Raw genomic sequence first — 448,858 nt, 5'->3', positions numbered from 1 at the left:
CCTCGCACAATCCGTTCCATGACAATGGCCTCAAATTCTTCGGGCCTGACGGGTTCAAGCTTTCGGACGAGACCGAGCTCGAGATCGAAGCGCTGATGGAAGATGGTGCATCGGTCGGGCTTGCGGACGCATCGAACCTAGGCCGGGCCAAGCGGGTTGATGACGCAGGGCCCCGCTACATCGAATTTGCCAAGGCGACCCTGCCAAGGCGGCTCAATCTAGAAGGCGTCCGGGTCGTTCTCGATTGCGCTAATGGTGCAGCCTACAAGGTGGCGCCGGTGGTCCTCTGGGAGCTTGGCGCGGAAGTCATCACGCTCGGTGACAAACCCAATGGCTTCAATATCAATGACGGGTGCGGATCAACGCATCCCGAGAAGATGCAGGAGAAGGTGCGCGAAGTGCGCGCCGACATCGGCATCGCTCTCGACGGTGACGCGGACCGGGTCATCATATCCGATGAGAAGGGCAACCTTGTCGATGGCGACCAGATCCTTGCGACCATCGCTTGCTCGCTCCAGCGCGCAGGCAAGCTGACCGGTGAAGGCGTCGTCGGGACCGTGATGGCCAATATGGGGTTTGAGCGGTTCCTTGACGGCCACGGCATGAGCCTGATCCGCACCAAAGTCGGCGACCGCTACGTCGTCGAGGCGATGCGGGAGCGCGGCATGAATGTCGGCGGCGAACCCTCAGGGCACGTCGTACTTTCGGATTTCTCGACCACGGGTGATGGACTCGTCACGGCACTGAATATCCTGAGGGTCGTTGCCGAGCAGGGGCGTCCTGTCTCCGAAGTCTGCGACAATTACGATCCGTTCCCGTCTATCCTCAAGAATGTCCGCTACAAAGGCGGTAATCCTCTCGACACGGATAGCGTCAAGAAGGCGATCGAGGCCGGTAAGGAAAAGCTCGGCAATGCCGGGCGCACAGTGATCCGCAAGTCTGGCACCGAACCCCTCATCCGGGTCATGGCCGAAGGTGAAGACGAGGCGCTCGTGACGGGCGTGGTCGATGACATCTGCGAAGCGGTGAAGAAAGCGGTCTGATGCGCGACCTTGCGTTTGCGCTCCTGAGGGTTCTCGCAGCGGCTTTCATAGGCATGGTTGCGCTGCCCGGCCTTTTGACCATGATCGTCTCGAGCCCGCTCTACTTTACCGAGGGCTTTGCTAAAGATGCCGCCTATTACTGGAGCGCCAGCTTTACCGTAGCGATCATCGGGGTTGCAATCCCTGTGCTGATCTTTCTCTACGCCCGCAAAATCGCTGTGCTGATCGTTCCCGATAAGCCGCTGGCTGCCGTTTCGTTCGATCTGCCGACGATCACCCGTGCTGCCTTCGTGGTTGGAGGGGTCAGCCTCCTGGTCAAGGGGGCATCGGGTGTCGTGATCCTGCTGGGCGAGACGTTCAGGTGGATGTCGTTCATGGCGAAGTACCACGGCCTTCGCGAGATGCCGAACTATCATCATTACCTTCAGGACGCAGGAGAGTTGCTCGTTGGAGCCATTCTTCTGGTTGTGGCATGGCGACTGAAATGAAAGGCCGTGTCCTGATCATCGCAGGGTCTGACTCCGGCGGCGGCGCGGGGATTCAGGCGGACATCAAGACGGTGACAGCGCTCGGCGGCTACGCTGCGACGGCGGTCACGGCGATCACGGTGCAGGATACCAAAGGCGTTCATGCCGTGCATCCTGTTCCTGATGAGATCATCAGGGAGCAGATCAGGGTCGTTCTGGAGGATATTGGCGCTGACTGCATCAAGATCGGGATGATCGGCAGTGCAGGCTCGGGTAGGGCCATCCTCAATGCGCTCAAGCCCTGGCCGGATATCCCCCTAGTGCTCGACCCGGTGCTCGTCGCCACGAGCGGCGACAGTTTGGGCGATAGCGATGTGGCCGAGCTTCTGCGTACAGAGTTTCTTGGTCGCGCTTCGGTGGTCACGCCGAACCTGCCTGAGCTTGAGGCGCTGACCGGCCAGAACGCGATGCAGGACCCGGTTGGAGCTGCTCGGTCCCTGATCGGCATGGGCGCGAAGGCGGTGCTGGCGAAGGGCGGACACGGCGAGGGTGATCTCCTCCTCGACCAGCTCGTGACCGCCGAGCAGGTCTATCGCTACGAGAACCCGCGCATCGAAACGCGGCACACCCACGGCACGGGGTGCAGCCTTGCAAGCGCGCTGGCGACGGGGATTGCGCAGGGGCTGACGCTGCCCGAGGCGTGCGAGCGGGCAGTGGCGGCTGTTCACGCCGCGATCGCCGCTGCGCCCGGGCTTGGTCAGGGACACGGGCCCATTGGTCATCTTGCGATGTCGTCATGGAAACGCGATTGACGGTCTGGCCGCGCCTCGTCCTAATGGTTCCATGATCGCGCTCCTGCTTCTCACCACCGCCGACCCTGTGCTCGCACGCCTTCAGGAAGCTCCTTATACGGAGGGTCCGCGCTGCCCCTTCACGGTCGACATGGTCTTCGCTTCCGGCGAGGAAAATGAGAGCACCCGGCTGCTCATTGATCCTGCGGATGGGAAGGCCGTGGTCATCGACGAGGACGGAAATCCGGTTGAGGGGCCTGAAGGAGATGAGCAGTCTACGGAGGAGCCTGAGCCTCGGGATGAGGGAGAGGATGACGGCCAGTCGGTCTCGATGGGTGCCATCAAGTATGAAGAACTGCGTTCGCTCTTTGCGCTCCCGTTCGAGAGGACAGGGGAGGCTGATGGCTTGGTGACCTTCACCCTCAACGATCTGCCCAATGGGACCGTGGAGCTGGCGGAGAAGGATCTGTCGAACCGTTCCCAGATCGAGCTGACCGTCGCTGAGGGTGGCGATATGCCTTACCTCGCGGCCTATCGCGAAACACTCCTAAAGCCCGTCAGGATGAAAGTCGTTGCACGGATCAAGGCTTACGAACGCGAGGCGAGTTTCGAGCTCTTCGAGGGCGCACCGCGTACCGTGAGCGAAGCGATGAAGGCGTCGATCAGCATCATGGGCAAGCCGCAGGAGATGGCATTCAACATGACCTACGACTATCCCGATTGCCCGGAAGAAGAGGTTGCCCGCTAGGCGCAATCCTCCGCGCACTTGCCGATGACTTCGTCAAACATCGCTTCGGTCAGGCGCTTGGTCGACGTGTTGTAGCGGCTGCAATGGTAGCTTGAGCGCAGGCGTACGGTACGGCTGTCGACATCGATCTGATAGTCCGTGTCATGACCGAAGGGCTTGCCTGCCACCCGCTCGCCAAACGACCGCAGGACAGCGTCATGGCTGATCTTGCCGAGACACAGGATCGTCTCAAGGTTTGGCAGACTCAGGATCCGTGAGCGGAGGAAAGGACGGCAATTGTTGACCTCGGCTCCGACCGGCTTGTTCTCTGGCGGGACACACCGGACTGCATTGGTGATCATCGTGCCGACAAGCTCGAGCCCGTCATCGGGCCGCTTGTCATAGGTCCCGCGCGCAAGGCCCGCCTTCAGGAGAGAGCTGTAAAGAAGGTCCCCGGCCCAGTCCCCGGTGAAGGGACGGCCCGTCCGGTTGGCTCCGGTCTTCCCCGGCGCAAGCCCTACGATCAGCAGACGGACGGCATCATCTCCGCCAACGGGGGCGAAGCTCGGTACGGCACCGTTAAACCATGAGGGTTCTTCTTCAGCGCAAGCCTCTCTGAAGGCAACGAGGCGCGGGCAGAGGGGGCAGTCCCTCGGCGCCTCAGGGGGAATGGCGGTCACTCGTCCTCGTCAGTGTCGTCGTCGCGCTTGGGCGCATTGCCCTTTCTCGCTATCACGCCTTCGAGGTCGGTCAAATCGATGAATTCATCTGCCTGCCGACGGATATCGTCCGAGGCCATGGGCGGCTGGCTCTTCACAGTGGAAACGCAAACGACGCGGCAGCCTTGCTCCTGCACGCGCTTGACCGCATGGCGGAAGTCACCATTGCCGGTGAAGAGGACGAGGCAGTCGAGCTTTGGTGCCATGAGGACCATGTCCACCGCGAGCTCGATGTCCGTATTGCCGCGATAGCGCTTGCGCCCGTCCTGACCCACGAACTCACGCGCAGGCTTCGTGACCATCGTGAAGCCATTATAGTCGAGCCAATCGACGAGGGGCCGAAGGGGCGAGTAATCGGCGTCCTTGTCCTCCTGCATCGCGGTGTAATAGTGCGCGCGGACCAACCGCGTCTCGCGCTTCAGCCGCGCGAGGAGATTGCGGTAATCAATGTCGAAACCGAGCGTCTTCGCAGTCTTGTAGAGATTAGCGCCATCGATGAAGACGGCGGTCTTGTCATCGGGGTCGAGACCCATCCACTCACTCATATTAGCTCCGAAACGATCAATATATTCGCGGGACTACCAAGGTTTCTAGCTTGTGACAAATACAGTTAAAATTACACTTATTGGTCTCGGCGCGAACAAGCCCTGGCTCGGAAAGGGCCCGGGGGAGACCGTTTTGGCCGCCGCGGAGGCCCTCAAGAAGCTGGGGGGTGAGGCTCTGCTCTCGCCTCTCTACCGCAGCTCGGCATGGCCGGATCCATCTGGGCCTGAGTACCGGAACGCTGTTCTGAGGCTGGAAAGCGCACTGGCGCCGGAGGCGCTGCTCGGAGCGCTTCTCGCCACCGAGGCGGCCTTCGGGCGGACGCGCTCGGATGATCCGGCCTTGCGTTATGCGCCGAGGACGCTGGACCTCGATCTCCTCGCAGTCGGTGATGAGATGCGCGACACGGGAAGGCTGACGCTGCCTCACCCGAGGATCGCCGAGCGGGACTTCGTGCTTCTGCCGCTGAAGGACGTGGCGCCGGAGTGGCGGCATCCTGTGACGAAGAGAACCGCTAGCGAGATGATCAACGCCCTGCCCAAGATCGGGGCGAGCCTCGCCACCTAGGCGGTTGCCCCGCGAGCAACCATCCCTATTGTGCCGCCAACGGAGAGCACCATGCACGATATTCGCTGGATCAAGGACAACCCCGAACTGTTTGACCGCGCAATGGTCCGCCGCGGCGATGATGCGCGCGCCGCTGACCTCATCGCGATCGACGAGAAGCGGGCCTCCACCGTCAAGGCGATGAACGACGCGCAAGCCGAGCAGAAGCAGGTCTCGAAGAAGATCGGCGCGGCCAAGGGCCAGGGCGACGAGGCTGCGGCTCAGGCGGCCATGGCAGAAGTCGGTGCACTGAAGAACCGGGTCAAGGAGCTGGAGGAGGAGGAGCGCCAGCTTGCGGCCAAACTCCGCGAAGAGCTGCTCCCGATCCCGAACATCATGGACGAAGACGTCCCCGAAGGCGCGGACGAGAGCGACAATATCGAGCTGCGCAGCTGGGGCGAGCCGAAGACGATCGAGAACGCCAAGGACCATGTGGACCTCGGTGAAGCCCTTGGCATGATGGACTTCGAGGCTGCGGCCAAGCTCTCGGGCTCGCGCTTCGTTGTCCTTAAGCGTGACCTCGCCAAGCTCGAGCGGGCGCTCGCCAACTTCATGCTTCAGATGCACACGGAGGAGTTTGGCTATGAAGAGGTTCAGACGCCTGTACTCGTCCACGCCGAACCTCTTGAGGGCACGGACAAGCTCCCGAAGTTCGAGGAAGACCTCTTCAAGACGACCGGTGACCACTACCTGATCCCGACGGCCGAAGTGACCCTCACGAGCCTCGTCGCCGACGCGATCCTGTCCGAAGTAGAGCTGCCCAAGCGGATGACGGCGTGGACCCAGTGCTTCCGCGCAGAAGCCGGGTCGGCTGGCCGGGACACGCGCGGGCTCATCCGTATGCACCAGTTCTCGAAGGTCGAGCTTGTGTCAGTAACGACGCCTGAGGCTTCCGACGAGGAGCATGAGCGGATGACGCATTGCGCCGAGGAAGTCCTCAAACGCCTCGATTTGCCGTTCAGGACGATGCTTCTTTGCTCAGGCGATATCGGCTTCGGCGCGGCGAAAACTTATGACCTTGAAGTGTGGCTGCCGTCGCAAGGCACCTATCGCGAAATCAGCTCCTGCTCGAACACCCGCGGTTTCCAGGCCCGGCGGATGAACGCCCGCTTCCGCCGCGAGGGGCAGAAGAAGCCTGACTTCGTTCACACGCTGAACGGCTCAGGCCTCGCGATCGGCCGGACGATGGTGGCGATCCTCGAGAACTATCAACAGCCCGACGGCTCGATCGCCGTGCCGGACGTTCTAAAGCCCTTCATGGGCAAGGACGTGATCGGCCGGGAGTAGGGGCGGCCAACCTCTCCCTCTGGGAGAGGTCCAAATCTATAGACTTGGGGTGAGGGCAGGCGGTGCGTGCCCTTCCGCCACTACCGTGGCCTTCTTCGCTTTCGAAAGGTCCCCCGGACCCTTCGATCCGCCTTCGGCGACCAGCTACGAAGCCCTCACTCGACATCGCAGATGTCGATCTCTCCCGGAGGGAAAGATAAGGCGCAGCGACTCGCTAGAGACCTTTAACCCCGATATCCCGCCAAGCGCTTGGCGTTCTTCCTGAGGGTCTTCCGGCCTGGCTCGGCGAACTTGGCGGCAGGGTCTTCCCAGCTCGCCTTGTCGCCGGTTATCAGGCCGGTGGCGAGGGCCCAGTAGCCGTCCGTTGCGGCCTGAACCTTCTCGGAGACCATGCGCTCCATCTCCTCAGGGCTGCCCTGACCGGTGGAGAAACGCCAGACGCGATTGGAAATCACGAGGCTTGTCAGCATCATGTCTTCCAGCGCTTTGTCGTCGAACACCATGGCGGCTCCTTAGAAGACCCTGATCTTGCGCCTGACCCTGCCATAAGCGCAAGGCCGACTTTTGGCGTGAACAAGGCATCATCTCGTCACTTGCGCAGCGTGGTCGGCCAGTGGTTAACGGGGGGCGAACAGATGGTGAGGCCTCCATGCGGATTTTGTGCAGCAATGATGACGGGATCAACGCGGGCGGCCTCGAGACGCTCGAGCGGATCGCGCGGCAGCTCTCCGACGATGTCTGGACTGTAGCGCCCGAGGTCGACCAGTCCGGCATGGCCAGGTCGATCACCCTGACCCGCCCCTTGCGTATCCGGAAGACGGAGCCCCAGCGCTATGCCGTAGACGGAACACCGACCGACTGTGTCCAGCTTGGCGTTGAGCACCTTCTCAAGGATCACAAGCCTGACCTGATCCTGTCCGGCATCAACAATGGCGCGAACGTGGCAGAAGACGTCACGATGTCCGGCACCATTGCCGCTGCGTTCCAAGGCATGACGATCGGCATCCCTTCGGTCGCGCTGAGCCAGGTGCGCCAGGACAGGAACAAGCCGCCGTTTCACACGGCCGAGGCCCACGCGCCGGGGATCCTCCGCAAGCTCCTTGATAAGGGGTGGGCGGACAATGTGGTCATGAACCTCAACTTCCCCATGTGCGAGCCGGATGAGGTTGAAGGGGTTGTCCTGACCCGTCAGGGGAGCCGGGATAACCTCGAACTCTTTGTCGAAGAGCGGATGGATATGCGCCAGCGGCGCTATTACTGGTTTGGCTTCTCCGGCAAGCCGGGACAGCCTAAGGAGGGGACGGATATCCATGCTCTCTGGAACAAGAAAGTGTCGGTTACGCCGCTTCATCTTCAGCTGACGGATGACGCTACGATCGACAGCCTGAAAGACGCGTTCTGATCCCATGAGTGTCATCCTGAGAAAGACCGATCCGCAGGGAGACGCGGAAGCGCTTCACCGCATCTACGGCGATGCGGAGAGCTGCCGCTACCTGCCTGATCCGCACTTCGCGACGGTTGAGGAGACGGTCAGCAAGCTGAGCGAGTGGGTGAATGGTGCGCCGCAGAGCGACTGGGCGATCGTGTTTGAAGGCGATGTCGTCGGGCGGGTGACGATCTATGAGAAGCCCAATGGCGTCTGGGAGATCGGCATCATGGTCACGCCCAAGACGCGAGGGCGGGGCATAGCTGTCGCGGGCTGTCAGGAGGCGATCGACCGAGTCGATGCTGCATCGAAGCCACGCCGGATCATCGCGGATATTGATCCTGACAATGCAGGCTCCATCGCGCTCTTCGAACGGCTCGGGTTCAAGCTGGAAGGCGTCCTGCGCAAGGAATGGGTGACCCATCTCGGGGTGCGGGACACCTGTCTCTACGCCTTGATCGACGACGACCCGCGGCCGTGGCGCTCTGCCTAGGGTAGGTTCAGCTGCCAAGAGACGCCGAAGCGGTCTTCGACCCAGGCATAGCGCCTTGAGAAAGCATAGGTCGCCGCGGGCATGATGTAACGGCCACCCTTGGCCAGCTTCTCCGCATACGCATTAAGCTCTCGACCGCTGCGGCAGCTGACGAAGATCGAGGCCGACGGCGTGAAAGTGAAATCGTGCTCGTTGGGCGTGTTGGTCAGGATGATCCGGTGCTCACCCAGCCTCAGCTGCGCAAGCTTGAGCGCCCCAGCCATGGGCTCGGTCTGGCGGAACCGTTGGGACGTGATGACGGAGCTGTCTTCAAAGACCGAGAGGTAGAATTCGAGGGCGTCTTCTGCGTCGCCCTCGAACATCAGGCAGGTGTAGAACTGATCGGCCATGATGAGCCGCGAGGCTATTCCGCTGCGTGCTGAGCGTTTGCTGCGCCCTGATCGAGCTCTTCCTGAGCGGTGAGATATTTCTCGGCCTCCAGCGCAGCCATGCAGCCCATGCCAGCTGCGGTCACGGCCTGGCGATAGGTTTCGTCGGTGACATCGCCGGCCGCATAGACCCCCGGCTTCGAGGTGGCCGTCGAATCAGGCGCAGTGATGATGTAGCCAGATTCCTTCATCTCCAGCTGCCCCTTGAACAGATCCGTCTGCGGAGCATGGCCGATGGCAACGAAGAAGCCGTGGCAGTCGATCTCGATCGTCTCCTCACCCGTGGTCGAGGAGAGCCTGAGGCCTGTGACGCCGAGCGGGTCTTCGTCGCCCAGAACCTCTTCGACTTCGCGGTTCCAGAGGACTTCAACCTTCTCATGCTTGAGGAGGCGCTCCTGCAGGATCTTCTCCGCGCGAAGGCTGTCACGCCGGTGGATGAGGACCACTTTCTCAGCGAAGTTTGTCAGGAACAGCGCTTCCTCAACGGCCGTATTGCCGCCGCCGACCACAGCAACGGTCTTGCCGCGATAGAAGAAGCCGTCGCAGGTCGCGCAGGCCGAGACGCCGAAGCCCTGGAACTTCTGCTCCGACGGAAGCCCTAGCCATTTTGCCGTGGCGCCTGTCGCAATGACCACGGCATCGGCGGTGTAGGTGTCGCCGCTGTCGCCCTTGAAGGTGTAGGGGCGCTTGGAGAGATCGGCCTCGATGATGATGTCGGTGATCATCTCGGTGCCGACATGCTCCGCCTGACCCTTCATCTGTTCCATCAGCCAGGGGCCCTGAATGACGTCAGCAAAACCGGGGTAGTTTTCCACATCGGTGGTGATCGTCAGCTGACCGCCTGGCTGCAGGCCGAACACCATGGTCGGCTTCAGCATCGCGCGCGCAGCATAGATCGCGGCGGTGTACCCGGCCGGGCCTGAGCCGATAATCAGGAGTTTGCGGTGCTTGGTCTCTGCCATGGGAAGCCTCGAAATTCTTAACGCCGACCTATGTGGCTGAGCGTCCGCGAGTCTGCAAGGCGGCTCAAGGCTGCCTTGCCCCCTGTGGAAAAGCTGTCTGGAACCTATTCGTAGAAGCCATCGAACCGGCTGAGCACGTCTTCGCCGAGGGCCTCGCGAAGGGAGTCGAGGTGAGCGCCGGCCTTCTTCCACGTCCCGATTCCCTTGGTGGATATGGGCTGCCGGACCTGTTCGGAGCTGGCTGTTCTGACGGCACGCTGGGTTTCGTGAGGTCGGAAGCAGGCGTCCTCTTGGCTGACGCCGATATGGTCCAAGATGCGCGCGATACCGGACGCGGGATCCCGGACGAGCTCTTCATGCTGCACACGGAGCACCCGGCCGGGCAGAACGCTATCCCAATGGTCCATCAAGGCGAGAAAGCCGCGATAGTAGGCAGCGATGTTGTGGAGGTCATAGGCGAATGGCGAGCCCTTCGCGAAGTACTGCTTGTAGATGCTCAGGCCACAATCGAGCGGGTTGCGGCGGGCATCGATGATGATCGCGTCTGGCAGGACCTTGGAAATCAGGCTCACATGCTCGAAATTGTGGGGGAGCTTGTCCGTGTAGAAACGGCTTTCTGTCGAACGGAAGAGCTTGCTTTCTTCTCGGTAGACTTCCCCGAGTTCGGTGAGTTCCGCGCTCGTCAGCTGGCCGAGGCCGTCGGCATATTCGCCGTTCGTACGCTCACGGATGATGAGGTGTGCACGCCTTTTGACAGCGGGTAGCGTGAGGGACTCGATCGTCCCTTCAATCTCGGAATGGCTGGCGAGGATCTGCTCGATCAGGGTGGAGCCTGATCGCGGCAGTCCGACGATGAAAATCGGCGTCGCGTCTGCGCGCGTTTTGGCCGTTTCCGACAGCGCCTCGGAACCGATCTTCTGGGTGAGTTTCTCGATGGCCGCCCGGAAGCTGTCGGGGGAAAAGCTTTTCTCTGGATGCAGATGATTAGCCTGGGTGTAGGCTTTCATCGCGGCGTCCCAGTCGCCTTCAGCTTCCAGCGCGCGGGCGAGGGAGAAGGCGGCCATGGCGCGCTCGTCTGGTGGAGCCTGCGGTGCACTGATAAGTCTCGCCATGACCGATCTGTCTTGGGCGCTGAACTTATGTGTCTTCATGTCGGCGAGGGCCCAGACGGGCGCCCCTGGAAAGCGCCGGTTCACTGCGCTTTCCTGCAGGGCTTTGATGGCCTCGTCCCGCCGCCCCAGGACCCGGAGGATCTGCCCCTCCACCAACCTGGCCTCGCCCTTTGCTTCCTTCTGGGCGCCGGCCAGTCTCAGGGCCTCGCGGGCAGCCAGAAGAGCATCCTCATACTGACCATATTTGAAGAGAACCGTCGCGAGGATGAGGTTCGACGGCAGCCCCGGCTCGATCTTCGGCAGAGGCCTCACTTCCTGAACAGCGCGGGTGAAATGTCCTGCGTCTTCCAGCGCGGCGACGTAGAGCTGGCGCAGGATGCTGTTGGCTGGCGTGGCAGCGATGCCCCCCTCGAGGATCGCGACGCGGGCCTCGTGATCGCCCGAGCCACGCAGGATCTGGGCGAGGGCAAAAGTTGCGCGAGGGTGCCCGGGGACTTTCTCCAGCATCCCGCGGGCCATGCCTTGGACAAGGTGGCCCTGGCGACTGTTCACGGCCTGTCCGATCTTCGCGAACTCATCGGTGAGCGGATCAAACGGATCGGCTGAGCGGGTCATCTCGCCCGCTTCCTCGTAAGCGCCACTTTCAAAAAGCAGCCTGCCGAGAAGGAGGCGTCGCCTGTAGCTCTCAGGCCCGAGACCGAGGCCGGTCTTGAGCCGCGCGATCGCATCGGCAGCTCGGCCTGCAGCGGCGAGGGATTCAGCGTCCTGGAGGAGGGGGTCGTCGGGCAGCGCGGTCATGCTGTCCCAGATAGCAAAATGCGGAGGCTTTCGCCTCCGCATTCGCAACTCGTTCCTTCGAAAAGGAGCGAGATCCTTAGTGCGTGTAGGTCAGGCCTACAAAGAAGTAGCGGCCACGCGGACCGACCGGCCATGCGGTCTGGGTCGAGAAGGGCTCTTCGTCGAAGACGTTGTTGATGCCGCCATAGACGTTCAGCTTGTCGCTGAGCTCGTAGGAAGCGTTCACGTCGAGGATGTAGGTCTCGTCGAAGAACGGCATGTCATAGAGACCGATGTCTTCGATTTCGTCCACCGACTGACGGTCCTGGTAGGTGACCTGAGCACGGGTGCTCAGCGGGCCACGGTTCCAGGAGAGGGTGACGTTACCGGAGTATTCCGGGATCTGGATCTCACCGACTTCCGGGTTCACCTCGGTCAGGTCGAGCGGGTTGAAGAAGCGATCGAGGGTCTCTTGGTAGGTACCCACAAGCGCGACGCCGAACCGGTTCTCACCAACGTCGAAGCGGTAGTTCGCAGCAACGTCGTAACCCGATGCTTCGAGCTGAGCGAAGTTGGTCTGACCCGAGTTCAGGAAGTTCAGGCCACCGTCACCACGACGGGTGAACTGCGAACAGAACGGCACGTTCGGGAAGTCTGCAGAGTCGTAGCAGCCCCGGAGGATGTCGTCGGCCGCAACAGCGTCGATAGCGTCCGAAATCTCGATGCTCCAGTAGTCGAGCGTGACGGACAGGCCGTCGATGAAGCTCGGCTGGTACACAGCACCGATCGTGAGCGATTCCGAAGTCTCTTCCTGAAGGTTCGGGTTACCGCCCGAGACGCCCGAGAAACGGGCCGTCAGCGGGTTCTGCCAGATCAGGTTGCCGCTGCCGTCGGTGACCGTAGTGCCGTCCGTGATGGCGGCGTTCAGGCCAGCGATACAGTTCGCCTCGCGGAACTGCGTGCCGTCTGCGACGTTGTTCGGGTCACAAGGATCGCGGTCCTGGTTGACCGTGATCGGGAGAGCCGGGTCGAAGAGCTCCTGGATGTTCGGTGCACGAACAGCTTCGGAAACCGTAGCGCGGAAGCTGAGGTCCTCGAACGGTGCCCAGCTGCCACCGACCTTCCAGGTGGTTGCGGAGCCGATCGTCGAATAGTCAGCAACACGAATTGCGGCGTCGATCGTCAGCTCTTTGGCGAACGGACGGTCACGGAAGATCGGGAACTGAACTTCGCCGAAGACTTCCATCACGTCGAACTCGCCGCCGCTGTTGAACTGCTGCGTGTTGTCGATGCTCGTGAACGAGAAGAGGAAGTCGTCAACGTCGTTGACGTTGTCGCCGGCCGTGAACGGCGTGCCAACCGGCAGGGTGCCGAGGGTCAGCGGATCGAGCTTGTTGCTCGAGAACTCGTCACGATACTCGAAGCCAGCGGCGTAGCCGATCGGGCCGTCAAGGAAGGTGTCGAGGATCTCGTAGTCGAGAAGACCGGTCGCGATGATGTCGATCACCGTTTGGGTCAGGGTCAGCTCGTTCTCGAGTTGCGAGGTGATGAAGTTACGAGCCGCGTCGCTAGCAGCGTAGGCGCCGAACGGGTTGAACGGCTGGCACTGACCATCGCCCGGGGTGAACGAGTAGTAGCGGTTCGAAGCGAAGCCTCCGTTCGCGTAACCGTTACCCGCGGTGAAGTAGTCGATCTCGTAGAACGCGTTCGGGTCGAGGTCCGAACGACAGACGATCTCACCATTGGTGTCTTCAACAGCATCGATCGCTGCGAAAACGCGGTCGAGGTAAAGACCGGTCGTTTCCTGGGTGTTCTTGAACTGGCCCCAGTTCGCCGAGAATTCGAGCGAGTGGTTGTCAGCGTAGTCCCACTGGAAACCACCGACGAGACGGATGGTCTCGCGCTCGTTGACCGTCGGATTGTCGTCCGAGAAGCCGACAGGGTCCTGGGTCAGGAGAAGACCGCCGGTGACGTCAACGACAGGGTCGAGCGCCGTCGGAATGAACGGGTTGTCCGAAGGAATGAACAGCGTGTCGTAGAACGTGTCGATTTCCGCGAAGGTCGAGGATTCCGACAGGACGTACTTGCTCTCGTAGAAGAGACGAAAGTTGTCCGTGACGTCGTACGTCGTGTTGAAGTTGGCGACGAAGCGATCCGTCTCCGGGAAGAGCGTGTCACGGTCGGTCGAGAGGCGACCACCGTTACCGCCAGCACCGGTGAGGCCACCGGTTGCGATCAGCCCGTCCTGGAAGACCTGAACCTGGCCTGCACCATCGACGAACCAGCAGCCTGCGAGGAAGCCAGTTTGGCCAGCACGCGACTCCTGACAGTCGGCGATGCCGTTACCGTTGATGTCCACGTAAGTGACGCTGCGGCCGCCGAAGGTCGGAGCGATCGAGCCCTCTTGCGAGGTGAGCCAGAAGCGCGGGTCTTCGAGGACAGTCCGCGATGACGCGCCCTGAGCGCGAGCAACGAGCGCCTGCTCGTCTGCGGAAAGCGTGAGGCCGGCATTGTCGGTCGGAATCAGGTCACCGATGCCGAGGCTGCCAAAGTTCGGCAGGTCGCCAGAGAAATCACCCGGCTGGATGCGGCGGAGCGGGTTCGACGTGGTCGTCGCGATGCCCGTGCCGCGCGACCAGTCACGGTCGGCCTGAGTGATCTGCTCGTCGTCTTCATAGGTGAGGGTCAGGACAGCGTTGCCGCGACCGTCAGCGAAGTTCTTGCCGTAGATGGCGTCGACAACGAAGTTGCCAGCGTCGCCTTCGCCGGAGATGCCGCCGCGAACATCGAGCTGGAAGCCTTCGAAGTCGTCTTTGAGGATGAAGTTCACAACACCCGTGACAGCGTCCGCACCGTAGATAGCCGAGGCGCCACCGGTGGTGACTTCAACGCTTTCAACGAGCGCGCGCGGGATCGAGCCGACGTCGACGGCCTGGGTGCCGCGGAAGCTGGCGACGTGACGACGGCCGTTGACGAGGGTCAGGGTCCGCTCACCGCCGAGACCGCGAAGGTTCAGCTGGTTTGCACCGGTCGCCGAGTTCTCGCCGGTCAGCGAGGACACGAGGGCCGGGATGTCGTTGACGATGTCGGCGAGGTTGATCTCACCCGACAGCTGGATGTCTTCAGCCTGGAGGGACTGGACCGGAGTTGACGAGATCAGGTTGGGGTCGCGGGCAATGCGCGAGCCGGTGACCGTGATCACGTCACTGTCGCTTACCGGGGCTTCCTGCGCGTGGGCAGGGAGTGTGCTTGCGAGCGCGGTGGCTGCAAGCAACGAGAGCTTGAGTTCGGTCCTCATGAAAATTCTCCGTTGGACGCCTAAGAGCCTCCAAGGTTAATCATGGGGTTCGGAACTTCACAAGAATGACATGATGTGAATCGCGCGCGATTTTCGCATCAGCGAACAGATTTCGCTAAAATGAGCTTTTTCCGCAACATTTTGGAATAAAATCGCGCAATGCGTAGGGGTTTACGCTCCGGGAGCGACGACGCCCCGGAGAGTAAGCCTCTTAATGATCTCGTCTGCAACCCTGTCGGTTTCGCGCAGTGGGGCGTAGTTCCACTCATCGGTGAAACCTGCTCCGGGCCTGATGACACCGCGTTGGGTGAGGCCCTCATGGAAGCGCTTCCACTTCCCGCCGCCGCCCGGCAGCTCCATCAGATGGACCGGTTTACCCGTGAAGGCGGCCTCGGTGATCATGTTGGCGCTTTCCTCGGTGACGAGGACGCGTTCGGCGAGGCCGAGCATGCCGAAATAGGGATTGTCGATCGGGCCCACCGGTTCGCCATCCCAGAGCCACATCTTGGAAGGCTTGAAGGCATAGCGCAGGCGCTCGGCGAAGGCCTTGGGCGTCCGGCGCGACAGGGTCGCGAGGACGAAGTAGCCGGCCTGGATTGCACCGGCGATGTCGGAGATGATCCCGTCCTCGGCCTGCTTGTTCCAGCGGTAATCCTTGCTCGGCCCGCCGATGAGGGCGGCGGCGTAAGGCGTCCTGAACTGGATGTCTCGCGGCAGGGACATGTTGAGGAGCTGGGCTTCGAGCTTCAGCCGCTCTTTCGAGAGGCGGTTCGGCGAGCCCTGGATCGGCACGATGCCCTGACCCTTGAGGCGGTCATGAACCGGCGGCACCACGAGGCCGAAGTTTTCGGCCTTCGAGCGGGGGTCTTGGGTCTGAACGGTGAAGCAGAATTGCTTGAGCGCCTTGGCGTAAGGGACAGTCCGGCGGCCACAGCCGATGAAGACGTCCGGCCAGGGCGGGGTGAGCTTGTCCGAATCGTCGGTCAGGCGGTCGAACGGGTTGCCCCAGAGGAAACGCGGCAGCTTCTCGATACCGCTGTCAACTTCGATCCGCTTGGTGACGATGGAGGCGGGGATCCTGCGCTGGATCGCTTCTGCGATGCCCAGAACCTGGTTTTCCATGCCGGCCCTGCCGTCGCTGACGGCCCAGATGACGATTCTTCGCATCTCGGTCACAGACATCCGCCTCGCACGCTGCTTCTGCTGAAGCGTTGATCCTTTGCGCAAGCGTTGCATGTCCGCCATGGGTCCTCCTCGCGCCGCCGGCTTTCTCTTTCGGCGACGAACCCTTCTGATAGAAGGAAAAAGAAGCGAGACCGTTAACTCTAACCCGGATTCACCATGACCGAGGTTTTCTTTTACCACCTTGAAAGCTCGAGCCCGACGGGAGTGCTGCCGAGCCTTCTCGAGAAGACGCTGAAGCGCGGGTGGAAGGCGCTGGTGAAACTGCCAGACCGCGAGGCGCTCGACGCCATGGACGAGGCGCTCTGGACCTATCGCGATGAGAGCTTCCTGCCCCATGGAACGAGCGGCGCGGCGGAGCCTGTGCTCCTGACCTTGGGCGATGAGGCCGAGAACGGCGCGGAGGCCCTCTTCCTTGCGCCCGGTTCGGAGATGTCAGCGGCGGAGATGAAGCGCTTTGAGCGCTGCGTGCTGCTCTTCGGCCATGACGAAGCTCCCCGGGCCCGTGACGCCTGGAAGAGCTACAAGGACGAAGGCTTCGCCGTCACCTATTGGAAACAGGGACCGGACGGCCGTTGGGAGAAAGCGGCGTAAGCCCGCCTGCCGGCAGGCCTGCCGCGCGGACGAGCGCTGCGGGTTCCTCGGGGAACGTCTCATGGGTGAGGATGGGCTCGGGTGCTGTGTCCGCTGCCGTGAAGAGTTTCGGTACGGACAGCGGCTGGCCGATCTGTGCAATGGTCGATGCCGAGCCGCGCGTGATATCTTCTGTAAGCTGAAGGCCCAAGGGCAGCTCGCTCAGACGAGAACGGTAGACTTGCGTGTTTTCGAGGACGCGCATGACGTAATTGCGGGTCTCAGAGAAGGGGATCAGCTCGATCCAGTCGATGGGGTCCACGGAGGGATCTCGCGGATCGCCATACTCTTCGACCCAGCGATCAACCCTGTGCGGCCCGGCATTGTAGCCAGCAAGGACCATGATGTAGCTGCCGCCAAAGCGCTCGAGCAGGTGGCTGAGATGGGCTGCACCAAGGGTGAAATTATAGTCCGCATCCGTCAGGAGCTTGTCGGCGTAGAAGGGGATCTTCTCCTTCCTCGCCGTGATCCTGGCCGTCGAATCGAGAAGCTGCATCATGCCCTTGGCGCGGGCGCGTGAGTAGGCATTGACCTTGAACTCTGACTCCTGACGGCTGAGCCCGAGGATGAGAGGTTCTTCAGCGAATTCCTTGGCAATCGCGGGGATTGGGACCAGCGGGTAGATGATCTCGGGCACCATCGCGCCAGTGCGGCGGTTCACCTTCCCTGCACGAACGATGAGGTCAAACTCATGGGCGTCGCGGGCGATTTCGGCAAAGGCTTTGAGCTCTCCGGCTGTCGTCAGCTGGCCATCAAGGGCAAGCGCGAAGCGGCGGAACGTGATGTCCTGGTCGATATAGTCGAGAATGTGGAGCGCCCGTGCTAGGTCGCGCTGGGAGAGGGTCGCGCGGTCGACATCATTCACGGGCTCGGCTTTGGGGAACGCAAAGAGGGGCGCTGAACGGCCCAGCGTCTCGATCGCCATCTGGCCGTAGAACGTGTACGGATAGTCTGATGCGACGAGGTAGTGAGCCTTCGCGCGGAGGTCATCGCCCATCGCGTCATAGGCGCGGCCAAGCCAGTAATTGCCGCGCGCGAGGCTGATCGGCGATGTCACGCCTGAGGTTAGGAAATCGAAGTGCGCGCGTGCCCTTCCCGGATCGCCGAGGAACCTGAGCGCCACCCAACCGGCCATGAACTCCGCTTCGGCAAAGTCCGCGCCTTCCTGAAGGCCTGAATAGGCCGAGAGGCGGTAGGCATCGTCAAACCGCCCTTCGCGCAGAGCCCAGCGCGCAAGCAGCTTGCGCTCATAGAACCACGCGTCGGCGTCGCGGAGCTTCGCCGGATTGAGAGGCGCGAAGCCTGCCATCTGAATGGCTTCAGCCTCTTTATCCGAACGTCGGAGGTAGCGGACCATCGCGTGAAGGACGCCAGGGTCGCGGCGGCTGTCGCGTGGCAGGCGCTCGAACTCGACAAGGCCGCGGCTCCGTCCACGGATGAGGTCCGACCTGACGGCGATTTCCGCGGCGCGCTTCTTGGTCAGGAGGCCCTGCACGTCTTCGACGCCGCCTGTGGAGCGGTTGAAGAGCGCACGGTCAGCCTTCGCGAAATGGTCGTCGCGGGTCAGGTAGCGGCCGTAGAAATTGAGGATCTCCCGGCTGTCTTCCTTGGTGAAGTTATGCTCGACCCAAGCCTTGCGGATGAAGGTCTTGCCGACCTCCACACTGCCAAGGTCGATGAGCGCCCGGCCGAGCTGGAGCTTGCCGAAGCCGGACACTGGATCGCGTGTGTCGAAGAACGCGACCACCGCTTCGGCAGGCGTGTCATTGTCGATCAGCGCCTCGGCTTTTCTTTGAAGCGTGATCGGGTTGGGCCAGCCTTCGTTCTGGTCGAGGAAGATGTCGTAGGCTTCGAGGGACTGCTCCTTGGCGTTGGAGGAGAGAAGCGCCCATTCGGCGATCTTGCGGGCGAGGGGGTCATTGAGCGCGCCGCGGCTGGTCCGCGCATCCTCGTAGCGGCGGTCATCGAGGCTCTCGAAGACATCGCGGAGGACATTCGCCTCAACCCGCGAGATGTAAGGCGAGGCCGGAGGCTCCGGCTTGAGGGATGGCGGCGGAGCCGCAGCAGCGGTGCCGGCCAGCGCGAGAACGCTGAGAATGATTGCCCTGAGGTCCATACCCTCACTCTAGAATCAATTTCGGGGCCAACGCACCCGATTCTTCGAAGCTTTGCAGCCCTGCTTGCAGGATAAGGCGCTGGGGCGTAGCCGAGTTCCGAAATCATGCGTTTATGGCGGAGAATTCCATGACACCCTCCTGGCTTACCGGCTCTATGGTCGCCCTCGTCACCCCGTTTTACGGCGGGAAAGTGGACGAGAAGGCGCTCAAACGGCTGGTCGACCGCCAGGTCGAGGCAGGGACCTCCGCGATCGTTGCTGCTGGCACCACGGGTGAGGCCGCGACCCTCACCGAAGACGAGCATATCGGCGTGATCGAGAGCTGCGTGAAAGCGGCCGAGGGCCGCCTGAAAATCGTCGGGGGCGTGGGCGCGAACGTGACCCGCGATGCGGTGACGCTGGCTGAGCGCTGCGAGGCGATTGGCGCGGACGGTCTGATGGCGACGACGGGCTACTACAACAAGCCGAACCGCGCTGGCCTGGTGGCACATTACACCGCGCTCGGTGAAGCGACCGACCTGCCGGTCATCGTCTATAATGTCCCCGGCCGCACCGTGACCGACCTGTCGGAAAGTCTCGTGGCCGAGCTTTCGCAGCTGCCGACCATGGTGGCTCTGAAGGATGCCTCCGGCGAGCTCGACCGTGTGGCGCGGCATCGCCTCGAATGCGCCGAAGGATTCGTGCTTCTTTCAGGCGAAGACATGACTGCCGTGGGCTTCAACGCCATGGGCGGGAAGGGCTGCATTTCGGTGTCGGCCAACGTCGCGCCAGAGCATTGCGCGCGGCTTCAGAGGGCCTGCGCTGAGGGCGACTATACCGAGGCGCTCAAGATCCAGGATCAGCTCGCGCCGCTCCATGACGCGATGTTCGCCGATGCCTCGCCGGGGCCCGCGAAATACGCGCTGTCGAAGCTTGGCCTCATCGAGGAGAGCCTGCGGCTTCCCCTCACGCCTTGCGGTGAGAAAGCGCGGCTGATGGTTGACGAAGCGCTGGCCGGGCTCGATCTCCACTAGCCCATGGCCAAGAAACAAGCCCCCACGCGCAAGCTCATCGCTGACAACAAGAAGGCTCGCTTCGAGTACAAGCTCGACGATACGATCGAGGCTGGCCTCGTGCTGACTGGCACCGAGGTGAAGGCCCTGCGCGAGGGCAAGGCCAACATCGCGGAGAGCTACTGCTCGCCGGAGAATGGCCCCAACGGGCCGGAAATCTGGCTGATCAACGCGAACATCCCTGAGTATTCAGGCGGCAACCGCGAGAACCATCAGCCCAAGCGGAACCGCAAGCTCCTCCTCCACAAGCGCCAGATGAACCAGCTCGTCGGCGCGGTGGAGAAGCAGGGCCGCACGATCATCCCTGTGCGGATGGTCTTCGACAAGGCAGGCCGGGTGAAGCTCGACATCGCCATCGCCGAGGGCAAAAAGCTCCACGACAAACGCCAGACCCAGAAGGACCGCGACTGGGGCCGCCAGAAGCAGCGGATCATGAAGGATTATGGGTGATGCCTGTCATTCCGGAAGCGCTGTCCGGAACCCATAATCGGCGTGCTTCGAAGACGCTGCGGAGTAGCAGTTTCATGGTGCACGTCGTGGTCTCAGGTTTCGATTATGGGTTCCGGGCTCGCCCTGCGAGCGCCCCGGAATGACAGGGTGAAGTATGAACGCCGATGATATCATCCGCACCCTGAGCCTTCAGCCTCATCCTGAGGGCGGGCACTTTGCAGAGGTCTTCCGTGACCCTCGCGAAGTGGAGGGCCGGTCGGTGTCGACGGCAATCTACTATCTGCTGAAGCGCGGCGAGCGGAGCCATTGGCACCGGGTCGATGCGGCGGAGGTCTGGCACTACTATGCGGGTGCGCCGCTTCTCCTGAAGATCGGCAAGGCCGAGTATCGTCTGGGCCCTGACATTCTCGCAGGCGAGCGGCCTCAGGTTGTCGTTCCTACGGGGGCGTGGCAGGCGGCAGAGTGCCTCGGCGACTGGACGCTCGTCGGCTGCACGGTCGCGCCGGGGTTCGAGTTCTCAGGCTTCGAGATGGCGGACGACGTTTTCAGTCCGTAGACTGATTTTGCTCGCAGACGCTCGTGATGGGTCCTGGACTTGATCCAGGATCCATCCCGTAGAAGAGAGCGACGCACAGATCACTCCGGCTCGAAGGTCACCTGGTAGGTCGAGCGGATGCCGTTGTCCCTGACCGAGGCTTCGGAGCCGACGCGGAAGCGCAGGGTGGGGCGGCCGACCACATCGCAGGGGTCGGTGTTCGGGCGGCAGACCACCATCTTCACGCGGACAGCATCGCCGCGCATTTCGATCTCGCCGGAAAGCATCGGGTTGGCGCCTGAATCGATTTCGAACTCGCCCGGCTCAAGGGTGATCGAGCGGCTGACGCGGACGGCGCGTGAGCCGAAGAGGCCCTTCTTGTCCTGCACCATCACTTCGACATTGTACTCAGGTGCGCCCTGGAGCGCGGCACTCATGGCGAGTGCGGTGAATGCGGCAATCATGGCTGCCCCTTCCGATTGTCCTGTTCTTCCTTAACGTCGGGGGCAGGAATCACCAAACAGGGCGCGCAGCGGCTCAAAGCCCTGAGATCGTCACGGTCTTACGGTTGACGAAGGCCATCATTCCGTCCCGCGCCAGCTCTCGGCCATAGCCTGAGGTTTTTACCCCGCCAAAGGGGAGGCGCGGGTCAGAGGCGACGATCCTGTTGACGGCCGTGGCGCCTGCCTCAAGCCGCCGGACTGCGTGGTCTACCTCGCTGCGGTCCTTGGTGAAGATCACGGAGCCGAGGCCGAACTCCGTGCAGTTGGCAAGGTCGATGGCTTCATCGAGGTTCGGTACACGGGAGAGAAGTGCGACTGGGCCGAAGATCTCTTCCTTGAAGGCAGGGGCCTCCTCAGGAATGTCTTCGAGCATTCCGGGTTCGAACCAGTGGCCTTCCGGCATGCCTGCGATTTCGGTGGGTTTGGCACCGAGGGTGCGCCTTGCGCCCTTGGCGACGGAGTCCTCCACTGCCTTCACCACATCGTCGAGGCCGGAGGCGTTGGCAAGGGGGCCGATATCGGTATCCTCCGACATCGGATCACCAACCTTGAGCGAAGCCAGCTTGGCCGCGAACTTCTCGCGAAAGGCGTCATAGGCGGCTTCGTGGATGATGAAGCGCTTCGCCGCGATGCAGCTCTGGCCATTGTTCTGGGTGCGTCCTGTCAAGGCAGCATCGGTGGCTGCGTCGAGGTCGGCCGAGGGCATGACGATGAAGGCGTCGCTGCCGCCAAGCTCAAGGACGGACGGCTTGATCGTCTCGCCCGCCAGAGCACCCACGGCAGAGCCTGCGGGGCCTGAGCCAGTGAGGGTCGCGCCGCGGATACGGGCATCACGGAGGATCCCTTCGACCTTGTCCGATCCGATGAGGAGGGTCTGGAACGCGCCTTTCGGAAAGCCTGCTTCGGCGATCACGTCCGAGATCGCGAGAGCGCATTGGGGAACATTCGATGCGTGTTTCAGGAGTCCTGAATTGCCAGCCATGAGCGCCGGCGCGGCGAAGCGGAAGACCTGCCAGTAAGGGAAATTCCACGGCATCACAGCGAGGATCGGACCCAGCGGCAGGTGCGCCACATAGGCCGAACCCTCGTCGATCTGCACGGGCTCATCGCGCAGGAAGCCCGCGCCATGCTCGGCATAGTAGCTGCAGACGCTGGCACACTTGGTGACCTCGGCTTTCGCAGCCTTGAGGGTCTTGCCCATCTCCAGGGTCGCAACCCTGGCCAGCTCTTCGTTCTTCTGGTCGAGAAGGTCCGCCAGCCGCCTCAGGCCCGCGGCCCGGTCGCGGAGCGGCATGCGGCGAAGGGCTTCGTGGCCCTCGACGGCGAGATCCAGCGCCTCCTCGATCATCTCGTTGGAAGCAGGACTGAACTGCTCAAGCAGCTCTCCGGTGGCGGGGTTGCGGCTTTCAATGCTCATGCCGGGGACTTACGGCGCGCCGCGCCTCAGCCCAGCGGCAATTTTCTGCGTCGAAAAACGATGTCACGGTTGGCTGCGCTGCGACATTTCGTGCAAGAAGGCGCGATGACCTTGTGGGAACGCATCGCCGCCATTCTCGAAAGCGCGAGGGAAAGCACCCTCGGCGCTGTCATGGACGCCATGGAAGAGCGCCGGAAGAAGCGGGATGCCGCTGTCTTCTCGATCGCGCTCATCGCCCTGTCAGCCAAGATGGCCAAGGCGGACGGCATCGCGACGGATGACGAATTCGCCGCCTTCCTCGACTTCTTCGAAGTACCCCCAGGCGAGGAAAGCCGCGTCCGCACGGTCTACGACCTCGCCAAGTCCGATGTCGGGGGCTTCGAGAGCTATGCCCGGCAGGTCGGCAAGCTGTTTGGCGCCGAAGAAGCCGTGCTGGAGGATGTGCTGGACTGCCTCTTCTACGTGGCGATGGCGGACGGAGTCCTGCACCCCGGGGAGCTGGAGCTTCTGAACACCGCGAAGACCGCGTTTGGGCTATCGGAGGATTGCTTCCGCCGGGTGAAGGCTTCGCATGTCGGCCTCGAGGAAGATGATCCGTATGCGGTGCTCGGCGTGCCGCTCGACATCACGACGGATGATCTCAAGAAGAGCTATCGCCAGCTCGCCAAGGAGCATCATCCGGACGCCATGGTTGCGCGCGGTGTGCCGCCTTCGTTGGTCTCGATCGCCGAGCACCGGATGGCGGCGATCAACGAGGCTTATGAGAAGGTCATGGCCGAAAGGGAAGCCGCATGAGGACCCACGATTTCGTCGTCGTCGATGCCTTCACCGAGAAGGCTTTCGGCGGGAACCCTGCTGCGGTGATGATCCTCGATGATTTCTACCCTGACGACCTCCTCCTGAAAATCGCGCAGGAGCATAACCTCTCCGAGACCGCCTTCCTCGTGAAGAAGGGCGAGGCTCATTACGACCTCCGCTGGTTCACGCCCGGGGGCGAGGTGCCGCTCTGTGGCCATGCAACGATGGCTTCGGGGTATGCTCTCTTTACGGAGCATGGCTTGGAGGCCGACGAGGTCCGGTTCGAGACGCTTTCGGGAACGCTCAAGGTTAGCCGCGAGAAGGGGCGCTACGCCCTCGACCTGCCGGCCAACATGCCGACCCCGGTCGAGCACCCACCGAGCCTCGTGGATGCCTTGGGCGTCGATGTCGAGGCGGTGCTGGAAGGTCAGTTCTGGCTCGTCGTTCTGCCTACGGAAGACGAAGTCCGCATGGTGCGGCCGAACATGGCAGCGATCGAGGCGCTCCCGGTGCCCGAGCTTGGGATCACGGCGCCAGGGAGAGACGTCGACTTCGTCTCGCGGCTGTTCGCGCCGAAGCTTGGCATCCCTGAGGATCCCTTCACCGGCTCGCTCCACGCGATGCTGGTGCCCTATTGGTCAGAGCGCCTCGGCAAGACATCGTTCAAGGCCCATCAGGCCTCGTCGCGGGGCGGGGATGCGGATTGCGAGCTGTCGTCAGGCCGGGTCGTCCTGCGCGGGAACGCGGCAACCACGATGCGCGGCCAGCTTTTCTTCTGACCTTTGGGCCCTGACTGCTGGGTCAGGGCGATGCCTGCGAAGATCGTCAGCAGGCCGATGACTTGATAGGCGAAAAGCGCCTCCGAGAAGAAGAGAACCCCGAAGAAGACGGCGATGACCGGCGAGGCGTAGGCGCTCGTTGCCATGAAGCCTGCACCTGCACGCCTGACGGTGGAGACGATGAGGATCGCGTTGATCCCTGTCGGCACGATGCCGAGGAACAGGATCGCCGCCCAGCTCCTGACGCTGATCCCTTCAAACGAAGTGATGAGGAGAACCGGCGTGATCATCACGCCTGCGGCCAACATCATCATGGTCGCGAAGCCCCGTACCGGGAATTCCGGCGCCCTACGCATGATGACCCCCATGACCGCGTAGCCAAAGACTGCGACCAGCAGGAGGAGGATGCCGATGAAACTGGCGGTCATGCCGCCGAGGATTGCTGGTCCGATGAGGACGAGAACGCCGCCGGTCGCCGTGAAGACACCGAGGGTCGAGCGCTTGGTCAGCGGTTCCCCTGCGAAAAGTGCCGCCATGAGGACGGCGACCACGGGCAGGAACGCCATGACGATCCCCGCCATGATTGAGCTGACCTGCATCTGCGCCAGCGGGAAGAGGAAGAACGGCATCGCATAGCCTGCCGCGCCCGCGAGGATCGCGTAGAGCCAGACCTGCCGGCCTTCTGCGTCCATAGGCGAGGCGACCTTGCGCCCGGTGCCGTAGGCATAAGCGAGAAGGAGGATCGCGGCGGACCACACGCGGAAGAAGGCAATGACCCCGGGCGGTGCGCTTTCGATGGCCACGTTGATAGCGGAAGGCGCTGAGCCGCCGCCGAGCGCGACCATGCCCCATGCGAACCAGTCGGCGCGGGTCGGTTTCTGGATGGGAAGAGGTCGCGCCATGTCGCGGCGCGTAGGCCCCCTTCGCAGCCGCCGCAAGTCGGATGGAACGCGTTAAGGATTCCTCAGGCCAAGGCTCGCTCCGCCCCGTCCAATGTGTTAACAAGAGGTTAACGGGGCAGGAGACTTATCGGTGATGGTTCGCATGGCATGGGCGATGTTGCTGGTGATCGCCAGCAGCATGACCGCCGCTCTGGCCTCGCCCCCGGCTGCGGATATCCAACGGACGCAGCCAGGTCCCGAGGCCCCGGCTTCCATGCGGCTCGAGTTCGACACGGCGGTGCTTTCTGACGACCTGATGGAGGGCCGGGAGGCGGGCAAGCGCGGGCATGATTTCGCGGCGCAGTTCGTGGCCGAGCGCTTCCGCAGCCTCGGCCTGACGCCCGTCTCGGCAACGCTCGAGTATTTCCAGCTTGTGCCCGTCACGGTCCACTCGCCGCGGGTCAGGGGCGGCGCAAAGCTCTGGATCGAAGGGGACCTCTTCGAACCTGGGTTGGAGATCGTGGGCTTCTCGCGACGAGACGACATCCGCCTCGCCCACGCGCCGATCGTCTTCGTCAATTACGGCCTCGTCTCGAAACGCTACCGGCGTGATGACTATAAGGGGATCGATGTACGCGGAGCGATCGTTGTGGCGATCAAGGGCGCACCTTCATGGATACCGGCTGACGAGCGCGCATGGCTTACAAGCCAGCAGGCCGCTCAGGCGGAAGCCCGCGGCGCCGCTGCTTTCTTATCCATCCTTCCGCCTTCCCATGAGACGGACGTGGAAAGCTTCGCTGACTTGGCACTCAAGCGTTACTCAGGCGACCGTTTGGTTCCAGCGTCAGCGAGGCACAGCTCGCTCCTCGGCGAAGCGGTGATGGGGCGCCGGGGTGCCGAGAAGCTCTTCACCAAGGCGCGTCGTTCCTTTGCGCAGCACTATGCCCAGGCCGAACGCTCTTCAGGGCAGCCCAAGCCGGTTAAGCTGAAGCTCAAAGGCTCCATGCGGTTCGGCAGCCGTGCGGTCAGTGTCTCCAGCCCCAATGTCGTTGGTATCGTTCCGGGTATTGATCCTTATCTTGCGGGCGAAGCTGTGGTCGTCACCGCGCATCTAGACCATCTGGGAAGACGCGAGGGCGAAATGGTCTTCGATGGTGCGCTCGACAATGCCGCTGGCGTCGCCGCGCTTCTCGAGCTTGCCAAGGATATTGCAGAACAGCCTGCGCGCAGGACGATCATCTTCGCGGCGACGACGGGCGGAGAGCATGACCTTCTGGGGTCGGACTATCTCGCTGCCAATCCTGTGCTCGCAGGCTCCAACGTCGTGGCCAACGTCAATCTCGACATGCCACTTGTCGGTAACGCCTTCAGCTGGGCCACAGCTCACGGTGCGAGGCGCACGAGCCTCGCGCCGCTCGTATCGGCATCGCTGAGCCGGGCAGGGGTCCGCGAAGTCCATGACCCGCTCCCGGAGCAGGGGTTCTTCACCCGTTCTGACCATTACAGCTTCATGCGCCGCGGCATCCCCTCGGTCTATCTCGTCGTCGGCGGTGGGGACGTGAACCGTCAGCGGGCTGATGTTCGCCTCGCTGGCCAGCCGTCTGACCCAGATCAGCCTTCTCCGCTGCGGTTCGATGAGCTGTCGCGCTATGTCGGTCTCCACCAAGATATGGTCAGGGAGATCGCGGACGCAGACCTCGCGCCCCGTTGGAATGAAGAGGACGTCTTCGCCACGCTCTTCAATGAGCCAGCTCCCGCAGCGCGGACCCAGCGGAGCCGCAAGGCTGCCCGCAGGCAAGCGAGCGCGTCGAGCCTTGTCGTCGAGGCAAGCCAGGTCTCGGCCTCCGCCCCGGCAGAACTCGGCCAAGCGCCGCGCCGCGACTAACGTAGACGGAACGATGAAGGCCTGGCCTCTCCGCAGACTTACCGCTTACGCTGTCGACAGCATGCTGATCATGCTGCTCGTGGCAGCGCTCCTGTTCATCAACCTGGTCCTGCTCGGGGCGAGTTTTGCCGATGGCACGGGGTCAGAGCCTTGGCGCGCGCATCTTATCGGCTTCCTCTCCCTGACACTCCCGGTGGTCCTCTATTTCGCAGGCACCGAAGCGGCGTTCGGCGCAACGCTTGGCAAAAAGCTCCTCGGCCTTGAGGTCTCAACGACGGAGGGCACGAAGCCAGGTGCCGGTGCGGCCTTCCTCAGAAACGTGGTGAAGTTCCTCCCCTGGGAGATCAACCACATGGCCATGTGGTACGTGCCGGAGGGCCACCGCCTGTTCATCGACCCGATGCCGACCCTCAACACGGGCGTGCAGGTGGCCTGCCTCCTCGCAGGTCTCGCCTATGTGCTGACGCTCTTCATCGGCTCAGGCCGTACCCCCTACGACCGGATCGCCAAGACCGTGGTCGCAAAGCAGTAGTTTCCCACGAGGGGCACTGCCTCCCCTTTCTTTCGCGGCTGCAAAAGCCTAGGGCGCCATCGGACTTTCCAAGGAGCGGACCATGGCGCACGTATCGGTGATCGGAGCCCAGTGGGGTGACGAGGGCAAAGGCAAGATCGTCGACTGGCTGTCGGCGCGGGCCGAGGTCGTCGCGCGCTTCCAGGGCGGGCACAATGCGGGCCACACTCTTGTCATCGACGGCAAGGTCTACAAGCTCTCGCTCCTCCCCTCGGGTATCGTCCGGGAAGGGAAGATGTCGGTCATCGGCTCCGGCGTCGTCATCGACCCGTCGGCCTTCGCTTCGGAGGTCGCGCGCCTCAAGGAGCAGGGGGTGAAGATCTCCCCGGTGAACCTCGCCATTGCCGAGAACGCCTGCCTGATCCTGCCGCTGCACGGAGAGCTCGACCGCCTTCGCGAGGAAGCTGCTGGCGCGGGCAAGATCGGCACCACAGGCCGCGGCATCGGCCCTGCCTACGAGGACAAGGTCGGCCGCCGTGCCGTGCGTGTCGCGGACCTTCGCGACCTTGATGGCCTGAAGCCCCGGATCGAGCGGCTCCTCACCCACCACAACGCACTCCGGACCGGTTTCGGCGCTGAGCCCCTCACCGAAGATGACGTGATGGGTGTGCTGAAGGAAGCCGCCGAGCACCTCCTGCCGTTTGCGACGCCGACCTGGCAGCTGCTCGCCGAAGCCCGCCGGGCAGGCAAGCGGATCCTCTTCGAAGGCGCACAAGGCGTGCTTCTCGATGTCGACCACGGCACTTATCCCTACGTGACCTCGTCGAACACGGTCGCTGGCCAGGCAGCCACGGGTACCGGCATGGGCGCGGCGGGGTCCGCTTACGGTCTCGGTATCGTCAAAGCCTACACCACCCGCGTTGGCTCTGGCCCATTCCCGACCGAGCTGACCGACGAGATCGGCCAGCGCCTTGGCGAGCGCGGCCATGAGTTCGGCACCGTCACGGGCCGCCAGCGCCGCTGCGGCTGGTTCGATGCGGCCCTCGTCCGCCAGAGCCTCCTGACGGCAGGGATCGACGGCGTGGCCCTCACCAAGCTCGACGTCCTCGACGGCATGAAGACCCTCAAGGTCTGCGTTGGCTACAAGATCGACGGCCGCGAGATTGACTACCTCCCCGCCGGGATGGGCGAGCAGGCGCGGGCTGAGCCCATCTATGAAGAGCTCGACGGCTGGGAAGGCTCCACCGCAGGCGCGCGGTCATGGGCCGAGCTGCCTGCAGAGGCGGTAAAGTATGTCCGCCGGATCGAGGAGCTTCTCGATCGCCCGGTGGTGCTCGTCTCGACGTCGCCAGAGCGTGAGGACGTCATCCTGATGAAGGATCCTTTCGAAGGCTGACGATCCGCGGCAATAGGAACAATTCAACCTTTTAGCTGCGCTTAATCCATCGATCCCTACGCTTCCGCGGGGAGGCGTCATGACGTCTGAGCGCGCGAAGGGCAGGAAGCAGGCGCTGAAGGTCCAGTCCTTCAGGACCGTCGCCCTGTCTCGCAGCAAGCATCAGAGCCTGCGCCTCATCCTTGCGGTCGTGGCGCTCGGCTTCATCGGCATCCTCGTCGGCCCCATCCCGGCCGTGATCGGCTTCACCGCAATCCTCATCAGCCAGGCCATTGAGGCGAAGGTGCGCACCGAGGTCGAAGCTGCCACCCGCGCAGGCAAGCTTCCCGACAGCCTGCGCCGCCGCTACCTCTTCACCTATGGGCAGGCGACCCTCGTCTATGGGACGATTGCGGTCCTTGGCTGGTTCAGTGGAGATCTGGGCCTTCGGACGTTTGCGCTTCTCTGGCTGTTCGGCGCGGCGTTTCACACCTTCATCCACTGCTACCACGACAAGGAGCTCTACTTCGCAGGGCTCATCCCAACGGCGTTCATGTTCGTCGGTATGCCGATCGCCTCGATGGTCCTTGGCGAGCAGAGCGTCGCCTCCCTTGCCGCGGTGACCTTCGGGACGCTCGTGGCGCTCTTCAACCTCATCGCGTCCTTCCCAGTCTTCAACCGGATCAGTCGCAGGCTTCTCTCCGCCCGCATTCGCTCAGAAGAAGGGCGCGCCGTCGCGGAGGCCGCAAGCACGGCCAAGTCGGAGTTTCTGGCAACGCTCAGCCATGAAATCCGTACACCAATGAACGGCATTTGCGGGATGGCCGAGGCGCTCTCCAAGAACGACCTTCCTGCCGAAGCCCAGGAGCAGATCGCCGTCATGAATGATGCGAGCGATCTCCTCCTCGCCCTGGTCAATGACGCGCTCGACGTCTCCAAGATCGAAGCTGGCAAGCTTGAAATCGACAACGCACCCTTCTCCATGCGTGAAGCCGTCGACAAGGTCGTGCGGCTGCACCAGTCAAACGCGCGGGCGAAGGGTCTCGAGATCAAAGCTGCCTATACTGAGGAAGCAGGTGACTGGTACCGCGGCGATGCCGGGCGGATCCTCCAGCTCCTGAACAACCTCGTCTCGAACGCCGTCAAGTTCACCCATCAAGGCTCGGTGTCGATCACTCTCGATACGGATGAACAGAAGCGCGTTGTCCTCCAGGTCGAGGACACAGGTATCGGGATGGCGTCCGACGTCGCGGCGAAGGTCTTCGACCCCTTCACCCAGGCCGATAGCTCGACCACGCGCATGTATGGCGGCACCGGCCTTGGCCTCACAATTTGCCAGGGCCTTGTCGAAGCCATGGGCGGTGCTCTCAGCCTCGAAACAGAGGCGGGGGTCGGCGCGACCTTCACCGCTGTGATCCCGCTGGCGGCTGCCAAGACGCGGGCCGCGGCTGACCGGAGGCTCGAGTTCCGCAAGAGCGCCGCGCTTGAAGGGCTGCGCGTGCTGGCCGTCGACGACAACCCGGTCAACCTCAAGGTGATCGAGCTGATGCTGAAGGATCAGGGCTGCGCGATCGTCTCGGCCATCGGCGGCGAAGAGGCGCTTGGGCTCTTCGACGCCGGGGATATCGATCTCGTGCTACTCGACATCTCCATGCCCAGGATCGATGGATATGAGGTGCTGCGTCGCCTTCGTGCGCAGAACAAGCGTGAGGTGCTTCCGCCTGTGCTCGCAGTCACGGCGCACGCCATGCCAGCCGACGTCCAGTCCTTCCTCGAGGCAGGCTTTGACGGCTTCGTCGCCAAGCCCATCCGCCGCGAAGACCTTCTTGCTGCAGCCGAGCAGTGCCTTGAGGATCGCGAGGCAAGCCGCGCGCAAGCACCGGGCAAATCTGCCTGAAACCGCGTCTGCCTGTCCAGTTTGATTCCGGCCTTCCTAAGCGCTATCTCCATCCTCGCCGAGGGGCACCCCGCCGGGGTTGAGATGTACCCTTAGAACCTGATCCGGTTAGGACCGGCGGAGGAACGGCCATGACAGCCACTGTCGCGCAATGCCGCGCGAGATTTCAGGGCATGCGCCCATTTTTCCTATCCGTATGCGGATTAGCTGCAGGTCTCTCTGGCCTTGCGCATGCCCATCCGAAGCCCGGCGAAGCCGAAGCGCGCTATCTCGCGAATGAAGGCGTGATGGTCACCCAAGGGGACCTCAAGATCCTCTTCGACCCGATCTTCGACAATGGCTTCGGCAACTTCCCCCTCGTGCCCGAGGAGATGCGCGCCGCAATGTTCGCAGGCGAGGCGCCCTTTAGCGGTGTCGACGCGATCTTCGTCAGCCACGCCCATGGCGACCATTTCGCGGCCGCGGACACGAACACCTATCTCAAGGCCCATCCGGCTGTCCGCCTCGTTGCGCCGCAGCAGGCCATCGACTTCATGCGCGAGGCTGAAGGCTGGGACGCTTCCTTACTCGACCGGGTGACGGCTTTTTCGATGTCGCTCGATGAGGGTGCACAGACATTCGCCATCGGAGACATCAAGGTTCAGGCCATGCGCGTCGTCCACACCGGCGACTGGCCCAATGTCCACAACATGGTCTACCGCGTAACGCTCGATACCAAGGCATCGGTCATGCACCTTGGCGATGCCGATGGCTCTGAGGGCAATTTCTCCGTCCACCGAGAAACCCTTGATTCGGAGGCGACGAACGTTGCCTTCGTGCCCTTCTGGTGGCTCGACGAAGGCCCGGACGAGGCCCGCGAGCTGATGAACGCTGACGAGGTCGTCGGCATTCACGTCGCCATCGAGGTCCCCGGCTGGCTCAAGGCATCGGGCGCAGATTTCTTTGCCGAGCCCGGCGAAACCCGTATCATCACTATTTCCTCCGACCACGAATAAAGAGGTCCCGACATGAACAAGCTCAACAAGCAATCCGACTTCCAGACCCCGAAGGTCACCACCGGCCCTCTGCCGTCATCGCTCAAGCGCTATGTCCAGTCCGAGCGCTTCGAGGACGTGAAGTCCCCTGTCCGAGACATCATCCTGCACCCCTCATCAGGCGAGGCGCCGCTACCGGTCTATGACCCCTCGGGTCCCTATACGGAAGACAATTTCACCCCTGACGTCGAGAAAGGCCTCCCTGCTGTCCGCGCGCCATGGATCGCCCGGCGTGAGCAGGAGGGTTATGAAGGCCGCGACGTGAAGCCTGAGGACAATGGCGGCGCCACCGGCGACTATCTCGCGCGCGCCTTCCCCAACGTGCCGCAGCCCAAGCGCTACACCGGCAAGATCCGTACACAGCTCGAAGCCGCGCGGGCGGGCATCATCACGGAGGAGATGGAGTATATCGCCATCCGCGAGAATCTCGGCCGCAAGCAGGCTGCCGAGGGTGCTGCAATGCGTCAGGCCGATGGCGAGAGCTTCGGCGCCTCGGTGCCGGAGTTCGTGACCCCAGAGTTCGTCCGTGACGAGGTCGCCTCTGGCCGCGCGGTGATCCCGATCAACATCAACCACCCCGAAGCCGAGCCGATGATCATTGGCCGGAACTTCCTTGTGAAGATCAACGCCAATATCGGCAACTCCGCCGTGACCTCTTCGGTTGAGGAAGAGGTGGACAAGATGGTCTGGGCCACCCGCTGGGGCGCGGACACGGTGATGGACCTCTCCACGGGCAAGAATATCCACAACACCCGCGAGTGGATCCTCAGGAACTCGCCCGTCCCCATCGGCACCGTGCCGATCTATCAGGCCCTCGAGAAGGTGAACGGCATCGCCGAGGACCTCACCTGGGAGGTCTATCGCGACACGCTGATCGAGCAGTGCGAGCAGGGCGTCGACTATTTCACCGTGCACGCAGGGGTCAGGCTTCCCTACATTCATCTGACCGCTGATCGTGTCACGGGCATCGTCTCCCGCGGCGGCTCGATCATGGCCAAATGGTGCCTTGCTCACCACAAGGAGAGCTTCCTTTACACCCACTTCGCCGAGATCTGTCAGATCATGCGCGACTATGACGTGACCTTCAGCTTGGGTGATGGCCTGCGCCCTGGCTCGATCGCCGATGCCAATGACCGTGCGCAGTTTGCAGAGCTTGAAACCCTCGGTGAGCTGACGAAGATCGCCTGGGACCACGGCGTGCAGGTGATGATCGAGGGCCCCGGCCACGTGCCGATGCACAAGATCAAGGAGAACATGGACAAGCAGCTGCGGGAGTGCGGCGAGGCGCCGTTCTACACCCTCGGGCCGCTCACCACGGACATCGCGCCCGGCTATGACCACATCACCTCAGGGATCGGCGCGGCGATGATCGGCTGGTTCGGCACGGCGATGCTCTGCTATGTGACGCCTAAGGAGCATCTGGGCCTGCCCGACCGGGACGATGTCAAGGTGGGCGTCGTGACCTACAAGCTCGCGGCCCACGCCGCCGACCTCGCCAAGGGCCACCCCGCGGCAAAGCTCCGCGACGACGCGCTCTCCCGCGCGAGGTTCGAGTTCCGCTGGGAGGACCAGTTCAACCTCTCTCTGGACCCCGAAACCGCCCGCGACTTCCACGACCAGACCCTGCCGAAAGAGGCCCACAAGACGGCGCACTTCTGCTCCATGTGCGGCCCCAAATTCTGCAGTATGAAGATCACCCAGGACGTCCGCGACTACGCAGGCGGCCTCAGCGACAATGAAAAGGCCGACCTCGAAGCCATGTCCGAAAAGGAGCGCCAGCGCGGCATGGAAAAGATGAGCGAAAAGTACGCTGCGGTCGGAGGAAAGCTCTACGTGGCTCCGGAACGGGTTGAAGAGGAAAAAGTCACCGGCCCAGATCACCAGTAAGCCATATATTTTGGGCAACTAAGCGAATCAGAGAAGGTCATGAGGGAAGATGATGGGAAGCGTGAATTGGCAAAAACCGCCACTGGAATTGTACCCCTCTACTCCCGGTCTCGCGTCGACCGGGCGGGCGACGCAATCCGCAAGGGTTCTTCGTCGGTAGAGGACCGGTTGGTTCTCGAAAACTGGCGGGGAGCCCACGCCCACGTCATCAACACGTTTCAAGCAACTCTGCGACGAAGAGCAAAAGGGACGAGCGCCGTTGTTGGTCAGCGGCTCAAACGACGTCCGACCATCGTCGATAAATTGACCCGGCAGCCGCAAATGCAACTCTCACGGATGCATGATATTGCGGGCTGCCGGGTGATCTTCGACACGGTTGAGCAAATGTTGGACTTCCGCGAGGAGTTCAACTCGTCGCGCGCGAAACACGACCGGCTGACGGCTCATAGGGACCAGTTCAATTATCTCCATCGCCCTAAGCCGACCGGCTATCGGGGTATCCATGACGTTTACAAATACGAGGCTTATCAACCATCAGCAGCGGCTTGGAATGGCCTTCGTATCGAAGTACAGTTTCGAACCCGTGTCCAACATGCGTGGGCGACAGCGGTAGAGATTGCTGACCTTCTCACTCGGAGCAGGGGAAAATTTAATCAAGCGTCGCAAGAGTACCACGACTTTTTTGTTGCCTGCTCTGAAATACTTGCGCGGACAAAAGAGAACTCCGTTTCGTCGTGGTGTGGCCGAGAAGATACAGACCTACTTAGAGAGTTCCGTAGGCTGAATGCAGCTACTAGCCTCCTTAGAATTTTGCGGCGGTCTAATGAACGCATCCCACAAATCCCATCGCGGATCGTCGGCGGTGGTCTCAACACGATTCTGGTATATCCATTCGAAGACGATGGAAAGCTCCAAGGCTTCGGCTTCCGGAACATGCGAGTAGCAATAAAGCGCTACGAAGAGTTAGAACGCCGGTACGACGGCCAAGCTGATATCGTTTTGGTGCGCGCCGGAGACTTGAAAGCCCTCAAGCGTGTCTTTCAGAACTACTTCACTGATGCTACCGACTTTGTCCGCTACGTCGACGCCGGGGTAAAGAAGTTGCAGGTGCAAAATGTTGCTCGAAGTGGTCGGAAGATAGGCAGCAAAGCAAACTAACTTGAAGTAGATAGCGTGCTGCGCGAGCACTTTTAGTGGTGACTTATCCCCGCCCGTCCCGCACCCCCTACCATCCCGGTCTGTAGCTATACGGACCGATGCCATGACCGATCTTACCACGCTTCAGCCTGGGCTTGAGAGCCCGCCGAGCCGCGGGTTTTCTGTGACGCCTTCTGACGGGAGTGACCTTGCCCTGCCTATCCGTGGGCTGATGGTTGCCTCGGCGGGGGATGTCGCGCTTGTCACCACGGGCGGTGACAGCGTGACCCTGCCTGCGCTCCAGCCGGGTGTTCAGTATGCGGTGCTGGCCAGCCGCATCCTCGCCACGGGGACCAGTGCCACCGGGATCGTCGGCCTCGCGTGATGCGCCTTGGCCTGACCCACAGCCCCGGCGCGCGCTACCCCCTGGGCGCGCCCGTGGCCCCGCCGCCTCCGCCCCCCGCTGAGCCCCAGCCCTTCGACGGGGGAGAGGCAGGCTTCTGGCTCGACCCCTCGGACTTTTCCTCCATGACCATCGCCCGGGACGGCACGGGGCCAGCCCCCGCCATCGGCGACGTGGTCGGACGGATGCTCGACCGCTCAGGCAACGGCCTTGACGCCGTCGCCCCCTCCGACGCGGCGAGGCCCCGGCTGGAGCTTGTGGGCGGCAAACCTGCGCTGGCCTTTGACGGGGTGGACGACGTGCTCGTCATCAATGGCGCGACCTTCGGCGCGGCCTTCTCCGTGGTCGCAGGGCTTGACCCCATCGCCCACGGCACGGTGATTGGCAACCGGGACGGGATCAACCCCGACCTCAGCGACATGCTCTCCATAGGGACCAAGCTCGCCACCAAATATCCGCTTGCTGATGGAAGCTATCACCGCACCGCCGTCCTCAGGATCGCTGGCCCGCAGATCTCTATCGTCAAATTCGGGGGCGGCTTCTGTGACGCCACGGTCGAAGGCGGCCAGCAGAAGGTGGAAGCCCTCGCCGCCACGCCTGCCGTCCGCTCCACCCCTGCCTATCTCGGCGCGGTGGACGGCGTCGGGAGCGCTGCGATGCAGATGAACCTGTTCGGCCTTCTTCTTTACACAGACCAGGTGATTGATGCGGCGGAGGAGACCCTGGCCCGCGACTGGGTCGCAGAGAAGATGGGCGTGTCCTGATGAGCTATTCCCACTCGGTTGTCCTCATCGTGCCCCAGCAGCACAAGGCTGACGCAGAAGCCTTCGGCCTGTCGATCGGTAATTCGGGGGCGGAGTATAACGTGCCGCTGTCTACGGATGGTGCCGAGCCTGCGACGCACTACGCGCTCCATGCCTTCGCGTCGGAGAGGTTTCTTGATGAGCTGTCAGGGAACGGTCAGGGTGGGCAGGAGGCCTTCGCTGCCCTCAACGCCGTCATGACGATCAGTGTTCGGCCGTCTATGACCGGCCACTTCGGCGACGTTCTCGCCGCTGAGGGCCTTCAGCGGGTCATCCCTTTGGAGGCTTGAAGGCGAAGCGGTCCTCCTCCGCCCAGTCAACCAATGTCTGCATCAAGAGCGCCTGCGCCTCCTCGCCTTCCTCGCGCGAGACGGCCGGGCGCTCCCGCACGCGTTCACGGATCATCTCGGCGAGCCGCTGCGAGATACAGCTGAGGAGAAACTCAGCGACGGGAACCTCCGTCTCAAGAGCAAGCTTGAGCGCCCGGTCGGTGACTTCGTCATCCATCTCCCGGAAGAGTGCGGGGACGATCGTCTTCGGCAACCGCTCGGGCAGGGTCGAGAAGCGCAGGACGTTCGGCGCGAGCTGTTCATGGGCAGCGGGTGCCGCCTGTTCGATGCCCTTCATCAGCGCCGCTTGCCGCCGCGGCTGCATTGCGTTGAGGAGCGCCGAGGTCCGGGTCAGCATCGCCTTCGTATCGAGGCCGACGCTTTCAAGCCGTGAGGGAGCACGCTGCCGTAGGGTCTCCGCGATAGCGTCGTACGTATCCTCCGTAGGCGCATGTTCTCCAAGGCTAATGAGCAAGATGCGGGCAGCTGTCGCATCATCGAGGCTACCAAGCACCGCCACCGCTGAGTCCCGGGAAAGCCGCGACAGGACCGCGGCGACAAGCCCTGGCCGCTCCCCTTGCAGGAGCGACACAGCCTTGTCCGGCGACAGAGCGGCGACGTAGCGCCAGACCTCCTCGGGCTCCGCCCCCTCCGCAATGCTTCCGGGATCGGCCAGGGGTTCGTCCTCCTGATCAGGACCGGGCAGGGCTGGGAGTTCTTCCTGGCTTGAGAAGAGCCGGCGGAGAGAGGCCGCGCGCTTTGTCCCTCCACTGATTACTGGCAGGTCGCCATCGAGCGTGGCATTGAACGACCTGACGACCGAAAGCATCTCCGCCTGATCCACCATATCGAGGCGTTCATAGGCGTCGAGTGCCCGGTCCAGCCGTCCTTCATCGAAGTAGGCGGCAACAGCCTTGGCTGTTTCAGGCTCGAGGAGCGACAGAATGATGGCGGCAGTCTCGGGCGATCCCTTCGCGACAGGAAGGTTCGTGGGCTGAGCAGCGGACTCTTCAATGGGCGCGGCAGTAGCGGACATCAGGCATATCCTCTCAACAGGGCTTCGGTCATCGCGACCCACCCGTCTGCAAGGACGAAGAAGGCGAGCTTGAACGGGAGGGCGACGACAGCGGGCGGGACCATCATCATGCCCATGGCCATCAGGACCGAAGCGACGACGAGGTCGATGACGAGAAACGGCAGGAAGATCGCAAAGCCAAGCTGGAAGGCTCGGGTGATCTCCGAGAGCATAAAGCTCGGTACTAGGACGGTGAGCGGCGCAGTCTCGACACTCTCTGCAGGACGGCCAACGGCGTTGGCGAGGCGGAAGAGCGTATCCTCCTTCACCCGACCCGCCATGAAATCCTGAAGCGGTTCGGCGGCGAGGGGCGCGGCCTCGAGCTCAGTGATCTCCCCATCGAGGAGCGGTTGGAGTGCATCCGTCCAAACATCCGTGAACACTGGCTCCATGATGAAGAAGGTCAGGAAGAGCGCGAGGCTGGTAAGCATCATGGTCGGCGGCGCGGACTGAAGGCCCAGCGCCTGACGGAGGAACGAGAAGATGATAGCGATGAAGGGAAAGCAGGTCACCATCATCAAGAGCCCCGGCGCGATGCTCAGCAAGGTGACGAGCAGCACCGTCGGGATAACAGCGTTCCGGAGGCTGATGGTTCCGGAGAGGAAGCCTTCGACTTCAGGCGAGACCGTTGCAGCGGCGTAGGCCGGCGTAAAGAGGAGCGTCAAGAGAAAGAGCGCAATGGCGGCGAGCCTCATCTGTTAGGCTCCGTCATCTCGGTGATCTTAAGCGAAAGGCTTCCATCGCCCTCCGGATCCTCCAGCACTCCGCGGGCAACCACATGGCCGTTGGCGCAGAGCTCCAGCGGGCGAGCAGCGCTTTCTCTCAGAAGGATCGTGCGACCAGGTTCAAGGGTGCTGATTTCCTCAAGAGAGATCTCGCCAGTCCCTACACGGACGGAAAGCTCAAGATCGATGCTGAGAGCAGGGCGTTGCGCGTTCTGGGCTTGGGTCTTGCTCATGCTGAGGCGTCCTTTGGTTTGAGCCATGAATTGAGGATCGCGGCAGCAGCTTCGGGCCTCTCGCCCGCCCGGCTGCGAAGGAGTGCGAGGGGGTCCTCCTGGCCTGCCGGGACGAATTGGCCTTCGCCTTGGGCAAGCTGAAGGTCGCCGAGATAGACATCGTCAGGCGCTGTCTCCTCGATAGAGAGATCCGGCTTCTTCCTGCGGGTCAGGAATGCGGCACCCGCAGCCAGCGCGAGGAGCGCCGCGCCGCCGCCGAGCCAGAGGAGGGGCGGAGCGCTCCCGTCTGTCGCCGCACCCGTGCTGCTCGCGCCCTCGGCGAACGCTGGCCGAGAGAAAGGCAGGGAGCGGACAGTCACGACATCGCCGCGGGTCTCATCGATCCCTGTGGCCGCCCGAACGAGCGCATCGAGCGCAGCCAGTTCCTCGGCGTCCCGCGGAGTGAAAGAGCCGTCTTCCTGCTGCAGATCGTTGACGAGAACGGCAACGGTCACGCGCTCAACATCGCCGGGGAGGATTTCCACCATACGGTCAGTGCTGCCTATGGCGAATTTCGTCTCTTCACGGAGTTCCCGTGTTTCCTGACGGCTCTCGGCATCGCCTGTCTCGCCGTCTGGTAGGTCGGAAGCAATCGTGACCGCGCCGTCGGCGTTGGCCTCGTTGCTGCTGCGTTCATCGCGGATGCTTTCGGAGACCACACCCTGAGGCGTGAAGGCCCTCTCCTGAAGCTCTTCCCGGCGGCGGTTGATATCAACTGACGCTGTGACCCGCGCATTGCCGACCCCGACCCGTGCTTCGAGCAGGTTGAGCAAAGCTGCCTCGATGGCCTCGGCCTCCTTGCGGCTGGCGGGACTGCCATCAGCTTGATCAGCAGACAGAAGGCCGCGGGCGGTATCGATTACCGCAACTTCCGTGGCCGCGAGCCCCGGAACGGCGAGGGCTGTCAGGTAACGGATGGCCTGAACCTGCCGGTCGCCAAGGCCGCTCGGGACAGAGAGAGTCACAGAAGCCGTTTTCTCACTCCGGCGCCGGGAGAAGGTCGAGGCATCTCCCGTGCCGATATGGACCCGCGCAGCCTGAACGCCGGGCATTGTCATCAAGGTACGGGCTATCTCGCCCTCCTTGGCGCGCCAATAGGTGGCGGAGAACATTTGCGAGGTGGTCGAGAAGCCATCGAGTTGGTCAAGGAGTTCGTAGCCCTGCGCTTTCGGTGCAGGGAGATTCTGCTGGGCGAGCATGAGGCGCAGGCGGTCGCGGTCCTCTGCAGGGACATAGATACCGCTGCCGTCCACGGAGTAAACAACACCCTCCGCATCAAGAGCAGCGATCAGCTCGCCTGCAGCCTGAGGATCGAGCCCGGCGTAGAGAAGCGCCTCATCGCGGCTTCCCGTCATTGTCAGCATCAGGACCAGCGTCGCAGACAGCGCAGCGGCACCAGCGCCTGCTACGAGCTTCTGCCTCAACGTTAGGGACCCAGCCTTTTCCTTCAAACTCTCGAACACATTGCCCTCCACAATCGAAGGTTGAGCTAGCGAAGAATTCGTTAAGAGAGTGTTTACCTGTGGTTGCAACAAGTTCCCCATATCGCAAGGGGACGGATATGAAGGATGATGATCTCTTTCCGCAGGCGGAGAAAAAGAAGGGCGGCCTGTCGCGCTTCCTTGTGCCCGCGGCTGCTGCGGTCGTGATCGGCATTGGTGCCGCGGTTGGCATGAGATTTCTCGGCCCCGATGCCGTGCCCTCCGCGTCAGCCGGCGAGGCGCCTGCCAAGAAGCCGAAGACGTCGAAGAAGGGCAAAGCGGCCAAGGAGCAACTCCTCAAGCTCGAACCCTTCGTCATCTCGCTGAACGCCAGCAATGGCCGAACACGTGCGGTGCGTATGCGCTTTGCCGTTGCGGTGGAGGTGACCGATGCAACGGCGGCTGAGCCCATGCGCCTTCCGCTCCGCAATGCGATCCTCGAAGGTGCGTATACGGTGGACCCCGCGACACTGAGCGGCGGTGAGGGCCTCAGCGCCTTGAAAGAAGCGCTGGTGCCCGCAGCGAAAGACATACTCGGCGGCCAGTTCCAGACACTGCTCGTGACTGACTTCGTCCTGATTTGAGAGAGACCATGCCTTTTGATCTTTACGCAGACGCATTCGTCCTGATGGCGGCCCTTGGCGCGGCGCTCTACTGCCTCAAGCTTCAGAGGACGCTGAAGAAAATGCAGCGGACGGAGAGCGGTATAGGCGCGGCGCTCACGACCCTGGCGCAGGCGACGGAGGCATCTTCGGCTGCCGTCGAAGACTTGCGCGAGCAACTCCAGGGAGCGGTCCGAGAGCTCGATGAGCGCGCCTACGCCCTCAAGGACAAGCGTGTGGAAATCGACGACCTACTCGACACGATGGAGGGGCAGATGGTCCGCCACCTGCGCCAGTGTGAAGAAGCACGTACCCTGACGGAAGACGCCATCACCCCGCTCATGCGACGCGCCGAGCTTGAGATTCAGGCGCTGTCGAAGGCCCTCGAAGTCTCGGCCCGGATGAGCAAGCTGAACCGCGACAACCCGCACGAGAGAGACGATCATCATGACCGCAGCCGCCCGGCCGATGCCCATGACACAGCGAGCAATCCGTTCCTCAAGGCGGTGGCTCTCTAGCCTGCCGGTCCTCTGGATCCTGACTCTGTTCCTGCTTCTTGGTGCTGTGCCCCGGGCGGCTGGGCCGCTGGGCATGGCCGAGCAGCTGATCGCGGGGGAGAAAACGATCTCCTTCCGGGCGCCGTTCACGATCGGTGACCCTGAAACGAAGGAACCCTCCTCCAGCGTCAGCCAGAAGAGGGTTCCTCAGTAAACGGTCATTGAGTGGGACGTGTCAGCCTTCGAGGGCTGTTTCCGCGCCGACGATGACGCTGGCGGCCTGAACCACAGAAGCGATGCGCACGGCGGTCTGGATCTGCTCAGACGTCAGGCCCGCCTTGCGGACGATCGCCTCGTGGCTGTCGACACACATGAAGCAGCCATTGATCGAGGAAACGGCCAGAGACCAGAGCTCGAAGTCGACCTTCTCGACACCGGGGTTGCCGATGATCGTCATGCGGAGCTTCGCAGGCATGGTCTTGTAGACCTCGTTCCCCGCCTCGTGGCCGAAGCGGTAGAAGACGTTGTTCATGGACATGATGCCAGCAGCAGCCTTGGCGGCGGTGAAAGCCTCTTCGGAGAGCTTCTCTTTCGCTTCGGCGGCGATCGCCTTGATCACGTCAGGGTTCCGGCCTGCGATGGCGCAGGAGAGGAACGTGCCCCAGCGCTTCTGCTCATCCAGCGAGTCATCACTGGCGAGGTTGCCGAGGTTGAGTTTGGTGTCTTTCGCGTAGGCAGGGAGCTGCTCACGCAGGGCGTCGAGCGACATGCGGACCTCCATCGAAATTGTGGTCAGGGAAGAAAAGGAAGCGTTGGTCCGGACATCAGGGCAGGGGGGGAAGGTATCCGGACCAACGCTTCAAACCGAGTTCGCTAAGGGGCAGGGCAGGTGCGAACAACGGTCATGGCTTCAAAGGCTTAGAGCGTGTCACCACCCAGAGGGCGGTTGCAGGGACAGAGCTCGTCCGTCTGAAGTGCATCGAGAACGCGCAAAGTGTCCTGAGGGTTCCGGCCCACGTTCAGATTATTTACATAAACGTGCTGGATCACGCCGTGCGGATCGACGACGAAGGTCGCGCGCAGCGCAACGCCTTCTTCCGAGCGGATGCCGAGGCCGTCGACGAGGCTGCCGGTGGTGTCTGCAAACGACCAGGCCGGGTGCTCGTTGAGGTCGGGGTGATCACGGCGCCAAGCGAGCTTACAGAACTCGTTGTCCGTCGAACCGCCGAGGACCACAGCATCGCGGTCTTCGAATTCGCTGGCCAGACGGCCGAACTCGGCGATCTCGGTCGGGCAGACGAAGGTGAAGTCCTTCGGGTAGAAGAAGATGACCTTCCACTTACCTTCGAAGCTGTCCTGGGTGAGGTCTTCGAACGCGCTCTCGCCGTTCTGCTCATGCTGCATAAATTTCGGCTTCACACCGACAACTTTGAAATCGGGAATGCGGTCACCAACACCAAGCATGCGTATCTCCAAATGGTCTGAATCTCTGTGAGGGTCTTCCGCCCTCGAGGAGACACATGGTCCGAACTGCATCGCGTGGCAAATTGATATTGTAGCGCCCCTCAATCGGATTTATCGATAGGCTATGCAGCACCTGCCAACCCTCCGCCAGCTCCAGTTCTACGAGGCACTCTGCCGCACCGGCTCTTTCAGCCGCGCAGCGGAGGCGTGCTTCGTCTCCCAGTCGACCCTCTCCTCGGGGATCAAGGAACTCGAAGCGACCCTCGATGCGGTGCTGGTCGACCGTTCGGCGAAGGGGTTCGCCCTGACGCCTTCCGGTGAGGAAGTGCGGCGCCGGGCGGAGGACCTCTTGGCCGATGCGCGGGAGCTGACGGTGGCGGCTTCGACGGCCAAGCCGCTGCTTGATGGGAGCTATCGCTTCGGTCTCATCCCGACGATCGGGCCGTTCCTCCTGCCCGCTGCGATGCCGCGGATGGAGGGTGCGTTCCCGGAGCTGAGAGCCTTCCTGCGCGAGGACCTGACGGCGAACTTGGTCGAGCTTCTGCGGGCCGATCAGCTCGACATGGCTGTCCTTGCCCTGCCGATCGAGGGCGACGGGCTCGATTGCGAGGTCTTTGCCGAGGACCCTTTCTTCCTCGTCTGCCGGGAGGATCACCCGCTGGCGGAGCGCGAGGAAATCGCGACCGAGGAGCTCCTCGGCGAGCCCCTTATGTTGCTTGAGGACGGCCACTGCCTGCGCGACCATGCGCTGTCGGCCTGCCGCCTTCCCCGGCCAAGGGATGGGTCAAGCTTCGCCGCAACGAGCCTCTTCACCCTCGTCCAGATGGTCCGTTCAGGGCTCGGCGTGACGCTGCTCCCCAAACTCGCTGTGGGTCAGGGGCTCGCGGATGGCCTCAGCGTCATTCCTTTGAAAGACCCTGATGGTACATCACCGTCTCGCAGCCTTGGCCTCGCATGGCGCAGGTCCTTGAGGCGGCGCGAAGAGGCAGAGGCGCTGGCGCCGGTTCTGGCAGCGGCGGTGGGCTGAGGAATCGATGGCTGGCAAGGTCTTCACATTCGCAGGGCTGGAGATCCCGTTCAGGACGGGTGCGGAATTCTTCGACGCCTTCGAAAGCGCGATCGAGAAGCGGACCCCGCTCAGGATCGGGATCTGCAACGCCAATACGTTGATGCTTGCCAAGGAAGACCCCGAGTATCGTGACGTCCTTGCACGGATGATGCTTCTCAACGATGGTGTCGGCCTCGACCTTGGCGCAAAGATGAAGCTTGGCGAGCCTTTCCCTGAGAATCTCAATGGGACCGACCTGACGCCTCGCATCTTCCGCGAAAGCCTGAAACCGCTGCGTATCTACCTCCTTGGAGGAGAGCCTGGGATCGCCGAAGGGGCGGCTGCCAAGATTGCTGAGATCGACCCGCGCCACGAGATCGTTGGCCTCCGCTCCGGCTTCTTCAAGCCTGAAGACGAGTCCATGATCGTTGAAGAAATCAACGATGCGCAGACGGATCTTCTTCTGGTGGCCATGGGCAATCCACTTCAGGAGAAGTTCATCATGCGCCACGCCGATGCTATCCGCGCGCCGGTAGCGATGGGCGTCGGCGCGCTCTTCGACTTCCTCGCGGAGAAAGTCTCACGCGCGCCGATGTGGATGCAGAACATGCGCATCGAGTTCCTGCATCGCTTGCGGCAGGAGCCTGTAAGGCTTTTCAAACGCTACACCGTCGATGCAGCTGGCTTCCTCCTTGCCGTCCGCAAGGAGAAGAGCGCTCAGTCTGCAGAAGGCGTTCCCACCGGAGCCGAGTAGCCGCGCTGCAGCGCATCGATCTCGCCATTATCCGACAACAGGATCGCCACCGGCTTGGTCGCCTCGAACTGCGCGAGGATGATCATGATCGCAACGGTCATCGGTACGCAGAGGAACATGCCAGCGATACCCCAGAGCGATCCCCAAGCCGCAAGGCTCAAGAGGATGACGAGGGGCGAAAGGTTCAGCGACTGACCCATCATGCGCGGCTCAATGAACGAGCCCACCACCTGCTCCGCCGTGGTCAGGAGCACGCCCGTCAGAATGAAAAGGCCAAGCCCGCCGCCCGGCTGCACGAGTGCTAGCAGCGTCGGGAGGATGACGGCGATGATCGAGCCGATCACGGGAATAAAGTTCAGCGCAAAGATCAGAAGTGACCAGAACCCAGCGAAATCGATCCCGAGCAGCATCATGATCACAAAGGAGATCACGGCGACGATAAAGCTCGTCAGCGTCTTGACCGAGATGTAGGTTCTGACGAGGCGCTGGATGTCGTCGATCACGTCCGACACCAGCTTATCCGCGCCATGAGGTCCGGCAATCTTGGTGAGCTTGGACAGGAGCCTGCCGCGCTCAACCAGGATGAAGGCCGTGTACAGAAAGACGGTAACAAGGCTGCCGACGAGCCCGCGGGCAATGGCTGCGACGCCGCCGAGATAGCCTTGGGTCACTTCCAGCGCATTGGCCTGCAAATTGTCGAGACCCTCACGGATATCAGCACCGAACGGCATCGTGTCCGCAAAGACCGTCAGTTCCCGCCAGATCTCGCCAAGCCGCTCGCCATATCCCGGCGCGGCTGCCACCACAGCTTCGATGTTGCTCCGGATGATCGCGACAAGGACGAACATGATGGCGAGGATGAAGGCGAAGGAGAGCGTGAAGCTCAACGCTTCAGGGATGAACCGTCCCAGGCCCGGAAGCCGCTCGATCCGCCGCTTCACCGTGACGATCAGGAAGCTGAGAAACGCCGCGATGACAAAGGGGATCAGGACCCCCTGGCCGATCCACAGGATGAACCCTGCGAGGACGAAGATCCCGACGCCGAAGAAGAAAGAGGAGAGCGAGCGCGCGTTCTTCCGCTTGCCGACCTCGTCCGCGATGATACTCATGTTGCAGGTTCCCCAACCGCAGCGACTGGCTTGGGCGGGTAGCGCTTCTGGAGCACCGCGACCAGTATCACCAGCAGTCCGGCAGGGATCGCGTAGCTCGCCGTCAGGAGGAAGAAGTTCACCCAGCCAAGGGCCTCGGCCATCTGCCCTGAAAATCCGGCTACGAACTTGTTGAGGGTCGCGTAGATCGAGCTGAAGAGCGCGTATTGAGTGGCAGCATTGGCCGGGTCCACGAGGCTCGAAAGATAGGCAATGAAGACCGTCGTGACGAACCCGCCGGCAACATTGTCCGCACAGATCGCGAAGGTCAGGAAGCCGATATCATCCCCCGTCGCGCTGCCTGCGAACCACGCATAGGCTCCATTGGTCACAAGGGTCAGGATCGCGCCAAAGACGAGGCTCCGCGTGATGCCGAAGGCACCTGCCGCGAGCCCGCCAAGGAAGAGGCCGATGAAGGTCGAGATGACACCGGGACCGGACTGGATTGCGCCGACCATCCCCTTGTCGAACCCGAGGTCCACATAAAGCGGCACCGCCATCACACCCATGGTGAAGTCCGACAGACGGTAGATCAGCACAAGGATGAAGATCGGGACGATCACCTTGCCGAACCGGTCGATCACCTGGAGAAGCGGCGGAGCGTAGACCATGAAGACCCTGCCGCGCTTGGCCTCTGGGTCCTGAAGGTTGAGGTTGCCCTCGGTCGCCTGCGACGCCTTCACCATCGCCATGACGAGGCCCGCGAGGGCAGCGATTGTGAGAGCCACGACGGCGAGCTTGGCGAACTGCTCGTTGGCCGGGAGGCCGACGGTGCTCTCAAGGACTGGGCGGGAGTAGACATAGAGCGCGCCGAGCCCCGCAAGGGCCGCGCGCCAAGGCAGGTCCATCTTGGTGCCCTTGAAGGCGATCTTGCCGAGCGCGAGCGCGCCAATGGCAGCCCCCGCCAGAAGATGCACAAGGATTTCGGCGAAGTTCATCCAGACGAAGACCTTCGCAAAGCCGAAGAGAAAAAGCGCCACCGCCGCCGCCTGTGCGGGGCCGGCAAAGAGCGGCAGGTCGCTGAGCGCGATCTGCTTCTTCACGGTCTTCGGTTCACGGATGATGAGGACGAGCGCAGCTGTCGTGCCCATGGCTGCGGCCATCACGAGATAGCTGACCGTCCAAGACGACCATGAGGCCAGCACCAGCGCGAGCCCTGAGAAGATCAGCGCACCACGATACCCCAACGAATAGGATGCCGCCATCGAGGCCTGCTCCTCGCTCGGCGCACTTTCGATCCGCCAGGCGTCAATCGACACGTCGAGGGTAGCACCTGAGAAGGCCAGGATCAGCGTACCGAGGATGATCTGGGTCAGCCCTTCGGAGGGGTCACTGAACGCGGCAATGGAAAGGCCCGCCATGGTCCCGATGATCGAGACGATCATCCATGACCGCCGGTGCCCCAGCTTCTTCGTCAGCCCCGGCACGTTCAGCCGGTCGATGATCGGTGCCCAGACGAACTTGAAGGAATAGAAAAGCCCTAGCCAGTAGAAGTACCCGATGGTGGAAAGCTCAATCCCTTCCTCACGCAGCCAGAAAGCGGTCTTTTGGTACACAAGATAGAGCGGCAGGCCCGATGCGAAGCCGAGCATCAGCATCGCGGCCATCTCGGGTCGGGTGTAGGGTTTGACGCTCCGCCAGAGCCAGCCCTTGGGATCCTCGCTCGGCGCCTTCACGGACTGGGTATCGCTCATTCGCTCTCCTAACGGGCCCTAGCTTTCAAATGTGCGCCGCACCGGGCTTCGGGTCAAAGCCCTGCGGTGCAGGTCGAGAAGCTCGGCGCCTTACCGCCTGCGTTCAGCGCGCCGGTCCTCAAGGACGCCACATCGCCGCCCGCAGGCGCCACGATGGCGTAGATGCGGCAGCGCTGAAGGTCATAGCGGCGGAACTCATTGGGTCCCTCCCGCCGGACCAGCGCAGGCGCACCGACCAGACGCTCAAGAAGGCTGACGTCCCGCCCGATGAATAAGGTCGCATCAGGACCGGGCTTGAGGCGGGTTTCCACCGGCGCCTCCTCACCTGTTTCTCTGCCGATGAGCTGGCCCAGCGCATCGTCGCCCCGCGCGCTATCGCCTGACGACGTTGCGCAAGCGGTCAGCAAGGAAGCGGTGGACAGAAGCAGCGCTGCGCCTCTAACCCGCAGCGGTCTGAAAGAAGGATCAAACATGGCCGATATCCAGGTGGCTGCGCTCGGAAACGCGATTGTCGATGTCATTGCTGAGGTTGATGAAGGGTTTCTTGCGAAATTCGAAGTGCCCAAAGGCGGCATGATCCTGATCGACACCGAAAAGGCCGAGGCCATTTCGCACGCGGAAGAGTTTACGGACACGGTGATGGTGGCTGGCGGTTCAGCCGGGAATACCTGCGCCTGCATCGCGAGCCTTGGCGGCACGGCCCGGTTCATCGGCACGGTGGCCGACGACAAGCACGGCAATGCCTATCGCGAGAGCCTGCGCGGCACCGGCGTCATCTTCGACACGCCGAACGTCACCGACGGGAAGCCCTCGGGCCGCTGCCTCATCTCCGTGACCTCCGATGCGGAGCGTTCGATGGCCACTTACCTCGGCGCAGCGGGGGACATCACCCCCGCCGCCGTCCTCGAGGGTGACTTCGAGACCGCCCAGATCTGCTACCTCGAAGGCTACAATTTCGAAGCCCCCGAAAGCCGCGAAGCCTGCCGTGAGGCTGCGCGCCGCGCGAAAAAGGCTGGCCGCTTCGTCGCCATGACCCTCTCGGACTCAGGCATGGTCGAGCGCAACTTCGAGCCCCTGGTCGCCTTCCTCAAGGAGACCGTGGACATGATCTTCGCCAACCATGACGAGGCGAAGGCTCTGACCGGCCACGACGATGCCATGGAAGCCGCCAAGGCCATGAAGGCCGAGTTCTGCCTCTGGGGCGCTGTGACCATGAGCGAGAAGGGCTCGATGGTCTTCGGCCCGCAAGGCGAGATCGAGCACGTGGACGCCATCCCGCCAGCGCAGCTTGTGGACACCACCGGCGCGGGCGATGCCTACGCCGCTGGCTGGCTCTTCGGCTTCACCACCTGCATGGACCTCAAGTCCTGCGGCAAGCTCGGCTCCCTCTGTGCGTCGGAAGTCATCAGCCACAAGGGCGCACGTCCGGAGGTCTCGCTCCGCAAGCTCGCCCAAGAGAAAGGGCTCCTCGGCTAAGCCGAGAAGCCCCGTCCTTCCCGTTGTTCTTGAGAGGTCAGGCCTTGCGGCGGCGGATGCCGAACGCTGCGAGGCCTGCTGCCATCAGGACGCCCGCTGCCGGGAGAGGCGTTTCGACATTGTCGACAAGCTGATTGTTCACCAGGAACTCGACACCGGTCTTCCCGCCATCTTCGAAGTAGACGAGCTCGAACGCATAGAGGCCCGGGCCAAAGTCGAGGTCACCGCTCGTGTAGCGGAAGCCGCGGCGGCCTTGCTGACCAAGGATTTCGTTGTCGATGGTCAGTTGGAAGCCATCGTCCGAACCCACCGACCAGCGCGTGTCATCCGCACCCAGCTCGATCATGCCTGAGAAGCGCATGACCGTGTCGTGGAGCTTCGGGAAGTCGATACCGCTGGTGATCGTGCCGAGGCTACCGAGGAAGGTGGAGAGCGTGTTGTTATCGCTGAAGCTGCCGGTCGATCCGTTGGGGAAGTCGATCCGGGTCAGGTCGAAGAGCGTGTCAGCATCGCGGCTAGTGATCTCAGCAAGCGCTGCCGAGAGCGAGTTGATGTTGTTCGGCGAGTCCCAGGCCTCGCCCGTCACCCCGATCAGGGTTGCGGCGTTAGCGGTTGAAAAGCCGAGGGCGGCGATGGCTGCGAGAGCGGCGTTAGCGAAGCGGTTCATCTCGTTTCAGTCTCCGTTTGGCGCGGAGGATGCGCCAGGCGTTGCGTATGACTGGAACGATGCAGCCCGCGTGCCAGCGGACGCTTCTAACGTGAATGTCTAACGCTCTCGTGAAGCCTTTTCGGCAATGCCGGAGGTTCCGGCGCGCTTCTCAAGCTCTGCCGCGACCTCGTCGAAGCTGATCCCATTGGCCTCAAGGAGGACCGCGAGGTGGTAGAGGAGATCGGCGCTCTCCGCGGCGAGCTCCTCCTTGTCACCGAGAGCGCCGGCAAGCGCGGTCTCGACGGCTTCCTCGCCCATCTTCTTGGCGCAGCGGGCCTTGCCCTCCGACAGGAGCTTGGCCGTATAGGAGGTGGACGGATCATCGCCCCGGCGGGCTTCGATACGTTTCGTCAGGCCGTCCAAGGCGTTGCCGATCTTGCTCACCATGTCCTCCTCATCGGAACCCCGTCCGCGATCATCGCCTTCTTCGCCTCTTCGATCGTGAAGGTGCCGAAGTGGAAAATGCTGGCCGCGAGAACTGCGGATGCTCCGCCTACGGTGACGGCTTCGGATAAATGGTGCAGCTCGCCTGCGCCGCCCGATGCGACCACGGGGATGTTCACGGCTGAGGTGACGGCTTTCAGAAGCTCGACGTCGTAACCGGTCTTGACGCCGTCACGGTCCATCGACGTCAGCAGGATCTCGCCAGCACCCCGGCGCTCGGCTTCTTCAGCAAACTGAACAGCGTCGATCCCTGTGGGCTTGCGGCCGCCATGTGTGAAGATTTCCCATCTGCCGGGCGCTACGTTCTTGGCGTCGATGGCGCAGACCACGGCCTGCGAACCTGCGGCAAGAGCCGAAGCCGTGAGCACCGCAGGGTCACGCACGGCGGCGGAGTTGATGGCAATCTTGTCCGCCCCTGCGCGCAGGAGCGCCAGCACATCCTCCGCAGACCGAACACCGCCGCCAACCGTCAGGGGGCAGAGGGCCTCTTGCGCGGTGTGGGTCACAGTTTCGAGGAGCGTGCCGCGGTTCTCATGGCTCGCGGTGATGTCGAGGAAACAGATCTCGTCCGCGCCTGCCTCGGCATAGGCGGCAGCGGCTTCGACCGGGTCGCCAGCGTCACGCAGGCTGACGAAATTGACGCCCTTCACCACGCGCCCGTCCTTGACGTCGAGGCAGGGAATGAGGCGCGTCTTGAGGCTCATCGCACGGCCTCGATCGCAGCCCTGGGCTCGATCCGGCCTTCGTAGAGCGCCTTGCCAATTATCGCGCCAGCGATGCCGTCGCCTTTCAGCGCAGCCAGCTCGCGGAGATCATCCGTAGACGACATGCCGCCCGAGGCGATGACTGGCAGCTTCGTTGATTTGGCCAGCGCGCGGGTGGCCTCGACGTTCGGACCTTCGAGCGCGCCGTCTTTCAGGATGTCGGTGTAGACGATCGCTGCAAAGGGTGCTTTGTCGAATTTGGCGGCCAGCTCTTCAGCCGTGACAGACGATGCCTCGTCCCAGCCTTCGGTCGCGACAAAACCGTTCTTGGCATCAAGGCCCAGCACCACCTGTCCGGGGAACGCGCGGGCGGCAGCGAGCGCGAACTCAGGGTCTTTCACGGCAGCGGTGCCGAGGATGACCCGGGAGATACCAAGCTTGAGCCAACGCTCCGCCGTCTGAAGATCGCGGATGCCGCCGCCAAGCTGCACTTTCGCGTCGGTCTCCTTCAGGATGGCTTCGACAGCATCTGCGTTGGCAGGCTTGCCCGCGAAAGCGCCGTCGAGGTCGACCACGTGCAGGCGCTCGAAACCGCTCTCGCGGAAGCTCTTCGCCTGGTCCGCGGGATTGTCCGCATAGGTCGTCGCCTTGTCCATGTCCCCGCGGAGGAGGCGCACGGCCTTGCCTCCCTTGAGGTCGATCGCGGGCCAGAGTTCAAAAGCGGTCATGGTCGCCACTCCAGAAAATTCTTGAGGAAAGCCTGTCCGTAGGCGCCGCTTTTCTCAGGGTGGAACTGCGCACCCGCGACGTTTTCCCGCGCCACGGCAGCGGGGAACCGCTCGCCATAGTCAGCGGCCGCGATGATATCACTCTCGTCGGTGGCCTCGAAGATGAAGCTGTGCACGAAATAGGCATCGCCTTCAGGCGGCAGGAGAGGGTGATCCGCAACCGGAACAACTTCGTTCCACCCCATGTGCGGAAGCCGGAGGCCATCGGCCTTCAGGGCACGGACCTTGCCGGAGACGAAGCCGAGGCCCTCCACCTCGCCATGCTCCTCGCCAAGGTCCGCGAGAAGCTGCATCCCGACGCAAATACCAAGGAAGGGAAGCTTCCGCTCGGCGGTCGCTTCGACCAGCGCGTCCACAAGCCCGGGCCTTGCCCTCAGGCCAGCGGCGCAGCTCGCAAAGGCTCCAACGCCGGGGAGGACGATCCGGTCAGCAGCCAGCACTTCGGAAGGTTCGGCGCTGACCGCGACCCGCCAGCTGGCGTCGGGCGCAGCGCGCTCAAGGCCGCGCACGGCGGAGTGCAGGTTCCCGGCTCCATAGTCGATAACGCATACGGTAGGCATAGGCGGGCGGGTTAGCGCCTCCCCGTCGCAGCGCAACAAAAAAGGGCGCGCCGCAATGGCACGCCCTTCTTCAAAAGCCTGATGGCCCGACTGCTTAGCTGCAGTCGGAAACCGCTTCGATGACTTCTTCCGGAGCATCGGCGAAATCGTCCGGCGAGGTGATCTCGGAAAACATCGCGGCGAGGTCAGCGTCACCGGCGACCTTCTCTGCGAGGCAGCCGCAATCGGCTTCGCCGCCATACTCGGCCTGGTAGGCTTCGCAGGCTGCTTTCCACTCAGCTTCGGATTGAACGGCGGTCAGCGCGAGCGCCGATGCGATGAGCGATGCAAACATGGTTTCTTCCCTAGAATAGCGTTTCCTGCCTTCTGACGGCAGTGGCGAAACCATAGAAAGCATTAACCACGTTGCAAGCGCTATGTTATCGCGCGAGCGGGGTCAGGAGCCGAGCGATCCCTTGGTCGAGGGGATCGAGCCAGCCATCCGCGGATCCAGCGAAACCGCCATCTTGAAGGCCCTCGCGGTGGCCTTGAAGCAGCTCTCCGCGATGTGGTGGTTGTTGGTTCCATACAGATTTTCAACGTGCAGGCAGGCGCCCGCATTGGTCGCGAAGGCGTGGAACCACTCCTTGAAGAGCTCGGTGTCAAACTCGCCGATCTTGTCCCGCGTGAACTCGGCCTTCCAGATGAGGTAGGGCCGCCCTGACAGGTCCATCGAAGCCCGGGTCAGGGTCTCGTCCATCGGGATGTAGGCATGGCCGAAGCGCGTGATGCCCTTCATATCGCCCAGCGCCTCGGCAGCTGCGAGACCCATGACGATGCCGACATCCTCGGTCGTGTGGTGGCCATCAATGTGCAGGTCGCCTTCCGCGCGCACGGTGAGATCACACAGGGAATGCTTCGCAAAGCCCTCGAGCATGTGGTCGAGGAAACCGATACCGGTCGAGACATCAGCCTTGCCCGAGCCGTCGAGGTCGAGCCGGACGGTGATGTCCGTCTCCTTCGTCTTGCGGTGCCTCTCTGCGATGCGGTTGGTCATGCCTTGTCCTTCAAAGGGAACGCGCCGCCTAGCAGAGGAGGGTTGAGAATGCCTAGGCCCTTTCCTGCGGCAGGATTGCTGCCAATTTTCAGCATCGCGGCAGCGTTTGGGTAAGACTACCCATAACGGCGTAGGGCCTCCGCTGCTCATCTGCCTCCATCAGAACGGAGGGAGCTATGCTCAAAACACTACTCACCATCGCCGCCGCCGCGCCCGTCGCGCTTGCCACCGCATCGGCAGCGCCCGTGACCGTGAATGCGGGCACTTCAGGGAGCGTCAGCAATCAGAACATCTTTGGAGGCCGCAGCGCCGCCGGTTTCTCGGACAGTCTCAGGATCGGGCCCAGCGGAGCCCAGATCTTCGCCGAAGCACAGGCCAGCACCGGCACCGTGGACTCCTCGGTCGATCTCGACTTCACCGCTCAATATGATGACAGCATCGGCTTGAGCGAAGCGGGCAGCGTCATGCTGGCGCTATTGGGGTCTGCCGATGCGGACTTCGACACCAATTTTGGCGCCGGGTTCGAAGCAGGAGTGGCGACGAGCTTCCTCAACATCGGCGATGTCAGCCTGATCGATCGGGGCTACCGCCTCAGCGCATCGGGAAGCTCCACGATCAGGAGCAGCGGCACGGGCCGGGATAGCCAGGGCTTTGCTAGGGTCGGCACGCCGGAGATCCCGGGCATTTCGATCGGTGGCGGCGTCTCCGCCAACGCGACCCAGCGCTCGACCCTCGACCTGACAGGGATCTCCGGCACGCTGACGGCACGGAATGCCGTTACCGGCACCTTCGTCAGCAGCATCTTCTCTATCGGCAACTCCGGGGTCGACAACTTCAACTTCGATCTCGGCGAAGTGGGACGATGGGACCTGAGCGTCGGCGATATCGGCGTCGGCAATGCCTTCAGCAGCGTGTTCGGCCTGTCTGTCAGCGGAGACTTCGGCGCATCCCTGGGCTTCGGTTGCGGGAACCCGGCGAGGGATGATGATAATGGACGGCTCTGCGTGGGCGATGCCGGGGTGGAGGTGGAGTCGAGCTCTCTCGACCTCGCCAATATTCCGGGCTTCGCGCTGCTGTACAGCGGCTTCAAGTCCCAGGGCCTCGGATCCATCACCATCTTCGACGACACCATCTCGGAGGTCCCGATCCCCGGCGCCCTCCCGCTCATGGCCTCGGTCTTTGCAGTCGGCGGTTTGCTGCGGCGGCGAAAAGCGAAGTAACAGGAAGGTCAGGCCCTCTTCCTCTGCGGGGAGGGCCAGGCACTGAGGTGAGAGGAGAAGGCATGGGGATTTGGGACGTCACCTATTACTCCCTGTTCCTCACGCTCGGCCTCAGCTTCATCGCCGTGACTGAAGGGATGGGGAACAGGATCGCCACTGGATATGGTGTCCTCCTCGTCCTGACTCTTGGGCTGCTCTTCGTGATCGAGGAGTGGCTCGTGACCCTTTTCGGCCTTCCGGAAACTGGCGTAATCCGGTTTTCGTACCTCTACGGAATGATCTACGCAGGATACGGCTACTGGCTCGCCTACATCGCATCGGGCGGGAAGGCAGGGCCATCATGGACAAGGCCGGCACTTTTTACCGTGCTCGGAGCCTGTGCCGCGGCGCTTATTTCCTTGACCCTACCCCTCGACCAGGTGCCGGTGCTTCTTTTCAATATCCTCCTTGTGGGGATGATCATCTCCAACGGGACCGCGGCGATGACGTGGAAGACCAGCGAAGGGAAGGTCAATCCATCGGCCGGTATAGCGCTCGGCACGGCCGGGATGCTGAGCCTCATTCTCCTGGGCGCTACGCTACTTGGCGGTTGGGACCCGACGGCTACGCAGTGGATCTTCAGGGGCTCCTTTGCAATCGTTGCCCTACTGACGATTTTGACCGTGAGCTACGCCCTCTTCGACATGCGCCGCTCCCACGCCGATGCACTGCGGGAACGCCTCATGGCGGTCGAGCTTCAGGCAAGCCAGGCGAGCGAGCTCCTGCGCCTCGAACGGGCCTATTCCGAAGCGCAGTCCGAAATCATCGAGCGGACCCGGCGCCTCTCCGATGTTAGCCACGACCTCCGCCAGCCCATCGCTTCGATCCGTGCGGAGCTTGATGCATCAGCTCTCCCTGACGAGCCGAGGGAGCGGCTGCGCAGGCTCGCCGACCATCTCTATGATCTGAGCGACGGCTATGTTGGCGGAAGCGCGGGTCACGGCCTTCCGTCCAAGGATGAAGGCAATGCGCTCTCCGAAGACATCAGCCTCACGGCATTCTTCGCAACCCTTCGTCACCTGTTCGAAAGCGATGCCGAACAGGCAGGGATCGACCTTCGGATGGTCAGCTCCGCCCGGGCTGTTTTCGCGCCGGCGACCCCTCTTATGCGGGTGGTCTCCAACCTGGCGACCAACGCGATCAGTCATTCAGGGGCGGAGCGGATCCTCGTCGGCGCGAAACGGCGGGGCGGTGCCATCGCCATCGTCGTTGCTGATAATGGTCGGGGCCTGTCGGAGGCAGAACTCGAGGCAGCATTCAGGCGCGGCGAGAAGTCTGCGGACAGCGAAGGTTCTGGGTTGGGATTGCCTATTGTCCGCTCCCTGACGAAAGAGTTTGGCTTCGGTCTCGAAAACGAGCTCCTCAAGGGCGGCGGTCTTTTGTTCGCCATCACCGTCCCGGCGGCTCGTGAGCAATGACGGACAGCGTGCGCAAGACGGTTGTCCTCGCCGACGACCATCAGATTGTCCGTGATGGGCTTGCATTGGCGCTCGCGAAACCCGGTCTCGTGACGCCTGAGGGTCTCGAGATTCTGGCTGAGGCCGGCGACGGTTTTGAGACCTTGGCCGCAGTCAAGAAGCACCGCCCTGACCTCCTCGTTCTCGATATCACCATGCCCCTCGCGTCAGGTGGTGAGATCCTCAATGATATCCGCCGCTGGTCCCCCGAAACGAAGATCGTCATCTACTCATCGGTCACTCAGGGCGGCGTGCTGGCGAGCCTGAAAGAGCAGGGGGTGGAGGGCATGTTCTACAAGGGCGCGCCGATGGCCATCCTCTACGAGAAGCTTCCCGTAATCCTCCGTGGTCAGACATTCATCGCGCCTGAGTGCCAGGCTGCGATGGACGGCGCGTCAGGGCCAACGAGGCTCACGCCGCGCGAGCACCAGACCCTCGCCATGATCGTCTCGGGACGGACGACGAAGGAAATTGCGGAGCTGCAGGGCATCTCGCCAAGGACGGCCGAGAAGCACCGCGCGAGCCTGATGGGCAAGTTCGGTGTGAAGTCCGCGGCCGCACTGATGGCCGCCGCGGTCAAGGAAGGCCTCATCAAGGAGGGGGACTAGAGCCCGTTCGGGAAAAGGGTGCTCGTCTGGCTGGCGAAGAGGTCCGCGTCTTCTTCTGCGTCACGCTCAACAATGAAGCCCTTTTCGGCGAGGAGGCGTTCGGTCTCGTCCCAGAGCATCCGCGCGACCCGGTCGGGGTCATCCGGCAGGGTCGGCGTCGCGGGCTTCTCCTTGTCCCAGTAGACGCCGTTGTTCCATGCTCCGTCATCGGACAGTGCGGCAGCGATGGTGGTCCGCGCGCCTTTTGCCGGGCTGATCTGCAGCGGTTTCGTCAGCATGAAGACGGCCTGCCAGGCACCGGGGAAATGGTTCGACCTTCCGAAGTCGGAGCTTACGAAACCCGGGTGCACAGCATGGGCTCTGATCCCCAGCCGGCCATAGCGCCGCGCCATCTCCCGCACGTGGAGGAGGTTCATCAGCTTGCTCTCCGAATAGGCATCGCGGGCCATGCCGCGCTTTTCCGGGAAGAGGTCTTCGGGATCGAGTTTCCGCGCGAACTGATGCGCAGCGGAAGAGAGGTTGATGACCCGGCACTCGCCCCGGGTGCGCGCTGTCTCGAGGAGCTTGCCCATGATCGCCTCGGTGAAGGCAAAGGTGCCGATGTGATTGACCCCTGCGATCAGCTCGAAGCCGTCCTTGGTCTCTCCGTCCGATGTCGTCGCGAGCCCGGCATTGTTGACGAGAATGTCGATCCGTTCTTCGCCCTTGAGCGCCTCGGCAGCCTTCCGGATGCTCGCGAGATCACCAAGGTCGAGATGGAGGACCGCCACCTTGTCATTACCGGTCACCTTGGAGATGTCGTCGGCTGCGGCCTGGCCCTTGGCCTCGTCCCGGACGGCGAGGATGACCCTTCCGCCCAACTCGGCGAAGGCCTTGGCCGTTTCAAAGCCGATGCCGGTGTTGGACCCTGTAACGACAAATGTCTTCTGGCGATGCTCGATCATGGCCTTAAGAATAGAGAGCACCGCGCGCTGCGCCAAATGACGAAAACAGCGCAGGGAATGAGAAAGGCACCGCCGATGAGCGACCGGATCATCTACAAGATCTTCCGCCCCGCCGAGTGGGAGGCTCTCAAGGCGGACGGCGAGACCATCGGCGCGCCGATCGACATTGAGGACGGCTACATCCACTTCTCCACCGCTGCCCAGACAGGCGAGACGCTGGCCAAGCATTTCCGCGGAGCGGGGCCGCTCGTTCTGGCGTTCGTCGATACGAGCGCGCTCCCCGATGCGCTGCGCTGGGAGCCCTCGCGCGGAGGTCAGCTCTTTCCCCACCTCTACGCAAAACTGCCGCTCGCCGCGGTGGTGCGCAGCGAGCGGCTGGTGCCCGGGGAGGATGGGGCGCATCGCATCCCCGAGCTTGGGACCTGATGGGCGGATTACTCCGGGTAGGTCATTTCAAGGCGCACGGTGGTGCCATCGGCAGGGACGATGATTTCGACATCTGAGTACTGCCAGCCGCCATTGCCCGAGAGGGCCCAGCCATCCTCCGGGAAGCCGTTGGCCTGACGGTCGAAGACGTCATTGCCATTGTCGTCATGCCAGACCGACACGGCATAGCTGCCGGCGGGCACGTCATATTCGAAGGTCATGGTGCCGGGCTGGGCGTCGGTCCGAGAGCCGGCCGTGCCGGTTGGCTGCATGTAGGTCTCTTCGGTCTGCACCGAGACGTAGAAGGTCCCAGCATCGCTCTCGACGCCATCGACGATGACGGTGAGCGGGGCGAGCAGCAGCATGGCAGTGGCGAACATCGTGAAATCTCCTTGATCCTCATTCCCGCAGGATTGTTCCTGCAGTATAGTTTGTAATGCAAACAGATCGGACATTCAAGAGATAAGTTTGAAAATCAAACCGAATGTGGAGTGCCGAGCTTAGAATATCGAACTATTTTAAAGACTTGGAAGGTGAGGAAATCGGCAGCGCTCGCAGCCTCACTGGAAGAGGACATGCCGGTTGGTTCCAAGCAGCGGCTTTCATCCTCTTGAATGCCCTGCTAGCGACCGCGCTTCGGCTTCTTATCTCAGGGGCCACGCGTCTTTCGTAGGGAGCCTGTCCATGACCACCATTCTCGCTGTTCGCAGGAACGGGCAGGTTGCCGTGTGCGGCGATGGCCAGGTCTCGATGGACAAGACCATTTCCAAGGGCGACGCGCGCAAGGTCCGCCGTATCGCTGGCGGGAAGGTGGTCGCAGGCTTTGCTGGCCGGACGGCAGATGCGTTCGCGCTCCTTGAACGGCTCGAGGCGAAGCTTGAGCAGTACCCCACCCAGCTGACGCGCGCTTGCGTTGAGCTTGCCAAGGACTGGCGCACCGACCGCGCCCTTCGCCAGCTCGAAGCGCTTCTCATCGTCGCAAATTCGGAGACCACGCTGATGATCTCCGGCCTCGGTGACGTGATCGAACCAGAGGCCATGGAAGAGGGCGGGGTCATCGCCATTGGCTCCGGCGGCAACTATGCCCAGTCCGCGGCCCTCGCCCTCATTCAGAATACTGACCTTCCCGCAGAGGAGATCGCCCGCGAGGCGCTTGCCATTGCTGGGAAGATCGACGTCTTCACCAACGACAAGATCACCATGGAGGTCATCTCCTGATGCGCATGTACTATCTTCTCGCGACAGGCATCCTGTCGCTCGTCCTCGCTCTCATCGCCACCTTCGGCACAGGCATCGTCAGGACCCACGGCGGTGACGTTCTGGTCGTTGTCTGGCTCTATCTCGTCGTCCGTACCGTGACGATGATGCCGAAAGGTCTTGCTGCGATCCTCGTCCTTGCCGTCGCCTTTGCGGTGGAGTTTGGGCAGGTGATCGACATCGCAGGTCAGCTCGGCATCGCAGACAGCGCCTTCGCTCGTCTTGCCTTTGGCCGCACCTTCGATGCCTTCGACTTCCTCGCCTATGGCGCGGGCGCTGCCATCGCCTATTTCGCCGACCTCTCCTTCGGAAAGAAACGCTAAGCCTTGACCGACCTCACGCCCCGCGAAATCGTCTCCGAGCTTGACCGCTTCATCATCGGACAGCGCGATGCCAAGCGCGCCGTCGCTGTCGCCCTCAGGAACCGCTGGCGCCGCCGCCAGCTCGAAGGTCAGCTCAAGGATGAAGTGACGCCGAAGAACATCCTGATGATCGGCCCGACCGGCGTCGGCAAGACAGAGATCTCCCGCAGGCTCGCCAAGCTCGTCGGCGCACCGTTCGTGAAGGTCGAAGCCACCAAGTTCACTGAGGTCGGCTATGTCGGCCGCGACGTCGACTCCATCGTCAGGGACCTCGTGGAGGTGGCTCTCCAGCTCGTCCGTGAGCGGAGGAGAGAAGAGGTCAGGGCCCGCGCCCAGGACGCCGCCGAACAGCGCGTCATCGACGCCCTCGTGGGCCCGCAGGCTGGCGAGGCGACCCGCACGTCCTTCCGCCGCAAGCTGCGCGACGGCCTCCTCGACGACACGGAAGTCGAGGTGGAAGTTACCGACCAGGGCAAAGGCATGCCGAGCTTCGACGTCCCCGGAATGCCCGGCGGCTCGGTCGGCATGATCAACCTCTCCGACATGATGAAGGGCGCCTTCGGACAGCAGAAGTCCAAAAAGAAGCTGCTGGTCAAAGATGCCTTCAAACCGCTGATCGATGAGGAAAGCGATAAGCTCCTCGACGACGAGAAAATCACCCAGGAAGCCCTCTCGGCGGTGGAGAATGACGGCATTGTTTTCCTCGATGAGATCGACAAGGTGGCCAAATCCTCCGAGCGCGGATCAGGGGACGTCAGCCGCGAAGGCGTGCAGCGTGACCTCCTCCCGCTCATCGAAGGCTCGGTCGTGCCGACCAAGCACGGTACGGTGAAGACGGATCATATCCTCTTCATCGCATCGGGCGCCTTCCATCTCGCCAAGCCTTCTGACCTGCTGCCTGAGCTTCAGGGCCGCCTGCCGATCAGGGTGGAGCTCTCCTCCCTCACCCGCGACGATTTCCGCGCCATCCTCACCGACACCGAGGCGAGCCTTCTTCGTCAGTATGAAGCGCTTCTTGGTGCTGAGAACGTCACCCTCGAATTCACGGAAGACGGTATCGACGCCCTGGCCGACATGGCGGCCCGGGTGAACGAGAGCGTCGAGAATATCGGTGCACGGAGGCTCCAGACGATCCTCGAGCGGGTCCTCGAAGATGTGAGCTTCTCCGCCGCTGACCGCTCGGGCGAGACGATTTCGATCGACAAGGCCTTCGTCGAGGATGCTCTCGAAGGCCTCGCGGGCAACCAGGACCTCTCCAAGTTCATCCTATAAGGCCGAGCGCAGCCTACGGATCTTTTCGGTGGTCGGGCGTCCCCTGACCATCGTCACCACGTCCCCGTCGCGGGTAGCCACGAGGATCAGCGGCTCCGAAACTGAACTGACCTGAAGCCCGGCCAGAAGCGCATTCCGGTCGAAGAAGGTAAAGAGCCGCTTCCGGTCCGATGCCCGCGGTGTCTCCGAACGAAGCCGGGACGTGATCGCGTCGGAGAAGATCTCGTACCCGGGTGCCGGGGCAGCGATCCCGACCCACGGAACGCTCCGGGCTGTCTCCAGCCCGAAAGCCCGGCTCCATTCCTCGAGCACGGACTGCTGGTCGATCTCGAAGGCAATCACCACGAGGCTCCGCGCGCCGGGGAGGCCTGAAGGCAGCCTCACGGCCTGCCCGTCGAGGTTCCTCGCGGTGATCTGGGGGAAGATTGGCGCTCTCGTCGGGATCACGGCGCGGTTGCCCACGGTGCCGACAACGCGCTGTCCAGTGTTCTCCGAGGGCTTCGGAGGCGTGGCGCAGGCCGCCAGAACACAAAGGGCAAGGGCCCAGACTACGCGGAAAACCTGTCTCATCTGCCCACTCGCTCTTCTCTTCTAGGAGAAACACGGCGCAGCACTGGCGTAAACCTTTCAGGCGCGTTAACTTGTCCTTTCAGGAGTGGGAGGCCTCACCGTGGCAAATCAGTTCGTCGCGTTCATGGATGAGCGTCATGGCCTTGGCGCATGGGTCGCCGAGCAGATTGCCGCTGACCTTTTCAGGAACCCCACAAGGGCTCGGGCGGTCAATGGCGGGGGCGCCAGAAACGGCGCTGCGCCTGGTGCGAGCCAGGACCTTTCGGGCCGCGAGATCACCTCGTCGGACCTCTCCATGAGCCTCTATGGCTCGGGCACACGCCGCTCCTTCGGCAATGCCGCAGCGGCTCCGGCCAGCGCGCCTACGGCAGGCGGCGCAGCCTTCAAGACCTGGACGAGCCCACGGGCGTCCGCCGAATCGACCGCCGCCGCCGTCGTTTCCGGTCAGGCCCAAGTCGGCGTCCTCCCGCTCTATGACGAGCATGGCGGCTTCAATACCGATACGCTCTCGGCGCTCATGGACTTTCCGCAGCAGGTGCTCGGCGAGTATGTGGCGGAGAGCAACTACGTCCTCGCCGTCCCCACGGACATGATTCACGAGGTCGATCAGGCAGGCTTCACCGACAGCTTCGATGCCACCGGCACCCGCGCTTTCCAGTGGAATGCCGAGAAGCAGCGCAAATATCGCGGCCGGATCGGTACGGTCTACGCCTCGAACGACGCGCTCCGCCATTGCGCCGCGGCCGTTGAGGGCCTGCGTGCCCGCGGTATCGACGTGCAGCAGCTGCCCGACGGCACCGATACCTATCGCGAGGGCCTCTCCCGCGCGGCAGAGCTTCTCGACCCCGAGCGCGAGGTTCACACCAAGTACGGCCCCGGCGGTCAGGAGCGTGTCTCGAAGACCTCCGGCGCGAACCACTCCAAGCCGCTGATCGGCGTCCTTCTCAGCTTCGACAAAGCGCTGGGCGATGGCGGCTACAGCTTCGACAGCGACTACAAGGTCCTCGAGGCCGAGATGGCTGGCGCAGACCGGGTGCGGACCTCGTTCATCGCGACCTCGGCCCTGCCAAGGCGCGGCGCGACCCGCGCTGACCTGATGTCCGGCGACATCGCAGCGGTCGAGCGTTTCTTCGACAGCGGCCGTTCGCTGAAAAAGGGCAAGGACACGCCGCTCCGCCACACGCCGGGCCTCGACGATGATGGCCTGCCGCAGGTGCAGCAGGAAGGCGGCTATCCTTACGCGCGCCTTCTCTACTCGATCCCCACGGTGGGCCGTGAGGCGAAGGACCACTCACAGGTTCTCTCTAAGCTCTCCGAAGCCAAGCTCAGCTACCGCACGGTCAGCCTCGACCGCCGCGACGGCATGCCCGTCGTCCTCGCGATCGACGTACCGCAAGGCCACCAGCACAAGCTCCGCCCGATTGTCCGGATGATTCACCGTCTGCCGGGTGCCCAGCGTTTGGCTGCCTTCCCGTCGGTGACGCCGATGATCGCGGAAGGCCTGCGCCCGCAGCCAGCTTCGGATCCCAAGGCGCGTCTGCTGCTCAAAGGCACGGCGCTCATCGTGCTCGGCCTTGCAGCCTTCGCAGCGCTCAGGGTCGGGGGTGTGTTCTAAGGGCTTTCGGGCCCTTAAGCCGCGCCGCCATTCTGTCCGAGGACGAAGCCGTAGATCGCCACGAAGTGGCAGACGCTTCCTGCCAGAACGAAGACGTGGAAGATCGCGTGGGTGTACATGCGCGACTTCCAGGCAAAGAACCCTGCACCAACAGTGAAGCAGAGCCCGCCTGCGACAAGCCAGACAAAGCCTGCCAGCGGCAGGTTCGTGAACAGCGGCCACAGCACAAAGACGGCAACCCAGCCCATGCCGACATAACCGGCGAGGCTGATCCAGTCATACTTGCGGATGTGCCCGTCCACGAAATGCAGGACGAACTTCGCCACAATGCCAATCGCAGCCATCGCCCATACGGTTATAAGGATCGCCATCCCCGAACCCGTGGGCAGGGTGATTAGCGCAAACGGCGTGTAGCTGCCCGCGATCTTCAGGTAGATCGCCGCGTGATCCACCACTTCGAGGAAGGGCTGGAACGTCGACTTGAAAGCGGCGTGATAGACTGTCGAGGCGAGGTAGAGGAGCACCGCCGAGCCGCCATAGATCGAGACCGCGGTGATCTCCTTGGCGCCTCCCATCATGGTGGCTTTCAAAACGAGGAAGACGAGGGCGATGACCGCCAGCACGATCCCCACCCCGTGGGTCACTGCGTGCCAGACTTCTTCAGCGGCAGTGTGGGCGCGTTCGGCAGCGTTGGCGAATGTCGAACTCATGCATACCCCCTAGCAAGAACTGAGCCCGACTGCACCGAGACCGAGCGCAATTCAGTGAACACGTCACGTTTCGTTATGGTTCACAATATTTTATCTCCCGCGCCGCAGGCGCTCCGGTGGGGCGGCGCAGGGGCGCCGGGCCCACGCTTGTGGGCCTTCGCGAGGAGCTGTCTCGCCTTGGAGCAACGCTCCTTGGTCAGCCGGCGCGTTCGTAGGCTTCGGCCATCCAGGCCTTAACTTCGTCATCGAAGTCTTCGGGGTTCTCGAGCCGGACCCGGTGGCTGCACATGGCGTTGTAGGTTTCGAGGCGCTCGGTTGGTTCGTCACCCTTGAGGGCGAGACCGAGGTCGACCCTCGTTTTCGTCGCCGGGGTGATGAGCGCGAACTGCTTCTTCCGCCTCAGGCTGACGCTCGATTTCTTCGGCGCCACCTCGACGTCGCTCCCGAGACTTATCGCATAGGCCATCACCGCGTCGTGGATGGGCTTCAAACCAGCCTTCGCCCCTGAATATTGCTCAGTCACCGGGTCTGCAGGTGTCTCAATCTCGCGCGCCTTCGCTGCGATCAGGTTGGCAAACCCGTGGGTGACGCCGTGCTCGGTCTTCAGGAACTTGACGATCTGCCCATGCTTCTCGAGCCCTTCAGACGCGATCAGCTTCTGCCAATCGCCCAGCGGCTTGCCCGTCTTTTCAGGCAGGTTCGCCAGCATCGTCGCCAGCTGCTCCTCAGGTGAAGCCATGTCCCTCTCCCTTTTTTCGGACAAGGCTAAGGCCTGAGCAAAAAGGTTCCAAGCGCACCCAACATGGCCATCAGCCAAACGCTTCCGCCCGAAGGCGCACAAGTGTGTGTCCGGCGCTGATGCGCCGCCCCATCGGAGGGCCCACGGCCCGGGAGATCAAAAAATGGTAGCGGAGGAGGGACTTGAACCCCCGACACGCGGATTATGATTCCGCTGCTCTAACCAACTGAGCTACTCCGCCAGAGCGAGGCTCTATGGCGCGGGCGGGGCCGCGCGTCAATCGCCTGATAAGGGACAATGCGGTTACATTTTGCGACAGAAGGAAGCCTCGCTGGCAAGCGCCGGTGACATGAGGTGCGCACATCGTTCTCATCGGAACGGATGGTCCGTTCCTCCTCGATAAAGGAATGACAGCATGACCAAGACTCTGCCCCTTCTGGCCGCTGCCCTGATCGCCGTGACCGGTGCCGCCCATGCCCATCCTGGTGGACGCGACAGTGGTCCCGTGACCCGCGATGAAGCTCTCCAGAAAGCCGAAGACCGCTTTGCCGAGATGGACGAGAACGCCGACGGCTTTGTCACCCTCGAAGAGCTCGAAGGCCAGCTCCGTGGCCGCCGCGCGCGCCATGCCGAGAAGATGTTCGACAAGCACGACATCAACGACGACGGCTATGTCAGCCTCGATGAGATGCTGGAGCATGCCGGCGAACGGTTCGATGAAGTCGATACCGATGGCGACGGCGTCATCTCCGACGAAGAGCGCGAAGCTGCCCGTGAGGGCATGCGCGACCGGATGAAGAAGAAGCGCGGATAAGCATGAACGACGTCTCGGCAGCGCGTACCAGAGTCCTGCTTGTCGATGACGAGCCCACGATCCGCGAGCCTCTCGCCGCTTTCCTGCGGCGGGAGTGCTTTGACGTGGAGGAAGCGCACGATGCGGCGAAGGCCAGGGAGCTGGTCGCTGCAGGACGCTTCGATATCGCGCTCCTCGACGTGATGATGCCGGGCGAGGATGGCCTCAGTCTCGCCCGCTATCTCGTCGGCAGCCAGAACCTGCCTGTCATCATGCTGACGGCGCGAACCGAAGAGACCGACCGGATCATTGGCCTTGAACTCGGCGCCGATGACTATGTGGCGAAGCCCTTCAGCCCGCGTGAGCTGACGGCGCGTATCAAGGCTGTCCTCCGCCGCGGTGCCCGAGCGACGCCCGAGAGCGAGCCTGAGGCAATGACCTTCGACGATCTGACCCTCGAGCTGACCACCCAGCGCCTGATCGGCCGGGATGGGGCCGAGATCACGCTCACTGGCGGAGAGTTCAAGCTGCTCCACGTGCTCGCGGAGCGGGCCGGGCGGGTTGTGAACCGTGACGACCTTCTTGAGCTGACCCAGAACAGGCGCGCCGATGTCTTCGACCGCTCGGTGGACAATCAGGTCAGCCGCCTGAGGAAGAAAGTCGAGCGCGAGCCCTCGGAGCCAGCGCTCATCAAGACGATCAGGGGCGGCGGCTATAGCCTTGCTGCCAAGGTGCGGACCCGGTGAAGGCCCCGCGCTTCGGTATTGCTTCGCGGCTCATCCTGTTGACCGTCGCTCTGGTGGTGATCGGTCAGGTGATCAACGCCGTCATCCTGGTGAACGTCGAAGGCAATCTCCGAGCCCAACGCGCCGAGGCCGTCGCTGTGGAGCGCGCGGTGCAGGCCCTGCGGGTCGCTGAGACCAGCCGCTTCGCAACGAGGCGGCTGCAGCGCCGTCCCGGCTTCCAGATCGAGCGCGAGCTGCCGCCGAACCGCACCGAAGTGGAGCGCGGCACGAAACTCCTTGGCGAGGCCCTCGTCGCGGACGGTTATCAGGACAGGGCCCATGCCGTCTTCGAGGCGAAGCATCGTGGGCGCCGCATGCTGGCCGCAGCGGTGCAGCTCTCCGATGGCCGGTGGCTGCTGGCAGGCGCACCGAACCCAAGGGGCAGGGGCATCTCGTGGGCGGCGATCACGCTCCAGACCAGCATTCTCGCGCTGGTGCTCATCCTACCGGCGGTCTGGCTTGGCAGGGCCGTGGCCCAGCCCCTCAGGACCCTGACCCAAGCCGCCGATGGCTTCCTGACCGGCCGTCCCGCACCCCCTTTGCCCGAGGGAGGCCCGCCCGACGTCCAGGCGCTGTGCGATGCCTTCGCAGCCCTTGAGGGCAGGACTCTTGCGGCGCTGGAGGAGCGGTCGGTGATGCTCGGCTCGGTGGGCCACGACCTCAGGACGCCGCTCGCCTCCTTGAGGATCAGGGTCGAGGAAATCGAGGATGAGCGCCTTCGCGACCAGATGATCGACAGTATTGAAGGCCTCGCCCAGACCCTCGACGATATCCTGACGTTCTCGAAAAGCACGACCGGTGGGACGTTTGAGGAGGTGAGATCCGATGCTCTCGTGCGCCGCCTGAGGGCCCATTACGGCGAGGACGTCCTGACCATCGGCCATGTGGATGCCGCCACCATCACCGGCGCACCTGAATCGATCCTCCGCGCACTCCGCAACCTGATCGACAATGCTTCGCGCTTCGCCGGGCGGGCTGAGCTCTCCGTGCGTCACGCGCCGGAAGGGATATCCTTCTGCATCGACGATGACGGTCCCGGCCTTGCCGATGATGACCTTGTCCGGATGCAGGAGCCCTTCACTAGGGCCGAAGGATCAAGAAACAGGCAGGATGGTGGCGCCGGTCTTGGCCTCGCCATCGCCCGCGGTGTCGCCGAAGCGCATCAGGGCCGCTTGGTTCTCACAAATAGGACATCGGGAGGATTATCAGCCCAGTTCATTCTGCCAAGTTCCGGGGATAGTTGAAGGAATCACTTGTCAAAGTGACTCAAAATCCCCCTACAAGTCCCGGCAGAATGACGTGGAACTTCGCGTCTTAGCACTAGTTAAATATCCGAGGCCGCTTCCGCGTGGCCGACGAGCCGGAGACGCAGAACGATGTCGATGCGAACAGACGCCCTTTTCAAGCGTCTTTCCCACTACACCACGCTTCACAGCGACATGGCCGAAGTGCTCGACCAGATCTGTGCGGAAAGCCGGACCTTCGGTCCCGGCGACGTCATCGTTGAGCGCGGAGCCGAGGCGGAGGAGGCATTCGTCGTCTGCAAGGGCTGGGCGTCCCGTTCGATCGGGCTTGGCGATGGCCGCAAGCAGGTCGTCAACTTCATGCTTCCCGGCGATCTCTTCGACCTTCAGGTCTTTGTCGGTCAGAAGGCTGACCACACAGTGGCGGCTCTCACGGACCTCGAGATCGCGGCCGTGTCCCGCGATCGCGTCCTTGAGCTCTTCAGTTCAGGCAGCGCCCTCGCGCCGGGGATCTGGTGGTCCACGGTGCAGGAGGAATCCATCCTGCGCGAGCAGATCGTCAGGAATGGCCGCAGAAGCGCCCGCGAGCGGGTTTCACACCTTCTGCTGGAGCTGCACGCGAGGCTCGCGATCATCGGCGAGGCCGAGGAGAACAGCTTCGTCATGCCGATCGGCCAGATGCATGTCGCAGACGCTCTTGGGCTCTCCTACGTCCATGTGAGCCGGGTGTTCTCTTTCCTTGAGAAGTCGAACCTCATTTCGCGGCACCGTTCCGAGGTGATCTTCAAGAACCGTGAGGCCCTCGAAGACCTCGCGGACTTCTCGTCTCTCTATCTCCATCTCGACGCGAACAATGTCCGGCTGCTTCAGGAAAAGAACTGAATTTCCTGATTGAATCGCTGGCCGCGGATGGAACTGCGGACTAGCTTGTAGCCGATGGAGCAGGTGAGAACATCCGTCGACGAGAGCGTCTATGCCCGGCTGAGCCGGTTTGCGCTCTGCATCGCCTCGTCCAGCGCGACGGCCTTTGGGGCCCTCGACGCTATGGACGATGGCCTGCGCGCGTCTTCGGACGACCGGATCAGGGAGGCGTTCCGGGCCCTCCTTTCGCGCCTCGATGAAGCATCGCGGGATGATCCTGATCTTTCCGGACAGCCGCCAAGATCGTTCGTCGCCCGGTTCTCATTCCTTCCCTATCACCAGCGCGTCGCCTTCGCCCTGGTCGTCATCGAAGAGTTCAGCGTCGAAGATGCTGCTGAAATCATGGCGCTTTCGATCGATGACGTCCGGCGGCTCCTGCTTGCGACGCGTGACTTCCTGTTCGCGACACAATGGACGGCGAGAAGTGATGGCTGACGCTATAAAATCAAACATCCGTCAAATTGGCGGGAACTCTTTTTCTGCATGATCGTTCGTGAGGGAGTTTCGAAGGACATCATGTCTGTGCTGAACATCATGACGAGACCTCCGCTGGGCGTTGTGCGCCAGTTCTCCCGTGCGGTCTTTGCGGACCGCTTGATCGGTGATGAACTGATGCGCATGACCATGGCCCGCGTCTCGATCGACCCGGGGTCATCCTCGTCGTCGGTCGTGGATGTCATGTCCGCCTTCATGCATTCGTGGCGCATGGCGCTGACGGAGCGCCCGGTGAAGCCGGTGCTCTTCTCCGACGCCGCCCTCATCGATGCTCTGCCCGAGCCTCCTGACGACAAACGCCTGCTGCTCCTGATGTGCGACGTCATGGGCCTCATGCCGGCTCAGGCGGCCAAGGTGATCGGCCTCGAAGGCGATCCCGCTGCGACCCTTCGCGAAGCCCGTCAGGCCCTGACGATCAAGCGCCAGGCCCGGGCCGTGGTGGTTGAAGACGAGCCGCTCATCGCGGCCGATATCCGGAGCATTCTCGAGCGCCTCGGCGTCGAAGTGGCTGGCGAAGCCTCCTCTGCCGAGGAAGCCGTCAACGTCACGGTGGCGAGCAAGCCTGACATCATCCTCGCGGACTACAACCTTGACGGGAGAGAGACGGGTATCGATGCCGTCCTCGAGATCAACGAATCCCATGACTGCCCCGTGGTCTTCATCACCGGGTTCCCTGACCGTGTCCTCCAGGGCGATGAGATCGAACCAGACTTCGTCATCAGCAAACCCTACACTCCCGACAACGTGCGGGCAGCGGTTGTTCACTGCCTTGACGCCCGTAGAGCCTAGGACCAGAACGGTTCTGCCGGAACTTTTTAGCACCCGCACTTTCGGAGAAATGTGAGCCGCATGGCTTCCAACGAAAAACGCCTTTCCAAGCTTCAGATCCTGGTCACCGACTCGGAGCTGCAGAACATTGATGACTGGCGTTTCGACAACCGTGCGGAAAACCGCTCTTCAGCGGTGCGCGAGCTCATCGCGCTTGGGTTGAGTCTCACACAAGAACGGCCGGAAGAAGCCGAAGAGAAACTCAAGACGCTGCGCGGCTCGTCCTGACGGATCGCTGGCGGAGTGGTGTCCTCGTCCGAACAGCTCGGCATACACCCCTTCAGCATTCGCTTTGAAGCGTCTGCGGCCGTCCCCCACAGCATTCTCGCGCCTCTCCATATCGAGGGACCTGAGACACTCCGTGGTCTCTGGTCCCGGGTCCCCGCAGCCGTGCGGCGTGAATATGGCTCGCAACTCCGCAGGATTTTCTCAGGGGCGTCACGTCTCCAGCTCCTCGTGCCCCTCGTCGGCGATGACGCCCAGCAGCGCGACATCCTCATTCGCGGGAGCGTCCGCAATCGTCTGATCACGGGCATGGTTTCCGATGTGACGCCGGAGCTCAGGCATCTTAAAGCGCGGGCGATCGCTGCTGAGCGGCGGGCCGACCAGGCGGTTCTCGAGCTCAATCACCGGGTGCGGAACATCATGTCGGTGGTGACGGCGCTGATCTCGCTCTCGGCGCGCTACGCAGAAGATGTCGATGCCTTTTCGGTGGCGACGATTTCCCGGATCAATGCGCTCAACGTCGCGTTCAGCAACAGCGGCATCGACCCCTTGCGGCCTGAGAACATTCGCCAGTCGGTGAGCATGGTGACGCTGGCCAACGGAATCATTGGTCAGAACCCCCTCGTGACCATCTGCCGGGAGCCGCTTGAGCTTTCTCCCGGGCAGGCATCCGCCATGGGGCTCATCATCCACGAGCTCGCCTCCAATGCCCACGAGCACGGCGCCTTCACGCAAGGGAAAACCGCGGAGCTTCGCTGGTGGCACCAGGGCGCACATTTCGGCATCGAGTGGATCGAGCCGACCGAGGTCAAGGACGCTGACCTGATCGACGGTTTCGGCATGACGATCGTGAAGCACCTTACCCGGAGCTATCTCAACGGGGCCTGTGCTTGGGATGTTTCGGGCGGGCAGCTGCGTGTGTCCGTCACCGGAGTGGGTGGGGGAGAGGCGCGGGCAGCCGCGGATACCTCCCCCCGCTAGGCGTCTTCTTAGACTTCCTCGTCGATCTCCTCGCCGAGGTTTTCAATGTCCTCACCAGCGCCCTTGATGGTCTCGCAACCGGCGAGAGCGGCGATGAAGAAGCCTGCAGCGAGCAGGCGTGCCAGCAATTTCATGGATCCGATCCTTTCCTGACGGCGATGCAGGAACGCCGCTTCGGCGCGTCTGGTTCCGCGTGCGTGCAATGCCGTGGGTTTGGACATGAGTGACATGAGTGGGTCACTCATGTCACTCCGAAAACTCTGAGTATGTACAAAGAGTGGTATGTATAGACCATTCATCGCACTGATTATGATTGCTATAAGCAAGTGATGCAGGCGATTGTTGATGATAGAGCGGAACCGGCAACTCACGCGATACTCTTTGACCGGCTATCAGCGTTTCGGTAATGCTTCTCTCAGGCCAGAAAGGTCGGAGTTACTAATGAACAGCACTGCAAACACGATTTCTACGAGCGAACTGAATGCTTGCCTCCCGGCGCTTCACCGCTTTGCCTACACACTGACGCGCAACGAAGATCGCGCCGCAGACCTGGTCCAGGACTGCGTTGAGCGTTGCCTCCGCAAGCAGCACCTCTTCGACGGTGAAAACCTGCGCTCCTGGATGTTCACCGTCTGCCGCCGCGTTTTCTTGAACCAGATCCGCCGCGACAAAGTCCGGGGCATCGCCGTCGACATGGACGACGCTCCCCAATCCAAACTCTCCATCGGTGCCCTTCAGGAGGAAAAAATGCACTACAACGACGTCGTCGAAGGTTTCGCCGAGCTGCCGCACAACGACAAAGTCGTTCTCTCGCTTGTTGCGATTGAGGGTCTCAAATACGAGGAAGCCGCTGAACTTCTTGAAGTTCCTGTCGGCACGGTCCGGTCGCGCCTGAGCCGCGCCCGTTCGCGCCTTCGCGATCTTCTGGAAAGTAACGAAGAACAGGGAACTGCAAGCGCCGCCACCGTGTAAATGGTGCATGGACAACAAAGTTTACCTGATTACGGAGCAAGACGTTCACGCCTACATCGACGGTGAGCTTACGAGCGACCGTCGAAGGGCCGTGGAGAATTTCCTCGCGGAGAGGGATCTTCCTCTGGAACGTGCTGCCCGGTACCTACGCAACAATTTCGACCTTCGTGCGGTGAAGGACGAGATCTACAAAGATACGGTATTGAAGGCGGAGATTGATCGTCTCCTTGCCAAACGCAGGCAGCGGATCAGCGCAAACGCCTGATGGTTTCGAAGAGGCGGCTCTGACAGGAGCCGCTTTTCTCTTGCGCGGTCGCGCCTACATGGCGGCGATGGAAGTTTTTGCTGCCCTTCTCCTGTCCTCACAGCTCATCGCCGGGACCTACAAGGTCTGCATGTTCTACAACACCGAGGCGCCCCCGAGCGAGACGGTGCTGGTGCTCGAGGAGCCTCAAGCAGAAGGTCAGGAACTGGTCGGCAGCTTCTACGGCTCGCCTTTCCTCATCGGCAAAGTCACGGCCAATGACGGGACGCCTGCATTCGTCTCGGTGACGAAGGATGGGACTGGCGAGTACTACCATTCAGGCCGTTGGCGCGACGATGGCGTGATCGAGGGCCAGACCCTTTCCCGTGGTCGCGACTTCCTCATCCCCTGGTATGCATCTCGCTCTGACGCTCCTTGCGCGAGACCGGGCGCATAAAAAAGGCGGCGCCCGAGGGCGCCGCACCAGTCTAGGGAGGAATTCTTGTCGCTTACGGCGTCTTGGTGCGCTCATCGCCCATGGCGAGGGCGGAGAGCATCCAGCCGTTCTCTTCGTGTGTACCGATCCGGCCGGTGACGAAGTCTGCGGTGAAGCTGTCGCCAATCTCTTCGGCCTTTTCGACGATCTTCCGCATGGAGCCAGCGATGTGCTGGTTGTCGAGGGCAAGCTCACGGATCATCGTGCCAGCGTCAGGCGTCTCGGTGACGTCGGAGATGGTGCTCTGCTCGGTGTAGGCCTTGAGGCCGATCGGAGCGGGGAAGCCAAGGGCGCGGATGCGCTCGGCGAGCTCATCAATCGCTGCGGCCATGTCTTCATACTGCTCTTCAGTCAGGTTGTGGACTGAGTAGAAAAGCGGACCCGTGACATTCCAATGGTAGGCGTGGGTCTTGTGGTAGAGGACGTAGGTGCTGGCCAGCGCGCCGCCGAGCATGTCGCACAGCTCCTTGCGGCCATCGCGGTCGAGGCCGCTCTCTACGACATGTTCCGGTGCGTCGATCTTGTGGGCGTCAGTCATGACTGTCTCCTGCAAAAATAGTTGTGCGGCGGAGACAGGCCCCGCCGCACTAAAGTTCCATCATTGGATGGGATGCCGCACCGCGGGTCAGCGGGCTTTTCGTACGACCCTGAGGATCAGCGAGACTGCGAAGAGCGCCAGGAACACCCAGAAGAGGATGACGGCGATCGACGAAGCGGCGCCTGCGACCCCGCCAAAGCCAAGGGCTGCGGCGATGAGTGCGACGATGAAAAACGTAAGAGCCCAACCAAGCATGGGGACCTCCTGATATTGGCCGGACCATTCCGGCGATGTGCAGGAGAAACAGCGTTAAGGGGCCGGTAAGTTCCGCATCAGCTGCGCGCATCGCGCCCCTGTCGCGGGAAGGTGATGGGCACTACATAGCCCCCATGTCCGACAAGATCCTGCCCGACGACCAGGGCTTTTCCGAAGCGATTGCCACCTATCACGGCCGCCTGAAGCCTGCTGAGTGGACGCCCCACAGGCCCGAGCGCCCCTCCAAGATGGAGGGCGGCAAGCGGTTTCAGGTCGTCTCCGACTACGAGCCTGCGGGCGACCAGCCTGCAGCCATCGACGAGCTGGTCGACGGCGTGAAGGTGCATGAGCGGGACCAGGTGCTTCTCGGCGTCACGGGCTCAGGCAAGACCTTCACCATGGCCAAGGTGATCGAAGCGACCCAGCGTCCCGCGCTGATTCTTGCCCACAACAAGACCCTCGCGGCACAGCTCTACGGCGAGTTCAAGGCGTTCTTCCCGAACAACGCCGTGGAGTATTTCGTCAGCTACTACGACTACTACCAGCCCGAAGCCTACGTTCCGCGTACAGATACTTATATTGAGAAAGAATCGACGATCAACGAGCAGATCGACCGCATGCGGCACTCCGCGACCCGATCTCTTCTCGAACGGGATGACGTGATCATCGTCGCCTCAGTGTCCTGCATCTACGGTATCGGCTCGGTGGAGACCTACACGGCGATGGTCTTCGACTTGGAAGAAGGCGAAAGCATCGAGCGGAAGACGCTGCTCGCTGACCTCGTGGCCCTCCAGTACAAGCGCAACGACCAGGCCTTCCAGCGCGGGACCTTCCGTGCACGGGGCGATACGATCGAGATTTTCCCGGCGCACTACGAAGATGCCGCCTGGCGGATCACGCTCTTCGGTGATGAGATCGAGGAGATCGTCGAGTTTGACCCCCTGACGGGCAAGCGCATCCAGAACCTCAAGAAGGTTCGTCTGTATGCGAACAGCCACTATGTGACGCCGCGGCCGACGCTGTCCCGCGCCATGAAGGACATCAAGGCGGAGCTCGAACGGACGCTGCCGATCCTCCATCAGGAGGGAAAGCTCCTCGAAGCGCAGCGGCTTGAACAGCGGGTGCAGTTCGACCTTGAGATGATGCAGGCGACGGGCTCGTGCCAGGGCATCGAGAACTACTCGCGCTACCTGACAGGCCGCGCCCCGGGTGAGCCGCCGCCCACGCTTTTCGAGTACCTGCCTGAGAACGCTCTTCTGTTTGCGGACGAAAGCCATGTGACGATTCCGCAGATCGGCGCCATGTTCAAAGGAGACTACGCGCGGAAAAGGACGCTTGCGGAGTATGGCTTCCGCCTGCCGAGCTGCATGGATAACCGCCCCCTCAAATTCGAGGAGTGGGACGCGATGCGGCCCCAGACCCTCCACGTCTCGGCAACGCCCGGGCCTTGGGAGCTTGACCGCACCGCTGGCGTTTTCACGGAGCAGGTCATTAGGCCGACGGGCCTTGTCGATCCGCCTGTCGAAATCCGTCCGGTCTCGGAGAACAACTTCAGCCAGGTCGACGATGTCATCGACGAGGTGAAGAAAGTCGCCAAGGACAGCGGCCGCTCCCTCGTCACGACACTGACGAAAAAGATGGCGGAAGACCTCACCGAATACATGCACGACCAGGGCGTGAAGGTGCGCTACATGCACTCCGACGTCGACACGGTGGAGCGGATCGAGATCATCCGCGATCTGCGCCGGGGCGTCTTCGACGTGCTCATCGGCATCAACCTCCTGCGCGAGGGCCTCGATATCCCTGAGTGTAAGTTCGTGGGTATTCTTGATGCGGACAAGGAGGGCTTCCTTCGCTCCGAGACCTCGCTCGTGCAGACCATTGGCCGTGCTGCGCGGAACGTCGAGGGACGGGTCATTCTGTACGCGGACTCGATCACCGGATCGATGGAGCGGGCGCTGGCCGAGACCACCCGCCGCCGTGAGAAGCAGCTCGCCCATAACGAGAAGTTCGGCATCACACCGAAATCCGTCAGTGCCAAGATCGCCGAGATCGTCGACAGCGATGACGAGGCGACCAAGGCTGCGATGGGCACAACCTTCTCCTCGCAGAAGCTCACCTCGCCCAAGACCGGCATGGGCGCCATGGCAGAAGAGCGGGCGGCCTACGCGCCCGGTCCGAACCTGCAGGCGCATATCTCCGGGTTGGAGAAGCAGATGCGCGAAGCGGCAGCCGATCTCGACTTCGAGAAGGCGGCGGAGCTGCGCGATGAAATCAAGAAGCTTCAGGAACTGGATCTCGCCGCGAGCTAGCGGCGGGGCATGATCGTCCCCATATCTTACTTAAGAGAAAGGGGCTTTCATGACACTGAACCTTCCTGAAGAGGTGCTGCTGCTTGCCCTCGACGATGTGTCGGGGCGGCAGGTCGGCGCCTACCCGTCTTACCTCGCAGCGGGCGCAGCGCTGGCTGAACTCGTGCTTCAAGAGGCGCTCGAACCCCGCGGCGAGGGGAAGAAGCTGCGCTTCGTCAAAAGCGCCACGCCTCCCATGAGCCATCCTTATACGGATGCCGTGCTCGCCGCGTGGGAAGAGAAAGGCCTCGACCGCAAGCCGCAGCGCCTGGTTACGCAAGTGGGTGGGCGGAGGAAATTTCTCGAACCGCTGCGCCAGGTTCTCGTGGACAAGGGGATCCTGCGGCGTGAACAGAAGAAGGCGCTCTGGATCTTTCCCTATACGGTCTATCCCGAAGCCAATCCCGAACCCGAAGCAGCGCTCAAACGGCGCCTTGAGATGGCGATGTTCAATTTCGGCACGCCGACGGCGCGCGATGCGGTATTGATTGCGCTGGCAAACAGCGCAGGGCTCCTCCGCCGGAACTTCGACAAGGCGAAGCTGAAAGAGCACAAGGACCGCATCAAGGAGATCAGCGAGGGATCGGGTCCCGCTGCCGAGGCGACCGCGCAGGCCATCGAAGCGGTCAAGGCCGCCATCCTGGCGGCGACCATCGCAGGCTCTACCGCCGCAACGTCTGCGAGCGTCACGGGCTAGCGTTCAGGTCGAGCGCTTGTCGCCGAAGAGGCGGATATGCTGGCGGTCGGTGAGGTTGAAGCCTCGCCGTAACGTCGCCCTTGTAATCTTCCTCAGCGAATTGTTCAGCGCACGGGCGTTCCGGCCCTCGGGCATGATCCAGACGCGGCGCGAGTCGATGCCTCTCGTCGCCTGGCTCACCGTAATGACGTCGGTCTGGCGCTTGGCGACGAACTTGAACTGCGCGTTTTTCACCTCGCGGAAGTTCTCGATGCCAAGGGAGAGGACCTCCGGATCGTTGCCCGAATGCCTGAGCTTGGGGGAGACCATGAAGAGGTCGACGGCTTCGATAAGGTCCGGGTGCGGAGCGAGGGTGCCATTTGTCTCGATCTCGACGGAGATGTCGGCCCGCGTGCCCTTGATGGCCTGGGTCAGCGCGAGGACTTGGCGGGGCTGCATCAGCGGTTCACCGCCCGTGATGACGACGCCAGGGGCATTGAGCGCAACAATGCGGTCCAGCGCCTCGGCGAGACCGAGCTTGGTCATCTCCTTGGCGGGCGCGAACTTCTCGCTGTCCACGTGACGGTAGTTCGTACCCTGCCAGTTCCACGTGTAGGGCGTGTCACACCAGCGGCAGTGGAGGTTGCAGCCTGACAGGCGGATAAACGTCCGCACACGCCCCTGCATCGGGCCTTCGCCCTGGAACGAGCGAAAGATCTCCGGACCGCCGACATCGTCGACGGCGAGCTTCAGGTCAGCGATAGGGCGCGTCGAGTTCGATGTTGCGGGCAATTTCCCGCTCCCAGCGGTCGCCGTTCGCGAGCAGCTTGTCCTTGTTGTAGAACAGCTCTTCGCGGGTCTCGGTGGCGAATTCGAGGTTCGGGCCTTCGACGATCGCGTCGACCGGGCAGCTTTCCTGGCAGTAGCCGCAATAGATGCACTTGGTCATGTCGATGTCGTAGCGCGTGGTGCGGCGGCTGCCGTCCTCGCGGGGTTCGGCCTCGATGGTGATGGCCTGAGCCGGGCAGACGGCTTCGCAGAGCTTGCAGGCGATGCAGCGCTCTTCGCCGTTGGGGTAGCGCCTGAGGGCGTGCTCACCGCGGAAGCGGGGCGAGATGGCGCCGCGCTCGTAGGGGTAGTTCACCGTGAACTTCGGCCGGAAATAGTACTTCAGGCCCAGCCAGAAGGCCGAGACGAAGTCGGTGAGAAGGGCGCCTTTGAGCGCCTGAGCTACGCGGGACATCTTACGATCTCCAGGAATGGAACCAGTCGGCGAGACCGGGGAACGCCAGCATAAGGCCTGCGACGACCATCAGGTATGCGACGGATGTGGGCAGGAAGATCTTCCAGCCGATGCGCATGAGCTGGTCATAGCGGTAACGGGGGACAATCGCCTTCACCATAGCGAACATGAAGAAGATGAAGACGACCTTGAGTGCGAACCAGATCGGGCCGAGCCACGCTGCGTTGAGGCCGAGGAAGTCGCCGAACGGTGAGAGCCAGCCGCCCATGAAGAGGATGACCGTCATCGAGCACATCAGCACGATGTTCATGTACTCGCCGATCATGAAGAGGAGATACGGGGTCGAGGAATACTCGACCTGATAACCGGCCACGAGCTCCGATTCGGCCTCAGGGAGGTCGAAGGGCGGGCGGTTCGTCTCCGCCAGGGCCGAGATGAAGAACATCACGAAGAGCGGGAAGAGCGGCAGCATGTGCCAGTTGAGGATCCCTGCGCCGCGGTCTTGGCTCATCACGATGTCCGACAGGTTCATCGAACCGACGAGCAGCAGCACCGAGATGATGATGAAGCCGAGGGAGACCTCATAGCTGACCATCTGCGCTGCCGAACGGAGGGAGCCGAGGAACGGGTACTTCGAGTTCGAAGCCCAGCCGCCCATGATGATGCCGTAAACGCCCAAGCTACTGATCGCGAAGAGGTAGAGGATGCCGACATTGATGTCGGAGACCACGAGCCCTGCGCCCACCGGGATCACGGCCCAGCTGATGACCGCCAGCACGAAGCTCAGCATCGGCGCGATCAGGAACACGGTCTTGTCCGCGCCGTCGGGGATGACGACTTCCTTGAAGGCGAACTTGAAGAAGTCCGCGAAGGACTGGAGCAGGCCAAACGCGCCAACGACGTTGGGCCCTTTGCGCATCTGAACGGCTGCCCAGACCTTGCGGTCGAAGAGCAGCAGGAAGGCGAGGCTCACCAGAATCGCGACGAGCAGCGTCAGCGCCTGGATCAGCGTGGTGGTCGTCCCGAGGAGCGGGTTCGTCCAATCGCGGGTCGTAAGGAATTCCATGGCGCGCCGATAGCCGAGGAGGGCGCGAAAGCTCAAGCGTTTTCGGTGCCGCGGGGCCTTGTTGAGCGCAGTTTTCGCCGTGGACCGGGCGCATCCTATCGGGCAGGGCGGTTGGGCCCCAGAAGAAGGACCTCAGCCATGCTCGATCTCATCGCTTCGCTGCTCGCCGACAAGGAGCTCGATTGCAGGCTGGACCACCCGATCACCGAGGCGCGGGCGGCCTTCAACCGGGCGATCGCCGAGAAGAAAACCGGGCCGATCAAGCGTCTTCTGGTGGAGGACGCGGTGCTGGTCACCGGCACAGACAGCGGGGTGATCTCTGGCCGGGATGCCCAGGTCGAAGTCTGGCGCGCGGACTTCGCGCAGGCCGGGCGCTTCGTCTACGTGCGGACGCCGCGCTGCGTACTGCCTTCCGAGGAGGAGCCCATCGTCACCGAACTCGGCACGTGGGTCGGGAAGCCTGAGAAGGCTGACGGCAGCGAGGTGCGCGGCGACTACACCGCCAAGTGGCGCGAGGTGGAGGGCAAGTGGAAGCTCGAGGCGGAGATCTTCACCACGGTGAAGAGCCGGGATGCGCTGGCTCTGTAGTCAGGTCGGCGCCGCGCTCATCTCTCCCTCCGGGAGAGATCGACATCTTTGATGTCGAGTGAGGGCGATCTTCGCTCGAACGCTTATGCCCCAGAAGCCCTCACCCGAAGCCTGACTGCGTCAGCCTTCGACCTCTCCCCGAGGGAGAGGTGGGCGCTGCGCCTGCGTCATCCCGTTTTCAGCCAAGCCCGGCGCTGCTACATCGCGGAAAAGGTTTGAGGAGACAGCCGCATGCTTCGTCAGGGAATGATTGGTGGGCTGATGGCCCTTGGTCTCGCGAGCGCGCCAGCCTTCGGTGAAGGTGCCACGACGGGAGAGCGCGCCGAGCGGCCGCGCATCCTCTCCATGCAGGAACGCGCCGAGCAGCGCGATGCGTGGCTGGCTGAGCGGCTGGATGCGCTGATCCCGACCCTGATGCGCGAGCGCGGCATCGACATGTGGATTATGGTCGCGCGGGAATACAATGAGGACCCCGTTGTCGAGACGATGCTCCCTGCACGGTGGATTTCCGCCCGCCGCCGGACGATCCTCGTTTTCCATGATGACGGAAAGAGGGTCGAACGTCTCACTGTGGCGCGATACCCGATGGGCGAGCTGTTCCCCTCCGCGTGGGTGCCAGAGGAGCAGCCTGACCAATGGGCGCGACTGGCCGAGATCATCGCGGAGCGTGACCCGGAGACGATCGGGCTCAACACCTCATCGCTCGAAGCGCTGGCGGATGGCATGTCCCATACCCAGTACACGGAGCTGGTGGAAGCGTTGCCAAAGAAGTACAACAAACGCGTGGTCAGCGCCGAAGCGCTCGCGCTCGACTGGCTCGAAACCCGCGTGCCGTCAGAAATGGCCGTCTATCCAGGGGTCGTCCGCATTGCCCACGATATCATCGACGAGGCCTTCTCGAGCAGGGTGATTGAGCCGGGTGTCACCACGGCGGACGATGTGCGCTGGTGGATGCGGGACAAGGTCAACGCCCTCGGCATGAAGGTCTGGTTCCACCCTTCGGTGCAGATCCAGCGACCTAATCAGTACACCCCGACGGGGTCTGGCCAGAGCCTGCCGAGCGGCGATGTGATCCAACCGGGCGATCTCCTTTGGGTCGATTTCGGGATCACCTATCTCGGCCTCAACACCGATACCCAGCAGCATGCCTATGTCCTGAAGCCCGGAGAGACGGAAGCGCCTAAGGGCCTTCGCGATGGTCTCGCCGCCCTCAATCGGACCACGGATCACCTGACGGACAGTTTCGAGGTGGGCCTGACCAGCAACGAGGTCCTCGGCAAGGCTCGCGAGGCAGCCCTCGCAGATGGCCTTCGGCCAAGCTTCTACTCTCACGGCATCGGCTATCACGGCCATGGCGGGGGCAGCCCCATCGGCTGGTGGGACGATCAGGGGACGGATCACCCGCAGGGGATGCGCAAGATGCGCGCCGACACCGCCTGGTCGATCGAGCTCAATACCACGGTCACGGTGCCTGAATGGGATGGCCAGGATGTCGAGTTTCGCGCGGAGGAGGATGCCTATTTCGACGGCGAAACCGTGCGCTATCTCGATGGCCGGCAGACCAAGCTTCACTTGATCACGAGCGACTGAGCCGCTTGACCGCGCCGGCGGGGGGACAATGTCCTCCCGATGGACAATAGGTTTATCACCCTCCTGCGCACGGTGCGCGCCAGCTACTGGTTCGTGCCGTCGGTCATGGTCCTCGGCGCGTTCATTCTTGCCGCCGCGACATTCTGGCTCGATACGCAGGTCAGCGCCGATGCGATCCGCGAGATCGGCTTCCTTGCGGTGAGGGAGCCTGACGGGGCGCGGGCAATCCTGTCGGCCATCGCAGGGTCGCTCATCAGCGTTGTCGGCATCACCTTCTCCATCACCATCGCGGCGGTGAGCTTTGCCAGCGGCAACTATGGCCCACGGATCATCGGCAACTTCATGCGCGACCGGGGCAACCAGGTCACCTTGGGCATCTTCGTCGGGACGTTCGTCTATTCGCTCCTGATCCTCGGTACAGTGAGGGATGTTACGGGCGATACGGATCTTGAGCCCTTCGTTCCCTATTACTCGATCCTGACGACACTGTTCCTCACGATTTCAGCCATCGGTATGCTGATCTATTTCTTCCATCACATACCGGCGTCCATCAACATTCAGAACCTTACCACGTCACTGGGCCAGAAGCTCAGGGCGTCGGTCAGCGAGATCTTCCCCAACGATTATACGGGCAGCTCAGACGATCTCCCTGACGATCCGCCTGACTGGCCGAAAGTGATTGCCAGCAGGACGCGGACGAGCGTCACGCTTAATGATTGCGGCTATATCCGGTCCATCGACATCGCCAGGCTCGAGAAATGTGCCTTGGATCACGATGCCTATATCGAGCTCCAATATCGCCCCGGAGAGTTCGTCACGGAGGAGGACGAAGTCTTCGATCTCTATACGAACGACCAGGAGGTTGCCGAGAAACTGGTCACCACCGTCTGCAAGAGCGTAACCGTTGGAGGCCAGAAAACCTTCGATCAGAACATCCTCTTCCTCGTCGATACCCTTAACGAGATCGGCATTCGCGCGCTTTCGCCGGGTGTGAATGACCCCCAGACGGCGATAGCCTGCATGGACTGGATGCGCGCGGCGGCAAACAGTTTCGGGGACCGGCCCCTTGAGACGACGAGCGACCCTGTCCGGGTGAAAGTGGAACCTTTGCGCTTCTACGACTTCATCGACCGCGCGTTTGGCAGCGTCAGGCCCTACGCAGCGGGAGACCGGAACGCGGCCCTCCATCTCGTCATGGTGCTGACGGAAATCGCGGACGACCTGCCCCAGGGAAAGCGCCGGACGCAGGTCACCGAAGAGCTTGACCGGTTCATTGCGGAGGTGAAGGCGCTGAACCCCAATACGCCGTGGAGGGACGAAGTGGTGCGGCGCTATGACGAGGCGCAAACGCTGCTGTCGTCGAAAAAAGCGCGGCGTCGCCTTCGCAACAGCCGCGCCTGGTTCGGGGGCAAGGCCTAGAGCCCGGGCTCCTGCTCTGGCGTTGCGCGGGCCCAGACTTCGATGCGCGCGTCATGGTCGTCCTTGTCGGATTTTTCGATCCGCGCGGCTTCCGTCACCTGCCACTCCTCGCGATCAAGCTCAGGGAAGCGCGTGTCGCCTTCAAGCTCGGTCTCGACCACGGTGAGATAGATGCGGCTCGCCCGGGGCAGGGTCTCGGCATAGATCTCGCCGCCACCGATAACGCAGAGCTCTTCCTGCCCGTTCTGCTGGGCGTCCATCTCTGCAATCCTCAGGGCACGGTCTATCCCGTGGACGACCAGAGCGCCCTCGACCTCATAGTCGCCCTGACGGGTCACGACGATGTTGGTGCGGTTGGGAAGAGGCTTGCCGAGGGACTCGAAGGTCTTCCGCCCCATGACGACCGGCTTGCCCGTGGTGATGGACTTGAACCATTTCAGGTCCGATTTCATCGTCCACGGAAGGTTTCCGTCCTTGCCGATGACGCTATTCTCTGACTGGGCCGCGACGAGGGCTATGCGGACAGGGCCGCTCAAACCGCGATCGGCGCCTTGATCGCCGGATGCGGGTCATAGCCCTCGACAGTGATGTCCTCATACTGAAACGCCGTCACGTCGCGGACATCCGGGTTCAGTGACAGGGTCGGCAGGGCGCGCGGCTCGCGGGAGAGCTGAAGCTCCGCCTGCTCGACATGGTTGAGGTAAAGGTGTGCGTCTCCGAGTGTGTGCACGAAATCTCCGACTTCCAGATTGGTGGCTTGAGCCATCATATGGGTCAGAAGGGCATAGGAGGCGATGTTGAACGGCACGCCGAGAAAAATATCCGCCGAACGCTGGTAGAGCTGGCAGGAAAGCTTCCCGTCCGCGACGTAGAACTGGAACAGGCAGTGGCAGGGCGGCAGGGCCATCTCATCGACGAGGGCAGGGTTCCAGGCGCTGACCACATGCCTGCGGGAATGAGGGTTCTGGCGCAGGGCGTCCTGCACCTTGGCGATTTGGTCGACCGTCCCGCCTTGCGGGTCAGGCCACGAGCGCCACTGAGCACCGTAAACCGGGCCAAGCTCACCGTCCTCGTCGGCCCATTCGTCCCAGATGCTCACACCGACTTCCTGCAGCGGGCGGACATTGGTTTCACCTCGCAGGAACCAGAGGAGCTCGTGGATCACCGATTTGCGGTGCACGCGCTTGGTCGTGACCAGCGGGAAGCCTTCGGAGAGATCGAACCGCATCTGGTGGCCGAAGACGGACTTCGTCCCCGTCCCCGTCCGGTCGTCTCGGGTGATACCGTCCTGAAGGACACGTTCGAGCAGGTCATGATAGGCGCGCATGGCCCTATCCTAGGCGCCGATTCTCAGGACCTCACAGCCTGATTTATTAACGTCCCCACCGCGCAGGGGTGCCGCGGGTGTCGATATGGACGAAGGGGCCACGCCTCGCATTCGCTGCATAGCTTCCGATGCCGCCGCGCAGGACGATGTCGGGGTCTTTCGCGGCCATGCGCGAGACCGCATCATAGAGGAAGTTGGCGTCGGCCTTGTTGACCACGCCGTCGCGGTTGAGGTCGTCCATCACCCCGTTCCTTGGCGCGATATCGACGAAGACGTCGGCTGCATCGCCGTAGAGGTGGCGGGAGTAGACCGTCGTGTTGCCGATGGCCTTGTTGTACCAGGGAGTGCGGTAGCCGCTCATCACGAAGAGCGTGCTCACGTCAAAGCCCTCTTCCTCGATGAGGCCCACAGCCTTCTCGAGCTTCAGGAGCAGTTCAGGCCGCAGGATCAGGTACTTCTTCTCCGCCTCGGGCTGCTGCTTGCAGAGGAACTGGCCGAGCGTGAAATGCGGTGAGACCTTGATGTCGCGCGTTTCGTCGGTGACCTCGATGAAGCCTTCGGGCGGCAGGTAGGCGTCAAGACCGCGCAGGGGCGTCTTCTCATACTGGCCGATCCGGTAGCCGTTGAGCTCTCCGTCCATTACCGCGCTCATCGGATGGCTGACGAAGACGTTGAGGGTCATCATGTCCCCGCTCGTCTCGTCGCGGATCTCGATAGGGTAGTGGCCCGGCTCGTCCGGCGCCTTCCAGGCAAGCTTCACCTCGCCTTTGAGGGCATCGCCTTCGCCCGGGACCTTGAAACTCACCTCGTTCTCGCTGGGGCGGCCCATCACCTGAACGTCCAGCACTTCGCCCGGGATCATCGGGGCGAAGAAGACGTCATGGGTCACGGTCAGGTCCTGCACCTGGACCGTGAGCGGCTCGGCATGGGCAAGGCCGAGGGCGGCGGTAGAGAGAAGAAGGCTGCGGAACATGGGGCGGTCTCCCTAGTGAAAGCTGGGGAGGGAACACGCGCCACGGCGGAACGCTCACGCCGCCCCGCGCGGTCGTGAGAATGCTTCCCATTACCTGAGCATCCTCCACCACAGCGGGTGGAGCGCCGTCGCGGGCCGCGAAAAAAAATGCGCGGAATCGCAAAAAATTTTTCCGAGAAAGCCTCTCAAGCCCTGCGTTCTGCGGTCATTTTCCGGTCACCAAACACCAAAATCCGCTTCACGCCTTGGTTGCGGTGGTGAACAGCGCGTTAGCGATGGGTATGTGATTTTATACCGATTTCTTCAGACTTTGAGACAATTATGGCGAGCATTCGAACGACACCACGACCCATGCGGGTCCTCTTAAAGGAATGAACCATGTCCATGATCGCCACCGCCGCCGCCAACGCAGCTTCCAAGAACGCCTCGTTCATTGCCGCCGCCAACACCGGCAAGCAGGTCGCCGAGATCGCTTCGAGGGCTGGCCTTCAGGCCGAGGGCGCGACCTCAATCTACCGGGCAGGCCGCGGCTATGGTCAGTCGCTCGGCCGGGTCAGCTCGGAGATCAGTGAGACCAGGCGCCTCCTCGAGAGCGGCGGTTTCGCCTCGCGGCTGGTGGCAACCACGTCCGAGGCAGCCAAAGCAGCAGCTGCCGACCTCGAGGCTCTGAACAGCTTCGTCGAAAGCGCAAAGAACTCTGCGCGCGGCGGCTATGTTCTGACGGGCTCGATGGACGCACCTGCCGCCTTTGCCGAGAAGGTCGCGGAGGCGGAACAGGTGCTCCGCAAAGGCAAGGCGACTTATCAGGCTGAAGGCGGCTTCGTCCTCGTCGATGCCGAGCAATACAGCGCCATCAGCAACAACAGGAGCGGCCTCAACTTCGCTGCCAATGAGCAGAACGATATGCTCGTCGCCGTGCAGGAGGGTCGTTCGACGCGCCTTCAGAACGCCGATGACGTCCGCGAGAAGTCGGGCCGCGTCGACTACCGCATCAACTTCGAGGAGGCAGGCACCTACTCGGTCTTCGTCCGAGGTACGGCTTCGGTGAAAGGGGACACGGACTCCAACAGTGTCCACCTCGGCTTCAACGGTGAGATTTTCACCGGCAAAGGTGGCGTGACGATGGACGCAGGCGAGCTCTCCTGGGGCACCAGCGATACCCATAATGGCAACCGCGTGACCTTCGAGGTGAAGGAGGCGGGCGTTCAGACGATCAGCATGTTCGTCCGCGAGACGGGCACCGCAGTCGACGCGCTGCTCTTCACGAAGGACGCCGACTACGATCCCAAGACGGACAGCAACCTCGCCGTCAGCGAGATCCGAAACGAGGGCGAGATCCGCGGCATGTCGCTCGAAGCCTTCGAAGCGCTGGTGAACGAAGAGCGCGCGCGCCTCGACGCTGTGATCGCCGAAGGCACGACGACCGAAACCGCTGCCACTGAAGCCAATCCCTACCTTCAGGCTGTCCTCGACGCCCAGCAGCGCGGGGCAGAGGTCCTGAAGGATGTCGCGGAGAAACGTGCCGACCGATTCTCTGCCTCACGGCTGACAAGCTTCTCAGCGGTGCAGCAGAACGCGCTTCTTGGCGGTATCGCTGAAACCTCCGGGGCAGCTGAGGCAGGTTACAGCCGGATTGCCACCCTCTTTGGTGACCTTGGTTTCGCGAGTCTCCGCTAAGCTCTCGCCTCTCACCGATTTGAGCCGGGCGCCCCCATGGTGTCCGGCCTTTTCGTGCCCGTGGTCTTACATCTGCAGGATTTCTCGCCTATATCTTGGGTGCTGCTTCGGCAGCTATGACGATAAATGGCGTTCGTAATAAGCGGACTGGACCCGGGGGCGGTACCCGGCGGCTCCACCCAAGTTCTCACCAAGCAAAGGTGAGAGTTTCGGAGGGGCCGAAATAGCATCGACAGACGTGTAAAGGCTCTGCTTTCGTTCGGATGGCCTCCGTTATTGGGCCATTATTATAGTTGCAAATGACAACTACGATGAAGGTTTTGCTCTCGCTGCGTAACGCAGTGCGAAATTAACCGCCTTAAAGCCCTAGTGCCTTATCAGCGCTAGGCGGGGCCGCCGGGGGCCTGGCAACAGAACCCCGGCATTTTCCCTCTCTGCCGCTGTCACCTTGCGCTTTCCGAGCGCGAACTAGGTTTGTGCTATGGCAGACTTACCCGACGATCCCGCCTTCCGCCGCCGTCTCCAAGAGCACAGGGAGAGCTGGCAGTTTTCCCGGCGCCCCCCGCGGATCGAGACCCCCGGCCCGGGCCAGGAGAGTGTTTGGGACTACCCTCGCCCGCCTGAGGTGAGGGAGGCTGGCGCATCCCTGAAGGTCGTCTTCGCCGGTGAGGTCATCGCCGCCACTGACCGCGGGCTGAAGGTCGTCGAAACGGCTGGAGCACCTGTCTACCACTTCCCCGCCGATGACGTTCGCGAGGGCGTCCTGCACCCAAGCTCTGCCGCTACCTTCTGCGAGTGGAAGGGGGAGGCGCGCTACTTCGACGTCGTCCACCGGGGCAAGACCGCGACTCGCGCAGCTTACACCTATCCCGATCCTCTTGATGACCTCGGCCAGGGTTACGGCCGTATTTCGGGCATGATTGTCTTCTACGCCGACCCCATGGACGAAGTCTGGGTCGGTGATGAACGCGCAACGCCCCAGCCCGGCGGCTATTATGCCGGTTGGGTCACCAGCAAGATCACAGGGCCCATCAAGGGCGCCCCGGGATCTGAAGGGTGGTAAAGGGACGCAGCCATGAAAACGAGACGCCCCCTTGCGCTGCGCTACCATTGTCGAGCACACTCACTCATCTTCTGAAAGGGAGGACTGTCATGGTGCACGGGCGTAAGAGACTTGCCTTCAGCTTGGCTTTCCTTTTGGCGGCCTGCGCGACCAGTGCGCCGCAGCCAGCCAACTCCCTGACCGTCGAGGCCCTCAGGACCCTGCCGACGCAGACCTATGCTCTCGCGCCTGCCGATGCCTCGATCCAGTTCTCCGCGCGGCCTGTCGCGTTTCCGGCCGTCAACGGGACCTTTTCGAAGTTCGACGGCGCGGTCGATATCGTCATGGCCTCCGAAGACGAGGTGAACGTGCAGGCGACTGTGGACCTCTCGTCCGTCGAAATCGGCAATCAGTGGTCGGAGAACCTCGTCAAGTCTGAAGGCTGGTTCAATGTCGAGGAGCACCCGAAGGCGATCTTTTCGGGCGCGCTCAAGGGCTGGAGCGGCACGGGCCTTGGCACTGTCGAGGGGCAGCTGACCATCCGGGGCGTGACCAAGCCTGCTACCTTCTCGATCCTCCTCGACTGCGAAGACCTTCGTCAGTGTCCGAAGGACCAGGTCGGCTTCATGGGTGAGATCGAGCTCAGCCGGTCGGAATTCGGCATGACCGAAATGCGCGCCCTCGTCCGCGACAAGGTGCAACTCACCTTCGCAGGGTCACTGGTGGCAAAGTAAGGCTTAGGCCTCAGCCTTCTCCTGCTCGAGGGTCACGTCGTAGCCCCAGAGGAATTTGAGGTGGGTCATCACCGCTTCCTTCGACTTCGGATTGAGGACGCGGTCCTTATAGACCGTATGCCTGATCTTCAGTGTACGGTCGCCTTCGAGATCGGCGCCGATGACCTGTAGGTTCGGCTCGTGCATGCCGAGGTCATACATGGATGCGAGGCTGTTCCGCACGTCGCGGTAGCCCCGCTCATCATGGATCGCGTTGACCCGGTAGTAGGGCTTCCGGCCATCATCGCCTAGGGCGAAGAAGCCGAAATCACGGATGACCTTGGGCGAGAGATATTGCTGGATGAAGCTCTCATCGCGGAAGTTCTCCCACGCATAGCGCAGCTCCGCGCGCCAGTCGCCGTGGCCTGCCATGGCCGGGAACCACTCGCGGTCTTCCTCGGTCGGGTCCGTCACGATACGGACGATGTCCTCCATCATCGCGAAGCCAAGCGCATAGGGATTGATGCCCGAATAGCGGCGGTCATCGAACTCCGGCTGGAAGACGACGGAGCTGTGCGAATGCAGGAATTCGAGGATCGCGCCGTCAGTGATCTGGCCCCGGCGATGCAGCTCGTTCATGATGTAGTGGTGCACGAAGGTCGCGCAGCCTTCGTTCATCACCTTGGTCTGCTTCTGGGGGTAGAAATACTGGCTGACGTTCCTCACGATACGGATGAGTTCGCGCTGCCATGGCCGCAAGGACGGTGACGCCTTCTCGACAAAGTAGAGGAGGTTCTCCTCCGGCAGCTTGATGTTCCGCACCTCGCCGAGCCGGGCTTCGGCGGCTTCGGGGTCTTCCTCACGCTGGGGCAGGGTGCGCCAGAGGTCGTTGAAGTTCTCGCGCTCATGCTCGAGCCGCGCTTCGACCTTGGCCATCGCCTCGGTCTGCGACAGCTTAGGCGGACGGTTGTAGCGGAAGACGCCTTGGTCCTGCAGCGCATGGGCCGCGTCGAGGGTCTGCTCGACCGCTTCCCAACCATATTCGTCCTCACACTTCGCAATATATTTCTTGGCGAAGTCGAGATAGGTCAGGATCGAGGAAGCATCCGTCCACTGACGGAAAAGGTAGTTGTTCTTGAAGAAGTGGTTGTGGCCGAAACAGGCGTGGGCCATCACCAACGCCTGCATCGTCATGGAGTTCTCCTCCATGAGATAGGCGATACACGGATCAGAATTGATCACGATCTCGTACGCAAGGCCCGTATAGCCCTTCTGGTAGTTCATCGAGTCCCGGGCGAACGCTTTGCCGAAGGACCAGTGGCGGTACATCAGCGGCATGCCGTGGGAGGAGTATGCGTCGAGCATCTGCTCGGAGGTGATGATCTCGATCTGGTTCTTGTAGACGTCGAGGCCGAGATCATTGAGGCCGATATCCTCGATCGCGTCGAAGCTCCGCTGCAAATCCTCGAAGGTCCAGGCTGCCTCGTCCCAGAGGAGTTTCTCGCTCTTCAGTGTGGCGCTCATTCTGTCGCCTCCTTGCTCTCGGTCACGGTCGGCAGACCGGCCTTCCGCCAGGCTACGATACCGCCGTCGAGATGATAAATGGTTTCAGGCCCGAGGTCCTTTAAGATCCGCACAGCCCGCGAGGACCGCCCGCCTGTCTTGCAATGGACGAGGTAGGCATTGCTCTTCTCGAGCTTCTCGAGCCGCTCCCGGAACCCCGGCGCGAAATAGTTGATTTGCGTCGCGCCCTCGATATGGCCAGCCCGGTACTCGCCCCGCGTCCGCACATCGAGAACGGTGATGTCCGGGTTCGCCTTGAGGACCTCAGCCGCTTCCTCCGCCGTCAGATGAATGACGCCGTTTTTCGGGGTGCCGATGTCAGGCGAGGCTGTGAAGAGGAGGAGGGCGGTGAGGAGGGGGAGCATGCGTTGTCCTTAGAGTGCAATTCGAACTGTTGCGCGACTACCTACGACGACGACAGCGGTGGGTCTGAGAACGATCAATCTTCTCATCACCAATCCACCCCGATCTGTGCAAGTCGATCCCTATGCCAACGATAGGACAGTAGAAGCCCGAGCACCGACACGCTTGTCGAGGCCAAAAACAACCAGAACCGAAATGTCTGAAGGGGCTTCTCCACATCGCTTCCTATGAGGTGCGCCACCGGCCGGCTCATATCAAGTGCGTGAACGACTGAATCTCCAGTCAGTATCGAAGCAACAAATAGATACGACAGTATACTGAGGGCGCACAAGGCCGTCGCAAGAGCGATGGACGACATCAGTACCAGAGATTTCTTGATCGAAACAGACGACATTTCCGCCAACAACCGGAAGCTGAGCTGAAAAAACAAATGACCGACTAGGCAGCCCAAACCAGCAAGAGCCGCCAGCAATAAGGTGCTCACTAAAAGGAACATCTCACGCCGCCTTCCCCTTCCGCTCCTTCGAAAACAGCTCGCGGAACACCGGGAAGATGTCCCTTGGGTGGGCGATCCGTGTCTGGGCGAAGCGGTCGTCCGTGATCGAACGGTAGGCGCGCCAGAGTTCGGCGCCGGCGTCGGGGTCGGAGAAGACGTCCATCTCACGCTCGTCGAGGATCTCGATATAGGCGTAGTACTGAAGGATTGGCAGGACTTCCTCGTTGAGGAGCTGGACACAGCGCTGGGCGTCGCCGGACTGGGTGTAGCCGTCCGAGGCTTGCGCCACGTAGATGTTCCAGTCCTGGGTCGGGTAACGGTCTCGCTGGATCTCCTGCATCACTTCGATCGCGGTGCTGACGATCGTACCGCCTGACTGGCGGGAGTAGAAGAAGGTTTCCTCGTCCACTTCCTCCGCATGGTGCGTATGCCGAATGAAGACGACGTCCACTTTCTCGTACCGCTTCTGGAGGAAGAGGTAGAGGAGCATGTAGAACCGCTTGGCGAGGTCCTTCTCGCGCTCACCCATCGAGCCCGAAACGTCCATCAGGCAGAACATGACGGCTGCGGTCGTCGGGATCGGCTGGGGCGAGAAGGCGTTGTAGCGCACGTCCAGCGGGTCGATATAGGGCGCCCAGCGCCGGCGCGCTTCAAGCTCTTCGAGCTTGGCGAGCACCGCTTTTTGCTCGGCAATCTGTTCTTCGGTGGGCTGAGCGACCCTTTCAAGCGCGAAAAGCCGCTCCTTCAGCTCACTGATCTCCGCGCCCGAAGGTCGCTTGAGGGCAAGCCGACGCCCATGGGCATTCTTCATGGTGCGGACGAGGTTGAGATTGGTTGGCGCCCCGGTGACCGTGACCCCTGCGCGGCGCCACTTCCACGCGGTCATTTCCTTGAGGGAGGTCTTGACGAGGTTTGGCAGCTCCAGATCCTCGAAGAAGATATCGAGGAACTCCTCCTGGGTGAGGGTGAAGGAGAAATTGTCCTCTCCATCCCCCGAGTCAGACGCGTCCTTGCCGCCCTTGCCCCCGCCCTGGGGCGGTTTTCTCAGGCGGTCGCCGGTGGTGAATTCCTTGTTGCCTGGATGGACATGCTGCCGCTGTCCCGATGCGCCATCGAGGCGGAAGCGCGGCTCGGCTGTCGATTTCGAAGGGATCGAGATCTTCCCGGACTTGTCGAGTTCCTTCACCGACCGATCACGGAGCGAGCGGTTCACCGCCTCCTTGATCTGGCCCTTGGCGCGCCGGAAAAAGCGCTGCCGATTGCCGAGCGACTTGCCCTTGGGATTGAGGCGGCGATCAATGAAGTGCGACATGGCTACCAGAGTAACCATAATTGCTAACCAAGTCCCCTAGGGGCGACATGAAACTCTCGGGAGATTTATCCCCGCGCTATTTTCTATCGCCGACCAGCTCGTCAATCCGCGATCCGCGCGACATGGTCTGCCCGTAAAGAAGCCTGATGATGCCCTCGGTCTCGGATTGGACGTTTCGGGTCAGGTGCCTGGCGATCTCGGGATCAATCGAACCCTCTTCCGCCAGCGGATTGTGCGTCTTGAGGGCCTCTTCGTAGAGCTCGAGGTCCTTGTCAGGATCGCCCGTGACCTCGCCAATACGCTGGAGAATGCTTGCCGATGCAGCCGGGGAGCCGCCCGCGTCACGCAAGGTCGCGAGGTTCAGGCCGTCGAGGACCTGGGGCCGCTGTCGCGCTACGCCATTGTAGATCGAGAACATGATCGTTCGCGCGTCGTGGTCAAACGACATCGAGAAGCTCTGGTGCTCCAGCATCAGGCTGAAGCCCTCGTAGCGGACGCCTTCGACACCCGCGATGAAACGGAGGCCACCCTTGCCGTCCTCGCCGATGAGGCAAAGGTCATGGATGAACCGGCCGGGGAGGTCGAAGGACGCCCGGGTCGAGCGCCAGAGGCCGCAATAGCTTTTGCCCCGGTACGCAATCTGCTGCCGGGAGGCTTCGAGAAAGCTGGCCGGGATCATATCGCCGAAGGGGGAGGAGGCTGCAGGCTGCTCCGCGCCGATGAGACCCGCAAAGCTCGTCAGGTCCCGCTCCCAGTCGAGGACGGTGAAGCCATCGATTCGCTCGCCGATATAGCGGGTCAGCTTAGCAAGATTGTGTTCGGAAGGGTTCACCGCGCCCGACGCCCAACGGCCGACGAGCGACTTATCCACATTGAGGCCAGCCGCCAGTCCGGTGCGGCTGACCACGAGGATCTTCAGGATCATCCTTAGTTTTTCAGGAAAATCTCGAATGGCCATCGCGGTGCAATATACGCCCATGCAACCTGATGCAACCCCTGGCGCACGCCGCTGCGCCTTCACGCGAACGCGAGCGTAGCCCAAACCGGGGACAGCTCAGGCCCCACCCGGCAATGAGCGTGATTGCCGACCCGGCCAGCTTTGAGGGGAGAGGGCCGGGGGCAGTCACGAAAAGGATGAAGCAGCTCCGCGGGCTATCCCCCGCACCGGTTGCAGCATCCGGGGAACGCAAGTTTCTGGGCGCGAGAGGCGCTATCCCGCAACTCAGCGACAGAAGCTTGCGTTCCCGCTTTTCTTCTATTCCCGGCGAAGGATCTTTTCGGTGAGGAGGCTTCCGAGCGCCTGCGGCTCGAAGCTCGCGCGGATGGCGTCGCGATCATAGTCAGTGCCGATCCACTCAAGAAAATGCTCGCGGTTCGGCTCGACGCCGTCGGCCTTTGCCCGGGCTTCGTAGGTGTCGATGAAGTGGTCGAGGACGCCCGTCTTGCCCTGCTTGATGTGGCCAAACTTGAAGGAGAGCTGTTCGCGGGCTTCGGCGATCGGCTTCTCCTGTTTCAGGAATTCGTAGAGGAAGCTCCCGATCCCGGCCCGGTCCGCGCCTGATTTGCAGTGCATCAGCGCCGGGTACTCCATCTCGCGGAAGAGGCGGTCGATCTCGAAGATGAATTCGGGCTTCGGCGCCTCGCGGGAGTAAGCACGCAGGTCGACCATCTCGATCCCCGCCTCGCGGCAGGCCTCACGCTCGAGATGCCAGTAGCCGGGCTGCCGCGGGTTGTTCCTGAGGCCACGCAGGTTGATGATCGTCTTGAGGCCCCGGCCTGCCCACTCCTTGATGTCTTTCGGGGAGGGCTGAGCCGAGCGGACCATCTCATCGGAGATCCAGTGCTCGTTCTTCGAGACCTTCCGCATGAAGCCGTGGTCGACGAGCCAAAGAGATCTCCAGGCATCCTTGCGGCCCTGGGGCGTATCAAACTCTTCCGGCAACATGAAAATACTCATGGCGAAAGGCTTTGCCCGCCGCCGCTGGGGTGAGCAAGAGGGCTTCGCCTGACCTCGATTGCCGAAAGCCGTCTGAAAGTTTAACATGCGTTAGCGTTATAGGGGGCGCGGCAATGGTCAGGCTCATCACGGTTCATGGGACCTTCGCGGGAAGGGACTCCGACACTGGCGAAAGCTGGTGGCAGAAGGGCTCGCCTTTCATGGTCGAGCTTCAGAATCACGTGGCCGAAGACCTTGAGATTGCTCCGTTCCATTGGTCGGGCGCTAACTCCGAGGTTGATCGCCGCCGTACCGGGACCAAGCTGGCGAGCGCTATCCATGACTGCGAGGACCCGCCGATTGTTGTCGGGCACAGCCATGGCGGCTCCGCTGCGATTCAGGCGCTGCTGCTTCTCTATCTGAGGCGCGGGCAGAAATGCTGCGACCTCGTTCGAGGGTTCGTCACGGTCGGTACTCCGATGTTCCGGTTCAGGCCGAACCGGAACCCGTTTTCTCGCTTTGACGTTGCTGGCCGTCTGATGCTGCTCGTGGCGCTCGGATTGATCACGGTGAAGATCGCCGAGATGGCGACCGGTACCTATGCCGGTGAGCGGATCAGGAATTTCGGCGGCGGCATCAACGAGTTCGTGCTCTCGGTGGAGTTCATCCTCGCTGCGGTCATTCTCGTGGTGCTCTACGCCTACAGTTTCCGGAACACGCGGCGGCAGAAGATCTTCCGGGATAATACGCTCGCGGAGCATTTTTCCGACCGGTACGTGGCCCTGAACCATGATCAGGACGAAGCCATCAATGGGCTGATCAAGGCCAAAACCGTCTCGCCGAAGCTCATCAAGATGAAGACCGTGTTCGTGGCGCTCTTCTCCTCGATGAGCTTTGTATTCGTTGGTTTTTTCTTCCTGATGCATGCGCTGGACCTGCAAGGGCTGTCACCGCCGACGGCGCTGGCGGACGGCTTTGTCGCGCTCCAGGAGGAGGTGATCGATCCGGCCGAGGATGCGATTTATGCGGGCGCTGCCGCGGCTGAGCCCGGCGGTGTTGCCGACCGCATCTTTCAGTCGGAGGCCCTGAGCGGTGTGCTCGGTCTCTTCGCGCTGGTTCCTGTCGGTACGCTGATCATCCTCTCCGCAGGGATCGCGTTGCTGGTGTCGCTGGTGGCGACGCCGGGCCTCTCGGCTTTCCTGACGGCCCAGCTGAAGAGTCAGAGCTTCGGTGATGACGGCTTCGGTGAGACGATCGATCAGGTCGCCCCGGGTCTCGACTTCAGTCAGCCCACCGTGGGCACGCTGCCCAAGGCGGTTCAGCAGGAGATGATCTCCGCCTCGACCAACGATGCCGGTGAGGCGATCCAGCGGCTTCGAGAGCTTCTCTCGTCAGGTGAGCTGCTCGATTCTAAAGGTGCGGACCTTGTGGCGCAGTCCATGAAGTTTGAGCGGTCGGAGCTCCTTCACAACGCCTATTTCCATTCGCCGCTCTTTGCGAAGCAGCTGGCGGCGGAGCTGATTGTCCGCTTCGGCCTGACGCCGACGCCTTCGTTCGAGAGCGATGTCATCCTGAGAGACCTGCGGCACAAGCTCGCCTGACGGAAAAGGGAAGGGGTCGGGGATTGGCTCTTTCGCAGGCCCGGCGCTATTTCCCCGCCATGAGCACCACGCCCGAACAGCCTGACCCCCGCGATGACGCCGCGCCAGAGACCCTGACCTATGGCGGGGGCGAGGCGGAGGCAGAGCCTCGGGAGGCACTCCCCGCCCAAGAAAAAAGCGCCCGTGGACGGGCGCTTCGGATGATGGGCTGGACGATTGGCGTGCTTGTTCTCGTGGTCGTGCTCGCCGTTCTCTTTGTCCCTGCCCAGTTCCTGGAGATGCGGCTCTCAGTTCTTCTGAAACTGGGAGCCGGGGTGCTGGCGACGATTGTTCTCGCCGCCGGGCTCATGGCCACTGCGTTCTATTCGGACGCGAGTGGCCATGATGATGACGCGCCGGGCGTCTAGGCGCCGACTGGCGCTGCGCCAGGGGCGGAGCCTGCAGCAGGCGTAGCCGGAGCCGTGGTGACCGTGTCCGACGGCCACTCGGGATAGGCCGAGAGACCCATCTCACCCATGTCGAGACCATCGCGCTCATGCTCCACATCCGAGCGAATGCCGGAGGTGTATTTGAGGACGGCCCAGACGATCGCCGAAGCTGCCGAGACAAAGGCACCGATGGCGATTACGCCAAGGAACTGCACGCCGAAGCTCGCGTCAGGGTTCGACAGCGGCACAACCATGGTGCCCCAGATGCCTGCAAAGAGGTGAGCCGGGATAGCGCCGACCACGTCGTCGATCTTCAGCTTGTCGAGGAGCGGAACACCGCCGACCACGATGGCGCCGCCGACACCGCCGATGAACGCCGCGAGCGGCATCGAAGGCATGAGAGGCTCTGCCGTGATCGCCACGAGGCCGCCGATGGCGCCGTTGAGGGCGAAGGGCAGGATGACCCGGCCGTAGATGACCTGGCTGAGGCCCACGGCGACGAGGACGCCGGCCGCTGCTGCGAGGTTCGTTTTGATGAAGACATCAGAGACCTGCGTCGCCGCTTCGACGGTGCCAAGGGCGAGAACCGAGCCGCCATTGAAGCCGAACCAGCCGAGCCACAGGATGAACGTGCCGAGGGTCGCAAGCGGCAGGTTCGAGCCCGGGAAGGGCGCGACTTCGCCGTTCTTGCCGTACTTGCCTTCACGCGCGCCGAGGAAGAGGGCGCCCATGAGCGCTGCCCAGCCGCCGGTCGAGTGAACGAGGGTCGAGCCTGCAAAGTCCGAGAAGCCGAGGCCGTCGAGCCAGCCTGCGCCCCACTCCCACGAAGCCTGCACCGGGTAGATGACACCGGTGAGGACCGCGACGAACGCGAGGAACGGCCAGAGCTTGATGCGCTCAGCCAGGGTGCCGGAGACGATCGACGCCGCGGTCGCGACGAAAACCATCTGGAAGTACCAGTCGGAGCTGGCCGCGTAGCCGGTCTCGAGATCCGCTTCGCCTGCACCGCCCCAGAAGGCCCCTGCGAAACCGAAGACGCCGTTGAACTCGCCCGGGTAGGTGATGTTGTAGCCGATCAGCCAGAACATGATGCCCGCGATGGCGAAAAGCGAGATATTCTTGAGGCAGATCGTGGCTGCGTTCTTGGAGCGGACGAGGCCGACCTCCAGCATGCAGAAGCCTGCGGCCATGAACATCACGACCATGCCGGCCACGAGGAACAGGAAGCTGTTGAAGATGAAAGCGACTTCGGGCGTCACCGCGGGTGCCGCCTCCTGAGCCGATGCCACGCCGACGCTCAAGAGCGCGGGTAGCGAGAGTGAGAGGAGTTTGGCGATCCGCCGCATTGATGGAGTTCCCTTTTCGCAACCGCGAAAGGAAAAAGGCATTTCATGCGATAGGCAAGGCCATAATTGACAGAAGCCTGCAAGTGTAACGTTTCCGCAACATAGTGTGCGCTGCACGCGCTCGCAGGCGCAAAATATGGCCTCCTGAGCGGATGAGTCCTTGGAGGCCCGAAATCTGAGCGTTTCGGCCGCTGCGATGTGGAAAAGTTCCAAGCTGCGAAAAGGCGGCTGCGTTGCACCCCGTCAGGCCCTATATGCGACCTGTTGGCCACCAGGAGAGACCGATGCGCCTCATTGCCCTCATCATGTCCGCCGTGATGCTCGCCTCGTGCGGGATCAACGATGTCCCGGACAAGAAGAACAATCTCGATGCCTCGTGGTCCGAGGTCCAGAACCAGTACCAGCGCCGCTCCGACCTGATCCCGAACCTCGTGAACACCGTCGAGGGTTTCGCGCGTCAGGAGCGCGAGGTGCTCCGCGAGGTTACCGAAGCGCGGGCCAGCGCGAGCCAGATCCAGCTCTCCGTTGATGACCTGACGGACCCCGCCAAGCTTGCCCAGTTCGAAGCGGCGCAGGAGCGGCTTTCGGGTGCACTCTCTAGGCTCCTCGTGACCGTGGAGCGCTACCCTGACCTCAAATCGAACCAGAACTTCCTTGCGCTGCAGTCCCAGCTCGAAGGCACCGAGAACAGGATCGCCGTGGCGCGGCGCGACTATATCGAGAGCGTCCGCATTTATAATCGCGAGTTCATGGTGCTGCCTGACCGCTGGGTCGCGGCGATCTTCAACGGCCAGTATGAGAAGGCTGCCACCTTCGAAGCCGTGCCCGAAGCGCAGACCGCGCCGACCGTGAGCTTCGGCGACGACGGCTGACCCGTTGCGCTTTCTGATCATCATTGTCCTGAGCTTTGGCCTCGCCTCGGCTCAGGATTTCCCGGAGCTGACAGGCCGCGTGGTCGATGCGGCGGGCATCCTTTCGCCCCAGGCCGAAGCCTCGCTGACGCAAAAGCTTGCGGCATGGGAGGAGCAGTCCTCCGACCAGATCGTCGTGGTGACAGTCGCTGACCTTCAGGGCCTTCCGATTGAGCGCTATGGCGTGGAGCTTGGCCGCGCATGGGGGATTGGCGTGGCGGATGGCGAGGATGGGAGGTCTCTCGACAATGGCGCGCTGCTGATCGTCGCGCCGAACGACCGTGCCCTGAGGATTGAGGTTGGCTACGGCCTTGAGGGGACCCTGACGGACGCGCTGTCTGACGTGATCATTCGTGAGCGTATCGTTCCCTCCTTTCGATCTGGCGATTTCAACACGGGCGTCATCCAAGGCGTGGATGGGATGCTTACTGTCCTGAAGGGTGAAGAGGCCGAATGGCTCGACCGCCGCCGCCGCGCTGGCGAAAGGCCTGTGGCCGAGAGCGAGGGTCAATTCCCCTGGCCGCTCGTCATTTTCATCGTGATTTTCGTTCTCCCCTCTATCTTCCGTTCACGGAGGGGCATCGTCTATGTTAGCGACCGCAAACGGCGCAGACGCTATGGCGGCAATGGCGATGCCCTGGCTTGGATCATTGCCAGCGAGCTCGCCAAGGGCGCGTCCCGAAGTGGCGGCTGGTCCAGCGGGGGCGGAGGCTTCGGAGGCGGTTTCTCCGGAGGCGGAGGAAGTTTCGGCGGAGGAGGAGCTTCAGGCTCATGGTAGACATCATCACCGACAGCGAACGCGCCGAGCTCGAAGCTGCCGTCAAGGACGCAGAAACCCGGACCAGCGCAGAAATCGTCCTGATGGTCAGGAAAGGCGCCACCGACTACGCGTCCGTGGAGACGATGGCGGCGGCGGTTGCGTCGCTTGCCCTCCCGGCCGTGCTGCTTCCGTTCACCCAGATCCCAGCGCTGATCATCTGGATCGCGCAGCTGCTTCTCTTCGCCATCCTCGCAGCCGTCTTGCCCATGCTGGCAGCAGGACGCTTCTTCGTGGGTAAGGACCGGGTCAGCCGGGACGTGAAAGCGGCGGCGCAGGCAGAATTCTTCGCCCACGGATTAAGGCGAACGACAGCGCGGGCAGCGGTCCTTGTCTTCGTCTCCCTGCGCGAGCACCGCGTCGAAATCCTGCCCGATGACGCAGCCCGCGAGGCCGTCGAACCCAAGGCATGGGAGGAACTCGCGGCCAGGCTCTCGGAGAAAATGGCCGCTGACCGGATGACCGAAGGGCTGAAAGACACAGCGCACCAGCTGGCGGATCTCTTGGGTCCAAGCCTGCCGCGAGAGCCTGGGTCGGACGACGAGCTTCCGGGTGTGATTGTTCACTGAGTGACGGGTTCGTGGCGCACTGCAGCCATCCTCTGGAACACCTCGCCTGACGTCCCTATCTTTGATCGGCTTTCAGGGAAGGAAGACGCGTCGTGATCAGAGCATCCATCATTCTAGGGACCGCGGCACTGGCCGCAGGCTGTAGCCAGGAGGCCACCGAAGCCCCAGCGCTGGAGCCCACGGAAACCGAGGCTGAGGCCGTCGCTGCTGAGGTTCGCCGTCTCGACGGGGTCGCTGTTGGGACTGAAGAGATCGACGCCTTTTTCAACGGCTTCATCGCCAGCGGTGCCGTGCCGGGACTTTCGGTGGCGATCATCAACGACAATGAGATCGTCTACTCGCGCAATCTCGGGCTCGCCAATGTTGAGGCGGGGGAACCGATTGGGGACGACACGCTTTTCGAAGCTGCTTCGCTCTCCAAGCCACTGTTTGGTATGCTGACGGTCAAGCTCGCAGAAGAGGGCGTTCTCGACCTCTCTAAGCCGCTCTATGAGTACTATCCGCACCCGGACCTGACCGATGACCCCCGCGCCCAAGAGATCACCGCGCGCATGGTGCTGAGCCATCAGACGGGGCTTCCCAATTGGCGCTGGAGCGATCCAGAAAACGTCCTCAGGTTCCAGGCGGACCCAGGGGAGGCCTTCATCTACTCTGGCGAAGGTTATGAATATCTCGAAGAGGTGCTGAAGCACAATCTCGATACGGATGATCTTGGCCTTGATGAAGTCTTCGTCGACCGGATCGCCGGGCCCGCCGGGCTTCGCGATACGACGTTCGTGCAGTCAGACGGTGAGACGGACCGGAAGGCGACGGGCTATGATGATGGTGCGGCGCTTGAGCCTGACCTCGACTATGGCGGCGAAGACAGCGGCTTCGGTGCTGCGCACTCCGTCCATTCGACCGCTGACGATTACGCCAAGGCTATGATCGCGTTCATGGAGGGCGACATCCTCTCCGACGAGGCGACGGCCACCTTCCTTGAAGGACAGAACTCCCCGATCCCGGAGGACGAGCCATCTCGCGCGCTTGGCCTCGTTGACTGGGCGCTCGGTTTCTCCGTCTACGAAACGCCGTTTGGCTATCTCTACACCCACGGCGGGAACAATTCGGGCTACACGAGCTTCGTCATGGTCAGCCCGGAGAATGGCTGGGGCTATACCTTCTTCACTAATGAAGATCAGGCCAATGATGAGATGATCGCCGCTGCGATGTACCTGACCGGAGCCGCGGATCAGTAGTAGACAAAAGTTGCTTCAGTTTTATGAGAATTGTCTGCTTTCGGAGGATTCTCAATCAGAGCCTTCGCTTATGATAAAGACAGAGGGTGTGCGGACATTTGTTTGCCGCTCTCATCTAATTTTAGACTAATCGGTAGTCGTCGCTTTACCAAGAGAGCCTTTGTGTGGCTCCGGGGGAAAGCTGCGAGATAATCCGTGTTAGATATTATTGCTACTGCCATTTTTACACCTTTTATGATGAGCGCTTCGGGTGCATCTCTCGACACTGCCGCCGTGAGCCAGGACGGGCGGGCCAGGATCAACCTTGCTGGCCGCCAGCGCATGCTGTCCCAGAAGATGGCGAAGGCTTCCTGCATGATCGCGATCGATACGGGTGCGAAAGAGGCGCTCGAAGAGCTCCGTTCGGCCCATGCTGCCTTTCGACAGGTTCTCCGGGGACTGAAGGATGGAGACCCGGAGCTAGGGCTTCTGCCTGAGCGTGATGAGCGGGTGCTTGAGCTGCTTGCCGACGTCGAGGCCCTTTGGCTGCCCTTCTCCGGTGCTGTCGAAGAGGTCCTCTCTCAAGGGAGTGCAGAGCTCGCCAGTCTCGAAAGCCTCGGCCAGCAGAGTAACGCGCTCCTCAAGCGGATGAATGACGCCGTCAGCTTGATAGAGACGGTTCATGCACTTGGCGGGAATGTCGAGCCTGTCAGGGGGCGGACGATCAACGTTGCCGGACGCCAGCGGATGCTCTCCCAGAAGGCTGCGAAGGAGCTCTGCTTCGTGAAGGCTGGGCAGGGGGCGGACGTCAATCGCAAAGCCCTTATGCAGACAGCGGCAACGTTTGAGACCTCACACGCCTCGCTCCAAGGCGGTACAGACGGAATGCTGCAGCCTAAGGGCATCGCCGCGGTTGGGCTTGGAAAAGTGGATGCAATCTACCGCGGCCTTGCGCCGATTTACACGGCTGCCATCGACGGATCCCTGCCCACCGACGAGGAGATGGCCAAGGTCGCAACCCAGAGCAATCGCCTCCTCAGGGAAATGAACCGCGTGGTCTACGCCTACACCGTGCTCGACTGACCTGCGAGCGCGCTAGGCGCCCAAGCGCCCGACCGGGCGCCGGCCGGTCGGGCCGCCCCGTCGGAGGCGCCGCGCGCCGTGAGACAAAGCTAACCGGCTTTAGCAGTGCCCTGGCGCATTTGCTTGTCGAGCTTCTTCATGGCCTTTTGGAGCTTCTCGAAGGCGCGGACCTCGATCTGGCGGATGCGTTCGCGGGATACTCCGTACTCGCCAGAGAGCTCTTCGAGGGTCTTGGGATCCTCCGTGAGCCGACGTTCCTGGAGGATGTGCTGCTCGCGCTCGTTGAGCTCGCCCATGGCGGTTTGGAGGAGCTCCATCCGCGTGTCGAACTCGTCGTCCTTGGCAAGCTGGGCCTCGGCGTTGACGGCGTTCTCGTCGACGAGCCAGTCCTGCCATTCGGCGGTGCCTTCGCCATCGCCGCGCATGGGCGAGTTGAGGGAGTTGTCGCCGCCCGCCATGCGGCGGTTCATCGAGACGACGTCGTCCTCGCTGACGCCGAGCTTGGTGGCGATGAAATCGACTTCCTCAGGCTTGAGGTCGCCCTCGTCGACGGCATCGATCTGGCCCTTGATCTTGCGCAGGTTGAAGAAAAGCTTCTTCTGGGCCGCCGTGGTGCCGATCTTCACGAGGGACCAGGAGCGCAGGATGTATTCCTGGATCGCGGCCCTGATCCACCACATGGCGTAGGTGGAGAGGCGGAAGCCCTTCTCAGGGTCGAACTTCTTCACCGCCTGCATGAGGCCGACATTGCCCTCGGAGATGACCTCGCCGGTGGGCAGGCCGTAGCCTCTATAGCCCATGGCGATCTTGGCCACGAGGCGCAGGTGCGAGGTGATCAGCTGCTTCGCCGCATCCGGGTCGTCATGCTCCAGGAAACGCTTGGCGAGCATGTATTCCTGGTTCTTCTCGAGCATCGGAAACTTCCGGATTTCCGAGAGATAGCGGCTGAGACCGCCTTCAGGCGTCAGCGGCGCACCGCTTGTGGTGGTGAGGGCATTACCGGCCATGAATGATGTTCCCACGTCTTACGCTTGATAATGAACACAAGCGCTCATTCGTCGTCTTCACGGATATGGTGACGCATCGGCCAGATTGGAACCCCTTGGCTCAGTTTGGCTGAAGGGCATGAAAAAGGGCGGCGCAGGTGCCTGCGCCGCCCTCTCTATACTTCTAGGATGCCGATTAGTTCGGCACGAACCGCAGTTCCATCATGTTGGTCAGGCCGATGGAGCTCAGTTCAGCACCGTTGAAGGAAACGTAGGACGTCCCGGCAGCGCTGGTGTCGAGACGGACCTGTGCCGGAGGTTGACCGGATGCACCGATCTGAAGCGCGTCGGCTTCGATCACGAGGATCACATCGAGGCTCGGGTCTTTCTTGAGAGCCTGCTCGATCTTCTTCGCGAGGCCTTTGGCGCCGTTGAAGACTGCGGTGACGTAGTCGCCGTCTTCGCCAAGCGGGCCTTCGACAGTCTTGAGCTCACGCTCGAAGACCAATCCGCCTTCGCCGTCGTCCTTGCCGAGGGAGAGAGTGACGCGGTCGAACCGGACGGGCTCGCTCGCATCGAAGGTGCCGGTGAGGATGTTTCCGCTCACCAGCGCCTGGTTGGCGTCGAGTGCTGCGAGCACGTCAGCGCCTGCAAAGCGTTCAGCATACTGCACGCTGGTGACGCCGACGAGGTTGAAGCCGCCAAAGTCCAGAGCACCGTCATGGTTCCGAACGGTGTCCTCTCGGTTGGTGACGAAGTCGATGGCCTTGGCGAGGCTGTCGCCTGAACGAACGGCCTTTGACTTGGCTGGCTTCACCTCGGTGTCGCTCTCCTGGTTCTTGTCGAAGAGCTCCTGGGGGAAGTCCTGCTGGCCGAGGATGAAGCCAATGTTGGCGTTGGTCGACACACGGTTTGCCGCGAAGGGTGTGCCGTCCAGGGCCTGCAGTTCGAAGGTGTAGGTCCCCTTCGGAACAGCCATCTCGAAGTCGCCGGTCGGGAAGCTTTCCGGCGAGAAGATGTTGAGGGCACCGGTTGCGCTTTCGAATACGAGGGCGCGGCCGGAAATGCCGGTCACCTGGCGCTCACCGTTCTCGTCGATCGCGGTGATGGCTGCGCCCGAGACATTGACGCCGTCGCGGACGACGCTGCCTTCGATGACATCATAGACGGCCTCGAAAGAAATATCGCCGGGCTGGAGCGCTGCGATGCCTTCGTCCGAGCTGCCCTCGGGGTAGATGAAGGCCGACAGGGCGAGGTCATCCGTATGCGGCGTCCGGGTCGTCAGCTCCGATTGCGCATCGTTCGCGTCGATGAACGGGAACATTGTGGTGCTGCTGCCATCGGTGAACGAGATCTGGTTCAGCGAGGTGTGGCTGTGCCCGTGGCTGTGGCCGAACTCGTGGGTCGAAACTGCGTCGATGTCCACGCCGCCAGTGTTCGTCGGGAATGTCTCCCAGAGGACGCCGATGTTGAACTGGACGTCATTGTCGAGAATCGTCCCTGCACGGTAGAAACCTGCCGGGAATTCGATGTCGCCGTCACCGTCAGCGTCGAAGCAGGTGTTCCTGCCTTCGACTGCCGGGTCGAAGACGTCGGAGTTGCCGTCACCATTGAGGTCGTCGCCGGGGTTGAAGACGGAGTCCGCAAGGAGCGACGTCGACGGTGAGGAGGCGAGCGCAGTGAAGTTCGAGGCCGTGAGGAAGGTCACCTCGTTGATGAAGTCACCGCCTGCGCGAGTTTTGAAGCCAAGATTGCGCTCCGAGGTGATGTTCATCTCGATATAGGAGGCGGGGTTGTCGTTCCAGCGGTCAAGACCTGCCTGGATCGCAGCAACTGTATCAGCCTGCGAAACCGTCGGCCCACCGATGAATTGGTTCGGCAGGCCTGCGGTGTTGAGGGTGTATTCCACCGAGGCGCAGCGTTCGTCCCAGAAGATCGGAACGGTTTCGCGCTGCAGGAACGTGTCACCACGGACATCCACGACAGCGGTCGGGAGCGCGATGATGTCGAGCTGGCGGCCACCCTGGGCCATGGCCGTGCTGCCGAGTGTGGCAGCCGCGGCCGTGAGCATAAGAAGTTTTTTCATTGTACGATCAAATCCTATTCGAAGAGAGACGTCAGCTTACGGAGTTTCCGGGCTGTCTTCGGCTGCGGTGCGGGCTTCGTTGATGACGGTGAAGGCATCGGAGACGGACATCATGCCGCCCTGCTCGCGCGGGAGCGCGACCATGCCATTACCGAGAACGGGGTAGATCCCCTGGTTGAAGCCGACGACTGCGGAACCGTCGTCTGTCTCGTCGATGAGGAGAAGGCTCTCAGAGCCTTCGAAGAAGGTGGGGCTGCCGGCGCTGACTTCGCCCATCGGGACGAGTGTGCCGCTCAGCTGGCCACCGGGGAAGCGCAGGGTGACGGTCGAGCCAGGCTCGCCGAAGGCAGCGCTGGTGATCTCGAAGGTCGTCTCCGTGTAGGTCTGGCCCTCTTCGCTGACGACGGACGAGCTGAGCGCGCGGGCGACGACAGCGCTTTCGGCGGCTTTCACAGCCTCCTTGAAGGTCAGCTTTTCAAGCGTCGTGGCGGACGCTGACGCCAAAGCGGTCACGACCGCTCCGGCGATAAGGAATGTGCGTTTCATTTCCGGGATACCTCCTCGTTTATCTGGAGGCCGGCCCAGTCGAGCACCCGTCTTCGGGTCTCGCGTGCCATGATTTCACCCCCAATTGCGGGGAGCAGACATGGTTAATTCAAGCAAATCAATAGCCCGATATGCGATAACATCAGCTCTTTCATGACCGATCATGGCGCTAGCTCGCGTGCGCCACGCAGCTGCGGCGATCTGTCAGCGCATCGCCGAGCTGCGGCGCCAGATGCCGAGGGGGATGAGGATGACCCCGCCGAGGATGAAGGGCCAGGCCTGGAGGCCATAGAAGACGCCGGGGAGGCACAGGACGATGCCGCCCATGATCATGAAGAAGCCTTCGGCGCGTTGCTGGCGCTCCTTCTTGCCCATTTTCTTCGCCATGGTTCGAGCCTTTCGTCAGAGCGCGCGGAGTGCGGCGCGGAGGTCCTGGAAGTCTTGAGGCGGTTCGCTTTCAAAGCGCAGGTCGTCACCGGTGACGGGGTGCTCGAAGCCAAGGATGGCTGCGTGGAGCGCCTGCCTCGAGAAGCTGCGCACAGCTTCCCGTGCAGCCACGGTGATATCGTCAGCACCCTGAAGGCCTGCGACACCCGATTTGCCGTAGAGCCTGTCACCGATGAGGGGGTGCCCGGTGCCTGAGAGGTGGACGCGGATCTGGTGGGTGCGGCCTGTCTCCAGCGTACACTGAACAAGGCTTGCGACTGGCTCACCAGCCACCTTGCCCCGGCCTTCGCCATAGGCCTCCAGACGCTTGTAGTGGGTCACCGCCTCGCGGGCGTCGGGGCGGCTAAAGTTCATGTCGAGCTCGCGCTTCAGCCGGTTGGATTTGGACCGCGCGATGGGGATGTCGATGGTCCCTGACGCGGGGCGAGGGTCGGCATGGATGAGCGCGAGGTAGCTGCGCTCAATATCGTGCACGGAGAAAAGCCTCCTCAGGCCCCTGTGGGCCTCGTCATTCTTGGCGACGACCATGACGCCGGACGTGTCCTTGTCGAGCCGGTGGACGATCCCCGGCCTCGCCACGCCGCCGATGCCAGAGAGCGAGTCCTTGCAATGGTGGAGGAGAGCGTTGACCAGCGTGCCTGACCAATTGCCCGCTGCTGGGTGCACGACGAGCCCTGCGGGTTTGTTCAGCGCAATGAGATGTTCGTCCTCGAAGAGGACATCGAGGGGGATGTCCTCGGCCTCTGGGTCGGCGTCTTTCACCGGGGGAGGGACCAGCGCGATCTCGTCGCCTTCGGCGATCTTGTGGGTCGGGTCGGTCATGGCCTCCCCGCTCAACGTCAAAGCCCCTTCCTTGATGAGGTTCTTCACTTGGGTACGGGAATAGTCCGTACGTTCGGCCAGCCAGCGGTCGATGCGCTCGCCGGTGCCTTCCAGGGCGGTCATATGGATAGGATCTCTCACCGTGCGCCCCGTGCAAATCTCGGAGCCTTCTGTCAAATGCGGGCCATGACCGATTCGCCAGAAATGCCCGCTTCACCCATTCCCGTTGGCGTCGCCAAGGCCATTGCCCTTGGGCTTGGCCTTTTGCTGCTCGGCGGGACTGCAGTGTTGATAACTCTGCTTGTCACGCGACCGGCTGTCACGCAACAAAGTGACATCTCGGCTATCGAACTTCAGGTCGGCGAGAAAGTGTCTCACGTGAGCCACTCTGACGGAAAAGCTCTTTTCCTGATCGAGGGCCCCGAGGGCGAACAGCGGGTGTTACTCCTTAACCTTGCAACCGGCGCGCGAACGGAGATTCCGGTCCTCGCGGCGCTAACCGACATGTAAGCAAATACGGGGCCTTGGGGGGTTCAATCTCGCGAATTCTCTGCCATTTGCTTTTTCGAGGGCTGCTTCGGTAGCCTCAGGCGGGGTGCCGCTCCCCTCGTTCCCCCTCAAGGTGCCCCGCCGACCTTTACCCCTCCACCGCAGGTTTCTTCCGCGCCGACCTGATCGAGTCGAAGGCGAAGACCGCGACGGCTGTCCAGATAAACGCAAAGCAGAGCTGGTGTGGCCGCGTGAACGCCTCGCCCGCAAGAAGCCCCACGAGAAATTGCAGCGTAGGGCCGATGAATTGGAGAAATCCGATCACCGAGAGCGGCAGCCTCCTCGCCGCAATAGCGAAGGCGAGAAGCGGGATGACCGTCATCGGGCCCGCAGCGACCAGAAGCGCTGTCAGCCCCAGGTCCTGGCCGAAGGCCGTTTCCTGAACCGGCCCGAAGAAGAGCCAGCCGAGGGCAACAGGGGTGAGGATCAGCGTTTCGATAAAGAGGCCCGGCATCGCGCCGATGGGCGTCAGCTTCCTCAAGAGACCATAGGCCGTGAAGGTCACCGCTAGGATGAGTGAGACCGTCGGGAACTGCCCGCCGTAGACGGTCAGGATCGCAACGCCCACGGTCGCGAGGCCGACGGCGACCTGTTTGGCCACGCTAAGCTTCTCGCCCAGCAGCACGACCCCCACGAGGACGTAGACCAGCGGGTTGATGTAGTAGCCGAGCGCTGCCTCGAAGAGACGCTCGTTCTGAACGGCGATGATATAGATCAGCCAGTTCACCGCGATCATCGCCGAGCTGCCCAGCATGGCGAGCATCACCTTGGGCTGGCGCAGGGCGCGGGCGACCTCGGGGATCTGCTTGCGGAAGATGATGATTAGCGCGCCGAAGGGGACCGACCAGACGATCCTGTGCACGAGCACCTGATCCGCCGGTACGGACTTCAGCGCGATCAGGAAGACCGGCAGCAGCGCACCCCACCAGAAATAGCAGAGAAGCGCAGAGAGAAAGCCCGTGCGGGTCTCGGCGGGGGAGGTGGGAGCGCTCGCGTTCATTGCGGCGAGGTAAGCTTGTGGCCCGGCTTTGTCACCTCCACCGCTTGCGATCATTTCTAGGCTGACGAAGAGAGTTCCTTGGTGGCATCGCGAGGCCTCGACCATCTGCGCAGTGATAAAACTGGAAAGGGAAGCATTGTCTTAGGAGAAGAACTGCAGGTAGCAGGGTCACAGGACAGCAGGGCAGAGCATCCATGACAGACACTTCCACCACTGCGGAGAGCGAGCAGCCGCACGCCTCCGAGGCACGACTTCCCTTCGAGTTTCACGGCAAGGCCGGCGAGTATTTCGGCATCTGGATCGTCAATCTCCTCCTTACGATCGCGACCCTCGGGGTCTATTCGGCGTGGGCGAAGGTCAGGACGAACCGCTACTTCTACGGCTCGACCCGGCTTGATGGCGACGCTTTCCACTATGCGGCCAAGCCGATGCAGATCCTCATCGCGCGGCTCATCGTTTTCGCCGTGCTGGTCGCTTTCAACGTCCTCGCCCAGTATGTGCCCGAGGCCGGTGTGGCGCTGCTCATTGTTTTCTTCTTCCTCTTCCCGTGGCTCATTAGCCGGGCGCTGAGGTTCCAGTCGCGCGTGACGCGCTGGCGGAATGTCGGTTTCGATTTCCGCACGGATTACTGGCCGACCTTCGTCATCATGTACTTGGCGCCGATCCTTTCGGTGGTGACCCTCGGCCTCGGCATTCCGGTGGTCACAAAGTGGACGCAGGAATGGGCCTACAAGCGCTTCAGCTTCGGCGACCGCGGGTTTGACGTCCAAGTGCCGCTCGGCAAGCTCTATGGCCTCTTCGGCGGGGTCTTTGTCGTCGGCGTTCTTCTGTACGTAGGGGCGCTCGCGCTGATCGTGGGCCCCATCATCGCGTCCAGCCAAGCCGGCCTTGAGGGCGACACCCTGCCTGCGAGCGTGATTGCTGCGATCATCCCAGCCTACTTCATGATGCTTGCGGCAGCGCTCCTGATCTACGTCTACCGCGCCGGTGTACGGAACATCGTGTTCCGCGAGCTTGTCCTCGACGGGAACCACCGGTTCGACAGCACGGTTTCCAAGCGCAAGTACGCGTGGATCATCTTCTCGAACCTCATTGCGGTCGCTGTCTCCTTGGGCTTCCTCATCCCGTGGGCACGGATCAGGCTCAGCCGGTTCCTTGCCGAGAACACGTTCGTCATCCCGGGCGGCCCGCTCGACCAGTTCGTCGAAAGCGTGAAAGAAACCCAGGGCGTCATCGGCGAAGAATATGTCGACATGGAAGGCATCGATATTGGCATCGGCCTCTGACATCACGCCGGTCGCTGGCAAGTTCTACCGGGCAGGTTCAGGCACCCCTGTGCCTGCCCGCCTGACCGTAGAGCGGAAGCTCGTCAGGATCGCGGAGGCTGGCGGCGGACCCGTTCTCGCAGAAGAGGCGCGGGGCGATGTCGCGATCTCCGCGCGTCTCGGCTCGGTCCCGCGAAGGGTCGAGATGATAGGAAGCTGGACGTTCGAGACCGACGACAATGACGGTATCGACAGGGCGTTCGGCGGCTTTGGCAGAGGCGCGCTGTCAGCGCTCGAAGGCAGCCTTCCAGCGATCCTCGTCGCGGTCGTGTTCGTGGTCGTCTCCCTCATCGGGATCACGGTCTTTGGCCTACCAGCAGCCACCCAGGCTGCGGTCGACCGCACGCCGCAGGAGGCGGAGCGAGCCATCGCAGCGGGTTCCATGCGGAGCCTCGACGCCACCCTGTTCCGCGAAACCGAGGCCGATGAGAGCCGCCGTGAAGCTCTCCAGGAGGCGTTCGCTGAGCTGGTTTCTGCCTACGAAAACCAGCCCTGGGCACGGGAAGATGTCGTCTTCAGGCTCGACTTCCGCCACGCGCCAGCGATTGGTCCCAATGCCCTCGCGCTGCCCGGCGGACAGGTCGTGGTCACCGATGATCTTCTCGACGTGCTCGAAGAGGACGAGATGGTCGCGGCGGTGCTCGCCCATGAGATCGCCCATGTGCACCATAGGCACGGGCTTTATGCCCTCTACCGCTCCGCAGGGGTGGGGGCTCTGATCCTCTTTCTCGGAGGGGACCTTTCGGCGCTGGCCGAGGATGCGGTGGTTCAGGGCGCGGTGCTCTCCAACCTCTCCGTGTCGCGCCGGAGCGAGCGGGAGGCGGACCGTACCGGTGCGCAGCTGGCTGCCGCTGCAGGCCTCGACCCGATGGCGCTCCTTGAAGCGCTCGAGGCCCTCACCGGCGCTGACGCGGATGAGAAAAGCTCGTGGCTCTCCTCGCATCCCGGGCTGAAAGACAGGGCCAAGGCCATCCGTGAGGCAACGGCAGAGCGCTGATCCCTCGCTTGTGTCAGCACTGTGCGTTGACGCCCCGCCCCGCCACTGGATAGGGCCTCAGGCGAAAAGACGTGCTTGCGAAGGAGCCCCGGTATGGCGACGACACCTCCCAATCTTACGCCTCAGGAGGCGATCATCTATCTGATGATCATGGCGTCCGCAGTCGACGGCTCCATCAACCCTTCCGAGCTCAGGACCATTGGCCGGGTGGTCAGGACTTTCCCGGTCTTCACCCAGCAGCACGAGGAAGAACTCGTTGCCCACGCCGAGCAGGCTGGCCAGCTGATGGGTTCTGACGGCGGTCTTCACAAGGTCATCGACGCGGCGCACGCAGCGCTGCCCGAGCATCTGATCGAGACGGCTTACGCTGCCGTGGTCGATGTCGTGACCGCCGATGAGAGCCTGAACCTCGAAGAGATCCGCATCCTTGAACTCGTCCGCGAGAAGCTGGGTGTCACCGATGAGGGTGCTGCAGCCATCGAGCATGCCGCCCGGGCACGCCACATGACCATGGAGGCGCCGGTTTGACCTTGGAGCTCGGTTGGGAAGAGTGGATCGCCCTTCCGGCGCTCGGGCTGCCGGCGATCAAGGCGAAGGTCGATACGGGCGCGAAGACGTCAGCCCTGCACGCTTTCTCGGTTGAGCCCTTCGGGCCGTCCAGTAAGCCGAAAGTGCGCTTCGGCGTCCATCCGATCCCGGAGCGGCCTGACTTCGAAGTCTATTGCTCCGCAGACGTCCTCGACCGCCGCGACGTTACGTCGTCAAACGGTGAGACCGAACGGCGCTGGACGATTGAGACCAAGATCCAATTCGGCGAAGAGAGCTGGCCAATCCTCCTGACACTGAGTGATCGTGGGGGCATGGCCTATCACATGCTGCTCGGCCGTCAGGCACTGGAAGCTTTCCCCGGCGGTGCGCCGACGGTGGTGCCCACGGAGAGCCACAGGCAGCCTGAGCTCAGCTATGATGCCTACGACAAGCTGATCAATCGCGCGCCGCAGAAACGTGCACTGAGGATCGCGGTCCTGACCAAGGAGCCGAAGATCTATTCCTCGCGGAGGCTGATCGAAGCTGGTGAGGCGCGCGGCCACGTGGTCGAGCCAATCGATACGTCCCGCTGCTACATGCTGATCAATGCCGAGAAGCCCGAGGTGCACTACGACGGCAAGGCGCTGCCAAGCTATGATGCGGTGATCCCGCGGATTGGCTCGTCGATCACCGCATACGGAACAGCTGTGGTCAGGCAGTTCGAGACGACGGGCGCCTACTGCATAAACCGCTCCGATGCGATCCTTGCGAGCCGTGACAAGCTCTATGCCCACCAGATCCTCGCGCGGGACGGGATTGGCATGCCGGTTACGGCGTTTGCCTCGTCGCCCAAGGATACGGATAGCTTGATCAAACTGATGGGTACACCGCCTATCATCCTGAAGCTCCTTGAATCGACCCAAGGCAAGGGCGTCGTCCTTGCGGAGACCAAGAAGGCCGCTGAGTCGGTGATCTCGGCCTTCCGTAATCTGAAGGCTGACTTCCTTGTCCAGCAATTCGTGAAAGAAGCGAACGGCGAAGATATTCGCTGCCTCGTCATTGGCGGAAAGGTCGTTGCTTCGATGAAGAGAACGGCCGCACCCGGAGAGTTCCGCTCGAACCTCCACCAGGGCGGCACGGCGCAGCTGGTCAAAATCTCAAAGGAAGAGCGTGAAGTGGCGCTGAAGGCTGCCAAGTCCCTCGGCCTCGGGTTCGCCGGCGTCGATCTCCTGCGCTCTGAAACGGGTCCCAAGGTGCTCGAGGTCAATTCGAGCCCCGGTCTTGAGGGCATTGAGGCCAGTTCAAAGAAGGACGTGGCGGACCTCGTCTTCCAGCATATCGAACGACGTGCAGCGAGCGCCATCAAGCGCAGGCGCCGCGTCGGTTCCGCAGCCTGAGGCGGGCGGCCGTGTTTGGCGATCTGGCCACGAAGGCGCTGACGCTGCTGCCTCCTGAGGAGGCGCATAAAGCTACGATCCGTGGGCTGAAGTCTCCTTTTGCCCCGCGCTACCATGGCCTTGTCGACCCGGCGCTCAGGACGCGAATTGCGGGTATGGACCTTCCGAACCCTATCGGCATCGCTGCGGGGTTCGACAAGAATGCTGAGGTTCCTGACGCGCTGCTCGCCATGGGTTTCGGCTTTGCCGAGGTGGGTGCTGTCACCCCTAGGCCCCAGCCGGGCAATCCCTCCCCGCGGGTCTTCAGGCTGCGTGAGGATGATGCGGTCATCAACCGCTACGGCTTCAACAATGACGGCCTCCAGACCATCGGTGCACGTCTTAAGGCGAGGGCTGGGAAGCCCGGTGTCGTCGGGATCAATCTCGGTGCCAACAAAGACAGTGAAGACCGGGCCGGCGACTATGTGACGAGTCTCAAGGCGCTTGAGCACGATGTCTCCTTCCTGACCGTGAATGTCAGCTCTCCGAACACGGAGGGTCTTCGTGACCTGCAGGGGCGTGAGGCGCTTGCTGGACTTCTCTCCCGCGTGATCGCTGCCCGGACGACGTCCAAGCCTGTCTTCGTCAAGGTCGCGCCGGACCTGACCGACGAGGACAAGGCTGACATTGCTGCGGCTGCGCTCGAAAGCGGGGTCGATGGCATGATCGTCTCGAACACGACCCTCTCGCGCGATGGGCTGAAGAGCTCTGACGCCGCAGAAAAGGGCGGGCTTTCGGGAAAGCCTCTCTTTGAGATGTCCACGGAGGTTCTGCGGGACTTCGCTAACGAACTGGGCGGCCGCTTGCCCCTCATCGGCGTGGGCGGGATCACCTCGGCCGAGGACGCCTTCACCAAAATCAAGAACGGCGCCTCTGCCGTCCAACTCTACACCGCGCTGATTTACCAGGGCCCTGGCCTCGTCACGCGCATGCTCGAAGAACTTCCTCAGCTCCTCAAGGCTGAAGGCTTCAAGACAATCGACGATGCCGTGGGAGCGGCCCTTTAAGGAGAGACGCCATGCTCGCGCTCATGCTGATGCTCACCATGCAGACGGAATGCGATTTCCGTGTGATCGAAGGGCGGATCGAACTGCCCACCGGCACCCATGAGGCGGTCGCCATCGCGCGCGGTAAGGTGCGCGAGGTTGGCAAGGCGAGCGACATGCCGTCCGTACCCGCCACATGCCGTACTCGCCTCGCGGATGACCAGACGGCATTCCCCGGCCTCACGGACAGCCATGTGCACCTTCTCGGGATCGGCCTCAGGGAAATGACCCTGAACCTCGACAGCGCACGGTCTGTCGAGGACGTGAAACGGGCGCTCGCAAGAACTGCCGAGGAGCAGCCCGAGGGCGCGATCATCGGCAGGGGCTGGATTGAGACGGGTTGGCCGGAAGGCAGGGCCCTCGACCGCCGTGACCTTGATGAAATCGTCAGCGACCGTCCCGTTCTCCTGACCCGTGCGGACGGCCACGCCATGGCGGTGAACACGGCAACGCTCGAGGCGGCAGGAATTGATGCCGACACGGAGGATCCTGAGGGCGGGCGCATCGTGCGGGACGCCGACGGTCAGGCGACGGGCTATCTTATCGACTATGCGATGGATCTTGTGATGCCGCTTATGCCTGAGCTGGACGTCGAGCGCCGCCGGGAAGCCTTGCGCCTCGGCGCGGAGACCTATGCCTCCCGCGGCTGGACCTCGGTGCATAACATGTCCGTGGACGGAGAGGACCTGCCGCTCCTCAAGGAGCTGGCAGCAGCCGGCGAGCTTCCACTGCGGGTTGCCAATTTCGTCACCCGTGATGCGATGGGAACGGTGATCGAGGAGGGGCCGGGTTGCGACGCGACGGGCCTCGTCTGCAACCTCGGCGTCAAGTTCTATGCCGATGGCGCTCTCGGCTCGCGCGGTGCTCTCCTTAAAGAGCCGTACTCTGATGAGCCTGCCACGATTGGACTGCGCCTCCTCACCAAAGATGATGCGATGGGGGTCTATCGCGAGGCGGCATCGAACGGCCTCCAGATCACGACCCACGCCATCGGTGATCAGGCCAATGACGACATTCTCTCCTGGTACGGAGAGCTTCGCGAGGACTTCCCCAAGGCCGTCCTGCGGATCGAGCACGCCCAGATCGTCGACCCGGTCGACCTTGACCGCTTTGCGAGCACCGGGGTCATCGCCTCGATGCAGCCGAGCCACGCTATCGGTGACCTCCACTTCGCGCCCGAGAGGCTGGGCATGGAGCGCCTACGCGGCGCCTATGCGTGGAACAGCCTGGCGGGCGAGGGCACGCTGATCGTCTTCGGCTCGGACGCTCCTGTGGAGCAGGGTGACCCTCGGATCGAGCTTTACGCAGCCCATGTGCGGCAGGACCTCGAAGGCTTCTCCGGCGAAGGCTGGCATCCCGAGGAAGCGCTCAGCCGCGCCGAGGCGCTCGCGCTCTTCACCACCTCGCCCGCCCTGTCGATCGGTCGGGGCGGTTCCATCGGCACGCTTGCGCCTGGGTTCGCTGCGGATCTCTCAATCTTCGAGGGCGACCCGTTCGCAGGCCCCTCGCAAGCGCGGGCTGTGGCGACGATGATCAACGGCCGCTGGGTATCGGGCGAGGCGCAATAAAAAAACGGCGCCCGAGGGGCGCCGTTTTCATGTTTGATGGAGCTTCCTCCAAGGACTACTTGCGGCGCTTGCGGGCGACGACAGCAAGTCCAGCGAGGAACAGCGGCAGTGCCGCCGGAACCGGAATGGCCGACGTGTCGGCTTCGACGGTCGCTGTTGCCCTGAAGGCTTCGGGGCCACCTGCGTCGGAGAGGACGAAGGTTAGAACATTCATGCCCATGTTGAACAGCGAGCTATCGGATGTGCTGTAGCTGATCAGGCTCGTGAAGTTGGCCGTTGTGACCACCGGTAGGTTTGCGATCTGCGTACCGTTCAGGTCGATCGTGCCCGTATTGTCGACACCCCAAAGGCCCGAAAGCACGGCTGTGGATTTATCGAAGCCAGTAAGGTCGAAGGTGAACGTCCACGTCGTGGTCTGGTCGCCATTGTCGGTCCAGACCCAGTCGGACGCAGGCGTCGTGGTCTGAGAACTGTAGAGGCCATTCGCCTGCAAGATAGCGTTACCGCCTGAGACCAGCTCGATACCCCCGCCGCCTCCGACGGTGGTTGCGCCTTGGTCGACGATGGCGGCATTGGCGGTGCCGAGGGCGGCTAGGCCCACGACGGCTGAGATTACGGCATTCTTCATAGCGGTTCCCCGAATTCTAACGCTATTGTGATATTGGTTAACCACACGCTGCGACAACCTGTATTTCCACGGTGCGGTTCGCTCGGAGGTTGCAAGGCCCCCGAGACGCTGACTGCCGGTGTTTGATCTTGCCTCAAGCCCGCGAACCCCGGATAAGCGCGGCCGATGGGCAAGCCTCTTATCATCGCGATCGACGGACCCGCGGCCAGTGGGAAGGGGACGCTCTCCCGGCGGCTCGCAAACCTCTATGGGCTGAAGCACCTCGACACCGGTACGCTCTATCGGGGTGTGGCGTGGCTGATGCTGCGTGATGACCTGGATCCAAGGGATGCCGAGGCTGCGGCGGAAGTCGCGCGAGCTTTCGACCCCGAAGCTCTCGGCACGGCTGATCTCAGGACCCCGACGGTTGGACGCGGCGCGAGCCTCGTCGCTGTCCATGAAGGGGTGCGCAAGGCGCTCTTCGATTTCCAGCGGAGCTTTGGCCTCACCCCTCCCGGTGCTGTGCTCGACGGGCGCGACATCGGGACGGTCATCTTCCCCGATGCCACGGTGAAGTTCTTCATCACCGCCAGTGCCGAGGAGCGCGCCAAGCGCCGCTATGAAGAGCTGCGCGTGCAGGACCAGAGCGTGACCTTCGAAAACACGCTCGCAGAGCTGAAGCGCCGTGACGAGCGCGACCAGAACCGCGAAGAGGCCCCTCTCAAACCAGCGGCCGAGGCGGAGATCATCGACACCTCGAAACTGACCCCTGACGAGGTGCTGGGCCGGGCCTCCCGGATTATCGACAATATCCGAAAAGCGATGGAAGCCTGAGATCTGCGACGGGCTCGGGCTGCCAGCGGCTGCTCCTTCTGGTATGACCCTCCGTCAACGAATGGGGGCGGATATGAAGAGAATCGTTTGGACCTTGGCGCTTGTGGCTGGTGCGCTTTCAGCGTGCAGTGCTCCAGTCGTCCCTGAAGCAGACCGCGAGGCTGCCCTTGCAATTCTCTCCGATCTCGACGACCGTACACTGAGCGTCGAAGCGCAGCTCGCCAACTATGCAGACGACGCCGTCATCCTTGTCCCCGGGGAGCGTGAGCACCGGGGCACCGAAGCCCTTCGCGCGCATCTCTCGACCGTCGGGGTGGGTGTTGACCTCAGGACGACCCACGAGATCGTCGAGCTTGAAAGCTTCGATGACCTTGTCGTCGTGCAGGGCAGGGTTGTTGGTTCGGCCGGGCCTGAGGGGTCGGACGATGTCTTCCGCTTCGAGACGAAGAACCTGATCCTCCTAGAGCGCACCGATGCCGGCGGCCTGACCATTTCCAAGGTGATCTACAATATGGCACCCACGCCCGGCGAATAATCGGGTCCAGAGCTCCGATTTCACCCAAACGGGTGATGGGCAATCCGCCGTAAGCCCCCGAAAACGAAGATGCCAAATTCGTGACTCAAGACGGGGGATGAGATGAAGCGACTATTGAAAGCAACGGCAGCCATCGCCGTGATGCTCGGCGCAGCTGAAGCGGCGACCATCACGGGGAGCGTGCGGGCCGCGGCCAATGACCGGGAGAATGCGGACGCCAGCGTTGGTGGGGGGATCACCGGCCTGAGCGGTACGATCAATGGACCGATCAGCGAAAGTCTCGAAGCCACGGACGGCGCGGCTACCGCTGCGGTGGACCTGACGTTCGATCCCGTGACCGGGGTCCTGAAAGCTGAGACCAGCGCAGACCTCGACACCAATCCCAATCGCCGGAATGATGCGCGCTCGTCCGTCTCGCTGACCATCACCGAGACCTTCATCGCCAGCGGGTCGGGGACGGCGACCTTCCAGTTTGCCTTCGATGGCCTCCTGACAGCCTTGAGTGATGCAGGCTCCACCAACGTCCGCTCGACGATCCAGGCGTCGCGTTTCAATCCTCGCCTCGAGACGGTCTCGGACACGTTCTCGGCTGTCAATCAGTACGTGAACGGATCGCTTGATACGTCGGTGAATGGCAGCTCCATTCCGCCGGAGCCAATCCTCGATGTGGACGAGCTGCTCTCGGTGTCGATCGGCGCCAATGATGGCCAGCGGATCACCCTTATGCTGAGCTTCGCGATTGTCAGCGCGGTGAACCCTCAGGGGACGGGTTTCGCCTCCAGCAATTTCGGCAACACCGGCTATATCAGCTTCCTGACCACCGATGGCCTGTCGCTGGCGGCCTCGGATCCTGCGTTCCTGTCGTCGACCGAAGTCCCGGTCCCGGGTGCTGCTCTCCTACTCCTGAGCGGGCTTGGTGTCCTCGGGTTCCGTCGCCGCGGAGCTTAGTCCCGTTGCGCTCCGGCGCGGGATGTGATGGCTAGGCGGGGTGAAAACCTCGCCTCAAGCCGACGACCGCCAGAAAAGCGACCAGCTGATCAGCAGGTTGATCCAGGTTGCCTATGATGCAGCGCTCGATCCTGAGAGTTTTGAAGCGCTCATGGATGCGTGGGAAGACGCGCTCGGCCTTCCCGATGAAAGGCTGACCACGGAGGATCTTGGTCAGCACTTCAAGCGGGCTGAGGACCTCGCGCACGACCCACGGCTCGACCCTGCGTTTGAGCCCCAGGCCATCCTCAAGCTCATCCCTGCGCCGGCGCTGCTGCTGGGCGCGGATGGCAGGGTGCTTGCCGGCAATGAAGCCGGGCGTGAGGCGCAGCAGGAGCATGGGCTCGGCGACGAGCTTGCCGGGAGCTTCGAGGACCAGTGGCCACCTTCGCCGGACCAGCGGCTTCATGTTCTTGCCGCGCCCGAGGGCGGCAGCTTGATCGTCAGTGTCAGCACGATCCCCACACGAAGATCACCCGGGCCGCTCGTGCTGGTTCAGTTCGAAGCCACCGCCTGGTCGCCAAGCCTGAGCGAAGCTCTGAAAACGCGGTTCTCCCTGACCCCGGCGGAGATAAATGTCGTCCGCTTGCTGAGCGAAGGTAAAGCGGTCGCGGAAATCGCATCGGAAGCGGGAAAGAGTCCCGAGACCATCAGGTCCCAGCTCAAATCGGTTCAGACCAAAACCGGTGAGCACAAGCAGTCTGGTCTTCTCTTCCTTGTCGCACGCCTGCGTTTCCTTGTTGGTTCGTCAGCCGATGCGCCTGCGATCAGCACGGGGAGGGCCAGCGGCGCATTCTCCACCAAGGAGCACACACTGCGCGACGGCCGGAAGCTTGCGGTTTCGACCTATGGCGCTCCTGACGGAAAGCTCGTCCTGTACCTCACGACATCAAGTCTTCCGTGGGAGGATGAACGATGGCGCGAAGCCGTGGCTGATCGCGGGCTCCGCATCATTGCTCCCCATCGCCCGGGGCATGGCGGTTCCTCCCGGCATGATGACAGCGCGCAAAACGGCGCCAGCCTCGCGCGGTACCTGCTCGAAGCTATTCCCTTGAGGCGTGACCAGCCCTTGGTCATCGCCGGTCACAGGGAAGGGGGGATCCTCGCAGCAGAGGCGGCCAAGGAGATCCGCGACCGGACGAATTTTCAGGGTACGGTCCTCATTTCCACCGGCGCCCCGCAAGCTCCCGAAGCCTTCGGTAGCGCTTCGCGGCCCATGCGGCGGAGCTTCAAGGCGGCTCACCTTTCCCCTGCAGCCCTCAGGCTCGGCTACCGCGTGGCCAAAGGTCTCTTCGAGAGCGGGCTCGTGGGTGAGAAGCGGACGGTCGAGTACTTCTTCAACGACAGCCCCCGCGACCGGAAGCTGACAGAAGAACCCCGCTACTGGCAGATCACCAGGGATCTCATCGCCTACTGCTTCGAAAACTCAGACCAGATCGCCTGGGATATCGGGCGGTGGACCTCGGACTGGGAGGGAGACCTGTTGGAGGGATCGCCCCCGTGGACCTTCATTCACGGCAGTGAGCATGACTTCATGCCGATGGAGCCTGTCGAAGCATTCTGTTCGGCCAACCCCTCGTGCCGCGCGGTCAGGATGGATGGCCTTGCCCAGCTGGCCCTCTACGAACGACCAGATTTCGTGGCGCAGACGATTGCCGACATTTTCAGCGGCTAAGCTGCTCAGCCTTCAGCGCGCATCTCTTTGATCAGGGAACGGATGGCTTCGACGACAAGATCCGGCCTGTCGCGCATGACCTGATGTCCGCTCCGTTCAGCGATCACCAGCGTGCGGGAACCGGGGTTCTCCGCGATTAGCCTTCGGTAGGCCGACCTTGTTGCGGCCTGGGTCGCAGGGCCTCCTGCCGGATTCTCAGCTTCGATAATGATGAGCGTCAGCCCATTAGGCCAGGCCATGCCGGAGACCGCATCGGCAGTTTCCGGGTAGGCCTCGACGATAGGGATGATGGCTGCCGCCACGTCAGGGGCCTGCTTGCGCACGGCTTCATATTGCGGGCGGTAGGTCGCCAGCGTCTCCTCGACCAGCTCTTGGGTCATGGCACCCGGCACGAGGGCATCGACGAGCACGACGCCGGCCACATTCTCCTCATCGGCAAGGCCCGCCGCGATCAATCCGCCATAAGAATGGGCGACGAGGATCATCTCCTGCGGCCCATCTGGCAGCTTCGCGATCGTCGCTCGGAGGGAGGCGATCTCATCCTCGATGCGATAGGGCCTCGGGCCAAGCGCTGTTCCGCCGAGGCCATCCCGATCGGTCAGGAGCGCCGTCACGCCATCCTCGCGCAGGGCCGCCTCGATGCCGTCCCAGACCGACAGCGTGGCGCCATTGCCGTTGATGAAGACGATCAGGGGCTCCCCATCACCCCGCACCTCGGCATGGAGGTCATGGGCAGGGGGCTCAGCGGGCACGCTCGCGCATGCGGTGAGGAAGAGCGCGGCGGGCAGCAGGAGGCGGTTCAGCAGCATAGGGCCCAAGATGGGGGCGGAACCCCCTGACCAACAGACCTTGCGCGCAGGCCATCTTTTCCATAGGGAGCGCGGGTCGCGAGGCCAGTTCCTTGCGCGTTTGACGTGGCTTTAGAGGAGGACAAGCGCTTTAGCATCCGAACCTGACGGTCCGTCATTCGTGTCCTGCTGGCCCTTGTCCAACCTTGCTTCCGCGTGCCCTCCGCGACAGCTCCGGAAGCCTAGAACCCGCAGCCCTGCTGCATTTGAGGCATACTCTTGTCTGAAACCATGAACCCCTCGGTCGAAGATTTCGCCGAGATGTTCGAAGCCTCGGTCGTTGACCGCGAGAGCTTTGAACAAACCGTCGTCAAAGGTACCATCACGGCCATCGAAAAAGACATGGCGATTGTCGACGTCGGACTGAAAACCGAAGGCCGCGTCCCGCTTCGCGAATTCGGCATCAAGGACGGCGAAAGCTCCGTCAGCGTCGGCGACCAGGTGGATGTCTTCATCGACCGCGTCGAGAACGCCCACGGCGAAGCCGTTATCTCCCGCGAGAAAGCCCGCCGCGAAGAAGCGTGGGAACGTCTCGAGAAGAATTTCGAAAACGAGGACCGCGTCGACGGCGTGATCTTCAACCGCGTCAAGGGTGGCTTCACCGTCGACCTCGGCGGCGCCGTGGCCTTCCTGCCCGGCTCCCAGGTCGATATCCGCCCTGTCCGCGATGCAACGCCGCTCATGAACCTCGAGCAGCCGTTCAAGATCCTGAAAATGGACAAGCGCCGCGGCAACATCGTCGTTTCGCGCCGTTCGGTTCTCGAAGAGGATCGTGCTGAACACAGGCAAGAAGTCGTCCGTGACCTGAACGAGGGTGACGAGCGCGATGGCGTCGTGAAGAACATCACCGATTACGGTGCATTCGTCGAACTCGCCCCGGGCGTCGACGGTCTTCTTCACGTCACCGACATGAGCTGGTCGCGGGTCAACCACCCGTCGGAAGTGCTCAATGTCAACGATACTGTCCGTGTAAAGATCATCAAGATCAACCCGGAAACCTCGCGCATCAGCCTCGGCATGAAGCAGCTCCAGCCCGATCCGTGGGAAGGTGTTCAGGCCAAGTATCCGGTGGGCGCAGTCTTCAAAGGCAAGGTAACGAACATCACCGACTACGGTGCGTTCGTCGAGATCGAGGACGGCATCGAAGGCCTGGTCCACGTCTCGGAGATGTCCTGGGTCAAGAAGAACATGCCGCCGAGCTCGATCGTCGAGCCGGGTCAGGAAGTCGACGTCATGGTGCTCGAAGTTGACGAGTACAAGCGCCGCGTCTCCCTCGGCCTCAAGCAGACCCTGTCGAACCCGTGGGAAGCCTTCGCAGAGAAGAACCCTGTTGGCTCGATCCTCGAGGGCGAAGTCAAGAACATCACCGAGTTCGGTCTGTTCGTTGGCATCGACGAGAACATGGACGGCATGGTCCACCTCTCCGACCTCGACTGGGACAAGGCTGGCGACGTTGCCATCCAGGACTACGAGAAAGGCCAGTCGGTCTCTGTCAAAGTCCTCGACGTTGATCCGGACAAAGAGCGTATCTCGCTCGGCATCAAGCAGGTCGCCAACGACCCGATGGATGCCATTGGCGAGCTCAAGAAAGGCGACGACGTCACCTGTGAAGTCTCGGCTGTCGAAAATGGCGGCATTGAGGTTCGCGTTGGCGGCGATGGTGGTCCGAAGGCCTTCATCCGCAAGTCCGACCTCTCGCGCGACCGCAACGAGCAGCGCCCCGAGCGCTTCGCTGTAGGCGACAAGATCGATGCACGCATCGTCGCCATCGACCGTCAGTCGCGTCGTCTCTCCCTCTCCATCAAGGCCCGCGAAATGGCCGAGGAGAAGGAAGCCGTCGAACAGTATGGCTCGGCCGATGCCGGCGCATCGCTCGGCGATATCCTGGGCGCAGCGCTCAAGGACACCGACGACGCGTAAGCTTCTGGCTTAGCGAAACGAATGGAGCCGGCCCCCAGGGGCCGGCTTTTTCTTTGCCTTTTCACGCGAGCGTTAACCACATTTAGCGCTCTCTTTACGGCCCTCTGCAAAGAGGTCCCCATGCTGAGCACGGCCCCGCTCATCCTTGCGTCAACGCTCATTGCCCTGGCCGACCTCAAGAAGGGGGAAGACGGTTGGGACGGACAGGTCGTGTTCAACGCCTCCGCAGCGAGCGGGAACACCGAGAACGCCGTCATCGGCGCGCGCTTCGACGCTGCGCGGAAGTTCGGGCCCATCACCCACGCCTTCGAAGCCGCAGGGGACTATGCCGAGGCGACCCAGCGCAGGGACGGGACCGAGACCTCGGTCGTCACGCAGAACCGCTGGCATGGTCAGTACAGGATCGAAATCCAAACCGGTGACAACAGCTTCCTCTACGGACGCGGCCGTTATGGCGAAGACCAGTTCTCAGGCTTTGACCGCCAGGCCTTCGTCGGCGGCGGACTCGGCCACTCCCTTTATGACCGGCCCAATCGCAGGCTGACCCTGCTGGTTGGTCCTGGTTATCAGTATCTTGAGCGGACCAGGCCCCAGAACGCGCCAGACGATTTCGAGCGCACAGAGGGCACCCTCGCGGTCTTCCTCGGTGAAACCCTGCGCCACGTGATCCGCGAGAACGTCACCCTGGAGCAAAGCCTCGACGCCACGATCTCGGACGAGAACGCCCAGATCAACAACACGATTTCCCTCAAGACCAAGCTGACCGAGAAGATCAGCTCACGGATTTCCTACCGTGTGATCCACAACACCGATCCACCGGACGGCCGACAGTCCACAGACACGCTGCTGCAAGCGTCGATCGGGTATGATTTCTGACGATAAGAAAAAGCCCGGAGCGTGATGCTCCGGGCTTCTCTGTTTCTAGGCTTTAAGGTCGAAGAGCAAAACCTCTGCCTCTTCGCCGCCTGAGAGCGTGACCTCTCCGGGTGCGGAGAGAGCGATGGCATCGCCGCGCCAGAGGCGTTCCCCGTTCACTTGCGCCGAGCCTTCAGCGAGGTGGATGTAGGCCTTCCGGCCCTCAGGCAGAGTGAAGCGCGTCTCCTGACCTTCGGTCATGTGGGCCGCGTAGACTTCCGCCGGCGCGAGGGTCTTGATCGAGCCTTCACGTCCGTCCTTCGAGATGAAGAGGCGAAGCTTGCCGTCTTTCTCCGCAGGCGGAATGTCGAGGGTCTGATAGCCCGGCTTCGCGCCGCTCTCTTCAGGCACCATCCAGATCTGGAGGAACTTGACGGGGTTCTCCGTGTCCGGATTGAACTCGGAGTGCCTGACGCCAGTGCCGGCGGTCATGTACTGAACACCGCCAGCCTTCACGACAGAGCCATTGCCCATCGAGTCCTTATGCTCGAGCTTGCCCTCCAAAACGTAGGAGAAGATCTCGAAGTCCGCATGGGGGTGCATCGGGAAACCGGCGCCGCCCGCGACCTGGTCGTCATTGATGACGCGCAGGGGGCCAAAGCCCATCCAGTCGGGGTCGTGGTACCCTGCGAAGGAAAAGCTGTGGGCGGACTTCAGCCAGCCGTGATCGGCGTGGCCGCGCTCCTCCGCACGGCGGATGATGGTGTCTTCGCGATTGATGTCGGCGTCGAACATGATTGGCCTCCTTTGTTCGCTTCGTTGAAGGAAACATCGGAGTTCCAGCGCCGTTCCGGTAGCCACGCGGAGCGCAAAGCTGCTCCGCGCGCATCGCAAAGCGCTAGCTGAGGCTCTTGACGTGCCAGTCCACGACCATGCTGGCGACATGGAGCTCATCGGCGTCGAAGAGATCGACATCGACCGCGAAGACCACCTTGCCGTCCTGATCGAGCTTGGCCTTGAGGCCGTCGACGTCGTCGCGGACCTTGGCTTTGGCCGTGATCGTGCCCTTGGCGATCTTGAGGTAGCTGATCTCGGCTTTGGCGGCGACAGGGCGCAGGGCCATCATCCGGTCGACAAATGCGCCAGCATAGGCCGCGCCTGACGCCTGCTCGCCGAGGACGAAGAGGGCGCCTGCGTGCATCGACTGGATGTGATTCTCGACCTCGCCGCGCTGTTCGAGGTGGCAGGTCGCGCCTTCGCCGGAGAGCTCGTCGATAACGACGCCGGTATGGATCGCGAAGGGCACCATTTTGGAGAGCTGGTCTTTCACCATTTCATAGGCTGACATGGGGTGTTTCCTCATTCTATTTGCAGCGCTCGTAGCGGAAGCCATTCGGGGAGGCGAGGCGGATGCAGCCCCGCTGTTGACGCTGGGCCACGGGCTCCAGCAGGGTTCCATCAGGGCAGGAGAAGGCAGGCGTATCCCGTGTTCGCGCAGCTTTGGCGGCAGTTGGAGAAGTTCGGGCTGGGCCGCGCGGCAGCCTATGCGGGCTTCCTCGCTCTGGCTGCGTTCGCGCTCAGCTGGCTCGAGTATCGCCGCGCCGCCCGGATGTTCCCGGCCGAGGCCTACGTCATCATTGTCGCGGTGCTGTTCGTGCTGCTTGGCATCTGGATGGGTCGCCAGCTGACGGTTCCGAAGGACCGTGAAGGGTTCTCTCGCAATGAAGCTGCCATTGAGGTCCTTGGTCTCTCCTCGCGCGAATGCGCCGTGCTCGAGCTGCTGGGGCAGGGAATGGCGAACAAGGAAATCGCGCGGGCTCTCGAGATCTCACCCAATACGGTGAAAACGCATCTCTCCCACCTTTTCGAGAAGCTGGACGTCAGCCGCAGGGCGCAGGCGGTGATGAAGGCGAAGGAGCTCTCGCTCATCCCCTGAACGGGTGAAAGACGCAGAAATGCTCGGAATCACCCATGTGGGCGATAGGAATGACCGAGCGGCGGGGCTCACGGAAGCGGTCATCAGCAACCGGGGAAGGACCTCGCAATGATCAAAACCGCAGCCATCTACGGCGCCATCGCAGGCGCCATCATCATCATCGTCAATACGCTCTCGCTGAGCCTCGCGGGGGGAGAAAACGCCGACATGGCGGGCCTCGAATGGCTCGGCTATCTCGTCATGCTGCTCGCGTTGTCGGTGATCTTCTTCGCCATCAAGCGGTATCGCGACGTTGCTCAGGGCGGGGTGATCACCTTCTGGACAGGCCTCAGCCTCGGGCTCCTCATCTCAGCCTTTGCAGGGGTGGCCTATGTGCTGGTCTGGGAAGTTTACATCGCGACGACTGGGTCGAGCTTCATCGACAGCTACACGGCATCGGTGGTGGAGAAGGCCGCAGACGGCGGCGCGACAGCTTCGGAGATCGAGGCGCTCAAGGCCAAAATGGCGACCATGGCCGAGCAATACGCCAATCCGCTCTTCCGGATCCCCGTGACGTTTCTCGAGCTTTTCCCTGTGGGCCTCGTGATCTCGCTGATCTCCGCGGCTCTCCTGCGGAACTCGAAGTTCCTGCAGGCCAGTCAGTAGCCGAGCAGCTACCAGAAGCAAGCCCTCCGCTGGAAGGCGCCCGACCGGACGTCCGGACCGGTCGGGCCCGCCGCCCCCCTGCGCTCGAGTAGCGAAACGGTAGCGCCAACGACGATGGACGCGCCACGCGCTGTGAGATCGGAAAACTCCAAGAAAAAAGCCGCCGCGGCAGGACCGGGCGGCTCTCATCATAAACGCTGAAGCGCCGGGGCGCGGGCTGGCTTAGGCCAGACCCTCGCGCTGCATCTTCTTGCGCTGCAGCTTGCGCGCACGGCGAACGGCTTCAGCCTTTTGGCGAGCGCGTTTCTCCGAGGGTTTCTCGTAGAACTTACGGGCTTTCATTTCGCGGAAGGTTCCCTCGCGCTGCATCTTCTTCTTAAGGGCGCGCAGGGCTTGCTCGACATTGTTGTCGCGCACGACGATGTTAACGATGGGTCTCACTCCTCAGGTGGCAGCTTCAGCGAAGGCGTGCCCATAAAGGGCAATTCGCGCCTTGTCGAGGCTTCTGCCAAGGGAATATGGCTTTGTCATGAACGATGCGACCACCAAGACACAAGGAAATGGCGCCGACGAGGCCCTGCGCCGCGCCATTCTTGACGAACTCCTGAGCGAAGCAGCCTTTGAGGGCTTCACCCGGCAGACGCTAGACGTTGCGGCAAAGCGCGCGGACCTGCCTGCGGGGTCGATCGAGGAGGGGCTGGTGGACAGGCTTTTCCCCGGCGGGATTGGCGATGTGCTCGCCTTCTGGTCGGAGGAGGAGGACCGCGCGATGGTCGAGGCCTTCGAGGCCGAGAACCCCAAGCCCCACGGCATTACCAAGAAGATCCGCTGGCTGGTGAAGCAGCGCATCGAGCAGCTGGACTGGAACCGAGAGGCGGCGAGGAGAGCGGCTGCGACGCTGGCGCTCCCCCACCATGGCGGCCTCGGCGCAAAACTTGTCTGGCAGACCGCCGATGCGATGTGGCGTGCCACCCAAGACAAGAGCACCGATTTCAACTGGTATTCCAAGAGGATGACACTCTCGGCGGTCTATACATCGACCCTCGCCAACTGGTTCGGGAACAGCGGCGATGCGGCGGCAGACGACCCCTATGCCGAGACATGGGCGTTCCTGGACGCGAGGCTCGGCAACCTGATGAGCTTTGAGAAGTTCAAGGGACGGGTCACCGAGGCCGCCCCTGACCCCGCGGACATCGTGGGCTTTCTGGGAAGGTTCCGCTACGGTTCGGGAAAATAAGAACCACGAGGAACGCCCCTTATGAAAAAGCTGCTGCTGCCAGCCTTCGCCCTTCTGTGCGCAGGCGTGATCGCTGCTGCCTTCTGGTATGTGCGCCCCGGCTCTGAGTTTTCGCCACGCGAAGTGATCGCGATGGTGAACATCGAGGACCGCCGCGAGGTCTTCCGCCGGATGGAGACGGTCTATCCCTCCCGCGAGGTCGAGCCCGGTGAGTTCGTCACCACCTTCCCCCGCGCGGTGACGCCGCTGTCGGTGAGCTATGAATGGGACGGCGCGGAGCGGACGTTCGAAGACTATGCAGCCCGCCGGAACGTGCAGGGGATCTTGGTCCTGAAAGACGGCGTGGTGGTCCACGAGCGCTATTTCGGTGAAGCGGATGCTGAGGACCGGTTCACCTCATGGTCCGTCGCGAAGTCCTACATCAGCACGCTGACGGCCATTGCGGTCGAAGAGGGCGTGATCGAGAGCTTCGAGGACAAGGCCAGCCGCTACGCAAAGGATTATGCGGGCACGGACTTTGGCGATACCTCGATCAGGCACCTCCTCTGGATGTCGTCAGGCATCGACTTTGACGAGAACTACGAAAACCCGAAGTCGGACATTCGCAAGCTCTTCGTCGACACGTTTCTCTGGAACAAGGACGTGGACGACGTTGTCCGTGCCCACCGTAGGAACCGTCCGGCGGGTCAGGATCTCGACTACATTTCCTCCAACACGCAAGTGCTGGCTGGCGTCCTTCGCGGCGCTTACGACATGTCGCTGATCGAGATCTTCAACGAGAAGCTGGCCCAGCCGCTTGGGTACTCGGGTGGCTCATGGCTGACCGACCGGCAGGGGATCGCGGCGAAGGAGCTCGGCTATTGCTGCCTTCAGCTGACGCTCGAAGACTATGCCAAGCTCGGCCAGCTCTATGTGCAGGACGGCGTCTTCGGTGAGGAGCGCATCCTGCCTGCGGGCTGGGTCGACATGGTCCGTACACCGCCGCAGGCGAGCCATGAGCCTGGCGGTGATGGCCAGCTCGGCTACAGTTACCAATTCTGGCTGCCCGGCGGCGACGAAGGCTCTTTCACCATGCAGGGCTACAATGGGCAGTTCGTTCACATGGATCCCGACCTTGGCGCAGTGATTGTGATGGTCAGCGCCGACAGGGGGCCTGTCGTGGAGAAGCCGGAGTTTGTGCAGCTCTTCCGTGCCATCAAAAATCAGCTCCCTGACGACATGACCCGCGTCCGGCGCGCAGGGCTTTAGGCGCAGGCAGGGCAGGGGAGAGAGAAAATGGGCAGGATCATTCTACCGCTGGCAGGGCTTCTGGTCCTTGCCTTCCTCGTGCTGACGGAGGGGATGCTCAACCCGCCCTCTCCGGGGAGTGCCGACTTCGACACCGCCGGAGCCAAAGCGCGGCTTGCCCGGGTGATCGGTACCGAAGGAACCCCTCATACAGTGGACACGGAGGAGGCCGATGCCGTCCGTGCGCGCCTGATCGAGGAGATCAAAGCCCTTGGCTACACACCGCGCGTCACCGACAACATGGCCTGCCGCAATGGCGAAGGCTGGGCCCGCTGTGCGCGGGTGCGGAACGTGGTGTTTCGCGCCGGGCCAGATGGCGGCGGCGCTGCGCTCCTCTCCGCCCACTATGACAGTGTGCCAACGGGCCCCGGCGCGGGTGATGCGGGCATTGGCGTTGCAGCGCTTCTCGAAATCGCCGAGCAGCTCAAGGGCCGGGACCTTGAACGGCCCGTGATCTTCCTCCTCAACGAAGGGGAAGAAGTCGGTCTCCTCGGTGCGGTAGACTTCGTCAAGAACGATCCGGACCGGGACGATGTGGCGTTCGTCATCAACATGGAGGCCCGCGGCTCCCACGGTCCGGTGATGATGTTCCAGACAAGCTCTCCGAATGCACCGGCCGTGAACCTCTTCGCCGGGCAGGGCGGCTTCAGGGTCTCGAACTCGGTCATGACCGATGTCTACGAGATGATGCCGAACGACACGGACCTGACGGTGTTCCTGCCCAAAGGCTATGCGGGCATCAACCTCGCGATCCTGGCGGGTGTTGAGAACTATCATACGTCGACGGATAATCTCGATGTGCTCAGCGAGCGCAGCATCGCTCACATGGGAACCTTGGCCACTGGCGCGCTGGAGGCTTACCTGGCAGACGGCCTCGAGGGCAGTGGTAGCAAGCTTCTGTTCACGGACATTCTCGGCCGAGGGTTCGTGACGATGTCCCCGATGGTCGGTTTTGCCCTGATCGGGCTCGGGCTCGTCGCCTTTGGCTATGTTGCCCTCTGGCCAAGGGGCGAGAGGATTGTTCATGGCCTTCGCATCGAGGCCGTCCCGGTGCTGGCAGTGGCTGCCGCTCTCCTCGCGGCCATCGTGGTTGCCTTCGTCTTGAAGCTGGTGAGGGCCGAGACGTCCTTCTGGATCGCCAATCCGGTCGGGTTCAGGCTCGCGCTTTATGGGGGCGCCCTCCTGGGGTGCGTCGCAGCGCTCGGCATCCTGCCCCGGGACACCGACCCGATCAGGCGCGGTGCAGCAGGGTGGCTGTTCTTCTCCCTATGCGGAGCAATCTTGAGTTACGTGATCGGCGGGGCGGGCATCCTCTTCGCCGTGCCGCTGATCGCGGGGCTGCTGGCACTTGGAGTTGCTGCGTGGAAGCCAGAGATCGGCAAGTGGGCCCTTGTGGGTTCCGCAGCGTTCGCAGTGATGGTCTGGGCACCGATGCTGCAGATGCTCGAATGGACGTTCAGCTTCAGCCCTTCATGGGTCACGCCGGTGATGGCATCTGTTCTTATCACGCTCGTGCTCATGCCGCTGGCGGAACGGGGTGTGCTGAAGATGGCACTGGGTACTGCAGGAGGCGCCGCCTTCGTCGGGATGATCGCCGCCGCCTTGCTTCCTGCCTATACGCTTGAGAGGCCAGCCCATCTCAACCTCACCCATGTCACCGCGGAGGGCGCAAGCTTCGTCACTCTTTACACGAATGATGACCCAGCCGAGAGACTGGCCCCGCTCTCCTTCGAGAGGGGCGATGTTCCAGGCTACGGGTCAGGCCTTCTCCGCGCGCCTGTCGACCTTCGTACCGGCCCGGAGGCGCAGGTCACGAGCGGACCCGATGGCGGGCTGGTGCTGCGCACGGCCGGGGCTGATGAGACCCTGCTCCGCATCCCATCGGACGCTGGCGTCACCGCCATGACCTTCATGGGCCAGAGGTTTGAGCGCTCAGAGCCGGGCGGGTTCAGCTTCACCTGCATCGGGAGGGCCTGCGACAGCGCAGCCTTCGAGGTCGAGACCAACGGCGAGGCGCAGGAGTGGCAGCTCTTCCACACGGTCTACGGTTTGCCGCCGGAGTACGCGGCGATGGCCGATGCTCTGCCCAAGACGCACTTGCCGGTTCATAGGGGCCACAGGACCCGGACCGTCAGTCTTCAGACGGTTCCGGCTGAGGCGCCGTCGCTTCCTTGAGGTAGGCAATGATGTCCCGGCGATTCGCTTCGCTGGGCTCACCCTGAAAGGCCATGCGCCCGCCGGGGATCACGGCCTGAGGCTTCTCGATATAGGCGTCGAGGGTCTCTTCGTCCCAGACAAGGCCTGAGCGTTTGAGGGAAGCCGAATAAGAGAAGTCCGGATGCCGCCCGGCCTCGGCGCCCATGATGCCGTTGAGATTAGGGCCAACCCTGTGCCGCGGCTCCTCGCCGACATCGTGGCAGACGGCGCATTGCCTGAAGAGCCTCCGCCCCAGAACCGGGTCAGCAGGCATGGCGAGACGCTCCTCGTCGGAGGGCAGGGGCTCCTCCCCTCCGCCGCCGCAGGCAGCGAGGAGAACTAAGGCGCAGGTGAGACTTGCCAGCCGGGTCATCATGGGGTCCACCTACCTCTCTTTTTGCAGAGCACCATGCGGGAATTCGTCATAGAGGAGGCTCCATGGATTTGAAGTCGACGATCAGGGCCATCCCTGACCACCCCAAGCCCGGCATTGTCTTCCGGGACCTCACCACCCTGATGGGTGAGCCCGAGGCGTTTGCCCAGACCTGTGAAGCGCTGGCCGCTGCGTTCAGCGATGCGGGAATCACCCATGTCGCCGGGATTGAAGCGCGGGGCTTCATCTTTGGTGCGGCTGTTGCCGACAGGCTGAAGGTCGCCTTCGTGCCGGTTCGCAAGAAGGGCAAGCTGCCGGCCAAGACGATCACAGAGAGCTATGCCCTCGAGTATGGCGAAGACACGCTGGAGGTGCATGAGGACGCGCTGCCCAAGGGCGCGAAGGTCCTTCTGGTCGATGATCTCCTCGCGACCGGCGGCACGGCGGCTGCGAGCGCGAAACTCCTCCGCGCGGCAGGCGGTAATGTCGTCGGTGCGGCCTTCGTGGTCGAGCTGGTCGACCTTCCTGGCCGCGCGAAGCTTTCCGAGGTCGGGGTCGAGACCTTCTCGCTCCTGACTTTCGAGGAGGAGTAGGACGTGGTCATCGACAAGCTCTCCGAATGGCTCTTCCCGGGCGACGGTGACGGCAGCACGCAAGCCGCCAAGGTGACCCCGGAGGTTGGCGCGGCGGGCCTGCTCGTCGTGGCGGCGCACCGGGACGGCAACTACACTGATGTTGAGCGGGACATGGCGGCGGCGGCGCTGATGAAGCTCTTCCACGTCCCCAACCCCGAAGCGCGGGCAATGCGCGATCAAGCCGAGGAATTCCTCTTCGCGGGTGCGCGGAGTTTCGTGTTCTTCGCCTCGGCGGCGAAGGAGCTCGACCGGGAGGATCAGGAGACCCTGATCACCCAGCTCTGGCGTGTCGTGGGGTCCGATGGTGAGGAGCTTTCGGAGAACCTCCTGATGTCCTCGATCCGCGATTTCCTCGGCTTCACCCGCGCGCAGGCTGATGCGCTGAAACCGGCGGCTCACTGATGAGTGCCCAGAGAGAACGCAAGGCGGAGACTGCCGCTTCGATCCGCCTGCGGAAGGGCGGCGAGCCGATTGTCTGCCTGACGGCGTATGACGCACCGACGGCCAAGGCGCTTGATTCCCACTGCGATCTTCTTCTTGTGGGCGACAGCCTCGGCATGGTTGTCCACGGCATGGACTCCACTGTGGGTGTCACGCTGGAGATGATGATCCTTCACGGGCAGGCGGTGATGCGCGGCGCGGACAAGGCGCTGGTGGTCGTCGATCTGCCGTTCGGCAGCTATGAGATTTCGAAAGAGCAAGCCTTCGACAGTGCACGGAGGGTCGTGGCCGAGACAGGCTGCGGCGCGGTGAAGGTTGAGAGCGGCATCTACGCGGCGGACTCCATCGCCTTCATGGCCGAGCGCGGCATCCCGGTCATGGCCCATGTCGGTCTCAGGCCGCAGGCGCAGCTCGTCACTGGCGGGTTCAAGGCGAAGGGCAAGACCGACAGCGAGCGTGACATGATCATCGCCGAAGCCAGGGCGGCTGACGAGGCTGGCGCTTTCGCCATGGTGATCGAGGGCACCGACGAAGCCCTCTCTGCAGAGATCAGCAAGATGGTCAGCTGTCCGACGATCGGCATCGGTGCCTCGGCGTCCTGCGATGGCCAGATCCTCGTGACGCCGGACATGATGGGCATGTTCGCCTGGACGCCGAAATTCGTCCGTCGGTACGCGGATATGGCGGGCGTGATCGACGAAGCTGCTGCAGCCTACGCAAGGGACGTCCGAGCACGGACCTTTCCGGGTGAGAAGGAAACCTACCGCTTGAAGAAGAGCTGACCGCGGGGTTTCCCCATCCGGGCGAGAAGCGCCGCACCGGTGACCATGCCGATCCACGCAGCCGGGGTTGGCACAGGCGCAGGCGGCGGGTCCCCGGGCACGACGAACTCGACGGACTGGCCGTTCGCCAACCTCGCCGTATCCCGGGTTCCCCTCGTCAGGCCGAGATCGTCGAGATCACGACCGAAGAAGATAAGCTGTGCGCTGAGGGCCGTGCCGCTGACATAGTCGTCGGGCAGGATCAGGACCCCTGCGCGGGTGAGACCGAAGGCATCGCCCCTCGGCGCGCCGCGCTCATTCGCATCGAGTGTCCCGAAACGGGGCGGCAGGTTGGTGCCGTAGGCCTGGAACGCCCTGTAGGGCACCGAGTCGTCCGAGAACGCGCCGAAGGGCAGGTTCACGAAGACCCCGCGGGCAGCGTTCATGAAGCCTTGCTCGGTGTCTTCCGTGATCCCGCTGCTCAGCGGGTTGAGCCCGATCGTGTTGAGGGAACCGCTGACCTGAAAACGAACATCGCCGCTCACTTCCGTAATCTCGATCACCACGGCGGCGTTGGCACTTGGCGAAACGAGAAGGGCTGCCCACATGACAGCCGATGCGAAGACCTGATGCACGATAGCCCCTCCAGCGAGCACTCAACCAGAGGTAGCAGTTCCGTGATGGAACTTGCAAGGGTTGTTTTAAACTTCTTGCATTTGGCGAATTCGGGCGTTTCAACGCAGCATTAACCGAGTGCTTGTCACGTCCACCAAGCCTACTTACGTCCCCAAGCCGCAAAGCCTTGCGCAGTCATTTCCCGGAGTTTCCGATGTCCGAACGCGATCCCCTCGACCTGACCATGAACACGCTGATCCCGATGGTGGTCGAGCAGACGAGCCGCGGTGAGCGCAGCTTCGACATCTATTCGCGCCTCCTGAAGGAGCGGATCGTCTTTCTCTCAGGTCCCGTGCACGACCAGGTCTCGACCCTGATCGTCGCGCAGCTCCTGTTCCTCGAGGCTGATAACCCGAAGAAGGACATCGCCTTCTACATCAACAGCCCCGGCGGTTCGGTCACGGCTGGCCTCGCGATGTATGACACGATGCGCTACATCCGCCCGCAGGTCTCGACGATCTGCATCGGCATGGCAGCGTCCATGGGCTCGCTTCTCCTGACCGCAGGGGACAAGGGCATGCGCTACTCGCTGCCCAACAGCCGCATCATGGTTCACCAGCCCTCCGCGGGTTTCCAAGGCCAGGCTTCCGATATCGAGCGCCACGCGAAGGACATCATCGCGACCAAGAAGCGCCTTAACGAAATCTATGTTGAGCACACGGGTCAGGACTACGAGACCATCGAGAAGACCCTCGACCGCGACTTCTTCATGAATCCCGAGGAAGCCAAGGAATTCGGCCTGATTGACCAGGTCTATGACCGCCGCACTGTAGCCGGCGGCGACGACGACGCGAAGTAAAGACAATGACGGGGCAGAGTTTGGCCCCGGTTCTGCAACGCCAATGTAAGAGTTGGCCGCGTAGGTTGACGTTTGGTGTGATTGCGCAGCGTCCCGGCATCGGGCAGGCTGGGCGAGCCGGCAGAAGCCGGTGTCACGTTATGTGGCGGCGGCCCTTCAAGGGCGGGGGCTGCGCTGAGGAGTAAGACGATGAGCAAGGTCAGCAACAAGGGCGGAAACGGCGCAGGGCCGAGCGGTACGAACGGCTCGGGCGACGGCAAGAACACCCTCTACTGCTCCTTCTGCGGGAAGTCGCAGCATGAGGTCCGCAAACTGATCGCAGGACCGACGGTCTTCATCTGTGATGAGTGTGTCGAGCTCTGCATGGACATCATCCGCGAGGAATCGAAGTCCTCGCTGGTCAAATCCGGCGACGGCGTTCCCTCGCCGCAGCACATTCATCAGGTCCTGGACGACTATGTCATCGGCCAGAGCTTCGCAAAGCGCGTGCTCGCTGTGGCGGTCCACAACCACTTCAAGCGTCTCAACCACGCTCAGAAGAATTCCGACGTCGAACTGGCGAAGTCGAACATCCTGCTCGTGGGTCCCACGGGTTCGGGTAAGACGCTTCTTGCCCAGACGCTGGCGCGCATCCTCGACGTGCCCTTCACGATGGCCGATGCGACGACCCTCACCGAAGCCGGTTATGTCGGCGAGGATGTCGAGAACATCGTCCTGAAGCTGCTCCAGGCTGCGGACTACAATGTCGAGCGGGCCCAGCGCGGCATCGTCTACATCGACGAGATCGACAAGATCTCGCGTAAGTCCGACAACCCTTCGATCACCCGCGACGTGTCGGGCGAGGGCGTCCAGCAGGCGCTCCTCAAGATCATGGAAGGCACCGTCGCTTCTGTTCCTCCGCAAGGTGGACGCAAGCATCCGCAGCAGGAGTTTCTGCAGGTCGACACGACGAACATCCTGTTCATCGTGGGCGGCGCATTCGCTGGCCTCGACAAGGTCATTCAGAACCGCGGCGAGAGCGCTTCGATCGGCTTCGGTGCCGAGGTGAAGGCGGCCGAAGATGACCGCCGCATCGGTGACGTCCTGCGCGGTGTCGAGCCTGAAGACCTTCAGAAATTCGGCCTGATCCCTGAATTCATCGGCCGTCTGCCGGTCATCGCGACCCTCGAAGACCTCGACGAAGACGCGCTGGTCCAGATCCTCACCACCCCGAAGAACGCCCTGGTCAAGCAGTACCAGCGTCTCTTCGAGATGGAGAATGTCGAACTCACCTTCAGTGACGACGCCCTCAACGCTGTCGCTCGCCGGGCGATCACGCGGAAAACCGGTGCTCGTGGCCTGCGTTCGATCATGGAGGGCATCCTGCTCGACACCATGTTCGACCTGCCGACCCTCGAGGACGTCGAAGAGATCGTCGTCAACGAAGAGGTCGTCGAAGGCCGCGGCGAACCTCTCAAGGTCATCGCCGAGAAGAAAGACAAGAAAGCCGAGCCTCAGGACCAAAGCGCCTGAACCTGACTTCCAAGCCATTTTGATGAGCCGCCCTCCGGGGCGGCTTTTTCATTGGGGCAGCGCTTTGACGGCAAAGCCCTTGCGATCCGCTGCCTTCAGGAAGCGCCGTAGGCTGACGAGAGTCGTTTGGGTGCGCACCTCTCTCGGCCCGTCATGGAAAACGACGATTGCTCCGTCGAACAGCGCTTCGGACATGCCGTCGGCATAGCGCGCACCAGCTGCATTGTTCATTGCCCGGAGGGTAGTTTCGGTGGCCCCGCCAGCGTCCCATGGGATGAAGCTCGCCAACACGTACCGCCGTTCAGACCCATCAGCTGCGATGTAGCCTTCTGCAAGAAGGGCGGGGGACATGGCTGCTGCGTTGATCGCCCCGTGCGGTGGACGAAAGAGGACCGGGCGCACGCCCGCGATCGTTTCGAGTTCGCTTTGAGCTCTGGTGAGATCGGCAAGAAACGCCTCAGGCGAGAGGCTATCGGCCCGCTCATCGGCGGGTAGATGGTTGCCGAGGCGGTGCCCGTTCGCGACCGCTTCTCTAAGCACCGCCCGGTCCCGTTCCGTGAGGATATGGTCCGTGTGCACAAAGAAGGTCGCAGTGGCGCCGTAGGCGCCCAGCAGCTCGAGCATCTCGTCCGTATGCGTTGATGGCCCGTCATCGATGGTGAGATAGACAGTCGGCTGCTCACCGGGGGCAGAGGGCGGCATCCGGAAGAGCCCCAACGCCTCCTGACGCTCCGCCATAGGCAGGAGTCCGCGCTGGGCATGCCCGCAGCCCGCCACCGCGAGGATGAGCGCGAGGTAGATGCTGGCGATGACCATCGGGACGAACCGCATGGCGAGAAGCGTAGCCGATTGAGGGGTGCTGGCTAGGCCCGGACGCCTCAGCGCTTGCGCATAACGGTCCAGCCGTCGCGGCTCAGGACCTCGAGCGGGGCGAAGTTGCGCTTGTAGTCCATCTTCGGTGAGCCATCGACCCAGTAGCCAAGATAGACATAAGGCAGCCCCAGTTCGCCCGCGAGGCGGACATGGTCGGCGATCATGAAGGTGCCGAGGGAACGCTTCGAGGCTTCGGGGTCGAAGAAGCTGTAGACCATGGAGAGCCCGTCCTCGAGCCGGTCGGAAAGGGCGCAGGCGAGAAGCTTCCCGGCTTCGTCCCGGTACTCGATGATCACGGTGTCGACCGGCGTCTGCTCGACCATTTGCTGGTAGTCGAGGACGGTCATGTCATGCATCCCGCCGCCATCGTGCCGGCTGTCGAGATAGTCGCGGAGCACAGAAAACTGCTCCTCGGTGACCTTGGCCGGGGTCAGGGTGCGGTTGAGGTCGGCATTGCGCTTGAAGGTTCGCTTGTAGCGGGCATCCTCGAAGCCCTCGACCACGATCCTGACCGGGCGGCAGGCATTGCAGCCGTCGCAGGCGGGTAGATAGGCGATGTTCTGGGACCTGCGGAAGCCCCTGCGGGAGAGAAGCGCGTTGAACTCAGCCGCCTTGTCGCCGCCGAGGAAGGTGAAGATCTTCTTCTCCTTCTTGCCTTCAAGATAGGGGCAGTCCGATGCCGCTGTGACGTAGAACTCGGACCGTGCCCCCAGGAAGAAGGTGTTCATAGACGACAGATCTCCAACCGGGGCCCCTAGAATGGAGCCCTTAGCAGCATGTGGCTTCAAAACCGCTACTGCGAGACAGGGTTAGAGTGAATCGGTTGGTTACGACTTGCAAGGGTGCCCAGGGACGCATTCCCGTCAGGAAGAAGGGACGCGTCCCCGTCAGAGGAGCCCCTGAGATCTGAAATAGACCGGCGCGACCAGCAGGAAGACGATCCAGAGGAGCACGGTCAGCGGCACCCCGACCTTGATGAAGTCGGCGAATTTGTAGTGCCCTGGGCCCATAACGAGGAGGTTCGTCTGGTAGGCCACCGGCGTCGCGAAGGAGCAGTTCGCCGCGTAGATGATCGTCATCACGAGGACGATGGGCTCGATCCCTGCCGCCTGCGCAGCGCTGACCCCGATGGGGGTCAGGAGGACTGCTGTCGCATTGTTGCTGAGCAGGTTGGTGAGCGTCGCGGTGATCGCGAAGAGGACCGCCATCAGGGTGATCGGTCCGCCTGTCTCAGCCAGCGGGGTGATGAAGCTGGCCAAGAAAGCCGCACCGCCTGTCTTGTCGAGGGCCAAGCCGAGGCCGAGCGCCACGCCGACGAGCAGATAGACCCGCCTGTCCACAGCCCGCGAAGCCTGCCGCACGTTGAGGCAGCCTGTCGCCACCATCAGCATTGCGCCTGCCACGGCGGAGACGGCGATCGGCAGGATGCCCGTCGAGGCGGTCGCCACGACGCCCAAGAAGATGAGGGCCGCGTAGCGCGCGTGGGCCGGATCCTGGATCTCCTGCATCGACTGCTCGAGCATGATGATGTCGCGGTCACCGCGCAGGGCACGGACATCCGAACGGTCGCCGAGGATGAGAAGGACATCGCCAGCTTCAAGGCGGATCGAGGCGATCTCGGTGCGGATCATCCGGCTCTTCCGCTGGAGGCCGACGATCACGCAATTGGTCTGGAAGCGGAAGCGGATCTGGTTGATCGAGCGGCCGATGATCCGCGAACCGGGCGCGACCACGGCCTCGACCATGGTCAGCTCGCCAGAGGCGCCCTCCATGGTTTCGGTCTCGCTCATGAAGCTGTTGAGGATCTCCGGGCGTTTCTTGAGGAGGCTCGTCAGCGCATCCCGCGTGCCCGCGACGATGAGCTTGTCGCCAAGGCGCAATTTCACATCGTCAAAGGGCGGCAGGATCACTTCGTCCCTGCGCTGGATCATCCGCACGGTGATGTCAGGCAGCTCCTCGAAGCGGCCAAGCTTCGGCGCGACGCCGATGAGGGGATTGCCGCGGCCGATCTCGATCTGCGCCACGAACTGGCGACCATCCTTCTCGACGAGGTCATTAGGTCCCTGCCGCGAGGGGAGGAGGAACCGACCGCCAATGACGAGATAAAGAGCGCCTGTCGCGACCATGACGAGGCCGAGGGGCATGAGGGCGAAGAAGTCGATCCGCTCACCGCCTGCCAGCTCGAACGCTTCGACGGCCAGGAGGTTGGTGGATGAACCGATGGTCGTGCACATTCCGCCGAGGATCGACAGGAAGGAGAGGGGCATCATCAGGCGTGAGCTCGTAATCCCGCCCTGCGCCGCGATGGCCGCGATGATCGGCACGAACATGACGACCACCGGCGTGTTGTTGAGGAACGCCGAGACCACCATGATGAAGGCGAAGATGACGATGACCGCCGCGAAGCGAAACTTCTCATAGGCGGCCACGAGGATCTGCGTGGGCCATTCGAGCGCGCCGGACTGGTACATCCCCTGACCGACAATCAGCAGGCCGAGGATCGCAAAGAGCGCGGGGCTCGCGAACCCTGTCAGCAGCACCGTCGCATCAAGGACGACCGCGCCTGTCAGGTCATCGGTGAGCGGGAACAGCGCGAAGGGGACGATCAGCGCGACGAGCACAGCACCTGACACAGTCTCGATCGAGAACCGGTCGAGGGCATAGAGCACCACCGTCACCGCAATGACGATGAGCGTGTACCACATGGCCCAGTGCTGAAGCAGGTCTTCGAAGGTCATCGACTGAGAACCGGGCTTCCTTTCAGGTTGCCCGGGAAGCGGGCTCGTCATTGGCCAGTGGCTCTTCTGCCACGGTCAGCGGTTCTGACGCAAACTGTCTATGACTTGAGCTTAATCACGGGCTTTCCGGCGCAGCGGCCTCTGGGTTCGCTTCGAGATAGCCGTTAATCTGCTCAAGCGCTGACCGGGCCTGACGGCTGTCAGGGTTGGCGGCGAGGGCCCGTTCGAAGGTCGCCTTGGCGCCGAGCACGTCACCACCATTGGCCTGGGCATTGCCGAGGACTTCGAGGGACGGCCCGCTCTCGCCATGCACTTCGGTCCCGAACCTGGCGACAGCGATGGCGTCTTCAGGACGGCCTTGGCTGAGAAGCCCTTGGGTCAGGGGCCAAAGATACTGCACTTCAAGATAGGCGCCCGGCTCCTCGCCGCTGAGGAGAGGGCCGATCCGGTCCATGAGGAAGCGGGCATTGTCGATGTCGCCTTTCTGCAGGAAGCGCATCACTGCGGCACTCACTTCGATGGCGTGCGCGCCCTCGAGGTTCACGGAGCCGCCGACGGCTTCTGCCCCGTCGGTGCGAAGACGCGCTTCGAGCGCAGGAACCGGCGAGGGCTGCGGTTCGTAGACGGCACCATCATCGATGACCGTTAGGCCTGACCGGAAATGCGCCGCATCCTCGAACGGGTCCTCATCGAACAGGACGAAGTCTGCGGGCCGTCCCGCCTCGATGATCCCGGCACTGTCCTCGATGCCCAGAGTTTCTGCGCCGTTGAGCGTTCCGATCCTGAGGACATCCTCAACAGGGATACCGGCTTCGGTCAGCAGCATCATCTCAGCGAGGAGGGAAGCGCCGCCGTTCCCGGCGTCGGTCCCGATACGGAGCATCACGCCGTTGTCGTGGGCGCGCTTGAGCTGGGCGAGGATCGTCTTGAAGGCGTCCCGCGCTGTCTCCTCGCTGACCCATTCCTCTCGGATTGATCCTTCTGTCCTCGGAGGAAAGGCGTCGAAGGAGGCGTAGACTGGCGAGCTGCCTGCGTGAGCTGCGAGGATGTTGAGTGCAGTGCTCAGGGAAGCCTCCTCCTCTGCCATCCTGTCGAGGAGTGCATCGAAAGCCGACTTCAGGTCAGGCCTGCGCTCGACCTCGTCGTGATAGAGCGACAGCGCGCGCGTCCACTCGTCGAGACCCCGAGGGCTTGAGAACTCCATCCGCTCGCTGATCATCGGGAGGAGGTCGTCAGGGTCGATGATCGTCCGGTAGGTGGTGAAGGTGTGCTCGAAATGCCTGACCCCTGCATCAAGACCGTCGGAGATCGACGTGATGCCATTGTCGAGGTGGGCGTAGGCGGTCATGCCTCGCTTGGCGATTTCGTCAGCCGCTGCGTCGAGCTCTGGCTTTTCGAGCTTCCAGTAGAGCTTAATGCGGTCCGCGCCGAGGTCTTGCCACTTTCCGACCAGCGCTCTCGCCTCTTCAGGGTTGGCAACAATGTCATGGTGGGGAGGCGGTGTTGGGTCCCACTCATGGGTCGAGCCAATGCTGCCGGCGACAAGGATCACATCGGGTGAGCCGTGGACACTTTCCTTCTGCCAACGGACGAGCTCGGGGATCCATGCCTGCGGCTGGCCCATGTCGGCGACGGTGGTGACGCCATAGGCCGTGAACATCCGCCCGAGCCGGGTGCGGTCAGGCGGGCTCAGGTCTCTTGTGTCGTGGAACTGGTGCTGGAAGTGGACGTGGGTGTCGATGAAGCCGGGAGTGACGAGGCGGCCGCCCGCGTCGATCACCTTCCGCGCGCGCTCCGAGGCGGTTGTGGGTCTGACCTCCACGATGAAACCGTCATCCACGATGATCGACTGGCCGTCTGACACGTCTCCCGTCCGAGGATCGAAGAGACGCGCGTTCTCGACAATCAGGTCAGGACCTGACGCCGGATGCGCGCAGGCGGCGAGCCCGGCGGCGGCGACGCCAGCCAAGAAAACTGCTGCTCGTTGCATGGATGTTTCCCCTCAATCCTGCCCGCTTACGACTACGCTCGTAGTCTATTCCCCAGCCCAAGACCAAGCCTTTCCGGCAGGCTGGACATGTGCGGCGCTTATGGCGTGGACATGGGGGGCTGGCTTCGCCTATGCGCGAAGGCTGTGTCTGATCCATTTCGTCCCCTGAAGAACGCCTTCGCCCGCTACACCACCGGCATCACGGTGGTGAGCTGTCTCGATGCCGAGCGCAAAGCCATCGGCATCACGGTCAACAGCTTCAACTCGGTATCGCTTGAGCCCGCGCTGGTCTCCTGGTGCCTCGACGACCATACGAGCGTCGCGAAGGCCTTCCTGCAGGCTGACCATTACGCAGTGAGTATTCTCGCGGCGGATCAGGAAGAGATGTCCAACCGCTTCGCGACCCCCGGGCAGCACGCCTTCAAGGAAGGCGAGGGAGAGGTCTTCCAGACCGGTGCGCCGCTCCTCAAAGGACGGATCGCAGGCTTTGACTGCCGTCTCGCGGACAGGCTGAAGGTCGGGGACCACACGATCCTGATCGGCGAAATCGTCCACTATGACAGCTTCGACGCCGAGCCCCTGGTCTATTGCGGCCGCAACTACATCAAGGGCCCGAAGATCTCCGACGGCGCCTAACCGTCGAGAAGCTTCGCTGCGTGTTCCGCGCCGTAGGTGATGACGGCGTCAGCCCCTGCGCGCTTGAAGCAGAGGAGGCTCTCCATCAGGCCTGCGTCGAAATCCATCGCGCCTGCTTCGGCAGCGGCGTTCAGCATCGCGTATTCACCTGAGACGTGGAACGCGACGGTGGGCATGCCGAAGGCGTCTTTCACCCGCCGGACCATGTCGAGATAGGGAAGGCCCGGCTTGATCATCAGCATGTCGGCGCCCTCGGAGACGTCGAGCGCAGCCTCGCGGAGGCCCTCGTCGCCGTTCGCCGGGTTCATCTGGTAGGTCCGCTTGTCGCCTTTCAGCGCCCCGCGGCTGCCGACGGCATCGCGGTAGGGGCCGTAAAAGGCCGAGGCGTACTTCACCGCATAGGAGAGGATCGCGACGTCTTCGAAGCCTTCCGCATCGAGCCCGTCCCGGATGGCGCCGATCCTGCCGTCCATCATGTCCGAGGGCGCAACGACGTCAAAGCCGGCGCCTGCGAGGACGTTGGCCTGGCGGATAAGGGCGTCGACGGTGGGATCGTTGAGGATCGTCCCGTCCTCGCCCATCAGGCCGTCATGGCCGTGGTCCGTATAGGGGTCGAGGGCGACGTCGGCGATCAGGACCGCTTCTGGAACCGCTGCCTTGATCGCGCGGGCCGCCCTGCACATCAGGTTGTCTTCGTCGAAAGCAAGAGTTCCGCCCTCGTCTCTGTCTCCAGACTTGGTGAATGGGAACAGCGCAAGTCCCGCCAAATTGATGTTAACGCAGCGTTGCGCCAATTCGACGCTTTCACCAATCGTTAGTCTTCTCAGACCCCCCATCGCAGGAATGTCTGCCGGGTCATCATCCTCTCTCAGAATGACGCCTTGAATCAGATCGCTAGGCGTGAGGCGTGTTTCCATGACAAGCGCTCTCAGACCTTCTGAGCGGCGAAGTCGGCGCATCCGTGTTCTTGGAAAGCTGGGAGCAATATTCTTCATAATTACCCGTTTTGAGCGATTTTTGCGCTTGTGAATGGTGTCACAGATTGTGCCCTGTTGGCGAATTCTTCACACTGATCGTGCAGGATTGGTGAAGCACGATGTCCGTACCCTCAGACGAGCGAAACAAGACAATGGCCAACCAAGCTACTGCGCAGACCATCGACGAGAATTCCGCAGAGGATGCAATCCATCCGATCTATCTGCGCACTTTGACGCTCATCGAGCGCCTGCACAGGCAGCTCCTTGATGTCATCAAGGACGAACTCGAACGGGTTGACCAGACGGATATCAACGCGGTCCAGGCGCTCCTCCTCTACAATATCGGCGACAGCGAGCTGACGGCAGGCGAGCTCCGTAGCCGCGGCCACTATCTTGGCTCGAATGTAAGCTACAACCTCAAAAAACTCGTTGAGGCCGGCTACATTTCCCACGCCCGCTCGGAGCGTGACCGCCGTTCGGTCCGTGTGTCCCTGACGACGGCTGGCTTTGCGGTCCGTGACAAGATCGACGGCCTCTTCAACCGCCACCTCCAAAGCCTCGAAAAGGTCGGAGACGTGTCGGGCGAGATGATGAACGGCACCAATGTCACCCTTGAGCGTCTTGAGCGCTTCTGGGCTGACCAAATCCGTTACCAGCTCTGATCGCGCGCGGCGCATCGCCGCTTTACGCCTATCGACCCGTTCAATAGCCCATCGCGACATTACGTATGTCCCCATGGGGAATTCTTGTGCTAGCGGGTCCGCTATGAGTTTCGACTATCAGGCAGCGTTCACGAAGGCCCTGGGTGCAGTGCACTCGGAGGGGCGTTATCGCGTGTTTGCAGACCTGGAACGCGTGCGCGGGCGTTTCCCTGCTGCCGTGATCCACAAAGACGACGGTACGACCGAAGAGGTCACCGTCTGGTGTTCCAACGACTATCTCGGCATGGGCCAGAATGAAGAGGTTCTGGACGCCATGAAGGCCGCGACAGACCATGTCGGCGCCGGTGCTGGCGGGACCCGCAATATTGCAGGGACCACGCACTACCATGTGCGCCTCGAGGAAGAGCTCGCCTCCCTTCACCAGAAGGAAGCCGCGCTCCTCTTCACGTCGGGCTACATCGCCAACGAGGCGACGCTGTCGACGCTGGCCAAGCTCCTGCCGAATTGCGTCATCCTCTCCGATGAGCTGAACCACGCTTCGATGATCCAAGGGATCAAGGGCGGGCGCTGCGCCAAGCTGATCTGGCGCCACAATGACGTGGAGCATCTCGAAGAGCTCCTGAGCGCGCTGCCGGTGAGCCAGCCGAAGATCGTCGCCTTTGAAAGCGTCTACTCGATGGACGGCGACATCGCGCCGATCGAGGAGATCTGCCGGATCGCCAAGAAGTACGGCGCGCTGACCTATCTCGACGAGGTTCACGGTGTTGGCCTTTACGGCGAGCATGGCGGCGGCGTGGCCGAGCGCGACGGTGTGCTCGATATGGTTGATTGCATCGAGGGGACCCTCGGCAAGGCGATCGGCGTCATGGGCGGCTATATCGCAGGCTCGGCAGAGCTTGTGGACGCGGTTCGCAGCTACGCTTCGAGCTTCATCTTCACGACGGCGCTGTCACCGGTGTTGGTGGCGGGCGCCCTCAAGTCGGTGCAGCTCCTCAAAGCGGGCCAGGACCTCCGTGCACGTCACCAGGACCGTGCGGCGAAGCTGAAGGCCGCTCTTGCCGAGCAGGGCCTGCCGGTGATGGAGAGCGAGAGCCACATCGTCCCGCTGATGGTCGGTGACCCGGTGCACTGCAAGGGGATCTCGGACCGCCTGCTGAACGATTTCGGCATCTATGTGCAGCCGATCAATTATCCCACCGTGCCGAAGGGGACCGAGCGCCTGCGCTTTTCGCCGTCACCTCTGCATACGGATGAGCACATCGCCTACCTCGTCCACGCGCTCGATGCGCTGTGGACCGAGTGCAAGCTGGCCCGCGAGGAACAGCCTGCGCCTCAGGTTGTCGCCTAGTTATTTACCGTCAGGACGCGGATAGACGATCGTCTCCGCGTTCTGGTCAAAGCCCGGCTCCAACATATCGGCAATCCGTTCGCCGATGTCTTCAGGCGGCGTGATGGTCGCAGGGTCTTCGCCCGGCATGGCATCGGCACGCATCATGGTGGCCGTGGGGCCGGGATCGAGGAGGTTCGCCTTGAGGCGGCCCTCCTGCTCAGTGGCGTAGGTCTTCACCAGTGCTTCGAACGCGGCCTTGGAGGCGGCATAGGCGCCCCAGAACGGCTTGTAGACACGGGCCGCGCGGGAGCTGATGCCGACGACACGGGCGTTCTCGCCCTTCTGCAGCAGCGGGTCGAGCAGCTTCAGGAGGGCAAGGTTCGCATGCAGATTGATGGTGAAGGTCTCGTGCCACTCCTTGCCGATGATATCCCGCACATGGGTGAGGGGCCCGAGGAGACCTGCGTTGAGGACGAGGCCGTCAAGCCTGTCGAAACGCTGCTCCAGCGCTGCGGGCAGGCGGGTCAGGGTCTCTTCCACCGAGAGGTCGGCAGGGATCAGCACCGCCCGTCCGCCTACGGATTTCACTTCGTCGTCCAGCTGTTCGAGGCCAGACGTCGTGCGCGCAAGGCCGATCACCGTCGCGCCGCGCTTCGCTGCAGCGAGGGCAGCATGATAGCCGATCCCCCGGCTGGCACCGGTGACGAGGACTGTCCGGTTACGGAGAGTATCAGAGGGCATGTCTTATTCTTTCTGCGACCGCCTCGAGCTCTTCAGGTGAGGCCATGCCTTCACCGTGCCTGCCGAGCGAGCGGCCTTCCCAGACGGGAATGATATGGAAGTGTGTGTGGAAAACGGTCTGGCCCGCAGCCTCGCCATTGTACTGCACCAGCCGGAAGCCATCGGGCGCGAGCGCCTTGACTACCGCACGGGCGACCTTCTGCGCAGCCCTCAGTGTAAAGCACATCTCGTCCTCGTCGAGGTCGCAGAGGTTCACCGATTTGGACAGTTTCGAGATGACGAGGACATGGCCTTCCGACTGCGGAAAGACGTCCATGAAGGCGAGGGTGTGATCGTCCTCATAAACCGTGACTTTGGGCATCTCGCCGCGGATGATTTTGGCGAAGACGTTCTCATCGTCATAGCTCAGGTTCAGGCTCATCGATCTCATCCTCTGAAACGACTTCGCCGCAATGGCGGCATTTGAAGGTATCAGCTCCCCTCGCGAAGGGGAGGAGGAAACCTCCGAGCAGATGCAGGAGTGGAATGCCAATCCTTCGCTCCCGGCGCAACTCTCGCTCGCCGCAATGGGGACAGGCTGGGCCGTGGCTCTCGCGCTTAATCCGGTTGAGCGCAGCCTCGGCGCCGACCGCGTCGTCATCGGGGACAAGCAGCCTGTAGCCGCCAAAGGCGAAGCGAAGCTCAGGTTGCGCGCCCAGCGCGTGCTGCTCGGGCAGAGTGACGTTGAAGCCAAGCGACCTCAGATAGCCGGCTGCCACCTGGGCCTCTCCGACGTCGTAGAAGCTCGCGATCTCCTTCATCCGCCCTTCTTAAACGGCGTATGGCCCTTGAGAAGGTCGATATCGTGTTCGATGTGCTCTTTCTCCCGGGCGAGATAGTCGCGCACGGCGTCCTGGAAGCCTTCATCGATCATGCGGTGGGCGGAGCGGATCGGCACGGGCTCATACCCGCGGGCGATCTTGTGCTCGCCCTGCGCCCCGGCCTCAACCCTGCGGAGGCCGTTGGCGAGGGCGTAGTCGATCGCCTGGTAGTAGCAGAGCTCGAAATGCAGGAACGGGACGTATTCGGAGCATCCCCAATAGCGACCGAACAGCGTGTCCCCGCCGATCATGTTCATGGCGCCGGCGATATACTCGTTATTCTTCCGGGCAAAGATGAAGAGGAGCCTGTCCGCCATCCTCTCGGCAAGGAGCGTGAAGGCCGTGCGGGTCAGATAGGGACTGCCCCATTTGCGGGCGCCTGTGTCCTGATAGAACCACCAGAACGCATCAAGGTGCCGCTCATCGATTTCGCGTCCGGTGATCCATTCAACCTCGATCCCGTCATCGAGGATGCTCTGGCGCTCCTTACGCAGATCTTTTCGTCTCCGTGATGTCAGGGCATCGAGGAAGCCCTGCCAGTCGCCGAAGCCCTTGTCTTCGAAGTGATATTGCTCACCGATGCGCAAGGCATAGCCTTGGGCGACAGCGATCTCGGCCTCGTCCTCCGTCAGGAAATTGAGGTGCGCACCGGAGAGCCCCATCTTCGCCGCCGCACCGACAGCGCCGCCTGCGAGGAGCGCGCGGTCTTCTTCCGTGTGCGCCAGAAGACGCGGGCCGGTCGCGGGGGTGAAGGGCGCGGCCGAGAGGTATTTAGGATAGTATCTTCCGCCTGCGCGCGCATAGGCGTCGGCAAAGGCATGGTCGAAGATGTACTCGCCCTGGCTGTGACCCTTGAGGTAGCCGGGCATGACACCTGCGAGCATGCCGTCTTTGCGCAGCGCCAGGTGTGCGGGCTGCCAACCGGTCTCGGGCCGCGCGGAGCCCGAGCTTTCCATCGCTTCGAGAAAATCCCAGCTGACAAAGGGGTTGTACGGACGGTAAGGAGGGTTGGCGAGCGCATCCCATTCGGCCCGGGTGACGCTCTTCAGTTCGGATAGGGTCTCGATCGTCGCGTCGCCGGTCATGGAACCGATGTAGCCCGTCAGTCCGGCAAGGGGAGTATGCAATCAGCCGCAGAGGGCTCATTTTCCCAACAAAAAAGGCGGCGCTGAGCGCCGCCTTCCGCTGAAAGATCAGCTTGTTCTTACTTTTTGCGGCGGCGCATAGCCCCGAAGCCCGCAAGAGCCGCGCCCATGAGGACGGCAGCGCCGGGGATCGGCACGATGTTGTCGACATCGACCGTGAGGTCGAGGTTGAAGTCACCCTGACGGCGGGATTGTGCGTTGTCGCAGAAGCTGGACGTACAGCCGTCAGCTGCGGAGGCGGCCTGGTAGAAGACCCAGGTCGAGAAGCCGTAGTTGGCGGTCTTGTCGTTTGCGCTCTCACCAAGCTGGGAGTAGTGGTTATTCCCGCCGGTGTTCTGCGTCAGGTTCAGGACGAGACCTGCATAGTCGCCGAAGCCCGTGAGCTTCGAACCAGCGCCGACCTGGTAGTATTCGTCGATGACCGGCATCAGGCCGTGCGATGCCTTCACCGTCGGCGTGATGCTGCCGATGTCGGTGAGGAGCAGCGAGACGATGAAGCCCGAGCCTGCTTCGCTTTGCGACGTGACGGAACCAGACAGCGAGGCTGTGCCATCACCATTCTGAACGAACGTGCCGTCGGGCAGGAAGTCAAAGCGGTGGTTGGACGGAGCGGTGCCAACAACGTTCTCGAAACCCCGCAGCCAGAGGCTGTGGTTGTCCGAAGCACTCCGCTGGTGAGATGTGGCGTCGTAGCTGGTGGCCGTGGCGGCCGCAGCCTGAGACACGACACCGATGGCAAGAGCAGCTGAAGCGGCTGCAAGAAGTTTCTTCATGATCGTTCCCCCTGATCACATTTGCGTGAGCAAAGTAAACGGAAATCAATAAATCGCAATACCTAATTGCACACCTAAGAAGAGCGTTGACTTCTAGTCTTCACGTTCTGCGTGTTGGGCTGCCCAGTTGGCTGCCGCTTCGATGTGAAGTCTTCCAGTCGGAAACACTTTCATCTCAGGAATATTGTCCTGATCGATCAATAGCATGATCTCTGTGCATCCGAGGATGACGCCTTCTGCACCCTCGTCCCGCGCCAGCCTTCGGGCGATCTCGACGTAGCGGTCTCTGGATCTTGGCAGGAATTGCTCTTCGCAGAGCTCTTCAAAGATCACGCGGTTGATCTCTTCACGCTCGTCTTCCCTCGGCGAGAGCAGCGTGGCGCCGGTTGCCGCTTCCACTTCGCGCATGACGAGACCGTTGTTCATCGTGCTCCGGGTGCCGAACATGGCGACGCGCTTGAGGCCTGACGCTTTTACCGCGTCGATGAGGGGCGTGCTGATCGGCAGGAAGGCGACGTCGCGGCCTTCCATGACCTCGCCCATGATCTCGTGGACCGTGTTGGAGGACCCGATGACAAGGTCCGCACCGCCGCGCTCGAGGTCATCGACGGCCGAGCCGACATAGCTCTTCAGCGCATCCCAGTCCTCGGCCAGCACAAGCTTCCCGATGCGGCCGAAATCCATCCCCCGGACGAGCGTCTCCGCAACGTGGGTGCCGCCAAGGCGCTGTCGCATCGCGGCGTTGAGGCCCTGATAGTAGGCGGAGGTGATGACGTGGCTTGTCCCACCAAGGATGCCGATGGTGGGCTGGCGGATGATGTCGTTGGCCATGCTGTGCTCCCGCGTCTTGCAGGCTCATGAGGTGGCGGTTGCCGCGGCCAAAAAAAAGCCGGCCACTGAGGGCCGGCTTTCGATTTTTTCTGCGTGCGGAGTTTAGCGCTTGTCCATCGCAATGAAGTCACGCTTCGCGGCGCCCGTGTAGATCTGGCGCGGACGGCCGATCTTCTGGTTCGGGTCCTCGAGCATTTCGCGCCACTGGGCGATCCAGCCGACGGTACGGGCGAGGGCGAAGAGCGGCGTGAACATGGAGCGCGGGAAGCCGAGCGCGCGCAGCGTGATGCCAGAATAGAAGTCGATGTTCGGGTAGAGCTTCTTCTGGACGAAGTAGTCGTCTTCGAGGGCGATCTTCTCAAGCTCACGGGCAACGTCAAGGAGCGGATCCTGAATGCCGGTCGCCTCGAGCACTTCGTGACAAGCCTTCTGCATGACCTTCGCGCGCGGGTCGTAGTTCTTGTAGACCCGGTGGCCAAAGCCCATCAGGCGGAACGGATCGTCCTTGTCCTTCGCCTTGGCGACATACTCGGGGATCCGGTCAACCGAGCCGATTTCCTCGAGCATGTTGAGCGCTGCTTCGTTCGCGCCGCCGTGGGCCGGGCCCCAGAGGCAGGCAATGCCAGCTGCGATACAGGCAAACGGGTTGGCGCCCGACGAACCGGCGAGGCGGACGGTCGAGGTCGACGCGTTCTGCTCGTGGTCCATGTGCAGGATGAAGATCTTGTCGAGGGCGTCGGCCAGAACCTTGTCGACCTTGTAGTCCTCGGCCGGAACCGAAAAGCACATGTGCATGAAGTTCTCGGTGTAGCTGAGATCGTTGCGCGGATACACGAAGGGCTGGCCGACCGTATACTTGTAAGCCATCGCGGCGATCGTCGGCATCTTCGCGATCATGCGGTGGACCGCGATCTTGCGGGCCTCCGGATCATTGATGTCCGTGCTGTCGTGGTAGAACGCGGAGAGCGCGCCGACCGCGCCGCACATGATCGCCATCGGGTGCGCATCGCGGCGGAAGCCATCGAAGAACTTGATGAAGTGCTCATGCACCATCGTGTGGTAGGTGATGTCGTGGCGGAACTTCGCGCACTGCTCCTTCGTCGGCAGCTCACCGTCGAGGAGGAGGAAGGCACTCTCGATGAAGTCCGTGTTCTCGGCCAGCTGCTCAATCGGGTAGCCGCGATAGAGGAGCGTGCCTTCGTTGCCGTCGATGAAGGTGATCTGGCTTTCGCAGGATGCGGTCGAGGTGAAGCCTGGGTCGAAGGTGAACTTGCCAGTGGCCTTGGTTAGGGCGCGGATGTCGACGACGTCGTTGCCGTGGGTGCCTTTGTAGACCGGGAAGTCATTGCCTTCGATGGTGGCGGTGCCGGACTGTTCGAGCTTGCTTTCCATAAGAATTCTCTCCTCGCGCGGCGGTGCGGGATGGGGCCGACCTGCCGTGGGGGTTTCAGCGAGCGCGAAGGCTCGCCCTGTTGTGCAGCGCGACAATAGTGAGTTGTTGCCAGACCGCAAGGTAGGGTTTCTGCGACCTTCGGCTAGGTCCAGGGGATCAGGCCGAAAAGCTGCTTTTCGCCGCTGCGAGCGGCCCGGTCTGTCGTCCCGGTAAACATCCAACGATCCGGGATTGCAGTTTCTTACCTTAGCGTTAACCTCCTTAAAGGGCAGAGGCAGATGCGTAGGTTCTTTGTAAGGGCAGGGGTAGAGCGGGGCGACTTTTCAGGACGTTTTCGTTTCGCGGCTTCATGGTCGGGGTATTCTTTTTCTCCGCATGCATTTTCGCATTCGTATCTATGACGGACCCGGCCGCTTCGGCCGCGATGGAGACCTTTTTCGGCCCGGCACTGTCGGCCAACCCTTTTTTTGCTCGAAGCCAAACTCTCTGGGCTAACGCTCTCGGCGCGGGCTTCATCATCTTCGCGTACGCGCTATTAGGTGTCGCGTTTCTCGGAGTGTTCGGATTGGTCGTTGGTCCGGACCCAGCAGTCAGATCAGCATTCACTGATTCAATATACTTTCTCGGTTTCGCGCAAACTCTTATGGCGCTGACGGTTTCACTGAGCAGCTTCGGCCTTGATGAGAGTGCTGGAGATTTCACCGAGCTAGTCCGGGCAAATGCGATTGCACTCTCCACGACCCTTGTCGGTCTCGTCTTGCGGAATGTGTTCGCCTACGTCGTGAAGTCCGGTGATGCGTTGGAGCAATCTAACAACTCAGCGGCGGTTCTCGCGGATGGTCTGGAGCAGGCTTCGGCGACGCTCGATAAGTTCGAGGCAGCGGTGCAGAAGCTCGGCACCTCCACGGGAAAGATCGACCAGCACCTGTCGGACTTCAATGGGTCGGTCGGAAGCGAAGTGTCTGCGCTGAAGACTAAGGTCGAGAGCGCGAAGGAGTCGATCGACAAGATCTCCGGTTTCTCCAGCGACAGTGAGCGAAAGATTAAGCAGGCGTCGCAGCAGATCGAAAACGCCGCGACGAGCCTCGGCAAAATCGAGATTAGCACAGACAGCGTGGAGGACTCGCTGTCGCACATGCTCGATCGACTACGAGGCATCATTGACGAAGCTGAAACCGCCAGGGGGCGGAGGTAGTGTTTCGGTCAGGACGTAGCGATGATGTGGTGGCGTCGACGATGACCGAGCTGATCCTGTTCATGCTCTTCGTCTTCATCCTATACGTCGCGACGATCCAGGCGGTCCCGAAGGATCAGACGCTGACGCTCCTGCCCTGTCACTCCCGCATTGATGACGAGGGGAACGACCGCCCGGCGGAGCTTTTCAGGGTCATCATCCGCGAAGAAGGCACACTGTTTAGGCCTAGCCCCGACCCGGTCGCACGGGACAAGTCCGAACGCATCCCCGCGCTCAAAGCGAGTTTTTCATCATCGCGGATCATGGATATTGGCATTGCCCGGCGGCAGGCGATGCGCATTTCCGGTCAGGCCTCTTCAGCGCTTGGTTTTGGAGAAGATCGCTGCACGCTGTTCGCGCGTTACGTCTTTGAGGAGCCAACCTGTCCCGTGCTCCTGCGCAGCACGACTGCAATTGGCGACATCGCTCTTCCGTCGAACTTCAGCGAGTATAGCCGCCTTCGACAGCAATGTATCGAGAGGACGTGAGCCTTGGCTGAGGGATCGAAGAAGATCGACCGCTCGCTCGGACGGGTCCGCGGCAGCTTCAAGGCGCTTTACCAGACGCTGTTGACGGAGCACTCGGGGCTGTCTCTTCGGGGCGTCTGGCTTCGGATGAAGAAGCTTATCTATTTTGATTTGCTGAGGTTATACCGCCCGGAACGGCCCGCAAGGGAAGCGGAACCTATTGAGCCTTTACTAGAGCCTGCGCCGCCTCGATCCGGGCCATTGCCTCCTCACGTCCTAAGGCAAACAGCGTCTCGCCGAGGGTTGGGGCGGGGTTTCCGGCGGTGAGGGCTGCTCTGAGCGGCGGGCCGACCTGGCCGAAGCCAAGGCCATTGGTCTCGGCATAGGTCTGGATCGCAAGCTCGAGGGTCGCGGCTGACCAATCCTCGACGCCTTCGAGGGCCGCAGCGAGGGCGGCGAGGGTGTCCGTGGCGCCTTCCTTCTTGAGGGGCTTCGCGGCCTTGCCCGTGATCTCGAAGGGCAGGGTCAGGGTCAGGAACCCGCAGGCGCTCTCCGCGTCTGAGAAGGTCTTCACCCGCTCTTTGAGGAAGGGCGCTGCGCGCTCGATACGCTCAGCGACGTCGGCGCTCTGGTCGTCGGGGAGGAACGCGATGGCCTTTTCAGCGAAGTCCTTGTCGGAGAGCTCGCGGACGAAGTGGCCGTTGATCGCGGCCATCTTCTCAAGGTCGAGCCGAGCCGGGGCCTTGCCGATGCCCGAGAGGCCGAACCATTCGAGCGCCTTGTCGCGCGGGATGATCTCTTCGTCACCGTGGGACCAGCCGAGCTTCAGAAGGCCATTGAGGAGGCCGTCAGGCAGGAAGCCCTGGTCTCGATAGGCTTCGACACCGAGGGCGCCGTGGCGCTTCGACAGCTTTTTGCCGTCCTCGCCGTGGATGAGGGGGACGTGAGCGAAGACCGGAAGGTCCCAGCCCATCGCCTCATAGATATGCTGCTGCTTGGGCGTGTTGTTGAGGTGATCGTCGCCGCGGATGACGTGGGTGACGCCCATGTCGTGGTCGTCGACCACCACGGCCAGCATATAGGTCGGGGTGCCGTCCGAACGCAGGATGACGGTGTCGTCGCTGACCGAATTGGGAAAGCGCACCTCGCCCTGCACGGCGTCCTTCACGACAGTCTCGCCTTCGATGGGGGCCTTGAGGCGGATGACGAAAGATCCTTCGCCCTCGCCGCCGTCGCGGTAAGGGGAGGTGAAGCGGATGTTCTTCTCACGGGCCTCATTGCGGGCCGCGTCGAGTTCGTCGCCCTGAAGCCAGCATTTGAACGCCTTGCCGTTCGCAAGCAGCTCGTCGGCCACTTCGGCGTGACGGTCGGCGCGGGCGTGCTGGCTCAGCGGTTCGCCGTCCCAGTCGAGGCCCATCCAGCGGAGGCCATCGAGGATCGCTTCCACCGCTTCTTCATTGTGCCGGGCTCTGTCGGTGTCCTCGATCCTGAGGAGGAACTGCGATCCAGCTGGTGCGGATTTTCCGCGAGCCATCAACCAGTTAAAAAGTGCAGTTCGCGCGCCACCTATGTGCAAATAACCTGTCGGAGACGGTGCGAAACGCGTGACAATGGGCTTAGTCTCGGCGGTCATGGCTTTATCCTGGAACGAACGGCTTCGGAATTCGGCGCGCTTAGGCGCAGGCGAGCTGTTCGCCAAGCCGCGTCGGGTCGGCCTCGCGCGGGTTTTAGAGATCGCCCAAGACTGGGCCGAGATGGAGGCGCGGCGGTTCATCCTTTTGGCGCCCTGCCTGATGGCGGCGGGGATCCTTCTCTGGCTTGGGACGGATGAGCCGCCTGGGCTGTTTCTCCTTCTGCCTCTTCTGGGTGTGACGCTGGCCAGCTGGGCGATTTCCGTGCGGCAGATGCGCGATGGCCCGATGCTCGGCTTCCGCATGATGAGCATGGTGCTTGGCGGCATGGCGCTGATTGCTCTGAGGACAGAGCTTGTAGAAGCGCCGCTTGTCCCTGCGGGTATGGAGGCCGTGACCGTCACTGGCCATGTCGCCAAGGTCGAGCAGCGTGAAGGGGATACGCGGTACACGGTGCGTGTCGAAAGCCTCTCGGGACTTGAGCGCTCGGAGCTGCCACGCAAGGTGCGGATTGTCTGGCGCGGCGAAGGCGATGCGCGGGCAGGAGATCGTGTTTCCATAAGGGCAGAACTTCGCCCTCCGCCCGGGCCTGCCGTACCCGGAGGATATGATTTCTCCCGCCAGATGCGCTATCAGGGCATTGGTGGTTCCGGCTTCTCCTACGCCCCTCCCGCCGTCCTTGAGCGAGGCGGCAGCGGATTCGGCGACGCGGTGCAGGACCTTCGCGAGAAGGTGGCGGACAGGATCGAAGGCGTGATCGGCGGTCCCGAAGGCGCCATCGCTGCGGCCCTCGCCACGGGCAAGCGGGAACGTATTCCTGAATTTGCCGTCAGTGCCCTGAGGGATGCAGGGCTTGCGCACCTTCTTGCGATTTCGGGGCTTCATATGGGGCTTGTCTGCGGGTTCCTTTTCTGGGGCCTGAGGACCGCGCTCGTCAGGAGTGAGCGGCTGACCCTCAATTTTCCCGTCAAGAAATGGGCAGCGGCGGGAGCACTCCTCGGCGGGCTCTTCTACCTTGCCATGTCCGGTGGCGGATGGTCGGCGCAGCGGGCCTATATCATGGCGGCGGTGGTCTTCGGCGCCATCCTCTTCGATCGCCGGGGTATCTCGCTCAGGAACGTTGCCGTCGCCGCGATCATCATCATGGTGATCCGGCCAGAAGCCGTGGCGGCGCCAGGTTTTCAGATGTCGTTTGCCGCCGTCATTACACTGATCGCTGCCTTCTCCTTCATCGAGGAGCGCTGGCCGAGGGAAGGGGAACGGACACGATTGACCAAAGCGATGGGCTTCACCGGAGGGCTGTTCCTGACGAGCCTTCTCGCAGGGCTTGCGACGGGTCCGTTCGCGGCGTTCCACTTCGGCAGGATCGCGAGCTATGGGCTCCTTGGCAACATGCTCGCCATGCCGATTGTGACCCTCGCGGTGATGCCGGCGCTGGTGCTCGCCATGTTCCTGATGCCCCTCGGGCTTGATGCCCTCGTGCTGTTGTTGGTCGGGCAGGGTCTAGGGATGGTACTCAGGATTGCTCAGTGGACGGCGGGCCTTCCCGGTGCAGCGGGGCTGGTGCCGCAGCTCGCGCCAGCGGGCATCGTTCTTGCGTCAGCGGGATTGCTCACCCTCGCGCTCCTCAGGGCGCCGTGGAGGTTGGCCGGGGCAGCGTTTCTGGCGCTTGCACTGCCGCTCAGTTTTTCCGCTCCGCCCCCTGACGTTTACATCAGCCGGGACCTTCGGAACGTCGGTGTGGTCACAGGCGACCCTGCCAGGCCCCTCGCAATCCTGTCCAAGCGCCGCGACCGTTTCACGGTCGAAGCATGGCTTCAGGCCATCGGATCGCGGGTTGAAGTAAAGTCTCTCGATGCGCCTTGCCGCGCTCGAGACGTAGCCTGCTCTGTCGGTGGCCTGAGCGAAGGCCAGGTCATCATTCTTTCAGGAAGAGAAGGCTTGGCCGCGGCATGCGACGGGGCTGCGCTGGTCATCCTCCGTTCGCGCGCCCTGCCGGGGGATGCCGAGGGCTGCTCGGCAGAGCTGGTGGCTCTCGACAGCACAGGACGCTTCCCCGCCACGACCCTGCGCTGGGCAGGAGGCAAGGTCATCCGCCGGTCTGCGAAGCTTTGATACAGTCGGCGGGGTGCCGTGGCCCGTTCCTTCGCGGCTAGGCTCCGCCGGTCGCCACGCAAGGACCGGCCATGCGCGCTCGCTCTTTCCTTCTCGCCCTACCTCTCGCCGCTGCCTGCGCCTCACAGGAGCCGCCGCGCGGAGGCCCTGGCGGCCAACAAGGCGGACGCGCCGACGCTGCGTCGATGATGCGCTCGGCCCAGCAGATCGCGCGACCCGAGAGCCTGTTCTTCGCAGGCATGGATCAGGACAGCGACGGTGCCGTGACGCAGGACGAGATGATCCTTGCGGGCAAGGCGATCTTCGCTGCTGCCGATGGTGAGGGCGACGGTGTCCTGCGGCCGATCGAAGTGTCTGCGATGGCCGAGACGTTCTTCGGCACGCGGAATGCCCCTATCGGGACGAGCAGCTTCGACCGGGACAGCTCGGCCTCGGTTTCCCTGTCAGAGTTCGAGAGCTTTATCACCAAGCGTTTTGTCGAACTCGACGAGAATGGCGACGGTATCCTTCAGCGCTCAGAGCTTCTGGTGACTATGCAGCCGCCAGCGCGCGGGCAGGCGGGTGGCCAACGCGGCGGCGGCGGTCGAGGCGGCGGTGGTGGCGGCCGCGGGGGTCGGCGCGGCTAAGCTTCCGGCTTCTCCGCAAACAGCATGTAGTTGACCGACATATCCTCGCCGACGCGCCAGCTGTCGAGTAGCGGCAGGTAGGTGAGGCCGCGCTCTGCGACGATCTTTAGGCCAGCATCCGTCAGGTGCCTCTTGGCTTCCGAGGGCTTCACGAACTTGCGCGGGTCATGGGTGCCGATCGGCAGCCAGCGGAGAACATACTCCGCAGCGAAGACGGCTGTAGCTGCAGCCTTCAGTGTACGGTTGAGAGTCGCCATGCCCATCATCCCGCCGGGCTTGAGGAGCTTGGCGGACGTCCCGAGGAAGAGGCCGATATCGGCGACGTGCTCGACAACTTCGAGGTTGAGGACGACGTCGAAAGGCTCTTCTCCCGATGCGAGGAGATCCTCCGCACTCGTTGCGCGGTAGTCGATATCGAGCTTTGATTGCTCCGCATGCACCCTTGCGGTCTTCACATTGCCTTCGGCAGCGTCGATCCCGGTCACGGACGCGCCGAGCCTTGCCATGGGTTCGGAAACCAGACCGCCGCCGCAGCCGATATCGAGAAGCCGGAGCCCCTCAAGGGGTTTCTTGGCGAAGCGGTCACGCCCAAAGTGCTCGCAGAGCTGGTCCCTGATGAGGCCGAGGCGAACCGGATTGAACTTGTGAAGCGGCTTGAATTTCCCGAGCGGGTCCCACCATTCCTGCGCAATCTTCTCGAACTTTTCGACCTCTTCGGGGTCGATGGTCGTGGTCGTGCTGCTCATGGCGGGGCGGCTCCTTCGTCTGCGCGAGAGCTAGGCCGCGGGGCCCCGGCGCGCAAGCGAGGCGGATTGTCGTGAGGGTCCTTGTCTCCGGGACGTCAGGGGTCCTCGGCCATCTGATCGCTGAGGAGCTCAAGGACCGCCAGCATGACGTGGTCTCCGCTGCCCGGCGCAAGGTGGCAGGCAGCGCGCAGCTGCGCCTCGACGTGACGGATGAGGCGGCCGTTCGCGCGGCGGCGCAGGGGCTTGACGCTGCGGTCCTCTGCCCGATCCTGTCCGTGTCGGCGCCTGCAGCGCGATGGCTGGCGGAGGAGGGGGTGAGGCGGATCGTCTGCTTCTCCTCGAACAATGTCGGGATCGATGAGGAGAGCGCGGTCTACCGGGCCCTTGCCGAGGCCGAGGCTTCTCTTGAGAGCGTTGGGGCGGAAATGGTCATTCTCCGGCCCACCATGATCTACGGCCACGTGGAGGACGGGAACCTGTCGAAGCTCCTCCGGTTTGCCCAGCGGTTCGGGTTTCTCCCCTGTCCGGGGAAAGGCGCAGCGCTCCAGCAGCCGGTCCATATCTCCGATGTGGCGCGGGTTGGCGCCGATGCCATTGGCGCGGAGCATCCCTCGGGAGCCTTCGCTGTCAGTGGTCCCAAGGCGTTAGAGACGGCCCAACTCTTCGGGCACGTGCTGAAGGCGGCGGGAAAACCGTCCTCGTCCGTTCTGAAGCTGCCGCTGGGGCCCCTCAAACTGGCAGCTGCCGGAGCCGAAGCGATCGGCCTCAATCTCCCCCTCAAGACCGCGCAGCTCGCAAGGATCGAGCGGGATAAGCTTCCGACCCTCCCCGCACCGCCAGAATTTGAGGCCCGGACCCACTTGGAAGACGGGCTTGCAGCATTAGCTACGGAACTTGCGGCCTGGGGAACCCAAGGCTAGGCCTCGTTTCATTGTGCAGCGCGAACGCGGAGAGCGAAAAGTGATCTCTACGCCCGAACCATTGGAGCTTGCTCCTCGCCGGGACGATGTCCTGGTGATGAAGTTTGGCGGCACTTCCGTGGGTGACGCTGACAGGATCGAGCGTGTCGCGCGCCACGTGATGGCTGCGCGCGACGGGGGCTACAAAGTCTGCGTCACGGTCTCGGCCATGTCGGGCGAGACCAACCGCCTGGTCGAACTGACCGAGCGCCTCGGCGGCGGCGATGTCAGCCGCGAGGCGGACTATGATGCCGTGGTGGCGAGCGGTGAGCAGGTCACCGCCGGGCTCCTCGCCATCAACCTTCGTTCGAAAGGCGTGCCCGCCCGCAGTTTTCAAGGCTGGCAGATGGGCCTCGCAACGGACGGCGCCCACGGCCGCGCGACGATCACCGAGCTGCCCCAGGACCGCCTGATGGCGACCCTCGATGAGGGCGGTGTGGCGGTGGTGGCAGGCTTTCAGGGTCTCGCGCCTGACGGGCGGATCTCGACCCTCGGGCGAGGTGGCTCTGACACCACTGCAGTGGCGTTGGCGGCAGCGCTCGGCGCTTTCCGCTGCGATATCTACACGGATGTCGACGGGGTCTACACCACCGACCCCCGCATCGTCGCGACGGCCAGGCGCAAGCCGGTCCTCGCCTATGAAGAAATGCTCGAAATGGCGTCGGTCGGCGCCAAGGTCCTCCAGACCCGCTCCGTTGGCCTCGCCATGACCTATGGCGTGCCGGTGCGGGTGCTCTCGTCCTTGGGCGAGCCTGAAGAGACCGATGAAGGAACCCTGATCACGGGGGAGGAAGAGATCGTGGAGAAACAAGTCGTCAGCGCCGTCGTGCCGTCCAAGGGCGAGGCGAAGATCAGCCTCCTCGGCGTGCCCGACAAGCCGGGCCGTTCGGCCTCGATCTTCCGCCTCCTGTCCGAGGCAGGGGTGAACATCGACATGATCGTCCAGTCCCCTGCGCGTCAGGGAGCCGAGGCCAACATGTCCTTCACCTTGAGCGAAAAAGACCTCTCCCACGCGATGGAGACCCTCACCGCGGTGAAGGGCGAAATCGGCTTTGATGAGCTGGTCGCCAACCAGAATGTCTCGAAGGTCTCGATCATCGGCATCGGCATGAAGACGCACACCGGTGTCGCCGCGACGATGTTCGAAACCCTCGCCGAGCGGGCGATCAACATCGAAAACATTTCCACATCCGAGATCAAGATCAGCGTCTTGATCGCTGCAGACTATACGGAACTTGCTGTTCGCGCCCTCCATGAAGCTTTTGGACTTGGCGGTCCCAAGGCTTAAGGGGACCCCATGAGTCTGCCCCCGAGAATGACGCCGACCCCGCGCGTGCTGCTGCGCCAGCTGCGCGAGGTGATGGCCGAAGAGAGCGATGCCCAGACGAGGCTTGAACACCTCGTCCAGGCCATCGCCCGGAACATGGTGGCCGACGTCTGCTCGATCTATGTCCGGCGGTCGGACGACATGCTGGAGCTCTTCGCCACCGAGGGTCTGTCCCGGGACGCTGTCCATACGACCCGCCTGAGGTGGGATGAGGGCCTTGTCGGCCTGGTGGCTCGCACTGGGCGGCCCATCAATTTGCGGCGCGCCAATCAGCACCCTGAGTTCTCCTTCCGGCCTGAAACCGGGGAGGAGAGCCTCAACGCTTTTCTCGGCGTGCCTGTCATCCGTTCGGGCAAGGTCATCGGTGTTCTGACGATCCAGAACACGACGACCCGGGCCTATTCCGAGGACGAGATAGAAGCCTCGCAGATGGTCGCGACCGTCCTTGCCGAGATCATCTCGTCGGACCGCTTCCTGACCGAGCGTGAGCAGGCCGAAGTCGAGGAGCTTGTCCACGGCCCTGAATATGCGACGGGTACGGCGATCGTCCCCGGCATCGTTCGCGGCACCGCTGCTCTCCTGACGCCCAAGCGCCGGGGCGGCGGCATCTTTGCCAAGGACATGGCGGCGGAGAAGAGCCGTCTCGCCGAGGCGCTGCGCGACCTTCAGAAGTCGGTCGACGACATGATGGCGCGCGACCGTTCACTGACGAATATCAGCCGCGAAGTTCTCGAGGTCTACCGCCTCTTCGCCTATGACCGGGGCTGGGCGCGCAGGCTCGATGAGAAGATCATGGCGGGACTGACCGCCGAGGCTGCGGTCGAGCAGGTGCAGTCCGAGAACCGCACGCAGATGCGCGCCGCCTCGGACCCTTATTTGCGTGAGCGTCTTCACGATCTTGACGATCTTTCGCGCCGCCTCCTCCGTATGCTGAGCGGTGAGAAAGAGGCTCAAGAGCTTCCGGAGAACGCTGTCGTGATTGCCGAGACGCTGGGGCCGGCCGAGCTGTTGGAGCTTGACCGGACGAAGCTTGCTGGCCTCGTCCTGGCGGAAGCCTCGTCCAACTCTCACGCTGCTGTCGTAGCGCGTTCCCTCCGTCTACCGATGGTTTCAGGCGTTGCGGAAGTTATCGACCGGGCGGAGGAGGGCGATGCCATCCTCGTCGACGGTTCGACAGGTGAAGTCTTCCTGCGCCCGACTGAGGAGGCCATCGAGACCTTCGAAGCGAAGGAGCGTATCCGTTCCGAACAGCTGGCCCGGTTCAGGCGCAACCGCGACAAGCCCTCCGAGACCATGGACGGCACGCTCATCAGCATCGAGATGAATGCTGGCCTCGCCATGGATATGGCTCTTCTGGAAGAGGTAGGTGCGTCGGGTGTCGGCCTCTTCAGGACGGAGCTTCAGTTCCTCGTAGGGCGCGAGCTTCCTTCTGTCCGTGAGCAGACGGAAAGCTATGCCGCCGTGCTCGATGCAGCTGACGGCGCACGGATCGTCTTCCGCACAGCAGACATCGGATCGGACAAGCAGGCGCAGTATATGCACGGGCCCCTCGAAGCGAACCCGGCCATGGGCTGGCGCGGCTTGCGCATGTCGATTGACCGCGAGGGGCTGCTGCGGATGCAGCTTCGTGCCCTCGTGGCTGCTGCGAAGGGCCGCCCCCTGACGATCATGCTGCCGCTTGTCACGACCGTGAGTGAGCTTCACAAGGCGCAGGAGATCATCAGCAAAGAGCTTCAGCGTACGGAGAAGCTCGGTGAGACCCTGCCTGAGAAGCTCGAAGTCGGCGCCATGGTCGAGATTCCTTCCGCTGCCTGGCAGGCAGGAGAGCTAGCCGAGGCGGCGGACTTCCTGTCGATCGGCGGCAATGACCTTGCGCAGTTCTTCTTTGCGGCTGACCGCGAGAGCGAGCTGGTCTCGCGCCGGTACGATTATCTCAGCCGTCCGTTCATTTCGTTCCTGAAGCGGACGATCGACAGCGCCAAAGCGGCGGGCAAGCCCGTCAGCTATTGCGGCGAACAGGCTGCTGATCCGCTGATGGCGTTGACCCTGATGGGCATTGGCTTTGAGCGGCTGAGCGTCTCGGCGATCACCGTGCCGCCGCTGAAAGAGATGGTGCGGGAGGTCGATCTCGGCGAGCTCAAGGCTGAGATGGACAAGCTCCTCGCGCAAGAGAGCGCGGGCACCCTGCGCAGTGACGTGAAGGCCCTCGCGGAGCGGTTGGGGATCAATCTCTTCCGCCTCGTTTGACGGAAGAGATCATCAACCTAGGGACTAGTTCCGACCCCGGAGCATTTTGGCGACCTCTTCTGTCCCGAAGGGGAAGACGATCGTGTTCGTCTGGTCGCCTGCGATTTCCTGCAGCGTGTTGAGGTAGCGGAGCTGCATGGCGCCTTCCTGCTGGGCGAGGACGCCCGCGGCTTCGGAGAGCTTGGCCGCTGCCTGCTGTTCGCCTTCTGCGAGGATGACCTTGGCCCGGCGTTCCCGTTCGGCTTCGGCCTGGCGGGCAATGGCGCGGATCATCGAGGCGTCGACATCGACGCGCTTGATCTCGACGTTTGCGACCTTGATGCCCCACGCTTCGGTTTGCTCGTCGAGGATTGACTGAATGTCCTTGTTCAGACGATCACGCTCCTGGAGCATCTCGTCGAGGTCGTGCTTGCCGAGGACCGAACGGAGCGTCGTCTGGGCCAGCTGGCTCGTCGCTTCCTTGAAGTTCTCGACCTGGACCACGGCCTTCACCGCATCGATCACGCGGTAGTAGATAACAGCGTTGACGTTCACCGAGACGTTGTCGCGAGAGATAACGTCCTGGGGCGGAACATCGGCGACGAGGGTCCGCATGTCGACCTTCTGCATGTTTTGCAGGATGGGGACGAGGAGGACGAGGCCGGGCCCCGAAGCCCTGCGCCCGACCTTACCGAGGGTGAAAATCACGGCGCGCTCATACTCTTTCAGGACCTTGAAAATGGCCGTGAACAGAACAACCGCGAAGGGGATGAGGCCGAGAAGAATCGGTGACATGGCTTAGCCTTCCGTTGCGCGCCGGGGTATCCGCAGACCCATCTTGGCGCTCATTTTTTTGACGATGAGGATGAGGCCTTCGACCTCCTGAACCTTGACCTGGTCGCCGGGGCTCATGGGCTGCTTGGCCTTGGCGCGCCAGCGCTCGCCATCGACGATGACCCAGCCTTCGGTGCCGTTCCATTCCTCGACGCGGCCCATGCGTCCCTTGACAGCTTCCTTGCCGATGAGGGGGCCGTGGGCGCGGGACTTGATCAGCTCCCAGAGCATCAGACCGACGACGGCGCCGACGAGGCCGAGAATGCCGATGATGAGAGGCAGAGACACCCGGAACTGACCGGGGAAGAGGTAGTAGAGGCCGATCCCCAGAAGCGCGACGCCCGCGACACTGGCGAGCCCCGCTGTAGTCACAAAGGCTTCTATGATGATCAGCACAACCCCCAATCCCATCACCGCCAGAAACAGGCCGTTCTCCGGCAGGACTTGGAAGGAGTAGAAGGCGAGGAGAAGACAGATCGCACCGAACATGCCGGGGAAGATCGAACCGGGGTTCCAGAGCTCCACCGTCAGACCGAGGGTACCGAGGGAGAAGAGGATTGCTGCTACGTTGGGATCGGCGAAGAAACCGAGGATGCGCTCGAGAAGGCTCGGCTCGACCTCGACGAGGCGGACGCCTTCGGTGGCGAGGGTCTTCTCGCCGGAGGCGACCTCGACCACGCGGCCATCGAGCTGCTCCATCAGGTCGTCACGGTTCTTCGCGACGATGTCGATGACGTTCAGCTCGAGCGCTTCGGATGCGGTGATCGAGGCTGAGGGCGGGCGCACTGCCTTTTCCGCCCACTCAGCGTTCCTGCCGCGCAGGTTGGCGAGACCGCGAATGTAGGCGACGGCGTCCTCGATGATCTTGCCGCGCATGGAGGCTTCGTTCGAGATATCGACAGGGGTGGAAGCAGGCTCAGCGCGTTCTTCTTCGGTGAACTCAGCGTTCTCGACGGCGTCGTCTCCTTCGAGGGTTTCGATCTCGTCCGAGGTTGGCTCGGCCTCCTCCTCTTCAGCGGGAGGAGCGAACGGGCTCTCTTCGCTGGAGCCGCCTCCAAGCTCGATCGGTGTGGCGCTGCCTGTATTGGTGGCCGGGGCCATGGCCGAAACGTGGGCGGAATACATGATGTAGAGGCCAGCGCTCGCAGACCTTGCGCCGGAGGGGCCGACATAGGTCACGACGGGCACGTCGCTGCCAAGGATCGTCTGGACGATGGACTGCATCGAGGTGACGAGGCCGCCGGGCGTATCGATCTCGACAATCACCAGCTCATCGCCGCGCAGCTCTGCCGCGCCGATCTCCCGTTCGAGGTAATTGGCGACCGTCGGCGTCACCGCACCGTCCAGTTCAAGGACCGTGGCGCGACGGCCACTTTCCTGTGCCGTTAGAGAAAAGATCGCGCCGCCCATGCCGAGCAGCATCATCATTAGAAAGAAGGCCCTGTAAAACAGGCGCATATCTATTCTCCCAGCCCCTTTAACCATAAGAGCTATCACGCGATTTTCCCGATGACGAGAGGTTAACAGATCGCCAACGGTGCGCTACACAGTCTCTTCTGGCCGTGCTAGAGAGGTGTGGGCAGTTGGGTGAAACCGCAAGCGCAAGTCAGGGGGCGTGATGCAGACCGGAGACACAGGTCTCAATCTGATCAAGGCTTACGAGGGCTTCTCGGCGAGCCCCCGCCTCGATGAGCGTCGCGGCGCTGGCAACTACATTGTCGGCTACGGCCACATCAGCGATTCCCCCGCCCCTCAGGTCAGCCAGCGCGAAGCGACGAACCTCCTCCTCAAGGATGTCTCGCCGATCGAGACGCTGCTGCGCGATACGGTCAGGACGCCTCTGAACCAGAACGAGCACGATGCGCTCGTCTCCTTCGTGTTCAATATCGGCGCTGACAATTTCAAACGTTCCACGGTCCTCAAGAGGCTGAATGAAGGCGACAAGCTTGGCGCCGCTGAGGCTTTTGAGCGCTGGACCAAGGCGCGGGTCGACGGGAAGCTGATGAAGCTCGACGGCCTCGTCCGCCGCCGGGCTGCCGAGAAGTCGCTGTTCCTGATGCCGACGGATGCCGAGCTGGTGATCCCGACCTCCGAGGTCGCGCCTGCTGACGAGTGCGACGGCCAGGTGCTCGCGCCGAGCGAGGTGACCCATGCGCCGCTCGTGGATTTCGACAGCTACCGCCGTGACAAGGGCCGCTCCCTGACGCCGGAAGAGATCGAAGGCCGCATGTCGGCGCTCTACGCCGCCAGCCATGCGCTGATGGGTGATCCCTCCAAGATGATCATCGCCAAGGCAGAAGAGCGCGAAGACATTGGCGTGACGGTTGGCGCGGTGATGCTGGTCCTGCTGGCGGTGGCGTTCACGCTGTTCAGCGGTGTTCTGGCTCTCGACGCTTACGCGCCCGATGCGCTCCAGGCGGTTGGCCTGTCGCCATCGCTGCTCCAGCCGGTGCTGGTCGATTTGCCGCTCTGGATGCTCTCCATCGGTCTGGGCCTGACCTATTTCAGCGTCTACATCGTGGCCAAGCGCGCAGCGCGTCACTCGATCAAGAAGGCCCGGGCCAAGGAAGTTGCGCGGGTCCGCGGCAACTAACTGAATGACCATCAACCTGATCAAGCTTTGCGTCGGCGCGGACCGCGTCGATGACCTCGTGGATTGGCAGCAGCGTCTCCTCCGCATGTCCGAGGGCACTGAGCTCGAAGGCCATCCCCACCACACCACTCGCATGTTTCCCAAGCGCCGCGACGAACTTCTCGCCGGCGGCTCGATCTACTGGGTGATCGCGGGGCAGATCCAGGCGCGCCAGCGCATCCTCGACCTGCGCGAAGTGCAGACGAATGACGGCCGGAAGTGCATGATCGTGCTCGATCCCGAGCTTCATCGGACGCGCCTCATCGCCCGCAAACCCTTTCAGGGCTGGCGCTACCTCGATGTGAAGGATGCGCCCGCTGATCTTGAGGGAGGCGAAGGAGGCGAGGATCTGCCAATAAGGGCGGAGCTAGCGGAGTTGGGACTGTTATGAGGGGCTTGAGTTCAAAGCGCGGGGGCGCGCTCGGCGTCATCGGCGCGACGGCGGCTGCGGTTGCTGGCGGGACCTACTTCTTCGGTGACCGAGGTGTTCCGGAAGTCAGCGAGACGCTCGAGAACGAGACCCACTCAGAGCGGGCCGACAAGCAGGCGACGGCGAGAACCGCTTCGGCAGAAGAGGTGCCTCCGGGCAAGGTCATCTTCTGTCACCCGGTCGTGCTGCCCGATGGCTGTTTCCCCGCCGATGCATTGGCGGCTGAAGGAGAAGCACTCTTCGGCGAGGGCGTTCTGCCGTCTCGCCCGACGACCATGATCGGCCTTGAAGAGACCGATGAGGACATGGAAGTGATGGGCTGCGATGCCTTCGTGCGGGCACGGAGCCGTGGCTATAGCGCTGCCTCCGGCGCTGGCTTTCGCCGGGAGGCGCAGATGGCGCGGGCCTGCGGGCTTCTGGTATTCGCCCAGGAGGCGCAGGCGGTTGCCTCTCCGCCGCTCGATCCTGACTGGATGATGGATTTGCCGCGGGGTGACCTGCCGGGCCTTGGCAATAGCTTTGGCGACGATGCGGTCTATGAGCGGATCAGCAACGAACCCATCGTCTGGACCCTCGAGTCAGACACGCTGCGCGGCGAGTTCCTGCATGTGGCGACGGCGGACTTCGATGGCGACGGCAAGGCCGAGCACCTGATCGAGTGGCGGGTGGCCGCTGTTGGCGGCAGCCTCAGGGGCATCGGCTATGGCCTTGGGGAGCTCAACCCCAAGAGCTTCCGGGACGTCGATCCCTTCCAGAACTAAGCTCCACAAACAAAAACGGGCCCCGAGGGGCCCGTCTTCATGCGATCGTTGTTCTTTGGTCCGTTAGCGGAGGTTCGCCTTCTGGGCGAGGGCCTTGCCGCCGGTCTGGCGCATCTGCTGCATGTCGGCCGGCTTTTCTTCCGATGCCGGAGCAGCGGCAGCGTCACGGCGCAGGGGAGCCGCTTCGCGAAGCTTGGCTTCACGCTCACGCGGAGCGTTCGGAGCCGGGGTCGCTGCGAGCACGCGCTCGTCAGACGGGGCCGGAAGCTCAGCAGGTGTAGCCGGAGCGCTATCGTTCAGCGGGTCGTCGGAGTGACGGCAGCTGCCTTCGAAGCGGGCGCCCGCTTCGATCATCAGCGCGGTGTGGATGATGTCGCCTTTAACGATCGAGCTGGCGGTCAGCTCGACGCGGGTGGCGCGGACGCGGCCTTCAACGGTGCCAGCGACCTTGACCTTCTCGGCGATGACTTCACCGCGGACGGTGGCGCCTTCACCAATGACGAGACCCTTGGCGTAGATGTCGCCATCGATTTCGCCGTCGAATTGCACTTCCCCTTCGGAGCGAACCTCGCCACGAATAACCATGTCCGCGCTGATCAGCGACGGAACGCCGGTCGGGGCGGTGCGCGCAGGCTTGCTGCGTGCTGAGCTTTTCGCATCGGCGCGACGGGTCATGGATTGATCTGCGGTCATCGAACGCTGGTCCTCAAAGTCCGGGAGCTGACGGTCGTCAGATTTATCACGCTTAGCTTTCGAAAACATAACGTCCTGCCTCGATGAATCTTTCAGGGTCGACCTGTCTGCGGTTGTAGTGGACCTCATAGTGAAGGTGCGTCGCGGTCGAGCGACCCGTGCTTCCCATCAGCCCTATGACGTCGTTTAGCCCAACGGTGCTACCAGCCCGTGTTTTTATCGTGTGCAAATGCGCGTACCGCGTACGGAATCCGTTACCATGGTCGATCTCGACCAGTTTGCCATAGGCGCCGCGGGTCCCTGCAAAGACGACACGGCCAGGGGCGGTGGCAACGATCGGTGTACGGCGCGCTGCCGCGAAATCGAGACCGTAGTGGCGGGCACGCTTGGAGCGTTTGAACGGGTCCCAGCGCAGGCCAAAGCCAGACGTCTGGCGGTGGCGGTTAAGAACCGGGGAAGCCAGAGGAACCTGACGGATGGTGCCAGCGAGGGCCGCAAGCTCGGTCAGGCGCTCCTGAACCCGGGCGGCGGTTTCGTAATAGGTGCCGGAGAACTCGGTCGCACCTTCTTCATCGACAGGGATGAAGGGGCCGCCGATGCCGACAAGGTCGCTGCCATCGTCGCCGCGGGCTTGCGCAAGAACCTGCAGGCCGAGCGTCTCGTCAGCCTTGGCAATGAGGTTGGCACCGGCGCCGGTGTGGCGGAGGATCTGGTCCATCTCGCGGATGGCACGGTGCATCTTCTCTTCCATGCCAGCGAGAAGAACGACCTGGCTCGCGGAGAGTTGGGCGGTCTTGCGGCGCATATCGGAGAGCACTTCGTTCTCGATGCCTTCAGCGATCTCCTGATCGATGACGCTTTCGAGGGCCTCTTCGCGCAGGGCCGACACGCGCGACTGGCGCGGCGTGGGCTCGCGGCCGACCGGATCGATCATGACGCGGTTGGAGCCTGAAAGCTTACGGCCACCAGGAGCGCCAGCGGCGGAGAGCGTTTCGGCGAGGCCGCGCATCTCAACGTCGAGGGAGCTCTTGTTTTCGACCAGCGAGCGCAGGGCGTCGTGCTGGCCTTCGAGTTTCTTGAGTGCGGCTTCGAACTCGCGGCTGTAAATGAAGTTCAGGGAGCTGACTTCTTCATAGGCGCGTTCAGAATTCTGAAGGCGGCGGCGATAAGCGGCCTGCTCATCACGGCGCTGCTCGTCCTTGGCGACGATGATCTGCTCTTTGAAGACCACGTTGACCGACGCGTAGGCGACCCACATCAGGGCGCCGAGCAGGATCGAGGCAAAGACGATCTGCGTCCGGCTCGAAAGCTTGATGAAGTGAACGATGCCGTCGGAGCGGTGGTAGATCTGGCGCTCGCGGAACAGATGTCCGAGCGTTCCGCTGACCGATCCCTTATCCTTGCCCATATCGTCCCTGACTGCCCACTGGCGCTTGAACGGCGCCAAGAAAATGGATGTCCCACCCCAACTGTGACACTACCACGAACTCTTTGGCACGTCACAACTGAATACGAAACCGCGATCGAAAAATTATTAAGCTTGACGACGATTCAACGGATCGCCTTCCAGCCAGCTCTTCGACCTTGATCTCCCTACCTTCTCTCCCCGGCCAGCGTTGGGCCGGAATGAGACATTATTGAGGCGCTACGCCCTCGTACCAGTCGCGCGGCAACTCTGCCTTCGTCCGCGCTTCCTCGTTGAAGGGGCGCTTAGGGCCCTGTGGATAATATCGCATCACACATTTGTGAAAGGTTTGAGCAGGATCCGCTCCCCGGGCCTCGTTGAGCGCGCGAAACCAGTAGGTGCCGATGCGGACGTGGCCAATCTCGTCATTATAGATGACCTGAAGGACGTCGGCAGAAGGCTCGTCTCCGGCCTGTTTCAGCTTGCCGATCATGCCTGGTGTGACATCGAGTCCGCGGGCTTCGAGGATCATCGGAGCGACGGCAAGACGGCCGACAAGGTCTCCGCTCGTCTGGCGCGCAGCATCCCACAGACCTCCGTGGGCGGGGTGGTCACCATAGTGAACGCCGAGCTCCGCCATGCGGCGATGCAATAAAGAGAAGTGTAGACCTTCCTCGCCCATCACCTGCATCCAGTCCCGGACGAAGGCTGAACGCATGGCGTCCGGCACCTCGCCAGCGAACCGCAGGGCCATGTCGGCGGCGAGGTCAATGGCGTTGAGCTCAATATGCGCCAGCGCGTGGAGCAGCGCCCCCCGTCCCTCGGGACTGCCGAGCCTGCGGCGGGGAACATCGGCTGGCGGAATCAGCGCGGGGCGGTCGGGCCTGCCGGGCCGTTCAGGAGGGAAGAGACGCGGCGCATCTTCCAGCGCGAAGCCGTCAGCGGAGGCCAGCGCTTCTTGCGCCAGCGCGGCCTTCCGGTCGGCGTCGCGCTCCTCGAGCACATCGAGGAGCGCCTGGTCCCATCGGTTAAGGTAGGCCGTCAAAGCTCTCGGGCGGCTTCGAGGACGGTCTCGACATGCTTCGGCACGCGGACCTTGCGCCAGATCTTCCGGACGACACCCTTCTCATCGATCAGGAAGGTGGAGCGGTCGATGCCCATATACTTCTTGCCGTACATGCTCTTCTCGACCCACGAGCCGTACTTTTCGATCATCGCGCCTTCTTCATCCGAAGCGAGCGGGACCGTCAGCTCATGCTTGGCGCGGAACTTGGCGTGCTTGGCAGGGGTGTCCTTGGAGACGCCCAGCACTTCGGCGCCGGCAGCCTTGAAATCGTCCAGCGCCTCGGAGAAGCCGATGGCCTCCTTGGTGCAGCCGGACGTATCGTCCTTGGGGTAGAAATAGAGGACGAGCTTCTTGCCCTTATAGTCCTTCAGGCTGACCTCGCCGGCGTCTTCGGTTGGCAGGGTGAAAGCGGGCGCCTTGTCACCTTCTTCGAGCATCGGAATTCTCCCTAATGTAGCCATCAATTCGTGCTGCGGCGCCTAGCCCACGCCCGGCCGATCCGTCCATGTCGTAAGAAGACACAGGCTTGCCCGAGCGTGCAGGACAGCCTTAGTTGAAAGGGGTGGTCAGGGTTTGAGAGTGCTGCGTCGCAAGCAGAGATCAGGAGACGAGCGTGCCGGAGGCGGGGGCCTTACCGGCGCCTTCCGCTCGGCGGTCTTCTGCAGCGAGATGGTTCTGCGCGCGGCCTCCTTCAGCCTGACAGCTGCGGCCCTTGGCGGTGCGCTTGTCATCGGATCGCGGGCACCGGTCGGAGCGTTCGTTCCTACGATCGAGACAACCCTCTCCCGTGCAGCCGATATGGATGTCTCGATTGAGGGCCTCGCGCTCTCGACATCACCCACAGCCATGCGCCTCGAGTTCGAAAAGCTCTCCGCCTACGGAACGCAGCGGGTGGACGCACTGCGTGGTGAGGCGGACCTCTCCCTGCGCGGCCTTTTGCGGCTCGATCCGGCGCCGAAGCGGATCCTTGTCGACCAGATCGACGTCGAGACACGCTTCGCGCCTCGCCAGAACGATGAAGAGGCCCGCCCCCTGCCGGTCGAGCGTATCCTGACGCTTCTTTCGAGCGGGGTGGCAGGGGAGGTGAGCCTCCCGCAGGTCAACATGACCTACGCTCCCGAAGGTGTCGCACCGATTGCACTCGATGGCGGCAGTCTCAGCGCATCCTCCGTGGACGATGGGTACCGTGTCAGCGCAAAGCTTCCCTTTGTGCTCGGCGACGGCCAGCGCACCGATGCAGACGTGGAGGTCCGTGCACGGTCCAATGGCCTGACAGAGCTTTTCTTCCTTTCCGACGGCGCGCCGCTTGCGCCGCTTCTCGCGGCAGCGGGTGTTGACGTTGTCACCCTCGACGGTGAGGTTTCGGGGCTCGTCTCCCTGACCGTGGACCGCGAGGGACGCCCCGTGGACGGATCGATTGACCTCAGCCTCGATCCCGGGACGGGGGAGCTGGTGGGCCGCCCCTTCTCCTTTGGCGAGAACCAGCTGACGGCGGTTTTTGAGGGCGACACGACGATCTTCCGTGTCATGACGTTCGACTATGACGTGGCGGGGAATACGGGCGAGCTCGCAGGCACAGTCTCGGCTGCGAATATCCTTTCGCCGCGAGAGATCGAGCTCGACTTCGACATGCGCGGCGAGGCAATCCACCTCGATCTTGGTGAGCTCCTCGAGGGCACGCTTGACGTCGATGCGTTCGAGGCCAAAGGACGGTTCGACGCCGATGAGCGCAGGCTCGCGTTTGATCGTCTGCGTGCTGCTTACTTCGAAAGCGAGGCACGCGGATCGCTGGCGCTGACGTTCCCTGAAGGTTTCAGCGGCAACCCCCGGATCGAGAGTGACGCCGTGCTCCCTGGTCCCCTTACGCCCCAACAGGTTCTCGCGGGCTGGCCGCTGAACCTTGCACGCGAGGCACGCAAGTGGGTGGTCGAGAATTTGAAGGCCGGGACGCTGACGAACCTGTCCTACAAGTCCGACATCCCGATGAACGCGATCCAGCCCGAGACCGCGCTTCCCAACGAGACGATGGACTTCACCTTCGAGGCTTCCGACGCGACGGTCTTCTATCTTCCCGGGATGCCGAAGCTAGAGAATGTCAGGGCGTCGGCGCGGGTCAGGGGCAACAGTTTCACCGTGGACGGACGGCGAGGTCGGGTGGCAGGCGTTGATATCCTCAGCTCACGGCTCAACATGCCGCGCTTCACGCCCCAAGGGGCAACGGCGACGTTCCGCGGAAGGCTTTCGGGTGAGATCGCGACCATCCTCGAAGCACTGGAAGAGGCAAGCCTGGTCGACTTCGATGAAGCCGGATATGCCACCGATCAGTTTCACGGAAAGGGCATTTTCGACCTCGCCGTCGATTGGCCGCTGAAGGAATTTTTCGAAGAAGAAGAGGTTGTCGTCCGCGGTGACGGGTCGTTCGCGCTTGGCGGGATCGACGATGTCCTGCCGGGCATCGATGCCTCTGAGGCGACAGGAAGGGTCTCTCTGACGCCCGAGCGGGTCGTCATTCGCGGCGACGGACTGACGGCAGGCGCACCCGCGACCTTCGAATGGCGTCAGTCGCTGAAGCAGGACATGCGGGCGGAGCTCGCGGTGTCGACGGCCTTCGACACACTGACGGCTGATATGGTCGGTATACCGCTGAGGCAGTTCTTCCGGGGAGAGATCCCTACACAGATCTTTGCCGATGACCTTCGCCCCGGAGCGCCGCTCAAGATCACGGGCGAGCTGACCGATGCTGCCGTGAACGTACCGCCTCTTGGGCTGAGGAAGCCCAAGGGTATCAAGGGTTTCTTCGAGACGACCGTCGCTATCCCGGAGCCGGTAGAAGACCCCGGCGATCCCGGCCTCGTGTCTCTTCGCGAAATGCGGTTGACCTCGCCGCTCTTCAACGTCGAGGGTTCAGGCGTCTTCACGCAGGAAGGTGCGGTCGTCAGGCTGGAGCTGCCGCGGCTCTTCATTGAAGACACGGCGAACCTTTCCCTCCGTATGGTGACGGAAGGCAATGTTCTTGATCTCGACATCACCGGCGATCACGCGAGCGCAGCGCCTGCGATCGACTCTGTTCTCGGCATGCAGCCTGCGCGGGATGGCAAGCTGCCCGGGAGGCTCGACCTCGATGTGGAGCTCAGCCGCGTCAGCCTCAAGAACGGCGTCGAACTCCATGAGGTGCGTGCAGAAGGTCAGCATACGGGGGATTATGTCGAGCAGTTCACGCTGACCGCCCGGGTCGGTGATGAAGGCCGGATGAACATGACCGTCGATCAGCCGGAGGGATCCGAGCTGGGCTTCGTCGAGGTTGAAGCGACGGACTTCGGTACACTGATCGGCGGGGTGTTCGGGCTCGGTTCGGTCACTGGCGGAGCCGGTTCGATCAAGGGCACGACGGACGAGAAGACAGGCTTCTCGGGCCGGTTCGAGGTGTCGGAGATCCTCGTTCAGGACGCGCCTCTTCTTGCGAAGATCCTGTCCTTCACCTCCCTCGACGGCGCGTTTGCGCAGCTGAACGGCGAAGGCATTCGCTTCACGGCGTTGGAAGGCGATGTGACGCTCAATGAAGGCCTGATCACACTGGAAGGCGCGAAGCTTGTGGGCTCGAGCCTTGGCATGTCTGCGGCGGGAGAGATCAACCTCGACGCAGGCACCGTGGACGTGCGCGGGGCGGTGGCGCCTGCCTATGCCCTTAATGGTCTCCTCGGCTCAATCCCCGGATTGGGCCGCCTCTTCGTCAGCCGGGAAGGTGAGGGGATCGTCGCCTTCTCCTACACCGTGACCGGGCCGATCTCGCAGCCGGTGGTGACAGTGAATGCCCTTTCCGCCCTGACGCCGGGCATCCTCCGCCGCATTTTCGACCCGGTTGAAGGCGAAGACGTCGAAGGTGACACTTCGGAAGGCCCTTGATCCTAGGATTGTGACCGGGCCGCTCCTCCTCCATGAAGCGGTTTCGGATTTTGATCGTCCCGGGGCCAGATTGAGCGACAACGAGCATATGACTGCGGTGAAGCCGTCTTTTGACGTGCGCCGGATGCTGCCAGCGATCCTGAGCGGGCTGGCGGTGGTGATCGCGCTGTTCCTGATCCTGTTCGGGCAAGAGCTCCTCGGTCTCGACCGCGAAGGCGTGGATCAGTTCCTGACCGGCGTTCAGGAGAGCCCGTGGTCCTTCTTCGCTGTGGTCATTCTGTTTGTCGGCCTTGCGCTCGTCGGTTTCCCGCAGGCGCTACTCTACGCAGCGACGGTTGCCGTCTTCGGCGCTTGGCAGGGCGGCCTTTTCGCCTGGTCGGCGACCATGGTTTCGTCAGCGGTGACCTTCGGGATGGGCAAGTTCCTGGGCGCACGCTGGGTCAACAAGATCTCCGCCAAGCGCGCCGAAGAGCTGATCGAGATCGTCCGAGAGCGGGGGCTCCTTGCCTCGATGATCGTCCGCTGGCTGCCCACGGCGCCCCTCGTGGTGGTCAATTCGATCTGCGGCGCCAGCGGCATGGCGTTCTGGAAATTCATGACCGGCACAGGCCTCGGCGTTATCCCCAAGCTGGCCTTTATCGCCTTCTTCACCGACCAGCTCGGCGCCATTGCCCGGTTCCTGACCAGCGGGGACACGAGCGCGATCTTCGCCATCATCCTGATCGCAGCCCTTTGGATCGGCTTCTTCTTTTTCTGCCGGTGGCTTTATGGGCGTTTGAAGACCACGTCCCTTGCTGGTCTCGCAGGCCAAACGGAGATAGGCCAATCTTCACCGGCTGTTGAGGACGAGACTCAGACTCGCCTTAATGCTAAATAAAAGGCTTCGGGCGTAGTCTTGCTCTCACTCTGAAACCGGACGCGAGAGAGGCGCCCGGTCGCTGAACGGATAGGACACGGGCTATGCTTTCCGCCCTCTTTGGTATGCTGTCGGCCGATATGGCCATCGACCTCGGAACCGCGAACACGCTGGTTTACGTCAGGGGGCGCGGCATCGTGCTCAACGAGCCCTCGGTGGTCGCCATCGAAACCCGTCAGGGCCGCAAGATCGTGCGGGCTGTCGGCAACGAGGCGAAAGAGATGCTGGGCCGGACCCCCGGCGCCATCGAGGCGATCCGCCCGATGCGCGACGGTGTCATCGCCGACTTCGAAGTCGCCGAAGCGATGATCAAGCACTTCATCCGCAAGGTTCATAACCGCCGGTCCTTCGCGAGCCCGCGGATCGTCATCTGCGTCCCCTCGGGCGCCACGGCCGTTGAGCGCCGCGCCATCCAGGAGAGCGCGCTCTCCGCTGGCGCGCGCCGGGTCGATCTGATCGAAGAGCCGATGGCAGCAGCCTACGGTGCGCACCTTCCGGTGGCCGAGCCGACGGGCTCGATGGTCGTCGATATTGGCGGCGGCACCACGGAAGTGGCTGTCCTGTCGCTCGGCGGCATTGTCTATTCGCGCTCGGTTCGCGTCGGCGGCGACAAGATGGACGAGGCGATCGTTTCCTTCATCCGCCGCGAGTTCAACCTCCTGATCGGTGAGGCTTCGGCCGAGCGGATCAAGAAGGAAGTGGGCTCGGCGACCGTGGACGAGGAATCGACCAAGGCCGTGATCCACATCAAGGGCCGCGACCTTATGCACGGCGTGCCGAAAGAGGTGAAAATCTCTGCCGCCCAGATCTACGAGGCCCTCAAGGAGCCTGTCAGCCAGATCACCGAGGCCGTGAAGGTTGCTCTTGAAGCGACCCCGCCCGAGCTGGCCGCCGATATCGTCGATACGGGCATCATGCTCACCGGCGGCGGCGCGCTTCTTCGCAACCTCGACAAGCTCCTCCGCGAGGAAACCGGCCTTCCGGTCTCGATCGCGGAAGACCCGCTCTCCTGCGTTGCCCTTGGTACGGGTGCAGCTCTTGAGAACGACAAGGCGATGAAGACCGCGCTCAGCTCGGCCGTCTGATCGAGTTGTAACGGGGGCTGCGCTTCTGCCGCTTCCCGGAGCGGGGTAGAAGTGAACAAACCTCTTACGGAGGTTAATCGTGTCTTAACGGGGTTTGCCGCAGCGTCCTTGCGGTGAGCCTAGGCAAGAAGCCGGGAGTTGACGCTGATGTCGGCGTTATTCGGGAAGAATGGTGGTAATGGCCTGCGCGAGACGGAACGTCCGCCGGCGAACCTCCTGTTCATGCTCGCCGCGAGCTTCTTCCTGTCGATCGTCTCGATCTACGGAGCGCAAGCCTCGGTCTTTGAGAAAGCTCGCGAGAGCCTCCTCGACCGGATGAGCCCTATGCTCGGCGTCTTCGCTGCGCCCGTGCGCATGGTGTCGAACGCCTGGGGCGATCTTGGCGACCATTTCGCTGTCGTCGAAGAGAACCGCCGCCTTCGCGAAGAAAACGAACAGCTGCGTGTGTGGATGCACCAGTCGATGGCGCTCGAGCAGCGGCTCCGCGAATTCGAAGCGCTGGTCGATCCCAAAGTGATCGTTCCTGAGCGCTATATCCCCGCCCAGGTCATTGCCGAGAACGAAGGTCCCTTCACCCGTGCGCTGATCCTGTCGGCAGGGCGCGAGGATGGCATCCGCCGCGGAAGCGCCGTGGTCGATGGCAATGGCCTCATCGGCCATGTCGTCACCGCCGGCCGCAACGCGAGCCGCGTGCTTCTCCTCACCGACGCGAACAGCCACATCCCTGTCTATATCGAAGCGGTGGATACGGAGGGCCTTCTCTCCGGCACGTCCGAACGCCGGGCGGAGATCAAGCAGTTCTCAGGCCGTCCCAAGGGTGAGCTGACCGTAGGGATGCGGATTGTCACGTCAGGTACTGGCGGCTCCCTGCCGCGCGGGCTGCCTGTCGGTGAGATCGTCCGCCTGACCGAAGACGGTGTCGAGGTTGGTCTTTATGCCTCGGACCAGGGCGCGCACTTTGTTCGCGTTGTCGACTATGACTTCCCCGATCCCGAGATTGAGATCGATGCTGAGGAAGCTGGTGCAGCCGAGGGCGACGAGAGCGCGTCGCTGACGGGAGGGGAGGCGGCCCAAAATGGATGACCGCCATTTCCCGACTTCTGGCACCATCTCCGTCGCGGCAGCGCTCCTTATCGTCAGTGCCCTTCTCATGGTCACGCCGCTGAACCTGTTTGGCGGCAATGTGCCGACGCCGGTTCTGCCGCTGATCGTCATCTTCCTTTATGGCCTTGATCGTCCGGGCAGCCTGCCGCCAGCGCTGACCTTCGGTACGGGGCTGATGATGGATCTCCTGTTCGGCGCGGCGCTTGGGCCCTGGGCATGTATTCTCCTCTTCACCCATGCGTTGATCATCTGGCAGCGGAGCTATTTTGCGGGCCGGGACACGGTGGTGCTGACCACAGGTTTCGGCATCGCGGCGCTGGCCGGGATGTTCTTCTTCTGGATCATCATGTCGATCGTGATGCAGCGGGTGCTGCCCCTTGGCGGTGTCTTCTTCCAGACTCTCGTGACCGTACTTCTCTTTCCCCTCTGCCTGACGGTCTTCAGGCGGACGATCGGACGGCAGCGGCCGTCCATGGTGGCCTGATCCAATGCGCGTAGAACCGTTTGATACCCAGAGGCACATGGAGTTCACCCGCAGGGCGACCTTCGTCGCGGGCGGCGTGTCGTGCCTCTTCGTTGGTGTGGGCTACCGGCTGTGGGACCTGCAGGTTGCAAGGCATGACGAGTTCCGTGCGCAGGCTGATGAGAACCAGTTCAACACCCGCCTGATCGCGCCCCTGCGCGGGGACATCTACGACCGCTACGGCAATGTCGTGGCGAACAATGTGCCTGACTTCCGAGTCCTCGTGATCCCTGAGCGTACGGATAATCTCCGCGACACGCTCGTCAGGCTCGCGGCGGTCATGCCGCTGGAAGCAGAGCAGATCGACCGCATCCTGAACAAGGCGAAGCGTCAGCGGAGCTTCCTGCCGATCCTCGTCAAGGACAAGCTCGACTGGGAGACCTACGCATCGGTCAATTTCCATTCGACCGAGATGCGCGGCGTGGTCTCCGAGATCGGCGCCAGCCGGGCCTATGCCGAGGATGCGGGCGCTGCCTTTGTCGTTGGCTATGTCGGCTCGGCCACCGCGGACGACATCACCCGCAAGCGCGAAGCAGCGGACACGGATGAAGCAGCGGAGAAGGCCGAGCTCCTCTACCGCCAGCCTGGCTACAAGGTCGGCAAGTCCGGCCTCGAACGCACCCTCGACGACAGGCTGCAGGGTGATCCAGGATCCGTCCGTGTTCAGGTCAACGCCCACGGCCGGGTGATCGAGACCTACAAGGACAATGCCCAGCCGCCCTCGCAAGGGACGGCCATCGGCCTCACCATCGACAAGGACCTTCAGGCCAAGACCCTCGAAGTGCTCGCGTCGAACTATGGTGAGTATCCTGACGAAGCGCTCGGGCCTCATCCGTTGTCAGCGTCTGCGGTGGTCCTCGACATCATCACCGGTGACGTCATCGTCATGGCGTCGACGCCTGCCTTTGACCCCAACGTTTTCTCCCGCGGGATCGAGACGAAGCTCTGGCGCGAGCTGAACGAAAGCCCGCTGAAGCCGCTCCTCAACAAGCCTGTGCAGGGGACCTATCCTCCCGGCTCGACCTTCAAGCTCCTCACGGCCATCGCGGCGCAGGAGCAGGGGATTGATCCATCTACCACCGTGTACTGCAACGGCACCTACCGGTTCGGCGGGCGTGACTTTACCTGTTGGAAAAAGGAGGGGCACGGACGTCTCGATATGGAGGGCTCGATCAAGCACTCCTGCGACGTCTATTACTGGCACCTCGCAACGCAGCTTGGCATCGACCAGATTGCCGAAGTCGCCCAGCGCTATGGCCTTGGGCAGACCTATGACCTCGGCATTGGTGCGGAGGCGGAGGGTATCGTTCCATCCCAGGCCTGGAAGCGCGCCTACTACCGCAACGATCCGCCGAACCAGACATGGTTCCCGGGCGAGACCCTCTCGGTCGCCATCGGGCAGGGCGCCGTCACCGCCTCTCCCCTGCAGCTGGCCGTGATGAGCGCAAGGATCGCGACCCATAAGGCCGTGACCCCGCGCCTTGTCCGAGCCATTGGCGGCAGCCTCGTGCCTGAACCTCTGTTCGAAGAGCTGCCCGGCGACCCGCAAAATGTGAAGGTCGTGCAGGACGGCATGAACGCCGTGGTCAATGAATGGGGCACGGCGGCGCGCAGTTCGCTGCTTCCCGACTTCAAGATGGCCGGCAAGACGGGCACCAGCCAAGTGGTCGGCCTTCGCCGCGATCCTGTGACAGGACGCAGGCTGAAGAACGAAGAGATCCCCTGGCAGTTCCGGGACCATGCGCTTTTCGTCGCCTTCGCTCCTTACGAGAACCCGCGCTACGCCTGCTCAGTTGTTGTCGAACATGGCGGCTCGGGTTCGAAAGCCGCAGGTCCCCGCGCGCGGGACATCATGCGCGCAGTCCTCGAGAAGGACCCGTCGAACTATGACAAGCACCAGTTCTGGAAGGGCCAGCAGGACCTGACTGAAGTGGCGATGCTGGGAGGCGCGCGGTGACCATCGTCATTGAAGCCTCGGGCAAGCGGAACAAGCTGAGGAAGCGCCTCGCTGATCTCAACTCGCCGCTGATCATCCTCCTGACGCTGATCGCTTCTGCAGGGGTGCTCGCGCTTTATTCCGTGTCCGACGGAAGCTGGACGCCCTACGCCATGCCCCATGCGATCCGCTTCGGGCTCGCCATGGTGGTGATGATCGGCATTGGTGTGACGCCGCTCAAGTTCTGGCTGTCGCTTGCCTATCCGGGCTATTTCTTCGCGCTGTTCCTGTTGCTCCTCGTTCCAGTGATCGGCGCGACCAACATGGGTGCCCAGCGCTGGCTTGAGCTTGGCGGGTTCCAGCTTCAGCCATCAGAGCTGATGAAGGTGGCGCTCGTCCTTGCGCTCGCCCGCTACTACCACGGGCTTGAGTTCAAGCAGGTGTCCTCGATCACGGGGCTCATTCCGCCGCTCGCCATGATCGGTGCTCCGGTGGGGCTCGTCTTCCTTCAGCCTGATCTTGGGACGGCGATCCTCATGGGACTGTCAGGCGTGACCGTTCTCCTCCTCGCAGGGATCAGCTGGCGCCTCGTCACGCTCGGCGTCATCGCAGGGGTTGGCGGCGCCATCGCAGGGGTCCAGTCCGGCCTCATCAAGGCCTATCAGTGGGAGCGGATCACCGCCTTCCTAAATCCTGACGCAGATCCTCTCGGTGCGAACTATCACCCCAACCAGTCCAAGATCGCCATCGGTTCGGGCGGTGTTGACGGGAAGGGCTATATGCAGGGCACCCAGAGCCAGCTCGACTTCCTGCCCGAGATGCAAACCGACTTCATCTTCACGATCATCGGTGAGGAGCTTGGCCTCTATGGCGCGATTGGCCTTCTCGGCCTCTACCTCGCCGTCTTCTTCACGACGCTGCAGATCGCCATGAGCGCGAAGAGCCATTTCGGCAGGCTACTCGCCTTCGGGATCGCGGTGACGTTTGTCTCTTATGTCCTCATCAACACCGGCATGGTCATGGGCCTCGCGCCCGTGGTCGGTGTGCCCCTGCCGCTGGTCAGCTATGGCGGCACGGTGATGCTCTCGATGATGGCAGGGTTCGGCCTCGTCATGTCGGCATGGATCGACCGCAGCCAGGACACGCTCCGAACATCAGGCTTCGGAAGCTAGACAAAAGAAAAGGGCGCCGCAGGGCGCCCTTCTTCGTTTCGGCGGAAGCGACGCTTATGCGGCAGCCGACTCGATGATCGCGTCGAAAGCGGTGCGCGTTTCAGCGATGTCCTTGGGGAGCTTCTGGAAGAGCTCGCGGACCATGTTGAGGTCGCCAGACTTCGCAGCCAGCTCGATTTCCTTGGCCCGGTCAGCGACCAGCATCGCGCCGAGGTTGGCGGAGGAGCCTTTCAGGCCATGCGCCGTGGCGGCGATGTCCGTCGGGCTCTCAGCAGAGATGCCCTTTTCGAGAGCAGCCGTCAGCTCGTCGTTGGATTCCCAATAGGCTTCGAGAATCGGGATGACCGCTTCCACGCCTGCGCCTTGCACCAGCATGGTGATCTGTTCGTCGTCGATGATCTGACCCATAGCACACCTGACCCTTGCTAAGATTGTAGCTTTAGGCCGCGCCGATTTGGGAAGCATTGCAACCACAGATAAAAAGCAGTCTAACTGCGGCTTCTAGGCGTCACAGCATCAAGAGGCAGGTCACATGGCAGTATCCCGCAGCGGCAAGGACGAGTCCTGGTCAGGCCGCGCAGCGTTTATCCTCGCCGCCGTCGGTTCGGCGGTGGGCATCGGAAACCTGGTGCGCTTCCCCTACGTGGCCGGCGAATCGGGCGGTGGTCTCTTCGTCATTGCCTACCTGCTGGCGGTCTTCGCCATCGGCCTCCCGGTCCTTATGGCGGAGCTCTTCATCGGGCGCCGCGGTGGCGGTACCCCGATCGCCGCAATCGTGCGCCTCGCCAAGGCTGACGGCGCGTCTCCGGCCTGGGGCATCATGGGCTGGATCGGAATGCTGGCGAGCTTCGGCATCGTCACCTTCTATTCGGTGATCGCAGGCTGGCTCCTCTATTATGCGTGGGTGATGGTCGGCGATATCGCAGGCAATATCGGCGCTTCGGGCCTTGCTGGCCTTGCCGCTCCTGCTTTCGCCAGCGTCGGCGATTCGACAGAGATCACCGGCATCTTCGGGGAGCTTCTGTCGAACCCCGGCAAAATGATCCTCTTCCACGGTATCTTCATCGCGGTCTCGACCATCATCGTGACCCGCGGCGTCAAAGGCGGCATCGAGAAGGCCGCGACCTGGCTGATGCCGGTCTTCTTCTTCCTTCTGGTGGCGCTGGCCGTCATCTCGCTGACCGTCGGTGATGCGGGTGCAGCGCTGGCATTCCTCTTCCAGCCGGACTTCCAGGCGCTTGCGCGCGATATTGCCGATGGTTCGATCCTCGTGAACGCGGTGGGTCAGGCGTTCTTCTCGCTGTCGCTCGGCTCGGTCCTCATGCTGACCTACGGCATCTATCTCAGCCGTGAGACGTCGATCCCGGGCGCCGCAACGACGGTGGCTTTCGCCGATACGGGCGTGGCGATGATCGCGGGCCTCGCGGTCTTCCCGGTGGTGTTCCAGTTCGGCCTTGAGCCAGCTGGCGGTCTCGGCCTGATTTTCGGGCCGCTGCTTCTCGCGTTCAACCAGATGCCGTTTGGCGCGCTCTTCGGCCTTGCCTTCTTCATCATGGCGGTCTTCGCCGCCCTGACCTCGGCGATCTCGCTGTTCGAGGTGCCGGCGGCATGGGCCAAGGGTGACATTACCCTCGACGAAGCGACCCGGAACAAGCGCCGCCTGATCGGTACAATCCTGATCGGTCTTGCAATCTTCGTGATCGGCGTCTTCCACGCGCTGAGCCAGGTTCCGGTCGAAGCGGGCGACAACTTCTTCAATACGTGGCAGCCCTTCGGCACCCTCCCGGTGATTGGCGACAGGACGCTCCTCGACGCCATCGACGGCCTGACAGGCAACGTGCTCCTGCCGCTCGGCGGTTTCCTGGCAGCGGTCTTCGCGGGCTATGTGGTGACCCAGTCCGCGAGCCGCGAGGAGCTCGGCTTCAAGCAGGAGAAGCACTACCAGCGCTGGCGGTTCCTGATCCGCTATGTGTGCCCCGCGGTGGTCGGCCTGATCCTTGTCTACGGCATCGCGATTGCGCCGTTCCTGAACTAGGGACCGGCGGGCATTCCGAGAGATGAAAAGGGGCGCTTCGGCGCCCCTTAGTCTTTGGCGTAGAGGTCGGTGGCTTCGATCAGCGCCTTGACGATGCCGGGCTCTGAGGCGGCGTGGCCCGCGTCAGGGATCACCTTGAGGATCGACCCCGGCCAGGCGTTGTGGAGCTCAAACGCAGACTTCATCGGCGTCACCACGTCGTATCGGCCCTGCACGATGGTGCCGGGGATACCCGCCAGCTTGCCTCCGTTGGCGATGATCCAGTCGTCCGCGTCGAAGAAGCCGCCATTCGTGAAGTAGTGGTTCTCGATCCGCGCAAAGGCGAGGGCGAAGCGTTCGCCCGCGAAGCTGTCCATGCGCTCCCTGTTTGGGTGGAGGGACACTGTCGACCCCTCCCAGACCGCCCAGGCCTTGGCCGCCTCGAGCTTGGCGCGTTCATCGTCGCCGGTGAGGCGCTTGCGGTAGGCGTCCATCATGTCGCCGCGCTCGGCTTCAGGGATGGGGGCGAGGAAGTCCTGCCATTCCTCAGGGAAGATCCAATTCGCGCCTTCCTGGTAAAACCACAAAAGCTCGGACCTTCTCAGGGTGAAGATGCCCCTGAGGACCAACTCGGACACCCGGGTGGGATGGGTGAGCGCATAGGCGAGGGCGAGGGTCGATCCCCACGAACCGCCGAACACCTGCCAGCGCTCGATGCCCAGGTTTCGCCGCAATTGCTCCATGTCGGCGACAAGGTCCCATGTTGTGTTCTCGCGCAATTCGGCGTGGGGCATCGAGCGGCCACAGCCGCGCTGATCAAAGAGGACGATCTTGTAATGCTCGGGATCGAAGTAGCGACGCATCGAGGGCGTGGACCCACCGCCGGGACCGCCGTGGCACACCACGACTGGCTTTCCGTCAGGATTTCCGCTGACTTCGTAGTAGATCTCGTGAAGCGGAGAGACCTGAAGGCGTGCGCGCCGGAACGGCTCCACGGGGGGATAGAATGAAGATCTCGCCATGGAAGCCTTTGCGCTGCAACTCGGGTTGTGATTATACTCCGTCTAACCACATGGGACGTGTGGGCAATGGGGCGAAGAGCCAAATTGTCCAGAGAGTGCCCGCGTTGGTCGTGGGGCAGAAATTTCTAATGGGCAGGGTGGCCGTCATCGTTCGAGCGCTTCTTCTTGGTGTGGGCTTTTGCGCCGTCACGGGCTGTGCGTCCGTGGAAGTGTCGATGCCGTCGATCCCCGGGATGACCAAGGCCTCGATCGCTGAAGAGGACGCCCGCGAGCGCGAAGAGCTTCGCTCTGCGCTGGCCAAGCTTGAAGAGCGTCCCTGGACCCCTGCGGAAGACCGTGAAGACGGTTTCGTCACGCTGCTCTTTGGCGGCTCGGTGACCTCTCCGAAGCACCAGGCTGCGGCCTATGTCGACAGCCTGGAAGGCGATGTCGCCCTCGAGGTCCGCCGTGACCTTGAACAGACCCTCGCCGCTGCGTGGAACGTGGCCCAGAAGGGCCGCACGGCTACGACGGCGATGGAGCCGCTGCCGACGGATCTCAGGACTATCGAGGACGCCATTGTCGAAGCGCGCCACTGCCGCATCGTCTATGCCGAGGCGCTGCTTCTTCTCGCCAAGCGCGACGAGGGCGTCTCCCGGGACGAGATCCGCCGGGTGAAGCAGCAGTTCAATCAGGCGATCATGGAGCTTGGCCGCACGGCTGACGCTCTTTCCGTTAGGCTTGATGGCGGCGAGCCGGTGAACTCCGTCGCCGAAGCCACCAGCGCGCGCTAAGCGCTCTTCTCCATTCAGAGCTTACGGTCCGAGGATCTCGGCCTGGTCTTCGTCACGCCGTGCTTTCTGAAGGCGTGCGTTCATGATTCGCTTCTCGAAGAGATCGACGTAGGGCTGGGGCACCCCGGGGATGCCGCGCAGCTTCTGGAGCTGTCGGGTCGCCGTGGAGAGGTCGCGCTCTTTCCACGCGGCGAGAAGGTCGCGCTGGACATCGGCCAGTGCACGGAAGGTTTTCGACGCCTTCAAGAACGGGTTGCCGACGAGGCCGTAGATCATCTCTGGCTGGCCTTCATACTCGCGACGGACAAAGTCGAGATCGAGGAAGGCGTAATGGTGACGGAGGGCGTCATAGACCTTCGCGTCGGTCAGGATCGCCGGGCCATAAAGCTCTGACCGTGCGCGCAGGCGGCCCGCGAAGCTCACCGGCTGGCCGAGCGCGGCGTAACGGTTCCGGCCGCCAAGGCCGACGGGACCGGCGAAGCATGGACCCGACGCGATGCCGATTTCGATCCTGCCGTCTGCCAGCTCTTCGAGCGATCCGCCGGGGCCGACATGGTGGCTGCCGGCGACCTGCTGGCTGATCGCGGAGACGTCGTCGAGCATCTTGAGGGCACAGGCGCAGGCGAGCTCGATGTGCTTCGGCTCATCGAGCGGCACGTTCCAATAACCAAGAAGCCGTCCGTCCTCGCCATAATCGACGGTGCCCTCATGCTCGAGAATCGTCCGGCGCAGGCGGTCATTGGCCGAGGCCTTGAAGAGGACGTAGTCGCGGGGATCTTCCTCGAACTGACGGATGAGAGAAGAGGGCAGCTGGAAGGCGCATGAGAGGACCGTGACGTCACGGTGGACGCCGTAAAGGAGCTTGGTTCCTCCGTGTGCCTGCAGCTTGCGCATGGCCTTCTGGGGCAGGGCGCCGTGGAACGCTCCGCGTACGACATCGTCCCGCACGACCATGTTCGTCAGGACCGTGGCGCCGACTGCAAGCGGGCCTCCGAGCGCCGCGAAGATACCCGGCGAAGGATCAAGCAGCAGGCCTGTTGAGCGGAAGATCAGGAAGGCCCCGAGGAAGCTCAGGAGCGCAAGGGTCAGCGACACGGCGACCGCGAGCGCTGACGGCACGTAGATCACCGAGAGAACAGCCAGCACACCGATGAGCACTGCAGAGAACGCTTCCGCAAAGCCGCCCCAGTCGGGCCTGATCGGCGCTTCGCCGACCGCGATCTGCTGGGCGAGAAGGGCGTGAACCTCCGCTGACGGACGGGTGCCGCGCGCGGTTCGGACGAGGCCCTCTTCATCGAGCGCTGCGCCGATAAAGACGTGACGGCCTCTGAGGGCGGAGCCCCACGCGTCGGGGTCTTCAAGGAGGCGCCAGGCAGGCACGCTCGGCACACTGATCTCCTGAGGCATCCAGAATCTGAACTCCGACCGCCCGTCGAGGTCGATAAGAGGACCGCCGCCGATGCGGAAGGAAGAGACCGGGGCGCCAGCGTTCGAGACGGCTGTCGCGGCCGGGGTGAAACTCACCACCTCGCCGTCGATCGTCAGGGCACCAAGGCCCGGCGTCGCCGCTACGATATCCCGGCCCGCATAGAGGGGAGCAACCCTCCGCACACGGCCGTCCGGGTCTTCGGGCAGGGCGGCGACGATCGGGAGCTCGGCTTCACGGAGCTCTGCCGAAAGGGTCTTGCGGCCTAGGATCGAGGGGACGGCGATAAAGCCGACGCCGGTGTCCGCGCCTTCGATCCGGGCCCAGGGGCGGCCTTCGAAGCTGACCCGCGACCAGCTGACGTCTGCGTTCGAGGGGGAAAGCTCTTCACCGATGCCAAGGCCGACCGGGCCGCCAGCAGCTGCCCGGGCGAGGACGAGGTCGGTGGAGGGCAGCACCGAGAGGGCCGCGACGCGGTCCGCGGTCTCGCCGGACCGGATCTCCATCCACCGCCGCGCGATCACGTCGGGGGAGAGGGGGTCGTCGCCTGCCACGGAGGTCGTCAGCAGGACGGACCGTGCGCCTGCGGTCTCCGCGCTGTCGATCAGCGCGCCGAAAGCGTTGCGCGGCCATGGCCAGTCGCCGAGGCGCTCTTCGCTCTCCTCGTCGATGAGGACGGTGGCGACAGGCAGCTCGGAGACCACGGGACGCGGCGCGAGGCGCATGATGATGTCGAAGATCGCCTCCCGCACCGGCGCACCGGGGGTGGAGGCGGAGAGAATGGCGAAAGCCGCGATCAGCGCGATGATGACCGAAGGGCTGACGAGGAGGAGGCGGAGCCTCTGTTCCTGGCGCTGCTCAAACAAGGTGCGGTCTCCTGTTAACCTTTTCGCTCGCAATCGGACGCCGTGCTATTAACTTTATCACGGCCTCGGCGTGCGCGGATCGCTTTCACTGCGTATTCAGCTCTGTCTGGCATGGTTTGCGCTCCATGTGCGCAAGGTAAACGGATCGGCGAAAGAGGCGATGAGCAAGGCGGAGTTCTCGGTCGAAGATGGCCCTGCACCGCGCATCGAAGCGCGCGGCGGCTGGACCATGGCCGATGGTATCGCCCGTATCGACGCACAGATCCGTAAGTTCACCGAGACAACTCTCGATAAGCCCCTGATCATCGACATGGCCGGCGTCGACAATCTCGACACCTCCGGCGCGATGGTGCTCCAGCGGACCATGCAGGCCTGCGGGGCCCGGGCTGATCTCAGCCAGCCTCTCAAGGGGTTCGAGAACGTCTCTGATCATCACAAGGTCCTCCTCGAACAGGCCGCAGGCAATCTCGTCTCGTGCGAGACCCCTCCGCCCAGAGCATCATGGCTCGTTGTTCTGGAGCGCGTTGGTCAAGCAACCGAGAACATTCTCGATGAAGCTCTCCACATTATGAGCTTCGTGGGCGCCGTGATGGTGCGGATGTTCGAAACGATCCGCCACCCGGGTCGTTTCCGTCCGACCAGCGTGGTTCACCACATGGAATCGGCAGGGCTGAACGCGCTTTTCATCGTCGGGCTGATGTCGTTCCTGATTGGCGCCGTGGTCGCCTTCATGGGTGCGACGGTGCTGGCTGAGTTCGGCGCGGAGGTCTTCGCGGTTGAGCTTGTGGGCATTTCTGTCCTCAGGGAATTCGGCGTCCTCCTGACGGCCATCCTGATCGCTGGCCGTTCGGGCAGCTCCTTCACCGCGGCTATCGGGTCGATGAAGCTGCGCGAGGAAATCGACGCCATGCAGGCCATGGGGATTGATCCGCTTGATGCGCTCGTGGTGCCGCGTGTGCTGGCGCTGCTGATTGCCGTGCCGTGCCTCGCATTCCTTGCAGCTATTCTTGGCCTCGTCGGTGGCGGTGCGGTCTGCGCTCTGGCTCTCGACATCCCGCCCGCGCTCTTCATGGCGAGGACCCAGGAGATCATCGTCATCGACAACTTCATCGTCGGGATGGTGAAGGCGCCGGTCTTCGGCTTCGCGATCGCCGTCATCGGTTGCTACCAAGGCATGATGGTTAGGGGATCCGCAGAGGACCTCGGCCGCAGAACCACCATCTCGGTCGTCCAGTCGCTGTTCCTCGTGATCCTCGTCGATGCCCTCTTCGCGGTCTTCTTCATGGAGCTCGACTACTGATGGCTCCTGAGAACATCATCGAAGTCCGGGGCGTCCGGAACCAGTTCGGCACCCAGGTCGTCCACAAGGACCTCGATCTCGACGTCCATCGTGGTGAGATCCTCGGCGTGGTCGGCGGGTCGGGCACCGGTAAGTCGGTGCTCCTCCGGACCATTGTCGGCCTCCAGATCCCCAAGGCTGGCAAGGTCGAAATCCTCGGCAAGCAGATCTACCCGAAGCGGGCGTCCGCCAAGGAGATCAACGAGGATATCGGAATCCTGTTTCAGGATGGTGCGCTCTTCAGCTCGATGACCGTGGCAGAAAACGTCATGGCGCCCCTGCGCGAGCATCACCCGGAAATCTCGGACGAGCTGGCCGAGGAGATCGCAGGCATGAAGCTCTCCCTCTCCGGCCTCAATGAGGGTGTCGGTGAGAAGATGCCGTCAGAGCTTTCGGGCGGTATGAGAAAGCGCGTGGCGCTGGCCCGAGCGATGGCGCTCGATCCAAAGATCCTCTTCCTCGACGAGCCCACCGCGGGCCTCGACCCCATTGGCGCTGCGAAGTTCGACGAGCTGATCATGGGCCTGAGGGATAATCTCGGGCTCACCATCTTCATGGTCACCCACGACCTCGACAGCCTGATCAGGGCCACGGACCGCGTGGCGGTGCTGGCTGAGAAGCAGGTGATCATCAACGCGCCTCTCGATGAGGTGCGCCGCTCCAACCATCCCTGGATCCAGGAATATTTCGGCGGGCCAAGGGGCCGTGCCGCCCAGGGCTCAAATCTTGCGTCACAGAGCGCCTAGGAGATTCCCATGGAAACCCGCGCCCATTTCGTCCTCATAGGCAGCTCGGTCGTCGCCGTTGTCGTCATGGCGATGATGTTCATCCTGTGGCTAGGCAACACAGAGCGTGCCTTCGACGAGTACTATGTCGTCTTCAACGAGCGGGTCTCCGGCCTGCAGGTCGGCGCTGCGGTCCAGTTCAACGGTATCCGTGTCGGCGAGGTGGAAGAGCTCGGCCTCGACAACCGTGATCCCAACATCGCCGTGGCCCTCATTCGCGTGGAGGAAAATACGCCGATCCGCGAGACGACCCGGGCCGAGCTGGAGCTTGTCGGCGTCACGGGCCTGTCAATCATCCAGTTCGTCGGCGGCGATCCCAACGCTCCCTTGCTGAAAAGCATTTCCGACCGCCGCATTCCGACCATTCAGGGCTCTGCCGGTGGACTCGCTGCGGTCATCGAAAGCTCGGGCCCGCTGGCAGAGAACATCACCAGCCTCGTCAGCGCAGAGAACATCGACCGGATTGGCCGTATCCTCGAGGACATTGAAAGCCTCACCGATGCCATTGCCGACAAGGACGAGGACATTGGCGAGATCATTGAGAATGTCGCCACCATCTCGATCATCCTGCGGCGCAATGCCGAAGCGCTCGACACGACCGTGGCGCGGATCAACTCCATCATCGATGAGACCGAGGGCATGCTGCGCACCGATGTGAAGCAGACCCTCGAGGCTGCGGCGACGTCCGCCGAGAGCCTCTCCGAAGTCATTGCGGAGATCGAGGACATTCTCTCGGAGAACCGTCCCGCCATCGATGCCTTCGCCCAGGAAGGCCTTGGCGCCACTGTCGGCGTGATCGCTCAGGCGAACCGCGTCCTTGCCACCACCGAAGCCATTCTGCAGGAGTTCGACCGTGACCCGGCGCGCTTCCTGCTGGGCGAGAACCGTCCGGAGGCCCGCCCATGATCAGATCTCTTTCCGCCGTCTCGCTGCTTGCCCTTGGCGGCTGCATCAACCTCATTGCTCCGGCCTCGGAGCTTCCGCCGCGCTACACGCTGACGGCGATGGAGGAGACGAGGAGCGAGCAGCGCCTTCCCTATTCGCTGGCCATCGCCGATGCCCGGGCAGAGAGCGCGCTCAACACCTCGAAGATCGCTGTCCGCACGGGCGCGAACGAAATCCGTTACATGCCTGAGGGTGAGTGGGCTGACCGCGCACCGCGGATCTTCTCGGTCCTTCTTGAGCGTTCGGTGGAAGAGCGGGGCGCATTGCTGGCGGTCTCCGACAGGGTTGCCCTCCCGCTGGCTGACTTCGTTCTCTACTCGGACATTCAGCGTTTCGAAGCCGACCGTACGACGGAGCCGACCCAGGCGATCGTTATCTTCCGTGTGCGCCTTGAAAGCCGCAACGGCATGATCCTCGGTGTCCAGCGGTTCGAGACCCGTGTCCCGGTCGATGGCGACAGCACGGCTGAGGTCGCTGAGGCGCTCAACCGCGCAGCGTCTGAGCTATCCAGCGACGCCGCTGGCTGGGCCCTGGAGCGTCTTTCGAACGCCCGGAGCTAACGCTTAATCGAAATGGCCCTTAGCCGTGCCGATCGCCACGTAGAGCTGGCCGAGCGGTGTGCGGAGCATATCCTGCAGCGCGACCTCTGACGACGCAGCATCGTCGCCCACGACGGGGGCGAGCAGCTGGTCAAAATCAGCGAGATAGGTTTCGGAGGCTTCCGCGAAGCTCTCATCCTTGCCGATCGTCGTGCGGAGCTTGGCACGAAGATCGACCGGATCATTTGCGAGGATCTGGCCTACGAAGAGCTGGCGCTCGCCACGCTCGAAGCGCTGCTGTTCGTCAGCGCTCGGCATACCGAAGAGCTGGGCCTTCATGGCCATGGTGAAGCGCTGCATGCGGAGGACACGCTCTTGCTCCTCCGGCGTCTTGGCGGCGGGGAGCTCTGGCACCGGACGCGGGGGCGTTCGCGGCTGAGCCTGCGGGCGAGGTTGCGCGGCGCTGTCGTTCTCGACCTTCTCGAGAATGCGCCGCCATGAGCCGCCGAGGTTCTTTGCAGAGCCGTTCTTCTTGGCCGCCGGGGCCGGCGCAGGCGCGGCAGCCGGAGCAGGCGCCGGTTCAGCTGGCCTCGTTTTCAGCTTCTCGGATTGCTCGGCGAGACTCCGGCCAAGGCTGTCGGCGCGGGTCTTCTGCTGTTCGATCAGGAGGCGGAGCTTCTCGCTCTCATCGATCAGCGCCTGCTGCGCCGTGCGTAAGGTATCGGCACCGCCCTTGAGGTCATCGGCAAGGCCCTTGGGCGCTTCGCGGAAGAGCTGGTTCGTCTCGACCATGGCTTCCCTGAGGGAAGCAAACTGATCGGCGCTTTGGGCGGAGACAACCTCTAGCCGCTTCAGCTTCTCTTCGATGTCGGGGAATGCGCTTGATGCGTCTTCCTCAGCCTTACGCGAGCGCGCGGCGAGGGCGGTGGCGAAGGCATCTGCTTCGGCATTCATTTTGGCGGTGGCGTCAATGAGGGCCTGGCGTTCCTTGGCGAGGCGCTCGGTGCCTTCCTTTGTGCCGCCGCGCATCGTCTCTGCTGCTGCGTCGATGGCGCCGACCTGATCACGGATCTGCTTCTCGGCCTTGGCGAGCTTCACGAGGGCCCGGTCGAGTTCTCCGCCGAGGAGGTCGAGGTCGCCGCGCACGGCGTCGGCTTTGATCGCGGGCTCGAAGTGATCAACGGCCTGGCCAAGGCGGCTGGCCGTCTCTTCGAGGCGCAGCGATGCACGCAGGAGGTAGCCGCCGAGGAGGACGAGGAGGGAATTGGAAAGCGCGAGGATGACCACTGCGCCGGAATAGCCAAGGCCGAACTTCCAGAGCCCCGTGGTCTCACGAAGGGCGAGGGTCGTCCCGATCGGCCAGGCGATCAGCCAGACGGCGAGGATGAGAACCGAGAGAAGCTTTGCAGCTGTCCAAATCTGTTCGGCGTCGGGAAGCCAGCCTGAACGGCGGACAGGCGCGGGCCGTGCGTCGGCGACCATCGTCGCGCGCACGGTCTCAACCGGCGCTGGCGCGTCGGTCAGCTCATCCACAAGGTCTCGTTCGGCCTCGGCCATCTCGCTCCTTGATACGGCAATGATGCCGCATACGCCCCTCAGACTGCCTTCTCGCTCCCAAGGTTAATCGCGGCTTAACCCCGCAACCAAAAGGCCGCGAGTCTTATCCTCGGGCGATTCACAGGGCCTAGAATGGCCTTCTATGACTGATCTTTCACGTCCCGCCCGCTTCCAGAAAGCCCTCGGGCGAATCGCGCCGGAGCTGGCCCGCATGCTGGGAGGCCCCTTGGCGGGTCTCGCAGCAGAGAAGGCGAGCGCCATTCTCCTCGCCAAAGAGGTCGCCGAGCAGGCCGAGCTCGAACGGGCGCTGGCGTCGGCCTCGCCCTCCGTGCTGCTGGAGCTGAAGGAGGCGGGCCTGGCGCTCCAGCGAAGCCTGATCGAGGCGGGGGTGGAGGAAGAGCGCATCGCTGCTCTGGACCGGCAGAGTGCGAGGGAGCGAGAAATCGCGCTGAAAGACCATATCCCCGGCTTTCTCGCGGTAACCGTGGTGGCAGGGTTCTTCGCCGTGCTTGCCGTGATGTTGCTGAGGCAGGTTCCCGAGGGAACTGAGACCGAGTTCTCCATCATGCTCGGCGCGCTCGCGGCCATGGCCGCTGCGGTGATGAACTATTATTTCGGCTCCTCGGCTTCGAGCCGGGAGAAGACGCGGATGCTGGGCCAGCGGCCTTTCTGAAGCTTGTCAGCCGGAGGGGCGCGGGATAGCGCCGGTTCCATGAGTTTTGACGTTGCCATCCTCGGCTCTGGCGTGATCGGCGCCTGCGCTGCGTTTCATCTGGCCGAGGGTGGCCGGAAGGTCCTCTGGGTCAGCGACGGAGAGGCCGGCGCGACCCATGCGGCAGCAGGGATGCTGAGCCCTTCGTTCGAGCTGGCGCATGACGCAGGCGGGCCGAAGCTGCGGGCACTCCTTGAGCTGGGGCTTGAGAGCTGGCGCGGATTCGCGGCGCGGCTGTCGGATGAGCCTGCGGGGGACATCGGGTTCCAACTGGGCGGCGTTTACGGGATCGGCTTTCACGCAAGGCCGCCCGGGTCGGAGCTTCCTGATCGCGGCGCATTGCGCGAGTTTTCGCAGAAGCCGTCAGCCTTTGTGCCGGGAGAAGGGTCGGTCGAACCACTTCTCCTCCTTCAGCATATCAAGCGGCGCGCTGCGGATGTCGGGATCACCATCGTGGAAGGCCGGGGTGAGGTCGCCGAGGGTGGTGTCAGAGTCGCTGGCGAGACCTTCAGCGTGCAGAATGTCGTACTCGCCACGGGCGCTGCACGGGAGCAGGGGCCTGAGGGCTTGATGGGCGTGAAGGGCGCGGCGTTCATCGTCAGGTTGCACCCTGATGATGCTGGCGCTGTCCCCGGGGTGGTCCGTTCACCGACGGCCTACTTCGTGCCGCGGCAGGACGGCACGCTTTACATCGGAGCGACAGAAGAATGGCCCGGCGCGATTGCAGCGGGCCCTGATGATCTGTGGTCGGATGCTGTGAGGCTGTTACCGTGCCTTGGCCGCGCTGAGCGTCTCAGACGTCTCGAGGGCTTCCGTCCCTTCATCGACAGGAGCGGACCCCTCATCGAGCGTGACGGTGGTCGGCTTGGTCTCATCCGCGCTCAGGGGCACCATCGGAACGGTGTCCTGCTCGGGCCCGTGAGCGCCGAGGCGATCGAGGAACTGCTTGTCTGACAGGCCCTGACGGTCGGCGATCAGCTTGTCATAGGCCCGGCGCCACGGGCGCGGCCAGAAATGGGTCACACGAAGTTTGTAGCGGCGGGTCAGGAGGTTCCGGCGCTTCGGCGTCGGACGCAGGCGCGAGGCAAGGTCCATCAGCTCATCGGTCGCGGCCGTCTGGCCAATCGCGTCCTTGAGAACCGCTGCGGTCTCGTCGTCGAGGGTCGGCAGCTTGGCGACGGCTTCGTCGAGCTCGTCAGCCTTGATGTCGTCTTCGCTGCGCTCGCCCTCGCGTTCTTCGACGGCAGGAGGCAGGTCGCCGAGAACCTCGGTGATCGCCTGGGCGACTTCGGGTTCCTTGGAGAGGCGCTTGGCGAGGGTCTCGTTGGCCTCGACCACGATCACCGGCTGCTGGTCATTGTCCCGGCGGCGCGCCCGGCGAAGGGGGCTCGCGCCATAGCCTAGGGAGGCCGAGGCGAGGTCGGGGCGCATGAGAAGGCCGGCTTTGCTTTCTGCCTGCATCAGAACTTCCTGCTGGTCGCGGGCATCGGCGTGCCCTGCGTCGTCGTCGCCATCTTTTGGGTCGCCGAACGATTCGGCGAGTCTGTTCTGCACGGACTTAGCGCCGCGGGGCGGGCGAGGCGCCTCTTCGTTTTCCGCATCGGCGCGTTTTTCAGCGACGCGCTTGAAGGCTTCAGCTTGCGCCCGAAGGCGTTCGGCCTTGAAGGTATCGCTGGCTGCTTCTTCAGGTGACGCGGTGGCGTCTGCTTCGGAGACGCTGGTCTCGTCGAGGCCGAGGAGCTGGCGCGCAGCGTTAGTCACCTTGGGCGTGATGCCGTCGATGGGCAGCGCGCCGGAGAGCACATTGGCCTGGCACTGGTGGAAACCCATGGTCCTGAGCGCGAGGCAGGCCGCTTCGTCCTCAGCGCCAATGGCGGAGACGATAGCGCCTTTGGACTCAGCAAAGGCGATGAGGTCAGCAGCGTTCTGAAGGCTCGCCGTATGGTCGTTGCGGACTGCGCGGAGGAGGCCGCGGCCGCCGGTCTTGATCTCGTCAAAGGGTGCGATCGCGAAGACCTCGGCGATCTCGTCGCCCCGGCCCATCAATTCAGCGGCCAGCCTGACGCCGAGCTCCTTGAGCTCCGTCAGGATCGGCGCGGCTTCTGCGGTGTCGGAGACGCGGACCGGGCATTCGAAGGTGACCATCTCAGGATCGAGGCGGGTCGCTTCGAGAATCGCTTTCACCGATGCGGGGAGGCCTGGATCGATGCAGTCGGCAGGCGAAAGATTGATCGACAGGCCCGAAGGCTTCGAGAAGGCCCAGGACGCAAATTCCGCCGCCGAGCGCTCGAGAATCCGGCGCGTCAGGGCAGCGAGGCGGTCTTCGGCCTCGAAAGCGGGAAGGAAAACAGCGGGAAGCATGGTGCCAAAGCGCGGGTGATCCCACCGGCAAAGCGCTTCCACCCGCGCCAGCGAGCCGTCCTGAAGCGAGAAGATCGGCTGGTACAGGAGGTGGATCTGGCGCGAGACCAGGGCCTCGTCCATGTCCGCTCTTGTCAGTTTGAGAGCGCGTGCGCCCATACCAGTTCCCTCACGCCAAGCGATTCCAGCGCATGAGAATGTGTGAAGGGAAACAGTTAATGGGGTTTAAATCCGGATGAATCCTTTGTTGTCAAAGGCGGGATCGCGGAATCAGTCCTCGAACTGTTCGCGCAGGATACGCTCTTCGAGGCCGGTGCCGTGGTCGAAGAGGAGCTGCATCTGCTTCTTCCTCTCGATCGTGCAGTGGACCTCGGTGACGTTCCTGACCTCGACATTGTCGGCGGTGGCGGCGCAGCTCCTGAAGTCGGGGTCCTGGACGTGGAAGGTCACTTCCGCATCGTAGGGAAGGAGGGCGCCGCGCCAGCGCCTTGGCCGGAACGCGCTGATCGGCGTGAGGGCGAGGAGGTTCGCATTGATCGGCAGAATCGGTCCGTGGGCGGAGAGATTATAGGCTGTGGAGCCTGCGGGCGTCGACAGCAGCACGCCGTCGCAGATGAGCTGGCCCATCCGTGTCTCGCCATTGACCATGATCGAGATGCGCGCGGTCTGGCGTGTCTGGCGGATGAGGGAGATCTCGTTGATCGCCATTGCCTCGTGGACATTACCGTCCCTGTCCGTCGCTTTCATGCAGAGGGGGTTGATCACCGCGCGGTCGGCATTAGCAATGCGCTCGGGCAGCTCTTCAACCTTGCCGAGGGGGTTCATCAGGAAGCCGACGGTTCCGCAATTGATGCCGTAAACGGGCTTCGGGTGCTTCATCGAATCGCGCAGCACTTCGAGCATTGTGCCGTCGCCGCCGACCGCCACGATGTAGCGGGCGTCAGCCTCGGTCGCGTTGCCGAAAACGTCCGTAAGCTTCTCGAATGCCGATTGGGCTTCGGGCCGGTCGTTGGCGATGAAGGCGATCTCGCCTTTTCTTGGTGGCTCACGGCGCATGGCCAAGACGCTGGCCCGCGTGGCCGGGAAAGTCAAAGCCCTAGGGTTTCAGTGCCTCGCCTGTGATGTCGAAGGCTTCGCCCTTCCAGGGGGTGAGGCCAGCAGAGCCCTGATGGGCGATGAAGGCATCGGAGGCGTCAGCTGCCGCGCCGTCATACTCGAAGGACTGGAGCATTGCGAGGAAGCCTGTCTGAGTCACAAGGCGGGGGCCGTCCGTGTAGGGGCTATCGGGATGGCGCGTGGGGATGAGGAGACCATCGGCGTCGCCCATCACGTCGAGCACCTCGCCAAGCCCGCGCATGCGCGAGAGATAAGGGTTGTCGAAGGTCATGGGGATGAGTGTGAACTCTTCGCCGTCTGGTCCCTGAAGTGGGCCGGGGAGACCCCGCGCTGGCATCATGTTGAAGCAGTCTGCGACGCAGATGCTGGTGACCGTCGCAACCTTGCCTTCGAAGTGCCCGCCTTCAGCCCCAAGGCGCATGGCGAGGGGTTGGAGGCCGTTGATCTGGACCTGACCGCCATGGAACAGGCCCCAGAGCCCGTAGAACTTCTCTCCTGCGCCGCCCGGAAGAGCCTTGAGCAGACCGGTATTGTCAAGGATGTGCGTGTACCGACCAACGTCTGAAGGCCTCAGGAGAGCATTCTTGAGAAGGAGGTCGTTCACCGCCCGGATGGATGCAAGATCGGTGAAGCCTGGAACTTCGGACGGCCACGGACGATTGGCAAAGGCTTCCGGGACGACGGTGCCGTTGATCGTGTCAACGCCGACAAAGACGATCTTGCCTTCGTCAGGCTGGGCTTCGTTGAAGGACCGGACAGCGCCCAGCTTGGCGAAGAATTCCTTGTTGCCCCACTGGGTCGCTGTCTCGGCCCAACCATCGAAAACCCGGCGTGCCGGAGCGTCGTCGCCGTCAAGCACATAGGCGTTGAAAGCCATCGCCTGCGCCGGGCTCAGCTCGGCGTAGTAGGTCCTGATGCCGAGCTCCTCGTGGAGGTGGCGCATCATTGCGAGGTCGAGGGTCTGAACATCCGCATAGCCGTGGATTTCGTTCAGCATGAAGAGCGAGTGGTCGTAGAAGGACCGTTCGAAAGAGAGCCCTGCTTCTGCGGCGCCGAGGTCGAGGGGCACGGCTTCTGCCTCGAGGAAGGCCGCGTATTTGCCCTTGCCGAGCATGTCCTTTGCGACGGGAAGTTGGGGCAGGCCAGCGATTGCGAGAAGCACCAGCGCCAGGAAGATCGCGATCCACTTCAGGACCGAAAGAACGATGCGCATGGTGAGCCCCTCCAGCTAGGGCTTACTGCCCCTCGTCGTCACTATCGCCCCTTTCGCCGAAGGGCGTCCAGACCGGTTTTGGCGCTCCACGACTCCGGGGTTGCTGCGATGCAAGATATCCTTTGTGAAACGGTCGCGCCGCTTGCATTTGGCCGGTTCCGGGGGTAGGGGCGGCCACTTCCTCTTATTCCTGCCGGAGAACCTATGGCGCGCGTCACCGTCGAAGACTGCATCGAGAAAGTCGACAACCGGTTCGATCTTGTCCTGCTGGCTGCCCACCGGGCCCGCATGATCGCTTCCGGTCAAGCGCCTGAAGTCGATCGCGACCGCGACAAGAACCCTGTCATCGCGCTGCGTGAGCTGGCTGCCGACAAGATCACCTCGGATGAGATCACCGAAGACCTCGTCACTTCGCTTCAGACCCAGCTCGACGTTGATGAGCCGGACGAGGCGGAAGGCGTTGCAGCCGAGAAGGCTGACCTGCCCGAGCACGACCAGGTCTCCGAAGACGACCTGCTCGCAGCGCTCCAGCAAAGCGGCATGGCGCCGCTGTCGCCCTCCAACAAGTGACGGGACGGGGCGCTCCGCAGCTCCTGAGGATCGTCGCCATCGTCCTGGCCCTTGGTCTTTCGACGGTGGTGGTCCTTCAGGGCAGGGGTTCCCTCGAAGGCGAGCTGCCCTTCTGGATCCTTGCGGTCCCAGCCCTGATGCTGCTCGCGGCAATGCTTCTTGCTAAGCATGAGCGGGAGGCCAAAGGTGGCCAGGATGGCAAGGACGAAACCGACACCGGAAACCGTGGATGAGGCGCAGGTTGCAAGCCCGCAGAAGGCGGCAGCGCGCCGTGGCAGCGACGCTCGCGCGGTCGAGCCGCAAGCGGATGCACCTCAGGACAAGTCAGCTGGAAAAACGGACGCGAGTGTTCCGGGTCCTGCTGAGACGGATGTTCCGCCGCCGCCGATAGGCCGCGCGCCAGAGATCGTCAGGCAATACGAACTGGTCGAGCTTGTCCGGGCCTATGATCCAAACCTCGACGAGGACCTTCTCAATAAGGCCTATGTCTATGCCTACAAGGCGCACGGCAACCAGATGCGTGCGTCGGGCGACCCCTATTTCACCCACCCGGTTTCGGTTGCTGCGATCCTCGCCGACCTGAAGCTCGACCCAGTCACCATCGCCACGGCGCTTCTCCATGACGTGGTGGAGGACACCGACGTCTCGGTGGAGGAGATCAGGAAGCTCTTCGGTGACGAAGTGGCGATGCTGGTCGACGGGGTGACCAAGATCTCCACCAAAGAGATGCCCGCCGACGTGGACGGCGCTGCGGAGAACTTCGCCAAGTTCATCCTCGCGACGTGCAAGGACGTCCGTGTGCTGCTCGTCAAGCTCGCGGACCGACTCCACAATATGCGCACGCTGCACCATGTGCCGAAGCCCGAGAAGCGGCGGCGCAAGGCGCTCGAGACAATGGAGATCTACGCGCCTCTCGCGCGGATCATCGGGATCGAGAAGTTTCGCGAAGAGCTTGAAGACCTCTCCTTCTACTATCTGCGTCCTGACGATTATGCAGCGATCACCAAGGGGCTCGAAAGGGTCTCTTCGAAGTCGGTGTCGGACGTCATCGCGCTCAGCCAGACCCTCCGTACAGAGATCGAGAAAGCGGGTATCGATGCGGAGATCTATAGCCGCGAGAAGCGGGCGTTTTCGGTCTGGCGGAAGATGCAGCGGAAGAAGCAGCTGTTTGAGGAGCTGGCGGATATCTATGCGTTTCGTGTGATTGTTCCGAATGAGGAGGATTGCTACCGCGTTCTCGGCGTCATTCACCGGAACTACCGGATGATCCCGGGCGAGTTCGACGATTACATCTCGACTCCCAAGCCCAACAATTACCGCTCGATCCACACGGCTGTTCTTCTGTCCAAGGACAAAAAGGCGCAGAAAGCCGAGATCCAGATCCGCTCCAAGGACATGCACGAAGCCGCCGAGCGCGGGATCGCGGCGCACTGGAAATACAAAGATCGCAGCCAGCGCTCGTCCGGCTCGGTCGAGCTTTCCGGGTCCGAACACTACAATGATTATGAATGGCTCCGCCGCACCGTGAGTTCGGTGGAGGCAGGCGGCAATGTCGCGGAGCTTCTTCAGACGGCGAAGCTCGAATTCTACCGTGACCAGATCTTCTGCTTTACGCCCCGGGGCAGGGTCATCGGGTTGCCCTCGGGTGCGGTTGCCATCGACTTTGCCTATGCCCTGCACACGGAGATCGGTGACAGCTACACGGGCGCTAAGGTCAATGGCATCCTGCGGCCGAACCGCCATCAGCTAAAGAACGGCGATGTTGTCGAGATCCTGCGCTCCAAGGATGCGCCGATCCCGCCTGGGTGGGAGACATTCGCGGCGACGGGCTCGGCCAAGCTTCGGCTCAGGCGACGGGTCAAGGAGCTGGCTGCCAAGGACCAGCATGCCCTCGGCACACGGATCATTCGCTCGGCGTTTGAGCTTCACGATGTACCCTACTCGCCCGACGCGGTGCGCGAGGCGGCCAAGCGCATGGGCTTCCGCGGGCTGAAACCCCTGATGGAAGCGGTCGGGCGGCTCGAAGTCGCCGATACCGATGTCCTCGATCAGGTCTACCCGAACCTGCGTGCAGGGCAGAAGGCCTCGCGGAAAGCCATCGAGCCGGGCAAGGAACTGCGCCCTGGAGCGGTCTCGATCGAGGGGCTGCGGCGCGGCGCGGGGCTCTCCTTCTGCGAGGCGTGCAGGCCGCTGCCCGGCGAGCGGATCGTTGGCGTCAAAGGCGATGACGGGCGTGCGGTGGTGCACCGCATCGACTGCCAGGTGCTGGCCGATCAGGACGAGAAGGACTGGACGGACCTTGCGTGGCGGAACGATCCCGACGCTGCCTATGTTGTGGAAGTCGTGGTGACCGTGACCAACAGGACCGGCGCGATCGGGCATATCGGCTCGCTGCTCGCCAAGTATGATGCCGACATTCACGATCTGAATGTCGAAAACCGCGAAGTTCAGTTCTCTGATCTTCGTGTCGAGATCGAGGTGCGCGATGCCCGCCACCTCGCCAATGTGATGACGGCGCTGAGGGGATCGGATTTCGTGGTCTCTGCCGAGCGCTCGGAGGGTCTGAAGTGAACACGGACGAAGTTCTGAAGATTTTTGAAGAGTGCGGCGCGCTGCTGAAGGGGCATTTCATCCTGTCCTCCGGCCGACATGCTGACACCTACCTCAACAAGGCGCTGGTCAGCCGCTACCCTGAGCCGACCGAGCGGCTGGGGCGTGCGCTGGCTGAGGTGATTGGCACGCTGAAGGATAAGCCCACCGCTGTCGTTGCGCCCGCGATGGGTGCGATCCTTTTTGGCTATGAGACAGCGCGGGCGATGGACCTGCCTTTCATGTATACCGAGCGGGAGAACGGTGAATTCACCTTCCGCCGCGGCTTTGGCCTCGAGCCGGGCCAGAAGGTGATCGTGGTCGAGGACATCGTCTCTACGGGTCTTTCTGCACGGGAGTGCGTCGAGGCAGTGAAGAAGGCGGGCGGTGAGCCCTTGGCCGTGGCCTGCCTCATCGACCGTTCGGGCGGCAAGGCGGATCTCGGCGTGCCGCTTCTTCCGCTGGCGGAGCTTTCGATCCCGACCTACGACCCCGAAGATCTGCCGGAGCATCTCGCGGGCACGCCTGCGGTGAAGCCCGGAAGCCGGGGGCTCGCTTGATGGGAGAGGGCGGCAACCCCTGGGCCAAGGATGTCATTCCGCGTGCTGAGGCCTTGAAGGACGGCAACCCCGCCGCCGATGCGCCACCTTGCCGGCTGGGCGTCAATATCGACCATGTGGCGACGATCAGGAACGCTCGTGGCGGACCGCACCCTGATCCTGTGCGCGCGGCGAAGCTGGCCGAGGCTTGCGGTGCTGATGGCATCACGGCGCACCTGCGCGAGGATCGGCGGCATATCCGCGACGAGGATATGCAGCGCCTCAAGGATGAGCTCAGCGTACCCCTCAATTTCGAAATGGCTGCGACGCCCGAGATGGTGGAGATTGCCGTCCGTACACGACCCCATGCCTGCTGCCTCGTGCCAGAGCGGCGGATGGAGCGGACGACCGAAGGCGGCCTCGATCTCGTGGCGAGCCGCGCTTACCTCGAGCCTGCTATTGAGCGGCTGAAGGATGCAGGCTCGCGTGTGTCGCTGTTCATCGACCCCGAAGAAGACCAGATCCGCACCGCAGCCGACCTCGGCGCGCCGGTGATCGAGCTTCATACAGGGACCTATGCCGAAGCCGCGCTTGAGACGAACAAGGCGAAGCTTCAGGAGAGCTTTGATGCCCTTCGCCGCGGCGCGACGCTCGCCCATGAGCTGGGGATCGAGGTCCATGCGGGGCATGGCCTGACCTTCTGGAACGTCCAGAACATCGCCGCCCTGCCGGAGATCCGTGAGCTGAACATCGGACACTTCTTGATTGGCGAAGCGGTCTTCATGGGCCTCGACGGCGCGATCAAGGAGATGAAGAAGCTGATCTCCGACGCAAGGACCGGGGCGCTCCTTTGAACCTCGGCGCGTCAGCGGGGCTGATCATCGGCCTCATCGTTGGTTGTGCGCTCGCAGCGCAAGGGGCGATGAATGCCAAGCTTGCCGACCAGATCGGCGGAGCGCTGCCCGCTGCTACGTGGAGCTTTTCGGTTGGCCTGCTGACGCTGCTCCTGATCTATGGCGTCCTGAACAAGCCTATTCCTAGCATCTCGGATTTCCAGAGTGCGCCCTGGTGGGCTTTGCTCGGGGGGCTGGCGGGGGCTTCGGTGGTGACGGGCGCTGCGTTCTTCGTGCCGAAGATCGGGGTGACGACCTGGCTCGGGGCGATCATTGCCGGGCAACTCGTTGCGGCTATCCTAATTGATCATTTCGGCGCCCTCGGAACCGAGGTGCGCCAGATCAACCTGACCCGGATCGGTGGAGCCGTGCTCCTCGGCCTCGGGGTCTGGCTGGTCCAAAAGGGAGGGCAGCAGGGCACATGATCATCGGCATTGGATCAGACCTCATCGATATCCGCCGGGTGGAGAAAACCCTTGAGCGGCATGGCGAGCGTTTCACCCACCGGGTCTTCACGGAGATCGAGCGGAAGAAATCAGACAAGCGCCGTATGCGCGCTGCCTCCTACGCCAAGCGCTTCGCGGCCAAGGAAGCGACGTCCAAGGCGCTCGGCACAGGGCTGAGCCAGGGGGTCTACTGGCGCGACATGGGGGTGGTGAACCTGCCCACCGGCGCGCCGACCATGAAGCTCACCAATGGTGCCAAGGCCCGCCTCGATGTCCTGACACCGCCGGGACATGATATTCAGATCCACCTGACCATCACGGACGACTTCCCGCTGGCCCAGGCGTTTGTCATCCTCTACGCGGTTCCCAAGGGCAGTGACAGAACGGATGCGTTATGAGTGACGGTGAACAGAGCTCGCTGAAGGAGATGGCCGCCGAGGCGTGGGACGTCTCGAAGACGGTGGTGATCGCGGTGGCGGTGACGCTGTTCGTGCGGTTCTTCTTCATCCAGCCCTTCAACATCCCCTCTGCCTCGATGGAGCCGACCCTGATGACGGGGGACTTCATCCTCGTGGACAAGATCGACTACGGCTATTCGAAGGCGTCGCTCATCTACCCGCTGACCCGGATGCCGCTCGAAGGGCGCGCCTTCTCCGACATGCCTGATCGCGGCGAGGTGGCGGTCTTCAAGAACGCCCGCGACCGCAACAAGGACTACGTCAAGCGCATCATCGGCGTGCCTGGCGACACGATCCAGGTGATCGGCGGCGTCCTCTACGTGAACGGCAAGGCCGTGGAGCGTGAGCTCATCCCTGATCCCGAGACCACCTGCGAGGGCTACAACCCTTCGGCGCGCCGCTACCGCGAGACGCTGCCTGATGGACCGACCTACACGGTGCAGGAGTGCGACGGCGACAGCGGCGACTGGGACAACACGGCGCCGAAGCGCGTGCCCGAGGGCTTCTACTTCGCCATGGGCGACAACCGCGACCGCTCGGCGGACAGCCGGACGCCGATGGTCAACTTTGTGCCCCACGATCAGCTTGTCGGACGCGCGCGCCGCGTGGCGTTCTCGGTCGATGGCGACAAGGCGAAGTTCTGGGAAGTCTGGCGCTGGCCCTTCGCGATCCGGTACGGCCGCATCGGCGACAAGGTCGAGTAATGGGCAAAGCGCGGGTTTTGCTGGAGGATGTCGAAAAGGCGACAGGCCATACGTTTGAGCGCCGTGAGCTCCTCAAACGCGCGATGACCCATTCGTCGGTCTCCGGCGACAATGTGAAAGACCTTGAGCGGCTTGAGTTTCTGGGCGACCGGGTGCTCGGTCTCCTGACGGCAGAGGCACTCTGGCGCCGCTATCCTGACATGGCCGAGGGCGATCTCGCGCCGCGGCTCAACCAGCTGGTGCGCAAGGAAACCTGCGCGGAGGCAGCGCGGTTCTTCAACCTTGGCGACGCGCTGACGCTCTCTGCTGGCGAGGAGAACAATGGCGGCCGGGACCGCGATGCGATCCTTGGCGATGCGATGGAGGCGCTCCTCGGTGCGCTCTACATCGACGGCGGGCTCGAGGCGGCACGGGTCGCCTGGGACCGCTTCTGGGGCGAGCGCTTCGACGGCATCGCCGACCAGCACCGGGACCCCAAGACGACGCTTCAGGAATGGGCGCAGGCCGAAGGCCACGGCACGCCGAGCTATGTCGACATCGCCCGGTCAGGTCCTGACCACGCGCCGAAGTTCACCGTCGAGGTGCGCGCCGGAAAGCTGAAGCCGGAGCAGGGCACGGGCTCTTCCAAGCGCGATGCCCACGCCGATGCAGCACTCACCGTCCTCAAGCGCGAAGGCGTCTGGGACCAGGCGTGAATTGTCACAAAAATCCTGTGGCAGTTTCGTGACGCTTCGCTAGTTTGCGAACTGGGCAAGGCGCACGGATGAGGCGCGAGGATTCTATGACAGAGCGTGATGAGCGCTGCGGGGTGGTCGCCGTTCTCGGTGCTCCGAACGCAGGCAAATCCACATTCGTGAACCTGATGGTGGGCGCCAAGGTTTCGATCGTTACCCACAAGGTGCAGACCACCCGCGCGCGGATTCGCGGCGTGGCGATGAATGAGGGTACACAGATCGTTTATGTGGACACCCCCGGTATCTTCAAAGCGAAGCGCAACCTCGACAAGGCGATGGTGACCGCGGCCTGGGACGCAATCGACGGTTCTGACCTTCTCCTCCTGATGGTCGATGCGCCGGCCTATCTCTCCACCATGAACGATGAGGCGTCGCCTGCGGCGTTGAAGTCCGCGGAGGATACTGACCGGATCGTTGAGACGCTCAAGGCCAATAAGGCCAAAGCAGTCCTTGTCCTGAACAAGATTGACCGGATGCCGCGCCAGCAGCTTTTGAGGCTAGCCGAGGCGTTCAACGAAGAAGGCGTCTTCACCGACACCTTCATGATCTCCGCGAAGAAAAAGCGGGGTACGGATGACCTCAAGGAATGGATCGCGGAGCAAATGCCGGAGGGTCCCTACCTCTACCCTGACGACCAGCTCTCGGACATCAACGACCGGATGATGGCCGCTGAGGTCACCCGGGAGAAGCTGTTCCTGCGCCTCCATGAAGAGCTGCCTTATAGCCTCACTGTGGAGACTGACCGCTGGGAGCGGACCAAGCGCGGTGAGCTGCGGCTTGAGCAAACGATCTATGTCGACCGGGACAGCCAGAAGAAGCTGGTCCTTGGGCACAAAGGCCGGTCGATCGCTGCCGTCGGCAAAGGCGCGCGCGAGGAGATGCAGGAGATCTTCGGCGAGACCGTGCACCTCTTCCTCTACGTCAAGGTTCGCGAGGGCTGGGCCGAGGACAAGGAACGCCTACGGAATATGGGCCTCGAGGTCTGAGACCCTCTACCTGATGAACGTCAGAAGGCTGACGACCACGGTGATCAGCGAGAGTGCGCTCGCGATGATTGACCCCGTCGCAGCGCCGAGCGCGAAGACACTTGCTTTGACGAGACGCCCACGTTGAGTCTCCGCAACCACGCCGCCTCGGTAGCTCGTCGCGAAATCAACGAGTACGGTGCCGACCAGGAGCAATACTCCAATCAGCGCCATTTGCTTCTCCATCAAGGGCATCAGCATCGTGGCGATGAGCGTCAGCGCCATGCTCGGCACGATCGATGCCATGTGCAGGCGAAGGCGCGTGACCCTGTCCGTTCCCGCACCCCACACCCGGACCACCTGAGAGATGAAGCCGTGGGCGATCAGGTAGAGGAAGGGGAGCGTGGCGGAGTAGACGCCGATGATCTCCTGAGCGACCTCGGTTTCCATCCCGTCGAATTCTTCCATGTCCTGACCGTCGGCGAAGCCTTTCGAGAAGCCTTCGAAGAACGCGGTGTCTTCTCCTGCCCAGAAGAAGCTCAAAAACCCGAGAAGCGTGAGGATCGAGAATACCAGACGGACGGACGGGGTATACTCTCCCCGCCAGTCAGCACGCCGCGCGGCTTCGAAGACCCGCGCGGGCCGGATGACCATGTCGCGGAGCGTCCTGAGCCCACGAACATTGAGGCCGAAAAGGTCTTCGACCAGTTCGTCGGAGCCAAGCGATTGGCCATGCGGGTTGCGCTGATCCATGCCGCGAATGTATCGCTCATAGAACAGTGCGCAAGGGAGGCGGCCTTATGGAGTGGCGAGACGACGCGATCATCCTGACCAGCCGTCCCCAGGGCGAAAACCACAGTATGCTGACAGCCTTTGCTCGAGAGCGAGGGAAGGTGTCGGCCCTGGTCTATGGCGGGCAGGGCAAGGGCAAGCTCCCGCTTCTTCAGACCGGGAACGGGGTTGAGCTACGCTGGCGCGGGAAGACTGCGGATAGTCTTGGAAACTTCGAAGTCGATCTGATTGAGCCGCGCGCTGCCCATGCGTTTGCGGATCGGCAGGCCCTCGCTGCGATGACCGCGACGGCTGAGCTTCTCCTCCATGTCCTGCCGGAGGGGGAGGGTGTGCCCGGTCTCTTCGAGGCGACCGAAGTGCTGTTCGATAACTTCGGTGAGCGGATGATCTGGCCGCTGGTTCTCGCGAAGTGGGAAGTGGGCCTCCTCCGTGCGCTTGGTCACGGGCTGGCGCTCGACCGGTGCGTGGCGACAGGGACGCTTCTCGAGGATGGGGCGGAGCTCTGCTTCGTGAGCCCGAAATCAGGCGGGGCTGTCAGCTATCAGGCAGGTCTGCCGTATAAGGACAAGATGTTCCCGCTGCCGCCGTTCCTGATCGGGATGGGAGAGCCGACCGAAGGGGACGTGAAGGCGGCGCTCAAGCTGACCGCACACTTCCTGCGCGAGCGCCTCCTGCTGCCGATCGGGAGGGAGCTGCCCGAGGCTCGGGAGCGGTTGGCAGGGCGGCTTTAGCGCCGCCGCGATCACGGTAACTCTGGCCTGACCATAAGGTGCACCGCGCGCCGTTTTCCGCTAAGCGCACCGCTTCATGCTGACCATCGGCCCACATCAGATCGACACGCGGGTACTGCTCGCGCCCATGTCCGGCATCTCGGACCTGCCCTACCGGCAGGAAGCGCAGGCGGCTGGCTGCAAGTATGTGGTCTCCGAAATGGTCGCGTCGGAGGAGCTCTCGCGGGCTCGGCCTGACGTGGTTCTTCGCGCGGCAATGGATGATGGCGAGCCCCTGCGGGTGCTTCAACTCGCCGGGCGCGAAGCCAAATGGATGGCCGAGGGCGCCAGGATCGCCGAGGGCCTTGGTGCGGAAATCATCGACATCAATATGGGCTGCCCTGCGCGTAAGGTGACGGGGCTGCTGTCAGGCTCCGCCCTGATGCGCGACCTCGACCATGCCGAGAGCCTGATCAAGGCGACGGTTGGTGCAGTCTCGGTGCCTGTGACCCTGAAGATGCGCCTCGGCTGGGACTGGCAAAGCCTGAACGCCGATGACCTCGCCCAGCGCGCCGAGGCGGCCGGTGTGAAGATGCTGACCGTCCACGGCCGGACGCGCTGCGACTTCTACAAGGGCACGGCCAACTGGGATGCTGTCCGCATGGTGAAGGAAGCGACGTCGCTTCCCCTGATCGTCAATGGCGACATCGAGACAGCTGCGGATGCGCGGGCCGCGCTTGAGGCATCGGGCGCGGATGGTGTCATGGTCGGGAGGGCCGCTGTCGGGCGTCCGTGGCTGCCTGCCGCGATGGACGGTGCTCTGCGAAATGGCGGGGAAATCGTGCCTCCTCCCTTCGAGGAGCGAGGCGAGATGGCGCTTCGCCATTATGAAAAAACTGTTAACCATTATCGCGAGGGGCACGCGCAGTCTCCAGAACGCGGGCTCGACCTGGGCGTGCGGATGGCGCGGAAGCACCTCGCCGCTTTGGTGGATTCCACCAATGAATTCCCGCAGGAGTTGAAAACTCAGGCGAAATCGGAGCTCTGCCAGGAGCGGGATCCTGCAAAGGTCGCAGCCCGGCTCGCAGGCCTCTTCGGCATCGAGCGGGCGAGGCTGGCAGCGTGAGCGGAGGAGCCGGGGAACCGCATGAACGCTTGATCTCGACTCACGAAAGTGCGAGTGATGACGTTACAGGGAAACGGCAGGTGCAAGGCCAGCGCGCAGATGACCTGAAGGGCGGGACGACGGAGGGGCAGCCGTCGCCCGCCCGATTCATTTGGACCTTCTTCATCGCTATCATCCTGTTCGCCGGGGCTTCGCTGATCGGCTTTGCCGTGTCGGAGCAGGTGCCCCTCGAGGACGTGGCGCCGCTGCCTCTCCCGCTACCGGTGGTCTTTGGGCTGATGGCAGGGACGGCGTTCGTCCTTGCGGTCTTGGTGCTCGACAGGCTGTGGGACCTCTATCGGACCCAGCGGCAGCGGCTTTCAGGTGCGAAGATGTACCGCCGGCTCGCGGCGCTCCTCTCTTCGGTGGCGCTGATCCCCGCTGCCGTGGCCTTTACATTGACGGGCGCGCTGATTGGTTCGCTTGCGGATGACTTCTTCGTGGACCGCATCGAGAGTTCGACCACGGTCGCGAGGAACCTCGCCAACGCGTATGCAGATGGTGTCTCGCGCCAGATGGGCTTCTCGATCCTGCTGGCTGAGCGAGAGCTTTCCCGGGCGATCCTCGGGGGCATCTCGCCGGAGACCTCGCCAATCGGCTACCGGAAGTATCTGAGCGGCCTGGCGACGATCTATCAGTTTGATGAGCTCGCACACGTGGGCCCTGATGACAGAGTGATCGTCAGGACCTCTCTGAGTGCCATGCCGCCTCAGCCGCTTCCCCCGCGTACGAGCCTTTCGGGGAATTCGTCCGTCGAGGGTGTGGCGCGGGTGAGCTTTGGCGCGGTCGATCCTGAGAACCTCGAAGTCTACTACATCGTCATCCCTATCCGCGGCGGGCAGGACGGGTTTCTCGTCGGCTACCGGCAGGAGCAGCCGCAGATCGCTAATGAGCTGGTCGCGGTGCGAGCCTTCCGTGACGAGAGCCGTGAGCTCCGTACTCGGATTACGGACCTGATCTCCGTCGCGAACGCGGGCTTCATACTTCTCTCCGTGGTGCTGTTGCTGGGCGCCGCCTGGGTTGGCCTTCTCGTGGCGAACGCCATTGTCGGCCCGGTTCGCAGGCTGGCGACGGCGGCGGAGCGTGTCTCATCGGGCGACTTCGAAGGCAGGGTCGAGGTCAGGAAGAGAGACGGCGAGCTTGGCGATCTCGGCCATGCCTTCAACGAAATGACCGAGCGGCTGGCGCACCAGCGCGAGGACCTGATCGCTGCGGGTGAGGAAGCAGAAGACCGGCGCCGGTTCATCGAGACAATGCTGGGCGTCATCCCTGCAGGAGTGATCAGCGTCGACCACGACGGCACCATCGGCCTGGCGAACGCCTCTGCTGAGGCTATTCTTGGTTCGGAGGAACATGCGCTTCACGGCAAGAGCATAGCTGATGTCGTTCCCGCCATCGGCCGCATCTTCGACTTTGCAAGGGTCACCGGGCGGGGCGGGCGCGAGAGCCTTGAGTGGACGCAGAATGGAAACGTCCGCTCCCTGATCGTCGAGGTTTCGCCTGAGACCGATCATGGCGAAGGAACCGCAGGCTTCGTGATCACCATCGAAGACATCACCGAGCTCGTCACCGCCCAGAGGACGGCGGCCTGGGCAGACGTGGCGCGCAGGATTGCTCACGAGATCAAGAACCCGCTGACGCCGATCCAGCTCTCGGCCGAGCGCCTCAGGCGGCGGTATGCCGAAAGTCTCGACGGGCGAGATCGTGAGATTTTCGATCAGTGTACATCGACAATCATCAAGAATGTCGGCGACATTGGCCGCATGGTGACGGAGTTCTCAAGCTTCGCCCGGATGCCTGAGCCGATCATGGCGAGGAACGACCTGCGCGAGATCGCGCGCGAGGCCATGTTCCCCTTCGGCGTGGCGTTCCCGCAGATCACCTATGTCGCGGAGATGCCTTCAGAACATGTCGAAGTGCTCTGCGATGGTCGCCTGATCCTCCAGGCGCTGACCAACCTCATCAAGAATGCCTCCGAAGCCATCAGCGAGGCGGACGGCGAGAAGCCGGGGAAGGTCGAGGTGGAAGTCATCCACGAGCGGGCTGGCGCGCGCATCGAGGTCAGGGACAACGGCAAGGGCCTGCCAGAGAAGCTGCGGCACCGCTTGACCGAGCCCTATATGACGACGCGCGAGAAAGGGACGGGCCTTGGGCTTGCTATCGTGCGCAAGGCCATCGAGGACCATGACGGCAGCTTCGAGATTCGCGACCGTGCAGAAGGCGGTGCGGTTGCATCGCTTTTCCTTCCGGCCTTGCCTAAGAGGGGCGACGGACGCGAAAGAGCATCGGCGCAGGATCTGACGCCGAAGGAGGAACCCGCACTTCATGGCCATTGATGTCCTGATCGTTGATGACGAGCCGGATATCCGCGACCTGATCGCGGGGATCTTCGAAGACGAAGGGTTCGTGCCCCATACGGCTGCGAACAGCGACGATGCGTTCGAACTCGTGGCCCAAAGGCCGCCGGCGTTGGTGATCCTCGACATCTGGCTCCAGGGTTCACGCCTTGATGGGCTCGGTGTGCTCGATGAGTTGCGCTCGCTCCACCCCGGCCTGCCGATTGTCATTATCTCCGGTCACGGCACCGTCGAGACGGCGATCGCGGCGATCAAGAAGGGCGCGTACGATTTCCTCGAGAAGCCTCTGTCGGCGGACCGGCTGGTCCTGACCGCGCGGCGCGCGCTGGAACGGGCGCATCTCCAGCGTGAGAATCGTGCCCTGCGTGAGAAATCGCGTGACCTGACCCTAATCGGCAAGAGCCCGGTGATGGCCCAGCTCAGAAGTTCCATCGAGAGGATTGCCCAGTCGAAGAGCCGTGTGCTGATCGAAGGGCCGGTGGGTTCTGGCCGTGAGCTAGTGGCGAGGACGATCCATGCGCGCTCGGACCGTGCGGACAGGCCGTTCGTGGTGGTCTCTGCTGCTGCGATTGAGCCAGACCAGATGGAGGAGTCGCTCTTCGGGATCGAAGGCGATGACGGACGGCCGCGCAACATCGGCCTCCTCGAGCAGGCTCATGGCGGCACGCTCCTGTTCCAGGAAGTCGGCGACATGCCGATCGAGACCCAGAGCAAGATCCTCCGGGTTCTGATCGATCAGTCCTTCAAGAGGCTCGGCGGCTCGGTGCCGGTGAATGTCGATGTGCGGATCATCTCGACCTCGTCGGAAGACCTGCTGGAGGCGTCGGAAGAGGGGTCGTTCAGGAAGGACCTCTTCCACAGGCTATCGGTCGTTGGGCTCAAGACACCATCGCTCGGCTCGCGGCGTGAGGATATTCCTGCGTTGGCGGAGTACTTCCTCGACCAGCTTTCAGGCGGCTCACGGGAGCGGACGCCGTTCTTGAGCCAGGAGGCGATGGCTGCGCTTCAGGCTTACAACTGGCCCGGCAATGTGCGGCAGCTGCGGAATGTCCTTGAGCGGACGATCATCATGGTTGGCCGCGGTGAGGGGCGTGAGATCGCGATTGAGCACCTCCCCGATGAGATCATCGGCGCGGGCCCTGCGCTGCCTGCTGGCCCTGAGATGGAGCAGATCATCGCGCTGCCCTTGCGTGAGGCGCGGGAGCGGTTCGAGCGGGAATATCTCCTCGCTCAGATCGGTCGGTTTGGCGGCAATATTTCGAAGACGGCAGGGTTTGTCGGCATGGAGCGCTCAGCCCTTCACCGGAAGCTGAAGGCCCTCGGCATCGGGGCCAAGGACATCAAGCCTAAAACGTCGGAGTAGAAATCCGCCTCCTGATTATTGGAATGCGTCTTCGAGGAAGTGGCCGAACAGGTGATAGGACCTGTCGCGCGCGAAGCGGTTGAACTGAAGTCCGTTCTCCGGCTGGTTCGCCGCCTCGTTGGTGAAGGCATGGGTGACATTGCCGAAGGTGTAGAGCTGCCAGTCGGCCTCGCGCTCTGTCATCTCCTGACCAAATGACTTGAGATCGTCAGGCCCCGCCATCGGATCGGCGAAGCCTTGGAAGGCGATGACCTTCGGCTTGATCGCGCCTTCGCCGGGCTTGTCCGGCTTGCCAAGGATCGCGTGGAAGGCACCAACGCCTAAGAGCGGCGCGTTCGTCCGCGCCATGTCGAGGACCGACAGGCCGCCGAAGCAGAAGCCTGCCGCTGCGATCTTCCCGGCATCGGTCTCCGGCTGGGCCGCGAGGGCGTCGAGGTTGGCACGCAGGCGGGTCTGGAGCTTGTCCCGGTCCTGAACCAGCGGCGTCATCAGCTTTTCGTTCTCTTCGTTGGAGCCGCCACGGACGCCCTTGCCGTAGACGTCGCCAGCCATGGCCGCGTAGCCGTGGGAGGCGAGGGTTTCGGCGTAGGCTTCTTCGTGGGCGGCGCGGCCAGCCCATGCGTGGCAGATGAGAACCGTGCCCTTGGGCGCGCCGTCAGGAAGCACGAGCTTGCCTTCAAAGGTCTGTCCGTCGGCGTCGAATTCGATGAGGCGCGAAATGGTCATGGCGATCTCCCTTTGGCTCAGGAGCTATGCGCCTCCGCCTCTCAGGCAAGGGTGAGCGGCGGGCCGATCAGGTAGACGGCTGCGGTGGCGGCGCAGAGGTATGGGCCGAAGTGAAGCTCGCCCTTCATCACATCGGACCCTTCGTTCCTGAACCGTGTGGCGAGAACGAAGAGGAGCCCTGCGAGGCTGGCTGCTAGAAGGATAAAGGGGAGGGCCGACGCTCCGCACCATGCGCCGCCTGCTGCGACGAGCTTCACGTCACCTCCGCCAAGGCCCTCCTTGCCGCGAAGCTTTCTGAAGCCAAAGGCGAGGAGCCAGAGAGCTCCCCCGCCGATGACAGCGCCGAGGACGGCGTGGAGGAGGGGCGGTCCGTACCCGAGAGCGCTCACGCCAAGGCCGATAATGATCAACGGCAAGGTCAGGGCGTCCGGCAAGAATCCTGTTTCGGAATCGATGACAGCGAGCGTGAGGAGAAAGAAGAGAAGGACACCGGCGAAAAGTGCCTCGGGTGTCGCTCCGTACCGCCAAGCTACCCAGGCGCCGGCTGCAGCGCCAAGCGATTCGGTGAGCACATGGCGGTACCCAATCCGGTTGCCGCAGCATTCGGCGCGCCCGCCCAGGTAGAAAAAGCTCACGATGGGGACGAGGAGGAGGGGCTTGATGGATGCTCCGCACCCCTCGCAACGGGACCGTCCGGTGAGGAAGTCATCGGGTAGCCCCTGCGCCGCAACAAGGCCCCATCGACGCGGCCCGCGGCTCGCCACGACGTTCGCGAAGCTTCCGAGGAGAGCGCCAAAACAAGCGCCTAGGAGAGTTGCAGCGATGTTCATCCGTGGGGCTTTCCTCGAACTCCGTAGGCGAATCAACCGGCCGATCCTGCAGCGCATGATGTGACGTGGTTAACACGTCACATTCTTGAATCCTGACTGTGACGGAACTGACAATGAAGTGTCATCCGGCTGTCGCACCCCGTCCCTATCCGCGCCCTAATGCGTTTTTTGCGCGCCTTTTCGTCTGACTGCCTTTTTCGGGGGCCTATCCATGAAGATTCTTTCCATCCGTTCCGGACTTCTGCTCGGTGCAGCAGCTGTCGGTCTCGCCGCTTGTGACAGCGGTGGCGACATTGAAAGCACCGGCGTCGTCGCGCCGATCAACGTCACCATCGGTGGTGGCTCAGGTGGCGGCGGCGGCGGTGGTGCGACCGCTGACGGCGTTGTCGACTTCACGTCGAACGCCTGCCCGACCGGCACGGCCGAAGGCACCATCACCTCGAACGGCATCGACATCACGGCCTGTCTCATCGACACCGCGTCGCCGCTGACCAACGACCTGACCCTGACGGCAGGCAATGCGTACGGCTTCTCCGGCACGCTCTTCGTTGGTGAGAACCAGCTCGACGCAGCCGCTGGCACCACGGTCACCACGGGCGTCACCCTGACCATCGAGCCAGGCGTCGTCGTCTTCGGCGCAGCTGGGGAAGACGCACTGGTCGTCAACCCGGGCTCGTTCATCGAAGCTGACGGTACCGCGACTCAGCCGATCATCTTCACCTCGGCGACCGACCTTGAAGACGCTGACCAGGCCACCACTGACCTGACCGCAGTTGCTGCAGCTTCCGACGGTCTCGTCCGTGGTTCGTCCGCAGCCAGCGGCGAGTGGGGCGGCATTGTCATCAACGGCCTCGCTCCGATCAACGACTGTGACCAGGCTGACCTCGGTACCGCAGACTGCACCAAGTCCGGTGAAGGCGGCTCGGGCAGCTTCGGTGGCACGAACCCGGCTGACAGCTCGGGCTCCATGGAATATGTCCGCGTTCAGTACCCTGGCTTCCTCTTCTCGTCGGACGACGAGCTGAACGGCATCGCGCTGCAAGGCGTCGGCTCGGGCACCACGCTCTCCTACATCCACGTCCACAACTCCAAGGACGACGCTTTCGAATGGTTCGGCGGCACGGTTTCCGCTGACCACCTCGTGGCCACCGGCGCTGGCGACGACAGCTTCGACTGGACCGATGGTTGGACCGGCTCGCTGCAGTTCGGCGTCATCGTTCAGAACAAGCCTGAGTCTGGCGACCCGCGCGGCTTTGAAGGCGACTCGAACGGCGACTTCCCGAATTCCTCGCCGCGCTCGATGCCAAACATCGCCAACGTCACCCTCGTTTCGGAAGGCAATGGCGACGACGGCATGAAGATCCGCCGTGGTTCGGCTGGCATCTACGCCAACATCATCGTTTCCGGCTTCGGCGGCAACGGCCTCGACTTCGACACCGGTGGTTCGGAAACCCCGCGCTTCGAATCGATCTACCTCGCTGGCTCGGGTTCCGACGCCACCGACAGTGATGCAGCTTCGCTGTTCGACGCTGGTTCGAATAACGTTCGCGGTTCGGCGACCCTCCCGGGTATCTTCTCGATCGCCGAGACCCGTGCTGTTCTGGCAGCTGATCTCGCTGACGACGACGACAACGACGCTGACCTCCCGGTCGCTGGCCTCGAAGAAGTCCTCTACATCGGCGCCTTCGCTGACTCGGTTCAGAGCTACGAAGACAGCTGGCTCTTCGACTGGGCTCTCGAGATCCCTGAGTTCGACAACGTCAACATCGCCGACGACTGCCCGGCAGGCACCTTCGTGTCGCAAAACACGACCGTTCCGGCTGGCCGCACCGAGAGCAACGTCTGTACCCTGCCGAACCTGGTCGAGGGCGACCTCTTCCTCCCGGCTGGTAACCTCTACGAGCTCGACGGCACCGTGTTCGTCGGTGAAGACGCTGGCGCAGGCGTTGATGCTGCTAGCACCAACGACGACGCTGCAACCGGTCGCCTGACCATTGCTCAAGGTGTCACGCTGTTCGGTTCGAACGGTCCTGACGCTCTGGTCGTCACCCGCGGCAGCCAGATCATCGTTCAGGGCACTGAAAACGCTCCGGTCGTCATGACCTCGCGTCAGGATGTCCTTGGTCAGACCGTTGGTCGCGGCCAGTGGGGCGGCCTGGTCATCAACGGCCGTGCACCGATCAACGCTTGCGAATACAGCAGCATGGGCACCGTTCGCCCGGCCGTCTGTGAGAAGGAAGGCGAAGGCGGTTCTGGCTTCTTCGGTGGCGAGACTGCAGCTGACGACAGCGGCCAGATCGAGTATCTCCGCGTTTCCTACGCAGGCTTCCTCTTCGGCTCGGACGACGAGCTGAACGGCATCGCCTTCCAGGGCGTTGGTTCGGGTACGGAAGTCTCCTACATCCAGGTCCACGCCAACCAGGACGACGGCATCGAGTTCTTCGGCGGCACCGTCTCCGTTGACCACGCTATCGTCACCGACGCAGGCGACGACGCCTTCGACTGGACCGACGGTTGGCAGGGCAACGCCCAGTACGTCATCCTCGACCAGCTCGAAGACGGCGGCATCTCCGGTGACCCGCGCGTCATCGAAGCTGACTCGAACGGTTCGTTCCCTGACCGTGATCCGCGCTCGTCGGCTGTCATGGCCAACGTGACGGTCCTCGCAGCAGCCAACGGTGAAGATGCCATGCGCATCCGCCGCGGTACCGACCTCGACATGTACAACTCGGTTGTCGTTGGTCAGAATGCTGATGAAGGCCTCGACTTCCGCGCTGACGGCACGGCTGTTCCGGACTTCTTCTCGGTCTACATCGTCGACTTCGCTTCGGTCGCCAACGCAACGGCAGTGTCCTCGGGTGTCTTCCCGGGTGCCGCAGGCAACAACAACGTTGATGGCGAAGCTGCCTCGCAAGACTCGACGCTGAGCGTTGCCACCGGCGCTACCGTCGCTCTCGTCCCGGGTGCGAACGAGAACGCTGTCACGCCGACCACGCTTCCCGCTGGTCTTGATGCCAACGGTTCGGGCTTCATTGGTGCTGTCGAAGACGCCGCTGACACCTGGTACCTCGGCTGGACCGTCGCTCTCTAAGAGCCACCAACGCACCGGCGGCGGATTCTCCGCCCCCGGTGCATTTTCATTTCGGTGCTCCAAGAGCAGATGAGGATAAGATGAACAGATTGACGTCAACGACATCGGCCACGGCGCTCCTCGCGTCCGCCATGATGTCCGTGGGCGCGGCCTCGGCGCAGGATGCGCCTGCCGTTCCCGAAGTGGGTGACGAGATCGTGGTTCGCGGCGTTTTCGTTCCTGACGAGAAACGCGCCACCGCAGAGATCGCAAGCGTTCTTGACGCTGAAGACTTCACCCGCGCAGGCGACAGCGATGTCGCCGCCGCCATCGCCCGTGTCGCCGGTATCTCGGTTGTCGACGGCAAGTTCCCGGTCGCCCGCGGCCTGAACGAGCGTTACCAGTCGGCCACGGTGAACGGTGTTCCGCTTCCGTCGCCCGAGCCGCTTCGCCGCGCCGTGCCGCTCGACATCGTGCCGACGCGTATTCTGGACGGTTCGCTGACCCAGAAGACCTACTCGCCTGAGTTCTCCGCTGAGTTCGGTGGTGCCGCCATCGACCTTCGCACGGCTGCGGTTCCGGACGAGAACTTCCTGATCCTGTCAGCCTCCGGCTCCTACGACACGGTGACGAGCCTTGATGACGGCTTCTTCTATAACGGTTCGGACACGGACGTGTTCGGTTATGACGATGGTCTTCGCGACCTGCCGTCGATCGTTGAGCAGGAGGTGCTCGCAGGCCGTAACTTCCTGACACCAGAAGCTGCCGCTTCGTTCGACAATGTCGACACGCTGGTGATCACTGAGGAAGAGACCCCGCTCAACGGTTCGGTCTCAGCAACCCTCGGCGGCCTTCTCGTGGACAATGCCGACCTTCAGATCGGTAACGTCACCTATGTGGGCTACTCGGACGAGTTCCAGACCCGCGAAGGTGTGCAGGATCGTTCGTTTCTTCAGAACGGCGTCTTCAATACGACGAGTGAGCAGGCACGTCTCGACTATCTCGAAACCCGCCAGGAGGTTGCCTTCAACCTCTTCTCGACCACAGGCGTCGAGTTCGGCGGTGGTGACCACTCCATCAAGTCGACCAGCTTCCTTCTCCGCAACTCGCTGAAGCGTGCGCGGGCTGGTGACCGGGTCGACCAGCAGGAGTTCGGTGACGCCGAGCTGCGCGAGGAGTTCACCGAATTCGTCGAGCGCCAAGTCTGGCAGACCCAGCTCGCTGGTGAGCACCTGTTCCCGGACCTGGGCGACATCGGCGTCAGCTGGCGTGTTGCTTACGGTGAAGCCGAGCGTGATGCTCCTTATGAGCGCAACACCCTGCGTCGCCGCGCGCAGCTGTCGGACATCATTCCGTCCACGGATCCTGCTGACGATCGTGAGATCTTCGCTTACCAGAACTCGCTTTCGGGTAACTCGATCCGGTTCTCGAGCCTTGAGGACACGAACTTCTACTCTGGCCTCGATTTCGAGCTTCCGCTCTATCTCGGCGACCGCGAAGTGACCCTCAAAGCCGGTACGGCTTACACGGACAATAGCCGCGATACGTCGCTGCGCGTCTTCCGTGTCCAGCAGGGCCCGAACGCTGTTGGTGGCCTTGGCGAGCTTGCGGCTCTCCGCACCGATCTTCTCTATCAGGACGAGATCTTCGAGACGGGCCTTCTGCAAATCATCTCTGCAACGAACCGCCTCCTCCCCGACACGACGGAAGCCTCCCTCGAAGTCAACGCGGTCTACGGCCTGGCTGACATCGAGCTCAACGACTTCCTCCGCGTCTCGGTCGGCGGCCGGTTCGAGGACTCGACCCAGCAGACGGCGACCTTCGAGAGCGAAAACGTCTCTCCGGCTGCTGACGAAATTGTCTCCCTCGAGGAAAGCTACTTCCTCCCGGCGGCGACGGTGACGTGGAACCCGGTGGGTAACCTTCAGGTTCGTGCCGGTGTGTCGAAGACGATTACGCGTCCCCAGTTCCGTGAACTGGCGGGTACGGAATTCCTCGACCCGAACCTCGATGTTCCGCTTCTCGGTAACCCGTTCCTCGTGAACTCCGAGATCTTCAACGTTGATGCCCGGGCAGAATGGTACTTCTCGCGCGGTGAGTTCGCGACCCTCGGTGTCTTCTTCAAGGACATCGACAACCCGATCGAGCGTGTCGCCACGACCCGCGAGTCGGGCGTCACGACTTTCGTCAACTCTCCATCTGCAGAGCTTTACGGCGCTGAGTTTGAGTTCGAGAAGCGCTATGACCTCGCACGGTTCGGCGACTTCTGGGCCGATCAGGAGATGATCTTCGTCTACAACTACACGTACACGGATAGCTCCGTCGGTGTGGATGGCGATGTGATCCGCCCGGTCCAGTCAGACGGCACGATCCGCCCGGACATCCAGGAAGCCGAAGACCTGCTGGTCGACGGTCACACCCTCGAGGGCCAGTCGGACCATCTGATCAACCTGCAGGTTGGCCTTGAGAACATCGACACGGGCACGACCCTGACGGCGCTTCTCAACTACGCCAGCAACCGGACGATCCTCATCGGTACGGCGCAGCAGAACGGCACGGACCGCGTTGTCGAAGACGTCCCCGTCCTCGTCGACCTCGTCTACCGCAAGCCGTTTGAGCTGAAGGGCACTGAGTTCGTCCTCGGCGCGAAAGTCCAGAACATCCTCGGCCAGGAGTTCGACACCTTCCGCGAAGACAATAATGGCGACCTTCTGCCGTTCATCAGCTTCGACCGCGGTCGCATGTTCTCGGTCAGCCTCTCGGCTGAATTCTAAGAACCGGCGATCCTGCCAACGATCACGGGGCCCGCTGTTCCTTCAGGAATGGCGGGCCTTGTCCATTTTAAGGGGGCGCTTCTCGCATAGGCTGAAACTGGAGCTGCGGGTTCATCCAGCGGTTTCTCTCGCCAGAACAGCTGTCTGCGTTACGCAAACCTAATCGTTATAATATTGTGTTCAGTATGTTCTCGAGCCGCTCGGCCCGTAGAGTAGAGCCGGGCCGGGAAGGACAGCTGTTGTCCCGGTGGAGCAGGATAAGGACCTGAGATTTGGGGCGCGAGCAAGCGACCGCAGGATCGACCAAGGCACGCGGGGCGTTTATCGCCGCCCTCGTAGCCACGGCTGTGCTCGCCTTCGCGGCGGTGGACCTTGTGCTGTCTGCGATCACGCCGCTCTCTGCTGACATCGGTCCGAGGCGCGAAGGGCCTGCGGCCCAGGTCCTCGATGCAGATCTTTCGGCGCTGCAGCGCGCGAACATCTTCGAAGGCGCCCCTGAGAGTGAAGGCGCTGTCCTCGTTCAGGAAGAGCTTCCCGTGACGACGCTGAGGCTGAAACTCATTTCCGCGTCTCCTTCGGTGGGTGGGGTCAGCACGGCGATCATCGAGACCCCCGGCGGCAAGCAGGAGGTCTTCGAAGAGGGCGAGCAGGTCGTGCGCGGCGCGGTTCTCGATAAAGTCGAGCTTTGGCGCGTCATCCTCCGCCGGAACGGCAGGCTTGAGCGCCTTCTCCTCGACAACCGACCCGAGATGCCGAGCGATATCCCCGTGCTGGGCGAGGGCGATGCAACGCCAGAGGGTGAGCCGTCCGACCAGCAAGCTTCAGGACCGAGGACGCTGGGTGAGATTTTCGGGCCATCCAATCCGCTCCTCGCCGCCGCGAAAGCGCGGCCCACTGACATTCCGCTCGCCATCAATGGCGAGCCCCTTCCCGAAGACGGCGCCGCCATGCAGCGCGTCATGCAGCAACTCCAGACGGAAGGGTCCCTGATCCTCACCGTCAACCGCGATGGCGGGGAGGTCGATCTTTATGTCGAGCTTCCCGGCGATATCGAGTTTTGAGGCCTATCATGCGTAGACTGATCGCCAGCCTTCTCGTCTCCAGCGCTCTTGCGCTGACCCCCGCTGCCGCGCAGCCGGGTCGCGTGACACTGAATTACGAGAACGCCGAACTCCGGGTCGTGGCGGCGGAGATCGCTGACCGGACGGGTTATCAGTTCGTCCTTGATCCCCGTATCTCCGGCCGGGTCAATATCATCTCGCCCGCGGGGATGACGCTTTCGCCTGAAGAGGTGTTTGAGGTCTTCCTTGCGACCCTTCAGGTCAACAATTTCACGGCCGTGCCCGCGGGTGACCGGATCTACAAGATCGTGCCGATCGATCAGGGTGCCCGCGACGGCGGCCCTGTCGGCAACAGCGATATTCAGGGCGGGACGACCACGCGGATCTTCCCCCTCGACAATATCGACGCACGCAGCACGGCAGGCAGCCTGCGCGGTGTTGTCGGGCCTCAAGGGCTGATTATTCCGATTGCGGAGAGCAATTCGATCGTCGTCGTGGACAATGGCCGCAACCTTGAGCGGGTGGCGGAAATCCTGAGGACGATTGATGTTGATGATACGATCCTCCGTACCGTGACGCTGGAGAATGCTGATGCGACGTCTGTGGCGACGGCGCTGCGGGAAATTCTTCAGAACACGGCCAACAATCAGAATCAGGGCGGGGGCGTTCAGGTTATCCCGAGTGTCGGGACGAACCAGGTGATCCTTCGCGGATCTCCGAACCAGGTTGCGCGTGCCGTGCCGATCGTCCGTGAACTCGACAGGGCAGGCGGCGTGCGCGGCAATTTCGATGCGATTTATCTGAACCATGTCGATGGTGAGGAGCTGGTGCCAATCATCACCCAGCTGATCGGCGGAACCGCTCCGGGTCCTGATGGAGCTGCGCCGCGTGCAGCGGCGGGTGGCCCGGTCGTCACCTTCCATAAGCCGACCAACGCGATCCTCGTCAACGCTCCGCCGGAAGCTCAGCGCACGATCCGCCAACTCGTCCAGCGGCTCGACATTCGCCGCCCGCAGGTGATGATCGAGGCCATTGTGGTCGAGATCGCCAACAACACGGCGCGTGAGCTCGGCGTGCAATATCTCTCAGGCGGCGACGGGCTTCCCGTGTCCGCTGCAACCTTCACCGACACGCGACCAAACCTTTTGTCTGCAGCCGGAGCAGCGTTCTTCCTCACCGAGCAGGACGGCACCCGCGATGTGACGACGATCACCGATGGCGGCAACGTGGTGGTGAGCCAGGAGGACGATGTCGACAATGATATCGCTGCGATCTCAGGCCAGCTGGTGACGGCGGCGGTCTCTGATCTTCTTTCCTTCAATGGCTTCGTGACGGGCTTTGGTGACGTGACCGAGGATGGCGGCGTCTACGGCGTTCTCCTGTCGGCCATCAAGTCCGATAGCCGCTCGAATGTTCTGTCCACGCCCTTTACCATGGCGCTCGACAACACGCCGGCTCGGCTGCAGGTCGGCCAAGAGATACCGGTCGTCACTGGCGAGGCCGTCGGCACGGACTTCCAGGGCGGGTTCCGTAACATCGAACGTCAGGATGTGGGCACGATCCTCGAGGTGACGCCCCAGATCAATGATGGTGACGCGGTCACGCTGAAGATCAAGCTGGAAGTCAGCTCACTGACGGCCTTCACGGCGCAGTCGGATAGCCCGATCCTCCAGAAATCCGTGACCGAGCAGGAGCTTGTGGCGGACAATGGCCAGATCATCGTGATCGGCGGCCTTGTCGACAATGACCAGCGCAACACCGAGACCAAGGTGCCGCTGCTTGGCGATATCCCGCTGCTCGGCAACCTCTTCAAGGGGCAGAGCCGCGCGGAAGAAGAAACGACGCTGATGGTCTTCCTGCGGCCGACGATCGTCCGCGATGCTTCGGACGCTAACGCTGTGACAGCGCGGAAGTACGACTTCGCGGCGCAGCGCCAGCTGCGCGCCGAGCGCCGGGATGAGGGGCCATCGCGGCTTGAGCGGCTCAACGACACCATCCTAGGCACGGGAGAGATCCCGGAGGCGCCATGAGCGAAACCGAAGCCCTCAAGCCTGAAGCCCCGCGCTTCGCCTATGCCTTTGCCAAGGAGCAGGGCCTGATCATTCTCGATACGGAGGATGGTGAGGCCGTGATCGGACAGCGTGAGGGCAGCGAACCCGTGCCGCCCATGGTGATGGTCGAGGCACGCCGTGCGGCCGGACGTCCTGTGCAGTTTGAGACGCTGTCTCAAAAGGTGTTCGAGCGGCGGCTTTCAGAGATCTACTCTGTCGAGGGGCTGTCCGCTGCGACCTTTGAGGAAGAGGATGGTCACGAGGATCTTTCTTCGCTGGCGGAGGGGTTGCCTGAGACCGCTGACCTTCTCGATACGGAAGATGATGCGCCAGTCATCAGGCTGATCAACGCGTTGGTTGCCGAAGCGATCAAGACACGGGCGTCGGACATCCACGTCGAGCCCTATGAAACGGCGCTCTCTATCCGCCTACGGATCGACGGTGTCCTGCGTGAGGTCCTGAGCCTGCCGCCCAAACTGACGCCTGTGCTGATCAGCCGGGTGAAGGTCATGGCGCGGCTTGATATTGCCGAGAAGCGCATTCCTCAGGACGGCCGGATCAGTCTCGCCATGGGCGGACGGCTTGTCGACGTGCGGGTCTCGACCCTGCCGAGCCGGTTTGGCGAGCGGATCGTGATGCGTCTCCTCGACAAGGAGCAGGCGCAGCTGGACCTCGATGCCCTCGGTATGCCGGAGGATTTGCGTCACCGGTTTGAGCAAGTGCTCCGTAAGCCGAACGGTGTGATCCTCGTCACGGGCCCGACGGGTTCAGGTAAGACGACGACGCTCTACGCAGCGCTGACGCTGCTCAACGATCCGGGGGTGAATATCCTCACCGTTGAAGACCCTGTTGAATATGCGCTGGAGGGCGTCGGGCAGACTCAGGTGAACAACAAGGTCGGGATGAGCTTCGCCACCGGCCTCCGCGCCATCCTTCGTCAGGACCCGGACATTGTGATGGTCGGTGAGATCCGTGACGTCGAGACGGCGCAGATTGCGGTGCAGGCATCGCTGACGGGTCACCTCGTCCTCTCGACGATCCACACCAATTCCGCCATCGGCGCGGTAACGCGACTGAGGGATATGGGTGTTGAGCCGTTCCTCCTGTCACCGACGATTGCCGGCGTCCTTGCTCAGCGTCTGGTGCGCAGGCTGTGTGAGGCTTGCAAGGAAGGCCATGCGCCGGACAAGGTCGAGCGCGATATGATCGGCATACGGAAGGGCGAGGTTGCGGAGATCTATAGGCCCAAGGGTTGCCCTGCCTGCAACGGCACGGGCTATGAGGGCCGGGTCGGCCTCTACGAGCTGGTCGTGGTCGGTGATCGCCTTCGCAAGCTGATTCATGATGATGCCGGCGAGCAGGAGATGCGCGCCGTGGCGTTCCAGGATGCGCCGACACTGGCGCAGTCTGGCTACGCCCATGTGCTCGCAGGGCGGACATCGATTGAGGAGGTCCTGCGCGTCGTGCAGGAAACCGAAGGGCCGTGACGACCTTCCGCTACGAGGCGATGACCGCTGAGGGCAAGAAGACCCGCGGTGTCATCGAAGCAGATAGCCTTCGCCGTGCACGGAGGGACGTCGCTGCGCGCGGCCTCACGCCAATCTCCGTAGACGAAGCGAAGGCGCGGGAGCTTTTCTCGATCCGCCGTGGCCCGCCTGCGCCAAAGAAAGCAGACGTCATCGCCGCGACAAGGCAGCTTGCGACGCTCATCGAAGCAGCCATGCCCGTCGAAGAAGCGCTGCAGGCCGTGGCCCAGCAGATGGAGGGGCAGGAGGTCGCCCGTATCCTGACTGCCGTCCGCGCACGGGTGATTGAAGGCTGGCGCATGAGCCGGGCGCTCGGTGAGCATCCCAAGGCCTTCTCCGGCCTCTATCGCGGGATCGTGGCGTCGGGTGAGACGTCGGGTGACCTCGGAAAGGTGCTGGCACGTCTCGCGGACATGCAGGAGCGCAACCAGCAGATGGCCCAGAAGGCGCAGCAGGCGCTCATCTATCCCATCTGCATCTTTGTGGTGGCCATCGGTGTCGTCTGGGGACTGATGGAATTCGTCGTGCCGCGCATGGTCGAGCAGTTCCAGCGCATGGACGGGGTGGAGCTTCCGCTCCCGACCAAGATCGTCATCGCGACATCGGATTTCGTCGGAGCATGGGGTTGGCTCCTAGCGCTGATCCTTGTCGCTTCGGGCGCAGCGTTCTGGTGGGCGCGCAGGCAGCCCAAGTCACGGCTCAGCCTCGACCGTATGCTGCTGAAGGTGCCTGTCGCTGGGAAGCTTAACCGGGAGCTCGATGCGGCGCGGTTCGCGCGGACGCTCTCGACGCTTTTTGCAGCGGGGGCGCCGCTCCTCGAAGCCCTCGAAGGCGCGCGGAACACGCTGACGAATGCCTATATCCGTCAGGAGATCGGCACGGCAGCCAACAGCGTCCGGGAGGGTGCAAGCCTCGCCGTGGCGATCCGCAAGGCTGCTGTCTTCCCGCCGATCATGGCTTCGATGATCGCCGCCGGAGAGCGCTCAGGCGCGCTGCCAGACATGCTGGCACGGACAGCGACCCAGATGGAGAACGGCTTCGAAACAGCGACGGCGACGGCCTTGCGTCTTCTTGAGCCTGCGGTGATCGTGCTGCTTGGCTTGATCGTCATGCTCATTGTTCTATCGATCATGCTACCGATCCTTCAGATCAACAACATGGCCATCGGGTAGGGTGCGAAGATGACGAACAGACAGAAAAAACAACGTGGTGTGACCCTCGTCGAGCTGATGGTGGTGATTGTCATCATTGGCCTCATCTCGGGCATCGTCGTGTTCAACGTGCTTCCTGCTGCCGACAAGGCTGCGGTTTCGACGGCGCGGACGGACATCAAGCGGATCGAGACAGCGCTGACCCAGTACCGCCTCGATAATCAAAGCTATCCGACCCAGGCGCAGGGGCTCAATGCGCTGGTCGAGATGCCGCGCGGCCTTCGCAGGCCCGAGCGTTACCAGACCGGCGGCTACGTCCAGCGCTTGCCGGAAGATCCCTGGGGCAACCCATACGTCTACGTCTTCCCGGGGGAGTTCGGTGAGTTCGACATCGTCTCCTACGGCAGGGACGGTAGCGCCGGCGGGGAGGGCCTCGATGCCGACATCGGCTCCTGGCAGAACTGAAGCCGGCGTCACGCTGGTTGAGCTTCTCGTCGTCATGCTGATCATCGGCATGGCGGCAGGGATGGTCCTGTTCGCCATCCCGAATGAGCCGTCCGCCCTCGGACAGATTTCTCAGCAGCTCGAGCGCGATGTCGCCGCCCTGCGCGATCAGGCGGTCGCCGAGAGCGCGCACTATGCCGTCGATATCTCGCCTGAGGGCTATGGCATCTATCGGGCCGAGGAGGGGCAGTGGGTGCTCCTCGCTGCGCGGGCGGTGCCGTCGGTCGTTGGGTTCGAGCTGACGTCGCAGGAGGCCTTCGCCCTGCCGGAGCATCGGGAGGACATCTTGCTCGGTCTTCCGTTCACGGAGGAAGATGAAGGGGCTTTCGATCCCGAAATCCATTTTGCTCCCGATGGCAGTGTCACCCCCTTTGCCGTGAAGCTGGGGCAGGGGCGCCTCAAGACCGTGATCAGTGTCGATGCCTTCGGCCGGATCGTGGAGGTTGATGATGCGTAACCAGAAGGGCCTCACCCTCATCGAAGTGCTGGTCTCGCTCGTCGTCCTCTCGACGGTCGTTGGGTCGATCCTTGTGCTGATGAGCCAGCAGACCCGGCAGGCTGCGAGGCTTGAGGAGCGGATGCTGGCACGGATCGCGGCGGAGAATGCGCTCACGGCGTTCGTCATCGCAAAGAAGGAACAAAACGCGCCTGATGTTCAGGGCGATATCGCTGTCGGCGATCTCGGCTTCCGTTTCGAGATCGACCGCGAAGCTGCGCCGCTTCAAGGATATGAGCTTGTGCGCGCCGATGTGCGCAAGGCGCGCGACGGGCAGGTGCTTGCCAGTCTGACAACCCTGCAGAAATCGCAAGTGGCGCCCACTGATGAATGAGCGCGGCGTCACTCTCATCGAGGTTCTGATCGCGCTCGGGATCTTCGCGGCAGTGAACGTCATCGCCGTGACGGCATTCAGCATCGCCGCCAATGGCTCGCGTCAGCTCGAAGAGGTCTCCGACCGGATCGCCGCGATGGAACGCTTCAGGGGTGTTCTGCGTGCGGATCTTCACCAGCTTGTCGAGCGGCCTGTCTGGGAAGCGGAAACGACGCGCCCGCGGCCTTCGCTCATGGGTGGTCCGGTCCTGGAAGAGGTGATAGGCGACGATGGCTTCGAGCCGCTCCTAGCCCTTGTGCGCTCAGGCTGGGCCAACCCCGGCGCTGCCGAACCGCGCGCCGAGGTGCAGGCCGTCACCTATATCTGGGCAAACGGCCAGATCATCCGCCGTACACGACCCTTCCTCGATGCGGATATCCGCACGCCTTTTCAGGACGACGTGCTCGTCGACGGCGCGCGGGATGTCGAGATCGCTTTCCGTATCGGTGGGCGCTGGGAGGAGGATGCCGGACGGAGCGCGAACCCGGGCGACAGGCCCCTCGCGGTACGGCTCACCTTCACCCATGACGTCTACGGAGAGATGGAGCATGTCTTCCTCCTCGGAGGGACGCTATGAGGCGGGAGAAGCAGAAAGGCGTTGCGCTCCTGACGGTGCTGCTGCTCGTCGCGACCATCGCGGTGCTGGCGGTGGCTATGACGGAGATCATGACCCGCTCCCTCGGCAGGGCTGCAGCCGGTGAAGCGCGGGATCAGGGCTTCTGGGCGCTGGCAGGCCTCGAAGCCGCGGCGATCGGCTACCTCGAAGAGCAAGGCGAGGCCATCGACCAACCGGTCTCGCCGCTGTTCCAACAGCCGGTGGTGCTCCCCTTCGAAGGCGGCACGGCCACGATCTCCTTCTCGGAGCGCAGCAACTGCTTCAACGTCAACGATCTCGTGGCCCGCTCCGAGGACGAGGGCGGCTACGTCACCGATCAGGCCGCTGGAGGACGCTTTGCCGACCTTGTGGAGGCCGTAGGCGGCAGCAGAAACGCGGGCCAGCAGCTGGCGGCGAGGATCGCCGACTTCATCGACGCCGATGACGACCCCAATGCTAGCAGCCAGGACGATTACGACTACCGCCGCCGCGAGGTGCCCTACCGCACGGCCAGCACGCTCCTCGCATCTGTCAGTGAATTAAGGGCGATTTCCGGATTTTCGCGAGATGTTTATAGGCCTCTGGCAGGCTATCTCTGCGCGCTTCCGACGGACGAGGTCCAGATGCTGAACGTCAACACGCTGACCCCTGAAGACGCCCCGCTTTTGAAGGCGGCGGCGGGCGATGCGCTGACCATGTCCGGGGCCATGCAGATCATCGCCCAGCGGTCGCCAGCGGGCTATGACGACGTCTCGGCGTTCCTGGAGCAGCCCCTTCTCGCAGGCCGTGACCTCCCAAGCGACATGTCCACCATGCTGACGACCAAGAGCAATCACATCGAGATGGAGATCGTCGTCCAGACCGCTGCGGGCCGCCTGCGTCAGGTGAGCCGCATCTCCCGCGCGGATGGCGAGCCGATCGTCATCGAGCGGCGTATCGGGGAGCGCCTGCCATGAGCTTCATCATCCTTCTCGATCCTCACGACAGCGCGAAGACCTTCGCGTGGTTCGATCGCGTCGCGGGTGAGGAGGGCGGGTCAGCCGCACTGACCTCCCTCGCCGAGCGGATCGCTAGCCAGTCCAAAACGTCCGTCTGCCTCGCGCTTCCCGGCGAAGCGGCCATGACCCGTAGCTTGCCGCTTGCCATGAAGAGCCAGCGCGATGTTCGGCGCGCGGCATCGCTTGCTTTCGACGACCAACTCGCAGCGCCGATGGATGATCGGCTGCTTGCCTTTGCCGATGAGGGAGAGGGGCGGAAGCTCGTCTCTGCCATCCCTGCCGACCTCCTGCGCGACGGCCTCGCAGCGGCCGAAGCTGCGGGTATCGAACCCGATGTCATCACGGTCGACCACGCCCTTCTTCCAAGCAATGAGAACGGATCGAGCATCCTTGCGCTCGGTGACCGCGCGGCTGTGCGGACACCGGAAGGTGCGTTTACGTCGGAAGCCGACTTTGCCTCCGGCCTCGCGGCAGAGGCCCGGCCTGTCTCGCTAGCTGACTTATCTGTGGACGGAGCGCCCAACTTCCGCGAAGGTCGCTTCGCCCGGAGACGGCAGCTTCCGAACCTTCGTCCTTATCTAATGGCGGCTTCGCTGCTCCTCGTGGCAGGCGCGGTATTCCTTTTGGGCAGCTTCCTAGAAGGCGTCCGCTATTCCCGTGCTGCGACGGTCGAGCGTCAGGCTGCAGAGCAGAACTTCGCGCGGGCGTTCCCCGGTACGCCGATCCTCGACATGGAGCGGCAGATTCGTAGTCGTGAGAATAGCCGTCAGGGTTCTGATTTTCTCCCCCTCTCGGCCATTCTCGCCGATGCGCTGGCTACACAAGAGTCGACTGCGCTTTCGAGCCTCACCTATTCGTCCGAGGGCGAACTGACGGCTGAACTCACCTTTGCGTCCTTCCCGGACCTCGAGGCCCTGAAGGGTATCCTCGAGGCCCGCGGCGTCGCGGCGGAGGAGGGAAGCGAGACGCGCAGCGAAGACGGTGTCCTGACCACCCGCCTGTTCCTGAGGAGCGCCGCATGATCGAGCAGCTCAAGAACCTCTCCCAACGCGAGCAGCTGATGCTTGGCGGCCTCGGGGTGCTCGTTGCGCTCCTGGTCTTGGTCTACGGCGTGATCTCGCCGATCCTGAGCTTCGAAGCTGGCGCGACCCGCGACTATCGCGATGCCCGCAGGCTTTCCGTGATCACGTCTGATCTCGAGGCCCCCGGGGTCGAGAGCGCCGATGACAGGGCCCTGCGCTCCGTCGTTACCCAGATGGCGGACCGTCGGCAGCTTAAGTATACACGGGTCAATCAGACTGCGGATGGCCAGCTGCAGGTAGACATGGAAGGCGCTCCTTACGCAGCCTTTTTCGCTTGGCTCCAGCAGCTGGAAGACGAAGCCGACATTGTCGTCTCCTCCGCCTTCGTGGCTCCGGGCGAGACCGCTGCCACCGTCGAAGCGCGCGTCACGCTCGTCAGGCAGGAGGGCTAGGCCATGCGGATTGCAATGATCCTTGTCGGTGTGGTGGTCTTCCTCGGCGTCCTCGTTGCAAGGCTCCCCCTTGCGATGGTCGTTGACCGGATCGAGGCGCCTGTCGAATACCAGTCCGTAGGCGGAACGCTGTGGCAGGGCCGTGTGACGGGGCTCAAGGTCAAGGACGAAGAGGTCGGCGACGCGGAGTTCGGGCTTCGCTTCATCCCGCTCCTGATGGGCAGGGCAGACGCGGCCGTGTCGCTTCGCGGGAAGGGCATCAACGGGATCGGTGATGTCTCGTTCAATGGGAAGAGGCTGGTCATCGAGGATGCGACGGGTACGGCGGATCTCAGCCGCTTCGGCCTGATCGACGTTTTCGGCCAATCCCTGCGCGGCAGTCTCGATGCTACGATCGACAGGGTCGCCCTGACGGCGGATGGTTGCGAGGCCGCCGACCTCGAAGTGTCGACCGATGCCCTCAACCGAAGCCTTGGCGTCTATGCCAGCGGTGGGTTGGAGCTGACTGGCAAGGGGCGCTGCGACGGCGATGTCCTCGTTATCCCGCTTGAGGGCGGGAATGACGATCTCCTGATCGAAGCAGAGCTCCGACTCGAGCCCGGTGGCCGTTACCGCTCCGTGCTCTCGGTGGTTCCGATGCAGCCCGAATTCGGCCAGTTTCTCGCAGGCGTCGGCTTCCGCAAGGACGGCCCCGCCTACGTCACTGAACGCACAGGTACGATAAGGTCCGCCCTATGATGATCAGGTCAGCGCTTTTCCTCGCAGGAGCCGTCACGCTCGCGGCCTGTGCTTCGGCGCCTTCGACAGGGGCGAACAAGGCCACTTCGGCACCTCCCCGGATCGAGACCGAGGCGCCCGATCCCGATCCTCTGCGCGCGGCATCCATCCCCAGCGGCCGGTGCGGCATGATCCTCTGGACGAAGTCGGGAAGCAGGACACTTCCGATCTTTCGGTCGCTCGATAATCTTCAGGCTACGATGCAGATCGAGGGCGACGAAGTGTCGCTCGACTTGCAGGAGGAGGCCGGAGAGCTGCGCCTCGGCATGCGGTCGGAACAACTTTATGCAGTTGCAGACGAGGCGCGGGCTGGCTCAAGCGTGGAAACAAAACTCACGTGGGGTCAGACATTTCCGGGCGGTTCCTACATTTCAGGTGGAACAATCACGCTAACTGGCGCTGATGGATGGCAACGGATCCTGCCCGTCGCTGGTATTGCCGGGTGCAAAGCCTGACGATTTTTGCTCAGGAGAGGTCGGAGCTTTTAGAGAAGTCCCCATGACGGACCACAAAGCGCACGATCACGTCCACCATCATGGTTGCGTCCATGGTGCCGCCCATCACGGCGATGGCAGCGGCAAGCGACTGGCAGGCGCCTTCTTTGTCATTGCTGCTTTCGCGGTGCTCGAAGTCATCGGCGGGGTCATCTCGGGTTCCCTCGCGCTGATCGCTGACGCCGGGCACATGATCACGGACGCGGCTGCGCTGGGGCTCGCATTTAGTGCCCAGTGGCTGGCAGGCAAGCCGGCGACGGACCGCTTCCCGTTCGGCCTGAAGCGTGCCCAGGTCCTCGCTGCGTTCATCAACGGCCTCGCCCTGATCGGGATTGTCGCATGGCTTCTTTTCGAAGCTGTCGAACGGATCGGTAGCCCGACAGAGATCGATGCGCCGCTGATGCTCACGGTCGCCGCCGTTGGGCTTCTTGCGAACATCGTGGCCTTCGTGATGCTGCATCCGAGCTCTGGCGACAACGTCAATGTGCGCGGGGCGATGCTGCACGTGGCTGCGGACATTTTCGGGTCAGTGGCGGCCATCATCTCGGCACTCGTCATCATGTCGACGGGCTGGCTGGTGATTGATCCGATCCTGACGCTGGCGGTCTGTGCCCTCATCCTGCGCTCGGCCATCCCGCTCATCCGCGAGACCGCGACGATCCTGATGCAGGCCGCGCCGTCCTCCGTGACCGAGGGCGAAGTCCGCAAGGTCCTGACGACCTCAGCGCCTGTCCTCGACGTCAGCCGGGTCCGAGCATGGCAGCTCACCCCCGGCGAGACCTTCATGTCGCTTCAGGTCACGATCCCCAACAACGCTCAGGCCGATGAAGTCCTCCCCGCCGTGAAGGAGCTCCTCCACGACCGGTTCGGGGTGATGCAGTCGACGGTCGAAGTGGAAACGGCGGACGTCGTCGCGCTGCGCCGGGATATCTCGAACACCGAGGACAGGGCCGAGCGGGTCAAGACCTGACGCCCGGCCTCTGATCGGCTCAGATTTTGGTCATGTCCGGCACAAGGGCCTTCTGGGCGGCCTCAACGATCTCAGCCGGATCATCGATCACCACGAGCGACTGGCGCAGGCCCGGATAGGCGAAGCCCTCGTCGCAGATATGGTCCACGAGTTCGATCAGCGGCTTCCAGTAATTGTCGATGTTGGCGAGGATGATTGGCTTCTTGTGGAGCGACAGGCTCGACCAGGAGAGGACCTCGACGACCTCCTCCAAGGTGCCGATCCCGCCGGGCAGCACGCAGAACGCGTCGCTCTCCTCGAAGAGGCCGATCTTTCGTTCGTGCATCGTCTCGACCTCGCGGCTCTCGATATTGTCGAGGAGGCCCTCCTGGTCCTGGAGGAACTTCGGGATGATGCCGAGCACCTTGCCGCCAGCGTCGCGGGCTGACCGCGCCGACTCGCCCATCAGGCCTTGCTCGCCGCCACCGAAGACGAGCCGCAGGCCAGCCTTGGCAATGGTTTCGCCCACGGTATGCGCGGCCTCGCGGTAGATGTCCTGCCTGCCGAAGCGGCTGCCGCAATAGACGCAGATGGACTCGAGCTTGTGGGCCATGGGGTTCCTTTCAGTATGTCGCTGGGACGGATGGTTCTTGCAGGTCGTGTGCGCCCGTAGCAGAACAAGAGGCTAGGGCAGCAATCCTGTCAGGGGGTTACCTTCACATGCGCATTATCGGCATTGCAATCCTGCTCGTCGCCATCGCTTTCGGCGGCTGGTATGCCTTCAATAACAAGGACAAGCTGCCGATCGATATCGGCCAGACCGAGGAAGAAGTCGAGCAGGAAGCGCTGCCTGGCGTCATTCCTCCGACCTTCGACATCGTGCGGGTGACCCGTCAGGGCTTCGCCACCGTGGCTGGCCGCGGGGAGCCTCTTGGCCGGATGGAGCTGCTGGCGAACGGTGCCCCCATTGCTGAAGAGCCGATCGGTTCTGACGGTACTTTTGCGATGGCCGTGGACACGCCGCTTGCCGCTGGTCCGGTTGAGCTGAGCCTCAAGCAGACCACCAAGGACGGCATGGTCATCCTCGGTGAGGAGACCGTGATCATCTACGTGCCCGATGCGGGCGGCGATGGTCCCGTGGTCCTGAGGACGACGCCCGGCGGATCGACGGTGGTGCTGCAGCGCTCCGCCCCGCGGGACGAGAGCCTTGGGCCGCTCTCGATCGAGACCATCGATTATGACCGCGACGGCAACGTCATCCTTTCCGGCCGCGCCGAACCCGGTTCGATCGTCCAGATCTTCGCCAATGGCGCACCGCTGGCGGAGACCCAGGCCGACGGGAATGGCTACTGGTCCGTCTCTGGCAGCCTCGCTGAGGGCCGCTACACCCTCCAGATCATCCAGCTCGACGATGAAGGCCGGCCGAAATACGCCATCGAGGTGCCCTTCGAGCAGGCGAGCCGCGAGGACATCGTCTTCCGCGATGGGAACGTCATCGTGCAGCCGGGCAATAATCTCTGGGTCATCGCCCGCCGCGCTTATGGCGAGGGCGAGCAGTACACGGTGATCTACGAGGCCAATCAGGACCAGATCCGCGATCCTGACCTCATCTATCCCGGCCAGATCTTCCGCGTTCCTGACGACGAGGAAGAGGATCAAGGCGAAGAGCAGTAAGCTCTAACCGAGCCATTCAAGGACCTTGGAGGCCACGGCCTCCTGGGCTTCCACCTGCGGGTAGTGGCCGATGGTCGGCAGGAGATGCGCACGGGCATCCGGCAGCTCACGCCTCCAAACCTCAAAAACATGCTCGCCTGAGACAGGGTCGAGGGCGCCGTTGATGAGCCCGATCCGGGCCTGGTTTGGCCCTAAAGCACTGACCCAGCGCTCCTTATGGACCTCGCGGTCCTTCATATAGCCAAGCAGCTTGTGTGTGATCCGGTTGCCGGAGTTCTCGCAGATGAGGGACCAGTAGGTGTCCAGCTCTTGTTTGGTCGGCTGGGTCTCGGGGCCGAAAACCTCCGAAAAGCTCTTCCCGAACCGCTCCCGGGTCGTGAGCAGGCTGATAAGGAACCCCAAAGGCGAAGCACCGAGCTTTTGGATCGGCCGAGGGCGATGCTCACCGGGGAAGATGCCGCCATTGAGAAAGACCATCTGGCCGATCGAGAAGGAGAGACCTCCTTCATTCTCGCGCGCCAGCAGCTCCTGACCCACCGAGACGCCATAGTCATGGACCAAGAGGTCCGCATGGCTGATGCCGAGCTCGCCGAGGAGCGCTTCCTGAAGATCCGCCTGCCGGTGGATCGAATAGCCGGAGCTGGGTTTCGCGGAGAGCCCGAAGCCCAGAAGATCGCAGGCGATCACGCGATACTTCTCCGTGAGTGCCTGCCAGATTGGCGTCCAGTCATGGGACGAGGTTGGGAAGCCGTGGATCAGCAGGAGCGGGGGGCCGTCACCATCCGTCCAGTAGGCGATGTCATGCCCCTCAAAGCGGAGGGTCTGGCGAGCGCTCTTCCAGCTAGCAAGGACCATCATCCCGCCGCTTCGTCCTTCGGTTTGTTCACCCACAGCATCACAGGCTTGAGCGGGAAGGCCCAGGCAACGCCAGCGACGATGAAGAAGAGGAGATCAACGATCTTGTTCTCCGGCAGCATGTCCCAGATCCACAGGCAGAGCCCTGCGTAGATGAGCAGGAAAGGCATCACGCCGAGAGCGATGATCAGTTTCTTCTGCCTTGGGTCCATGGTGGCCTCCGTGGTCGATTTGACCCCTTGGGAAAGGGGCATCGCTGCGCATATAGGAGCGCGATGCTGAACACCACCAATCCCTCCCACCGCCCCGTGGCGATCTGGCTCACGCTGATGGCCGTGCTGATCGCGATCATGGTCGTCATCGGCGGTGCGACGCGGCTCACCGATTCAGGCCTTTCGATCACCGAGTGGGACCTCGTGATGGGGACCCTCCCGCCGCTCAGCGATGCGGACTGGCAGGAGGCTTTCGCGCTCTACAAGCAGATCCCCGAATATGAGCGGGTCAACGCCGGGATGAGCCTCGAGGAGTTCAAGTTCATCTTCTGGTGGGAGTGGGGTCACAGGAACCTCGGCCGCTTCATCGGCCTCGCCTTCCTCATTCCGATGGTCGTCTTCTGGGTGCAGGGACGCGTCACGGGCGCATTGAAATGGCGGCTACCGGGGCTGTTCCTGCTGATCTGCCTGCAAGGGGCGATTGGCTGGTTCATGGTGAGCTCGGGCCTGTCCGAGCGGGTGGATGTCAGCCAGTACAGGCTGGCGCTACACCTTTCGACCGCGCTGGTGCTCTTTGCACTGATCGTCCTTCAGGCCGTGGCGCTGGTGAAGCCGCGCGGGTTTGCAGAAGTCGCAGACCCGTGGGTCGGGCGGAGCGCCGTAATCCTTCTCGCGGTGAGCTCGGTGCAGATCGTGCTCGGTGCATTCGTCGCGGGGCTCCGGGCCGGGTCGAGCTACAACAGCTGGCCGCTCATGGACGGAAAGTTCGTACCCGACGGATATTTCGGCGCTGACGCTAGGGTGCTCGATCTCTTCGAGAGGGTCGAGGCCGTGCAGTTCAATCACCGGACGATGGCTTATGCCGTGATGGCTGCTGCTGCCGTCTTCGTGTGGAAGGCTCTGCAGGCTGGTGAGAAGCGGATCGCCCACATGGTCGGCGGCGCCATTACGTTGCAGGTCATTCTTGGTATCTGGACGATCGTCGCAGCAGTGCCGCTATGGCTGGGCCTCGCCCACCAGGCAGGGGCGCTGTTGATCCTCGCGACCCTGACCTATGCGGTCTACGGACTTACCGGCCGTCCTCTTCCCCGGTCGGCGGCAGAGGCGCCTCAATCTCTTCAAACCCAGGCTTCCTGATATCGAGCTCGAGGCCTTCGTCGGGAACGGAGAAGGCGGGTTCTTCGGAGGTCATGGGCGCACGGAGCGATGTGAGGCTGCCTGGCAGTCCCAGCGCATTGGCGACCGAACTCCACCCGACAAGGTGAAGGCTGCGCTGCTCATCAAGGACGATCAGCGCGCCATCCCGGAGGACGCCGCCGAAATTGCCGTAAGCCGGACGAACCATCAGGGGACGGAGCGGCTCGCCTTCCTCGGTCTGAAGGTCGAGGCTCTGGTCGTTGACCGTCAGCTTGCCGGAAAGGCCGTCTGCCGCCACGGCGAAGACTTCGCTGCCAGCGCCGATCAGCGTCGAGGCATCAGGATCGAGGGGAGTCGGCTCCAGCCCGTCGATCGTCAGGCGGTCCCAGCCATTGGGCGACTGGAAGTAGAAGTCACTGCCCACGGCTGCGCAGGCGAGGGTGTCTGAGGGCACATCGCGGATCGGCAGGCTCGTCTCACCAAGAACAACGGTCGCGCCTACGCCGGAGACGGCCATGACAAGCTCGCCGTCGGAGCAAAGGCTCTTGGGGTTGCCAAGGGTCGTGAGGCTTCTCGGATCGGTGCCCATGTCGCCGATGGAGCGCGCCTCGACCGATCCGTCGACGGAGAGGGTGACGAGGAGAGCCTCGCCGCCTTCCATCTGCGCCGTCGCGAGGAACCGCGCCGCTGGGGAGGCCGGAATGGTGCGCGCTTCGCCGCCATCGGCCCTGACCATGGTGATACCCGCATCGCCATTGGCTGCGAAGATCAGGCTCTGGAAGCCGAAGGGCTGCATCTCCCACGCGGTGAGGTCCGTCACGGCGCTTTCGAACGTGCCGAGGAGGATCTCGGCTTTGACCGCCGTGAGCCGGGTCTCGGGCTCTTCCGTCGTCTCGGGCTTGGCCGCGATTTCAGGCTCGGGGGCGACGCTTTCCTCTGGCGCCTCGGGCTCGCCTCCGCAGGCGGTGAGGATGAGGAGGGCCGTCGAGGCTGAAAGAAGGGTACGCAGGGTCATGGGCGACGTCTCGGGTGTCATTGCGGAACAGCTGATTTATGGGAGGTGGCCACCGATTGCCAGCATCGGTTCGATTGCGAAAGGGGCAGGTTTTCAACCGCCTAGACGAGGCGAGCGAAATGCGGTATTCCTATACCGTAGAAATAACGCGCTGAAACAGCGTTTCTTTTGGAGCGCTGATTGACAGAAACGCGCCAGCGGGGCATCTGGCCGCCTTCGCATTCATCCAAAGGAAAGAGCGATGCAAACGGACGCCTCGCGCACCTACAACACCAAACCCGCTGACGTAGAGAAAAAGTGGGTTCTCATCGACGCCGAAAACCTCGTCGTCGGCCGCCTCGCTTCGCTGATCGCGATGCGCCTGCGCGGTAAGCACCTGCCGACCTTCACGCCGAACGTCGACGATGGTGACAATGTCATCGTCATCAACGCCGAGAAGGTGGCCTTCACCGGCCGTAAGCGGACCCAGCAGACCTACTACTGGCACACCGGTTATCCGGGCGGCATCAAGTCCCGCACGGCTGACAAGGTTCTCGACGGCCGCTTCCCCGAGCGTGTTCTCGAGAAGGCCGTGCAGCGCATGCTCCCGAAAGAGAGCCCGCTGGCCCGCCGTCAGTTCAAGAACCTGCATGTCTATGCCGGTCCGAACCATCCCCACGAAGCGCAGAAGCCGGAAACGCTCGATATCGCTTCGCTGAACTCCAAGAACACGCCCCGCGGCTAACGGAAGACTTGAGACATGAGTGAGACCCAAGGCCTCGACAGCCTCAAAGAACTGGCCACCGAAACCGGCGTCATCGCTGAAGATGCTGCCGCCGTTGAGGAGACCGTCGTCCTCGCAGAGCCGAAGATCGACGAGCTTGGCCGCTCCTACGCCACCGGCAAGCGGAAGACCGCCGTTGCGCGCGTCTGGATCAAGCCGGGCTCCGGCAAGATCACCGTCAACAAGAAGGACTACACCGAGTACTTCGGCCGTCCGGTTCTTCAGATGGTGCTGCGCCAGCCCCTCGAAGCGGCTGAACGCCTCGACCAGTTCGACATCTTCTGCACCGTCAAGGGCTCGGGCCCGTCGGGACAGGCCGGTGCGATCCGTCACGGCATCTCCCGCGCGCTGACCTACTATGAGCCGGGCCTGCGCGCCGTGCTCAAGAAGGGCGGCTTCCTGACCCGCGACGCACGTGCGGTCGAGCGTAAGAAGTACGGTAAGGCCAAAGCCCGCCGTAGCTTCCAGTTCTCGAAGCGCTAATTCGCCGCATCTGCAGGCGTTTCCATCGCCTTGCCCGGGGTCTGGCCTAACTCCTGAACTTAGGAGTTTGCCATGCCCCGCTATGATCTCGGCGCGATCCAGGACTTCCCTGAAAACGCGCCGACCAAAGCCTCGACGGCCTGTCGCGACCTTGTCGTTGTCAGGCGCGGCGAGGCTTTTTTCGTTCTGGACCATGACTGCCAGCATTTGGGCGCGCCTCTTTCGGAGGCGATCATCGAGGATGACTGCCTCGTCTGTCCCTGGCACCGGGCCCTGATCAGGCTTTCGGATGGCCACCTGCAGGAGCCTCCGGGCTGCCGTCACCACCGCCGCTACGAGACCGAGGTCCGCGATGGCCGTCTCACAGTCGAGATCGAGCCGGGCGATCCTTCCTACCGTGAGAGTATGTTTGCTGAGCCGCTGTCCGATGCGTCGGGTCCCAGCAGCATCCTGATCCTTGGCGCAGGCGCAGCGGGCATGTCCGCAGCGCAGACTTTGGCTGAGGAGGGGTACGCAGGCGAGATCACCGTCCTCTCCCACGAAGCCGACCAGACGTTCGATCGCACAAAATTCAGTAAGCAGATTATTCACGACGTTGAAGAGGCGGAAGTCGGTGCGCTGACCAAGCTCCGCCAGAAGGGGCTTCACTTCATCAACAGCCGGGTTGGTGAGGTGTCCCTGAGCGATTGCAAAATCACGCTCGAAGGCGGCAAGGAGCTCTCCGCCGAGGCCATGATCCTCGCAACGGGAGCTGAGCCCCGCACGCTCGATGTTCCGGGTAAGGATCTTAAGGGCGTTCTCAGCATAAGGTCCACCAATGCCGCAGAAAAGCTGGGCCGCTATGCCGATGAGGCCGGAAAGGCCGTGGTCATCGGCTCAGGCTTTATCGGCATGGAGATCGCTTCACTCCTCTGCGATGAGGATATCGATACGACCATCGTGACCGCCGACCGCGTGCCTTTCGAGAAGGTGATCGGCGAACGGCTAGGCCAGCGCCTCCTCCGTGAGCAGAGGGATGCTGGCGTTGAGGTCCTCACCGAAATGAAGGTCGAAGCCTTCGAAGGGGACGCCTCCGTCGAGGCTGTGCGCCTTGAGGACGGAAAGTCGATCGATGCCGATCTCGTCGTCGTCGCTGCAGGCGTCACGCCGCGGACGTCGCTGTTCGGAGAGGCGGAAAAGGCGGAGGACGGGGGCCTGAAGGTCAGCGAAGACCTCAGCCTCAAGGACTTCAGGAGCGTCTACGCAGCGGGTGACATTTGTGTCGCGCCGAGCCGCTTTGGCGCGCTGCGGAGCGAACACTGGCGCTGGGCACAGCAGCTGGGCCGTGCCGCAGCGCTTTCCGCTTTGGGCAAGCCCGTTCCCACGGACATCGCGCCTTTCTTCTGGACAAAGCAGCAGGCAGCCGGAAGCTACGTCTATGCAGGGCATACGGAGGAGTTTGACGACATCCTCTATGAGGGCGAGCCCGACGATGGCGAGTTCATTGCTTATTTCCTTGACGGAGACAGGGTTCCTGCGATCTTTGCGTTTGGAATGGCCGACAAGGTCTCGCGGCTCGAGCGTCAACTGGCGCATCAGGGGCCGCTTCGCAGGGATGAACTGGACCTCTAATGGGAATACTGAAGGGCGTACACGTCCTGATCGCTGAGGATGATTTCCTCATTGCGAGCTCTCTTGAGGAGCTGATCGAAACCCATGGCGGCACCTCGCTGACCCTTTCGAGTGTCGCCGAACTCATGCGGGTCGATCCGACGCCATTTGACGTCGCGCTGTTCGACCGCACCCTCTCGGATGGTGAAGTTGACGAGGTGGCCCAGGAACTCGCCGCCAAAGGCCTGCCCTACGCGATGCAGAGCGGCGCTGATCTTTCGGGCGACATCCCAGAGGGCTGCATCGGCGTCCTTGGCAAACCGGTCAGCGAGACGCAGCTCGTCAGCCTTCTTTCTGCGTACGGAAAGTCATAAGCACCCCGCCCAGGATGAGGGCGCTGGCAAGGATGAAGCGCACGCTGATCGCCTCGCTGAGAAGCAGTGCGCCAAGCCCTGCGGTCATGGGCGGAACGAGCAGCTGCACGGTCCCCGCTGTGAGGCTCGAGAGCTTTGGTAGCACCTGATACCAGAGCGCGTAGCCAAGACCTGATGTGACTGATCCCGACAGGATGGCCAGCATTGCGCCCTCCGTGGTCATTGGCTGGCCTTCGCTGAGGAGCACCGCGAGGAGGGTTGCCGGAACGCTGGCGAGCGCGAAATTTCTTGCGTTGCGCGCTACGGGGTCATCGGATCCCCTGCCTAAAAGCGTGTAGACCCCCCAGCCTGCACCAGCGATCAGCATAAGGAGCATCGCCCAGAGGGGTGCGCCGCCCTGCTCTGGCTTGAGGAGCCACAAGAGGCCGCCTAGTGCGACCAGGATCCCCGCAGCCCCCACCGGCCCCAGTCTCTCACCGCGTGCAAGGCCCCATCCAATGGTCGTCAGCTGGACAGCTCCGAAGAGCACGAGGGCGCCAAGTCCTGCATCGAGCGCGACATAGGCGAGGGAGAAAGCTGCGACGTACACGAACAGGCTCGCTGCCCCCGGCAGATCTCTAGCGCGTGGGAGCAGCTTTGCTCCTCTCACGGCCGAGATGAGGAGGAGGACGGCCGCCCCCGAGGCAAGACGCAGGAGCCCAAACTCCTCCGGACTGATCCGCTCACCGAGCAAAGCATAACGGGTGAGGAGGGAATTGCCGGAAAAGGCGAGGAGGGTGAGGCCCACGAGGATCGACGTCTTGAGCATGGTGACCTCATTCTTTCGTAGGCGCCTCAAGCAGTCCGCGTTCGGCGTTCCGCCCGTTTCCTCGAACCAGCAGCTCGGCCATTTTTCGCGCCAAGGCACGTCACGGTTACAGCGCTTCGCTATCCTCGACAGGGCCGAAGACCTCCTCGAACGAAGCACGCAGGGCCTCGTCCGCCGTCTCCATGCTCGCGCCCTCAAGCCCAAGGTCAGAAAGGCTCGTCACGCCGAACGCCTCTTCCTTGATCCCGCAGGGGACAATGCCGCCGAAGTGGGAGAGGTCAGGCGCGACGTTCAGGGATACGCCGTGGAAGGTCACCCAGCGCCTGATCCTGACGCCGATAGCTGCGATCTTGTCCTCTCGGCCTTCGCCGCGGTCGACCCACACGCCGACGCGTCCATCCCGGATGCCGCTCTCGACGCCAAGCCGTTCAAGAGCACCGATGATCCAGGCTTCTGCGTCTTGCACGAAGCGGCGCACGTCCTTCTTCCTGCGCCCGAGATCAAGCATCAGGTAGGCCACGCGCTGGCCGGGCCCGTGGTAGGTGAACTGCCCGCCCCTTGGGCTCTTGAAGACAGGGAAGCGCTCGGGATCGACAAGGTCCTCGATCTTCGCGCTGGTCCCGGCGGTGTAGAGGGGCGGATGCTCGAGCAGCCAGACCGTCTCGCGGCCACCTGCCTGCACCTCGGCGACGATCCGCTCCATGGTGTCGGTGGCCTCCCGATAGGGCACCGGGCGGTCGCTCCTCCGCCAGAGCACGGGCTCCGCGAGGTAGTTGGGGCGGTCGTTTGTCGTCACCCGCGGCACATGCGGATTTTCTTCCAAGAATGGAAGGGTGACCGCTTGCATCGCCAGAATCCTTTTGCTACCCGCGCCTCTCGCTCGGAGGGAAACCTCCAGCCAAGTGCGGTCGTGGCGGAATTGGTAGACGCGCAGCGTTGAGGTCGCTGTGGGGTAAAACCCGTGGAAGTTCGAGTCTTCTCGACCGCACCATTATAACATTCTCAGTCCATTGTTATCATTCAGGAATTCACGGTTATCCGTGTACTTCCTTGTGCTTTTTGGTGTTTTTGCACTACAAATTGCACTACAAGCCATGGTTTGAGCATGCCTTTCCGCACCAAACCGACGAGCCTCGTTGCATCCGATCCCGATCGTTACCTGAAGCGACGAGGACGCCGATGGCATTATGTCCGGCGGGTCCCGAAGCACGCTGAGGCGCACGACCAACGCGGCACGATCCAGGTCTCGCTGAAGACGACTTCGCAAGAGGTTGCGCGCCTCAAGCGCGATGCGCTCGAGAAAGCTGACGACCTCTACTGGTCAGGTGTCGCCGACGGCATGGCCGCAGAAACTGCTTTCGAGCGGTACGATGCGGCCAGGACCAGAGCGCAAGCGCTCGGCTTCGATTATCTGACTGCGGAGCGTATCGCTTCGACGCTGCCTGTCGAGGAGATCGTCCGCAGGATCGAAGCGGCAGGTCAGCCGGGACCCGGAGACGCCGAAGCAACCTTGGGCGGCGTCGAAGAGCCGAGCCTCAAGGTCCGCGAAGCGATGGAGTTCTACCTCGAAACCATGGCGGTCGATGAAGCACGCGGCATGAGCCCGCATCAGCTGACCCAGCGCTTCAAGGTCAAGCGCCATGCGGCGGAGGACTTCATCGAGGTCGTCGGCAACAAGCCGGTGCTCGAGATCACGAGGGCCGACGCCCAGCGCTACTATAAGTACTGGCTCGCCCGGATTGACGGGAAGGGTGGTCAGAAGAAGGTCTCCGCAAACTTTGCCAACCGCAACTTCGGCAATATGCGGAAGCTCTTCAGGACCTATGCCAACTGGCTCGCTCTAGACGCGAAGAACCCCTTCGAAGGATTATCGTTCAGCTCACGGAAGATGGAGAAGGGTATCGTGCCGCCTTTCGATCCCGATTGGCTGAGGGACAGGATCCTGAGGCCAGGCTCCTTCGGAAAGCTCAATCGCGAGGCACATCTGATCTTCCTCGCACTCATCGAAACAGGCTGCCGTCCTTCGGAAATTTGCAATCTGACGGCCGAGAACATCCGGCTTGATGACGAGGTGCCCCACATTGCCATCCGCTTCCGGGCTGATCGCCAGATCAAGACCGAGGCCAGCGTCAGAGAAATTCCTCTACTGGGTGTGTCACTCGCCGCGCTCAGGCAAGCCCCGAACGGCTTTGAGCGCTACCGAGACAAGGAGACCGCCCTCTCAGCGGCACTGATGAAATCACTCAAGGTCAACGACCTGCTGCCGACGCCGCAGCATGGCGTATACTCGGTACGCCACGCATTCGAGAAACGCATGCAAGAGGCAGGGCTCGACTACGACCTTCGCTGCCGACTCATGGGGCACGCTAACTCCCGACCCAAATACGGCGACGGCGGATCACTCAGCTGGCGACGTGACCAGCTGGCGAAGATCACTCTCCCGTTCGATAGCGATGTGCTTCTTTGCTGAAGAGCTGGCCTTATCGTTACCTGAAGTCAGGTAGCGATCGAGCCTTGAACGCTTGCGATCAAGAGCTTCCAGTTCGCTTTCCAGGCGCTCGAGGATCGGCCAGTAGGGGGCATCCTCCGGCGCTGGTTCGTCCGAAATAATCTTCGCCAGCGCCCGCAGAGATGAGCGGAGACGGATGGCGTCGATAGGAATTGTGGGCATCGGCTAGGCGTGCCGCACGGATCGAAAGCGGTACTTTGATAGCCGACGAGGCTTCAACGACACAGGGCTACAACATGTACCTCCTTACTCTGAAGACACGGCGCAATCTGACCTATCGCAGGGGCGACAGCAGGATGGGGTATGACTGAAAGTATCCATGTGTGGACGGCGCTGTTGGCAAGAGTTTTCTTCAGGCGTCGTAGCGGATGTTGGTCGATAGCGGCCATGTGTTCGGCCTGTTGATGCGGCGCGAACACCGCTGGCCTTCATGCTTTCCGCGAATGAGATCCCGATCAAAAGCACGCGCTCGAGGCGCCCTGGATAGAATGGGTTTTTCTCTTTCCCGGTTTCGACCGGTTCCGCATGACTGCGAAGATGCTCTCTCCAACCTCGTTGGCGTCTCCGCGAAGAGACGCGATCTCGTTTAAGCGGCGGCCGGTACGGTAGGTACCGGGTCCTTGTAGGTTCCGCCCTTCGTCATCAGTGCCCAGACCATCCTCGCGATCTTGTTGGCGAGGGCTACGGCAGCGATCTTCGTCGATCGGCGCTCAAGCAACCTGACGAGCCATGGTCGGCGCGTACCGTGGCGCTGAGCGTACCGGATCACGGCGAGAGCTCCGGTGACGAGTAAGCCTCTAAGGTATCGATCGCCACGCTTCGAGATGCCACCGAGACGCTCTTTGCCTCCGGAAGATCGCTGCTTCGGTACCAGCCCCATGAAGGCGGACAGGCTTCGACCAGAGCTGAAGGCCTTCCCGTCGCCAATCGTCGCGACCAGTGCGGTTGCCGAAAGAGGCCCGACGCCTGGGATTGTCGCGAGCCTCTTGCTGAGCTCGCTATCGCGATGCCAGCGGTTGATCTGGCGATCGAGATCGAGGATCTGCTGGTTCACCTGATCGAACTGGATGATCAGCATCACCAGGCAGTCCCGAACCGGCCCCGGAATGCGGTCATCCTCATGGTCCGCCACTATGGCCGCGAGCTGCTCGAAGCCGAGCCGACCAATCGGCGCGATGATGCCGAACTCCGCAAGGTGGGCTCTGACCGTGTTCACCAGCCTCGTTCGGTGGGTCATGATCATCGTGCGTGTACGGTGCAGAGTGAGAACGCCTTGCTGTTCGACCGACTTCGGCGTGACGAACCGCATCGTTGGACGGGTCACCGCTTCGCAGATTGCTTCTGCATCCGTCGCATCGTTCTTCTGCGACTTCACGTAGGGCTTCACATAAGCGGGCGGCATCAGCTTCACTTCGTGGCCGAGTTCGGTGAGAACGCGAGACCAGTGGTGGGCCGTGGCACAGGCCTCCATCCCGATCAGACAGGGCGGAAGCTTTGCGAAGAATGCTTCGACCTTCGGGCGCCTGAGGCTCTTCCGAAAGACGACCTTACCTTGCTCATCGACTCCATGAACCGCGAAGACGTTCTTCGCCAGATCGACCCCGACGGTGACCACACGCTGCTGCATCCGACTTCCTCCTGATAGCGGAAGCCAACCTTACCTCGGCTGGCGACGCTCGGTGGAGCGCCGTCCACAGCATCAAAAGCGGTCATTGGCTCCCGGTGAGCTTGTTTCGCTTTCGAGCCATGGTGCTTGTAGATTCTGGTGACCTCCCCTGCCTCAAGGTCGGTTTCTAAGGACCAACCTACACCTTGAGGCTTGCGCAGAACCAATCCATTCAGTTCGATCAGGTCGCCAGCGGGGCGTTTTGCGTCTCAAAGTGTTGTCAGACGCGAGCAAGAACAATAGAAGAACATATGGTGGGAAAGTCGCACATCGAATGGACCGAAATGACGTGGAATCCCGTGACGGGATGCACGAAGGTCTCGCCTGGGTGTAAGTTTTGCTACGCGGAGAGCCTGGCCAAACGTTTGAAGGCCATGGGGGCAAACGGGTACGACAATGGCTTCCAGGTCAGTCTTCTCCCGGAACGCCTGGATCAGCCGCGACGGCGCAAAACGCCGACTATGTGGTTCGTCAATTCGATGAGCGATCTCTTTCACGACAAAGTCCCATTTGCCTATGTGGAACGGGTGATGGAGACGATCACGGAAACGCCACAGCACATTTATCAGATCCTGACCAAACGACCGAAACGAATGGCAAAATTCTTCGCTAGGCGCACTGTCCCGGAAAATGCATGGCTCGGTGTGACAGTCGAGGACCGAAAATACGGTGTTCCCCGCATATCGGTCCTGAAAGGCGTACCGGCGAAAACCCGGTTTTTGTCTGTCGAGCCGCTACTCGAAGATGTGGGGAATCTCGATCTTGAGGGAATCCATTGGGTGATCGTTGGGGGCGAGTCAGGGTCGAAGGCCAGGCCGATGGAAGCCGAGTGGGCCCGCAGCGTTCGCGATCAGTGCGCGCGAGATAATGTGGCGTTTTTCTTTAAGCAGTGGGGGTCCCACGGCGACGATGGGGTTAGAAGAGCTAAGTCAGCCAATGGGAGAGAGCTTGACGGGCAAACCCATGACGAGATGCCGTTGACGGGATAAGGTTGGTGAATGGCCACGAAGCACTACGAATGGAGAATAGGAAAGCCGCCGCCGATTCTAGGTGATCACAGTGTTGCGAAGCATCGGATCATTGATCGTTATGTGCGGAAGTATCTCGAAATTTGCACGTCGACGCCGGTGCAGGAGCGGCTGAATTTGACGATTGTTGACGGGTTCTCCGGCGGCGGGCGGTACCGTTATCGGGACGAGGAAGTGCCTGGATCGCCTCTCGTTCTCTTGGATGCTGTTGCGGAAATTCAGGATCAACTGAACCGAGAGCGGCGCAAAGGTTTTGAGATCCGTACTGACTTTCTGTTCGTTGATATAGATAGGCGTAATACGGATTATCTACAGTCCGTGATTGAACAGTCGTCTCACGCTTCAAGCCTTAGCGACACGATTCATATTTGGACTGATGATTTTAATGAGAGGATTGATGATGTCATTGGGGTGGTGAAGCGTCGCTCACCGCAGAAGGGCCGGTCTTTGTTCCTGCTCGATCAGTACTCGTGGAAAGATGTGACGTTTCGGTCGATCAGGCGTATTTTGGGAGAGCTCGAGAAGGCTGAGATTTTTCTCACCTTCATGGTCGATAGCCTCATTGATTTTATGACGGAGAAACGGGGCGAACTCCAAGGCTATCGGAACGTTGAGCTTGACCACGGGTTCATTCAAGAGCTGTTGAAAGAGAAAACGGAGAGTAAGGGATGGCGCATGGTCATCCAGAACGAGCTTTACAGCCACCTTCAAGAAGCAACGGGCGCGGAATATTACTCGCCATTTTTTATCCGTTCGCCTGAAGCGCATCGCAGCTACTGGTTTTTGCATTTGTCGCGTCACCGTGAAGCCCGAAACGTGATCGGCAACATCCACTGGGATGAAAGCAACGTGTCGCTGCACCACGGTCGTGCAGGGCTTCAGGCCCTCGGGTTTACTGGCAAAGCTGATGCCATGCAGGATATGCTTGGGGGGTATGAATTTGATGAGACAGCGCGCCGAGCATCGCGAGAGAGTTTGTTGCAGCAGATTCCCCAGATTATCCGCGACGGAGTTGATCCGGATCGGGCCCCATCTTTGGAGCAACTTTTTGGCAGCCGATGCAACGACACCCCTGTCACCCGGGAGCTTTTTGAGGAGGCGTTGGTAGAATTGCGCCAATTGGGCGAAGTGCGCATCGAGGACATCTATGGCAAGGACAAGCCTCGGTCTCCTAAGGTGAGCTGGAGTGACCGGATCGTGTTAGCCCGCCAGCCGTCACTCTTTGGCCCGTTTGGTCCATTGGCTGCTGAAAAGTAAGCATGTTCCGCCGAACGGAACCGATTGAGAACCGTTATCGATTTGCTAAAGTCGGAACGGCAGAATCAGATAGAAGATAAGGTAGAGAAGCTGTTGAATTCGTGGATGAAACATCAAGCTGACATGCCAGGATGGGAGGTCTTGCCTCTGTTTCCCGACCTGCCGCCATGTCCGCCAGCGTTCATCCATGAGAGAACGGACGGGTTTGAAGACCCATTTCTCGATGAATTGATGCTTTCAGCGCCCGTGCAAAGACTGAAGCATATCGGATTCCTCGGCGCGATTGATTACATGAAGGCGCCAAATGGGACGGATCCCCATCGGCGTCGGCATAACCGGTTCGACCATTCCGTTGGCGTCGCTGAACTTGCCCGGCTCTATGCAGATATTCGGGGGCTAAGCCGTCGGGAAACGCGTGTGTTAACAGCGGCTGGCCTCCTTCATGACATCGGCCATGGCCCTCTCAGTCATACGCTTGAGCCGGTTTTTCGCGAGAAATTTGGCCTCACACACCATCAGTCTGGTGATGATATTCTGCGTGGGCGGTCGCCGTTTGGAGACGACATTCTCGACATTATGTCCGCCTACAAAGTCGATCTCGATGAAGTTGTCGCTATGATCGAGGGTAAGCATGATGGTCCGCATGCGTATCTATATAGCGGCCCCATCAACCTCGACACGATCGAAGGCATCAGTCGCTCACGCGCTCTCTCGATGAAGAGCGGTCGTCCGCTTCCGCCAAAACGGCTGGTGGCGGAGATGGCTTTAGGAGGTGACGATCTGCCGACGGGACTGATGGATGAGTTTTGGAAGCTCAAGGACGAGGTTTATAATCTGGTTATCCATCATCCCTGGGGCCTCGTTTTTGACGGGCTCGCTCAGGCCTACATGGCTTATTCAATTGATGACTTTGGTCCGGACGATTTTTTGAAGACGGAAGACCAGCTGCGGAATAAGACGCCGGAGCTCTTTTACATTTTTGCTTGGGCGCAGCGGTCCCATAAGCGTGCCTATCATCGGGTATCGGAAATGGTCCCCGAAGTTCTTGATTATGAGCTCAAGGCGCCCAGGAGGTCATTTACCGTGAACCGGGACGTCACGGTTACGCGACCAACCGATCTCAGTCGCCGCTACACACAATCAAAAGTGCACCGTATGGTGACCATCGCTGACCTTGTCGCGAGCAATGCAACGCGCGAGGCGGCGTTCTAGACGTGAGTTTGTCGCCGAAAGCGGAAGCGGTCTTCGGTGCCGCCGAGGCCCTTTCCGACAAGGGTATCGCTGATATGCGCGCTAAAGCATTGGAAGTGCTTGGCGAAGACAAGTCCGTGATCGTTGGCGTGAATGGCAGTTATGCCCGACGAGAGGTTACAAGCGGCTCCGACGTCGATCTTTTCTTTCTTTATACTGATGAAAATGAGCAGAAGGCCACCGAGCTTCAAAATCAATATCGAGAGGCTCTAACGGCTGCGAAATATGAAATGCCGGCGCTGGGTGGTGTTTTCTCAAAACCTTTGTCAGCGCTCAAAATGAGGGAACGCATAGGGGGTTTAGAAGACAGGAATATCGACATCACGCGCCGCATGCTCATGCTGCTGGAGGGCGAGTGGATCTTCAACAAGAAAGCTTTTGAGGAAGCTCGCTGCGAGTTGTTGAAACAGTACATTCCTCCGACTCTGCGTGAGGAGCAGATCTGTCTGTTTCTGCTCAACGACATCATCCGCTATTGGCGAACCATCTGCGTCGATTTCGAATTTAAGACGCAAAAGGACGGGAAAGCGAAAGAGATTCGGCTCATCAAGCTCCGTTTTTCTCGCATGCTGCTTTTCCTCGCGGGTGTTTTGGCCGTTGGTGAGACCTACGAAAAGCCTGTCAATGAAAAGATCGCTGTACTGACGGAACTTTTCGCTCTCCCTCCTGTCGAACGGATCCAGTCTATAGCTGGGGATAGATCGATAGCGGCGTTGGAAATGTATGCCGGTTTTTTGGATGCTCTCAATGACGAAGCTACCCGTACTCAGCTTTCGCAGAAGCTCACCGATGGTGACGAGAGCAGAGCGTTCACGGAGTTACGTCAACGCGCACACGATTTCAGGGATGCGCTTCTCGAACTTCTTAAGAGTCACTTCAGCGACGGGAATCCGACGATAGCGGCCCTGATGCTTTAGTTAGACTTTTCGGGCGTCTTTTCTGGAGGGATACTTCATTGAGCGATGCCGCTCTAGCGAGGTCGCTAGAGTTCGAGTCCTTCTGATAAGGCCAGCGCGCCCTCAACTTCAACGCCAAGGTACCTAACCGTACTATCGATCTTGGCGTGTCCGAGTAGGAGTTGGATCGCCCTCAGGTTGCCGGTCTTCCGATATAGCATCGTTGCCTTGGTCCGCCGAAGCGAATGAGTGGCGTAGGCGGAGCGAGGCAGGCCTATTGCAGCCGCCCAGTCCTGGACAAGCCGAGCGTACTGACGGGTCGTCAGGTGTTCGCCCCTCTTCTTTCGGCTCGGAAAAAGCCAATCCTGCGGACCGAGGTCCTTACGCTCCACCCAGACAATAATTGCCTTTCGGGTCGGCTCGGTGAGTTCGAACTGAACCGGAGATGACGTTTTCGACTGAACGATCATCGCTCGGGAAAGCGGTTCGGTGCCGCGACAAACGTCGGCTACCTTCAGTCTCACCAAGTCGCATCCCCGCAGCTTGCTATCGAGTGCAAGGTTGAAGAGTTCTAGGTCTCGAACCTTGTCCGCCATCGTCAACCGAACGCGAATCTCCCACACTTCCTGCGCCTTCAACGGTGACTTCTGACCGATGAGTTTACCCTTGTTCCAAGGCTGTCGCTCATCAGTGGCGGTTTGTGGCTGATCCATCGGTCTCTCCTAGAGACCGAAGTGCAAAAAGAAGGCCGGGAGCGAAGTGAGTTCGGCGGGGCACAAGGCGGTGACCAAGGTTCTGTTATGTCCGCAAATGCGCCGTTCCCGGCATCTTGGTCATACCTCCATGTCCCACCCGGGAAACCGGCGTGTCTCAGAATCGATCTGTGAGCTGTCGCTTACGCCAGTGCCTTCGGGTTCTCTCGGCTGCCCTTCGGCCAGGTCTTCCAAGTCCGTAAGATCGCGTGCGTCGTCGTTCTTCGGTGCCGTCTTCTGATCCACCGCTGGGCCAGTCTTCGTCCGCTTCATCAGGAGTTGCTCCTCCGCCCTCGGGAGAAACGGCTGTGCACGATCCTCCCGCACCATCAGCGGCACCTCCACCTTCGCCAAGGGGAAGCCTTCTGGCAGTTTGAGGAAGCCCTCGAGGCTCCTGAGGTTCAGGATTTCCTCGGGGATGACGAGATGCTCGGTCTTTTCCTGGCGGGCGACCATGACCCCGTCGCGGATCGTGTTGGCGCCGAAGGAGACGTTTTCGTTGGAATGGGATCGTTCCTGCCGACCCAGAAAGTCCGCATACCATTTCGCTGTATCGGCGTCGGATGCGGCGAGGATGAGCTTCGTTCTGCAGACCGAGGACAGGGATTGGGCACCGTCGATCCCGTAGATCTGGCGGAGCTGGGACTGCGCCTGCAGGCCCAGGACAAAGGCAGCGCCGAATTGCCTGCCGCGGGCGAGGCCGTCCATGATCGAAGGCAGGGATTGGAGCGCCGCCACCTCGTCGAGGATGAACCAGATGCGCCGAAACGGATCGCGCGGGCGGGACATCAGCGCCCTGACCGCCGTGTCCATCCAGACCGTGAGGAGCGGTTTCAGGGTCTCGTGCATATCGGCGCGGGACGAGAGAAAGAGGGTGCTTCCCGCTTCGTCCTCTTCGATCCAGCGGGTCACCGAGAAGGGCTCTCCCCCACTCGGCAACAGCCGCAAACCGTCGAGATAGGTGCTGAGCATCATCCGCACCGAGTTGGTCATCTTGGGGCTGTCCGGCGAGATGATCGGGGCGGCGGGTGTCCCTTCGAAGAAGGCGCCGAGCTCGTCCAAACTCGCCGTGAGAAGCGTTCGGACCAGTTCTTCGTTTGTGGCCTTGCCGTCGCCGACCAGAAGCTGCGCCGCTGTCGAGAAGACCAGCCGCGCGCTGTCCGCCCAGACCGGATCGCCATGCATACCGCGAGGGATCATAGCGGCGGCGATGGCGTCGAATTGGGCCTTGCTTTGAGCTTCTTCGAAGACCGACCAAGCAGGCGAGCGGGCGTCGAGGGGGTTGAGGATGTGATCGGTCCCTTCCCGGTAGAAGGGACCGATGAAGCCGCCCGTGAGGTCAAAGACGATGGCCCGGTCGCCAGCCTCCCTGATCTGTTCGAGGAGCGCGGAAATCGCCTGGGTCTTTCCGGACCCGATGGTCCCGGAGATCGACGTATGCTGGACCTCCGAGCCGAGAGGGTAGGGGATGCCTGCGAGCCTGTAGGTGGGCGCGGAGCGAAGGGCTTTGACCTCCCGTCGCCGGGCTTTGTTGTGGGCGGTGACCTCGGCTTCGAGGGCGCGTGCCGTGGTCATGGACGCGCCGCGTTTGATGTTGGTGCGGGTCAGCGATCCGCCCCGACGGACGAACAACCCGATCAGAAGAAGGAACCCGGCGCCCCCAACAGAGCCGCCGATCATTAGCCACCGGACGGCGGTCTTCCGTAAGCTCCGCTCGTGCTCGGAGACGGCGCTGTTGGTGAGGATGACCGAGAGCGGGAAGGGGCGATGCTCACCCGAGGCGGTGAGCATGTTGAGCTCGGTATGGAGCGGCGCGCGGAGGAGCCGGTAGCCGTGCGCTTCGTACCTTTTCATGGCGTAGTGGCGTTCCTCGGGCGAGGTGTTCGCCATGGTGCCGAGATAGGCGATGACCAACATCAGGCTGATCATCGCGCTGGCCAGGAAGCGGATCACCTGGCCGAACATGCGAAGCGTGTGAAGCGTGACCTGCCCACCGCGCAGGAAGGTCTTGAGAGGGCCATTCGTGTTCTGGGTCATCAGCTGATCCTCCCGTCACGGAGGATCTAGGCTTCCTGCCGGATCCTCGTCTTGACGATCTCGATGGCGTCATCGAGTTCGCCAGAACGGTCAGACCGTCGAAACAGCTGCTCCATCCCGGCCCGGATCACCAGGAGGTCATCGGCAAGCTTTTCGGGGGGCAGGGGGTCCTTGGACAGGGCCAGCTGGACGAGCTTCTTCGCCATCTGGTTGGGGGCGATGCCATGGGCCTTGGCGGCTTCTTCGAGGGCGAAGCAGTCCCTTTTGGGGAGCCGGAACTGGAAGCGGGTGCACTCGGTCATCGGGTCACCGCCTTTCCGAAACGGGCGCGGGAGGGGGAGCGCCGCAAACAACCAAGGGGATAGTGTCTGCAATGCCAGCGCGGATCGGAGACACTCCGTATCCGGCGGAAGCCGCACATACTCTCCGCCAGCGGACCGTCCGGATACAGTGCGCCGAAACGGCTCGGTTTGCCGGACTTGGCCTCAACCCCAGGCCCAGACTGGCTTTGCCGCCCCCAGGCACCCTGTGCGTTGTGTGTGATCAGGCCAGGGCGGCCCCCTGGCCGCTCTCCGCCCCGATGCCCGATTGTCTTTCCGGGCCTCGGGATCCCCGCACGGAGGGAACGGCTGCACCCTCTCATAGAACCCAGCAATGAGTCGTTCTGTAGCCCGCGAAGGCCATCGGCTCCCTGTCTAGGTTGGTGTTCAAGCCACCTGAAGGACCGGACCATGCCCCGTACCAAAGACCCCGTCGCCGAACTTGCAGCCCACCGGAAGAAGGAGGCTGCGTTCAAAGACAAAGCCAAGCTGTTAGAGGAACAAGCCGCCGCCCATCTCGGCCGTAAACTGATGGACCGGGAGCTCCATCTTGTAGAGCGTAAGCTGATCGACGACGTCCTCGACCGTGTTTCCGATCTCGGAGCCGATGAAGCGCTTCGACGCCTCTCATCTGCAAGAGTGAGTTCGGACGCAGCCAGCACCGCCGTTGGCCTGAACGAAGTCGCGAAGCAGGAAGGGGAAGCGTAGCTCATGCGCTGGCCTCCTCATTCCTCGTTTCCTGCCATTTGGCGAGGGAAAGACCGGTGATGGAGGTCGCGATGACCGTGAGGCTTGTCCGCTTGTCGCCGTCTTCGGTTGCCCAGCGGTTCTGCTGGAGCCGTCCTTCGATGGCGACGAGGTCACCTTTCGAGAGATGTTGTTCGGCAAAGCGCTGGTCAGGACCATCAAAGACGGTGACGAGGATCCAAGTCGCCTCTTTCGAGGCCGACTTGTGGTCGACGATGGCAAGGGAGAAACGCCCTAGGCGCTTGCCGCCATCGTCACCATAGGAGGTGCAGGTGGGTTCACCGCCAAGGCGGCCAATCAGGTGAATGGAATTCATGGGTGTGATCTCCGAGGAGGAGATCGGTCACTGGTCAAAAGCGTTGGCAGGTTAGCCTAAAACGTAAAGGGCCGCAAACACGGCTCGGCTGCCGTCTGCTGTCGGGACGTGAGAACTGCCCGGACCTAGGTCCACGCGGGGCTCACGGTGCTTGGCGACCCAAAACGTCGATAACCGCACAGTCCGGCGTATCGCCAAGGGCACATGCATCGGCTGCTTTGGCGAGGGTCCTTTCCAATGCTTGCAGATCTTCAATCCGCTTGCGGATACTCGTAAGGTGGCGGACCGCCAAGTCATGGACCTCGTTGCACGACGGGGGACCGTCCTCGAGCCCCAGAAGGGAGCGCACGTCCTCGAGTGGGAACCCGAGTTCTCGGCTTCTTCGAACAAACTGGAGCCTCGTGACATGGTCCATTCCATAACGCCGATGGCCACTGGCCGTACGGCCCGGCTCGGGCATGATGCCGATCTTTTCGTAGTACCGGATGGTTTCGATCTTGACCCCCGCGCGTTCGGCAAGGGCTCCGATCGAAAGGTGATAGACCATTCTGCGTCCTCCTCGAAGACACTTGAATCTGTAGCCACTACAGGTTCTATATTACTCCCCATGGAAACAACAGACTCGGACTCACGGCACTCTCGCGGCAGCGGCGCGGCGGCCTCCGGCGGCATCTTTGCGGGCGTTCTGGCGGCTATCGGGGCTTCCTGCTGTGTCCTGCCGTTGGTGCTCATACAACTGGGTGTTAGCGCGGCTATCGCTGGACGACTGACGGCGCTTGCGGCTTACCAGCCCTGGCTCATGCTCTTGGCCGTCGCGCTTTTGGGTTGGGCGGCATTCCGCGCGTTCCGCGGTGGTCGGCCCCGACGTCGCGTCCTTGTTCTTCTGGCCCTAGGGGTCATCATTGTGGCCGCTGCGTTTGTTCTTCCGGCCTTTGAACGGGACCTTTTGAGATGGGCGCAAAACCTATGACTGACGTCAAGCTCACCTCGACTTTGACCTGTCCGACCTGCGGTCATCAGAGCACCGATGAGATGCCAACCGATGCGTGCCAGTTCTTCTATGATTGCAAAGGGTGCGGGAAGGTTCTGCGCCCCAACAAGGGCGATTGCTGCGTCTACTGCTCTTTCGGCGATACGCCGTGCCCGCCGATTCAAGAAGGACAGTGCTGCGCGTAAAGCAACCTTTTCCGATGGGAGGTTGCTCGGGACGTCGTTTTCGAGACGATCCTCGGAACTCCAGTTTCATTCATCCGATTGTCGAGTGTTGGTACGCTTCGTCAATGGTGCCTTCCGCGGGCGATCGGAAGAAAAGGGGGCTGTCGAGCAATCGTCAACAGCCCCTGCAGGGGCTCAGTACATCCGGGCTTTCAGCGTTCGCCGTCCTTTCCTGGCGCGGGCTTCCAGAGCTTCGAACGCCGCCCGCAACGATGGCCCATCTTCGGCGATGGCCTCGGCTCTTCGCGCCGCTTCGGCATAAACCGTGAGGCTGGCTTTCGCGGTGAAGTGGAGGTCGCGTTCAATCGTGAGATGGAACGGGCCTTTGAGGCTCTGGAGCTCCGAGAGGCTGACATAGCCCATCTCGGGAAAACTCATGCCGAGGTCACAAAGCCCGAAGAGAAGCTCTTCGTCCTCGCTCATCGCGGTGATGAGCCAGGTGCTCGCACCCCATGGGCAGAAGAGCTTGACGAGGGGGAAATGGTCTTGGGTCTCATCGTCGAAGTTAGCTTTGAGCTGCGGGCGGATGCTGTTCGGGATCAGGTCCATGATCGTCTCCTTGGTGAGGGAAAGCGATGCGCCGCATCCGGATGGATACGGCGCAGCTCTCTCAGCCTTCGGGGTTCCAGATGATGGCGAAGACGGACGGATCGTCCTGACCGGCCGCGGGGCCGAGGTTCGCGTAGAGCTTCCGGGGACCAAGCTCGGGCGCTGCGAAAGTCAGGCTCACATAGTCCCGGCCTGAGTTCTTGCCCTTGCGGTTCCAGCCCGCCCCGATCTCGGTGCGTTCGTCGGAGAAGATGCGGAAGTCAGGCTGCTTGTCCGATTCCTTCTCACGGTTGGGGACGAGTTCGATGCCGCAGGCGATGGTGAGAGTCTTGAGCGTGCCCTTATAGGTGCCGCGCTCCTGGTTGTGGGTGACGTAGCCGATGGCTGCCATGGTGTTGGTCCTTGTCATCTGTTCGGCAGGGACCATCCCCGCCGATGAGGACCGAAAAGGCGCACCCGGACCGGCCACCGAACCCGGTAGGGCCGCAACGCTAGTGGAGCACCGGCGGGCCCGGATCATTTGATCGCGTCAGCGATGACCCCGCGAGGAAGAGCTTGTCCGCCCGATCAGGCGAGGTGGGAACCGGCTCGCCGCCCGGATCGGGCGCATGAGAACAAGCTCGGAGAAATGATCCGGGGACGCCGGTTTCGCGTGGCCGGGTCGGGTGTGATAGGTCCGAAGTGAAGAGGTGGGGATGGTCTCCTCGCGAATGTCGGGGATGAGAAGGACACTCCGTCCGCAGCCATGGGCGTCGCCCGCTATTCAACGGTGCCGGTCTCGGGAGGGCTGCGCTCACCATTCCTTTTGTCGGGGAGAAGTTGGCCCCAGTGAGGGAGGGCGCTCCAGCCCATCCATCTTTTCCGACGACGACCCGTGAAGTGGACGAAACGCGAGGGCCTGTCGGGCATACCCCGTGAACTGATCAGTCCGCGTTCCGACTACTGGGAGCCGCACGATACCGCATGTCTAAGCATCGCGGGTGGGACGAAGAACGGACCCTCCGCCCCGCGTCAAAGCCTGAGGCCTCAAGCGGCCTCGTCCACCTTCTCGGCTTCCTGCTTCTCAGCCGCGTCAAGGAACCGGACCGCTTCCGGGAGCCATCCGCTCTGCTTCGCGCGCCGTGCCGCCATGGGAACAAGATCGCCCTTCTTGCCGGTCTCGAGCCCTGCCTCGGTGCTGCCCATCTCCCTGAGCGCTGTGACGATCGCTTTCTTCGGGAGCTTCGCGAAATAGTCAGCATCCAGCGGAAGATGGTCGCGCGGATCGGAGCCAAGGCGCTCCGCAAGGGCTGCACCCGTCTCCCGCGCGATGTCGTTTTTCATGTCGCTCCGCATCTCGCTGAAGTCGAAGCTTCGCGCCAAGGCAATGGCCCGGAGCTGGGACTGACGGGCAGGGGGCAGACTGACGATGTTGGTCAGCGTCACTGCGAAACTCGGCATGACGAAGGCTGCTGCGTCCTCCTCCATCTGGGCGTGGCTATGATCCACCGGCAGGGTGTTCTCAGGCTTAGGGCTGAGGCCATCCAAGCGCAGCATGACCCCGGAAGTGGGGCGGTGGCCGAAGGCGGCATGAAGGAGGCTGGCTGTGAGGACCGCGTCGGCGAGGTCCGGCTGCCTGACCACATCCCGCGCGAGACCCTGTGTCGCCCATTCGGTCAAAAGCCGGTGGACCGAATGCGGGATCGCTGGCTTGTCTTTCGTGTCTCCCTCCGGAGCTTTCACCGCTTTGTGCGGCACAAGGCCCTTGACGATGTCCGGCGTGCCGTCGCGTTTCAGGAAGATCATCACGCCGCCCGTTGCCTTGACCTCATCAGGATAGACCTTCGCTGCTTCCCGGAGTTCGTCCAAGGCCGCTTCTATCTCCTGACAGCGCTCCCATTCTTCGTCGGACATCTCGGAGGCGTCCTCGTCCTCGGTGAGCTTGGCCAACTCTTCCTGCAGGCTGTCCCATCGGGACTGCTCCTCATCGGTGAACGGACGGTCCTCTGGCTGGGCTCTGCCATGGCTCTGGTAAAGCTCGTTATCGGCCTCGATCCCGACCTTGGTCCATGACCAGCCTTCTTCGCGCAAAGAGACGGCGATCTCTTCCAGCCGCCGCAGCGCCATCCGGTCCAGAAGCCCCGCATCGATGAAGAAATCGCCTTCCTCCTTGAAGAGGTCTCGCCTGATCCTGCCTCCGACCTTCTCATAGGCCTCGGCTCCAATGAAGCGCGCGCGTTTATCTGTGGACGGCACTTCGCCTTCGGTCAGAGCGCGCCTGATCGCGTGGGCTCCTGCTGCCGGTCCCAACGCTTGGTAGACGCCAACCTGCCGGGCATGGTCATCGCTCAAGGCAAAGGCCTGGGCTTGGTCCAAACGAAGATCGTCCCGCGCGAAGGCCTCGAAGAGGGGAGGGGCAAGCCGCGCCAGCTTCAGCCGCTTCTCCACGTCGCGGACCTCCAGATGGTAGGTGCCAGCGATCTCTTCGGTGGTCTTGCCCTCGTTCATCAGCTGGTCGAACTGCCTGAACTCCCCCGCCGGGTGGAAGCTCTTGTTAGTGAGCCCCGCGCTCAGCGAGGCTTGCTTCGCCAGTCCTTTGTCGCTGATCCGTACCGGGACGGCCTCTCTCAGCTCGTCGGGAAGCCGGTTTTCATCGGCAAGGCGCTTGAGGGCGAGAAGCCGCCGTCTTCCGTCAAAGACTGCGAGCTGCGTCTTGCCTTTGCGATAGCCGCAGAGCGGCTGCTGCAACCCCTCCTGCAGGATCGTCTCTGCTAAAGCGGCGATGCCGTTATCGGGCTCTGCGCTCGCGCGAGCGTTCTCCTCGGCGATGACGAGGCCTTTGAGTGGATGGGTGGTGAAGGTCATGATGGTTCTCCTGTGATGATCATGAGCGGGGCGCATGCCGGGGAGAGAAACCGCACGGCGGGCATGCGCGCCTAGGGGAGGCGGGGACGCCGTCCGGTATTCGGTCAGTCCTCGGACGGCTCCGGTCGCTGTCGAAGAAGGTCCACAAGATCGGTCTGCGCCCGTGCGGTCTCGTCAAAGAGACCGAGGTCACAGGGCTTCTGCACGTACTGGCCGCGGCGAACCGATCCCGGTGACCCGGCGAGCGCTTCTAGCTTTTGTCTGAGGGTCACCGGAGCAACGCCGGTGATCAGGCGCTGCTCACCGGCTTCGGTTTGGTCCACGGGGGTCCGCGCTGGCTCCGTCACGCTGCCGCCTCCTGCGCCTCGAACGCGCGGACATAGTCGGCAGCTTTCGACGCGGCGCTGGCGGCCTTCAAGATGGCGCGCTTGTCCTCTTTCAGGACCTTGAGCCAGCTGCCGAGATAATCCGTGTGCCTGACGGTGGGGACGATACCGAGGGACGCGCAGAGAAAGGCGCTCGCCATTTCCGCCACAAGCTCCTCGCGGGCATAGTCCTTAGTTCCGAAGGATGTCGTGAGGTTGCGATCAAGCCGCGAGGCGTGCCCTGTCCAGTGGCCAAGCTCATGGAAACAGGTGCGGTAGTAATTGATCTGTTCCCGGAATGCCGGTTGCGGCGGCACTTGGATGAAGTCCTGAGAGGGAACATAGAAGGCGCGGTCGCCGCCGATCCGGAAGTCTGCGCCTGTCGCTGCGATCAAGGCTTCGGCGTGGGGGATTTGCTCCCGCTCGGGGAGCGCTGCGCCTCTCCCTGCCAGTTCATCAGGCAGGCTTTCGCACTGGTCCGCATTGAAGACCGTGTGGCGCTTCAGGAACCAGACTTCGCGGGCGTCCTCGCCTCCGGCTCTCTTCGCTTCGCCTGCGCCCTGATCCTTGGGCGTGAACCGATCGGCATAGACGATGCCTGTCCCGCGCTCGCCCTTGCGAACGCTGCCACCAAGCTCCTGCGCCTGCCGGAAGGTCAGCCAGCTGCCCGTGCCAAAGCCCCGCTCGAAGGCTGCGCCCCATAGAAGGAGGATGTTGATCCCTGAATAGGCGCGGCCTGTCGCCCCGTTTTGCGGAAGGCCACAGGCTTGAGCTCCGTCCACCTTACCCCAAGGCTGAACCCACGGGACCGTACCTGCCTCAAGTCCGGCAACGATCTTGTCCGTGATCTCCTGATAAAGGTCCCGGCTGGGTTTCGCAGCGCGCGCGCTCCCGCGCGCTTTCTTGCGCTTCTTGGAATCCGTCCGGTCACAGCTTTTCTGCAGGTCTGCCTCTTGATGCGCCATATCTCCGCTCCTCTCCGCTCAACATCCTTTCCCCCGAAAGGACGGGGGACCGGATGAGCGCCGGAAACCGGAGGCGAGGAGACGGGCTGCAAGTTGGACAGAAAGAAACGTGCACGAACAGAAACGATTGACCTGTTTCGTAGGAGAGATTGGACAGCCCAAGACGCTTCAGTCCCGAAACAGGTTGCGGCCCGGCCGCCTCCGGTATCCGGATCGAGCGACCCGGGTCCCCGGCCTCGAAGGGAAAGGTCGAACCCAAGTCGCGCGGCACCCCGCGCGTCCAAACCTCGAGCGTCAGCTCGAGTCTGCGCGAAGGATCGTCACCGGCTGGCGGAGACCGGCAAAGCCGGGCTCCGGGCGACAAGGTCGCCTAGAGCCTGGTCGCTCAGCGACGCGCCCATGGATGGAGCAAGAAAGCGGTCCCCAACCACGGCACGCGAGACATAATCAAAGACCCTGAAGCTTTCAAAAAACAATCAGTTCAAAGAGGAAATATGATCATTGCAGGTCACTCGGTGACCCCTAGGAACAAGCAGAAGCCGACCTCTTGTGCCAGGCTATCGCGATAGGGCGAGTATCTTCCGGGCGCCGTTGGCGACAACGATAAAGATCAGAGCACCCGCCAGAAGGTCAGGGATGCCGGAGTTGGTTGCCCAGACCAGAAGGGCGGACACGATCACCAAGGCGTTCACCTTGATGTCGTTGGAGGTGAAGATCCAACTCGCTTCGATATGGGCCTCGCCGCGTCCCGCCCGCCGCAGCACCAGAAGGGTGACGATATTGCCCACGAGCGCCAGTGCGGCGACGCCAACCATGACCGCAACCGTGGGAAGCGTGTCTCCCATGACGAAACGCCGGACAACTTCGATAAGACCGAACAGAGCAAGGCTGAGTTGAAGATAGCCGCTCCAACGCGCCAGGCGCTTCTTGCGCAGCGCCGTTCCCCCGACCGCGAACAGGCTGAGTGCGTAGACGAACGCATCCGCCAACATATCGAGGGAGTCGGCAATAAGCCCCATCGAACTGGCGATTAAACCGGCCGTCAGCTCGCCCATGAAAAACAGTGCATTGATCAGCAACGCGATGAGGAGTGGGCGTTTCTGGTGATCGTCGTTTTCCGATGGCAGAGGGGCATCGGTAGTGGTGCTTCGTTGTTCGACGCGGCCCATGCCAAGGGCGCCCAGGGCTTCGCGGACAGAGTCGGGTTCGCCCCTGTGCCAGACCTCCACCACGCGTTCGGCCAGATCGAACCTCAGCGCTTCGACTTCCTGCAGGTCACCGATGCGCATACGGATAGACTGTTCCTCGGACGGGCAGTCCATACCGGGGACGTGAAACGCAGTCTTCGCGACAGCAGTCACCGACGGTTCATCCTCACGCCTGTTCCGGCAGGGCGCCGGCTTCCATGATGTCGACCTCGGCGGTCACATGATCCACGTGGAAGCGGTCGTGCAGCAGCTTTTTCACGGCCAATCGGACCGATTTGGGGTCTGCGCCGGGCTTGCCATCGACTTCCATTGTCAGCATGGGACGTTCTTCGGTGATGGACCACGCATGAATGTGCCTGACGCCTGCGGCGTCTGGTACGCCGTCGAGGATTGCTCGTTCGATCTTGTCGGCTTCCAGTCCTGCCGGAGCACTCTCCAAAAGGATCGACGCGCTCTCCCCCACCACTTTCCACGCGGCCCGCAGGATAAGGAGTGTTACCAGGACCGAGAGAATAGGATCGGCCATCATCCAGCCCGTCAGCATAATGATGATCGATGCGAGGATTGCCCCGACCGATCCCAAGAGGTCGCCGAGAACGTGGAGGGCGGCTGCCCGGACATTCAGGTTCGAATCTTCACCGCGAGTGAGGATCCAGAAGGCTAATATGTTCACGAGCAGCCCGCCAAGTGCGACCCAGAACATCATGCCGCCGAGCACCTCGACCGGTTCTTGGAAGCGTTTGATGGCTTCGTAGAGGATCCATCCTGCAATGAGGAACAGGGACAATCCATTGACGAATGCTGCAAGAACGGAAAACCGATCATAGCCGTAGCTCCGCTTCCACGATGCCGGTCTTCGGGTCAGCATGACCGCTCCAAGGGCGAGGAGAAGGGAGGCGAAGTCAGTCAGCATGTGGCCGGCATCCGCGATGAGGGCGAGGGACCCCGACACCACCCCGCCGACCACTTCCGCGAGCATGAACCCCCCGGTCAGGGCGGCGGCAATAGCAAGCTTCCGTTCGTTGCCAGCGGCGCTGACGCTGTGATCATGTCCTTGTCCCATGTCCGTCTCCTCAGATCACTTCGGGGCGGATCACCGCCGGGTTGGGGCTTTCGTCGGTCTCGTGGCTGCCGGCCCCCGGAGCGAACCAGCGATGAAGCGCCGGGAGCACCAACAGCGTGAGGGCCGTGGATGGCACAAGCCCTCCGACGACGACGGTGGCCAAGGGGCGCTGAACCTCCGCGCCGACACCCGTTGCAAAGAGAAGCGGTCCGAGGCCTAGGGCGGTCGTGAGAGCCGTCATCAAGACAGGGCGTGCCCGCAACACCGCGCCGTCCACCGCCAGGGCGTCGAGCGGGCGGCCCTCTCTCGCGAAGCGGTCGAGGTAGCTCACCAGGACCATGCCGTTGCCGAGGGCGATCCCGAAGAGCGCTATGAATCCCACCGTGGCAGGAACAGATACCGGCAGCCCGGCGACCCACAGTGCGATCACTCCGCCGACCAGGGCGAGCGGGATGTTGGATAGGATCAGGAGTGCCGGTTTTAGCCGCCCGAAAGTCACGAGCAAGATAAGGAGCACAATGCCGAGCGTGATCGGGATCACCACGGCGAAGCGTTTGTTGGCCTGCTGCTGCAGCTCGAACTGCCCGCCCCAAACGACGCGGTAGCCGGGCGGGAGGTCCAGTCCATCTGCCGTTAGACCTTGTGCCTCCTCGACGAAGGAGCCGATGTCGCGCCCCCGCACATTGGCCTGAACCGTGATGAAGCGTTGCCCGTCCTCGCGCGTGATCTGACGCGGACCCACGACCTGGCGCACGTCCGCCACCGCCTCGAGAGGGACCAGCGCCCCATCAGGCGCCTTGATCACCAGACGCCGGACGGCTTCGGGCGTGTCGCGCCTCGTTTCCGTGTAGCGAACCACGATAGGGAATTGCCGCACGCCCTCGAAGAGCGTGCCCGCCTCCTCGCCGCCGATCGCCGTGCGGACGGTCGAGAGCGCCTGATCGACGGTGATCCCGAAGCGCGAGAGCGCTTGGCGATCGAGATCGATCTGAAGCTGCGGTGCCCCGGTCACCTGGTCCATCTGGACGTCTGATGCTCCTCGGACCTCCTGGAGGATCGTCTGCAGTCGGCCGCCAGCCGCGATCAGTTCGTCCGTATCTGGACCGAAGATCTTGACGGCCAGCTCAGCCTTCGTGCCGGTGAGGAGCTCATCCACCGACATGGCGATCGGTTGACTGACATTGACGAGGATGCCGGGGAAGTCCGACAGCTCCTCGGACAGGGCTGCGCGCAGGTCGTCCGGAGAAAAGCGGGGCCGCCACGCGTTTCTCGGCTTCAGTGCGAGAAAGCTCTCGCCGCTGTTCGTCGGGTCGGCATGGGCGCCGACCTCGCCCCGACCGATCCTGGTGACGATGCGCTCGACCTCTGGGAAGCTATCGAGGATGCGCTGTTCGACCCTCGTCATCGTCGCCTCGGCTTCGGTCAGGGAGATAGATGGCGCCATAGTGGTTCGAAGGAGGATGTCGCCTTCCTCGAGCGTCGGCGTGAACTCCGAACCAAGACGCGGGAACACCAATGCCCCTGCGAGGAGCATCACTCCGGCAAGGCCAAAGGCCGCCGACCGCCGCCTGACAAAAAAGGCAGCGTAAGGACGAATGAAACGGCCGATCCACCCGCCCATTTCGCCAACGCGCTCCTTGCGTGTCCGCATCACCCAGCCGGCGATGGCCGGGGCGATCAGACCGGCGTAGATCAGTGAACCGGTCATGGCGAGCGCCGCCGAAGCCGCCAAAGGACGGAAGGTCTTTCCCTCGACCCCTTCAAGGGCAAACAAGGGAAGGAACACGACGATCACGACGGCAACGGCCGCCAGGAGCGGGCCGAGCACTTCCGTGACGGCCTCCGCGACGGCGCTGCGGCGCTCTTGTTCAGGTCGTTCCCGCATCAAGCGATCGACATTCTCGGCGATGACGATTGCCCCATCGACCATCATGCCAATAGCGATGGCCACGCCGCCAAGCGACATCAGGTTCGCCGAGACCCCGAGAAACTTCATGCCCAGGAAGGCGAAGCCAACTGAGAAGGGGATCGACAGCACCACCACCAAGCTCGGCCGCCAGCCGCCGAGGAAAGCGAAGATCAGGACAGCGACAAGCAGTGCCCCCTGCCAGAGGGCGGTGGTCACCGTGGATGACGCGGCCTTCACGAGCGTCGCCTGGTCGTAATAGGCAACGGCCTGCACACCATCGGGGAGCGTCCTGTTGATCTCGTCGAAACGCTTCTTCGCCCGGCCGATGACATCGGAGGTGTTCGTGCCGTAAAGTTTGAGGACAAGCCCTGCGACAACCTCGCCCTGGCCGTCGGCGATGGCGAGCCCCTGGCGAACCCCGCCGCCGATGTCGATTTCAGCCACGTCCGCTACCCGGACCGGTGTTCCATCGAGCGTCTTGAGAACCGCTGCACCGAGGTCGGCGGTGTTCTCTGCGAGACCTATACCGCGTACGACGTACTGTTCGGAGTCGAGCTCAAGATATTGCGCGCCGGCTGTCCGGTTTCCCGCGTTGAGCGCCGATACCACGTCGGCAACGGTCAGGTCGTAGCGCAGAAGAGCGTCTGGCTGAATGCGAACCTGGTACTGCTTCTCATATCCGCCCAGCGAAAGGACCTCGGTTACGCCGGGTACGGATTGCAATTGATACTTGATCAGCCAGTCCTGGATCTCGCGCATCTCGACCAGGCTGCGCTGACCGCTCTCGTCCACGAGCTGGTAGTAGAGGATGATCCCGAGGCCGGTGCTGATCGGGCCCATCTGCGGCTCGCCAAACCCCTCGGGGATCGCGTTCCGCGCTTCGGCCAGGCGCTCGCCGACGACCTGTCGCGCGAAGTAAACATCCGTTCCGTCCTCGAAGTAGATGTTCAAAACAGAAAGGCCGAAATTGGAGACTGATCGGATTTCCTCGACTTTGGGCAGGCCGGACATGGACGCCTCGAGCGGGTAGGTCACATAGCGCTCGACTTCCTCGGGCGCGAGGCCTTCCGTCTCGGTGAACACCTGAACGAGGGAGGGGGTGACATCCGGGAATGCGTCGACGGGAAGTGTACGGAAGGACCAGATGCCGGCGAGGGTGATTGCGGCGGCGGCCAGAGCCGCGAAGAGCTGACCGCCCGCGATGCCATGGATGATACTCCTCATGACGACGCCCTCGATGCTCGTGCAGACTTGGTGCGGCGTCTAATGGTCATGATCGCCTCCAAAACTGTCCTTTTCGAGCTCCGCTTTCAGCGTGAACGCGCCTTGAGAAACGAAGAGGTCACCCTCGGAAAGGCCGCCTTGAACTTCGATCATGGTGTTGAACGTGCGGCCTATGTCGACGGGGCGCGGGGCGAAGCCCTGATCGGTCGGAACGAAAACCACGTTCTGTCCCTCGACGGTGACCAGCGATGCCGTTGGTACGGCGAGAACCTCTTCTCCATCGCCTGTGACAATGGTTGCCGAAAGAAACTGGCCAGGCCGCAGCTTTTTCTCCTCATTGCCAAGGACGACGCGCGCTGTCGCCGTGCGTGAACCCTCCGTGAGCTGAGGTGTCACAAAGGTAACATCGCTGCTGGCGAGTTCCTCACCAGCATCGTTCCTTATGGAAACGACCTGTCCTTCGCGGACTTTGCCGAGATCTTTCGCGAACACCTGAATATCGACCCAGACCATCGTGTCATCGGCCACCACGAACGCCGCTTGGCCGCCTTCGTCGCCCGCCTGAACGGACTGTCCCAAGGACAGGCTTCGATTGATGACACGCCCCTTGATCGGAGAAACGATCCGGTAACGCCCGGCAGCGCCGTCTGGGCCGTTGATCTGGGCATTGATCTCGTCATGATCGACGCCTGCCGCATGAAGGGCTGTTTCCGCAGCCTCGCGCTGGGCGCGGGCCATAGCGGCGGACTGCTGGGCGGCAGCAAATTCTGCTACTGAGGTGACGCCTTTTTCGAGGAGGCCACGTTCGCGTTCAAATGCTCCTTGTGCGAAACGTTCAGCGGCTAGGGCGCTTCGATACGCCGAAACGAGATTCGCCAGCCGGCCGCTATCGAGGATAGCGAGAAGCTCTCCTGGCTCCACGCTGTCTCCCTCGGTCGCTTCCAGTGAGCGGACTACGCCGCCGACACGAGGAACGATGGTGGCAATCCGGTCTGCGGCAAAAGAGACCTCTGCTGGCAGTTCCGTTACCTCGTCCATAGATGTTCGCATGGCCCGCGAAACCACGATGCCTGCAGCCTGTGCAGCCGCGGCACCAATCTCAATCTCGTCGACCGGCTCGTTGCCTTGATGAGCGTGGTCATTTTCGACGGGGCTAGCGGCTTCTTCCTGCGGACCGCAGGCCACGAGAATGCCGAGGGCGCCCAGGGCACAGAAAATCCTCAGGTCGGTCATCGTCTGTCCTCCGCACAATAGCTTGTCGAGAAGGGCGGAAGGGCGGCCAGCGCCTTCAACTCGGTTTCCGCGATTCGCGTGGCCAAGGCGGAGCTGACGGCTGAGCGCTGTGCGGCCAGGAACGCGGATTGAGCATCAAGGGCAGTCGTCAGGTCGAATTTCCCGGCTTCGTAGCCAATCCTTGCTGCTTCCGCGGCCGCGCGCGCTGCGGGCAAGGCGTCTTCAACCAGAACGGCGCGGCGCTGATCGAGGATCCGTGCGGTGCTGGACGCTCGCGCTGCTGCCGCAACCAGCCGGGCACGAACGATATCGGCCTCATAGGCCGCTCCCTTGTTCCGCGCGGAAGCGGCTCGAACGCGACCCTGGCTGCGATCGAACAGAGGCAGTGGCAGGCTGATGCCAGCAACAAGTGCTTCACTGGCATCGGCCTCGAAACGCCTCACGCCTAAGGTGGTGGTCACGTCGGGAAAGGCTTGCGCACGGGCCGCTCGGCGTTCCGCCAGCGTAGCGTCACGTCCCGCTTCCGCGCGTCGATGCTCAGGGTGCGTCTCGATCCGCTCCGCTAGAGTGGCAGGCGCCGGAAGATCGATCGCGCCCATCAGGTCGTCACCGGCGATCCTGACTGGTTCCATACCGCCCCAAAGAGACGAAAGGGTGAAGCGCAGGCGTTCCGTTTCTGCTTCCGCGGCGCGCGCCTGGGCGAGGGCTTCGGCGGTCGCGGCGCGGGCGCGGTCCAAGGCGGTTCGAGGCGATTTCCCGGCCTCGACCCTGGCTGCCACAGCGCCCGTCAGCTGCTGGGACAGAACAGCAGCCTCCGAGGCCAGCCTGGCCGCCTGTTCGCTTGCCGCCAGTTCGAAGAAAAGTTGGGCTGCATCCTGCTGGAGGAGGCGCAGGACGACATCGCGATCGGCCTCGGCAAGCTCAGTCCGTGCCAACGCTGCCAGTCGCTCAAGGCGACGTTTGTTCCCCAGACGGAAGGTTTGTCCGATGGAGAGAGTGGTTTCGGCGGCATCGAAGCCAGCCAAGGGACTGCCTCCTTCAAACCGGCCGCCTCCGAAGTCTTCGACCTCGAAGGACAAGACTGGATTGCTCCAGAGACCAGCCTGCCGAGCTTCGTGGCTGCGGGCCACGGCTTCAAACGCCATCGCCCGCACCTCGGGAGAGACATTTTTGACGAGGCCCATGACCATATCGAGGGTGTAGGCAGGGTAACGACCGATTTCCTGCGGGGCCGTACGTTCGAGGGGTGCGCATGATGTTTGCGCGGCAGCCGGAAGCGCTGCACCCAATGCGAAAGCCGCAAGAGCGGCTCCGCCTATGTAAGAGACACTCATGATTGTTCCTTCGCGTAACTGACCGTGGATCGCGCGCGTGGCGCGTCGTCGGGTCAGTCGCGAGGAGGTCGGAACAAGCCGTCTTGAAGGTCCAGAACGGGCATTTGCCAGCGAGAGGGCCTCACGAGTAACGCTGCGCTCTTAGCATGAGGTGCCGAGACCGCACTGCTCTTCAACGCGTGAGCGTGACAGGGGCCGCAGACCGTGCCGTCCGGATGGTCGTGTTCGGCATTCTCGTCACCGGAAGCTTCGGCTGCGAGTTTGTCGAGGCTTCCGCTCGGCGCGTGCAGCTCATCGCCCGAGTGAGCAAGTGCTTCGAAGGTCGCATGGGTGTTGGATGCGACGCCGCCTGCGAACCAGAGGACCGCGAAGAGAGCGATGAAAAACGCGCGATTTCCGCGAGCCGAGTGCATCAGTTCTACATATGGGCAGATGCGCCAATGTAAAGTTAAGGGAGAACCCTTCGCCAAGAGACCGACTTCTTGGCGCTTCGCGGAAACCGGAGAGAAATGACAATGATCGGCTGGCAGGGGGACGCTTTTTTTGGCGGCGGCTGGTTCGCTTTTCGGGGTATGGCCGCGGACAACAAGCCCCATGCCCATGCCGCCATCCAATTGGTGGCCGCGTCGAAGCATGAGGTGGTAATGGAGGCTCCCGACGGGCGTACCATTGCTGGTCAGGGGTGGCTGATACCGCCGGGTCTGCGGCATCGTCTTCTGCCTTCGGGACAGCTCACCTTGGTCTTGGTCGAGCCCGACCATTCCGCTGCGGTAATGCTGCTGGACGGTGTTGACCGATCGGCTATCGAGCCACTGAGCAATGACCTCATCGCCTGCCTGACGAGGCCCTGTGAGCTCGCGAGCCTCTTTGACGGCCTGTTCTCCGATGAGGGTAAAGACAACCTTGACGCGCGCCTGTCGACGGCTCTCTCTCTTCTCGACCACAATCCAGGAGGTCTGGAAGTCATATCCGCAGCTGTCGGGCTGTCCGAGGTGAGGTTGAGATCGCTTGCGCGTCAAGAACTCGGATCCCCCATATCAAAGATTGGTATGCTGAAGAAGGTCGTAAAGGCAGCCGAAGCCATCGCTGGCGGCGCTTCGCTATCGGAAGCCGCGATCGATGCCGGTTTTTCTGACCAGGCGCATCTGACGCGAGCGTTCAAACAAGTCATCGGACTCACTCCTGGGGAGGCGGCGAAGCCGCTGCGCCCTGATCAGGAGCGGTAAGGATGACGGGACGGCCCACTTGAAGCCGTTCAAAGCGGGCACCCATGAGCGCCTCGAACGTGCCGAGCGCTTCATCGCTCGTGTCATGGCCACCAAGGGCCGCCATCTTCAGACGTGCTGAAAGACGATCAGCCTGCTGCAGGAAGTCTTGACGATCGATCGGCGCGAGAGAGCCTCTGCCTGACGCAAGGCGCCTCTGAACGTCGATACCCATCATCCTGAGACGCCCCTCAGGTACCGGAAAGTGGAGATCGCCGACGACACCGTAAAGAGGTTCATCGAAGACTTCGTCGATCAGCGTCAGGAGCTTGGGGACGGTCTGATGTCCGCAGCCAACGATCGTCACGAGACCCCGCCCCTCGACGTTGATCACGAGCGCCTGTTCCTCGACGGGCCCAATGAAGAGCTGTCTGGCGATCGGTCCCGTGCTCGCAATCCCGGGTGCCAGTTTGCGAGGACCACTGACCAGGTCGACGCTAGCGGTGGGGTGGGAAAGCTCGGTAGGAACCCATGCGGTGACACCGGTTAGGTCCTGTTGCACCTTTCCGAAGGAGAAGGAACCAGCGTCCGCCCATCTCTTACCTCCCACGTGATCGCGGTGCCGGTGGCTGATGAAGATGGCATCGATCTCTGACGGCTCTACACCCAAAGACCGCATGTTGGCTTCGAGGGGAGAGGGGCTTCCGCCTTCTGCGTTAAGTCCGAAGTCGTAGAGAATGGTCGTGTCATCCGCTTTGATCAGGAGAGAGACGCCGGCTTCGGTCATCAGTTCGTCGTCGTCTGTCAGCCAGCCAACCAAGGGCAGGATTTCCAAGCTTTCAACCGAACCAAAGTCCCGTACGCTTTCTAACGAACGGTTCTGCCAGTCGTTCTCGATGACTTCAGACTGTTGGCGGTGGTTCCACTCTGTGTACGTAGCGAAAGCAACAAGAGCGACCAACGCCAAAAAAGGGAGGCGTCCAAGCACGTCGAGCGTCACGCTGTACCGCCCCAGATCGGACTTGAGGTCGTCCGGGATCGCCATGGGCTTCAACGGGTGTACGTTGGCTCCGCCGGTGTTCCCCTTGGGAACCCAACCGAAGGCATAGCCGGGGAACACCGCCATCATTCGGCTGAGCTGGCCACGTATCTCGCGTCCGTCCCTCCGCTTGAGGGCAACACGGAGCATCCACCAATGAGACGACAGGTGTGTGAGGAGCCATCGTTGGCCGAGAATGTGTGCCCGCTCGAAATGATGGAATGACCGATCGAGATCACCGCTGCCGAACGCGGCTCGACCTGCAGCCATCTCCCGCCTGAAGGCGTCTTTCTTGAACTTACGCATGGGTCGTCCTCCGAAGAGCCCAATGCACCATGGTCGTCGCTCACTGTCTTGAACGAAACGATCATGACGACCGGCTTGTCTCATACCTTGGTAGGGTATAGGCAGAGCGTCTTTCTGGAGGTCCAACCTTGGCGTATCTCAAAACCTTTTCGGCCGTCGCTCTTTGCGTGACCCTGATTCTGTCCGGCCAAGCCCTGGCGCATGTCACGGTCGAGGAATCCAGCATCGAAGACGGTGCGAGCCTCAGCGAAGCCCCGTCCGGTTTTTCGTTTTCGTTCGGTGGCGATGTCCGTCTGGTCGGGCTGACGATCTCAGGAGTCGGTCTCGATGATGAAGATCTCGCGTTCTCGCCTGACGGCGGTTTCGCAGCCGACTACGAGGCTGACCTCCCCGATCTCGAGCCTGGTTCTTACGTGATCGAGTGGCGCGCCATGGCGAAGGACGGCCATGTGATGCTGGGCAGGATCAGCTTCGAACTCGAGGGCTGAAGGTGGCGCTCTGCGCGCTCCTTGTTCTGACAAAAACCTCGCTCTACGGCACAATCCTCCTGGCGGCGGGCATCGCTCTGCACCGCCAGCTCGGCATCGCGCACAACACGAAGCCCTTGGTGCCGCTCGGCGTGATGGTCCTGACCGCCGTGCTGCTGCGGTTCGTGCTGATGACTGTTCAGCTCAGTGGTGGGTTGGGCGAGCCTGTCGACTGGTCGATGGCACCGTTCATCTGGCAGGCGGGCCGGGCGCAGATCCTCGTCTTTCTTATTGGAGGGTGCGGGCTCGTCCTGACCCGTTTCTTCTCATTTCCGCAGCTTACCCTAGGCTCCGCAGCAGTCCTCGTCATCGGTTTCGGCCTTGGTGGTCACACGCAAGGGATCGACGATCCGTTCCTCAGTCCTCTGATGGTCATCATTCACGTGGGACTCGCCGCGTTCTGGATTGCCGCGCCATGGACGCTGTTCCCGAGGGCGGGGGCGCCGCCTGGCGATCTGTCTGCGAGGCTCGTTCGGTTCAGTGCGATCGCTGTCTGGGCCGTGCCCGCCGCATTTCTGCTCGGGCTCGGCCTGCTTCTGAGACTTGCGGGTGGCCTCGAAGCGGTCTTCGCGACGGGATATGGCCAGCTTCTATTGCTCAAGCTTTTCCTGGCGGTCGGTGCGCTTGGGCTAGGGGCCTACAACAAGAGGGTCGTCACCGAACGGATCCTTGCCGCCCCCGAAGCGGGGACGAAGCTGCTCCGGCGCGTGTTGGCTTCAGAGGCGGTTCTGTTCGGGCTCGTTCTTGTTGTCGTGTCCCTTGCGACCACGATGACGGGTCCTGATCGGTAGCCTCTGGGGAGGAGCATTCGTGAAGGACGTTATGGACTGCAAAACGACCTGCAATGACGATATCGTTGCGCTGAATGCCTATTGCCGGTGTCTCGCGATCGACCCCAAGGGCATCGCGCAGACCATCGCTGGGCAAGCACAGGCCAAACTAGGCCACCTCTTCGAAAGCCGGCCGCACCTCTTCGCAGCAACGGCGGTTTTCATCGACGAAGTTCAGCTCAGGGATATGGAGGTGCAGGCGTCAGCCATTGAAGCAGCGGCAGCCTCGCCGTCTTTCCGCCGCCTTGTGGCGGAGCGAACAAACCCACCGACCGCGCCGTTCGACACGAGGGGGTTGTTCCTCGGGTTTGATTTCCATCTCTCGCCGGAGGGTCCGAAACTTATCGAGGTCAACACGAACGCCGGGGGTGCCTTTCTCGTCGAGCGCCTCGAGAGAGCCGTCAGCACGACGGAAGAGAGCTGTAGGGAAGTGCCGTTCGGCACGATCTACCCTGTCGGTGGCGGTATCGTTCGCACCCTGAAAAAAGAGTTCGCTCTGGTCAGGCCTGAACACCCCCTGAGACGGGTCGCGATCGTCGATGAGCAGCCAACGGAGCAGTTTCTCTACCCGGACATGCTACTCGCCGCGGAGGAACTCGAGCTTCAGGGGGTCGAAGCGGTGATCTGCGACCCACGGGTCCTGGCGCTGCAAGGCGGGTCTTTATGGGCCGAGGGCAAGGAGATCGACCTGGTCTATAACCGGAGCTGCGACTTTCTGCTGGAGGATCCAGAAAATCGCGTGCTCAGCGATGCCCTGCAGCAGGGCGCAGCGGTGGTGAGCCCCGCGCCTCTTCATCATGCTCTTTATGCGGATAAAAGAAACCTTGTGACTTGGACGGACCCTGGCTGGCAGGCATCATCGGGCTTGCCGAGCGATGTCACAGGGACGCTCGAAAAGCTCCCGGAAACGGTGCTCGTGACGGGTGACAGCGCCGAGCATCTCTGGGCTGAGAGGAAGCGGTACTTTTTCAAGCCCTATGCGGGCTTCGGTAGCCGCGCTGTCTATCGCGGCGACAAGCTCACCAAGCGCGTCTGGCAGGACATCATTGCTGGGGGGTATGTGGCGCAAAAGCGCGTGGACCCGCCGATGCGCGCACTGGCTGGCGCAGAGAATATCGACGCTTTGAAGTTCGACATCCGCCTGTTTCGCTACGCGGGGAGAACCGAACTGGTTGCTGCCCGCATTTATCAAGGTCAGACGACAAACCTCCGAACCCCCGGAGGCGGGCTCGGAGCTGTCTTTGTGGTGCCTTCCTGACCGCCGGTCAGGTAACAATCACCGTGCTGATGGACGATCGAAGAGCCTGTAAAGAGGTACAACGATCAGGGCGATGTACCAGCCATAGAGGTAACTCTCGACGAGACCGATGGCGAAGCCCGGCAAGGTCAGGAACTCAAAACCTGGCAGGAGTGCTTCCCAAGCAGGGTGCATGTGGAGCGACGGGGGCGTCATAAGCCCCCACAGGATGCAGACCACGAAACTGAAAGCCAGAAACAGGCTCAGGGCGTGACCGAGTGGTATCAGACGCATGGGCGGAGCCTCCTTATTCCATTTCAATCTACATTCATTCTATACCCTTATGGGGTATCCGGCAACAGATCGGCTCGGTTGCCGCGCGCTGCGCCGCTCAGGGCTTGACGACCGGGTGATCTGCCGCGAGCCAGGCCTTCGTCGAGCCGAGGAAAACGTCGATATCGCTGCGTCCGTGTTTTAACAGAACCGATGCCGCAATGGTGGCCCGAGCGCCGCTTCCGCACATGACGGTGACGTTGCCTTCCGAAGGTACGTCGCCAATCCGATCAGCCAGATGGCCGAGATAGACGTTTTGCGCTCCTTCAATGTGGCCAGCATCGAATTCTTCGGCGGAGCGCACGTCGAGGAGTGTCCAGCCGTCCGAACCGAGACGGCTTTTGACTGTCTGCGTGTCGACGACTCCGACGCTTCGGAAGGGGTTGCCCGAAGCGGCGACAGGCATGATGCCGGGAAGAAATCCGGTCACATGGTCAAAGCCGATCCTGCCAAGTGTCCGTACGGCCGCTTCCGCCTGCTGAGCGTTGCGCGATATCAGAAGAACTTCTCCTCCTGGATCGAGCAGCCAGCCAGCGAAAGCTGCGAGCATATCGTCGGGGATACAGAAGGATCCAGGCGCATGGGCGCCGAGGAAATCGGCGATCCCCCGGATATCAACGAGCTGGGTCTTGCCGTTTTCCTGCAAAGCTCCGGGCGAGACCGGATCGGGAAGAAGGTACCGGCGCATGGCTGAGGCGCCTTCGAGATTCAGCTTCTCCATCAGCGAGAAGTAGGGCGGCGTGGGGTGTTCCTCGGCAAGCTTGGCCTCGATGAAAGCCTCGCGGTCATCGAATTGGAGGCGCGGATTGTTGCGGCGCTCATGTCCGATGCTGGAGAACTCACGATCAGCCATACCTGATCCGCATACGGAGCCTGCGCCGTGGGCGGGATAGAGAAGCGCCTGGTCGCCAAGCCCGACCAGCTTCTGAAGGCTATCGTAAAGGAGGCCAGCCACCTCTCTTGCTCGATCCGGATAGAAATCCGTGCGGCCGACATCGCCGACGAAGAGGGCATCGCCGGTGAAAACGCCGACAGGACCATCGTCGAAGGACTGATCGTAGAGGACGAAGGACAGGCTGTCATCCGTATGCCCCGGGGTTTCTAGAACTTCGATCGTGGCGGAACCGATTTCGAACCGGTCGCCCTCGCGCGTGGTTTCGGCATAGCTCACAACGCCAGCAGGGTTCGGCCCATGATGAACATTGGCGCCCGTCGCCTCAGCCAAGATCGGCGCGCCGGAGACGAGGTCCTCGTTCCGGTGTGTCTCGAAAATATGGGTGATCCGCATGCCGCGCTTCCGCGCTTCTTCGATATAGATCTCGATGTCCCGGCGCGGATCGATGACAGCGGCTTCGTTCCCGTCACCGAGGAAGTAAGAGAGGTGCGCAAGGCCATCGGTTTTTATCGTCTTGAGGATCATGATCTGTCCTTTCTGCTTTTCGGTGGAAAGTCGGTCAGCCTGCCCGGAAAAAATCTATTCTGATTGGTCGGTCACTTCGGGTGTGAGCTTGAAGAGAAATGATGCCGACATGGAGATGCAAAGAAATCCGTTAAAGGAGGAAACACCCGCGATGAAAGCAAGGTGTTCCGTAGGCATCACCTTTCCAAGGCCCAGCGTGGTGAAGGTGGCCAGAGCGAAGAAATAGACATCCATGAAATCCGCCGAAGGCGGCTTTCTGAAGTCACCGAGTTCCAACGCTCGCCCGAGTTCGAACCCCAACGCGTAGAGGCCGACCTCGAGGAAATGCATGGTCAGGAGGATGAGGCATATTCCGGCAAAGATCGGGGCGGTGAGACGTGATCGATCGATCGAGATCCGCTTCATGATCGCCCAGTGTAGGGTCAGCGTCGTCACGAAGATCGTGCTGGCGAGCAAGACAGCTAGGATCATTTCCAAAACCTCGGAGGGTTAAAGCTTTTGCCGACGGAGGCGGAGCGCATTACCGATGACCGATACGGAGGACAGGCTCATCGCACCTGCGGCGATCATCGGACTGAGAAGAATGCCTAAAAACGGGTAGAGAACACCGGCAGCCACCGGGACGCCGACGGCGTTGTAGACGAAGGCGAAAAAGAGATTCTCCCGAATGTTCCGCATCGTGATCTTGCTCAGGCGATGCGCGGCGGCAATGCCGCGAAGATCGCCTTTGACCAGGGTCACGGCTGCGCTTTCCATCGCCACGTCGGTTCCCGTGCCCATCGCTACACCGACATCGGCCTTGGCAAGCGCAGGGGCATCGTTGATGCCGTCGCCAGCCATGGCGACGCGCTTGCCGCCTTTTTGGAGTTCGGACACGACGGAAAACTTGTCTTCGGGCGAAACATCCGCATGCACCGCGTCGATACCGAGTCGGGTTGCGACGGCTTCGGCTGTGCCTTTTGCATCGCCGGTGAGCATGACGATCTCGAGCCCTGCTGCGTGGAGCATGGCGATGGCTTCCGGGGTGCTCTTTTTGATCGGGTCGGCGACCGCGATGATCCCGGCCGCCACGCCGTCGACGGCGACGAACATGACAGTTTCGCCGTCAGCCCTTCTTCGGCGCGCGGCCGCTTGGAAGTGATCGCTCGCGGCAGCTTCCGAAGCCATCAGCTTGCTGTTCCCGACGGCGACACGACGACCGCTCACCGAGCCGTGGGCGCCCTGGCCGGTCACTGACTGAAATCCTTCAGCGTGCGGTATGGTCAAGGAGCGCTCTGCTGCGCCGTTCACGATCGCTTCGGCGAGGGGATGTTCGGAGCTCCGCTCGACCGCCGCCACATCCGCAAGGAGGGCGTCCGCGTCGAAACCGGATGCGACTTCGATACCGACGAGAGCGGGCCGGCCCTCGGTCAGCGTACCGGTCTTATCGACGACCACGGTATCCACGCTTTCGAAGGACTCGAGAGCTTCGGCGTTCTTGATCAGAATGCCGTGCCGGGCACCTTTACCGGTCCCGACCATGATCGACATGGGCGTCGCAAGACCGAGAGCGCAGGGACAGGCGATGATAAGGACGGCGACAGCGTTGACCAAGGCGTAGCTGAATGCAGGCTGCGGGCCGAGCGCCCACCACGCGATGAAGGCAATGATCGCGGTGACGATCACCGTTGGCACAAAGACTGCGGACACCTTGTCCACGGTTTTCTGGATGGGAGCTCGAGAACGCTGGGCTTCGCTCACCATTCGGACGATTTGCGAAAGGACGGTATCTTCCCCGACACGATCAGCCACCATTATGAAACCGCCAGAGCCGTTGACGGTCCCTCCCGTCACTTTGTCGCCTTCTGACTTCGAGACGGGAAGGGGCTCGCCGGTGATCATGCTCTCATCGACACTGGACCTGCCCTCGGCGACCGTGCCATCCACCGGGACTTTCTCGCCGGGACGCACCCGCAAGCGATCACCCTCGCTGAGCTCTTCAATCGGTACCATTTCATCGGAGCCGTCCGGTGCGATGCGCAGCGCTTCGGGCGGGGCGAGTTCGAGAAGCGCGCGGATCGCACCGGACGTCGCACTTCGCGCGCGAAGCTCCAATACCTGGCCGAGCAGGACCAGCGTGACGATGACGGCCGCAGCTTCGTAATAGACGGCGACATGACCGCCGGGTCCGCGGAAGGCAGGCGGGAAGATCGCCGGCAGGAACGTGGCGATGAGCGAATAGACGAAGGCCACACCGACCCCGAGCGCGATCAGCGAGAACATGTTGAGATGCCCCGTTCTGAAAGACGCGAGGCCGCGGGTGAAAAACGGCCAGCCGCCCCATAGAACGACGGGCGCTGCGAAAAAGAGCTGCGCCCACTGGGTCCAGTTGCCTTCGATCATCTCCCCAAGGGGCTGACCGGGGATCATATCGCCCATCGTGTAGGCGAGAAGCGGCAGGGTAAGAATGGCTGAGACCCAGAACCGGCGGGTCATGTCTTTCAGCTCGGTATCGTCCGAAGGCTGCTGGGCCGCGCCTTCGGCCTCGAGCGCCATGCCGCAAATGGGACACGGACCAGGCTTCGTCTCGCGCACTTGCGGGTGCATGGGGCAGGTGAAGACCGTACCATCGTAGTCCTTCGGCACGTGATCGAACTTACCATTCGGGGCGGCTTCCCCTTTGGCATCGGCACCATCAAGTGAATTGTGATGCGTGCACGGATCGTGGCTCATGTCTGCATCCCTCTGAGGTAGGGTCTTGCGAGGAGAATGACGAAAATCGGGACGACCAACCATTGTAGAAAAGGCGTCAGACCGATGCCGAAGATCGTCGGAGCACCCTCGGCGTAACTCCACTGACCCAAAAGGTCCGCGAGCACCCATTCAGCACTGACTGTGATGGCGAGGCCAACGGCGATGAATGTTGCGATGGTTTTCTTCTCCGCACCGTCTCGCAACCAGTCCCGGGTTCCGGCTACGAAGCTCGCCGCCAGAAAGGCTGCGAGCGCAATGCCTGCGTCACCGAACGTGGCAAGGGTACACATCTTGGTACCCTCCCAGTGCGGCATGTTCGGCGCGTTGGCGTAGTAGGGTAGCTGCCAGAACTCCCAAATAAAGTTCAGGAGAAAGGCGAAGATGACCACTGCCATCTCCGGCCTCGCGAAAAGCCTGGTGAAGCGCTCTTTCATCCGTGTTGCTCCTCTTTCTGCAATTGCTGGCGCAGGAATATCCGCTCAAGAACAAATGTGAGGATGATGCCGACTACGGCGATCGCGACCACGAAAAGGTCCTGCTGCGCCTTCATCAGAGTGAAGGCGGTCAGAGCCACGGCATCGAGGACGATGGCCGTCCAGACAACCCAGGCCCTCGCGTCGACGTCGCTCTTGAGTTTTCTCAAGACGCCCCAATGGATGATGATGTCCATGACGAGGTAGAAGATGGCTCCCAACGCAGCGATCCTGGTCAGGTCGAAGAAGGCGGCGAGCACTGCGGCCATGACGACCGTGTAGACCAGAAGATGCCGCTGGATCGGCCCGGACATGCCGAAATGACTGTGCGGAACGAGGTCCATGTCCGTCAGCATGGTGAGCATGCGAGAGACGGCGAAGACGCTCGCCAGAATGCCGGACGCCGTAGCGATCAGCGCAATAACAACCGTGAAACCGACACCGAGATTGCCGAGCGCTGGGCGCGACGCTTCCGCTAGCGCGTAGTCCTTGGCCGCGACAATCTCATCGACGGTCAGGGTCGAGGCGACTCCGAAGGCCACAACGAGGTAGACGATCGTGCAGATGGCGAGAGAGATGATGATCGCACGGCCGACATTCTTCTTCGGCTCTTTCACCTCGCCGCCGGAATTGGTGATCGTCGTGAACCCTTTATAGGCGAGGATAGCGAGGGCTGTTCCGGCGATGAAGCCTCCGATGCCGGACGAATTCGCAACGCCGTTCTGGTAGGGCTCGAACGAGAACCCCGCCGCCCACATGGCGACGATCCCGAAGATCAGGATCCCGCCGATCTTGATCACCGCCGCGACCTGACTGATCCCGCCGATCCACTTGTTTCCGGCGATGTTGACCACGAAGGCGAAGACCACGAGGCCGACCGCGAGGACCGGCACCATGAAGCTGCCTTCCTCAACGCCGAAGGGCCTCAAGGCATAGCTGCCGAATGTGCGTGCCACGAGACTTTCATTGATGATCATCGAGAAAGCCATCAGGAGCGAGGCTGCGCCAGTGACGGTGCTCTTCCCGTAGGCTTTCTTCAGGATCATCGCGATCCCGCCTGCGGACGGATAGACGTTCGTGACCTTGATATAGCTGTAGGCGGAGAACCCGCTGATGATCGCTGCAAGGACGAAAGCGAAGGGGAAGAGATCCCCGGAGAGCTCCGCAACCTGCCCCGTCAGGGCGAAGATCCCTGCACCGATCATGACGCCAGTGCCCATGGCGACGGTGCCCCAGAGAGACAGGCTTCCTTCGTCGTAATTGTCGTTAGTGCTCATGGCTGTCGTCTCCATGGTTATCCGAGGGCGCAGGGGCGGCGCTGAAACTCCAGTGCAGGTGGGTGATGCTCCAGGCGTCTCCCTGTTGTTCGAGCAGAGCCGTTTCAAGGAGGATGCTTGCTCCGCTGGTACCTTCCACGCGGGAGCGGGTGATGACTGCAGCACCGTTTGTCCCTAGGCGGATGGTCTTCCGCTCGAGGACTTTTGACGTCCGTTCCTGAGAGGCGCGGAGGTCCGCCGGTAGGTGATGGCCTGCATAGGCAGCGAAGCCGTCTTCGATCTTGCCGCCTTCGGCGATGAGGACGTCGCTCGACAGGACCGATCTGACGGCTTCGGCCTGTCCCGTTGCGTAGGCTGCGGCGAGGCTTTTGACTGCGGCATTGGGCGAAGAGAGGTCTGCTTCGAAGTCCGTTCCATCCGTGGTTGTCAGGCCCTGATCGGCATGACTGTCGCCGTCATGGCCATCGTCTTCGTGATCGCCGCTGGTTTCGCCCCCGTGGTCATGGTCGTGTCCGTTCCCTGAGCTTTCGGGGAGCTGCTTCACGCCGAGGCCATAGCTGTAGACGAGCTGGCCGCCCCACCATGCGGTGATCACGACCAGGAGCCCCGCGACGGCGATTCCTGCGACCTGGCCCCCGCCAGGCGCTTCCTTGCGCGAAAGCCAGCGCCACGTGGCAACGGCTAGAACGGCGAGCCCCGAAGGCACGGCCCAGTTCCGGTGCGTGGTCATCGCCTCGTGCGAGGGCCCGTCATGGGCCACGCTGTAGTAGGCTTCAAAGCCCGCGGCGATCGTGGCAATGACGAATCCCGCCGCGAGGAACAGCATCCAATCCGCCGCGATCGTCATGCCCTGCCTCTGCCGCAGGTTCGGGACCAGCCGCAGGAGATAGAGGATGGCTGCCGTGCTGGCGAAAGCCAGTGTGTAGTGAACCAGAATGGGATGGATGTTCGGTTCGATGAGATCGAGATTCACGACGGCCTCCTAAAACCAGATCCGTGTACCGAAGACACCAAGGGTCTCGCTCGGATCGCCTCCGGCCGCTTCGATGAAGTCAGCTGTTCCGCCGAAGCTGCTGCGGTGCTCCACGCCGATATAGGGCGCGAACTCTCTGGCGAACTCGTACCGCAGGCGACCGCCGATACTGAGCGAGGTAAGGCCTGAACCGAGCTCTCGGTCGTCGATCGTCTGGGCACTGAGTTCGGCTTCGATCCTTGGCTGGAGGATCAGCCTTTGGGTCAGGAACCATTCGAGTTCAGCTTCAATGCGGGCGGTGACGTCGCCATCCTCGGACAGGAACACCGCCGTGTCCGTCTCGAACCAGTAGGGCGCGAGGCCTTGGATACCGATCGCGAGATGGGTCAGCCCGTCGGGCTCGATGTCGTGGCGAATGCCCGCCTGGAGATCGAAGAAGGGCGAGATCGCGCGGGAATAGAGGAGCTGGACCTCTGCCTCTTCGAGGGCGCCCTCATCGAGAGCATAATCGCCCTCGGTCTTCATCCAGATCTTCCGAAGATCACCGCCGTAATAGGCTTGCGCATCCCACAGAAGCGTTCCGTCCCCGCCCGTGTCCTGCCACTCGAACCGGTCGAGCATGAAGAGGCCAAAGGGCGTCCGGCCGTTCTCCTCAAGAAGCCGCTCGCGGGCCTTACGCATCGTATCGGGACCATAGACTGCGTCGGCAGCATCCCAGGGGTTCGCACTGCTCGATTGTGCGAAGGCGGAGCTGCCGGCGACCGTCACAGCTAGGACCGCAAGGCTGTTGAGAAAGTGTCTCATTGGTCGCCTCCCATCCCGGTCATTCCGTGATCACCATGGGACATAGCGTCGTGGTCCTTGTCCGGCTTCGTGGCGGCCGGTGGTCCCATTCCGACCATCTGCAAGGGTGGCCGCTCGTCCGGGGGAAGCACACTGACGACCTGCATCATGCCAGCATGCATGTGGTAGAGGAGGTGGCAGTGGAAGGCCCAGTCGCCGAGCTCCGGCGGGGTCATCTCGACCGAGAGTTTTTCGCCGGGCTTCACGAGGATGGTGTGCAGTCCCGGAAGGTAGCGTTCACCGTCTTCGTCCTCCTCGTAACCAGGGATGACGAGGTCGAAGAACATGCCGTGGAGGTGGATCGGGTGCGGCATCATCGTGTCGTTGACAAGCGTCATCCGTACACGTTCGCCGTGGTAGAGCTTGATCGACTCCTCGACCTCGGAGAACCGCACGCCGTCGAAGGACCACATGTACCGTTCCATGTTGGAGGTCAGGTGCAGCTCGATCTCGCGTTCGGCAGGTCGCCGATCTGTGTTGGGGTGACGGCTTCTGAGCTGGCTGTAGGAAAGCGTGCGGTGAGGCACTCGCTCGAGGCCTATGCCCGGCTCGTCGAGGCGGCTAACGGGGTTCATGGCCGTCGCGGCCACGGCGGGCCCCATCGGGTGGTCGTGCTCCGTCATGCCAGGGCTCTCGTGGCCCATGTGCATACCGTCCTTCATTCTGTCCTTAGGCTGATCGTCAGGGTAGGAGAGGTTGTGACCCTGTCCCTGCATTCCCGGCTCGTCAGGGGTCGCCATTGAAGCGTCCATGCCGGACATGCCTGCCATTCCCGCCATGCCCATGTCCTTCATGGTGAGAAGCGGGCGCGGGCGTAGTGGCGGTGCCTCCGCCGTCTCGCCCATGCGGGGGGTGAGCGTTGCGAGGGCCTGACCCGAACTGTCGATCGAGGCCGCGACCAACCGGTAGGCGCGGTCCTGCGGCTCGACGATGACGTCATAGGTTTCAGCCGTGCCGATCTGGAACTCATCGAACGTCACCGGCCGGACATCGAGGCCATGCACATTCACCACGGTCATCGGCAGGCCCGGAATGCGGACGTTGAAGATCGACATGGCGGAGGCATTGATGATCCGCAGGCGGACGCTCTCGCCCGGTTCGAAGATGCCCGTCCAGTCGTCGGAAGGCCCGTGGCCATTGACGAGGTAGGTGTACTGCGCACCGTTTACGTCGGCGATGTCCGTGGGCATCATCCGCATACGGCCCCACATGGCCCTGTTTTCGAGCGCCGAACCGAGTCCGTCTTCCCTCGCGTCGGCGATGAGATCCCCGGCGGTGCGCTTTTGGTAGTTCAGGCTGTCGCCCATCTTTTTGAGCTCGGCGAAGATCCGGTGCGGATCCTGGAAGGTCCAGTCGGACAGGACGATCACGAACTCCCTGTCATAGGGAGCCGCCTCCGGCCCTGCAGGGTCGATGACGAGCGGGCCGTAAAGGCCGAGCTGTTCCTGGAAGGCTGAGTGGCTGTGATACCAATAGGTGCCTGCCTGTTTCAGCGGAAAGCGGTATTCGAACGTCGAGCGGGGCGCGATGCCTGGGAAGCTCACCCCGGGAACGCCGTCCATTTCAAACGGAACGAGGAGGCCGTGCCAGTGGATCGAAGACCACTCATCAAGTTTGTTCTCGACACGGAGGAGGACGTCTTCTCCCTCCTGGAGGCGCACGAGAGGAGCGGGGAGGGTCCCGTTGACGGTCACCGCAGGCGCCCTGCGTCCGTCGATACTGATAGGCGTGTGATCGATGGTGAAATCGAAACGGTTGTTCGTGACGCGCTGCAGACCCGTATTTCCGCGGGGTCCTGATTGAGCCCAGGCAGGCAGAAGGGACTGTGCAGTGAGCGCTGCGGCAGTGCCGGTTAGAAAATGACGTCGATTGAGCATAATATCCTCGTTCTGGTGAGACTCCGAAGGCAAAGGCGAAAGCTCGCCTGCGGAGTATTCTCACTGGAGGATGCGGTCATGTTCCGAAGTGGGCGTTCGTCGCCTCAGGGGCGGCCCTCGAGCGGGCAGGGTGAGCCTCTCTTTGCGAGGGCGAGCGCTGGCGACCTTCTGGCTCTGGCCAATCACTGCGGCAGTGAAAAAATCGCCCGGCCAATCCCAAGCGCTCGTCAGGAAATCCGAAGCGCTTTCACAGTGTGCACAATCGTCCGGGCACGGCGCCTTATTGCCTCCCTCGTGGTCCGTACTCTCTCCGTGATGGCCTTGGGGCATTGCGCCGTCGGCCGACATGGCTTTTGCCAAGGGTTCGGTAACAGCCACCCCACAGATCGCATGACCGCTCGCAAGGACGATCGTGAGCAGGACCAGAAGCGCTCGGATGAAGGACGGGAACCGGATCATGCTAGCCAAGCACCAACATCTTAAGCGGCATCCAGATGCCCATGGCGATCATGACCAGGTTCTCGGTGAGAGAGAGGAAGCCAAGGGGAACGTTCGAGTCGCCGCCGACGCAGGCGCATTTAAGCTCGCGCTTATCGAGATAGACAGCTTTGATGACCGAGGCGGCGCCGATCGTACCGATTGCAAGGGCAATCGGAGAGCCGACAAGTGCCAAACTTCCGCCCGCGATCATCAGAACCGCCGCGAGCCCCTCTGCGAAAGCATAGATGTATCCGTAGGGCACCCAACGCTTCGCGAGGAGGTCGTAGTTTAGGAACATGGTCGAGAAGCTCTCGACATCGCGGAGCTTCTGGATCGCGAGCACGGCCATCGAGAAAGCCGCGAACCATTCGATACCGCGCAGGCTGATGACTTGGCCTGTGGCAACGATGCTCGCGCCCCAAGCCATCAGTGCACAGACGCCAAAGATGACGAGAACAGGTGTGTAGGTCTTTTCGCCTTCCTTCTTGGCAAGGCTGGAGTCGAAATGTTTCTTGAGAGCGTCGAAGCCCCCGATGCGCTCGCCATCAATGAAGGTCTGAGGCGTCGTTTTCACCCCATGCTCCTCTTTGAAGGCGTCGGTCTCCTCACGGGTTCTGAGATGATGGTCTTCGACCTCGTAGCCCTTCCGCTCAAGGTACCATTTCGACTTGATGCCGTAAGGGCAGACATGCCCCGGCATCACCATGCGGTAGAGACGAGCCGTCTTCGTGGCGGCTTGCGTCTCGTGGGCAGAACTAAGGGTGGTGGCACTCATTCGGAGTTCCTAGCCTCTCATTACCCCTTGGGGGTATATAATCATCGTGGGTTTGGCAAGTCCCACAGTCATTCTTCACCTTCAAAGTCAGGCACGGGTCGAGCCTCGGCTTCCGCATCAGTGCGCGCTTCTCCGTTCTCGGCGATGTCGTTGAGGAGCCACTCCATCTCCTTGATCTCGCGTCGTTGTGCACGGATGATCTCATCGGCCAGTTCGCGGACACGAACGTCGTCGATGCCCGCTCTTTCGGAGGTGAGAATGGCGATGGAGTGGTGCGGGATCATGGCCTTCATCCACGCTTCGTCTTCGACAAGGGTCTGGCTGCGGACGAGCCAGAGCGCCACCACGAACACCAGAGCGCTCCCCGCGAAAATCCCTATATTGATCTTCGTGTTGCGGTACATTCCGAGCATGAAGGCGAGCATCACGACCGCCATGGTCGCGCCCATGACGAAGGTCATGTAAAACCTCGTCTCGCTCCACCTCACATGACTCCATTCGTAAGTGTTGAGATACATCAGCCCGAGCATGATGGCGGTGGACGTTCCAACCATCGCCAGGAAGCGACCGTAGCTGCTTTTCTTCTGTTCCATACTCATCCTCTGAGGCTAACCCTCACCGGGTATCTCCCAGCTGAACGCTTGGTGTACGGTGCCCGTTCCACCAGAACCCACAAAAAATCAGGTTCAGAGGCGCATAGATGCAGGACTTCCGACCGTTTTCACGGCTTGAGGCGAATAACTGACTTGCGTGAAAGGTTCGTGGTTTCTACATTTGAATACCCCTTACGGAGTATAATATGAAGGATGATACCAAACTTGCCGCCAAGCGCCGTCTTGCCCGGATTGAGGGGCAAGTGCGCGGCATCGGAAAGATGATCGAAGATGACCGCTACTGCATCGACGTCGTACGTCAGGTGCAAGCGATTAAGGCTGCTCTTTCTGGTCTCGAAACCGTCATTCTTGACGACCACCTAGCAACCTGCGTCGAGCACGCCCTGACATCGGACAATGTTGATGATCGGCGTGAGAAAGTCGAAGAACTCGTCGCTGTGCTAGGCGGCAAGAAGAAATAGGGTCAGCTGGCTCGTACGCGCCGCTTGTTGCGTGCCGCGATAAGCAAGCGGCGCATACGTAAGAAAAGTAGCGAGAGCCCGGAGAGAGCTGCGATTAGACCGGCACCGGCCGCGGTGATGAGAAGCGGGCTGTTGAAATCGCTCCCGTCATCATAGTCCATGATATGAAGCTTCCAGAAGAAGTCGTAGAATCGCCAGGTCGCCGAGCGCCGTGAGCGGACCTCCGCGCGTTGCACATCGATGTAGAGTGTGGTGCGGTCCCGATCGCTGAAGACCGCTCGCCAAACCGGCACGTCGCCACCGATCTCACTCGGCAGCTCTTCGAGCCGGTCGAGGGTCTGAAGCGTCCCGCCACCCGAATAATCCGCAAGTGCTATGGCGCGGGCCAGGGTCTCGTCGACAGGCGTCAGTTCGGCCCCGGTATCACCGCTGTAGGTAGCTTGGCTGCCGTCCACGTGCCGGATGCGCCAGACTGGCTCGCCCAGAAGGGTGCCGGTTTCCGCTGCTAGCATCTTGTTGAGGCCATGGCGATCCGACAGCTTTACGAGAGGTATCATGCCCAGAGGCGAGAGAGCACTGGGCTCCGCCTCCGCTATCTTGTGCTCGCCGCGGACCTGCTCGATCGGAACGACGCTCATGACGAACCCACCGGCAATCCAAAGCAAGATCTGGAAGCCGATTAGGAGTGCGATCCATTTATGAATGCGTACGGACCATTTAAGGATCGTCATGGCATTTCTGTCCTGCAGACTAGTGGTCGTGCTGCATCATGCCGTCGAGGCAGTCAGTCCCGGCCTCGCCGGTGTCGCAAATGGCCATGATCCGGTAGGAGCCGTCGCGTCCGCGCTTGACCATGAAAGAGACCTCGTCGCCCTCTTCGAACGCAGTAGCATCGACGTCGCCCATGGTGCCAAAGAGCATTGTCATGGCATCCATACCGATGCCGTCGATGGGTCCATGGTCGATCCCGAGTTCGCCTTCGGCCACGGAAACGATGGTTCCTGCGGCATGGCCCGTGTCGCCTGACATATCGTGACCCGAATGGTCCATCGGCTTGTCCGTAATCGTCTCACTCGGTGAAGCCGACGATGTTTCGCTACCGCCGCAGGCAACCAGACCCAAGGTCGCGATAAGGGAAAGGGGAAGAGTTTTCAAAGTCATGACGGTTCTCCTGTTATGTCATGGGGTAGCTGACGAGTGTCTTCGTCCGAAGCCGTTTGGCTTCCGCCGAACTTGCGTCCGACCCAGAGTGCGTAAAGCGAGGGCAGGACAAGAAGGGTGAGAAGAAGGGTTGATGCCATCCCGCCCACCATCGGAAGTGCGATCCGGCGCATGACGTCAGAGCCGATGCCTTCGGTGAGGAAGATCGGCAGCAGACCGGCGAAGATCGTCAGGACGGTCATAAGCTTAGGACGGAGTCGGAGCGCAGCACCATGGGCGACCGCATCGAGCAAAGCGTCCACGCTCCTCGGACGCCGCTCCCGAACTTCGGCGTCGATGTAGAGCAGCATAACGATGGCCGTCTCCACCGCGATCCCCGCCAGCGCGATGAAACCAACAGCGACAGCCACCGAAAGATTGTAGCCAGCGAGCCAGACGGCCCAGAGCCCACCGACGAGGCCGAAGGGCAGGGACAACATGATCATCAGTGTCCGGTCGAGCCTTCCGAAATGCAGCATCAGAAGGAGGAAGATGATCGCCACCGTGGCAGGGACCGCCACCCGCAGCCGCGCGCTCGCTCTTTCGAACTCCTCATATTGTCCGGAGAAGGCAACGGCGTAGCCGGACGGCAGGTCGACGGCGCCCGCGATCATCTCGCGCGCCTCGGCCACATAGGATCCCATGTCCCTGCCCTCAATATCGACGAACACCCAACCGGTCAGCCGGGCGTTCTCGGACCGGATCATCGGAGGGCCTTCGGCGTAGGATACACTCGCCAGCTCGCCGAGGGGAATCTGCGCACCCGAAGGCGAGGTCACGAGGATGTCTCCTAGGTCTTCGACGTCCTCCCTGAACGGACGATCGTAGCGCAACATGATGTCGTAGCGCTCTCGGCCTTCGACGGATTGGTTCATCCGCATACCGCCAAGTGCCATCTGGATCACCGTCTGGAAGGTTTCCATGTTGATATTGTGCCGGGCGAGGCTGAGCCGATCGGGCTCTATTTCCAGATAGCGCCCGCCTAGAACCCTGTCCGCGAAGGCAGAGCGAGTGCCTGGAACGCCGGAGACCGCCTGTTCGATTTGACTAGCCACTCGCTCGATCCCGGCGAGGTCGTCCCCGGTCACCTTGATCCCGACGGGGGTGCGGATGCCGGTGGAGACCATGTCCATACGGATTTTGATCGGGTAGCCCCACGAATTGACGAGGCCCGGAATGTCCAGCCGGGCGTTGAGATCGTCGATGATATCCTCGGCTGTGACGCCTGCGCGCCATTCAGACTTCGGCTTCAGCTCGATCCAGGTCTCGATCATTGTCAACGGCGCCGGGTCCGTGGCGGTATCGGCCCTCCCGGCCTTACCGAAGGCACGCTCGACCTCGGGCACGGTCATGATGAGCCGGTTCGTCTGCCCGAGGAGTTCCCGTGCCTTCGTCGCCGAGACGCCGGGTAGGGTGGTGGGCATGTAGAGAAGCTCGCCTTCGTAGAGGGCGGGCATGAATTCTGAACCGACACGGCTGACCGGCACGATGACGCTGGCGGTGATGAGAGCCGCGATACCGATGGTGAACCAGCGAAAGCGCAAGGCGAGGTCGAGGACAGGTTTGTAGAGCCTGACTAAAAAGCGGCTCACCGGATTTTCGTCCTCGCGCCTGAACCGGCCCTTCAGGAGATGTATCATCAGCACGGGAACGAGCGTCACAGACAATAGGGCCGCAAATGCCATGGCGTAGGTCTTTGTGAAGGCGAGGGGACTGAAGAGCCGGAAACTCTGCCCGGTCAGGGCAAAGACGGGCAGGAAGCTGACGGTGATGATCAGCAGGGAGAAGAAGATGCCCGGCCCGACTTCCTTAGCCGAAGCAAGGATCACCGCGCGGCGCTCGCTCTTTGACGCGTCGGCATCGAGGTCCGCAAGCTTCCGGCTGGCGTTCTCCACCAGCACGATGGCCGCATCGACCATGGCGCCGATAGCGATGGCAATCCCCCCGAGCGACATGATGTTCGCGGTCACACCCTGCCAGGACATGATGAGAAAGGCGCCGAGGACGCCGAGGGGCAGGCTGACGACTGCGACGAGCGACGACCTGACGTGCAGGAGGAATAGGAAGATCACCAGCGCGACGGCGATGCCCTCCTCGATCAGTTTTTCTTCAAGGTAGGAGACAGCCCCCTCGATCAACGGCCCGCGGTCATAAACCGTGACGATCTCGACGCCGTCGGGGAGGCCACGCGACAGTTCGCTGAGCTTCGCTTTCACGCGGTCGATGACCTGCAGCGCATTCTCGCCGTCGCGCATGACGACGATGCCCGCGACCACCTCGCCTTCGCCGTTAAGCTCGGTGATGCCCCGGCGAAGAGCGGGCCCCTCTACGATCCGCGCCACGTCGCGCAAGAGGACAGGCGATCCGTCTACGGCGTAGACGACGACATTCTCGAGATCGCTCTTCTCATCGACATAGCCCGATGAGCGGATGATGAACTCGGTCTCCGCCTGTTCGAGGACGCGCCCCCCCACTTCGCTGGACGCTGCTTGCACGGCGCGGCCGAGCTGAGCGAGGGAGACGCCGTAGGAGCGCAGGCGGTTCGGATCGACCAGCACCTGATACTCGCGCTCAAAGCCGCCGACGGAGGCGACCTCGGCCACGCCTTCGACGCCTGAGAGTTCGAGCTTCAAAAACCAGTCCTGAAGGGAGCGCAGGCCAGCGAGGTCGGTCCGCCCGGTCCGGTCCACAAGGGCGTACTGGTAGACCCAGCCAACGCCGGTTGCGTCAGGTCCGATTTGCGGAACCGCACCCTCCGGCAGCTCCGGGCCGAGGCGGGAGAGGGCTTCCAGCACCCGGCTCCGGGCCCAGTAGAGGTCCACATCGTCCTCGAAGATGACGTAGACGAAGCTTGTCCCGAACATGGAGGATGCACGAACGTTCTTCGTGCGTGGAAGGCCGAGGAGGTTCGAGGACAAAGGATAGGTGACAAGATCCTCTATAATCTGCGGGCTTTGCCCCGGAAAATCGGTCCTGATGATGACTTGCGTATCGGTCAGGTCCGGAATCGCATCGAGCGGTGTGTCGCGCGCCGCCATCCAGCCGAAGACCCCGAGCGCCGCGGCCGCGACGAGAACGATCAACTGGTTGGCGACCGACCATTCGATGAGCCGTGCAACCCCCGATGTCGAAGGGTCCTGCCCGGTGAGGTTGTCTTCGTCTATATTGCTCACGACAACCCCCTAGTGGTTCGCATGCGGATCGGAGGCCGGCCGAGGCTCGGTCTCCCGAACGGCGGCCATCCGCTCCGGCCAGGCCACCGACTCGGCATCCGCAGTGCCATAGGGGTTCCGGAGAACAGAGCTCTCTTGCAGCCAGAGGTGGCCGTTGACATCCCTGAACAGCGTCAGTCCTTCATCCGCATAATGCTGCGGAGCACCCTCCATCAGCCAAGGTTCAAAGGCTTCCATCAGGTCAGAGAGCGCCTCGGCTAGGGGCTCGCCCTTCTCGGCAGCTTTGGCTTCGCGGAGTGCAGCCTGTGTTTCGGTGACAATGGGTCCGAGCCGCGTGCCGCCAAAACGTCCGGCAAGACTCTCACTCAAGGTAAGCAGGGGATCAATGAAGCTCGGCTCGATGGCATAGCCGTCGGTGAGCGCCTCGTGGAAATAGAGCGCCATATCGGCGAAATGGTCGATCTGGGCGAGCGTCGCCTGATCGAGCGGAATCCTGTCGAGCGGCGTGTCTTCGTCAGCCTGCAGACGGTTGAGGGAGGAGAAGCCCTCGCGAAGCTTGGCTTCGCTATCGAGAAGGTACTGTCCGCTAGCGACCACGCGATCGCCCTCTTGAAGGCCCGCTTCGATCTCGGTCATGCCTCCGGCCGACATGCCGGTCTCGACCACACGCGGTAGGAAGCGGCCCTCGCCCAAAGCGAGGATGACGTGGGCACCCCGGCTGTCGCGAAGCACGGCCTCGCTCGGCACGGCCAGCATCGCCCCCGCTTCGGTCTCGATGCGGATGTCGGCATAGGCCCCCGGGCGCAGCCGTCCGGAGGCATTGCTCACCACGATTCTTAGGCGCCCTGTGCGGGTGGCTGGATCGACGGTAGGGTAGACATAATCCACCCTGCCGCTGCTGTCGGCATCCGGCGCGCTGGGGAAGTCGAGGGTCGCCGCTTGGCCTGCGGAGACGAGGTGCAAGTCCTGCTCGGGCATGTCGGCGATCACCCAGACATCTTCGTAGGACTGGAGCGTCATCACATCGTCACCCGGCTTGATGTAGTCACCGTCGCGGGTGTTCAGCTCAGAGACGATCCCGCCATCCTCCGCCCGGATCGCGACGCGCTCGATCACCTCGCGGCTGCGTTCGAGCTCAGCGATGGAGGGCCCTTGCATGCCGAGCGAAACCAGACGCTGGCGCACGGCCGAGATGCGCGCTTCGTTGCCGATATCGAGGGCGTTGAGGAAGTCCTTTTGCGCGGCGATCAGATCCGGGCTATAGAGCCTGTAAAGCACCGTACCCGGATCGACGGGATCCCCAACCGCGCGGACGGCGAGATCTTCGATCCATCCCTCGACGCGGGAGGCCACAACAGTCTCCTGACGTTCGTTCGCTTCAACGGTTCCGAAGGCCCGCAGCATTTGCGTCATCGGCGTAACCTTTGCGACGGCCGTCCGGACACCGATGGTCTGGATGATCTCCGGTGTGACCGCGATGCCAGCGCTGCCAGTTGTGGGTAAGGCGGCATCCGAGGAGGCTGGAACAAGATCCATCCCACAGATCGGACAGGAGCCATCAGGGTCCGTCGAAATGTAGTGCGGGTGCATCGGGCAGGTGTAGAGCGCCTCCCCGCTGCTCTCTGCTTCGGCTGTATCCGAACGCTTAAGAGAAGCTTCCCCGCACGCGGCGAGGGCTGTGAGAAGGGCAAGGAGAAGAAGGCTTGGGATTCTCATGGCGTCACCAGCAGGCTGTTCAGACGCGCCGCAGTCTGGGCGGCTCGAGTGCGCTCACGGATGATCTCCGTCTCGAGACGAAGGAGGGTGATCTCGCCGTCGATGATAGGAGCGTAGTCTCCGACACCGCTCTCATACGTTCTGAGCTGGCTTTGAATCTCGTCTTCGACCGCAGCGATTTCAGCTTCCAAGATCGAGAATTGGGCTTTTGCGCTTTCCATTTGAGAGTGCAAAGCTTCGTAGCGCGCCCGTGCAGAGCGAGCCGCCGCCAGATAGCTCGACCGAGCGGCAGCTTCTTCGGCCTTCGCAGCACGGAGGCGGGGAGCCTGGCTACGGCCAGCCCAGAGCGGGACGGTCATTGTGACCATGCCGGAGACCCAGTCGTCACCGGCGAAGACTTCGCCTGGTGCCCCTGAGCCCTCCTCGCGCTGCTGGTAGGTGACCTGCGCGCCCCAATTGGGCCTGAAAGCCGCGCGCGCCTCGGAGACTGCGCCTTCGGCCCGCTCGATATCGTTCATCTGAACACGGACAGTGTGGAAGCTGGCAGGGTCGCCGTCCCAAACGCGGGCTTCGATCGTCGGCGCTGCGATTGTGGGCACGAAGCCTACGAGGTCGATCAGCGCTGCGTCGGCGGCGGCCTCGGCTTCGAGGAGCGCGGCCAGTTGCCGGGCGACGCCCGCACGCTCAGCCTCGATCTCGGCAAGACGAAAGACGATGGGGCGCCCTCCGCTGATTTCCGCAGACGCCACGTCGGAGAGGCGATCGTACTTTTCGCGTCGCTCCTCAGCCAGCATCCGTTCCGCTGCGATGCGTTCTTTCTCATGAAGAAGGACGATGAGCTCGGCTCTCAGAGCACTGAAGCGTGCCGCCTGCATTGCTTCCGATAGTCCCGCCATAGCTTCCGCTTGCGAGGCCCTGGCGCGCCGCCCGGCGAAGTTCGGGAATTCCTGCCGGACACCGATGGCCCGGTTGGTGGGTAGGAAACGGTCGAACGCCGGGTCGCTCACTGGCAGATTGTTGACACCAAGGGAAACGACGGGGTCGGGGAGTGCAGTCGCCGCGCGACTACGGTCGAGCGCGGCCTCGGTTTCGTACCCATACACGGCGAGGGCCGGATGGTCCCGGAGGAGCCCCTCCAGCTCGCTGAACGTCTGCGCGACTGCGCTAGACGGCAGGCAACAGAACAAGAAAATTGTCAGAAAACGCATAGAAGCTCCATGATCAAAAAAACGCGAAATTGCGCATGCGCTGCACGCACGCGCTCTCCGCGTTCAGATCAGGAGCTTCTGGAAGAGAGAGACCGGACTTTCGGCTGGGCTTCGTGAAACGCGCGGCGGACCCGTCGCGCCATTGATGATAACCTCGGACTGGACACCAAGTTGCGCAGAAGTGGAGGGCAGGACCTTCGCGAACGAAGAGTCGAGCAAAGGCTTGCTCGGTTTCAATTCGTTCGCTGCCAGAGCCGTCTCGCAATCGGCACAGCCGGGACATACCTCACCGGATTCTCCGGCTGATCCCGGTTCTTTCAAAGACATATCGTGGCAGGGAGGCGAAACTTCTACGACCGCGGAATGGCCCTCAACACAGCACGCCATCACCGGTTGCGCGCTCAGGAACAAGGCGGCAGCGAGGAGGATTATGCGTCTGAGCATGGCCATCTCCTAGTCGCTTAACATGAGACGATTAAAGAACCAAATACCACAGAGGGGTATCAGTTTGACACCGCACACCCGCCGCCTTTGAAGCGAGTTCTGGGAAGGACCTGCACCACAAAACGCACTACAGTTTCGAAAATAAAACTAAATAAAGCCTTGAAATGTATGGGGTAAAATCGAAATTTGACTCTTCTCGACCGCACCATTTTGAACTCCTTCATTATCTAGCGAAGTTTCGGTGCTGGCTTCCTGCCGCGTCGGGTTCTTCTGTTCGTCGCCCATCGTTGCTTCGTCGCCAGCGTCAGGCACAGCTTGACTTGCTCAGCGACAGGCGACGACGCCGTCCTGCGTGCGATTGCAACGGTCTGGCCAGCCGGCCTTGTCCCAGAAATCGATCATTCCGGTGTTTTGGAGGAAGGTCGTGATATAAGGATGTGCACGGAGGTTCGGGTCGACATTGGTCCAGACCAAGTAGAAGCTGTCATAGTCTTCGTCCGTGTCCGCCTCAATGCGTTTGAGAACCTCGAGACTGTTGCGTCTGAAGATGTGGAGGGTCGTCACCACGTCGTCGTTTTCTGCGAGGGTGGGGAAGCGACCGAGGACCGCATCGACGCTGAGCTCTTCGCGCATGAGGCTTTCAAGCATGCCTCGGAGTTCGTCGCTGTCGTCTTCCGATACGAACTTACGCTTGACCGTGAGCTCCATATAGGTGCGCGCAGCTTCTTCGATGTCGTTTTGGTGTATCTCGACGATGGCCAGCCCGACGGGGCTCCAGCCGCGTTTCTCCAGCTGGCGGAAATGGGTGTTGGCGCCGTCGATATTGCCCCGCGCTTCTTCGATGTTGCCCGCGACGACTTTCAGGATGCCGGAGTCAGGGGATACTTCGATCGCGCGGGAGATCTTCTCCGAAGCCCTGTCGAGGTAGCCCAGATAGCTGAGAAGCTCGGCCTGCCACTGGAGGATCACGACGTCCTCGGGGTTGCGGCTCTCGCCATCAGCGTAGGCGGTGAGAGCTTCGGCCCAGTTGAACTTGGCCGCTTCGATCGCGCCTAAAACCGCATAGGGCTCTGACAGGGAGGGATCGAGGGAAAGCGCCCGGTCGGCCGCCTCGCGTGCCCTTAGCCACGCCGTCTCTTTGGGGGCGTTCTGATAGATCGGGGAAAGGACGTAGACGACGGCCAGACCCGAGTGCGCTTCGGCGAAGGTGGGGTCAGCTTCGATTGCTGCTTCGAAAGACGCCTGTGCGCGGGTCATCAGGCTTCCGCGGCGGTCGAGAAATGTCCGCGCTTCAGCGTAGTGATCATAAGCCTTGGGGCTCTTCGTCCCGACGTCGAAAAGCAGGGTACTCTCGCCACTGGCGGGAAGCTTCGAGTTGAGTGCTTCGGCAACCCGTCGGGCGATTTCGTCCTGCACAAGGAAGATGTCGTCGAGAGAGCGATCGTAGGTCTGCGACCAGAGATGGTAGCCATCCTCGACGGAAATCAGCTGGGCCGTGACCCTGACGTCCGTGCCGCTGCGCCGGATGCTCCCCTCCAGCACATGGGCCACGCCGAGTTCGTCGCCGATGTCGCGGATATCCATGTCGCGCCCTGCGAAGGCGAAGGAGGACGTCCTGCTCGCAAGCTTAAGCCCTTCGGCCTGTGAGAAGACGTTGAGGAGCTCCTCCGAGAGACCCTCAGCAAAGAACACGTCACCCTCTTCGGCGGACATCGCGATGAAGGGGAGGACCGCCAGCGAGCGCTCGGGCGCACGGGGCCCGCTGCCGGGGAAGAAGGCGATCGCGGCCAAAGCGAGGAGGAGCAGGGCAGCGACGCCGCCGCCCACAAGCCAACGCCTGTTACCCCGGCTGTCGGTGACGAGAGGTTCCGCGATCGGCGCGGCTGGTGAAGGCTCGGTCGTGGCTGGCTCGGCCTGAGGGGCAGAAACCTCGGCTGTCAGACGATAGCCACGCCGAGGTGCTGTCTCGATGAGCCGCTCGTCCTTGCTGGTGTCGGCCAAGGCCTTGCGAAGGAGGGAGATCGCTCGCGAGAGCCGCTCGTCTCCTCCATGCTCAACGCCCCAGACCTCATCGATCAGGGCTTCACGCGAAACGACCTGCCCGACATTCTCGGTGAGGACGCGGAGAACATCCATGACTTTGGGCTCGACGGTCAGCCGATCTGAGCCGTTGTCGATCCAGCCTTCCACGAAGTCGACCTGCCGGCCTGCAATATCAATTCGGTCGGTCACGGATGGTCACTGCCCTCGACGCACGCGGCTTACTCGTTCTCATCCTTGAGGCAGGGGCGTGTGTTTAACAAGACCAAGTCGCTCAGCGAGCGCCCTAAGAACAGGCCGGCGCCGAGCATAAAATACATGTAAAACAGAAGGTTACAGACTTAAGAAATCCCTAAGGCGGGCGACAGGACTTCTGTCGGCCCGGTTGCCACTCTTTCCTTGCTTCTATGCGGGAGGATCCGGTGGCTGACGATTTCGAGCTGAACATTGAACTGACGGCGGGAGACGACGCCACCCAGATCGAGATGCGGGTGACGACCGATTCCTCCCGGACCGACCTCGAACTTGCGTTCAGGTTCCTGCCCGAGGGCGTGGTTGTTCTAGACAGCAGCGGCCGTGATGTGACCGATGGCGTGCGAGGGTTCTCCGGCGACGAGACCTACATTATCGTGCTGGACGGGGATCGCGGCTACGCAGACTCATTCGAAGTCCTCGCCACTGTGCCCGGTGTTGAGGGCGAGCCGAGCGCGGAAGCGCGGCAGACCGTTTCTTTCGCCGTCGACCGGACCGTGCAGCGGGAGACCGAAGTCTCCGATGCGGAGGAATTCGGTCTCTTCGGTGGTGAGACGAGCGCGCTCTTCCATACCTACATCCCTCTCGTTGGCGGCGGGCTGGATGAAGCGGCAGTTTCCAATCTGTTTCTCGCAGGCGCTGACGGCACCCTAGGGATGTCACTAGGCCGGATTGTCTGGGAGACCGAGGGGGAGCTTGACGGACTGGCGCTGGGAGAGAGCCGGTCCGTCACGCTCTCCTACGATTTGACGATTGGCGATGGCCCGGCGACCCCGCAGTCCTTGCCGATCACCTTCACGATGACCGATGAGGGGCTTATCGCGGACGCCGAAGGCGTGAGCATCAATGAGCTGCGCACCGGAGCGATCGAGGTGAACATCGATCCGCTCGCGGACCTCGACCTGCTGAATGATCCTTTTGAGACCGGGACCGTCGTCTTCGCCGATGGCTCCGTTTCCGCAGAGGAAGCGCTGGACGATTTTCTTGGACAGGCGCGGGCGGCGTTCTCCAACGCAGAGGCGCTTGAGACCGCGGCCCAGGCGGAAGTCGATGCCCTCACGGGTGAGAAGGCCCGGCTTGAGGAGAGGGCCGACACGCTTGAGACGCTCCTCGGGCTGAGGACGGAACAGGCTGCGCTGACGGTGCAGCTTGGCCTTGCGACCGCTGCAGCTGCGACGGCCCGGGGCACACTGACGGGGCTGGAGAATGCCCTCGGCACAGCGCTAGAAGGGCTCGTACAGCTCGGCGGGCGTATTGCTCGCGGGACGGCAGAGACGCTCATTCGCTTTGCTGAGCTCAACAACAGGACGCTGGATCGGAGGCTGACAGCTGAGGAGTTCCGCTTGGACAGGCTGCAGGCGCGGCAGGACCAGCTCGAGGACCAGGCTGAGAACGGGCCGCGCAAGATCCTCGCGGCACTCCGCCTGCGGAGCACTGACCGGCAGATCGACCGTGCAGAAGAACGCATTCGCCGGATCGAAGAGCGGATCGAGAACAACAATGATCGCATTGATATCCTCCGCCAGCGGATCGAACAGACCCTAGCCGTCGACGAGCTCCAAGCGCGGGTCGATGCGGCAAGGAGCGAACTCGAAAAGCTGACCGAAGCTGCTGACCTGGCCCAAGCCCGGGTCGACGGGATCAGCGACCGGATCAGCCGCGTCGAGGAGGAACTCGAAGCCCTCGGCTTTTCGGGGCGGCCCGATGGGGAAGGGTTGAGAGAACTCCTCGCCGATATCGCTGACCTCGTGCAGGAGATCGGCACAGCAGAGGCCCAGCGCGTTCTGGCTCAAGGTCTCAAAGCGACAGCGGAGGCCGTGATCGGTCGTGCGATCGAACTGGTCGACGGATTCGAGTTCGAAGCCGAGCTTCGTGCCACCGGAAGCGCTTCGGTTCAGGCAGGGGTCCAGCTGGGCGTTGAGTTCATCGGAGGGATTGTCGATGCGCAGGTGCCTTTCGACATCTCGATCGTCCGGTCCTACAACAAGACGACGGATGTGCTGGAGCTGACCTCGGTCATCGAAGCGGCAATCGACGATGCCGTGGCCGTCTTTACAACGCAGCCCCCGCGCGTGAAGATCCTTCTACAGACATTCTTCGAAGCGTCCGCGCAGCTCGACGTCATTGCCGACTTCTTTGCTCGCCTTGACGACCTGACGATTGCTGACCTCACGCCTAATTCTGATGCGCTGAGCTTCTCGGCCGATGCCGCCTTAGGCCAGAACATCACGCTGCTCGATCTCGATACAGCGTCTATCGCGGACATCACGATCCCCAACATCGCAAGCGGGATCATCACCGCAGAGGTGCGGATCCCCGACCTGTCCCTCGAAGCGCAGGCTGCTGTGGCGGATCTTGGTTTTTTCCGCGAAGGACCTGTCGTCACCTACAATTTCGAGGAATTGGTCGCTGACATCAGCAACTCCAGCCTCGACTTCAGCCCCGAGTTCGCGGCTCTTCTGGAAGCCCGCGGCCTTCCGACGAGCAGCGACGATCTTGCGAACCTGAGAGGGGTGTTCCTTGAGGTTCTTGCCGTGGTCGAGGAAACGATCCGAGGGGAGGGGGACACGGACGGTGATGGCGACGTGCCTATCTTTCTCGTCAGTCCAGAGACCAATCCGCTGGGATCAGTCTTCTCCCTCAATCTCATCGAAGACGCTTTCGCTTCTGTGACCGGTGAGAGCCTCGGTGAGTACGGCTTCTTCGCCGCCGTCGGCACGACGGAGAACATCGTCGAAGTAACCGTCGATCTCGATCAGATCGTAGCGGAAGTTGTCAACAAGGCGCTGGGCAATCAGGGGCTGACGATCAACCCTCTCGATCTTACCATCAGTGCACGGGAAATCCTCGACGCGACTGATCTTTCAACGCCCCAGAAGCTTGCGATCCGCCAGCTGTTCGACTTCGACATCGGTACGGAGTTCGTCGACATCGACGTGTCAGCAGGGGTGAACTTCATCCAGGAGTTCACACTGTCGATCGAAGACTTCGTCGTCGCGTACACGGTCGAAGGGTCAGATGATCAGTTTACGGTGGGTGCAGGCGAAAAGCTCGTTCTCGAAAATGCCTCGCAGTTTGACGTCAATGGAGATGGGCTGATCGACTACACGGCTGTTCTCACGCCGAAAGCCCTGTTCTCGAACGACACGGAACTGGGCCTCGAGCTCGGCTACCAATTCGATTTCCTGAAGAGCGTGGTCGAGGCCTCGACAAAGCTTCCGATCGACGAGCTGTTTGAGAACATTCCCGGTCTCGAAGACCTTGGTATCGATACGGGCAACGTGCTGGCCGACCTTGGCTTCGGACCTCTGCTGAGGATCGAAGGAGGGGTGGACCTCGCCCAGTTCGATGTCTTCGAAGAGCTCTTCGACTTCCCCCTTCCGTCCATCTCCGTCAGCGGATCCGTTCCTATCACTGACGACTTTGTTGAAATCGCCTAGTTGGAGTTCCTCTCATGATCCGTTCACTTTCCACTGTCCTGGCAGCATCAGCCCTTGCCCTCTCACTTTCGTCCCAAGCGAGCGCGGCGGCATTCACAGCAGAACTTCGTGTGGAGATCAGTTTCTCGAACTTCTTCGGCGATGTCTCTCTGGAGTCGGTGACCGACACCTTCGCTGACACGTTCTCCGACGGCGCTACGGACATCGTGTCGGCAAGCTCCTCAAGCTCGGACACCGACGCTCAGACCGTCTTCATCAACCTCCTCGTGTCGGGAGATTCCTCGCAGGAGCTAGGGACGTCGATCGGTTCCATCGCATTTGGCGGAGCGACCATCATCCTCACCAACAATGAGCAGCAGTTCTCCAGCACAGTCGATTACAACATCTCGACCTTTGCGGATGTGAGCTTTGAAACCGAAGCTGGGAGCGATTTCTTTTCTCTCGGCATCGACCGGAGTGGTGGCGTCGAGGTCGAGGACGGGCAGGTTTTCGGTATCGCTGAAGACCTTGGTACGTCGTTCACGAACTTTATTGAATTCCAGCCGGATCCATCGACGGGTACTCAGGTGGACAACCTCTTCCTGTCGTTCTTCAGCGGTGGGACGCTCGATCTCTCTCCGGGCGCCCAGATCGTTATCGACTTCGATGGCGGGCTCTCGGCTGGAGCCCTGACTGATGTGGCTCCGATCCCCCTTCCGGGTGCCGCGCTTCTGTTTGCTGGGGGCATTCTGACCGTGTTCACCGGGCGAAAGCTCAACGGTGCGCCCAGGCAGTAGCCTCGAGTTTCCGGTCTGGATGTGAGAGGGAGCCCTCGGGCTCCCTTTTTCGTATCCAGGGCTAGCCCAGCACCAGTATCTTGAAAGGCACCCAGAGACCCATGGTGATCATCACGAGGTTCTCGGTCAGGGAGAGAAATCCGAGGGGTACGTTCGAGTTGCCGCCGACGCAGGCGCATTTGAGATCGCGCCTCTCGACGTAGACCGCCTTGAAGACTGAGAACGCGCCAATGGTGCCGATGACAAGCGCGATGGGTGAGCCTGCGAGGGCCAAGCTGCCGCCCGCGATCATCAGGACCGCGGCCAGACCTTCAGCAAACGGATAGATATAGCCGTAAGGGACCCATCTCTTCGCCAGAAGGTCGTAGTTCAGGAACATGGTCGAGAAGCTCTCGACATCGCGGAGCTTTTGGATCGCCAGCACCGCCATCGAGAACGCTGCGAACCATTCGATACCGCGCAGGCTGAGAAGTTGTCCGGTGGCTGCAAAGCTGGCGCCCCATGCCATCAGTGCACAGACACCAAAAATCACGAGCACCGGAGCGTAGCTCTTCTTCCCCTGCTTTGCGGCGAGGGAGCTGTCGAAGTGGTGCTTCAGGGCTTCAAAGCCGCCGATACGCTCGCCTTCGATGAAGGCCTGCGGCGTGGTTTTGACGCCGTGTTTTTCCTTGAAGGCGTCTATCTCTTCGCGGGTCGTCAGATGGTGGTCTTCGACTGTGTAGCCGTTGCGCTCGAGATACCATTTCGACTTGAGGCCGTGGGGGCAGGTGTGGCCGGGCATGACCATGCGATAGAGGCGCGCGGTTTTCGTGGCGCTCTGGGGCGCTGAAACCTGATCAGCCGTGGTCGAACTCATGAGTGGCCTCCATAACCCCACAGGGGTATCGGAACGATCTGGGCGTAGCGCAGCGCATCGTCAAGATGAGCAGCTGCGCGCGGTTCTAGGTGCGGGTTTTTCTAAGCCGCCCCCATTGGAGGAACACCCCAGGGGATGGACGTTGCAGGGATAATAAACATCGCCTAGCCTCATACCCAGTAGGGGGCATACCATGAAAGACGACACCAAGCTCGCGGCGCAGCGCCGTCTGGCCCGGATCGAGGGACAGGTGCGGGGGGTCGGCAAGATGATCGACGACGACCGCTACTGCATCGACGTCGTGCGCCAGGTGCAGGCGATCAAGGCTGCGCTCTCGAGCCTTGAGACTGTGATCCTCGATGACCACCTCGCCACCTGTGTTGAACATGCTCTGACATCTGACGACCTCAGCGATCGTCGGGAAAAAGTTGAAGAGCTCGTCGCGGTGCTCGGCGGCAAGAAGAAGTAGCGCTCAGGCGAGACTTCCTTCTTGTGGATGAGTGACCGCTAGGAACGGCGCTCTCCTGTGAGGAGCATCACTGGGACAAGCCCCACAAGAACGATGAGCAGCGCTGGCGTGGATGCCTCGACGATACGTTCGTCGCTGGCGAGGCGGTAGACCCTTGTCGCGAGGGTTTCGAAGTTGAAGGGCCTGAGGATCAGCGTTGCGGGAAGCTCGCGCATCACATCGACAAAGACGAGCGCTGAACCAGCCAGAAGCTGGGGTGAGAGGAGCGGAAGCTGGACTTCCCTCAGGAGCCTTGCGGGACCTGCGCCCAGTGACCTGGCCGCTGCGTCGAGGCTATGTGGGATGCGCCCCATCCCCGCCGAAGCGCTGTTGTAGGAAATCGTCAGGAAGCGGACGGTGAGTGCGTAGATCAGCATCGCTGCAGTGCCCGTCAGCACGAGCCCGCCGGACCAGCCCGCCTGGTCCCGCAGGAACCGTGTCAGGCTGACATCGATCGAGGAGAGGGGCGCGAGAATGCCGATGGCAAGGAGCGCCCCGGGCAGCGCATAGCCAAGGGTTGAGAACCTGACGAGCCAGCGCACAGGACCCGGTGCTTTCCCAAGCCCTGATGATCCGCGCACGGCATAGACGAGCAGCACAGCCAGCGCTGTGGAAATCACCGCTACGATCAACGCCGTCGAGAGGCTTGCGCCGAAGCTCCCTGCGAGAGCGGCGAAGGGTTGGTCGTCGAGCTGGCTTGCCATGTTAGCGAGCAGCATCAGGACAGGGCCCACGAAGCCCAGGAGCACAGGAACTGCGCAGGCGACACACGCGAGCGCTGCCTTGCCGCCTTTGAGCGTGAAAGGCCGCGGTCCATCGGAGAGCCTGTCGCCGCTCGCGACCCGGCCGCGTCGCGTGGCGGCTTCCCACGTCACAAGGAGGAGCACGAAGATGAGCATGACACCGGCGAGCTGCATTGCGCCCTGTCGGTCGCCCAGCGCGAACCATGTCCGGAAGATCCCCGTACTGAAGGTCGGAATGGCGAAGTACTCGGCGACCCCGAAGTCTGCGAGGGTCTCCATCATCACGAGCGCCAGCCCACCGAAGATAGCTGGTCGCGCCGCAGGAAGCGCAACCGTCATGAAGGTGCCGAAGGGGCTGATCCCTAGGGTCCTCGCTGCGAGGAGCTGGCCCCGGCTCTGGGCAGAGAAGGACGCTCGCGCGAGGAGGTAGACATAGGGGTAGAGCACGAAGGACAGCATGAGGCTGGCCCCCGGCAGGCTCCTGATTTCAGGGAACCAGTACCCTCCTGCAGTCCAACCGGTGAGGTCGCGGAGGGCCGACTGCACGGGCCCTGCGAACTCCAGAAGATCCGTATAGAGATAAGCGACGATATAGGCTGGCGCGGCGATGGGTAGGACAAGCAGCCAGGAGAGAAGCCTGCGTCCGGGAAACTCGGAGGCGGCTATGAGCCAAGCTGTACCTGTACCGACCGTGCCCGAGATAAGGGCGGTGAGCACCATCAGGATCGCCGAGTTCACGGCGTAGGTCGGCATCACCGTCCCGAAGAGGTGGTCGAGCGTCTCGCTCCCACCGCTGAAGAGGGCGCTCACGATGGCGACCAGCGGCACGGCGGCCAGTCCCGCGGCCAGAAGGGCCGGGACGAGCAGACCCAGACTGCCGAGGCGGAGACGCAACTTGAGACCTCAATCGGTTGACGATTGCGAACGGTTATCAGATGACCGCCGGATTGGAACAGTCCGGGGGACATTTCTTGGGTCTCGCATTTCGCGCCATCGAACACGGCTTCGCCGAGACCAAGGTCTTGAAGGGCATCGATCTTGAAGCCGCGCGCGGTGAGATCACCTGTCTGCTTGGCCCGTCGGGCTGCGGAAAGACCACGCTTCTGCGCCTCGCTGCTGGTCTTTATGACGTGCAGGCGGGTGAGATCTCTCTTGGGGACCAGCTGCTGGCTACGCCGGGCAAGAACCCGCCACCAGAGAAGCGGCCGGTGGGCCTTGTCTTTCAGGACGGCGCGCTCTTCCCTCACATGAGCGTTGCGAAGAACGTCGCCTTCGGTGTCGAGGGCAGCCAAGCGAAGGTAGCGGCAGCCGACATGCTGGAGCAGGTGGGGCTAGGCGGCTTTGGCGATGCCTACCCCCATACGCTTTCAGGCGGGCAGCAGCAGCGCGTGGCTCTTGCGAGGGCGCTGGCGCCGCGACCTGAGGTGCTTCTCCTCGATGAGCCGTTTGCCAATGTCGACGTGGTGCTCCGCCAGCGGCTGCGCGAAGAAACCCGGCGGATCCTGAAGGTCCAAGGGTCGGTCGCTCTGCTCGTTACGCACGATCCGGAAGAGGCGATGGATGTCGGCGACAAGATCGCGGTGATGTCTGAGGGGCTGATCGTCCAGCAGGGGAGCCCCGCTGCGCTCTATGATCACCCGGCCACAGCGGCGGTGGCGGAGTTCCTCGGACGGGGGCAGCGCTTCGGTGGTCAGCGGCAGGGCGGTGCCGTCCAGACACCCTTCGGCCTGTGGTCCGCTGAGGCGTTCAGCGGCGACCTGCCAGCCACCGACCTGCTCGATGTCGTGGCAAGACCCGATGCTCTCGAGGCGAGAGCCGGCGGTGAACTCGTCGTCGAAGACATCCGCCGTGCCGGCGCGATCTCCAAGGTCTTCCTTCGCAACCATGCTGGGGAACGGATTGCAGCGACCCTCACGGACGGTGATGGGCTGGCGGTTGGACAGCCTGCTTCCGTACAGCCTCTCGCAGGTCGCGTGTTTGCGTTTGGCGCTTGACCAGCACCGCTTGCGCAGCGTTTCTTTTTCTAATAATCAATCGCAAGAAGCAGGTTTGGACCCGCCATGAACGCACTCCGCATTCTCGTATCCGCTGCCGCGAGCCTCGCCGCTCTCGCAGCTCCTGCCCTCGCCGAGGGCGTCGTGAACATCTATTCGTCGCGCCATTACGACACCGATCTCAGGCTCTATGAAGAGTTCACCGAGAAGACCGGGATCAAGGTCAACCGCCTTGAGGCGGGCGCCGACGCGCTGATCGAGCGGATCAAGGCCGAGGGTGAGTTCAGCCCGGCTGACCTCCTCATCACCGTCGATGCAGGCCGCCTCTGGCGCGCCGAGGAGGCGGGGATCCTGAGCGCTGTGGATAGCGCCGTGCTGCGCGAGCGGCTCCCTGCCGAAATGCGGCACCCTGATGGTCTGTGGTTCGGCCTCTCAAAGCGGGCGCGTGTCGTCATCTTCAACAAGGAGGCTGGCCAGCCTGAGGGCCTTGCGACCTACGAAGACCTCGCCGACGAGAAGTTTCGCGGGAAGGTCTGCATCCGGTCGTCGTCCAACATCTACAACATCTCGCTGCTCGCTTCGATCATCGCTCACAAGGGCCCTGAAGCTGCTGAGGCGTGGGCGCGCGGCGTGGTTGCCAACTTTGCCCGTCGTCCGCAGGGGAACGATACCAGCCAGATCAATGCCGTGGCCTCGGGCGAGTGCGCGATCTCGGTGGTCAATTCCTACTACCTTGCGCGCTTTGCAGGCTCCGATGATCGGGGTACCCGGGCAACCTTCGATGCGCTCGGTGTGATCTTCCCGAACCAGGGCGATCGCGGCACCCATGTGAACATCTCTGGCGCGGGCGTTGTTCAGTACTCGCCAAATCGTGAGAATGCCATCAGGTTTATCGAGTACCTGACCGAAGGAGGTGCGCAGAGCTACTTCGCCAACGGGAACAATGAGTATCCCTCTGTTCCATCCGTGGACGCATCGTCAGCAGTGGAGGAGCTTGGTGGCTTTGAGGCTGACAAGCTCAACGTCAGGGAGCTTGGCGTCCATCAGGCCGAAGCGGTCAGGATCTTCGACCGCGTCGGCTGGCCCTGATCCTTCAGGCCTGACCCCACATGCGGAGGAGGTTGGCGACCGTTTTGTCGAGCGTCAGCAGCTCCTCCGACCCCGGCATGGTCTGTCTCAGCGACGCTCTCAGGTTCTCAAGATCGAAGAGCAACGCGCGCTGGCTGGCGTCGGCGATGCTGCTCTCAATCCAGCCGACAGCGACCAGCCGCTCGCCGCGGGTAACAGGCTTCACCTCGTGAATGTCCGATGTCGGATAAAGAACGAGGCCGCCTGCGGACAGCTTCACAGCCTGTTCTCCCATCGGTGAATGGAGCACAAGCTCTCCGCCATCATAGCTCTCCGGCTCGCTGAGGAAGAGCGTGAAGGAGAGATCGGTACGGAGCCGCGTCTCGCCCTTGCCCATGAAGGCATTGTCCACATGCCGGCCGTAATGCTCGCCGTCTGATGTCTTGCTGATCATCACGGGAGAGGTTCGGCGCGGGCGGGCGGCTGCGGCGAACACAGGATGTTGGAACACGGCATCGGACACGCGCTCCCGGAGCTGCTGTCCCGCACCACTTGTAAGGTCAGCCTGCTGATTTTCTTTGACGGCTCTTGCCGTTTTGCCGGCCGTTGCCTTGCCGTCCTTCCAGGTCACACGCTCAAGCATAACCCGTGCGGCCGCGAGCTGATCCTCGCCGAGGACATTGCCGATCGTGAGAAGGGTCATGGCTGTTGCGAACCGTTTGCAATCATCGTCAGCGACCCTAAAAGTGCCTCGCAATCGGACACAAGTGGGTAGCGATGACCATCAAACTCAAAACGTGGGTCGGACTTGGCCTTGGAACCCTCGCGCTCGGCACCGGGCTTTCAGCATGCGGTGAGGGCGGCGAAGGCGGTGAAGCCTCGGAGCAGGGCAGCTACGCGAGCGCCTCTGGTGAAATGGGCGAAGGCGAGGGCGGCGAAGCTGGTGAGGGTGAGGGCGGCGAGGCTGGACATAGCGTCGACGCGCTGCCTCTTCCGAGCAGGTTGGCTTTCATGGCTGGCCACGTTGAGGCTGGTCTCGCGCTCTATCGGGCAGGAGAGGCCGAGATGGCGGCGAAGCACCTCCTGCACCCCGTCTCGGAAACCCACGCCGGTGAACGCGAGGGTCTCGACGCTCTCGGCTTTGACGCGTCCCTCTTTGAGGAGGTCTCCAAGGCACTCGATGAAGGCCGGGCTGCGTCGGAGATCGAACCGCAGCTGGCCGCGGCTCAGGCGAACCTCGCCATGCTCGCCAAGAAGGCTGGTGGTGACCCCGCTGAGATCATCCGCTTCCTGATGGACACGATCGTTGAGGAATACCAGATTGCAATAACCGATGGCGCGGTGACTGACCCTGGCGAGTATCAGGACGCATGGGGCTTCGCCGTGGTGGCCAGGGACCGCGCTGAACTGTTCGACGAAAAACCTGAGGGCATCGACGCTGCGCTTGATAGCCTCATCGCGCTCTGGCCCGAGGATGCACCGCTCCCTCCGGCTGATCCTGCCCCGATCGGTCAGGTGATGGCGCAGACATCCCAGGTCGTGCTGGTCCTACCCGCTGCCGAGTGACAGCTGAGGATGGCTAGCCTTCAAACCTGGCCGTCGATTCCCGCTCGATGATCTCTGTGGGGAGGAGTGCTGACCGCTCTCCTTCCTGCCCGAACGTATCGGTCTCGAGAAGGCCGACCGCGCGTTCTGCCATCTCCGCAATCGGCTGGCGCACGGTCGTCAGCGAAGGCCAGACCGTGGTGGCGAGGGAGACGTCGTCAAAGCCTGCAACCGATAGATCTCCGGGTACGGAGAGACCGGCCTGCATGGCAGCGGCGAGGACCCCGGCCGCCATATCGTCATTGGCTGCAAAGACTGCCGACGGTCTCTTGGCTGACTGGAGCAAGGGGAGAGCCGCCTCCATACCAGACCTGTAGGTATAGGCACCCTGCCTGAGAAATTCATCAGGGACCGGAAGGCCTGCAACGGTCATGGCTTCCTTGAAGCCTTCCGTCCGCCGCCTGCTTGAGACCTGGTCTTCAGGGCCTGCGATAAACGCGATATCCCTGTGGCCGAGGTCGAGCAGGTGCTGCGTCATGCGTTTGGCCGCATCCCGGTCGTCAATCTCGACATAGGGCGCGCCATCAGTCTCGCGGCCCGGTGCAATCCTGACGAAGGGCAGTCCGAGTTTCTCAAGCGTCTCTTTCGCCGACGGGTCCTCGCCGATCGGTGGACAGACGATCAGAGCCTGAACCCCGCTTTGCCGGATGATTGACGTGACGGCATCGGTGTCACCAAGGTCCGTCTCGAAGAGGAAATCCTGCACCAAGAGGTGATGGCTCCGCTCACGGCAAGCCCGCAGTGCACCGAACATCACCTGGCTGAGATATTGATCACTGGGGTTGTTGTAGAGGAGGCCGATGAGGATCGACCGTCCGTCCGCAAGGCTCTTAGCAAGGTAATTGGGCCGAAAGTTGAGGGCCTCGATGGCCTCGCGGACCTTCTCTGCCGTCTGCTTCCTGACTTTCGCGGGCGCATTGAGGACCCGCGACACCGTCATCTGCGAGACGCCGGCCCGTTCGGCCACGTCCTTGAGCGTTGCGACCGGGCGCCTTGTTTCGGGTCTCGTGCGGGTGCTCATGGGGCTAGCGGCTGTCCTTCCGGCGATTCCGGAGAATCCCCCTTAGACAAAGCCGTCCAGCCCGTCACGCAGCGCCCTCAGACGGCGTCGATGATCAGGTTCTCAAGGCGCTCCTGACGTCCTGAGCGCGGCTTGGGATCGAGCCCCTCCGACAGCGTGTGATCCGCGATGTCGGCGAGCGAGAGCTCCGACATGATCTTCTGGCCAAGTCCTCGGTCCCAACCGGAGTAGCGGTCCGAAAGCACTTTCTCCCACGTCCCCTCCTCAATGACCTTCGCTGCCGAGAGGAGGCCACGGGCGAGGGCGTCGAGGCCACCAATATGGCCGTGGAAGAGATCTTCAGCATCGATGCTCTGACGACGGACCTTGGCGTCAAAGTTGAAGCCTCCGGTCGTGAAGCCACCGTTTTTCAGCATATGGATCATCGTCCGGGTGATCTCCAGGGGATCGTTCCAGAACTGGTCCGTGTCCCATCCGTTCTGCGGGTCGCCACGGTTGGCGTCGATGGAGCCGAAGATGCCGAGCGCATAGGCGGCAGCAACTTCGTGATCCATCGCATTGCCAGCGAGCGTTGCGTGGTTGGTCTCGATATTGACCTTCACGTCCTCGAGGAGGTCGTAGCGCTCGAGGAAGCCGTAGACCGTCTGGGTATCGCGGTCGTACTGATGCTTTGTCGGCTCGTGAGGCTTGGGCTCGATCAAGAGCGGGCCCTTAAAGCCTATCTTGTGCTTGTGCTCGACCGCAAGGCTCAGCATACGGCCGAGTTGGTCCATCTCGCGCCCAAGGTCGGTGTTGAGGAGGGTATCGTAGCCTTCGCGTCCGCCCCAGAGGACGTAGTTCTCGCCGCCCAAGCGGTGCGTCGCTTCGAGGGCGTGCCGGATCTGGAGGGCTGCGCAGGCGAAAACCTCTGGGTCCGGATTGGTTGCTGCACCGGCCATGTAGCGCGGGTGCGAGAAGACGTTGGCCGTGCCCCAAAGGAGCTTCAGACCCGTGCGCTCCATATGTGCCTCGATCGGGTCGAGGATCCGGTGGAAGTTCTCGACATGCTCGGCCATGGTCGCAGCAGGCGCCATGACGTCGACATCGTGGAACGCGAAGTAGGGCGTCCCCAGCTTTTCGAAGAATGCGAAGGCCGCTTCGAGGCGAGCTTCAGCCATCTCCTGGCCTTCGAGCTTGTGCCACGGACGTCCAAACGTGCCTGCACCGAAGACATCGAAGCCATCCCAGCAGAACGTGTGCCAGAAGCAGACTGACGGACGCAGGTGATCTTCCATCCGCTTGCCGAGGACTTGGCGGTCTGGATCATAGTGCTTGAAGGCGAGCGGGTTATCCGAGTCCGGACCTTCATACTTGATCGTTGGAATCGCGGAGAAGAAATCTGCGGTCATGGAAATGGTCCTAGCGTTTATCAGAAAAGGTCGGCGGTCCGGCGGTAAAGCTCGCGGTAGCGCTCAAACCTCGGGAGGAGATGTTCACGGATGGCCGGGTCAGGGCTGACGCGCTCCTTGACGGCGCCCGGAGCGCAGACTTCTGCTTCGGGAGCGCCGGTGACGCCGAGCTTGGCAAGACGCGCCGCCCCAAGGGCTGGGCCGACTTCGCTGCCTTCGCGATAGACGAGGTCTTTACCGAAGATCGAAGCGATCAGTGTGCCCCAATAGTGTGAGCGCGAGCCCCCGCCGATGACATTGATGGCTTCGACGGACGCTGCGTTTTCCAGCGCCTCGAAGCCATCGGCGAGGCCAAACGCGACGCCTTCGAGAACAGACTGCGCGATCTCTGACGGCGCGGTGTCTTGGTCCATGCCGAAGAAAACACCGCGCGCGGATGGGTCGTTGTGCGGTGTCCGCTCGCCGGAGAGGCAGGGGAGGAAGAGGGGGACGCTGCCAGCCTTGGCGTCCTCGGCAATGGCGATGAACTCCGCCACGTCCTTCGCGCCTGTGAGCCGTGCGCCCCAGTCGAGGCAGCTCGCAGCGGAGAGCATCACCGTCATTTCGTGCCAGCGATTTGGGACGGCATGGCAGAAGGCATGGATGCCTCGTGCCGGATTGGGCCTGAAGCTGTCCCCAGCGACGAAGAGGACGCCCGACGTGCCGAGGGAGAGGAACGCCTCACCGTCGGCGAGAACGCCAGCGCCTACCGCGCCCGCAGCGTTGTCTCCGCCGCCCGCAACGATTGGGACTTCTTTCATGCCCCAAGCGTTTGCTACGTCCTTGGACAGCGCGCCTGTGACGTCCGTTCCTTCGTGGACGGAGGGCATGGCGCTCATCGGCAGGTTGGTCGCGGCAACCATCGCCTCGGACCAACGCCTCTCAGCCACGTCGAGCCAGCAGGTGCCGGAAGCGTCGGACATATCCGAGGCAAACTCGCCGGACATGCGGAAACGGAGATAGTCCTTGGGCAGAAGAACCTTCGCCACCTTCCGGAAGACTTCAGGCTCATGGTTCTCGACCCAGAGCAGCTTGGGTGCGGTGAAGCCAGGCATGACGAGGTTGCCCGTGATCTCTTTCGTGCGTGGTTCACGCTGCTGAAGCTCTGCGCACTCGGCTGCGGACCGGCCATCGTTCCAGAGGATGGCTGGCCTCAAAACCTCGCCGTCCTGTCCGAGGAGCGTGGCCCCGTGCATCTGCCCTGACAGGCCGATGCCTTGCACCTCGGCCCGCAGGTCTGCGGGGAGTTCGAGGACGGCCTTGCCCGTGGCCTGCCACCATTCCTCAGGATCCTGCTCGGAGTGCCCCGGCTCAGGCCGTATGATGCCGAGTGGTGCAGTTGCCTGAGCCACGACACCTCCGCCAGCGCCGATGATGACGGCCTTGACGCCTGAGGTACCAAGATCAATTCCGAGGAACATCAAAGCCTCCCGCGATCATTCCGTGAGCGTGACCGTGACGGTCTGGACGTCTGCTGACGATCCGCCAATGTGCAGCTCGAAGTCACCGGGCTCGACCCGGCGGACCATCTGGGCATCCCACATCTGGAAGTCCTCATCGTCGAGGGTGAAGGTCACCGTCTTCGTGGCACCGGGTTCAAGACTGATCCGTTCAAAGCCGCGCAGCTCTTTCACCGGGCGGGTGACCGAGCTGATGAGGTCGCGCACGTAGAGCTGGACGACTTCATCGCCTGCCATATCGCCTGCGTTGGTAATGTCGACCGAGACAGTGATCGGTGTACCGATTTTCGCTTCGCTCTCTTCGAGGCGCGGCTCGGAGTAGGTGAAGTCGGTGTAGCTCAGACCGTGGCCGAAGGGGTAGAGAGGCGCGGTCGTATCGAAGAGATAACCGCGCAGCGCGCTTGGCTTGTGGTTATAGACCAGCGGGAGTTGGCCGACATTGCGGGCCATGGTGACCGGCAGCTTGCCGCTCGGGTTCACCTCACCGAAGAGGATGTCGGCCAGTGCCGTTCCGCCTTCCTGGCCGAGATACCAGCCTTGGACGAGAGCGTTGGTCGCCTCAGCCACGTCATCGACGCCAAGCGGCTTGCCGCCGATCAGGACGGTGACCACGGGCTTGCCAAGGGCGAACATGGCTTCGGCCAGTTCCTTCTGTTCACCGACAAGCTCAATGTCGGTGCGGTCACCAAGGTGGTTCCCGGCCCAGCCTTCGCGGCTCGTGGCTTCCGTGCCGCCGATCACGAGGATGATCGCATCCGCCTTGCGCGCGACACGGCGAGCGGCCTTGATCTTCTTCAGGTTCTCGTCGCGGTCCGCGAGGGTGATCTCGTCCTGCCACCAGTTGCCGCTGGCGATGATGTCGACGCCTTCGTGGTAGAGGATCTCCGCCTTGTCGCCGACGTGCTCGGTGATGCCTTCGAGGGGCGTCACGAACCGTGCGGGTACGTCGGAATAGCCGCCAAGCCGGATGGCGTCGGCGTTCGGGCCGATGACGGCAATGCGCTTCAGGCTGTCCGCATCGAGGGGCAGGGTGCCGTCGTTTTTCAGGAGGACGACGGATTTGCGCGCGGCTTCCTCTGCGAGAGCGAGCGCTTCTTCGTTCGCCGTGATGGCTTCGGCTTCCGCAGCGTCAGCGAACGGATCGTCGAAGAGGCCTGACTCGAACTTGATCCTCAGCATACGCCGGACGGCGGTGTCGATCTCATCCATCGTGACGAGACCTTCCTCAAGCGCTTCGGGGAGGAAGGCGAATGCGTCGCCAGTTGGAAGGTCGAAATCGACGCCGGACTTCAAGGAGCGAACGGCAGCTGCCTTGAGATCAGCCTCCACCATATGAAGCGTCACGAGATCGCGAACGCCCCAATAGTCGCTGACCACGCCGCCTTCATAGCCCCACTCACCGCGCAGGACATCGTTGAGGAGCCAGGGGTTTGCGTGCGACGGGACCCCGTCGATCTCGTTGTAGGAGGCCATCAGGCTGCGGATGTTCGTCCGCTTCACGACCTGCTCGAAGGGCGGGAAGAAGACCTCGCGGAGGATGCGTTCGCTGATATTGGCAGGGCCAACATTCGTGCCGCTCTCCGGCTGGCCGTGGCCAGTCATGTGCTTGAGGGTGGCAATGACCTTGCCATCCTCGATCGGGATCTCCGTACCCTGAAAACCAAGAACAGCGGCGACGCCGATTTCGCCTGCGAGGTAGGGGTCCTCGCCATAGGTTTCTTCAATCCGCCCCCAGCGAGGGTCGCGAGAGACATCCACCACGGGCGAGAGGACCATGTGCGCACCGCGCGCCCTGATCTCCCGGCCAGCGACGGTGTAGACATCTTCAATCAGCTGGGTATCCCAGCTGGACGCCAGAGCGATGGCCTGCGGAAACGAGGTTGCTCCGCGTGCGGCGTAACCATGCAGTCCTTCCTCGTGGAAGAGGGTAGGGATGCCGAGCCTGGTCTCTTCGGTCTGGTAGCGCTGGACCGCGTTGACGAGATCGACGGTCTCCTGCTCGTTCCGGAACGGCTGCTCGAGAGGATTGGCCGGATTCTGCCGATCGTTTGGCCGTGCAAAGTGGCCTATGCCGTTGGGATAGAGCTCCGCCGCCTTCTCCGGATCGAAGTTGCCGTCCTCGTCCATGAGCTCGGTCTTCTGTGTCCAGATCGTCGTGATCTGCCCGATCTTCTCCTCGAGGGTCATCCGGCCAAGGAGGTCGTCGATCCGCGCGTCGATGGCGGCGTCTTCCTGCTTGTAGACGGGCGTCTCTTGCGCAGCCGCAGGCAGGGTGACCACAAGGCTCGAGCAGAGGAGAAGAGCGGACTTCAGCATACGGTTCATTATGTCTGTCTCCGGGAGAGGGGTCAGTTGGCGGTCATGTCTTCGAGGCTCTTGCCGCGGGTCTCGCGGACGAAGAACGCCACGAAGGCAATCGAGATGGCTGCGCAGATGGCGTAGAAACCGTAGGCGCCGACAAGGCCGATGGAGGCCGCCGCGAGCATCACCGGGAAGGTCATGCTGATCGCGAAATTGGCGACCCACTGGAAGAAGCCGGAGACCGCGAGGCCCGAACCCCTCAGCCTGTTCGGGAACATCTCACCGAGCATGACCCACATGACCGGGCCCCAGGAGAAGTTGAAGAACATGACGTAGGCGTTGGCAGCGTAGAGCGCGAGCTTGCCGTTCTCGTCGGAGAGATCGACGCTACCGCCGCCAAGGATCTCGCCGGTGGAGAAAGCGTAGGCGACGATGCCGAGCGTGATCGCCATGCCCGTCGAGCCGATGAGAAGAAGCGGTTTCCTCCCGATACGGTCGATCAGCACGAGGGCCAGCGCCACTGAGGCGATGCTGAGCCCACCCGACAGGACGTTGATGAGGAGAGCATCCCCCTCGGTGAAGCCTGCGGCCTGCCAGAGGACGGCGCCGTAGTAGAAAATGACATTGATGCCGACGAGCTGCTGGAACACCGCGAGCCCGATGCCGACCCAGACGATCGGCTGGAGCCTGCCGTTCTCGAACAGGTCCAAGAGGCGCGGCGCGTGGTCTGATGCCAGGGACTCCTCAATGGCGGCGACCTGCTCACTGGCAACGCTCGGCCCACTGACCTTTGTCAGGACGTCTTTGGCTTCCGAACGCTTGCCCTTGGCGACGAGGAAGCGAGGGCTCTCCGGGATCGCGAGGAGGGAGAGAAGGAACACCGCTGCCGGGATCAGTTCCATCCAGAACATCCAGCGCCAGGCTTCAAAACCGAAGAGCCACGGATCCGTTGATTGGCCCGCAGCCCCGGCGATTAGGTAGTTGCTGAGAAAGGCTACGAAGAGGCCGAAGATGATCGCAACCTGCTGGATCGTGGCCATCCGACCACGGAGGGAGGCTGGCGCAACTTCAGAGATATAGGCGGGCGCCATGACGCTGGCTGCGCCGACCGCGAGGCCACCGATAATCCGGTAGACGATGAACTCGGTGGAGGCGTTGGCGATGCCGGAGCCGAAGGCGCTGATGATGAAGAACACCGCAGCGCCAAACATCATGTTTCGCCTGCCGAAGATGTCCGAGGCCCGCCCTGCGATCGCCGCACCGGCGGCGCAGCCGAGCAGCATGGAGGCGACCTCGAAGCCTGAACCCCAGTCCGATGAGCCGAAGGTGATCCTAAGGCCGTCGATCGTGCCGTTGATGACGCCTGAATCGAAGCCGAACAGAAAGCCGCCGATTGTCGCGACACAGCTGATGAGAAGAAGAAAGGCGAGACTGCCTTCTGAAGAGGCGCCGTCCTGGCGCTCCACCGCTTGGTTCAAGGTTTCCTCCATGCGCCGTTCTGCCGACGGCCGTGATCATGATTGTGTTAGCGATAACACTCGCGGACCACGGTGCAAACTGGTTTCTGCAGAATTCAGGAGAACGGGGCTGTCAGAGGCCTTCTGTCGGTGCTCCATGAGCCTCTTCAGCGAAGCCCTTGCGCACCGAAAGCGCCCTGAACCACGCAAAGGCATTGATCACGAGAAGGCCTGCGATGCTTAGCCAGAAGAGCGCGCTGAACCGCGCCTCCACGATGCCCATGGGGGAGAAGAGGAGGTAAAGCGCGACCACGCACGACATCAGCGTGACCGACACCGGCGTTGCGAAGCGCCACGGCGCGAGGCTGACCTTGTTGTGCTTCTCAAACGTCCAGGGGACGGACTTCGGCCGCCACTGGCCAGCCGCCAGCATGATACCCACCTCGATCACGAAGAGGATCGCATACTGATGGATGAAGTGGATCGTCACCACATCCGCCAGTGGGAAGCGGAGGAGGCCGTAGGTGATGACGTGGAACCCGATGACGATCTTCGCGCCGATAGCTGGGACCCTGCGCGTGAAGAGGCCGACGATCACGATGGCGATGATCGGGATGTTGTAGAACCCCGTGAACTTTCGGATCAGCTGCCAAAGGCCCTCCGGCGCAAGGTAGAGGAGGGGCGAGATGATGAAACTCATCACGGCGATGACGAGGCTCGCGACCTTCGCCACACGGACGAGTTCGCTGTCGGGGACCTCCTTGGTCCGTGAAGGGGCGTAGACGTCGAGAGCGAAGAGCGTGGCTGCGCTGTTCAGCAGCGAGTTGAACGAGCTGAACACCGCGCCCAGCAGCACCGCGAGGAAAAAGCCTGACAGATAAACGGGAAGCACGTCATCGATGAGCTGCGGATAGGCGAGGTCGATGGTGGCGAGGTTCGGCCCATAGAGGTGAAAGGCGATCACCCCCGGCATCATCATCATGAAGGGGATCATGACCTTGAAATAGCCCGAGAGAAGAACGCCTTTCTGTCCCTCCGCGAGGCTCTTCGCGCCCAAGGTCCGCTGGATCACATATTGGTTCGTGCACCAATAGAAGAGATTGGCGAAGATCATCCCTGTGAAGATCGTGCCGAACGGCGTGGGCGAGCTCTCGCCGCCGATGGCGTTGAGCTTTTGGGTCTCCGTTGTCGTGATCGTCCGGAGGCCCTCCATGAAGCTGCCTTCCCCAAGGGCGATAAGGCCCAGGGTTGGTACGAGGATGCCGATGACGAGGAGGCCGACGCCGTTGAGCGTGTCGGAGATCGCCACAGCCCGCAGGCCGCCGAAGATCGCATAGATCGAGCCGATGACCCCGATCACGACGACCGTCACTGCAATCGCAAAGAACTGCTCGCCATCGGGTGTCGCGCCTTGCCTGGTCGCGGTCCCAAAGAGGCCCTCGAACCATGCGCCGATGCCCGCGACCGTGTCCGCGCCCATCGAGCCGACCAGCAGGCTCTCTACATCGAAGAGCCGCGTCACGGCGACGGACCCTGAGTAAAGAACCGAGGGGATGGTGATCAGCCCGTAGCCGAGCATGAAAAGGATGACCGTGTAGCTACGGACGTCATCATCGAACCGCTTGGACAGGAACTCAGGCAGGGTCGTGAAAGCCCCCGCGAGATATCTCGGCAGGAAGATGAGCGCCATGAAGATGGTCGCGACCGCTGCCGTGACCTCCCACGCCATGCTCGACAGGTCGAAGCCATAGGCGGAGCCGTTGAGGCCGATCAGCTGCTCTGCCGAGAGGTTCGTGAGGAGGAGGGTGCCTGCAATGAAGAACCCGCCAAGCCCACGGCCTGCGAGGAAGTAGCCTTCCTTCGAATCCACCTCTCCGCGGGTGTAGAAGTACGAAATGACGGCCACCACCGCCATGAAGAACGCACAGGAGACGAGCGTGAAGAGGAGGTTGGCCTGCATGTCGAACTCACTCCGCACTGGTTACGTCGCTCGCGTAAAGCCGCCTCTCTAGCGGATTTCGTGCCCGCGTCACGAGGCGTGGCAGCTTGGCTACAGCTCACGCCAGTGAAGGCCCGCAGCGCATTTACCCTGTTGCCCAGTCACGCGGAGCGTCGCATGTTGCGGCGTCGTGACACGGAATACGTGCAGGGCTGCTGCAAAACACCCTGAGGGTGTGGGGCAGAAGCGCTCACAACACACATTCCAACTGGTCACAATCTGCGCCGGTCGAAGCCGTGAGGGCATCACCAGAGCCGCCGCGAAGCAGGGACAGAACGCTTCGAGGCGGCATTGGCCGGGCAGGTGGATAGGGAAAGGAAAAGGCAGCTATGCCTCTGAACAAGAAAACTATTTCGGCCAGCCTGGCCGCTCTCGCCGTCGCACTTCCGGGTGCTTCGTTCGCACAGGACGACAGCGGCGACATGATCATCGTCACCGCCCAGAAGCGCGAACAGAACATCCAGGAAGTCCCTGTCGCGGTGAGCGTTGTCGATGCTCAGGCGATCGAGCGCACCGCTGCCGTCAACATCGAGAGCATCCAGTACCTCGTCCCTTCCGTCAGCTTCCGTAAGGGCACGACGTCGAAGAACTCGGCGCTGACTATCCGCGGTATCGGCACCATTTCCTTCTCCGGCGCCATTGAGCCTTCGGTTTCGACCGTCGTCGATGGCGTCGTCCTTGGCCGCTCCGGCCAGGCCTTCTCCGAGCTCTATGAAGTCGAGCAGCTCGAAGTCCTGCGCGGCCCGCAAGGCACGCTCTTTGGCAAGAACGCCTCGGCTGGTGTCGTCAGCATCACGACCAAGCGTCCCACCGATGAGTTCGAAGCCACCGTCCTCGCCGACTATTTCGAAGACAATGAATACCGCGTCCGCGGCCGCATTTCCGGCCCGCTGTCTGACACGGTCAAAGGCAGCCTGACGGTTGCCCAATCGGCTTTCGACGGCAATATCTTCAATGTTTACAACAATAAGAAGGTCAACGGCTACGACAAGATGGGCATCCGCGGGATGCTCCAGTTCGATCCGACCGACACGCTGTCGATCCTCGGCATCGTCGAGCACAACCGCTCTGAAGACGATTGCTGCGCCGACCTCGAAGTTCGCCCGAGCGGCCGCAACCCTGCTTCGGCAGCGGCTCCGAACGGTGCCTTCGACCTCGACCAGCGCCGCGTGGACCACGACTTCGAGACCTTCATGGTGGACGAGACCAACGCGTTCTCGGTGCAGGTCGACAAGGAGCTCCAGAACGGCATCCTCCTGACCTCGATCACGGCCTACCGCGAGTGGGAGAACGCCGAGGACCGCGAGGGTGACTTCACCTCGATCGGCGGCACGGCCAACACCCCTGTCTTCGGTGTGCCGTTCCAGCTCCACGACAATGGCGCGCTCGACACCAAGACCTTCACGCAGGAGTTTCGGATCACCTCGCCGGACGACCAGCGTCTCGACTATGTTCTCGGCCTCTTCTTCATGAACCTCGATCGCACGGCGACGTTCACGCGGAACGCAAGCTGCCAGAACAATGGCGGCCAGAACCAGCCGATTCTCGACGCCAACCCGGGGCTTGAGTGTAACGCCAACGACATCGTCTCCGCGACGTCGTTCACGGACAGCTCGGTCGAGAACATCGCAGCCTTCGGTCAGATCGGCTACGACCTCACCGAAGCCATCAACGCCTTCGTCGGCTTCCGGTATACGGACGATCAGACGAGCTTCACCCACACGCGCCGCAACAATGACGAATTCGGCCGTCAGGGTGTAGGCGTCCGTCCGGCAGCTCCGAACAGCCAGTTCAGCCAGGCTTCGGGCGGCTTCGACAACACCTTCACCGGTGAAGTCAGCGACACGGACTTCTCAGCCCGCATCGGCGCAACCCTCGACATCGGCGCCCTCGCAGGCGGCGGTAATCTGGGTACGGCGTATGCCAGCTTCAACCAGGGCTACAAGGGTCCGGGCTTCAACGTGTTCTACAATATGGGCACGAACGACCAGCTCCCGATCGACGCTGAGACCTCGGACAGCTTCGAGATCGGCTACAAGTATGTGACCGGCGATTTCGCTTTCGCCATCACGGCTTACCAGGCTGACATCGAGAACTTCCAGGCCAACAACTTCGACAACTCGACCGGCGTGACCATCACCAGGCTGACCAATGCCGGTGACGTTTCGACCGAAGGCGTCGAGATCGACGCATCGTGGAGCCCGTCGGACTGGCTGTCGCTGACCGCCGCTGTGGCGCTCAACGAAGCTGTCATCGAAGAGTTCAACTGCCCGGTTGATCCGGGTACGGGCCAGCCTCCGGCGAACTGTTCGGACCGCTCGGGCCTTGACCTCCTGTTCTCGCCGGACCTCAACTACACCCTCGGCGCGAACCTCAAACTGCCAATCAACGATGATACGGACTTCATCGGTAACCTGACCTTTGCTCGTGTGGACGACCAGCAGTCGCTGCTGCCGAACAATGATGGCACGGTGAACCCGGTTGGCCTCCTGCCAGGCTACGACCTGCTCGATGCGCAGGTCGGTGTCTCCTTCATGGAAGGTCAGTACACGGTGAGCCTGATCGCGAAGAATATCCTCGACGAGAGCTTCGTGACGACCTACTCCGGCGACGGCTTCCGCTACCAGATCCCGCGCGACGCAGACCGCCGCTTCGGCGTCCGCTTCACGGGCCGCTTCTAGGCCTCTGCGGACTTGACTGACGAGGGAAGGGGAGCTGCGGCTCCCCTTTCTTTTTGCGGCGCGACATGGGCGTGGGTGCAGGTTTACCGCTGGATGGCGCAAAATCCGCAGCGCGCAGGCACAATGAGACATCATTGTCACGCGCTGGATATGGGGGGTCCGGGGTACCCGGAAATATCCCGCTTGACCCTGCCGGTGTTGCAGGAATGATGAGCAGATCATGCATCGGCTGACCTTTTTCTCCTGCGCCTCCAGGCGCCTTGGCTGCGTCCGCGAGACGGGGGTGCTGACAAGCGGACAGGCGATGCTCCGTAGAATGAAGAGCGGACGATGACGAGGCGGATGGACGATCCCGAATGGTGGCGCGGCGCGGTGATCTATCAGATCTACCCGCGCAGCTTTCAGGACACCAAAGGCGATGGCGTAGGCGACCTGCGTGGCATCACGGAGCGGCTCTGCCACGTTGCCGACCTCGGCGTCGACGCGGTCTGGCTCTCGCCCTTCTTCCGCTCGCCGATGAAGGACTTCGGCTACGACGTCTCGGACTATCGCGACGTCGATCCGATGTTCGGTACGATGAAGGATTTCGATGCGCTAGTCGAAGAGGCGAACCGCCTCGACCTGCCGATCATCATCGACCAGGTTTATTCTCATACGTCTGACCAGCACGCGTGGTTCGCCGAGAGCGCCTCGTCACGCGATAATCCGAAGGCGGACTGGTACGTATGGGCAGACCCCAAGGCCGACGGCTCGCCGCCCAACAACTGGCAGTCGATCTTCGGTGGGCCTTCCTGGCGTTGGTCTTCTGGGCGGCAGCAATACTACCTCCACAATTTCCTTCCCTCACAGCCTGACCTCAACCTCCACAATGAGGAGCTGCAGGAAGAGATCCTCGATACGGTGAAGTTCTGGATCGAGCGCGGGGTAAAAGGCTTCAGGCTCGACGCACTTCACTGCTCGATGCACAATCGGAGCCTGGAGGATAACCCGCCAAGGCCCCGCCGCTGCAATGGCCCTGTGAGGCCCTATGACCTTCAGTGGCACACGAACGATCACGCCCAGCCGGAGATGCTGCCCTTCCTCGAGAAGTTCCGCCGCATGACCGATGCACACGGAGCAATCTTCTCCGTGGCAGAAGTCGGCGCGGACGACTCGCTCTCTGTGATGAAGGACTACACGGCAGAGGGCCGGCTTCAGTCAGCCTACAGCTTTGATTTCCTTTGGTCGCCTGAGCTGACCGCGGAGACGGTGCACGAAAAGGTCGGCGCCTGGCCCTCTTCGGGTGAAAAGCAATGGCCATCCTGGGCGTTTTCCAACCATGACGCCGTCCGCGCCGTTTCCCGCTGGAACCTGCCGGTTTCTGAGCAACAGCGTGCCAAGCTGTTTGCGCTGCTCCTGATGAGCCTGCGGGGCAATGTCTTCATCTATCAGGGCGAAGAGCTTGGCCTTCCGCAGGCGGACATTCCGTTCGAGAAGCTTCAGGATCCTGAAGCGATCGCGAACTGGCCCAATTCCCTTGGCCGTGACGGTGCGCGAACGCCCATGCCGTGGGAAGCACGCGCGCCGTTCGCGGGCTTCACGACCTCCGAGCCTTGGCTGCCCATCAACGGTCGGCACCAAGCACTGGCTGCAGATGGTCAGCGCGATGATCCAGGATCAGTTCTCAATTTTTACCGGGAACTCACATCCTATCGCTCTGGCTCGGACGTCCTGAAGCTTGGCACACTGACGTTCCTCGATGAAGGCCGCGAGACGGTTGCCTTTGACCGAACGCTGAACGGCGAGACCCTTCGGGCCATTTTCAACCTTTCCGCTTCGGAGCTGGCCTTCTCAGAAGCAGCCGCCGCGGAAAAACTCTTCACCGTCGGCGATGTTTCGAGCGACGGGGACTCCCTCATCATGGGCGCATTCAGCGGAGCTTTGTTGCGCCTCACGGAATAGATTATGACATCTCAAGACTTTGACTTCGGTTCCTTCGCTTATGGCTTTTGGCGGTATACGGAGGACCAGTTCGACCTTGCCTGCAAGATGGTGGAAGCGGCCCGTGAAGCGGGGATCGATCACCTCGATACGGCGGACATCTACGGCAACGAGAGCGGCATCGGCGCGGCCGAGCGCATGCTTGGCCGTATTGCTCGCGAAGCTCCCGCGCTCCTTGAAGGGGCGACTGTTGCCACCAAGGGCGGTATCGTTTTCGGCACCCCGTACAATTCGTCCAAAGAGTATCTGACCTCCGCAGTCGACAAGTCCCTGGGCCTGATGGGCGTTGAGCGGATCGACCTCTACTACATCCACCGACCCGACATGCTGACCCACCCAGCGGACCTTGCGGCGACGCTTGATGGTCTTGTCGAGGCAGGCAAGCTGAAGGCTGTGGCCGTCTCGAACTTCACGGCAGCGCAGATCGAAGGGCTTAAAGCCTACCTCAAGGCTCCTCTGATCGCGCACCAGATTGAGTTCTCCGCGCTCCATATCGCACCGATCACGGACGGAACTCTCGATCAGGCGATGCGGCATGATTTCGCCGTCCCGGTCTGGTCGCCTGTTGCGGGCGGGCAGGTCTTCTCCGGCGAGAGCGATCAGGCCCAGCGGGTGAGGGGCGCGATCGAAGCCATCGCCGCAAAGCTTGGGCGGTCGAGTATGGAAGTGGCGCTCTCGTTCGTGACGACCTTCCCGGCACGGACGGTCCCGATCCTCGGCACACGCAACCCCGAGCGTCTGCGTGAAGCAGTGCGGGCGAAGGACCTGATCCTGGACCGCTCCGACTGGTACGACATCTACGAAGCAGCGACCGGCGAGCAGCTCCCCTGAGCCCTCGCCGGGGAGCGCGTCAGTTCTGAGGCTTGGTGCGGTCGACGAAATGGACCGCGACGGCGCCAAGCAGCATGAAGACACCGCCAACCAGCAGCGCCAGTTCTGCCCTGCCACCCATGTAATCGCGCAGGATCGGGCCCATCGTGCCTGCCACGATGAGCTGCGGCAGCACGATGAAGAAGTTGAAGATGCCCATGAAGATGCCGAGCTGCTTCTGGGGCAAGGCATCGGAAAGCATCGTGTACGGCATGGTCAGGATGCTGGCCCAAGCCATACCCACCCCGACCATCGACAGGATGAGCCAGTTGGGGTCCCGGAAGAAAGCGAACGACGCGAGGCCCAACGCGCCCGCGACGAGGTTCACCGAATGAACCGTCCGCCTGCGGAGCCTCGTCGCCATCGGCGGCAGGATGAAGGCGTAGACCGCGGCGACGATGTTGTAGATCGCGAAGAGCCACCCGACCCAGTTCGCCCCCTCATTGTAGAGCGCCGATGTCGGATCGTCTGAGCCGAAGTGGAAGCTCGTCACGGCCGGCGTGGCGTAGATCCACATGAGGAACAGCGCTGACCAGCTGAAGAACTGAACGACCGCCAGCTGCCGCATCACCCGCGGCAGGGAGACGAGGCTGCCCATGATCGAGGAGAACGACCCCGTACCGCTTCCCTTCAGAAGCAGGGCGTTGATCAGGAAAAATGCACCGAGCACCGCGAAGAGCCCGGTGAGTACAAAGAACTGCTTGTCCGCACCGGTGGCTGCGACCGCCCAAAAGCCGAGCGCACCAATCGCTACCAAGGCGGCCCCTGAAGACATGAAGAAGCTCGGACGCTTGGCGTGGCCCGTCAGCTCGACCTCGTCACCGCCTATGCCGTCCGTTTCGAACCCGGCCATTTCCTCAGGCGAGTACTCCTTGGACGTCAGCACGGTCCAGCCGATCGTCAGCAGGAGGAAGAACGCACCGACGTAGAAGGCATACTTCACACTCTCCGGCACCACGCCCGCTTCGGCGGTGTTTGCGATGTCGAGGATCTCCGCGAAGAACCACGGGGCCAGTGAGGCGAGGAACGCGCCTGAGCCGATGAACACCGTCTGCATGGCAAAGCCCTGCGTCCGCTGGCGGCTCGGCAACTTGTCACCGACGAAGGCGCGGAAAGGCTCCATGCTGACATTGATGGCCGCGTCGAGGATCCACAGCATCGCAGCCGCGACCCACAGGAAGGGCGAGTTCGGCATCACCAACAGTGCCAGCGTCGCGACAATCGCACCGCCGAGGAAATAGGGTCGCCTGCGCCCGAGCGGCGTCCAGGTCTTGTCGCTGAAGTACCCAACGATCGGCTGCACAAGGAGGCCGGTGACGGGGCCAGCAATCCAGAGGATCGCGATCTGGTCGATCTCGGCACCGAGGGTCTGGAAGATACGGCTGACGTTCGCGCCCTGCAGGGCGAAGGCCATCTGGATCCCGAAGAACCCGAAGGACATGTTCCAGACCTGCCAGAAGCCGAGCGCCGGTTTGGGCCTGAGGCCCGCCGTGATCTCAGGCTCGATCGCCGTCGCTGTCTTGCTCATCCCTTGGCCTCCCGATGGCATCGTTGTCTTCCGCGCCACTTCCGGGCGCTGCCCGATAGCGGTGTCCGAAGAACTGCCCTGACGCCACGTGCCGGGAGGTGTTGCCTAGCACGAAATGCAGCTGTGCCGAGCCTGTTTGTGCTGCCCGGTCGCATCACCGGTCAGGCGCTGCTAAGCGGGCGAAAACGGAGGAACGCGCCATGAGCAGGATCATCATCGTCACCGGAGGAGTCGGCACCCTCGGCCGTGCGGTCTGCAAGGCGATCGAGGCGAAGGGTTGGGCGGCGGTTCCTGTCGACATCGCTGACCATGTCGAAGGCGGCCTCGGCGGTGTGGACCTGACGGACGAAGGCGCAGTGACGTCAGCCTACGCACGGATCGCGGCGACCCACGGGAGGCTGGACGGCGTGGCCAATATCGCGGGCGGCTTCATCTGGGAGACGATCGCCGACGGCAAGATCGAGAGCTTCGATCGCATGTACCAGATGAACCTGCGCTCCGCCGCCAACTCCTGCCGCGCCGCGCTAGAGCATCTGAGCGAGGGCGCGAGCGTTGTGAATGTCGGCGCTGCGGCTGCCGGTTCGGCAGGCCTTGGCATGGCTGCCTATGCCGCGTCCAAGGCCGGTGTCATGGCACTGACGAAGAGCCTGTCCGAAGAGCTCGCAGGCAAAGGCATCCGTGTGAATGCAGTGCTGCCCACGATCCTCGACACGCCTGCGAACCGCAAGGACATGCCCGACGCGGACACGTCCGAATGGGTGACGCCCGATGACGCCGCGTCGGTCGTCGCCTTCCTTCTGTCCGAGGAGGCCCATGCCGTCACGGGTGCTGCTGTCCGCCTTGCTATGGGACGGAAGGGCTAGACCCTCTCGAAGGTCGAAACGTCCGTTCTCAGATAAAGGACATCGCCTTTCCGGACGACATCGCCGGAGAGGCGCATCCTATCGGCGACGTAGGGCAGGACGTCTTGGCTTACGGGCGCGCCGCGCCTGTCGGTGATGATGAGAAGGCGCTCCTGCTCCCTGAGAGGCTTGACGTAGAAAGCGGGAGGCAGACCGCTCCTTATGCAGAGGGACGCGCACGCCTTGTGAACCTTGCCCGATGAGGGGCGCATGGCTCCGAACCAGCACTTGGTGTCTAGGATCTCGCCGCGAAGCTCTGCACTCCCAAGGGCTTCTTCTTCGGGCAGTGCCAGCTGGTCCGGCAGAGACCCGCTGGCTTGCGAAATCCATGCGCCGCTGTCCTCAGTCGCGATCATCAGATGCTCGCCGCGCCGGATGGCGCTGCCTCGGATGACCACTTCGCCATCCCTATACTGATTGATGCGGAGTTCTGGGGTGCACTTGTTGAGACACGAGAGGAAGGCAGTCTTGATCTTGCCGTCCGTGTCCCGGGTCCGCAGCGTTGGATAGGGAAGGGCGCTGGCGATCCCGCGCCACTCCTGAATGTCGCCCTGATCCCACGTACCCGGACCACCGCCGTCCTGTGCCCCGCCGATAAGCGCCGCTGCGCCGCCCGTTCCTGCGAGAAGCCCGAGGCCAGCCAGCATGAAAAAGCGCCGGTCAGCCTTCGGCGTCTCGGCAGACCAGCCGATGAAGAAGTCGTCCTTGTCACTCATAGCGCGTCCTCACCATGCAGGCTGACGGGTTCGGTTCGGGTGCCGGGTTCCTTCGGCTCTGAGTCCACAAAGACCATGCCGTCTTCGACCTTCACACTGTAGGTCGCGACTTTCTCCGAGAAAGGCTCAGGCGAGCGGCCATCCTCGAGGCGGTACTGAAACCCATGCCAGGGGCAGGTGACGCAGTCGTCGATCACCCGTCCTTCCCCAAGCGGCCCCCCCTGGTGGCGACAGACATTCGAGATCGCGGACAGCTTCCCCTTGTGGAGGAAGACGGCGATGCGCTCGCCTTTGGACGGCGTCACGATCCGTGCACGCCCCTCCTCGAAGGCGGAGACCTCGGCCACCTCGATAAACCGGCCAAGGTGCACGTCCGACGGTGTCGCGCTCTTGAACCCGGCGGCGATATGCAGGCCACTGACCCACAGGGCCGAGCTGCCGACAAGAACCGGATAGACGATGCTCGTCTGGTCCTGAACGAAGCCAAACATCACGTGGCCGACCAGCAAAGCGAAAGCGACGTACACCAGCATGTGCAGTGCTTTCCATAGCCCTGGCCCGAGGTGGGCGTTCCAGAAGTCATGGCTCGTCGCGGCCATGAGGAAAAGGATGAAAAACGCGGCGACGCCTAGGCTCTCGAACGGGAAGCCTTGGAGCGAGCTGTACCGCGGGTTCGAGGCCAGCAGCGAAACGAAGACGTTCGTCTCGCTGAAGCCGTGATACCATATCACCACCAGCGCTGCGTGGAGAAGAGCGATGATAAATGTCGCCACACCGACATGCCTGCGGTTGTAGAGGAACGGCTTCATCCGGTCGGTGAACCGCGCGAGCGGGCCGATCGACAGAATGAAGGTCAGCATAAGGAAGGAGAGGCTGCCCGTCGCTGCAATCGCGATCTGCACCGGGTGCAGGCTCTCGCCGTCCGGTTGTCCGCCTGCGGTGAAAACGAAGAACAGGACGAGGTAAGTGGCGACACCTAACAGAAGGAACAGGTCGTACCGTTTCTTGAACGGCGTCCACTGGATGGCCTTATAATCATGCGCCATGGTCAGCGGCCCTCCGTCAGAAAGGCTGGGAGGTTTTCGCTGCTTCCGGATCCCTCACCGGGCTTCACCATCAGTGCGCCAGCAATCGTGACAGCCATGACGGGCGCGAGGATGACCCAAACGAAGCGGTGGCGGTTCATCTGTCCACGTTTCATCGGACGGGTGGCCCTTTCCAGAAAATCGTGCGGTAAAGCATCATCGGCCAGAGAAGCATCACACCCGGGATGAGAATGATCTTCACCCAGACCTTCGCCTTGGCAGCGTCAGGATCTATGCGCCCAACGATCAGCGAGACGTAGAGAAGGGCAAAGAGAAGCCCCACTCCGAGGTAGATCCCGATCACGCCCCAAATCTGCGCAGCAAGGTCCGTGCTCATCGCATCCTCCCGACCGAGGGCATGTAGATGCCCGTCAGGTCCGCAATATCTTCCTTGAACGTGGCCAGATCATCCTTGCCGAAACCGCTCAGGCTCCGGTGGCCGCAGGCGCGGGCGAGGACTTTCATCAGCTCGGTGGAGGCTTCGAAGAAGTTCGCCAGTCTCCGCGCTGATTTCTCGACCACGAGGCGGTTGGTGAGCTCCGGCTTCTGGCTGGCGATCCCGACCGGGCAATTGTCCGTGTGGCAGGCGCGCATGGCGATGCAACCGATGGCCTGCATAGCCGAGTTCGATAGCGCCACCGCGTCCGCACCTAGTGCCAGTGCCTTGACGAAGTCCTCAGGCTTGCGGAGCCCGCCTGTGATCACGAGCGAAACGTCTGACGCACCCTGACGATCAAGATGCGCCCTCGCGACTGCAAGCGCAGGGATCGTCGGGATGGAGATGTTGTCCCTGAAGAGGAGGGGCGCTGCGCCGGTGCCGCCGCCCCGGCCGTCGAGGATGATGTAGTCGACCCCGACCTCGAGCGCGGCGTCGATATCCTTTTCGATGTGTTGCGCCGAGAGCTTGTAGCCAATGGGGATGCCGCCTGTCCGCGTGCGGACTTCCTCGGCGAAATCGCGGATCTGACTGACCTCGGTCCATTCCGGGAAGCGCGCGGGCGAGATGGCTGGCGTGCCCTCTGGCAAGCCGCGGGTCTCGGCGATCTTGCCGACGACCTTGTTGCCGGTGAGGTGCCCGCCCGTGCCGGTCTTCGCCCCTTGCCCACCCTTGAAGTGGAAGGCCTGGCAGCGCTCGACCTTGTCCCAGGAGAAACCGAAGCGTGCCGATGCCAGCTCGTAGAAGTAGCGGCTGTTGGAAGACTGCTCCTCTCCAAGCATCCCCCCTTCGCCAGAGCAGATGCCCGTCCCGGCAAGCTCTGCTCCGCGGGCCAGTGCGAGCTTCGCAGGTTCGGACAGGGCACCAAAGCTCATGTCGGAAACAAAGAGCGGTATGCTGAGCGTCAGCGGCTTCTTCGCCCTCGGCCCGATCACCGTTTCGGTCGAGACAGGCTCACCATCAAGCAGCGGCATGCGGTGAAGCTGGGCCGTCAGGATTTGTATGTCTTCCCACTTCGGAAGCTCTGCCCTCGGAACGCCCATCGCATCGATAGGGCCGTGATGGCCAACCTTCTTGAGGCCATCGCGCGCGAGGGACTGGATGAAAGCGTTCTCGGGCTCTTCATCCGTGCCGTGAGAAGTGTCCTGGTACTGACCAAGATACTGTTCCCGGTCAAAGGGCTGGGGATTGTCCTTGTGCCAGGCGGCGATCTCGTCGGCATCGACATAGACATGGCCGCTCTTCACCCAGGAGGTGAACTTATGCAGCACTTCGGAATTGTCGTACTCGGACACACCGGTATCGACGCGGTAGTCCCAATTGTGCACCCCGCAGATCAGGTTGTCGTTCTCATCCACGAAACCGTCAGCCATCAGAGCGCCGCGATGCAGGCACCGGCCGTAGAGGACCGAGACCTCCTTGTCATAGCGGGTCACGACCAGGTCGACATTCTCCACGAGGGCGTGGACAGGCTTCCTGTCTTCGAGCTGCTTGAAACGCGCAACGGATACTTTTCTCACGACAGGTCTGCCCTTCTGTCTCGTCTTTGGAAGAGTGTGCCTGCCCCAAGCTCCAAGTCAAACGCAGCCCGCAGCGTTCAGAAAATCTATCCTTGTGAATGGAGGCAGCGTCTTTTCGTAACTTCCCCGGTGATCTGGCGAACAGGTGGATGAGACATTCTACGAGGAAGATCATGCAAGCTGAGATCACTGCCGATGCAACCGTTGCTACTACGTCCAAGAGCATTCTGAGCCGCGTGAAGAGCTTCGTCCCTGTCGGGATTGCGCTTTTCACCTCCGCCATTTTTCTGGACTCGCTGCGCTACAAGTTCACCAACCATCCGAATACGCAGGAAATCTTCGGCCGCCTCGACGGCTGGGCTGCGAGTTTCGGTGCCGAGGGCCTCTTCGCCCAGACCGGCCTCTTCAGCCAGTACACGATCGGCACCGCCGAGCTCATCGCTTCGAGCCTCCTGCTGATCGGCTTGCTGCCGCAGTCCCGCAGGCTTCAGGCTCTCGGTTCCGCCGTTGCTGTCGCCGTGATGACAGGCGCCATCAGCTTCCACCTGTTCACGCCGCTCGGTATTGATCCGAACAATGACGGTGGCGGCCTGTTCGTCGCTGCGGTGATCGTCTGGACGCTCTCGGTGACCATGCTGATACTGCGCCGGAAAGAAGTCGCAGCCATCGCCCAAGGCGTTGCAAAGGTCCTTGTCCCGGCTCGCTAGAGCCTGACATCCCCGACCGGCTCGCCTGAGAGCCGGTCAGCCTCCCAGTGCTGCATCCTGACCCCGTGTGTCCCCGCGGTGATCAGGGTGCAGCTCTTCGTGTGGGAGTAAGACCGCTCCATCAGCACCGCTTCCTCCGCGTCGAGAGGACCGCGTTCAGTAAGGAGTAGGGGAAGGCCTTCGGGCGTCAGAGCAGCGCCATCGTGCAGCCATTGGCTGAACACCGCACGCCGGGCTGCTTTCACATCGTCCTGACGGAGTGATGAGGACGTCGTCATCAGCCACTCATCAGCAAGCAGATGGTTCTCGGTCAGCGTCTGCCCGTCCCAGAAAAACTCCGTCACCTCGCCGCCCCAGCCGATCCAAAGGCGGAAGGAGCGGGTATGCGAGAGGTCCATCTCGCGCAGGGCCTTCACCGGCGAGCGCTCGGCCAGGATCTCAGGGATCAGTCGCCCACGGGTCTTCGGCTTGGTCACGTGGCCCTCGGAGCCATCGTCGAGATAGCCGTTGAGAATGGCGGCCCACGTTCCATCGGCCCGCGCGCCGATCCACGTGCCCCCGGCATCGGGATCGAACGGGGCGAGCATCGGCACGTCAGGCCAGAGGCGAGGGGGCTCGCCTTCCGCGCGGGTTTTCGCCTCGTCGCGGTTCATGGCAACGCGCCAGCCTTCGGCCGTGTGCTTGGCAACGAGGGTACACATCAGAAAATCAGGCGTTCACAGTCTCAGCCATGCGATACGCAGAGCCAATCTCGGCTTCCTTCGTATCGGTCAGGACCAGGCCCCGCTGGTGCAGGTCAATCATATGTCCGAGGACGGAGTGACAGGCCGCCGGGTAAAGGCTGGGATCCACATCGGTGTAGACCGTGCGGACGATGTCGACGATCTTCTCGTCGCCAGCTTCGATGGCTGAGAGGATGGCGCGCTCACGCCGGAGGCGATGCTGGATATAGGCCTCGATAAAGCCGTCCGTGTCCTCTGAAATCGGCGCGCCGTGGGTGGGGTAGATCGTGGCGAAGCCACGCTTCTGGACCTTCCGCAAGCTGTCGATATAGGCGGTCATGTTCCCGTCAGGCGGTGAGACGACGGAGGTCGACCAGCCCATGATATGGTCGCCTGAGAAGATCGCGTTCTCCTCGCGAAGGGCATAGCAGACATGGTTCGACGTATGCCCTGGCGTCTCAATCGCCTCGATCGTCCATCCGGGCCCTGAACAGGTCCAGCCGTCGCCAATCGTCACGTCAGGCCTGAACCGCAGGTCATCGCCAGCTTCGAGCCGCACGCCGCTGTCCGTCGGCACGGCGGGGCCCTTCGCGTGGGTCTTGCAGCCTGCGTATTCCGCAAGCGGAGCAGCAAGGGGCGAGTGGTCCATATGCGAGTGCGTCACCAGAACGTGGGTGATCGTCTCCCCGTCAAGGATTGCCTTGATCGCATCGAAATGCTCTTCAAGCTCCGGGCCCGGATCAATGACGGCGACTTCGCCCCGGCCAATGATATAGACCCCGGTCCCTGTGTAGGTGAAGGAGCCAGGGTTCCGGGCGATCACCCGCCTGATGAGCGGGGAGATCTGGTCGACGCGACCATATTCGAACGCAATGTCCTTAACGTAGGGGATACTCATGGTCAGATGGCGGCCTCGACAAGGTCGGTTGGTCGTTGGGACGGAGCGGGGCGCAAGGACCCGGTATCGGCGTCCGGGCGCAGGGCGCGCTCGCCCATGATGAAGTCTTCGAGCGCCTCGGCCATGAGCCGCGTGGCGAGCATCTTGTCAGCCATCGGCAGGGCGAGGGGAGGGCCCATGTCGGTCTTGTTGGCATCGACGATGAACAGCTTGCCGCTCGTCCGGTCACGGAGGACATCGAGTCCTCCTGCGTCGAGCTTGATGGTCTTTGCAAAAACGCCGATCGCCTCCTGCTCCTCTTGAGAGAAGACAGCGTCGAGGCTCGTAAGCTCCACCTCGTCATTGGAGTTCAGGAATCGTCCGTCCTCGGATCGGCGCTTCTTGAAGACGAGCACAGGCTCACCGCCAACGATGGTGGTGCGCAGGTCTTCGACCATGCCTTCGCCGGTGCGGTTGTCGATCAGGCGCTGGTAGACGAAGCCCTTGGTCGGCGCGACGGGGCCTTCGACCATGCGGCCGTCATGGGCGCCGTTGATCTCGGACTTCATGACCATCTTGCCGTGATAGGTCCGCGGGTCGACCGTCAGGCTTTCGCCAAACGCGATCTCGCTGATGCGACCCACGGTCGTCTTGGAGACGTCCGTGCACTGCGCATTGATGGCGATCTTGTTGGCAGGCACCACGGTCGGTTTGGTGAAGGTCGCGTCTTCGAAGGACCAGACGATCTCAGCTTCGGCCGGATTCTCCACAAGCTCCGCGCCGAGATGGTCGACGATCGAGCGGGCGAAGTACCAGGGGCGTGCACGCTTGGGCGTGAAACAGATCTTCAGCTTCTCCCGACGCAGGGTCGGTGCCCGGCGCAGGGTGCGGTCGAACTCGATCCAACGGTAGATGTCCTTCAGGCCACTAGGATCGAGCGGCACGCGGTGCCCTGTTTCCCTGTGCTGAAGTCCACGGCTCGTGAGCCGTACGTCGGCCAGCCAGCCGGTCATGCTTTCGATTCTGCTCAGCGTCATTGTCTCAAACCCTGTTGCCGAAACGATGTTCGTCCTTCCCCACCGTCAGTGTTACACCGAATGATGCGTATTCCTACCGGGGACACCCCAGATCGGTGTGTTCTTTCAGAAAAACGGCAGCAGAGAGGCTGAGATTCGATGGATGCAGGGGCGCTGACCGAGGCGAGCCAGGCGATGCAGGGGCATCTCTGGGCGGTCTATCTCGGCATTTTCTTCGGGCCCTTCGTGCAGGAGGACGCCGCCGTGATCGGCGGTGCCTCGCTGGCAGCGGCAGGGATGGTCGGCCAGCCTTTAGCTGTCCTCATCGTCCTTCTTGCCGGGCTGAGCGTCAGCGATCTCTGGAAGTACTGGATCGGCGCCGCGGCCCGCACCCACCCCTGGGCGAGGAAGCAGGCCGAAGGGCCGAGGGTCAGGAAGGCTGGCGAGCTCTGCCGCAACCGCCTTGGCCAGGCAGTCTTCGTGGCGCGTTTTGTGCCGGGTACGAGGATCGCGCTCTATATTGCCGCCGGCTACTTCAAGGCGCCGTTTCCGCGCTTTGCCGTGTTCATCGTGGCGAGCGCCATTCTGCTGATCGGCGCGGTTTATCTGCTTCTGAAGCTCTTGGGGGAGCTGATTGGCGACAGGGCGATCTTCATTGTCTCGCTCGGGATGCTGTCGGTCCTCGCCGTCTTCATCCTCGCCAAAGTCATCGCCTCGCGGCTCTCGCGCCGGAAGACCGCCGCCTAGAAGTGCGCTTCGAGGAATTCGAGGAAGGCTGGCCAGTCTTCTTCGACCACCCCGTGGGTGCCCGGGCGCATCCAGAAGCTCAGCGGGTGCTGAGGCTGGTACGCATCTAGGCGCTCCAACGTAATCGGCCCTTCGCCGTAGAGCCGGTAGACAGGCTCTGCGCCCTGCGCCGCCTTGAACCCGCCATTAGGGTCCGACCAGACATCCCGCCGCGCATTGCCGAGCAGCACAGGCCTGGGCGCCACAAGAGCGATCAAATGGTGCTGGTCGTAGGTGAGGCGCTCTTCCTCACCCGCGAAGGCAGCATAACGGGGAGCGAACCAGTGGGGGTAGTTCTTCGTGATGGACCCGACGCTCTCACCGACCTTCTGGCGGTTGAGCGACGCACCGCCTGTGCCCGACTGGTGAGCGATCACTCCGGCGATCCGCTCGTCAAAGGCTCCGGCGACCAACGCAGCCTTACCGTAGCGGGAGTGGCCATAGGCGATCAGGCGATCCTCATCGAACCGTTCTTCAGCGCCAAGCACGTCGACCATCCGGGAGAAGACCCAGCCCCAAGCGCCAATCGCACCCCAGCGGTCATCTTCGCCGACCATTCCCGGTGCCAGCCTGTCGAGCGCCGCGAGGCCAGCGTCGCCGCTGTCCGGCACGACCTGCGTGGAATTGACGACCGCGAGGGCGAAGCCTGCCTCCATGATCATCTCGAGCGGAGGCGTGCAGATGTATCGCCCGAAAACGTAGGTGATGATCCCCGGCGCTTCGCCGCTCTCCCTGTCCTCAGGCGCGGAGGCTTGAGGGTGGGGAAGCGCCGCCCAACTCGGGCAGAACGTCTCCGTCATAATGACAGGAAACGGGCCTTCGCCCTGCGGGCTCAACACAGCGATCATCAGCGGTGAGGGCGGGGAGGCAGGACCTCCGTCGAAGACCGGTGTCACGCGGACATCGAACTCTTCATACACGCCGATGCCGTCAAACGCCGCCTCATCGATGACCTTGTGGCTGATCAGCTCCACCCGGGCGTCATCCGGCATCCGGCCGTAGATCTCGGTTTCGAGCGTCGCGCGGATCTCAGGTTTCTTCGCCTCCCAAGCAGCAACACTCTCGGCCGCGATGGCCGGCTCCGCCTCGAGGCCACGAGGCTTGTCGGGCGCCCAGGCGAGGGTCATCCGCACGCAGCCGGACAGGCTGAGGGTCAGGAGGAGGGCTGTCAGGGGCAGCCACGGGAAGCTGTCAGTCTTGATACGCATGGACACTCGGTGATGCTTCTCTTCTTTGTAGGGGAGATGCGCCGCGCAATGGAACTGGCAAGCACCGCTCTCCCGCTTGACCTGTTCGGCGACAGCTGTCCCCAGGTTGCGGCGACCGCGCTCTCCAGCAATTGCAAGGCGCAGCCGCAACGCCTAAGCGGCGCGCTGCCCAAACAAGGTGGCCGCCATGCGTCTTTCGAACTTCTATCTTCCGACCCTGAAAGAAACCCCCGGCGAGGCCCAGATCGCCTCGCACCGCTTCATGCTCCGCTCGGGCATGATCCGGCAGCAGGCCGCAGGCATCTACGCATGGCTGCCCCTCGGGATGCGTGTGCTGACGAAGATCGAGAACATCGTCCGCGAGGAACAGAACCGCGCGGGCGCCGTCGAGCTCCTCATGCCAACGATCCAGCCGGGCAGCCTGTGGGAAGAATCGGGACGCTTCGACGCCTATGGCCCCGAAATGCTGCGCATAAAGGACCGACACGGCCGGGACATGCTCTATGGTCCGACCAATGAGGAAATGATCACGGAAATCGTCCGTGCATCGACCAAATCCTACAAGCAGCTCCCCAAGATGCTCTACCACATCCAGTGGAAGTTCCGGGACGAGCTCCGCCCCCGCTTTGGTGTGATGCGCGGGCGCGAGTTCCTGATGAAGGACACCTACAGCTTTGACGCATCTCCTGAGGACGCGCGCAAAAGCTACCTCAAGATGTTCGCTGCCTACCTTCGCACGTTCAAGCGCATGGGCCTCGAGACCGTGCCGGTGAAGGCTGACCCCGGGCCCATCGGCGGCGATCTCACCCACGAATTCGTGGTGCTCGCGGAGAATGGCGAGAGCGACGTCTTCCTCGACAAGGACCTGCTCGGCCGCACTGTTCCTGACGCGTCGACCGACTTCTCTGGCGATCTCGAGCCTGTCTTCAAGGAGTGGACGTCTCTCTATGCGGGTACGGACGAAGTCCACGACGAAGCGGCCTGGGCAGAGGTCCCTGAAGACCGCAAGCTCTCTCTCCGCGGGATCGAGGTCGGCCACATCTTCTATTTCGGTACGAAATACTCCGAGCCGATGCGCGCCAGGGTCCAGACCGCTGACGGCAAGGAAGTGGATATGGAGATGGGCTCTTACGGGATTGGCGTGTCACGCCTCCTCGGTGCACTGATCGAAGCCCACCATGATGATGACGGCCCGAAATGGCCTGTCTCCGTCGCGCCATTCCATGTCGGCCTCATCAATCTCAAGCCCGGTGACGAAGCGGCTGACCAGCTTTGCGAGAAGCTGGAGGCGGCCTTTGAGAAGGCGGGTGTCGAGGTCCTCTATGATGATACCTCAGACCGCGCGGGCGAGAAATTTGCCCGCATGGACCTTTGCGGCTTGCCTCACGTTGTCACGGTTGGTCCGCGGGGAATCAAGGCTGGGGAGGTCGAATGGAAGAACCGCGGAAGCGGTGAAAAGAGCGGCCTGCCCATCGAAGGCGCTGCAGAAAAAATAATTGCCGAGGTGCAAAATAAGCTGGCTACGCTCTCGGCTTAGCCTAATTCATTGAGGTTGCGGGCAAGGTTTACCTTCCGTTGACGGATCTTACTAAAATTGAGGTAAAAGCCCGCCTCCTTTGTCCGACATTGTTATCCACTCTCCTATTTCGTCCCTTACTGTCTTGGGCAGAGACGATTTTTCGAGGGAGAGAGTAGTAGTGATCCGAGCGGAGAACAGGCCGAGTTCGCCTGCAGAGTGGCGCCGTGCTGGCGACCTCGTCGCTGGTGTCGTGGCGCGTGCGTTCATGGTTCCCACCGTTGAGCTGAGAGCACCCAGCAGGTCGAGGCAGCCCGTTGCCTATGCGCGCCAGGCTGCTCTTTATCTTCTCCATGTGGTGTTTGGCGGCACCTACCAGGAAGCAGGATCGGCATTAGGGCGTGAACGCACGACCGTCGCCTATGCGTGCAGCCTGATCGAAGACGATCGGGACGAGGCAAAATTCGACCACAAGATGAGCCATCTCGAGGAATGGATCGAGCGGCTGTGGTCTGTCGAACAACTCCGTATGCTGCGCAGGGTCAAGTTGAAGCAGGAAGCTCGAGCTGCCGCCTGACGTCCTCGGGTGTCACACCCGCTTCGCGCATCGCTTCGAGGGTCACGCTCTTATCCCGCTTCGCAAGCCGCTTGCCGTCTGCGTCTAGAATAAGGCGGTGATGGCGGTAGCGGGGCGCGGGGAGGCTCATCAACTCCTGCAGAAGCCTGTGGAGGGGTAGGGCATCCTCAAGATCGATCCCGCGCCAGACAAGGTCGACACTCTGGTCCGCATCGTCGAGCACCGAAGCCATGTGATAGCTGGTCGGAAAATCTTTCCGTGCAAGGACGGGATCATCAAGCCCCGAGAGCGAAAGTGACCGGCGCTCAGGCGCTCCCTCACCGCTCTCGACGTCAGCCTCAAGATGATCGCTACCGACCGCATCGATGGCGCGGGCCGTGTTCAGCCGCCATGCGAAGGACTTCCCCTCAGCCAGAAGCGCCTCTTCTTCCGCGCGGGGCAGGGGTGCGGTGACCGGAGGCCGCGCTTCATCCCCATGCGGAGCACCCGCCAGCTCGCGAAGCTCCGCCCTCGTCTTGAAACAGCGATAGAGAAGCCCGCGATCCGCGAGCCCCTGCAAAGCCTCTTCGTAGACGCTGACCCGTTCAGACTGCCGACGCACCTCGCCGTCCCATTCAAGGCCAAGCCATTCGAGATCACGGAGGATCGCCTGTTCGAATTCGGGCCGGCAGCGGCCTTGGTCGATGTCTTCGATCCGCAGAACGAATCGCCCGCCCGATTTCCGCGCCTCGTCATGGTTAAGAATCGCTGAAAAAGCGTGGCCGAGGTGCAGGAGCCCTGTCGGTGAGGGCGCGAAACGGGTCGTGATCGGTTGCGGCACGTGACCTGCATAGCCCGGGTTAAGGAAGGAGCAACCATGTTCGACGCCAAGACCCAGGGCCAAAAGCTCACCCCGCGCGCCATTACCATTGAGCTGCGCGACGGCCGCCGCCTGAAGGGCGTGCTGCAGCTGCCCAAGAGCGCAACGGCTGGGAAGCTCCTCCGCGGGAACAGCGCGTACCTGACGATCAGGACGCCGAAAGGCGATCTCGCCATCGCCCGGGATAACATCGCTGCGCTCCTTTTGGGCGATGACGCGCTGTCATCAGAAGCACCGCGCCCAAGGAACGACGTGCCCCGGATCGCCTCGCGGATCCGCAGGGACGAGCATCACAGGCTCCTCTCGATCCACGCCGACGCCACGCCGGCTGAAATCAAGGCCGCCTACAAGAAGCGCATTTTTGAGTGCCATCCCGACCGCGTCCGCTCGAACGGCGGCTCGCCGAGCACCGTCCGTGCTGCCGAAGAGCACGCCGCGAAGGTCAATGCTGCCTACGCGACGCTGATGGCAAGGGCTTCGGCGGCTTAGCCTGCGCCGCCGACGGTAATGGCGTCGATCTTGAGGGAGGGCTGGCCGACGCCCACGGGAACGCCCTGACCGGCCTTGCCGCAGACACCAATACCAGGGTCGAGGGCGAAGTCGTTCCCGATCATCGAAATTTTCCGCATCACCGAAGGACCGTCCCCAATCAGGGCGACGTTTTTCAGCGGTGCGCCAATTTTGCCGTTCTGGACGCGGTAGGCCTCGGTGCAGTTGAAGACGAATTTGCCCGACGTGATGTCCACCTGGCCGCCTGCGAAGTTCACAGCATAAATGCCGTCTTTCACACTCTCGATCAGCTCAGCGCGCGGTTTGTCACCACCCAGCATGAAGGTGTTGGTCATGCGCGGCATCGGGGCGTGCTGATGGCTCTCGCGCCGTCCATTGCCAGTCGGCGCCACGCCCATGAGCCGCGCATTCATCCGGTCCTGCATGAAGCCTTTGAGAATGCCGTCCTCGATCAGGGTCGTGCGCGAGGTCGGGGTGCCTTCGTCATCGACGGTGAGGGAGCCTCTGCGGCCTTCAATCGTGCCGTCATCGATCACAGTGACGCCCTTGGCAGCGACTTGCTCCCCGAGGAGCCCCGCGAACGCCGACGTCTTCTTCCTGTTGAAGTCGCCCTCGAGGCCGTGACCCACAGCTTCGTGGAGGAGAACGCCGGTCCAGCCTGATCCTAGCACGACTTCCATCTCGCCAGCGGGAGCCGCGACGGCTTCGAGGTTCACGAGCGCCATCCGCAGCGCTTCGTCGACCTGCGCCTGCCAGAAGTCAGGCTGGAGGAGGCGGGTGTAGGTCTCGCGGCCGCCAGCGCCGGTGGAGCCGGTCTCGCGCCGGTCTCCATCCTGCGCCGTCACCGAGACGTTGAGCCTGACCAACGGACGAATATCGCGCACTGATTCGCCGCCGGGGCGGACGATCTCGACATTCACCCATTCGCCAGAGAGCGAAGCGGATACCTGGCAGACGCGCTTGTCCTTGTTCCTCGCGTAGGCGTCGATGTCCTGAAGGAGCTTGGTTTTCACTTCGAACGGCACCGCAGAGAGAGGATCGTCCGCTGCGTAGAGGTGGCGATTCGTTCGGGCAGGGGGCGCAGCGAGCGTGCCGCCATGGCCCGCCTTCACCGCCTCAACCGCCGCCGCCGACCGCTTCAGCGCCGCCTCGGAAAGCTCAGAAGCATGAGCAAAGGCAACGGTTTCGCCCAGAACAGACCGCAGGCCAAAGCCCTGCGTCATGTCATAGGCTGCGTTCTTCAGCCGGCCGTCGTCCCAGACGAAGCTCTCCGACTGCGCGTATTCGAGGAACAGCTCCCCGTCGTCAGCATGGCCGAGGGCCTTGTCGATGATCGCGCGGGTCCGCGCTTCGTCGAGATCGGTCTGGGTGAAGAAGAAAGAACTCATGGAAATCGCCTCAAGCAAGGCTTCCCATGTGGGTCACGCCGAGCCTTCTTGGCAAGGCGGGGAGCGAAAAAGCCGCTTTGCAGCGGGGAGTTCCCGGGTGATCGGAATTCACTTGCACTGCAACTGCGAAAAAGAGGGGTTCTGCGACGAAAAATCGTCCGCTAGGGGGGCGACAAACGTAACCTATCAAACGTAGTAGACGCGCCATGACACGCCTTCTCGTAGCCGCTTTCACCGCGGCCATCCTTTTCGCGATTTCCGCCGCTGAGCCGAGCTTTGCTCAGGACGCTGCCGCTGCAGTGCAGGAAACCACTGTCGACCGTCCTGATCCCAAGGGTATCGGCCTTCGCCCAGCGGCCACGCCCGTCGCTGAAGAGATCCACGTCTTCTACGACGCGATCCTTGTCCCGATGAAAATCGGCATCAGCGTCTTCGTGCTTGGTCTCCTTGTCTGGGTCTGCATCCGCTACAGCAAGCGCGCTAATCCCAACCCGAAGAAGTTCAGCCACAACACGCTGGTCGAGGTCCTCTGGACGGCCATCCCGGTCTTCATCCTCCTGATCATCGCTGTGCCATCGTTCGAGCTCCTGAGCGTCGAAGACATCATGCCTGACGGTCAGGTGCACGAGTATGACGCGACCCCGGGTCAGACCCAGTATGCGTTCCCGAACGACTTCGCGAAGTCGCGCATGGTCACGAAGGCCCGCCACATCGAAGTGGCTGCCGTTGCCGATAATGGCGACCGCCGCCTCCTGCAGTTCGATGAAGACTATGACGTCGCGAATCTCGGCGACGAGACCGTCGTCGTGCAGCTCGCCGAAGCACTTCCCGCTTCGGAGCGTCTGGTCATCACCGCTGGCCGCAGCCGCGTCGGTGCGAAGCCGGTCCTCGGTCTCTTCGGCGCTGATCGCTCCAAGATCGTTCCCGCGCCGACCCTGACCATCAAGGCGACGGGCTTCCAGTGGGGCTGGCGCTACAGCTACCCTGAGTTCGGCGACTTCGAATTCGACGCCCTGATCGCCGCTGAGGCTGATGTCGGTCGTGAGCTCTATCGCCTCGCGGCAACCAACGACATCGTCGTGCCGGAAGGCGAGACCGTCCGCATCATCACCACGGCGACCGACGTGATCCACTCGTGGACGATCCCCGCCTTTGGCGTGAAGATCGACGCGATCCCGGGCCGCCTGAACGAGACGTGGTTCGCCACGGATCAGGTCAACACCTTCTACGGCCAATGCTCGGAAATCTGCGGCAAGGACCACGCGTTCATGCCGATCAGCCTTCGCGTCGTTCCGCGCGATGAGTTCGAAGCATGGGTCGATGAGCAGCGCGAACTGAATGGCATGGAGCCGGTGTTCGCGGGTCAAGAACTTGCCGCTGCCGACAGCGGTGAAGAGCGCCAGGCAGCGCTCCAGTAATTTCAGAGGACAGAGCAATGAGTGCGACTGACCAAGTACACACTGGCGACCACGCCGACCACGACCACAAGCCGGGCTTCTTCGTCCGCTGGTTCTACTCCACGAACCACAAGGACATCGGCATCCTCTACCTGATCTTTGCCATCCTCGCGGGTGTCGTCGGCGGCGTGATGTCAGGCCTGATGCGGATCGAGCTGGCTGAGCCGGGTATCACCTTCCTGACCAACTTCACCTCGGGCACGCCCCAGGAGCAGATCGAGTCAGCGAAGAACTTCTACAACGTGCTGATCACCTATCACGGCCTGATCATGATCTTCTTCATGGTCATGCCCGCGATGATCGGCGGCTTTGGCAACTTCTTCGTGCCGATCATGATTGGTGCGCCGGACATGGCGTTCCCGCGCATGAACAACATCTCGTTCTGGCTCTACGGTGCGTCGGCGACGCTGCTGTTCCTGTCGATGTTCGCTCCGGGCTTCTCCGGTGAGCTCGGCTATGGCGGTGGTTGGGTCCTTTATCCGCCCCTGTCGACCAGCTCGCCTGGCCCGGCGATGGACCTCCTAATCGTCTCGCTTCACCTTGCAGGTGTCAGCTCGATCCTTGGTGCCATCAACTTCATCACCACGATCTTCAACATGCGCGCTCCAGGCATGACGCTGCACAAGATGCCGCTCTTCGCCTGGGCAGTCCTCGTGACGGCGTTCCTGCTGGTCCTCTCGCTTCCGGTCCTCGCCGGCGCGATCACCATGCTGCTGACCGACCGTCTCTTCGACACGGCGTTCTTCGATGCAGCCGCAGGCGGTGACCCGGTTCTCTACCAGCACCTCTTCTGGTTCTTCGGTCACCCTGAGGTCTACATCCTGATCCTTCCGGGCTTCGGCATGATCAGCCACATCGTCTCGACGTTCTCGAAGAAGCCTATCTTTGGCTATCTCGGCATGGCCTACGCCATGGTCGCGATCGGCTTCATCGGCTTCATCGTGTGGGCGCACCACATGTACACCGTGGGCCTCTCGGTCGACATGAAGGCTTACTTCGTGGCCGCCACGATGGTCATCGCGGTTCCGACCGGCATCAAGATCTTCTCATGGATCGCAACGATGTGGGGTGGCTCCATCGACTTTAAGGTCCCGATGCTCTGGGCCGTGGGCTTCATCTTCCTGTTCACCGTCGGCGGTGTGACGGGTGTGGTCCTCGCGAACGCAGGTATCGACCACTACTTCCACGACACCTACTACGTGGTGGCGCACTTCCACTACGTGCTCAGCCTGGGTGCAGTCTTCGCGATCTTCGCGGGCTGGTACTACTGGCACGAGAAAATGTTCGGCGTGAAGTACAACGAGCTCCTCGGACAGATCCACTTCTGGGTGATGTTCGTCGGCGTGAACCTGATCTTCTTCCCGCAGCACTTCCTCGGCCTGCAGGGCATGCCCCGCCGCTACATCGACTACCCGGTGGACTATGCTTACTGGAACGAGATCTCGACCTACGGCTACTACGTCATGTCCGCTGGCATGCTGGTCTGGTTCGTCGCCCTTATTCAGGCGTTCTTCTTCGGCAAGCGCGGCCAGGCGGAAGCCAACCCGTGGGGCGAAGGCGCAACCACCCTCGAGTGGACGCTTCCGAGCCCGCCGCCGTATCACCAGTTCAATGAGCTTCCGAAGATTAAGTAGTCTTCCCGCGGCTCTTTGACCGAATGAGGCGCCGCGCTCTTGCAAAAGGGCGCGGCGCTTTGATTTACGAGACTATATCCAAGGGATGACCCGCACGACGATGAGCGAGACAGCCACAGACCAAGAAATCCCGGCCCACCTGACGGCCGAGCCTTCTGACTACGCCGCGCTTCTGAAGCCGCGGGTGATGAGCCTGTCGATCTTCACCGCGCTCGTCGGCATGGTCGTGGCGCCCGGTCCGGTACCGAGCTGGGGCCTCGCCATCCTTTCCACGATCGCGATTGCGCTCGGGGCAGGGGCCTCGGCGGCGCTTAACATGTGGTGGGACAGCGACATTGACGGCCTGATGGCGCGTACGGCCAAGCGCCCGATCCCGCAGGGTAAGGTTCCCGCTGCCGAAGCCTTCGGCCTCGGCATCGTCCTCTCCGCGCTGTCGGTTTGGCTGTTGGCGCTGTCAGGCGGTTATCTCGCGGCAGGCCTCCTCGCCATCACCATCGGGTTCTACGTCGTCGTCTACTCGATGTTCCTGAAGCGCAGGACGCCGCAGAACATCGTGATCGGCGGTGCTGCTGGCGCGCTGCCGCCTGTCGTGGGTTATGCCGCCGTCACAGGCACCGTGCCGCTTGAGGCATGGGCGCTCTTCGCACTGATCTTCATCTGGACGCCGCCCCACTTCTGGGCGCTCAGCCTCCTGAAGAAGGGCGACTATGAAGCGGCGGGCGTTCCGATGCTCCCCAACGTCAAAGGCGATGCGGTCACCCGCCGGGAGATTTGGCGCTACTCCATCCTCCTCGTCCTGACGGCGCCGCTGATTGCGTTCTTCCCGCTGGCAGGCTGGCTCTATGCAGCGAGCTCCATCGTTCTGGGTGCAGAGTTCCTGCGCCGCGCATGGATGCTCCGCGGCTCTGAGGACAATAAGGGTGCCGCAGGCCTCTTTGGTTTCTCGATCCTCTATCTCTTCGCGCTCTTCCTCGTTCTGCTGGTTGAGCACTGGGCAGGTTTCCATGGCTGACACCGACACCAACACCACGATGGTTGCTGACACACCTGACGATTACGGCCGCGAAGGCTTGCCGACAGGCGAGCATCATCAGCCTACGGAGGCTGAAGAGAAGGCGCGCAACAAGCGCAACATCGCGATCGCACTCTCGGTCGTGGGCTTCGTGGTCCTCATCTACCTCACCACGTTCTTCCGCCTTGCGGAGAACCTGAAAGGGGCAGCAGGCTGATGGATAAGAACGCGCGCGTTGCCCTGATCGTCGCTGGCGTCGTGGCCGGCATGGTGGGCCTGAGCTTTGCGGCCGTCCCTCTCTACCGCGCGTTCTGCCAGGTCACGGGATGGGGCGGAACAACCCAAGTTGCTGACGCCGAGTCCGACCGCGTACTGAACAGGAAAATCACGGTGCGCTTCGATGCTTCGCGTGCTGACGGCCTGCCTTGGGAGTTCAAGCCCGAGCAGGTGAAGCAGACCCTCCGCATTGGCGAGACGGGCCTTGCCTACTACGAAGCCACCAACCTGTCGGACAAGCCGGTCATCGGTACGGCAAGCTTCAACGTCCAGCCCGCCAAGGCTGGCGGCTACTTCATGAAGGTCGAGTGCTTCTGTTTCTCCGAGCAGCTCTTGATGCCCGGCGAGAGCATCTCAATGCCGGTGACCTACTTCATCGACCCGGAGCTTGATGACGAGCGCCGCCTCGACGATGTTCGTGAGATCACACTCAGCTACACCTTCTACCGCAACGAAGATGCTGAGAAGCGTGAAGGTCTGAACCCCGAGCGCTACGCTTCGCGCTGATCAAGCCTGCTCCCGGCGCAAAGGGTGCAGACGGAACGTCTGGTCGTTCCAAATAGCGGTTCGAGAATGCGGGACGGCGTGATGTTCGTCAGTCTGCGGATTCAAAGCGAGCGAAGGCTTTGGCGTAGGTGACCTCGCCTTTGCGCGGCCCTTCTTCCTCATCGAGGAAAGCCACCTGCAGATAGGGGCCTGCAAAAGCCCCTTGGAAGGCATCGGCATCATCCACGCTGAACCCGAAGCGCTCATAGAAGGCCGGATCACCGAGCAGGAAGACGCTGAGCCAGTCATTGGCCGTCGCCAGCGCAAGGCCGCTCTCGATCAAAGTCGAAGCGATACCCGTACCGCGATGCGGCTCCGTCGTTGCGACGGGGCCGAGGCCTAGGGCACGCTCCGGCGCGATCATCCGTGAAAGGATGACATAGCCGAGGATCTCGCCTTCGCTGTCCGCGACCAGCTCGATCTCCGCATCGCTGTCCTTGCGCAGTTGCACCACAAGCTCAGCCTCTGCGGGGCTGTCGAACGAAGCCCGGAGGAGGGCATCAACAGCTGCTTCATCGGAGGCTTCGTAGGGCCGGAGTTCCCAGTCGATCTCGCTCATGCTGCGGCCTCCGCCTTGATACGCTTGATCATGCTGGCGACGCCGTTCGAGCGTTGCGGGGTGATGTGCTCGGCAAGGTCGATCTCGGCCAGCCGGGCTTCGGCGTCGGTGGCGGTCACTTCACCTTTGGCCTTGCCGGAGAAGAGGCTGACCATCAGCGCCACGAGGCCCTTCACGATGGAGGCGTCGCTGTCGCCACGGAACCGGACATCATCGCCTTCGCCCTCGAAGACGAGCCAGACCTGGCTGGCGCACCCGCGGACCTTGTTGGCCTCGTTGCGCTCCTCGTCGGTGAGGGGCTCGAGGTTCTTCCCGAGGTCGATGATGTAGCGGTACTTCTCGTCCCACTCGTCGATGAATTCGAAGTCGGCGACGATATCGTCAAAGGCTGGGAGCTTTGCGGTCATGCTTCGCGAGCTAGGATGCGCCGCGGCAAAAGAAAAGGGCGCCGGACCCATGGCCGCGGCGCCCTTCGATGTTTCTTCCGAGGCTCTCGCCTTAGGCGCCCGAGGCACCCGCAGCTGCCGGCCAGCCGACGCAGCTCGACATGTCGTTGAGAGCGTGTTGGCCGAGGCAGAAGGCTTCCTCGTAAGGCGTGCGCGTTGCCGCGATGCACTGGTCGAGGTTCATCTGGGCGTTGGTGAAGCAACGCTCGGACTTCTTCGAGGTGCCGAAGGAAGCGAGATGACGCTGCTCGGCATCGTTCATGACGTAGCGTGCGCCGAGGACCAGGGCCTTGGTGACGATCGTCGAAGGACGAGCGGCCGGGTTGACCGCGGTCTCATCACCCCAGTCTTTCGACCAGCTGGCGAGGTTCACGAGGTTCGGGCGAGCGGTGCCCTTGCGGCTGACGACGACTTCACGGTCATAGTCGGCCCACTTGCGCTTGGCAGCGAACTGCATCGCGGCGTCGACACGGTCCATACCGGCGAGAGCGATCTCGCGCTTGGCCCAGGCGACGTTCTGCATGGCATAGGCTTCAGCGATGAACTGATCGCCAGCCTTGCGGATCTTGGCAGCGTCGTTGGTCGCGAAGGCCATGATGGCTGCGACGGCAGCTTCCGAGCCAGCCATGTTGCGAACGATGACCGGGTTGGCCTCGATCTCGGCTGCGAAGGCTTCTGCGTCACGGCGCTTCTTCATCTTCGCTTCGATGGCCGATGCGAACTCAGGCGAGTCAGCGGCGATCATCGCTGCGTAGGCGATCCACGAAGCGGCCATCGTACGGTTGTCGTGGCTGGCAAGGCGGAAATACGCATCGCGCATTTCGGCTTCGCTCGCAGGCATCTTCGTGGAGACATGGTCGATGTCCTCACGGAATTGAATGTAGGGCTGCGCTGCGTATTCGATCAGCTGCGCGCCTTTCATGTCTTCGACTTTGGCTGCAGCGCCGGCATGAGCCGCGCCGAGCGAAAGTGCGGAAACTGCGAAGCCAGCAGCGACTAGAGACTTGAGCATACCGTTCTCCCCAATTTCGAAGCGGCTGGCTGATGCCGTTTGACCGCAGTCTGCACCTTCCAGCAAGCTTGGTTTACGAATTCTGAATGCGTTGACGATGTTCCGAACCATCTTAATGCTCCCACCATAGTGACCCTTTGCACCGTGGGAGAGGATGGGTGTTCCGCGTTCAGGAACATTTAAGAGCCAAGGGCCTAGCGTTAACACATGCATGCGATTCACGGCCAAAATGCTGGCATCATCCCGGAAACTGAGAGCCTGCGGGCACCTTCCCTCGGAGGGAGCCCCGCAATGATTCTCCGCCAAGATGAGCAGGGCACGATTGTTGGCGCCAGTGAAACTGCGGTGACACTTTTTGGCGTGCGTGGAGAGCCGATCCGCGGCCTGCGCCTGACGGACCTTGTTCGCGCCCGGCAGCACCCGGCACTTCTCTCTGCGATGAACGAAGCGCTGGCGGCCGGTAAGTCTGAACTCGCCGTCGACCTGCGCGAGGGCGCGCGGGTGGCGTCGGCCATCCTTGAGATCCAGTCGATCCCGGCGGGCGGCTTCATCACACGCATCCGTCCGAAGATCGCGTCGGCTGCTCCCAAGCAACAGCCTCGCGGGCTCTCGAAGCTCCCCTCGGAAAAGCTGGCCGATGTCAGCCACGAGATCAGGACACCGCTCAACGCGGTGATCGGCTTCGCTGACGCCCTGCGCCAAGAGAGCTTCGGCCCTCTGGGTGATCGGCGCTACCGGGACTATGCCCGCCTTATTCAGGAGAGCGGCCAGCACGTCCTCAGCCTCATCAACGACCTTCTCGACCTCTCCAAGGTCGAAGCGGAGAAGCTCGAGCTGCATCTCGAGCCCGTCGACGTCCGCGCCTTCGTGATCAGCGTCGCCCAAACCTTCGGCCTTGAGGCCGAGCGGGCAGGGCTCGAGCTGACCTGCCAGACCGCGAAAGCCGTCGGCATCCACACGATCGATAAGAAGGTCGTGCGCCAGGTGCTCCTCAACCTCCTCGGCAATGCCCTCAAATTCACCCAGTCGGGTTCGATCACGCTTAGGACCAAGGTCTTGGGCGACCAGCTTGTCTTCGCCGTGGAAGACACAGGCGTCGGCATGAGCCGCGCTGACCTCGGCCGCATTGGCGAGCGGTTCTATCAGGCCCGGTCCGAAGGTGTTCGCGGCGGCAAGGGCTCAGGCCTCGGCCTCTCCCTTTCGGCTGCGCTCGCGAAGGCCCATGGCGGCCGCCTCGACCTGACCTCCGAAGAAGGCCGCGGCACGGTCGCGACCCTCTCGCTCCCGATCAAGCAGGCCCAGCCCAAGCGCTACCGTCCGCTTGAGAACAATGTCGGCGCGGAGATCGTCTCTCTCTACCGCTCGGCCCGCCAGCGGGTTTCCTGACAGATCATGGCCGCAAGGCTGCGCAGCGACCTTCAGGTCTCCGCCCTTCAACGGACGGCGGAAGGCGAAGGGCTGATCTTCACGGTGCTCAAGAAGGGCCATGAAGAGGGGGGGATGATCCTCCTCAAATGGGTGGAAGGCCGCGAAGCACGCCTCTTTGCGGAAGGCGCTGTCGGTGACGATCGCGGCTGGATTGCCCGAGGCGAGGAGCCTGTCCCCGAGTTCGAAGCGAACGAGATGATCAGGAGCGAAGAGAGCTTCGACCCTGATCTGTGGGTGATCGAAGTGATGGGCAGCTTCTCACGGATCGCGCGGCTGCTGACGCCTATCGGCTAGTCCTCGTCGGGGCTGCCCGCGACTTTTCCGGTGACCTGAGGCCCTGTGTAGATCTTGGCGCCGGGGACGGAGGAAGAGGGGACGTACTCGTCGTTCCCCGCCACCCGGCCCGTCAGGCGCTCGCGGCGCTCCTCGCGTCCCAGGATGCCCCTGATCGGGTCATCGCCATAGAGGTCCGAATAGACGCCGGAGCCGTAGATCCTGTCCTGCAGGTCCAGCTGCAGGCCCGCATAGCTGGTCGCGAGCTCAGCGAGATCCCGGTCATGGGCATAGATGTCGTCATCGAGGGGCTGGGGCTCCAGCGCCATCGCGGAATGGGCACCGGTCATGAAGGCGGAGAAGATGCGGGCGGGGTAGGTGGCCCCGGAGACCTCGTTCATCTCACGATTGTCGTCATTGCCGACCCAGACCCCTGCGGTCAGGTGCGCGGAGTAGCCAACGAACCATGCGTCCCGCCAGCCATTGGTCGTGCCCGTCTTGCCCGCCACCGCATGACCCTCGACCCTCGCTGCGCTGCCGGTGCCCGTCACCGTCACGGACTGGAGGAGGTCCGTCATCCGCTCCGCCGAGGAAGGGCTCATCACGCGGTTCGCAGGTGGTGCGCTGCGGGTATAGAGAAGCTCGCCGCGGCGGGTCCTGACTTCCTTGATGGCATAGGGCTCTAGCGCGATGCCGCCATTCGCAAATGGCAGGTAGGCGGCCGTCATCTCGTCGAGGGGCGTTTCGAAGACGCCGAGCGCGATCGAGGGGTGAGGGGCCATGTCGCCTTCGAAGCCGAGCCTGCGCCCTGTCTCGATCACCGTTTCCCGGCCAACCGCTTCGGTGAGCTGGACGGTCGTTGTGTTGGAGGAGCGTGCCAGTGCTTCGCGGAGGCGGACGGCGCCGAGATAGCGCTCTTTATAGTTGGAAGGCTCCCAGCCTTCGACTTGCACGGCGCGGTCGATGAACAGCGAGTCCTGGTCGAACCCGGCTTCGAGCGCTGCGAGGAAGATGAAAGGCTTGAAGGCGCTGCCTGGCTGGCGCTTCGCCTGGGTCGCGCGGTTGAACTGGCTGTCGGCGTAGTTCTTCCCGCCGATCATGGCGACGATGCCGCCATCGCGGTCGTACGCAATCAAGGCTGCCTGCTCGACGCCTCTGGCGAGTGCGACATCATCGAGCTGCGCCGCCACGGCTTCTTCGGCCGCCTTCTGCGCGCCGGCATCGAGCGTTGTGATGACGATCAGGTCTTCCGTCGCGTCCGGCAGCAGCCGCTTCAGCTCCGCCGCTGCGTGGTCGAGGAAATAGCCGCCGCCCGCCGAGCGGTCTTTCAGATGAAGCTCCGGCGGGAACATCATCGCCATGCGGGCGGTCAGCTCGTCAATGCGCTTCGCTTCAAGGAGGTTGCCGATGACCTCATGGCTACGCTCCAGCGCGCCGTCATAGTTCGCATGGGGCGCCAGCGCCGATGGTGCCTTGGGTAGACCAGCAAGGATGGCCGACTCCGCCAGGGTCAGATCCGCGGGAGCCTTCGAAAAATAGGCCTGCGCCGCTGCGTCGATCCCGTAGGTGTTTGCGCCGAGATAGATGCGGTTCAGGTAGAGCTCGAGGATCTCCTGCTTCGTCAGCCGCGCTTCGAGCCAGAGAGCGAGGTGCAGCTCCTCGAACTTCCGGGAAAAGGTCTGTTCGCCGGAGAGGAAGAGGTTCTTCACCAGCTGCTGGGTGATCGTAGAGCCGCCCTGAACCACGTCGCCAGCCTCGTAGTTCCTGACGGCTGCACGGACCATCGCGGTCGGGTCGAAGCCGGGATGGTGGAAGAAGTTCCGGTCCTCGGTCGCGAGGAAGCTGTCGATCAGGTAGGGCGGCAGCTCTCTGAGATCGATGGGCTCGCCAAGGTCGCTGCCCCGGGTACCGAGCTCGGTGCCGTCAGCGGCCCTCACCACGATGTTGGGCTGCCGGCCCGCCGAATCGAGATCGACGTCAGCCGTAGGGAAGTAGGTCCGCGCGACCTGCGCATTCACCGCAAGGAGGGGGATCGCGAGGGTCAGCGCCGTCGAGGTGCCGAAGAGAGCGGGCCTGATGAGGTGGCGAAGCCTGAGAGCTTTGGCCGTCGACACGGCTCCGCGTCCCACAACCTTCAGGAAGGTCTTGGTGCCCACCATGAAATCGGTGGTCAGCTCTTTGAAAACCTTGGCCGTCGCCCCGTTCCTCTTCTCGCATCGTCGCCGGTCAGCGACTCATCCAACAGTCTAGCGGAACGATCGTCCCGCATCAGTTCGCAGCGCAGCAAAAAGCAGGTTCCTTGCCGCGAGTTCACCGCGAGCGATCAGAGTTCGCCCCGCGCGATCCACGCCGTGTCCGAGACTTCCTCGAACCAGGGGGAGAACCCTCCGACATAGATGGCGTTGTCCTTCTCGAAGGGGGAGCGCTCGAAATCGGCGATCTTCGCCAGCGGGCGCTGGTTCGGATCATTCCCCGGCACGAAGACCTCTTCGAGGCGGTAGGAGGTCTGCCCACCGACAACGGTCCTCACGAGATACCAAGCGTCCTTGCCAAACCCCGTCCGCCAGTAGGGGAAAGTGGGCCGGGCGATCAGGTAGTCAGGGTCGTAATAGACTTCGATGCCAATCCACTCTTCGAGGTCGCGGCCCCGGCGTTTGATGGTCGTCGCCTCGTGCGCCTGAATGTAATGCGGCTCGCGCCCAAGATCGGTGCGGAGGAGATTGGCCAGGTCCCGCTCGAGGATCGGACGCTCATCACCCGGAGAATAGCGGAAAGCCCGGTTGAGAGACGTGAAGGCCAGCGTCGTCTTGGACCGCGACCGGTCACATCGGAACGACGAGATGTGGTACGCCTTCTGCCAGTAGATATCGAGGTTCTCGAGATAGGGCCGGGTGGCCACAAGGTCTTCGAGGTCGAGAAGCACTTCCCATGTCGCGCGCGCCCCGTCCTGACGCTGCAGGATCTGGCGATCGGTCGCTGCGTACATCCGGCCATTGCAGACCGCGAAGCCGCGCACCTTTTCCTGACCTCGCGGCGTGAACTCCGGAACCGGATCGAAGCGGATGCCGCCGATCGCTGCCGGATCATAAAGACCGCGCGTGATGCCCAGCGGCGCAGGACCCGCGCCTATCAGCACCGTGTCACGCTTCAGCTTGGGATCGCGCCAACCGTGGATGGCGTCCACGCTGACCATCTCGACCTGCGCATCGGAGCTACCGATCTCCTGCTTGGTCCAGTTGCCGCTCGGCGTACGGATGAAGAGCCCGGCAGGCGCAGCCTGACCGCGCTTCTTGTCGAAGGCACCGCCGACGAGGAGGTAGTCGAGCCGCTCAATAGGCATCCCCTCGAAATCGGTCTCGAAGCTCACTGGCTCCAGAGAGGACGCGCGAGAGAAGCCGCGGGGCATCTGGTAGTCGAGCTCCCAATGATCCTCGCGGCTATCAAGGCGCAGGACCTGGCCCCGGCGGCTGTTCTCGGTGTCGTTCTTATGGGCATTGCCTGCGAAGAGGCGGCCTTCATGGGTGACGATCCGGGTGATCTCCGTGCCCGTCATGTTGCGGCCGTTGAGGTCTTCCTCTCCCGCTTCGAACGCGAAGAGCCATGGGACATCCGGGATGTCGGCCTTCTTCTCGTCCTGGGAGATGATGATGTTGGCTTCGCGGCGGATGAAGGTGATCGCTGCCTCGGTCATCGCGTCGCCCTCCGAGCCGAAATAGCGGTAGACGCTCTCGCGGTCCCGGCCGATCGCTTCATAGACCACGGCGACCGCGCCGTTCCTTCTCAGCTGCGCAGCGAAGGGCTTCGCCTGACGGAAGTCGTTCTGGGTGCCTGCTGAATGCACGATGAAAAAGGGCGGTAGGGCATCGGCCTTGGCGGTCTGGTAGGCGGGGGAGACCACAGGCCAGAAGGCGGCATTGTCGGTGAAGACGTTGCGCAGGGTCCTGCCAATTGACGTCTCGAGCGTCGTCGCGCCAAGCTCTGCAGGGATGTCATAGGCCTCGGCGTCGATGGCAATCACGCCGCCAAGGTCCGAAGGCTTCGCCCCGTGCTTGGCGAGATAATAGGGGTCGGTGCCCACCAGCGCCGCGATATGCGCGCCTGAAGCATGGCCAGCGACATAGATCTGGCGCGGGTCGATGCCGTAGCGGTCAGCGTTCTTCGCCAGCCAGACGGCTGCGCCTGCCACGTCTTCGGCCTGCTCTCGCGGGGTCACTTCGGGGTGGAGGCGGTAGTTCAACGCCGCGACGGCGAAGCCTTCCTGCAGGAAGAATTTGGTCTTGGAGACCGCCGTGCGCTTGTCGCCGGACTGCCAGCTGCCGCCATGAACGATCAGGATCGCAGGCTTGAGCTGATCCAGCGGCCGCGCCGCGACATCCATCAGCTGGCGCGGATGGCCGCCATAGGGCTTGTCCCGCTCGATGATCTCGGCAGGCAAAGGCTGCGCATGCGCAGCGGTGGTGATGGCAGCAATGGCTAGGACCAGCAGGCGGATCATGGACGAACCTCAAGGCTTCGCGGGCCCTTCTGGGCCTTCCCTCCGTCCCTTCTCGCTGCCAGACGTTAAGCTCTTGTTGAGGCTGTTTGGATCTTGCCGAATGTCCACGGAACGTCCGTTCTGGGAGAGGAAAGCCCTCGCGGAAATGACCCGCGAGGAGTGGGAGTCCCTGTGCGATGGCTGCGGCCGCTGCTGCCTCGTCACCCTCGAGGACGAAGACGAGCCGGACGTTTTGGACGAGACCTCCATGCACTGCCGCCTGTTTGACCCCGAGAAGCGGGCCTGTACCTGTTACGAACGCCGCTCCGAGATCGTGCCCGAATGCGTGCCGCTCCGGCCTGACAATATCGCCGCGCTCACCTTCATGCCGCCGACCTGCGCCTACCGCCGCCTCTCCGAAGGCAAGGGCCTTGCCGACTGGCATCCGCTGGTCAGCGGCAGCGCGAAGACGGTCGAAGAGTTCGGCATCGCCGTCTCCCGTGATCTCGTGAACGAGCGCGGGGTGAAGGAAGAGGACTACTGGCGCTACGTGAACGGACGCCGACGCCGCTAAGCGCTTCTCTCTCATTCCAGAAATGCTCAGGGTGCGGGCAGACTTATCCCCGCGTCCTCCCCATGCCGTAACTTCTCAGCATGCGGCAGAGCAGTGACACCCTCGCTTCCGACCTCCTGAAAGGTCTCGAGCTTCTCCTCATCGACCAGGCGGAGGCCTTAAACGGCATCGACTGGCACGATGGGGAGCAGGTCGCGCTCGCCGAGAAACGTGGACGGATCATCCAGGTCCACAGAGGCAATGTCGAGAAGACACTCGGAATGAATGACAAGCGACAGATCAGCGACATCGACGACCCCTTCCACGGCGACACCGAAGCCCTCAGACGAGACTTGGAACTGCGACTTCGTCGCCATGCAGATGCTCTTGGGAAAGAAGAGCTCGCTCGAAGGATACGAGCGCGAGGACTTGATCCCGATAAACTGGGGATGGGACTTCTGGGCGCGGACGGATCAGAAAGCACCGGAGCGTGACTGGCGCACTTGGCTCGTCCTTGGCGGCCGTGGCGCAGGCAAGACCCGCACCGGCGCCGAATGGATCCATGAGCGTGTCCGTCAGGGGGCGGAGCGTATCGCCCTCGTGGCCGAGACCTATGGCGACGGGCGCGAAGTGATGCTGGAAGGCCCCTCAGGTCTCCTCCACACCGGCTATCCCAGCGAACGACCGCGCTACGAACCCTCGCGCAGGCGGCTTTCCTGGCCGTCGGGAGCCGAGGGGCACATCTTCTCAGCCGAGGACCCAGAAGGCTTGCGCGGCTATCAGTTCGATACGGCGTGGTCGGACGAATTAGCCAAGTGGCCGTCTGGCGAAGACACCTGGTCGAACCTTCAGATGGGCCTCAGGCTTGGCGATGATCCGCGCCAGATCGTCACCACGACGCCCCGCACCGTGCCGCTCCTGAAGGAGATCATGGCTCGCGAGACGACCGAGCTGACCCGCGCCTCCAGCTACGCCAACCGCACGAACCTCGCCGCCAGCTTCTTCTCCGAGATCGCTGCCGTCTACGAAGGGACCGCGCTTGGCCGTCAGGAATTGCTCGGTGAGCTGATCGAAGACCTCGCAGGCGCGCTCTGGACGTGGGACATGATCGAGGCTGCGCGGGCGGAGCCGCCCCAAAGTTTCCGCCGGATCGTTGTCGCAGTGGACCCACCCGTGACGAGCCATGAGGGCTCGGACGCCTGCGGCATCGTCGTTGCTGGCCTCTGCCATGCGGAGGACAAGCGCGCCTTCGTCCTCGCCGACCTCACGGTGAAGGGCCTGCGGCCCCATCAGTGGGCGGAGCGTGTTGCGGAGGCCTATCACCGCTTCGAAGCCGACCGCGTCGTCGTGGAGGTCAACCAGGGCGGCGACCTCGTCACCGATGTCCTGGGCACGGCGAGCCCATCCATCCCCGTCAAGGCCGTCAGGGCGACCCGCGGCAAGATCGTCCGGGCTGAGCCTATCGCCGCACTTTATGAGCAGAACCGCATCCACCACGCCTGTCCGCTGCCCGAGCTCGAAGACCAGATGACGAGCTTCACCGGCGTGGGCTCTGGCAGCCCCGATCGCCTCGACGCCCTCGTCTGGGCACTGACGGACCTGATGATTGGCCACGAGGCCGTCCCGCAAATCCGATCGCTCTGAAGGAGGAGCCATGTTGAAACGATTGATCCGCAAGGAGGGCCCGGCGGAAGCCAAGGGCACCTCCCTCGCCACCCTCATCGCGCTCCACGGGGCAGGGGAGCCGGGGGGAGCTGTCCCTGCACCGAGCTTCACCGGCAACGTCGTCGCCTACCGCTCGATCCGCATGATCGCCGAGGCCGCGGCCTCCGTGCCCCTGCAGGTCAGGGAAGGTGGGGAGGTGCTGGCCGACGGCACGCTCTGCTACCTCCTTGACTGTCCGAACCCGGACCAGTCAGGGACGGAGCTTCTGGAGGAGATCTACGGACATCTCCAGACCCACGGCAACGCCTATATCGAGCGCCTCGACAATGACGGAGACCCGCGCGCGCTCTTCTCCGTGCACCCTGAGACGGTGGAGGTCACCGAAGACGGCTACCGCCAGCGCCTGAAGCGCGGTGAGCGGATGATCCGCCCCGACGTGACGGGCCGCTCGCCGCTCCTGCACCTTGCGCTCTGGCAGCCCCAAGGCGGCCGCAGGGGCCACGCGCCGCTCTCGACAGCGCGGGAGGCCATCCACCTACATAACGCAGCCGGAGCGTGGAACCGTCAGCTCCTCGACAACGCCGCGAGGCCGTCGGGAGCGCTCATCCACCGGGCCAAGGAAGCGGGTGGTCATCTGACCCCTGAACAGTTCGACCGCCTGCGCGCAGAGCTCGACCAGTCCTTCGCTGGACCCCGCGGGGCGGGGCGCCCACTCCTCCTCGATGGCGGCCTTGACTGGCGGCCAATGGGCATGACCCCGGCGGAGATGGACTTCCAGAACCTCAAGCACTCAGCCGCCCGCGACATCGCGCTGGCGTTCGGTGTGCCGCCCATGCTGCTCGGTATCCCTGGTGACAATACCTACGCGAACTATCGCGAGGCGAACCTCGCCTTCTGGCGTCAGACGGTCCTGCCCTTGGTCAAGAAGGTGTCGGGCGCGCTTTCGGGATGGCTCGAGCCCGGACGTATGCAGAGGGTCGAGCCTAACCTCGCGGCCCTCGAAGCGCTCGCGCCAGAGCGTTCCTCACGCCTCGACAGGATCGCAGCCGCCGACTTCCTCTCCGACGCAGAGAAGCGTGCAGCGTTCGGCTATCCCCCGCAGGAAGGTGGCGCGCGATGACCGGGCGTCGGCGAGTCCCACTCGCAGTGATCATGGCGCTGTGTGTACAGCTCATCGCCGCGCTCCTCTGGGCGGGGGCAGCCGCCCACCGGCTGACCGCGCTTGAGGCTAAGCTCACAGCGCTCCCGGCCCTCGATGTCCGCGCTGCGCGCCTTGAGGAGCAGACCGTGCACCTCTCCGCCCAGATGACCCGGATCGAGATGAAGCTCGACCGCGCCCTCCATGAGGAGAGCCAGCGATGATCGCCGAGAACCGCGCGGAGATCGAAGGCTACGCATCCCTCTTCGGCGTTGCCGATCTGACAGGCGACAAAGTCATGCCCGGAGCGTTCGGACACCAACTTATCCCCGCAGGAAGGGCGCCAGTTAGGATGCTTTATCAGCATCAGGCGGAGGCCCCGATTGGCCGTTGGACGACCATCAAAGAGACGCAACGCGGACTGTTCGTGCGCGGAGAGCTCTTCCTCGACACCGATGGAGGGCGCGAAGCCCACGCGCTTGTCGAAGGCGGCGCACTCGACGGTCTCTCCATCGGTTTCAAGACCCGCAAGGCCCGCAAGAGGCCAGGCGGCAGGCTCCTCACCGATGTCGACCTCTGGGAAATCAGTATCGTGACGTTCCCGATGTCGCCCCAGGCCAGGATCACCCGCGTCGGCGGTCCCGGCCAGCGCCTTCCCCGCAACCTTCTCGCCGCTTAGAAAAAGGATACGGCATGACTCTAGAGACCAAACACGCTTCTGTCGAAGAGAAGGCGCTCGCCGCCGATCTTCTGCACACGTTCGAAGCCTTCAAGTCCGAGAACGATCAGCGCCTCGACGCCATCGAAAAGCGCGGCCACGCAGACCCGCTGCAGGACACAAAGCTGCGCAAGATCGAAGCCTCGCTCAATGAGCAGAAAGCGGCTATCGACCGCCTCGCCATCTCGGCCCAGCGCAGTGTGCAGGCGGACGAAGCGCCTGAGCAGAAGCGTGCCTTTGAGCAGTATATCCGCGCCGGTATCCTGACCGCGCCGGAAGAAAAGTCGCTCTCGGGCTCGTCCGATGCCGATGGCGGCTACACCGTGCCGACTACCATCGAAACTGCGATCGACCGTGCCCTGACGGAAGTCTCGCCGTTTCGCAGCTTCTGCAGCGTGCGCCAGATTTCGTCCTCAACCTACCGCGTCGCGGTCAACGAAGCAGCCTACGCTTCGGGCTGGGTTGGCGAGACCGATGCGCGGCCTGAAACCACGACACCGTCGATCGCCGCCATCGAGTTCAAGACCGGCGAGATCTACGCCATGCCCGCGGCGACGCCGCAGCTCCTCGAGGACTCGGCCGTCGATATCGAGGCGTGGATCGCTTCGGAGGTGCGCGGAACGTTCGCCTCTGCAGAGACCGACGCCTTCGTCAATGGAGACGGCGTCAACAAGCCGCTCGGCTTCCTCCAGGCCCCGAATGCCACGGACGCCACCCGCACCGCGACTGAGATCGGCACCCTCGCAGGCGGCATCGACGGCGACAGCCTGATCGAGCTCGTCTATGCGCTCGACAGCCGTTACCGCGAGAATGGCCGCTTCGTCTTCAACCGCCACACGGCAGAAGCCATCCGTAAGCTGAAGGGCTCGGACGGCACCTACCTCTGGACCCCGGGCATCGCCGCAGGCCAACCGGCCACGCTGCTCGGCTATCCGGTCGCAGAAGTCGAGGCTATGCCGAACGCAGGCGCCGGCGCCAATGCCGTCGCCTTCGGTGACTTCTCGGCAGGCTACCTGATCGTCGACCGCAAGGGCGTCCAGGTCCTCCGCGATCCGTTCAGCGCCAAGCCCTACGTGCTCTTCTACACCACGAAGCGCGTCGGCGGCGGCGTTCAGGATCACGCAGCCATCAAACTTCTGTCCACGTCGTAAGAGGACACAGGCGATGTACGAGCTCATCACCCCTCCGGCCGTCGAGCCCTTTTCCCTCACGGACCTCAAGTCGGCCCTCAGGGTCGACCATTCGAATGAGGATGATCTCCTGATGCGGCTCGGCATCACGGCGAGGGCGTTTATCGAGCGCAGGCTCGGCCACGCCATCGCCGCCCAAACCTGGCGGCTGACCCACCCAGGTCAGCCGTCGGGGCCCCTGACCCTCCGCCCCGGGAAGGTCAGTGCGGTGACGGATGTATCCCTCCGCTATGGCGAAGGCGCCTATGCCTCCACCTTTGACTACACCTTCTGCGAAAGCCGCCCGGCCACGGTGACGATCACCGCACCGAGCGCCGCAGAAGACGGCGCGATGACAGGCGTTCAGGTCACCTTCACCGCTGGCCGCAGCGACGTCTCCACCACCCCGCCGGAGCTCATCGAGGCCATCCTGTCCCTCGCCGCGCACTATTACGAGAACCGCGAGGCTGTGGGCGAAGGCCGCTATGTCGCCATGCCGCTGAAGGTGGAAAGCCTGCTCTCCGGCCTCCGCGAGGTGTCGCTGTGATCGGCGAGCTGCGCGACGAGATCGAGATCCTCCGCCCTCATCGTATTGTCGACGAAGGCGGCGGATACTCCTTCGGCTACCAGAGCCTCGGCACGGTTGCAGCACGGGCCGAGCGAAAGCGCGCAGCCCGCGACCGGACCTTTGGAGCGGAGCAGCTGCGCTCCCGCAAGAGCTTCCTTATCCGAAGCCGCGATGACCTGATCTTCGAAATGCGGATTGTCGAGCGCGGCCAGACCTACCGTATCACCGATATTCAGGACCAGGATCAAACCGGCCGCTTCGCCCTCATCGAGGGAGAGGAGATCATGCAATGACCATGGATGCAGCATGGGCGCTCCAGACCGCGCTCTACGACGCCCTGACCGGAGACGCAGAGCTTCAGGCCCTTCTCGGAAGTCCCGCGCGGGTTTATGATACCGTGCCAAAGAATGCCGCTTTTCCGCTAGTTCAACTCGGCTCCGTCCGTATGCGGCCCTATGAGGGGATCGAAGGCGGGTATGAGCATATCATCCGCTTGACCGTCTTCTCCCGCTGGGGTGGCCGCAAGGAGCCCAAGGCGGTCACGGAGCGCCTTCGCGCGATCCTCCAAGACGCCCGGCTGACCCTTGAAGGTCACGAGATGGTCCAGGCACGGATGGTCTTCGAAGATCACCTGAAGATCCGTGAGCCCGACATCATGCAGGGTAGCTTGCGCTTCCGCTTCGTGACCATCACCGAAACGGCGGTGGCAGCGTGAGCGCTCAGGCTGCTGACCTCGCGCTCCTCTCGGTCGGTGAGGGTACGGAGCAGGTCCCTGTCGCAGGCCTCACGCGCCGCAGCCTGCGTCTGGATCGCCGTCCCGGCGACCGCACCACGCGCGATGGCGCAGGCTGGCAGGAAGCCGAAGCCCTGACAGGCCCTGCGTCTGCTGAGCTGCGAGGAGAAGGCGTGTTCCTCTCCGGGACCGCGATGGACTTCATACGGACGGTATTCCTCGAAGGCGAGAGTGAGGTCTTCGCGCTCGCCTCGGGAGGAGGGGAGTGGCGCGGCCGCTTTCTCGTCCGCCAGCTGAGCTTCGACGGCAAGGCGGAGGACGAGATGCGCTTCTCCATTCGCCTCACCTCCACCGGCCCCGTGGCCTTCAGCCCCAGCAACTAAGGAGGCTTCATGCCCCAAGACAGACAGGCTCACAGCGTTGTGGACGGCGAGACCGAGGCCCAGCTCCGCCCCGTTGCCGCCGCTATCGAGACGGCATTCTCCGAACTCGCCCGTTCCCTCACGGATGAACTCGAGCGCGCGTCAGCCGAAGGCCGCCAGTCGATGCGCGAGCTGGCTGACGGCGTCATTGAGGACCTCGCACGCATGGCCTCCCAGCGCCTGATCGGCGATCCGCTGAGCCGCGCCTTTGGCGGTCAGGACGGCAAGGGATCGGATATCGTCAGTGCCCTCATCAAAAGGAGCATGCGCAATGGCTAGAGACGGCTTCCACGACGTCCTCTTCCCGCACGCCGTCGCCCTTGGGGCGGCTGGCGGCCCGACGCGAAGGACGGATATCGCTGCGACAGCTTCTGGCGGTGAGGTCAGGCGTGCGCGCTGGGCAGGCTCCCGGCGCAGCTGGCGAATCGCCCTCGGTGGCCTCTCGCAGCCTGAGAGCGCCGAGCTTCTCACCTTCTTCGAAGCGCGCGAGGGACAGCGCTACGCCTTCGCCTTCCGCGACCCCTTCGACCATTCCAGCAACCCCTCGGGGGGAGCGCCGACACCGCTTGATGCAACCCTCGGGACCGAAGACGGAACGCAGACGGAATTTGTCTTCGCCAAGTCCTATGGCAGCACTTCGCGTGTGATCGATCTCGTTGATCCGGCAAGCCTGCAAGTCGCGGTCGATGGCGTAGCGCTCGATCCGGGAGCATTCTCTCTCGATACGGATCGTCGGAGCATCACCCTCGTAGACCCTCCGGCGGAGGGAGAGGAGGTAACCGCAGGCTTCCTCTTCGATACCCCGGTTCGCTTTGCGAGCGATAGCCTCGAGCTCTCTCTTGGCGCGCGAGGCGCAGCGGTGCCGTCGATCGAACTCGTCGAGGTGCGCCTGTGAAAGAACTTCCAACCCCGCTGGCGACAGCGCTCTCCCAACAGGGCGCAGGAACGGTGCTCTGCCTGAAGATCATGCTGGCTGACGGAAGGATCGTCGGCCTCACCGAGCACGATACCAATCTCACTTTCGGCGGTGCAGTCTACCTGGCCCAGCCTGGCCTGAGCCTCGCGGAGTTCGAGAGGACAGCCGACCTCGCACCGGACTCAGCCGTTCTTGAAACAGCTCTGTCCACCAATGGCCTCGCATCGGGTGACCTCAACCGTGCTGCGCTCCTCAACAGCCGTGCAGAGATCATTCGCGTAAGCTGGGAGAACCCTGATCATCACGAACTCATCGCCGTCGGTACGATCGGAGAGGTCGAGCGCCGAGGCGAAGCACTGCTTCTCGAGTTTCGCGGTCTCGCAGAGCAGCTCGCCGCGCCGACGGGCCGCCTCTATCAGAAAAGCTGTGACGCCAGCCTCGGGGACGGGCGCTGCAAGGCTTCTCTCAGTAGTACGTCTTTTGAGATCAGTGGGCAGATCACCAGCGCCTCGGGCGTGACGCTTGCGATAGACGCTCTGCCGGCAAACGCCGCAACCTTCGCCCACGGGAGCGCTGAGTTTCCTGATGGCACCAAGTACCCCATCCGGACAGCAAGACAGGACGGCGAGGGCTGCGTCGTGACCCTCTGGCGCGCGCCATCGCTTGATCCCGCCTCAGGCAGCTCAGTCACCCTCAGGGCGGGGTGCGACAAGCGTTTCGAGACCTGCCGCGACGTGTTCGCCAACCACGAGAACTTCCTCGGCTTCCCAACTATTCCCGGTACAGACGTCCTCGCAGTGCAGAAGGCCGCCAGCCGATGAGCGCGGCTGACCGCGCCGTCGCCCACCGGGCCAAGATCGTCCTCGCAGCGCTCGCATGGCTGGGGACGCCCTACCGCCATCAGTGCTCCCAGAAAGGGCAGGGCACGGACTGCCTCGGCCTGATCAGGGGGATCTACCGGGACATCACAGGAGGCGAGCCGGAGAGCCCGCCTCCCTATGCCCGGTTTGAGCGAGGCCGCGAGGAGACGATGCTCGAGGCGGCCCAGCGCAACCTGATCCTTACGGACCACCCCCTGCCTGGCGACGTCCTCCTCTTCCGCATGCGCCGTACCCAGCCGGTCAGGCATTGCGGTGTCCTCATCGCGCCCGACCGTTTCGTCCACGCCCATCAGGGACAGAGCGTTCTTGGTGCGTCCCTTTCGCCATTCTGGCGCGATCGCCTCGCCGCCAGCTTCGCCTTCCCGGAGCCGCAATGACCCAGTCCATCCAGACCTTCGCAGCGCAGGCCGGGCAGACAGCCCTCAGAGAAGCGCCGCGGATCGCCGCTGCCTACGCGGCGGATCAGGCAACGCTCGCCGCGACCAACATCCTCTTCGGCCCGGTCAAGCGCACCCGTGCTGGCAGGCCCCTCGAAGAAATCCGCATCCTGACGGCAGGCGAAGGCGGCGGCATCCCCCGAGTCTACGGCCGGGCACGTGTGGGCGGGCAGATCATCTGGGCGTCGGACGTCTCCGAAACCACCTTCACCCAAACCTCGACAACCGGTGCGAAGGGCGTCAAGCGTGCCAGCGAAACTTCCGCCACCGAGTACCGCTATAAGGTCAGCGTCGCGATAGCCTTGTGTGACGGCGAGCTGATCCGTATCGGTAGGGTGTGGGCTGACGGCAACCTGATCACGCTCGCAGACTTCGACTATCGTATCTATCACGGTACGGAGGACCAGTCGCCTGACCCGCTGATCGAAGCGCTGGACGGCACAGCCCCCGCCTATAAGGGCACAGCCTACATCGTCATCGAGGAGCTCGATCTGGCCCCCTTCGGCAACCGGATCCCGCAATTCAATTTCGAGATCGTCTGCCCTGTGGGAGAGAGCGACCCGGACGATATGGAGCAAGCCATCCGTGCCGTGACGCTCATCCCGGGATCCGGCGAGGCTGTCTACGCGATGGAGCCTGTCTTCGAGACCACCGGGGAGGGCGTGACTACGGCCCTCAACCGCCACAACGGCTTGGGCCTGCCTGATGCTGAGGCAAGCCTCGACGAGCTTCAGGCCGTCCTGCCGAACCTCGAATCCGTCAGCCTTGTCGTCAGCTGGTTCGGCGATGACCTCCGCGCAGGTCACTGCCAGGTCCGTCCCGGTACGGAGCGCCCTGAGCGTGTCTCGGAACCTGACTTATGGTCGGTCAACGGAGAAACCCGCGCTGAGGTCCGCCCGCTGACACAGAACGGCGAGACGCCTTCCTATGGCGGCACGCCTTCTGACGAGAGCGTCAAGGCGATCATCCAAGACATCAAGGCGCGCGGCCTCGCCGTGACCTTCCACCCATTCGTTCTCATGGACATCCCCGCAGACAACGCGCTCAACGACCCCTCGGGTGCTCCTTCGCAGCCGCCTTACCCGTGGCGCGGCAGGATCAGGGCAGACAGCGAGGTCGACGACAGCTCGGCCGCTGTCAGGGCACAGGTTGACCAGTTCTTCGACAGCTACGAAGTCATGGCTCTTCACTATGCGGAGCTTTGCGCGGAAGCAGGAGGCGTCGAGACGTTCCTGATCGGCTCGGAGCTCCGCGGCCTCACGCGCTTGCGCGATGAAAGCGGCGCGTTCCCTGCGGTCCAACGGCTGATCCAGCTTGCCCAAGCAGTGAAGGCGATCCTCCCTGCGGCGACGATCACCTACGGAGCCGACTGGTCAGAGTACGGTTCCTACGTCCCTTCCGATGCGCTCAGCGACCTCTACTACCCCCTCGATCCTCTGTGGGCCGATAGCTCCATCGGTGCCATCGGCATCGACAACTACTTCCCCCTGACTGACTGGCGTGAAGGCGAGGGCCATCTCGACGCCGCCGAAGCTGAGGGTCCCTACGACCTCGATTACATCGCTTCCCGAGTCGCAGGCGGCGAGGGCTTCGACTGGTACTACGCCTCCGAAGCTGACAGGCAGGAACAGGTCCGTACACCAATCACAGATGGCGCTTTTGGCGAGCCTCACGTCTTCCGGCCCAAGGACCTCATCTCTTGGTGGTCGCTTCCCCACGAAGAGCGGAGCGCCGGATCAAAGACCGGCGCGACCCCTTGGGTGCCCCAATCCAAGCCCATCCTCTTCACCGAGATCGGATGCGCCGCCATCGACAAGGGCGCCAACCAGCCCAACGTCTTCCTCGACCCCAAATCATCGGAGAGCTTCGCGCCGCATTTCTCCACCGGCGCGCGAGATGACCGGGCCCAGCGGGCAGCGCTCGAGGCGCAGCACCGCTATTGGTCGAAGCCTCAGAACAACCCCGCCTCTTCCGTCTACGGCGGTTCGATGCTCGATGCCTCGCGCATGGCCGTCTATTGCTGGGATGCTCGTCCGTTCCCTGAGTTTCCCGCACGGCAGAGCCTCTGGGCAGACGCGGGCAACTGGACCACGGGCCATTGGCTCAACGGCAGGGCAGGGAAGGTCCGCCTCTCCCGCCTGATCGAAGCCCTCGGCCGCGAGGCGGGCCTCTTCGCGATCAACGCCTCAGCCTGCGACCAGCTCCTTTCGGGCTATGTCGTCAGTGAGCCGATGACCGCCCGTCAGGCGATCGAGCCACTGCTCGACCTCTACCAACTCGACACGTGGGCGCGGGAAGGTGTGGTCTATGTCGCGCCTCGGCACGGCACCGAGGAACTGAGCGTCGACGAAGGCGACCTCGTCCTGCGCGGTGACCGTCAGCCCCTTGCACTTGATCATCGGCAGGCGGAGGAACTCCCCGCCGCACTCAGCCTCACCTATGCCGACGAGCTTTCAGGCTTCGGCCTCAAGATCGTTGAAGCGCGGGACGAGACCGACCCCGGCGGGCGCACAGCTCGGATCGGCACGTCTGTCATCATGGAGGAAGGTGAGGCGAGGGCGCGCGCGAGGGCCATCCTTGCCGAGGCCCGCGGCATGGATCTCACCGCTAGCTTCGCGCTGCCGGAGCTGGCCGACGGCATTGAGCCCGGCACCGTCCTGCGCCTGACAGGGGAGGAGGGAGCTCTGACCCTTCGCGTCACGGCCATGACCGAGACCGACATCCGCGCCATCGACACGGTCAGAACTGACCCGGGCCTGTTCGCGGTGACCTATGAAGGTATCGCGGCAAGCCCCGACCTTCTGCCCGTCACCTACGGCGCGGTGCTGCTGGGGGCCCTCGACATCCCGCTCCTCACGGAAGGGAGCACCGAAGCGCAGCTCTGGCTCGCGGCGTTCGCCGAGCCCTGGCCCGGCGGCGTGGCCGTCTATCGGCAAGGCGAGGCGGCGCTCCTCGCACGGCTCTCTCGCCAATCGCCGATGGGCAGGCTCACCGCGCCCCTCGCTCCTGGGACCGCGGGGCGCTGGGACAGGGGCAGCACCCTCTCCCTCTCTCTCCCGGCGGGCAGCCTAGAAAGTCGCCCCGAAGCTGACATCCTCGCAGGCGCGCAGCTCGCAGCCGTCGAGACGCCACGAGGCTGGGAGCTTCTGCAGTTCCAGAGCGCCGCGCTCCAGCCCGACGGCACATGGCAGCTCTCAGGTTTCCTCAGGGGCCGCAACGGCACCGAGGAAGAGGCTGCCGCCGGCGCAGACACAGGCTCACGCATCGTCCTCCTCGATGAAGCATCGAGCCTCCCGCTCCCGCCTGACCGCTGGGGCATCACCGAAGCCATCACCTATGGCCCCGAAGGCGCAGAGCCCGGCGCCTATCCCTATCGGGAGGGATCGATCGCGCTCGAAGGGCGAGGCGCAAGACCTCTCAGCCCCGTGCATCTGCGCGCCGAAAATGCCGCCGGAACCACCACGCTCCACTGGATCAGGCGCACCCGCATCGGTGGAGATCGCTTCTCCTCAGGGGACATTCCCCTCGGCGAGACCGAAGAACACTACGAAATCAACGTCTTCGACCAGAACGGAGCGCTTCTCGAAACCATCGAGACTACCGCACCGACAGCCAGCTTCGCGCAAGCAAACGCCCATTCGGTCACGGTCGCGCAACGCTCCTCAGTCTATGGTGCGGGCAGGGCCGCTTCACTCGTGCTTTAACTAAGGGTCAAAGCGGTTGAAATCGAAGGCGGTCCGCTCAACTAGTCACCGGGACCACAATTCGGGAGAACCGCTTGGCCAAAGATCCATACACGGTGCTCGGCGTAGGCCGACAGGCGTCGCAGGACGAGATCCGCAGCGCATACCGCAAGCTTGCCAAGCAGTATCACCCTGACCGCAACCAGGGCGATGCCGCCTCGGAAGAGAAGTTCAAGGCCGTCACGGCAGCCTTCGAAATCATTGGCGACGAAGATAAGCGCAAGCGCTTCGACCGCGGCGAGATCGATGCTGACGGCAATGAGCGCTCAGTCTTCGGCCAGGGCGGCCCATTCGGCGGTGTCGATCCTGCAGAGGCCGCAGAACGCTTCCGCCGCCGTGCCCGTCCGGGCCGAGGCGGCCAAGGCGGCGGCTTCGAGGATTTCGGCGACATTTTCTCGGACTTTTTCGGGCGCGGCGATCCGGGGGGCAGACAGGCTCCGCGCGCCAGCAAGGGCCGCGACATAAGGACTCGTCTCACCGTCCCCTTCCTTGAAGCGGCGCGCGGCACCACGAAGAAGGTGACGCTGCCCGGCGGTACGACGGCCAATGTCACGATCCCCGAGGGCCTGCGTGACGGACAAACCCTGCGTTTGCGCGGCAAAGGGCACTCCGGCGTCCATGGCGGCCCCGATGGCGATCTCTTCGTGGAGATGACCGTTGCCGCCGATCCGCAGTTCGAGGTTTCGGGCGATGACGTGACAACCGAGGTCGACCTGCCGCTGAAGGAAGCGGTCCTTGGCGGTAAGCTCGAAGTGCCGACCCTGACTGGCCGCGCGACCATCAAGATCCCCGCCAACACCAGCTCCGGCAAGGCTTTCCGCCTCAAGGAGAAGGGCCTCAAGAACGGCAAGACGGGCAATTACGGCGACCTTTTTGCAAAAGTCCGGATCGTGCTCCCCAAGGGCGGCGATGCCGAACTGGAAGCGTTTATGAAGCGTTGGACACCTGACGATGAGGAATCGCAGTCCGGCGACTACGCGAAGGCTGGCTGACCCGTTAGGGCTGACCAAGCCGTAAGTTCCATCGGGTGTGACCCGTTCCTACGTCAGGACGAACGACAGATTATGCTGGAGACTACGACCAAAATGAAGCGATCCACCTTCTCCTCGTCCATGCTTGCGGCATCGATTTTGGCGCTGGGCGCCATGAGCGCGCCTGCCCTGGCGCAGGAAAGCGTCGACATGGGCTCCTTCGCGGCGAAGAACGCCGAGCTCTACCAGAAGCTCAGCTTCGCCGACCTTGTCGAACGCGTGAGCCCCGCCGTCGTCTCGATCCGCACCGAGCGCGAAGTGCCCATCGGCGGCGCCATGAACGGCCAGATCCCGCCAGAGCTCGAGCGTCTGCTCCCCGGCCTGCGCGACCGTTTCGGCGGCCGCAGCGAGGGTGAGACCCGCCGGGCGTTTGGTGAGGGCTCAGGCTTCTTCATCAACGACAAGGGCAACATCGTCACCAACAACCACGTCATCGAGGGCGCGACGGCCATCACTGTCGTCCTGAACTCTGGCGATGAACTCGAAGCCGAGCTTGTGGGCACCGACCCCGAGACGGACCTCGCGGTTCTCAAGGTCGAGCCCTCGCGCGAGCAGCGCTACGTCAATTTCGAGACCGACGCTGAGCTGCGTGTCGGGGACTATGTCCTCGCCGTCGGCAACCCGTTTGGCCTCGGCGGCACGGTGACCTCAGGCATCGTCTCGGCCCTCGATCGTGATTCCGGCCTTCAGTATTCGGACTTCATTCAGATTGACGCCTCGATCAACCGCGGTAACTCAGGCGGCCCGACCTTCGACGTGAAAGGCAACGTGATCGGCGTGAACACTGCCATCATCTCGCCCACTGGCGTCAACGCAGGCATCGGCCTTGCGATCCCGGCTGACGTTGCCAATTCCGTCGTGACACAGATCATCGAAGAAGGCGGCGTCTCGCGCGGCTTCCTCGGCGTGTCGATCCGCGATGCAGAGCCTGAGATCCTCGAAGCCGTCGGCCTCGAAGATGCAGCGGGCGCTCTGGTCGCCAACGTCACTGAAGATTCGCCTGCGGACAAAGCGGGCATCGAGGCAGGCGACATCATCACGGAGCTTGAAGGTCAGGCCATCTCTGGCGCCGATGAGCTGACCCGCCGCATCGGCAACATCGCTCCGGGCAAGCGCGTGAAGGTCAAAGCGTTCCGTGAGGGCCGTGAGCGCACGTTCAACGTGACCCTTGAGAAGCGCAATCTGGCGCGTGTGAACGGTGAGCCCGAAGCGGCACCGAGCGCCGAAGCCGAAGAAATGGCAGAACGCCTTGGCGTATCCTTCCGCACACTGGACGATAGCGCCCGCCGCCGTCTTGGCATTGACGAAGAGATCGAAGGTGTCCTCGTTGCTGACGTCGAACGCGACAGCGAGGCCGAAGCTGCGGGCATCACCCCCGGCATGATCGTCATGGAAGCTGGCAACAAGAAGGTCTCGACGCCCCGTGACATCGAGGAAGCCATCGAGGCCGCCAAGAAAAAGAACCGGGGCGCACTGCTTCTGCGCGTGCAAACCCGTCAGGGGCTCGACTTCAGGGCCCTGCCTATCAGCTCGTAAGGAACGAGGAGTACAGTATGCGGATTTTGGTGATTGAAGACGACGCCGACGCAGCGACGTTCATGGTCAAGGGCCTGCGCTCCGCCGGTCACGCGGTTGAGCACGCGCTCGACGGCAAGGTCGGCAAGGACATGGCCGCCAGCGGCGGATACGACGCCTACGTCATCGACCGCATGCTGCCTCACAAGGATGGCCTCGCCCTCCTTGAGGAGCGCCGCGCCGAAGGTGACGAAACCCCGGCGCTGTTCCTCTCGGCTCTTGGCGAAGTCGATGACCGTGTGGCTGGCCTCCAGTCCGGCGGCGACGATTATCTCGTCAAACCCTACGAGCTTTCCGAGCTGATCGCCCGGGTCGAGGCCCTCGGCCGTCGCCGGGGCCCGACCAATATCCAGACGACCTTCTCGGTCGCTGATCTCGAAATGGACATCCTTGCACGGACGGTCCGCCGGGGCGGCAAGAAGATCGACCTGCAGCCGCGCGAGTTCAGGCTGCTCGAATATCTCCTGCGCCACGCCCACCAGGTCGTGACCCGGACGATGCTCCTTGAGAATGTCTGGGAGTATCACTTCGATCCGCAGACGAACGTCATCGATGTCCATATCAGCCGCCTTCGCGCGAAGATCGACAAGGGCTTCGATACCCAGCTGCTCCGCACCGTGCGCGGCGCCGGCTACACCCTGACCGACAAAGAGGAGTAGCCTCATGCTCGGGGCGGGAGGCAACGTCGCCCCGCGGCAGTGGGCGGAGCCTGATCCTATCCTCGAAGATGAGGAAGAGGGTCAGCGGTTCGAGCGTCTGAAGCGCAAGAGCCTCTTCCGTGCACTGCAGACCAGCGCCTTCCGCTACATCATCTTCGCCGCCGCACTCTTCGTCGTCGGCGTCGTCATCATCGGCTACGTCGTCTACGACTCAACCATCGGCGAAGCCTTCGACCGGGTGGAGCAGGAGCTTTCCGACGAGCTCGACCGGCTCGAGCGCATCGCCGAAAGCGAGGGCGCGCCCAATTGGTCAGGCTTCACCGCACTGGTGGTGGAGGCGGAGAGCAACAAGCTCCCGGTCAACACGACCTACATGATCTGGCTCGACTACGGCACCTATGCGAGCCGGTACCAGGGCAACCTCGAAGGCGTCCCGGTGCCGATGCTGCGCGCCGATGGAGCGTTCGAGTTCAGTTGGGCCAGGGACCGCCCGGTCTTCTCCGACTATGAACCAAGACGTAGGCGATATCTCGGCCTCAGCCGCACACTGACCTTCGAACGTATCGCAGGTGGGCCGAGCGTCGAGGCAACCATCGTCCTCGCACGAGACATCGATGCTCTTTACCAGCTGAGCCAGACGCGCACCGACATCGCGACCCGCGTCATCGGTGTGACGCTGTTCATAGCTGTGGTCCTGGGGATCGTGCTCGGTCGTTCACTGATCACAAGGCTCGATGCGATCAACCGTTCGGTTGAAGCGATCACGGAAGGCGATCTCACGCGTCGTCTGCCTTCAGGTACGTCAGGCGACGAGTACGACAACCTTGCGCGGAACATCAATCTCATGCTCGACCGGATCGAGCAGCTGATGACCGGCATGAAGCAGGTCTCGGACAATATCGCCCACGACCTTCGCTCACCGCTGACCAGGATCAAGGCACGGCTCGACAGCACACTGAACGACATCGAAACAGTCGATGCCGAGGAGCGTGCGGAAGTCCTTCTCACGACCCGGGGCGAGGTCGAGCGCCTCCTCAAGACGTTCAACGCACTTCTTTCGATCACTCGCATCGAAGCAGGCTCTGGCGCCCTCGCTGGCACGGTGGATATCCGTGCCGTCGCCGAGGAGATGCTGGAGCTCTACATCCCGGCTGGTGATGATGAAGGCGTCGAGATTGTCGGTGAGCTGCAGGATGTTCCCGAGATCCACGGAAGCCGTGAGCTGATCAGCCAGGCCATCGCCAACCTTCTCGACAATGCCCTCAAATATGCGCGGCACCCTGAGGAAGCTGGGATCAAGACGAAGATCATCCTCTTCGTGGCGCCACGGCCGACGGGCGGTGTCATCATGACCATCCTCGACAATGGGCCGGGCGTCTCGGAAATGGACCGTGAGCGGATTACCCAGCGCTTTGTCCGCCTCGAGCGCAGCCGCTCAACGCAAGGCAATGGCCTGGGCCTCAGTCTGGTCTCCGCCATCGTCAGGCGTCATGGCGGGAGAATGACTGTTGGCCGCGGGCTTCCTCATCAGGAAGCAGGACGCAGCCTGACTCCTTCGAATGCCTATGGCTTGGGGATCAGGATCGCATTCCCGGGGATCAAAGCGCAGCCAGCGAAGAAAAGCCCGCTGGGCAACTAGCCGGAGGGGCTACTCCGCTGCGAGAAGCTTCGTCTGCTGGTCGTCTTCTTCGCTACGCCCGGTCAGGACAATGGCCCGCCCCTCAAGAAGCTCAGGCAGCTTGGCCTTGCCGCCGCGCCAGCGGGGGAGGGTAAAGGCCGCGACCGTGCCGCGATGCTTCTCGCTGGCGAGGGCAAGGATGCCGTCCTGCGCTTCGAGAAGCGACTTCGAAAGCGCAAGGCCAAGGCCGGTGCCGCGCTTGTCACGCTCCTGAGAGTTCGAGAAGCTGACAAAGGGTGTACCGAGACGACGCAGCTTCTGAGGCTCCATGCCTTCGCCGGAGTCCGCGACGTAGACGGTGACACATTCGAGGTCGGCAACCGCTGTGACGGTGATCCTGCCGCCGGGTTCGGTGAACTTCGCAGCGTTAGAAAGAAGGTTGATCAGGATCTGCTTCACCGCACGTTGGTCGCCATAGACGTTCGGCACATGGCTGAACCCAGCATGCAGATGAATGTCGGCGCTCCGGCACTGGGGTTCGATGAAGCGGACGGATTCTTCGAGGGTCTTCTCCAGCTCGAAGCTCGTCAGGCGCAGGTCCATCTTGCCTGCCTCGACTTTGGAGAGGTCGAGAATATCATTGATCAGTGCAAGGAGGTGGATGCCGCTGTCATGGATATCGGCAGCGTATTCCTGATACCGTTCATGGCCGAGGGGGCCGAAGAGTTCGGATTTCAGGACATCGGAGAAGCCATTGATGGCGTTCAGCGGCGTGCGGAGTTCGTGGCTCATATTGGCAAGGAACTCGGTCTTCGCCTTGTTCGCATCCTCGGCCCGCTGCTTGGCGAGGCTATATTGCTCGTTGAGGTCGGAGAGATCGCGGCGTGACTGTTCGAGGATGTCGACAGTCATCTGGAGCTCACGCTCCTTCCGCGCGCGGGCTTCGGCTTCTGCCTTGGCGTCGGTGATGTCGTGGCCGATGCACACCCAGCCATCGCCAATCGTCCGGCGGCGGATGATCCTGAGCGTGCGGTCGTCGGGGAAGAGTGCTTCTTCCTCCTCCCGCGCGCTTTGCGGGGGGATGAAGAACTGCCGGAGGAAGCGCTGGTCGATGCCGCAGATCGAGGCGAGGTCGTCGACGCTCATCCCTTGACGCAGCTGGTCAGAGGTCACGTTGAAAATGACCCGGAACTGATCATTCCATGCGACGAGCTTCCCGAACGGATCCCAGTGGAGGAAGGCCTGGGGGATCGCTTCGAGGGTCTCGTGGAGGCGCTGGACCAGCTGCAGCGAGCGGCTTTCATCGAGGGCAGCGTCGCTGATCGACATGGCGAGGCCCCAGCGGGGGCGGCCCTGTCCGATGGTGGTCAGGTACACGGACTGCCGGGTGTTCGCCGCATCGATGAAGAGGAACCGCGCGTCACGGCGCTTCCCCTTGCCGGTGAAGAACTGCATCGCGCGGGTGAGGTCCATCGTGTCGATCACGTCGCGCAAGTCGGTCAGCGGGACACGAACATCCTGCGCAGCAAACCCAAGCACGGCGCGGAGGCCTGCGGGCAGGGTGAGGGTCTGCTCCTCCACGGCCCAATGGCCGAGCCCCGCCTGGTCAACGGCGCGCAGCTTTTCGGCAAAGCCGTCGCGCTGTACACGGAGGGCAGCCGCTTCATTCGTGACCCGCTGCTCGCGGCGGATGAAGATATAGGCGCCGCCAAGGATCAGAAGCGAAGCGAGAAGCGACGGCGTGAGAGTGGCCACTGGTAAGGTCGTCGGCGCAGCCACCGCGACAACGGCTCCTCCCGGAAGCGCGCGGATCACGATGCTTTGGCCGGGGACAGGTTCACCGTCCATCCAACGTCGATCGAAATCGAGGCGGTCCGTATTGCCACCTTCGAGGATGGGGAGGGTCGGGTCGCGGACGAACCAGGCGGCACCGCCGCGCGGGGCATAGCTGTCGAGGAGGCGCTGCACCTCGACGGCCAGGCTGTCGCCGGGCTGTGCCTCAAGATAGGCGCTGCTGGCCAGCCGTTCGCTGAGCAGGATCGCCGCGTTGCGTGAGTCATTGTCAGCACGCTCACGAACCGAGCCGATCTCGCGAGCTGTCCCCAGGAGGAAGACGACGACTGCGGTAATCAGCGCAAGGATCACCCAGAGGACGAGACCGGAGCCGCCACGGGCGCCGGGCTTCTCGCTCTTGGTCTTGGCTGCTGCCTGCACGCGGATTCCTCGGATTCTCTGGTGGTAACGAAGTGTTAGGGCTATTCGCCCGCCTCGTCACCACCCGAAAACGAGAGGATTATCCCCGTTGGAAGGCGTAGAGCCCCGAGCAGCCCATGATCTGGGTCAGGGCGTCGAGAGCACGGCGGTTTTCTTCGAGAAACGCCGGATCGCCGAGATCGTCAGGCGTGAGACGATCACGGTAGTGATCCTTCACCCAAGCTTCGAGCTGATCGCTTCGCGCCTCGTCCAGAAGGAATCCCTGATTCGTTGCAGCCAGTTCCTCAGCGGTCAGAGCAACCCGCAGACGGAGGCAGGCTGGGCCGCCGCCGTTCCGCATCGACTGGCGAAGATCCATGAACAGGGTTTCTGCAATCGGGCCATTCCCTGCAACAGCTTCTTCGCACCAGCGCCTCGTCGCCTCGTTCTCCTCCGCCTCAACGGGGAGGAGGAGCATCATCGAACCATCAGCACGCGTCAGGAGTTGCGAATTGAAGAGGTAGGAAACGATCGCATCGCGAAGGCTGACATCTCTCGCAGCGACCTCGATGAACTGCGGCTCGAAGCCTAGTGGCTCAGCCTTGCGCTTGATCGCATCGAGGAGGGCGGGCGTGTCTTCGTAGGCCTTCTGGTGGTAGAGAAGCACCGGACCATCGGCGACGGCGACCACGTCATTGTGGAAGGCGCCAGCGTCGATCGCTTCGTCCGCCTGCTTCATGTAAACGATGTGTTGGTCCGCCACCTGATGGCTGCGGGCAATACCTTCGCTGGCCTCAAGGGCCTGACGGGCAGGGTACTTGCCCTCGCGCTTTTCAAAGGCATGGCGGCCATAGGTGTAGAGGTGGAGGCCCTGCGCATCATGGCTCGCGCAGAGGCGGCCATGGTTGGCTGCACCCTCGTCGCCCATTTCGCCGCCGCCCTGAACCGCTCCGTGCACGACGAAGCGATCGCCCGGGAAAGCGGTCTCTAGCATCCGCTGGGTCTGCTCATGCTCGATCGAGCGGTGGAACATCGCCTTGAGGTTGGCAGGGGTCAGGTGGAGCTTGCCGTCGCTTGCGTCCCGCGAGGGGGTCACGGTCGCGGCGTTCGCCGTCCACATCGAGGAAGCGGAGCTGACGTTCCTCAAGAGGAGGGGCGCCTTCTTGCCTGCGGCCTCGACCACCTCCTTGTCAGGGCCCGTGAAGCCGAACCCGCGAAGGGTCTCGACATGGGGACGGTCGTGGGGCGGCAGGAAGCCCTGCGTGAAGCCCATCTTCAGCATGCGCCGCATCTTGGCGAGGCCCTGCAGCGCTGCTTCGCGCGGGTTGGAGGGCGTCTCCTGGCTCGACATGGAGGCGACGTTGCCGACCGACAGACCGCCATAATTGTGCGTCGGGCCGACGAGGCCATCGAAATTGACTTCCGTCACGCTCATGATTTGAGCCCCGGCACGGCCTGATCATCCTTAAGCGGACCTTCGGCCATCATGCTGGCCATCGGCCAGGCAACGAAGTCGGCGGCATAGCTGCCCGCCGGACGGTGGTTGCCCGAGAGGCCCGGGCCACCGAAGGGCATAGCGCCTGAAGCGCCCGTTGTCTGGCGGTTCCAGTTGACAATCCCTGCACGGATGTCCCTTGCGAACCGATCCCAGAGCGCCGCGTCATCGGAGAGTAGCGCAGCGGCAAGGCCGAACTTCGTGTTGTTTGCGCGGACGATGGCTTCCTCGAAGCTGTCCACACGGATGACTTTCAGGAGTGGGCCGAATATCTCTTCGTCCGGGTCCTTCGCCATACCCGAAACATCGAGAAGGCCAGGGGTGACGAAGGCGTCGCCGGCCTCGTGCTGAGCCATCTTCACGACCGGCTCAGCGCCAGCGGCGATCAGCTCGTCCTGTGCGGCCAAGGCGCGGCGGGCGCTGTCAGCGCTCACCAGCGGCCCCATGAAGGGCGCGGGGTCACCAAGAGGGTCGCCGATGGTGAGGCGCGGGATGAGGTCGGCGACGGCCTTCACGATCCGGTCGCCTTCCTCGCCTTTCTTGACGATGAGGCGGCGCGCGCAGGTGCAGCGCTGGCCCGTCGTGATGTAGGCGGAGCGCACGATGATCTGCGCCGCATCCTCAGCGTTCTGAACGTCCCAGGCGATGAGCGGATTGTTGCCGCCAAGCTCGAGCGCGAGGATGACGTCAGGCCGCCCTGCAAGCTGCTTGTGGATCGCGGTGCCTGCTTGCACGCCGCCGGTGAAGAGGACGCCTGCGGTGCGCGGATCACCGATGAGAGCGCCAGCCACTTCGCGTGCTCCGTGCACGACATTGATACAGCCTTCGGGCAGGCCCGCTTCCTGCCACCACTCGGCCATCTTCTGGCCAACGGCGGGGGTCTGCTCGGAAGGTTTGAAGACCACCGTGTTGCCCGCGAGGAGCGAGGGAATGATCTGGCCGTTCGGCAGGTGGCCCGGGAAGTTGAAGGGACCGATGACGACCATCACGCCGTGGGGCTTATGGGCAATGCGGAGCGTCAGCGCGCCATTGTCTTTCTCTTTGGTCGGTGTGCGGTCTTCGTAAGAAGCGATGGCGAGGCCAGCCTTGCCCGCAATGCCGCCGGCCTCGGTCGCAGCGTCCCACAGGGCCTTGCCCGTCTCGCGAGCGATCAGCTCAGCCATCTCGTCTTTGCGCTCTTTCGCGATCTCCGCGTAGCGCTCGATGATGGCCTTGCGGTCCTCGTAGGATGTGGCAGCCCAGGGCTCGAAAGCCTTGTGCGCGACGGCCATCGCAGCAATCGCTTGCTCCGTGCTCGCCATGTTGCCACTGGCGATGGTCTCGCCGTTCGCGGGAGATGTCGTAGAAAGGGGAGCGCCTTCGCCGTCCAGCCAGTCCTTGCCGATAAGATTCTTCAGCGCGTTCATTTCTAACCTTTCCGTGAGCGGATGGCCGAGGTGACCACCTTGTCGCCTGATTGGACACCGAGCGTTTCCGCTTCCTCAGGGGTGAGGAAGAGGCTGCCATCGCGCGGGCCTCGGTGCAGGAGCGTCGCGCGGAAACGGAGCTGGTCGGGCACGGCGACGATGTGCCGGTTCCGGCCTTCCGTAGGGATGTTGGACTGCACACGGACGGTTGCCGCCACGCGGTTCTTGACCGTGGAGATGTCGTTCAGCGGCGCCTCGACGCTCGGGCCCGCGTCGAAGATATCGACGCAGTTCGTATAGCGGAAGCCCTCGTTCTGCAGCATGTTCATGGCGGGCGCCGAGTGCGGGTGCGGCTTGCCGATCACTTCGCGAGCCTCGTCTGCGAGAAGCTCCGTATAGATAGGGAACTTCGGCATCAGGTCTGCAATGAAGCGGAAGTCGTGGGCCGAGCGGACATCGGCTTCCTGAAAGCTCATATGGAAGAACTTCGAGGCGACAGCGTCCCAGAAATGGCTCTCGCCATCATCATCGAACTGGCCTCGAATCTCGGCCATGACCTTGCCAGAGAGGCGGGCTTCGATCGCCTTCATGAAGAGGAAGCGGCAGAGGGAGAGGAGGCGTCCTGCGCCTGTGCCTCGCGCCTTCTCGGAGACGAGCAGCGTACCGATCTCGTCATAGCCGTGAAAGTCATTGCACAGATAAAGAAGCTCGGAGCTGGCCTGGATGCCAAGCTCCGGCGCTGCCGCTGCGACCTGGCTGATCCGGTAGCTGTAGAAGGGACGGTCCGCGCCAAGCGACGGGAAGATCGAGGCCATGCCTGCGACCTCGCCATCGAGCTCCAGTACGAAGAAGAAGATGTCCTTGGGACCAGCGGGTCCGGTGCCAAGCACTGCGGCTTTGGACGCAGCGACGCGCTCCTCGATCGCCTCGCGCGAGTTCGGCACGGTGGTCATGCCCGTGCCCGCGTTCATCGCAAGCTCATAAAGTCCGTCGACGTCTTTCTCGTCCGAGAGTCTGACGATCATGTTCATGTTACGCATCCAGACGTTTGGGCCACGGGGCCTGACCCGAGGCTAGTAGCAGCATGATGAGAAGCGAAAGCTTCGCACGCGGAACGAAGCTCTCCGGGTGGGCATATTCCTGATCGGAGTGGATCTTGCCGCCGACGACGCCGAGCGTATCGACGTTCGGCAGGCCAGCCTCCGCGAGATTGTTGCCATCGCAGCAGCCGCCGGTCGGTGCCCAGTCGATACCGATGCCGAGGTCGCCGCCAGCCTTCTTGACGAGGTTGAAGAGCTCTTCCGTGCCGCCCTTCATCTCTTTCACGGGGCGATGGACGCCGCCATGCAGCTCCGCCGTGATACCTTCGCCAAGGTCCGCTTCCTCGTGGACGCGGCGGATTTCGCTATCCACCCAATTGAGGTCCTCAGTGCGCCGTGCACGGACATTGATCCTGACGACACACGTATCAGGTACGACGTTCGTGGCCACGCCGCCGTCGATGACGCCCATATTGATGGTCGCGCCATCACGAACCCCGTTCAGCTCATCGACCGCGAGCATCAGGCGCGCCGCGCCGAGGATCGCGTTCTTGCCGATGTGGAACTCGCGTCCCGCATGGGCGGCCAGTCCGCGTACGGTGAATGTGTAGTGGCCTGATCCCGCCCGTGCGCCAGCCAGCGTGCCGTCAGGTAGGGCAGGCTCGTACACGAGGCCAATATCCGCTTCCTTGGCCATCTTCGCGAGAAGCCCAGCGGAGGCATGGCTCCCTGTCTCTTCGTCAGCGTTGAGAATAACGTCGATGCCGACCGTCTCTCCGTAGGAAGAGGAAAGGAACGCGCGCGCCGCTTCGAGCATCACGCAGATGCCGCCCTTCATGTCCGCAACGCCCGGCCCGTGCATGGTGCCGTCAGGACGGATCACCGGGGTCTGGAAGTGCGAGCCCTTGGGGAACACCGTGTCGAGATGCCCGGTCATCAGTATGCGTCGGTTCGCGCCCGGATTGGCGCGGAACAGCATCGCCTCGCCGCGCACAATCTCGATCACCTCGCCCTTGTCGGAGATCTCGGTCATCGGGGCAGGGGGAATGCGCTCGGCCTTGAAGCCTGCGTCGGTGAACGCGGCTTCGGTCTCGTCAGCCATCGTCGCGAGGCCTTCGAGATTGGCCGTGCCTGAATTGATCGCGGACCACGCCATGGTCCGGTTCGTCATGGTTTCCGTCAGCCCGTCGAGCTTCGACAGGACTTCGGCAAAATTACTGGAGGTCATGGGAGCCTCTAACGCCGCGCCGCCCCTGCGTCAAAGCGCGTGGGCGGCTTGCCCGGCTCCCTCTCGCTCAAACCTGCGGGAGGGCCGGGGTGCGGCCTTCCTTAGAGGAAGCTCTCAGCGGGCGCGTATTCGAGGTCCAGATCGCGGGCGACGGCCTCATAGGTGATCTTCCCGTCCATGACGTTGAGACCGTTGAGGAGGTGCGGATCGCGCCGCATCGCTTCGACCGCGCCATTGTTCGCAATGGAAAGCGTGTGCGGCAGGGTCACGTTGTTGAGCGCGAAGGTCGAGGTCCGCGGCACGGCGCCTGGCATGTTCGCGACGCAGTAATGCACCACGCCGTCGACTTCATAGATGGGTTCGTCGTGGGTGGTCGGCTTCGAGGTCTCGAAGCAGCCGCCCTGGTCGATGGCGATGTCGACGAGGACAGCGCCCTTCTTCATGTCCTTGAGCATGTCGCGGGTGACCAGCTTCGGCGCTTTACCGCCCGGGACGAGGACCGCGCCGATGACGAGGTCTGCGCGCGTGATCGCTTCGTAGACAGCCGTTGGGTTTGAAAAGACCGTCTGGACCTGATTCTTGAAGAGAGCGTCGAGTTCCTCAAGCCGCATCAGGTTCACGTCGAACAGCTCGACATCGGCGTGGGCGCCTACGGCCATCTGCGCTGCGTTGAAGCCCGAAACACCGCCGCCGAGGATCACGACATTGGCTGCCGACACGCCCGGCACACCGCCGAGGAGAACGCCGCGGCCCCCCTGGCTTGCTTCGAGGGCCCAGGCGCCGACCTGCACGGACATCCGTCCAGCGACTTCCGACATCGGGCGGAGGAGGGGGAGCCCGCCATGGTTCCCGGTGACGGTCTCGTAGGCGATCGCGGTGCAGCCGGAAGCCATCAACGCTTCGGCCTGGGGCTTGTCTGCTGCGAGGTGGAGATAGGTGAAGAGCGTCTGGCCTTTGGTCAGGCGCGCGCATTCTGGGAGCTGGGGCTCCTTCACCTTGACGATCAGGTCAGCCTCGAAGGCCTCTTCGGCGCGCTCGACGATGGTTGCGCCGGCCTCGATGTAATCGTCATTGGTCAGGTCGACGCCAGCGCCTGCGTTGGTCTCCACGACAACTTCGTGGCCCAGGCGCACGGCCTCACGGACGCTCGAGGGGGTCATGCCGACCCGGAACTCGCGTTTCTTGATTTCCTTAGGAACGCCGATCTTCATGCCACTGTCTCCCGCTGGGTGTTTTTTGAGGCGCCCCTTAGTCTCTTTTTCAGCTGCGTCACCCCGCCACGCGGTCACAACTGAAAAAAGTCAGGTCCGAACGGGAACCATAAGTTCCGTCACGGGTTCGTGCATCACGCGGGCGTTAGCTGCCGGCGCGGAGAATCCGATGCACGCAGACCAGAAAAGCCGCGACTTCGTCCGGGATACCATACGCCGGGCGATGTCAGCGCCCATTCTGACGATCGAGCGTGAGCGCACCCTGACCCGGGCATGGTGTGAAGACGGTGACGAGAAAGCGCTGGCGGAACTCACTGAGAGCCACATGCGCATGGCGGTTTCGACGGCCATCAAGTTTAGGGGCTACGGCCTTCCCCTCGCGGATCTCATACAAGAAGGCGCCATCGGGCTCCTCGAGGCGGCGAAGCGCTTCGACTGCGAGCGCGAGGTTCGCTTCTGCACCTACGCAGGCTGGTGGATCCGGGCCTCGATGCAGGATTATGTGCTCAGGAACTGGTCGATCGTCCGCATCGGATCGAAATCCGCGCACAAGACCATCTTCTTCAATCTCTCCCGCATCCGCGCGATGATCGAGGAAGTGGACAGCTCGGGCCCCATCGCCCGTGAGACCGTCGCCAAGAAGTTCAACGTCACAGGCGACGATATCGAGTTCATGACCGCACGCCTCGGCCGCCGCGACATGTCCCTGAATGCGACATTCAACGAAGAAGGCGAGACCGAGCGTCAGGAAATGATCCCCGATGAGCGCGATCTTCCTGACCAGACCGCGGAAGAAGAGATCGACCTCGAAAAACGGCGCAGCTGGTTGGGAGAAGCCATGGGCTCGCTCACGGACCGCGAGCGAATCATCATCGACCAGCGCTTCTTCGGCGAGGACCGCGTGACGCTGAGCCAGCTGGGCGTAGACCTAGGGCTCTCTAAAGAACGTGTCCGTCAGATTGAAAAACAGGCCATCGGCAAGCTCCGCGCTTCGCTTGGCAAGTCCCAGCCGACCCTTGATTCCATGAAGCTTTGCTAATGCTGTGGTGCAATAAGGCAACACGTAGGGCGGGAAATTACAGGTTGCTGACGTTAAGCCTTGGATAATGGAACCCATCCCGTCATGGCATGGTTTGCGCATTACCTTTGCCAGCGTACCTCAACGCATTTTTGAATCCTTGGAGGGGAAGAGTATGAGTTACCGCCTTGCACTGCTGGTTGCCGCCGGCACCGCAGCCCTTGGCACCGCTTCGGCGCAGGACAAAGAAGGCTACTACGGTGCCGCTGGCGTCGCATACGCCTGGGAATTCGCCGAGAACGACTTCCAGTCCGAAGCCAATTCCGGTGTCCCTGACGCACAAGAGTTCGACAGCCGTCTCGAAACCGGCGACGGCCTTGGCCTCTACGCCGCTATCGGTAAGTACTTCGACCGCGGCCTCCGCGGTGAGTTCGAAGTCTCCTACCGCGAGCAGCCTGTCACCGACATGCCGGGCGACGGCGCTGGCTTTGCTGGCTTCCCGACGGGCGGCAACAGCGAGAACCTCGCTCTCGGCGACAACAATGACCTCGGCGACCTCGGTGTCACCGCAGGCATGGTGAACCTGTACAAGGACTTTGCCTTCGACGCAGCTGGCCGCTTCACGCCTTACCTCGGCGTTGGCATCGGCTTCGCAAAAGTCCGTGGTGAGTTCGACAACGTCGACGACGAAACCGGCATCACCGATGCTGGCCTCGCATCCGCGACGCCGCCGGTTGGCTACCGTATCTATGTCCAGAACGACGACTACGTGACCGCCGTTCAGGGTCTCGCAGGCGCCAGCTTTGCCATCACCGACGCCCTGTCGCTCGATGTCGGCTACCGCTTCCTGCAGACCGGCGAGTACGACTTCGAAGCCTACGTGAACAACGAAGTTGCTCAGGTCACCGGTGAGTACTCGGTCCACGAGACGACTGTTGGCCTCCGCTGGGACTTCGGCGCTGGCGCCGTTGCTGCCAAGCCGGTCAAAGCTGCTCCGAAGCCGCAGACCAAGACCTGCTTCGACGGCACCGTGGTTCCGATGAACCAAGCCTGCCCGACCGATGAAGAAGATGCTCTGACGCCTGCGGAACTCCGCACCGTCGTGTACTTCGAGTTCGACAGCGCTGAGCTTTCGACCGCCGCACGCTCGCTCCTGCAGCGCCGCGCTGGTGAAGCCAACGACCTCGACATCATCTCGGTCGTCGTTTCGGGTAACACCGACACCTCGGGTTCCTCGAGCTACAACCAACGCCTCTCGGCACGCCGCGCGAACGTCGTTCGCAACGCTCTCGTCCAGTACGGCATCGACGCTTCCAAGATCCGGATCGTCGCTCTCGGTGAGAGCAACCTCGCCAAGCCGACCCAGGACGGTGTTCGCGAGCCGCTCAACCGTCGTACGGAAGTCGAATTCGACTTCTAAGAACGGTCTGAGACCAATTCGGAAAGGGCCGGCCTTCGGGTCGGCCCTTTTCTTTTGTGGGGTCTGTCAGGCGTCGAGGCTGGCGCCGTAGGCGTAGAGAGATGCCCCGTGATCCTTCAGCCAGCGCTCAGCCTTCGGGTACTTCGGGTCGAGCTCTTCAACGATCGACCAGAACCGCCGGGAGTGGTTCATTTCGAGACGGTGGGCCGCTTCGTGGGCTGCGACGTAGTCGAAAACGAATCGCGGAGCGAAGACGAGACGCCAGTTGAGCGCCGTCGAGCCATCCGATCCGCAAGCACCCCAGCGTCGTTTGTAGGCTCTGACGGAAACGTCCCCATCTGGGACACCCAGTTTCTGCCAGAAGGATTTCAGTGCCCGTTCTCCTTCGAGAAGGGCGACCTTCCTCAAGCCCTGTTCCATCCGCTTCGCCAGCGCATCCGGCGCCGCGGGGGCGATCGCCCAGCGGCCAGCCTCCCGCTCGCCATGGACCTTCAGGCCCTGCACGATCTCAAGTTCCTCACCGAGCACGGGCACGGTCTCGCCCATGACGAAGGGCCGCGCCTCGGGTTCCCCCGCCAGCCGCTTCTCGACGAACGCGGCCTGGGACCGCGCCCAGCTCGCGGCTTCGCCGATCCGCGCTCTTGTGGGAATCGTCAGCTGGATGACCCCGCCGGAGACTCGTAGGACAAACCTCTTGGCGCGGGGGTGCCGTCGCACTTCGATCGGCACCTCGCGCCCCGATGAGAGCCTGAGCGGCGCAACGCGTGCGCCGGAGGAGAGCGGCGATGAACGTGACAGCGGAGCACCCTCCCAAGATCGCAGCGAAGCTGACGCCGATGATGGCGCAATACACCCGCATCAAGGCCGATGCCGGTGACGCGCTTCTTTTCTACCGGATGGGCGACTTCTACGAGCTGTTTTTTTCCGACGCCGAGGTCGCAGCTGCTGCGCTCGGGATCACCCTGACGAAGCGCGGCCAGCACCAAGGCGAGGACATCCCCATGTGCGGCGTGCCCGTCCATGCACGGGAGCAGTACCTCGCGAAGCTGGTTCGGTCAGGGTTCACCGTTGCGATCTGTGAGCAGACCGAGGACCCCGCCGAGGCAAAGAAGCGCGGCGCGAAGTCCGTCGTCGAACGTCAGATCGTCCGCCTCGTCACGCCCGGGACCCTGACAGAAGAAGCGCTGCTCGAACCCTCGGCCCCGAATCACCTCGCGGCGCTCATCATTGAGGGCGGGCGTGCCGCGCTCGCCGCCACCGATCTCTCCACCGGGGAAGTGAGCGTCGATGAAGGCGATGCCGAAACCCTTGGCCACCTCACGGCGCGCCTGTCGATCAGCGAGCTGTTGGTCGCGGACGAAGCCTCGGCGCCGCCTTATGTCAGCGCCAAGATCACGGAGGCTGACCCGCGGACATTCACCCAGGCCGCGGCGGCCGAGCGAATCGCTGAGGCTTACGGAGTGTCGGAGCCAGAAGGGCTCGGCCTTTCCAAGGGTCTCCAGACCCGCGCGCTCGGCGCACTGATCGCCTATCTCGAGCTCACGCAGATCGAGGCGCGCCCGTCCCTCCGTGTGCCCCAGGTCGGCGCGTCTTCCGCTGCGATGGCTATCGATGAAGCGACGCGCAAGTCGCTTGAGTTGACGGAGACGCAAGGCGGTGCCCGCAAGGGCTCGCTCCTCCACGCTGTTGACCGGACGGTCAGCGCGGGGGGAGGGCGGCTCCTGAGGGCTTGGCTCACGGCACCCCTTCTTGATCCCGAAGCGATTCGCATGCGCCATGATGGAGTCCAGTTCCTTCATACGGATCCGCTCCTCCGTGAGGCGCTCCGTAGGGAGATGAAATCGGCACCAGATCTTGCAAGGGCTTTGGGGCGGATTGGCCTTGGTCGGGGCGCGCCTAGCGACCTTGGTCTCGTTGCTGGATCCCTGGCTGCGGCCCAGCTGCTGGCGGGAACACTGGCCGCCGCAGGACCTCTGCCCCATGCATTCGGAACGGCTGCCCTGCCGGTGGAGCTAGCCGCGCTGTCGGCGCTTCTGACGCGCGCACTCTCCGAAAGCCTCTCGGCCCGGCGAGGCGATGGTGGTTTCATAGCGCTGGGGTTCGACGAGAGCCTTGACCGTGCTCGGGAGCTGGCGTCCGGCGCGAAGCAGACGATTGCCGCTCTCGAAATGCGGTACCGCGAGGAAACGGGGATCAAGGGCCTGCGCCTCAAACTCGACAAGGCGATCGGCTATTGCGCCGAAGTCGGCAAGGCGCAGGCGGAGAAGCTGGCAGGCCATGACGGGTTCACCCAACGCCGTACACTGACGAGCGCGGCGCGCTTCGCAACCGTAGAGCTTGATGAGCTCAACCGCGAGATCATCGCTGCCGAAGCAGCGGTCGAGGCGCGTGAAGGCGAGCTCTTCGAGGAGCTGACCGCTTCGGTGCTGGCTGAGCGCGAGCCGCTTCTGGACTGCGCGGATTGGCTGGCGAAGACCGATGTGCTGGCTGCGCTGGCGGAGCTGGCTGAGGCGGAGAACTTCGTCCGCCCAGAGATCGATGACAGCACCGCGTTCGACATCAGCGGTGCGAGGCACTCTGTGGTGGAGGCAGCGCTCAAGCGTGATCGCCAGCCCTTCGTACCCAATGGCTGCCAACTGTCCGAGGGCGGAGAAACCCAGCTTCAGCTTGTGACCGGCCCCAACATGGCTGGTAAGTCCACCTATCTCAGGCAGAACGCGCTGGTTGCGATCCTCGCGCAGGCGGGCAGTTTTGTCCCTGCGGAGCGGGCGCATATCGGTGTCGTGGACAGGCTCTTCAGCCGCGTCGGTGCATCGGATGATCTGGCGCGTGGCCGGTCGACCTTCATGGTGGAAATGGTCGAAACCGCTGCCATCCTCCATCAAGCCACGGAGCGTAGCCTTGTCATTCTCGACGAAGTCGGGCGCGGAACGGCGACTTATGATGGCCTTTCGATTGCGTGGGCGGCACTTGAACATCTGCATACAGAGTGCCGATGCCGTGGTCTCTTCGCGACCCACTATCATGAGCTGACGCGGCTGGCCGAAGAGCTTCCGCGACTGTCGTCCGTGTCAATGGCCGTGCGTGAGTGGCGGGGCAAGGTGGTCTTTCTCCACGAGGTCCGGCCGGGCGGTGCGGACCGAAGCTACGGCGTCGCGGTGGCGAGGCTCGCGGGTCTTCCCGAAGGCGTCGTTGCGCGGGCGCAGCAGGTGCTCTCACTCCTTGAGGCACAAGCACCGGTCGGCGGTCTTGTGGCCGACCTTCCGCTCTTCGCGGCACCGCAAGCGGTTCCGGAGCAAAAGCCGGAGGCGGATCAATTGCGTGAGGCGCTCACCGCTCTCGACCCAGACGACATGTCGCCTCGTGAGGCCCACGAAGCCCTTTGTAAGCTGAAGGACCTTCTGGCCTAGAGGTCTAGGGTTGCCTCAGCCGTGTCGAGGGCGTCGTCGGCGAGGTCGGCCAGGACTTGCGTGAAGGCTGCGAGCCGTTCGTACTGGTAGAGCTTCTTGAGGAGGGTAGTGTCTTTGCAGGCCTGCTCAAGCGGAACATCCAGCTCGATCAGTCGGCGGAGGCCGGGATCGGTTTCAGCCGGTTCAATCGAGCCATAGACGACCATGGGATGTTCTTCGATTGGTGTACGGAAGGGAATTTCCTCGAGGAACGATGACCCTTCGTCGACGCGTTCGAGGATCCGTCTTAGCTCCTGGATGGCCTGACGTTCCTCAGGAGACTGGAGGCGCTTGAAGATATCGTTTTCGGTCAGGTCAACGAGCGCCGAGAGGCGGGGGTAGTAGCCGGGGGTCGAGCGGAGCGCCTGAAGCGCCGTGTTCACCTTGGCGGGGTCGCCTGGTTGGGCTGAGCAACTTTCGAGAACGCCGAGAGCCACTTCAATATCCTCGATTCGCGGCGCATAGGTTGCGCGGTAGCCGGCAACGATCTCGCGGTTAGCGTCGATTTCCTCCGCCAGCTGATCGAGGGCTGCTTCGTAGGCGACCCGGTCGCTGCGGGCGGCGTTGAGGTTGCCGAGCTGGACACCGAGGAAGACCCCTGTGACCACGATCAGGAACTCAAGCCCCAGCGATACCCAGTCCTTCTGCGCCGCATGCTGAGCAACCCGGCGCAGACGCATAAGCTTAGGCCTTGGCGCCGAGGATGGTCTTCCTCAGATCCGCGTGGAGGTCGTGGTTCGACGCGAGGATGCTCTTTTCGAGGTGGGCGCGGCCCTTGTCGTCCTCGATGGTCGAGACCTGGCCGCCTGCCTCACGGGCAATGACGATGCCTGCGGTCACGTCCCAGGCGTTGAGGCCACGCTCCCAATAGCCGTCGAGGCGGCCCGAGGCGGTCATGCAGAGATCGTAGGCTGCGGAGCCGAAGCGCCTGACGCCTGCCGTTTCCTTCAGCACACGTTCGGTCTCCAAGAGAGCCTGCTCACGACCCGGCATACCCTTGAAGGGAAGGCCCGTCCCGACCAGCGCCTCGGAGAGGTCATTGCGGCCCGACACCCGGAGGCGACGGTCGTTCATGTAGGCGCCCAGGCCCTTCTCGGCGTAGTAGAGCTCATCGAGGATCGGCGCGAAGACGACGCCTGCATAGGGCTCACGGTCGCGCTCGAGGCCGATCGAGATGCAGAACTGCGGCATCGAGTGAAGGAAGTTCGTGGTGCCGTCGAGGGGGTCGACGATCCAGCGGTTGGAGTTGTCCGTACCCTCGATCTCGCCGCCTTCTTCGAGGACCATGCCGTACTTCGGCCGGCCCTTCTTGAGAGCTTCGCGGATCGCTTCTTCAGCGGCGAGGTCAGCCTTGGTGACGAAGTCCGAGGCACCTTTCTTGCGGACCTGCAGCGCTTCGACCTCGTAGAAGTCGCGGCGCAGGATCTTCGCGGCGTCCTTGGCGGCGCCGATCATGATGTTGAGGACAGGGGACAGGTGCGGCACGGGTGCAGGCTCCGTTGGAATGGGGTCCGCCCGTTAAGCGCCTCTCAGCCTGTTTGCCAAGCGCTGCGTCAGCTCCCTAACGGGAAAGGCATGCAGCGAAACGCCTGAAGGTGTCGTCCGCCGGCGGCATATAGAGGTTCAGCTCTCCACCCTTGCCCGACTTCCAGATGACCGACTTGCCCTGAACGGCGGCATTATAGGTGATGCGGAACGCGGCGAGGTCCGTGGTCTGGTACATCTTCCACGTCGGAAGGTAGAGCGCGCGGCCCTTGTAGACGGTCTCGCCATTGACGATCAGCCTGATCCTGCGGCCATCAATATCCCGCGTCAGGTTGGTGTTGGACAGGTTCCTGATGAAGTCCGTGTCGTTCTGACCAATGAAGAGGGCACGCCGTCCCGCATCGTTGCAGCCAAACATCGGCCCGGGCTCACCAATGTCACGGGGATAGATGACGCTGCCGCCATCCACGAAGCCAGCGACCCATTCCGCCTTCGCAAAGGAGATGAGCGACGCCAGAATGGCGCCAATGATAACAACGCAACGCATGATAAACCTGCCCTAGTACCTGAGGTTGGCATAGCAGCCTCAGGCCCAGGGTCAAAAGGTTCCTGCTCAGTCGTCCTTGCGATAGGCCCGGTAGGGATCGCGGCAGTCCGTGGCGAACTTGCGGAACGCATCGTCCACTGGCGGCAGGGTCATGCCGACCTCGCCCTTGGACGTCAGGTCGAAGCTGACCCGCTGGCCTTTGATCGTGGCGTTGTAGACCTTGGAGGCCGCGCCGCGCTGGCCGGTCTCGGCGAGCTGGGAGAAGGGGTTGTAATCGAACCAGCCCTCGAACGCTTCCTTGCCGTCGACCATCAGGCGGCCTGTGCGTTTGCGCAGGCGGTTGCTCTCGCGGCCCATCGCTTCCTCGACGGGCAGATCGCCCATGGCGATCGACAGGCTGAGCTTTCCGCTGGCGTCGCAGGAGAGGATGGCTGCGCCGTCCTTCATCCCTGCAGTGTAGATCATGGTGGTGTCGCCGTCCTCGACCATCTTCCATTCGGCAGATGCGGTTCCAGTGGCGACAAGAACGGCCGCAGCCGTGAGCGCTAGGCGTTTCATCCGGGTTCTCCCTCTCCCTTGGGGAGACAGTATCGCTCAGGGGAACCCAGAAGTTAACGCTGCGGAGCAGTTGGTTCCGCAGCGTCCGTTCATGCCTTACTTGATGCAGGCACCGGCATAGGCGCGGAAGGCATCGTCGACTTCCGGCAGCTCGACCTCGACCGAGCCGTAATTGTTGAGCTCAAGCTCAACGGAATCGCCCCGGATCGCGGCGTTGTAGATAGCAATCGCCACCGACGGGTGATTGGTTTCCGCGACCTTCGAGGACGGGCGATAGAGGAACTTGCCGTTGTAGACTTCCTCGCCGTTCACATAGACTGAGCCGCGACGGAACTTCATCCGGTCGGAAGGATCGTCGAGCGCCTCGGGAAGGCTCGACCCTTCATAGGCAAAGGCGACAGCAGGCTTACGGCTGGCGGTGCAGCCGAGCACGACGCCTCCGTCGCTGGAAGCCGCATAGATGCTGCGGTCGCTGTCGTCCGAAAGCGCCGACCAGCCGGTCGCGTGCGCAGCAGAAGCCATGGTGATCGCGGCGCAGGCGGCCAGCGTGAGTGATTGAGCAAGTTTCATAATCGTCGTCCTCCTTCCGAATAGCTCGGCAGGGCCCCCGCATTCTTCAAGAGCCTTTTTATCGATTTTCGGAAAAAAGTTTGTGAGCCCCAACGTAACAGAGCGAAACGGTTCGCTTGTGGTTTGTGAAGGGTCTTAGAGCTAGTTCAGCCAAAAAACACGTGACAATTCGAGGAGACCTCCATGGACGCCGCTTCCGCCCCGCCAATCACCAGCGAAGAGCTCGCCGCGGGGGTCGAAAAGGTCCTCGCCGCCGGGGCGCCGTTCGCGGTTCAGCCCATGACGATCAGGGGGGTCGACTACCCCGCGGTCTTCTCCCTGTCCCAGATGTCCCTCCGCGAAGTGCTCGCGATGAAGACGATGGAGAACAAGGACAAGCCGCTGATCGTCTATGGCGACGAGCGCTACACCACCGGTGAGGTCTGGGCGCGGGCCATGCGTTTTGCCAACTGGCTCAAGGGGCAGGGCGCAGGGCAGGGCAAGCGCGTTGCCATCGCCATGCGGAACTATCCCGAATGGTGCGTCGCCTATCTCGGCATCATCGCCTCGGGCGCGACCGTGGTACCGCTCAATGCATGGTGGCAGGCTGATGAGCTGCGCTACGGCATGGAGAAGTCTGACGCCAAGATCGTCGTGGTCGATGCCAAGCGCGCGGACATGATCCTTCCTTGCAAGGAAGAGTTCGGCCTGACCTTCGTGGCAGGGCGTGAGGAGACGGCGGGGCAGGACTTCCGCATGCACGACATCCTCGCTGACGACTCGATCCCGATGGACATGCCGCAGGATCCGATTGATCCGGATAGCGACTACTGCCTGCTCTTCACCTCCGGCTCGACGGGCAAGCCGAAGGGCGCTCTCCTGACCCACCGCGGCGTCGTGAATGCGGTTCTGTCGTGGTCCTTCACCCTCGCGGTCTTCGGTGTCGTGCGGCCAGAGATTGAGCTCTCGCCAGAGAACCCCGGCGCGTTGGTGGCGCTGCCGCTGTTCCATGTGACTGGCCTCCACTCGATCTTCCTCCTCGGCTATCTCTCCGGCAGAAAGCTAGTCTTTACATACCGTTGGGACCCCGAAGAGGCTGCGGCCCTCACCGAGAAAGAGAAGCTCACGCACTTCCTCGGCGTCCCAACCCAGGCCTATGATCTCATCAAGGCGGCCAAGCCCGGGCAGCTCGACACGCTGGTCGATATCGGCACGGGCGGCGCGAAACGTCCCGAGGCGCAGGTCGATCTGCAGCGTGAGATGTACCCCGAGATCTCCGCTTCGTCAGGCTACGGACTGACGGAAACCAATGCGCTGGGCAGCCACATCGCCCTTGGCGATTACAAGAAGTATCCATCCTCGACAGGGCGCGCAGTGCCCCCGGTAACGGAAGTCGCTGCATTTTCCGAGGACGGAAAAAGGCTTCCCGACGGCGAGACTGGTGAGGTCTGCATCAAGAGCCCCGCGACCATGCGCGGCTACCACGAGAACGAAGAGGCGACCCGCGAGGCCTTCCATCCCGACGGCTGGTTCCGCACAGGGGATGTCGGCAACATCAATGCCGAGGGCTTCATCACCATCACCGACCGCCTGAAGGACATGATCATCCGCGGCGGCGAGAACGTCTCCTGCCTCGAGGTCGAGAACGTCCTCCACGAGGTCGAAGGCGTCGATGAAGTCGCGGTCTTCGGCGTACCCCATGAAAGCCTCGGCGAGGTCGTGGGCGCCGCGATCTACGGCAAGGACACCGTCGATCTCGAGAAGCTGCAGGACCACGCCAAGTCGCGTCTTGCGCCGTTTAAGGTGCCGACCCGCATCTGGCGCTCGCCCACCATGTTGCCCCGCGGCACTACGGGCAAGATCGACAAGAAAGTCATCCGTACTGTGACGAGCGAGAACCCTCCGCACTTCCAGCGCGGCGATGACTAGTTTTATCTCACGGCGCGTGGCGCCTCCGATGGGGCGGGCCTGACCGGCCCGGACGCCCGGTCGGGCGCCTTCCGGCGGAACCGCAGGAGTGAATAGGCGGCATTATAGGATCGCCTGTCTCTCCCCGAGGGAGAGGGGTATTGGCGTGAGCGGTGGACTCCGCTCACGTCTTTTTTTGTGGTGAATCCGGGACTTGATCCAGGATCTACCACGAGCGTCAGCGAGCAAGACAAAAGGCCCACGAGAGCAACCAAAACCCCTCCGCTTGACAGTTCCGCCGCGACATGTGACAACTGTCGCACACCAGCGACGAGAGCCGCCACATGCCGCAAAATCCTTCCGAAACCGAGCTGATGCTCCTCAAGGCCCTCTGGCGCGAGGGGCGGATGAGTGCGCGTGAGGTCCATGACGCGACCGAGGCGCAGACCGGCTGGTCCTTCTCAGCGACCCGCAAGACGCTGGAGCGGATGGAGGGCAAGGGCCTCATCCGCGTGGAGCCGCTCCATGGGGTGAAGACCTATCTTCCGCAGGCGGAGAAGCTCGACGTCATGGCGCGGCTGATCCAGAACTTTGCGAGCCGCATTCTCGATACCGAAGGGCCGCTTCCTGCCGCCGCGTTCACCGGCAGCCGGGTCCTCGACAAGGACGAGATCGGCGACCTCGAAATGCTCCTCGCTGAGCTTTCCAAGGAGGATGAGGCATGAACATCTTTTCGCTCCCTGCGCTGACCGCATGGCTCCTTCTGCCGCTGCTCTTTGCCCTGATCGTCCCGACAGTCCGCAGGCTGACGGACCAGACCCTGCCAGAGGACGGGACGGAGAAGTGGGCGCTCGGCATCATGCTCGCGCCCTTCGGTCTTGGGCTGGCGCTCTTGCCGCTGGCGTCGGCTTTTCCCGATATCGTTCCGGCGACGGCGCTCCTTCCCGATGGCGGAGGGCTTCCGGCAGGTGGTGTTTCTGTAACGGAACTGACGGCTTCCGCGGGTCCTGACCTGTCGTTCCTCCTCTGGACATTGCCCCTCGTGCTCTACGCCGGTATTGCTCTGTTCAAGATCGGCAAGGTGATCCTTGCACGGAGGGAGCTGGCCCAGACGTCCCGCAAGGCGGAGGCGCATGAGGAGGGCATTCGGCTCACTCGCGACCTGCAGGTGCCTGTGGTGGATGAGAAGGGGACCATCCTTCTGCCTGAAGCGCTCAGCCGTTCGATGAGTGCCGAGGAAAAAGCGCTCGTCGTCGCCCATGAGCGTGCGCACCATGCCCGTGGCGACCAGCGCTACTTTATCGTCCTTGCCCTGATGGATGCCGTCTTCTGGCTTCATCCCGGTGTCAGGTGGCAGACGGCGCGTTGCCGCCTTGCTGCAGAACTCGCCTGTGACCGCGCTGCCTGCGGGCAGAGCCCCCAACTTCGGAAAGCCTATGCCGAACTGATCGTCAGGGCCCTGAAGCATGCCGCCGGAAGCGCACTGCCATGCGCCCCGGCGGTCTTTTCACCTCGAACCAAAGGAGAATTCGGCATGAGGTTGACCGAGATCATGCGCCCCCGCGCGCAATCGAACAAGAGGGCAGGGCTGATCCTCGCCCTAGCCGCCGCGCTCGCCGTGCCCCTGGGCGCAGGCCAGATCGCCTCGGCGCAGATGTCGTCGCAGAGCACGGAGTTCACGGTGACGCCTGTGGAAGACGGCAGGATCACCAGCCGCTGGGGTCCAAGAAAGCACCCGCAGACCAAAGAGCGGCAACGCCACTTTGGCACCGATATCGCAGCCCCCATGGGCACGCCTGTCCGCGCACCCGGGCTTGGCGTTGTCACGCGTGCCGAGGAAGTCGGGAAATACGGCTACCTGATGGAAGTGACCCACGCAGGCGACATCGTCACCCGCTACGCCCAGCTTGAAGGCTTCGAAGTCGAGGTCGGCACAAAGGTCTGGGCAGGGGACACGATCGCCCGGGTCGGCTCATCCGGCGCTTCCACGGGACCGCACCTGCACCTCGAAGTCTTCGTGGACGGCAAGCGCGTCGATCCCGAGACCCTGATCCCGATGCCGTAATCGGCTCAGGTCGCGGCGGAGAGCCCCTCCGCCGTCACTTCGCGGTAAAAGCAGGTCTCGCGGCCCGTGTGGCAGGCGGGGCCTTGCTGCTCAACTTCATAGATCAGCGTATCCTGATCGCAGTCCGTCAGGACCCGGACGACCTTCTGGACATTCCCTGACGTCGCACCCTTGTGCCACATCTCCGAGCGAGAGCGGGACCAGTAGTGGGCCTCGCCCTTCTTAAGCGTCAGGTCGATAGCCTCACGGTTCGCCCATGCGACCATCAGCACACGGCCCGTTCCCGCCTCCTGCGCCACGACAGGGAGGAGCCCCGCTTCGTTGAAGCGGGGGGTGAAAGCGCTGGTCTCTTCGATGGTCATAGGTGGGCCTTAGCCGTCTTCCCGGCCGAAGCGAAGCGGAGAGCCGGGATCCATGAACCACGCCCTCAATTCTGGAAAGGGTTGGCCCATGGGCCCCGGATCAGCCTTTGGCTGTCCGGGGAAACGGCGATCGCGGAATGTCTGGGGTAAAGGCGTGGAAGCCTTACTTCCCGGCCAACCGCAGGAAGCGTTCTTCCATCTTCGGGTCGTCCTTGAAGGCGCCCGTGAAGCGGGTCGTGACGGTATCGACGCCGTGCTTGTGCACGCCGCGGGTGGACATGCATTGATGCTCGGCCTCGATCATCACGGCGACGCCGCGGGGCTTCAGGACCTTTTGCAGCGTGTCGGCGATCTGGGCCGTCATCTTCTCCTGCACCTGCATCCGCTTGCCGTAGATATCGACAAGGCGGGCCAGCTTGGAGATGCCGACGACGCGGCTGTCGGGCAGGTAGGCGATGGTCGCGGTGCCGATGATCGGCGCCATGTGGTGCTCACAGACGCTTTCGACGCGGATGTCCTTGAGGAGGACGATGTCGTCATAGCCCTCCACTTCCTCGAAGACGCGGGCGAGCACGGCCTCGGGATCGATGGCATAGCCGCCGAACCACTCCTCGTAGGCCTTGGTCACGCGCTTGGGCGTATCCAGAAGGCCCTCGCGGGTCGGGTCGTCTCCGGCCCAGCGGATCAGGGTCCGCACGGCCTCTTCGGCTTCGTGCCTGCTGGGCTTGGAGGAGACGAAGGTTTCGGTTTCGGGCGTGGGGGCCACGCTCTCATCGTAGGCAATGACGCTCATCTTGGGGTCTGTCCTAACTGTTCGGGGGCCCTTTCAGGCACCGATTGGCCGCAAGCTTTTCCCTCATTCGTAGAGTGGGCGGCAATGTTACATTTGGCCCTTGGAGAGAAGATTTCCAACCCGCGCGCCGCGACGTTGCGTCCCGGCAAGGTGCGCGGCATGACGCAGCCCATGACCAAGGAAATCGCCATCACCGATACGTACCAGGGCGGCAAAGTGCCGTTCCGGCCCGGCAACCCTGACGCCATCAGGGTTTATTGCTGCGGACCGACGGTCTATTCCGCCCCGCATATCGGCAATGCGCGGGCCGGGGTCGTTGCTGATCAGATGGTGAGGCTCCTGCGCGAAGTCTATGGCCGGGAGGCCGTGACCTATGCGCGGAACCTGACGGACATCGACGACAAGATCATCAAGACGGCCGCGGAAGAAGGTGTCGAGATCGAGGTCGTCACGGCGCGCGCCACGGCTGCCTATCTGGCGGACCTCGATGCGCTGGGTTGCGCCCGGCCTGACCTCATGCCCCGGGCGACCGAGAACATCGAGCCGATGATCGCGATGATGCAGCGTCTGCTGGAAAGCGGTCACGCCTATGCGGAGCAGGGGCATGTCCTCTTCTCGACGGAAGCTTTCGAAGATTACGGCAAGCTCTCGCGCCTCGACCAAGATGCGCTGATCGCCGGTGCCCGGGTCGAAGTTGCCCCTTATAAAAAGGCGCCTACGGACTTTGTTCTCTGGAAGCCTGCGAAGGAAGGCGAGCCCGGTTGGGACACGCCTGACGACTGGGGTCTTGGCGGCAAGGGTCGTCCGGGATGGCACCTTGAATGCTCCGCCATGATCGAAGCAGGGCTCGGCGCGCCGATTGACCTGCACCTTGGCGGCAATGATTTGCGCTTCCCGCACCATGAGAACGAGATCGCCCAGAGCTGCTGCTCTGCGGACCTCGGCGGTGTGCCCCTCGCGCGGCACTGGATGCACAATGGCATGCTGCGGATGGGCGAGGACAAGATGTCCAAGTCCCTGGGCAACATCGTGACACCGGGCGAACTGCTCGAAGACTGGCACGGCGAGGTGCTCCGCATGGCACTCCTGTCGGCCCAGTATCGCCAGCCGCTCGAATGGTCAGAGGAGCTGCTCGCGGCGTCGAAGACCCAACTCGACAAGTTCTATCGCGCTGCGGGTGATGCGGAGCCCGGCGAGGTGTCTTCCTCCGTGCTCGGTGCAATGTGCGACGACCTCAACACCCCGGCAGCCTTCGCCGCGATGCATGAGCTGCGCGAGCAGGCGCAGGCAGGCAACGCGGAAGCCGCTTCGGGGCTCAGGGCTGCTGGACAGCTCCTCGGGCTGATGAACGAGACGGCTGATGCATGGGCCAAGGGCGGGGCGTCGGACGATGACGCGCGCATCGATGCCTTGCTCGTCGAGCGGGCCGAGGCGCGGGCGGCGAAGAACTTTGCCCGCTCGGACGAGATCCGTGATCAGCTCGCTGCGGAAGGCATCGTCATCGAAGACGGTGCCGGCGGAGCGACCTGGCGACGTGCCTGAGAGTAAGGAGAGCGCCTGTCACGGGCGTTCTCCCGCTTGGCTTTAATCTCATTTTTTCATGGTTAAGCCGCTCGAAACCATAATGCGGCACCTTTGTCTCGAGCACGAGGCTTTATCGCCTCCTGCTGACTAGGCGTCAGAAGGCGCTCCTGAAAAACTTGAGAACACAAGGAGCCCCCACCATGGCATCTCTTCTTACCAATGCTTCGGCGCAAACCGCGCTTCGTACCCTGCGTACTGTCACTGCAAACCTGCAGGAGACTCAGGACCGTATTTCGACCGGTCTTAAAGTCCGTAGCCCGAAAGAAAACCCGGCGTTCTTCCTGGTCTCGCAGACCGTCAAGGGCGACGTTGCTGTTCTCGACGGCCTGAAGGACAACCTGACGGTTGGCGTCAACACCGCCAAGACCGCAACGGCTGGTCTCAACGGCATCACCGAAGACATCAACCAGATCCAGTCGGCTCTGACCACGGCTCAAACCGGTACCGCGCTGAAGGAAGTTCAGTTCGCCATCGGCCAGGTCGTTGAGCAGATCGAAGGTCAGATCGACGCTACGTCGTTCAACGGTGTGAACCTGCTGGCTGGCAACGACACCACCACGATCACCACGACCATCACCCGCGACAATGGTTCGTTCGAGCTCTCGACCTTCACCCTGCAAGGCCAGAACCTCGACAGCCTCGAGCTCGCTGGTGTCGAAACCGCTGTCTACACCCAGGTTCAGGCTGAAGCTCAGTTCGACGCTCTCTACCGTGCGTTCAACTCCGGCTTTGCTGACCGTCTCGACGCCAATGGCGACGGCTCGGTGAACCTCGACAGCGCCACCGCTGGCACCGACTCGATCCTGACGGTCGAAGGCGGCGCAGGTGCAGAAGCTGCTGGTGAATTCACCTTCTACGGCACCGACGACGACATCGCGTTCCTCGCTTCGGTTGGCGTGACGGCAACGAACCTCGGCAAAATCGGCGACGACGTCAGCCGTGACGTGATCCAGATCGCTGACATCGGCGCTGCTCCGGCAACCTCGATTGCTCCGACTGCAACTGAAGCTCCGTCCGACTACGTTGCTTCGAAAGCAGCTGGTGCTGACACGGCCTTCGCTACGGTCGAAGACGTTCTGACCCGCGCTGTGTTCTCCGACGAGAACCTCCGCGCATTCTCCAACGACTCGGGCTTCCGCGCCGTTGCACGTCAGATCGAAGTTGCTGACAGCACGAACGGCAACGTCCAGGCTGGTTTCGTTGTTGCTGACTCGCTGATCGCACGCATCAACATCTCGCAGACCGTCATCGGTGTCTTCGAGTCGACCCTCAGCTCGCGCCAGAACTTCCTGAGCGACCTGACCGACTCGCTCGAGCTCGGCGTTGCTGCCCTGATCGAAGCCGACCTCACGGAAGAGTCGAGCCGCCTCCAGTCCTTCCAGGTCCAGGAGCAGCTCGCGACCCAGGCTCTCTCGATTGCGAACCAGCGTCCGCAGTCGCTCCTGAGCCTCTTCCGTTAATCGGAACTCAGAGACCAAAAATTGGAGAACGCCGGGCCTCGTGCCCGGCGTTTTTCTTTTGGGGGTTTCGTCTGAGGCGAGGAGGCGGGTTTCGCCCAGCGTCCAGACCGCTTATCTGACCCCGATGGACGAGCTCTACTCCAACCTTCTTCTTGAAGCGGCAGGTTCCTTGCCTGCGGCGCGAAGCCTTGATGCTCCATCGGGGCAGGGGCGGCGGACGTCGAAGGTCTGCGGGTCTGAGGTCGAGGTGGATCTCCTTCTGGCCGACGGCAGGGTGGTGGACCATGCCCTGCGCGTGAAGGCCTGTGCCCTTGGCCAGGCGTCGACGTCGCTGCTATCGCAAGCGCTAAATGGTGCCTCGCAGGAGGAGCTTCGCGCCCTCAAGCCCGTCATGGAAAAGATGCTGCGCGAGGGAGGCCCTGCGCCCGAGGGCCGGTTCGCGGCGCTCGAAGCCCTGACGCCGATCAGGGACTACCCGGCGCGCCATGCCTCAACGCTCCTGATCTTCGGGGCCGTGGTGGATGCCCTCGATGAAGCGGCGGCGAAGAATGCTGCTTAGCCGCGCCGCCCGTCTCCTCATCACGGCCTACCGCTACACCCTCAGCCCGTTCCTTCATCTGGTCGGCGTACGCTGCCGGCATGAGCCGAGCTGCTCCGCCTACGGTCTCGAAGCGTTCAAGAAGCATCCGCCTGCCAAGGCTGCTGGTCTCACCGCCAAGAGGGTCCTCAACTGCAGGCCCGGCGGGACCTGGGGCAACGACCCGGTCCCCTGAGGACTGCGCGCCGTCGTTGCTTCGAGGCGCGGGCGACCCCAAGTCCAAGGCCATGAGCGAACTCACCTATTCTTGCTCCTGCGGCCAGGTCACCGGCACCCTCAGCGAGGCGGCGCCCGACAAAGGCACGCGGGTCTGCTGCTATTGTACCGACTGCCAGGCGTTCGAGGAGTTCCTCGGTAAGTCGGACGAGGTTCTCAACGAGAAAGGCGGGGCGGATATCTATCAGACCTTGCCGCACCGCATGTCCTTCCTGACGGGTACGGAGCACCTCAAGGCGGTGCGCATGACCGACGGGCGCCTCGTCCGCTGGTACGCGGGCTGCTGCAACACGCCGATCGGCAGCACCGCTGATACGCCGGACATGCCGATCATCGGGTTCCTCGCCCACCCGTTCCTCAGAGCCAATGGAGAGCTTGCCGACCATGCGTTTGGCCAGACCCGCGGCGCGCTGTTCGGCAAGGAGGCCTGGTCGCCGCCGGAAGGGAAGAAGGCGAGCCTGCCCGGCATGGTCCTGACCTTCATGGCCCGGGTGATCGGCGCGAGGCTCAGCGGGAAGACGGGGCCTAACCCCTTCTTCGACGAAGCAAAGCAGCCTCTGGCGGAGCCAAGGCTCATCTCGCCAGAAGAACGCGCTGAGATCGACGCACGCCTCAAGGCACGTCACGCGGCCTGACGGCCGTTTTAGGGCCAAAACCCGCGCCCAGCCTTGACCTCAGCGAAAGGTGCGGCGCAGACACTTCTGACCAAACATCCCGAGTGCAAGAATGCCCACGATCACGCTTCCCGATGGCGCCCAGCGCCAGTTTGACGGCCCCGTCTCCGGCGCGGACCTCGCCGCCGACATCTCCAAATCCCTTTCGAAGAAGGCCATCGCCTGGAAGGTGGATGGCGAGGTCACCGACCTCGACGAGAAGGTTGACCGCGACGTCACCGCCGCCATCGTCACCCGCGATGACGAAGACGGGCTGGAGCTTATCCGCCACGATGCCGCGCACCTTCTCGCGCAGGCGGTGCAGGGCCTCTTCCCCGATACCCAGGTCACGATCGGCCCGGTGATCGAGGACGGCTTCTTCTATGACTTCGCCCGCGAGGAACCTTTCTCTACGGAGGATTTCGAGGCGATCGAGCGTAAGATGCAGGAGCTCGTCGACGCCGACCTTCCGACCCGGAAAGAGGTCTGGCCGCGTGACGAAGCCATCGCCAAGTTCAAGGAGCAGGGCGAGCACTACAAGGCCGAGATCATCTCGGACCTGCCCGAGGGTGAAGAGATCAAGGTCTATCACCATGGCGACTGGTACGACCTCTGCCGTGGCCCGCACCTTCCGTCTACGAAGCATATCGGTAAGGCTTTCAAGCTGATGAAGGTCGCGGGCGCCTATTGGCGCGGCGATCACCGCAACGCTGTGCTGCACCGCATCTACGGCACCGCCTGGTCCCACGAGAAGCAGCTCAAGCTGCATCTCCACCGGATCGAGGAGGCGGAGAAGCGCGACCACCGCAAGCTCGGCAAGGAGATGGACCTCTTCCACCTTCAGGACGAGGCGCAGGGGTCGGTCTTCTGGCACCCGAACGGCTACACGATCTGGGTCGCTCTTGAGGCCTATATCCGCCGTAAGCTGAACAAGGACGGGTATGAGGAGGTGAAGACGCCTCAGCTCATCGACGCCCGCCTTTGGGAGAAGTCCGGCCACTGGGGCAAATACTCCCAGAACATGTTCGTCGTGCCGGACGATGTTCCGGACACGGTCAGCGACGGGGCAACCTTCGACCCTGAAGCCAAACTCATGGCCCTCAAGCCCATGAACTGTCCCGCGCACGTCCAGATCTTCAACCAGGGCATCAAGTCCTACCGCGACCTGCCGCTGCGCATGGCGGAGTTTGGCTGCTGCCACCGGAATGAGCCCCACGGCGCGCTCCACGGCATCATGCGTGTGCGTCAGTTCACCCAGGATGATGCGCATATCTTCTGCCGCTGGGACCAGATTGCGGAAGAGACCAAGAAGTTCTGCGCGCTCGCTTCCTCCGTCTACCACGACCTCGGCTTCGAGGATGTGCGGATCGCCCTCGCCACCCGTCCTGAACAAAGGATTGGTACGGATGAAGAGTGGGACCGCATGGAGAAGGTTCTGGGCGATGCCCTGGCCGAAGCGGGCCTTGAGTACGAGATCCTCGGAGGCGAGGGTGCTTTCTACGCGCCCAAGCTCGAATACCACCTCCGCGACGCCATCGGCCGGTCGTGGCAGTGCGGCACGCTTCAGCTCGACCCGCTGCTGCCTGAGCGCCTCGACGCGAGCTTCATCGATGAGGACGGCTCGAAGCAGCGCCCTGTGATGCTCCACCGTGCGATTCTCGGCTCGATGGAGCGCTTCATCGGTATGCTGATCGAGAACCATGCTGGCCGGATGCCGCTCTGGCTCGCGCCGGTGCAGGCGGTCGTGGCGACGATCACGTCCGAGGCTGACGGCTACGCCGCCGAAGCCACCCAGAAGCTGGTGGATGCTGGCCTCAGGACCGAGAGCGATCTTCGCAACGAAAAGATCAACTACAAGGTCCGCGAACACTCGAACGCCAAGGTCCCGGCGATCCTCGTCTGCGGCGGCCGCGAGGCGGAGGAGGGGACGGTCTCGATCCGTCGTCTCGGCTCCAAGGAGAACCGCACGATCTCGCTCGAGCAGGCGATCCAGGAGCTCACCCAGGAGGCGACCCCGCCCGACCTTCGCTGATGGCCGCTTTCCTCCGTATCTGGACCATCTGCGCAGCCATCTCGATAGCGCCCACGCTGCTCCTGTCCTTCAGGGCGCTGTGGGCGCCGTTTTTGTGCTTGGCGTTGCCTGCAGTGGTGGCGATGTTTCAGGGCAGGATCGACAAGCCAAAGCAGTTCGAGCGATGGGCACTCCCCGCACTGGGATTGTTCCTGCTGGTTTATGCTTCGCAAGTCTGGTCTCCGTCAGGACGAGCTCAGAACGATGCAACAGAGCTCCTGTTGGCCGCTGCGCTAACTGGTATCATGCTCCGCACACCTCCACCGGCCGCGTGGATCCTTCCGCTCGGCGTAGCATGGTCCCTCGTCATCCTCACCATCGACGCTGCGAGCGGCAACACGTTGCGCCAGTGGATCCCGCCGGATCAGCCGATCGGCAAGGACGAGGTCGCCACAGCGCGCGGGCTCATGCTGGCGTTCGTCATGCTGCCTCCCGCACTCCTCTACATCCACCGCGATAAAACGTGGCGGCGTAGGTCGCCCCGCGCGCCGCTTTACGTCGCGGGCATCGGCGCAGCGGCATCGGGCGTGCTCGCGAACGGCGCTGCGTTCTTCGCAGGGGTGGCCGCCTACATCATCGGCAGCTTTAGGCCGCAAGCGATGTTGCGCGCGATCGGTGCGATCTGGGGGCTGATCTTCGCCGCGCCTTTCCTGATGGCCGCTGCGCTGCCGAAGGTGCCGCAGCTTCTGACCGTCTCGTCGCTGCCGGATTCAGTCCTCCACCGGTTGATCATCTGGCGCACCGTCCTTGATCTGTGGGCGGAGGGCCGCACTCTGACAGGTGCGGGTGCGAGGGCCACCCACACGCTCACCGACCGCCTCGGCGCCGTGACGCTGGAGAGCGGGGCGCAGATCCCGCTCGTCTCCTCGCACCCCCACAACCTGCCGGTGCAGCTGCTCTATGAGTTTGGCCTGATCGGCTACGGCCTCGTCATCGCTTTCCTCGTGATGGGCGCGCGGGCGCTGCTTGCGGTTCCGTGGCGCAAGGAGATGGCCATCGCCATCGCAGGCCTCCTCTCCGTGGTTGCCGTCTATATCAGTGTGGAGATGGATTTCTGGCACCTCTACACCTGGTGCGCGCTGTCTCTCTCTGTCTGGGGCCTTCGGGCGATCGCCAAGGACGCAGGCTGATGATCTCCGTCATCATCGTCAGCTATCAGACAGGGCCGATCCTCGATGAAGCCGTCGCGTCGGCGCTGGCCCAGCCCGAGGTGGGCGAAGTCATCCTCGTCGACAATGGCAATCCCGAAGACGTCACCGATGCTCTGGCGGATCGTGCGGAGGTGGAAGACCGCCTCAAGCTCGTCACGGGCCACGGCAATATCGGCTTCGCGAGAGCATGTAACCTCGGAGCAGACGAGGCGACGGGAGAGCATCTCCTCTTCCTGAACCCCGACGCGATCCTGCCCACAGGTGGCGCAGCGACGCTGCGAGCAGAGGGTGAAGCATCGGGTTCTGAGCATTGGGCGACAGGACCTCAACTCCTCGACCCTGACGGCACCGAGCAGCGGGGCTCCCGCCGCCGCATCCTGACCCCGGGCAGTGCATTTGTTGAGGCGACCCGTATCTACAAGCTGGCGCCGAAGCGGTTCGAGAAGGCGCGGTTCAACGCCCATGACCATCCGGCCCTGACAAAGACGACCGCTGTCAGCTGCCTATCGGGCGCGTGCTTCCTCGTCCCGCGCAGGACGTGGGAGGCTCTTGGCGGCATGGACCGGCGGTACTTCCTTCACGTGGAGGATGTCGATTTCTTCCTCAGGCTGATCAAGCTGGGCGGGACGACCTATCAGGTTCCGTCCGTAGGCGTCGTCCACTACAAGAGCTCGAGCGACGTCGATCCGCTTTTCGTTGAGCGGCGCAAGAAGCAGTCGATGAACCTCTACTTCGCGACCCACTTCAAGGGGCACTATCCGCCTGGGTTCCTGACGCTCCTGCGCGGCATGCTGTGGGTGAGCTTCGCTTTCCGCAGCCTGAAGTTCCGTCTGAAACCCGGCCGGAGCTAGCGCCAGGGACATCCCGGTAGGCGATCGACGGAGCATCCGAGAACACGGTCCCGAGCTCAAACCACGCCGTAAACGGGTCCGATGCGTTGGCTGCGACTTGCGAGGAGAAGTCGTCGGCGGCTTCTGAAGGGGTGAGGCTGGTTTCGGTGAGGATGGCTGCCGCGGCGATGACCGCCGCGCTTGCCAGTACAATACGCATGAGAATGACCTGATCTGAACACTACGCGATTATGCGGGCGACGGTGCAAGCACCGCGCCATCAGGGTCCGCACAGAAAAGAAAAAGCCATTCCGTTACAGAAGTTTCGAAAAGGCCCTTAAGCCTTCTTGGCAAGCTCTTCCTTCAGGCGGTCGATCTCCGCACGCAGGGCTTCGACCTCGCCCTCTTTGGCAGGCATGCCGCCGCCGTGGGGGCCGCCATGCTCGGGGGTCTTCAGGCCAAACATCGCCATGCCCTGCTCGAAGAGGGCCATGTTCTGGCGCGCGGCGTTCTCGAAGATCTGCATCCCGCCAGCCGGGGTCTGGAACGCCTCGGACAGGGACTGGCGCATCGCTTCTTGGTTCTTGCGGAAGGCTTCCATCGACGCTTCGAGATAGCTTGGCACGAAGCTCTGTAAATTGTCGCCGTAGAGGCCGATGAGCTGGCGCAGGAAGCGGACGGGCAGGAGGTTCTGGCCCTTGGTCTCCTGCTCGAAAATGATCTGGGCGAGGACCGCGCGGGTCAGGTCGTCGCCTGACTTCGCATCGACGACGACGAAATCGTCACCGCGGCGCACCATCGTCGCGAGGGTCTCGAGGGTCACGTAGGTCGAGCTCTGCGTATTGTAGAGCCGCCTGTTCGCGTATTTTTTGATGACGATCGGCTCGCCATCCTGCGCTTCGGGGTTGCCTTCGGAGGTGCCAGGTTGTTCGAGAGCCATGTGAAACGCCTTTTTCGCGGGTATCGCGGGTGCACTGCGATAGCCGATGGTGGCTAGAGAGAAAAGACCGGGTGAACCAAAACGTGCTGCAAATGCGTTGTGCACGTGCCCGGTGAAGGAGAAGTTCATGAGCCAGGATGTTGTTATTGCGAGCGCCGTCAGGACTCCGATCGGAAGCTTCGGCGGCACGATAGGCCCTGTTTCCGCCCCGGAACTGGGCACCACGGCCATCAAGGAAGCGCTGAGCCGCGCTGGCGTTGACGGTGAAAATGTCGACGAAGTGATCATGGGCAACGTGCTGACCGCTGGCCTCGGCCAGAACCCGGCCCGCCAGGCTTCGATCAATGCCGGCGTCGCGAAGGAGCGCCCGGCCATGACCATCAACCAGGTCTGCGGCTCGGGCCTGCGCGCTGCGATGCTGGGCGCCCAGGTTATCCGCAATGGCGACGGCAACATCGTCGTGGCTGGCGGTCAGGAGAACATGTCGGCTGCGATGCACGCCCAGAACATGCGCAATGGCACCAAGATGGGCCCGCTGACCATGGTCGACACGATGATCGTCGATGGCCTCTGGGATGCCTTCAACAACTACCACATGGGTCAGACGGCCGAGAACCTCGCGGAGAAGTACCAGATCTCCCGCGATGACCAGGACGCTTTCGCGGCTGCATCGCAGCAGAAGGCCGCCGCAGCTCAGGAAGCGGGCCACTTCGACGCCGAAATCACGGCCGTCACGGTGAAGAACCGCAAGGGCGACATCACCTTCGACAAGGATGAGTATATCCGCGGCGGTACGACCGCTGAAAAGCTCGGCGGCCTGCGCCCGGCCTTCGCCAAGGACGGCTCGGTCACGGCGGGCAACGCTTCTGGCCTCAATGACGGTGCGGCAGCGCTTGTCCTTATGAGCCTCGACGAAGCCGAGAAGCGCGGCGTCACTCCGCTCGCGCGCATCGCAGGCTTTGCCCATTGCGGCGTTGACCCGGCGATCATGGGCATCGGCCCGGCTCCGGCTTCGCGCCTTGCGCTTGAGAAGGCTGGCTGGTCGCTCAACGATCTCGACCTGATCGAAGCCAACGAAGCGTTTGCGGCGCAGGCTCTCTCGGTGGGCAAGGAGCTCGGCTGGGATCCTGAGAAGGTCAACGTCAATGGCGGCGCGATCGCGCTCGGCCACCCGATCGGCGCTTCGGGCGCCCGGGTCCTGACCACCCTGCTCCATGAGCTCGGCCGCCGCGAAGTAAGCAAAGGCCTCGCGACTCTCTGCATCGGCGGCGGCATGGGCGTCGCCATGTGCGTCGAGCGCATGCACTGACCAAAGGCAGGAAGGTGCGCAGGTGCGCACCGTCTTAGCCGATCCCATTGGGTGCAATAGCACACATCTGACGCCCTTGATAGGAAACCCCTATCAAGGGCGTTCTTCGTGGATCATCACGGCGAGCCATGCATCTCCCCTCCTGAGGGAAGCGGATCCGCCGCCCCCCTGACCGCCAGGAGTGATCCCATGTTCAAGACCGCCATTAAGGCCGCATCCGCGCTCGCCGTTGCCTGCACCCTCGCAGCCTGCTCCTCGACCGGACCGCAAGGCTTCGAAACCGCGACGACCGAACAGATCCGCGACTGCCAGGCCAAGACCGACCCGCGTATGCGCTCGATCTGCCTCGCTGACGAAAAAGCCAACAACTAAGAGATCGTCGGACAGCGCCAGCTGGCGCATCCGAACTCCAAAGGCGCCCTCTGCGGCGCCTCTTTTTTTGTGCCGACCAGCCTTGCCGGGGAGGGGGAGACGGGGGAGGGTTCCAGCAGGTCACTGGAGAGCCTCCCCATGCGTTCCCGTCGTATCCTGCTTCCCTCTCTCGCTGTGGTCCTCGCATCGGCCTGCGCGTCGATGCCTCCCGTCGCCTGCGGGTGCCTCCCGCCGCAGCCGCCTGAGCCAGAGGAAGTGCGCCTCGACGAGGCAGCCTGCGTGCAGGACGAGATGCGGCCGAGCGAGGCTGAGGTCGCTCAGGGCTACGGGGTCGATGAGCGCACGGTCCGACGCTCGCAGCTCCCCGACGTCCAACCGCAGCGCTGCTAGAGGTCTCCCATGCGCCAGCCCATGTTCGTTCTCCCACTTCTCCTCCTCGCCCCCGGCTGCATGAGCATGGAGCGCTATGCCAAGAGCGAAGCGTTCGCGACCTGCAAGAGCCGCACGGGCGATGCCTTCGACCGCTGCATGGAGCGGGAGGAAGAGCGCGTGGTCGTCGAGACGACCCGCAAGAACGAAGCCTGTCAGGAAGAGATCGACGCACAAGCGGATCGCGCTGCTATGATCGATGGCCGCCGGGCAGGTTCGCCGGACACCCGGGCAGCAGGTTTCGACTGCGGAGCTTCGGCGGCGAGCGGGATGCTCTGAACCAAACGGTTCACACATCCGGGACAACTGCGCTCAGCGCTTTCCATCGCGCACCGTGGCGCTAAGGGTCGGCCCGAATTCAAAAGGCGGCCCCTTCGAGAGGCCGCGAGCAGAAGAGGGAAAATCCCATGAGCAAGCTTGCCATCGTCACCGGCGGTACCCGCGGTATCGGCTACGCCATTTCGAAGCGCCTCAAAGAAGACGGCATGGCCGTCGCGGCGATCTATGGCGGCAACGCCGAGGCAGCCAAGAAGTGCGCCGACGAGATCGGTGTCGCTACCTACCAGTGCGACGTCTCCGACGCGAAAGCCTGTGAAGAGGTGATCGGCCAGATCGAGAGCGACCATGGCGGCGTCTCGGTCCTCGTCAACAATGCCGGCATCACCCGCGATGGTGCTTTCCACAAGATGACGGCCGAGCAGTGGGGCCAGGTGATCTCCACCAACCTCGATTCCGCCTTCAACATGACCCGCCCGGTCATCAACGGCATGCGCGACCGCAGCTTCGGCCGGATCATCAACATCTCGTCGATCAACGGCCAGAAAGGCCAGTTCGGTCAAACCAACTACTCCGCCGCCAAGGCAGGCCTCATCGGCTTCACCCGCGCCCTCGCTCAGGAATGCGCACGCAAGGGCATCACCGTGAACGCCATCGCTCCTGGCTACATCGAGACCGAGATGGTCGGCGCGATGAAGCAGGAAGTCCTCGATTCGATCGTCGCCGGCATCCCGGTCGGCCGTCTTGGCCAGCCTGAAGAGATCGCTGCTGCGGTGAGCTTCCTCGCTGGCGACGACGCAGGCTTCATCACCGGCGCAACCCTCAGCCAGAACGGCGGCCAGTACATCGCCGCCTAACGCTTTCGATCGGGGCGCCCCAAAGCGTCCCGATCGTGCCCTAATCGGGCCCCAATCCTAGGCGAGCTTCCGAAGATCAGGTTTTTCGGGAGGTCGCCATGTCGAGCCTCGCACAGCGTAAGTACGTATTCCGCCGCCGCCCCATCTGGGGCCGTGTGGCCCTCGTGGTGGTCGGCGCGGCATTCGCGCTGTGGGCGTTCTCGGCCAAGTCCGACGCCAAGGCCGGCGGCTTTCAACGCATGATCAGTATCGAAGAGCCCGCGAGGTAGAGGCCGATGATGAGGACGGTCTCGAAGCCTATGCGGCCGAAGCCTTCCTTCTGTCGCCTCAGCAAGCCCATCAGCAAGACGGCGGTCATCGCCACCGTGAGGCCGATCAGGAAGAGCTGCTTCTCCCCCACGGCGGCGTAGATCGAGCCCTCACGGTAGGCGACGTCCGACGCCGCCACGAAAAGCGTATCGAAGGCATTGCCGCCGATGATGCCCCCCACTGCCAAAGTCAGTGCACCGCGCCTCACCGCAGCAATGGTCGTAACGAGCTCCGGCAGCGACGTGACGATGGCCGTCAGGAACGCGCCTGCCACGCTCTCGCTCAGTGAGAAGACGAGGATCGCCCCCTCCGCAGCGCGGCTGACGAGGAAGCCGCCCATGGCGGTCACGGCGGCGAGCAGTACGAAAGAAATGATCAGCCTCGGGAGTGACAGGTCCTGCGCCTGCGGGTCAGGCTCGTCTGTCTCGGTCTCGCGGGTTCTCTCCGCGCGCCAGCCGGGGGTCTCCCGCGCGTTCTTCGTGACGCCGAGCCCTAAGAGGTAGAACCCGAAGATCGCCGGGGTCACGGGGTGCAGGCCAAGGAAGCTCAGCTCAGGCACTGCAATGGCGAGGACAATGAGGGAGAGGGCACCGATCAGCACCGTACCCTGCAGCATGTTCTCAAGGCTGGCAGCAGCGTGTTCGAGATTGGCCCTGCGGTACACGATGTCGGCCGCCGCAAGGAACAGCGTCTGCGCCGCGATGCCGCCGAGGGAATTGGAGATCGCAAGCTCCGCATACCCCTGCCAAGCGGCCGTCACCGACATGGTCAGTCCAGAGAGCGATGTCGCGGCGCCGAGGAGCACGCTTCCGACAATGGCTTCACCGAGGCCCGTCCTGTCGGCGAGCTGATCAGCCACCACCGAGAGCCTGATCCCGGCCAGCAAAATGATCCCCGCCGCGAGGGCGAAGGCCACAATGACGCCAAGCGGCGTCGTGAAGGTCAGAAGTTCGTTCAGTTGACGGACGTTGCGTTCGTCGCGCCGAGCGCTGCACCGCGAGCGGGCGGGCTCGTCACTTCGACGGCGCGGAAGCTCGTCTCGATCTCATATCCATGCATCACGCCCTTGGGCACGCGCCAGCTGTCACCCTTGGTGAGGTGCAGGGGGCCTTCTTCGGAATGCAGGATTGCGGTGCCATCGATGACGTAGCCGATGGTCTCATAGTCCGAGGCGTGGAGGTCGGACTTCTCGACCTTGCCTTCGTTCCAGACACGCATCGCCATGTCGCCATTGGTCATGGCCAGCGCTTCGCCGTGGCTTCCCGGGTGGTGCTCACTTGCGTTCAGTTTCTCGATGGTAGCCATAGTCGCCTCCGCTGATTGCTCATGAAGAGAACAGCGGGCGGTGGGGATCGTTCACCGGCGCGTCAGCGTGTCAGTCTTCCCGCCGGAGGTAGTTCCCGTCGAACCAGACATCCCATGCCCCGGTCTGCGCGTTTTTCAGCCAGAAGGTCTGCTGGACCGAGCCGTCTTCCAGCGGTGCCCAGCGCCCACGGAAGGGTTGCGCGCTGCCGCCGCTGCGCGGGGTCAGCGTGCCTTCGAGCGCCATGGCGCCGTCCTCATCGAGGCCGCCGGTGTAGTCAATGATCGAGCCTCTCGCGACCCAGACCTGTCGCCATTCGTCCGTGTCGGGATTGTAGTAGTTGTAGCTCTGCCCCGTCCCGCCGCTCGATGCGGTCCAGCGCTCGACCAGCAGGCAGCCGGCCTCTTCGGAGGTGATGGTGTTCTCACCGACCTTCTGGTCTTGCGGGTTGTAGACGTCCCATGAGCCGACCCAGAAGTCGAACTGGCGGTAGGCGTCCGCGTCGCAGGACGGCGGTGTCTGGGCCTGCAGGCTGGCGGCTGCGAGTAGGGCTGTGAGCATCAAAACCTCCCGAGGTCATCAGGGAGATGACACCGCTCAGGAGGTATCCCGCAAGCTTCCTTTTCAGTCCTGAACCCGCTCCGAATGTCCCTCGAACCAGAGACGCCACTCTCCGGTCTCGGGGTCGACGAAGTCGAAGCGCTGCTCGATCCGGTCATCGCCCACCGGCTTCCAGCGCCCCTTATACTTCGAGGTGAAGGGCTGGCCGAAGGCAGAGACCGTGCCCTTGAGGCTCATGGCGCCTTCCCGGTCGAGGCCGCCGGACATCAGGACGGAGAAGGCTTCTCCGACCCAGGTCTGGTGCCAGGACTGGTCCGCGTGGTCGTAGTGGCTGATGCTCCGCCCGGTTGCGCCGGTGGCCGAGGTCCAGCGCTGCTCGATGGCGCAGCCGTTCTCGATGACGGCGATCTCGCTCCGGCCTGCGAGCTGGTCACCTGCGTAGATGTCCCAGGTCCCGACCCAGAAATCGAACTGCCGGTAGACCTCCGCTGCGCATGGCGAGGCGGAGGATAGGAGGAGTGCGGAGAGAAACATGCCCATGCCGCCTTCTCCTGAAGGGAGGGCAGGGAGGCTAGGGGCGCTGCGACCAACGCCCCTGAGGAAGCGACGAACCCGCCGCTTAGTGCATCTGCACTTTCTCGCCGAGGAGGCCGCGGTTGAGGAGGAGCTCGGCAATCTGCACGGTGTTCAGCGCCGCGCCTTTCCTCAGATTGTCCGAGACGACCCAGAGGTTGAGGCCGTTCTCCACCGTCGAGTCCTCGCGGATGCGGCTGATGAAGGTGGCGAAGTCACCGACGCACTCGACCGGCGTGACGTAGCCGCCATCCTCGCGCTTATCGACCACGAGACAGCCCGGCGACTCCCGCAGGATCTTGCGAGCCTCGGTGGCGCTCAGCGGTTTCTCGAACTCGATGTTCACAGCTTCTGAGTGACCGACGAACACAGGGACGCGGACTGCAGTGGCGGTCAGCTTGATGTTCTTGTCGAGGATCTTCTTGGTCTCCGCGACCATCTTGAATTCTTCCTTGGTCGAACCATCGTCGAGGAAGACGTCGATGTGCGGGATCACGTTGAACGCGATCTGCTTGGTAAATTGCTCCGGGGTCGCGTCATCCCCGACGAAGATGCCCTTCGTCTGGCGGAAGAGCTCATCGGCCGCGTCCTTGCCTGCTCCGGATACGGATTGATAGGTCGCAACAACGACACGTTTGATGGTCGCCGCGTCGTGCAGCGGCTTCAGCGCGACGAGGAGCTGCGCAGTGGAGCAGTTGGGGTTCGCGACGATGTTCCGCTTGCTGAAGCCTTCGATGGCATCAGGGTTCACCTCGGGGATGACCAGCGGAACGTCCGGGTCCAGACGGAAGGCGGAGGAGTTGTCGATGACGATGCAGCCCTTGGCCGCGATCTTCGGCGCCCATTCCTTGGCCGTGTCACCACCAGCGGCGAGGATCGCGATGGTCGCTCCGCCAAAGTCGTATTGCTCGATGTCCTTGCAGGTCAGCGTACGGTCGCCATAGCTGACCTCGCGGCCAACGGAACGGCGCGAGGCGAGGGCGACAACGTCGTCGGCGGGGAAGAGGCGCTCTGCCAGAATTGAGAGCACTTCCTGGCCGACCATTCCGGTGGCTCCGACAACGGCGACTGTGATCGGCATGGGGCGCTCCTTCTCAAGTGAACTGCGAAGAGCGCTTCTGTGCGCTGCAGCATTCGCCGTCAATTAGGGTCCAGACCCATAAATGTCACGGGTTCGGCGTCCGGTCCCTCGCCCGCTCGGCTAGAAGCTGAGAAGCCGGAATGGTTCGCCCTTTCGGCTTCTCAGCGCCGACGTCCGACGGGCGAGGGTCGGACGTCCGAAGGATCGGGCGGTCTGGCGCTCCGTCGTCGTCGCTGAGCCTTGAAGGGGCAAACCATTCCGGCGGCCCAGCTCCTAGCCAGCGCGCCAGACCACCTCGACCAAACCCGTGAGATTTATGGGTCTGGACCCTTAGAAGCGCTGCAGGCCCTTTCAGGCTTCCTCGTCCTCAAGCTCCGCAGGTGGGCGGGCATCGAAGGCGCCGGTCAGGTGGATAAGGTCATCGAGGACGGTGTCCGCCACGATATCGCCCCGCGGCCAGATCTCGTCTTCGCTCCGCACATAGTCCCTGCGCCAGAGGGCGAGCTTGTAGGCGCAGTCCTCGATCCTGTTCGCAGGCACCGAAGCGGCGGCGTCGAGGATCCTGCTCTGCACGCCGAGAAGCGCAATCCGTTTCTGGTGGCCATCGAGGCTGTCGCTCTCGGCCGCCATCAGGTCTGCGACCCGCTGGTAGAGGCTGAGCATTTCCTTGTGCGCGGGATAATCGTGGCTGCCTGCCAGGAACGTCGCGACGATGTCGTCGAGCCGCTGGAGGAGGGCTAGCGAGATGCAGTCAGGAGCGGCCGGTGCTGGCGGCTCTGCGAGGTCTGCGGAATTGTCCGCAACCAGCGCGAGCTTGGTCGTCGTCAACGACATATCGGTCGGTCTCTCTCAGTCTATCTCGTCCGCCCCCGAAACGATGTTCAAGGCGTGCAGGCAGGTGGTGAATAAATCACGTCACGCAATCAGGTGACATTTGTGACTAGTGAAGCATTGGGGAGAGGCCGGAATTGATGTAGGTTAAGAGATGACGAGCATGGAACTAAATTGAGGCAAGGGAACGTGCCTGAAATCCTAGAATTCGCCGAGAACGCGGCTGACTGTCGTCATTCCAGAGACTTAGGTCGGCTGGCCGTCGATACGTTGAAGGCGCTCGGCATCCCGATGATGAGCTATCATCACATGCCTCCGCCAGGCGCCTTCGACCATTCGCCCTTCGTTTCGGTGATGGCGAGCGGCTTCCCGGAGGCTTGGGTCGAACGCTATAAAGATCGGCAATATTACCGGGTCGATCCCATTCCGCGCGAAGCCATGTCGGCCTTCCGCCCCTTTGTCTGGTCAAAGGCTGCGGAACGGGCCGATCTCTCCGAAGACGAACTCGACTATCTCGAAGAGCTGCACCACGCGCATCTGGGCGAAGGGATCGCGATCCCTGTCTTCGGCCCCCACGGTCGCAACGGCTATGTCGGCCTCGGCAGCGGGCAGGAGGAATGGCCCTTCAGCCACGCCGAGACGACGCGCTTCCATTACATCAGCCAAGCGGCGCATCTCAGATATTGCGAGCTCCTGTCTGAAGCCCTGCCGCGTCATGTCTCCCTCTCCGACCGGGAGGAAGAGATCCTCGGATGGATCGCGCAGGGCAAGTCGAACGCTGTCATGGCCGACATCCTCAGCCTCAGCCCCAACACGGTCGACACCTACGTGAGGCGGATCTTCCGGAAGCTGATGGTCGGCGACCGGGTGACCGCAGCACTGAGGGGACTGGCGCTGGGCCTGATCAGCTAGTCGCCCCAAAACCATGGAAACGTCGAAAGGCCTCAATTTCACGGGTCGAAATGCTCTGCGACCTCGTGTAGGCACATGGTTAAGGAAGGCGGTCTAGGCCGCGTAGGGTGCATCAGCCAATCAGGCGGGACTTAGGAGTTCAGCAATGGAAGAAGAGGTCGTCGCGGGTAACGCGATCGGCACCGAATTCGGTGCGATTGCAATGTTCATGCAGGCCGACCCGGTGGTCAAAGGGGTGATGATCTCGCTCGCGCTGGCCAGTGTCTGGACGTGGGCCATCATCGTGGACAAGTCGCTTACCTTCTCGCGTCTGCGGGGCAAGGCGAAGCGCTTCGAGGAGCAGTTCTATTCGGGCCGCCCGCTCGATGATCTCTACCGCCGCCTCAAGGATCGCCTCGATCACCCGATGGCCAGGGTCTTCGTTGCCGGCATGGATGAGTTCGCGAAGAACGCGCCCTCCTCGGGCTTCGCTCCCTCCGCCGTCCAGCGCGCCGAGCGCCGGATGATGGCCGAGGCCACCCGCGAAATCGAACGCGCTTCGAGCCAGCTTCCGGTCCTTGCGACCGTTGGTTCTGTCGCTCCCTTCGTGGGCCTCTTCGGCACCGTCTGGGGCATCATGAACTCGTTCCAGGGCATCGCGCAGACCGGTGACGCCAACCTTGCCGTCGTTGCTCCGGGTATCGCGGAAGCGCTTTTCGCGACGGCCATCGGCCTCGTTGCCGCTATCCCCGCTGTTGTCGCCTACAACCGCTACACGGCTGCGCTGAACAGCTATGTCAGCCGGGTCGAGGGCTTCACGGGCGAGTTCACCGCCATCCTCTCCCGCCAGGCTGACGGGGGCCGCTAACGATGGCGGGCGGACTTCTCCCCGGCGGAGGCGGCTCGAAGCTGGGCGGCCTGCGCAAGTCGGCGCCGATGTCCGAGATCAACGTCACGCCGCTGGTCGACGTGATGCTGGTGCTTCTCATCATCTTCATGGTCGCGGCGCCGCTGCTGACCGTCGGTATCGAAGTCGAACTTCCTGAGACCGAGGCCGAAGCCCTGACCGAGGAGATCGAGCCGATCACCGTTTCGGTCACGGTCGATGGCACGATCTACGTCCAGGAAACCGAGATCGCCTACGAAGACCTCGCAGCGCACCTGACCGCCATTGCGCGGGCTGGGTACGACCAGACGATCTACGTCCGGGCCGACCGCAGGGTGCTCTACGATGACGTCGCCAAGGTCATGGGCCGGATCAAGGCAGCAGGCTTCAACGACATCGGTCTCGTGAACGACAACCTCTAAGGGCAGGGCCTCGCGGTGCGCTATGCGCTCTTCATATCGGCGCTTCTCCACCTCGGCATCATGGCCGCGGGGTTTATCGCTGCGCCTTTCATGACCGTCCCGGCGGTCGTGGACAGCCAGCGCATCCCGATCGAGCTCCTGACCGAAGCCGAGTTCGCGGACCGCACCTCCGTCATGGCTGACCGCGTCTCCGAGGAGATCGCGGACACCAATCCTTCCGACGATATCGAAGTCTCGAGCCTGCCCGATCCGATCCCGACCCCTCAATTCGAGGAGCCGACGATTGAGGAGACGCCCGAGCCCGTCGAGCAGCCCAAGCCCGAAGAGCCGAAGCCTGAGCCCAAGGACCCTCCGAAGAAGGAAGAGGACAAGCCGAAGTCCGAGGAAGACGACTTCTTCTCCGGCCTCGACGATGCCCTTGTGGACCTTGAGGAAGAGGATGAACGCAAGGCGCCTTCTGAGGTGGTGGACCCTGAGGGCCTGAGCGATCAGGAAGCCATCGGCCTTGGCGATACGCTCACGGCAGCTGAGGAAGACCTCGTCCGCGAGCAGATGGCCCGCCGCTGCTTCGACCAGCCTCAGGGCGTGCCGAATGCCGAGAAGCTCATCGTCCGTGTCCGCTTCAGCCTCGACCGCGAGGGTTACCTCATCGGTCAGCCGGAAGTGCTGAACGCGACATCGATCGCCCTGTCCGGCAACAGCTGGTGGCGGACGACCCGCGACCGCGCGGTGCAGGCTGTCATCACCTGCCAGCCCTACGACTACCTGCCAGCAGAGCGCTATTACGTGTGGTCAGAGATGACTCTCAACTTCTCGCCACGCGGCGTGATGTGACGTTCCGGCGAAACGTTCTGGATGAACGCTTTCGATGGTTTTCACGTGGTGCGGGTCGCGCTACGAGTCCCCCAGTTTTCTAGTGAGGTTCCCTCTGCCGATGCTGCGCCAAGTCTTTCTCGCGATCGTCCTGACCTTCCTGCCTGCTGTCTCGCTGGCACAGGTGGAGATCGACATCACCCGTGGCCGGTCCGATCCGATGCCGATCGCCATCCCCGATTATCTGAGCGCGGAAGAACCGGAGCTCGCTGGCGACATCGCCAAGGTGATTCGGAACGACCTTTCGACGTCCGGTCTTCTCGACCCGATCGACCAACAGGCGTTCATCGAGAAGCTCACCAACATCAACGTGACGCCGCGCTTTGCGGACTGGCGCGTGATCGGGGCTAGGGTCCTCCTGGCAGGTGAGGTGCTCGATCTCGGTGACGGCCGTGTACAGATCAACACGCGCCTCTGGGACGTTGTCGGCAACCAGCAGGTCGCCTCGGTCGCCTACAAGACGCCGAAAGAGAACTGGCGCCGCGCCGCGCACAAGGTCTCGGACTTCGTCTACACCCAGCTGACGGGTGAGAGCGGCTATTTCGACAGCCGCATCGTCTACGTCGCGGAGACCGGTCCGAAGGAGCGCCGCGATAAGCGCCTCGTCATCATGGATCAGGACGGCGCCAACCCGCAGGTCCTGACCGAGGGTCTTTCTTACGACGTCCTGACGCCGCGGTTCTCGCCGGACGAGCAGGAGATCACGTACCTCGCCTTCTTCGAAGACCGCCCGGCCAAGGTCTATGTCTTCAACATCGAGACCGGCAGCCAGCGTGAGGTTGGCGAGTTCCCGGGAATGACCTTCGCCCCGCGGTTCACTCCCGGCGGTGATGAGCTGCTCATCTCCTTCGCCCTCAACGGCAACTCTGACGTGGCCTACCTCAACCCGGTCTCGGGCAGGCTCCGTCGCCTGACCAACAACCCGGCCATCGACGTCTCGCCTTCCATGTCGCCTGACGGCAGCCGGATTGCCTTCGCGTCTGACCGTGGCGGCAGCCAGCAGATCTACGTCATGGACGCAGATGGAGCCCGTCAGCAGCGGATCACCTTCGGCGAGGGCACCTACGGTACGCCGGTCTGGTCGCCTCGCGGAGATCTGATCGCCTTTACCCGTCAGCATCGGGGCCGCTTCTATATCGGCGTCGTGGCACCTGATGGATCGGGTGAACGTCTTCTCACAGAGGCTTATCTTGTTGAGGGCCCGACATGGTCACCGAATGGCCGTGTTCTCGCCTTCCATCGCGAGGAATATCCTGGTGCGCCAGTCCGCCTTTGGGCAATTGACCTTACAGGTCAGAACCTTAGGCGCCTCCCGACGCGCACTGAGGCGTCAGATCCGGCGTGGTCACCGCGTCTCAATTAATGGTTAACATTTTCGCCGGAGTGTCGTTGATTAGCCCGGCGCGAAAGAGTAGCGTGATCGAAAATTAACCATTTGGGCCGAGAGAGTCCGGGATTTGGGCATCTGTACTCTCAGTCCAAACTGCGTTTAGTTTTTTACAGGCTTGGGGGCAGTCTCCGGGCCAATGAAAAGAGCGGGGCGGGGGTCGTCCCAAAGTTTAGGCAAGCGGAGCTATAGCCATGAAATTCAATCGTCTCGGGACCACCGGCCTCGTTGCCTCGATGGCCCTTCTCGCAGCATGTGCGACCACTGACGAAGACGTCGTCGAAGTCATCGAAACCGAACCGGAAATCGTTGAGCCGGTGATGTCCGAGCTTGATCGCGCCAAAATGGAGCTTGAGCAGAACGTCGGTAACCGCGTCTTCTTCGGCTACGACGCTTACAACCTGACCGCCGACGCACAGACCGTCCTGCGCCGTCAGGCCTCGTTCCTCACCATGCCGGAAAACATGGACATCCGTGTCCGCGTTGCTGGTAACTGCGACGAGCGCGGCACCCGCGAATACAACCTCGCTCTCGGCGAGCGTCGTGCTGAAGCTGCGAAGGCCTACCTCGTGAGCCTCGGCGTTGCACCGACCCGTATCTCCACCGTGTCCTACGGCAAAGAGCGTCCGCTTGATCCGGCATCGAACCCGCAAGCATGGGCCAAGAACCGGAACGCGACGACGACCATCGTCGAGACCGACATGGACATGATGTAAGCAGCTTGGGCTCTGCCTCAGCGGAGCCCGCTGTTTTCGGAATTCGGGAAAAGGCTCGCTTCGGCGGGCCTTTTTCTTTTTCGGGGACGGGTGCTTCGCGCGCTTTTTTCGTTGCGAGCTGACGCTCGCGATGGATCCTGGATCACGTCCAGGATGACGAAAACTGAGAGGCGGTCTCTCCACCCGTCATCCTGGACTCGATCCAGGATCCATCCTGAGCGTCAGCGAGGTAGAAAAAGTAAGAGCGCGCAGCGCTCAGCCGGCTCGCTGAATCTCGGCCAGTGCGAACAATCGCAACGCCGAAGCCAGGTTCTGCTCTGGGTCGCGCCGCCGGTCGATACCGGCAATGAGGCTCGCCAAGGACTGCCCCCGGGCTTCTGCGGCACCGTCGATCACGTCCCAGAACGCCTGCTCCAGCGCGACAGAGGTCCTGTGCCCGGAGAGGGACACCGACCGCTTTACGAATTGCGCAGGGTTTGCCGAGGTCACCGTGGCTTCGGCCAGCCGTCGAGACCCTTGTCCCTGATGGCTGTCGAGGCCGCTTCCATGCCGTCCAGGACGCCTGCGAGATGGGCCAGCGCTTCGCTGTCCGCCTCTGCCGGGTCGATGCCGAGGGCGCGGTAGAGATCGCCCACGTCGATCTCCTCGCCATAGAGAAGGCGCGCGACGGCGATGCGGACGCGGGCAGCGTTCTTCATCTCGGCCATGTGCCTCTTCTCCAGACTAGAGGACGCGCGAAATCGCTCCCCCGGCTCCTGTGCCGCAAGTTTCGTGCCGCGACCTACCATTCCACAAGCTCGAGCTGGCGGAAGCTCACTTCCTGGCCCCGCCCGATGATCAGGTGGTCGTGGACCACGAGCTCCACGGCCTTGGCAGCATCTACGATCTTCTGGGTCATCACGATGTCCGCCCGGGACGGGGTCGGATCGCCCGAAGGGTGGTTATGGACGAGGATGATCGCCCCGGCATTGAGGGTCAGGGCCCGCTTGATCACCTCACGGACATAGACTGGGGTGTGGTTGATGGTGCCGGTCTGCTGCTTTTCATCGGCGATCAGGGCGTTCTTGTTGTTGAGGAACAGGATCCTGAACTGCTCCACCTGCTCATAGGCGCAGGCCGAGCGGCAATAGGCGACGAGGTCGTCCCAGCTGGTCAGCACGACCCGGTCGCGCACGTTCGCTGAGGTGAGCTTTAGCGCCGAAGCGCGGACCACCGCGAACTCGGCCAGAGCGCGTGCGCCCACCTTGAGGGGCGGCTTGCCTTCGACGGGCACGACCACATCGGCCAGCTGATCGGGCGGCGCATTGATAACGTCAGCAAAGGTGCCGAAGGTCTGGAGCAGCACCTTAGCCAGCGGCTTCACATCGCGACGGGGGATGGCGTTGAAGAGCAGGAGCTCGAGCAGCTCATACTCCTGAACAGCGTCCGCACCGCCTGCCATGAAGCGTTTGCGCAGGCGTTCGCGGTGACCCTTGGCGAGGTCCTTCGCCGTCGCTGTGACGCTCATCAGGCAGCGGAGTAGGGCGGGCGGTCGAGGCCTTTCGGGCTCTTGGTGAAGACTTCGAAGCCGTCGGCGGTGACGCCGATCGAATGCTCGAACTGCGCCGAGAGCGACTTGTCCTTGGTCACCGCAGTCCAGCCGTCACGCATCATGCGGGCGTCGGGACGGCCTGCATTGATCATCGGCTCGATGGTGAAGAACATGCCTTCCTGAAGCGTGATGTCCGGGGCCCAGTGGACCATGCCGTCGCGGTCCTTGAACTTCTCATAATGGACGACGTTCGGCGGCGAGTGGAAGACCCGGCCAAGGCCATGCCCGCAGAAATCTCGCACGACGGAGAACCCTTCGCCCTCGGCAAAGGTCTGGATAGCCCGGCCAATGTCGCGGAGGTTCGAGCCCGGCTTCACCGTCTCGATCCCCTTCCAGAGGGACTCGAAGGTGACGTCGACGAGGCGCTTGGCTTTCACCTTCGGCTCGCCGGCGAAGAACATACGGCTGGTGTCGCCGTGCCAGCCATCGACAATCACGGTCACGTCGATATTGGCGATGTCGCCGTCCTTCAGCGCCTTGGCTGATGGCATACCGTGGCAGATGACGTGGTTGGTCGAGATGCAGAGCGCGTGGCGGTAGCCCCGATAGCCGATCGTCGCGGAAGTCGCGCCGTGGTCCATGATGAACTCATAGGCCAGATCATCGAGCTTCTGGGTCGCAACGCCCGGCGCCACATGCTCGGTCAGCATGTCGAGGCATTGGGCAGCAAGGCCGCCTGCCTTGCGCATGCCTTCAAAGCCTTCCGGCCCGTGCAGGGTGAAGCCGTTGCGGCGCTGGTCGAGTGCTTCCTGATCCATCCCAAGGCCTTAGGCCAAGCCGCCGCAGAACCCAAGCCCGGGCTCTGCGGTGCACAATTGCTCTGTCTGGGAGCCTAGGCCTGCGTCACGGCCTCCGTGATTTCGCCGACAAAAGCGTCGATGTCGCCCGGCTGGCGGGAGGTGATGATGTTGCCGTCACGGACAACTTCCTGATCCACCACGGTGGCGCCAGCGTTCCTGAGGTCGGTGCGGATGCTCTCCCAGCTCGTCATCGTCCGGCCCTTGGCAATGCCGGTCTCCGCGAGAAGCCAAGGTGCGTGACAGATAGCGGCCACCGGTTTGCCCTGCTGGTTGAAGCGCTGGATCAGGTCGAGCGCTTCCTTGTTGGAGCGCAGATTGTCGGGATTGATCTGGCCACCCGGCAGGACGATTGCGTCATAGTCGTCAGCGTTCGCCTGACTGATCGGCATGTCAGCCGAGACTGTTTCGCCCCAGTCGCCCTGGTCCCAGCCGCGAATGCTCTCGCCGTCAGGGCTTGCCACGTGAACGGCAGCGCCTCGGCTTGAGAGCTGGCTCTTCGGACCGGTCAGCTCGGATTGTTCGAAGCCATCGCTCGCGACGATCAGGATTTTGGCATCTTCGATCTTGGTCATGACTGCTCCTGTTTGAAACTCAGAAGAGCGAAGGCGCGAATGGAGGGAGAAGTTCGCAACGTGCGACGTTCGCTCACCAGGCTGTCAGGACTGCACCTCGGAGGTGTCAGGAAGGTTCCCGTGCGCTAACTCGCTCAGAAGTTATGAAGGAACACCCGATGCTCAAGACGATGCTGAAGGCGACGCTCGCAGGCGCGCTTCTCCTCTCCACCGCTTCCGCCCAGCGCGACATGTCCTCCGTGGAGATCAGGGCAGAAGCCGTGACCGACGGGATCTACGTGCTCTACGGCGCAGGCGGGAACATGGGCCTCTTCACGGGGACCGACGCGATCTTCCTGGTCGATGACCAGTTCGCGCCCCTGACGCCGAAGATCCTCGCCAAGGTGAAGGAGCTGACGGGTGCGGCACCGCACTTCGTTCTGAATACGCACTATCATGGCGACCACACCGGCGGGAACGAGAACCTCGGCAAGGCGGGCGCTGTGATCTTCAGCCACGACAATGTCCGCAAGCGGGTGATCCAGGACAATGAAAAGCCTGAAAACGCGCCTGTCGTGACCTTCCCGGATAGCCAGACCTTCCACATCAACGGCGATACTGTGCGTGCCTATCACGTTCATAATGCGCACACGGATGGCGACAGCTTCGTCTACTGGGAGATGGCCAACGTCATCCACACCGGCGACCTCATGTTCGAGAAGTCGATGGGCAGCTTCCCCTTCATCGATCTCAAGGGTGGGGGCTCCGTGAACGGAGCGATCAAGGCGATGGATCGCATGATCGACATTGCCGACCGCCGGACGAAAGTGATCCCGGGCCACGGACAGGTGACCGATCGCGCTGGCCTCATCGCCTATCGCGGCATGCTGGTCGACGTCCGGAACAAGGTGCAGTCGATGATGCAGGACGGCATGTCCCGCAAGCAGATCGTCGAAGCCCGCCCGGCACGCTCCTACGCGCGCGGCCGCGAGAACGGCTTCATCAAGGAAGACCAGTTCGTCAACACGGTCATCGACAGCCTCTCGGCTGAGTAAGCCTTGGCGCAGGAAAAGTCCTCCGCAGACAAACGGACGGAACTCGCAGAGGACCGGACCGATTGGGCGGAGGACCGCACCATGCTGGCGGCAGAGCGGACCTTTGCCGCCTGGGCCAGGACGGCCATGGCAGCATCCGTTCTTGGCCTCGGTTTCAACGCGCTGGTCAGGACGTTTGAACCCCAATGGGTGGCCAAGGCCGGAGCGAGCCTGTTCCTCCTGATCGCCATCGGCATCCTGCAGGTCTCCTGGCGGCAGGCCTGCGCAATGCTCGACCGGTTGACCAGCCATGCAGCAGAGCACATGCCGCCTCGACACTTCCGGGTGATCGGGCATGCGCTGTCAGTTGGATGTGCACTGATTATCGTCATGCTGTGGCTCATCCACTGATAGGAGAAATCGATGCGAACCGCGCTTGCCAGTCTTGCCCTCTGCCTCGCTGCTTGCGGGGAGGGGCCTGCGGACAGTTCCGGCGCCAAGCCGCTTCCAAGCTTTGCGGAAGCGACCGAGATCCCTCTCGCAGGACGCGGTGAGGGCGAGCGCGACTTCCTCCTCTCGCAAGCGCCTGACGGCCGGGGATGGGTCTTCACCCGCATGGGCCCCGACAACGCGCTCCAGCTCTTGACGGTGAAGGATCCTTTTTCGGGAGAAGAGCCCAAGCCGCTGTTCCCAGGTGTCAGGGGCGATGCCGACGCGGTCTTCGATCCGGCGGGCGGCACGCTCCTCTTCATGTCGACAGGGCGGCACGGTGATCCTGAGAGGGATGATTATGATTTCTACGAAGCGACCTGGGAAAAGGGTCGTGCCTATGGCGAGCGTCCGCTCGAAGGGCTGAATACGGAGCATTCGGAGATCTACCTCACCGCCTCGCAGGACGGGCCGATGGTGTTCGCATCCTCCCGTCCCGGCGGCGTTGGCGGAAACGATCTCTACGAAGCTGTGCCCTCGCAAGACGGGTACGACATCCGGGCACTTGATGAGCTGAACAGCCCGGCGTCGGATTCCAATCCTTTTATCTTCCCGAGCGGAGAGGCGATGATCTTCTTCTCCGCGAAGCCTGGCGGCTTCGGAGGACCAGACCTCTACGTGACCCGGCGCGGCGATGATGGGGTGTGGGGCGAGCCCGTGAACCTTGGCGAAAAGGTCAATACGTCGGGTCCTGACTATGCCCCCAGCCTGTCGGTAGACGGACGAACGCTGCTGTTCGCGCGAGGTCCGTCGATCTTCGCGATTGACGTAGCGGCGGTGGAGGCCCTTTCGGGGTTTTGAGCGCTACGCGCACTCTTTTTCTGAGATGGATCCTGGATCAGGTCCAGGATGACGATAATTGTGAGGCCACCTATCCACCCGTCATCCTGGACTTGATCCAGGATCCATCAAAAACAAAAAAGCCCGCCTCCTCCCGGAAGCGGGCCTTTCATCAGTAAACCAACCAAGCCTTAAGCCTTGGCGAGGTTTTCCTCGGCGAAGTCCCAGTTGACGAGATTGTCGAGGAAGCTGTTCATGTAGGTCGGACGCGCGTTCTGGTAGTCGAGGTAGTAGGCATGCTCCCAGACATCCATGGTCAGGAGAGGCGTGACGCCTTCTTCCGTAAGCGGCGTTTCTGCATTCAGGGTCTTGCGAACCTCGAGCTTGCCGCCTTTCGAGACGAGCCATGCCCAGCCGGAGCCGAACTGCGTTGCGCCTGCGTCGGTGAACTCTTTCTTGAAGGCGTCGTAGGAACCGAAGCTCTCCTTGATGGCCGCGCCGATCTTGGAGTCAGCTGCAGGCTCACCGCCGCCGTTCGGCTTCATGGAGTTCCAGTAGAAGGTGTGGTTCCAGACCTGGGCCGCGTTGTTGAAGAGGCCCTGGTTCGAGCCCGACGACGCTTTGACGATGTCTTCGAGGTCGGCATTCGCGTGGTCGGTGCCTTCGATGGCCGCGTTCATCTTGTCCACGTAAGCCTGATGGTGCTTGCCATAGTGGAAGTCGAGCGTGTCCTGGCTGATGTGCGGGGCGAGCGCGTCACGCTCGTAAGGAAGGGGGGGCAGGGTGTGCGCCATGGGGCTCTCCTCGGCTGATGTTCGGATAAGGAACTAACCACTTCGGAGGCGAGGTCAACGGGACCGCTGCGCGCATTGCCTCCGGGGCGAAGCTCCTTTGCTGCGATTTGTCCTCGGTCTTCTGCCGATGAGGCCCACCTTGGTTGCGAAGCCGCGACACTGGCGGCAGCAAAGGAGGCCAAAGATGGCACGCTTTGACGGCAAGACTTTCCTCGTAACCGGCGGCTCCAGCGGCATTGGCCGCGCCACCGCGAAACGGCTGGCCAGCGAGGGCGCGACCCTCTTCGTGACCGGCACCAATGAAGACCGCCTCGCAGAAGTCCGCGACGAGATCCCGGGCGTCACCGCCTTCGTCAACGACGCCGGCAACCCGGCGGCGGCGCAGGAGCTGGCCCAGAAGGTCGGCAAGGTGGACGGCGTCTTCCTCAACGCAGGCTTCGGCAAGTTCGTGCCCCACAATGAAGTGACCGCTGAGGCCTTCGCCGAGCAGATGGACGTCAACGTCCGCGGCCCGATGCTGCAGATGGCGGCGCTCTCCTCGAACATCAACGATGGCGGCTCGGCGCTCATCAACACCTCCGTGGTCCAGCACATGGGCATGGAAGGCGGCAGCCTCTACGGCCCGTCCAAGAACGCCGTGCGCGGCTATGTCCGCGTGCTGGCGAAGGAGCTGGCCGGAAGGGGCATCCGTGCCAACGGTATCTCGCCGGGCCCGATCGACTCGAACTTCTTCAACCGCACCGGCATCCCCGACGACCAGGCGGCCCAGATGGCCGAAGGCATCAAGTCGCAAGTCGCCCTAGGCCGCTTCGGTTCGCCCGAAGAGATTGCAGGCGTTGCCGCGTTCCTCTTCTCGGACGACGCCAGCTACGTCACCGGCGCCGACTACACCGTCGATGGCGGCATGACGATGCATTGACGTATCTCACGCGCCTTCGCGCGGGATGGCTGGGACTGAGGCGCAACGGAGCCGTTTGCGCCTCCCTCTCCCACCGGGAGAGGGACCGAGGGTGAGGGCTTCGGAGCCGGTTCGCGTAGCGGATCAAAACCTCCGGGGGAGGACTTGAAGGCGATGAAGGCCTCGGCAGTGGCAGGAGCGCTGCGCGCGCATTCTTTTCCAGATGGGTCCCGGATCGAGTCCGGGATGACGATAACTGAGAGGTGCGCTCTCCACCCGTCATCCCGGACTTGATCCAGGATCCATCCGAAAAAAGACAAACACCCAAGGCCATGCTAAACCCTGGGGCATGGGCACCATCATCCTCCGCATCGCAGCAGGCATCATTGCCGTCCTTGGCCTCGTGGTCATCGCGTTTCTCGCGATGGCGCCGCCCTACTTCGACAACAAGATGAACCCGGTCGTTCCGCATGCGCCCTATCAGGTGTCGGAGGAGGCGCAGGCGCTTCACGCGACGATCCCGGTGGCGGACCTCCACGCCGACACGATGCTTTGGAACAGGGACATCCTGAAGCGCAACGAGCGTGGCCATGTCGACCTCCCCCGTTTGCGCGAAGGCGGCGTGTTCCTCCAGGTATTCACCGCCGTGACCAAGACCCCGAGTGGCCAGAACTATGAAGAGAACGATGCGTCCACGGACGATATCAGGACCCTCGCCATGGTCCAGCGCTGGCCAAGGCGGACATGGGACAGCCGGACGGAAAGGGCGATCTATCAGGCGCAGAAGCTGGCGGCTTTTGCGGGGAAAGATCCCGGCGTCATCGTAGTGAGGAGTTGGAGCGACTTAGCTGCGCACTCTGACTATGAGGGTTGGCGACGACAGGTCGATCACCCATCGGATGAGGAATTCGCGGAGGAGGTAAAGCGCCTCTATCAGATGACTGAAGAGGAATACGACGCCTACGCCGAAGCTAACATGAAGGGTCCTGATTTTATCCAGTGGCCGAATTGCCGAGACGGGATTTGCGGCTCCAACTCAGGCTATCTTCACCGAGGACAGGCGATTCATAAGGTTCCCCACCTTGCCTTTATCCTCGGCACCGAAGGATCCCACGCCCTCGACGGTGATCTCGCCAACATCGACCGGCTGTTCGACGTCGGCTACCGGGTCATGGGGCTGCACCATTTCTTCGACAACAAGCTCGGCGGCTCTCTGCACGGAACGTCTGGGGACGGACTGTCGGACTTCGGTCGCGCAGCCGTGGAGCGGATGCGTGAGAAGGAGATCATCATCGACGTCGCCCACTCGTCCGAACAGACCGTGCGCGATGCGCTTGCGATGGGCGCAGGGCCCTTCATCGTAAGCCACACGGGCTTCGACGGCCACTGCTCGAGCCCCCGCAACATCTCCGACGGTCTGATGGCTGATATTGCCGAGGATGGCGGCCTGATCGGTGTCGGCTTCTGGGAGGACGTGACCTGCGACGCCTCTCCCGCCGGGATTGCCGATGCAATCCTCTACGGCGCGAACAAGTTCGGTGTGGACCACATCGCTCTGGGTTCGGACTATGATGGCACGGTGACGGTGGAGCTCGACGCGAGCGAGCTGGCAGCGATCACGCAGGCCCTCATGGACGCCGGGATGCCCGACGATGACATCCGCAAGGTCATGGGCGGAAACACGGTGCGGTTCTTCCTGGAGAATTTGCCCGCGGAGTGACGCTCTCCCGGAAGCCCAAAGGGCTATCCGGGACCCATGGACCATCAGCTTCTGCGGTCCCGCCACTCGACATCCCTGGCCATGGATCCCGGATCAGCCTTCGGCTTTCCGGGAATCCGAACGAGCCAACAGCGACCACCCTTCACCTTGCGCCAACTTCCGCATGTAACCAAAAGGCGGCGTAGCCCGAAGGGACGGCCATGCTCCGCTTTCTTTTCGCACTTGCCGCATTCCTGACCGCTGCCCACGCCCAGACCGGCGAGGCGGTGCGGACTGGACATGCCGAGAGCCGCCTCATCGCCGAGACGACCGCTGCTGTGCCCGGTGAGACCCTGTGGGTCGCGCTGGCGCAGGAGCTGGAGGAAGGCTGGCACGTCTACTGGAAGAACCCCGGCGATAGCGGCCTGCCGCTGTCCCTTGGCTGGACCTTGCCCGAGGGTTGGGAGGCCGGGGAGATCGGCTACCCGATCCCACACCGCCTCCCGCTCGGGCCGCTGACCAATTTCGGCCATGAGGGCAGTCCGACCTTTCTTGTGCCGATCACGGTGCCTGAAGGGTTCGCGACGGGGGAAAGCGTCACCCTCGACGTCTTCGCCGAATGGCTGATCTGCCTCGATGTCTGCATTCCGGAGAGCGCCAACCTCTCGCTCACGATCCCCGTAGCGGAGACGGCCCAGCCAGTGCCCGGCAATGCCGAGCGCATCCGCGCGGCCAAGAGCGCAGCGCCTAAGGATCTCGGCCTCGAAGCCCGCTTCGCGGACACAGACGGCTCAATCACCTTACGCATCGAAGGCGCTCCGGCTGGCGAGCCGGTCTTCTACCCCAATGAAGGCGGCATGGTGGAGCCCTCGGCGCCCCAGAGCACTGCCCGCCAGGACGGCGCGCTCTTCATCGGCCTGACCCCGGGCATCGACTATCAGATTGACCCGCCGGAGAACCTCGACGGCCTCCTCGTACTCGAGATGGACGGCCAGGAGATCGGCGTCGAGATCACCGCGCCCCGCGCTGTCGGCCCCATCATCACCACCGAGCAGAAGCGCGCGCTGGCAGCAGGCGCACCCGCGCGCCGCGCCGCGGACAGCATGGAGGGGACGCCGCCCATGGCGCTCCTCATGATCTTCGGCTTCGCGATCCTCGGCGGCGTGATCCTCAACGCTATGCCCTGTGTCTTCCCGATCGTGTTCCTCAAGGCCTCATCCGTCGCCAAGCTTGGCGGTGCGGACAGGGCGACGATCCGCATGGATGCCTTCGCCTATACCGCAGGGGTGCTCGTCACCTTCGCAGCCATGGCCGCGCTGCTTCTTGCTCTGAGGGCAGGGGGCGCGACGCTCGGCTGGGGCTTCCACCTGCAGTCGCCCATCGCGGTCGGGTTCTTCGCCGTGGTGGTGTTCCTCATCGGCCTTAACCTCGCAGGGCTCTTCGAAATCGGCACCTCGCTCCAGGGCGCTGGCGGAGAGCTCTCCCAGAAGAAAGGCCCGGCGGGCTCGTTCTTCACGGGGCTTCTCGCGGTGCTCGTGGCCGCGCCCTGCATCGGTCCGTTACTCGGCCTGCCGATCGGCTATGCGCTTGCCGCGCCGCCAGCAGCGGCCATCGCGGTCTTCCTTGCGCTGGGGCTCGGCCTCGCGCTTCCCTATCTCCTCCTCGCCGTCTTCCCGCAGCTGGCGCAGGCGCTGCCCAAGCCCGGCATGTGGATGGTGAGGCTCAAGCAGCTCTTCTCGTTCGCCATGTTCGGCACGGTCGTCTGGCTCGCATGGGTCGTCAGCCTGCAGGCAGGGCCGCAGGGCGTCCTTTATCTAGGCATCGCCTTCGTGGCCGCAGCGGTGGCCGCATGGCTCTTCGGCCTCTCGCAGGAAAAGGGCGGAGCGCTGCCTCTCAAGGTCGCAGCCATCCTCGCCTTCGTCATCGCCTTCGCGCCGCTGACCCAGCTGACCACCAGCGCATCCGCCACGGCTGTCGCTGTGAACAAGGAAGCCTATGACGAGGCCCGCCTTGCGCGCCTCCAGGCCGAAGGCACCCCGGTCTTCATCGACTTCACCGCCGCATGGTGCGTGACCTGCCAGTACAATAAGCGTGTGGTGCTCGACACGCCGGAGATGAAGCAGCTGTTCGCTGAGACAGGCACCATCTTCATGGTGGCGGATCTCACCAATCCGGACCCAGTCATTACCAATGCGATAGAGAGGCAGGGCAGGAGCGGCGTTCCGCTCTATCTCTACTATAATGGTATGGGCGATCCCGAGATCCTGCCGCAAATCCTGACCGCGGATCGCATGAGAGAAACGCTGGAGCGCTCCTGATGATCACCACCCTTGTCAGCCTCTTGGCCCTCGCCGCGCCGATCCCCGGCCAGGCGGCGCCGACCTTCACCGAGGTGTCTGCCCAGAACGGCGAGATCAGTCTCGAGCAGTTCGAAGGCAAGACCGTGGTCCTCGAGTGGACCAATGACGGCTGCCCCTTCGTGAAGAAGCACTACAACGCGAACAACATGCAGCAGCTCCAGAAGCGGGCCGCCGCCGAGGAGATCGTCTGGATCCAGGTCATTTCCTCCGCACCCGGCAAGCAGGGCCACGCTGATGCCGCTCGTGCGACGCATCTGAACGAGGACCGCGGCGCCAAGCCTGCCTATGTGCTCCTCGATGAGGACGGCTCCATGGGCCGGGCCTATGCCGCGAAGACCACGCCGCATATGTTCGTCATCGATGGCGAGGGTATGGTCCGCTACAATGGCGCGATCGACACGATCCCTTCGTCGAACCCTGATGATATCCCGAACGCTCAGAATTACGTCTCCGCTGCGCTTTCGCAGATGAAGGACGGCGGCGAGGTGGTCACGAAGGTTTCGAAGCCTTATGGCTGCTCGGTAAAATACGCCGACAGCTAAGACCCCGAAGGAGCCTCCCGTGACCGACCCCACCAAACTCGATGCGTGGGGGGCTCTCTCACAGCTCGCCAGGACCGACGGCCAGAAGCACCTCCGTGATCTGTTCGCTGAGGATGAGGGCCGGTTCGAGCGGTTCTCCTATGAAGCGGCGGGGCTGTTCCTTGATGCTTCCAAGACGCGGGTGACACCTGCGGTCACTGACGCGCTCCTCGCCCTCGCCGAGCAGGCAGGGGTCGAGAAGAAGCGCCGGGGCATGTTCTCCGGTGAGGCGATCAACGGCACCGAGGGCCGCGCGGTCCTCCACGTGGCCCTCCGCGATAACCGGACCGGCAAATATTCCGTGGACGGCGAGGATATCCTCCCCGGTATCCTCGACGTTCGTGAGCGGATGAAGGCCTTCACCGACGCCGTGACCTCTGGCGAGCGAAAAGGCGCGACCGGCAAGCCGCTCACCACCGTCGTCAATATCGGCATTGGCGGCTCCGACCTTGGCCCCGTCATGGTGACCGAGGCGCTGCGGCCCTATCACCTCGAAGGCCGCGAGGTGCACTACGTCTCCAACGTCGACGGCACACACCTTTCGGAGGTCCTGCGGCAGGTCGATCCGGAGACGACGCTTTTCTGCATCGCCTCGAAGACCTTCACGACACAGGAAACCATGACCAACGCCCAGTCCGCGCGGGACTGGTTCCTGAAGTCAGGCCGCAGCGAGGCGGACATCGCGAAGCACTTCGTGGCGCTCTCTACCAACCATCAAGCTACGTCAGAGTTTGGCATCGATAGCGACAACGTCTTCGGCTTCTGGGACTGGGTCGGCGGGCGCTACTCCCTGTGGTCTGCCATTGGCCTGCCGATCGCGCTGACCGTCGGCTGGGACGCTTTTGAAGACCTCCTCTCCGGCGCCCACGCCATGGACCGCCACTTTGAGGAAGCGCCAGCCGCCGAGAACCTGCCCATGATGATGGGCCTCATCGGCCTCTGGCACCGGACCTTCCTCGATATGCCGGCGGTCGCCTGCCTTCCCTATGACCAGTCGCTCCTCAGGCTCCCCGCCTATCTTCAGCAGGCGGACATGGAATCGAACGGCAAGGGCCGCAGGACGGACGGCTCGAAGGTCGACTACGAGACCGGACCCATCGTCTTCGGTGAGCCGGGCACCAATGGTCAGCATGCGTTCTACCAGCTTATCCACCAGGGCACGACGGAGATGCTGTGCGAGTTCATCGCGCCTGCGGTCTCCCACAATCCGCTCGGCGACCATCACGAGAAGCTCCTCGCCAACTTCCTCGCTCAGCCCGAAGCCCTCATGGTCGGCGTGACCGAGGAAGAGGCCTTTTCGCAGCTAAAGGAGCAGGGTGAGTCGGACGAAGAAGCCAACCGGCTCAAGGGCCACAAGGCCTTCCCCGGCAACCGACCCTCCATCTCGATCCTGATGCAGAAGCTGACGCCCGAGACTCTCGGTGCGCTGATTGCCCTCTACGAGCACAAGATTTTCGTCCAGGGCGCGGTCTGGGGCGTGAACTCCTACGACCAGTTCGGCGTCGAGCTTGGCAAGGTCCTCGCCAAGCCGATCCTCGCTGAGCTGAAAGGCGAGGCGGATGCGGACCACGACCGCTCGACCTCCGGCCTGATCGCGCGGATCCGGAGCTTGCGCGCAGGGGTCTGACCCGGAAGGGGCAGAACCTATCGCCCGGCGCGCCTTGCCCCGTCATGCCGCGCCCGCTAACTCCCCCGCTTCTTGGAGGGAACGAAGATGGTTCAGGACACGCGCCCCGTCGCGATCATCATGGGGTCGACCAGCGACTGGCCGACCATGTGCTGCGCGGCTGAGATCTTGGATGAGCTTGGCGTCGGCCACGAGGACCTGATCGTCTCCGCCCACCGGACGCCTGACCGGCTCGTCGATTTCGCCAAGACGGCAGAGGCCAAGGGCTATTCCGTCATTATCGCTGGGGCAGGGGGCGCGGCCCACCTTCCCGGCATGGTCGCGTCGATGACCCACCTTCCTGTGCTCGGCGTTCCTGTTCAGTCGAAGGCGCTGTCCGGCATGGATAGCCTCCTTTCGATCGCCCAGATGCCCGGCGGTGTGCCCGTCGGCACGCTGGCGATTGGTGAGGCTGGTGCGAAGAATGCGGGCATTATGGCGGCCTCGATCCTCTCCCTCAACGACAAGGGCCTTGCAGATCGTCTCAAGGCGTGGCGGCAGAAGCAGACCGACGCGGTAGTGGAAGCTCCGCCTGCGGATCAGGAGACCCGCTGATGCTGGAGCCGGGAAGTACCATCGGCATTCTCGGCGTCGGCCAGCTCGGCCGGATGCTGGCCTCTGCCGCTGCGAAGCTTGGCTTCAAGACCGCCGTCTACGGACCATCAGCAGAGACTTCGCCCGCTGGACAGGTCGCTGGCCGCTGCTTCACCGGCGAGTATGAAGACGAGGACGCAGTGCGGGCCTTTGCCGAGCACTGCGATGCCGTCACTTATGAATTCGAGAACGTCCCCGCCGCGACCGCCGCTGCGGTGACGGACACCGGGACCACCCTTGCTCCTAATGCGAAGGCGCTGGCAGCGAGCCAGGAGCGCCTGCGGGAGAAAGACCTCTTCCGTTCCCTGAACATCGGCACGGTGCCTTACTGGGCCATCGAGAACGAAGCGGACCTGTCGGCCGCGCTCCCCGAAGCCGGCCGCTCGATCCTCAAGACCCGCCGGTTCGGTTATGACGGCAAGGGGCAGGAGCGCCTCAATGGCGACGAAGACGCTGGCAAGGTCCTGTCAGAGCTTGGTGGTGGCCCGTGGATCCTCGAAGGCATGGCCTCCTTCGACCGGGAGCTCAGCCAAGTCGCTGCCCGCTCGGCGAAGGGCGAGATTGCCTTCTTTGACCTCTGCGAAAATCAGCACAAGGACGGCATCCTCGCACGGAGCGTCATCCCCGCTGAGGTCTCAGCCGAGGTGGCAAGCCAGGCCCGCGAGGCGGTGCGGCTGGTTCTTGAGCATCTCGATTATGTGGGCGTGCTGACCGTTGAGTTCTTCGACGTCGGTGGTGAGCTGCTCGCCAACGAGATGGCTCCGCGGGTCCACAATTCAGGGCACCACACGCTTGAGGCTTGCTCCGTCAGCCAGTTCGAGCAGCAGATCCGCGCAGTGGCAGGCTGGCCCCTCCGCGATCCCGAGACCGTGCGACCGATGGAGATGCTCAATCTCGTGGGTGCTGAGGCCGACGAATGGGCAGCGCTCGCCGCTGATCCGAACGTCGACCTGACCCTCTACGGCAAGGGTGAAGCACGGCCCGGCCGCAAGATGGGCCACGCCGTCAGGCCTTGGCGCAAGGGCTGATCAGTAGCGGCGGAACGGCGCTGTGATGATCCCGAGGATCAGCGAAATCACGCCCCAGAGGCCAGCAAAGCCTGCGAGCGCATAGCCGCCACCGACCATCGTGGTGGGTACGGCGGGCTTGTAAGTCTCGCGGGTGCTGTCGAACACTTCCTGGTCGAAGTTGCGCGCGAGGAAGATCGGGCGCTGCCATTCGCCCGCATCCTGAAGAGCCATCAGCTGCTGGCGACGGCGTTCGTAGGTCGCGATGTCGTCGGCACGGCCACGGCATGACATGGCACCGGCAGGGCGCTCGTCGGCGAGGCAGTAGTCCAAAGCCTCCTGCCGCGACATGTCCGAGTTGGCCGCATCCTCATCGAAACGCTCGACGACCCGGATCAGCTCATCAACCCGTCCGGTCAAGTTCTGCATATATTGCTGCGTGAATTCAGGTGCTTGGCTCGCGCCAACCGCACCCAAAAGACCGAAAATGAAAGCAATGATGCGGCTCATTCAGACCACCCTGACCATATCCCTGCGCTATCTTAAGCATTGGAAAGGCGCACATTCAACGAAAGCTTCGTGAAGGTTACCGTGGGCGGCGCGGAGGTCAGTCGTCTCCTGCAATGACGAAGGGCGGCGGTGCGCGTTCGGTCGTGCATGCAGGGACGGCTGAGCCATCGAGATATCCCGCCGGATCATCGAGAAAGGCGTGAGCAGCCTTCATCGCGCATCCATCGCCGGACCAGTTGTTGGTCTCGGTGTGCCCGCCCTTGGCGATGGTGAGCATCTCGCCCCGGGAGAGAGTCTCAAGAGCAATCTGGCCGAAGCTCGGGGGCGTGCTGGGGTCGTAAGCTCCGGCGACAATGAGGGTCGGCACGTCGCTGACGGTGGCCGCAACCTCGGCGGCTGGACGCTGGGCGACACCGAAGGCTTCGCAGAGCTCCGGCCTCACCGCTGCGCTTTCGAGACCTGCGAAGGGCGCGTCAGGTTTGCCGCGCGCTCGTTCGGAGTAGGGTAGTGCTTCGCTGCACCAGACTGACAGCCGCTGGCCCCAAGCGTAGTCGGAGCCGAGGCCGGAGTGAACCAGCGGTAGGATCGCTTCACCATCCCGCCTTGCAATCGCGTCCATGATCGCAGGCGCGTAGCTGATCCATTGGGCAGAGGAGAGGTTGACGAGGCTGACAAGATCGGTGGCCGTGAGTTCGGTGATCTCGGTCTCAGTGGCGAAGCTGAAGGGCGCGTCTTCTGCCGCGGCGATGGCGGCGAAGAATCTCTGCCCGAGGTCCGGGTACGCTTCGGCGCAGGCGGGTTCGGCTGCACAGTCTTCGGCAACAGAGGCGAGGGCGAGGCGGAAATTCTCCGCACTCGTATCATCGTACTTTGCTTGATGGGGCAGCGGCGAATCGAGCACCAGCGCATCGAGCGCCTCGCCATGTTCTCGCGCATAGGTCAGCGCCACGCGGGTGCCGTAGGAGAGGCCGTAGAGCGACCAGCGGTTGTGTCCGAAGGCGATGCGGAGGTCTTCGAGATCGTCTGCCACTGCCGCTGTGTGGTAATCGCTGGTGTCCACGCCTTCGCTTCGCAGGCGCTCTGCACACGCCATAATCACTTCAAGCGGCTCGCCGCTCCCCTCCACTTCGCCAAAAGCTTCGCGAAGGCCGGGGCACCGCAGGGCAGGAGACGCGTAAGCCGTCCCGCGCTGGGCGAAGATGATGAAGTCTCGGTTCTTCGTCCACGGATAGGCACCGGGATAGGCGGCAGCAGACAGACCCTCCGTCCCCGGACCGCCTGAAATGCGCACGATAGGCGGAAGCTCCGATGGCTCCTGCGCCTTGATGATGATGACAGGGAGAGTGACCGAGCCGCCAGAAGGATCGGTCCGGTCGGCGGGAACCGTCAGGGTGTAGTGCTCAGCGGTGAAGGCCGAGGGCACGCTGACCACCGGCTCGCTCGCCTCAAGGACCGGCGCGTAGCTATCGCGTTCAAGCTTTTTCTCCGCACACCCAGCAATGAGGGCGAGAGGAAGAAGAGCCGCCGCGATCCGCAAGCCCTACTGCCCTTCGCGCCGGGCTAGGAACGCCAGCCGCTCGAAAAGATGCACGTCCTGCTCGTTCTTGAGGAGCGCGCCGTGGAGCGGCGGGATCGCTTTGCGGGCGTCCTTCTCGCGCAGGACGGACATGTCGACATCCTCGACCATCAGGAGCTTCAGCCAGTCGAGGAGCTCCGACGTCGAGGGCTTCTTCTTGAGGCCCGGCGTCTCGCGCAGCTCGTAGAACCGAGTGAGGCCGAGGCGGACGAGGTCCTGCTTGATGTTCGGATAGTGGACATCGACGATTGACTTCATCGTCTCGGCGTCCGGGAACTGGATATAGTGGAAGAAGCAGCGGCGCAGGAATGCGTCGGGCAGCTCTTTCTCGTTGTTCGAGGTGATGATGATGATCGGACGCTGGGCCGCCTTCACCGTCTCGCCTGTCTCGTAGACGTAGAACTCCATCCGATCGAGCTCCTGCAGGAGGTCGTTCGGGAACTCGATGTCGGCCTTGTCGATCTCGTCGATCAGGAGGACCGGGCGGACGTCCGAGGTGAATGCTTCCCAGAGCTTGCCGCGCTTGATGTAGTTGGCGACGTCGGTCGCTTTCTCCTCGCCTAGCTGGCTGTCCCGCAGGCGGGCCACGGCGTCATACTCATAGAGGCCCTGGGCCGCCTTGGTGGTCGATTTCACGTGCCATTCGATCAGCGGCGCGCCGAGGCTGTCGGCCACCTCCTTGGCGAGGACGGTCTTGCCGGTCCCCGGCTCCCCTTTGACGAGGAGCGGGCGCTCCAGCGTGACGGCTGCGTTGACCGCGACCTTCAGGTCATCGGTGGCGACGTAGGTGGAGGTGGATTGAAAAGCCATCCGAGCTGGATAGGTGAGCCGTGGCGGGGCGGCAAGCGCCTAGCCGCCGCATCCTCCGCAGCCGGAGCCGCAGCCTGAGCCACCATCGCCTCCGTCGCCGGACTTGCCTGCATGGCCGCCGCTGCAGCCCGTACCTGAGCCGCCCTTCCCCTTGCCGCCGCCTTTCAGGGCGAAGGCGATGACGAGGACGAACAAGGCGGACATGCCGAGGATGATCATGAGGTCACGCGGGATGCCTTCTTCGGCGCCAGCCGCCGGGGCCGCTGCGGCGAGAGCGAGTGCGCCCGCAGCCACTGCGCCCGCGGTCCCGATGCCAGCGAGCCTGCGCTTCGAGAGAAGAAGCGTGTCACTCAAGTCGATCCTGCGAAAATGCGGAGCGCGGCCAAAGCGGACGTCGGGGGCGGGCCAGATGTCCGACGGAGCGTCCTCGCCGAAATGCTCCTTATAGAGAGCAAGTGTCGCGTCGTAATTGTCCCTGTACCGTGTGTTTTCGGCCTTGCCGCCCTTGGTCGGGCCGTGATGAAGCTCCGTGCCGAGAGCTTCCTTCCATTCGCTCCAATAGTGCCGGGTGTAGCAGAGGTGCAGGTGCCAAGCCTGGTCGACCTCATCGGACGGCGTGACCTCACGACCGCAAACCACCGCGAGATACGCAAAGCGGCGATACTCCTCGAGCACGCGCTCAGCGAAGGGAAGGCTCCAGCCATTGTCCCGCGCGAGCCGCGCGGAAAGCGGGAACGCTGCGTCAGCGGCTTCGATGGAGCAGGCGGCGATCGCCTGCCAGCGGTCCGAGGTGAAGGCTTTGCCCATGGGTCTCTCCTTGATCGCAACGGAGAGCCTAGGGGAGGGCGGGCGCTCCCGCCAAGGCCGGCGGTCAGAGGCCGAAAAGCGCCAGCATTTCAGCATTCACCCGTCGCGGGCGGCGCTTTTCCGCATCGACGAGAACCCACCAGGTAAGCGCTTCGGCAGCGGGGCGTTTCGAGCCTTTTATCCTGATATCGGTGTGCCTTGCGAACTGGGCGCCTTTGACCTCGCCGAGCCACGTCCGGATTTCGACCTCGTCGCCTTCCTTCACCTCGCCGCGATAGTCGATCTCGTGGCGGCCAGCGACCCAGACATGAGCGGAGGCGACATCGTCAGGGGCTACGGCAAACCAGTGCCCGACGGCCGCGTCCTGCACCCAGCGGACATAGACGGCGTTGTTGACGTGGCCGAGTTCGTCAATGTCCTCCGCCTGCGCGATGCGCGAGGACAGGCAGGCTGTCTCGAAGGAATTGCAGCCGATGAGCGGGCCTTCAGGTTCAGGGATGTCCTCGGAAGCCATAGCGGTGGTCTCTTTCGTTCCTGCGACGCCATGCCGGAAGCCGCCAGCCGGCTTCGGCCTAAGTCCTTCGTAGCGAAAGGTCGATCCATGGTCACCGATATCTACGAACGGTTCAGCAAGCTCGTCGCCGCCATACTGCTGGCAGGGGCGGGGGTGGTGATCCTCTTCTCCCTTGGCTCTTTCATCGTCAGCCTGACGTCGATCTTCGACGATTTTACCGTGGTGCAGGACTACCTGACCTTCCAGCGCTTGTTCGAACGCATTCTCGCAGTCGTCATCGCGCTCGAGCTGGCCCACTCGGTGGAGCAGATGGCCTCAGGCGCGCGAGGGGTGGTGCAGCTCAGGACCGTGGTCCTGATCGGTATCCTCGCGGTGGTGCGTAAGCTGATTGTCCTGGATATCGAGCAGACCGCCGGGTCAGTTCTGATCGGCCTCGGCGCCACGGTCCTGGCACTCGGCTTCGTCTATGTCGCGACTTACTGGTGCGACCGGTCAATTGCCGCCATCGGTCCCGGGGAGGGCAAAGAGGATGCTGCCGGGGACGACCAGCAGCATCCTGAGGAGGTCAGGCAGCCTCTGTGACGCCTGTGTCCCATTTGGGTGCCCATTTCGGATCGATGATCCGACCGTCCGGCTTCATCAGGCCGTAGATCGTCTTCATGTCTTCCGCAGACAGTTCAAAGTCGAAGATGTCGAAGTTCGCGGCCAGGTGGTCCTCCGATGTCGTCCGCGGAATGGCGGCAACATTGGCCTGCTGCAGGTGCCAGCGCAGGACGACTTGCGCGGGCGTCTTCTTGTTCCACTCGGCCACCCGCTCAATGGCAGGGTTGTCAAGCGTCGAACCCTGACCGATCGGTGAGTAGCTGGTGAAGAGCATATCGAACCCGCGTGCCGACTTGAGGATCGGGTCCTGGTCGAGCATCGGATGGTACTCACACTGAATATTCGCGAGGCGCTCGGGGCAGTCGGTGACAGCCTGGAGGAGCTGCTCCTGATTGTAGTTCGAGACGCCGATGAGCTTGGCGTGGCCGTCCTCCTTGAGCTTGGCGAGAGGGACGACCTGGCGTTTGATCTCCATGTCGTTGATCGGCCAGTGGTTGAGTATCAGGTCGACATAGTCCGTACCCAGCTTGTCAAGGCTCTCCTTCATGGCCTCGTCATGCTCTTCCTTCTCAATCCGCGGATTCCAGATTTTCGTGGTCAGGAAGATTTCCTCGCGCGGCACGCCGCTCTCCCTGATGGCGCGGCCGACCTCTTCCTCGTTCTCATAGATCGCGGCGGTGTCGATATGGCGGTAGCCGACCTCGAGCGCCTTCAAGGTGATGCGATAGGCATCGTCGCCTTCGAGCTGCCAGGTACCAAGACCAAGGCGCGGGATGTCGATGCCGTCAAAGGTGTGAAATAGCATGGGGCCTCCTGAAATTCTCAGGAACCCAACACCGGACCGGGCGGAACCGTTCACAGCTGCGGCGATCGTTCGATAGTTTTTGCGAATAAGTCGCAACGCTGTTGACAATGATTTGCAAGAAGCTAATTGCGAGGCGTTCTCAGTTGCAGGTTCCGTTTGAAAAATGCTTTCCGCACTTCTCCTTAGCACCGCCGCCACCCAGATCAGCGCCAACGCCTCTGTCTCGGCCAGCAATGCCGACATCGTCGACGAAATTGTTGTCCAGGGCAGAGTCCTCTACACGAGCCAGGTCAACGCGCTGAAGTCGCCGACGCCGATCCTCGACGTGCCGCAGAGCCTGTCGATCATCGGCGCCGAAGAGATCGTCCAGCGCGGCTTCACGAGCATCGGCGAGATCATCACCTACACCCCCGGCGTCAACAACAGCCAGGGCGAGGGCCACCGTGACGCCATCGTCTTCCGCGGCGTCCGCTCGACCGCTGACTTCTTCATCGACGGCGTGCGCGACGATGTTCAGTACTACCGCCCGCTCTATAACCTCGAGCAGGTCGAGATCCTCCGTGGACCGAACGCTCTTTTCTTCGGGCGCGGCGGCACGGGCGGTGTCCTCAACCGGGTGATGAAGAAGGCTGACCTTTCCGAGGACTTCACCGGCTTCCGGACCTCGGTGAACAGCTTCGGCGCCTACGACATCTGGATCGACACCAACAAGACCGTTGGCGAGAACGGCGCGTTCCGCCTCAACGCGATGTACGAGACCTTGGACAACCACCGGGACTTCTTCGATGGCGAGCGCATCGGCATCAATCCGGCCTTCCGCTTCGAGGTCACGCCCGCGACGACCATCGACCTCTCTTACGAATACATCGACCACCAGCGGTTCATCGACCGGGGCATTCCGACGGGAGCTGACGGTGAGCCGGTGGAAGCCCTGCAGGACATCGTCTTCGGCGACCCTGAGCTCAATGACGACCGCATCGAGGCGCATCTCTGGCGCGCGCAGGTTCAGCATCGCTTCTCCGACAGCCTGAAAGGGCGCTTCAGCGCTTTCTATGGCGACTACGACAAGTTCTACCAGAACTTCTATGCCGTTAGCTATGATCCGCAGACGGAAGTTGTCGGCCTCGACGGCTATGTCGATACGACCCAGCGTCAGAACTTCATCCTCTCAGGCGATCTGGTGGGCGAGTTCGAGACAGGCTCCATCGGCCATACCATCGTCACCGGCGTCGAATACATCGATACGGTCAACAACAATGACCGCTTCAACCCGGTCTGGGACCAGACGAACGACGATGTCGAGTTCTTCGACGTCATGCGCCCCCTGATGCTGTCGGGCGGCGTCGGCGTGAACGCCTCGGGCCAGACGACGACCGTGGCCTTCTCGGACCTCAACGATGACACCGAAGCCGACGTCCGCGTCACCTCCGCCTACATCCAGGACGAGATTGCCCTGTCGGACCAGCTGGACCTCGTGCTCGGCCTGAGGTTCGACAGCTTCGAGATCGATGTCCTGAACGTCCCGGCTGACGAGCGTCGTTCGCGTACGGATGACAACATCGCTCCGCGCGTTGGCCTCGTCTACAAGCCGCTCGAGAACATCTCGATCTATGGCAGCTACTCCGAGACCTTCCTGCCGCGGTCGGGCGAGCAGTTCGCCAACATCAACGGTGCAGCCAATGCTCTTGACCCGGATGAGTTCACCAACCTCGAAGCAGGCATCAAGTGGGACTTCATTGACGGGCTGAGCCTGACGGCAGCTGTCTTCCAGATCGAGCAGTCCTCGCCGCAGGTAGCGGACAATGACCCTGAGACCCTCGACGTCATCGACAGCGAGACCAACGGCTTCGAGCTCCAGCTCCAGGGCCGTGTCACCGACCGCTGGTTCATCACGGGCGGCTACAGCTATCTCGAAGGCGAGATCGTCGACCGCAACGGCCCTACCGGCCTCACGCCGCGCGAGCTGCCTGAGAACATGTTCAGCCTGTGGAACGCTTTCGACGTCACGGACAAGTTCGGCCTCGGCTTTGGCGTGACCCATCAGGGCGAGAGCTTCATCACCAACGCCAACACGGCTGTGCTGCCGAGCTTCACCCGCTTTGATGCTGCAGGCTACTACGACATCAACGAGAAGCTCCGCATTCAGGTGAACATCGAGAACCTCACCGACGAGCTCTACTTCCCGAACGCGCACTCGACGCATCAGGCGACGGTCGCTGCGCCCCTGAACGCGCGCTTCACCCTGAGCGGCCGCTTCTAGGAGCGTTCCTTATACGAACAAAAAAGGCGCCCCGCGGGGCGCCTTTTCTTTTGCCTCGTAGGGACGGGAAGGGATCACTCGATCTCTTCCGTCTCCTCCGGATCTTCTCCGGTGTCGTCGCCATCGAGGATGGTGACGGTCGCGCGGCGGCGCTGCCAGTAGCTCGGATCGCCGAACTTGAAGACCATCTCACGCAGCATCCGCTGACGCGCGGGCGAGCCGGTCGAGAGGTCGTCGCCGCTGAGAGCTTCGACACCGGGACGCGGACCCGGATAGGGCTCACCGCCTGAGAGGTCAGAGATCGTCCGCTCATAAGGCAGCCATACCACCGTGCCGCGCTTCTGGAGGAGCTCTGCCACCTCACCCTCTCCAAACTTCTCGAGGTGCATGCGCAGGTCGCGTGGCCAGTTCGCAAAGAGCGCGCTCTGGGCTTCCTTGTAGATCGGCGAGACGCCCAGCGAGCGTTTGCCGACGCCATCGACGCCGCGCAGCGAGTTGACGAACTCATCAGCGTTCTTGTTGAGGTCGCTGTTCAGCGTCCCGGCATTCCACGCGCTCGTCAGGATCGAAGGCCCGGCCAGGTCACCATGCCAGAAGCCATAGATGACTCTTGGGTCTTCCCAGTTCTTGTAGACGATCTCTTCGCGGATATCCCGCAGGCTGAGCGTGACGCCGTCGATCTCGATCAGCGGTGCGTCATGGAGGAGGACGCCGTCGACCAGCATCCGGCTCGGCTCCACCACCGGGTAGCGCTCGGCAAGGACCGCCATCAGCGTGATGTTGTGGAGGTTGAACCAGTAGACCAGCTGCTGGTTGCGGGCGAGCTCTTCAATGTCGATCCGGTTGCCGATGGTCTCGAGGCTTTCGGCATATTCGCGAGCGGCCTTCTCGACGTCAGGGGTGAACTCGGAGAAGACGACCTTGTTGCCTTCGAGGCGGATGGGGCTGTCATGGCCCTTCGTCAGTCGGCTGCCCGAGGGCGGTGGTGGACGCTGCTCACGGCGCCTCGTGGAGGGGCCGAGATCGATGACGGTCAGGTCGAGAAACTCGTCGATGACGTCATAGTCGATCTTCTGGACGGAGCCTGTCGGCGCCGGGGTGAACTTCGCCAACTCGGCGAGGCGCGCCGGGCTGGGTCCAGTATCCTCAACGACCGGTCCGGTCGCGCAGGATGCGAGCGCCACAGCGGCGCCGAGGGCGATAATCTGTCTCATTCTGATGGCGTAGGAGAGCGCGGTGTCACGGGCAAGTGCGCCCTTTGATGCTGAGCGGAAATCCTCGGCTCCCGCCCTTGAAGAGCGGCGCAACTAGGAGCACACCGCCCATAGGATAAGGAGAAACCGATGGCTGACGCTGGCACCAACGAATACCCCACGAACGAACTCATGGTCGCCCGCCGCAACGAGGCCTGCCCGAATGGCCTCCCGTCGAAGTCGGGCATCTACGCTGCCAAGGCGCAAGGGGCCGAGCTCTGGGACGTCGAAGGCAAGCGCTACATCGACTTCATCGCAGGCATCGGTGTCCTGAACGTCGGCCATAACCATCCGAAGGTCATGCAGGCCGCCCGCGACCAGATGGAGAAGGTGGTCCACACCTGCTTCGGTGTTGCTCAGTACGAGCCCTATATCGAGCTGGCCGAGCGCCTGAACAAGCTCGTTTCCGAAGCGGGTGGGGGCAAGTCGAACTACAAGACCATGTTCATGAACACGGGCTCGGAAGCCACCGAGCACGTCTGCAAATTCGCCCGCCGCATCACGGGCCGGCCGGGCCTTATCAGCTTTGAGGGCAGCTTCCACGGCCGGACGCTCCTTGCCACCGCGCTGACCGGCAAGTCCCGTCCGTACAAAGAAGGCTTCGGCCCGCTTCCCGGCGATGTCTATCACGCTCCGTACCCGCATGAGTATAAGGGTATGTCCACGCAAGGCTCGCTCGCCTGCCTGAACCATATCTTCGAGACATCGATCCATCCATCGGACGTCGCTGCGATCCTGATCGAGCCGGTTCAGGGCGAGGGCGGTTTCGTCCCTGCGCCGCGTGAGTTCCTGCAGGGCCTGCGCGATATCTGTGACCAGCACGGCATCATGTTCATCGCCGATGAAGTGCAGACCGGCTTTGCCCGGACCGGCACCATGTTCGCGATCGAGCAGTCGGGCGTCGAGCCTGACTTCCTCGTCTGCGCCAAGTCGATCGCTGGCGGCTTCCCGCTTTCAGCTGTCATCGGCAAGACCGACCTCTTCGACCAGATTGGCCCGGGCGGCATGGGCTCGACCTATGGCGGCAACCCCGTGGCTTGCGCCGCGGCCCTCGCCGTCCTCGACGTGATCGAGGAAGATGGCCTTCTTCAGCGTGCCGAGGAAATCGGCGCCAAGGTTGAGAGCCGCTGGAACGAGCTGGCCCAAGGCGTCGGCAAGGGCGTCTTCGGCGATGTCCGCCGCGTGGGCGCCATGGCGGCCGTGGAGATGGTCACCGATGGCGACCCGATGAAGCCGAACTCCGACGCTGCCGCCAAGATCCAGGGCCGCGCGCGGGAGCTGGGTCTTATCACCCTCACCGCAGGCAAGAAGGCACAGGTCATCCGGACCCACGTGCCGCTCGTTGCTTCGGACGCGATCATCGACGAAGGCCTCGACATCTTTGCCCAGGCCACGAAAGACGTGCTGGGCGGCTGATGGATCAACGACTGCGGGAGAGGCTGATCGCCCTCGCGCGGTCACTCCGTGTGCTGCCTTTCGTCGAGAAGATGTACACCGCACGCCAGGTCGAAGAGGCCGCGGCGGCGAACAAAGAGTGGCAGGAGAGGAACCCTGACAAGGTCTTCCCTCCTGCCGACCTGATCTGCCGGACCTATGGCGACGCGACGTTCCGGGGCTTTGACAGCTGGGGCCGCGCGAATGCCACGGACATCACCGCGATCATTGAGCGCCATATCAAAGGCGAGCGCCTTGATGTGGCCGAGTGGGGATGTGGTCTTGGGCGGATTGCCGTGCACTTGCCCGAGCGGTGGGACTATATCGGCTTTGACATCGACCAGTCGTCCATTGATTGGTGCAAGGAGCATCTGCGCGGCACTTATAAGCTCAACGACCCCGAGCCGCCGCTGCCGACCGATGATGAAAGCTTCGACGTGGTCTTCGCGGTTTCGATCTTCACCCACCTCTCCGATGAGGCGCACCGAGTCTGGCCGCGCGAGATCGCGCGCATCCTGCGTCCCGGCGGCATCTTCGTTTTCACCGTTCATGGCGATGAGCAGGCGACGAAGCTGACGGGCTCCGAGCGCAGGAGCTTTGACGAGGGCGAGCTGGTTGTCAGGGGCGGTGTCGAGGAGGGCAGCCGGACCTACCTCGCCTACCAGCCGAAGCGCTTCGTGGACGAGGTGCTGCTCGAGCCCTTCGTGAAGCTCGAGGGACCGTTCCAAGCTCTCGGCCACACAGTCTACGTGGCAAGAAAGTCATAAACGGCGTTCCACCCTTGATTGCGACGGAAAATGCGCATCAACTGGCAGGGAATTTCAGGGAGCCGCAGGGCATGCGCTATCTTCTTGCAATCATTGGCATCCTCGGCCTTGCCGCGTGTGTGTCTCCGTCGAGCCTGATCCCTCGCGATTGCGGCAGCGAGAACTGGTTCTACCGGGGCCTCGGCGCTGATGACGATATCTGGGCGCTGGGCGGGATCGACAAGCAGGCGCGGTTCTATCGCCAGAACTGCGGCGGAGCGTTTGATCGTCAGGCCTTCTACGCTGGTGTCACGGCCGCAAACGATCGTGTCAGCTACTACCGCCGCTACCCCAATGATCGCTACGGCTACCGCCGCTATCACTACCGTCGCTACGGCTACTACGACCCCTATGACCCGGTTTATGGCCGCCGGGGACGCCGTGGCCGCTACCGTGATCGCGGTGTCGAAGGTGATCTCGACGGCCTGAAGGGCGTGAAGCTCAAGGACGGCGTCGAACGTGACGATGGTGACCAGCGTCCCCGCCGCGATAGCAGCAGCTCGTCCTCGTCTTCTGGCTCCTCGAGCTCGGGTCGTTCGAAGGGCGTGCGGGCGAAACTGCCGAAGAAGGACTAAGAGGAGGGGCGCGTTGCGCCCCTTTTTCGCATCCTCATCATCTCGGACGCGCCCCCGCGCTGGAAATCGCAACACAATCGCGCCAAGGTGCCCTCGGGTAAGGGACCAAGGGCATGAGCACCACCGAGATCAGCGCGGCTGCGCCTGAGCAGAGCACGCCTCTACCGCAGGGCCGTGGCTGCCTCGCATGCGGCGCGGAAATTGTCGGCCCCTTCTGCTACAATTGCGGGCAGAAGGACGATGACTGCCGCCGCTCGATCACCCACCTTGCCGGTGAGACCGTGGCCAATGTGGCGGCTCTCGATGGCAAGTTCCTGCGCACGTTCCGGTGGATGCTGACCCGTCCGGGCAAGCACCTCCACCAATATGCCCATGGCAAGCGGTCGCCTTTTACCCCGCCGGTCAGGTTCTTCTTCGTCGTGACCTTCGCGTTTTTCGCGACCCTGTGGCTCACCGACACCAACATCTTCGTCCTCCAACTCGTCCCCGAGGACCAGCAGGAAGAGCTCGATGAGAGCCTCGTCCTCGACTTCAACGTCGAGGCGGAAGGCGAAGAAGCCCCGCCCGCCGAAGAGGCAGCCCCTGTTGAGAAGCCGCAAAGAACGCCTCGTATCCTGAGCAAGGAAGAGGTGGCCGAGGTCGAAGGCGAGGTCCGTGCCGCGCTTGAGGATGAGGGCGTGGAGATGCCCGAATTCATGGAGCGCGTCTTTGACGGGGCGGCTGGACGGTCGCCCGCCGGCGAGGATCCTGCAGCCCAGGACAACCTAGCCGAAGCCCCGCCAACAGACGGCGAAGATCGCGGAGAGGACGCCACAGGTCCTCCTGCCACCGAAGAGCCGGCCGATGCGCTTGCCGAGAGCCAGGAAGAGTCTGCCGAAGATCTCGCTGACGCAGCCGAGGACGCTGCCGAGGAAGCTCGCGAGGCTGCCGCGGAAACCGAACCCGAGGAAGAAGAGGCGCCGGGGCCGCGCATCGTCCCCTATGGCGGTTTCTTCCTGAAGGCGCAGGACCTCAACTACACCGAAGAAGAGAAGCAGTGGCTGCGCGACCGCGTCAGCCTCGGTGAAGGCGTCAACTTCATGGGGCGTCAGCTGACGTCAGAGCGTGTCGGGGACGCGCTCATCATGACGATGCAGAACCCCAACGCCTTCTCGAATGCCCTCAACGAGGCAATCCCGGTGCTGATGCTGCTGTTCGTGCCGTTCATGGCGGTGCTGGGTGCCCTGATTATCAGGGGCAGGGATGCGCTGATCTACGACCACCTGCTGCTGTCGATCCAGACCCATGCGTTCGGGTTCGTCATCCTGACGATCATGCTCTGGTTCAGCGGCATCGTGCCCGATGAGATCGCAGGTCTCGCCTTCATGTTCGGCATCCCCGTCTACTATGCGCTGGGGCTCAAGGGTGCCTTCAAGCGGGGCTGGTTCAAGACCGTCTTCACGACGATCTTCGTCGGCATGATCTATAACTTCTTCATGCTGATCGCGCTCTTTGCAGCTGTTGCTTTCAGTCTCTGGCAGATCGTCTAGAAGGCGGGATGTTCACGCTCAGGCAACCCAGCATCCCCGTCGTCGATGGCCGTCGTTTTCCGGTCAGGCGTATCTTCTGCATCGGCAAGAACTACGCCGACCACGCCATCGAAATGGGCTCGGACCCCAAGTCCGAGCCGCCGGTGTTCTTCACCAAGCCCGCCGACGCGGCCTGTTCCGCGCGGGAGATCCCGTTCCCGCTTGCGACCGAAGACCTGCACTATGAGGCAGAGCTCGTCGTAGGCCTTGGGGCAGGCGGCACGGCGCTCTCCGACAAAGAGGCTGCCGCCGCCATCGTCGGTTATGCCTGCGGTTGCGACCTGACCCGCCGGGACCTCCAAGCGGAAGCGAAGGAGCGCCGCGCGCCCTGGGACCTTGCCAAGGCGTTCGATGACAGCGCCATGGTCGGCAAGCTGATGCCGCGCAATGACGTTCTCACCGCTGGCTCAATCGAGCTGAAGCTCAATGGCGAGGTTCGTCAGTCTGCGGACATTTCCGATATGATCTGGTCTATCCCCGAAGTCCTCTCGCGTCTCTCGCGCTATTTCGAGCTGCGCCCCGGCGACCTCGTCTACACAGGCACTCCGGCAGGGGTCGGCGCGCTCCAGCCAGAGGACAAGGTCGAGGTGGCTATTGCGGATCTGCCGCCCCTGAGGTTTACGCTGCTCGAATGACCAAAGCCGACATCTACGCCCAGACCGCCAAAGAGATCGCCGCCGTCCTCGAGGGCGAGCCGAACCTGACCGCGCGCATGGCCACCGTCTCCTGCCTCCTCGCCCAGGCCTTCCCGGGCAACATCTGGACGGGGTTCTACATCGTCGATCCCGACAAGCCGCAAGAGCTGGTCGTGGGGCCCTACCAAGGCACCCTCGGCTGCCTCCGCATCCCCTTCGGCAAGGGCGTCTGCGGCGCGGCAGCTGCGACCCTCGAAAGCCAAGTGGTCGAGGACGTCCATGAGTTCGAAGGCCACATCGCCTGCGACAGCCGCTCGGTCTCCGAGGTCGTCGTCCCTGTGCGGACGAAATCTGGCCAGCTCATGGCCGTCCTCGACATCGACAGCCCGGACAAGGGAACCTTCGACAGGACCGACGCCGAATGGCTGGAGCGCATCATCGAAGAGACGTTCGCCAACTGAAGGAGCCGACATGCGCCGCCTGTTTCTGACCATTGCCTTGGGATGCATGACGCAGGGCGCACAGGCGCAGGACCCGCTGGTCGGCGGATACGTCGCCGCTCTCTACGATGGCGACAGTGTCACAGCGATGGAGATCGAAGGCATCGCGGATCCCGATAGCGGCGCTGCTGTCAGCATGGACACCGTGTTCCACGTCGCATCCCTCTCGAAGCAGATCACCGGCGCGGCGCTGGCGTTCGCGATCCTCGACGGCAAGGTGAGCCTCGATGACCCTGTCGCGAAGCATATCCCGGAAGCGGCTCATTACGGCGAAGCCCTGGAAGTCGGGCACCTCCTCTATTTCACCAGCGGCCTGTCCGAAGCCTACGACCTGCCCCGGGAGGGCGGGCAGCCTTGGTCGACCCACTTCCATTTTTCCGTAGACGATGCAATCGAAGCCAGCCTTTCCGTTGAGGAGCTTCAATTCGCTCCGGGAACGGAATGGCGCTACAACAACATCAACTTCCAGCTGATCGCAGAGATCGTTGAGCGCGCTTACGAAAAGCCATTCTCAGCTGTCGTGCGCGAACGGGTGTTCGAACCGCTGGGGATGTCCGCATCGCTGATCCATGACGACGTCACGACCGTCATCCCGAACCGCGCAAACGGTATCGCTCCGCGTACCGCTGGCTTTATCGGAGCCCTCAAAAGCACCGGACTGACCGTCCACAAAGAGGGCGGCCCCATCCTCATTCGCCGCAATGCGCCCCATTACGGGGGAAGCGGCGTCATGACCTCCATGCGCGACTGGATGCTATGGCAGGAAGAGATCCTGACCCGCGACGCGTTCGGAGAGGCGTTCTGGGATCTGATGGTCTCCACACGGACCTATGAGCACCCGAAGGACAATGACGCCTTCGGTCTGGTCCACGGTGATGCAAATGGCGAACCCATCCTCTGGTTCGCAGGCTCCGACATCGACGCATCGAGCTACCATCTCGTCGCCCCCCGGCTCGGCCGCGCAGCAGCCTGCTTCTCGAACCAACCAGGCTTCGATTGCCGGGCGAGGGCGAATGCTCTCTTTGATCAGGACAGGTGAGCCTGCGCCGAACGCTTTGACTCCAAGCCTTCTTCCTGCATGATCCCCTTGGGCAAAAAGGGCAGGGTAGGGCCATGAAAATCAATGGATTCTGGGCAGGGCTAGGCGCAGGTGCTGTCATCGCGCTCCTCGCGATCACAGGCTGGTTGCCAAACCCACCCTGGGATAAGGGTTCCAAGCCTAAGGGGAGCAAGGAGATGACAGTCTACTCCGACGCTCTGATCCTACTCCCCGCAGAAGGCTTTATCGCTTCGGCCGAACTCTCCGGATACGGCACCTCTCAGGAAGAAGCCGTCGCATCACTGAGTGGGCAATTGTCGGCGCTCCGGTCGGAACTTGGCAGGCTTGAGGGACTCGAGAGCCTCAGTTTCGAAGCCGACGAGCTCGACGTCCAGGGCTATAAGCAACAGAGATGTGAGGGCGTCGACGGCTCGGACCAGCGCCGGCGCCTCGATTCCTGCCCGCCCAGCCGATACGTTGCGAGTGTGCTTCTTGCCGTGACCGCCGCGCCAGCGCGCGAGATGGGGAACGTCATCGCTCTGGGTACAGATCTCACCGACGGCGACTTCAGCTTCGATCAGTACATCATGATCGACCAGATCGACGGTCGCGCCCGTGCGATCGAAAAGGCCATCGCGACGGCGCGTGCCGAGGCCGAAGTGCTTTCAGCTGCCTCGGGCCTCAAGCTCGGCAGAGTTCTCGAAGTCGATCCTCAAGGCGCTGCGCCAAGCGAGGAGTACGACATGGCTGAGGATGACGTCATCGTCGTTTCGGCTTCGCGAATTGCTCCGAAGTACGAGCTGGATCTCGACGATCCTAAGCTGCCGATTGAGGTATCGCTCGGCGTGACCTTTGCGGTCGAACCGATCGACGAGGAGTAGCTTTGAGAAACGTCGGCATCTTCCTCGCCTGCGCGCTCATCGCCTTTTGGATGCTCGGCGGCGGCGTCGTGCATTTCGTCAGCCCTGAGGCGTTCTTCCCGATCGTGCCGGATTGGCTGCCGGAGCTTGAGGTGGTCCTCATCTCAGGCGCGGTGGAGATCGCGATTGGCCTCGGCGTGATCGTCCGGAGGACACGGGCGCTGGCGGGGCTGGCGTTCGCGGCGCTGTGCGCTGGGTTCCTGCCGCTCCATCTCTGGGACTTCTTCCGGCCTGACCCGGTGTTCGAGGTGCCCGTCGCGGCGAGCATCCGCATCGGCGTGCAGTTCGCGCTGATTGCCATCGGCCTCTGGCTTTGGAAGGCCTCGGGGCGCTAAAGCTCCGGCCATGCTCTCCTACCAGCACGCCTATCATGCAGGGAATGCCGCGGACGTTCACAAGCATTTCGTCCTTGCAGAACTCCTCCGCCTTCTGACGAAGAAGGATCGCGGGGTATCCTATCTCGAGACCCATGCAGGTCGTGGGCTCTACGACCTCACCTCGGAAGAAGCGCAGAAGACTGGCGAGGCGGCGCTCGGTATCGATCGGGTTGAAGGGCTTGAAGGGACCCCGATCGGTGACGCTCTCGAACAAGTCCGTGCACAGCATGGGGAGACAGCCTACCCCGGTTCGCCGCTGATCGCTTCTTCGCTGCTGCGAGAGCAGGACAAGATCGCGCTGATGGAGATGCATCCGCAGGAACACCGCGCCCTTCGCCGGGCGATGAAAGGCTCGGGCGCAGCCGTCCACAACCGCGACGCCTATGAAGGTGCCAAGGCTCTGACGCCGATGGACCCGAGGCGGGGCCTCGTCCTGATCGACCCACCTTACGAGCTGAAGGACGAGTACGGACGAGCGGCAAAGCTCGCCATGACGATCCACAAGCGCTGGCCCGAGGCGGCGATCATGGTCTGGTACCCGATCCTCGACGCAGGACGGCACGCGGAGTTACTGAGCGGCATGGCGGAAGGGGAGCCGCTCGTCAGCGAGGTGAGCTTTCCGCCCAAGGATGGCCGCGGGATGAAGGGCTCAGGCCTCGCAATCATCGGCGCGCCCTACGGCGCCGATGAGGCCATAGCGCGCGCCATCGCCCTCGGTGGCCGCGTGTTCCGCCCCTAAAAAAGGGAGGCCTGAGGGCCTCCCTCCTTCATTCGGTATGCTGAGCGCCTAGTAGCGCTTGCGCAGGGTCAGGCCAATCGTGCGCGGCTGGTTCGTCCGGTACGCAAGGCGCGCCCGGCCACCACGCTCACGGTCGAAGGACAGGAGCGCGTTCTCGTCAAAGGCATTGTTAATGTAGAGAAGAGCTTCAAAGCCGTCCTCATTCATCAGGCCCCAGGAGAAGTTGGCGATCGTGTAGTCCGGAAGCTGAAGATCCAGTGCCGTCACGTCATTGCCGCTGGCACCGCCGAAGGGCAGGCCCGAGGCAAAGGGCTGGATGATCGGATCCTGGTCACCCGGCTGGGTGAACTGCTCGTCGACATACTGGACCGAGCCATTGAAGACGGCCGACCAGCCCGGACGGAAGCTGTCGAGCGGGTACTCGTAGCTCGCGACGATAGCCGCCTGCACCTGCGGTGCGGAGGGCAGCTCAGCACCTTCGAAAAGACCCGGGATCGGCGTGCCGTCGCCCAGCGCAACCGTGCTGTCGAGCTCGGCATTGATGAACGAACCCGCGAACGAGATGTCGAGGCCTTCGATCGGCTCGATGGCCACTTCAGCTTCGATACCGGTGGTGTGCGCTTCGGGGACGTTGAACACGATCCGCGAGGAGCACGAGCCCGCATCGAGGGTCACCTGCAGGTCCGAAATGTCCGTGTAGAACGCAGCGGCGTTGAAGGTGATCCCTCGGAAGTTCGACTTGATGCCGGCTTCGTAGTTGATCAGCGTCTCGTCATCATAGGCCTGGAAGCCGCCGAAGACCGCTTCGTCTTCCGCCGAACACAGAGGAACGTTGAGCGGGTCGTTGACACCGCCGAGGCGGAAGCCCTGGCTGATCTGCGCATTGACAGTCGTATTGCCAGTCAGGTCATAGGCGGCGATCAGGCGGCCGTTGAAACCGTCTGAGGTTGTCGAATCCATGACCATCGAGTCGCCATTGGCAAAGAGACCGCCCGAAGTGATCTCGCGATCCTCTTCGAAGTCGTAGTAGCGGCCGCCAGCGGTGACGCGGAAGTCATCGTTCACGTTGACCGTTGCCTCGCCAAACACTGCGTACTGGGTGAGGTCGTAGAACAGGTCCGAGTTGAACGGACTGTCCGCACCAAAGCCGTTGCGCACGGCATCGGAAGTCCCTGCGCCAAGGACATCATCCGTGAACCCATCATACCCGCGAGTGGGAAGACGCTGGGCATAGTCGCGCTCGATCTTCGAGTAGAATGCACCCAAGAGCCAGTCGACCTGGCTTGCGCCTGAGTTCGCGATCCGCACTTCCTGCGTGAAGCTCGACAGGTCCGTCGTGTCCCGCAGGTTCGAAGGGATCAGAACCGCTTCGTCCGGGTACCCAAGGTCGACCGAGACCGAGCCCGTGAGGGCTGAAGCATCGCGACTTACGAGAATCTCCCGCTCCATCACCGAGGTGATCGAAGTAATGACGGCCGGTCCCGTATTGTATTCAAGGGTCACGTCACCGATGATCGTCTCATCAAAGAACCGCTCGTCACGCAGGAGGTACTGCTGACGCTCTTCAAAAGTGACCGGCGTCCGCGTAGTCGTGAACGGATTGCCGAAGAGGTTGAACTCTTCCTGACGGTTAAAGCCGTCGACATCGATCTCCTGGAAGATGATCCGTGGGGTGATCTTCAGGTTCTCGGTCGGCTGGAACATCAGTGAGGCGCGGATGCCCTGACGGTCGCCGGAGTTGACGTCCTCGTCGATGCGGAAGCCTTCAGCGGCCGTCGGATCCTCGCGCAGGGCGTCGATGAAGCCTGCATACTCCGTGTGGTAGGCTACAAGGCGGAAGGCTGCACTGTCAGACAGCGGAACATTGACCACGCCCTTGAGGCTACCGCCGGTGCCGCCGTCGGAGATCGTGTTGACGTCAGCTTCTACCATCGCCTCGAAGGCATCGGGGTTCGGCTGGTTCGTGATGTAGCGCAGCGTGCCGCCGATTGAGCCAGACCCGAAGAGGGTGCCCTGCGGACCACGCAGCGTCTCGACCCGGTTGAGGTCGAAGAGATCAAGGTCAGGGGTGAAGAGCGACAGCGAGATCACGCTCTCGTCGAGATAGACGCCGACCTGCTCCTTCACGCCCGGCTGGTCACGGACGATCTGGCCTGCCGAGACGCCGCGGACGGAGACCTGACTTTGGCCTGGGCCGAGGTTCTGAATGTTGAGGCTCGCCACGTTGCGGGCGATGTCTTCAAGGGTCTGGGAGCCTGTGCGCTGGATATCTTCCTGCGTCTGGGCATCGACTGAGAAGGGGACTTCCTGAAGCGTCTGTGCGCGTTTGGTGGCCGTGACGACGATCACATCGTCATCGTCGATCACCTGGGCCTGAGCAGCGGTTGTCAGCGCAACGGCCGAGACACCGAGTGTCAGGATAGAGGTGAGGGGCAGTCGGGTCATTTGGTGTTCTCCCTGATGCTTTATGGCCGGGACGGGTGTTCCATCCCGGGACAAACAACGTGTCGTTCGGGAAGGTAAATGCGACCTTTACTTTCGGCGCTGGCAGCACGTGACGCCAAGATGTTGCGTAATTGTGACATAAGTTCGCTCAGAACGCGCCCGAAACGCCCAATTCCCGCCAAAACAGGGTGAACAGAAGCGCTCAAGACAACCGGCATGATGCCTGCATCTCGCGACCAAGAGCGCCGGAGACTCCGGCTCAATGGGAACGAGAACGAATATGACCAGCAAGATGATCGCAGCTGCCCTCGCAGGCGCCGCCCTGATGACCGCCTCTGCCGACGCAGCGGTCGTCTTTACCGAAGGATTTGAAGGCCAGCAGATCAGCTCGCGCTGGCGCGTCTTCGACAATTTCGGCCAGTTCATGACGATTGACGGGGCAGGGATCGAAATCCAGCGCTCCGGCACCGTCGTCACCGCCTATGAAGGCAACCAGTATGTCGAACTCGACAGCCACAAGGGCAATGGCGGCGACGTCAACGCTGCGACGAGCAACACGTCGATGGCTGCCCTCGCCAACCTCGTCGCTGGTGCCCAGCATTCGGTGACCTTCGCCTACCGTCCGCGGACGAACAACTACAACGACAATGGCATCGCCGTCTCGATCGGTAACCTCGACACCTCGGGTGCTGAGCCGGTCTTCACCCAGTCGATGCAGATCGGCTCGGTCGATGGCCGCCGCCGTGACCAGAATGCCTGGCATGTCGTCACGATGAACTTCCTCGCAGGCGTCGGCGACAACGCCATCATGTTCCGCGCCTTTGGCAGCGACAACACACTCGGCGGCTTCCTTGACGACATCGCCATCGAAGCTGACCTGACCGACGTGAACGTACCGCTTCCGGGTGCAGCGTTCCTCCTCGGCACGGGCATCGCCCTGATGGCCCGCTCCCGCCGCCGCGTCTAACGCGCGTTGGCATGAGGCTTGCTACTCTAAGGATAGGTTCTCAAGCCGACACAGACCAGCGGGCAACCCTCACCAGCCCATAGAAAAACCCCCGCCTCTCTTCCGAACCAGAGGCGGGGGGTTTTTTTTTTTTTGGGGGGGGCTGATCTCAGCGCGCTGAGCCGGGCTTTTCCTCCAGGGGCTGGCAATAGGCGCGGGCATCCTGCCCCCCCTCGAGAACATCGGAGATACGCCCCAGTATGAGATGGGGGCCCTCCTTCGAGACATGATCATCATCCACATAGAGAAAGCTTTCGCCTTCTCCCCCCCCGCAATCGCTATCGCTGCATAAGAGGGGGTGAGGAAA

448 protein-coding genes, 2 tRNA genes, 1 other RNA gene, 1 pseudogene and 1 riboswitch (1 of these 453 cut by a window edge) are annotated in these 448,858 nt (G+C 62.7%); of the genes and pseudogenes, 256 read left to right on the top strand and 196 right to left on the bottom strand.

The genetic code is table 11. The annotated features are described in order from the left end of the window. The 4 genes in view from glmM to HK107_RS13450 are tightly spaced (at most 31 nt apart) and all read left to right on the top strand, a layout consistent with a single transcriptional unit that may run on beyond the window. Positions 1-1,043, top strand: partial view of a phosphoglucosamine mutase gene (glmM, locus tag HK107_RS13465; protein ID WP_173200657.1) — the 3' portion only. It extends 322 nt beyond the left edge of the window; the window shows 1,043 of its 1,365 coding nt (coding positions 323-1,365); its start codon lies beyond the left edge, outside the window; its stop codon occupies positions 1,041-1,043. Further along, positions 1,043-1,531, top strand: coding sequence for a hypothetical protein (locus HK107_RS13460; protein WP_173200655.1), 489 nt, complete (start codon positions 1,043-1,045; stop codon positions 1,529-1,531). The genes glmM and HK107_RS13460 overlap by 1 nt, the downstream gene beginning before the upstream one ends. Beyond that, positions 1,528-2,322, top strand: a complete 795-nt coding sequence (gene thiD / locus HK107_RS13455) for a bifunctional hydroxymethylpyrimidine kinase/phosphomethylpyrimidine kinase (RefSeq protein WP_173200653.1) — start codon at positions 1,528-1,530, stop codon at positions 2,320-2,322. The genes HK107_RS13460 and thiD overlap by 4 nt, the downstream gene beginning before the upstream one ends. A 31-nt stretch (positions 2,323-2,353) precedes the next feature. Then, a complete protein-coding gene (locus HK107_RS13450; protein ID WP_173200651.1) occupies positions 2,354-3,049 on the top strand; it encodes a hypothetical protein in 696 nt (231 codons plus the stop codon). On the opposite strand, the gene HK107_RS13445 is transcribed toward HK107_RS13450, so the two are convergent. Further along, positions 3,046-3,708 carry a uracil-DNA glycosylase gene (locus HK107_RS13445; protein ID WP_173200649.1) on the bottom strand — a complete coding sequence of 221 codons (663 nt, stop codon included), beginning with the start codon at positions 3,706-3,708 and terminating at the stop codon, positions 3,046-3,048. The two genes, HK107_RS13450 and HK107_RS13445, sit on opposite strands and share 4 nt — an antisense overlap. Next, entirely contained in the window at positions 3,705-4,292 is a 588-nt protein-coding gene (locus tag HK107_RS13440) for a LabA-like NYN domain-containing protein (RefSeq protein ID WP_233061513.1), read from the bottom strand. The genes HK107_RS13445 and HK107_RS13440 overlap by 4 nt, the downstream gene beginning before the upstream one ends. A 52-nt stretch (positions 4,293-4,344) precedes the next feature. Here HK107_RS13440 and folK point away from each other — a divergent pair, with 52 nt between their 5' ends. Further along, positions 4,345-4,857, top strand: a complete 513-nt coding sequence (folK, locus tag HK107_RS13435; protein ID WP_173200647.1) for a 2-amino-4-hydroxy-6-hydroxymethyldihydropteridine diphosphokinase — start codon at positions 4,345-4,347, stop codon at positions 4,855-4,857. Positions 4,858-4,908: 51 nt separating this feature from the next. Then, the gene (serS, locus tag HK107_RS13430) at positions 4,909-6,183 is read left to right on the top strand and encodes a serine--tRNA ligase (protein ID WP_173200645.1); all 1,275 of its coding nucleotides are present in this window, start codon (positions 4,909-4,911) and stop codon (positions 6,181-6,183) included. 224 nt (positions 6,184-6,407) lie between these two features. Here the strand turns inward: serS and HK107_RS13425 are convergent, their stop codons facing one another. Beyond that, positions 6,408-6,686: a hypothetical protein gene (locus tag HK107_RS13425; RefSeq protein ID WP_173200643.1), complete on the bottom strand. Its 279-nt coding sequence runs from the start codon at positions 6,684-6,686 to the stop codon at positions 6,408-6,410. 146 nt (positions 6,687-6,832) lie between these two features. Between HK107_RS13425 and surE the strand changes: the two genes are divergently transcribed. Together surE and HK107_RS13415 are read left to right on the top strand one after the other, a co-directional pair. Beyond that, positions 6,833-7,585: a 5'/3'-nucleotidase SurE gene (gene surE, locus HK107_RS13420; protein WP_173200641.1), complete on the top strand. Its 753-nt coding sequence runs from the start codon at positions 6,833-6,835 to the stop codon at positions 7,583-7,585. 4 nt (positions 7,586-7,589) lie between these two features. Continuing rightward, the gene (locus HK107_RS13415; RefSeq protein WP_173200639.1) at positions 7,590-8,102 is read left to right on the top strand and encodes a GNAT family N-acetyltransferase; all 513 of its coding nucleotides are present in this window, start codon (positions 7,590-7,592) and stop codon (positions 8,100-8,102) included. On the opposite strand, the gene HK107_RS13410 is transcribed toward HK107_RS13415, so the two are convergent. The 5 genes from HK107_RS13410 to HK107_RS13390 all read right to left on the bottom strand — a co-directional run bounded on the left by HK107_RS13410 (position 8,099) and on the right by HK107_RS13390 (position 15,924). Then, complete coding sequence (locus HK107_RS13410) at positions 8,099-8,491, bottom strand: VOC family protein (protein ID WP_173200637.1); 393 nt, start codon at positions 8,489-8,491, stop codon at positions 8,099-8,101. The genes HK107_RS13415 and HK107_RS13410 overlap by 4 nt on opposite strands. A gap of 14 nt (positions 8,492-8,505) precedes the next feature. Beyond that, positions 8,506-9,492, bottom strand: a complete 987-nt coding sequence (gene trxB, locus HK107_RS13405) for a thioredoxin-disulfide reductase (protein WP_173200635.1) — start codon at positions 9,490-9,492, stop codon at positions 8,506-8,508. 104 nt (positions 9,493-9,596) lie between these two features. Then, positions 9,597-11,402, bottom strand: coding sequence for a tetratricopeptide repeat-containing sulfotransferase family protein (locus HK107_RS13400; RefSeq protein WP_173200633.1), 1,806 nt, complete (start codon positions 11,400-11,402; stop codon positions 9,597-9,599). 76 nt (positions 11,403-11,478) lie between these two features. Further along, positions 11,479-14,679, bottom strand: coding sequence for a TonB-dependent receptor domain-containing protein (locus tag HK107_RS15520; RefSeq protein WP_198912412.1), 3,201 nt, complete (start codon positions 14,677-14,679; stop codon positions 11,479-11,481). Between the two features lie 171 nt (positions 14,680-14,850). After that, positions 14,851-15,924 carry a mitochondrial fission ELM1 family protein gene (locus HK107_RS13390; protein WP_173200631.1) on the bottom strand — a complete coding sequence of 358 codons (1,074 nt, stop codon included), beginning with the start codon at positions 15,922-15,924 and terminating at the stop codon, positions 14,851-14,853. Between the two features lie 96 nt (positions 15,925-16,020). Between HK107_RS13390 and HK107_RS13385 the strand changes: the two genes are divergently transcribed. Continuing rightward, positions 16,021-16,455, top strand: coding sequence for a DNA polymerase III subunit chi (locus HK107_RS13385; RefSeq protein ID WP_173200629.1), 435 nt, complete (start codon positions 16,021-16,023; stop codon positions 16,453-16,455). On the opposite strand, the gene HK107_RS13380 is transcribed toward HK107_RS13385, so the two are convergent. Then, positions 16,406-18,610, bottom strand: a complete 2,205-nt coding sequence (locus tag HK107_RS13380; RefSeq protein WP_173200627.1) for a lytic transglycosylase domain-containing protein — start codon at positions 18,608-18,610, stop codon at positions 16,406-16,408. The two genes, HK107_RS13385 and HK107_RS13380, sit on opposite strands and share 50 nt — an antisense overlap. 128 nt (positions 18,611-18,738) lie before the next feature. On the opposite strand from HK107_RS13380, the gene dapA reads away from it, so the two are divergent. The 3 genes from dapA to HK107_RS13365 all read left to right on the top strand — a co-directional run bounded on the left by dapA (position 18,739) and on the right by HK107_RS13365 (position 20,668). Then, on the top strand, positions 18,739-19,623 hold the full coding sequence (gene dapA / locus HK107_RS13375; RefSeq protein ID WP_233061508.1) for a 4-hydroxy-tetrahydrodipicolinate synthase: 885 nt from the start codon (positions 18,739-18,741) through the stop codon (positions 19,621-19,623). Between the two features lie 3 nt (positions 19,624-19,626). Further along, positions 19,627-20,112: an SsrA-binding protein SmpB gene (smpB, locus tag HK107_RS13370; RefSeq protein ID WP_173200623.1), complete on the top strand. Its 486-nt coding sequence runs from the start codon at positions 19,627-19,629 to the stop codon at positions 20,110-20,112. A 154-nt stretch (positions 20,113-20,266) separates the two neighbouring features. Continuing rightward, positions 20,267-20,668 (top strand): cupin domain-containing protein, encoded by a 402-nt coding sequence (locus tag HK107_RS13365; protein ID WP_173200621.1) that lies wholly within the window; start codon positions 20,267-20,269, stop codon positions 20,666-20,668. A gap of 80 nt (positions 20,669-20,748) precedes the next feature. On the opposite strand, the gene HK107_RS13360 is transcribed toward HK107_RS13365, so the two are convergent. Together HK107_RS13360 and HK107_RS13355 are read right to left on the bottom strand one after the other, a co-directional pair. Further along, on the bottom strand, positions 20,749-21,111 hold the full coding sequence (locus HK107_RS13360) for a hypothetical protein (protein ID WP_173200619.1): 363 nt from the start codon (positions 21,109-21,111) through the stop codon (positions 20,749-20,751). A gap of 73 nt (positions 21,112-21,184) precedes the next feature. Next, entirely contained in the window at positions 21,185-22,567 is a 1,383-nt protein-coding gene (locus HK107_RS13355) for an NAD-dependent succinate-semialdehyde dehydrogenase (protein ID WP_173200617.1), read from the bottom strand. A gap of 105 nt (positions 22,568-22,672) precedes the next feature. Here HK107_RS13355 and HK107_RS13350 point away from each other — a divergent pair, with 105 nt between their 5' ends. Together HK107_RS13350 and HK107_RS13345 are read left to right on the top strand one after the other, a co-directional pair. After that, positions 22,673-23,362, top strand: a complete 690-nt coding sequence (locus HK107_RS13350; RefSeq protein ID WP_173200615.1) for a TerB family tellurite resistance protein — start codon at positions 22,673-22,675, stop codon at positions 23,360-23,362. After that, positions 23,359-24,144: a PhzF family phenazine biosynthesis protein gene (locus tag HK107_RS13345; protein ID WP_173200613.1), complete on the top strand. Its 786-nt coding sequence runs from the start codon at positions 23,359-23,361 to the stop codon at positions 24,142-24,144. Before HK107_RS13350 ends, HK107_RS13345 begins: the two co-directional genes overlap by 4 nt. Here HK107_RS13345 and HK107_RS13340 read toward each other — a convergent pair. After that, positions 24,039-25,046, bottom strand: coding sequence for a DMT family transporter (locus HK107_RS13340; RefSeq protein WP_173200611.1), 1,008 nt, complete (start codon positions 25,044-25,046; stop codon positions 24,039-24,041). The genes HK107_RS13345 and HK107_RS13340 overlap by 106 nt on opposite strands. Before the next feature lie 133 nt (positions 25,047-25,179). Here HK107_RS13340 and HK107_RS13335 point away from each other — a divergent pair, with 133 nt between their 5' ends. The 10 genes from HK107_RS13335 to HK107_RS13290 all read left to right on the top strand — a co-directional run bounded on the left by HK107_RS13335 (position 25,180) and on the right by HK107_RS13290 (position 36,247). Beyond that, positions 25,180-26,910 carry a M28 family peptidase gene (locus tag HK107_RS13335; protein WP_233061646.1) on the top strand — a complete coding sequence of 577 codons (1,731 nt, stop codon included), beginning with the start codon at positions 25,180-25,182 and terminating at the stop codon, positions 26,908-26,910. Between the two features lie 13 nt (positions 26,911-26,923). Continuing rightward, the gene (locus tag HK107_RS13330; protein ID WP_173200607.1) at positions 26,924-27,442 is read left to right on the top strand and encodes an RDD family protein; all 519 of its coding nucleotides are present in this window, start codon (positions 26,924-26,926) and stop codon (positions 27,440-27,442) included. A gap of 82 nt (positions 27,443-27,524) precedes the next feature. Beyond that, entirely contained in the window at positions 27,525-28,817 is a 1,293-nt protein-coding gene (locus tag HK107_RS13325) for an adenylosuccinate synthase (protein WP_173200605.1), read from the top strand. A 79-nt stretch (positions 28,818-28,896) separates the two neighbouring features. After that, positions 28,897-30,693 (top strand): ATP-binding protein, encoded by a 1,797-nt coding sequence (locus HK107_RS13320; RefSeq protein WP_173200603.1) that lies wholly within the window; start codon positions 28,897-28,899, stop codon positions 30,691-30,693. Positions 30,694-30,744: 51 nt separating this feature from the next. Next, a riboswitch (TPP riboswitch) is annotated at positions 30,745-30,836 on the top strand. Beyond that, a complete protein-coding gene (locus HK107_RS13315) occupies positions 30,825-31,688 on the top strand; it encodes an MBL fold metallo-hydrolase (RefSeq protein WP_173200601.1) in 864 nt (287 codons plus the stop codon). Its footprint overlaps the riboswitch before it by 12 nt. Positions 31,689-31,700: 12 nt before the next feature. After that, entirely contained in the window at positions 31,701-33,614 is a 1,914-nt protein-coding gene (gene thiC, locus HK107_RS13310) for a phosphomethylpyrimidine synthase ThiC (protein WP_173200599.1), read from the top strand. 39 nt (positions 33,615-33,653) lie between these two features. Further along, positions 33,654-34,772 (top strand): RelA/SpoT domain-containing protein, encoded by a 1,119-nt coding sequence (locus HK107_RS13305; RefSeq protein WP_173200596.1) that lies wholly within the window; start codon positions 33,654-33,656, stop codon positions 34,770-34,772. 103 nt (positions 34,773-34,875) lie between these two features. Then, on the top strand, positions 34,876-35,136 hold the full coding sequence (locus HK107_RS13300) for a spike base protein, RCAP_Rcc01079 family (protein ID WP_173200594.1): 261 nt from the start codon (positions 34,876-34,878) through the stop codon (positions 35,134-35,136). Further along, positions 35,136-35,918 (top strand): hypothetical protein, encoded by a 783-nt coding sequence (locus tag HK107_RS13295; RefSeq protein WP_173200592.1) that lies wholly within the window; start codon positions 35,136-35,138, stop codon positions 35,916-35,918. The genes HK107_RS13300 and HK107_RS13295 overlap by 1 nt, the downstream gene beginning before the upstream one ends. After that, positions 35,918-36,247 (top strand): hypothetical protein, encoded by a 330-nt coding sequence (locus HK107_RS13290; protein ID WP_173200590.1) that lies wholly within the window; start codon positions 35,918-35,920, stop codon positions 36,245-36,247. Before HK107_RS13295 ends, HK107_RS13290 begins: the two co-directional genes overlap by 1 nt. On the opposite strand, the gene HK107_RS13285 is transcribed toward HK107_RS13290, so the two are convergent. From HK107_RS13285 to fliF, 4 genes are read right to left on the bottom strand one after another with little or no spacing between them, the layout of a single operon-like run. After that, a complete protein-coding gene (locus HK107_RS13285; protein ID WP_173200588.1) occupies positions 36,228-37,322 on the bottom strand; it encodes a FliG C-terminal domain-containing protein in 1,095 nt (364 codons plus the stop codon). The two genes, HK107_RS13290 and HK107_RS13285, sit on opposite strands and share 20 nt — an antisense overlap. Beyond that, the gene (fliP, locus tag HK107_RS13280) at positions 37,322-38,056 is read right to left on the bottom strand and encodes a flagellar type III secretion system pore protein FliP (RefSeq protein WP_173200586.1); all 735 of its coding nucleotides are present in this window, start codon (positions 38,054-38,056) and stop codon (positions 37,322-37,324) included. The genes HK107_RS13285 and fliP overlap by 1 nt, the downstream gene beginning before the upstream one ends. After that, positions 38,053-38,319, bottom strand: a complete 267-nt coding sequence (locus tag HK107_RS13275; protein ID WP_173200584.1) for a FliM/FliN family flagellar motor switch protein — start codon at positions 38,317-38,319, stop codon at positions 38,053-38,055. Before HK107_RS13275 ends, fliP begins: the two co-directional genes overlap by 4 nt. Continuing rightward, a complete protein-coding gene (gene fliF / locus HK107_RS13270; protein ID WP_173200582.1) occupies positions 38,316-39,782 on the bottom strand; it encodes a flagellar basal-body MS-ring/collar protein FliF in 1,467 nt (488 codons plus the stop codon). Before fliF ends, HK107_RS13275 begins: the two co-directional genes overlap by 4 nt. Before the next feature lie 137 nt (positions 39,783-39,919). Between fliF and HK107_RS13265 the strand changes: the two genes are divergently transcribed. Both HK107_RS13265 and HK107_RS13260 read left to right on the top strand, forming a co-directional pair. Continuing rightward, complete coding sequence (locus HK107_RS13265; protein WP_173200580.1) at positions 39,920-40,423, top strand: flagellar basal body-associated FliL family protein; 504 nt, start codon at positions 39,920-39,922, stop codon at positions 40,421-40,423. A gap of 8 nt (positions 40,424-40,431) precedes the next feature. After that, positions 40,432-40,959, top strand: a complete 528-nt coding sequence (locus tag HK107_RS13260; protein ID WP_173200578.1) for a hypothetical protein — start codon at positions 40,432-40,434, stop codon at positions 40,957-40,959. Positions 40,960-41,173: 214 nt separating this feature from the next. Here the strand turns inward: HK107_RS13260 and HK107_RS13255 are convergent, their stop codons facing one another. After that, positions 41,174-41,707, bottom strand: coding sequence for a carboxymuconolactone decarboxylase family protein (locus HK107_RS13255; RefSeq protein WP_173200576.1), 534 nt, complete (start codon positions 41,705-41,707; stop codon positions 41,174-41,176). A gap of 149 nt (positions 41,708-41,856) precedes the next feature. Then, positions 41,857-42,402 (bottom strand): peroxiredoxin, encoded by a 546-nt coding sequence (locus tag HK107_RS13250; RefSeq protein ID WP_173200574.1) that lies wholly within the window; start codon positions 42,400-42,402, stop codon positions 41,857-41,859. A 124-nt stretch (positions 42,403-42,526) separates the two neighbouring features. Here HK107_RS13250 and HK107_RS13245 point away from each other — a divergent pair, with 124 nt between their 5' ends. Both HK107_RS13245 and HK107_RS13240 read left to right on the top strand, forming a co-directional pair. Next, positions 42,527-43,429, top strand: coding sequence for a hydrogen peroxide-inducible genes activator (locus HK107_RS13245; RefSeq protein WP_173200572.1), 903 nt, complete (start codon positions 42,527-42,529; stop codon positions 43,427-43,429). A gap of 7 nt (positions 43,430-43,436) precedes the next feature. Continuing rightward, positions 43,437-44,204, top strand: a complete 768-nt coding sequence (locus HK107_RS13240; protein ID WP_173200571.1) for a WecB/TagA/CpsF family glycosyltransferase — start codon at positions 43,437-43,439, stop codon at positions 44,202-44,204. Here the strand turns inward: HK107_RS13240 and HK107_RS13235 are convergent. The 3 genes from HK107_RS13235 to HK107_RS13225 are packed head-to-tail and all read right to left on the bottom strand — an operon-like array spanning position 44,168 to position 47,519. After that, entirely contained in the window at positions 44,168-45,313 is a 1,146-nt protein-coding gene (locus HK107_RS13235) for an AI-2E family transporter (RefSeq protein ID WP_173200569.1), read from the bottom strand. The genes HK107_RS13240 and HK107_RS13235 overlap by 37 nt on opposite strands. Then, entirely contained in the window at positions 45,310-47,046 is a 1,737-nt protein-coding gene (locus HK107_RS13230; RefSeq protein WP_173200567.1) for an AmpG family muropeptide MFS transporter, read from the bottom strand. The genes HK107_RS13235 and HK107_RS13230 overlap by 4 nt, the downstream gene beginning before the upstream one ends. 53 nt (positions 47,047-47,099) lie before the next feature. Next, positions 47,100-47,519: a hypothetical protein gene (locus tag HK107_RS13225; protein ID WP_173200565.1), complete on the bottom strand. Its 420-nt coding sequence runs from the start codon at positions 47,517-47,519 to the stop codon at positions 47,100-47,102. Here HK107_RS13225 and HK107_RS13220 point away from each other — a divergent pair. Continuing rightward, positions 47,518-48,522 (top strand): adenosine kinase, encoded by a 1,005-nt coding sequence (locus tag HK107_RS13220; RefSeq protein WP_173200562.1) that lies wholly within the window; start codon positions 47,518-47,520, stop codon positions 48,520-48,522. The genes HK107_RS13225 and HK107_RS13220 overlap by 2 nt on opposite strands. A 37-nt stretch (positions 48,523-48,559) precedes the next feature. Here the strand turns inward: HK107_RS13220 and HK107_RS13215 are convergent, their stop codons facing one another. From HK107_RS13215 to hisB, 7 genes are all read right to left on the bottom strand, one after another. Continuing rightward, positions 48,560-49,189 carry a VPLPA-CTERM sorting domain-containing protein gene (locus HK107_RS13215; protein ID WP_173200560.1) on the bottom strand — a complete coding sequence of 210 codons (630 nt, stop codon included), beginning with the start codon at positions 49,187-49,189 and terminating at the stop codon, positions 48,560-48,562. 99 nt (positions 49,190-49,288) lie between these two features. Next, a complete protein-coding gene (locus HK107_RS13210) occupies positions 49,289-49,618 on the bottom strand; it encodes a phosphoribosyl-ATP diphosphatase (RefSeq protein ID WP_173200558.1) in 330 nt (109 codons plus the stop codon). Then, the gene (hisF, locus tag HK107_RS13205; RefSeq protein ID WP_173200556.1) at positions 49,612-50,379 is read right to left on the bottom strand and encodes an imidazole glycerol phosphate synthase subunit HisF; all 768 of its coding nucleotides are present in this window, start codon (positions 50,377-50,379) and stop codon (positions 49,612-49,614) included. The genes HK107_RS13210 and hisF overlap by 7 nt, the downstream gene beginning before the upstream one ends. After that, a complete protein-coding gene (gene hisA, locus HK107_RS13200) occupies positions 50,376-51,107 on the bottom strand; it encodes a 1-(5-phosphoribosyl)-5-[(5-phosphoribosylamino)methylideneamino]imidazole-4-carboxamide isomerase (protein WP_173200554.1) in 732 nt (243 codons plus the stop codon). The genes hisF and hisA overlap by 4 nt, the downstream gene beginning before the upstream one ends. Continuing rightward, positions 51,104-51,727 carry an imidazole glycerol phosphate synthase subunit HisH gene (gene hisH, locus HK107_RS13195; RefSeq protein ID WP_173200552.1) on the bottom strand — a complete coding sequence of 208 codons (624 nt, stop codon included), beginning with the start codon at positions 51,725-51,727 and terminating at the stop codon, positions 51,104-51,106. Before hisH ends, hisA begins: the two co-directional genes overlap by 4 nt. 94 nt (positions 51,728-51,821) lie before the next feature. Beyond that, positions 51,822-52,061, bottom strand: a complete 240-nt coding sequence (locus HK107_RS13190; protein WP_173200550.1) for a hypothetical protein — start codon at positions 52,059-52,061, stop codon at positions 51,822-51,824. A 102-nt stretch (positions 52,062-52,163) separates the two neighbouring features. After that, positions 52,164-52,763, bottom strand: coding sequence for an imidazoleglycerol-phosphate dehydratase HisB (gene hisB, locus HK107_RS13185; protein WP_173200548.1), 600 nt, complete (start codon positions 52,761-52,763; stop codon positions 52,164-52,166). Positions 52,764-52,939: 176 nt separating this feature from the next. Here hisB and HK107_RS13180 point away from each other — a divergent pair, with 176 nt between their 5' ends. The 3 genes from HK107_RS13180 to HK107_RS13170 all read left to right on the top strand — a co-directional run bounded on the left by HK107_RS13180 (position 52,940) and on the right by HK107_RS13170 (position 56,087). After that, the gene (locus HK107_RS13180; protein ID WP_173200546.1) at positions 52,940-53,983 is read left to right on the top strand and encodes a hypothetical protein; all 1,044 of its coding nucleotides are present in this window, start codon (positions 52,940-52,942) and stop codon (positions 53,981-53,983) included. A gap of 62 nt (positions 53,984-54,045) precedes the next feature. Next, positions 54,046-55,440 carry a sensor histidine kinase gene (locus HK107_RS13175; protein WP_173200544.1) on the top strand — a complete coding sequence of 465 codons (1,395 nt, stop codon included), beginning with the start codon at positions 54,046-54,048 and terminating at the stop codon, positions 55,438-55,440. A gap of 8 nt (positions 55,441-55,448) precedes the next feature. Continuing rightward, on the top strand, positions 55,449-56,087 hold the full coding sequence (locus tag HK107_RS13170) for a response regulator transcription factor (RefSeq protein ID WP_198912411.1): 639 nt from the start codon (positions 55,449-55,451) through the stop codon (positions 56,085-56,087). On the opposite strand, the gene HK107_RS13165 is transcribed toward HK107_RS13170, so the two are convergent. Then, positions 56,084-57,052, bottom strand: coding sequence for an SDR family NAD(P)-dependent oxidoreductase (locus HK107_RS13165; RefSeq protein ID WP_173200540.1), 969 nt, complete (start codon positions 57,050-57,052; stop codon positions 56,084-56,086). The two genes, HK107_RS13170 and HK107_RS13165, sit on opposite strands and share 4 nt — an antisense overlap. A 54-nt stretch (positions 57,053-57,106) precedes the next feature. On the opposite strand from HK107_RS13165, the gene HK107_RS13160 reads away from it, so the two are divergent. Continuing rightward, entirely contained in the window at positions 57,107-57,457 is a 351-nt protein-coding gene (locus HK107_RS13160; protein ID WP_173200538.1) for a DUF952 domain-containing protein, read from the top strand. An 8-nt stretch (positions 57,458-57,465) separates the two neighbouring features. On the opposite strand, the gene HK107_RS13155 is transcribed toward HK107_RS13160, so the two are convergent. Beyond that, the gene (locus tag HK107_RS13155; protein WP_173200536.1) at positions 57,466-57,837 is read right to left on the bottom strand and encodes a DUF2141 domain-containing protein; all 372 of its coding nucleotides are present in this window, start codon (positions 57,835-57,837) and stop codon (positions 57,466-57,468) included. Between the two features lie 304 nt (positions 57,838-58,141). Between HK107_RS13155 and hslV the strand changes: the two genes are divergently transcribed. From hslV to hslU, 3 genes are read left to right on the top strand one after another with little or no spacing between them, the layout of a single operon-like run. After that, entirely contained in the window at positions 58,142-58,675 is a 534-nt protein-coding gene (hslV, locus tag HK107_RS13150; protein WP_173200534.1) for an ATP-dependent protease subunit HslV, read from the top strand. Then, complete coding sequence (locus HK107_RS13145; protein WP_173200532.1) at positions 58,675-59,037, top strand: DUF2809 domain-containing protein; 363 nt, start codon at positions 58,675-58,677, stop codon at positions 59,035-59,037. The genes hslV and HK107_RS13145 overlap by 1 nt, the downstream gene beginning before the upstream one ends. A gap of 3 nt (positions 59,038-59,040) precedes the next feature. Then, positions 59,041-60,348 carry an ATP-dependent protease ATPase subunit HslU gene (hslU, locus tag HK107_RS13140; RefSeq protein WP_173200530.1) on the top strand — a complete coding sequence of 436 codons (1,308 nt, stop codon included), beginning with the start codon at positions 59,041-59,043 and terminating at the stop codon, positions 60,346-60,348. Here the strand turns inward: hslU and HK107_RS13135 are convergent. Beyond that, positions 60,343-60,918: a hypothetical protein gene (locus HK107_RS13135; protein ID WP_173200528.1), complete on the bottom strand. Its 576-nt coding sequence runs from the start codon at positions 60,916-60,918 to the stop codon at positions 60,343-60,345. The genes hslU and HK107_RS13135 overlap by 6 nt on opposite strands. A gap of 100 nt (positions 60,919-61,018) precedes the next feature. Between HK107_RS13135 and HK107_RS13130 the strand changes: the two genes are divergently transcribed. Continuing rightward, positions 61,019-62,533 (top strand): hypothetical protein, encoded by a 1,515-nt coding sequence (locus HK107_RS13130; protein ID WP_173200526.1) that lies wholly within the window; start codon positions 61,019-61,021, stop codon positions 62,531-62,533. 14 nt (positions 62,534-62,547) lie between these two features. Here the strand turns inward: HK107_RS13130 and trhA are convergent, their stop codons facing one another. The 3 genes from trhA to HK107_RS13115 all read right to left on the bottom strand — a co-directional run bounded on the left by trhA (position 62,548) and on the right by HK107_RS13115 (position 64,223). After that, the gene (gene trhA / locus HK107_RS13125; RefSeq protein WP_173200524.1) at positions 62,548-63,243 is read right to left on the bottom strand and encodes a PAQR family membrane homeostasis protein TrhA; all 696 of its coding nucleotides are present in this window, start codon (positions 63,241-63,243) and stop codon (positions 62,548-62,550) included. 196 nt (positions 63,244-63,439) lie between these two features. Next, a complete protein-coding gene (locus HK107_RS13120) occupies positions 63,440-63,982 on the bottom strand; it encodes a DUF4287 domain-containing protein (protein ID WP_173200522.1) in 543 nt (180 codons plus the stop codon). A gap of 164 nt (positions 63,983-64,146) precedes the next feature. Further along, positions 64,147-64,223 (bottom strand) — tRNA-Met (locus tag HK107_RS13115). A 174-nt stretch (positions 64,224-64,397) separates the two neighbouring features. Here HK107_RS13115 and HK107_RS13110 point away from each other — a divergent pair. From HK107_RS13110 to HK107_RS15740, 8 genes are all read left to right on the top strand, one after another. Continuing rightward, positions 64,398-64,796, top strand: coding sequence for an EF-hand domain-containing protein (locus HK107_RS13110; protein ID WP_173200520.1), 399 nt, complete (start codon positions 64,398-64,400; stop codon positions 64,794-64,796). A 2-nt stretch (positions 64,797-64,798) separates the two neighbouring features. After that, positions 64,799-65,521, top strand: a complete 723-nt coding sequence (locus tag HK107_RS13105) for a response regulator (protein ID WP_173200517.1) — start codon at positions 64,799-64,801, stop codon at positions 65,519-65,521. Beyond that, entirely contained in the window at positions 65,518-66,804 is a 1,287-nt protein-coding gene (locus tag HK107_RS16015) for an ATP-binding protein (RefSeq protein WP_173200515.1), read from the top strand. The genes HK107_RS13105 and HK107_RS16015 overlap by 4 nt, the downstream gene beginning before the upstream one ends. Positions 66,805-66,936: 132 nt before the next feature. Next, positions 66,937-67,686: a Crp/Fnr family transcriptional regulator gene (locus tag HK107_RS13095; RefSeq protein WP_173200513.1), complete on the top strand. Its 750-nt coding sequence runs from the start codon at positions 66,937-66,939 to the stop codon at positions 67,684-67,686. A gap of 54 nt (positions 67,687-67,740) precedes the next feature. Continuing rightward, positions 67,741-68,160, top strand: a complete 420-nt coding sequence (locus HK107_RS13090) for a hypothetical protein (protein WP_173200511.1) — start codon at positions 67,741-67,743, stop codon at positions 68,158-68,160. A gap of 48 nt (positions 68,161-68,208) precedes the next feature. Then, a complete protein-coding gene (locus tag HK107_RS13085; RefSeq protein ID WP_173200509.1) occupies positions 68,209-69,009 on the top strand; it encodes a response regulator in 801 nt (266 codons plus the stop codon). Positions 69,010-69,069: 60 nt separating this feature from the next. Further along, on the top strand, positions 69,070-69,276 hold the full coding sequence (locus HK107_RS13080) for a hypothetical protein (RefSeq protein ID WP_173200507.1): 207 nt from the start codon (positions 69,070-69,072) through the stop codon (positions 69,274-69,276). 18 nt (positions 69,277-69,294) lie between these two features. Further along, positions 69,295-70,254 (top strand): HWE histidine kinase domain-containing protein, encoded by a 960-nt coding sequence (locus HK107_RS15740; protein WP_173200505.1) that lies wholly within the window; start codon positions 69,295-69,297, stop codon positions 70,252-70,254. Between the two features lie 8 nt (positions 70,255-70,262). Here HK107_RS15740 and HK107_RS13070 read toward each other — a convergent pair whose 3' ends face one another. After that, the gene (locus HK107_RS13070; protein ID WP_173200503.1) at positions 70,263-70,388 is read right to left on the bottom strand and encodes an entericidin A/B family lipoprotein; all 126 of its coding nucleotides are present in this window, start codon (positions 70,386-70,388) and stop codon (positions 70,263-70,265) included. 247 nt (positions 70,389-70,635) lie between these two features. Here HK107_RS13070 and HK107_RS13065 point away from each other — a divergent pair, with 247 nt between their 5' ends. From HK107_RS13065 to HK107_RS13055, 3 genes are read left to right on the top strand one after another with little or no spacing between them, the layout of a single operon-like run. Continuing rightward, positions 70,636-71,226, top strand: coding sequence for a sigma-70 family RNA polymerase sigma factor (locus tag HK107_RS13065; RefSeq protein WP_173200501.1), 591 nt, complete (start codon positions 70,636-70,638; stop codon positions 71,224-71,226). Between the two features lie 7 nt (positions 71,227-71,233). Then, positions 71,234-71,491 carry an anti-sigma factor gene (locus HK107_RS13060; RefSeq protein WP_173200498.1) on the top strand — a complete coding sequence of 86 codons (258 nt, stop codon included), beginning with the start codon at positions 71,234-71,236 and terminating at the stop codon, positions 71,489-71,491. Between the two features lie 40 nt (positions 71,492-71,531). Then, entirely contained in the window at positions 71,532-71,927 is a 396-nt protein-coding gene (locus tag HK107_RS13055; protein WP_173200496.1) for a hypothetical protein, read from the top strand. A gap of 52 nt (positions 71,928-71,979) precedes the next feature. Here the strand turns inward: HK107_RS13055 and HK107_RS13050 are convergent, their stop codons facing one another. Next, positions 71,980-72,504 (bottom strand): Dps family protein, encoded by a 525-nt coding sequence (locus tag HK107_RS13050; protein WP_173200494.1) that lies wholly within the window; start codon positions 72,502-72,504, stop codon positions 71,980-71,982. Positions 72,505-72,591: 87 nt separating this feature from the next. Beyond that, on the bottom strand, positions 72,592-72,759 hold the full coding sequence (locus HK107_RS13045) for a DUF1328 domain-containing protein (RefSeq protein ID WP_173200492.1): 168 nt from the start codon (positions 72,757-72,759) through the stop codon (positions 72,592-72,594). 134 nt (positions 72,760-72,893) lie between these two features. Here HK107_RS13045 and uvrB point away from each other — a divergent pair, with 134 nt between their 5' ends. After that, a complete protein-coding gene (uvrB, locus tag HK107_RS13040) occupies positions 72,894-75,071 on the top strand; it encodes an excinuclease ABC subunit UvrB (RefSeq protein WP_269815638.1) in 2,178 nt (725 codons plus the stop codon). A gap of 49 nt (positions 75,072-75,120) precedes the next feature. Then, entirely contained in the window at positions 75,121-75,807 is a 687-nt protein-coding gene (locus HK107_RS13035; protein ID WP_173200490.1) for a GOLPH3/VPS74 family protein, read from the top strand. 3 nt (positions 75,808-75,810) lie between these two features. On the opposite strand, the gene HK107_RS13030 is transcribed toward HK107_RS13035, so the two are convergent. From HK107_RS13030 to nuoH, 3 genes are read right to left on the bottom strand one after another with little or no spacing between them, the layout of a single operon-like run. Continuing rightward, on the bottom strand, positions 75,811-76,578 hold the full coding sequence (locus tag HK107_RS13030; RefSeq protein WP_173200488.1) for a 7-carboxy-7-deazaguanine synthase QueE: 768 nt from the start codon (positions 76,576-76,578) through the stop codon (positions 75,811-75,813). Beyond that, positions 76,541-77,029 carry an NADH-quinone oxidoreductase subunit NuoI gene (gene nuoI, locus HK107_RS13025; RefSeq protein ID WP_173200486.1) on the bottom strand — a complete coding sequence of 163 codons (489 nt, stop codon included), beginning with the start codon at positions 77,027-77,029 and terminating at the stop codon, positions 76,541-76,543. Before nuoI ends, HK107_RS13030 begins: the two co-directional genes overlap by 38 nt. Before the next feature lies 1 nt (position 77,030). After that, a complete protein-coding gene (gene nuoH / locus HK107_RS13020; RefSeq protein WP_173200483.1) occupies positions 77,031-78,095 on the bottom strand; it encodes an NADH-quinone oxidoreductase subunit NuoH in 1,065 nt (354 codons plus the stop codon). A gap of 138 nt (positions 78,096-78,233) precedes the next feature. Between nuoH and HK107_RS13015 the strand changes: the two genes are divergently transcribed. The 3 genes from HK107_RS13015 to HK107_RS13005 all read left to right on the top strand — a co-directional run bounded on the left by HK107_RS13015 (position 78,234) and on the right by HK107_RS13005 (position 81,692). Continuing rightward, positions 78,234-78,683: a nuclear transport factor 2 family protein gene (locus HK107_RS13015; protein ID WP_173200481.1), complete on the top strand. Its 450-nt coding sequence runs from the start codon at positions 78,234-78,236 to the stop codon at positions 78,681-78,683. A gap of 231 nt (positions 78,684-78,914) precedes the next feature. After that, positions 78,915-80,273: a M24 family metallopeptidase gene (locus tag HK107_RS13010; protein WP_173200479.1), complete on the top strand. Its 1,359-nt coding sequence runs from the start codon at positions 78,915-78,917 to the stop codon at positions 80,271-80,273. A gap of 39 nt (positions 80,274-80,312) precedes the next feature. Further along, positions 80,313-81,692 carry a DUF2254 domain-containing protein gene (locus HK107_RS13005; protein WP_173200477.1) on the top strand — a complete coding sequence of 460 codons (1,380 nt, stop codon included), beginning with the start codon at positions 80,313-80,315 and terminating at the stop codon, positions 81,690-81,692. Here the strand turns inward: HK107_RS13005 and HK107_RS13000 are convergent. The 3 genes from HK107_RS13000 to HK107_RS12990 are packed head-to-tail and all read right to left on the bottom strand — an operon-like array spanning position 81,689 to position 83,992. Further along, positions 81,689-82,228, bottom strand: a complete 540-nt coding sequence (locus HK107_RS13000; RefSeq protein ID WP_173200475.1) for a dihydrofolate reductase — start codon at positions 82,226-82,228, stop codon at positions 81,689-81,691. The genes HK107_RS13005 and HK107_RS13000 overlap by 4 nt on opposite strands. After that, positions 82,225-83,019 carry a thymidylate synthase gene (locus tag HK107_RS12995; protein WP_173200473.1) on the bottom strand — a complete coding sequence of 265 codons (795 nt, stop codon included), beginning with the start codon at positions 83,017-83,019 and terminating at the stop codon, positions 82,225-82,227. The genes HK107_RS13000 and HK107_RS12995 overlap by 4 nt, the downstream gene beginning before the upstream one ends. A gap of 46 nt (positions 83,020-83,065) precedes the next feature. After that, positions 83,066-83,992, bottom strand: a complete 927-nt coding sequence (locus HK107_RS12990) for a D-Ala-D-Ala carboxypeptidase family metallohydrolase (RefSeq protein ID WP_173200471.1) — start codon at positions 83,990-83,992, stop codon at positions 83,066-83,068. A gap of 378 nt (positions 83,993-84,370) precedes the next feature. On the opposite strand from HK107_RS12990, the gene HK107_RS12985 reads away from it, so the two are divergent. The 4 genes from HK107_RS12985 (at position 84,371) to HK107_RS12970 (ending at position 87,445) form a co-directional block, all read left to right on the top strand. Further along, a complete protein-coding gene (locus tag HK107_RS12985; protein ID WP_173200469.1) occupies positions 84,371-85,669 on the top strand; it encodes a hypothetical protein in 1,299 nt (432 codons plus the stop codon). A 62-nt stretch (positions 85,670-85,731) separates the two neighbouring features. Continuing rightward, positions 85,732-86,095, top strand: a transfer-messenger RNA (tmRNA) gene (gene ssrA, locus HK107_RS12980). A gap of 55 nt (positions 86,096-86,150) precedes the next feature. After that, positions 86,151-86,732 carry a DUF427 domain-containing protein gene (locus HK107_RS12975; RefSeq protein ID WP_173200467.1) on the top strand — a complete coding sequence of 194 codons (582 nt, stop codon included), beginning with the start codon at positions 86,151-86,153 and terminating at the stop codon, positions 86,730-86,732. 89 nt (positions 86,733-86,821) lie between these two features. After that, positions 86,822-87,445, top strand: coding sequence for a YceI family protein (locus tag HK107_RS12970; RefSeq protein ID WP_173200465.1), 624 nt, complete (start codon positions 86,822-86,824; stop codon positions 87,443-87,445). A gap of 3 nt (positions 87,446-87,448) precedes the next feature. Here HK107_RS12970 and HK107_RS12965 read toward each other — a convergent pair whose 3' ends face one another. The 6 genes from HK107_RS12965 to HK107_RS12940 all read right to left on the bottom strand — a co-directional run bounded on the left by HK107_RS12965 (position 87,449) and on the right by HK107_RS12940 (position 93,115). Further along, a complete protein-coding gene (locus HK107_RS12965; protein ID WP_173200463.1) occupies positions 87,449-88,948 on the bottom strand; it encodes a SpoVR family protein in 1,500 nt (499 codons plus the stop codon). Then, positions 88,945-89,352 (bottom strand): rhodanese-like domain-containing protein, encoded by a 408-nt coding sequence (locus tag HK107_RS12960; RefSeq protein ID WP_173200461.1) that lies wholly within the window; start codon positions 89,350-89,352, stop codon positions 88,945-88,947. Before HK107_RS12960 ends, HK107_RS12965 begins: the two co-directional genes overlap by 4 nt. An 86-nt stretch (positions 89,353-89,438) precedes the next feature. After that, on the bottom strand, positions 89,439-89,846 hold the full coding sequence (locus tag HK107_RS12955; RefSeq protein WP_173200459.1) for a hypothetical protein: 408 nt from the start codon (positions 89,844-89,846) through the stop codon (positions 89,439-89,441). 1 nt (position 89,847) lies between these two features. Further along, positions 89,848-91,158 (bottom strand): YeaH/YhbH family protein, encoded by a 1,311-nt coding sequence (locus HK107_RS12950; RefSeq protein ID WP_173200457.1) that lies wholly within the window; start codon positions 91,156-91,158, stop codon positions 89,848-89,850. Positions 91,159-91,234: 76 nt separating this feature from the next. Further along, a complete protein-coding gene (locus HK107_RS12945) occupies positions 91,235-92,083 on the bottom strand; it encodes a hypothetical protein (protein WP_173200455.1) in 849 nt (282 codons plus the stop codon). A 330-nt stretch (positions 92,084-92,413) separates the two neighbouring features. Continuing rightward, positions 92,414-93,115 carry a fused DSP-PTPase phosphatase/NAD kinase-like protein gene (locus tag HK107_RS12940; protein WP_173200453.1) on the bottom strand — a complete coding sequence of 234 codons (702 nt, stop codon included), beginning with the start codon at positions 93,113-93,115 and terminating at the stop codon, positions 92,414-92,416. Positions 93,116-93,228: 113 nt separating this feature from the next. On the opposite strand from HK107_RS12940, the gene HK107_RS12935 reads away from it, so the two are divergent. Both HK107_RS12935 and HK107_RS12930 read left to right on the top strand, forming a co-directional pair. Continuing rightward, positions 93,229-94,695, top strand: coding sequence for an alpha/beta fold hydrolase (locus HK107_RS12935; RefSeq protein WP_173200451.1), 1,467 nt, complete (start codon positions 93,229-93,231; stop codon positions 94,693-94,695). Between the two features lie 59 nt (positions 94,696-94,754). Then, complete coding sequence (locus HK107_RS12930; RefSeq protein ID WP_173200449.1) at positions 94,755-95,102, top strand: hypothetical protein; 348 nt, start codon at positions 94,755-94,757, stop codon at positions 95,100-95,102. Here the strand turns inward: HK107_RS12930 and HK107_RS12925 are convergent. Beyond that, positions 95,099-96,469 carry an ammonium transporter family protein gene (locus tag HK107_RS12925; protein WP_173200447.1) on the bottom strand — a complete coding sequence of 457 codons (1,371 nt, stop codon included), beginning with the start codon at positions 96,467-96,469 and terminating at the stop codon, positions 95,099-95,101. The two genes, HK107_RS12930 and HK107_RS12925, sit on opposite strands and share 4 nt — an antisense overlap. Before the next feature lie 284 nt (positions 96,470-96,753). Here HK107_RS12925 and HK107_RS12920 point away from each other — a divergent pair, with 284 nt between their 5' ends. The 5 genes from HK107_RS12920 to HK107_RS12900 all read left to right on the top strand — a co-directional run bounded on the left by HK107_RS12920 (position 96,754) and on the right by HK107_RS12900 (position 101,066). Then, entirely contained in the window at positions 96,754-97,341 is a 588-nt protein-coding gene (locus HK107_RS12920; RefSeq protein WP_198912410.1) for a LemA family protein, read from the top strand. A 4-nt stretch (positions 97,342-97,345) separates the two neighbouring features. Beyond that, on the top strand, positions 97,346-98,158 hold the full coding sequence (locus tag HK107_RS12915) for a TPM domain-containing protein (RefSeq protein ID WP_173200444.1): 813 nt from the start codon (positions 97,346-97,348) through the stop codon (positions 98,156-98,158). After that, entirely contained in the window at positions 98,152-98,766 is a 615-nt protein-coding gene (locus tag HK107_RS12910) for a hypothetical protein (RefSeq protein WP_173200442.1), read from the top strand. Before HK107_RS12915 ends, HK107_RS12910 begins: the two co-directional genes overlap by 7 nt. A 92-nt stretch (positions 98,767-98,858) precedes the next feature. Then, positions 98,859-100,004: a serine hydrolase domain-containing protein gene (locus tag HK107_RS12905; protein ID WP_173200439.1), complete on the top strand. Its 1,146-nt coding sequence runs from the start codon at positions 98,859-98,861 to the stop codon at positions 100,002-100,004. Between the two features lie 237 nt (positions 100,005-100,241). Continuing rightward, positions 100,242-101,066 carry a type IV pili methyl-accepting chemotaxis transducer N-terminal domain-containing protein gene (locus HK107_RS12900; protein ID WP_173200437.1) on the top strand — a complete coding sequence of 275 codons (825 nt, stop codon included), beginning with the start codon at positions 100,242-100,244 and terminating at the stop codon, positions 101,064-101,066. Positions 101,067-101,155: 89 nt separating this feature from the next. Here HK107_RS12900 and rpoH read toward each other — a convergent pair whose 3' ends face one another. From rpoH to HK107_RS12875, 5 genes are all read right to left on the bottom strand, one after another. Continuing rightward, positions 101,156-102,073 (bottom strand): RNA polymerase sigma factor RpoH, encoded by a 918-nt coding sequence (rpoH, locus tag HK107_RS12895; protein WP_173200435.1) that lies wholly within the window; start codon positions 102,071-102,073, stop codon positions 101,156-101,158. A 175-nt stretch (positions 102,074-102,248) separates the two neighbouring features. Then, positions 102,249-104,138, bottom strand: coding sequence for a zinc metalloprotease (locus HK107_RS12890; RefSeq protein WP_173200433.1), 1,890 nt, complete (start codon positions 104,136-104,138; stop codon positions 102,249-102,251). Positions 104,139-104,174: 36 nt separating this feature from the next. Next, entirely contained in the window at positions 104,175-104,684 is a 510-nt protein-coding gene (locus HK107_RS12885; protein ID WP_173200431.1) for a hypothetical protein, read from the bottom strand. A gap of 204 nt (positions 104,685-104,888) precedes the next feature. Further along, positions 104,889-105,071, bottom strand: coding sequence for a hypothetical protein (locus tag HK107_RS12880; RefSeq protein WP_173200429.1), 183 nt, complete (start codon positions 105,069-105,071; stop codon positions 104,889-104,891). A gap of 15 nt (positions 105,072-105,086) precedes the next feature. Next, positions 105,087-106,076 carry an RluA family pseudouridine synthase gene (locus HK107_RS12875; RefSeq protein WP_173200427.1) on the bottom strand — a complete coding sequence of 330 codons (990 nt, stop codon included), beginning with the start codon at positions 106,074-106,076 and terminating at the stop codon, positions 105,087-105,089. 63 nt (positions 106,077-106,139) lie between these two features. On the opposite strand from HK107_RS12875, the gene HK107_RS12870 reads away from it, so the two are divergent. Next, on the top strand, positions 106,140-106,463 hold the full coding sequence (locus HK107_RS12870) for a hypothetical protein (protein ID WP_173200425.1): 324 nt from the start codon (positions 106,140-106,142) through the stop codon (positions 106,461-106,463). 127 nt (positions 106,464-106,590) lie between these two features. Here HK107_RS12870 and rarD read toward each other — a convergent pair whose 3' ends face one another. Further along, the gene (gene rarD, locus HK107_RS12865; protein WP_173200423.1) at positions 106,591-107,502 is read right to left on the bottom strand and encodes an EamA family transporter RarD; all 912 of its coding nucleotides are present in this window, start codon (positions 107,500-107,502) and stop codon (positions 106,591-106,593) included. A gap of 194 nt (positions 107,503-107,696) precedes the next feature. Between rarD and HK107_RS12860 the strand changes: the two genes are divergently transcribed. The 6 genes from HK107_RS12860 to HK107_RS12835 all read left to right on the top strand — a co-directional run bounded on the left by HK107_RS12860 (position 107,697) and on the right by HK107_RS12835 (position 114,402). Continuing rightward, complete coding sequence (locus HK107_RS12860; RefSeq protein ID WP_173200421.1) at positions 107,697-108,788, top strand: YjgN family protein; 1,092 nt, start codon at positions 107,697-107,699, stop codon at positions 108,786-108,788. After that, a complete protein-coding gene (locus tag HK107_RS12855; protein WP_173200419.1) occupies positions 108,772-109,824 on the top strand; it encodes a M48 family metallopeptidase in 1,053 nt (350 codons plus the stop codon). Before HK107_RS12860 ends, HK107_RS12855 begins: the two co-directional genes overlap by 17 nt. A gap of 93 nt (positions 109,825-109,917) precedes the next feature. Beyond that, positions 109,918-110,352, top strand: a complete 435-nt coding sequence (locus HK107_RS12850; protein WP_173200417.1) for a tellurite resistance TerB family protein — start codon at positions 109,918-109,920, stop codon at positions 110,350-110,352. Then, the gene (gene rimK, locus HK107_RS12845; protein ID WP_173200415.1) at positions 110,349-111,749 is read left to right on the top strand and encodes a 30S ribosomal protein S6--L-glutamate ligase; all 1,401 of its coding nucleotides are present in this window, start codon (positions 110,349-110,351) and stop codon (positions 111,747-111,749) included. The genes HK107_RS12850 and rimK overlap by 4 nt, the downstream gene beginning before the upstream one ends. 11 nt (positions 111,750-111,760) lie before the next feature. Then, positions 111,761-112,795 (top strand): quinone-dependent dihydroorotate dehydrogenase, encoded by a 1,035-nt coding sequence (locus tag HK107_RS12840; RefSeq protein ID WP_173200413.1) that lies wholly within the window; start codon positions 111,761-111,763, stop codon positions 112,793-112,795. Positions 112,796-112,806: 11 nt separating this feature from the next. Then, a complete protein-coding gene (locus tag HK107_RS12835; protein WP_173200411.1) occupies positions 112,807-114,402 on the top strand; it encodes an amidohydrolase in 1,596 nt (531 codons plus the stop codon). 55 nt (positions 114,403-114,457) lie between these two features. On the opposite strand, the gene HK107_RS12830 is transcribed toward HK107_RS12835, so the two are convergent. After that, entirely contained in the window at positions 114,458-115,030 is a 573-nt protein-coding gene (locus tag HK107_RS12830; protein WP_173200409.1) for an MYXO-CTERM sorting domain-containing protein, read from the bottom strand. Between the two features lie 165 nt (positions 115,031-115,195). Between HK107_RS12830 and cmk the strand changes: the two genes are divergently transcribed. The 4 genes from cmk to HK107_RS12810 all read left to right on the top strand — a co-directional run bounded on the left by cmk (position 115,196) and on the right by HK107_RS12810 (position 119,040). After that, positions 115,196-115,843 (top strand): (d)CMP kinase, encoded by a 648-nt coding sequence (gene cmk / locus HK107_RS12825; protein WP_173200407.1) that lies wholly within the window; start codon positions 115,196-115,198, stop codon positions 115,841-115,843. Between the two features lie 73 nt (positions 115,844-115,916). Next, complete coding sequence (locus HK107_RS12820) at positions 115,917-116,378, top strand: YybH family protein (RefSeq protein ID WP_173200405.1); 462 nt, start codon at positions 115,917-115,919, stop codon at positions 116,376-116,378. A 102-nt stretch (positions 116,379-116,480) separates the two neighbouring features. Beyond that, positions 116,481-117,326, top strand: a complete 846-nt coding sequence (locus tag HK107_RS12815) for a hypothetical protein (RefSeq protein WP_173200403.1) — start codon at positions 116,481-116,483, stop codon at positions 117,324-117,326. A 40-nt stretch (positions 117,327-117,366) separates the two neighbouring features. Beyond that, positions 117,367-119,040: an alpha/beta fold hydrolase gene (locus HK107_RS12810; protein ID WP_173200401.1), complete on the top strand. Its 1,674-nt coding sequence runs from the start codon at positions 117,367-117,369 to the stop codon at positions 119,038-119,040. Between the two features lie 5 nt (positions 119,041-119,045). Here the strand turns inward: HK107_RS12810 and HK107_RS12805 are convergent, their stop codons facing one another. Beyond that, positions 119,046-119,849, bottom strand: coding sequence for an alpha/beta fold hydrolase (locus HK107_RS12805; RefSeq protein ID WP_173200399.1), 804 nt, complete (start codon positions 119,847-119,849; stop codon positions 119,046-119,048). Positions 119,850-120,119: 270 nt separating this feature from the next. Here HK107_RS12805 and rpsA point away from each other — a divergent pair, with 270 nt between their 5' ends. Beyond that, a complete protein-coding gene (gene rpsA / locus HK107_RS12800; protein ID WP_173201520.1) occupies positions 120,120-121,808 on the top strand; it encodes a 30S ribosomal protein S1 in 1,689 nt (562 codons plus the stop codon). Positions 121,809-121,928: 120 nt separating this feature from the next. Beyond that, positions 121,929-122,684: a DUF481 domain-containing protein gene (locus HK107_RS12795; RefSeq protein ID WP_173200397.1), complete on the top strand. Its 756-nt coding sequence runs from the start codon at positions 121,929-121,931 to the stop codon at positions 122,682-122,684. A gap of 45 nt (positions 122,685-122,729) precedes the next feature. Here the strand turns inward: HK107_RS12795 and HK107_RS12790 are convergent, their stop codons facing one another. Further along, complete coding sequence (locus HK107_RS12790; RefSeq protein WP_173200395.1) at positions 122,730-123,458, bottom strand: pirin family protein; 729 nt, start codon at positions 123,456-123,458, stop codon at positions 122,730-122,732. Positions 123,459-123,561: 103 nt separating this feature from the next. After that, complete coding sequence (locus tag HK107_RS12785) at positions 123,562-124,011, bottom strand: PaaI family thioesterase (protein ID WP_173200393.1); 450 nt, start codon at positions 124,009-124,011, stop codon at positions 123,562-123,564. Between the two features lie 138 nt (positions 124,012-124,149). Between HK107_RS12785 and HK107_RS16010 the strand changes: the two genes are divergently transcribed. Next, positions 124,150-124,599, top strand: a complete 450-nt coding sequence (locus HK107_RS16010) for a helix-turn-helix transcriptional regulator (RefSeq protein ID WP_198912408.1) — start codon at positions 124,150-124,152, stop codon at positions 124,597-124,599. Positions 124,600-124,707: 108 nt separating this feature from the next. Next, positions 124,708-125,244: a DUF4199 domain-containing protein gene (locus tag HK107_RS12775; protein ID WP_173200391.1), complete on the top strand. Its 537-nt coding sequence runs from the start codon at positions 124,708-124,710 to the stop codon at positions 125,242-125,244. Positions 125,245-125,466: 222 nt separating this feature from the next. On the opposite strand, the gene rpsU is transcribed toward HK107_RS12775, so the two are convergent. Continuing rightward, the gene (gene rpsU / locus HK107_RS12770) at positions 125,467-125,685 is read right to left on the bottom strand and encodes a 30S ribosomal protein S21 (protein ID WP_408636686.1); all 219 of its coding nucleotides are present in this window, start codon (positions 125,683-125,685) and stop codon (positions 125,467-125,469) included. 88 nt (positions 125,686-125,773) lie between these two features. Between rpsU and HK107_RS12765 the strand changes: the two genes are divergently transcribed. From HK107_RS12765 to HK107_RS12755, 3 genes are read left to right on the top strand one after another with little or no spacing between them, the layout of a single operon-like run. Beyond that, entirely contained in the window at positions 125,774-126,481 is a 708-nt protein-coding gene (locus HK107_RS12765; RefSeq protein WP_173200389.1) for a COQ9 family protein, read from the top strand. Positions 126,482-126,502: 21 nt separating this feature from the next. Continuing rightward, a complete protein-coding gene (locus HK107_RS12760; RefSeq protein WP_173200387.1) occupies positions 126,503-127,729 on the top strand; it encodes a serine hydrolase domain-containing protein in 1,227 nt (408 codons plus the stop codon). Positions 127,730-127,756: 27 nt separating this feature from the next. Continuing rightward, complete coding sequence (locus HK107_RS12755; protein ID WP_173200385.1) at positions 127,757-129,943, top strand: M28 family peptidase; 2,187 nt, start codon at positions 127,757-127,759, stop codon at positions 129,941-129,943. On the opposite strand, the gene HK107_RS12750 is transcribed toward HK107_RS12755, so the two are convergent. Further along, positions 129,900-130,340: a c-type cytochrome gene (locus HK107_RS12750; protein WP_173201514.1), complete on the bottom strand. Its 441-nt coding sequence runs from the start codon at positions 130,338-130,340 to the stop codon at positions 129,900-129,902. The genes HK107_RS12755 and HK107_RS12750 overlap by 44 nt on opposite strands. Before the next feature lie 62 nt (positions 130,341-130,402). Between HK107_RS12750 and HK107_RS12745 the strand changes: the two genes are divergently transcribed. Genes HK107_RS12745 through panB form a run of 3 tightly spaced genes read left to right on the top strand, consistent with a single transcriptional unit; the run spans position 130,403 to position 132,195 of the window. Next, the gene (locus HK107_RS12745; RefSeq protein WP_173200383.1) at positions 130,403-130,930 is read left to right on the top strand and encodes an adenine phosphoribosyltransferase; all 528 of its coding nucleotides are present in this window, start codon (positions 130,403-130,405) and stop codon (positions 130,928-130,930) included. Positions 130,931-130,933: 3 nt separating this feature from the next. Further along, positions 130,934-131,374 carry a tellurite resistance TerB family protein gene (locus tag HK107_RS12740; RefSeq protein ID WP_173200381.1) on the top strand — a complete coding sequence of 147 codons (441 nt, stop codon included), beginning with the start codon at positions 130,934-130,936 and terminating at the stop codon, positions 131,372-131,374. Then, positions 131,374-132,195: a 3-methyl-2-oxobutanoate hydroxymethyltransferase gene (gene panB / locus HK107_RS12735; protein WP_173200379.1), complete on the top strand. Its 822-nt coding sequence runs from the start codon at positions 131,374-131,376 to the stop codon at positions 132,193-132,195. The genes HK107_RS12740 and panB overlap by 1 nt, the downstream gene beginning before the upstream one ends. On the opposite strand, the gene HK107_RS12730 is transcribed toward panB, so the two are convergent. After that, entirely contained in the window at positions 132,174-132,809 is a 636-nt protein-coding gene (locus HK107_RS12730) for a hypothetical protein (RefSeq protein ID WP_173200377.1), read from the bottom strand. The genes panB and HK107_RS12730 overlap by 22 nt on opposite strands. Positions 132,810-133,003: 194 nt before the next feature. On the opposite strand from HK107_RS12730, the gene clpP reads away from it, so the two are divergent. Together clpP and clpX are read left to right on the top strand one after the other, a co-directional pair. Continuing rightward, positions 133,004-133,648, top strand: coding sequence for an ATP-dependent Clp endopeptidase proteolytic subunit ClpP (gene clpP / locus HK107_RS12725; RefSeq protein WP_198912406.1), 645 nt, complete (start codon positions 133,004-133,006; stop codon positions 133,646-133,648). A gap of 189 nt (positions 133,649-133,837) precedes the next feature. Then, a complete protein-coding gene (clpX, locus tag HK107_RS12720; protein ID WP_173200376.1) occupies positions 133,838-135,160 on the top strand; it encodes an ATP-dependent Clp protease ATP-binding subunit ClpX in 1,323 nt (440 codons plus the stop codon). 48 nt (positions 135,161-135,208) lie between these two features. On the opposite strand, the gene HK107_RS12715 is transcribed toward clpX, so the two are convergent. The 4 genes from HK107_RS12715 to HK107_RS12700 form a co-directional block, all read right to left on the bottom strand. Further along, complete coding sequence (locus HK107_RS12715; RefSeq protein WP_173200374.1) at positions 135,209-135,991, bottom strand: polysaccharide deacetylase family protein; 783 nt, start codon at positions 135,989-135,991, stop codon at positions 135,209-135,211. 47 nt (positions 135,992-136,038) lie between these two features. Beyond that, positions 136,039-136,761: an arginyltransferase gene (locus HK107_RS12710; protein WP_173200372.1), complete on the bottom strand. Its 723-nt coding sequence runs from the start codon at positions 136,759-136,761 to the stop codon at positions 136,039-136,041. Positions 136,762-136,920: 159 nt separating this feature from the next. Beyond that, positions 136,921-138,771, bottom strand: a complete 1,851-nt coding sequence (locus HK107_RS12705) for an SLC13 family permease (protein ID WP_233061505.1) — start codon at positions 138,769-138,771, stop codon at positions 136,921-136,923. A gap of 115 nt (positions 138,772-138,886) precedes the next feature. Next, entirely contained in the window at positions 138,887-140,761 is a 1,875-nt protein-coding gene (locus tag HK107_RS12700) for an amidohydrolase family protein (RefSeq protein WP_173200370.1), read from the bottom strand. A 144-nt stretch (positions 140,762-140,905) separates the two neighbouring features. Here HK107_RS12700 and HK107_RS12695 point away from each other — a divergent pair, with 144 nt between their 5' ends. Beyond that, positions 140,906-141,397 (top strand): flavin reductase family protein, encoded by a 492-nt coding sequence (locus HK107_RS12695; RefSeq protein ID WP_173200368.1) that lies wholly within the window; start codon positions 140,906-140,908, stop codon positions 141,395-141,397. Here the strand turns inward: HK107_RS12695 and hemB are convergent. After that, positions 141,394-142,392 (bottom strand): porphobilinogen synthase, encoded by a 999-nt coding sequence (hemB, locus tag HK107_RS12690; RefSeq protein ID WP_173200366.1) that lies wholly within the window; start codon positions 142,390-142,392, stop codon positions 141,394-141,396. The genes HK107_RS12695 and hemB overlap by 4 nt on opposite strands. 134 nt (positions 142,393-142,526) lie before the next feature. Here hemB and ldtR point away from each other — a divergent pair, with 134 nt between their 5' ends. Both ldtR and hemA read left to right on the top strand, forming a co-directional pair. Beyond that, the gene (gene ldtR, locus HK107_RS12685) at positions 142,527-143,036 is read left to right on the top strand and encodes a transcriptional regulator LdtR (RefSeq protein WP_173200364.1); all 510 of its coding nucleotides are present in this window, start codon (positions 142,527-142,529) and stop codon (positions 143,034-143,036) included. Between the two features lie 103 nt (positions 143,037-143,139). Then, a complete protein-coding gene (gene hemA / locus HK107_RS12680; protein ID WP_173200362.1) occupies positions 143,140-144,384 on the top strand; it encodes a 5-aminolevulinate synthase in 1,245 nt (414 codons plus the stop codon). On the opposite strand, the gene HK107_RS12675 is transcribed toward hemA, so the two are convergent. From HK107_RS12675 to HK107_RS12645, 7 genes are all read right to left on the bottom strand, one after another. After that, positions 144,385-145,107: an SDR family NAD(P)-dependent oxidoreductase gene (locus tag HK107_RS12675; RefSeq protein WP_173200360.1), complete on the bottom strand. Its 723-nt coding sequence runs from the start codon at positions 145,105-145,107 to the stop codon at positions 144,385-144,387. Next, a complete protein-coding gene (locus HK107_RS12670) occupies positions 145,097-145,528 on the bottom strand; it encodes an HIT family protein (protein WP_173200358.1) in 432 nt (143 codons plus the stop codon). The genes HK107_RS12675 and HK107_RS12670 overlap by 11 nt, the downstream gene beginning before the upstream one ends. Beyond that, positions 145,506-145,907 (bottom strand): hypothetical protein, encoded by a 402-nt coding sequence (locus tag HK107_RS12665; protein ID WP_173200356.1) that lies wholly within the window; start codon positions 145,905-145,907, stop codon positions 145,506-145,508. Before HK107_RS12665 ends, HK107_RS12670 begins: the two co-directional genes overlap by 23 nt. Further along, positions 145,904-147,052: a GNAT family N-acetyltransferase gene (locus HK107_RS12660; protein ID WP_173200354.1), complete on the bottom strand. Its 1,149-nt coding sequence runs from the start codon at positions 147,050-147,052 to the stop codon at positions 145,904-145,906. The genes HK107_RS12665 and HK107_RS12660 overlap by 4 nt, the downstream gene beginning before the upstream one ends. A 119-nt stretch (positions 147,053-147,171) precedes the next feature. Continuing rightward, positions 147,172-147,885: a VPLPA-CTERM sorting domain-containing protein gene (locus HK107_RS12655; RefSeq protein WP_173200352.1), complete on the bottom strand. Its 714-nt coding sequence runs from the start codon at positions 147,883-147,885 to the stop codon at positions 147,172-147,174. A 93-nt stretch (positions 147,886-147,978) separates the two neighbouring features. Then, entirely contained in the window at positions 147,979-148,716 is a 738-nt protein-coding gene (locus tag HK107_RS12650) for an aspartate/glutamate racemase family protein (RefSeq protein ID WP_173200350.1), read from the bottom strand. 102 nt (positions 148,717-148,818) lie between these two features. Then, the gene (locus HK107_RS12645; protein WP_173200348.1) at positions 148,819-150,108 is read right to left on the bottom strand and encodes a citrate synthase; all 1,290 of its coding nucleotides are present in this window, start codon (positions 150,106-150,108) and stop codon (positions 148,819-148,821) included. 350 nt (positions 150,109-150,458) lie between these two features. Between HK107_RS12645 and HK107_RS12640 the strand changes: the two genes are divergently transcribed. After that, a complete protein-coding gene (locus tag HK107_RS12640; protein WP_173200346.1) occupies positions 150,459-151,304 on the top strand; it encodes a hypothetical protein in 846 nt (281 codons plus the stop codon). 41 nt (positions 151,305-151,345) lie between these two features. Then, positions 151,346-151,831 carry a hypothetical protein gene (locus HK107_RS12635; protein ID WP_173200344.1) on the top strand — a complete coding sequence of 162 codons (486 nt, stop codon included), beginning with the start codon at positions 151,346-151,348 and terminating at the stop codon, positions 151,829-151,831. A gap of 196 nt (positions 151,832-152,027) precedes the next feature. On the opposite strand, the gene gltX is transcribed toward HK107_RS12635, so the two are convergent. After that, positions 152,028-153,443, bottom strand: coding sequence for a glutamate--tRNA ligase (gene gltX / locus HK107_RS12630; protein WP_173200341.1), 1,416 nt, complete (start codon positions 153,441-153,443; stop codon positions 152,028-152,030). Here gltX and HK107_RS12625 point away from each other — a divergent pair. Next, entirely contained in the window at positions 153,421-155,556 is a 2,136-nt protein-coding gene (locus HK107_RS12625; protein WP_173200339.1) for a ComEC/Rec2 family competence protein, read from the top strand. The genes gltX and HK107_RS12625 overlap by 23 nt on opposite strands. A 71-nt stretch (positions 155,557-155,627) precedes the next feature. Further along, positions 155,628-156,182 (top strand): EF-hand domain-containing protein, encoded by a 555-nt coding sequence (locus tag HK107_RS12620; RefSeq protein WP_173200337.1) that lies wholly within the window; start codon positions 155,628-155,630, stop codon positions 156,180-156,182. On the opposite strand, the gene ubiG is transcribed toward HK107_RS12620, so the two are convergent. Then, a complete protein-coding gene (ubiG, locus tag HK107_RS12615; RefSeq protein WP_173200325.1) occupies positions 156,179-156,928 on the bottom strand; it encodes a bifunctional 2-polyprenyl-6-hydroxyphenol methylase/3-demethylubiquinol 3-O-methyltransferase UbiG in 750 nt (249 codons plus the stop codon). The two genes, HK107_RS12620 and ubiG, sit on opposite strands and share 4 nt — an antisense overlap. A 71-nt stretch (positions 156,929-156,999) precedes the next feature. Here ubiG and HK107_RS12610 point away from each other — a divergent pair, with 71 nt between their 5' ends. The 3 genes from HK107_RS12610 (at position 157,000) to ptsP (ending at position 161,461) form a co-directional block, all read left to right on the top strand. After that, entirely contained in the window at positions 157,000-157,848 is an 849-nt protein-coding gene (locus HK107_RS12610) for an SDR family oxidoreductase (RefSeq protein ID WP_173200323.1), read from the top strand. Between the two features lie 97 nt (positions 157,849-157,945). Then, on the top strand, positions 157,946-159,175 hold the full coding sequence (locus tag HK107_RS12605; protein WP_173201508.1) for an aspartate kinase: 1,230 nt from the start codon (positions 157,946-157,948) through the stop codon (positions 159,173-159,175). A gap of 9 nt (positions 159,176-159,184) precedes the next feature. Then, a complete protein-coding gene (gene ptsP, locus HK107_RS12600; RefSeq protein ID WP_173200321.1) occupies positions 159,185-161,461 on the top strand; it encodes a phosphoenolpyruvate--protein phosphotransferase in 2,277 nt (758 codons plus the stop codon). A 24-nt stretch (positions 161,462-161,485) separates the two neighbouring features. Here the strand turns inward: ptsP and HK107_RS12595 are convergent, their stop codons facing one another. Both HK107_RS12595 and HK107_RS12590 read right to left on the bottom strand, forming a co-directional pair. Further along, positions 161,486-162,235 (bottom strand): slipin family protein, encoded by a 750-nt coding sequence (locus HK107_RS12595; RefSeq protein WP_173200319.1) that lies wholly within the window; start codon positions 162,233-162,235, stop codon positions 161,486-161,488. A 3-nt stretch (positions 162,236-162,238) separates the two neighbouring features. After that, complete coding sequence (locus HK107_RS12590; protein WP_173200317.1) at positions 162,239-163,732, bottom strand: NfeD family protein; 1,494 nt, start codon at positions 163,730-163,732, stop codon at positions 162,239-162,241. Positions 163,733-163,892: 160 nt separating this feature from the next. On the opposite strand from HK107_RS12590, the gene HK107_RS12585 reads away from it, so the two are divergent. Genes HK107_RS12585 through HK107_RS12575 form a run of 3 tightly spaced genes read left to right on the top strand, consistent with a single transcriptional unit; the run spans position 163,893 to position 166,097 of the window. After that, positions 163,893-164,867: a lysozyme gene (locus HK107_RS12585; RefSeq protein WP_233061621.1), complete on the top strand. Its 975-nt coding sequence runs from the start codon at positions 163,893-163,895 to the stop codon at positions 164,865-164,867. 4 nt (positions 164,868-164,871) lie between these two features. After that, positions 164,872-165,297, top strand: a complete 426-nt coding sequence (locus HK107_RS12580; RefSeq protein ID WP_173200313.1) for a DUF1489 family protein — start codon at positions 164,872-164,874, stop codon at positions 165,295-165,297. A 5-nt stretch (positions 165,298-165,302) separates the two neighbouring features. Continuing rightward, positions 165,303-166,097 (top strand): hypothetical protein, encoded by a 795-nt coding sequence (locus HK107_RS12575; RefSeq protein WP_173200311.1) that lies wholly within the window; start codon positions 165,303-165,305, stop codon positions 166,095-166,097. Positions 166,098-166,160: 63 nt separating this feature from the next. Here the strand turns inward: HK107_RS12575 and HK107_RS12570 are convergent, their stop codons facing one another. The 4 genes from HK107_RS12570 to bcp all read right to left on the bottom strand — a co-directional run bounded on the left by HK107_RS12570 (position 166,161) and on the right by bcp (position 169,698). Then, a complete protein-coding gene (locus HK107_RS12570) occupies positions 166,161-166,790 on the bottom strand; it encodes a bactofilin family protein (RefSeq protein WP_233061499.1) in 630 nt (209 codons plus the stop codon). Between the two features lie 52 nt (positions 166,791-166,842). Then, positions 166,843-168,237, bottom strand: coding sequence for a M23 family metallopeptidase (locus tag HK107_RS12565; RefSeq protein WP_173200307.1), 1,395 nt, complete (start codon positions 168,235-168,237; stop codon positions 166,843-166,845). A 187-nt stretch (positions 168,238-168,424) separates the two neighbouring features. Next, positions 168,425-169,240, bottom strand: coding sequence for a ferritin-like domain-containing protein (locus HK107_RS12560; protein ID WP_173200305.1), 816 nt, complete (start codon positions 169,238-169,240; stop codon positions 168,425-168,427). After that, positions 169,237-169,698, bottom strand: coding sequence for a thioredoxin-dependent thiol peroxidase (gene bcp, locus HK107_RS12555; RefSeq protein ID WP_173200303.1), 462 nt, complete (start codon positions 169,696-169,698; stop codon positions 169,237-169,239). The genes HK107_RS12560 and bcp overlap by 4 nt, the downstream gene beginning before the upstream one ends. Positions 169,699-169,930: 232 nt before the next feature. On the opposite strand from bcp, the gene HK107_RS12550 reads away from it, so the two are divergent. From HK107_RS12550 to rodA, 7 genes are all read left to right on the top strand, one after another. Next, positions 169,931-173,164 carry a YhdP family protein gene (locus HK107_RS12550; protein WP_233061497.1) on the top strand — a complete coding sequence of 1,078 codons (3,234 nt, stop codon included), beginning with the start codon at positions 169,931-169,933 and terminating at the stop codon, positions 173,162-173,164. A 70-nt stretch (positions 173,165-173,234) separates the two neighbouring features. Continuing rightward, positions 173,235-174,041 carry a TVP38/TMEM64 family protein gene (locus HK107_RS12545; RefSeq protein WP_173200299.1) on the top strand — a complete coding sequence of 269 codons (807 nt, stop codon included), beginning with the start codon at positions 173,235-173,237 and terminating at the stop codon, positions 174,039-174,041. 83 nt (positions 174,042-174,124) lie between these two features. After that, the gene (locus HK107_RS12540; protein ID WP_173200297.1) at positions 174,125-175,165 is read left to right on the top strand and encodes a rod shape-determining protein; all 1,041 of its coding nucleotides are present in this window, start codon (positions 174,125-174,127) and stop codon (positions 175,163-175,165) included. A gap of 147 nt (positions 175,166-175,312) precedes the next feature. Then, on the top strand, positions 175,313-176,248 hold the full coding sequence (gene mreC, locus HK107_RS12535) for a rod shape-determining protein MreC (protein WP_173200295.1): 936 nt from the start codon (positions 175,313-175,315) through the stop codon (positions 176,246-176,248). Continuing rightward, positions 176,241-176,753, top strand: a complete 513-nt coding sequence (locus HK107_RS12530; protein ID WP_173200293.1) for a hypothetical protein — start codon at positions 176,241-176,243, stop codon at positions 176,751-176,753. The genes mreC and HK107_RS12530 overlap by 8 nt, the downstream gene beginning before the upstream one ends. A 37-nt stretch (positions 176,754-176,790) precedes the next feature. Continuing rightward, positions 176,791-178,749, top strand: a complete 1,959-nt coding sequence (mrdA, locus tag HK107_RS12525) for a penicillin-binding protein 2 (RefSeq protein ID WP_233061495.1) — start codon at positions 176,791-176,793, stop codon at positions 178,747-178,749. Beyond that, positions 178,746-179,900 carry a rod shape-determining protein RodA gene (rodA, locus tag HK107_RS12520; protein WP_198912405.1) on the top strand — a complete coding sequence of 385 codons (1,155 nt, stop codon included), beginning with the start codon at positions 178,746-178,748 and terminating at the stop codon, positions 179,898-179,900. Before mrdA ends, rodA begins: the two co-directional genes overlap by 4 nt. A 54-nt stretch (positions 179,901-179,954) precedes the next feature. Here rodA and HK107_RS12515 read toward each other — a convergent pair whose 3' ends face one another. Continuing rightward, the gene (locus tag HK107_RS12515) at positions 179,955-180,308 is read right to left on the bottom strand and encodes an Hpt domain-containing protein (protein WP_173200289.1); all 354 of its coding nucleotides are present in this window, start codon (positions 180,306-180,308) and stop codon (positions 179,955-179,957) included. Between the two features lie 124 nt (positions 180,309-180,432). Between HK107_RS12515 and HK107_RS12510 the strand changes: the two genes are divergently transcribed. Next, positions 180,433-181,935 (top strand): sodium-dependent transporter, encoded by a 1,503-nt coding sequence (locus HK107_RS12510; RefSeq protein ID WP_173200287.1) that lies wholly within the window; start codon positions 180,433-180,435, stop codon positions 181,933-181,935. Positions 181,936-181,982: 47 nt separating this feature from the next. Here HK107_RS12510 and pip read toward each other — a convergent pair whose 3' ends face one another. Next, entirely contained in the window at positions 181,983-182,936 is a 954-nt protein-coding gene (gene pip, locus HK107_RS12505) for a prolyl aminopeptidase (protein ID WP_173200285.1), read from the bottom strand. A gap of 128 nt (positions 182,937-183,064) precedes the next feature. Here pip and HK107_RS12500 point away from each other — a divergent pair, with 128 nt between their 5' ends. Continuing rightward, complete coding sequence (locus HK107_RS12500; RefSeq protein ID WP_173200283.1) at positions 183,065-183,709, top strand: hypothetical protein; 645 nt, start codon at positions 183,065-183,067, stop codon at positions 183,707-183,709. Between the two features lie 21 nt (positions 183,710-183,730). Here the strand turns inward: HK107_RS12500 and HK107_RS12495 are convergent, their stop codons facing one another. Next, positions 183,731-186,001 (bottom strand): adenylate/guanylate cyclase domain-containing protein, encoded by a 2,271-nt coding sequence (locus tag HK107_RS12495; protein ID WP_173200281.1) that lies wholly within the window; start codon positions 185,999-186,001, stop codon positions 183,731-183,733. Between the two features lie 160 nt (positions 186,002-186,161). Between HK107_RS12495 and HK107_RS12490 the strand changes: the two genes are divergently transcribed. Genes HK107_RS12490 through HK107_RS12475 form a run of 4 tightly spaced genes read left to right on the top strand, consistent with a single transcriptional unit; the run spans position 186,162 to position 189,630 of the window. Next, positions 186,162-187,301: an ABC transporter permease gene (locus tag HK107_RS12490; RefSeq protein WP_173200279.1), complete on the top strand. Its 1,140-nt coding sequence runs from the start codon at positions 186,162-186,164 to the stop codon at positions 187,299-187,301. Then, a complete protein-coding gene (locus HK107_RS12485) occupies positions 187,301-188,086 on the top strand; it encodes an ABC transporter ATP-binding protein (RefSeq protein WP_173200277.1) in 786 nt (261 codons plus the stop codon). Before HK107_RS12490 ends, HK107_RS12485 begins: the two co-directional genes overlap by 1 nt. A gap of 9 nt (positions 188,087-188,095) precedes the next feature. After that, a complete protein-coding gene (locus HK107_RS12480) occupies positions 188,096-189,031 on the top strand; it encodes an MlaD family protein (RefSeq protein ID WP_173200275.1) in 936 nt (311 codons plus the stop codon). Continuing rightward, positions 189,028-189,630: an ABC-type transport auxiliary lipoprotein family protein gene (locus HK107_RS12475; protein WP_173200273.1), complete on the top strand. Its 603-nt coding sequence runs from the start codon at positions 189,028-189,030 to the stop codon at positions 189,628-189,630. Before HK107_RS12480 ends, HK107_RS12475 begins: the two co-directional genes overlap by 4 nt. A 3-nt stretch (positions 189,631-189,633) precedes the next feature. Here the strand turns inward: HK107_RS12475 and HK107_RS12470 are convergent, their stop codons facing one another. After that, on the bottom strand, positions 189,634-191,166 hold the full coding sequence (locus HK107_RS12470) for a hypothetical protein (protein WP_173200271.1): 1,533 nt from the start codon (positions 191,164-191,166) through the stop codon (positions 189,634-189,636). Positions 191,167-191,308: 142 nt separating this feature from the next. Here HK107_RS12470 and HK107_RS12465 point away from each other — a divergent pair, with 142 nt between their 5' ends. Together HK107_RS12465 and HK107_RS15730 are read left to right on the top strand one after the other, a co-directional pair. Next, complete coding sequence (locus tag HK107_RS12465; RefSeq protein ID WP_173200269.1) at positions 191,309-191,839, top strand: hypothetical protein; 531 nt, start codon at positions 191,309-191,311, stop codon at positions 191,837-191,839. 39 nt (positions 191,840-191,878) lie between these two features. Further along, the gene (locus tag HK107_RS15730; RefSeq protein ID WP_233061492.1) at positions 191,879-192,832 is read left to right on the top strand and encodes an NAD(P)/FAD-dependent oxidoreductase; all 954 of its coding nucleotides are present in this window, start codon (positions 191,879-191,881) and stop codon (positions 192,830-192,832) included. 867 nt (positions 192,833-193,699) lie between these two features. Here the strand turns inward: HK107_RS15730 and HK107_RS15725 are convergent. The 3 genes and pseudogenes from HK107_RS15725 to HK107_RS12450 form a co-directional block, all read right to left on the bottom strand. Then, positions 193,700-194,362 (bottom strand): annotated as a pseudogene (locus tag HK107_RS15725) (EAL domain-containing protein); the annotation flags it as partial. Between the two features lie 147 nt (positions 194,363-194,509). Further along, positions 194,510-195,295: an NAD kinase gene (locus HK107_RS12455; protein WP_173200264.1), complete on the bottom strand. Its 786-nt coding sequence runs from the start codon at positions 195,293-195,295 to the stop codon at positions 194,510-194,512. A gap of 40 nt (positions 195,296-195,335) precedes the next feature. Next, on the bottom strand, positions 195,336-196,568 hold the full coding sequence (locus tag HK107_RS12450) for a TraB/GumN family protein (RefSeq protein ID WP_173200262.1): 1,233 nt from the start codon (positions 196,566-196,568) through the stop codon (positions 195,336-195,338). Positions 196,569-196,772: 204 nt separating this feature from the next. Between HK107_RS12450 and rpoZ the strand changes: the two genes are divergently transcribed. From rpoZ to era, 10 genes are all read left to right on the top strand, one after another. After that, positions 196,773-197,138 (top strand): DNA-directed RNA polymerase subunit omega, encoded by a 366-nt coding sequence (gene rpoZ, locus HK107_RS12445; protein WP_173200260.1) that lies wholly within the window; start codon positions 196,773-196,775, stop codon positions 197,136-197,138. Continuing rightward, positions 197,135-197,371: a hypothetical protein gene (locus HK107_RS12440; protein ID WP_173200258.1), complete on the top strand. Its 237-nt coding sequence runs from the start codon at positions 197,135-197,137 to the stop codon at positions 197,369-197,371. The genes rpoZ and HK107_RS12440 overlap by 4 nt, the downstream gene beginning before the upstream one ends. Next, positions 197,334-199,709 carry a RelA/SpoT family protein gene (locus HK107_RS12435; RefSeq protein WP_173200256.1) on the top strand — a complete coding sequence of 792 codons (2,376 nt, stop codon included), beginning with the start codon at positions 197,334-197,336 and terminating at the stop codon, positions 199,707-199,709. The genes HK107_RS12440 and HK107_RS12435 overlap by 38 nt, the downstream gene beginning before the upstream one ends. After that, a complete protein-coding gene (gene pyrE, locus HK107_RS12430) occupies positions 199,706-200,287 on the top strand; it encodes an orotate phosphoribosyltransferase (RefSeq protein WP_173200254.1) in 582 nt (193 codons plus the stop codon). The genes HK107_RS12435 and pyrE overlap by 4 nt, the downstream gene beginning before the upstream one ends. Further along, positions 200,287-201,120 (top strand): pyridoxine 5'-phosphate synthase, encoded by an 834-nt coding sequence (locus HK107_RS12425; protein WP_173200252.1) that lies wholly within the window; start codon positions 200,287-200,289, stop codon positions 201,118-201,120. The genes pyrE and HK107_RS12425 overlap by 1 nt, the downstream gene beginning before the upstream one ends. Next, positions 201,117-201,584, top strand: coding sequence for a DMT family transporter (locus tag HK107_RS12420; RefSeq protein WP_173200250.1), 468 nt, complete (start codon positions 201,117-201,119; stop codon positions 201,582-201,584). Before HK107_RS12425 ends, HK107_RS12420 begins: the two co-directional genes overlap by 4 nt. Then, complete coding sequence (gene acpS / locus HK107_RS12415) at positions 201,581-202,003, top strand: holo-ACP synthase (RefSeq protein ID WP_173200248.1); 423 nt, start codon at positions 201,581-201,583, stop codon at positions 202,001-202,003. The genes HK107_RS12420 and acpS overlap by 4 nt, the downstream gene beginning before the upstream one ends. After that, entirely contained in the window at positions 202,000-202,767 is a 768-nt protein-coding gene (lepB, locus tag HK107_RS12410) for a signal peptidase I (RefSeq protein WP_173200246.1), read from the top strand. The genes acpS and lepB overlap by 4 nt, the downstream gene beginning before the upstream one ends. Beyond that, the gene (gene rnc / locus HK107_RS12405) at positions 202,767-203,462 is read left to right on the top strand and encodes a ribonuclease III (protein ID WP_173200244.1); all 696 of its coding nucleotides are present in this window, start codon (positions 202,767-202,769) and stop codon (positions 203,460-203,462) included. Before lepB ends, rnc begins: the two co-directional genes overlap by 1 nt. Before the next feature lie 86 nt (positions 203,463-203,548). Continuing rightward, the gene (era, locus tag HK107_RS12400) at positions 203,549-204,487 is read left to right on the top strand and encodes a GTPase Era (RefSeq protein WP_173200242.1); all 939 of its coding nucleotides are present in this window, start codon (positions 203,549-203,551) and stop codon (positions 204,485-204,487) included. A 6-nt stretch (positions 204,488-204,493) separates the two neighbouring features. Here the strand turns inward: era and HK107_RS12395 are convergent, their stop codons facing one another. Then, positions 204,494-205,219: a hypothetical protein gene (locus HK107_RS12395; RefSeq protein ID WP_173200240.1), complete on the bottom strand. Its 726-nt coding sequence runs from the start codon at positions 205,217-205,219 to the stop codon at positions 204,494-204,496. 47 nt (positions 205,220-205,266) lie between these two features. On the opposite strand from HK107_RS12395, the gene recO reads away from it, so the two are divergent. From recO to ntrX, 4 genes are all read left to right on the top strand, one after another. Beyond that, positions 205,267-205,989: a DNA repair protein RecO gene (gene recO / locus HK107_RS12390; protein ID WP_173200238.1), complete on the top strand. Its 723-nt coding sequence runs from the start codon at positions 205,267-205,269 to the stop codon at positions 205,987-205,989. Between the two features lie 76 nt (positions 205,990-206,065). Further along, a complete protein-coding gene (dusB, locus tag HK107_RS12385; protein WP_173200236.1) occupies positions 206,066-207,094 on the top strand; it encodes a tRNA dihydrouridine synthase DusB in 1,029 nt (342 codons plus the stop codon). A gap of 80 nt (positions 207,095-207,174) precedes the next feature. Further along, the gene (locus tag HK107_RS12380; RefSeq protein WP_173200234.1) at positions 207,175-209,469 is read left to right on the top strand and encodes a sensor histidine kinase; all 2,295 of its coding nucleotides are present in this window, start codon (positions 207,175-207,177) and stop codon (positions 209,467-209,469) included. Further along, positions 209,459-210,853, top strand: coding sequence for a nitrogen assimilation response regulator NtrX (gene ntrX / locus HK107_RS12375; protein WP_173200232.1), 1,395 nt, complete (start codon positions 209,459-209,461; stop codon positions 210,851-210,853). Before HK107_RS12380 ends, ntrX begins: the two co-directional genes overlap by 11 nt. Before the next feature lie 15 nt (positions 210,854-210,868). Here the strand turns inward: ntrX and HK107_RS12370 are convergent, their stop codons facing one another. Both HK107_RS12370 and HK107_RS12365 read right to left on the bottom strand, forming a co-directional pair. Continuing rightward, complete coding sequence (locus HK107_RS12370) at positions 210,869-211,579, bottom strand: dienelactone hydrolase family protein (RefSeq protein ID WP_173200230.1); 711 nt, start codon at positions 211,577-211,579, stop codon at positions 210,869-210,871. 41 nt (positions 211,580-211,620) lie between these two features. Continuing rightward, positions 211,621-212,409, bottom strand: coding sequence for a prepilin peptidase (locus HK107_RS12365; protein ID WP_173200228.1), 789 nt, complete (start codon positions 212,407-212,409; stop codon positions 211,621-211,623). 211 nt (positions 212,410-212,620) lie between these two features. Here HK107_RS12365 and HK107_RS12360 point away from each other — a divergent pair, with 211 nt between their 5' ends. From HK107_RS12360 to HK107_RS12285, 16 genes are all read left to right on the top strand, one after another. Then, the gene (locus HK107_RS12360; RefSeq protein WP_173200226.1) at positions 212,621-215,500 is read left to right on the top strand and encodes a hypothetical protein; all 2,880 of its coding nucleotides are present in this window, start codon (positions 212,621-212,623) and stop codon (positions 215,498-215,500) included. Positions 215,501-215,580: 80 nt separating this feature from the next. Further along, a complete protein-coding gene (locus HK107_RS12355; RefSeq protein WP_173200224.1) occupies positions 215,581-218,253 on the top strand; it encodes a TonB-dependent receptor domain-containing protein in 2,673 nt (890 codons plus the stop codon). Positions 218,254-218,525: 272 nt separating this feature from the next. Next, positions 218,526-219,314: a type II secretion system protein N gene (locus HK107_RS12350; protein WP_173200222.1), complete on the top strand. Its 789-nt coding sequence runs from the start codon at positions 218,526-218,528 to the stop codon at positions 219,312-219,314. An 8-nt stretch (positions 219,315-219,322) separates the two neighbouring features. Continuing rightward, on the top strand, positions 219,323-221,344 hold the full coding sequence (gene gspD, locus HK107_RS12345; protein ID WP_173200220.1) for a type II secretion system secretin GspD: 2,022 nt from the start codon (positions 219,323-219,325) through the stop codon (positions 221,342-221,344). Beyond that, positions 221,341-222,852 (top strand): type II secretion system ATPase GspE, encoded by a 1,512-nt coding sequence (gene gspE / locus HK107_RS12340; RefSeq protein WP_173200218.1) that lies wholly within the window; start codon positions 221,341-221,343, stop codon positions 222,850-222,852. Before gspD ends, gspE begins: the two co-directional genes overlap by 4 nt. Beyond that, on the top strand, positions 222,849-224,063 hold the full coding sequence (gspF, locus tag HK107_RS12335; RefSeq protein ID WP_173200216.1) for a type II secretion system inner membrane protein GspF: 1,215 nt from the start codon (positions 222,849-222,851) through the stop codon (positions 224,061-224,063). Before gspE ends, gspF begins: the two co-directional genes overlap by 4 nt. Positions 224,064-224,072: 9 nt before the next feature. Next, positions 224,073-224,507, top strand: coding sequence for a type II secretion system major pseudopilin GspG (gspG, locus tag HK107_RS12330; RefSeq protein ID WP_173200214.1), 435 nt, complete (start codon positions 224,073-224,075; stop codon positions 224,505-224,507). Beyond that, a complete protein-coding gene (locus HK107_RS12325) occupies positions 224,479-225,003 on the top strand; it encodes a prepilin-type N-terminal cleavage/methylation domain-containing protein (RefSeq protein ID WP_173200212.1) in 525 nt (174 codons plus the stop codon). Before gspG ends, HK107_RS12325 begins: the two co-directional genes overlap by 29 nt. Next, entirely contained in the window at positions 224,996-225,376 is a 381-nt protein-coding gene (gene gspI, locus HK107_RS12320) for a type II secretion system minor pseudopilin GspI (RefSeq protein ID WP_173200210.1), read from the top strand. The genes HK107_RS12325 and gspI overlap by 8 nt, the downstream gene beginning before the upstream one ends. Continuing rightward, positions 225,369-225,992 (top strand): type II secretion system minor pseudopilin GspJ, encoded by a 624-nt coding sequence (gspJ, locus tag HK107_RS12315; RefSeq protein WP_173200208.1) that lies wholly within the window; start codon positions 225,369-225,371, stop codon positions 225,990-225,992. Before gspI ends, gspJ begins: the two co-directional genes overlap by 8 nt. Continuing rightward, a complete protein-coding gene (gspK, locus tag HK107_RS12310; protein WP_173200206.1) occupies positions 225,989-226,966 on the top strand; it encodes a type II secretion system minor pseudopilin GspK in 978 nt (325 codons plus the stop codon). Before gspJ ends, gspK begins: the two co-directional genes overlap by 4 nt. Then, complete coding sequence (gene gspL, locus HK107_RS12305) at positions 226,963-228,030, top strand: type II secretion system protein GspL (protein WP_173200204.1); 1,068 nt, start codon at positions 226,963-226,965, stop codon at positions 228,028-228,030. The genes gspK and gspL overlap by 4 nt, the downstream gene beginning before the upstream one ends. Beyond that, complete coding sequence (gspM, locus tag HK107_RS12300) at positions 228,027-228,482, top strand: type II secretion system protein GspM (RefSeq protein ID WP_173200201.1); 456 nt, start codon at positions 228,027-228,029, stop codon at positions 228,480-228,482. Before gspL ends, gspM begins: the two co-directional genes overlap by 4 nt. A 3-nt stretch (positions 228,483-228,485) precedes the next feature. Beyond that, a complete protein-coding gene (gene gspN, locus HK107_RS12295) occupies positions 228,486-229,220 on the top strand; it encodes a type II secretion system protein N (protein WP_173200199.1) in 735 nt (244 codons plus the stop codon). Further along, on the top strand, positions 229,217-229,714 hold the full coding sequence (locus HK107_RS12290) for a hypothetical protein (protein ID WP_173200196.1): 498 nt from the start codon (positions 229,217-229,219) through the stop codon (positions 229,712-229,714). The genes gspN and HK107_RS12290 overlap by 4 nt, the downstream gene beginning before the upstream one ends. A gap of 43 nt (positions 229,715-229,757) precedes the next feature. Further along, positions 229,758-230,723, top strand: coding sequence for a cation diffusion facilitator family transporter (locus HK107_RS12285; RefSeq protein ID WP_173200194.1), 966 nt, complete (start codon positions 229,758-229,760; stop codon positions 230,721-230,723). A 19-nt stretch (positions 230,724-230,742) separates the two neighbouring features. Here HK107_RS12285 and HK107_RS12280 read toward each other — a convergent pair whose 3' ends face one another. Further along, complete coding sequence (locus HK107_RS12280) at positions 230,743-231,315, bottom strand: LOG family protein (protein ID WP_173200192.1); 573 nt, start codon at positions 231,313-231,315, stop codon at positions 230,743-230,745. 107 nt (positions 231,316-231,422) lie between these two features. On the opposite strand from HK107_RS12280, the gene HK107_RS12275 reads away from it, so the two are divergent. Beyond that, complete coding sequence (locus HK107_RS12275) at positions 231,423-232,376, top strand: LysM peptidoglycan-binding domain-containing protein (RefSeq protein WP_173200190.1); 954 nt, start codon at positions 231,423-231,425, stop codon at positions 232,374-232,376. A gap of 3 nt (positions 232,377-232,379) precedes the next feature. On the opposite strand, the gene HK107_RS12270 is transcribed toward HK107_RS12275, so the two are convergent. Together HK107_RS12270 and HK107_RS12265 are read right to left on the bottom strand one after the other, a co-directional pair. Further along, positions 232,380-233,234 (bottom strand): alpha/beta fold hydrolase, encoded by an 855-nt coding sequence (locus HK107_RS12270; RefSeq protein ID WP_173200188.1) that lies wholly within the window; start codon positions 233,232-233,234, stop codon positions 232,380-232,382. Beyond that, positions 233,231-233,485: a DUF2842 domain-containing protein gene (locus tag HK107_RS12265; protein WP_173200186.1), complete on the bottom strand. Its 255-nt coding sequence runs from the start codon at positions 233,483-233,485 to the stop codon at positions 233,231-233,233. The genes HK107_RS12270 and HK107_RS12265 overlap by 4 nt, the downstream gene beginning before the upstream one ends. A gap of 21 nt (positions 233,486-233,506) precedes the next feature. Between HK107_RS12265 and HK107_RS12260 the strand changes: the two genes are divergently transcribed. Then, entirely contained in the window at positions 233,507-234,580 is a 1,074-nt protein-coding gene (locus tag HK107_RS12260; protein WP_173200184.1) for a COX15/CtaA family protein, read from the top strand. Here the strand turns inward: HK107_RS12260 and HK107_RS12255 are convergent. Then, positions 234,513-235,595 (bottom strand): TolB-like translocation protein, encoded by a 1,083-nt coding sequence (locus HK107_RS12255; protein WP_173200182.1) that lies wholly within the window; start codon positions 235,593-235,595, stop codon positions 234,513-234,515. The two genes, HK107_RS12260 and HK107_RS12255, sit on opposite strands and share 68 nt — an antisense overlap. A gap of 241 nt (positions 235,596-235,836) precedes the next feature. Here HK107_RS12255 and rplM point away from each other — a divergent pair, with 241 nt between their 5' ends. From rplM to HK107_RS12235, 4 genes are all read left to right on the top strand, one after another. Next, positions 235,837-236,319, top strand: coding sequence for a 50S ribosomal protein L13 (rplM, locus tag HK107_RS12250; RefSeq protein ID WP_173200180.1), 483 nt, complete (start codon positions 235,837-235,839; stop codon positions 236,317-236,319). A 15-nt stretch (positions 236,320-236,334) separates the two neighbouring features. After that, complete coding sequence (gene rpsI, locus HK107_RS12245; RefSeq protein WP_173200178.1) at positions 236,335-236,841, top strand: 30S ribosomal protein S9; 507 nt, start codon at positions 236,335-236,337, stop codon at positions 236,839-236,841. A 72-nt stretch (positions 236,842-236,913) separates the two neighbouring features. After that, the gene (locus HK107_RS12240) at positions 236,914-238,452 is read left to right on the top strand and encodes an FAD-dependent oxidoreductase (protein ID WP_173200176.1); all 1,539 of its coding nucleotides are present in this window, start codon (positions 236,914-236,916) and stop codon (positions 238,450-238,452) included. After that, positions 238,452-238,805 (top strand): response regulator, encoded by a 354-nt coding sequence (locus HK107_RS12235; RefSeq protein ID WP_173200174.1) that lies wholly within the window; start codon positions 238,452-238,454, stop codon positions 238,803-238,805. The genes HK107_RS12240 and HK107_RS12235 overlap by 1 nt, the downstream gene beginning before the upstream one ends. On the opposite strand, the gene HK107_RS12230 is transcribed toward HK107_RS12235, so the two are convergent. Both HK107_RS12230 and lipB read right to left on the bottom strand, forming a co-directional pair. Beyond that, a complete protein-coding gene (locus HK107_RS12230; RefSeq protein ID WP_173200172.1) occupies positions 238,774-239,613 on the bottom strand; it encodes a DMT family transporter in 840 nt (279 codons plus the stop codon). The genes HK107_RS12235 and HK107_RS12230 overlap by 32 nt on opposite strands. A gap of 106 nt (positions 239,614-239,719) precedes the next feature. Then, positions 239,720-240,460, bottom strand: a complete 741-nt coding sequence (gene lipB / locus HK107_RS12225) for a lipoyl(octanoyl) transferase LipB (protein ID WP_173200170.1) — start codon at positions 240,458-240,460, stop codon at positions 239,720-239,722. A gap of 57 nt (positions 240,461-240,517) precedes the next feature. Between lipB and HK107_RS12220 the strand changes: the two genes are divergently transcribed. Together HK107_RS12220 and HK107_RS12215 are read left to right on the top strand one after the other, a co-directional pair. Then, positions 240,518-240,604: transfer RNA gene (locus HK107_RS12220), tRNA-Leu, on the top strand. A 114-nt stretch (positions 240,605-240,718) separates the two neighbouring features. Then, the gene (locus HK107_RS12215) at positions 240,719-242,083 is read left to right on the top strand and encodes a DUF6538 domain-containing protein (protein WP_173200168.1); all 1,365 of its coding nucleotides are present in this window, start codon (positions 240,719-240,721) and stop codon (positions 242,081-242,083) included. 625 nt (positions 242,084-242,708) lie between these two features. Here HK107_RS12215 and HK107_RS12210 read toward each other — a convergent pair. Continuing rightward, entirely contained in the window at positions 242,709-243,749 is a 1,041-nt protein-coding gene (locus HK107_RS12210; protein ID WP_173200166.1) for an IS110 family RNA-guided transposase, read from the bottom strand. Positions 243,750-244,039: 290 nt separating this feature from the next. On the opposite strand from HK107_RS12210, the gene HK107_RS12205 reads away from it, so the two are divergent. Genes HK107_RS12205 through HK107_RS12190 form a run of 4 tightly spaced genes read left to right on the top strand, consistent with a single transcriptional unit; the run spans position 244,040 to position 248,241 of the window. After that, positions 244,040-244,777, top strand: a complete 738-nt coding sequence (locus HK107_RS12205; protein WP_173201504.1) for a DUF5131 family protein — start codon at positions 244,040-244,042, stop codon at positions 244,775-244,777. A gap of 9 nt (positions 244,778-244,786) precedes the next feature. Further along, a complete protein-coding gene (locus HK107_RS12200) occupies positions 244,787-246,073 on the top strand; it encodes a three-Cys-motif partner protein TcmP (protein WP_173200164.1) in 1,287 nt (428 codons plus the stop codon). A gap of 24 nt (positions 246,074-246,097) precedes the next feature. Then, positions 246,098-247,285 (top strand): HD domain-containing protein, encoded by a 1,188-nt coding sequence (locus HK107_RS12195; RefSeq protein ID WP_173200162.1) that lies wholly within the window; start codon positions 246,098-246,100, stop codon positions 247,283-247,285. A 2-nt stretch (positions 247,286-247,287) separates the two neighbouring features. Then, the gene (locus HK107_RS12190; RefSeq protein ID WP_173200160.1) at positions 247,288-248,241 is read left to right on the top strand and encodes a nucleotidyltransferase domain-containing protein; all 954 of its coding nucleotides are present in this window, start codon (positions 247,288-247,290) and stop codon (positions 248,239-248,241) included. 65 nt (positions 248,242-248,306) lie between these two features. Here the strand turns inward: HK107_RS12190 and HK107_RS12185 are convergent, their stop codons facing one another. The 3 genes from HK107_RS12185 to HK107_RS12175 all read right to left on the bottom strand — a co-directional run bounded on the left by HK107_RS12185 (position 248,307) and on the right by HK107_RS12175 (position 251,311). After that, complete coding sequence (locus tag HK107_RS12185) at positions 248,307-248,933, bottom strand: tyrosine-type recombinase/integrase (RefSeq protein ID WP_173200158.1); 627 nt, start codon at positions 248,931-248,933, stop codon at positions 248,307-248,309. 120 nt (positions 248,934-249,053) lie between these two features. After that, positions 249,054-251,009 (bottom strand): type IV secretion system DNA-binding domain-containing protein, encoded by a 1,956-nt coding sequence (locus tag HK107_RS12180; protein WP_173200156.1) that lies wholly within the window; start codon positions 251,007-251,009, stop codon positions 249,054-249,056. 26 nt (positions 251,010-251,035) lie between these two features. After that, positions 251,036-251,311, bottom strand: coding sequence for a hypothetical protein (locus tag HK107_RS12175; RefSeq protein WP_173200154.1), 276 nt, complete (start codon positions 251,309-251,311; stop codon positions 251,036-251,038). A 429-nt stretch (positions 251,312-251,740) separates the two neighbouring features. Here HK107_RS12175 and HK107_RS12170 point away from each other — a divergent pair, with 429 nt between their 5' ends. Next, the gene (locus HK107_RS12170; protein ID WP_173200152.1) at positions 251,741-252,037 is read left to right on the top strand and encodes a DUF6437 family protein; all 297 of its coding nucleotides are present in this window, start codon (positions 251,741-251,743) and stop codon (positions 252,035-252,037) included. A gap of 1 nt (position 252,038) precedes the next feature. Here the strand turns inward: HK107_RS12170 and HK107_RS12165 are convergent, their stop codons facing one another. Both HK107_RS12165 and HK107_RS12160 read right to left on the bottom strand, forming a co-directional pair. Next, positions 252,039-252,392: a single-stranded DNA-binding protein gene (locus HK107_RS12165; RefSeq protein ID WP_173200150.1), complete on the bottom strand. Its 354-nt coding sequence runs from the start codon at positions 252,390-252,392 to the stop codon at positions 252,039-252,041. 142 nt (positions 252,393-252,534) lie between these two features. Then, the gene (locus HK107_RS12160) at positions 252,535-252,939 is read right to left on the bottom strand and encodes a MerR family transcriptional regulator (protein ID WP_173200148.1); all 405 of its coding nucleotides are present in this window, start codon (positions 252,937-252,939) and stop codon (positions 252,535-252,537) included. Between HK107_RS12160 and HK107_RS16120 the strand changes: the two genes are divergently transcribed. Together HK107_RS16120 and HK107_RS15875 are read left to right on the top strand one after the other, a co-directional pair. Beyond that, positions 252,820-253,362 carry a mercuric transporter MerT family protein gene (locus tag HK107_RS16120; RefSeq protein WP_408636685.1) on the top strand — a complete coding sequence of 181 codons (543 nt, stop codon included), beginning with the start codon at positions 252,820-252,822 and terminating at the stop codon, positions 253,360-253,362. The two genes, HK107_RS12160 and HK107_RS16120, sit on opposite strands and share 120 nt — an antisense overlap. Continuing rightward, a complete protein-coding gene (locus HK107_RS15875) occupies positions 253,344-253,568 on the top strand; it encodes a GDCCVxC domain-containing (seleno)protein (protein ID WP_408636684.1) in 225 nt (74 codons plus the stop codon). Before HK107_RS16120 ends, HK107_RS15875 begins: the two co-directional genes overlap by 19 nt. 174 nt (positions 253,569-253,742) lie before the next feature. Here the strand turns inward: HK107_RS15875 and HK107_RS12150 are convergent, their stop codons facing one another. From HK107_RS12150 to HK107_RS12105, 10 genes are all read right to left on the bottom strand, one after another. Continuing rightward, the gene (locus HK107_RS12150) at positions 253,743-254,156 is read right to left on the bottom strand and encodes a DUF2958 domain-containing protein (protein WP_173200144.1); all 414 of its coding nucleotides are present in this window, start codon (positions 254,154-254,156) and stop codon (positions 253,743-253,745) included. A gap of 61 nt (positions 254,157-254,217) precedes the next feature. Further along, positions 254,218-254,547 (bottom strand): DUF736 domain-containing protein, encoded by a 330-nt coding sequence (locus tag HK107_RS12145; protein WP_173200142.1) that lies wholly within the window; start codon positions 254,545-254,547, stop codon positions 254,218-254,220. 635 nt (positions 254,548-255,182) lie between these two features. Further along, complete coding sequence (locus tag HK107_RS12140; RefSeq protein ID WP_173200140.1) at positions 255,183-257,000, bottom strand: ParB/RepB/Spo0J family partition protein; 1,818 nt, start codon at positions 256,998-257,000, stop codon at positions 255,183-255,185. Positions 257,001-257,104: 104 nt separating this feature from the next. Next, positions 257,105-257,347 (bottom strand): hypothetical protein, encoded by a 243-nt coding sequence (locus HK107_RS12135; RefSeq protein ID WP_173200138.1) that lies wholly within the window; start codon positions 257,345-257,347, stop codon positions 257,105-257,107. After that, complete coding sequence (locus tag HK107_RS12130) at positions 257,344-258,330, bottom strand: ArdC family protein (RefSeq protein WP_173200136.1); 987 nt, start codon at positions 258,328-258,330, stop codon at positions 257,344-257,346. Before HK107_RS12130 ends, HK107_RS12135 begins: the two co-directional genes overlap by 4 nt. A gap of 557 nt (positions 258,331-258,887) precedes the next feature. Beyond that, positions 258,888-259,619 (bottom strand): cation transporter, encoded by a 732-nt coding sequence (locus HK107_RS12125; protein ID WP_198912402.1) that lies wholly within the window; start codon positions 259,617-259,619, stop codon positions 258,888-258,890. 85 nt (positions 259,620-259,704) lie between these two features. Then, positions 259,705-260,601 carry a cation diffusion facilitator family transporter gene (locus tag HK107_RS12120; protein WP_173200134.1) on the bottom strand — a complete coding sequence of 299 codons (897 nt, stop codon included), beginning with the start codon at positions 260,599-260,601 and terminating at the stop codon, positions 259,705-259,707. 10 nt (positions 260,602-260,611) lie between these two features. Then, on the bottom strand, positions 260,612-263,734 hold the full coding sequence (locus tag HK107_RS12115; RefSeq protein WP_173200132.1) for an efflux RND transporter permease subunit: 3,123 nt from the start codon (positions 263,732-263,734) through the stop codon (positions 260,612-260,614). Positions 263,735-263,773: 39 nt separating this feature from the next. Continuing rightward, a complete protein-coding gene (locus HK107_RS12110) occupies positions 263,774-264,967 on the bottom strand; it encodes an efflux RND transporter periplasmic adaptor subunit (protein ID WP_173200130.1) in 1,194 nt (397 codons plus the stop codon). Beyond that, positions 264,964-266,301 carry a TolC family protein gene (locus HK107_RS12105; RefSeq protein WP_173200128.1) on the bottom strand — a complete coding sequence of 446 codons (1,338 nt, stop codon included), beginning with the start codon at positions 266,299-266,301 and terminating at the stop codon, positions 264,964-264,966. The genes HK107_RS12110 and HK107_RS12105 overlap by 4 nt, the downstream gene beginning before the upstream one ends. Positions 266,302-266,516: 215 nt before the next feature. Between HK107_RS12105 and HK107_RS12100 the strand changes: the two genes are divergently transcribed. Both HK107_RS12100 and HK107_RS12095 read left to right on the top strand, forming a co-directional pair. Then, positions 266,517-266,747 (top strand): hypothetical protein, encoded by a 231-nt coding sequence (locus HK107_RS12100; RefSeq protein ID WP_173200126.1) that lies wholly within the window; start codon positions 266,517-266,519, stop codon positions 266,745-266,747. Positions 266,748-266,810: 63 nt separating this feature from the next. Further along, positions 266,811-267,527, top strand: a complete 717-nt coding sequence (locus HK107_RS12095) for a helix-turn-helix domain-containing protein (RefSeq protein WP_173200124.1) — start codon at positions 266,811-266,813, stop codon at positions 267,525-267,527. Here the strand turns inward: HK107_RS12095 and HK107_RS12090 are convergent. Beyond that, positions 267,478-268,851: a DUF3703 domain-containing protein gene (locus HK107_RS12090; protein WP_173200122.1), complete on the bottom strand. Its 1,374-nt coding sequence runs from the start codon at positions 268,849-268,851 to the stop codon at positions 267,478-267,480. The genes HK107_RS12095 and HK107_RS12090 overlap by 50 nt on opposite strands. 167 nt (positions 268,852-269,018) lie before the next feature. Between HK107_RS12090 and HK107_RS12085 the strand changes: the two genes are divergently transcribed. From HK107_RS12085 to HK107_RS12075, 3 genes are read left to right on the top strand one after another with little or no spacing between them, the layout of a single operon-like run. Beyond that, entirely contained in the window at positions 269,019-269,339 is a 321-nt protein-coding gene (locus tag HK107_RS12085) for a copper resistance CopC family protein (protein ID WP_173200120.1), read from the top strand. A gap of 2 nt (positions 269,340-269,341) precedes the next feature. After that, a complete protein-coding gene (locus tag HK107_RS16005; RefSeq protein WP_173200118.1) occupies positions 269,342-270,169 on the top strand; it encodes a CopD family protein in 828 nt (275 codons plus the stop codon). Between the two features lie 19 nt (positions 270,170-270,188). Next, positions 270,189-271,466 carry a hypothetical protein gene (locus HK107_RS12075; RefSeq protein ID WP_173200116.1) on the top strand — a complete coding sequence of 426 codons (1,278 nt, stop codon included), beginning with the start codon at positions 270,189-270,191 and terminating at the stop codon, positions 271,464-271,466. Between the two features lie 18 nt (positions 271,467-271,484). Here HK107_RS12075 and HK107_RS12070 read toward each other — a convergent pair whose 3' ends face one another. The 11 genes from HK107_RS12070 to HK107_RS12020 form a co-directional block, all read right to left on the bottom strand. Further along, positions 271,485-271,739, bottom strand: coding sequence for a hypothetical protein (locus HK107_RS12070; RefSeq protein WP_173200114.1), 255 nt, complete (start codon positions 271,737-271,739; stop codon positions 271,485-271,487). A 97-nt stretch (positions 271,740-271,836) separates the two neighbouring features. Further along, positions 271,837-273,198, bottom strand: coding sequence for an MBL fold metallo-hydrolase (locus tag HK107_RS12065; RefSeq protein ID WP_173200111.1), 1,362 nt, complete (start codon positions 273,196-273,198; stop codon positions 271,837-271,839). Between the two features lie 54 nt (positions 273,199-273,252). Then, the gene (locus tag HK107_RS12060; RefSeq protein ID WP_173200109.1) at positions 273,253-273,669 is read right to left on the bottom strand and encodes an ion channel; all 417 of its coding nucleotides are present in this window, start codon (positions 273,667-273,669) and stop codon (positions 273,253-273,255) included. Positions 273,670-273,687: 18 nt separating this feature from the next. Further along, positions 273,688-275,910 (bottom strand): copper-transporting P-type ATPase, encoded by a 2,223-nt coding sequence (locus HK107_RS12055; protein ID WP_173200107.1) that lies wholly within the window; start codon positions 275,908-275,910, stop codon positions 273,688-273,690. Then, the gene (locus tag HK107_RS12050; protein WP_173200105.1) at positions 275,907-276,365 is read right to left on the bottom strand and encodes a hypothetical protein; all 459 of its coding nucleotides are present in this window, start codon (positions 276,363-276,365) and stop codon (positions 275,907-275,909) included. The genes HK107_RS12055 and HK107_RS12050 overlap by 4 nt, the downstream gene beginning before the upstream one ends. Next, positions 276,362-277,681 (bottom strand): APC family permease, encoded by a 1,320-nt coding sequence (locus HK107_RS12045; protein WP_173200103.1) that lies wholly within the window; start codon positions 277,679-277,681, stop codon positions 276,362-276,364. Before HK107_RS12045 ends, HK107_RS12050 begins: the two co-directional genes overlap by 4 nt. Further along, a complete protein-coding gene (locus HK107_RS12040) occupies positions 277,671-278,654 on the bottom strand; it encodes a DUF2231 domain-containing protein (protein WP_332871545.1) in 984 nt (327 codons plus the stop codon). The genes HK107_RS12045 and HK107_RS12040 overlap by 11 nt, the downstream gene beginning before the upstream one ends. A 9-nt stretch (positions 278,655-278,663) precedes the next feature. After that, entirely contained in the window at positions 278,664-279,458 is a 795-nt protein-coding gene (locus tag HK107_RS12035; protein ID WP_173200101.1) for a copper resistance protein B, read from the bottom strand. Then, positions 279,455-281,374: a copper resistance system multicopper oxidase gene (locus HK107_RS12030; protein WP_173200099.1), complete on the bottom strand. Its 1,920-nt coding sequence runs from the start codon at positions 281,372-281,374 to the stop codon at positions 279,455-279,457. Before HK107_RS12030 ends, HK107_RS12035 begins: the two co-directional genes overlap by 4 nt. Positions 281,375-281,834: 460 nt before the next feature. Continuing rightward, positions 281,835-282,629 carry a MauE/DoxX family redox-associated membrane protein gene (locus HK107_RS12025; RefSeq protein WP_173200097.1) on the bottom strand — a complete coding sequence of 265 codons (795 nt, stop codon included), beginning with the start codon at positions 282,627-282,629 and terminating at the stop codon, positions 281,835-281,837. Between the two features lie 68 nt (positions 282,630-282,697). Further along, a complete protein-coding gene (locus tag HK107_RS12020; protein WP_233061490.1) occupies positions 282,698-283,222 on the bottom strand; it encodes a DUF305 domain-containing protein in 525 nt (174 codons plus the stop codon). Positions 283,223-283,428: 206 nt separating this feature from the next. On the opposite strand from HK107_RS12020, the gene HK107_RS12015 reads away from it, so the two are divergent. Beyond that, positions 283,429-283,704, top strand: coding sequence for a metal-sensitive transcriptional regulator (locus HK107_RS12015; protein ID WP_173200093.1), 276 nt, complete (start codon positions 283,429-283,431; stop codon positions 283,702-283,704). A 2-nt stretch (positions 283,705-283,706) separates the two neighbouring features. Here HK107_RS12015 and HK107_RS12010 read toward each other — a convergent pair whose 3' ends face one another. The 7 genes from HK107_RS12010 to HK107_RS11980 form a co-directional block, all read right to left on the bottom strand. Further along, positions 283,707-284,435, bottom strand: coding sequence for a PepSY domain-containing protein (locus tag HK107_RS12010; protein WP_173200091.1), 729 nt, complete (start codon positions 284,433-284,435; stop codon positions 283,707-283,709). Positions 284,436-284,454: 19 nt separating this feature from the next. After that, complete coding sequence (locus tag HK107_RS12005) at positions 284,455-284,865, bottom strand: copper-binding protein (protein ID WP_233061488.1); 411 nt, start codon at positions 284,863-284,865, stop codon at positions 284,455-284,457. Next, positions 284,862-288,077, bottom strand: a complete 3,216-nt coding sequence (locus HK107_RS12000) for an efflux RND transporter permease subunit (protein ID WP_173200089.1) — start codon at positions 288,075-288,077, stop codon at positions 284,862-284,864. The genes HK107_RS12005 and HK107_RS12000 overlap by 4 nt, the downstream gene beginning before the upstream one ends. Positions 288,078-288,086: 9 nt before the next feature. Next, on the bottom strand, positions 288,087-289,793 hold the full coding sequence (locus HK107_RS11995) for an efflux RND transporter periplasmic adaptor subunit (protein ID WP_233061486.1): 1,707 nt from the start codon (positions 289,791-289,793) through the stop codon (positions 288,087-288,089). Continuing rightward, positions 289,790-291,001: a TolC family protein gene (locus tag HK107_RS11990; protein ID WP_173200087.1), complete on the bottom strand. Its 1,212-nt coding sequence runs from the start codon at positions 290,999-291,001 to the stop codon at positions 289,790-289,792. Before HK107_RS11990 ends, HK107_RS11995 begins: the two co-directional genes overlap by 4 nt. 591 nt (positions 291,002-291,592) lie before the next feature. Next, the gene (locus HK107_RS11985) at positions 291,593-291,730 is read right to left on the bottom strand and encodes a hypothetical protein (protein ID WP_173200085.1); all 138 of its coding nucleotides are present in this window, start codon (positions 291,728-291,730) and stop codon (positions 291,593-291,595) included. Positions 291,731-291,769: 39 nt separating this feature from the next. Next, positions 291,770-293,677, bottom strand: coding sequence for a winged helix-turn-helix domain-containing tetratricopeptide repeat protein (locus HK107_RS11980; protein ID WP_173200083.1), 1,908 nt, complete (start codon positions 293,675-293,677; stop codon positions 291,770-291,772). A 230-nt stretch (positions 293,678-293,907) separates the two neighbouring features. Here HK107_RS11980 and HK107_RS11975 point away from each other — a divergent pair, with 230 nt between their 5' ends. Then, the gene (locus tag HK107_RS11975; protein WP_173200081.1) at positions 293,908-297,177 is read left to right on the top strand and encodes a hypothetical protein; all 3,270 of its coding nucleotides are present in this window, start codon (positions 293,908-293,910) and stop codon (positions 297,175-297,177) included. A gap of 14 nt (positions 297,178-297,191) precedes the next feature. Then, positions 297,192-297,953, top strand: coding sequence for a hypothetical protein (locus HK107_RS11970; protein WP_173200079.1), 762 nt, complete (start codon positions 297,192-297,194; stop codon positions 297,951-297,953). A 61-nt stretch (positions 297,954-298,014) separates the two neighbouring features. Here HK107_RS11970 and HK107_RS11965 read toward each other — a convergent pair whose 3' ends face one another. Continuing rightward, on the bottom strand, positions 298,015-298,809 hold the full coding sequence (locus HK107_RS11965) for a MauE/DoxX family redox-associated membrane protein (RefSeq protein WP_173200077.1): 795 nt from the start codon (positions 298,807-298,809) through the stop codon (positions 298,015-298,017). A gap of 193 nt (positions 298,810-299,002) precedes the next feature. Here HK107_RS11965 and HK107_RS11960 point away from each other — a divergent pair, with 193 nt between their 5' ends. Then, on the top strand, positions 299,003-299,278 hold the full coding sequence (locus HK107_RS11960; protein ID WP_173200075.1) for a metal-sensitive transcriptional regulator: 276 nt from the start codon (positions 299,003-299,005) through the stop codon (positions 299,276-299,278). A 38-nt stretch (positions 299,279-299,316) separates the two neighbouring features. Here the strand turns inward: HK107_RS11960 and HK107_RS11955 are convergent, their stop codons facing one another. Beyond that, complete coding sequence (locus HK107_RS11955) at positions 299,317-300,954, bottom strand: ABC transporter permease (protein WP_233061483.1); 1,638 nt, start codon at positions 300,952-300,954, stop codon at positions 299,317-299,319. Positions 300,955-300,995: 41 nt separating this feature from the next. Between HK107_RS11955 and HK107_RS11950 the strand changes: the two genes are divergently transcribed. Together HK107_RS11950 and HK107_RS11945 are read left to right on the top strand one after the other, a co-directional pair. Beyond that, positions 300,996-302,054, top strand: coding sequence for an ABC transporter ATP-binding protein (locus HK107_RS11950; protein WP_173200072.1), 1,059 nt, complete (start codon positions 300,996-300,998; stop codon positions 302,052-302,054). Positions 302,055-302,120: 66 nt separating this feature from the next. Continuing rightward, positions 302,121-303,143 carry a Fe(3+) ABC transporter substrate-binding protein gene (locus HK107_RS11945; protein ID WP_173200070.1) on the top strand — a complete coding sequence of 341 codons (1,023 nt, stop codon included), beginning with the start codon at positions 302,121-302,123 and terminating at the stop codon, positions 303,141-303,143. 4 nt (positions 303,144-303,147) lie between these two features. On the opposite strand, the gene HK107_RS11940 is transcribed toward HK107_RS11945, so the two are convergent. Next, positions 303,148-303,825, bottom strand: coding sequence for a Fe2+-dependent dioxygenase (locus HK107_RS11940; RefSeq protein WP_173200068.1), 678 nt, complete (start codon positions 303,823-303,825; stop codon positions 303,148-303,150). A 74-nt stretch (positions 303,826-303,899) separates the two neighbouring features. Between HK107_RS11940 and HK107_RS11935 the strand changes: the two genes are divergently transcribed. Then, positions 303,900-304,688, top strand: coding sequence for a hypothetical protein (locus tag HK107_RS11935; RefSeq protein WP_173200066.1), 789 nt, complete (start codon positions 303,900-303,902; stop codon positions 304,686-304,688). A 13-nt stretch (positions 304,689-304,701) separates the two neighbouring features. On the opposite strand, the gene HK107_RS11930 is transcribed toward HK107_RS11935, so the two are convergent. The 6 genes from HK107_RS11930 to HK107_RS11905 all read right to left on the bottom strand — a co-directional run bounded on the left by HK107_RS11930 (position 304,702) and on the right by HK107_RS11905 (position 314,353). Continuing rightward, positions 304,702-305,748 carry a LacI family DNA-binding transcriptional regulator gene (locus HK107_RS11930; RefSeq protein ID WP_173200064.1) on the bottom strand — a complete coding sequence of 349 codons (1,047 nt, stop codon included), beginning with the start codon at positions 305,746-305,748 and terminating at the stop codon, positions 304,702-304,704. A gap of 77 nt (positions 305,749-305,825) precedes the next feature. Continuing rightward, positions 305,826-307,136 (bottom strand): xylose isomerase, encoded by a 1,311-nt coding sequence (gene xylA / locus HK107_RS11925; protein WP_173200062.1) that lies wholly within the window; start codon positions 307,134-307,136, stop codon positions 305,826-305,828. A gap of 20 nt (positions 307,137-307,156) precedes the next feature. Then, positions 307,157-308,596, bottom strand: a complete 1,440-nt coding sequence (xylB, locus tag HK107_RS11920) for a xylulokinase (RefSeq protein WP_173200060.1) — start codon at positions 308,594-308,596, stop codon at positions 307,157-307,159. Between the two features lie 15 nt (positions 308,597-308,611). Next, on the bottom strand, positions 308,612-310,951 hold the full coding sequence (locus HK107_RS11915) for a glycoside hydrolase family 3 N-terminal domain-containing protein (RefSeq protein ID WP_173201491.1): 2,340 nt from the start codon (positions 310,949-310,951) through the stop codon (positions 308,612-308,614). A gap of 32 nt (positions 310,952-310,983) precedes the next feature. Beyond that, positions 310,984-312,426 carry a sugar porter family MFS transporter gene (locus HK107_RS11910; RefSeq protein WP_173200057.1) on the bottom strand — a complete coding sequence of 481 codons (1,443 nt, stop codon included), beginning with the start codon at positions 312,424-312,426 and terminating at the stop codon, positions 310,984-310,986. Positions 312,427-312,526: 100 nt separating this feature from the next. Further along, the gene (locus HK107_RS11905; protein WP_173200055.1) at positions 312,527-314,353 is read right to left on the bottom strand and encodes a solute:sodium symporter family transporter; all 1,827 of its coding nucleotides are present in this window, start codon (positions 314,351-314,353) and stop codon (positions 312,527-312,529) included. A gap of 368 nt (positions 314,354-314,721) precedes the next feature. Between HK107_RS11905 and HK107_RS11900 the strand changes: the two genes are divergently transcribed. The 3 genes from HK107_RS11900 to HK107_RS11890 all read left to right on the top strand — a co-directional run bounded on the left by HK107_RS11900 (position 314,722) and on the right by HK107_RS11890 (position 319,884). Next, positions 314,722-317,073, top strand: coding sequence for a TonB-dependent receptor (locus HK107_RS11900; RefSeq protein WP_173200053.1), 2,352 nt, complete (start codon positions 314,722-314,724; stop codon positions 317,071-317,073). Between the two features lie 330 nt (positions 317,074-317,403). Continuing rightward, positions 317,404-319,014 carry an alpha-glucosidase gene (locus tag HK107_RS11895; protein ID WP_173200051.1) on the top strand — a complete coding sequence of 537 codons (1,611 nt, stop codon included), beginning with the start codon at positions 317,404-317,406 and terminating at the stop codon, positions 319,012-319,014. Positions 319,015-319,017: 3 nt separating this feature from the next. Further along, complete coding sequence (locus tag HK107_RS11890; protein ID WP_173200048.1) at positions 319,018-319,884, top strand: aldo/keto reductase; 867 nt, start codon at positions 319,018-319,020, stop codon at positions 319,882-319,884. Positions 319,885-319,903: 19 nt separating this feature from the next. Here the strand turns inward: HK107_RS11890 and HK107_RS11885 are convergent, their stop codons facing one another. After that, entirely contained in the window at positions 319,904-321,451 is a 1,548-nt protein-coding gene (locus tag HK107_RS11885; protein WP_173200046.1) for an MFS transporter, read from the bottom strand. Between the two features lie 200 nt (positions 321,452-321,651). Here HK107_RS11885 and HK107_RS11880 point away from each other — a divergent pair, with 200 nt between their 5' ends. Then, the gene (locus tag HK107_RS11880) at positions 321,652-322,314 is read left to right on the top strand and encodes an SDR family oxidoreductase (protein WP_173200044.1); all 663 of its coding nucleotides are present in this window, start codon (positions 321,652-321,654) and stop codon (positions 322,312-322,314) included. Here the strand turns inward: HK107_RS11880 and HK107_RS11875 are convergent. The 5 genes from HK107_RS11875 to HK107_RS15715 are packed head-to-tail and all read right to left on the bottom strand — an operon-like array spanning position 322,311 to position 326,110. Next, positions 322,311-323,069 carry a hypothetical protein gene (locus tag HK107_RS11875; RefSeq protein WP_173200042.1) on the bottom strand — a complete coding sequence of 253 codons (759 nt, stop codon included), beginning with the start codon at positions 323,067-323,069 and terminating at the stop codon, positions 322,311-322,313. The two genes, HK107_RS11880 and HK107_RS11875, sit on opposite strands and share 4 nt — an antisense overlap. After that, positions 323,066-324,115 carry a ferric reductase-like transmembrane domain-containing protein gene (locus HK107_RS11870; RefSeq protein WP_173200040.1) on the bottom strand — a complete coding sequence of 350 codons (1,050 nt, stop codon included), beginning with the start codon at positions 324,113-324,115 and terminating at the stop codon, positions 323,066-323,068. Before HK107_RS11870 ends, HK107_RS11875 begins: the two co-directional genes overlap by 4 nt. Before the next feature lie 2 nt (positions 324,116-324,117). Further along, positions 324,118-324,255 carry a hypothetical protein gene (locus HK107_RS11865; RefSeq protein WP_173200039.1) on the bottom strand — a complete coding sequence of 46 codons (138 nt, stop codon included), beginning with the start codon at positions 324,253-324,255 and terminating at the stop codon, positions 324,118-324,120. Positions 324,256-324,266: 11 nt separating this feature from the next. Continuing rightward, positions 324,267-324,491 (bottom strand): hypothetical protein, encoded by a 225-nt coding sequence (locus tag HK107_RS11860; RefSeq protein ID WP_173200037.1) that lies wholly within the window; start codon positions 324,489-324,491, stop codon positions 324,267-324,269. Further along, positions 324,488-326,110, bottom strand: a complete 1,623-nt coding sequence (locus tag HK107_RS15715) for a glutamate synthase-related protein (protein WP_173200035.1) — start codon at positions 326,108-326,110, stop codon at positions 324,488-324,490. Before HK107_RS15715 ends, HK107_RS11860 begins: the two co-directional genes overlap by 4 nt. A gap of 173 nt (positions 326,111-326,283) precedes the next feature. Between HK107_RS15715 and HK107_RS11850 the strand changes: the two genes are divergently transcribed. Continuing rightward, complete coding sequence (locus HK107_RS11850; protein ID WP_198912399.1) at positions 326,284-326,817, top strand: hypothetical protein; 534 nt, start codon at positions 326,284-326,286, stop codon at positions 326,815-326,817. On the opposite strand, the gene HK107_RS11845 is transcribed toward HK107_RS11850, so the two are convergent. The 3 genes from HK107_RS11845 to HK107_RS11835 are packed head-to-tail and all read right to left on the bottom strand — an operon-like array spanning position 326,814 to position 329,453. After that, positions 326,814-327,518 (bottom strand): NRDE family protein, encoded by a 705-nt coding sequence (locus HK107_RS11845; protein ID WP_173200033.1) that lies wholly within the window; start codon positions 327,516-327,518, stop codon positions 326,814-326,816. The two genes, HK107_RS11850 and HK107_RS11845, sit on opposite strands and share 4 nt — an antisense overlap. A 7-nt stretch (positions 327,519-327,525) precedes the next feature. Then, entirely contained in the window at positions 327,526-328,437 is a 912-nt protein-coding gene (locus tag HK107_RS11840; RefSeq protein ID WP_173200031.1) for an MBL fold metallo-hydrolase, read from the bottom strand. Positions 328,438-328,439: 2 nt separating this feature from the next. Further along, positions 328,440-329,453 (bottom strand): ATP-grasp domain-containing protein, encoded by a 1,014-nt coding sequence (locus tag HK107_RS11835; protein WP_173200029.1) that lies wholly within the window; start codon positions 329,451-329,453, stop codon positions 328,440-328,442. Positions 329,454-329,591: 138 nt separating this feature from the next. Between HK107_RS11835 and HK107_RS11830 the strand changes: the two genes are divergently transcribed. Beyond that, entirely contained in the window at positions 329,592-330,179 is a 588-nt protein-coding gene (locus HK107_RS11830; RefSeq protein ID WP_173200027.1) for a DedA family protein, read from the top strand. Here HK107_RS11830 and HK107_RS11825 read toward each other — a convergent pair. After that, on the bottom strand, positions 330,176-331,426 hold the full coding sequence (locus tag HK107_RS11825) for a glucuronyl esterase domain-containing protein (RefSeq protein WP_173200025.1): 1,251 nt from the start codon (positions 331,424-331,426) through the stop codon (positions 330,176-330,178). The two genes, HK107_RS11830 and HK107_RS11825, sit on opposite strands and share 4 nt — an antisense overlap. A 187-nt stretch (positions 331,427-331,613) precedes the next feature. Here HK107_RS11825 and proS point away from each other — a divergent pair, with 187 nt between their 5' ends. Further along, entirely contained in the window at positions 331,614-332,963 is a 1,350-nt protein-coding gene (gene proS, locus HK107_RS11820; protein ID WP_173200023.1) for a proline--tRNA ligase, read from the top strand. Between the two features lie 160 nt (positions 332,964-333,123). After that, complete coding sequence (locus HK107_RS11815; protein ID WP_173200021.1) at positions 333,124-333,519, top strand: helix-turn-helix domain-containing protein; 396 nt, start codon at positions 333,124-333,126, stop codon at positions 333,517-333,519. Here the strand turns inward: HK107_RS11815 and gluQRS are convergent. Further along, on the bottom strand, positions 333,485-334,339 hold the full coding sequence (gluQRS, locus tag HK107_RS11810; RefSeq protein WP_173200019.1) for a tRNA glutamyl-Q(34) synthetase GluQRS: 855 nt from the start codon (positions 334,337-334,339) through the stop codon (positions 333,485-333,487). The genes HK107_RS11815 and gluQRS overlap by 35 nt on opposite strands. A 36-nt stretch (positions 334,340-334,375) precedes the next feature. Here gluQRS and HK107_RS11805 point away from each other — a divergent pair, with 36 nt between their 5' ends. Continuing rightward, positions 334,376-334,867, top strand: a complete 492-nt coding sequence (locus tag HK107_RS11805) for a J domain-containing protein (protein ID WP_173200017.1) — start codon at positions 334,376-334,378, stop codon at positions 334,865-334,867. Here the strand turns inward: HK107_RS11805 and tldD are convergent. Beyond that, positions 334,864-336,276 carry a metalloprotease TldD gene (gene tldD, locus HK107_RS11800; RefSeq protein WP_173200015.1) on the bottom strand — a complete coding sequence of 471 codons (1,413 nt, stop codon included), beginning with the start codon at positions 336,274-336,276 and terminating at the stop codon, positions 334,864-334,866. The two genes, HK107_RS11805 and tldD, sit on opposite strands and share 4 nt — an antisense overlap. Before the next feature lie 206 nt (positions 336,277-336,482). Here tldD and HK107_RS11795 point away from each other — a divergent pair, with 206 nt between their 5' ends. The 5 genes from HK107_RS11795 (at position 336,483) to HK107_RS11775 (ending at position 341,162) form a co-directional block, all read left to right on the top strand. Continuing rightward, positions 336,483-337,694, top strand: a complete 1,212-nt coding sequence (locus HK107_RS11795; protein WP_173200013.1) for a cytochrome c oxidase subunit II — start codon at positions 336,483-336,485, stop codon at positions 337,692-337,694. A 17-nt stretch (positions 337,695-337,711) separates the two neighbouring features. After that, positions 337,712-339,367: a cytochrome c oxidase subunit I gene (gene ctaD, locus HK107_RS11790; RefSeq protein WP_173200011.1), complete on the top strand. Its 1,656-nt coding sequence runs from the start codon at positions 337,712-337,714 to the stop codon at positions 339,365-339,367. Between the two features lie 76 nt (positions 339,368-339,443). Next, positions 339,444-340,379 (top strand): heme o synthase, encoded by a 936-nt coding sequence (locus tag HK107_RS11785; protein WP_408636690.1) that lies wholly within the window; start codon positions 339,444-339,446, stop codon positions 340,377-340,379. Next, positions 340,372-340,596 (top strand): protoheme IX farnesyltransferase, encoded by a 225-nt coding sequence (locus tag HK107_RS11780; protein ID WP_173198890.1) that lies wholly within the window; start codon positions 340,372-340,374, stop codon positions 340,594-340,596. Before HK107_RS11785 ends, HK107_RS11780 begins: the two co-directional genes overlap by 8 nt. Then, positions 340,596-341,162 (top strand): cytochrome c oxidase assembly protein, encoded by a 567-nt coding sequence (locus HK107_RS11775; RefSeq protein WP_173200006.1) that lies wholly within the window; start codon positions 340,596-340,598, stop codon positions 341,160-341,162. Before HK107_RS11780 ends, HK107_RS11775 begins: the two co-directional genes overlap by 1 nt. Before the next feature lie 88 nt (positions 341,163-341,250). On the opposite strand, the gene HK107_RS11770 is transcribed toward HK107_RS11775, so the two are convergent. The 3 genes from HK107_RS11770 to HK107_RS11760 form a co-directional block, all read right to left on the bottom strand. Continuing rightward, positions 341,251-341,760, bottom strand: coding sequence for a GNAT family N-acetyltransferase (locus HK107_RS11770; RefSeq protein ID WP_173200004.1), 510 nt, complete (start codon positions 341,758-341,760; stop codon positions 341,251-341,253). After that, on the bottom strand, positions 341,757-342,167 hold the full coding sequence (locus HK107_RS11765; protein ID WP_173200002.1) for a SufE family protein: 411 nt from the start codon (positions 342,165-342,167) through the stop codon (positions 341,757-341,759). Before HK107_RS11765 ends, HK107_RS11770 begins: the two co-directional genes overlap by 4 nt. Positions 342,168-342,258: 91 nt before the next feature. Further along, positions 342,259-343,218, bottom strand: a complete 960-nt coding sequence (locus tag HK107_RS11760) for a hypothetical protein (RefSeq protein ID WP_173200000.1) — start codon at positions 343,216-343,218, stop codon at positions 342,259-342,261. Between the two features lie 291 nt (positions 343,219-343,509). Between HK107_RS11760 and HK107_RS11755 the strand changes: the two genes are divergently transcribed. Then, positions 343,510-344,604 (top strand): sensor histidine kinase, encoded by a 1,095-nt coding sequence (locus HK107_RS11755; protein ID WP_173199998.1) that lies wholly within the window; start codon positions 343,510-343,512, stop codon positions 344,602-344,604. A gap of 6 nt (positions 344,605-344,610) precedes the next feature. Continuing rightward, entirely contained in the window at positions 344,611-344,940 is a 330-nt protein-coding gene (locus HK107_RS11750) for a DUF1491 family protein (protein ID WP_173199995.1), read from the top strand. Here the strand turns inward: HK107_RS11750 and HK107_RS11745 are convergent. Together HK107_RS11745 and HK107_RS11740 are read right to left on the bottom strand one after the other, a co-directional pair. Beyond that, positions 344,937-347,078: a transglycosylase domain-containing protein gene (locus HK107_RS11745; protein WP_173199993.1), complete on the bottom strand. Its 2,142-nt coding sequence runs from the start codon at positions 347,076-347,078 to the stop codon at positions 344,937-344,939. The genes HK107_RS11750 and HK107_RS11745 overlap by 4 nt on opposite strands. A 164-nt stretch (positions 347,079-347,242) precedes the next feature. Continuing rightward, positions 347,243-349,414, bottom strand: coding sequence for an alpha/beta hydrolase (locus HK107_RS11740; protein ID WP_173199991.1), 2,172 nt, complete (start codon positions 349,412-349,414; stop codon positions 347,243-347,245). Positions 349,415-349,514: 100 nt separating this feature from the next. On the opposite strand from HK107_RS11740, the gene HK107_RS11735 reads away from it, so the two are divergent. Next, positions 349,515-349,967, top strand: a complete 453-nt coding sequence (locus HK107_RS11735) for a YcgN family cysteine cluster protein (RefSeq protein ID WP_173199989.1) — start codon at positions 349,515-349,517, stop codon at positions 349,965-349,967. Positions 349,968-350,125: 158 nt separating this feature from the next. Here the strand turns inward: HK107_RS11735 and HK107_RS11730 are convergent, their stop codons facing one another. Further along, positions 350,126-350,323 (bottom strand): hypothetical protein, encoded by a 198-nt coding sequence (locus HK107_RS11730; RefSeq protein WP_173199987.1) that lies wholly within the window; start codon positions 350,321-350,323, stop codon positions 350,126-350,128. Between HK107_RS11730 and HK107_RS11725 the strand changes: the two genes are divergently transcribed. From HK107_RS11725 to HK107_RS11640, 18 genes are all read left to right on the top strand, one after another. Beyond that, complete coding sequence (locus HK107_RS11725; RefSeq protein WP_173199985.1) at positions 350,322-351,590, top strand: DNA-packaging protein; 1,269 nt, start codon at positions 350,322-350,324, stop codon at positions 351,588-351,590. The two genes, HK107_RS11730 and HK107_RS11725, sit on opposite strands and share 2 nt — an antisense overlap. Positions 351,591-351,600: 10 nt before the next feature. Continuing rightward, entirely contained in the window at positions 351,601-352,731 is a 1,131-nt protein-coding gene (locus tag HK107_RS11720; RefSeq protein WP_173199983.1) for a phage portal protein, read from the top strand. 32 nt (positions 352,732-352,763) lie between these two features. Beyond that, a complete protein-coding gene (locus HK107_RS11715) occupies positions 352,764-352,973 on the top strand; it encodes a hypothetical protein (RefSeq protein ID WP_173199981.1) in 210 nt (69 codons plus the stop codon). Beyond that, positions 352,970-353,428 (top strand): HK97 family phage prohead protease, encoded by a 459-nt coding sequence (locus tag HK107_RS11710; protein WP_173199979.1) that lies wholly within the window; start codon positions 352,970-352,972, stop codon positions 353,426-353,428. Before HK107_RS11715 ends, HK107_RS11710 begins: the two co-directional genes overlap by 4 nt. 14 nt (positions 353,429-353,442) lie before the next feature. Beyond that, positions 353,443-354,618 carry a phage major capsid protein gene (locus HK107_RS11705; protein WP_173199977.1) on the top strand — a complete coding sequence of 392 codons (1,176 nt, stop codon included), beginning with the start codon at positions 353,443-353,445 and terminating at the stop codon, positions 354,616-354,618. 13 nt (positions 354,619-354,631) lie between these two features. Beyond that, positions 354,632-355,183, top strand: a complete 552-nt coding sequence (locus HK107_RS11700; protein ID WP_173199975.1) for a head-tail connector protein — start codon at positions 354,632-354,634, stop codon at positions 355,181-355,183. Further along, complete coding sequence (locus HK107_RS11695) at positions 355,180-355,497, top strand: head-tail adaptor protein (protein ID WP_173199973.1); 318 nt, start codon at positions 355,180-355,182, stop codon at positions 355,495-355,497. Before HK107_RS11700 ends, HK107_RS11695 begins: the two co-directional genes overlap by 4 nt. Further along, positions 355,494-355,919: a DUF3168 domain-containing protein gene (locus tag HK107_RS11690; protein ID WP_173199971.1), complete on the top strand. Its 426-nt coding sequence runs from the start codon at positions 355,494-355,496 to the stop codon at positions 355,917-355,919. The genes HK107_RS11695 and HK107_RS11690 overlap by 4 nt, the downstream gene beginning before the upstream one ends. Continuing rightward, positions 355,916-356,320, top strand: a complete 405-nt coding sequence (locus HK107_RS11685) for a phage tail tube protein (protein WP_173199969.1) — start codon at positions 355,916-355,918, stop codon at positions 356,318-356,320. The genes HK107_RS11690 and HK107_RS11685 overlap by 4 nt, the downstream gene beginning before the upstream one ends. Before the next feature lie 9 nt (positions 356,321-356,329). Further along, entirely contained in the window at positions 356,330-356,638 is a 309-nt protein-coding gene (locus HK107_RS11680; protein ID WP_173199967.1) for a phage tail tape measure C-terminal domain-containing protein, read from the top strand. Beyond that, positions 356,631-357,254 (top strand): DUF2460 domain-containing protein, encoded by a 624-nt coding sequence (locus tag HK107_RS11675; protein ID WP_173199965.1) that lies wholly within the window; start codon positions 356,631-356,633, stop codon positions 357,252-357,254. The genes HK107_RS11680 and HK107_RS11675 overlap by 8 nt, the downstream gene beginning before the upstream one ends. Beyond that, positions 357,251-358,096 (top strand): DUF2163 domain-containing protein, encoded by an 846-nt coding sequence (locus tag HK107_RS11670; RefSeq protein WP_173199964.1) that lies wholly within the window; start codon positions 357,251-357,253, stop codon positions 358,094-358,096. Before HK107_RS11675 ends, HK107_RS11670 begins: the two co-directional genes overlap by 4 nt. Continuing rightward, complete coding sequence (locus HK107_RS11665) at positions 358,093-358,533, top strand: NlpC/P60 family protein (protein WP_173199962.1); 441 nt, start codon at positions 358,093-358,095, stop codon at positions 358,531-358,533. The genes HK107_RS11670 and HK107_RS11665 overlap by 4 nt, the downstream gene beginning before the upstream one ends. Then, positions 358,530-362,297, top strand: coding sequence for a baseplate multidomain protein megatron (locus tag HK107_RS11660; protein WP_173199960.1), 3,768 nt, complete (start codon positions 358,530-358,532; stop codon positions 362,295-362,297). The genes HK107_RS11665 and HK107_RS11660 overlap by 4 nt, the downstream gene beginning before the upstream one ends. 74 nt (positions 362,298-362,371) lie before the next feature. Beyond that, a complete protein-coding gene (locus HK107_RS11655) occupies positions 362,372-363,328 on the top strand; it encodes a DnaJ C-terminal domain-containing protein (RefSeq protein ID WP_173199957.1) in 957 nt (318 codons plus the stop codon). A 153-nt stretch (positions 363,329-363,481) separates the two neighbouring features. Continuing rightward, the gene (locus HK107_RS11650; RefSeq protein ID WP_233061478.1) at positions 363,482-364,903 is read left to right on the top strand and encodes a Do family serine endopeptidase; all 1,422 of its coding nucleotides are present in this window, start codon (positions 363,482-363,484) and stop codon (positions 364,901-364,903) included. A gap of 17 nt (positions 364,904-364,920) precedes the next feature. After that, positions 364,921-365,601 carry a response regulator transcription factor gene (locus HK107_RS11645; protein ID WP_173199953.1) on the top strand — a complete coding sequence of 227 codons (681 nt, stop codon included), beginning with the start codon at positions 364,921-364,923 and terminating at the stop codon, positions 365,599-365,601. Positions 365,602-365,605: 4 nt separating this feature from the next. Beyond that, complete coding sequence (locus HK107_RS11640) at positions 365,606-367,240, top strand: sensor histidine kinase (protein ID WP_173199951.1); 1,635 nt, start codon at positions 365,606-365,608, stop codon at positions 367,238-367,240. Between the two features lie 9 nt (positions 367,241-367,249). On the opposite strand, the gene HK107_RS16000 is transcribed toward HK107_RS11640, so the two are convergent. The 6 genes from HK107_RS16000 to ald form a co-directional block, all read right to left on the bottom strand. Next, on the bottom strand, positions 367,250-369,433 hold the full coding sequence (locus tag HK107_RS16000) for a sensor histidine kinase (protein ID WP_173199949.1): 2,184 nt from the start codon (positions 369,431-369,433) through the stop codon (positions 367,250-367,252). A gap of 79 nt (positions 369,434-369,512) precedes the next feature. After that, positions 369,513-370,847: an N-succinylarginine dihydrolase gene (gene astB, locus HK107_RS11630; RefSeq protein ID WP_173199947.1), complete on the bottom strand. Its 1,335-nt coding sequence runs from the start codon at positions 370,845-370,847 to the stop codon at positions 369,513-369,515. Next, positions 370,844-372,313, bottom strand: a complete 1,470-nt coding sequence (astD, locus tag HK107_RS11625) for a succinylglutamate-semialdehyde dehydrogenase (protein WP_173199944.1) — start codon at positions 372,311-372,313, stop codon at positions 370,844-370,846. The genes astB and astD overlap by 4 nt, the downstream gene beginning before the upstream one ends. 2 nt (positions 372,314-372,315) lie before the next feature. Beyond that, entirely contained in the window at positions 372,316-373,338 is a 1,023-nt protein-coding gene (locus HK107_RS11620; protein WP_173199942.1) for an arginine N-succinyltransferase, read from the bottom strand. A gap of 7 nt (positions 373,339-373,345) precedes the next feature. Further along, positions 373,346-374,581: a hydrolase gene (locus tag HK107_RS11615; protein ID WP_173199940.1), complete on the bottom strand. Its 1,236-nt coding sequence runs from the start codon at positions 374,579-374,581 to the stop codon at positions 373,346-373,348. A gap of 101 nt (positions 374,582-374,682) precedes the next feature. Beyond that, positions 374,683-375,792 (bottom strand): alanine dehydrogenase, encoded by a 1,110-nt coding sequence (gene ald / locus HK107_RS11610; RefSeq protein ID WP_173199938.1) that lies wholly within the window; start codon positions 375,790-375,792, stop codon positions 374,683-374,685. 169 nt (positions 375,793-375,961) lie between these two features. Between ald and HK107_RS11605 the strand changes: the two genes are divergently transcribed. After that, the gene (locus tag HK107_RS11605; protein WP_173199935.1) at positions 375,962-376,831 is read left to right on the top strand and encodes an RNA polymerase factor sigma-32; all 870 of its coding nucleotides are present in this window, start codon (positions 375,962-375,964) and stop codon (positions 376,829-376,831) included. Between the two features lie 154 nt (positions 376,832-376,985). Continuing rightward, positions 376,986-378,230: an OmpA family protein gene (locus HK107_RS11600; RefSeq protein WP_173199933.1), complete on the top strand. Its 1,245-nt coding sequence runs from the start codon at positions 376,986-376,988 to the stop codon at positions 378,228-378,230. A gap of 66 nt (positions 378,231-378,296) precedes the next feature. Here the strand turns inward: HK107_RS11600 and HK107_RS11595 are convergent, their stop codons facing one another. Beyond that, entirely contained in the window at positions 378,297-378,959 is a 663-nt protein-coding gene (locus HK107_RS11595) for a M48 family metallopeptidase (protein ID WP_173199931.1), read from the bottom strand. A gap of 56 nt (positions 378,960-379,015) precedes the next feature. On the opposite strand from HK107_RS11595, the gene mutS reads away from it, so the two are divergent. After that, complete coding sequence (gene mutS, locus HK107_RS11590; RefSeq protein ID WP_173199929.1) at positions 379,016-381,640, top strand: DNA mismatch repair protein MutS; 2,625 nt, start codon at positions 379,016-379,018, stop codon at positions 381,638-381,640. Here the strand turns inward: mutS and HK107_RS11585 are convergent. From HK107_RS11585 to HK107_RS11565, 5 genes are all read right to left on the bottom strand, one after another. After that, a complete protein-coding gene (locus tag HK107_RS11585; protein ID WP_173199927.1) occupies positions 381,637-382,359 on the bottom strand; it encodes a hypothetical protein in 723 nt (240 codons plus the stop codon). The genes mutS and HK107_RS11585 overlap by 4 nt on opposite strands. Before the next feature lie 4 nt (positions 382,360-382,363). Then, on the bottom strand, positions 382,364-383,164 hold the full coding sequence (locus HK107_RS11580; RefSeq protein ID WP_173199924.1) for an inositol monophosphatase family protein: 801 nt from the start codon (positions 383,162-383,164) through the stop codon (positions 382,364-382,366). A gap of 76 nt (positions 383,165-383,240) precedes the next feature. Beyond that, a complete protein-coding gene (locus HK107_RS11575) occupies positions 383,241-383,711 on the bottom strand; it encodes a hypothetical protein (RefSeq protein ID WP_173199923.1) in 471 nt (156 codons plus the stop codon). Between the two features lie 66 nt (positions 383,712-383,777). Next, positions 383,778-384,269: a hypothetical protein gene (locus tag HK107_RS11570; protein ID WP_173199921.1), complete on the bottom strand. Its 492-nt coding sequence runs from the start codon at positions 384,267-384,269 to the stop codon at positions 383,778-383,780. Between the two features lie 96 nt (positions 384,270-384,365). Continuing rightward, positions 384,366-384,839 carry a hypothetical protein gene (locus tag HK107_RS11565; RefSeq protein ID WP_173199919.1) on the bottom strand — a complete coding sequence of 158 codons (474 nt, stop codon included), beginning with the start codon at positions 384,837-384,839 and terminating at the stop codon, positions 384,366-384,368. A 183-nt stretch (positions 384,840-385,022) separates the two neighbouring features. Between HK107_RS11565 and HK107_RS11560 the strand changes: the two genes are divergently transcribed. The 3 genes from HK107_RS11560 (at position 385,023) to HK107_RS11550 (ending at position 388,791) form a co-directional block, all read left to right on the top strand. Further along, positions 385,023-386,747 (top strand): class I adenylate-forming enzyme family protein, encoded by a 1,725-nt coding sequence (locus HK107_RS11560; RefSeq protein WP_173199917.1) that lies wholly within the window; start codon positions 385,023-385,025, stop codon positions 386,745-386,747. Positions 386,748-387,070: 323 nt separating this feature from the next. After that, entirely contained in the window at positions 387,071-387,451 is a 381-nt protein-coding gene (locus HK107_RS11555; RefSeq protein ID WP_173199915.1) for a BlaI/MecI/CopY family transcriptional regulator, read from the top strand. Further along, positions 387,448-388,791, top strand: coding sequence for a M23/M56 family metallopeptidase (locus HK107_RS11550; protein WP_173199913.1), 1,344 nt, complete (start codon positions 387,448-387,450; stop codon positions 388,789-388,791). Before HK107_RS11555 ends, HK107_RS11550 begins: the two co-directional genes overlap by 4 nt. 5 nt (positions 388,792-388,796) lie before the next feature. On the opposite strand, the gene hisI is transcribed toward HK107_RS11550, so the two are convergent. After that, positions 388,797-389,153, bottom strand: coding sequence for a phosphoribosyl-AMP cyclohydrolase (hisI, locus tag HK107_RS11545; protein WP_173199911.1), 357 nt, complete (start codon positions 389,151-389,153; stop codon positions 388,797-388,799). Between the two features lie 163 nt (positions 389,154-389,316). After that, positions 389,317-389,946 carry a GTP cyclohydrolase I FolE gene (gene folE, locus HK107_RS11540; protein WP_173199909.1) on the bottom strand — a complete coding sequence of 210 codons (630 nt, stop codon included), beginning with the start codon at positions 389,944-389,946 and terminating at the stop codon, positions 389,317-389,319. A 159-nt stretch (positions 389,947-390,105) separates the two neighbouring features. Here folE and cysS point away from each other — a divergent pair, with 159 nt between their 5' ends. The 8 genes from cysS to HK107_RS11500 all read left to right on the top strand — a co-directional run bounded on the left by cysS (position 390,106) and on the right by HK107_RS11500 (position 398,530). Beyond that, on the top strand, positions 390,106-391,488 hold the full coding sequence (gene cysS / locus HK107_RS11535; RefSeq protein ID WP_198912398.1) for a cysteine--tRNA ligase: 1,383 nt from the start codon (positions 390,106-390,108) through the stop codon (positions 391,486-391,488). A gap of 182 nt (positions 391,489-391,670) precedes the next feature. Continuing rightward, a complete protein-coding gene (locus HK107_RS11530) occupies positions 391,671-392,990 on the top strand; it encodes a flagellin (protein ID WP_173199907.1) in 1,320 nt (439 codons plus the stop codon). 124 nt (positions 392,991-393,114) lie between these two features. After that, positions 393,115-393,549: an iron-sulfur cluster assembly scaffold protein gene (locus HK107_RS11525; RefSeq protein ID WP_173199905.1), complete on the top strand. Its 435-nt coding sequence runs from the start codon at positions 393,115-393,117 to the stop codon at positions 393,547-393,549. After that, positions 393,539-393,763, top strand: coding sequence for a membrane protein insertion efficiency factor YidD (gene yidD / locus HK107_RS11520; RefSeq protein WP_198912397.1), 225 nt, complete (start codon positions 393,539-393,541; stop codon positions 393,761-393,763). The genes HK107_RS11525 and yidD overlap by 11 nt, the downstream gene beginning before the upstream one ends. 52 nt (positions 393,764-393,815) lie before the next feature. Continuing rightward, positions 393,816-394,439, top strand: a complete 624-nt coding sequence (locus tag HK107_RS11515) for a DUF6151 family protein (protein WP_173199901.1) — start codon at positions 393,816-393,818, stop codon at positions 394,437-394,439. Between the two features lie 91 nt (positions 394,440-394,530). Then, on the top strand, positions 394,531-396,489 hold the full coding sequence (thrS, locus tag HK107_RS11510) for a threonine--tRNA ligase (RefSeq protein ID WP_173199899.1): 1,959 nt from the start codon (positions 394,531-394,533) through the stop codon (positions 396,487-396,489). A gap of 284 nt (positions 396,490-396,773) precedes the next feature. Continuing rightward, positions 396,774-397,658, top strand: coding sequence for an O-antigen ligase family protein (locus HK107_RS11505; protein WP_173199897.1), 885 nt, complete (start codon positions 396,774-396,776; stop codon positions 397,656-397,658). Further along, positions 397,658-398,530: a glycosyltransferase family 2 protein gene (locus HK107_RS11500; RefSeq protein ID WP_173199895.1), complete on the top strand. Its 873-nt coding sequence runs from the start codon at positions 397,658-397,660 to the stop codon at positions 398,528-398,530. The genes HK107_RS11505 and HK107_RS11500 overlap by 1 nt, the downstream gene beginning before the upstream one ends. Before the next feature lie 316 nt (positions 398,531-398,846). On the opposite strand, the gene phaR is transcribed toward HK107_RS11500, so the two are convergent. Beyond that, entirely contained in the window at positions 398,847-399,449 is a 603-nt protein-coding gene (gene phaR, locus HK107_RS11495) for a polyhydroxyalkanoate synthesis repressor PhaR (protein WP_173199893.1), read from the bottom strand. Between the two features lie 127 nt (positions 399,450-399,576). Here phaR and HK107_RS11490 point away from each other — a divergent pair, with 127 nt between their 5' ends. The 6 genes from HK107_RS11490 (at position 399,577) to HK107_RS11465 (ending at position 402,961) form a co-directional block, all read left to right on the top strand. After that, positions 399,577-400,758, top strand: a complete 1,182-nt coding sequence (locus tag HK107_RS11490; protein ID WP_173199891.1) for an acetyl-CoA C-acetyltransferase — start codon at positions 399,577-399,579, stop codon at positions 400,756-400,758. 189 nt (positions 400,759-400,947) lie between these two features. Further along, positions 400,948-401,130 carry a hypothetical protein gene (locus tag HK107_RS11485; RefSeq protein ID WP_173199889.1) on the top strand — a complete coding sequence of 61 codons (183 nt, stop codon included), beginning with the start codon at positions 400,948-400,950 and terminating at the stop codon, positions 401,128-401,130. Positions 401,131-401,268: 138 nt separating this feature from the next. Continuing rightward, positions 401,269-401,520 carry a hypothetical protein gene (locus tag HK107_RS11480; RefSeq protein ID WP_173199887.1) on the top strand — a complete coding sequence of 84 codons (252 nt, stop codon included), beginning with the start codon at positions 401,269-401,271 and terminating at the stop codon, positions 401,518-401,520. Positions 401,521-401,529: 9 nt separating this feature from the next. Further along, on the top strand, positions 401,530-401,838 hold the full coding sequence (locus HK107_RS11475; protein ID WP_173199885.1) for a hypothetical protein: 309 nt from the start codon (positions 401,530-401,532) through the stop codon (positions 401,836-401,838). 128 nt (positions 401,839-401,966) lie between these two features. Continuing rightward, complete coding sequence (gene phbB, locus HK107_RS11470; RefSeq protein ID WP_173199883.1) at positions 401,967-402,692, top strand: acetoacetyl-CoA reductase; 726 nt, start codon at positions 401,967-401,969, stop codon at positions 402,690-402,692. A 98-nt stretch (positions 402,693-402,790) separates the two neighbouring features. Continuing rightward, positions 402,791-402,961 carry a hypothetical protein gene (locus HK107_RS11465; RefSeq protein ID WP_173199881.1) on the top strand — a complete coding sequence of 57 codons (171 nt, stop codon included), beginning with the start codon at positions 402,791-402,793 and terminating at the stop codon, positions 402,959-402,961. Here HK107_RS11465 and HK107_RS11460 read toward each other — a convergent pair. From HK107_RS11460 to HK107_RS11435, 6 genes are all read right to left on the bottom strand, one after another. Next, positions 402,925-403,917, bottom strand: a complete 993-nt coding sequence (locus HK107_RS11460; protein WP_332871543.1) for a sodium:calcium antiporter — start codon at positions 403,915-403,917, stop codon at positions 402,925-402,927. The two genes, HK107_RS11465 and HK107_RS11460, sit on opposite strands and share 37 nt — an antisense overlap. 38 nt (positions 403,918-403,955) lie before the next feature. Continuing rightward, complete coding sequence (locus tag HK107_RS11455; protein ID WP_173199879.1) at positions 403,956-404,306, bottom strand: cupin domain-containing protein; 351 nt, start codon at positions 404,304-404,306, stop codon at positions 403,956-403,958. Between the two features lie 70 nt (positions 404,307-404,376). Further along, a complete protein-coding gene (locus HK107_RS11450; protein WP_173199877.1) occupies positions 404,377-404,865 on the bottom strand; it encodes a hypothetical protein in 489 nt (162 codons plus the stop codon). A gap of 63 nt (positions 404,866-404,928) precedes the next feature. Continuing rightward, positions 404,929-405,405, bottom strand: a complete 477-nt coding sequence (locus HK107_RS11445; protein ID WP_173199875.1) for a DUF1579 family protein — start codon at positions 405,403-405,405, stop codon at positions 404,929-404,931. Positions 405,406-405,484: 79 nt separating this feature from the next. After that, the gene (locus tag HK107_RS11440; protein ID WP_173199872.1) at positions 405,485-406,519 is read right to left on the bottom strand and encodes an aspartate-semialdehyde dehydrogenase; all 1,035 of its coding nucleotides are present in this window, start codon (positions 406,517-406,519) and stop codon (positions 405,485-405,487) included. A 351-nt stretch (positions 406,520-406,870) separates the two neighbouring features. Then, the gene (locus HK107_RS11435; RefSeq protein ID WP_173199870.1) at positions 406,871-407,353 is read right to left on the bottom strand and encodes a hypothetical protein; all 483 of its coding nucleotides are present in this window, start codon (positions 407,351-407,353) and stop codon (positions 406,871-406,873) included. A 186-nt stretch (positions 407,354-407,539) separates the two neighbouring features. On the opposite strand from HK107_RS11435, the gene HK107_RS11430 reads away from it, so the two are divergent. The 6 genes from HK107_RS11430 (at position 407,540) to pal (ending at position 412,525) form a co-directional block, all read left to right on the top strand. Then, on the top strand, positions 407,540-408,262 hold the full coding sequence (locus HK107_RS11430) for an autoinducer binding domain-containing protein (protein ID WP_173199868.1): 723 nt from the start codon (positions 407,540-407,542) through the stop codon (positions 408,260-408,262). Between the two features lie 145 nt (positions 408,263-408,407). After that, complete coding sequence (gene tolQ / locus HK107_RS11425; RefSeq protein ID WP_173199866.1) at positions 408,408-409,109, top strand: protein TolQ; 702 nt, start codon at positions 408,408-408,410, stop codon at positions 409,107-409,109. A gap of 2 nt (positions 409,110-409,111) precedes the next feature. Further along, positions 409,112-409,549, top strand: a complete 438-nt coding sequence (gene tolR, locus HK107_RS11420) for a protein TolR (RefSeq protein WP_173199864.1) — start codon at positions 409,112-409,114, stop codon at positions 409,547-409,549. A 15-nt stretch (positions 409,550-409,564) separates the two neighbouring features. Beyond that, the gene (locus tag HK107_RS11415) at positions 409,565-410,383 is read left to right on the top strand and encodes a hypothetical protein (protein ID WP_173199862.1); all 819 of its coding nucleotides are present in this window, start codon (positions 409,565-409,567) and stop codon (positions 410,381-410,383) included. A 100-nt stretch (positions 410,384-410,483) separates the two neighbouring features. Continuing rightward, the gene (gene tolB, locus HK107_RS11410) at positions 410,484-411,785 is read left to right on the top strand and encodes a Tol-Pal system beta propeller repeat protein TolB (protein WP_173199860.1); all 1,302 of its coding nucleotides are present in this window, start codon (positions 410,484-410,486) and stop codon (positions 411,783-411,785) included. 218 nt (positions 411,786-412,003) lie between these two features. Further along, positions 412,004-412,525 (top strand): peptidoglycan-associated lipoprotein Pal, encoded by a 522-nt coding sequence (gene pal, locus HK107_RS11405; RefSeq protein ID WP_173199858.1) that lies wholly within the window; start codon positions 412,004-412,006, stop codon positions 412,523-412,525. A 255-nt stretch (positions 412,526-412,780) separates the two neighbouring features. Here the strand turns inward: pal and HK107_RS11400 are convergent, their stop codons facing one another. From HK107_RS11400 to HK107_RS11380, 5 genes are all read right to left on the bottom strand, one after another. Next, on the bottom strand, positions 412,781-413,014 hold the full coding sequence (locus HK107_RS11400) for a ribbon-helix-helix domain-containing protein (RefSeq protein WP_173199856.1): 234 nt from the start codon (positions 413,012-413,014) through the stop codon (positions 412,781-412,783). Then, the gene (locus tag HK107_RS11395) at positions 413,011-413,232 is read right to left on the bottom strand and encodes a hypothetical protein (RefSeq protein WP_173199854.1); all 222 of its coding nucleotides are present in this window, start codon (positions 413,230-413,232) and stop codon (positions 413,011-413,013) included. Before HK107_RS11395 ends, HK107_RS11400 begins: the two co-directional genes overlap by 4 nt. Positions 413,233-413,306: 74 nt before the next feature. After that, the gene (radC, locus tag HK107_RS11390) at positions 413,307-414,032 is read right to left on the bottom strand and encodes a RadC family protein (protein WP_173199852.1); all 726 of its coding nucleotides are present in this window, start codon (positions 414,030-414,032) and stop codon (positions 413,307-413,309) included. Further along, entirely contained in the window at positions 414,032-414,874 is an 843-nt protein-coding gene (gene map, locus HK107_RS11385) for a type I methionyl aminopeptidase (RefSeq protein ID WP_173199850.1), read from the bottom strand. The genes radC and map overlap by 1 nt, the downstream gene beginning before the upstream one ends. Before the next feature lie 74 nt (positions 414,875-414,948). Further along, positions 414,949-415,488 carry a type 1 glutamine amidotransferase domain-containing protein gene (locus HK107_RS11380; RefSeq protein ID WP_173199848.1) on the bottom strand — a complete coding sequence of 180 codons (540 nt, stop codon included), beginning with the start codon at positions 415,486-415,488 and terminating at the stop codon, positions 414,949-414,951. A gap of 158 nt (positions 415,489-415,646) precedes the next feature. On the opposite strand from HK107_RS11380, the gene HK107_RS11375 reads away from it, so the two are divergent. The 3 genes from HK107_RS11375 to HK107_RS11365 are packed head-to-tail and all read left to right on the top strand — an operon-like array spanning position 415,647 to position 417,791. Beyond that, complete coding sequence (locus HK107_RS11375) at positions 415,647-416,522, top strand: MBL fold metallo-hydrolase (RefSeq protein WP_173199846.1); 876 nt, start codon at positions 415,647-415,649, stop codon at positions 416,520-416,522. A gap of 3 nt (positions 416,523-416,525) precedes the next feature. Next, a complete protein-coding gene (locus HK107_RS11370; protein ID WP_173199844.1) occupies positions 416,526-416,912 on the top strand; it encodes a DUF202 domain-containing protein in 387 nt (128 codons plus the stop codon). A gap of 12 nt (positions 416,913-416,924) precedes the next feature. Beyond that, a complete protein-coding gene (locus HK107_RS11365) occupies positions 416,925-417,791 on the top strand; it encodes a TolB-like translocation protein (RefSeq protein ID WP_173199842.1) in 867 nt (288 codons plus the stop codon). Between the two features lie 170 nt (positions 417,792-417,961). Here the strand turns inward: HK107_RS11365 and HK107_RS11360 are convergent, their stop codons facing one another. Next, positions 417,962-418,564: a superoxide dismutase gene (locus tag HK107_RS11360; protein WP_173199840.1), complete on the bottom strand. Its 603-nt coding sequence runs from the start codon at positions 418,562-418,564 to the stop codon at positions 417,962-417,964. Between the two features lie 184 nt (positions 418,565-418,748). On the opposite strand from HK107_RS11360, the gene HK107_RS11355 reads away from it, so the two are divergent. From HK107_RS11355 to HK107_RS11325, 7 genes are all read left to right on the top strand, one after another. After that, positions 418,749-419,483 (top strand): SDR family oxidoreductase, encoded by a 735-nt coding sequence (locus tag HK107_RS11355; RefSeq protein ID WP_173199838.1) that lies wholly within the window; start codon positions 418,749-418,751, stop codon positions 419,481-419,483. Positions 419,484-419,811: 328 nt separating this feature from the next. Further along, positions 419,812-421,182, top strand: coding sequence for a dipeptidase (locus HK107_RS11350; protein WP_198912396.1), 1,371 nt, complete (start codon positions 419,812-419,814; stop codon positions 421,180-421,182). Positions 421,183-421,382: 200 nt separating this feature from the next. After that, positions 421,383-423,479 (top strand): protein-disulfide reductase DsbD family protein, encoded by a 2,097-nt coding sequence (locus HK107_RS11345; RefSeq protein WP_173199836.1) that lies wholly within the window; start codon positions 421,383-421,385, stop codon positions 423,477-423,479. Beyond that, a complete protein-coding gene (locus HK107_RS11340) occupies positions 423,479-424,063 on the top strand; it encodes a redoxin domain-containing protein (protein ID WP_173199834.1) in 585 nt (194 codons plus the stop codon). The genes HK107_RS11345 and HK107_RS11340 overlap by 1 nt, the downstream gene beginning before the upstream one ends. 19 nt (positions 424,064-424,082) lie before the next feature. Next, a complete protein-coding gene (gene pgi / locus HK107_RS11335; RefSeq protein WP_173199832.1) occupies positions 424,083-425,729 on the top strand; it encodes a glucose-6-phosphate isomerase in 1,647 nt (548 codons plus the stop codon). Positions 425,730-425,816: 87 nt separating this feature from the next. Further along, positions 425,817-426,323, top strand: coding sequence for a 5-(carboxyamino)imidazole ribonucleotide mutase (gene purE / locus HK107_RS11330; protein WP_173199830.1), 507 nt, complete (start codon positions 425,817-425,819; stop codon positions 426,321-426,323). Then, positions 426,323-427,390 carry a 5-(carboxyamino)imidazole ribonucleotide synthase gene (locus HK107_RS11325; protein ID WP_173199828.1) on the top strand — a complete coding sequence of 356 codons (1,068 nt, stop codon included), beginning with the start codon at positions 426,323-426,325 and terminating at the stop codon, positions 427,388-427,390. The genes purE and HK107_RS11325 overlap by 1 nt, the downstream gene beginning before the upstream one ends. Here HK107_RS11325 and HK107_RS11320 read toward each other — a convergent pair whose 3' ends face one another. The 5 genes from HK107_RS11320 to HK107_RS11300 form a co-directional block, all read right to left on the bottom strand. Continuing rightward, the gene (locus HK107_RS11320) at positions 427,391-427,879 is read right to left on the bottom strand and encodes a DUF2937 family protein (RefSeq protein WP_173199826.1); all 489 of its coding nucleotides are present in this window, start codon (positions 427,877-427,879) and stop codon (positions 427,391-427,393) included. A gap of 97 nt (positions 427,880-427,976) precedes the next feature. Further along, positions 427,977-429,416 (bottom strand): alpha/beta hydrolase, encoded by a 1,440-nt coding sequence (locus HK107_RS11315; RefSeq protein WP_173199824.1) that lies wholly within the window; start codon positions 429,414-429,416, stop codon positions 427,977-427,979. A 3-nt stretch (positions 429,417-429,419) separates the two neighbouring features. Beyond that, positions 429,420-430,265: an AAA family ATPase gene (locus HK107_RS11310; protein WP_173199822.1), complete on the bottom strand. Its 846-nt coding sequence runs from the start codon at positions 430,263-430,265 to the stop codon at positions 429,420-429,422. 39 nt (positions 430,266-430,304) lie between these two features. After that, complete coding sequence (locus HK107_RS11305) at positions 430,305-431,072, bottom strand: glycine-rich domain-containing protein (protein WP_198912395.1); 768 nt, start codon at positions 431,070-431,072, stop codon at positions 430,305-430,307. A 64-nt stretch (positions 431,073-431,136) separates the two neighbouring features. Beyond that, on the bottom strand, positions 431,137-431,586 hold the full coding sequence (locus HK107_RS11300) for an acyl-CoA thioesterase (protein WP_173199820.1): 450 nt from the start codon (positions 431,584-431,586) through the stop codon (positions 431,137-431,139). Between the two features lie 87 nt (positions 431,587-431,673). Between HK107_RS11300 and HK107_RS11295 the strand changes: the two genes are divergently transcribed. Further along, on the top strand, positions 431,674-432,168 hold the full coding sequence (locus HK107_RS11295; protein WP_173199818.1) for a phosphate-starvation-inducible PsiE family protein: 495 nt from the start codon (positions 431,674-431,676) through the stop codon (positions 432,166-432,168). Here HK107_RS11295 and HK107_RS11290 read toward each other — a convergent pair. Continuing rightward, a complete protein-coding gene (locus HK107_RS11290; protein ID WP_173199816.1) occupies positions 432,152-432,994 on the bottom strand; it encodes an aldo/keto reductase in 843 nt (280 codons plus the stop codon). The genes HK107_RS11295 and HK107_RS11290 overlap by 17 nt on opposite strands. A 163-nt stretch (positions 432,995-433,157) precedes the next feature. On the opposite strand from HK107_RS11290, the gene HK107_RS11285 reads away from it, so the two are divergent. Continuing rightward, a complete protein-coding gene (locus HK107_RS11285; RefSeq protein ID WP_173199813.1) occupies positions 433,158-435,254 on the top strand; it encodes a TonB-dependent receptor in 2,097 nt (698 codons plus the stop codon). A gap of 74 nt (positions 435,255-435,328) precedes the next feature. On the opposite strand, the gene HK107_RS11280 is transcribed toward HK107_RS11285, so the two are convergent. Beyond that, the gene (locus HK107_RS11280) at positions 435,329-436,468 is read right to left on the bottom strand and encodes a DUF547 domain-containing protein (protein WP_173199811.1); all 1,140 of its coding nucleotides are present in this window, start codon (positions 436,466-436,468) and stop codon (positions 435,329-435,331) included. Between the two features lie 129 nt (positions 436,469-436,597). On the opposite strand from HK107_RS11280, the gene HK107_RS11275 reads away from it, so the two are divergent. The 10 genes from HK107_RS11275 (at position 436,598) to HK107_RS11230 (ending at position 445,100) form a co-directional block, all read left to right on the top strand. Further along, positions 436,598-437,923 carry an aspartate aminotransferase family protein gene (locus tag HK107_RS11275; protein WP_173199809.1) on the top strand — a complete coding sequence of 442 codons (1,326 nt, stop codon included), beginning with the start codon at positions 436,598-436,600 and terminating at the stop codon, positions 437,921-437,923. After that, positions 437,923-438,708, top strand: a complete 786-nt coding sequence (locus tag HK107_RS11270) for a class I SAM-dependent methyltransferase (protein ID WP_173199807.1) — start codon at positions 437,923-437,925, stop codon at positions 438,706-438,708. The genes HK107_RS11275 and HK107_RS11270 overlap by 1 nt, the downstream gene beginning before the upstream one ends. 71 nt (positions 438,709-438,779) lie before the next feature. Then, positions 438,780-439,322: a hypothetical protein gene (locus HK107_RS11265; RefSeq protein ID WP_173199804.1), complete on the top strand. Its 543-nt coding sequence runs from the start codon at positions 438,780-438,782 to the stop codon at positions 439,320-439,322. Between the two features lie 113 nt (positions 439,323-439,435). After that, complete coding sequence (locus tag HK107_RS11260) at positions 439,436-440,851, top strand: DUF3667 domain-containing protein (protein WP_173199802.1); 1,416 nt, start codon at positions 439,436-439,438, stop codon at positions 440,849-440,851. A gap of 8 nt (positions 440,852-440,859) precedes the next feature. Next, a complete protein-coding gene (locus HK107_RS11255) occupies positions 440,860-441,525 on the top strand; it encodes a fumarylacetoacetate hydrolase family protein (RefSeq protein ID WP_173199800.1) in 666 nt (221 codons plus the stop codon). Continuing rightward, positions 441,522-441,986, top strand: a complete 465-nt coding sequence (locus HK107_RS11250) for a GAF domain-containing protein (protein WP_173199798.1) — start codon at positions 441,522-441,524, stop codon at positions 441,984-441,986. Before HK107_RS11255 ends, HK107_RS11250 begins: the two co-directional genes overlap by 4 nt. Positions 441,987-441,996: 10 nt before the next feature. Further along, positions 441,997-443,064, top strand: coding sequence for a serine hydrolase domain-containing protein (locus HK107_RS11245; protein ID WP_173199796.1), 1,068 nt, complete (start codon positions 441,997-441,999; stop codon positions 443,062-443,064). 74 nt (positions 443,065-443,138) lie between these two features. After that, positions 443,139-443,945, top strand: coding sequence for an SIMPL domain-containing protein (locus HK107_RS11240; protein ID WP_173199794.1), 807 nt, complete (start codon positions 443,139-443,141; stop codon positions 443,943-443,945). A gap of 2 nt (positions 443,946-443,947) precedes the next feature. Then, positions 443,948-444,319, top strand: coding sequence for a DoxX family protein (locus HK107_RS11235; protein ID WP_173199792.1), 372 nt, complete (start codon positions 443,948-443,950; stop codon positions 444,317-444,319). Positions 444,320-444,329: 10 nt separating this feature from the next. Continuing rightward, a complete protein-coding gene (locus tag HK107_RS11230; protein ID WP_173199790.1) occupies positions 444,330-445,100 on the top strand; it encodes a 23S rRNA (adenine(2030)-N(6))-methyltransferase RlmJ in 771 nt (256 codons plus the stop codon). A 48-nt stretch (positions 445,101-445,148) separates the two neighbouring features. Here the strand turns inward: HK107_RS11230 and HK107_RS11225 are convergent, their stop codons facing one another. Next, positions 445,149-447,545, bottom strand: a complete 2,397-nt coding sequence (locus HK107_RS11225) for a TonB-dependent receptor (protein ID WP_173199788.1) — start codon at positions 447,543-447,545, stop codon at positions 445,149-445,151. 280 nt (positions 447,546-447,825) lie between these two features. Between HK107_RS11225 and HK107_RS11220 the strand changes: the two genes are divergently transcribed. Then, a complete protein-coding gene (locus tag HK107_RS11220; protein WP_173199786.1) occupies positions 447,826-448,512 on the top strand; it encodes a hypothetical protein in 687 nt (228 codons plus the stop codon). The last annotated feature ends 346 nt before the right edge of the window (positions 448,513-448,858 follow it).

This window comes from Parvularcula mediterranea, assembly GCF_013085255.1.
Lineage (GTDB): Bacteria > Pseudomonadota > Alphaproteobacteria > Caulobacterales > Parvularculaceae > Parvularcula > Parvularcula mediterranea.
The sequence above is the reverse complement of the archived record's forward strand: the minus strand, read 5'-3'. Positions and strand labels throughout refer to the sequence as shown.

Excerpts from the sequence above, each read along its gene's own strand:
- HK107_RS12930 (WP_173200449.1), top strand. The coding sequence starts at position 94,755 with ATGAGCACCACGCCCGAACAGCCTGACCCCCGCGATGACGCCGCGCCA.
- HK107_RS11755 (WP_173199998.1), top strand. The coding sequence starts at position 343,510 with ATGATTCTCCGCCAAGATGAGCAGGGCACGATTGTTGGCGCCAGTGAA.
- gspM (WP_173200201.1), top strand. The coding sequence starts at position 228,027 with ATGATCGAGCAGCTCAAGAACCTCTCCCAACGCGAGCAGCTGATGCTT.
- HK107_RS11500 (WP_173199895.1), top strand. The coding sequence starts at position 397,658 with ATGATCTCCGTCATCATCGTCAGCTATCAGACAGGGCCGATCCTCGAT.
- HK107_RS12265 (WP_173200186.1), bottom strand. The coding sequence starts at position 233,485 with ATGCCCCTTTCCCAAGGGGTCAAATCGACCACGGAGGCCACCATGGAC.
- HK107_RS12975 (WP_173200467.1), top strand. The coding sequence starts at position 86,151 with ATGGCAGACTTACCCGACGATCCCGCCTTCCGCCGCCGTCTCCAAGAG.
- HK107_RS13160 (WP_173200538.1), top strand. The coding sequence starts at position 57,107 with ATGAGCGACCGGATCATCTACAAGATCTTCCGCCCCGCCGAGTGGGAG.
- HK107_RS13345 (WP_173200613.1), top strand. The coding sequence starts at position 23,359 with ATGAGGACCCACGATTTCGTCGTCGTCGATGCCTTCACCGAGAAGGCT.
- HK107_RS11550 (WP_173199913.1), top strand. The coding sequence starts at position 387,448 with ATGAACATCTTTTCGCTCCCTGCGCTGACCGCATGGCTCCTTCTGCCG.
- HK107_RS11300 (WP_173199820.1), bottom strand. The coding sequence starts at position 431,586 with ATGGCTTCCGAGGACATCCCTGAACCTGAAGGCCCGCTCATCGGCTGC.
- HK107_RS12795 (WP_173200397.1), top strand. The coding sequence starts at position 121,929 with ATGCTGAGCACGGCCCCGCTCATCCTTGCGTCAACGCTCATTGCCCTG.
- HK107_RS11260 (WP_173199802.1), top strand. The coding sequence starts at position 439,436 with ATGAGCACCACCGAGATCAGCGCGGCTGCGCCTGAGCAGAGCACGCCT.
- HK107_RS12590 (WP_173200317.1), bottom strand. The coding sequence starts at position 163,732 with ATGCGCCTGTTTTACAGGGCCTTCTTTCTAATGATGATGCTGCTCGGC.
- rpoZ (WP_173200260.1), top strand. The coding sequence starts at position 196,773 with ATGGCGCGCGTCACCGTCGAAGACTGCATCGAGAAAGTCGACAACCGG.
- HK107_RS11740 (WP_173199991.1), bottom strand. The coding sequence starts at position 349,414 with ATGATCCGCCTGCTGGTCCTAGCCATTGCTGCCATCACCACCGCTGCG.
- gspI (WP_173200210.1), top strand. The coding sequence starts at position 224,996 with ATGCGTAACCAGAAGGGCCTCACCCTCATCGAAGTGCTGGTCTCGCTC.
- HK107_RS12055 (WP_173200107.1), bottom strand. The coding sequence starts at position 275,910 with ATGAGCCACGATCCGTGCACGCATCACAATTCACTTGATGGTGCCGAT.
- gspG (WP_173200214.1), top strand. The coding sequence starts at position 224,073 with ATGACGAACAGACAGAAAAAACAACGTGGTGTGACCCTCGTCGAGCTG.
- hisH (WP_173200552.1), bottom strand. The coding sequence starts at position 51,727 with ATGCCTACCGTATGCGTTATCGACTATGGAGCCGGGAACCTGCACTCC.
- HK107_RS11805 (WP_173200017.1), top strand. The coding sequence starts at position 334,376 with ATGTTCGACGCCAAGACCCAGGGCCAAAAGCTCACCCCGCGCGCCATT.
- HK107_RS11575 (WP_173199923.1), bottom strand. The coding sequence starts at position 383,711 with ATGCGTTGCGTTGTTATCATTGGCGCCATTCTGGCGTCGCTCATCTCC.
- HK107_RS12160 (WP_173200148.1), bottom strand. The coding sequence starts at position 252,939 with ATGGTCTATCACCTTTCGATCGGAGCCCTTGCCGAACGCGCGGGGGTC.
- HK107_RS11265 (WP_173199804.1), top strand. The coding sequence starts at position 438,780 with ATGCGCTATCTTCTTGCAATCATTGGCATCCTCGGCCTTGCCGCGTGT.
- HK107_RS12185 (WP_173200158.1), bottom strand. The coding sequence starts at position 248,933 with ATGGATCAGCCACAAACCGCCACTGATGAGCGACAGCCTTGGAACAAG.
- mrdA (WP_233061495.1), top strand. The coding sequence starts at position 176,791 with ATGGAGTTCACCCGCAGGGCGACCTTCGTCGCGGGCGGCGTGTCGTGC.
- HK107_RS12365 (WP_173200228.1), bottom strand. The coding sequence starts at position 212,409 with ATGAACATCGCTGCAACTCTCCTAGGCGCTTGTTTTGGCGCTCTCCTC.
- HK107_RS11880 (WP_173200044.1), top strand. The coding sequence starts at position 321,652 with ATGAGCAGGATCATCATCGTCACCGGAGGAGTCGGCACCCTCGGCCGT.
- HK107_RS13265 (WP_173200580.1), top strand. The coding sequence starts at position 39,920 with ATGAAGGATGATGATCTCTTTCCGCAGGCGGAGAAAAAGAAGGGCGGC.
- HK107_RS13460 (WP_173200655.1), top strand. The coding sequence starts at position 1,043 with ATGCGCGACCTTGCGTTTGCGCTCCTGAGGGTTCTCGCAGCGGCTTTC.
- HK107_RS11515 (WP_173199901.1), top strand. The coding sequence starts at position 393,816 with ATGAGCGAACTCACCTATTCTTGCTCCTGCGGCCAGGTCACCGGCACC.
- HK107_RS12100 (WP_173200126.1), top strand. The coding sequence starts at position 266,517 with ATGGTCGTGTTCGGCATTCTCGTCACCGGAAGCTTCGGCTGCGAGTTT.
- HK107_RS11690 (WP_173199971.1), top strand. The coding sequence starts at position 355,494 with ATGACCATGGATGCAGCATGGGCGCTCCAGACCGCGCTCTACGACGCC.
- HK107_RS13440 (WP_233061513.1), bottom strand. The coding sequence starts at position 4,292 with ATGAGTGAGTGGATGGGTCTCGACCCCGATGACAAGACCGCCGTCTTC.
- pip (WP_173200285.1), bottom strand. The coding sequence starts at position 182,936 with ATGGCGAGATCTTCATTCTATCCCCCCGTGGAGCCGTTCCGGCGCGCA.
- HK107_RS12290 (WP_173200196.1), top strand. The coding sequence starts at position 229,217 with ATGATGATCAGGTCAGCGCTTTTCCTCGCAGGAGCCGTCACGCTCGCG.
- HK107_RS12580 (WP_173200313.1), top strand. The coding sequence starts at position 164,872 with ATGACCATCAACCTGATCAAGCTTTGCGTCGGCGCGGACCGCGTCGAT.
- HK107_RS12640 (WP_173200346.1), top strand. The coding sequence starts at position 150,459 with ATGGTCGGGGTATTCTTTTTCTCCGCATGCATTTTCGCATTCGTATCT.
- yidD (WP_198912397.1), top strand. The coding sequence starts at position 393,539 with ATGCTGCTTAGCCGCGCCGCCCGTCTCCTCATCACGGCCTACCGCTAC.
- HK107_RS12465 (WP_173200269.1), top strand. The coding sequence starts at position 191,309 with ATGACTGATCTTTCACGTCCCGCCCGCTTCCAGAAAGCCCTCGGGCGA.
- HK107_RS13415 (WP_173200639.1), top strand. The coding sequence starts at position 7,590 with ATGAGTGTCATCCTGAGAAAGACCGATCCGCAGGGAGACGCGGAAGCG.
- HK107_RS12065 (WP_173200111.1), bottom strand. The coding sequence starts at position 273,198 with ATGATCCTCAAGACGATAAAAACCGATGGCCTTGCGCACCTCTCTTAC.
- HK107_RS12205 (WP_173201504.1), top strand. The coding sequence starts at position 244,040 with ATGGTGGGAAAGTCGCACATCGAATGGACCGAAATGACGTGGAATCCC.
- HK107_RS11660 (WP_173199960.1), top strand. The coding sequence starts at position 358,530 with ATGACCCAGTCCATCCAGACCTTCGCAGCGCAGGCCGGGCAGACAGCC.
- HK107_RS12745 (WP_173200383.1), top strand. The coding sequence starts at position 130,403 with ATGGATTTGAAGTCGACGATCAGGGCCATCCCTGACCACCCCAAGCCC.
- HK107_RS13015 (WP_173200481.1), top strand. The coding sequence starts at position 78,234 with ATGCTCGATCTCATCGCTTCGCTGCTCGCCGACAAGGAGCTCGATTGC.
- HK107_RS11250 (WP_173199798.1), top strand. The coding sequence starts at position 441,522 with ATGACCAAAGCCGACATCTACGCCCAGACCGCCAAAGAGATCGCCGCC.
- HK107_RS13305 (WP_173200596.1), top strand. The coding sequence starts at position 33,654 with ATGAGGGAAGATGATGGGAAGCGTGAATTGGCAAAAACCGCCACTGGA.
- gspE (WP_173200218.1), top strand. The coding sequence starts at position 221,341 with ATGAGCGAAACCGAAGCCCTCAAGCCTGAAGCCCCGCGCTTCGCCTAT.
- HK107_RS11680 (WP_173199967.1), top strand. The coding sequence starts at position 356,330 with ATGCCCCAAGACAGACAGGCTCACAGCGTTGTGGACGGCGAGACCGAG.
- HK107_RS13360 (WP_173200619.1), bottom strand. The coding sequence starts at position 21,111 with ATGATTGCCGCATTCACCGCACTCGCCATGAGTGCCGCGCTCCAGGGC.
- HK107_RS12215 (WP_173200168.1), top strand. The coding sequence starts at position 240,719 with ATGCCTTTCCGCACCAAACCGACGAGCCTCGTTGCATCCGATCCCGAT.
- HK107_RS12060 (WP_173200109.1), bottom strand. The coding sequence starts at position 273,669 with ATGATCCTAGCTGTCTTGCTCGCCAGCACGATCTTCGTGACGACGCTG.
- lipB (WP_173200170.1), bottom strand. The coding sequence starts at position 240,460 with ATGCAAGCGGTCACCCTTCCATTCTTGGAAGAAAATCCGCATGTGCCG.
- HK107_RS12650 (WP_173200350.1), bottom strand. The coding sequence starts at position 148,716 with ATGGCCAACGACATCATCCGCCAGCCCACCATCGGCATCCTTGGTGGG.
- HK107_RS11560 (WP_173199917.1), top strand. The coding sequence starts at position 385,023 with ATGGACGCCGCTTCCGCCCCGCCAATCACCAGCGAAGAGCTCGCCGCG.
- HK107_RS13095 (WP_173200513.1), top strand. The coding sequence starts at position 66,937 with ATGTCGATGCGAACAGACGCCCTTTTCAAGCGTCTTTCCCACTACACC.
- HK107_RS11745 (WP_173199993.1), bottom strand. The coding sequence starts at position 347,078 with ATGGTGGGCACCAAGACCTTCCTGAAGGTTGTGGGACGCGGAGCCGTG.
- HK107_RS12880 (WP_173200429.1), bottom strand. The coding sequence starts at position 105,071 with ATGGCGAAGAAAATGGGCAAGAAGGAGCGCCAGCAACGCGCCGAAGGC.
- HK107_RS12790 (WP_173200395.1), bottom strand. The coding sequence starts at position 123,458 with ATGTTCGACGCCGACATCAATCGCGAAGACACCATCATCCGCCGTGCG.
- HK107_RS11310 (WP_173199822.1), bottom strand. The coding sequence starts at position 430,265 with ATGGCTTTTCAATCCACCTCCACCTACGTCGCCACCGATGACCTGAAG.
- HK107_RS12475 (WP_173200273.1), top strand. The coding sequence starts at position 189,028 with ATGATCAGATCTCTTTCCGCCGTCTCGCTGCTTGCCCTTGGCGGCTGC.
- HK107_RS12955 (WP_173200459.1), bottom strand. The coding sequence starts at position 89,846 with ATGTTCCTTTTAGTGAGCACCTTATTGCTGGCGGCTCTTGCTGGTTTG.
- clpP (WP_198912406.1), top strand. The coding sequence starts at position 133,004 with ATGTCCGAACGCGATCCCCTCGACCTGACCATGAACACGCTGATCCCG.
- HK107_RS12010 (WP_173200091.1), bottom strand. The coding sequence starts at position 284,435 with ATGACGATCCTTAAATGGTCCGTACGCATTCATAAATGGATCGCACTC.
- HK107_RS12645 (WP_173200348.1), bottom strand. The coding sequence starts at position 150,108 with ATGGAAAGCAAGCTCGAACAGTCCGGCACCGCCACCATCGAAGGCAAT.
- HK107_RS11915 (WP_173201491.1), bottom strand. The coding sequence starts at position 310,951 with ATGCTGAAGTCCGCTCTTCTCCTCTGCTCGAGCCTTGTGGTCACCCTG.
- HK107_RS11615 (WP_173199940.1), bottom strand. The coding sequence starts at position 374,581 with ATGACCTCCAGTAATTTTGCCGAAGTCCTGTCGAAGCTCGACGGGCTG.
- HK107_RS11445 (WP_173199875.1), bottom strand. The coding sequence starts at position 405,405 with ATGGGCATGTTTCTCTCCGCACTCCTCCTATCCTCCGCCTCGCCATGC.
- phbB (WP_173199883.1), top strand. The coding sequence starts at position 401,967 with ATGAGCAAGCTTGCCATCGTCACCGGCGGTACCCGCGGTATCGGCTAC.
- HK107_RS13365 (WP_173200621.1), top strand. The coding sequence starts at position 20,267 with ATGAACGCCGATGATATCATCCGCACCCTGAGCCTTCAGCCTCATCCT.
- HK107_RS12020 (WP_233061490.1), bottom strand. The coding sequence starts at position 283,222 with ATGGAACAGAAGAAAAGCAGCTACGGTCGCTTCCTGGCGATGGTTGGA.
- HK107_RS12885 (WP_173200431.1), bottom strand. The coding sequence starts at position 104,684 with ATGAAACGCACATTCCTTATCGCCGGAGCGGTCGTGACCGCTTTGGCG.
- HK107_RS12775 (WP_173200391.1), top strand. The coding sequence starts at position 124,708 with ATGATCAAAACCGCAGCCATCTACGGCGCCATCGCAGGCGCCATCATC.
- HK107_RS12120 (WP_173200134.1), bottom strand. The coding sequence starts at position 260,601 with ATGGGACAAGGACATGATCACAGCGTCAGCGCCGCTGGCAACGAACGG.
- HK107_RS13240 (WP_173200571.1), top strand. The coding sequence starts at position 43,437 with ATGGCTGGCAAGGTCTTCACATTCGCAGGGCTGGAGATCCCGTTCAGG.
- hisF (WP_173200556.1), bottom strand. The coding sequence starts at position 50,379 with ATGAGCCTCAAGACGCGCCTCATTCCCTGCCTCGACGTCAAGGACGGG.
- HK107_RS12480 (WP_173200275.1), top strand. The coding sequence starts at position 188,096 with ATGGAAACCCGCGCCCATTTCGTCCTCATAGGCAGCTCGGTCGTCGCC.
- HK107_RS12025 (WP_173200097.1), bottom strand. The coding sequence starts at position 282,629 with ATGAGTGCCACCACCCTTAGTTCTGCCCACGAGACGCAAGCCGCCACG.
- HK107_RS12715 (WP_173200374.1), bottom strand. The coding sequence starts at position 135,991 with ATGCGGTTCGTCCCGATGGTCATCGCCAGCATCTACCTCGCGCTCATC.
- tolR (WP_173199864.1), top strand. The coding sequence starts at position 409,112 with ATGGCGGGCGGACTTCTCCCCGGCGGAGGCGGCTCGAAGCTGGGCGGC.
- phaR (WP_173199893.1), bottom strand. The coding sequence starts at position 399,449 with ATGGCTCTCGAACAACCTGGCACCTCCGAAGGCAACCCCGAAGCGCAG.
- HK107_RS13340 (WP_173200611.1), bottom strand. The coding sequence starts at position 25,046 with ATGGCGCGACCTCTTCCCATCCAGAAACCGACCCGCGCCGACTGGTTC.
- HK107_RS11525 (WP_173199905.1), top strand. The coding sequence starts at position 393,115 with ATGGACGAGCTCTACTCCAACCTTCTTCTTGAAGCGGCAGGTTCCTTG.
- HK107_RS13045 (WP_173200492.1), bottom strand. The coding sequence starts at position 72,759 with ATGCTTGGTTGGGCTCTTACGTTTTTCATCGTCGCACTCATCGCCGCA.
- HK107_RS11985 (WP_173200085.1), bottom strand. The coding sequence starts at position 291,730 with ATGGGCGACGAACAGAAGAACCCGACGCGGCAGGAAGCCAGCACCGAA.
- HK107_RS13120 (WP_173200522.1), bottom strand. The coding sequence starts at position 63,982 with ATGGCTTCACCTGAGGAGCAGCTGGCGACGATGCTGGCGAACCTGCCT.
- HK107_RS12925 (WP_173200447.1), bottom strand. The coding sequence starts at position 96,469 with ATGCGGCGGATCGCCAAACTCCTCTCACTCTCGCTACCCGCGCTCTTG.
- HK107_RS11895 (WP_173200051.1), top strand. The coding sequence starts at position 317,404 with ATGACGAGGCGGATGGACGATCCCGAATGGTGGCGCGGCGCGGTGATC.
- HK107_RS11365 (WP_173199842.1), top strand. The coding sequence starts at position 416,925 with ATGCGAACCGCGCTTGCCAGTCTTGCCCTCTGCCTCGCTGCTTGCGGG.
- HK107_RS13225 (WP_173200565.1), bottom strand. The coding sequence starts at position 47,519 with ATGTTTGATCCTTCTTTCAGACCGCTGCGGGTTAGAGGCGCAGCGCTG.
- HK107_RS15520 (WP_198912412.1), bottom strand. The coding sequence starts at position 14,679 with ATGAGGACCGAACTCAAGCTCTCGTTGCTTGCAGCCACCGCGCTCGCA.
- HK107_RS13390 (WP_173200631.1), bottom strand. The coding sequence starts at position 15,924 with ATGGCGGACATGCAACGCTTGCGCAAAGGATCAACGCTTCAGCAGAAG.
- HK107_RS12550 (WP_233061497.1), top strand. The coding sequence starts at position 169,931 with ATGGTTCTGCGCGCGGCCTCCTTCAGCCTGACAGCTGCGGCCCTTGGC.
- HK107_RS12960 (WP_173200461.1), bottom strand. The coding sequence starts at position 89,352 with ATGCTCCCCCTCCTCACCGCCCTCCTCCTCTTCACAGCCTCGCCTGAC.
- HK107_RS11360 (WP_173199840.1), bottom strand. The coding sequence starts at position 418,564 with ATGGCGCACACCCTGCCCCCCCTTCCTTACGAGCGTGACGCGCTCGCC.
- HK107_RS11865 (WP_173200039.1), bottom strand. The coding sequence starts at position 324,255 with ATGAACCGCCACCGCTTCGTTTGGGTCATCCTCGCGCCCGTCATGGCT.
- HK107_RS12090 (WP_173200122.1), bottom strand. The coding sequence starts at position 268,851 with ATGCGTAAGTTCAAGAAAGACGCCTTCAGGCGGGAGATGGCTGCAGGT.
- hisB (WP_173200548.1), bottom strand. The coding sequence starts at position 52,763 with ATGACCAACCGCATCGCAGAGAGGCACCGCAAGACGAAGGAGACGGAC.
- HK107_RS12655 (WP_173200352.1), bottom strand. The coding sequence starts at position 147,885 with ATGAAGAAACTTCTTGCAGCCGCTTCAGCTGCTCTTGCCATCGGTGTC.
- HK107_RS12945 (WP_173200455.1), bottom strand. The coding sequence starts at position 92,083 with ATGATCCTGAAGATCCTCGTGGTCAGCCGCACCGGACTGGCGGCTGGC.
- HK107_RS12605 (WP_173201508.1), top strand. The coding sequence starts at position 157,946 with ATGAAGTTTGGCGGCACTTCCGTGGGTGACGCTGACAGGATCGAGCGT.
- HK107_RS11830 (WP_173200027.1), top strand. The coding sequence starts at position 329,592 with ATGGATGCAGGGGCGCTGACCGAGGCGAGCCAGGCGATGCAGGGGCAT.
- HK107_RS11885 (WP_173200046.1), bottom strand. The coding sequence starts at position 321,451 with ATGAGCAAGACAGCGACGGCGATCGAGCCTGAGATCACGGCGGGCCTC.
- HK107_RS11440 (WP_173199872.1), bottom strand. The coding sequence starts at position 406,519 with ATGCCGATCACAGTCGCCGTTGTCGGAGCCACCGGAATGGTCGGCCAG.
- rnc (WP_173200244.1), top strand. The coding sequence starts at position 202,767 with ATGGGCAAAGCGCGGGTTTTGCTGGAGGATGTCGAAAAGGCGACAGGC.
- HK107_RS12785 (WP_173200393.1), bottom strand. The coding sequence starts at position 124,011 with ATGTCAGCCTATGAAATGGTGAAAGACCAGCTCTCCAAAATGGTGCCC.
- smpB (WP_173200623.1), top strand. The coding sequence starts at position 19,627 with ATGGCCAAGAAACAAGCCCCCACGCGCAAGCTCATCGCTGACAACAAG.
- HK107_RS12275 (WP_173200190.1), top strand. The coding sequence starts at position 231,423 with ATGCGCATTATCGGCATTGCAATCCTGCTCGTCGCCATCGCTTTCGGC.
- HK107_RS11910 (WP_173200057.1), bottom strand. The coding sequence starts at position 312,426 with ATGGAGGAAACCTTGAACCAAGCGGTGGAGCGCCAGGACGGCGCCTCT.
- mutS (WP_173199929.1), top strand. The coding sequence starts at position 379,016 with ATGAACGTGACAGCGGAGCACCCTCCCAAGATCGCAGCGAAGCTGACG.
- nuoH (WP_173200483.1), bottom strand. The coding sequence starts at position 78,095 with ATGGAATTCCTTACGACCCGCGATTGGACGAACCCGCTCCTCGGGACG.
- HK107_RS11720 (WP_173199983.1), top strand. The coding sequence starts at position 351,601 with ATGTTGAAACGATTGATCCGCAAGGAGGGCCCGGCGGAAGCCAAGGGC.
- HK107_RS11450 (WP_173199877.1), bottom strand. The coding sequence starts at position 404,865 with ATGCTCACAGCCCTACTCGCAGCCGCCAGCCTGCAGGCCCAGACACCG.
- HK107_RS12150 (WP_173200144.1), bottom strand. The coding sequence starts at position 254,156 with ATGGACCTGATCCCGAACAGCATCCGCCCGCAGCTCAAAGCTAACTTC.
- HK107_RS13230 (WP_173200567.1), bottom strand. The coding sequence starts at position 47,046 with ATGAGCGATACCCAGTCCGTGAAGGCGCCGAGCGAGGATCCCAAGGGC.
- HK107_RS12870 (WP_173200425.1), top strand. The coding sequence starts at position 106,140 with ATGACCGATTCGCCAGAAATGCCCGCTTCACCCATTCCCGTTGGCGTC.
- HK107_RS12875 (WP_173200427.1), bottom strand. The coding sequence starts at position 106,076 with ATGACCGCCCTGGAAGGCACCGGCGAGCGCATCGACCGCTGGCTGGCC.
- HK107_RS12530 (WP_173200293.1), top strand. The coding sequence starts at position 176,241 with ATGGATGACCGCCATTTCCCGACTTCTGGCACCATCTCCGTCGCGGCA.
- HK107_RS11850 (WP_198912399.1), top strand. The coding sequence starts at position 326,284 with ATGCAAGCTGAGATCACTGCCGATGCAACCGTTGCTACTACGTCCAAG.
- HK107_RS12050 (WP_173200105.1), bottom strand. The coding sequence starts at position 276,365 with ATGAAAGAGCGCTTCACCAGGCTTTTCGCGAGGCCGGAGATGGCAGTG.
- HK107_RS11290 (WP_173199816.1), bottom strand. The coding sequence starts at position 432,994 with ATGCTATTTCACACCTTTGACGGCATCGACATCCCGCGCCTTGGTCTT.
- HK107_RS11650 (WP_233061478.1), top strand. The coding sequence starts at position 363,482 with ATGAGCGCGCCTGCCCTGGCGCAGGAAAGCGTCGACATGGGCTCCTTC.
- HK107_RS11320 (WP_173199826.1), bottom strand. The coding sequence starts at position 427,879 with ATGAGCCGCATCATTGCTTTCATTTTCGGTCTTTTGGGTGCGGTTGGC.
- HK107_RS13080 (WP_173200507.1), top strand. The coding sequence starts at position 69,070 with ATGGCTTCCAACGAAAAACGCCTTTCCAAGCTTCAGATCCTGGTCACC.
- HK107_RS12620 (WP_173200337.1), top strand. The coding sequence starts at position 155,628 with ATGCGCGCTCGCTCTTTCCTTCTCGCCCTACCTCTCGCCGCTGCCTGC.
- HK107_RS11490 (WP_173199891.1), top strand. The coding sequence starts at position 399,577 with ATGAGCCAGGATGTTGTTATTGCGAGCGCCGTCAGGACTCCGATCGGA.
- HK107_RS12625 (WP_173200339.1), top strand. The coding sequence starts at position 153,421 with ATGGGCTTAGTCTCGGCGGTCATGGCTTTATCCTGGAACGAACGGCTT.
- gspL (WP_173200204.1), top strand. The coding sequence starts at position 226,963 with ATGAGCTTCATCATCCTTCTCGATCCTCACGACAGCGCGAAGACCTTC.
- HK107_RS12230 (WP_173200172.1), bottom strand. The coding sequence starts at position 239,613 with ATGCTCAAGACGTCGATCCTCGTGGGCCTCACCCTCCTCGCCTTTTCC.
- HK107_RS11305 (WP_198912395.1), bottom strand. The coding sequence starts at position 431,072 with ATGGGCAAAGCCTTCACCTCGGACCGCTGGCAGGCGATCGCCGCCTGC.
- hisA (WP_173200554.1), bottom strand. The coding sequence starts at position 51,107 with ATGACCGCTTTTGAACTCTGGCCCGCGATCGACCTCAAGGGAGGCAAG.
- astD (WP_173199944.1), bottom strand. The coding sequence starts at position 372,313 with ATGAACGCGCTGAAGAATCTTATCGGCAAGGACTGGCTGGACGGCGAA.
- HK107_RS15875 (WP_408636684.1), top strand. The coding sequence starts at position 253,344 with ATGGGCGCAAAACCTATGACTGACGTCAAGCTCACCTCGACTTTGACC.
- HK107_RS11930 (WP_173200064.1), bottom strand. The coding sequence starts at position 305,748 with ATGAGCACCCGCACGAGACCCGAAACAAGGCGCCCGGTCGCAACGCTC.
- HK107_RS11890 (WP_173200048.1), top strand. The coding sequence starts at position 319,018 with ATGACATCTCAAGACTTTGACTTCGGTTCCTTCGCTTATGGCTTTTGG.
- HK107_RS11620 (WP_173199942.1), bottom strand. The coding sequence starts at position 373,338 with ATGATCGTCAGACTCTCGGACGAGAAAGACGTCGACGGACTTTATGAG.
- HK107_RS11295 (WP_173199818.1), top strand. The coding sequence starts at position 431,674 with ATGGTCACCGATATCTACGAACGGTTCAGCAAGCTCGTCGCCGCCATA.
- panB (WP_173200379.1), top strand. The coding sequence starts at position 131,374 with ATGAGTGCCCAGAGAGAACGCAAGGCGGAGACTGCCGCTTCGATCCGC.
- HK107_RS13335 (WP_233061646.1), top strand. The coding sequence starts at position 25,180 with ATGGTTCGCATGGCATGGGCGATGTTGCTGGTGATCGCCAGCAGCATG.
- rpoH (WP_173200435.1), bottom strand. The coding sequence starts at position 102,073 with ATGGCCGGTAATGCCCTCACCACCACAAGCGGTGCGCCGCTGACGCCT.
- HK107_RS13235 (WP_173200569.1), bottom strand. The coding sequence starts at position 45,313 with ATGAGTATCATCGCGGACGAGGTCGGCAAGCGGAAGAACGCGCGCTCG.
- radC (WP_173199852.1), bottom strand. The coding sequence starts at position 414,032 with ATGAGCGTCACAGCGACGGCGAAGGACCTCGCCAAGGGTCACCGCGAA.
- HK107_RS12125 (WP_198912402.1), bottom strand. The coding sequence starts at position 259,619 with ATGCGCATCGGTGACCTGCAGGAAGTCGAAGCGCTGAGGTTCGATCTG.
- uvrB (WP_269815638.1), top strand. The coding sequence starts at position 72,894 with ATGTCCGACAAGATCCTGCCCGACGACCAGGGCTTTTCCGAAGCGATT.
- lepB (WP_173200246.1), top strand. The coding sequence starts at position 202,000 with ATGAGTGACGGTGAACAGAGCTCGCTGAAGGAGATGGCCGCCGAGGCG.
- ctaD (WP_173200011.1), top strand. The coding sequence starts at position 337,712 with ATGAGTGCGACTGACCAAGTACACACTGGCGACCACGCCGACCACGAC.
- HK107_RS11965 (WP_173200077.1), bottom strand. The coding sequence starts at position 298,809 with ATGAGTTCGACCACGGCTGATCAGGTTTCAGCGCCCCAGAGCGCCACG.
- HK107_RS13350 (WP_173200615.1), top strand. The coding sequence starts at position 22,673 with ATGACCTTGTGGGAACGCATCGCCGCCATTCTCGAAAGCGCGAGGGAA.
- HK107_RS13175 (WP_173200544.1), top strand. The coding sequence starts at position 54,046 with ATGGGGATTTGGGACGTCACCTATTACTCCCTGTTCCTCACGCTCGGC.
- HK107_RS11530 (WP_173199907.1), top strand. The coding sequence starts at position 391,671 with ATGGCATCTCTTCTTACCAATGCTTCGGCGCAAACCGCGCTTCGTACC.
- HK107_RS11645 (WP_173199953.1), top strand. The coding sequence starts at position 364,921 with ATGCGGATTTTGGTGATTGAAGACGACGCCGACGCAGCGACGTTCATG.
- acpS (WP_173200248.1), top strand. The coding sequence starts at position 201,581 with ATGATCATCGGCATTGGATCAGACCTCATCGATATCCGCCGGGTGGAG.
- HK107_RS12700 (WP_173200370.1), bottom strand. The coding sequence starts at position 140,761 with ATGCAACGAGCAGCAGTTTTCTTGGCTGGCGTCGCCGCCGCCGGGCTC.
- HK107_RS11475 (WP_173199885.1), top strand. The coding sequence starts at position 401,530 with ATGCGCCAGCCCATGTTCGTTCTCCCACTTCTCCTCCTCGCCCCCGGC.
- tolQ (WP_173199866.1), top strand. The coding sequence starts at position 408,408 with ATGGAAGAAGAGGTCGTCGCGGGTAACGCGATCGGCACCGAATTCGGT.
- HK107_RS11705 (WP_173199977.1), top strand. The coding sequence starts at position 353,443 with ATGACTCTAGAGACCAAACACGCTTCTGTCGAAGAGAAGGCGCTCGCC.
- HK107_RS11825 (WP_173200025.1), bottom strand. The coding sequence starts at position 331,426 with ATGCGTATCAAGACTGACAGCTTCCCGTGGCTGCCCCTGACAGCCCTC.
- HK107_RS12005 (WP_233061488.1), bottom strand. The coding sequence starts at position 284,865 with ATGACTTTGAAAACTCTTCCCCTTTCCCTTATCGCGACCTTGGGTCTG.
- HK107_RS12325 (WP_173200212.1), top strand. The coding sequence starts at position 224,479 with ATGCCGACATCGGCTCCTGGCAGAACTGAAGCCGGCGTCACGCTGGTT.
- rplM (WP_173200180.1), top strand. The coding sequence starts at position 235,837 with ATGCAAACGGACGCCTCGCGCACCTACAACACCAAACCCGCTGACGTA.
- proS (WP_173200023.1), top strand. The coding sequence starts at position 331,614 with ATGCGTCTTTCGAACTTCTATCTTCCGACCCTGAAAGAAACCCCCGGC.
- pal (WP_173199858.1), top strand. The coding sequence starts at position 412,004 with ATGAAATTCAATCGTCTCGGGACCACCGGCCTCGTTGCCTCGATGGCC.
- HK107_RS13005 (WP_173200477.1), top strand. The coding sequence starts at position 80,313 with ATGGACAATAGGTTTATCACCCTCCTGCGCACGGTGCGCGCCAGCTAC.
- serS (WP_173200645.1), top strand. The coding sequence starts at position 4,909 with ATGCACGATATTCGCTGGATCAAGGACAACCCCGAACTGTTTGACCGC.
- HK107_RS11285 (WP_173199813.1), top strand. The coding sequence starts at position 433,158 with ATGCTTTCCGCACTTCTCCTTAGCACCGCCGCCACCCAGATCAGCGCC.
- HK107_RS12940 (WP_173200453.1), bottom strand. The coding sequence starts at position 93,115 with ATGAGTATTTTCATGTTGCCGGAAGAGTTTGATACGCCCCAGGGCCGC.
- HK107_RS15730 (WP_233061492.1), top strand. The coding sequence starts at position 191,879 with ATGAGTTTTGACGTTGCCATCCTCGGCTCTGGCGTGATCGGCGCCTGC.
- HK107_RS12985 (WP_173200469.1), top strand. The coding sequence starts at position 84,371 with ATGTCCATGATCGCCACCGCCGCCGCCAACGCAGCTTCCAAGAACGCC.
- mreC (WP_173200295.1), top strand. The coding sequence starts at position 175,313 with ATGTCGGCGTTATTCGGGAAGAATGGTGGTAATGGCCTGCGCGAGACG.
- trhA (WP_173200524.1), bottom strand. The coding sequence starts at position 63,243 with ATGAGTTCGACATTCGCCAACGCTGCCGAACGCGCCCACACTGCCGCT.
- HK107_RS13450 (WP_173200651.1), top strand. The coding sequence starts at position 2,354 with ATGATCGCGCTCCTGCTTCTCACCACCGCCGACCCTGTGCTCGCACGC.
- folE (WP_173199909.1), bottom strand. The coding sequence starts at position 389,946 with ATGAGCGTCATTGCCTACGATGAGAGCGTGGCCCCCACGCCCGAAACC.
- HK107_RS11995 (WP_233061486.1), bottom strand. The coding sequence starts at position 289,793 with ATGAGAATCCCAAGCCTTCTTCTCCTTGCCCTTCTCACAGCCCTCGCC.
- HK107_RS13210 (WP_173200558.1), bottom strand. The coding sequence starts at position 49,618 with ATGGTGAGCAAGATCGGCAACGCCTTGGACGGCCTGACGAAACGTATC.
- HK107_RS11240 (WP_173199794.1), top strand. The coding sequence starts at position 443,139 with ATGAAAATCAATGGATTCTGGGCAGGGCTAGGCGCAGGTGCTGTCATC.
- HK107_RS12370 (WP_173200230.1), bottom strand. The coding sequence starts at position 211,579 with ATGACCATTTCGCGCCTCATCGAATTCGACGCCGACGGACAGACCTTT.
- purE (WP_173199830.1), top strand. The coding sequence starts at position 425,817 with ATGGTTCAGGACACGCGCCCCGTCGCGATCATCATGGGGTCGACCAGC.
- HK107_RS11700 (WP_173199975.1), top strand. The coding sequence starts at position 354,632 with ATGTACGAGCTCATCACCCCTCCGGCCGTCGAGCCCTTTTCCCTCACG.
- HK107_RS13145 (WP_173200532.1), top strand. The coding sequence starts at position 58,675 with ATGCGCATGTACTATCTTCTCGCGACAGGCATCCTGTCGCTCGTCCTC.
- HK107_RS11220 (WP_173199786.1), top strand. The coding sequence starts at position 447,826 with ATGACCAGCAAGATGATCGCAGCTGCCCTCGCAGGCGCCGCCCTGATG.
- HK107_RS11945 (WP_173200070.1), top strand. The coding sequence starts at position 302,121 with ATGAACGCACTCCGCATTCTCGTATCCGCTGCCGCGAGCCTCGCCGCT.
- HK107_RS12755 (WP_173200385.1), top strand. The coding sequence starts at position 127,757 with ATGGGCAGGATCATTCTACCGCTGGCAGGGCTTCTGGTCCTTGCCTTC.
- HK107_RS12175 (WP_173200154.1), bottom strand. The coding sequence starts at position 251,311 with ATGACCGAGTGCACCCGCTTCCAGTTCCGGCTCCCCAAAAGGGACTGC.
- HK107_RS11280 (WP_173199811.1), bottom strand. The coding sequence starts at position 436,468 with ATGAGACAGATTATCGCCCTCGGCGCCGCTGTGGCGCTCGCATCCTGC.
- HK107_RS11465 (WP_173199881.1), top strand. The coding sequence starts at position 402,791 with ATGTCGAGCCTCGCACAGCGTAAGTACGTATTCCGCCGCCGCCCCATC.
- HK107_RS12095 (WP_173200124.1), top strand. The coding sequence starts at position 266,811 with ATGACAATGATCGGCTGGCAGGGGGACGCTTTTTTTGGCGGCGGCTGG.
- HK107_RS12280 (WP_173200192.1), bottom strand. The coding sequence starts at position 231,315 with ATGGCCCACAAGCTCGAGTCCATCTGCGTCTATTGCGGCAGCCGCTTC.
- HK107_RS13260 (WP_173200578.1), top strand. The coding sequence starts at position 40,432 with ATGCCTTTTGATCTTTACGCAGACGCATTCGTCCTGATGGCGGCCCTT.
- HK107_RS11355 (WP_173199838.1), top strand. The coding sequence starts at position 418,749 with ATGGCACGCTTTGACGGCAAGACTTTCCTCGTAACCGGCGGCTCCAGC.
- bcp (WP_173200303.1), bottom strand. The coding sequence starts at position 169,698 with ATGCTCGAAGAAGGTGACAAGGCGCCCGCTTTCACCCTGCCAACCGAA.
- HK107_RS11900 (WP_173200053.1), top strand. The coding sequence starts at position 314,722 with ATGCCTCTGAACAAGAAAACTATTTCGGCCAGCCTGGCCGCTCTCGCC.
- HK107_RS11835 (WP_173200029.1), bottom strand. The coding sequence starts at position 329,453 with ATGACGCTGAGCAGAATCGAAAGCATGACCGGCTGGCTGGCCGACGTA.
- rpsA (WP_173201520.1), top strand. The coding sequence starts at position 120,120 with ATGAACCCCTCGGTCGAAGATTTCGCCGAGATGTTCGAAGCCTCGGTC.
- HK107_RS13155 (WP_173200536.1), bottom strand. The coding sequence starts at position 57,837 with ATGTTCGCCACTGCCATGCTGCTGCTCGCCCCGCTCACCGTCATCGTC.
- HK107_RS12500 (WP_173200283.1), top strand. The coding sequence starts at position 183,065 with ATGGGCAGGGTGGCCGTCATCGTTCGAGCGCTTCTTCTTGGTGTGGGC.
- ldtR (WP_173200364.1), top strand. The coding sequence starts at position 142,527 with ATGGCCAACCAAGCTACTGCGCAGACCATCGACGAGAATTCCGCAGAG.
- HK107_RS12910 (WP_173200442.1), top strand. The coding sequence starts at position 98,152 with ATGGTAGACATCATCACCGACAGCGAACGCGCCGAGCTCGAAGCTGCC.
- HK107_RS12070 (WP_173200114.1), bottom strand. The coding sequence starts at position 271,739 with ATGCGTCTGATACCACTCGGTCACGCCCTGAGCCTGTTTCTGGCTTTC.
- HK107_RS12260 (WP_173200184.1), top strand. The coding sequence starts at position 233,507 with ATGCTGAACACCACCAATCCCTCCCACCGCCCCGTGGCGATCTGGCTC.
- HK107_RS11350 (WP_198912396.1), top strand. The coding sequence starts at position 419,812 with ATGGGCACCATCATCCTCCGCATCGCAGCAGGCATCATTGCCGTCCTT.
- HK107_RS11875 (WP_173200042.1), bottom strand. The coding sequence starts at position 323,069 with ATGAGTGACAAGGACGACTTCTTCATCGGCTGGTCTGCCGAGACGCCG.
- astB (WP_173199947.1), bottom strand. The coding sequence starts at position 370,847 with ATGAGCGTGACGGAAGTCAATTTCGATGGCCTCGTCGGCCCGACGCAC.
- HK107_RS13275 (WP_173200584.1), bottom strand. The coding sequence starts at position 38,319 with ATGAGCAAGACCCAAGCCCAGAACGCGCAACGCCCTGCTCTCAGCATC.
- HK107_RS11380 (WP_173199848.1), bottom strand. The coding sequence starts at position 415,488 with ATGACCAAGATCGAAGATGCCAAAATCCTGATCGTCGCGAGCGATGGC.
- HK107_RS13090 (WP_173200511.1), top strand. The coding sequence starts at position 67,741 with ATGGAGCAGGTGAGAACATCCGTCGACGAGAGCGTCTATGCCCGGCTG.
- HK107_RS11570 (WP_173199921.1), bottom strand. The coding sequence starts at position 384,269 with ATGAAACGCCTAGCGCTCACGGCTGCGGCCGTTCTTGTCGCCACTGGA.
- HK107_RS12015 (WP_173200093.1), top strand. The coding sequence starts at position 283,429 with ATGAAGGATGATACCAAACTTGCCGCCAAGCGCCGTCTTGCCCGGATT.
- HK107_RS13180 (WP_173200546.1), top strand. The coding sequence starts at position 52,940 with ATGCTCAAAACACTACTCACCATCGCCGCCGCCGCGCCCGTCGCGCTT.
- HK107_RS11485 (WP_173199889.1), top strand. The coding sequence starts at position 400,948 with ATGTTCAAGACCGCCATTAAGGCCGCATCCGCGCTCGCCGTTGCCTGC.
- HK107_RS11725 (WP_173199985.1), top strand. The coding sequence starts at position 350,322 with ATGCAGATGCTCTTGGGAAAGAAGAGCTCGCTCGAAGGATACGAGCGC.
- HK107_RS13315 (WP_173200601.1), top strand. The coding sequence starts at position 30,825 with ATGACAGCCACTGTCGCGCAATGCCGCGCGAGATTTCAGGGCATGCGC.
- HK107_RS12355 (WP_173200224.1), top strand. The coding sequence starts at position 215,581 with ATGAACAGATTGACGTCAACGACATCGGCCACGGCGCTCCTCGCGTCC.
- HK107_RS13285 (WP_173200588.1), bottom strand. The coding sequence starts at position 37,322 with ATGTCCGCTACTGCCGCGCCCATTGAAGAGTCCGCTGCTCAGCCCACG.
- ptsP (WP_173200321.1), top strand. The coding sequence starts at position 159,185 with ATGAGTCTGCCCCCGAGAATGACGCCGACCCCGCGCGTGCTGCTGCGC.
- HK107_RS12585 (WP_233061621.1), top strand. The coding sequence starts at position 163,893 with ATGCAGACCGGAGACACAGGTCTCAATCTGATCAAGGCTTACGAGGGC.
- tldD (WP_173200015.1), bottom strand. The coding sequence starts at position 336,276 with ATGAGTTCTTTCTTCTTCACCCAGACCGATCTCGACGAAGCGCGGACC.
- HK107_RS12900 (WP_173200437.1), top strand. The coding sequence starts at position 100,242 with ATGAGCGCTTCGGGTGCATCTCTCGACACTGCCGCCGTGAGCCAGGAC.
- HK107_RS13290 (WP_173200590.1), top strand. The coding sequence starts at position 35,918 with ATGAGCTATTCCCACTCGGTTGTCCTCATCGTGCCCCAGCAGCACAAG.
- HK107_RS11230 (WP_173199790.1), top strand. The coding sequence starts at position 444,330 with ATGCTCTCCTACCAGCACGCCTATCATGCAGGGAATGCCGCGGACGTT.
- HK107_RS12850 (WP_173200417.1), top strand. The coding sequence starts at position 109,918 with ATGGCGACGACACCTCCCAATCTTACGCCTCAGGAGGCGATCATCTAT.
- xylA (WP_173200062.1), bottom strand. The coding sequence starts at position 307,136 with ATGACCGCAGATTTCTTCTCCGCGATTCCAACGATCAAGTATGAAGGT.
- HK107_RS11760 (WP_173200000.1), bottom strand. The coding sequence starts at position 343,218 with ATGCTCAAGTCTCTAGTCGCTGCTGGCTTCGCAGTTTCCGCACTTTCG.
- HK107_RS11735 (WP_173199989.1), top strand. The coding sequence starts at position 349,515 with ATGTCCACGGAACGTCCGTTCTGGGAGAGGAAAGCCCTCGCGGAAATG.
- HK107_RS13085 (WP_173200509.1), top strand. The coding sequence starts at position 68,209 with ATGATCGTTCGTGAGGGAGTTTCGAAGGACATCATGTCTGTGCTGAAC.
- HK107_RS12835 (WP_173200411.1), top strand. The coding sequence starts at position 112,807 with ATGCTCGCGCTCATGCTGATGCTCACCATGCAGACGGAATGCGATTTC.
- gltX (WP_173200341.1), bottom strand. The coding sequence starts at position 153,443 with ATGACCGCCGAGACTAAGCCCATTGTCACGCGTTTCGCACCGTCTCCG.
- HK107_RS11565 (WP_173199919.1), bottom strand. The coding sequence starts at position 384,839 with ATGAAACTTGCTCAATCACTCACGCTGGCCGCCTGCGCCGCGATCACC.
- HK107_RS12425 (WP_173200252.1), top strand. The coding sequence starts at position 200,287 with ATGGGAGAGGGCGGCAACCCCTGGGCCAAGGATGTCATTCCGCGTGCT.
- HK107_RS12110 (WP_173200130.1), bottom strand. The coding sequence starts at position 264,967 with ATGACCGACCTGAGGATTTTCTGTGCCCTGGGCGCCCTCGGCATTCTC.
- HK107_RS12970 (WP_173200465.1), top strand. The coding sequence starts at position 86,822 with ATGGTGCACGGGCGTAAGAGACTTGCCTTCAGCTTGGCTTTCCTTTTG.
- HK107_RS12435 (WP_173200256.1), top strand. The coding sequence starts at position 197,334 with ATGGCAAGGACGAAACCGACACCGGAAACCGTGGATGAGGCGCAGGTT.
- HK107_RS12890 (WP_173200433.1), bottom strand. The coding sequence starts at position 104,138 with ATGAAAAAACTTCTTATGCTCACGGCCGCGGCTGCCACACTCGGCAGC.
- HK107_RS13325 (WP_173200605.1), top strand. The coding sequence starts at position 27,525 with ATGGCGCACGTATCGGTGATCGGAGCCCAGTGGGGTGACGAGGGCAAA.
- HK107_RS12760 (WP_173200387.1), top strand. The coding sequence starts at position 126,503 with ATGAAAAAGCTGCTGCTGCCAGCCTTCGCCCTTCTGTGCGCAGGCGTG.
- HK107_RS11935 (WP_173200066.1), top strand. The coding sequence starts at position 303,900 with ATGACCATCAAACTCAAAACGTGGGTCGGACTTGGCCTTGGAACCCTC.
- HK107_RS13425 (WP_173200643.1), bottom strand. The coding sequence starts at position 6,686 with ATGGTGTTCGACGACAAAGCGCTGGAAGACATGATGCTGACAAGCCTC.
- HK107_RS12660 (WP_173200354.1), bottom strand. The coding sequence starts at position 147,052 with ATGACCGGCGACGCGACGATCGAGACCCTATCCGAACTGAAGAGCGTC.
- hslV (WP_173200534.1), top strand. The coding sequence starts at position 58,142 with ATGACCACCATTCTCGCTGTTCGCAGGAACGGGCAGGTTGCCGTGTGC.
- thiC (WP_173200599.1), top strand. The coding sequence starts at position 31,701 with ATGAACAAGCTCAACAAGCAATCCGACTTCCAGACCCCGAAGGTCACC.
- HK107_RS12540 (WP_173200297.1), top strand. The coding sequence starts at position 174,125 with ATGCTTTCCGCCCTCTTTGGTATGCTGTCGGCCGATATGGCCATCGAC.
- gspD (WP_173200220.1), top strand. The coding sequence starts at position 219,323 with ATGCGTAGACTGATCGCCAGCCTTCTCGTCTCCAGCGCTCTTGCGCTG.
- gspK (WP_173200206.1), top strand. The coding sequence starts at position 225,989 with ATGAGGCGGGAGAAGCAGAAAGGCGTTGCGCTCCTGACGGTGCTGCTG.
- xylB (WP_173200060.1), bottom strand. The coding sequence starts at position 308,596 with ATGTTCCTCGGAATTGATCTTGGTACCTCAGGCGTCAAGGCCGTCATC.
- HK107_RS11270 (WP_173199807.1), top strand. The coding sequence starts at position 437,923 with ATGGATCAACGACTGCGGGAGAGGCTGATCGCCCTCGCGCGGTCACTC.
- surE (WP_173200641.1), top strand. The coding sequence starts at position 6,833 with ATGCGGATTTTGTGCAGCAATGATGACGGGATCAACGCGGGCGGCCTC.
- HK107_RS12485 (WP_173200277.1), top strand. The coding sequence starts at position 187,301 with ATGGCTCCTGAGAACATCATCGAAGTCCGGGGCGTCCGGAACCAGTTC.
- hemB (WP_173200366.1), bottom strand. The coding sequence starts at position 142,392 with ATGAAGAATATTGCTCCCAGCTTTCCAAGAACACGGATGCGCCGACTT.
- dapA (WP_233061508.1), top strand. The coding sequence starts at position 18,739 with ATGACACCCTCCTGGCTTACCGGCTCTATGGTCGCCCTCGTCACCCCG.
- HK107_RS11255 (WP_173199800.1), top strand. The coding sequence starts at position 440,860 with ATGTTCACGCTCAGGCAACCCAGCATCCCCGTCGTCGATGGCCGTCGT.
- HK107_RS11795 (WP_173200013.1), top strand. The coding sequence starts at position 336,483 with ATGACACGCCTTCTCGTAGCCGCTTTCACCGCGGCCATCCTTTTCGCG.
- fliP (WP_173200586.1), bottom strand. The coding sequence starts at position 38,056 with ATGAGGCTCGCCGCCATTGCGCTCTTTCTCTTGACGCTCCTCTTTACG.
- HK107_RS12035 (WP_173200101.1), bottom strand. The coding sequence starts at position 279,458 with ATGAGACACTTTCTCAACAGCCTTGCGGTCCTAGCTGTGACGGTCGCC.
- HK107_RS11775 (WP_173200006.1), top strand. The coding sequence starts at position 340,596 with ATGGATAAGAACGCGCGCGTTGCCCTGATCGTCGCTGGCGTCGTGGCC.
- HK107_RS13300 (WP_173200594.1), top strand. The coding sequence starts at position 34,876 with ATGACCGATCTTACCACGCTTCAGCCTGGGCTTGAGAGCCCGCCGAGC.
- HK107_RS12805 (WP_173200399.1), bottom strand. The coding sequence starts at position 119,849 with ATGCTGCTGAACCGCCTCCTGCTGCCCGCCGCGCTCTTCCTCACCGCA.
- HK107_RS11375 (WP_173199846.1), top strand. The coding sequence starts at position 415,647 with ATGCTCAAGACGATGCTGAAGGCGACGCTCGCAGGCGCGCTTCTCCTC.
- HK107_RS12270 (WP_173200188.1), bottom strand. The coding sequence starts at position 233,234 with ATGATGGTCCTTGCTAGCTGGAAGAGCGCTCGCCAGACCCTCCGCTTT.
- HK107_RS12045 (WP_173200103.1), bottom strand. The coding sequence starts at position 277,681 with ATGAGCACTAACGACAATTACGACGAAGGAAGCCTGTCTCTCTGGGGC.
- HK107_RS11345 (WP_173199836.1), top strand. The coding sequence starts at position 421,383 with ATGCTCCGCTTTCTTTTCGCACTTGCCGCATTCCTGACCGCTGCCCAC.
- HK107_RS11970 (WP_173200079.1), top strand. The coding sequence starts at position 297,192 with ATGATCCGTTCACTTTCCACTGTCCTGGCAGCATCAGCCCTTGCCCTC.
- ubiG (WP_173200325.1), bottom strand. The coding sequence starts at position 156,928 with ATGAGCAGCACGACCACGACCATCGACCCCGAAGAGGTCGAAAAGTTC.
- HK107_RS12935 (WP_173200451.1), top strand. The coding sequence starts at position 93,229 with ATGGTCAGGCTCATCACGGTTCATGGGACCTTCGCGGGAAGGGACTCC.
- HK107_RS13380 (WP_173200627.1), bottom strand. The coding sequence starts at position 18,610 with ATGGACCTCAGGGCAATCATTCTCAGCGTTCTCGCGCTGGCCGGCACC.
- HK107_RS12170 (WP_173200152.1), top strand. The coding sequence starts at position 251,741 with ATGCCCCGTACCAAAGACCCCGTCGCCGAACTTGCAGCCCACCGGAAG.
- HK107_RS11715 (WP_173199981.1), top strand. The coding sequence starts at position 352,764 with ATGGCGCTGTGTGTACAGCTCATCGCCGCGCTCCTCTGGGCGGGGGCA.
- HK107_RS13060 (WP_173200498.1), top strand. The coding sequence starts at position 71,234 with ATGGACAACAAAGTTTACCTGATTACGGAGCAAGACGTTCACGCCTAC.
- HK107_RS12285 (WP_173200194.1), top strand. The coding sequence starts at position 229,758 with ATGACGGACCACAAAGCGCACGATCACGTCCACCATCATGGTTGCGTC.
- HK107_RS12920 (WP_198912410.1), top strand. The coding sequence starts at position 96,754 with ATGCGCCTCATTGCCCTCATCATGTCCGCCGTGATGCTCGCCTCGTGC.
- HK107_RS11225 (WP_173199788.1), bottom strand. The coding sequence starts at position 447,545 with ATGACCCGACTGCCCCTCACCTCTATCCTGACACTCGGTGTCTCGGCC.
- HK107_RS12395 (WP_173200240.1), bottom strand. The coding sequence starts at position 205,219 with ATGGATCAGCGCAACCCGCATGGCCAATCGCTTGGCTCCGACGAACTG.
- HK107_RS11245 (WP_173199796.1), top strand. The coding sequence starts at position 441,997 with ATGCGCCGCCTGTTTCTGACCATTGCCTTGGGATGCATGACGCAGGGC.
- HK107_RS12670 (WP_173200358.1), bottom strand. The coding sequence starts at position 145,528 with ATGAGCCTGAACCTGAGCTATGACGATGAGAACGTCTTCGCCAAAATC.
- HK107_RS11480 (WP_173199887.1), top strand. The coding sequence starts at position 401,269 with ATGCGTTCCCGTCGTATCCTGCTTCCCTCTCTCGCTGTGGTCCTCGCA.
- map (WP_173199850.1), bottom strand. The coding sequence starts at position 414,874 with ATGGATCAGGAAGCACTCGACCAGCGCCGCAACGGCTTCACCCTGCAC.
- HK107_RS13400 (WP_173200633.1), bottom strand. The coding sequence starts at position 11,402 with ATGACCGCGCTGCCCGACGACCCCCTCCTCCAGGACGCTGAATCCCTC.
- HK107_RS12750 (WP_173201514.1), bottom strand. The coding sequence starts at position 130,340 with ATGATGACCCGGCTGGCAAGTCTCACCTGCGCCTTAGTTCTCCTCGCT.
- HK107_RS12130 (WP_173200136.1), bottom strand. The coding sequence starts at position 258,330 with ATGGCGCATCAAGAGGCAGACCTGCAGAAAAGCTGTGACCGGACGGAT.
- HK107_RS13220 (WP_173200562.1), top strand. The coding sequence starts at position 47,518 with ATGGCCGATATCCAGGTGGCTGCGCTCGGAAACGCGATTGTCGATGTC.
- ntrX (WP_173200232.1), top strand. The coding sequence starts at position 209,459 with ATGGCCATTGATGTCCTGATCGTTGATGACGAGCCGGATATCCGCGAC.
- HK107_RS11395 (WP_173199854.1), bottom strand. The coding sequence starts at position 413,232 with ATGGCCGAGATGAAGAACGCTGCCCGCGTCCGCATCGCCGTCGCGCGC.
- HK107_RS11905 (WP_173200055.1), bottom strand. The coding sequence starts at position 314,353 with ATGCAGGCCAACCTCCTCTTCACGCTCGTCTCCTGTGCGTTCTTCATG.
- ald (WP_173199938.1), bottom strand. The coding sequence starts at position 375,792 with ATGAAGATCGGCGTTCCTAAGGAAATCAAGAAACGCGAGTTCCGGGTC.
- trxB (WP_173200635.1), bottom strand. The coding sequence starts at position 9,492 with ATGGCAGAGACCAAGCACCGCAAACTCCTGATTATCGGCTCAGGCCCG.
- HK107_RS11860 (WP_173200037.1), bottom strand. The coding sequence starts at position 324,491 with ATGAGCACGGACCTTGCTGCGCAGATTTGGGGCGTGATCGGGATCTAC.
- HK107_RS11950 (WP_173200072.1), top strand. The coding sequence starts at position 300,996 with ATGACCGCCGGATTGGAACAGTCCGGGGGACATTTCTTGGGTCTCGCA.
- HK107_RS13245 (WP_173200572.1), top strand. The coding sequence starts at position 42,527 with ATGCAGCACCTGCCAACCCTCCGCCAGCTCCAGTTCTACGAGGCACTC.
- HK107_RS13295 (WP_173200592.1), top strand. The coding sequence starts at position 35,136 with ATGCGCCTTGGCCTGACCCACAGCCCCGGCGCGCGCTACCCCCTGGGC.
- clpX (WP_173200376.1), top strand. The coding sequence starts at position 133,838 with ATGAGCAAGGTCAGCAACAAGGGCGGAAACGGCGCAGGGCCGAGCGGT.
- dusB (WP_173200236.1), top strand. The coding sequence starts at position 206,066 with ATGCTGACCATCGGCCCACATCAGATCGACACGCGGGTACTGCTCGCG.
- HK107_RS11605 (WP_173199935.1), top strand. The coding sequence starts at position 375,962 with ATGCACGCAGACCAGAAAAGCCGCGACTTCGTCCGGGATACCATACGC.
- HK107_RS11750 (WP_173199995.1), top strand. The coding sequence starts at position 344,611 with ATGGCCGCAAGGCTGCGCAGCGACCTTCAGGTCTCCGCCCTTCAACGG.
- thrS (WP_173199899.1), top strand. The coding sequence starts at position 394,531 with ATGCCCACGATCACGCTTCCCGATGGCGCCCAGCGCCAGTTTGACGGC.
- HK107_RS12470 (WP_173200271.1), bottom strand. The coding sequence starts at position 191,166 with ATGGCCGAGGCCGAACGAGACCTTGTGGATGAGCTGACCGACGCGCCA.
- HK107_RS11940 (WP_173200068.1), bottom strand. The coding sequence starts at position 303,825 with ATGACCCTTCTCACGATCGGCAATGTCCTCGGCGAGGATCAGCTCGCG.
- HK107_RS11960 (WP_173200075.1), top strand. The coding sequence starts at position 299,003 with ATGAAAGACGACACCAAGCTCGCGGCGCAGCGCCGTCTGGCCCGGATC.
- HK107_RS12570 (WP_233061499.1), bottom strand. The coding sequence starts at position 166,790 with ATGACCGCAGATCAATCCATGACCCGTCGCGCCGATGCGAAAAGCTCA.
- HK107_RS12240 (WP_173200176.1), top strand. The coding sequence starts at position 236,914 with ATGCCCCGCTATGATCTCGGCGCGATCCAGGACTTCCCTGAAAACGCG.
- HK107_RS12665 (WP_173200356.1), bottom strand. The coding sequence starts at position 145,907 with ATGAAGGAGATCGCGAGCTTCTACGACGTCGGAGAGGCCCAGGTGGCA.
- HK107_RS13320 (WP_173200603.1), top strand. The coding sequence starts at position 28,897 with ATGACGTCTGAGCGCGCGAAGGGCAGGAAGCAGGCGCTGAAGGTCCAG.
- HK107_RS11990 (WP_173200087.1), bottom strand. The coding sequence starts at position 291,001 with ATGCGTTTTCTGACAATTTTCTTGTTCTGTTGCCTGCCGTCTAGCGCA.
- tolB (WP_173199860.1), top strand. The coding sequence starts at position 410,484 with ATGCTGCGCCAAGTCTTTCTCGCGATCGTCCTGACCTTCCTGCCTGCT.
- rpsI (WP_173200178.1), top strand. The coding sequence starts at position 236,335 with ATGAGTGAGACCCAAGGCCTCGACAGCCTCAAAGAACTGGCCACCGAA.
- HK107_RS11585 (WP_173199927.1), bottom strand. The coding sequence starts at position 382,359 with ATGCGTCTGCGCCGGGTTGCTCAGCATGCGGCGCAGAAGGACTGGGTA.
- HK107_RS11710 (WP_173199979.1), top strand. The coding sequence starts at position 352,970 with ATGATCGCCGAGAACCGCGCGGAGATCGAAGGCTACGCATCCCTCTTC.
- nuoI (WP_173200486.1), bottom strand. The coding sequence starts at position 77,029 with ATGTCCCGCGTAGCTCAGGCGCTCAAAGGCGCCCTTCTCACCGACTTC.
- HK107_RS13410 (WP_173200637.1), bottom strand. The coding sequence starts at position 8,491 with ATGGCCGATCAGTTCTACACCTGCCTGATGTTCGAGGGCGACGCAGAA.
- HK107_RS12675 (WP_173200360.1), bottom strand. The coding sequence starts at position 145,107 with ATGCCCTCTGATACTCTCCGTAACCGGACAGTCCTCGTCACCGGTGCC.
- HK107_RS12965 (WP_173200463.1), bottom strand. The coding sequence starts at position 88,948 with ATGAGCGCCACACTGAAGAGCGAGAAACTCCTCTGGGACGAGGCAGCC.
- cmk (WP_173200407.1), top strand. The coding sequence starts at position 115,196 with ATGGGCAAGCCTCTTATCATCGCGATCGACGGACCCGCGGCCAGTGGG.
- HK107_RS11780 (WP_173198890.1), top strand. The coding sequence starts at position 340,372 with ATGGCTGACACCGACACCAACACCACGATGGTTGCTGACACACCTGAC.
- HK107_RS12995 (WP_173200473.1), bottom strand. The coding sequence starts at position 83,019 with ATGCGCGCCTATCATGACCTGCTCGAACGTGTCCTTCAGGACGGTATC.
- HK107_RS11765 (WP_173200002.1), bottom strand. The coding sequence starts at position 342,167 with ATGACCGCAAAGCTCCCAGCCTTTGACGATATCGTCGCCGACTTCGAA.
- HK107_RS12490 (WP_173200279.1), top strand. The coding sequence starts at position 186,162 with ATGAGCAAGGCGGAGTTCTCGGTCGAAGATGGCCCTGCACCGCGCATC.
- HK107_RS13135 (WP_173200528.1), bottom strand. The coding sequence starts at position 60,918 with ATGAGACAGGTTTTCCGCGTAGTCTGGGCCCTTGCCCTTTGTGTTCTG.
- HK107_RS11455 (WP_173199879.1), bottom strand. The coding sequence starts at position 404,306 with ATGGCTACCATCGAGAAACTGAACGCAAGTGAGCACCACCCGGGAAGC.
- HK107_RS16120 (WP_408636685.1), top strand. The coding sequence starts at position 252,820 with ATGGCCACTGGCCGTACGGCCCGGCTCGGGCATGATGCCGATCTTTTC.
- HK107_RS12510 (WP_173200287.1), top strand. The coding sequence starts at position 180,433 with ATGGCAGTATCCCGCAGCGGCAAGGACGAGTCCTGGTCAGGCCGCGCA.
- HK107_RS12710 (WP_173200372.1), bottom strand. The coding sequence starts at position 136,761 with ATGAACACCTTCTTCCTGGGGGCACGGTCCGAGTTCTACGTCACAGCG.
- HK107_RS11840 (WP_173200031.1), bottom strand. The coding sequence starts at position 328,437 with ATGAGTATCCCCTACGTTAAGGACATTGCGTTCGAATATGGTCGCGTC.
- HK107_RS11600 (WP_173199933.1), top strand. The coding sequence starts at position 376,986 with ATGAGTTACCGCCTTGCACTGCTGGTTGCCGCCGGCACCGCAGCCCTT.
- HK107_RS12180 (WP_173200156.1), bottom strand. The coding sequence starts at position 251,009 with ATGACCCAGAACACGAATGGCCCTCTCAAGACCTTCCTGCGCGGTGGG.
- HK107_RS13050 (WP_173200494.1), bottom strand. The coding sequence starts at position 72,504 with ATGACTGACGCCCACAAGATCGACGCACCGGAACATGTCGTAGAGAGC.
- HK107_RS13330 (WP_173200607.1), top strand. The coding sequence starts at position 26,924 with ATGAAGGCCTGGCCTCTCCGCAGACTTACCGCTTACGCTGTCGACAGC.
- HK107_RS12950 (WP_173200457.1), bottom strand. The coding sequence starts at position 91,158 with ATGTCGCACTTCATTGATCGCCGCCTCAATCCCAAGGGCAAGTCGCTC.
- HK107_RS11505 (WP_173199897.1), top strand. The coding sequence starts at position 396,774 with ATGCTCCGCACACCTCCACCGGCCGCGTGGATCCTTCCGCTCGGCGTA.
- HK107_RS12815 (WP_173200403.1), top strand. The coding sequence starts at position 116,481 with ATGAAGCGACTATTGAAAGCAACGGCAGCCATCGCCGTGATGCTCGGC.
- HK107_RS12105 (WP_173200128.1), bottom strand. The coding sequence starts at position 266,301 with ATGAGTGTCTCTTACATAGGCGGAGCCGCTCTTGCGGCTTTCGCATTG.
- thiD (WP_173200653.1), top strand. The coding sequence starts at position 1,528 with ATGAAAGGCCGTGTCCTGATCATCGCAGGGTCTGACTCCGGCGGCGGC.
- HK107_RS11845 (WP_173200033.1), bottom strand. The coding sequence starts at position 327,518 with ATGTGTACCCTCGTTGCCAAGCACACGGCCGAAGGCTGGCGCGTTGCC.
- HK107_RS11730 (WP_173199987.1), bottom strand. The coding sequence starts at position 350,323 with ATGGCGACGAAGTCGCAGTTCCAAGTCTCGTCTGAGGGCTTCGGTGTC.
- HK107_RS12860 (WP_173200421.1), top strand. The coding sequence starts at position 107,697 with ATGACAGACACTTCCACCACTGCGGAGAGCGAGCAGCCGCACGCCTCC.
- rarD (WP_173200423.1), bottom strand. The coding sequence starts at position 107,502 with ATGAACGCGAGCGCTCCCACCTCCCCCGCCGAGACCCGCACGGGCTTT.
- HK107_RS11640 (WP_173199951.1), top strand. The coding sequence starts at position 365,606 with ATGCTCGGGGCGGGAGGCAACGTCGCCCCGCGGCAGTGGGCGGAGCCT.
- HK107_RS12210 (WP_173200166.1), bottom strand. The coding sequence starts at position 243,749 with ATGCAGCAGCGTGTGGTCACCGTCGGGGTCGATCTGGCGAAGAACGTC.
- HK107_RS13385 (WP_173200629.1), top strand. The coding sequence starts at position 16,021 with ATGACCGAGGTTTTCTTTTACCACCTTGAAAGCTCGAGCCCGACGGGA.
- HK107_RS11675 (WP_173199965.1), top strand. The coding sequence starts at position 356,631 with ATGGCTAGAGACGGCTTCCACGACGTCCTCTTCCCGCACGCCGTCGCC.
- HK107_RS11555 (WP_173199915.1), top strand. The coding sequence starts at position 387,071 with ATGCCGCAAAATCCTTCCGAAACCGAGCTGATGCTCCTCAAGGCCCTC.
- HK107_RS13355 (WP_173200617.1), bottom strand. The coding sequence starts at position 22,567 with ATGAGCATTGAAAGCCGCAACCCCGCCACCGGAGAGCTGCTTGAGCAG.
- recO (WP_173200238.1), top strand. The coding sequence starts at position 205,267 with ATGGAGTGGCGAGACGACGCGATCATCCTGACCAGCCGTCCCCAGGGC.
- HK107_RS12635 (WP_173200344.1), top strand. The coding sequence starts at position 151,346 with ATGACCGAGCTGATCCTGTTCATGCTCTTCGTCTTCATCCTATACGTC.
- HK107_RS12450 (WP_173200262.1), bottom strand. The coding sequence starts at position 196,568 with ATGCGCATCGTTCTTTCGGTCCTGAAGTGGATCGCGATCTTCCTGGCG.
- HK107_RS11770 (WP_173200004.1), bottom strand. The coding sequence starts at position 341,760 with ATGAGCGAGATCGACTGGGAACTCCGGCCCTACGAAGCCTCCGATGAA.
- HK107_RS12830 (WP_173200409.1), bottom strand. The coding sequence starts at position 115,030 with ATGAAGAATGCCGTAATCTCAGCCGTCGTGGGCCTAGCCGCCCTCGGC.
- HK107_RS11665 (WP_173199962.1), top strand. The coding sequence starts at position 358,093 with ATGAGCGCGGCTGACCGCGCCGTCGCCCACCGGGCCAAGATCGTCCTC.
- HK107_RS13010 (WP_173200479.1), top strand. The coding sequence starts at position 78,915 with ATGCTTCGTCAGGGAATGATTGGTGGGCTGATGGCCCTTGGTCTCGCG.
- HK107_RS12455 (WP_173200264.1), bottom strand. The coding sequence starts at position 195,295 with ATGCGCCGTGAGCCACCAAGAAAAGGCGAGATCGCCTTCATCGCCAAC.
- HK107_RS12200 (WP_173200164.1), top strand. The coding sequence starts at position 244,787 with ATGGCCACGAAGCACTACGAATGGAGAATAGGAAAGCCGCCGCCGATT.
- HK107_RS12990 (WP_173200471.1), bottom strand. The coding sequence starts at position 83,992 with ATGTTCCGCAGCCTTCTTCTCTCTACCGCCGCCCTCGGCCTTGCCCAT.
- HK107_RS11870 (WP_173200040.1), bottom strand. The coding sequence starts at position 324,115 with ATGGCGCATGATTATAAGGCCATCCAGTGGACGCCGTTCAAGAAACGG.
- HK107_RS12765 (WP_173200389.1), top strand. The coding sequence starts at position 125,774 with ATGAACGATGCGACCACCAAGACACAAGGAAATGGCGCCGACGAGGCC.
- cysS (WP_198912398.1), top strand. The coding sequence starts at position 390,106 with ATGACGCAGCCCATGACCAAGGAAATCGCCATCACCGATACGTACCAG.
- hisI (WP_173199911.1), bottom strand. The coding sequence starts at position 389,153 with ATGACCATCGAAGAGACCAGCGCTTTCACCCCCCGCTTCAACGAAGCG.
- HK107_RS12360 (WP_173200226.1), top strand. The coding sequence starts at position 212,621 with ATGAAGATTCTTTCCATCCGTTCCGGACTTCTGCTCGGTGCAGCAGCT.
- hemA (WP_173200362.1), top strand. The coding sequence starts at position 143,140 with ATGAGTTTCGACTATCAGGCAGCGTTCACGAAGGCCCTGGGTGCAGTG.
- HK107_RS13215 (WP_173200560.1), bottom strand. The coding sequence starts at position 49,189 with ATGAACCGCTTCGCTAACGCCGCTCTCGCAGCCATCGCCGCCCTCGGC.
- HK107_RS11340 (WP_173199834.1), top strand. The coding sequence starts at position 423,479 with ATGATCACCACCCTTGTCAGCCTCTTGGCCCTCGCCGCGCCGATCCCC.
- HK107_RS13250 (WP_173200574.1), bottom strand. The coding sequence starts at position 42,402 with ATGCTTGGTGTTGGTGACCGCATTCCCGATTTCAAAGTTGTCGGTGTG.
- HK107_RS13035 (WP_173200490.1), top strand. The coding sequence starts at position 75,121 with ATGACACTGAACCTTCCTGAAGAGGTGCTGCTGCTTGCCCTCGACGAT.
- HK107_RS13255 (WP_173200576.1), bottom strand. The coding sequence starts at position 41,707 with ATGTCGCTCGACGCCCTGCGTGAGCAGCTCCCTGCCTACGCGAAAGAC.
- HK107_RS12595 (WP_173200319.1), bottom strand. The coding sequence starts at position 162,235 with ATGTCACCGATTCTTCTCGGCCTCATCCCCTTCGCGGTTGTTCTGTTC.
- HK107_RS12165 (WP_173200150.1), bottom strand. The coding sequence starts at position 252,392 with ATGAATTCCATTCACCTGATTGGCCGCCTTGGCGGTGAACCCACCTGC.
- HK107_RS12705 (WP_233061505.1), bottom strand. The coding sequence starts at position 138,771 with ATGACCTTCGAAGACCTGCTTCAGCACTGGGCCATGTGGTACACGCTC.
- HK107_RS13190 (WP_173200550.1), bottom strand. The coding sequence starts at position 52,061 with ATGTTTGCATCGCTCATCGCATCGGCGCTCGCGCTGACCGCCGTTCAA.
- gspJ (WP_173200208.1), top strand. The coding sequence starts at position 225,369 with ATGAATGAGCGCGGCGTCACTCTCATCGAGGTTCTGATCGCGCTCGGG.
- HK107_RS11435 (WP_173199870.1), bottom strand. The coding sequence starts at position 407,353 with ATGTCGTTGACGACGACCAAGCTCGCGCTGGTTGCGGACAATTCCGCA.
- HK107_RS13105 (WP_173200517.1), top strand. The coding sequence starts at position 64,799 with ATGAACGACGTCTCGGCAGCGCGTACCAGAGTCCTGCTTGTCGATGAC.
- HK107_RS12030 (WP_173200099.1), bottom strand. The coding sequence starts at position 281,374 with ATGCTCAATCGACGTCATTTTCTAACCGGCACTGCCGCAGCGCTCACT.
- HK107_RS12820 (WP_173200405.1), top strand. The coding sequence starts at position 115,917 with ATGAAGAGAATCGTTTGGACCTTGGCGCTTGTGGCTGGTGCGCTTTCA.
- HK107_RS11325 (WP_173199828.1), top strand. The coding sequence starts at position 426,323 with ATGCTGGAGCCGGGAAGTACCATCGGCATTCTCGGCGTCGGCCAGCTC.
- HK107_RS12140 (WP_173200140.1), bottom strand. The coding sequence starts at position 257,000 with ATGACCTTCACCACCCATCCACTCAAAGGCCTCGTCATCGCCGAGGAG.
- HK107_RS12255 (WP_173200182.1), bottom strand. The coding sequence starts at position 235,595 with ATGACCCTGCGTACCCTTCTTTCAGCCTCGACGGCCCTCCTCATCCTC.
- era (WP_173200242.1), top strand. The coding sequence starts at position 203,549 with ATGACAGAGCGTGATGAGCGCTGCGGGGTGGTCGCCGTTCTCGGTGCT.
- gspN (WP_173200199.1), top strand. The coding sequence starts at position 228,486 with ATGCGGATTGCAATGATCCTTGTCGGTGTGGTGGTCTTCCTCGGCGTC.
- HK107_RS12235 (WP_173200174.1), top strand. The coding sequence starts at position 238,452 with ATGGGAATACTGAAGGGCGTACACGTCCTGATCGCTGAGGATGATTTC.
- HK107_RS12115 (WP_173200132.1), bottom strand. The coding sequence starts at position 263,734 with ATGAGGAGTATCATCCATGGCATCGCGGGCGGTCAGCTCTTCGCGGCT.
- HK107_RS11275 (WP_173199809.1), top strand. The coding sequence starts at position 436,598 with ATGGCTGACGCTGGCACCAACGAATACCCCACGAACGAACTCATGGTC.
- HK107_RS12515 (WP_173200289.1), bottom strand. The coding sequence starts at position 180,308 with ATGGGTCAGATCATCGACGACGAACAGATCACCATGCTGGTGCAAGGC.
- HK107_RS13070 (WP_173200503.1), bottom strand. The coding sequence starts at position 70,388 with ATGAAATTGCTGGCACGCCTGCTCGCTGCAGGCTTCTTCATCGCCGCT.
- HK107_RS12145 (WP_173200142.1), bottom strand. The coding sequence starts at position 254,547 with ATGGCAGCCATCGGCTACGTCACCCACAACCAGGAGCGCGGCACCTAT.
- HK107_RS13110 (WP_173200520.1), top strand. The coding sequence starts at position 64,398 with ATGACCAAGACTCTGCCCCTTCTGGCCGCTGCCCTGATCGCCGTGACC.